The organism is Gordonia phosphorivorans, from assembly GCF_042432625.1.
GTDB lineage: Bacteria > Actinomycetota > Actinomycetes > Mycobacteriales > Mycobacteriaceae > Gordonia > Gordonia phosphorivorans.
In genome coordinates this window covers 288,097-633,860 of sequence record NZ_JBHLWV010000020.1, presented here as the reverse complement: position 1 = coordinate 633,860, position 345,764 = coordinate 288,097, and the positions used below count along the sequence as shown (strand labels likewise).

Here is a 345,764-nt window from a genome sequence, read left to right as displayed (position 1 = left end):
GACCTGACACCGAACATGCTCTCAAAGCATGTTCGAACCACCATCATCCGAGGTCAGGCAGCAGAAATCGGCGATTCTATACACACATTTTGGCCTTTAACCCGCATGTCGCGACCCGTGCCTCGTGTCGCCTTGGCTGCAACCCGGCGACACGAAGGCTGGGTCGCGACACGCGTGGTCGGGGTCAGAGGGGCGGGGCGGGGCGCGGTGGGGGAGTCAGCCGGTGGCGACGATGAAGGGCACCAGGATCTCGGCGACGGTCCAGCCGCCGTGGTGGCCCGGCATCATGGTCTCCATCGGCTCACGGAGACTGCGGGTGAGCAGGGTGTCGAGGCCGGGCACGGCCACGACGTCGCCGATGCGCTCGGCGACGTGCGCGGCGGCGGTGGCGCCGAACCACTGCTCGGCGAGCACCTGGTCGCGGGTGGCCACGTGCGCCTGGCCGTCGAGTTCGCTCGACCATCGCGCGAACACCTCGTCGCACCGCCCGGGCTCGGCGTACACGTGGCGAGCGCGTGCCTCACCGGCCACCGCGCGCACGCCTTCGGTGAGGACCGGGGAGGTGTCGATGTCGATGCGTCGACCGGCGGTGATCATGCCGTGATCGCCGGTCACCACCAGGGTCGCGCCCGGAGGCAGCGCCGCGATGATCGCGGCGACCACGTCGTCGATCCGGCGCAGCCGCTCCAACCACTCCGGGGTGCCCGGCCCCCACCGGTGGCCTGCCGCGTCGAGGTTCGGCACGTACCCGTAGATCAACCGCGGCCCCCGATCGCCGACGGCGAGCAAATCGACCACCTGGTCGCGGACGGCACCGGGCGACGATGCGTCGCGATAGTCCGCGGGCGTGCCGTAGGCGGCGCGGGTGAGCCCGGAGCCGCGGAACAGTTCCGGCATCAGGGTGATCACCCCGGCGCCGGCGTGGGTGAGCTCGTCGAAGGCCGTGGGCATCGGTTGCACGTCGGTGGGCGCGAACACGCTCTCGGCGGGCGGCCCGTCGGCGGTATCGAGCGTCCAGCGCAGGGCGTTGAGGGTGTGTTCGACGGCCGGGTCCAGATCCCGCGGGGCGAAGCTGTAGCCGAGGATGCCGTGCTCGGCACAGGGCAGCCCGGTGGCCAGACTGGTGAGGCTGGTCGCGGTGGTCGACGGAAAGCCGACCCGCATGGCCATCGCGCGATGGCTGGCCATCGCCGGGGCGAAGACCGAATGTTCTTGTAGCAGAACATCTCCCAGGCCGTCGACCATCAGCACCACGACGGTGTGACTGTCCGGGACGGGCAGGGGGCGGTCGGTGCCGAAACCGAGGGCGCTGGACACCGATCCGGCGAGGTCGGCGAGAGTCGGGTCGTCGGTCCAGGTTCCGGGGAGCAGTTCGTGGAGGCGATCCATGCCCTCGACGCTACGGAAGACCGGCGTCCATATGGCCCACAATGGGCTATATGGACCAGAGCACGCCGTCGGCCGACTACCCGGAAGCCGCCACCATCGCCGATTTCGAAGCCAACCTCGCCGCGGTGCACGCGAACATCGCGGCGGCTGCGGCCCGGGCCGGTCGCCGCGCCGAGGAGGTCCGCCTGTTGCCGATCTCCAAGACGGTCCCGGCCGAACGAGTGCGCTTGGCCGTAGCGGCCGGCTGTCGGCACCTCGGGGAGAACAAGGTGCAGGAGGCCAAGGCCAAGGCCGCGGCGCTGGCCGACCTGGACCTCTCGTGGTCGGTGGTGGGCCACCTCCAGACCAACAAGGCCAAGGACGTGGTGGCCTTCGCCGACGAGTTCCAAGCCCTCGACAGCGTTCGGGTGGCGCAGGCCTTGGACCGCCGGTTGCAGGCCGCCGACCGCACCCTCGACGTCCTGGTCCAGGTGAACACCTCGGCCGAGCCGCAGAAGTACGGTCTGGACCCGGACGAGGTGCCCGAGTTCGTGCGCGGCCTCGCCGAGTACCCGACGCTGCGCGTGCAGGGACTGATGACGCTGGCGGTGTTCTCCGCCGACACCGACCTGGTGCGACGCTGTTTCCGTCGGCTCCGCGATGTCCGCGAACGGGTGCGCGACATGGACGCGGACCTGCTCGGCGCGGGCGAGTTGTCGATGGGCATGTCGGGCGATTACGAGGTCGCGATCGAGGAGGGATCGACGTGCGTGCGCGTCGGCCAGGCGATCTTCGGCGCCCGCGCGACACCGGACAGCCACTATTGGCCCTCGGCTGTCGGGCCCGCATCCTCGTGACACTAGTGTGAACGACACCAGTGTGAGCGAGCCGATCGATTGGATGAACTGTGACTGAGGCCAACAACGGAACTGCACGCGAGGGTGACGCCCGCGCCAACACCATCGACGGGGTGCTGCGCCGCAGCGCCGCGATCAACTCGGGCCGGACCGCACTGCGGTTCGACGACCGGGAGCTGAGCTACGCCGACCTCGACGACGCGGTCTCGCGGGCCGCGGCAGGTCTGCTCGCCCTCGGCCTGACGGCCGGCGACCGCGTCGCCGCCTACGGCACCAACTCCGACGCCTACGTCATTGCCTATCTCGCGGCGGCGCGCGCCGGGCTGGTGCACGTGCCCATCAACTACGCGCTCACCGGCGAGGAACTGAGCTACCTGCTGGCACAGTCGGGTGCGCGCGCAGTCGTCGTCGACCCGACGTTGGCCGAGTCGCTTCAGGCCGTGTTGGGCGATACGTCGGTGGAGCATGTGCTGCCGCTGCGCGACGCGGCCGGTTCGCTGCTGGAGATGGCGACCACCGGTGAGGTGCCCCAGCTCGAGTCGGCGGCCTCCGGTGAGGAGCTGGTGCAGCTGCTCTACACCTCCGGCACCACGTCCAAGCCCAAGGGTGCCATGATGACCCACCGGGCGCTGGTGCACGAGTACACGTCGTCGATCGTCGCGCTCGACCTGGCGGCCGACGACAATCCGCTGATCTGCATGCCGCTGTACCACTCGGCCGGCATGCACGTGTTCATGGTTCCGTACCTTGCGGTCGGGGCCACCGTCACCCTGCTGCCCGCACCGGACATCGGCCAGATCCTGCGAATCGTCGAGGAACAGCGGATCGGCTCGCTGTTCCTGGCGCCCACCGTGTGGGTGCCGTTGGCCGCGCACCCGGACCTGGACACGCGCGATCTGTCGTCCCTGCGCAAGGCCCAGTACGGCGCATCGATCATGCCGGTCACCGTGCTCAACCGGTTGCGCGAGAAGTACCCCGACCTCGGCTTCTACAACTGCTTCGGACAGTCGGAGATCGGTCCGCTGGCCACCGTGCTGCGCCCGGAGGAACACCAGGAACGGCCGTCGTCGGCCGGTCGCGCGGTGCTGTTCGTTCAGACGCGCGTCGTCGACGCCGACGGCAACGACGTGCCGGACGGGGAACCCGGCGAGGTGCTCTACCGGTCGCCGCAGCTGTGCGAGGGCTACTGGGATAGTCCGGAGGCGACCGAGGCCGCGTTCGTCGGCGGCTGGTTCCACTCCGGCGACCTGGTGACCCGCGACGCGCAGGGCTACCTCACCGTGGTCGACCGCATCAAGGACGTGATCAACACCGGCGGCATCCTGGTCGCCTCCCGCGAGGTGGAGGACGCCGTCTACACCCACGACGCGGTCGCCGAGGTCGCCGTGATCGGTGTGCCCGACGAGAAGTGGATCGAGGCGATCACCGCGGTGGTCGTGCTGCGCGACGGCGCGCAGGTGACCGAAGGCGACCTGATCGCCCACGTGAAGGAGCGGTTGGCGCCGTTCAAGGTGCCCAAGGCGATTCGCTTCGTGGAGACGCTGCCGCGCAATCAGAGCGGCAAGCTCCTCAAGCGCGAGTTGCGAGCCTGACCAGGTAGGTCGCCGAGCGGGCGACGTTGGGGTCCTCGTCCTCGCGCAGCCGCCGCAGCGCGGCCAGCGCGGGGGCGCCCGGCAGTTCCGCCAGGGTCTGTGCCAGCCGCAGCCGGGCTCCGTCGCCGACAGGTCGGCGATCGAGCTCGGCGATCACCTGCTCGGCCACCTCGTCGACGGTGCCGCGGTGCGCGGCGAGCGCACCCAGTGCCTCGGCGGCCTCGACGTCGGCCACGTCGTCGATCACCATGCGCAGCAGCACCGGCCGTGCGGCGTCGCTGCCGCGCGGACCGACGGCCAGCGCGGCGCGCTGCCGCACCGCCGGATCGGGGTCGTCGAGGAGAGCGGTCAGCGCCGCGGTGGCGGCCTCGGACTCCAGATCTGCCAGTGCCTGCGCCGCGCGTCGCCGGACGACGGGGTCGGTGTCGTCGAGTGCGCTCAGCAGCGCACCCAGCGCCGCATCGCCGGTGCGCCGCAGCGCCCAGCGCAGGGCGCCGGCCGTGTTGGTCTCGCTCTCGGCCAGCACCGCCTCGGCCAGCGGCCGGGCGAGGCGACTCGCGTCGTCGTCGTTCATCCCGAACGCGCTGAGCTGACGGCGCACCGGGCTCGCCGATTGCAGCCCGCGAAGGAGCGGCAGCAGGTGCACCACGTCGGCCCAGCGCTGCGGGTCCGCGGTGCGCACCTCCCGCAGTCGACGCAGCAGGTTCTCCTCCTCGGCGAGGCGTTCTTCGGTGCCGACGATCAGCCGGTCGAGCAGATCGGCCGGTGAGTACTCCGAATCCTCCAGCGCGGCAGCCACTTCGGCGAGCGACAGCCCCAGACTCCGCAGACTCTCGATCTGAAACAGTCGCTCCACGTCGCCGTCGGAATACACGCGGTAGTCGCCGGTGGTGCGCGCAGACGGGCGGAGCACGCCGATCTTGTCGTAGTGGCGCAGCATGCGGACGCTGACCCCCGAGCGCTGCGCCACGTCGCCGATCAACACTTCGTCTACACCTCGTCCAGTCCGGCGTCGGGGTCCTCGAGCAGCCGCAGGGTGGCGGCCGCATGGGCACCGACGGCCTCATTCTCGCTTGCGGCGGCCACCCGCAACGGGGTTTCGGCCACCGGCCCGAGCGCGGCCAAGGCACGACTGAGGCTGCGGCGCAGCGGCTTGTCGCCGCGGCCGAGCCGGGCGACGAGCGTCTCGGCGAGCGCGCTCCGCTGGTCGGTCGGAGCCAGGATCACCGCGGCCCGCCACGCGCTGGTGGCGATCTCGTCGTCGGGGTCCTCGAGCAGCTCCGGGCTCACCGCCGACCAGCCCCGCGGGTCGCCGATCTTCGACAGTGTGTGCAGTGCTTGGCTTTTCGCCTGCGGGCCGCCGTCGTCGACCGCGGACAGCAGCAGCGGGACCGTGAGGTCGGGGTCGTGCCGCACTAGCGCCCAGGTCAGCATGTCCCGGACGAAGAAGTCCGGTTCCAGCGCGCACCGATGCACCAGCAGTGCCGGGTAGTCCGCGGACGGGTCGGTGCCTGCGGCGAGCGCGGCACGCAGGCGCGCCGACGACGACGGTGCAGCGAGCGCGGTCTGGACGAGCGCGAGGGGAGGCGTGGCGGTCATGGGTTTTTCCTTTCGATCCGTCCCCAGTGCACCGGCTGACACGGTGTCAGGGTCAAGGAAACGCCGCGCGCGGGCCGGATCATCGGGAGAATCGAGGCATGGGTACCGGGAACCGAATCCGCTGGGCGCTGTCCCTGCTGACGCTGAGTCTGGTGGCCGGGTGTACGGCCGAGGACACGGCGTTGCCGGGCGCCGCCACCGTCGAAGCCGGGGCGACGGTGGTCACCAGCCGCCTCGACGCGCCGTGGTCGATCGCGTTCTACGGCGACACGCCGCTGGTCAGCGAGCGGGACTCCGGGCGCATCCTGGAGGTCGACGACACCGGTGGCACGCGGGAGGTGGCCCGGATCGACGGAGTGCTCGCCCGCGGCGAGGCCGGTCTGCTCGGGCTGGCGGTGCGTGGGGACGAGCTGTACGCCTACTACTCCACCGACACCGACAACCGCATCGAACGCTTCGACATCGAGGGCAGCGCCGGCGGGTTGTCGTTGAGTGGCGGGGACATCGTGTTCGACGGGATTCCCGTCGCCATCAACCACAACGGTGGACGCCTCGCGTTCGGACCGGACGGCCTGCTGTACGCCACCACCGGTGACGCCGCCCGCCCGGAATCGGCCCAGGACCCCGACTCGCTGTCCGGGAAGATCCTGCAGATTCAACCCGCGCAGGCGGGCGCACCGGCGCGCACGCGGGTGTATTCGATGGGCCACCGGAACTCGCAGGGGCTGGCGTGGACGCCGGACGGCACGATGTTCGCGGCCGAGTTCGGGCAGGACACCTGGGACGAGTTGAACGTGATCGTCGAGGGCGGCAACTACGGGTGGCCGGTGGTGGAGGGTATCGCCGGTCGCGAGGGCTTCATCGATCCGGTTCAGCAGTGGACGCCGGGCCAGGCCAGCCCGAGCGGGATCGCCTTCCACGACGGCGTGATCGCGATCGCGAACCTGCGCGGGCAACGCCTGCGGACCGTCGCCACCTCGGCTCCGTGGACCACCACGGACACGCTGGCCGGCGCCGGTCGCCTGCGCGATGTGGTGGTGGCACCGGACGGCACGCTGTGGGTGCTGACCAACAACACCGACGGCCGCGGACGTCCGTCCGGCTCCGACGATCGGATCCTGCGCGTGCAGCTCAGCCCTGACGCCGCCGAACCATCTCGGTGATCCAGATCGGCGCGTAGGGCCGGAGGGCGGACAGGCGCAGGCAGGACAACGGCGATAACTCTCACGTCAACGACCGGTCCGGCGAGGAAATCACCTCTTCGAAGTAACGGCTGCGGTTCGTCGTATTTGTAGCAGGAGCTATTGCTATGGTGCGCGTGTGATTAGTGGTGCCTCGCCGAAACGTGGACTCCGTGCGCGATTCGGCACCGTGCTAACCGGCGGTAAAAGGGGCGGATCGGAGGTAGGAATGCAGCCGAGCGGACCCGCCCAAACCCTTCCGTCGGAGGGGGTTTCCGTTCCGCGGGGTGGGCGCTCTTCGAAGTCAAGCGGATATGAGTCTCCGCCCAAGGCGGATTCGAAGCCTGTCTCGGCGGCATCCGAAACCGTTACCGGCGCGACTGTGGCTGGCCCAGTCGAGCCGACGGCTGTGGGCAGCGACGATTTCGATCGTGAACTCGATCAGTACCGGCTTGTTGCCGAGCAGCTCACTGCCCGGCTTCAGGAACTCGACGGGAAGATGGACGAGTGTCGCGATGGCGGTGATCTGTTGGTGGACTATCAACGCTACGCGAATGAGCACGATCAGGTGCGAAAGAAGCTCGTGGCGCTGGCTGCGGCGCGACGAAAGTACATCGAGGACCGGGACCGGCTCATTGCCTGGGGGCCCACCGGCGATCGAGTGGTCGCAGGGTCGATCGTCACCGTCAAATACCTCAGCGGCGAACTCGCAACCTTCGTTCTGACTCAACGTCCTTTCGACAGCGAGTACGAAGTGGTTCCCTACGGTTCGCCGATCGACATCGCCATCCGTCGGCGTCGAAAGGGCGACCGCGTGTCGTTGCCGGCGGGTGCGCTCCTGGTCATTGAGGATGTCCGACCAGGGTTTCGAGGTGCGCGGTCCGGCGGCGAAGTACGGGCTGAGACTCCCGATCCAGCGCTGACAGCGCGGGCCGCTATGCGTCCGTCTACCGGTGCCGAACCCGCAGGGTGGTTGACGCAGCAGAAGTGTGGTGACAAGACGTACCGGGAAGACCTGTATCGGCGCCGATTCGAGCCCAATGTGCGGCAGATCAACGACTACGTCGAAAGACTGCGTGCACAACGATCAGGTGCATTCATTCCCTACTTGTCCGCCGAGTACGGAGGAGTGAATGCTCGCCTGCTGACCCTGTATCAGGATCCTGGTCCACAAACCGATCCTTCGAACCCGCTCGGTTCGGGGATGCTCAGCCTAGAGAACGCAGACCTTTCAGCGGCTCGAGCGAAGTACTTCCTGGACCGTGCAGGGATCGACGTGTCAGAAATCGTGTCGTGGAATGCCTATCCATGGACGAAACCGCACCCGCAGACTCCCGACACTGACCGTGAGGCTGCACTGGCCCTCGTCGGATTCTTAGGTCTGGTTCCAGATCTTGCCGTTGTCGTTCTGAACGGGAAAGTGGCACAGAGAATTTGGAAAGTCGCGAAGCAGATCGACCCCGGGGTTGGGAATAGAGTGACCGCATACTCGACCTTCCACCCGAGCCCCCGCGTCATCGATCCGGCGGAGAAGTCGCCGGAGTATATTGAGATGGTCAATCAGGACATCGAGAAAAAGTACATCGCGGCCCGCCGTCGACTCCGTGCGAAATGGTTGGGTGGACACTGAGGATCCTCGAAGCAACAGCTCCGACGATCGGATCCTGCGCGTGCAGCTCAGCCCTGACGCCGCCGAACCATCTCAGTGATCCAGATCGGCGCGTAGGGCGAGGTGCAGTTGGGTGCGGTGGGGTAGTCGCGCAGCACGCCGAGGCGTTCGCCGATCGCGAGCGCGCGTGCCCGGCGGCCCGGATCCTCGATACCGATCTGGGCCAGGCAGGTGTTCATCGCCCACTGCAGCCGGTCGGGTGCCTGGGCCATCTCGGCCTCGATCACGTCCAGCAGACCGTCCAGATCGAGGCCGTCCGGATTGCGCACGACGCGGTCGGCGGTGAGCGCCCAGCCGGCGCTCGCCACCACCGGATCGGCGTCGGCCAGCCACGCGAGGCGCAGCTGTTCGACGTGCGGACTCTTCTTGACCACGTAGTTGAGCAGCCAGTCGTGCACCTTCGGGGTCCGGGCGCCGCGCAGCATGGCGTCCAGGTCGGCGTCGTCGAACTGCTTCGGACGGCACACCAGGATCGCGAGGAGGCGAGCGGCGCTGTCGTCGGTGGCCCACAGGCGAGTCGCCAGGTCGGGCTGGGCCTTGAGGCGCTTGGCCACCGCGCGCAGGGCCGTCAGATTGACCCCGTGATCGTCGTCGTGGCGGAGGTTCACGGCGAGAATCTTGGGGTCGTGGAGCGCCCCGAGCTCGGCCAGGACGTCGTCGAGGAGGGGTGCGGTCATGGCGTTGAGCCTAGCGCGGGGCAGGAAGGCGATCGGGGCGCTCAACGCGCGCCGCGTACCCTCGTAGCCGTGGTTGATCTCGCATATGTCATCGCAGGTTCGGAGGCCACCGGCGGTGCCGGGTTGCAGGCGGACTTGAAGACCTTCCAGGAACTGGGCGTCTACGGCGTCGGCACCATCACGTGCATCGTGTCCTTCGATCCGAAGAACGGCTGGGGACATCGTTTCGTGCCGGTGGAGCCGAGCGTGATCGCCGACCAGTTCGAAGCCGCCACCGGCGTTTACGACCTCGACGTGGTCAAGATCGGCATGCTCGGCACCCCCGCGACGATCGACGTGGTCGCCGAGTCGCTGGGTAGTCGCTCCTGGCGGCACGTAGTGCTCGACCCGGTGCTGATCTGCAAGGGCCAGGAACCCGGCGCGGCACTGGACACCGACACCGCGCTGCGCCGGAAGGTGCTGCCGCTGGCGACCGTCGTCACCCCCAACCGCTTCGAAGCGCAGATCCTCTCCGGCATGGAGCAGATCGAGTCCGAGGCGGACCTGATCGAGGCCGCCCGCCGCATCCACGCGCTGGGGCCGGCCTACGTGGTGGCCAAGGGCGGGGTCGACCTGCCCGGCGACGATGCCATCGACGTGCTCTACGACGGTCAGTCCGCGACCGTGTTCCGCGCCCCGAAGATCGGGCAGGAGCGGGTCTCCGGCGCCGGCTGCACGCTGGCGGCTGCGATCACCGCGGAACTGGCCAAGGGCGTCGACGTGGCCGACGCGGTGGGCTTCGCCAAGGAGTTCGTCACGGCGGGCATCGCCGCCCGCGTCGGCGGTCACGCACCGTTCGACGCGGTGTGGCAGGGCGGTTACGTGGAGCAGCTGAGCCTGGACGCCTAGCGGCGCTGCTCCGACGCGGGGTGCGCCGGTGCCGCGATGACGCCGGCACCGCGCAGATACCCCAGCAGACCGGTGGTCAGGGGCAGCTGTTCCAGCTCGGCCGGGGACACCCAGCGGACTTCGTCGGCGTCGTCGCCGGACCGCAGTTCGCCGCCGATCACGGTGCCCGCGAAGTCGTGCACCTCGAAGATCTCGTCGTCGCCGAACGGGACGGTCGCGGTCCACAGTTCGTCGCCCACGATCACCTCGAGCCCGGTTTCCTCGCGGACTTCGCGCACCGCCGCCTCGGCGAAGGTCTCGCCCGGCTCCACGTGCCCGCCGGGCACCGACCAGCGGCCGCGCTGCGGGTCGTGGCCGCGCTTGACCAACAGCACGCGGCCGTCCTCGTCGACGAGGACCACACTGGCGGCGAGCACGATGCGCATCCGTCCACCGTAGCCGCGTCAGTCGAGGAGGATCCGACGCAGTACCTCGGCTTCGCTGATGTCCGGCTCCTTGGTGGCGGTCAGCAGCGTCAGGGGCCCGTCGGCGGCGTACTCGCGGAGCCTCGTCAGCGCCGTGCTCTGCGCCTCGTCGTCGGCGAGTTCGTTGCGGTAGCGGCGCGCGAACTCGTCGAACTTGGCCGGATCGTGGGCGTACCACTTGCGCAGGTCGGTCGACGGCGCGACGTCCTTGCACCACTCGGTCAGTGCGGCCCGGTCCTTGCTGACCCCGCGCGGCCACAGGCGGTCCACCAGCACGCGCGCCCCGTCGTCGTCGGCCGGATCGTCGTAGATGCGGCGCACCCGCACCGTCGGATCACTCATGGTCGTCCCCTTCTCCCTCCTCCGCGTCGCTTCCGACGACGGCCAGTTCCTTGGCGCGGTTCAGCACGCGCTCGAGCATGTCCGGGATGAGCCGCCCGGTGAACGTGTTGTGCTGGCTCACGTGGAAGCAGCCGACCACGGTGAGGTGACGACCGTCCGGGTGCTGCAGCGGCACCTCGACGCCGTGCTCGAATTTCGGGCGCGGCCGCGGCACCTGCCACCCCGCATCCACCAGCACCGACAGCAGCGCCTGCCAGCCGAAGGCCCCGAGGACGACCACCGCGGCGACCGTCGGCGCCAACAGTTCCAGTTCCCGGGCCAGATACGGCGAGCAGGTGCGCCGTTCGGTCGGCGTCGGCTTGTTCTGCGGGGGTGCGCAATGCACCGGTGAGGAGACCCGGGCGTCGAGCAGGCGCAGACCGTCGTCCGCGGAAACGGCGGTGGGTTGGGTGGCCAGGCCGACGGCGAACATGGCGGCGTAGAGGAAGTCACCGCTGCGGTCGCCGGTGAACATGCGGCCGGTGCGGTTGGCGCCGTTCGCGGCGGGCGCCAGCCCGAGCACGAGGATGCGGGCGTCGGCCGGACCGAACCCGGGAACCGGTCGGCCCCAATAGGTCTGGTCGGCGAACGCGGCCCGCTTCTCGCGCGCCACCTGCTCGCGCCAGGCCACCAGGCGGGGGCAGGCGCGACACGTGGTGATCAACGCGTCGAGCTCGCCCAGGTCGGCCGTGGTGCCGGCGCGGGTCGGTGCGGTCTGCGCGCGGGACGCCATGACCTCACGGTAGCCCCGACCGGAGGTCGATGCCTGGCAGAATGAGGGCGAGCCGAACGCGACCGAGCCCAGACCGGAGGAGAACCATGAGCCGTAGAACCGTGCTGGGGTCGTGCGTGGCCGCATTTGCGGCGACCGCACTGCTGGCGCCGAACGCCACGGCCGCCCCGAGCGTCGTCCAAGCCAACCCCGTGGCGGACGGTGCTCGCGCCCAACTACTCGGCTTCCCACTGGCTCGCGGAACGGCGGGGCTGACCACCGAACTGGCGGTGGCTTACACGCTGGCCGAACGTGCGGCGCACGGGGCGGGCGTGCCGTTGTCGATCAACTCCGGCAAACGCAGCCGGGCGGAGCAGGCCGCACTGTGGCGCGAGGGGATCGCCACCTACGGCAGCGCGGCGGCCGCCCGGCGCTGGGTGCTGCCGCCCAACGAATCCACGCATGTCACCGGGCGGGCGATCGACGTCGCCCCGCGCGCCGGTGCCGCGTGGCTGCAGCGCAACGGATCCCGCTACGGATTGTGCCGGACCTTCGACAACGAATGGTGGCACTTCGAACTGGCGACTGTGCCCGGCACACCCTGCCCGCCGCGGGTGCCCGATGCCTCCGTGCGACGGCGCTGACTAGCCCTCACACCCTTCCCTACGTAAGGATGTACCGGTGCCCGAGTATCTCTCGTACGAAGAGTTCGGCCGCAACTTCTTCGAAGTAGCGGTCACCGAATCGCGCATCGGCGCGGCCTTCAGCGCGATCGCGGGTGAAGAATTCCAAGTCGGACCCCTGCCTGCGGGTCCCGGCGGCGTGGTCAAGGTGGTCGCCGACGTGCGGATCGCCACTCCCGAGATCACCCGCCACGTCGGGGAGCTGATCACGTTCACCGTCAAGCTTCCGCTGGCCATCGGGCTGCTGATCGACCTCAAACTCGACCGCATCCATTACGACGTCGAAGGTCTGATCACGCTGCCGCTGACGGTGCGCTGCGCCAAGCCGCTCGAACTGCGCATCGAGGTGGATCCGCCGGCCCCGCGCGATGTGGTGGTGGACGTGAACTCGCGCAACATGCGTGGGGAGATCATCCGCAACCTCGCGCAGGTCGATGCCGAGATCCGCCGCGTGATCGCCAAGACGGTGGCCGAGGAGATCGATAAGCCGGACGTGCGCAAGGCACGCTACATCGACGTCGCCGCCGAACTCTCGCGTGCGCTCGAAGGCGCCACCGAGCAGGAAGCCGAAGCCCTCGCCGAGGTCGGCGACGTGGCGCAGGCGGAGGCCGCGGCGGCGCTGTTCGACGACGAACCGCACGGTATCCGCGCCTTCGAGTGACCGCCGTCGGCCCTAAGCCTGACGCCGGCCGGATTTCCTGGTTGGCTGGAGGCATGGCGAACGACGAGAGCAACGATCAGGGCACGTATGTGCTGGCCGATCAGCCGTACGAACGGGACACCCGCTACATCGAGACCCGGATCACCCGCGACGGCGGCGACGGCTACCCGGTGGAACCCGGACGCTATCGACTCGTCGTCTCCTACGCCTGTCCGTGGGCCAACCGTGCCATCATCGTGCGACGGCTCCTCGGCCTGGACCGGGTGATCTCCATGGGCGTGTGCGGCCCCACGCACGACAAGCGGTCGTGGACCTTCGACCTGGACCCGGGCGGTGTGGATCCGGTGCTCGGCATTCCGCGGCTGCAGGATGCCTACTTCGCGCGGATTCCCGGCTACCCCAAGGGCATCACCGTTCCGGCCATCGTCGACGAACGCAGCGGTGCGGTGGTCACCAACAACTTCCCGCAGATCACCCTCGACTTCGAGACCGAGTGGGTCGACTTCCACCGACCGGGCGCCCCGGTCCTGTACCCGGAGGATCTGCGCGAGGAGATCGACGCGGTCAACGCGGTGGTGTACCGGGACGTGAACAACGGCGTGTACCGGTGCGGTTTCGCCGGTTCGCAGAGCGCCTACGACGCGGCCTACGATCAGCTCTTCAGCCGCCTGGACTGGCTGTCCGAACGCTTGGCCACCCAGCGCTACCTCGTCGGCGACACGATCACCGAGGCCGATGTCCGGTTGTTCACCACGCTGGCCCGGTTCGATGCGGTCTATCACGGGCACTTCAAGTGCAACCGGGAGAAGCTCTCGGAGATGCCGGTGCTGTGGGCGTATGCGCGCGACCTCTACCAGACGCCCGGTTTCGGCGACGAGACCGACTTCGACCACATCAAGCGGCACTACTACGAGGTGCACCGCGACCTCAATCCCGCCGGCATCGTTCCGAAGGGCCCGGATCTGTCGAACTGGAACACCCCGCACGGGCGCGAGTCGCTCGGCGGTCGGCCGTTCGGCGACGGCGAGCCGCCCGCTCCGAAGTAGCCCCGAGGGTCCTGCGCGGAGCGGCCGGTGCGGGGCGGCTTTTCCCTGGTGAGGGAATAGTTCGGCGCCGGTGACGGTTGGAACTCCTTGGGAGACAAGGAGGTCCGCGGAGTGCGGGTTGGCAGGGGAGCACGGTTCGGCAAGAGTCAGACATTCGCAGCGTTAGCGGTACCCAACTTCCGCATGTACGTCACCGGCGCCTTCGTCTCGAACATCGGCACCTGGATTCAACGCGTCGCTCAGGACTGGCTCGTCCTGCAACTGTCCGGCGGTTCGGCGATGGCGGTCGGCATCACCACCGCGCTGCAGTTCCTGCCCGCACTGCTGCTGTCGCCGTTCGGCGGCCTCCTGGCCGACCGCGTGAACAAGCGCAAGCTGCTCATCTTCACGCAGTCGTGGATGGCGCTTTCGGCGCTGGGCCTCGGTGCGCTCACCGTCGCCGGCGTCGCCGAGACCATGCACGTGTATCTGTTCGCCTTCGTCTTCGGCATCGGCGCCGCGCTCGATGCGCCGGCCCGCCAGTCCTTCGTCTCGGAGGTGGCAGGCACCGAGCATCTGACCAACGCGATCGGCCTGAACAGTTCCTCGTTCAACGCGGCCCGGCTCATCGGACCCGGTATCGCCGGCCTCATCATGGCCTCGGCGGGCGTCGGCTGGGCGATCCTCACCAATGCGGTCAGTTACCTGGCCTTCCTGCTCGCCCTGGTGCTCCTGAACCGGAGTCAGCTGTCGCCTTCGGAACCCGTGGCCCGCGCGAAGGGCCAACTGCGCGAAGGATTCTCGTACGTCCTGCACCGCGCCGACCTGGTGATCGCGCTGGGCGTGGCCTTCGCCGTCGGCACGTTCGGCATGAACTTCCAGATGACCAACGCCCTGATGGTGCGGGGCGAGTTCCACATGGGCGCGCAGGCCTACGGTCTGCTCGGCTCGATCATGGGGATCGGCTCGCTACTGGGCGCGCTGATCGCCGCGCGCCGCGGCAAGGTGCCCAGCCTGCGCTTCGTGGTGTCCTCGGCGATCGTCGTCGGCGTCATCATCACCGCGTCCGGGTTCGCGCCGAACTACATCTGGTACGCGATCAGCCTGCCGATCACCGGACTCGTCGTGCTGCTGACCCTGACCGCGGCCAACATGTACATCCAGACCAGCGTGGACCCGCAGGTGCGCGGCCGGGTGATGGCGCTCTACATGACGGTGCTCATGGGCGGCACCCCGATCGGTGCGCCGCTGCTCGGCTGGCTCGCCGAGATCTTCGGTGCCCGGGCGTCGCTGATCGGCGGCGGTCTGCTGCAACTGCTGGTGATCGCCGCGGTGGTGCTGGCCGTTCGTCGTCGGGCCGCGGCGGCCGACCAGCCGACGCCGTCGGTAGCCGAGGAACTCGAGGAGATCGACGTGGTGGAACTCAACTCGTCGGCGTCCACCCCAGCAGCACCGCCAGCAGCGAACCCGCCAGCACCACCGCGGCGAGCACCAGTGACCACGCGGTGACGATCACCACCAGCCACAGCGTGCGCAGATAGACGGGCATGAACGCGGCGAGCAACGGCTGTCGTTTCGGGTCCGGCGCCACCCGGCCGGTGAACGAGCCCACCAGTCGGGCCATCTGCCACAGACTGCGCGGCCGCCACATCGACGTCGGCCCGGTGGCGATGGCCGCGATGTCGGTCAACTCGGTGCCGGCGCGCACGTCGTCGACGTAGTCGCGGGCCTGGCGGGTCAGCGCGTCGGGGCGCTCGATCGCGCGGGTCAGCGGCGTCAGGCGACGATGCACCAGCACCGGCAGCAATGCGGCGGGTAGGCACAGCAGCACCACCAGGATCACCCCGATCGGCAACCTCCACTGGTCGGCATGGCGCCAGGACAGCGCGCCGACCACCATGGCGAGCACGCCGAGGCCGGCAGCGAGCGCGGCGACGGTCAGCAGCAGGGCCCGCAGTCCACGACCGGTGATTGCCAGGCTGCGCGCGAACCGGTCGGCCACCGTCCGGGAATCGGGCATGGCTCACTGTACCGACGGCCCGGCGCACCGGTAGCCTTGCGCGAGTGTCCGGAAGCGCTTTGAAGACCACCAGCCCGCAGCCGATCAAGTCGGTCAACGCCCGCCTCGCCGAGGAACTCGGCGTCGCCGAAGGCCAAGTCGCCGCGGCGGTGAAACTGCTCGACGAGGGGTCCACCGTCCCGTTCATCGCCCGCTACCGCAAGGAAGTGACCGGCAGCCTCGACGACGCGCAGCTGCGCCAGCTGGCCGAACGCCTCACGTACCTGCGGGAACTCGATGAGCGGCGCGTCGCCGTGCTGGCCTCGATCGAGGAGCAGGGCAAGCTCACCGAGGCGCTGCGGACCGCGCTGCTGTCCGCGGACACCAAGGCCCGGATCGAAGACATCTACCTGCCATACAAGAAGAAGCGTCGGACCAAGGCGCAGATCGCCCGGGAAGCAGGCCTGGAGCCGCTCGCCGACGCGCTGCTCGCCGATCCGTCGCTGGTGCCCGACGAGGCCGCCGCCGCGTACCTCGGTGAGGACGTGGCCGACGCCGCCGCCGCGCTCGACGGCGCGCGCCACATCCTGATCGAGCGGGCCGGAGAAGACGCCGAACTGGTCGGCGCGGTCCGGGAGAAGTTCTGGGCGGGCGGTCGTCTGGCCACCGAGCCCAAGTCCGAGCAGATCGCGGCCACCCCCGCCGCGCAGAAGTTCCGCGACTACTTCGACTTCAGCGAATCCCTGGAGACCATGCCCAGTCACCGGGTGCTCGCCGTGCTGCGTGGCGAGAAGGAGGGTGCGCTCACCGTCGCCTTCGACGGCGGCGAGGACGAGGAGTACATCACCCTGGTCGCGGCCACTCTGGGCATCGATCGGAGCGCCCCCGGTGCGGCCACCGACTGGCTGGCGACCACCGCCCGCTGGGCGTGGCGCACCAAACTGCTGATCTCGGCCACCATCGACGCGCGTCTGCGGGTGCGCAGCCGCGCCGAGGAGCAGGCCGTCGCCGTCTTCGCCACCAACCTCAAGGATCTGCTGCTGGCGGCCCCGGCCGGTTCCCGGCCCACCTTGGGCCTGGACCCCGGGTTCCGGACCGGCGTCAAGGTGGCCGTGGTCGACGGGACCGGGAAGTCCCTGGACACGGCGGTGATCTATCCCCATCAGCCCGCGAACAAGTGGGATCAGTCCAAGGCTGCTCTCGCGGCGCTGATCGCCAAGCACGACGTCGAGCTGGTGGCGATCGGCAACGGCACCGCCTCCCGCGAGACCGATGCGCTGGCCACCGAGCTGATCGCCGATCTGCGCAAGGCCGGCCGCGTCGCTCCGGCGAAGGCCGTCGTCTCCGAGGCGGGCGCTTCGGTGTACTCGGCCTCGGAGTACGCCTCGGTCGAACTGCCCGACATGGACGTGTCCCTGCGCGGCGCGGTGTCCATCGCGCGCCGACTGCAGGACCCGCTGGCCGAACTGGTCAAGATCGACCCGAAATCCATCGGCGTGGGCCAGTACCAGCACGATGTGACGCCGGGAACGCTGGCCAAGAGCCTGGACGCGGTGGTCGAGGACGCGGTGAACGCGGTCGGCGTCGACCTCAATACGGCGTCGGTGCCGCTGCTGTCGCGGGTCTCCGGGGTCACTCCGGGCCTGGCCCAGGCCATCGTGAATCACCGGGACGGACTCGGGGCCTTCGGCAGCCGGAAGTCGCTGCTCGACGTTCCGCGGTTGGGTCCCAAGGCCTTCGAACAGTGCGCGGGCTTCCTGCGTATCACCGGTGGCGACGACCCGCTGGACGCGTCCGGCGTGCACCCCGAGTCGTACCCGGTGGTGCGCCGGATCCTCGATCGCACCGGACTGACCCTCGGCGAGTTGATCGGCAACACCCGGACTCTGCGGACGCTGCGGCCCGCGGAGTTCGCCGACGAACGTTTCGGTGTGCCCACCGTCACCGACATTCTGAGTGAGCTGGAGAAGCCGGGTCGCGACCCGCGTCCGGCGTTCGCCACCGCGACCTTCGCGCAGGGCGTGGAGAAGGTGGCCGACCTCAAGCCCGGGATGGTGCTGGAGGGCGTGGTGACCAACGTCGCCGCGTTCGGCGCCTTCGTCGACGTCGGGGTGCATCAGGACGGTCTGGTGCACGTCTCGGCGATGAGCGACAAGTTCGTCTCCGATCCGCACGAGGTGGTGCGCTCGGGCCAGGTGGTGAAGGTCAAGGTGTTGGAGGTGGACACCGACCGCCAGCGCATCGGTCTCACCCTGCGGCTGAACGACGAACCCGGCGACAGCGGCAAGCGGGGCGGACGACCGGGCGGCAACCGGCCGGGCGGAAAGCCCCAGGCCGGTCAGGGCCAGGGTGGCAAGGCTCAGGGCGGTCAGGGTCAGCGCGGGCAGGGACAGCGCCAGTCCGGTGCCAAGCGAGGAGGCGGCGCTGGACGGCCCGACAGCGGTGCGGCCGGCGGTTCCATGGCTCAGGCGCTGCGGGATGCGGGCTTCGGCCGCTGACTTCGGCTCGCGACCGCACACCGACCCCGGGTGGCTGCCCTGCGCGGCCTCCCGGCGTAGCCACCTGGGCGAACTCGTCGCTCAGGTGGAAGGGGCGTAGAAACCGTCCCGTCCTGAGGCGGGCCGGCGAACAACCCGGATAGAACCCTTGTGCCTAGGTTATGTGAGGCGTATCATAGGAGCAGGGGAGGGGTCGACAGTCCCTAACTTGCGGAACATGAGTGGCCGGGTGACCGATCGTCGCGCGGCTCGACCGGTTCCACCGCTATTGGCTTCTCGTGACCTGAGGAGTGTGCGTCATGGACGCAGCAGCTCTCACCGTCTTCGCCGACCTGATGGCCGACGACCTCACTATCCCAACCGGTACCGACATCGAAGCGCCGGTGAACCTCGGGCGGTTCCTGGCCCGAGCGCGGGCGGTCGACGACGACCGCGAGCTCCTGGCCGTGACCGCGGCGTTCCTCCGTCTGCGCAATGTGGCCGACTACTCGGTCGCCGCGGCGTGCGCCGCGATCGAGCGCGTGGGACTGCCGGCCCGGAAGCATGTGCGTTCCGCCGCGGCGATCATCATCGAGCTCGGGGCGGCCCCGGCGGTGGCCTATCGCGCCGCTCGACTCGGGCAGGCGACCGCCGACGAGAACCTGGTCTCGGTGACCCGTGGCTTGCGTGACGGTGCGGTGTCGGCCGAGAAGGGCGACGCCGTGGCGTCCGGCCTCGGACACGTGGCCGGCCGGGTGGACCTGTCCGATGACGATCGCCGGAAGATCGTGCATTCGCTGATGGTGCAGACCTCGCCGGCGCGGGTGAAGGAAAAGGCTCGCGCGTGGGCGATCAAGCTGGCCCCGGAGGTTCCGACGGACGGGGAGGTTCCGGTCGCCGAACGTGACGATCTGAATGAGATGGCCCTCAACCGGACGGACGACGGCCGGGTGGCGGTGACGATCGACTTCGACATCGTGGCGGCCGAGGAGCTGAGCGCGGCGTTGGATCCGTTGACGCGGCCCGTGCCCGAGCCCGATGGTTCTGCGGATCGGCGGTCGGCCAAGCGGCGGCGCGCGGATGCGATGGCCCAGGTGATCCGCACGTATCTGGCGCATTCGGAGCGCCCCGAATCCGGGGGAGTGCTGCCGCACGTCACCTTGTCGGTGCCAGCGGCGGTGGTGATGAACGGGCAGGTACTGGATTCCGTTGCGGGACAGACGATCTCAATTCCGAGGTCGGAGGACGACACGGCGGTGCCGTGGCTCGGCTTCGGCGGACCCATCTCGGCGCGGACGGCGGAACTGATCATGTGCGAGGCGTCCGTGGCGCTGGCGCTGCTGGACGAGCACGGTGTGCCGCTGAACGTCGGTCGAGAGAAGCGACTGTTCACGCCCGGTATCCGCAAGGCGCTGGTCCTACGGGACCGTGGTTGCGCCTTTCCCGGTTGCGGTGTTCCGCCGTCGTGGTGCGACGGACACCACGTGGAGCATTGGGAGCATGGCGGCGTGACGAGTCTGGACAACGGTGTCCTGCTCTGCCGTCGGCACCACACGGCGATTCATCACGGTGGGTGGGAAGTGTTCATCGGCCACGATCGGCAGCCGTGGTTCGTGCCGCCGGCCGATCCGGAGCATCCGAAGCGTCGTCGTGAACCTGTTCGGTCGAATGCGCGACGCACTTTGACGTTATCGGCCAGCGCCGCGTGAGGCGCTTTGGGTGAGTGTCGGGAGCGGTTCCCGGCGCGATGTGTTGTTTGAAAATTTCATAGTGTGCCCGCCGAGCCGACGGCTCCGACGATTTCCGGTGCGATGGCACAGGTGTTCGAGTAATCTCGGGTCATGACGAATTCTCTACGTATGGCCATGATCACCGTCGACACCACCGATGCGCGAGCGTTGAGTCGGTGGTGGCGGGACGCCTTCGACGCCACCGTCCTGGAAGAGAACGAGGGTTGGTTCGTGGTGCTGAGCCTGGGTGAGGGCTCACCGTTGCTGGCCTTCCAGCAGGTGGAGGACCCGGCCGGCGTCGAGGGGCCGCTCAGCGTCGAACCCGCCGAGCGCGCCAAGAACCGGATTCACCTGGACCTGGTGGCCCAGGACCGGGCGGCCACGGTGGACCGGCTCCTCGCGGCCGGGGCCGTCCTCGTCGCCGAGCGCGAGATGCCGGGCATGAGTTGGGTGACCCTGGCCGACCCGGACGGCAATCAGTTCTGCGTCGCCGCGGCCGCCGAGCACTGAGCGTCGGCGGCGCTGTCGGCTACAGGTCTTCCGAAGCGACGTAGCGGCGGCGCGTCGAGAGCAACTGCACCTCGGGGCGCGCCGCGGCGAGGCGTTCGACAGCGTCGAGCACGTCGACCACATGGGAGCGATCGGCGCTGACCACGGCCACGCCGAGGCCGGCGCGCCGGTGCAGGTCGCGATGCTCCACTTCGGCGACGGAGACGTCGTACTTGCGGGCGATCTCAGCGACGATCGGGCGGACCACGGAGCGCTTCTCCTTCAGGGAGTGCACATCGCCGAGTAGGAAATCGAATTCTACGGTGCCAATCCACATACTCCGAGGCACTTTAGCGCAGGCGCACCCCGGTGGGATAGAGGCGAGCGGCGAGCGCCCGCTTGTCGTCGACGGCGCGGCGCACCTCGTCGGGGGTGTAGCCGCCGGCGTCGGGACGCGCCGGAATCGGGTCGTCCCCGGACAGGATGGGCCAGCGGCTGCCCAGTGCGGCGAGCGAAGCGTGCTTGGTGCCGTAGTAGTCCGGCTTGGGCACGATCGCCACTCCCGAATCGCCTGCGGCGGCCGCGAGGAGATGCGGATGGAAGCGGGTCGAGAGCCAGGTGGCGCCCTGCCCGACCGGTAGCCCGTCCCGCCAGACGTCCAGGAAGGTCTTGATCCGAGCTCCCTCGAGTCGATCGCCCATCAGGGTCGGTACGGCCATGTCGTAGCCGGGGATGGCTTCGACCACGGTGACCTTCTCCGGCGGTACCGCCCAGGCATCCAGCGTGTCCGTCAACAACGCCGCCAGCGCCTGCGGTCCGGCCGCGCTGCCGCGGTGGAAGTCGTCGGTCAGGTCGCTCTGCGCGCAGAGCACCACCTCGCCGGTGGGCGCCGCCCCCGCGGGTTGCCGCAGGCGCGGGGACAGCCAGGCGTCGTCCCCGTGCTGGGTGGCCGAGCCGATGCCGTCGAGCAGCTCCAGCGACGGCCGATCCCGGACGTCGAAGACCGTGAACTGCGCCGCGTCGGTGAGGAATCGTTCCAGCGCGGGTCCCTCGAACGCCGGGATGAGGCCCTGCCCGGTGGCCACGGCTCGGGCACCGGTGACACGGGAGACCTCGGCGACGGCCGCCACCAGGGACATCTGATGCGGCCACACGCGATTGAGGTAGCCGCCGCCGACGAGGTGAATGGTCTTGGCGCGCAACAGCATCTCGACGCCGGACCCCTCGGCGGGGGCCACCCCGAAACGACTGGCCGCCGCCGCTACCCATTCCCACGGGCGCTCGGGGTCGATGTCCGGATTCTCCGGCGCCGAGTCCGCGTGCTGCGTCAGCTCCCAGAGGGTGTTGACGAAGATCGCTCGCGGATTGGCGTGGCGCAGAAGCAGGTTCGCCGACCCCGGACGCCCGCAGTCGACGACGACGGTGGCCAGCGGGCGGTGCCGCGCGAAGTAGCGCAGCCACGCCTCGGTGATCAGTTCGTCCCCGTAGTTCGGATAACCGGCGGGACCGACCAGATAGATCAGGTCATGGAACTCGAAGGCACGCCGGGCTTGCCTGCGCAGGGTGGACAGGCGGGCGGCAGGTGAGGTGCTCACGGTCGACAGGGAAAGGGCTCAGTCCTCGGTGTCGCCGATGAGGGTGGCGACGTGATCGGGAACGAACTTGCTCAACGACCGCGGCGGGCGCACGTAGTTGCCCGACGACAGCGGGCGCTTGGGCAGCTTCACCGCGGGGCTGGGCACGTTGGTGTACGGAATGGTCGAGAGCAGGTGCGCGATCATGTTCAACCGCGCCGCCTTCTTGTTGTCCGACTCCACCACGTACCAGGGGCTGGCCGAGGTGTCGGTGTGCACCATCATCTCGTCCTTGGCGCGCGAGTAGTCCTCCCAGCGGTAGATCGACTCCAGATCCATGGGGGAGAGCTTCCACTGGCGCACCGGGTCGTCACGGCGGGCCCGGAACCGGCGAAGCTGCTCGGCGTCGGACACCGAGAACCAGTACTTGCGCAGCAGGATGCCGTCGTCGATCAGCATCTGCTCGAAGATCGGGGTCTGTCGAAGGAAACGCGTGTGCTCCTCGGGGGTGCAGAAACCCATCACCTTCTCGACCCCGGCGCGGTTGTACCAGGAGCGGTCCAGCAGCACGATCTCACCGGGCGCGGGCAGATGCGCGACGTAGCGCTGGTAGTACCACTGGCCCTTCTCCCGGTCGGTGGGTGCGGGCAGGGCCGCGACCCGAGCGACGCGGGGGCTCAGGTACTGGGTGATCCGCTTGATGGCGCCGCCCTTGCCCGCGGCGTCGCGACCCTCGAAGATCACCACCACGCGCGCTCCGGTGGCGCGCACCCATTCCTGCAGCGCGACGAGTTCGGTCTGCAGGCGGAACAGTTCCGACTCGTAGGCCTTCTTGGACAGCGTCTCGGTCGGTGTGGACTTCTTCTTGCCCTGCTTGCTCATTGCTCAAATCCTCTAGTGGTGGTTTCGGGGGTGAAGGCGGCGTGCGTCAGAGAGCGTCCACCGCGGCGATCTCCGCCTGCAGCTCGGCCACCGAGGCGTCGATGCGGGCGCGCGAGAAGTCGTTGATCTCGAGCCCCTCGACGATCTCCCAGTCGGTGCCGTCGGAACGGACCGGGAACGAGCACACCAGCCCCTCGGGAACCCCGTAGACGCCGGGGGAGACGATGGCCGCGGAGGTCCAGCCGTCCCCGGCGGTACCCAGCGCCCAGTCCTGGACGTGATCGATGGTGCCGTTGGCGGCCGAGGCCGCCGAGGAAGCGCCGCGGGCCGCGATGATCGCCGAACCCCGCTGTGCCACCGTCGGAATGAAATCGTCCACCAGCCAGGCGCGGTCGGTGGCCAGCGCCTCGCCGGACAGTTCGCCGGCGCGGACGTGGAAGATGTCCGGGTACTGGGTGGCCGAGTGGTTGCCCCAGATGGTGACGCCGCTGATCGCGGTCACCGGCACCTCGGCGCGCCGGGCCAGCTGCGCGATCGCGCGGTTGTGGTCGAGGCGGGTCAGCGCCGAGAACCGGGAGCGGGGAATGTCCGGGGCGTGGCGTGCGGCGATGGCGGCGTTGGTGTTCGCCGGATTGCCGACCACCGTGATGCGGACGTCGTCGGCGGCCACCTCGCCCAGCACCTTGCCCTGCTCGGCGAAGACCGCGGCGTTGGCCGACAGCAGGTCCGCGCGTTCCATGCCCTTGGTGCGTGGCTTGGCGCCGATGAGCAACGCCTGCTGGACGCCGTCGAATGCGGCGCGCGGATCGTCGAAGATCTCCACCGAGGCGAGCTGCGGCAAGGCGCAGTCGTCGAGCTCCATGGCGATGCCTTCGGCCGCACCGAGCGCCGCGGGCAACTCGAGAAGGCGCAGGTGCACCGGCTGGTCGTGCCCGAGCATCGCGCCGGCGGCGACGCGGAACAGCGCCGCGTACCCGATGGTGCCTGCGGCACCGGTGACGGTCACGGTGACGGGGGCCTTGGTGAAGGCGGTTCGGGTGGGCATATGCACCTTTCGTCGGTACCTGGCGGGGTCGTGAGAATTACGGTGGAGCGGGTCAGTTCGCGCGCAGGCGCAGACCCACCTCGGCATCAGCATCGTTGGTGAGGGCCAGTTCGGCTCCGTCGACGCGGTAGGTGACCGCGCCGCGCAGGGTGTCGAGCACCGCGCGTTCCACCCGGCTGATCTCCGGCTCGCACGCCATCTTGGTCGCGCCGACGCCGGTGAAGGTGATCTTGTCGCCGGATACCTGTGCCGAGCCGTGGAAGTTGTTGCAGCCGGTGAAACCTGCGACGGTGCCGTCGTCGGAGATCCGCAGATTGGGCGCCGACTCCTCGATGGCTCGCGAGGACTCGACCGCCTGCGCGGTCACGATGCTCGTCACCGTCCACGTGGTGCCGGTCAGTGCGGTGTTCGCGCGCTCGGTGAGCGTTACGGCGCGTCGGTCGTCGCCCTCGCCGCGGCTGAGGGTGAGCGTGGTGGCGTTCGGAGTCGACCAGGTCAAGGGGCCGGACAGGAAGTCGGCCAGCCAGGCGTCGGCCTGCTCGGCTGGCCCCGGGCAGGCCATCATCGTGGAGGCGAGCTGTCCGGGGGTCATCGTCGAACCGGCGAAGGTCACTTCGCCCATGTGCCGATTGCATCCCGCGGTCGCCGCGATCCGTCCGGGCTGCGGGAAGGAGATCTCCAGCGGTCCGCCGCCGGGGATCGCCGATCCGGTCACATCGGTGGACAGGAAGGTCTTGCCGACCAGCGACGACGGGTCGGACTCGGCGGCGGCCTCGTGGGAGGAGCAGCCGGTCAGGGCGGCCGTGGCGACCAGTGACAGAACCGCGCTGAGGCGGAAGATCCTGCGGTATGCGCTCACACAGATAACGGTAGTGCACCGAGCCTGCGTCTGTGTCGGCTCGACCCGCGTACGGTAGATCACGATTCGTACCCGGACGGCGTTCGCCCGGGCAGCCACGGCAAGGAGTTGGATAGGCACCGATGGGTAAGTTCTCGAACGCGATGTGGCGCATGCTCGGTGCGCAGGCCACCCGGAACCAGTCGAAGTCCGTGGCGATGATCGAAGCCTCGGCCAAGCACGACGACTGGGCGCAGGGGCTGTCCGATGAGGAGTTCGCCGACGCGGCGGCCGAGCTCGACCTCGCGGTCGAGGGCGGCCGCATCCGTTTCCTGTCCCTGGCCCGGGAGGGCGGCACCCGAGCGCTGGAGATGACGCCGTTCGACGTGCAGTTGCAGGGCGCCCTGCGGATGCTCGAAGGCGACGTAGTGGAGATGGCCACCGGCGAGGGCAAGACCCTGGCCGGGGCGATCGCCGCCATCGGTTTCGCACTGTCCGGGCATTCGGTGCACGTCATCTCGGTGAACGACTACCTCGCCGGACGCGACGCGAAGTGGATGAAGCCGCTGTACGACCTTTTCGGCATCGACGTCGGCGCGCTGTCGGAGAAGTCGACGCCCGCCGAGCGCCGTGCCGCCTACGGCTGCCCGGTGACCTACGGCTCGGTCAACGAGATCGGCTTCGACGTGCTCCGCGACCATCTGGTCCTCACCGCGGACGGCCTCGTCGCGCCGACTCCCGACGTCGCGATCGTCGACGAGGCCGACTCGGTCCTGGTCGACGAGGCACTGGTGCCGTTGATCCTGGCCGGTGCCACCCCCGCCGCCATTCCCAACAGCGCGATCTTCGACGTGGTCTCCCGCCTCAAGGGCAAGCATTACGACATCGACTCCGACGGCCGCAACGTCTCGCTGACCGAGGAGGGTGCACAGCTGGTGGAGGCCACGCTCGGTGGCATCAACCTGTACGACGACGAGCACGTCGGCTCCACGCTGGTGCACGTGAACGTCGCGCTGTACGCCTACTACCTGCTCGAACGCGACGTGGACTACATCGTGCGCGACGGCGGCGTGCACCTGATCAACGCCTCGCGGGGCCGCGTGGCCCGGCTGCAGCGCTGGCCCGACGGCGTGCAGGCCGCGGTGGAGTTCAAGGAGGGCCTGGAGCTGACCGAGGCCGGTGAGGTGATCGACACCATCACCGTGCAGGCGCTGATCGGCCGCTACCCGAAGGTCGCCGGAATGACCGGTACCGCCATCGCCGCGGGCGAGCAGTTCCGCCAGTTCTACGGTCTGGAGGTCTCGCAGATCCCGTCGAACGCGCCGAACGTCCGCGAGGACGAACCCGATCGCGTCTACGACACCAAGGCCAACAAGGTGGAGGCGGTGGTCGAGTTCGTGGCCGCCACCCACGAGACCGGACAGCCGATCCTGATCGGCACGCACGACGTCGCGCAGTCGGAGGAGTTGGCGTACTTCCTGGAACGCGCGGGGGTGACCCCGGTGGTCCTCAACGCCAAGAACGACGCCGAGGAAGCCGCCATCATCGCCGAGGCCGGGCGCAAGGGCGCGGTGACGGTGTCCACGCAGATGGCCGGCCGTGGCACCGACATCCGTCTCGGCGGCTCCGCCGGCGACGACGCGGCCCGCGAGGAGGTCCTCGACCTCGGCGGCCTGTGCGTGGTCGGCACCGGGCGGTACGACACCGAACGGCTGGACAACCAGTTGCGCGGCCGCGCCGGCCGCCAGGGCGACCCGGGTCGCTCGGTGTTCTTCTCCAGCCTCGAGGACCCGCTGGTGACCAAGAACATCACCACGCTGCGCGAAGTGGTGGCCGACGGGTCGGACGGGTTGCTCGGCCCCAAGGGCATCGAGACCGTCGAGCAGGCCCAGCGCATCGCCGAAGCGGCCATGCTGACGCTGCACTCGAACACCTGGAGCTACAACAGGCAGGTCAACGAGCAGCGCGAGTCGATCGTGCGGCGGCGGATGGATCTACTCAAGACCGACGCCGCCGCGCGCGAACTGGAGAAGGCCGAGCCCGAGCGCTGGGCCGAGCTCAGCGCCGAACTCGACGACGAGGTGCTGACCGACGCCGCCCGCGAGATCGTGCTGTACCACCTGGATCGCGCATGGGCCGATCACCTGGCCTACGTCGCAGACGTCCAGGCCAGCATCCATCTGCGGGCCCTCGGCGCGCAGAGCCCGCTGGAGGAGTTCCACAAGCTGATCTTCGGCGAGTTCACCAAGATCGTGGACGAGGCGATGGCCGCCGCGGCCGCCACCTTCCGCGAGGTGACGATCACCGCCGACGGGGTGGACCTGGACGGTGCCGATCTGCACCGCTCCACCATGACGTGGACCTACCTGGTGAACGAGAACCAGTTCTCCGCCGGTTCGCAGGCGATGCAGGGCATCGTGGGCATCTTCCGATGACCCACGGCTCCGATCCGTCGGCGCCGCCCGAACGGGCCGACACCGTGTGGACGGTGCCCAATGCGCTCAGCCTGATGCGCCTGGCGCTGATTCCGGTGTTCGTCTGGGTGCTGATGGTCGCCGACTCGCCCGGCTGGGCGCTGGCGATCCTGATCGTCTCCGGACTGTCGGACTGGCTCGACGGCAAGCTGGCCCGGTGGCTGGATCAGTCGTCGAAGATCGGCGCCTTGCTCGATCCGGCCGCCGACCGGTTGTACGTGATCGTGATCCCGATCTGTTTCGGGCTCAAGGGGTATGTGCCCTGGTGGGTGATCGGCTTGATCGTCGCGCGCGACGTGCTGCTGCTGGCCACCGCGCCGCTGCTCAAGAGTCGAGGCATCACGGCGCTGCCCACGCTGTACATCGGCAAGGCCGCCACCTTCGCCCTGATGAGTTCGTTCCCGTGGCTGCTCGGCGGGCAGATCGACGGGATCGTCGGGACCGTGGCGTTCCCGATCGGCTGGGCGTTCCTGATCTGGGGCATCGGCATGTACCTGTGGACGCTGGTCCTGTACTGGATCCAGACCGTCGACGTGGTGCGGAGGCTACCCAGGGGGATCGCAGCGGCCGGTGCCGCCGACCGATAGAGTTCTACCCGGTGTGTGCGGTGGGTGCACGCCGTCCGAGAAGCCGGGGCCACAGGGCCCCGGCCGCAGAAAGGTGAGACCGTGACTTCCACCCAGGTTCCCGCGGAACTGCGCTACACCGCCGATCACGAGTGGCTCCGCAAGGTGGGACCGTCCACCGTGCGTGTCGGGATCACCGACTTCGCGCAGGACGCGCTCAACGACGTGGTCTTCGTGCAGCTGCCCGACGTCGACTCCGAGGTGATCGCCGGCGAGTCGTTCGCCGAGGTCGAGTCGCACAAGAGCGTCTCGGACATCTTCGGCCCGCTGGTCGGCACGATCTCGGCCACGAACGACGCCGTGGTCGATGCGCCCGAGCTGGTCAACTCCGATCCGTACGGGGAGGGCTGGCTGGTGGAGATCACCGTCGCCGACGATGCCGATCTGGACGCGCTGCTGGCCGATCTGCTCGACGCCGACGGATATCTCCAGGTCATCGCCGACTGATCGGCAGAAGTTTCGGCCAAGTAGAATTTGAACCATGCCCGATCGTCGGCGACTCGCTGACGACATCGGGGGTGAACCGGTAGGTTCTCTGGGTAAGAGATCCTGCCCGCGAACGCGCTCAACGGCGAGGAGTGTTCGCTGCCATGTATGTGCTTGACAGGACCGACCCAAGGTCGGCGAAGGAGTTGTGGTGAGCGGTAAAGACGACGGATTCGAAGCACCGGTGGAGACCACTTCGGTGTTCCGTGAAGAGTTCATCAAGGAGATCGACGCGCCCGCGACGACCCCCGAAGCCGGTGACACCGGCGTGGAGCGACTGCTGCCCGGCACGGCACTTCTGGTGGTCAAGCGCGGACCCAACGCCGGGTCGCGCTTCCTGCTGGATCAGGCGACCACCTCGGCGGGCCGCCACCCCGACAGCGACATCTTCCTCGACGATGTGACGGTGAGCCGTCGCCACGCCGAGTTCCGGCTGTCCGGCACCGACTTCAAGGTGGTCGACGTCGGGAGCCTCAACGGCACCTACGTGAACCGTGAGCCGGTCGACGATGCCACGCTCACCAGCGGTGACGAGGTGCAGATCGGCAAGTTCCGCCTGGTCTTCCTGTCCGGCCCCCGCGCCGGGGAATAGGACATTCCGCCCCCGTGACAGCGAATGCTGCGCGCGCGGATTCGGTGCGCGCGGAAGTCGAGAACCGGTCGATGTCGATCGGTGCGGTGCTCACGCTCCTGCGCGAAGACTTCCCCGATGTGACCATCTCCAAGATCCGCTTCCTGGAAGCGGAGGGCCTGGTGACACCGGATCGGGCACCGTCGGGCTACCGGCGGTTCTCCGAGTCCGACTGCGAGCGTCTGCGCTTCGTGCTGACGGCACAGCGTGACCGCTATCTGCCGTTGAAGGTGATCCGCGAGCAACTCGACGCGATCGACGCCGAAGCGGCGGAAGGCCCCGGCACCCGACTGTTGTCGTCGGCCCGCAGTGCCGTCGCTCCGGCGACCGATTTCGCGACCCGCGGCGGCCGTGTCTCGCGGGAGGTGCTGATCGAGCGGACGGGCGTGGACAACGCCTTCATCGCCGAGCTGATGCGCAACAGCCTGCTGTCGTCGGGGCCGGGCGGCTTCTTCGACGAGGACGCGGTCCGGCTGGTCGAGGCGGCGGCGGCGCTGGCCAATTTCGGCCTGGAGACGCGCCACCTGCGTGCGTTCAAGGTCAGTGCCGACCGGGAGGCGGGTCTGGTCGCTCAGATCGCCGGCCCCATCGCCAAGGGCAAGGGGACCGGTGCGCGCGACCGTGCGGAGGAACTGATCCGCGAGATGGCGGCGCTGTCGGTGACGCTGCATACTCAATTGGTGAAGGCCGCCGTCCGCGGCGTGCTCGACTGAACGCGCAGAGAGGGCAGAACCGATGGGTGAGATGCGGATCGTCGGTATCCGAGTGGAGGCCCCGCAGAATCAGCCCGTGCTGCTGCTGCGCGAGATAGAGGGGGCCCGCTACCTGGCCATCTGGATCGGCCAGAGCGAGGCGGCGTCGATCGCCTTGCAGCAGCGGGGTATCGAACCGCCGCGGCCGCTGACGCACGACCTGATCGTCAACCTGTGCGCGGCGTTCGATCAGCAACTGACCGAAGTGCGCATCGTCGACATGCAAGAGGGCACGTTCTACGCCGAGATGGTGTTCAGCGGCGGTGCCGTCGTCTCGGCCCGGCCCTCGGACGCGATCGCGGTGGCCATGCGTGTGGGCGCCACGATCGTCGCGAGCGACGAGGTGCTCGACGATGCAGGTCTGTCCATGCCCGAGGAGGACGGCGAGACGCCTGCCGAGGCGGCCAGCGACGACGACCTGGAAGCCTTCCGCGAGTTCCTCGATCACGTGTCGCCGGAGGACTTCCTCGGACCGAATCCGGACGGCCCGGAATCCTGATCTGACGGACGGCGGTCACGGAACGGTCACCGCCGGGTCACCATTGACCTACACCTCAACTTTAGGTTGAGGTTCGCCCGCGAGTCGCGTTGTTTACCGGCTCCGCAGTCCCTAGTTTCAATGTCAACGCCGTTGCCTAACTCGCGCGGCCGACACACTGAACCGATTCGGCGGAGTACCCTCAAGAAGAGGACCTCCACCGGTCCGATGTTGCGTGAGGGAGACACCGTGGGCGACCAGCCTTCTGATCTGCGTCCCGAAGAGCAGAGCGTGCTCGACGAGAAAGTGACCGAACCCGTACAGGGCGGTCTCGACGAAGTGGTCCCGGGTCTGTTCCCGAACGACACCGTGCCCGACGAACTCGTCGGCTACCGCGTGCCGAGCGCCTGCCAGATCGCCGGCATCACCTACCGCCAGTTGGACTACTGGGCCCGCACGTCGCTGGTGGTCCCGTCCATCCGCGGCGCCGCAGGCTCGGGCAGCCAGCGGCTCTACTCCTTCAAGGACATCCTGGTCCTGAAGATCGTCAAGCGGCTCCTCGATACCGGTATCTCCCTGCAGAACATCCGTGTCGCCGTCGATCACCTCCGCCAGCGCGGCGTCGAGGACCTGGCCCGGATCACCCTGTTCTCCGACGGCACCACCGTCTACGAGTGCACCTCGGCCGAGGAAGTGGTGGACCTCCTCCAGGGCGGCCAGGGCGTCTTCGGCATCGCGGTCTCCGGCGCCATGCGCGAGCTGACCGGCACCATCGCCGACTTCCCGGGCGAGCGCGCCGACGGCGGCGTCTCCGAAACCGCGCCGGAAGACGAGCTCGCGGCTCGCCGCAAGAACCGCACCCGCCGCACCGGATAGGTCGCCGGGCGGATAGCTCACCGGCCGCGGTGTGGGTACACTGACGGCACGTCGCTGAGCTGCGGGAGAGAGTCCCCTCGTGGGGCCGCCGAAGGAGCAACACCTCTCCGTCAAACTCTCAGGCACCCGGACCGTGGCAACAGTCGGCGTCTCTGGAAAGTGACGGGTCCGCGCCCACTCGGGAGCGGGAACCAGTCCGCCCACGGTGAAAGGCGCAGGCGCGGCCACCCCGGTCGTCGAGCGCTGAATCTCTCAGGCGTCACGCTTCTGCCGTGACATGACAGAGGGGGAGGGCCCCTGTCCGGCGCGCGCCGGACCGACCAGACGAGGCCGTCCCGCCATGACTGAAACCCTGCCCGCGCCCTTCGTGGCTCGCCACATCGGTCCCGACGCCGATGAGACCGCTCGCATCCTCGAGGTGCTCGGAGTGACCTCGCTCGACGAACTGGCCGAACGCGTGGTGCCCGCCGCGATCGCCGATTCCGAGGGGGCGTTGGCCGCCCTCGACGCGCCGCTCACCGAGGCGCAGACCACCGCGCGACTGCGGGAGCTGGCCGCCAAGAACACCGTGGCGCGCAGCATGATCGGCCTGGGCTACTACGACACCCACACCCCGGCGGTCCTCAAGCGCAACATCGTCGAAAGCCCCGCCTGGTACACCGCGTACACGCCGTACCAGCCGGAGATCAGCCAGGGACGCCTGGAGGTGCTGCTGAACTTCCAGACCATGGTCGCCGACCTCACCGGGATGGAGGTGGCCAACGCGTCGATGCTCGACGAGGCCACCGCGGCGGCCGAGGCCATGACGCTGCTGCGCCGCGCGGGCAAGTCCAAGTCGCCCCGACTGGTGGTCGACGTCGACCTGTTCCCGCAGACGCGCGCACTCATCGAGACCCGCGCCGAGCCGCTGGGCATCGAGGTGGTGGAGGCGGCGCTGGATCCGGCCGAGGCCGACGCCGGCCTGCCCGAGGGCGACTTCTTCGGCGTGATCCTGCAGGTGCCCGGCGCCAGCGGTCGCGTGGTCGACGCGACGCCGATCATCGACGCCGCCCATGAGCGCGGCGCCCTCGTGGCCGCCGGCGTGGATCTGCTGGCCGCCACCCTGATCACCCCGCCCGGCGAGCAGGGCGCCGATGCCTGCTTCGGCACCACCCAGCGCTTCGGCGTGCCGATGGGCTTCGGCGGACCGCACGCCGGCTACCTGGCCGTGCACGCCAAGCTCACCCGGCAGTTGCCCGGCCGCCTCGTCGGCGTGTCCAAGGACGCCGACGGCAACCTGGCCTACCGCCTGTCGCTGCAGACACGTGAACAGCACATCCGCCGCGAGAAGGCGACCAGCAACATCTGCACCGCGCAGGTCCTGCTGGCCGTGCTGGCCGCCATGTACGCCTCCTACCACGGGCCGACCGGCCTGACCGAGATCGCGCGGCGCGTGCACGGGCACGCCGTCGACCTGGCCGAACGCCTCACCGCGGCCGGTCGCACGGTGGCCCACCGCCGTTTCTTCGACACCCTCGTGGTGCAGGCACCCGGACAGGCGGAGGCCGTGGTGGCCACCGCCAAGTCCGAGTACGGCATCAACCTCCGCCTGATCGACGCCGACCAGGTCGGCATCGCGTGCGATGAGACCACCACCGAGGCCGACGTGGCCGACGTGCTGGCGGCCTTCGGCGTGGCCGCCGACGGCCCGGCCGACGAGTCCTTCGCCGCCGAGCTGGCCGACCGCACCAGCGACTTCCTCGGACACCCCTCGTTCCATCGCTACCGCACCGAGACCGCCATGCTGCGGTACCTGCGCATGCTGTCGGACAAGGACGTGGCGCTCGACCGCAGCATGATCCCGCTGGGCTCGTGCACCATGAAGCTCAACGCCACCACCGAGATGGAGCCGATCACCTGGCCCGAGTTCGGCGGCCTGCATCCCTTTGCGCCGCTGGAGGATTCGGTCGGCATCCGGGAACTGATCACCACCCTCGAGGACTGGCTGGTGGCCATCACCGGCTACGACCGGGTGAGCCTGCAGCCCAACGCCGGTTCGCAGGGCGAGTACGCCGGCCTGCTCGCGATCCGCAAGTACCACCTCGCCAACGGCGACACCGACCGCGACATCTGCCTGATTCCGTCGAGCGCCCACGGCACCAACGCCGCGTCCGCGGTGATGGCGGGCATGCGCGTGGTGGTGGTCGCGTGCCGCGAGAACGGCGACGTGGACACCGACGATCTGCGGGCCAAGATCGACAAGCATCGCGCCGAGCTGGCCGCGATCATGATCACCTACCCGTCCACCCACGGCGTCTTCGAGCACGAGGTGACCGACATCTGCGCCGCCGTGCACGATGCCGGCGGGCAGGTCTACGTCGACGGCGCCAACCTGAACGCGCTGGTGGGCCTGGCACGGCCGGGCCGTTTCGGCGGCGACGTCTCGCACCTGAACCTGCACAAGACCTTCTGCATCCCGCACGGCGGCGGCGGGCCGGGCGTCGGGCCGGTGGCGGTGCGCGAGCACCTGGCTCCGTTCCTGCCGGGTCATCCGCTGGCCTCGGAGCTGCCGGACACCGGGATCACCATCTCGGCCGCGCCGTACGGTTCGGCGTCGATCCTGCCGATCACCTACGCCTACATCGCGATGATGGGCGCCCAGGGGCTGCGCGAGGCCACGCTGACCGCGATCGCCTCGGCCAACTACATCGCGCGCCGGCTGGACGAGTACTTCCCGGTGCTCTACACCGATCCGAACGGATGGGTGGCGCACGAGTGCATCCTCGACCTCCGGGACCTGATCAAGCAGACCGGGGTGAGCGTCGACGATGTGGCCAAGCGCTTGGCGGACTACGGATTCCACGCTCCGACGATGAGCTTCCCGGTGGCCAACACCCTGATGGTGGAGCCCACCGAGAGTGAGAACCTCGACGAGATCGACGCGTTCATCGACGCGATGGTGGCCATCCGCGGCGAGATCGCCAAGGTCGCCGACGGCACCTGGACGCTCGAGGACAATCCGCTGGCCGGTGCTCCGCACACCGCCGAATGCCTGGCGGCCGAGTGGGACCGCGGCTACGACCGGATGACCGCGGTGTACCCGGCCGGACTGCCGTCCGCCGGGGCGCGGGCCAAGATCTGGCCGTCGGTGCGCCGCATCGACCAGGCCTTCGGCGACCGCAACCTGGTGTGCAGCTGCCCGCCGATCGAGGCCTTCGCACAAGACTGACGCGCGGGCCTTCGCGGAGTAGCGTCGATCTCACGACCAACCGCGGAGGCCGCCGTGAGCAAAGTGCGGGTGCACAACCTCTTCATCTCCCTCGACGGATTCAGCGCCGGGACCTATGTGACCGCCGACGAGCCGATCGGAGACGCCCGCGCGCTCTTCGGACGGTTCGACGGACGCGTCATCAACGGCGTCCACCACGTGGCGGAACCGATCACCGCCGACCGGATCTTCGCCAGCGCGTGGGGGCAGGGGATCGGTGCGGAGATCATGGGACGTCGGAAGTTCGGGCCGCAGTCCGGACCGTGGGACGACGATGACTGGCGTGGCTGGTGGGGCGATGCGCCGCCGTTCCGCACGCCGGTCGTGGTGCTCACCCACTACGAGCGTGCACCGCTCGCCTTCGACAACGGCACGGTCTTCCATTTCCTCGACGCCGACCCGGCGACCGCGCTGGCGTTCGCGCGGGAGTTGGCCGACGGCGGCGACATTCGGCTCGGCGGCGGTCCGTCGACCGTACGGCAATTCCTGGCGGCCGATCTCGTCGACTTCCTGCACCTGGTGACGGTGCCGGTGGTGCTCGGCGAGGGCACCTCCATCTGGCCGGGCACGGCAGGCCTCGCCGACGGCTTCGACATCGAGACGCTCACCACCGGCAGCGGCCTGACGCATCAGTTCTGGAACCGTCGGCGCTGACCCGGAGCGCGGCTACGGCGCGGTCAGGGCGGGATGCCAGATCTCGGTCAACACGTCGACGGCCGTCTCGGCGGACACCTCGATGGTGCCCTGCAGTGCCCATCGGGCGAAGAAGCGTTCCAACTGAGCCACCAGCAGCTCGATCCGCAGGCGGGCCTGGACGTGCTGCTCGGGCGGCCAACTGGCCAGATACCGGGGCATGGCCTCGGGGAGCGCATCGAGACCGTCGCGCACCGTCACGGTGAAGTCCGGCTCCAGAGCGGTCGCCTCGTCCCACGCCGTCAGGAGGTCGCGGTGCTCGTCGAACCAACCGATGGCACCGGCCAGCCACTGGCGGAAGTGCTCCCTGGTGCCGCCGGCCAGCGCGAGGTCGAGACCGTCGTAGAACTCCACCGCGGACAGGGCGTCGTCGGCGCTCACCGCGCGCAGGATCTCCACCTTGCTGGGAAAGTGCAGGTAGAAGGTGGCGCGACTGCACCCGACGGCATTGGCGATGTCGTCGACGGTGACCGCCGCGTAGCCGCGGTCGGTGAAGGCGGTCCGTGCGGCCTCCATCAGTCGGGCCCGGGTGGCACGCTTCTGTTCCTCACGCATGCCGCCGCGGCGCGGCGTGATTCTGGCTTCGCTCACCGCTCCACGGTGGCCGACCAGCGCCGTTTCCGCAAGGCTTTGCGTCCATTCACTGCGCACCCCGTCATTCAGTTGACAGTGCGTCAGCGAAACGGCACTATGGCGACAGTCACAACGAGGCACGAGCGGAGACCTACACCTCATGGGTTCACGACAGTTGCCGAAGGTCTGCGTCATCGGCGCGGGACCGTCGGGTATCGCGACCGCAAAACGACTGCAGGACAACGGGATTCCGTTCGACTGCTTCGAAGCCTCCGACGATGTGGGCGGCACCTGGTACTACCGGAACCCGAACGGCATGTCGGCCTGCTACCAGAGTCTGCACATCGACACCTCCAAGTGGCGGCTGGCGTTCGAGGACTTCCCGGTGCCAGCCGACTGGCCCGACTTCCCGCATCACTCGCAGCTGCACCAGTATCTGCGCGACTACGTGGACTATTTCGGGCTCCGCGAGAAGATCGAGTTCTCCACCAAGGTCGAGCACGTGCGGCGCCGGCCGGACGGCACCTGGAGCGTCACCCTGTCCACCGGGGAGGAGCGGTCCTACGATTTCGTCGCGGTCTGCAACGGCCACCACTGGGATCCGCGCCTGCCGGACTACCCCGGGGAGTTCGCCGGTGAGCTGATCCACAGCCACGCCTACAACGACCCCTTCGATCCGATCGACATGCGCGGCAAGCGCGTGATCGTGGTGGGCATGGGCAATTCCGGGCTGGACATCGCCTCGGAGCTGTCGCAGCGCTTCCTGGCCTCCCGGTTGACGGTGTCCACCCGCCGCGGCATCTGGGTGCTGCCCAAGTACATCGGCGGCGTGGCCGGCGACAAGAGCGTGGTGCCGCCGTGGATCCCCAAGAAGGTCTCGCTCAAGCTGATGCGCCGCTTCATCCGCAAGAACATCGGCTCGATGACCGGCTACGGGCTGCCCGAACCCGACCATCAGCCGTTCGAGGCCCACCCGTCGGCGAGCAACGAGTTCCTGGGGCGCGCCGGCGCCGGGGACATGGACTTCAAGCCGGCCATCGCCCGGCTCGACGGGCACACGGTGCACTTCGTCGACGGCACCTCGATCGAGGCCGACGTGATCGTGTGCGCCACCGGCTACCACATCAGCTTCCCGTTCTTCGACGACGCCGACCTGGTGCCGGACGCGCAGAACCGGCTGCCGCTGTACAAGCGCATGTTCGTGCCGGGCGTGGAGAATCTGGCGTACATGGGGCTGGCGCAACCGATGCCGACGCTGGTGAACTTCGCCGAGCAGCAGAGCAAGCTGCTCGTGGCGTACCTGACCGGCGCCTACGCGCTGCCGCCGGTCGCGGCCATGCGCGAAACCATCGCCGCCGACGAGCGCACCTACCTCGGCCGCTACTACGACTCGCCCCGGCACACCATCCAGGTGGAGTTCGATCCGTATGTGCGCGACCTGAACAAGGAGATCGCGCGCGGGGCCAAGCGCGCCAAGAGTCGCGGGGCGACGAGCCCGCTGCGGGCGGCGACGGCGACGCCGGTGGGAGCCGGGCGGTGAGCCTGCCACAGCAGATGCGTGCGCTGCAGTTGACCGATCCCGGCGTCATCGAGGTGCGCCAGGTCCCGGTGCCGACGCTCGCCGCCGACCAGGTCCTCGTCGAGGTGGGCGCCGCCGGCCTCTGCCACTCGGATCTGCACCTGCTGCACTTTCCGTACAAGATGCGCGAGGAGCCGCTCACCCTGGGACACGAGATCGCCGGCACCGTGGTGGCGGTCGGCTCGGCCGTCACCGAAGTGCCGGTCGGCCAGCGCAGCGCGGTGTACCTGTGTTGGTCGTGCGGGACGTGCAGGGAGTGTGCCGGCGGCAATGAGAACGTCTGTCGTGCCGCGGGCCGGACGGCGATGCCGCCGTGCCCCGGGCTGGGGCCGGACGGCGGCATGGCCGAGTACGTGGCCGTGCCCGCCCGCGCGGTCGTCGACATCGGCGACCTCGACTTCACACAGGCCGCACCGATCGCCGACGCCGGGCTGACCAGCATGCACGCCATCTCCGGGGTGGCCGATCACCTGTATCCGGGCGCGACCGCGGTGGTCGTCGGCGTCGGCGGGCTGGGCCATGTGGCCGTGCAGATCCTGGCCGCGACCAGTCCGGTGCGCATCGTCGCGGTGGATGTGGGCGCCGAACAGTTGGCGTTGGCGTCCGCCTGCGGCGCGGACGTGGTGCTCGAGTCCGGGCCGGACACCGCCGCGCAGATTCTGGCGCTCACCGACGGCCGCGGGGCTGAAGTGGTCCTCGACTTCGTCGGGGTCGACGAGACCGCGCAGCTGTCGGTGGCCGCGGTGGCGCCCAACGGGGCCTACCGGATGATCGGCCTGGGCGGCGGCGCTCCCGGTGTGACGGCCGAACCCGCGGGCGGGCCCGGATGGCCGTGGGGTGCGTCGATCCGCAAGTCGTACGGCGGCACGCGCCGGGACTTGATCGATGCGCTCGCCCTGGCGCGGGCCGGCAAGGTCACCGCGACGGTGGAGACCTTCGCGCTGGCGGACGGTCGGGTCGCTTTCGACCGCTTGGCGGCCGGATCGATCCGAGGACGCGCAGTACTGGTCCCGTGACGGACTTTCTGCAGTAGTAAGTAGTAGTCGAGAAAACCATCAACCCACTGGGAGGACATCAGTGAGCGAATCAGTAGACCCGCAGGATTTCGTGGCAGCGGTGTATGCGGGCCTATCGGCGCCGGGCGCGCCGTTCGAACTGCGCGAGGAGGAAGTGCTCGGGACCAAGATCCCGGTGCTGGTGAACCGGGACCGCTCGCTGGGCGCGGTGCTGGCCGATTCGCTGCGCTTCGGTGATCGCGACTACCTGATCACCGAGAACTCCCGCCTGACCTTCGCTGAGCACGGCGCCATGGTCGCGGCGTTCGCGACCGCGTTGCGCGAACGGTACGGCGTCGGGAAGGGCGATCGGGTCGGCATTCTGGCCGCGAACACGCCGGAATGGCTGGTGGCCTTCTGGGCCGCGCAGGCCCTCGGGGCGATCGCGGTGGGTTACAACTCGTGGTGGGCCCCGCGCGAGGTGGCCTATGCGGTGGAGAGCACCGAGCCGTCGGTCATCGTCGCCGACGCCAAGCGCGCCGCGATCCTCGCCGACGGCGGCGTCGACGTCCCGGTGATCACCATGGAGGAGGCGATGCCCGCGCTGCTGGAGGAATTCGCGGGCGCGGAGCTGCCGCAGACCGAGGTCGATGAGGAAGACCCGGCGGTGATCCTGTTCACCAGCGGCACCAGCGGTCGACCCAAGGGCGCCGTCCATTCCCAGCGCAACGTGCTCGGCGTGATCGACTACCACCGGCACAGCGACGCCGTGCTGGCCGCGTTCACCGGTGCCGAATGGTCGCGGGAAACCGTCTCCGAGCGCCGCTACCTGCTGACGTCGCCGCTGTTCCACATCGCCAGCCTGCACAACCTGGCCCTGCCGCGGTTGGCCAGCGGCGGCGCCGTGGTGATCTACCAGGGCGCCTTCGATCCGGAGCGGGCCCTGGCGCTGGTCGCCAAGGAGAAGGTCACCAACTGGGCGGTGGTGCCGACGATGGCCCAGCGCATCCTGGATGTCAAGGACCTGGAGAAGTTCGACCTGTCGGCGATGTCGGCCTTCGCGCTCGCCTCGGCGCCGTCGTCGCCTGCCCTGCAGCAGCGGCTGCGTGAACGGCTGCCGTTCGCACAGTTCTCGCTGGTCGACAGCTACGGCATGACCGAATGCGCCACCGCGATCGCCGTCGCGACGCCGCTGGATCTGATGGCGGTGCCGGGCAATGTAGGCCGCCCGGTGCTGGGCGTCCAGATGGAGCTGCGCGACCCGGAAGGCAATCGTGTGCCCGACGGCGAACTCGGCGAGGTCTGCGTCCGCAGCGCGTACGTGATGCTCGGCTACTGGAACGACCCGCAGGCCACGGCAGCGGCCATCACGAAGGATCGCTGGCTGCGCACCGGGGACTACGGGATGATCGACGGCGGCCGCCTGTTCCTCACCGGTCGGCGCTCGGACCTGATTCTGCGGGGCGGGGAGAACATCTACCCGCTGGAGGTGGAGCAGGTGCTCGACGAGCACCCGGCCGTCGCCGAATCGCTGGTCCTGGGCATCGACGACGCCGACCTCGGCTCGACGGTGGGCGCCGTGGTGGTGCTGCGCGAGGATCTACCCTCCGACGAAGTGCCCACCGAGCAGGAACTGACCGATTTCACCGCGGAACGACTGGCGTACTTCAAGGTGCCGGCGCAGTGGCGGATCACGTCGGATCCGTTGCCGCGCAACGCCACCGGCAAGACGATGCGGGCCAAGGTGAGTCTCTGACATGAGTGATTCGACGTCCCCTCGGTTCACCGACCGCACCGCGGTCGTCACCGGAGCCGCCTCCGGCATCGGTGCCGCGATCGCCCGACGACTGGTGGCCGAGGGGGCGTCGGTGCTCGCCCTGGACATCGCCGCGGACGCGCTGACCGGCCTGGCCGACGAACTCGGCGACCGCTGCGCACCCGTCGTCGCCGACGTGACCGACGAGGCGGCGGTGGCCGCCGCGGTCACCGCCGGCGTCGAGCGGTTCGGCGGCCTCGACCTGGCCTTCAACGTGGCCGGCGCCTCGCGCTACGGTGCCGTCACCGAATTGGCGGCCGAGGACTGGGACTTCACCGTCGACCTCGTCCAGAAGGCCGTCTTCCTCTGCGTCAAACATCAGGCGCGTCAGATGGTGGCCCAGGGCCGGGGCGGCGCGATCGTCAACGTCGCCTCGCTCAACGCCCACATCCCGATGGTCGGCGGCAGCCCGTACTCCACCGGGAAGGCCGGCGTGGAGATGTTCAGCAAGAACGCCGCGCTCGAACTGGCACCCGCGGGGATTCGCGTCAACGCGGTGCTGCCCGGACTGATCGACACGCCCCTGGTGGCGCCGGTCCTGGGCTACGAGCCCGCCAAGGACCTGTTCCTGGCGCGCATCCCGCTGCACCGCGCGGGCAGTCCCGACGAGGTGGCCGGCCCGTGCCTCTACCTGGCCTCCGACGACGCCGCCTACATCACCGGCACGTCGCTGGTGATCGATGGCGGGTGGGAGATCTCCAACTACGCGGACCTGTCGCGGTTGGGCTCGAGCTGACCGCCCGCGGCGGCCGAATATCCGAGAGAAGAAGGCGATGTCGGCATCCGCGACGGCCGAGTCGTCGCGGTCAGCCCGACTCCGCTCGACACCACCGATGCGGGTCGGATGATCGACGCGACGGGCAAGTGGGTGCTGCCGGGCATCCTCGACATCCACACCCACTACGACGTGGAGGTGCTGGCCAATCCCGGCCTGACCGAATCGCTGCGGCACGGCGTCACCACCGTCTTCCTCGGCTCCTGCTCGCTGTCGACGGTGCATGTGGGCGCGGAGGAGGCCGGTGACCTGTTCGGGCGGGTCGAGGCCATTCCGCGTCGGCACGTGGTGCAGACCCTCGACGAGCACAAGACCTGGTCCGGCGCGGCCGAGTACGTGCGGGCCCTGGAGTCGTACCCGCTCGGCCCGAACGTGGCGGCCTTCGTCGGCCACTCGGACATGCGCGTGGCGCAGATGGGACTGGAGCGCGCCACCACGCACGACATCACGCCGTCGGCCGCGGACCTGGCCGCCATGGAACGCATGCTCGACGAGGCGCTGAACGAGGGTTTCGTGGGGCTGTCGTCGCAGCAACTGCTCTTCGACAAGCTCGACGGCGACGTCTGTCGCTCGCGCACCCTGCCGTCGACCTACGCCACCCGCAGCGAGAAGCGGCGCCTCAACGCGATTCTGCGGAAGCGGCGTCGGGCGCTGCAGGGCGGACCGGACGTGGCCCGACCGCAGACCCTGGTGTCGATGGTGCTCTCCAGCCTCGGCATCGGGCGCCCCAAGCTCAAGGTAAGCCTGCTCTCGGCGGCCGACATCAAGGCCATCCCGGGCGTGATCCACCTGTTCCCCCTGATGGCGAAGGTGATCAACACGCTCGGCGGCGACTTCCGGTGGCAGCATCTGCCGGTGCCGTTCGAGGTGTACTCCGACGGCATCGATCTGCCGGTGTTCGAGGAGTTCGGGTCGGGCGCGGCGGCGCTGCACCTGTCCGACAAGCTGAGCGAGCAGCAGGCGCTGCTGGCCGACGAAGGCTACCGTCGCTGGTTCCGCAAGGACTACGACAAGAAGTACGGTCCGCGCGTGTGGCACCGGGACTTCTTCGACGCCGAGATCGTCGAATGCCCGGACGAGACGGTGATCGGCAAGACGTTCGGGCAGGTGGGTCTGGACCGCGGCGGTCTGCACCCGGTGGACGCCTTCCTCGACCTGGTGGTGGAGTACGGCGACAAGGTGCGCTGGCGCACCACCATCTCCAATCACCGCGAGGACGTGCTGAACACGCTCGCCGCCGATCCCGGGATCCAGCTCGGCTTCTCCGACGCCGGCGCCCACCTGCGCAACATGGCCTTCTACAACTTCGGTCTGCGCTACCTGCACCGGGTCCACGCGGCCGCCCAGGTCGGACAACCGTTCATGACCGTCGAACAGGCCGTCCGGCGGATGACGGGCGAACTGGCCGACTGGTACGGGCTCGACGCGGGCTATCTGCGCGTCGGCGCGCGCGCCGACGCCGTCGTGATCGATCCGGCGCACCTGGATGCGACGCTCGACGCCTACGCCGAGTCGCCCATCGAGGACTGGGGCAACCTGTCGCGGATGGTGAACCGCAACGACGACACGGTCACCGCCGTCTTGGTGAACGGACGCTACGTGTTCGGCGAAGGCGTCGCCGATCCGAGCCACGGCGTCGAGCGTAGCGGCGAGTTCCTCCGGGCCGACACCTGACCGAGGGGAGTCAGGCCCCCTCGCGGAGCACCTTGTCGATCTGGACCGAGGCGGCCGCTTCGGGGACCGGCAGCGGATCGGTGACCTCGTCGAAGGACACCGTGGCGGTGTTCTTCGGCAGGGGCCCGGCGCCGCGGAAACCGGACTCGGTGAGCAGCTTCATCTGCTCGGGCTTGCGGGCGAAGGTGAAGAACTCGGCGGTCGCGTCGGCGACGAAGTCCTGGACTTGCGTGCCGGACAGCTTGATCACCGGATAGTCCACCTGCGGGGTGGGCCCGACCGGGGCCACCGCGGCGACCGTGGCGCGGGCGTCGTCGCGGGTGAGCAGGTAGAGGTGCTGCTCGGTGATCGGGACGGCGCGGATGGGTGCGGTGGCCGGATCGGTGGAGTCGCCGATCGCGCGGACCGCGGCATCCACGGAGCCGTCCCCGGCGCTGGGCGGAGCCGACATCAGTTGTGCGACCGCGGCGACGACCTCGCCGGAGGAGGCCTGCGCGGCGGTGAGCGGTCCGGTGGCATCGGCGGTGGTCGCGGCGACGGCCTGCGCCGCGAGAGAGGTGGCATCCGACTGCGGGCCGGTCGGCATGGCCATGCGGATCGAGCCCCAACTGCGGTGGCCGAAGGCGCGCAGGGAGTTGGCGCGGGTCAATGCGGGCAGGTCGGCCCAGGCGATGCCGCCGTCGGCGGCGGCGGCCAGTTCCGGCTCGACGGCCAGCCGCACCGGCGAGGTCACCAACGACTCGGGGCGACCGGCCAGCACCGCGGGGGTGGCGACCTCGAGGGCGGCGGCCCACACCGACGATTCCGGCACCCAGGCGCCCGGGTACGCGCCGTGCGCCTGCGGATCCCACGTCTCGGCGGTCAACCCCTCCAGGGTGGCACGCGCATCGGCCGGGCGGACTTCGACGGTGACGCAGTGATCGCGGACGATCGGCTCGAGAGCGTTGTAGGTCTCGGCCATCTTCTGCAACGCCGGCGCGATCGCCGGGTCGGCGACGATGGGCACCAGACCCTCGCCGTCCAGGCATTGCGCGGCGACGACGCTGCCGTCGTCGATCCGTTCGCCGTACCCGCGCCAGGCCACGACGATGGCCACGATCAGAATCAGGCTCAACGCGCCGGCGAGCAACGGTCGGCTGAACAGCTGTCGGGTGCCGCCGCTGCGGTGTGTCCCCACTGGTGTCCCCTTCGTCGGGTGACGCGGGCATTCCGGTCCGAGCGACCGGGAAACCGACGTCACCACTCGTCTATATCAGTGCTGGGCAGGATGTGGTGGGCGGCGCGCGGAACTGCCGACCACTGATCGACGTCGAGCCCGGACAGAGAACTGTCCGGGCTCGACGTCGAGGTCACGCGATCAGGCGTTGACGGCCTTGTACTCGCGACGGGCGCGATGCAGGATCGGCTCGGTGTAGCCGCTCGGCTGCGCCGCCCCTTCCAGGATCAGCGCCTTGGCCGCCTGGAAGGCGATGTTGTCGGCGAAGTCCGGCGCCATCGGGCGGTACGTCGGGTCGTCGGCGTTCTGCCGGTCGACCACCGGTGCCATCCGCTCGAGGGCGGCGACGATGTCGGCTTCGCCCACGATGCCGTGGCGCAGCCAGTTGGCCAGCAACTGGCTGGAGATCCGCAGGGTGGCGCGGTCCTCCATCAGGCCGATGTCGTGGATGTCGGGCACCTTGGAGCAGCCGACGCCCTGGTCGACCCACCGGACCACGTAGCCGAGGATCGACTGGCAGTTGTTGTCCAGTTCCTCGCGCTTTTCTTCCTCGCTCCAGTTCGGGTTCGCCGCGAGCGGGATGGTCAGGATGTCCTCGAGCTTGGCGGGGTCGCGCTTGGCGATCTCGTTCTGCCGTTCGAACACGTCGACCTCGTGGTAGTGCAGCGCATGCAGGGTGGCCGCCGTCGGCGACGGAACCCACGCGGTGTTCGCGCCGGCCTTCGGGTGAGCGATCTTCTGCTCCACCATGTCGGCCATCAGGTCGGGCATGGCCCACATGCCCTTACCGATCTGCGCCTTGTGCTGCAGGCCGGCGGCCAGACCGGTGTCGACGTTCCAGTCCTCGTAGGCCTTGATCCAGGCCTGCTGCTTCATGTCGGCCTTGCGGACCATCGGTCCGGCCTCCATGGAGGTGTGGATCTCGTCGCCGGTGCGGTCGAGGAAGCCGGTGTTGATGAACACCACGCGCTCGGAGGCGTTGGCGATGGCGGCCTTGAGGTTGGCGGTGGTACGACGCTCCTCGTCCATGATTCCGACCTTGAGGGTGTTGCGCGGCAGCGACAGGACGTCCTCGACGCGACCGAACAGCTCGGCGGTGAAGGCCACCTCGTCCGGACCGTGCATCTTGGGCTTGACGATGTAGATCGAGCCGGTCCGCGAGTTCTGCAGGCCGTCGGCGCTCATGCCGTGGATGCCGATCGCCGAGGTGACCAGCGCATCCAGGATGCCCTCGGGCACCTCGTTGCCGTCGGCGTCGAGGATGGCCGGGTTGGTCATCAGGTGGCCGACGTTGCGGACGAACAGCAGCGAGCGGCCGTGCAGCTCCACGGGCTTGCCGTCGCGGCCGGTGTAGACGCGGTTCGGGTTCAGCACACGGGTGAACGTCTTGCCGCCCTTGGAGACCTCTTCGGCCAGGTCGCCCTTGTTCAGGCCCAGCCAGTTGCGGTAGCCGAGGACCTTGTCGTCGGCGTCGACGGCCGCGACCGAGTCCTCGAAGTCCATGATCGTGGTGACCGCGGACTCGAGGGCGACGTCCTTGATGCCCGCCGGGTCGGTGGAACCGATCGGGGAGTTCGGATCGAACAGGATGTCGATGTGCAGGCCGTTGTGGCGCAGCAGAATCGACGCCGGTGCCGTCGCATCGCCGGTGTAGCCGACGAAGGCATCCGGATCGGCGAAGGTGGTGGTCTCGCCGCCGGCGTTCACATCGCCCAGGACGACGGTGACCTTGTCGCCGTCGACCACGTAGCGGGTGGCGGCGGTGTGGCTGCCGTTCTCCAGCGGGACGGCCTTGTCCAGGAAGTCCTTGGCGAAGGCGATGACCTTGTCGCCGCGGACCTTGTTGTAGGACGAGCCCTTCTCGGCGCCGTCGGCCTCGCTGATGACGTCGGTGCCGTACAGCGCGTCGTACAGCGAACCCCAGCGGGCGTTCGAGGCGTTCAGTGCGAACCGGGCGTTGAGGACCGGGACCACCAGCTGCGGGCCGGCGGTGTCGGTGATCTCGACGTCGACACCGGCGGTGGTGATCTCGAAGTCGGCCGGCGGCTCGACGAGGTAGCCGATCTCCTTCAGGAAGTCGATGTAGGCGGCCTGGTCGGTGGCGCCGGGGTTGTTCCGGTGCCACTGGTCGAGCTGCGCCTGCAGGTCGTCACGGACGGCCAGCAGTTCGCGGTTGCGGGGCGCGAGGTCGCCGATGACGGCGGCAGCGCCTGCCCAGAAGGTTTCCGGATCGGTTCCGGTTCCGGGGAGTGCCTGCTCGTTCACGAAGTCGTACAGCACCTTCGCAACCTGCAGTCCATTGACGTTGACGCGTGCAGTCATGGCGACCCTTCTCTAGCTGGTGAGCTCTCATCCGGGTCAACCCGCGAGGGGCCCGGAGCATTCCGTGCGCGCGCCGATCCGCACGCACGACACGACCATGGTACTAGGCCTCCTACCTGCTGGTATTCGCAGGTCCCACGCCCGTCTTCGGTGTGCGGCCGGTCACAGGCGGGTGCCGACGCGGCCGGGGCGACGGGTCAGCGGATGCGGTGCGTGCCGTCACGGAGGTCGCCGACGAAGGCCTCGGCCAGATCGGCGAGCGCGATCACGCCGATGAGGGTGCCGCCCTCGTCGATCACCCCGGCCAGATGGGCACTCGCGCGGCGCAGATGTGCCGCGGCCTCGTCCAGCGGCGTGTGCGCCGCGACCCGCGGCAGCGGCCGTATCTTGTCGGTGCCCAGAATGCTGTCCGCACCGAGGTTCTCGTCGAGGATGTCGTCGAGCACGTCCTTGAGGTGCAGGTAGCCGATGTAGGAACCGTCCAGCCCGAGTACCGGGAAGCGGGAGTAGCCGGTCTCGCGGACCGCCAGTTCGACAGCGCCCAGGCGCGGCCCGAGTCGGCCGGTGCGGGCGTCGACGGCCACGTTGACGGTGCGCACCGCGCGCAACGGGATCATCACCTCGTCGACGGTGCGCTCCACCGTGCGCAGGGCGCGGGTGAGACGCTCATGCTCCTCCGCGTCGAGCAGGCCCAGTTCGCGGGATTCGATGATCATCTCGGCCAGCTCGGTCTCGTTCACCGTGGAGGAGACCTCGTCCTGGGGCTCCACCCCGAGCAGGCGCAGGAAGAAGTTGGACACCGCGTTGTAGAACCAGATGATCGGACGGACCAGACGGATGAACACCAGCTGCGCCGGAATCATCAGCATGGCGGCGCGTTCGGGGCCGGCCAGCGCGATGTTCTTGGGCACCATCTCGCCGAGCAGGATGTGCAGCACCACCACCAGGCTCAGCGCGATCACGAACGCGATCGGGTGCAGCAGGGCCTCCGGCACGCTGAGCAGATCCAGCGGCTTCTCGATCAGATGCGCGATCGCGGGCTCGCCGACGCGACCGAGGAGAATGGAACAGATCGTGATGCCCAGCTGGGAGCCGGCCAGCATCAACGACAGATTCTCCGAGGCCTTGATCACCGTGCGGGCCCGCTTCTTGCCGCTCTCCTCGAGGGCCACGAGACGGTCGCGGCGCGCGGCGATGAGTGCGAACTCGGCGCCCACGAAGAACGCGTTGGCGGCCAGCAGCACGACGGTCAGGATCACACCCCACCAGTCACCCATGATCGGCCTCCCGCGTCTCGGCGTCGGCCGCGGCCGGATGGATCGGGGTGAGCCAGACGGCGTCGACGCGGTGCCCGTCCATGGCCACCACCGTCGCGCGCCAGCCGGTGGTGAGCGACGGGTCGAGGTCGGCGTCGACGCTGCGGGCGGGCAGATCGACGATGTCGCCGACCTGCGGGATGGCGCCGAGCAGGAACATCACCTGCCCGCCGAGGGTCTCGTAGGCGCCCTCGGGGGCGCGGTAACCGGTGGCCTCGGCCACCTCGTCGTTGCGGAGCAGGCCCGAGCAGCGGAAGCCGTTGCCGACGCGGGTCACCTCCGACTCCTCGTCGTCGTGTTCGTCGGTGACGTTGCCGAGGATCTCCTCGATGAGGTCCTCGGAGGTGACGATGCCCGCGGTGCCACCGTATTCGTCGACCACCAGGCAGATCTCCAGGCCGTCGGCCTTGATGCGGTCCATCAGGGCGTCGCCGTCGAGGCTGCCCGGGACCCGGGTCATCGGCCGGGCCAGCGACCGCAGCGACGTGGTGGTCTGGGCGTGCGGGGGGACGGTGAACGACTGCTTGATGTGGACCACGCCGATCAGGTTGTCCAGGTCGCCGTCCTCGGCGAGCACGAAACGGGAATGGCCGGTCTGCGACGCCGCCGACACCAGATCGCGGACGGTGTCGCTGGGTTCGAGCGCCTGTACGCGGACGCGCGGGGTCATCAGTTCGTCGGCGGTCAGGGCGCCGAAGCGCAGGGACCGGTCGACCAGCTTCGCGGTGTCCGGGTCCAGTGCGCCGCGCAACGCCGAGTTGCGCACCAGCGCACCGAGCTCGGCGGCCGAGCGCGCCGACCCCAGTTCGTCGGTCGGCTCGATGCCCAGGCGACGCACGATGGCGTTGGCGGTGCCGTTGAGACCGAGGATGGCGGGCTTGAACAGCGTGGAGAACACGATCATCGCGCCGGAGGTGGCCCGCGCCACGGTCAACGGCTTGGTGATGGCCCAGTTCTTGGGCATCAGCTCGCCGATCACCATCGACAGCGAGGTGGCGATGATCAACGCCAGCGCCAGCGTGATGCCGGCGACCACGCCGTCGGAGAAGGGGAGGTGCCGCAGCAGCGGATCCATCAGCTGGGCGAGCACCGGTTCGGCGAGATAACCGGTGATCAACGTGGTGATGGTGATACCGAGCTGGGCGCCGGAGAGCTGGAACGACAGGGTGCGGTGGGCGCGCTCGACCGACCGGGCCCGGCGATCGCCGTGGCGCACCAGATCGTCCTTGACGGTGGACCGCTCGAGTGCGGTGAGGGAGAACTCGGAGGCGACGAACAGCGCGGTGCCGAGGGTCAGCGCGAAGAAGCCGACGAGTTTGACGATGATCAGGAAGATCTCCATGCGATCGGCTCACCAACCTCCGGGGAGGGGGCGGCCCTCGGCGAAGCCCGCGGCCGACTGCACCCCGAGCACCACCTTGTCGTGGAGCTCGGCCAGGGTCCGGGCCCCGGTGTAGGTGGCGGTGCTGCGCAGTCCGGCGCAGATGTGATCGATCAGGTCCTCCACGCTGGGGCGCTCCGGATCGATCCGGATGCGGGAGGAGGAGATTCCCTCCTCGAAGAGTGCTTTGCGGGCGCGGTCGTACGCCCCGTCGGCGGCCGAGCGGGCGGCGACGGCGCGCTTGGACGCCATGCCGAAACTCACCTTGTACTCGCCGTCGGCGTCGGTGTGCAGGTCGCCGGGGGACTCGTAGGTGCCGGCGAACCAGGAACCGATCATCACATTGTCGGCGCCGGCCGCGACCGCCAGCGCCACGTCCCGCGGATGCCGAATGCCGCCGTCGGCCCAGACCGCGGCGCCCAGTTCCCGGGCGGTGGCGGCGCACTCGGCGACGGCGGAGAACTGCGGGCGGCCCACCCCGGTCATCATCCGGGTGGTGCACATCGCGCCGGGGCCGACACCGACCTTCACGATGGAGGCGCCGGCGTCGATCAGGTCGCGGGTGCCCTGGGCCGCGACCACGTTGCCCGCCGCGATCGGTACACCCAGGTCGGCGTGGGCGACCGCGGCGAGGGCGGTCAACATCTTCTCCTGATGTCCGTGGGCGGTGTCGATCACCAGCAGGTCGGTCCCCGCCTCCACCAGTGCGCGGGCCTTGGCCACCACGTCGCCGTTGATGCCGACCGCGGTGCCGACGCGCAGGCGACCGTCGGCGTCGACGTTGGGGCGGTAGATGCCCGAGCGGAGGGCGCCGACGCGGCTGAGCACGCCGGTGAGGCGGCCGTCCGCGTCGGTCAGCACGGCCAGCTCGACGTTCGCCTCGGTGAGCGCGTCGAAGACCAGACGCGGGTCGGTGGTGTCGGGCAGCAGCACCGGCACCGGGTGCATCGACTCGCGCAGCTCGCTGAACATGTCGAGTTCGCCGCCCGGTGGGGTGCGGGGTACCAGTCCCACCGGGCGGTGCGCGTCGTCGACCACCACCAACACGCCGTGGGCGCGTTTGGGGATGAGGGCCTGCGCGTGGGCCATCAGGTCGCTGGGGCCGAGCACCACCGGGGTGTCGGCGATCAGGTCGCGGGATTTGACGAACGAGATGGTGTCGGCGGCCGCGGCGTGCGGCACGTCCTGGGGGAGCACCACAAGCCCGCCGCGACGGGCCACCGTCTCGGCCATCCGCTTGCCGGCGATCGCGGTCATGTTGGCCACGACCAGCGGCACCGTGGTCCCGGTGCCGTCCGCGGTGGACAGGTCCACGTCGAAGCGGGAGGCCACGTCCGAACGGTTGGGGACGACGAACAGATCGTCGTACGTCAGGTCGTAGTCGGGTCGGTGGCCGGACAGGAAACGCACTAAAAACCTCTCCCAAGGTCGACGGCGGTGCTGGCGGTCCGGGGTGCGATCATCGGCCGCGCAGCTGGTTCAGTTCGGTGAGCCACGGCAGGGCCACGGCCAGGGTGGGTACCACCAGCAACGCGGTCGCCAGAAGGTAGGCGGTGGCCGCGAGTCGGTGGGTATCGGCGGTGGTGGGCTGGAAGGTCAGGCGGCGCAATCGGGCCAGGGTGGTGGGTCCGCCGAGGGCCATCGCCCCGCGCGGCGCGGAGGCGCCGGCGCAGGCCACCAGGGCGCGGCCCACGCTGGTGCGGTCGGTGGCCCGGACGGCCTGATCGTCGGCCAGAGCCTCGATGAGCAGGCGGACGGCGGTCAGCGCGGAGGCGGACCGGACCCAACGCGGGAACGCCGCGTGTAGGGCCAGGAAGGCTTCCAGGACCAGGTCGTGTCGGGCCCGCAGGTGGGCTCTTTCGTGCGCGATCACCGCGGCGATCTCCTCGGCGGACAGCCGGGTCAGCACGCCCTCGGAGAGCACCACCCGCGCCCGCAGGCCGGGCAGGCAGTAGGCCATCGGGGCCGGAACGTCGAGGACGCGGATGTCGGCGCCGGCACGGTGGCGCAGGTCGGTGCGATCGAGCAGGTCGACCATCTCGCGATGGTGGCGGCGTCGGCTGCGGGTGCGCACGCCGATGGTGGCGACGGTGACGATCAGGCGCAGGCCGATCACCAGGATGGCCAGCAGGATCAGGAGGGAGGCGGCCAGGGGGACCGGACCGAGGTCGCCCGGGCGGGCCCGGAGCAGGCCGCTGACGACGGCGAAGCCGGTGCTGAACGCCGAGAGCACGGCGGCCAGGGTGATCGCCTGCCACAGCGTCAGGGCCGCGCGCGGGGCGTACAGCGGCCATTCGGCGCGGGCGAGGGCCTCGGGAATGGGCCCGACGAGAGCCAACGTCAGGATGCCGAACAGCAGCGCGGTCATCGGGCTTCCTTGGTCGTCGGGCGGAGATCTGTCAGGGGAGTGCCCCGGCGATCAGACTACCGGGTCTACGCGATGGGGTTGGCCTCCGCGGCCTCCAGCTCGTCGAGAGCCAGGCGCAGCGCGACGGCTTCGTCGGCGCCGACGCGGCCGACGAAGGAAACGAGTGCGGCGTGCCGCGAGTCGGGTGCGTCGGCGCCGCGCAGTGCGTCGACCATCAGGCTGGCGACCAGATCCTCACGGGGGCTGGTGGCCGCGTAACGATGCGCGCGATCGGCCCGGATCTGCGTCACGAGATCCTTCTTCGCCAGGCGCTGCAGCACCGTCATCACCGTCGTGTAGGCCAGCGATCGCGTCTTGGCCAGCTCGGCGTGCACCTGCCGGACCGTCTGCGGCGTGGGCGAGGCCCACAGCGTGTCCATGACGGCGCGCTCAAGCTCACCGAGTCCGTTCATCTTCCTCATCTTACGCCCGCTCCCAACCTGTTCGTTCGGTCGTCTCGTTAGGTCCAACGGGTGACACCCGTCAGAAGTTCCCGCCACCCGACTTGACCTTGAAAGTAAGGTTAGCCTACATTATCCAACAGGGATCGAGAGAGTGTCCTGAGGGCTGCAGAGACCCCCGATCCTCACCTGGGCGATGGCCCCCGACGCGCAGTGGCGCGGCGGGGGCCATCGTCGTCGAGCGGCCTCGCCGTGGCACCCTGGCAGGCATGGGAAACAATGATGAACAGCGCGATCTGGTCACTGAACTCGGCGCGATGGTCCGGGGCCTGGACAAGGTCCTCGGGCTGCAGCTGATCGAGGCGTCCGGCGAGGGTGTGCGCGCCACCCTGGAGATCACTTCGGACCACCACCAGCCGTTCGGCATCGTGCACGGCGGCGTCTACTGCGCGATCGCCGAGAGCGCCGCCAGCATCAGCGCCTTCTGCTGGCTGCAGGAGACGGAGATCGGTGGCACCGCGGTGGGTGTCAACAACAACACCGACTTCCTGCGCTCGGTGTCCGCGGGCACCATGACGCTCACCACGGTGCCGGTCCACCGCGGCCGCCGCCAGCAGCTGTGGCAGGTCGACATCGCCGATGCCGACGGTCGTCTGCTGGCTCAGTCGCGTGTGCGCCTGCAGAACGTCGAACTGCCTTCGGCCTGAGCTCGAACGTTCGGTCGGGCCAGCCGCCTACGCGGAATCGGCGGGCTCGGCCGACGGATCCGAGGAGTCGGCGGCGGCCAGTTGATCGCGCTCGAGCTTGGACAACTCGTGCAGGGCCGAACGCGCGTAGACCTGCTGCTCGGTCACCGCGAGCTGCGTGCGACCGCGCGTGGTGAAGGCGAAGAACCAGTTCACCAGGGTGTTCAGTCGGTTGCGGTAGCCCACCAGATACACCAGGTGCAGCGCGAGCCAGCCCAGCCACGCGAAGTAGCCCTCGGTCTCGAACTTCCGCTTGGTGCCCGGGATCGGCACCTGCATCACGGCGCTGAACCGCGACACGGTCGCCATCGACCCCTTGTCGAAGTAGCTGAACGGCTTGCGCTGCTCGGGCTGCTGCCCGCGCTTGATCTCGGCGATGATCGCGTCCGCGGCGTACCGGCCGCCCTGGATGGCGCCCTGTGCCACGCCGGGCACACCGTCGACGGCCATCATGTCGCCGACGACGAAGACGTTCGGATGTCCGGGGACCGACAGGTCCGAGGCCACCTTGACGCGGCCGGCCCGGTCCAGTTCCACGCCGGTCTTCTCGTGCAGGATCGCGCCGAGGCCGCTGGCCTGGACACCGGCCGACCACACCTTGCACTGGCTTTCGATCCGGCGTTCGGTGCCGTCCTTCTCGCGCACCACGAGGCCGTCGTAGTCCAGGTCGGTCACCATGGCGTTGAGCTGGATCTCCACGCCGAGCTTCTCCAGCCTGCGGGTGGCCTTGGCGCCCAGCTTGGGGCCGAAGGGGGCCAGGACGGCGGGAGCGGCGTCGAGCAAGATGACGCGCGCCTGCGTCGGATCGATGTTGCGGAAGGCGCCCTTGAGGGTCTTGTCGCTCATCTCGGCGATCTGCCCGGCCATCTCCACGCCGGTGGGTCCGGCGCCGATGACCACGAAGGTCATCAGCTTCTCCTGCTCGGCCTTGTCGTGCGAGAGCTCGGCCTGCTCGAAGGCGCCGAGGATACGTCCGCGCAGCTCCAGTGCGTGGTCGATGGTCTTCATGCCCGGTGCGTACTCGGCGAAGTGATCGTTGCCGAAGTACGACTGGTCCGCGCCGGCCGCGATGATCAGATCGTCGTAGTCGGTGACCGTGATCCGCTCCAGCAGGCGCGAGCTCACGGTCCGGTTCTCGATGTCGATGTCGAAGACCTCGCCCAACAGCACTCGGGTGTTGCGCTGCTTCTGCAGCACCACGCGGGTGGCCGGGGCGATCTCACCCTCGGCGACGATGCCGGTGGCCAGCTGGTAGAGCATCGGCTGGAACAGGTGCGAGGTGGTCTTGGCGATCAACGTGACATCGACGTCGGCCTTCTTCAAGCGCTGCGCCGCGAACAAGCCACCGAAACCCGAACCGATGATGACGACCTGGCGGCGTCGTTTCGTGCCGGATGTGTGGGCGTTGGTCATCGGAGTGCTCCTGTCGGGGACGGGGATCGCGGGCGTTGGCGGCGGAGAGGGGTCGCCGTGCAGTATCTCACGGTAGCGCGCCCGGCTCAGGCCGGCCGCGACCTCGCCGAACCGGCGAGGGAGGATCGCTGCGTCGTGGGCACGCGCACCGTCCCGCGCCCGCGGGCGGCGGCCCACTGCTCGCGGAGGATCTCGTATTCGACCACCGCGTCCGGGTGCGCGAGCTCGGTGGCGTCGCTGTCGGCGGCCAGGCGCATGCCCAGGCGCTCCATGACGCGGCGGGACGCGGTGTGCACCACGTGGGTGCCCGCGAAGATCCGAGTGGTGTCGGTGGTGGTGAACATGGCCGCGATCAGGGCGCCCGCGGCCTCGGCGGCGTATCCGCGTCCCCAGACCGCGCGCGGCAGCCGGTAGCTCAACTCCAGTTCGTCGGCGCGGCTGTGTCGCGGGGAGCGCAGCTGCACCCAGCCGGCGAACCGGTCGTCGTGCGTGAACAGCAGCCACATGCCGGTGCCGTGGTCGCGCTGCTGGCTCTGCGTGCGGGGGATGATCCAGTCGGCGACGGTCTGCGGGCTGGTGGCCGGGCCTCCGCTGACGAACCGCATCACCTCCGGATCGGCGTCGAGCGCGACCAGCCGATCCACGTCGTCGGCGTGTACCGGGCGGAGCCGGAGACGGGCGGTGTTGAGCAGCACCCGCCCGATGGTACCGGCCGGGAGGCGTCGGAACACAGGGGTGGGTTACGGTGCCTGAGATGTCGCAGATGCAGCAGGACCCCGGGCCGTTCGTCGTCGAACTCGCCTTGCGATGGGGCGATATGGATTCCCTCGGGCACCTCAACAACGTGCAGTTCGCCCGGCTCTTCGAGGAGGCGCGCGTGCGCGCCATGGACAGTTGGGCCGAGCGCATTCGGTCCTCGCCGGAGCGTGCCGCGGTCGGCATGGTGGTGGCCCACCAGGAGATCGAATTCGCGGCGCCGCTGTATTACTCGCGCGAACCGGTCCGCTGCGAGGTGTGGATCTCGCGTATCGGCGACAAGTCGTTCGACTTCGCGTGCCGACTGGCCGCGGCCGACGGCACGGTGGGCGCCCTCAGCGAGACGACGCTGACGGTCCTGGACACCAGCGCCGGGACGACCACCGCGATTCCGGACGCGTTCCGGGAAGTGTTGACCGAGCAGGTCGGTCCGCCCGCGCCGTTCCGTCGTCGACGCTGACACCGCCGGGCATTTCTGTCGGTGGCGGCCGATAGGCTCGCACGCGAGATGACGGGGGTGGGCCGATGTTGACCGTGCACCGCGCGGAGCGCGCCGATGTGCTGGCCGATGTGCTGGCCGGACAGTTGCGCACGCCGCAGGACGACCCGATGCGGTCGGAGGTGATCGCCGTGCCCGCCCGCGGGGTGGAGCGGTGGCTGCAACAGCGGCTGGCCCTGCATCTGGGCAGTGCGGGGCGCGGCGACGGCATCGCCGCCAATATCGACTTCCTGTCGCCGGAGGCGCTGCTGCGCCAGGTGGTCGCGGTCACCGTCGACGATCCCGAGGCGGCCGAGGCCTGGTACACCGAGCGGCTGATCTGGCCGGTGCTCGCGGTGCTCGACGAGCACCTGACCGACCCCCGGCTCTTCGTGCTGGCCACCCACCTGTCGGGACCGGTGGGACAGAGCCGACGGTTGGCCGCGGCGACCACCATCGCGCGGATCTTCTCCGGGTATGGATGGCAGCGGCCGGGCATGTTGGCCGACTGGGCCGGCGGTGGCGAGTCGGACGGTACCGGTCACCCGCTGCCCGAGCCGCTGCGGTGGCAACCGTGGTTCTGGCGCGAGGTCCGCGCCCGTATCGGGCAGCCGCACGTGGCCGAACAGCTCGACACGGTGGTGCAGCGTCTGCGGACCGAACCGGACGCGGTGGATCTGCCCTCGCGCGTGGCCTTCTTCGGGCCGACGCGGATTCCCGAGGCGCTGCGCGCGGTGCTGTCGGCGCTCGGCACCCAACGGCAGGTGTCGGTGTTCCTGCCTCATCCGTCGCCCGCGCTCTGGGACGCCCTCGCCGCATCGCCGGGGCCGGTCCCCCGGCCGCGGCATACGGCGTCGACGGTGAGCGCCAAACATCCCTTGCTCGCGGCGCTCTCGCGCGATGTGCGGGAACTGCAGGAGGTGCTCGCGACCGTCGCCGACGAGACCGTCTACCACCCCGATCCGGCCGCTGACCCGGCGCCGCGGACGCTGCTGGCGGCGGTGCAGGACGGGCTGCGGCGCGACGAGTCGGCGGCCGTGCCGGGACTGCGGGCCGACGACTCCCTGGAGGTCCATGCCTGCCACGGGCCAGAACGGCAGGTGGAGGTGCTGCGCGATCGGCTGCTGGCGCTGCTGGACGCGCACCCGGATCTGCAGCCCCGGGACGTGCTCATCATGTGCCCCGACGTGGAGGCCTTCGCCCCACTGATCCAGGGTGCCTTCGGGCAGTCCGGACGCGAGCATCCCGGTTTCTCGCTGCGCGTGCGGCTCGCCGACCGCGGTCTGGCCGAAACCAACGAGGTGCTGGAGGTGCTCAGCGCGGTGCTCGACCTGGCCGCCGGCCGAGTGCGGTCCGGTGACCTCCTCGACCTGATCGGACAGCCTGCGCTGGCCCGCCGATTCGGCTTCACCGACGACGACCTCGAAACGCTGGCCGGCTGGGTGGAACGCGCCGGCATCCGGTGGGGCATCGACAACACCCAGCGCGCACGGTTCGACATGGGCGGCTTTCCGCAGGGAACGGCGTCGACCGGACGGGACCGATTGCTGCTGGGGGTGTTGGCCGAGGAGTCGGAGAACGAGTGGCTGGGCGTGGGTCTGCCGCTGGAAGGCATCGAATCGACCAAGGTCGACCTGGCGGGTCGCTTCGCCGAACTCATCGACCGGCTGGGCAGGCTGCTCACCGAGATGGACCGGCGGCACCCGGCCGAACAGTGGGCGACCCTGCTGATCGGGGCCGTCGACGACCTCACCGAGACCGATCGTGACGCCCAATGGCAGCGCGCGCAGGCCATCGGCCTCCTCACCGAATCCCTGGGCGCCGGCGATGCGCAGCGGATCGATCTGGGGGTGGCGGACCTGCGCGACCTGATGGGCGATCTGCTGTCCGCGCGACCGACCCGATCCAACTTCTGCACGGGAGAGCTGACCGTGTGCACGCTGACGCCGATGCGTTCGGTGCCGCACCGCGCCGTGATCCTGCTCGGGATGGACACCGGGGCGTTTCCGCGCGGCGGCGCGGTCGACGGCGACGACATCCTCGGTCTGGTGCCGATGGTGGGTGAGCGCAGCCCCCGCGACGAGGACCGGCAGGTCTTTCTCGACGCGGTGACCGCGGCGAAGGAACATCTGCTGGTGTTCTACACCGGCTGCGATCCGGTGACCGGCGCCGCCGTTCCGCCGCCGGTGGTGGTCAGCGACCTGATCGAGACGGCCGAAGCGGTCCTGAACCCGGCCGAGGGAGAGCCGGGCATCGAGCACCGGCACACCCTGCACGCCTTCGACGTCCGCAACTTCGTCGCCGACGATCACCGCACCCCGTTCAGCTACGACCGCAAGCTCTTGGCGGGAGCGCGGGCACTCGGCGCGCTCACCGCGTCCGGTGTGCCCGGGACGCCGCCGATGCGGCTGCGCGATGCCGTGCTGGCGCCGATGGATGCGGCCACCGACATCGACCTGGCCGACCTGATCAGCTTCTTCAAATCACCCACCGCGCGGTTCGTCCGCGACCGGATCGGCGCCGCCCTGCCGCAGCACGACGAGGCCCATCCCGATCAGCTCGATGTGGCGCTGGACAATCTGGACGCGTGGAAGATCGGCGACCGCTTCCTGCGCGGGGTCCTGGCCGGAGAGTCCCCGTCCGCGCTGACCGGTGCCGAACTGCGCCGCGGATCCCTGCCGCCGTTCGGGCTGGGCCGGATCGCGTTGACGCCGATCGAGGACAAGGCGCAGGCGATCGGCGAACTGGCGCGCAGTCACCGCGTCGACGACGACGGGGACACCGTCGATGTGGTGTACCCGCTGCCGGACGGCCGCCGGCTGTACGGCACCGTCGGCGACGTCTTCGGCGACCAGTTGGTGGAGGTGAACTACTCGAGCCTGAAGGCCGATCACCGGTTGGCCGCGTGGATTCGGCTGCTGGCGATCGCGGTGGGCGGTGGGCGGCGCGTGCGAGAGGCGGTGGTGATCGGTGCCGGCCGCGGCCCGCACGCGGAACTGCGGCGCCTGTCCCTGCCGGACGATCCCGCCGCGGTCCTGGCCGCCCTGATCGCCATTCGGGACGCCGGACTGCGCGCCCCGCTGTGGCTGCCGCCGAAGGCGGCGGAGGCCGCCGCGCGCGGCTACGGTTCCGGACGTCCCACGAATGCGCTCCGGGGCATCCACGGCCTGCGTAGCTGGGACTTCGAGGACGACTACAACGGCTACGTGCTGTACGACGATCCGACGCGTATCGCGTCGGCGGGGGAACTGATCGAACTGGCCGGCGCGGCACCGTTCCAGGCGTTGGCCCCGGTCCTCGGCGAGGTGATCCCGGCCGAGGACGATCCCACGGGTGCCAAGACCAGCCTGGTGCGCATGGCGGTCGCGGTGTTCGGTCCGGTGCTGAGCAGGGAGGTGCGGCGATGACGACGGGACATGTCGCGGAGTTCGATCCGACCGAAGAGTTGCCGAACGGCACGATGGTCTTGGAGGCGAGCGCCGGTACCGGCAAGACGTACGCGATCGTCTCGCTGGCCGTGCGGTACCTGGCCGAGGGCAGGGTCGCCGTGGATCAGCTGCTGATGGCGACCTTCTCCAATGCGGCGTCGAACGAGCTGCGCGATCGCACCCGCAGCCGCATCGGCCAGGCTCTGGCGGCGCTGGACGATCCGGCGGGCTTCGTGGCCGGCGACCACGGCGACGAAGTGCTGGCGCTGCTGTGCGCCGGATCGGCGGCCGAGGTGGCCCTGCGACGGCAGCGGCTGCGGACGGCGATGAGCGATTTCGACGCGGCGACGGTGGCCACCACGCACACCTTCTGCAATCGCATGCTGGCGGCACTCGGCTTCCTCGGGGAGCGGGCCCAACGGTTCCCCATCGTGGAGAACGTGCAGGACCTGGTCGACGAACTGGCCCGCGACCTCTACCTGGCCGAGTTCGCCGGTGCGCCCGCCGGAGCACCGTCGTGGGCGGCGGTGACCGAGATCGCCAAGAACGCCGTGGAGCAGTCGGCCACCGTACTCTCCCCGGACCCGGCCGAGGAGGACGGCACCGCGCTGCGGGTCGGGTTGGCGCGCACCGCCCGCGACGAGATCGAAGTGCGCAAGCGGCTCGCGCGGGTGCGCACCTACGACGACCTGCAGGACGTGCTGTTTCGGATCCTGGCCCATCCGCAGGTGGGCGCGCTGGCCGTCGAACGCATTCGCCAGCAGTTCGGCGTGGTGCTGATCGACGAGTTCCAAGACACCGACCCGCAGCAGTGGGCGATCGTCCGTCAGTGCTTCCACGATGCGCCGGACATTCCGCTGATCCTGGTCGGCGACCCCAAACAGTCGATCTACGCCTTCCGTGGCGCGGAGGTGCTCAGCTACCTGGAAGCGGTCGGCGAGGCGGGCACGCGGCGACGGCTGGGCACCAACTGGCGCTCGGACGGTCCGCTGGTGCGGGCCCTCGAGCGAGTCTTCGAGGGTGCGGCGTTCGGGCACCCGCAGATCGCGTTCACCCCGGTGACGGCCCGCCGGGAACGGTCCCGGCTCGGCACTGCCGACGATCCGGCCGCCGGTGGAACCGTCGACGCCGCGGCCGAGCTGGCCGGCCGCAGTTTCGCCGCGCCGGTGCGGATTCGAGGTCTGGTGACCGGCGACTTCGGCGGGGACGGCCTGCCGACGGTGGGGAAGGTGCGCGATGCGGTGACCGAGGACGTCGCCGACGACATCGTCGCGCTGCTGGAGTCGGGCACCACCCTGGCGGTCGGCGACTCCGGAGCGGTGCGCCCGGTGGAGCCCGGCGACATCGCGATCCTGGTGAACTTCAACAAGCGCGTCGAGCCGCTGCAGGAAGCCCTGCACAAGCGGGGGATCTCCTCGGTCGTGCGATCGGGCACCTCGATCTTCAAGACACCCGCGGCCCGGCACTGGTGGTATGTGCTGGCCGCGATCGAACAGCCGTCTCGGTCGGTGCGCGTGCGGTTGGCGGCCTTGACGCCGTTGATCGGCCGCCGCGCCGAGGACGTCGACACCGGCGGCGACGAGGGGATCGGCGCCCTGGCGGCGAGCCTGGCCGAGCTGGGGCGAGTGTTCGCCGAGGGCGGCTTCGCCTCGATGTCGGCACGGCTGTTCGATCTGTTCGCCACCGAGGGGCGGCTGCTCGCCGGTGAGGGCGGCGAGCGGACACTCACCGACCTGCGGCAGTTGGCCGACCTGTGCAATCGGCAGGTGGCCGGCAGCGGCGGGGGCCTGGCCTCGCTGGTCGGATGGTTGGCCGAACAGATCGCCGATCCCTCGAGCCTGCGCCACGGCGGCGCGCAGACGCGTCGGCTCGATCGGGACACCCGGGCCGTGCAGATCATGACGGTGCACGCCAGCAAGGGTCTCGAATTCCCGATCGTCTACGTGCCGTTCGGCTGGGACGGGGCGCGCGTGCCGGATCTGGAAGCCTTCATCTATCACGACGAGGAGGGCCGACGCCGACTCGATGTGGGCGGGACCGAGGCCGCAGGCTACCGCGCGCGGGAGGATCGCGCCGTCGTCGAGGGCGCCGGGGAGGCGCTGCGACTGCTGTACGTCGCGATGACGCGCGCGGCCAGCCAGGTGGTGGCCTGGTGGGGTCCGTCCATGCCGACCAAGCAGGGGGCGCTGCATCGACTGCTGTTCACCGCGGAGGAGCGCCGCAGTGCCCTGCTCGCCGGGTACCCGAGCACGCCCATCGGTGTGTCGATCGAGATTCCGTCGACCGACTTCGAGATGATCGCGGGGCTGCGCGCGGTGCGTGCGGGCTCGCCGGAACTGATCGCGGTGGAACCGGCGGCGCGGCATCCGCGCGGACGCCGCTGGCAGCCGCCGGCGGTCGACGGCCCCGCGCCGGTGCTGGCGGTGGCGTCGTTCACCGCCCCCATCGACCAGGAATGGCGGCGCACCTCGTACTCGGGCATCGTGCGCGACGCGCACGCCGCGGCCCACGCGGCGTCGGTCGCCGCGGCCGCGAGCGAACCCGAGCAGGACCTGCTCCACGACGAACCCGACCTGGAGCCGCAGCCGGGGGCGGCCGCGGCCTCGGGCCTGCCGTCGCCGATGAACGGCATGCCGTTCGGCGCAGGCTTCGGCACGCTGGTGCACGAGGTGCTCGAGCACGTGGACACCTCGGCCGCGGATCTGGCCGAGCACGTGCGCCTGCGCACCGCCGAGGGCGCGCTGCTGCGCGGGGTGGATCTGGATGTGGATCAGTTGGCGCGGGCGCTGCACGGGGTACTGACCACCCCGCTCGGCTTCGGCGATCTGGCGAGTATCCCGCCGCGCGACCGGTTGGCCGAGATGGAATTCGAATTGCCTTTGGCCGCACCGGGTTTCACGCTCGCCGAGGTCGGTGAGCTGCTGGCCGCGCACCTGCCCGACGACGACCCGCTGCGCCCGTACGCGCAGATCGTGCCGACCGTGTCGGCGGAGCAGTTCCGCGGCTACCTCACCGGCAGCATCGACTCGGTGCTGCGCGTCGACGACGACCGCTTCGTGGTGGTCGACTACAAGACCAACCGGCTGCGGCCGGGTGACCTGTCGGTGGAGGACTTCGACACCGCCGCCATGGCCGCGGAGATGATGACCGCGCACTATCCGTTGCAGGCGCTGCTCTACTCGGTGGCGCTGCACCGGTACCTGCGGTGGCGCCTGCCGGACTACCGAACGGAGCGGCACCTCGGGCCGATTCAATATCAGTTCGTCCGCGGTATGGCGGGGCCGGACACCCCGCCCGGGTGCGGCGTGTTCGAGTGGCGACTGCCCGCGCCCCTGGTGGTGGACCTGTCCGATCTGCTGGCCGGGGTCACCGCGGAGCAACGAAGGGGGCGCTCATGAGCGCGCAGCTGGTGGCCGGCGAGCACGGAGTGCTGCGGGTGTTCAACGAGGCCGGAGTGTTCGCCGCGGCCGACGTCCACGTGGCGCGGCGGGTCGCCGCCCTCAGCGGCGCCGAGATCGGGGACCACGAACTGGTGGCGCTGGCGCTCGCGGTGCGCGCGGTGCGGACCGGATCGACCTGCGTGAAGCTCGACCGGATCACCGAGATCGTCCCGGAGACTCCGGAGCCGGGCGACGGTGCGGCGCCCGCCGAGCCGCCCGCCCAGATGCCGTGGCCGGACCCGGGAGAACTCGTGCGCACCTTGACCGCCTCGCCGTTGATCACCGGCTGCCCGACCGGCCCCCTGCGGCCGTTGGCGCTGGTGACCTCCGACGACGGGCCGCTGCTCTACCTGCGCAAGTACTTCCGGCAGGAGCAGACCATTCGGGACATCCTGGCGCAGCGGCGGGCGCAGCGCCCACAGGTCGAGGCTCCGGCCCTGGCCGCGGCCCTGAACGAGGTCTTCGGCTCCGACGTCGACGACGGTGGATACGACCGCCAGCGTGCGGCGGCGGCCCTGGCGGCGACGTCGTGGACCACGGTGCTCGCCGGCGGTCCCGGTACCGGCAAGACGTACACGGTGGCCCGGATTCTGGCGGTGATGCAGGCCCTGCTCGGGTCCGACGTCCGGATCGGCCTGTGCGCCCCCACCGGTCGGGCCGCCGCCCAGATGCAGGCCTCGATCAACGACCACCGCGCCGACCTGACGGCCCTGCGCACCGCGCCGGTCGCGACCACGGTGCACAAGCTGCTCGGCTGGCGGCCGGACGGTTCGTACCGGCGCGGCGCCGACGACCGGCTGCCGTACGACGTCGTGGTGGTGGACGAGACGTCGATGCTGGCGGTCTCGATGATGAGCCGCCTGCTGGAGTCGTTGCGCCCGGACGCGCGCCTGATCCTGGTCGGCGACCCCCACCAGCTGTCGTCGGTGGACGCCGGCGCGGTCCTGGCCGATCTGGTGGAGCGCCGCGACCGGGAGGACACGCCGCTGCCGGAGGCCTTCGAGGCCGTCGCCGCGGCGCCGGCGGGCGAGTTCGATGCCGCCGAGCGGCTCGCGCTGGCCGACGGCGTGATCACGCTGACCCGCGGACATCGCTACGGCGGGCAGATCTCCGAGGTCGCGGCCGCGATCAAGGCCAGTTCGGGAACCGATGTCGACGCGGTGATCGACCTGATCACCGGGGAGGCCGCGCAACGATTCGCCGACGACACCCGGGGCCGGGTGATCCTCGTCGATCCCGACGAGTTGGAGCCGGTGCGCCGCACGGTGGTCGAGTGGGCCCGCCGGCTGCGGGCGACGGCGAACTCGGCCGACGCCGCCGGAGCCCTGGCCGCGCTGATGCAGCATCGGGTGCTGTGTGCGCACCGGGACGGCAGGCACGGCGTGAGCGGATGGTCGCGGGCCATCATCGGGTGGATCAACGACGATCTGGGTGCGGGCATCGGGGCCGCCGGGTGGTACACCGGCGAGCCGATCCTGGTGAACCGCAACGACCCGACGCACGGCATCTTCAACGGTGACTCGGGGGTGGTCATCGGCACCGGCGACGCGACCCGGGTGGTGTTCGCCCGCGGCACCGGCGTGCTGCCGCTCTACCCGAGTCAGATCGCCGACTCGTCCCCGGTGTACGCCATGACCATTCATCGCAGTCAGGGCAGCCAGTTCGGCGCGGTCACCGTGGTGCTGCCCGATGCGGATGCACACCTGCTGACCAAGGAACTGCTCTACACGGCGGTCACCCGGGCCCAGAACCAGGTGTTCATCGTCGGCACCGAGCACGAACTGCGCGCGGCCCTGAGCCGCTCGGTGCAGCGCGCCAGCGGCTTGGGGTCAGCGGTCCGGGAGATCGGCGGCTGACCGCTCAGCCCAGGTCGCGGCCACCGGGCACCAGGTCGCGGCGTCGGTACGATTCGCGGGTCAGGAACAGCCGCTGGGGGTCGCGCGGCAGCGCCGCGAACTCCTGCATCGACGCGCTGCGCGCCATCTCGGTGCGATGCGCGGTGATGGCGCGGATCTTGGCACCCAGCCGCGCGCTCACGTCCAGCGTCAGATCGACCCGGTCATCGGGCGTGCCGACGATCGGAATGTGCGACGACGTGGCCAGGTGGGGGCGCATCGTGTTCACCATGGATTGGGCCAGGGTCGCGAAGTACAGCGACGACGTCTGCCAGGGCGGGCCCAGCTCGGTTTCGTATAGCGGCAGGGCCGCGGCGTCGGCGGCCAGCACCGCGAGCCGGTGGGCATGAATGTGGTCGGGGTGGCCGTAGATGCCGTACGCGTTGTAGGTGACGATCACCTCCGGCCGCAGGCGTCGAATGTGCTGCACCAACAGCTGCACCTGCTCGTCGAGCAGCACGTCGATCAACCGCGGCGCGCCCGGCGCCGATTCCGGGACGAAGCTGTCGGCGTAGCCCAACATGATCGGCGGGCGGGTCATGCCCAGCGCGGCCGTTGCATCGAGCAGTTCCCGGTGCCGATGGGTGCCCTCGGCCCAGGTGCACACGATCAGGTCGACCTCGGCGCCGCGCGCGGTCAGGTCGGCGATGGTGCCGCCGGTCCACAGCGACTCATCGTCGGGATGCGCGTGGACGAACAGGGCGGCGGGGGAGTCGGGCACAGCCTCGAGCCTACGTGCCGGCGGCCCCGGTAAGCTGTGCTCGCGCTGTTCTCGCCCGAGATCGAGCGCGTGTCGCACGAATCATTCCCCCGGATAGGAGACATCGGCCCATGAGTTCGCAGGTTCATGAGTTTCACGCTGAGGCTCGGCAGCTACTGGATCTCGTCGTCCATTCGATCTACTCGAACAAGGACAGCTTCCTTCGCGAACTGATCTCCAACTCCTCCGACGCGCTGGACAAGCTGCGGCTGGCGAGCCTGCGCGATTCCGACCTCGACTCCGACGTCTCGGATCTGCATGTGCGGCTGACCCCCGATGCACAGGCGCGCACCCTGACCGTCGCCGACAACGGCATCGGCATGAGCCGCGAGGACGTGGTCGACCTCATCGGCACCGTGGCCAAGTCCGGGACCGCCAAGATGCGTCAGGCGCTGGCCGAGGCCGGCGATGCCGGGGCCTCCGAGGAACTGATCGGTCAGTTCGGGATCGGCTTCTACTCGGCGTTCATGGTGGCCGAGCGGGTGACCATGGTGACCCGCAAGGCGGGCGAGAGCGTCGGTACCCGTTGGGAGTCCACCGGCGACGGGACCTACACCGTCGACGAGGCCCCCGACGCCGCGCCGGGCACCGCGATCACCCTGTCGCTCAAGCCCGCCGACGCCGACAACGCGCTGCACGACTACGCCGATCCGCAGGTGCTGCGCGGTCTGGTGAAGAAGTACTCGGACTTCATCGCCTGGCCGATCCGGATGAGCGAGACTGTGGAGGTTCCGGCCGACGAGGACGGCGGCGAGCCGACCGTCGAGCAGGTCGACGCGACCCTCAATTCGCAGAAGGCGCTGTGGGCCAAGAGCAAGGACGAGGTCTCGGCGGAGGAGTACGCCGAGTTCTACCGGCACCTGAGCCACAACTGGGATGAGCCGCTGGAGACCATCTCGCTGCACGCCGAGGGCACCTTCGAGTACCAGGCGCTGATGTTCCTGCCGTCGCAGCCGCCGCTGGACATGTTCGCGCGCGAACGCAGCGGTGGACTGCACCTGTACGTGCGCCGGGTCTTCATCACCGACGACGGGGCCGAACTGCTGCCCGAATACCTGCGTTTCGTGCAGGGCGTGGTCGACGCGAACGATCTGTCCCTCAACGTCTCCCGTGAACTGCTGCAGCAGGATCGGCAGATCCGGGCCATTCGACGGCGCCTGGTCAAGAAGGTGATCGGCACGGTGCAGGAGCTGCAGGATCGCCGGCCCGACGATTACGCGAGCTTCTGGACCAACTTCGGGCAGGTGTTCAAGGAAGGCCTGGTGAATGACCCGGACAACTTCCAGGCGATCCTGAAGGCGTCGGTCTTCGAGTCCACTCGGGAGTCCGATCAGCCGACCACGCTGGCCGACTACGTCGAACGCTGCCCGGCCGAGCAGAAGGTCATCTACTACATGACCGGCGAGACGCGGCAGCAGATCGAGCGGTCGCCGCACCTGGAGGGCTTCCGGGCCAAGGGCATCGAGGTGCTGCTGCTGTCGGATCCGGTGGACGAGGTCTGGACCTCGTCGATGCCGGAGTACGACGGCCGCCAGTTCGTCTCGGTGGCCAAGGGCGAGGCCGCACTCGACGACGACGCCGATGCCGAGACCGACGGCGCCGACCGGGACGCGGAGTTCGCGGACCTGATGGCCTGGCTCACCGAGGTGCTCGAGGCCGACGTCAGCCAGACCCGCCTGACCAAGCGGCTGACGGACTCGGCCGCCTGCCTGGTGGGCGACACGTTCTCCATGTCACCGCAGCTGGAGAAGCTGTACCGGGCCTCCGGCCAGCAGGTGCCGCACATGAAGCGGGTGCTGGAGCTGAATCCGGATCATCCGCTGGTGACCGGGCTGGCGAAGGCGTACGCCGACGCCGGTGACGAGCGCTCCGCGCTGACCTCGACCGCCCAGCTGCTGTACGCCATGGCGGTGCTCGCCGAGGGTGGGGAACTGGCCGATCCGGCCGAGTTCGCCAAGTTGCTGTCCGACACGCTCGTCGCGGGCCTACGGTAAGCGAAAAGGGGTCTCGCGCATGGGTTTTCTCACACCGATCGCCGTCCGGATCGGCGCCATCGAATGGCTGCCGGAATACCTGCCGTACATCGTCAAGGTGGACGACGGGCTGCAGAAGGTCACCGGTGGCCGCGTCGATCTGCTCACCGTCGCCGGTCTGCCGAGCGTGACGATGGTGATTCGCGGCCGCAAGTCCGGCATCGACCGCACCACGACGGTGCTCGCGGCGCCGGTGGGCGACGGGGAATGGCTGGTGGCCGGTTCCTACTTCGGCGCCCCGAAGGCGCCCGCGTGGGTGTACAACCTGCGGGCCGCACCCACGCTGCAGGTGGAGGAGCACGGAACCCTGGTCCCGATGACGCATCGGGAACTCGCCGACGACGAACGGGCGCAGGCCTGGCAGGAACTGCTGAAGGTGTGGCCGAACTTCGTGATCTACGAGCGGCGCACCACCCGCACCATCCCTATCTTCCGGCTCACCCCGATCGACTGAGCCGCCGCTGTCCGCCGAGGCGACGCCGAACCGGCGTCGCCTCGGCGGTGCTGCGCGTGGCTACTCGCCGGTGAAGACCGGTGCCCGCTTGGCGAAGATCGCGGTGACGGCCTCGGTGAGGTCGTTGCTGGGCAGGAACGCGGCGTTCCAGGCGGCGACGTAGCGGAGGCTGTCGTCGACCTGCGCCGAGCGGCTGTGATCGAGCACGTCCTTGATGCCCTGCACCACGAGCGGCGGATTGGCGGCGATCTCGGCCGCGGTGGCCCGGGCGGCGGCGAGGGCGGCGTCGCGATCGTCGTAGACGTCGTTGACCAGACCGATCTTCTCGGCGCGGGCGGCGTCGATGTCCTTGCCGGTGAGCGCGAGTTCGCGGGTGTGGCCGTCGCCGATGATCAGCGGCAGGCGAGCCAGGGTGCCCACGTCGGCCACCATCGCCACCCGCACCTCGCGGACGCTGAACTTGGCGTCGGCGGAGGCGACCCGGATGTCGGCAGCGGTGATCAGGTCGACGCCGCCGCCGATGCACCAGCCCGCGACGGCGGCGATGACCGGCTTGCGGCAGTCGGCGACGGCGGTGATGGCGCCCTGCATGCGACGGACCATGCCGTGGAAGTCGGTGCGCGCCTTGGCCTTGGCCCCGTCGGCGAGGACCGCGGAGAGGTCACCGGCCATGGCGGCCAGGTCGAGACCGAACGAGAAGTGCTTGCCTGCGCCGGTCAGCACCACCGCGCGCACGTCCGGATCGGCGTCGAGATCGGCGAAGAGGGTGCCCAGTTCGGTCCAGAAGTCCGGACCCATCGCATTGCCCGGGCCCGGGCCGATCAGGGTCACTTCGGCCACGTGGTCGGCGACCGAGAGGTCGAAAGCCTGGTAGTCGGTGCTGCGGTAGGTCATTGTTACTCCCCAGTACGGTGATGGTTCTTCCGCCGAGAGTAGGGCATCGACGCAGTTGGTCGGGCGCGGACCCGGCCTGGAGGTGGTCTGGGACACGTGCCAGGATGGCCGCATGGCAGCAGACCCCTTGCGGCTCTCCGACGTCGCCGTCACCGTGGTCGTCGACGATCCGGCGGCCGCCGCGGCGGTGTACGAGATTCTGGTGGGACCGGTGGACCCGGCCACAGGTGTGTGGGCGGCGGGCAACGGTTCGATCGCCGCCGCGCCCGCCGCGAACTCCGGACCCTGGGCCGCCTTCGAAGCGGCCGACGTCCCCGCAGCGGCGGCGCTGCTGGGCCGTCGCGGACTGCCGCTCGTCGGCGAGGGTTCGGTCCGTCGCGCCGAAGGCGTTGCGGCGGTGGGGATCACGAATGCGGCGGGCGCGCGGAGCGGGGCGGCACTCCTCGATCACGTGGTGTACACCGCGCCCTCGGTGGATGCGGCGATCGCCCTGTTCGCCGGGCGTGTCGGGATGGATCTGCGCCTGGTGCGTCAGTTCGGCGAGGTGGCGCAGGTGTTCTTCCGCACCGCCTCGGTGGTCGTGGAAGTGCTGGCCGGCGGGGAGACCGGCGGCGCCGACTTCGGGCTGTGGGGCCTGGCGTGGCGTTGCCCGGATCTGGACCGCGAGCACGCACGACTGTCGCGAGAGGGGCTGGCGCTCAGCGAGATCCGCGTGGGTCGGAAGCCCGGCACGCGGGTCGCGACGGTGCGCGAACCCGCGCTGGGTACGCCGACGATCCTGCTGGAGCAGACCCCGCGTTAGTCCTTCGCGAGGCGGCGGGCGGCCTCCTCGGCCAGCATCTGCTCGCGCAGGGAGTCGTACACCGGGGCCGAGCGCAGCGCGGCCGCGACGATCACGGCGCCGAGCGCAGTGGTCAGCAGGGAGATCGACACCGTCGTCAGGGCACACATCTCCATCACCAGCACGATGCCGGTGAAGGGGGCGCGGACCACCGCGGCGAACAGTCCGGCCATGCCCGCCATCAGGAGTGCGATCCGCGTGTCGTCGTCCACCGAGATGCCGGCGAACTCGACGATCTGCGTGAAGAACACCCCGCACAGGGTGCCCAGGGCCAGCATGGGCGCGAACAGGCCGCCGGGGGTGCCCGCGGCGTACGACAGCGGGCCGGTGCAGAAGCGCAGCACGAGGTACAGCGCGACGGTCCAGAACGCCATCTGCTGGCCGTCGAGCATGCGCTGGGCGACCACGTCGCCGCCGCCGACCGCGTCGGGCAGGAAGACCAGGCAGACGCCCACCAGCGCGCCGATCAGAGCGCCCTTGGCCACCGGGGGCAGCGGCGTGAAGCCGTGGAAGGCGGCGCGCAGACGCACGACGAGGGTGGAGTAGGCCACCCCGAGGGCGCCGATGAAAACGCCGAAGATCACGAACAGGGGAAGCGTGGAGACCGCCGGTTCGGCGACCTTCGCCACGGCGAAGTCGGGGTGGTTGCCCAGCACCACGCGACTGCAGGTGATGGCGGCGGCGACCGCGGCGATGGTCCAGACGAGGTAGCGCAGTCGGATCTTGTGGGAGAGCTCCTCGGCGACGAAGACCGCACCGCCGATGGGCGCGTTGAACGCCACGCCCAGTCCGGCGCCGGCCAAGCAACTCTGCAGCACCCGGATCTCGTCGAGGGTGACGCGACCGAGGCGACCGACGAGCGTGCCGAAGGCGGCGCCGATGTGGACCGTCGGACCTTCGCGGCCCAGCACCAGGCCGCCCGCGCCGATGGCGAGGGAGCCGCCGACGAATCGTGCCGGAATGGTGGTGGCCGGCGCGGCCCGGTCCTCGTCGCGTTCGGTGGCCTCGACCTGCTGGATACCGCTGCCCGCCGACATCGGCCAGCGCGAACCGATCCACGTGGCCGCCGCCGCAGCCACCGTGCTGACCACCACGGGGATCAGCCAGGCCCACGGGCCGTGGGCGTGTGCCCAGTCGGCCAGTTCGGTGCGCAGGACGTCGGCCTCGACCAGTACCCATCGGAATGCGCCGCCGACGAAACCGGCGAGGATTCCCGCGATGACGGCGAGCGCGGTGAGGTAGTAGAGCGTGCGGGGCCCGGGTAGGCCCGCGTCCCCGGCTGGCTCGTCCGGCTGCTCTGTGCGCATGTGCCCCTCACCACGGTCGATGTTGGCCTCGACCGTAGCAACCGGTCGGCCGGGACCGGGGACCCCGTCGGCATCGGCCGCGAACTTTGACCGGATCGGCACGTGGGCACCGTCGAGCAGGGCGTACTGTGCGGCGAAAAACTCTCGAGTGATGATCGAGACTCATCGATGCTGCGTTCGGTCGGTCGGCACCGGTCGAGCGAATATCGGCCCCGTCGGCGTATGGGATCGGTCACAAATAAGCCGCAACGTGCCCTTGGGGCGCGGGTTCCGGCGGTGAACGGGGAGTGCTCCCTTCCTGCTCCGGGGCGTCGAATAGTTTGGTGAGGCAAACCTAATTAAATAAGTGATGCGGGTTCGCTCCGCCGGTGTCCTACGTCACCCATTCCGGCTATGGGAGACATTGCCGTCGTGAAATAGCTTGCGCTGCATGGAAATACGGAGATCCGCGGTGGTCATGGCATCGGCAATCGGAATCGCGGTGGCAGCGGTGCCGCCGGACGCGGCAGGTTCGTCGGTATCGACGAGTTGTCCGCGCGTGATGGAGTTCTCGACCGGCGGCGTCGCGCAGCCCGACGTGATCAGGTTGAGCGCGACGGCGAAGGCGGTGCCCACCCATACTCGGCGGGCGAGCGTGCACTACAGCGCGAGCATCTCACCCATCGGCGGCAACGTGAGCGGCGCGGAGTCCACCGCCGAAGGGGAGCGGAACCTGACCCGGGCGGCGCGCGAGTTCCGTGCGCGCTGCCCCGAGTCGCACCTTCGCCTCGTCGGGTTCTCGCAGGGGGCGCTCGTCACCGGAAACGTGTGCAACGCTCTCGACGCCGACCCGCACATGGCGCGGCGGACCAGCTGCGTCCTGTACGCCGATCCGCGGCGGCCGGATCCGGAGCGGCCGGGCGTGATGGCGATGCTGCCGTCGTTCGTCCCCGGGTTTCCGATGACCGGGCCCAGGCCGGAGACCACGCAGATCCCGGTCGCGCAGGTGTGTCAGAGCAACGACATCATCTGCGCGTCGCCCAATCCGGTGATCGATCCGGTCGGGTTCGTCAACAATCTGCTGGGTTACCTCGTGCACGGGGCACACGGCGACTACGTCGCGGCGCCGCACACCGTCGACGACGGAGGCGAGCACCTCGTACACCGTGATCCGTACCTGCCGACCGCCGACATGCGAAAGCCCGCGCCCGGGCTTCCCACCCCCTACGACGTCTTCGATCCGGTGGCGGCCCTGCTTCTCCCGTCGGCGCCGATCGCCACGACCTACCGGCCCACGCCGATCGCCGACTACTTCCCGCCGGTCCTGGCGTGGGGGGTGCCGGCGCGCGTCGGCACCGTCGTCCTGCCCCCGGCCGACGACACCGCGGCGATCGCGCCGGCCGTCGTGGAGTTGGTGGAGGCGGTCGTCGACACCGGGGCCGGAACGCCGAGTCGCGACCCGTATTTCGTGTCGCCAGCGCTGCAGCACGGCGACACGAAGGACGAGTCGCGACACGGGGGCCTGTACCCCTCGGCATGACGGGGCAGCGGGGGGGGGCGAGACGACGAGAGAGGCCCTGGTAGATGATCTACCAGGGCCTCTCTGTGGTGTCCGAGGGGGGACTTGAACCCCCACGTCCGTTAATAGGACACTAGCACCTCAAGCTAGCGCGTCTGCCATTCCGCCACTCGGACTCGTGCTGCCCGCCGCGTTTCCGCGGCGCGCCGTGTAACTCTAACCATGCTTGCCCGACTATCCCAAATCCGCCGGAAATGGGCTTGAATATGAGGTGTGACTACCCCCAGAGCGACCGACGAAGTGGTGGACCTGGTGAGCCGGTTGATCCGGTTCGACACCTCGAACACCGGAGATCTGACGACCACCCGCGGGGAGGAGGGGTGCGCCAAGTGGGTCGCCAAACTCCTCGAGGAAGTCGGCTACACCACCGAGTACGTGGAGTCGGGGCAGCCGGGGCGCGGCAACGTCTTCGCGCGCCTGGCCGGTCCGCCGGACAGCGATCGCGGCGCGCTCCTGATGCATGCCCATCTGGACGTGGTGCCGGCCGCCGCCGAGGACTGGAGCGTCGATCCGTTCTCCGGCGCCGTGCGCGACGGCTACATCTGGGGCCGCGGCGCGGTCGACATGAAGGACATGGCCGGCATGATGTTGGCGCTGGCCCGCCAGTTCAAGCTCGACGGCGTGGTCCCACCGCGGGAGATCGTCTTCGCGTTCCTCGCCGACGAGGAGGCCGGTGGAACGTGGGGTTCGCACTGGCTCGTCGAGCACCGGCCGGACCTGTTCGAGGGCATCACCGAAGCGGTGGGCGAGGTGGGCGGCTTCTCGCTGACCGTCGACCGGCCCGACGGTGAGGTGCGTCGCCTGTACCTGGTGGAGACCGCGGAGAAGAGCCTGTCGTGGATGCGGCTGACCTCCGAGGGTCGCGCCGGACACGGTTCCTTCCTGCACGACCACAACGCGGTCACCGAGATCGCCGGGGCCGTGGCCCGTATCGGGGCGCACACCTTCCCGCTGGTGATGACCGACTCGGTGGCCGAATTCCTCACGGCGCTCTCGGAGGAGACCGGCCTGGACTTCTCCCCGCAGACCCCGGACCTGGAGTCGGCGCTGTTCAAGATCGGCAACCTGGCCCGCATCGTGGGCGCCACCCTGCGCGACACGGCCAACCCGACCATGCTGTCGGCGGGCTACAAGGCCAACGTGATTCCGCAGCGGGCCGAGGCCGTGATAGATTGCCGCGTGCTGCCCGGCCGGCGGGCCGAGTTCGAGAAGACCATCGACGAACTGATCGGCCCCAACGTCCAACGGGAGTGGATCACCGATCTCGAGTCGGTGGAGACCACCTTCGACGGGCACCTGGTGGATGCGATGAACGACGCGATCCTCGCCCACGACCCGCAGGGCCGCACCGTCCCGTACATGCTGTCCGGCGGCACCGACGCCAAGGCCTTCGTGAAGCTGGGCATCCGGTGCTTCGGGTTCGCGCCGCTGCAGTTGCCGCCGGAGCTCGACTTCGCGGCCCTGTTCCACGGCATCGACGAACGCGTCCCGGTGGAGTCGGTGCTGTTCGGCACCCGGGTGATGGAGCACTTCCTGCTCAACTCCTAGCCGGTAGGTTGAAGGTGTGGGCCGCCGGCGCGGTGGTCCGACCGAGCAGAAAAAAGGGGTTGTGCAGGCGATGTCGACAGTCAATGCGCCGATCGTGGCGGCGGTAGACGGTTCCGAACTGGCGCTGGACGGCGTGCGGTGGGCGGCCCTGGCCGCGCAGCGGGAGAATCGGCCGCTGCGCGTGGTCAGCGTCGTGGAGCCGCCGATCCTGCAGTACGGTGCGGCGATCGCCATGGCGCAGGCCTACACCGACGCGGCCAAGGCCTTCGCCGAAGGGGCCCTGGACATCGCCCGCGACCTGATCGACGAGGTGGCCCCCGGCGCGGAGACGACCGCGGAGGTGATCGAGGGGCGTCCGGCGCTGGTGCTGCGCGAGCTGTCCTCGCGGGCGCACACGATGGTGCTCGGCCGTCGCGGCCTGGGCGGGGTCACCGGTCTGCTGCTCGGCTCGGTCAGCACCGATGTGGCCGCACACGCGGACTGCCCGGTGGTGGTTGTACCGGAGAATCCACGCGACAGCGGGCCCGTCGTCGTCGGCGTCGACGGCTCGCCGGTGTCCAGCGCGGCGATCGCCGCGGCCTTCGCGCAGGCGTCCTTCCTGCAGGCGCCGTTGATCGCCGTGCACACCTACGGCGGCAACGCGGGCGCGGCGTATTTCGACCGGCTGCACGCCGAGCGTCAGCAACTCACCGACGAGGCCCATGAGGCGCTCGGCTCGCAGCTGGCCGGCGCGCTCGAGGACTACCCCGACGTGGCCGTCACCACGGTCGTCACCACCGAATCGGCGGCCCACCAGGTACTGGAGTCGGCGGCGGAGGCACAGCTGATCGTGATGGGCAGTCGCGGGCGCGGCGGCTTCCGCGGCCTGCTGCTGGGCTCGACGAGCCAGGCGGTGCTGCAGGTCGCGCCGTGCCCGGTGATGATCGTTCCCGCCTGACGGCACGCACTCCCCGCGGCAACCGGATGCCGCGGGGCGGCCGGTAGGGAAAGATGGGGGTCATGTCTGATTTCAATCCGTACGACGCGCTCCCGCCGCTTCCCGAGATCACCGTGACCTCCGAGACCTTCGCCGACGGCGAGGCCCTGCCGCTGCCGCAGGCCTCGGCGATCTTCGGCGCCGGGGGCGCCGACGTCTCGCCCCAGCTGAGCTGGTCGGGCTTCCCCGCCGACACCAAGAGCTTCGTGGTGACCTGCTTCGACCCGGACGCCCCCACGGCGTCGGGCTTCTGGCACTGGGCGGTGGCCGACATCCCGGCCTCGGTCACGTCGCTGGCCACGGATGCCGGAGCACCCGGCGCGGAATCCTTGCCCGACCAGGCGGTGACGCTGCGCAACGACGCCGGTCTGGCGCAGTTCGTCGGCGCCGGTCCGCCGCCCGGCCACGGCCCGCACCGTTACTTCTTCGTGGTGCACGCGGTCGATGTCGAATCGCTGGAGCTGCCCGACGGCGCCTCCCCGGGGTTCCTCGGTTTCAACCTGTTCTCGCACGCGATCGCGCGCGGCACCCTGGTCGGAACGTTCGAGCAGGCGGGCGACGAGTAGAACCGAGCGCGCAGGACCTCAGCGGGCGGCGGAGCCGACCGCGTCGGTGAGCGAGGCGAAGCCTCCGGCTTGCAGGCGCGCGGCGACGCCGTCGTTGAGTTCCTGCAGCCAGACCGGGCCGCCGTAGATGAAGCCGGTGTACACCTGCAGCAGGCTGGCGCCGGCGAGGATCCGCTCCCAGGCGTCGTCGACGGTTTCGATGCCGCCGACGCTGACCAGCGCGACGCGGCCGCCGACCCGCGCGTGCAAGCGCCGAAGCACCTCGAGGGACCGCTGCTTGACCGGCGGACCGGACAGGCCTCCGGCACCGATGGCCTCGACGGTCGCGGCCGGGGTGGCCAGCCCGGCGCGGCTGATGGTGGTGTTGGTGGCCACGATGCCGGCCAGCCCCAGCTCCACGGCCAGGTCGGCCACGGCGTCGACGTCCTCGTCGGACAGGTCGGGGGCGATCTTCACCAGCACCGGCACCTCGACCACCTCGAGCACGGCCGCCAGGATCGGGCGCAGCGACTCGACGGCCTGCAGGTCGCGCAGACCCGGCGTGTTGGGCGAGGAGACGTTCACCACGACGAAGTCGGCCAGCGGACCCAGGAGTCGGGCGCTGAAGCGGTAGTCCGCGATCGCCTCGTCGACCGGCACCACCTTGGTCTTGCCGATGTTGGCGCCGATGGGCACCCGGCGCGGGCCGGGACGGCGTTCGGCGAGCTTCAGGGCGGCCGCCTCGGCGCCGGGATTGTTGAAGCCCATCCGATTGATCAGCGCCTTGTCGGCGGGCAGACGGAACAGGCGCGGCTGCTCGTTGCCGGGCTGCGGTCGTCCGGTGATGGTGCCGACCTCGGCGTAACCGAAGCCCAGCTGCCCCCACGCGTTGACCGCGTCGGCCGACTTGTCGAAGCCGGCGGCCAGCCCGATGGGGGAGGGAAAGTCCACCCCGAAGACCGTCGATCCCAGGTTCGGCTGCCGGGGCGCGAACATCGCCGACACCAGCGAACGCGCCACCGGCGTGCGGCCGGCCAGGCGCAACAGGCGCGAGATCAGGTGGTGGATCCGCTCCGGCGGCACCCGGAACATCAGGGCCAGCAGCGGCGGATACAGCACCCGGTTGAGCAGGCTGAGCAGTCGGGAGCGCAGCGGAACGGGGGAGACGGACATCGGTGTCACTTCCTATCGGGCCGTGTCGACGGCGGTGCGGGCGACGGCCTGCAAGCCGTCCCCGCGAGCCGACAACAGGTACAGCATGCCGTTGGACGGGTCGGTGCTCATCGCCGCGACCTGGCCCACCGTCGCGATCCGGGCGCGCTCGCGCGGCTCCCCGGTCGACAGGTCGAAGGCGATCGCCACGTTGTCACCCGTGGTGGAGACCCACAGCAGCTTCTGGGTGTCGTCCCAGGCCAACGCGTACGGGCTGGCCGCCACCGGGAAGCGGAAACGCATCACGATGGGCTGCCCGAAGAAGCCCAGGATCTCACCGTCGCGGGTGTTGCTCACCAGCACGCGGCCGAACGAATCCACGACGCCCTCGGTGACGCCGTTGCCGGCGCGCAGCGCGGCCTTGCGTTCCCCGGTGGCGATGTCCACGGGCGCGACGATGGACTGGGCGCGGTCGATGACCACCGCCCGATCGCCCCAGTCGGCGGAGGCGGGCGCGACGAGGATCTCGTCGACCCGCACGAAGTCGTGGATGTCGCGCTGCAACTCGCCGGACCGGGTGAGCACGCGCAGGTGACCGTCGGCGGTGCCCACCAGAATCCGGTCACCGGCCACCCCCAGGCTCAGCACCTCGCCCTGAGATTCGGCGACCGGGGTCACCGTGCCGTCGACCGCGACCCGCGCCACCTGCTGCGGCGACGCGATGAGGAAGCCGTCGTCGTCCGCGACCAGCGCGCTGACCTGCGTCGCGGCCACCTCGCGCGGGGCCGGGGTGTCGGCGGCACCGGGGGCGGTGTGCAGCCGCACCACGCCGTCGTCGCCGAGGACCGCGACGGTGGAACCGGCCTGGGCCAGGCTGCTGCCGGCCGCCGCAGGCACCACCGTGCCCGCCGGGCGGGCATCCTCCGGCGGCGAGGCGGCCGGGGTGGCCGGTTCCACCTTCGCCACGTCACCGGCGCCGTCGCCCACATTCACGTCGTCGGAACTGCACGCGGACAGGGTGACGGCCAGGACGACAGCCGTCGCCGCCGCGGTGACTCTGGTGGAAAGACGCATGGCCTCTATCTTGCGCGAGAGGCGGGGCCGGTGGCGAGCTGGGGCGGTGTGATTCGTCGTCGGCCTCCGGCGCCGCGGCGGGTACAGTGTGCCCGCCGCGGCGGGTACAGTGTGCCCTCGTGACCGACATGAGCTGGGCGCAGTCCATCGTTCTGGGAGCGGTGCAGGGACTCACCGAGTTCCTGCCGATCTCCTCCTCCGCCCACCTGCGGATCGTCTCCGAGCTGTGGGCCGGGGAAGATGCCGGTGCGTCCTTCACCGCGGTGACCCAGCTGGGCACCGAACTGGCGGTGCTGGTGTTCTTCGCCAAGGACATCGGGCGCATTCTCGCGGCGTGGTTCGCCGGTCTGCGCAATCCCGATCGACGCGGCATCGACTACCGCGTCGGCTGGTATGTGATCTTGGCGACCATCCCGATCGTGGTGCTCGGATTCCTGTTCACCGACCAGATCCGGACCGTCGGCCGCAACCTCTGGCTGGTCGCGATCATGCTGATCCTGTTCTCCTTCGTCTTCGTGGCGGCCGAGCGGTTCGCCACCCAGCGTCGTGATCTGCAACAGCTCACGCGCACCGACGCGATCGTCATGGGCCTGGCGCAGTGCCTGGCGCTGATCCCGGGCGTCTCCCGGTCCGGCGCCACCGCCAGCGCGGGCCTGTTCCTCGGACTCAACCGCGAGGCCGCCTTCCGGTTCTCGTTCCTGATCGCCATTCCCGCGGTCCTCGGCTCCGGCCTGTACAGCCTCAAGGACGCCTTCGAGCCGGCCGACGCCGGTCTGCAGGCGAGCGGCAGCCAGATCGTGGTGGCCACCGTCATCGCATTCGTCATCGGCTACGCGGCCATCGCCTGGCTGCTCAAGTTCGTCAGCAACCATTCGATGAACTGGTTCGCCGCCTACCGCGTGATCCTGGGCAGCACGATCCTGGTGCTGTTGGCCACCGGCGTCGTCGCCGCCTACTGACCCGCCGACACCGGGGCCTTAGGCTGGCAGCCATGACGGTGATCCTGGTCCGACACGGACGCTCGACGGCCAACACCTCCGGCATTCTGGCCGGCCGCACCCCCGGGGTGGCGCTCGACGACCACGGCCGGGCGCAGGCCGACGAACTGACCGCGCGGCTGGGCGGCGTGCTCGACCGGATCGGCGCGGTGGTGCGCTCGCCGCTGCAGCGCTGCGCCGAGACCGTCGCGCCCCTGCTGACGGCGCTGGACGAGCGGCCCGCCGGGGGAGTCCCGGAGATCGTCGACGACCGCCTGGTGGAAGTGGACTACGGCGACTGGAGCAACCGTCGGCTGGGCGAGTTGGTCGACGAACCGCTGTGGCAGACGGTGCAGCGGCACCCGTCGGCGGCGGTGTTCCCCGGGGGCGAGGGCCTGGCCGACGTCTTCGGCCGGGCCAGTACCGCCGTGCGGGCGCTGGATCGGGAGTACGGCGGCGACGACGGTCACGGACTGTGGGTGGTGTGCTCGCACGGCGACGTGCTCAAGTCGATCCTCGCCGACGCGCTGGGAATGCACCTGGACACCTTTCAGCGCATCATCGTCGACCCCGCCTCGATCAGCGTGGTGCACTACGCGTCGGCGCGGCCGTACGTGCACACCGTCAACAACAACGGCGTCCTGACGCTGCCGGCCCGTCCGGCGGCGGCCGCCGCGGTCGGTGGTTCCACCGGAACCGACGCGGGCCCCGCCGCCCGTGCCTAGGGCCGGTACGGTGGAGTTCTGCGACCTTGTTTCCCCTGCCAGTGAGGTGAATTGACCGATGGCCCGCAACATCCACGAATTCCGTGAACCCGAGCGCTTCGTCGCAGGCACCGTCGGGCAGCCGGGCGACCGGACGTTCTTCCTTCAGGTCACCTCGGGTGTCCAGACCGTCAGCGTGCAGATCGAGAAGCAGCAGGTGCTGATCCTGGCCGACCGGCTCGGCTACCTGCTCGACGAGGTGACCCGTCGCTTCGGCACCGCGGTGCCGCCGGAGACGAGCGTGGTGACCGACAATTCGCCGTTGGCGATGCCCATCGACGCAGAATTCCACGTGGGCTCGATGGGCCTGGGGTGGGACGCCGAAGCCGCCGCGGTGGTGGTGGAACTGCTCGCGGTGACCGAGGAACCGATCGACGAAGCGGTGATCCTCGACGATGCCGCCGACGGTCCGGACACGGTGCGGGTGTTCTTGAGCGCGCTGGCCGCCCGCGAATTCTCGGCGCGGTCCCTGCGCGTGGTGGCCGCCGGCCGCCCCCAATGCCCGCTGTGCCAGCAGCCGCTGGATCCGGAGGGGCACATCTGCGCGCGCAGCAACGGTTACAAGCGTGACGGCGAGTTCAGCCGGTCGCTGGAGTTCGTGGACCCGGAGGTGCTGGCCATCCTGGGACGGCTGGTGCCGGGCTTCGACGCCTCCTTCGAGGTGGACGCCGACGACGAGGCCGACCCCGAGGACGACGGGGGACCCGAGAACGGCGGGGACCGCGACTCCGGCGACAGGCCGTGACCGAGAGCGGAGCCGCGCACGCGCCGTCGGCCGAGCACGTGCGTCGGCTGCTGACCGAGGGCGAACTGTCCCTGTACGGCCAGGTCCCCTCCGCCAGCAACCTCACCCTGGTCTGCCGGGTGAACCTGGGGGCGGAGAGTCTGCGCTGCGTGTACAAGCCGGTGCGCGGGGAGCGGCCGCTGTGGGATTTCCCGGACGGCACCCTGGCCGGCCGGGAAGTGGCCGCGCGCCTGATCGACGCGACGCTCGGCTGGGACCTGATTCCCGAGACCGTGCTGCGCGCCGAGGGGCCGCCGGAGGCCGAGCTCGGTCCCGGCATGCTGCAGGTGTGGATCGACCAGCCGGAGGAGCCGGTCGGGCTCGAACCGGTGGAGATCGTGCCCGCCGACGCCGTCCCGGACGGCTACGTCCCGATTCTGCGCGCCCACGACGACGACGGTTCGGTGGTCGCGGTGGCGCACGCCACCGACGAGCGTCTGCAACGGCTGGCGGTCCTCGACGCGATCTTGAACAACGCCGACCGCAAGGGCGGGCACATCCTGGTCGACGCCGACGGGCGTCTCTACGGCATCGACCACGGCCTCACCCTGCATCGGGAGCCGAAACTGCGCACCATCCTGTGGGGCTGGGCCGGTCGAACCGTGGACGAGCAGACGCGCGCGGAACTGGTCGACCTCGGCGAGCGCCTGCGCGAAGACGGTGAGCTGGCCGCACAGATGGGGACCTTGATCTCGGCCGCCGAAGTGGACGCGCTGCGCGAACGGATCGCCGCGCTGGCGGCGGGCGAACCGCTCCCGCATCCGCCGCACGATCGCGCCATCCCCTGGCCGCCCTTCTGAACGACCCAGGCAGACTGGGGAACCCGGGTCGCGGGAGCGGGCGGGCCGCACCCGGTTAGAGTGGTTGATCATGCACTCCTGGCCGTCGCTCTCCGTTCCCGAACTGCCCGGCGCCGGGCCGGCACTGCGCCTGTACGACACCGCCGATCAGCAGGTGAAGCCGGTCGCGCCGGGGCCGGTCGCCACCATGTACGTCTGCGGCATCACCCCGTACGACGCCACCCACCTCGGGCACGCCGCCACCTACGTCGCCTTCGACCTGATGAACCGCGTACTGCGCGATCAGGGGCACGAGGTGCACTACGTGCAGAACATCACCGACGTCGACGACCCGCTGTTCGAGCGGGCCGCCCGCGACGGCGTGGACTGGCGCGAACTCGGCGACGGCCAGATCGACCTGTTCCGGGCGGACATGACCGCCCTGCGGGTGCTGCCTCCGCGCGACTACATCGGCGCCATCGAATCGGTCGATGAGGTGGTGACCGCGGTCGCGGCGCTGCTGGAATCCGGCGCCGCCTACGTCGTCGACGACGAGCAGTACCCGGACGTGTACTTCCGGGCCGACGCCACCGGCGTCTTCGGCTACGAATCCAACTACGACCGGGCCACCATGGAGCGGTTGTTCGCCGAGCGCGGCGGCGACCCCGAGCGGCCCGGCAAACGCGACCCGATCGATGCGCTGCTGTGGCGCGCGGCGCGCCCCGGCGAGCCGTCGTGGGAGGCCCCCTTCGGGGCCGGGCGTCCAGGCTGGCACATCGAGTGCTCGGTGATCGCGCTCAATCGACTCGGCGAGGCCTTCGACATCCAGGGCGGCGGCAGCGACCTGATCTTCCCGCACCACGAGTACTCGGCGGCGCACGGCGAGGCCCTGGCCGGTCAGCGACGCTTCGCCCGCACCTACGCCCACACCGGAATGATCGGGTTGGACGGGGAGAAGATGTCCAAGAGTCTGGGCAATCTGGTGCTGGTGTCCAAGCTGCTGGCCGCGGGCGTCGACGCCGGTGCGATCCGCCTGGGTCTGCTCGACGGACACTACCGGCAGGACCGGATGTGGACCGACGCGCAGCTGGAACGGGCGCAGGAACGGTTGGCGCGCTGGCGGCGAGCCGTCGCGGCCCCGACCGGGCCGGCGGCCGACGGCATCATCGACCGCGTCCGCACCCACCTGGCCAACGATCTGGACACCCCGAAGGCGCTGGCCGCCATCGACGGCTGGGCGTCGGAGGCCCTGACCGGACTCGGGTCCAGCAGCGAGGCGCCCGGGCAGATCGCCGATCTGGTGGACGCCCTCCTCGGCGTGGAGTTGCGTCCGGCATGACCCTCAGCGAGATCCCGTCCGACGCCCGCGAGGGGGTCTTCACCGTGGTGACCCACACCTCGACCTATCTCATCGATCTCACCGAGAACACCCTGTTGCGGGCCCCCGGGGTGGGCAGGCAGGACGATGTGGAGTGGGAGGTGGCCGAGTTGCGCCGCGACTCCCAGGACATTCCGCTGCTGCGGGTGCGCAGCTGCCGTGTCGGAGAGCCGGCCCAGTTCTGGGTGAGCGCGGCCGACGACCCCGACGTGCGCACCTGGCGGATCACCACGCCGGTGCTGGCCATCGAGAAGATCGGTTAGCGTTCGTCCCCGCTGCCGCCGCGCTGCCGGAGGTAGCGCTCGAATTCGGCGGCCAGCGCGTCGCCGTCCATCGCGGTGAGCATGCCGACCTCCGGTTCGGCGTCGTGTCGCTGTTCGAGTTCGCGCACGTAGGCGGCCATCTCGTCGTCGGCGAAGAGCATCTCGTTGAGACCGTCTTCCCACTGCCGGGCCTGCTCGGGCAGCACGCCGATCGGCACCGGGGTCCCGATCAGCGGTTCCAGGCTCCGCACCAGGGCCAGCGTGGCCTTCGGGTTCGGCGGGCCCGCGAGGTAGTGCGGCACCGACGCCCACAGCGAAATGGCCGGGATACCGGCCTGCACGAACGCATCCTGCAGCACCCCGGTGATCCCGGTGGGGCCCTCGTAGTCGGCGGCCACGAGCCCGTAGCGCGCGGCGGCCTCGGCGGTGTGGGCGCTGCCGCTGATCGGGACCGGTCGCGTGTGCGGGGTGTCGGAGAACGCCGACCCGACCACCACCGCCAGTTCGACGTCGAGATCCAGGGCCGCCTCGACGATCTCCTGGCAGAAGGCACGCCACCGCATGTTGGGTTCGGTGCCCACCACGAACACCAGGTCGCGATCGGCGTGCGGGAGCCGGCAATGGGAGATGGAGGTCGTCGGCCATCGCAGGTGCCGGGTGACCCCGCCGGACACACTGATCGTGGGCCGGGTCTCCTGATAGTCGTAGTAATCGTCGGGGTCGATCTCGCGGACCGTCACCGACGACCAGGTGAGTGCCAGATGTTCGAGGGCCGCCGACGCGGCATCCTCGGCGTCGGTCCATCCGCCGAAGGCCGCGACGAGCACGGTGGGGCGCTTTTCCGGTGTGGAATCGCGGCCGGGTGTACTCGCATCTTCGCTCACCGCACCAGCCTACGGTCGAAGGCGAATGCGCGGCGAACTACGCTGGTGTCCATGCCTATCTCCCCTCCCGACTCCTCGCACTACGACTCGACCTTCCTGCAGGCGATGTCCCGGCGCGTATTGATCGGCGACGGCGCGATGGGAACCATGCTGCAGGCCGCCGATCTCGACGTCGACCGCGACTTCCTCGGCCTCGAGGGCTGCAACGAGATTCTCAACGAAACGCGGCCCGATGTGCTGGCCGACATCCACCGGAGCTACTTCGAAGCCGGTGCCGACGCCGTCGAGACCAACACCTTCGGCTGCAACCTCTCCAACCTGGGCGACTACGACATCGCCGACCGCATTCGCGACCTCGCCTACCGCGGCACCGCCATCGCCCGCGGGGTGGCCGACGAGGTGGGCCCGTCCGCCGACGGCACCCCGCGCTTCGTGCTCGGCTCCATCGGCCCGGGCACCAAGCTGCCCAGCCTGGGCCACACCACCTTCGCCCTGATCCGGGACGCCTACGTCGAGTGCGTCCTGGGCATGCTCGACGGCGGCGCCGACGCCATCCTCATCGAGACCTGTCAGGATCTGCTGCAGCTGAAGGCGGCCGTGGTCGGCGCCCGGCGGGCGATGACCCAGGCCGGCCGGCATCTGCCGATCATCACCCATGTCACCGTCGAGACCACCGGCACCATGCTGGTGGGCTCGGAGATCGGTGCCGCCCTGGCCGCCATCGAGCCGCTCGGCGTCGACGTCGTCGGTCTCAACTGCGCCACCGGCCCGAACGAGATGAGCGAGCACCTGCGGTACCTGTCCAAGCACGCCCGCATCCCGGTGTCGGTGATGCCCAACGCCGGTCTCCCGGTGCTGGGGCGCAACGGCGCCGAGTACCCGCTGACCCCGGAGCAGATGGCGACCGCGCTGTCCGGGTTCGTGGCCGACTACGGTCTGCAGTTCGTCGGCGGCTGCTGCGGCAGCACGCCCGAGCACGTGCGGCAGGTGGCGGCCGCGGTGGCCGCGGTGACCCCGGCCCGGCGCACGCCCGACCACGAGTCGGAGACCTCGTCGCTGTACACCGCGGTCCCGTTCCACCAGGACGCCAGCTTCCTGGTGATCGCCGAGCGCACCAACTCCAACGGTTCCAAGGCCTTCCGCGAAGCGATGATCGCCGGCGACTACCAGCAGTGCATGGACATCGCCAAGAACCAGACGCGCGACGGTGCGCACATGCTGGACCTGAACGTGGACTACGTCGGTCGCGACGGCGCCGCCGACATGACCGAGTTGGCCAGCAGGCTGGCCACCGCGTCGACGCTGCCGATCATGATCGACTCGACCGAGCCGGACGTGATCGCCGCCGGTCTCGAGCACCTCGGCGGACGCTGCGCGGTGAACTCGGTGAACTACGAGGACGGGGACGGCCCCACGTCCCGCTTCACCCGCATCATGGAGCAGGTCGCCGAACACGGCGCGGCCGTGGTGGCCCTGACCATCGATGAGGAGGGCCAGGCCCGCACCGCCGATCACAAGGTCGCCATCGCCGAGCGGCTGATCGCCGATCTGACCGGCAACTGGGGTCTGGAACAGGAGGACATCATCATCGATGCCCTCACCTTCCCGATCTCCACCGGTCAGGAGGAGGTCCGCCGGGACGGCATCGAGACGATCGAGGCCATCCGGCGCCTGCACGAGACCTACCCCGAGGTGCACTTCACCCTCGGTATCTCCAACATCTCCTTCGGCCTGAACCCGGCCGCCCGCCAGGTGTTGAACTCGGTGTTCCTGCACGAATGCGTGCAGGCCGGCCTGGACACGGCGATCGTGCACGCCTCGAAGATCCTGCCGATGGCGCGCATCCCGGACGAGCACCGCGAGGTGGCCCTGGACCTGGTCTACGACCGTCGCCGCGAAGGCTACGACCCGCTGCAGCGCCTGATGGAGCTGTTCGAGGGTGTCTCGGCGGCCTCGGCCCGCGAAACGCGCGCCGCCGAACTGGCCGCGCTGCCGCTGCTGGAACGACTGCAGGCGCGCATCGTCGAAGGCGAACGTAACGGCCTGATCGAGGACCTCGAGGAGGCGCGCGCGCAGATCCCGCCGCTGGAGATCATCAACGAGCACCTGCTGGCCGGCATGAAGACCGTCGGCGAACTGTTCGGCTCCGGTCAGATGCAGCTGCCCTTCGTGCTGCAGTCCGCCGAGGTGATGAAGACGTCGGTGGCGCACCTGGAGCAGTTCATGGAGGCCACCGGCGAGGACGGCAAGGGTCGGATCGTGCTGGCCACCGTGAAGGGCGACGTCCACGACATCGGGAAGAACCTGGTGGACATCATCCTGTCGAACAACGGCTACGACGTGGTCAACATCGGCATCAAGCAGCCCATCGCCACCATCCTGTCGGCGGCCGAGGACTCCGGCGCCGACGTGATCGGCATGTCCGGACTCCTGGTGAAGTCGACGGTGGTGATGAAGGAGAACCTGGAGGAGATGAACTCGCGCGGCAAGAGCGGCATCCCGGTACTCCTCGGCGGCGCCGCACTGACCCGCAGCTACGTGGAGAGCGATCTGGCCGACATCTATCAGGGCGAGGTCCGCTACGCGCGCGATGCCTTCGAGGGCCTGAGCCTGATGGATCAGCTGATGGCGATCAAGCGGGGCGAAGGCCCCGACCCGGAGAGCCCCGAGGCCAAGGCGGCGGCGGCCAAGGTGGCCGAGCGGACCGCCCGCCGTGAGCGTTCGCAGCGCATCGCCGCCCAGCGCAAGGCCGCGGAGACGCCGGTGGAGGTGCCCGCGCGTTCGGACGTGGCCGCCGACAACGAGACGCCGACGCCGCCGTTCTGGGGCAGTCGCATCGTCCGGGGCATCCCGGTGGCCGACTACGCCTCGATGCTCGACGAGCGCGCCCTGTTCCTGGGACAGTGGGGCCTGCGCGGCACCCGTGGCACCGACGGGCCCGATTACGACGATCTGGTCGAGACCGAGGGACGCCCGCGGCTGCGCTACTGGCTCGATCGGCTCTCCACCGAGGGCATTCTGGCCCATGCCGCGGTCGTGTACGGCTACTACCCGGCCGTCAGCGAGGGCGACACCGTGCACGTGCTCACCGAGCCGCGCCCGGATGCGCCGATCCGGCACAGCTTCACCTTCCCCCGTCAGCAGCGTTCCCGCTTCCTGTGCATCGCCGACTTCATCAAGTCGCGCGAGCAGGCGCTGGCCGACGGCACCGTCGACGTCCTGCCCTTCCAACTGGTCACCATGGGCAATCCGATCGCCGACTTCGCCAACGATCTGTTCGCGGCCAACAGCTACCGCGACTACCTCGAGGTGCACGGAATCGGCGTGCAGCTCACCGAGGCGTTGGCCGAGTACTGGCATCAGCGGGTCCGCAGCGAACTGACCTTCACCGAGGGCACCGCGGCCGACGACGATCCGGAGGCGACCCAGGGTTACTTCGATCTCGACTACCGAGGTGCGCGGTACTCGTTCGGCTACGGTGCGTGCCCGGATCTGGAGGATCGTGCCAAAATGATCGATCTGCTGGAACCGGGCCGCATCGGTGTGGTGCTGTCGGAGGAACTGCAACTGCACCCCGAGCAGTCGACGGACGCATTCGTGCTGCACCATCCGGAAGCCAAATACTTCAACACGTAGTCGATCCGACGTCCCGTCACCGCGGGCCGAGACACTGAAAGAGGGACCGTGACCGTTCTGGCCGTGGTACTGACCCTGATCGCCGCGGCGATGTTCGCCGTGGCCGCCGTGCTGCAACAGAAGGGCACCGAGGGGCTCAGCGACGAGAACACCGTCGGTATCGGATTCTTCGGCAAGCTGGTCAAGCGCAAGGTGTGGTTGTTCGGCATCGCCGCCGACATCGCCGGCTTCGCCTTCCAGGCGGGTGCGCTCGCCATCGGCAGCCTGCTGCTGGTGCAGCCGCTGCTGGTGACCACCCTGCTGTTCGCGTTGCCGCTCGCGGCGTGGGCGCAGAAGCGGCGGCTCAAGCTCGCCGAATGGGCGTGGGCGGCGGTGCTGATCGCCTCGCTGGTGGTGTTCCTGACCCTCGGTGAACCCACCGCCGGCGAGGAGTTCCCGTCGTTCGCGTCGTGGATCGGTCCGCTGGTCCTGCTGGTCTTCGTGGTCGCGATCTGCGTCTGGGGCGGTTCGCGGATGCCGCACGGAACCGGCCGGTCGCTGGTTCTGGCGGTGGCCGCCGGCATGCTGCTGGGCTATTCGGCGCCGTTCACCAAGAGCGGCATGGACGCCTTCGGGGACAGCATCGTGCGCGGCCTGACCAGCTGGGAGTTCTGGGCCATGGCCATCACGGCCACCCTCGGCACGCTGTGGCAGCAGTCCAGCTACCAGGCGGGCGACGTGCAGACCAGCCTTCCGACGGTCACCGTGCTCAAGCCGGTGGTGGCGATGGCGCTGGGTCTGACGATCTACCACGAGCATCTGCGCGTGGACCGGGCCGGAGACGTCGCGGTGATCGTGGCGCTCGCCCTGATGTGGGTGGCCACCTTCGCTCTCGGCCGGCTCGGCGCGAGTGCCGACCCAGACGCCGGGAAGACCCCCGCTGCGGGGAAGACCCCGGACGCGGCGACGGCCTGACATGACCGGACTCTCACCGGTGTTCCCGGAGGCCGTGCTCTGGGACATGGACGGCACCCTGCTGGACACCGAGCCGATCTGGGATGAGGCGATGGACGCGCTCGCGGCCCGCCACGGCGTGCCGATGACCCCGCAGCTGCGGCGGGCGACGCTGGGGAACAACAGCGTCGACGCGCTCACCAAGGTGTACGACGCGGCCCGACTGCCCGAGTCCGGTCGCGACTTCGACGCCGACGAGGCGTGGATGGTCGCGATGGTGGTAAAGCTGTTCGCGCGCGAGCTGCCGTGGCGTCCGGGTGCGGTGGCGCTGCTGGATCTGGTGGCGGCGGCCGAGATCCCCATGGTGCTGGTGACCAACACCATGCGGGAGGTGGCCGACATCGCGATCGAGACCATCGGCGCCCACCGCTTCGTGGCCACCGTCTGCGGCGACGAGGTGGCCGTCGGCAAGCCCGCCCCGGACATCTACCTGCGTGCCGCCGAGATCGTGGGCGCCGCGCCGGGGGACTGCCTGGCCATCGAGGACTCGCCGACCGGTGCCGCCGCCGCACACGCGGCGGGCGTGCCGAATCTGGTGGTGCCGTCCCAGATCCCGGTGGCCGCGGCGAGCAAACGGGTGTTCCGGCAGACCCTGGCCGGGCTGACAGTGGACGATCTGGCGCGGCTGTTCGCCCAGGCCCGCACCGATACACCGGCCTGACCGCGCGGCACGCGCGGTGGCATGCGAAAATAGGTAACCGTGAAAACCTTCGACGACCTCTTCGCCGAGCTGACCGAGAAGGCAGCGACCCGTCCGGAGGGCAGCGGCACCGTCGCCGCCCTCGACAAGGGCGTGCATACCCTCGGCAAGAAGATCATCGAGGAAGCCGGTGAAGTCTGGCTGGCCGCCGAGCACGAATCCGATGATTCGCTCGCCGAGGAGATGAGTCAGCTCATCTACTGGCTGCAAGTGATGATGATCAAACGCGGCCTCGCTCCCGAAGACATCTACCGGTTCCTCTGAGCCGACCTACCCCCAGAAACGAAGAGAGCCTCGCCATGTTGCGCGTCGCCGTCCCCAACAAGGGCGCACTGTCCGAAGCCGCCGTCGGCATCCTGTCCGAGGCGGGCTACCGCAAGCGGGCCGATCCCAAGGATCTGACCGTGATCGACGTCGCCAACGATGTCGAGTTCTACTTCCTGCGTCCCCGCGACGTCGCGATCTACGTGGCCGCCGGGCAACTCGACCTGGGCATCACCGGGCGCGACCTGGCGGCCGACTCCGGCGCCGAGGTAATCGAGGAGGTGGCCCTGGGCTTCGGGTCGTCCACCTTCCGGTACGCCGGGCCCGCCGGCCAGGACTGGTCGGTGGACAAGCTGGCGGGTAAGCGGATCGCCACGTCGTACCCGAACCTGGTGCGCGCCGACCTGGCCGCCCGCGGGATCGAGGCCGAGATCATCCGCCTCGACGGTGCGGTGGAGATCTCCATTCAGCTCGGCGTGGCCGACGCCATCGCCGACGTGGTCGGCTCCGGCCGGACCCTGCGCCTGCACGATCTCACCGCCTTCGGCGAGTCGCTGTGCGACTCGGAGGCGGTGCTGGTGCGGACCGCCGTGACCCCGGAGCCGTCCAAGGCGGCGGAGCGGTTCGTGGCCCGCGTGCAGGGTGTGGTGTTCGGTCAGCAGTACGTGATGATCGACTACGACTGCCCCAAGCAGCTCCTGGACCAGGCGGTGCTGATCACTCCCGGTCTCGAGTCGCCGACGGTCTCGCCGATGGCCAACCCGGACTGGCTGGCCGTGCGGGCGATGGTGCCGCGTAAGAAGCACCAGCAGCTCATGGACGACCTGTCGGAGCTGGGCGCCCGGGCCATTCTGGCCTCGGACATCCGCTCCTGCCGCTTCTGATCGGGGCCTGATCGGCGCCGCTACTGCGGCGCGATCAGCACGGTCTGCGCCGACCTGCCGATGAAACCGGTGGTGTCGTACAGGTCGGCGAAGCTGGCGCCGTAGCCGGTGGCGCCGGCGGCCATCGCCGAGTCGATGCCGATCCACGGTCCGCGGGGCCGTCCGGTCAGGTGCACCGTGGTGTCGGTGTTCATCCAGGACCACTGGGTCGGGTCGATCGGGGAACCGACGCCGTTGGCGATGTCGATCACGGTGAACGCCGAGGCCAGGTCGCTCGTCTCCTCGCCGACCACCAGGGGCAGCAGCGGGCGGGTCCACACGCTGGGCGTCTGACCGTTGTTGCCGGTGGTGGTGGCGATCTCGAGGGTGCCGATGAAGCCGATGCGGCCCCAGACCACGTCGATGCCGTCGGCACCGGTGAAACCGATCGTCCGGGTCAGTTCGTCCGGAGTGTGCGGCAGCGGAGGCTGCGGAGACACCGCGATCGGTGAGGTGTCGCGGGTGCTCAACCGCCAGGCGACGGCACGGGCCACGGTCCGGTACCCGCCGTCGGACTGGCGCTCCTGCAGTTCGGCGCTCACCTGGCCGATCTGCCGTCCCGGGCGGGTGATCTGCGCCCGGACCCGGCACACGCCCAGCCCGATGGCACCGAGGATCTCCATGGTGACGCGCGAGAAGTCCAGTTCCGACGGGTCGTCGGCGACGGCGTGCTCCATCGCCCGCACCAGCAGTCCGGTGGGCGGACCGCCGTGCTGCAGGGCAGGCGACCAGACGCTCACCGTGGCGAGGGTCGGCTGGAAGTATTCGAAGTCGTCGGTGTCGGAGGGGCGTTCCAGGGGCTCGTAGTAGCCGGAGAACGCGGTGACGTCGATCGCATCGACGCTGAGGGTGGCTGCCATATGCGCAGCCTACGACAACGACCGAGCGATCGCTTAGCGGCCTCGGTAATCGTGTGGCCGCGGTGGTCGCGGCGTCGTGTGGCAAGCTGAGATGTCTTGTCGAGCGAAAAAGGAAATGTATCCCGATGGCGACCACTGGCCCCTTCGTAGAAGGCGATCGCGTACAACTCTCCGACGGCAAGGGGCGCAAGTTCACCGTCATCGTGGAGGCGGGGAAGCAATTCCACACCCACCGCGGTGCCATCGAGCACGACGACTTGATCGGGTCCGACGAGGGCTCGATCGTCTCGGCCACCAGCGGCACCGAATACCTGGCGCTGCGCCCGCTGCTCACCGACTACGTGGTGTCCATGCCGCGCGGCGCGCAGGTGATCTACCCCAAGGATTCGGCGCAGATCGTCACCGAGGGCGACATCTTCCCGGGGGCACGGGTCCTCGAAGCCGGGGCCGGCTCGGGTGCACTGACGCTGTCGCTGCTGCGTGCGGTGGGCGCCGAGGGTTCGGTGCTCTCCTACGAGGTGCGCGAGGACCACGCCGAGCACGCGGTCCGCAACGTGGAGACCTTCCTCGGTCGCCGACCGTCGAACTGGGAACTGCGGGTGGGCGACCTGGCCGAGCACGATCCGGCCGAGCAGGTCGATCGCATCGTGCTCGACATGCTCGCCCCGTGGGAGTGCCTGGACACGGTGGCCAAGACGCTGCGGCCCGGCGGCGTGGTGATCATCTACGTGCCGACCGTCACGCAGCTCTCCCGGGTCGTCGAGGCCCTGCGGGAACAGCAGTGCTGGACCGAGCCGCACGCGTGGGAGTCGATGGTGCGCGACTGGAGCGCGGTGGGGCTGGCGGTGCGGCCCGAGCATCGCATGCAGGGGCACACGGCATTTCTGATCACTGCACGACGACTCGCCGACGGCACGCAAACCCTGCGTGTGCAGCGGCGGCCGACACGCGGATAAGCTGGACCCTGCCAGGATCCGAACGCCCCCGGATCACGCAGCGGACCGACCGCAGAGGAGCAGGTGCCCATGACTTCGTCTGACCGCCCGAGCAATCGTCCCGGTGCCACGCACGGCAGCGATCCGGCCGAACTGGCCGAACGCGTCGAGAAGCTCACCGCGCGCAACGAGAAGTTGCTGGGCACCCTCAAGGAGGCGCGGCAGCAGCTGCTGGCGCTCCGCGAGGAGGTGGACCGCCTGGGTCAGCCGCCGAGCGGTTTCGGCGTCCTGATCGAGGTGTGCGACGAGGAGAACGTCGACGTGTTCACCTCGGGCCGGAAGATGCGGCTGACTCTCTCGCCCAACATCGACGCGCAGACGCTGCAGCGCGGGCAGGGCCTGCGTCTGAACGAGGCGCTGACCGTGGTCGAGGCGGTCGGGTACGACGGGGTCGGCGAGATTAGCACGCTCCGGGAGGTCTTCGGCGAGGGCGACCGGGCGCTCGTGGTCGGACACGCCGACGAGGAGCGCGTGGTCCGCTTGGCGGCCCCGCTGGTGCATGAGGAGGACGGCGGCGAGGCGACGCGCAAACTGCGCCCGGGCGATTCGCTGCTGATCGACTCGAAGGCCGGCTTCGCGCTGGAACGCATCCCCAAGGCGGAGGTCGAGGACCTGGTCTTGGAGGAGGTCCCGGACGTCGACTACACCGACATCGGCGGCCTGCGTCGGCAGATCGAACAGATCCGCGACGCCGTGGAGCTGCCGTTCCTGCACGCGGATCTGTTCCGCGAGTACGAGCTGCGCCCGCCCAAGGGCGTGCTGCTGTACGGCCCGCCCGGCTGCGGTAAGACCCTGATCGCCAAGGCCGTCGCCAATTCGCTGGCGCGCAAGATCGCCGAATCGCGGGGCGAGGATGCGCGGGCGGCCAAGAGCTACTTCCTCAACATCAAGGGCCCGGAGCTGCTGAACAAGTTCGTCGGCGAGACCGAACGGCACATTCGGCTGATCTTCCAGCGCGCCCGCGAGAAGGCGTCCGAGGGCACCCCGGTGATCGTGTTCTTCGACGAGATGGACTCGATCTTCCGCACCCGCGGCTCCGGTGTCTCCTCCGACGTGGAGACCACCGTGGTTCCGCAGCTGCTCAGCGAGATCGACGGCGTCGAGGGCCTGGAGAACGTCATCGTGATCGGCGCGTCCAACCGCGAGGACATGATCGACCCGGCGATCCTGCGCCCGGGCCGCCTCGACGTGAAGATCAAGATCGAACGGCCCGACGCCGAGTCGGCGATCGACATCTTCTCCAAGTACCTGACCACCGAACTGCCGATCCACGCCGACGATCTGGCGGAGTTCGGCGGCGACGGCCAGGCCTGCATCGACGCCATGATCGAACGCGTGGTGGAGCGGATGTACGCCGAGACCGACGACAACCGCTTCCTGGAGGTGACCTACGCCAACGGCGACAAGGAGGTCATGTACTTCAAGGACTTCAACTCCGGCGCGATGATCCAGAACGTGGTGGATCGGGCCAAGAAGTACGCCATCAAGGAGCAGTTGGACACCGGTCGCGGCGGTCTGCGGATCGGACATCTGCTCGATTCGATCCTCGACGAGTTCGCCGAGAACGAGGACCTGCCCAACACCACCAACCCGGACGACTGGGCACGGATCTCCGGGAAGAAGGGCGAGCGGATCGTGTACATCCGCACCCTGGTGACCGGCAAGGGCAGCGGAGCGGCGCGCGCGATCGACACGGAATCGAACACCGGCCAGTACCTGTGACCTAGCCGGACTACAGTGTCCGGTGATGAACGCATCTGAGCCGACGCCGCTGAACCTGCGCATCGACGCCGGGCCGAATGTCGTGCTCACGGCCTCGCCCGCGACGCTGGGCCGCACACCGGAGAACGAGGTGGTGCTCAATCACCCGTTGATCTCGCGGACGCACGCGGCCTTCGAATGGACGCCGTCCGGGTGGGTGGTGCAGGACCGGGGGAGCACCAACGGTCTGTACGTGGCGGGCCGTCGCACCAGCCGGGTGCCGGTGACCGGTCGCACCGAGATCCGCCTCGGCGACGCCCAGCGCGGTCCGATCATGGTGCTCACGCCCGCGGCCGCCTCCGCACCGCCGCGGTCCCCGCAACCTCCCCGGCAACCGCCGTCACCACCGCAACAGCCCGCGTCGCGTCCGCTGCCGGCCCAGCCGCCGCCGTCGCGGCCGCTCGCGGCGCAGTCGCCGCCGCCGCCGCGCTCGACGCCGGCCGCGTACGGTCGTCTGCCCAACGCGCCGCACCTGGCCGCGCTGCACAACAACGCCTCGGCCATCTTCGAGGTGCCCGGTGAGCTTCGGTCGCGCCGCGAGTCCATCACCGTCAGCGGTGTGCAGACCATCGGCCGCACGCCGGAGAACAACATCGTGGTCAGCGACGTTCTCGCGTCGCGGCGCCACGCACGCCTGACCGCCGGACCGCGGGGACTGCTGCTCGAGGACCTGGGCAGCGTCAACGGCACCTTCGTCAACGGTCTGCGTATCCGCAGTCAACTGCTGACCGAGAACGACGTCGTCACCATCGGCAACAGCGACTTCGTGGTCTCCGGCGGCAACCTGGTGCGCGGCCGGGCCAAGGCCGCGGTCAGCGGCGGCCTGGAGATCGACGGCATCGGGCTCACCGTCGAGGGCGGCAAGCAGCTGCTCAACGACATCTCCTTCCAGGCCGGACCGGGCACCTTGACGGCCATCATCGGCCCGTCCGGCGCAGGCAAGTCGACGGTGTCGAAGATCGCGGCCGGCCTGAACAGTCCCACGGTGGGCCGGGTGTCCTTCGAAGGCCGCGACGTCCACGTCGAGTACGAGGCGCTCCGCAACCGCATCGGGATGGTGCCGCAGGACGACGTGCTGCACAGCAAACTCACCGTTCAGCAGGCGCTGCGCTACGCCGCCGAACTGCGTCTGCCCGCCGATCTCGACACCGCCGACCGGGACGGGGTGATCGAGGGGGTGCTGGCCGAGCTGCAGCTCACCGAGCACATGCAGACCCGCATCGACAAGCTCTCCGGCGGGCAACGCAAGCGGGCGTCGGTGGCGATGGAACTGCTGACCGGACCGTCCCTGCTGATCCTCGACGAGCCCACCTCGGGGCTGGACCCGGCCCTGGACCGCCAGGTGATGAAGACGCTGCGCACGCTGGCCGACGCGGGTCGCGTGGTGCTGGTGGTGACGCACTCGGTGGCGCACCTGGAGATCTGCGATCAGGTACTGCTGCTGGCCCCCGGCGGCAAGACCGCCTACTGCGGCGACCCCAAAGGCAAGAAGCAGGAGCTGGGCACCGACGACTGGGCGGAGATCTTCGAGAACGTCACCGCCGGGCCGGACCGGGCGTGGGCCAACTACAAGCAGCGCCATCCGCATCGGCCCGCGCCGACGGCACTGAAACCGGCGGGCCCGCCGCTGGCGGTGCCGCAGGCGGCCGGGTGGCGGCAGATGAACACCGTCGCCCGACGCCAATGGCGTCTCATCGTCTCCGATCGCGGCTATCTCGCGTTCCTGGCGCTTCTGCCGGTGGTGCTCGGCCTGCTGACCCTGGTGATCCCCGGCTCCACCGGCTTCGGCATCACCAAGACCAGACCGGGCCACGCGCCCGGTTCGACGATCCCGACCGATCCGGTGGAGGCCGTGCAGCTGCTGGTGGTGCTGGTGATCGGTGCCGCCTTCATGGGCGCTGCGCTCACGGTGCGCGACCTGGTCTCCGAGCGGCCGATCTTCGAGCGGGAACGCGCGGTGGGTCTGCGGCCGGGTGCCTACCTCGGCGCCAAGACCGTCGTCTTCTTCATCCTGGCGGCCGTGCAGAGCGCCATCATGCTCGGCATCACCTTCGCGCTGCGCGACGTTCCCGAGTACGGCGGCGTGCTGCTGCCGCCGCCGGTCGCGCTGTTCTGCGCGATCACCGTCCTGGCCTGCGTCAGCGCCCTGGTGGGCCTGGCCATCTCGTCGCTGGTCCGCTCCAACGAGCAGACGATGCCGCCGCTGGTGATCGTGGTGATGGTGCAGCTGGTCTTCTGCGGCGGGCTGTTCCCGCTCACCGGCGCCGGCGTGTCCCAGCTGTCCTGGATCTTCCCGGCGTACTGGGGGTACACCGCCGCGGCGCAGGCCGTGGACCTGCCCAAGATCAACCCGGAGGCCGGGCAGATCAAGGTGATGCAGGACGAGCCCGCCAAGTACCCGCTGTGGGAGCCGACGATGGCGCACATGCTGCTGACCTACGGCGTCTTGATCGGCATGGGGCTGCTGCTGTTCGCCCTGATCTATTCGAGGCTGCGCCTGCGCAAGCACTGAGGGCCCCGCATAGGGTGGAGTCATGGAACGCATCATCGGTACCGAGGTGGAGTACGGGATCTCCGCGCCGGGGGACAGGACCGCGAACCCCATCATGACGTCGACCCAGGCCGTCCTGGCCTATGCGGCGGCCGCGAAGGTCCCGCGCCGGGAGCAGCGCACCCGCTGGGATTACGAGGTGGAGTCGCCCATGCGCGACGCTCGCGGCTACGACCTTGGGCGCAGCCGGGGCCCGGCGCCGATCATCGACGCCGACGAGATCGGCGCGGCGAACATGATCCTGACCAACGGCGCGCGGCTGTACGTCGATCACGCGCACCCGGAGTACTCGGCGCCGGAGGTGCGCGACCCGCTGGACGCGGTGATCTGGGACAAGGCCGGCGAACGGGTGATGGAGGAGGCGGCCCGCTACGTGGCCAGCGTCCCCGGCGCACCGAACCTGCAGCTGTACAAGAACAACATCGACGGCAAGGGCGCCTCGTACGGCACCCACGAGAACTACCTGATGGCGCGTGGGACGTCGTTCGACGCGATCGTCACGGGCCTGATGCCGTTCTTCGCCTCGCGGCAGGTGATCTGCGGTTCCGGCCGCGTCGGGATCGGGCAGCGCGGCGAGGAGCCCGGCTATCAGCTGAGCCAGCGTGCCGACTACATCGAGGTGGAGGTGGGGCTGGAGACCACCCTCAAGCGCGGCATCATCAACACCCGCGACGAGCCGCACGCCGATCCGGACAAGTACCGCAGGCTGCACGTGATCATCGGTGACGCGAACCTCGCCGAAACCGCGACCTATCTCAAGGTCGGCACCACCGCGCTGGTGCTGGACCTGATCGAGGCCGGGGTGAACCTGTCCGACCTGTCGCTGGCGTGGCCGGTGCACGCGGTGCACCAGATCAGCCACGATCCGACGTTGACGGCGACGGTGGCGCTGGCCGACGGGCGGGAGCTGACCGGCCTGGCCCTGCAGCGCGAGTACCTGGCGCGGGTCAGTGACTTCCACGACAAGCACCACAGCAACGACACCCGTGCGGCGCACGTGATCGCCACCTGGGCGGACGTGCTGGACAAGCTCGAGCGTGACCCGATGGAATGCGCGGAGATCCTCGACTGGCCGGCCAAGCTGCGTCTGCTGGAGGGGTTCCGGCAGCGCGAAGGGCTCGGCTGGGCGGCCCCGCGTCTGCAGCTGATCGATCTGCAGTACTCGGACGTGCGCCTGGACAAGGGCCTCTACAACCGGCTGGTCGCGCGCGGCTCGATGCAACGGCTGGTCACCGAGGAACAGGTCCTGCGGGCGGTGCACGAGCCGCCGGAGGACACGCGGGCGTGGTTCCGGGGTCAGTGCGTCAGCCGGTTCGGCGCCGACGTGGCGGCCGCCAGCTGGGACTCGGTGATCTTCGACCTCGGCGGCGACTCGATGGTGCGGATTCCCACCCTGGAACCGCTGCGCGGGACCAAGGCCATGGTCGGCGAGGTGTTCGAGGCCGCGCAGTCGGCCGAGGAACTGCTGGCGGCCCTCGGGTCCTGACCGAGACACGGTCGAGGACGTCTCGCATGCCCCACCGGTCACGCCGATGCGCCCGGTAGGGTGAAACCAAGAACTCTTCTTCAGGAGGCGACGATGGCGCAAGAGCAGACCACACGCGGCGGCGGCAGCGGAGATGACGACCCGATCGGTGGTGGTGGCGCCGCCGGTCAGGAGCGTCGCGAGAAGCTCGCCGAGGACACCGACGACCTGCTCGACGAAATCGACGACGTGCTGGAAGAGAACGCCGAGGACTTCGTTCGGGCGTACGTCCAGAAGGGCGGTCAGTGACGGTGCCCGCCGGGGTGGGCTCGGGGAACGACATCTCGTCGTTCACCGAGTTCCTACGGTCCGCCGCGCCGGATCGCTTGCCGCACAATGCCTCCCAGCTGAGTGTCGGTCGGGACGGGGCCGGTGACATGAACGAGCGAGTCCCGCACGGCACCACGATCGTCGCCGTCGCCTACGCCGGTGGCGTGGTGCTGGCCGGTGATCGGCGCTCCACGATGGGCAACACCATCGCCACGCGCGACGTGCAGAAGGTCTTCGTCACCGACGACTACTCGGCCGCCGGCGTCGCCGGTACCGCGGGCATCGCTTTCGAGCTGGTCAAACTGTTCACCGTCGAACTGGAGCACTACGAGAAGATCGAAGGCGTGCCGCTGACCCTGGACGGCAAGGTCTCGCGGCTGGCCGCCATGGTGCGCGGCAACCTCGGCGCGGCCCTGCAGGGTCTGGCCGCGCTGCCGCTGCTGGTGGGCTACGACGACCGCGGCCGGATCTTCTCCTTCGACGTGGCCGGGGCCGTGCACGAGCAACGGCAGGGGTACGACGCGATCGGTTCGGGGTCGGTCTTCGCCCGTTCGGCGCTCAAGAAGCTGTACCGGCGCGAGCTGACCGCCGACGAGGCGCTGGCCGTGGCGATCGAGGCGCTGTACGACGCCGCCGACGACGACGCGGCGACCGGGGGACCGGACCTGGTCCGCCGGATCTTCCCGACCGCGGTGCGCGTGGACGGCGACGGCGCCGCGGAGATCTCCGAGGGCGAGATCTCCGGTGCCGCGCAGGCCGTGATCGCTCGCCGCGCCGCCGCCGATGAGGCACAGGAGCCCCGATGACCTTCCCGTATTACGCCAGCGCCGAACAGGTGATGCGCGATCGCTCCGAGCTGGCGCGCAAGGGCATCGCCCGGGGGCGCAGCGTGATCGCCCTGACCTACGCCGACGGAGTGCTCTTCGTGGCGCACAACCGGTCCAACACCCTGCGCAAGGTCAGTGAGATCTACGACCGCATCGGCTTCGCCGCCGTCGGCAAGTACAACGAGTTCGAGTCCCTGCGCCGGGCCGGTATCCAGCTCGCGGATCTGCGCGGCTACAGCTACGACCGCGCCGACGTGACCGGTCTGTCGCTGGCCACCGCCTACGCCACCACCCTCGGCACGGTGTTCACCGATCAGCCCAAGCCGTACGAGGTGGAGTTGTGCGTCGCCGAGGTCCCGCGCGCGGGACAGACGACCCCGTCGCAGCTGTACCGGATCTCCTACGACGGCTCCATCGTCGACGAGAGCTCCTTCCTGGTGATGGGCGGCACCACGGAACCGATCGTCACCGCGATGACCGCCGCCTACCAGCCGGAACTTCCTCTGGCACAGGCGATAGCCATCGCCGTCGACGCGCTGTCGCTGCCCGCGGAGGGCGACAAGGCGGCCGAGCCGTCGCGGTTGACGGCCGAGCAACTGGAGGTGGCGATCCTCGATCGCGGCCGCCCGCGCCGGGCCTTCGTGCGCCTGGCCGAACAGCACATCAGCGAACTTCTGACAGGGGACTGACAGCGTCATGGAACGCCGGATCATGGGGATCGAAACCGAGTTCGGAGTCACTTGCACCATGGAGGGGCACCGCAGGCTGAGCCCGGACGAGGTGGCCCGCTATCTCTTCCGCCGCGTGGTCGCGTGGGGCAGGTCGTCGAACGTCTTCCTGCCCAACGGCTCTCGGCTCTACCTGGATGTGGGTTCGCACCCCGAATACGCCACCGCCGAGTGCGACTCGGTGCAGCAGCTGGTGACGCACGACCGAGCCGGCGAGCGGATCCTGGAAGACCTGCTGATCGACGCGGAGCAGCGGCTGGCCGATGAGGGCATCGGCGGCGACATCTACCTGTTCAAGAACAACACCGACTCGGCGGGCAACTCCTACGGCTGCCACGAGAACTACCTGGTCTCACGCACCGGGGAGTTCGGTCGCGTCTCGGACGTGCTGCTGCCGTTCCTGGTGACGCGCCAGCTGATCTGCGGTGCGGGCAAGGTGCTCACCACCGGCAGCGAGACCCGCTACTGCCTGTCGCAACGGGCCGATCACGTGTGGGAGGGCGTCTCCTCGGCGACCACGCGGTCGCGACCGATCATCAACACCCGCGACGAGCCGCACGCCGACGCCGAGAAGTACCGGCGCCTGCACGTGATCGTCGGCGACTCCAACATGTCCGAGACCACCACGATGCTCAAGGTCGGCTCCGCGCTGCTGGTGCTGGAGATGATCGAGTCGGGCATCAGCTTCCGCGACTTCGCACTGGACAACCCGATCCGGGCGATCCGCGACATCAGCCACGATCCGACCGGGCGGCACCCGGTGCGGCTGGCCGGCGGCCGGACCGCCTCGGCGCTGGCGATTCAGCGCGAATACCACGCCCGGGCCGTCGAGCACCTGACCCACCGCACCCCCGATCCGATGATGGATCGCGTGGTGGATCTGTGGGGCCGGACCCTGGACGCCGTCGAGTTCGACGACTTCAGCGCCGTCGACACCGAGATCGACTGGGTGATCAAGCGAAAGCTGATGCAGCGCTACCTCGACCGCTACGACATGTCGCTGACCGACCCGAAGATCGCCCAGGTTGACCTGGCCTATCACGACATCCGGCGCGGGCGCGGCGTCTTCGATCTGCTGGCTCGCAAGGGTCTGGCGGCCCGGGTGACCACCGACGAGGCGATCGCCGCCGCGGTGGACACCCCGCCGCAGACCACGCGGGCCAAACTGCGCGGCGAGTTCATCACCGCCGCCACCGCCGCCGAGCGCGATTTCACGGTCGACTGGGTGCATCTGAAACTGAATGACCAGGCGCAACGGACGGTGCTGTGCAAAGACCCGTTCCGGAACGTCGATGAGCGCGTCGAACGGCTGATCGCGGCCATGTGAGGCCTACAGTGGATCGGTGGCCACTGCTAAGCATGAGCGACTGCTCAACCTCGTCATCTGCTTGATGTCGACCAAGAACTACGTGCCCGCGGAGTACTTGCGCAAGAACGTCGTCGGATACAACGACACCGAGCAGAGCGCCGATGCGTTCAAGCGGATGCTCGAACGCGACAAGAACGAACTGCGGACGCTGGGAATCCCGGTGGAGACCGGATTCGGCATGCTGGGCGGGGACGAGGGATACCGGATCCTGCCGGAGAACTACGCGCTGCGCGACATCAGTCTCGAACGCGACGAGGCCGCGGCCATCGCCGCGGCGGCCGCGGTGTGGCACGACCCCGACGTGGCCGCGCTGTCGCAGACCGCGGTGCTCAAGCTGCGTGCCGCGGGCCTTGAGGTCACCGCGCCGGGTGAGCTGGGGTTCGGGCAGACCGGTGGCAGCACGATGGGCGACGAACGGGTGATCCGCGGGCTGCTGGCGGCCATCGAGGACGGATACGCGGTCACCTTCACCCATCGTTCGGGCACCGCTCTCAACGAGCGCACACTGCAGCCGTGGGGCGTGGTGAGCAACTCCGGCCGCTGGTATGTGGTGGGCCACGACCTCGATCGGGGCCAGACCCGGACCTTCCGCGTCTCGCGCATCGTCGACGTCGAGTTGATCGGCGACGCCGGTGCGGTCACGGTGCCGACGGGAGCGGATCTGTCGGCGCTGGTGGCCGACGCCGTGGCCCGGGGCGGACGCGGCGAGCCCACCCCGGCCACCCTCTGGCTGGCCCAGGACCGGGCGCACGAGCTGCGGCGTCTGGCGCACGAGACGGCCGACCACGACCTGGACGGCGAACCCGGCCAGCAGGTCCGGATCGTCATTCACTCCCGCTCGCAGCTGATTCGGCTGGTGCTGGCGGCCGGCGCGGACGCGGTGGTCCTAGATCCGCCGGATCTGCGGGCCGCGGTGGTCGACGAACTGGATGCCCTGGCGGCGCCCGTCCACGCAGGAGGTCAGAACCGATGAGTCCGGCACCCACCCGCTTCTCCCGTCTGCTGGCGATGGTCCCGTACTTCCTCGCCCGGCAAGGCATCGAGATGTCGGTCGCGGCCGCCGAACTCGGCGTGACCCAGGCGCAGTTGAAGAAGGACCTCGAACAGCTTTACGTGTGCGGCCTGCCCGGGCACGCGGGCGGCGATCTGATCGACATCCAGTTCTGGGACGGCTATGTGAACGTGCTGTTCACCGCCGGCATCGACCGTCCGCTGCGGCTGACCGGCGCCGAGGCCAGCATCCTGCTGGTGGCCCTGCGGATGCTGCTCGACGCGCAGGGGGCCCTGGCCGGCGACGCGATCCGGCGGGCCATCGCCAAGGTCGAGGAGGCCGCCGGGGCGTCGCGGGCGGTGGTGATCGACGACGGCGTCGACCCGGCCGACCATCCGGCCTCGTCGGCGATCCGAGAGGCCGTCGCCGCCAAGCGGGCGCTGGCGCTGCGCTACTACACCCCCGGCCGGGACGCGGTGAGCGATCGCGTCGTCGACCCGATCCGCGTGCAGGTGGTGGACGGGCAGAGCTACCTCGACGCCTGGTGCCGGGAATCGCAGGGGCGTCGGATCTTCCGCTTCGACCGGGTGCGCGAGGCCACGGTGCTCGACGAGCCGTCGAACCCGCCGGCCGAGGTCGCCGCGGTGCCGATCGCCATGCCCACCCACGACGCGACGCTGCCGGTGGCGCGACTGGCCCTGGATCCGGATGCGGTGTGGGTGGCCGAGTACTACCAGGCGCGCCTGGTGGAGGACCCCGCGGCCGATCCGTCGGGCCCGGTGCTGGCCGAGCTGTCCTATGCCTCGCCGGAGTGGCTGGCCCGGCTGGTGCAGTCCATGGGCGGACGCGTGCGGGTGGTCTCCACCGACGCGCGCAGCGACGAGGTCCGGGCGCTGATCGCCGAGGCCGCGACGGCGGCCCGGGGCCGTTACGGCGACACGGCGTGATCGGCGTCCTCGGGTACGATGGGTCCATCGGCAACTGCGGAGGTTTGTAATGGGTGGAATCGGGGCATGGGAGATCGCGATCATCGTGATCGTGCTGGTGTTGCTGTTCGGTGCGAAGAAGCTGCCGGACATGGCACGGGGGCTGGGTCGCTCCATGCGGGTGTTCAAGTCCGAGATCAGTGAGATGCAGAACGACGGCAAAGCCGCGGACAAGCCCGCCGAGCAGGCGGAACTGCCGCCGGCGCAGCGCCCCTCGACCACCGACGACATCATCGCCGAGACCGACCACAAGAAGTCGGCCTGAGCGGCACTGCTCTCACTCGCGTGCGCTTATCGGCGATTGTGCGCCGTCTCGACCCCCGTCGACGGCGCAGCAAAGTCAACCCCGACGGCTCGATGCCGTTGGCCGAACACCTCTACGAGCTGCGTGACCGCCTCCTGATCGCCCTCGCGGTGATCGTGCTGACCACCATCGTCGGCTTCGTCTGGTACTCCAACAGTCCGCCCGGGATCCCGACGCTCGGCGATCTGCTGACCCGCCCGTACTGCGATCTGCCCGCCGATGCTCGCGCCTCGTTCACCGCGGACGGCGAGTGCAAGCTGCTGGCCGTCGGTCCCTTCGACCAGTTCATGCTGCGCCTGCAGGTGGGCCTGACCGCGGGCGTGGTGATGGCCAGCCCGGTGTGGCTGTATCAGCTCTGGCAGTTCATCACCCCGGCGCTCAAGCAGAAGGAACGCCGCTACGGGCTCACCTTCGTCCTGGCAGGTTCGGCGCTGTTCGTCGTCGGCGCCCTGATCGCCTACTTCGTGGTGTCGGAAGCCTTCGACTTCCTGTTGCGGGTCGGCGACGAGGTGCAGGTCACGGCACTGACCGGTGACCGCTACTTCGGCTTCATGCTGCAGCTGCTGGTGATCTTCGGTGTCAGCTTCGAACTGCCGCTGCTGATCATCTCGCTGAACCTCGCCGGCGTGCTGTCGTACGCGCGATTGAAGGCCTGGCGCCGCGGAATCCTGTTCGGCCTCTTCGTCTTCGCCGCGGTGGCCACCCCCGGGCAGGATCCGTTCAGCATGCTGGCGCTCGCGCTGGGTATGTCGGTCCTGTTGGAGTTCGCGATCCAGTTCGCCCGTCTGCACGATCGGCGCAAGGCGAAGAACCGGCCGGACTGGATGAACGTGTCCGACGATGAGGCCGCCCCGCTCGAGGCTCCGGGCGAGACGTCGGCCGGCGATTCGTTCGCCGCGCCCGAGCCGCTGACGCCGCCGGCGCCGCTGCCTCCGGTGCGCCCCACCGCCCGCCGCGACGCGAGTGCGTTCGACGAAGTGCTGTAGCGGTCGGTCCGTGGCATCCTGGGGGCGATGACTACTCTCGAATCCTTTGCCGCGGGACTGAGTTTCCCCCTCGACCCGTTTCAGCGGGATGCCTGCGCAGTGTTGGCCGACGGCCGCGGGGTCCTGGTGTGCGCACCCACCGGCGCGGGCAAGACCGTGGTGGGGGAGTTCGCGGTGTTCCTCGCCCTGGCGAGCGGGGGCAAGTGCTTCTACACGACGCCGATCAAGGCGCTCAGCAACCAGAAGTATCACGATCTGGTGGCCGTGCACGGCGCCGACTCGGTGGGCCTGCTGACCGGTGACAACGCCGTCAATTCGGCGGCACCGGTGGTGGTGATGACCACCGAGGTGCTGCGCAACATGATCTACGCCGATTCGTCCGCGCTGGACGGACTCTCGCACGTGGTGATGGACGAGGTGCACTTCCTGGCCGACCGCTTCCGCGGTGCGGTCTGGGAGGAGGTGATCCTGGGGCTGGATCCGTCGGTCGCGGTGGTCTCGCTGTCGGCCACGGTGAGCAACGCCGAGGAGTTCGGCGATTGGATCACCACGGTGCGCGGCGACACCGAGGTGATCGTCTCCGAACATCGGCCCACGCCGCTGCACCAGCACATGCTGGTGGGGTCGCGGCTGTTCGAACTCTTCGATCGGCGCACCACCGAGGGACGCCGCCAGGTGAATCCGGAGCTGACGCGCTACATCAAACAGCGCGCGCTCGACCCGTCCGAGGAGCCCGGGCGCGGCTACCGCGGGCGCGGCGACCGTGGACGCGGGCGGCCGCGTTCGGCGACGATGCCGCGGCCGCGGCTGATCCGTCTGCTCGCCGACGAGGGCCTGCTGCCGGCCATCATGTTCATCTTCTCCCGCAAGGGCTGCGAGGGTGCGTTCAGTCAGTGCCTGCGCAGCGACCTGAACCTGCTGGAGCCCGACGAGATGGCCCGGGTGGACGAGATCGTCGAACGCCACCTCGCCGAGCTGGCCCCCGGCGATGCCGATGTGCTGGGCGTGGATCAGTGGTGGGCGGGGCTGCGGCGCGGCTTCGCCGCCCACCACGCGGGCATGCTGCCGATGTTCCGGCAGGCGGTGGAGGAACTGTTCGTGCAGGGCCTGACCAAGGTGGTCTTCGCCACCGAGACGCTGGCGTTGGGCATCAACATGCCGGCCCGCTCGGTGGTGCTGGAACGGCTGGTCAAGTACAACGGCGAGGCCCACGTGGACCTGACGCCCGGCGAGTACACGCAGCTCACCGGTCGCGCCGGTCGGCGCGGGATCGACGTCGAGGGCAACGCGGTGGTGGTGTGGACGCCGGAGCTGATCCCCGAGCGGGTCGCCGGCCTGGCCGGTGCGCGTACCTTCCCGCTGCGCAGCTCGTTCGCGCCGGAGTACAACATGGTGCTCAACCTCATCGACCGGCTCGGGGTAGAGGGCGCCCGCGACCTGCTGCGCCGGTCGTTCGCCCAGTTCCAGACCGACCGGACGCTGGTCGGTCAGGCGCGTCAGCTCGATCAGGCGCGTCGACGACTGCGCGGCGTGGATCAGGAATTGATCGTGGTGGCCGAGAAGGCCGGCCTCGATCCGGGCCTGGCGCTGGACGACACCGAAGCCCGGGACGGTGAGCAGCGGTACGAGGGCTTCCTCGGCTATCTCGACCTGCGGGAAGAGATCCGCCATTGCGAACGCGAGCTGCGGTTCGTCCGACGGGTGGCGACCGAGGAAGCGGTGGCCGAGGACTTGGCCGCGCTCAAACGCGGGCAGGTGATCGCGGTGAGTTCGCGTCGTCACCGCGGTCTGGCGCTGGTCCTGGAGGCCGCCACCGTGGCCGCCGATCCGCGGCCGCTGGTGCTGGTGGACGACGGCTGGGCCGGACGGGTCGGCACCGACGACTTCGTGAACCCGCCGGAAGTGTTGGGGCACTTGCGGATTCCGCGGGATGCGGACACACGCAGTGGGCGTGGTCGGCGTCGACTGGCGGAGGCGTTGGAGGCCAGCGGCATCACGCGACCGGTGGGACGCGGCGGCAAGCGCAAGAAGGACGGCGGGACCGACCCGGAGCTGGCCCGACTGCGCGCGGCCCTGCGTGCGCATCCGGTGCACGCGGTGGCCGGCTCCGGCAGCCAACGATCCAAGCTGGACAAGCTGTTCCGCCTCGGCGAACAGCGCAACCGGCTGGTCCGGGAGACGGTGAGCCTGGAACGGTCGATTTCCGAGCGCAAGTCCCGGCTCGAGGCCGACTTCGACGTGGTGGTGGCGGTGCTGCTGGAACTGGGCTACCTGGAACCCGACGGCACCGGCCACGGCGGCGTGCAGGTGACCCCGACCGGCGGCGTCTTGCGCCGCATCTACGCCGAGACCGATCTGCTGGTGGCCGAGTGCATTCGGGCCGGGATCTGGGATCGCCTGGAACCGGCGGAGCTGGCGGCGGTGGTCTCGGCGATGGTCTACCAGTCGCGCCGGGACACCTACGGCGACGGCGTCGATTCGATGCCCGGCAATCAGCGGCTCCGCGAGGCGTTGAGCGACACGCTGCGGGTGTGGCGGGCCACGAACGAGGTGCAGGCGCGGCATTCGGGCGGCTCCGAGTCGTTGACCACGCCGGAACCCGACACCGGATTCTGTGCGGCGATCACGGCCTGGTCGATGGGTCGGCCCCTGCACGAGGCGCTGACCGTGGCCTCGGCCGGCGGGCAACTGCTGTCGCCGGGCGACTTCGTGCGCTGGAATCGTCAGGTGATCGATCTGCTGGAGCAGATCCGCAACAGTGTCGACCGTGAGCAGCCGCTGGCCGGTGCCGCGCGCCGGGCGGTCAAGAGTCTGCGGCGCGGTGTGGTTGCTGCCGAGTTGGAGTGAAGACCTGCGGTAACGTGACCGCCGAGTGCTAGTCGACGTCGTGCCCGGACAGGCCCGACCTTTCGCGAAGGGCAGCGTATGAGCACGCCGAACGACCCGCCACCGTCGGAGTGGGCCGCGCCCCGACCCGGCCCGCCGCCGGGCGGTCGCCATGCTCGCGGACCCCAGGGTCCGCCCCCGCAAGGGATGCCACAGCAGGGAATGCCCCCGCAAGGGATGCCACAGCGTGGAATGCCCCCGCAGGGCATGCCTCCCCAGGGCATGCCCCCGCAGGGCTACCCGCCGCAGGGTCCGCCACCGCGCCGCCCGCAGGGCCCTCCTGGATCGCCGGCTCCGGGATCGGTTCCGCCCGGCATGCGGCCACCGGCGCCGCGCCCGCAGGACACGCGTGTGCAGGCCCCGGTCGCGCCGCCGCAGAGCTATGCCGGCGCCGACGTGCTCGAGGAAGCGCCCCGCGCCGACAACGGTGGGGGCTCGGGCGGCCGCGGGAAGCTGTGGCTGGCGCTGGTCGCGGCGTTGGTGGTGATCGGCGGTGCGGTGGCGTTGTCGGCGTACGTGTGGCCGGGCTGGGTCACCAAGACGCTGTCGCAGACGGCGCTGCAGGACGGCGTGCAGCGGGTGCTCACCGAGGGTGATCCGGCGCAGGGTTACGGACTCAAGGACGTCTCGGACGTGAGCTGCCCGTCGGGCATGAAGGCGCAGGCGGGGGAGACCTTCACCTGTCAGGTGAAGGTCGGCGACCAGAACCAGCGGGTCACGATCAAGGTCACCGACGACGACGGCACCTACGAGGTCTCCGCACCCGCCGACTGACCGGCGGCGACCGGTCGAGCGGCTACCAGTCGAGCGCGGCGCGCAGGCGTCCGACGGAGGCCTCGATGCCCAGGTCGGTGACCAACCGGTCCAGCCCGTCGGAGTCGTCGGGTCGGGCCGGCAGGACGTCGTCGCCGCGGCTGAATTCGACCGGCGCCTCGGTGCGCACCGCCACCACGGTCCGCGCGCGGCGCAGGTAGTCGGCGGCCTCGGCCAGTGCGGCGCCGATGCGCGGCGCGATCGGGGACTTGTCCTGTGCGGCTACGGCTTCGACCGCATCCAGGGAGCCGTAGGCGGTGATCAGCTTGGCCGCGGTCTTGTCGCCGATCCCCTTGACGCCGGGCAGCCCGTCGGACGGATCGCCGCGCAGCATGGACATCTCGGCGTAGGCCACTCCCGCGCGCTCCACCGGCAGCGCGTACTTGTCGGCCACCTCGGCCGGGCCCATCAGTTCGGCCTTGGCCAGGCCGCGCCCCACGTACAGCACGCGCACCTCGACCGGGGCATCGTCGACCAGCTGCAGCAGGTCACGGTCGCCGGTGACCACCAGGACGTCGTCGACGGCTTCGGTGAAGGCGAGGGTGCCGATCACGTCGTCGGCTTCGCAGTCGTCGGCCGCCGCGGTCTCCAGGCCTGCGCAGCGCAGGACGTCGAGGATCATGTCCACCTGCGGGGGCAGCGAGTCGGGGACCTCCTCGGCCAGACCGTCACTGCCCTCGGCCACCCGATGCTGCTTGTAGGAGGGGATCAGTTCGGTGCGGAACGCCGGGCGCCAGTTGCGGTCCAGGCACACCACCAGTCGGGTGGGCTGGTGCGTTGTGACCAGTGCGGCGATGGTGTCCACGAAGCCGCGGACCGCGTTCACCGGCCGACCGTCCGGAGCGGTCAGCTTCTCCGGCAGCGCGTAGAAGGAGCGGAACCAGAGGCTGGCGCCGTCGAGCAGCATGACCTTTCCCATGCGCCCACTGTTCCACATCCGGGGCCGGTGCGATCGTTAGGCTGGCGGGCATGGCTCATGGTGCACCCGCTCGATTCGATACCTCCGTCTACGCCGCGCGGCTGGCCCGCGCGACGCAATTGACCGCCGCGGCCGGACTCGACGCGCTGGTGGTCGGCACCGGCCCGGATCTGCGATATCTGACCGGGGTCCGGGCGGACACCTTCGAGCGGCTCACCGCGCTGCTCATTCCGGCCGACGGGGCACCGTACCTGGTGACCGCGCGCCTGGAGCTGGCCTCGCTCCGCGATTCGGCGGTGCCCGAACTGGGCATCGAGATCCGGGACTGGGTGGACGGCGACGATCCCTACGCGCTGGCGCTGACCGGTCTCGGTCCGCAAGCCCGGCTGGCCGTCTCCGATGCGCTGCCCGCCCTGCACCTGATTCCCTTCGCCGAACGGGTGAGTCCGCCGGTCGGTCTGGCCACCGATGTCCTGCGCGAGCTTCGCATGATCAAGGACGAGGCCGAGTTGGCGGCGCTGCGTGCGGCCGGGGCGGCCATCGACCGGGTGCACGCACGGATGGGCGAGTGGCTGCGGCCCGGGCGCACCGAAGCGGCCGTCGCCGCCGACATCACCGCCGCGATCCTGGCCGAAGGGCACACCGAGGCTGCATTCGTCATCGTCGGATCCGGCCCCAACGGCGCCGACCCGCACCACGAGCAGTCCAACCGCGTGATTCTGCAGGAGGACATCGTGGTGATCGACATCGGCGGCCCGGTGGGCGTGGGATACAACTCCGACTGCACGCGGACCTACTGCTTCGCGGAGCCGGCACCGGAGATCGCGGAGGCCTACGCGGTGTTGGAGCGGGCGCAGGCGGCGTCGGTGGCGGCCGCACGGCCGGGGGTGACCGCGGAGAGCGTGGACGCGGCGGGGCGCGCGGTGCTGGCGGAGGCGGGTCTGGCCGACTACTTCATCCACCGCACCGGCCACGGCATCGGCCTGTCGGTGCACGAGGAGCCGTACATCGTCGCCGGCAACACCGATGTGCTGCGCGCCGGTATGGCCTTCTCGGTGGAACCGGGGGTGTACCTCCCGGGGCGATGGGGTGCGCGAATCGAGGACATCGTGATCCTCACCGACGACGGCGCGGAACCGGTGAACTCGCGGCCGCACGGGCTGACGGTGCTCGCCGGACGCTAGAACGGCGGCTCGGCGGCCTCCGCGCCCGGGGTCGGCCGAGGTTGCTCGGCGAGGCGACGGTCGTGGTTGGCCTTGCGTTCGGCGCGACGCCGGGCGTGCTTGGCCGCGGTGCGGGTGCGGGCTCGGGGTGGTGACGCTCGAGTGATAGCGCCCGCTGGAGTCGATCCAGAGGTCGTCGACGAAGCCTTCCAGATTTGTTTTCACCAGGTGGTGGTAGCGGCACTTGGGGAGCAGATTGCAAACGCAAGTGGGCCCGCCGAGGTCGGGTCGGACGTTGTCGTACTCGGCCACATGGTCCAGATCGCAGGCGAAGGCCGCGCGTTCGCAGCCGGGGATGGAGCAGGTGCCCCACAGGAAGCGGGCGATCAGGTCGGTGAGCAGATTCGGACGGTACGGATCGCTCGGCAGCGAGGTCTTGGCGATCACCGCGGCCGGTTCACCGCCGTTTTCGGTCTCGGGCCGTGAGCCATCGCCCCGGCGCTCGTCCGGGGTGTCGGAGCGGGGTGCTCGTCGATGCAGCGCCGCCTCGTCGGGACGCTCAGCAGAGTCGTGTCCGGCCGTGGAACTGGGTTCCAGCAAGTCGTCAAGGCGGTGCTGGTGGATCACGGCGTCACCGCGGGCGGCGATCTCGCGGACGTGTTCTGCCGAGATCGGACCGTGCCCGTCGAGGTAGCCGCACTTGTCGCTGCCCTCCAGCGTGGTGGCGTCGCACAGGACGTGCACGACGATGCGGGCAGCGCGCGCGTCGAGTTCGACGTCGCTGATTGCCGCGGTGCAGCCGTCGCTGTCGCATTCGCACGTGAACGGCTTGCGCTGCAGGAGCGCGATCGCGGCGTCGGAGCGGGCTTGAGTCTTGGTGCGCGGGTCTGCGGGGCAGCGGCCGGCGATGACGGCGTCGAGCATCTGCCGCGCGAGACGCACGTCTTCGGCGGTGGCGGTGAGGAACAGTTGCGCCATGCCGGCTGCGAGGCTCTGGTGGCCGAGGCTGCGGCCGTCTTTGGCGTTCTCGCGTTCGCGGCGCGCGGCGTCGGGGTCGTTCTCGGCGACGAGGCGGCGGGCGAGCGCGCCGGTCTTGGCCGGCGATCCGATGGAAGCGATCGCGGTCGATCAGACCCAGGCGCATGGTCGCGTAGACGCGCGGTAGTCGGTCTCGGGCGTCGAGTGCGTCGGCGAGGAGTGCTTCGGCGGCGTACTCGGTGCTCTCCAGACTCATCTGCAGTTCCAGCGTCGTCTGGGCTTCGGCGTCGATCAGCGACTTCTGGGTCGCGACGAGGTCGCTCGACGAGGCGCAGACTCGGGAGTGCAGCGACAGCGCGTACTGGAACAACTGCCAATCCAGGAAGCACTGTCCGTTCTTGGTCGCGGTGATCGCGCCGATGACACGTGAAGTCGGCAGGCCGGCGAGGTCGGTGCCGGGGGTGGGGAGTCCGCAGGCGGTCAGGTCGGCGTCGGGCCACTTCGAAGCGGTTCGCTGTGCCATGGCCACTCACCTCCCCAAGTGAGTCAATAAACCTTCATCTCGTTCTGGTGTTCTATGCCGATAGTAGACCCCACCTCCGACAAGAACCGGGTGCTGCAGCGCAGCTGAATCAGCGCTCGACGGCCGCGTCGAACATGTCGGCCGACCCCATGGCGCGGGTGACGTCCACCTCGATGACCACACGCTGCGGGTTCGGCTTCGGCTGGCGATAGCGGTCGCCGTAGCGGCGCTCGGCGTCGCGCACCTGTTCGGGCTCGCGACGGATCCGGGCCGGGCCCTCCAGGGTCAGCCAGCGGGGACCCACCACGTGGGTGAGGGCGGCGTAGCGGCCGCGTTCGATGTTGCGGACCTTCTGACTGCCGTCGAAGGTGATGACGCGGGCGGTGCCGGTCTCGGCGTCGAAGGTGAAGCCCACCGCCACCACGTGCGGTGTGCCGTCGGCCCGGAGGCTGGACAGGGTGGCCAGGTGATACTCACCGAGCAGTTCGAGGGCTTGGGGGCTGAGTTCGTCGACGGTGCGCGCCATGATCCAAGACTGTAGAGGCCCGCCGGACAGGCACCGGTGGCCGGTGCGATACTGCCCGAATGGGAACGATCGTGGTCTTCGGCGGGCGCAGCGAGATCGGGGTGGCCACCGCGGTGCGGTTGGCCGCGGGCCACCGGGTGGTGCTGGCCGCGCGACGATCCGGCGATCTCGCCGACGAGACGGCCGCGTTGATCGCGGCCGGTGCCACCGAGGTGGTGGCCGTCGAGTTCGACGCCGACGACGTGACCGCACACGGACCGCTGGTCGCCGCCCTCGTCGCCGACTACGGGCCGATCGACCTCGCCGTCGTCGCGTTCGGCATCCTCGGCGACGCGGCCCGCGCCGAAACCGATGTGGAGCACGCACTGGCGATCGCGCACACCGACTACTACGCGCAGATCAGCGTGATCACGTTGCTGGCCAACGCTTTACGCGCGCAGGGCAGCGGGACGATCATCGTCTTCTCCTCCGTGGCCGGTGTTCGGGTGCGCCGCGCCAACTACGTCTACGGCTCCACCAAGGCCGGTCTGGACGGCTTCGCGAGCGGCCTGGCCGACGCCCTGCACGGCACCGGGGTGCGGCTGCTGCTGGCGCGCCCGGGATTCGTGATCGGCAACATGACTCGCGAACTGATGGCCGCCGGCACCACGCCGGCGCCGATGTCGGTGACGGCCGATCAGGTGGCCGACGCGGTGGCGCGCGCCTACCGGAAGGGCCGCGGCGAGGTGTGGATCCCCGGACGGCTGCGCCCGGTGTTCTTCGGCATGCGCCTGCTACCGCGCGCCGTCTGGCGCCGGCTGCCGCGCTGAGGGCTCGTCGGGGCGCGCCCACGGGGAGTTCGCGTCGAAGCTGAAGCCCAGCGGCGCCAGCACCCGCACCACCGTCTCGGCGACGCCCTCGGTGAGATCGGCGATCAGCAGTTCTCGGTCGGCGGTGACGATGAGCGGCGCACCGATGGCGGCGGCGAACTGCGCCTGGCGCGCGGTCATCCGGCCGTTCGCCGTGACCGCGCCCAGCAACACCCGGCCGTCGTCCTGATCGAACCAGCCGACGCGGGGCGCCGGCCGTGTCTGCGGTGCGGGTGGTTCGGCGTGGCGCTGCACGTCGCGGGCCGCTGCGAGCAACGCCTCGGCGAGGTGCTCGAGAACGATGATCTGCGCGGTCCGACGGCCGCCGAGCACCAGTTCGGCCGCGGAGCTCCCGGTCCAGACGGCCGCCACGTCGGGGGAGTGGGCCAGCACATCGCCGCGGCCGTCGTCGAGGCCGAACCAGCACCGATCGGAGAGCTCCGAGACCGCCGCGGCGTCGGTCAGGGCCGCGTCGAGCTGGTCGGCGATCGACCACAGTGTCTGCGAGCCGCCGATCCGACCGGCCAGCGGCGAGACCACCACCGGCGGCACCGGCCGGCCGTCGCCGTGGGTGCCCAGACCGGTAGCGGCGAGGCGGGCGGCGAACTCGGCGCATCGACCGGCGTCGACCCCCGGTACGCGCAGGCCGCCGCGACCGGCGTGTTCGATGTGTCCGTCGCCCAGGGCGTCGACGGCCTCCGCCAACGCCGCGAGCTGCTCGGCGGTGATCCGACCGCCCGGCAGCGGTACATGCAGCGGGGCGAGGACCCGGTCACTCATCGCCGGCCCGGGTCAGCGCTGTGCGGCCGGGGGCAGCGGCGGGACGTCGACGTAGATGGTGCCGTCCGGATTGCGGATCGTGGTGTCGACCACCACGCCCTCGGCGCGCCCGTCGTCGACCACCTCACCGTCGACGTAGCCGCGGCTGCCGGTCATGCCGACGATGGTGACTCGTTCGGCCAACAGGGTGGCGCGCCGCGTGGCGGCCGCGGTGACCACCGGACGCAGGCGGCGTCGGACCGGTCCGGCGAGCAGGATCAGGCCGAGCAGGGTGGAGACCACGCCGGGCACGATCGTCAGCGCCGCGGCACCGGCGAACAGCGCCGAGTCGGTGAGCGCACCGCCCACCGAGGCCTGATCGGTGCGGGACTGCCGCGCCGCGGTGAAGATCTCGCGGAAACGTCGTCCGAGCACGGCGACACCGACGGCCGAGGCAGCCACGGTGATGACGATGGCCCAGCCCCAGCCGAGGAAGTGCACCATCGCCCACAGGGCGGCGATCTCCACCGCGAGGTATCCGAGGAAGATCCAGGGCTTCATGTTCCAACCTTCCCACGCCGACGTGAGGTCTTCCGCGGCGCGTGTCATGGGTTCTTACCGGTTCAACGAACGAGCACCCCGATTTGCTCCCGAAACGAGGAAATCGCCTCCGGGGAAGGGTGAGGCGGCCCACCCGGCCCGTTCTGCGACAATGGCCGGGTGACTACGCAGCTCCTGCTCGGCGGCATCGTCTATTCCTCTCCCGCGGTTCCCGACGCGACCGCGCTCGCCATCACCGACGGCATCGTCGTGTGGGTGGGCAGCGACGACGTCGGCCGTGCGCTGCACCCCGACGCGGAGGTGATCGACCTGCGGGGCAGGTTCGTCAGCCCCGGCTTCGTCGACTCGCACGTGCACTTGACCGACACCGGACTGGCCCTGGGCGGGCTGGACCTGTCGGCGGTGCGGAGCCGGACCGAGTGCCTGCGCGAGCTGGCCACCTATCTCGCGGCGCACGCCGAGGACGATCCGACCGGCGACGGCGTGATCTGGGGGATGGGCTGGGACGCGTCGGCGTGGGTGGACGCCGGTCCGGGTGAGGACGAGGCACCGACCACCGCCGACCTCGACGCGGTCGTCGGTCCGCGCGCGGTGTACCTGGCACGCATCGACGAACACTCCGCGGCGGCGTCCTCGGCGCTGCGCGAACGCGTCCCGGGCCTGTCCGACGAGAACGGCTACGACCCGCAGGCACCGCTGGTGGCCGAGGCGCACCATCGGGTGCGCGGTGTCGCACGCGCGCTGATCACCCCCGAGGAGCGGCGGCGGGCGCAGCTCCGGGCGCTCGATCACGCCGCGGCCCACGGCATCGTCGCCGTCCACGAGAACGGCGGCCCGGACATCAGCGGGATCGACGACTTCCGCTCGCTGGCCGACCTGGAGCACGGCGTCCTGGTGCGCCGCTACTGGGGCCAGGCGGTGACCACGGCCGACGAGGCGCGCGCGGTGATCGCCGAGACCGGCGCCCACGCCATCGGCGGCGACCTGTTCGTCGACGGTGCGCTCGGCTCGCAGACCGCGCTGCTGGTGGAGCCGTACACCGATGCTCCCGACACCCGCGGCGTGGCGTATCTGAGTCTCGATCAGGTGCGGGCGCACCTGCGGGCCACCACCGAGGCCGGGATTCAGGCCGGCTTCCACGTGATCGGCGACCGCGCCGCCGCGATGGTGGCGACGGCGATGGCCGAGATCGCCGACGACCTGGGTACCCCGGCGTTGGCGGACTGCGTGCACCGGCTCGAGCATGCGGAGATGGTGACCGCCGAGCAGGCGGAACTGTTCGGCCGCTGCGGCGCGGTGGCCAGCATGCAGCCGCTGTTCGACGCCGCCTGGGGCGGCCCCGGTCAGCTCTACGAGCAGCGGCTCGGCGATCGAGCGGCGACCTTGAACAACTTCGCCGCGCTCGCGAAAGCCGGTGTGACGCTGGCCTTCTCCAGCGATGCGCCGGTCTGTCCGATCGACCCCTGGTCCACCGTGCGCGCCGCCGCGCACCCGCACAACGCCGCCAACGCCATCTCGCCGCGGGCCGCGTTCGCCGCGGCGACCCGCGGCGGCTGGCGAGCCGGCGGAGTCAACGACGGTCTCAGCGGCACCCTGGTGCCCGGTGCGCCCGCCCACTATGCGGTGTGGGAGATCGATGAACTCGTGGTGGCCGCGGCCACCGAGGGCGTGCAACGCTGGTCCACCGATCCGCGTTCCCGCGTGCCCGCGCTGCCCGATGTGGCGCCGGGGACCCGGCTGCCGCAGTGTGTGATGACCGCCGTCGCCGGTGAAGTGATCTACGCACGAGACGAGCGTTGACCCGCGACACCCTGCTGCGGGTGGTCGGCGCGGCGGTCGGCGGCGGACTGCTGTATGCGGCGTTCCCGCCGTCCGGGCTGTGGCTTCTCACGCCGGTGGCGCTGGGGCTGCTGTACGCCTGCCTGGCCGTGGGGCGCCCGCGCGTGGTGCTCGGCGCGGCCTGCGGCGGGGTGTTCGGGCTGGCTTTCTTCCTGCCGCTGCTCCCGTGGGTGGGCGAGTTCGTCGGAGCCGTGCCGTGGGTGGCGCTCTCGGTGGTGATGGCGTTGTATCTGGCGCTGTTCGGTGCGATGGCGACCATCACCCTGCGGTTGCCCGGTGCGCCACTGTGGTTCGCGGCGGGCTGGGTGGCCGTCGAGTGGTTGCGCTCGTCCTTCCCGTTCGGCGGATTCCCGTGGGGCGCAGCGGCATTCAGCCAGACCGAGGGCCTGTTCCTGCCGGTCGCGCGCTGGCTCGGCGTGCCGGGCCTGTCCTTTGTGCTGGCCCTCACCGGTGCCGGGGCCGCCGCTCTCGTGATCGCGCTGGTGCACCGCGGACCGCGGGCGATGACCGCGGCCTGGGCGGCGATCTGCGTGGCCGCGCCGCTGGTGCTGTCGGCGATCGCGCTGGCCACGGCGCCGTCGCCCGGCGACGGCGAGACCGTTCGGGTGGTGGCGGTGCAGGGCAATGTGCCGCGCCTGGGTCTGGATTTCAACGCGCAACGACGCGCGGTGCTGGACAACCACTACCGCGAGACGCTGCGCCTGGCCGACGACATCGCCGCCGGTCGGCGGGAGAAGCCCGACGTGATCCTGTGGCCGGAGAACGCCTCGGACATCTCGCCGCTGGACAATCCGGATGCCGCACGGCTGATCGGCAGCGCGGTCAGCGCCACCGGGGTGCCGATCGTGTTCGGCACCCTGCTCTTCGGTCCCGACGGACGGCCCACCAACACGGTGCTGGTGTGGGAGACCGCGAACGGGTTGGCCGCATCCGGCCCGTCGGCCCGTTACGACAAGCACATCATCCAGCCGTTCGGCGAATACCTGCCGTGGCGCGACTTCTTCGCGAAGTTCTCGTCGTACGCCGAGCGCGCCGGCGACTTCCGCCCGGGCACCGGCAGCGCCGTGGTGCCGGTCCAGACCGCCGACAGTGCGCTCGTGCTCGGCGTATCCACCTGCTGGGAGGTGGCCTTCGATCGTTCGCCGCAGCAGGCGGTGCGCGACGGGGCGCAGCTGCTGTTCGTGCCCACCAACAACGCCACCTTCGGCCACACCGACATGACCTACCAGCAGTTGGCCATGTCGCAGGTACGCGCGGTGGAGACCGATCGGTCGGTGGCGGTGGCCGCCACGAGCGGCGTCAGCGCCCTGATCGCGCCGAACGGACGGGTCCTCGTCGACAGCGAGATCTTCACCCCGGCGCTGCTGGAAGCGGACTTGCCGTTACGCTCCGGACAGACGCTCGCCGTGCGGCTGGGGCCGTGGCCGCAGTGGCTGACGGTACTGTGCGCGCTGGGCGGGTTTTTGTACGCACTGTTCCGACAGACTAGGTTCGATGCGTTCGGCGCAAGGTCGGCAGTGACAGTGAATCAAGTAGACGAGGGGACACCATGACGGGTAGTGAACAGGTCGTCGGGCCGCAGGGCGCCGGCGGACTGGTGGTCATCCCCACCTTCAACGAGCGGGACAACCTGCCACGCATCGTCGAACGGCTGCTGACCGCGTTGAGCGACATCCACGTCCTGGTGGTCGACGATTCGAGCCCCGACGGCACCGGTGAGGTGGCCGAGGAGATGGCCGCCGCCGACGCGGCGGGCCGCATCCACGTGATGCACCGCACCGTGAAGGACGGACTGGGCAAGGCCTACCTCGCCGGGTTCGCCTGGGGCCTGGAGCGCGACTACCCGGTGATCATCGAGATGGATGCCGACGGCAGCCACGCGCCGGAACAGCTGCACCGTCTGCTGGCGAAGATCAACGACGGGGCCGACCTGGTGATCGGCTCGCGCTACGTCCCGGGCGGCGAACTGGTGAACTGGCCCAAGCGCCGCGAGGTGCTGTCGAAGGGCGCCAACACCTACGCGCGCCTGGCCCTGGGTTCGAGCATCAAGGACATCACCGCCGGGTTCCGCGCCTACCGCGCCCCGGTGCTGCGCGCCATCGGGCTCGATGAGGTCGACTCGGCCGGCTACTGCTTCCAGATCGACCTGGCCTGGCGCACCCTGCAGCACGGCTTCACCGTCCGCGAGGTCCCGATCACCTTCACCGAGCGGGAGATCGGCGAGTCCAAGATGGACGGCGGCGTGATCATGGAGTCGTTCCTGAGCGTGGCCCGCTGGGGCTGGCAGGGACGCACCGCCCGCTTCCGGTCCTGATGTCTACGACGAAGGCCCCCACCCGTGCGGGTGGGGGCCTTCGTCGTACGCGTCTTGGTAGCTCAGCGTCCTTGGGACCGCTCAGACGGCGCCGCCGCCGCGACGGCGGCTACGCAGCAGATCCAGGCGTTCGGTGAGCAGAACCTCCAGCTCATCCTCGGAACGACGCTCCAGGAGCATGTCCCAGTGGGTGCGTGGCGGCTTGCCCTTCTTCTCCTCCGGCTCCGCGCCCTCGAGGATGGTGCCTTCCATGCCATTCTTGCACGGCCACTTCGACGGGACCTCCGCGTCGTCGGCGAACGGAATGTCGAAGATCTCGCCGTTGTCGGTGCGGTACTGCACGATTCGGCGGGGTGCGAGGTCGTGGTCGCGGTCGGTCTCGTAGCTCACCGCGCCGAGCCGGCTCCCGCGGAGTACTCGATCAGCCATGTAACTCTGCTCCTCACAAATTAACGGTCAACGTGACCATCTTACGCGTCGCCCGGGTGCGGGGCACCCGGGCGGCGCGTCGGTCGGCATCGTGCTCGCACGGTAGCCTGACGAACGTGCCAGAATCGTCGACTCGCCCGGAGCACAACGCCTGCGCCTGGTGCGGCCGCGACATCGTGGAGTCCGAACGAGGCCGCCGTCGGAAATACTGCAAGCGGTCGTGCCGGCAACGCGCCTATGAACAGAGAACGCTCACCGAGGGTACGGCTATTCCCGCCGACGCCCTGATTCTGTCGCCGGAGGAACTGACGTCCCTCGGCGACCGGCTGTTCGCACTGCGCTGCGCGGTGGAGGACCTCGATACGGCGCTGGCCGAGGGCGCCGACCGGGCGGAATTGATCGAGTTGTCGCGGGACCTGGTGGTTCAGGCGAAGGAAGCCGAGCGTCTGCGATGATCGTGCGTGTCTTCGGGCTGTCGGTGGCGATCACCGTCGTGTCCCTCGTGGTGGCCTTCCTCTACGGGGGATGGAACGGGCTGTTCATCTGCACGATCCTGGCGATCCTGGAGATCTCGCTGTCCTTCGACAACGCGGTGATGAACGCGACCGTCTTGGAACGGATGAGCGCGTTCTGGCAGAAGATCTTCCTGACCATCGGTGTGCTGATCGCCGTCTTCGGCATGCGCATCCTGTTCCCGCTGGCCATCGTGTGGGCCACGGCCGGTCTGAATCCGGGGCAGGCCCTCGACCTGGCCTTGAACCCGCCGGATCCGGAGACCCCGGCCAATCCGAGCTACGAGACCATCATGCTGGAGGCCCATCCGCAGATCGCGGCGTTGGGCGGCATGTTCCTGCTGCTGATCTTCCTGGACTACGCCTTCGACGCCGACCGCGAGTTCTGGGGACGCTTCGTGGAGCGGCGGCTGGCCGCCCTGGGGCGCATCAAGTATGCGGCGGTGATCATCGCCCTCGCGATCCTGCTCGTGGCCTCGATGGTGGTCGACGACGATCAACGCGCCACGGTCCTGACCGCCGGCCTCATCGGCATGATCGGCTACCTGACGATCTCCGGGCTGACGTCGCTGTTCGACACGACCGAAGTGGGACACGAGGTCGCCGAAGCGACCGAGCAGGCGGCAGCCGGCCAGGGTGGGCGCTCGAAGCCGGTGGTGGTGGTCGGCAAGGCCGCGTTCATGCTGTTCCTCTACCTGGAGATGCTCGACGCCTCGTTCTCGTTCGACGGCGTGGTCGGCGCTTTTGCGATCACCTCCGACCCGATCCTGATCGCTCTCGGCCTGGGCTTCATCGGTGCGATGTTCGTGCGCTCGATGACGGTCTATCTGGTCCGGGCCGGCACCCTGGCGCAGTATCGCTACCTGGAGAACGGCGCACACTGGGCGATCGGCGCGCTGGCGGCGATCCTGCTGGTCAGTCTCGCCGTCGAGGTCAGCGAAGTGGTGTCGGGCCTGGTGGGAATCGGGTTCATCGGGGCGGCGCTGATCTCCAGTGTGCGGGCCAATCGCGCCGAGCGTCGCGCCGAGCAGGCACTAGACTCGGCGAGGTGAACCCCACCCCGCACGGCGACGACGAGCTCGGGCCCGAGCCGTCGCCGCTGCAGCGCGCCGGGGGACTGCTGGCCTGGACCGACGCGAGCGCACCCTTGGTGCGGGCGGCACAGTTCGCGCGGCGCCTGGCACCGCCGGAGCGGGCCGTCGGGGGCGCCTCGACCACCCTGGACCGGTTGGCGCGGGCGATCGAGGACGTCAACGCCGAACGGCCGAGCGCGGTGCGCGAACTGGGCTTGGCGTCGGTACAGGTGTGGCAGGCGATGAGCCGACGCCACCGTCCGGACTCCACCGCGCCGATCGCGGTGACCATCCTGTTCACCGACCTCGTCGACTTCTCGCGCTGGGCCCTGCGGGTGGGCGACGATCAGGTGCTCGAACTGCTCAGTGACGTGAACGTGGTGTCCGAGCGGGTCATCACCGATCGGGGCGGGCACGTGGTCAAGACCCTCGGGGACGGCATGATGGCCGTGTTCGCGGACGGTCGGCACGCCATCGAGGCCGCCCACGAGGTCACCAGCGCGGTCAGCGCCATCGTGCTCGACGACTATCGCCCGGCGCTGCGCGCGGGCGTGCACACCGGTGCACCGCGCGCGGTGGGCGACGACTACCTGGGCGTGGACGTCAACATCGCGGCCCGCGTCTGCGCGGCGGCCGGCCCCGGGGAGGTCTTCGCCAGCGCGCCCACGCTGGAACTGGCGGGCACCGACGGCTACTCGATTCGCCGCCGCCGGTTCCGCGCCAAGGGGGTCCCGAAGGAACTGAAGGTCTATCGGGTGGTGCCCCGCTACGACGACGGCGGGTTCGCGGGTCAATGACGTCGAGCTTCGACGACCAGGAACTCGAGGCCTACTACGCGCTGATCGAGGGGCGCACCGCCGCGCGCGAACGGCCGCGGCGCCGTCGGCCCAAGGCCGTCACCTACACCGCGCCCGCCTGCCCGACACCGGAGAAGATCGCCTACCCGACCCTGGCCGCGGTCACCGGGGCGATCCTGGCGATCTCGGCCTCCTCGCGTGCGTCTCCGTCGCTGCGCAGCTACGAATGCTCGTGCGGGGCGTGGCACCTGACGCGCTCGTATCGCTGCTGACGCGGCCCGAAACGACGATGACCCCCGACCGGTTGCGGTCGGGGGTCATCGGTGTCTGAGGTCAGTCAGCCGCGGCGCTGGCTGCCGCCGAGTACGGCAACGGGCGTGTGGGCGACTTGCAGGTTCAACCGTTGAGCCGAGCTCAGATTCCATCGTGCGTTCAGGCGGCGCATCTGGCCGCGAACTCGTGACGTGAGATCGGGACTGGTGCGATGTGGCATGTTGTCCTCCTCCTTTGATCGGTTACCGTCCACTCATTTGTAACCAACCGTACAGCTGAAGTCAAGCTGCGTTGCCCGCGTGTTTACTTTGTGTTCACCTTTGCGGAGCGGGTTGACCTGCGAGAACGGTGCTATTCGACCAATTTCGCCAGTTGCTGGATCTCCTGGACGGAGCCGGGTGTCACCAGCATGGTGGTCACGCCGGCCTCCTCCCAGACCTTGATCTGTTCGCGCACGTGCGCCTCGTCGCCGACGATCGCGGAGTCGTCGACCACGGCGTCCGGGATGATCTGTGCGGCCTCGTCCTTGCGACCGGCGCGGAACAGCGCCGTCACCTCGTCGACCACCTCGGCGTAGCCCATCCGGCGGTACACCTCGGCGTGGAAGTTGGTGTCCTCGCTGCCCATGCCGCCCATGTACAGGGCCAGGAACGGCTTGATCGCCGCGTAGGCGGCCGCCGGGTCGTCGGTGAGCACGATCTGGGCGGTGGCGCAGATCTCGAAGGTCTCGCGGGTGTGTCGGGCGCCGGGCCGGGCGAAGCCCTCGTCGAGCCAGGAGTTGTAGGTGTCGGCCATCCGCGGCGTGTAGAACAGCGGCAGCCAACCGTCGGCGATCTCGGCCGCGAGCGCGATGTTCTTGGGACCCTCGGCGCCGAGGAACACCGGCAGATCTGCGCGCAGCGGGTGCACGATCGGCTTGAGCGGCTTGCCCAGGCCGGTGGCCTTCTCGCCGGCATAGGGCAGCGGGTAGTGCGGGCCGTCACTGGTCACCGGGGCCTGGCGCGCCCACACCTGGCGCATGATGTCGATGTATTCGCGGGTCCGCGCCAACGGCTTGGCGAACGACTGGCCGTACCAGCCCTCCACCACCTGCGGACCGGACACGCCCAGGCCCACGATGTGCCGACCGCCGGACAGGTGGTCCAGGGTCAGGGCCGCCATGGCGCAGGCGGTGGGCGTGCGTGCGGACATTTGAATCACCGACGTGCCCAACCGCAGGCGCTCGGTGCGGCTGCCCCACCACGCCAGCGGCACGTAGGCGTCCGAGCCCCAGGCCTCCGCGGTGAAGACCGTGTCGAAGCCGAAAGTCTCTGCGGCATCGACCAATTCGGCGTGATTGTGTGGAGGCTGCGCGCCCCAGTATCCAAGTTGCAGACCGAGTTTCATGAACTCAATGTACAAGCGGACACGCCAGATCGGGCCCGGCTCCCAGGAGTGGGAAACCGGGCCCGATCGGCGGTGTCAGTGCGGGGTCAGCGACGCAGCTCGAAGCGGTCGTTGTCCATCACCTGCGCCCAGGCGGCGGCGAAGTCGTCGACGAACTTGCGCGCCGAGTCGTCCTGGCCGTACACCTCGGCGAGCGCCCGCAACTGCGAGTTGGAGGCGAAGACCAGGTCCGCCCGGCTCGCGGTCCACTTCTGCTCGCCGGAGTCGCGGTCGGTGCCGACGTAGGTGCCGTCGGCCGCCGGGGTCCACTTGGTGTCCATGTCCAGGATGTTGACGAAGAAGTCCTGGGACAGGGTGTCGGCGCGGTCGGTGAGCACGCCGAGGGCGGTGCCGCCGTGGTTGGCGCCGAGGACACGCAGACCGCCGACGAGGGCCGTCATCTGCGGAGCGGTCAGGCCCAGCAGCTGAGCCCGGTCCACCAGCAGGTACTCCGCAGGCACCTGGGCGTCGTCGGCCAGGTAGTTGCGGAATCCGTCCCAGCGGGGCTCCATGGCCTCGAACGACGGCACATCCGTCTGCTCCTGGGTGGCGTCGGTCCGTCCGGGGGTGAACGGCACCGTGATCTCGTGGCCGGCGTTGGCCGCGGCCTGCTCGATGGCCACGCCGCCGGCGAGGACCACGATGTCGGCGAACGAGACGTGCTTGTCGCCGCGGCGCAGATGGCCGACGACGCCCTCGGTGGAGGCGTTGTACTCGTCGGCGATGCCGGCCAGCACCTCGAGGGTGTGGGCCAACTCGTCCGGCTCGTTGACCGCCCAGCTACGCTGCGGCTCCAGGCGGATGCGGCCGCCGTTGGCGCCGCCGCGCTTGTCGCTGTTGCGGTAGGACGCCGCCGAGGCCCAGGCGGCCTTGACCAGCTGCGACAGGCTCAGGCCGGAGGCCAGGATCTTCTTCTTGAGGCCCTTGATGTCACCCTCGTCGATCAGGCTGTGGTCCACCGGCGGCACCGGGTCCTGCCAGATGAGGGTCTCCGTGGGCACCAGGGAGCCGCGGTAGCGGGCCACCGGTCCCATGTCGCGGTGGGTCAGCTTGAACCATGCGCGGGCGTAGGCGTCTTCGAAGTCCTTCGGGTTCTCCAGGAAGTGCCGCGAGATCTTCTCGTAGATCGGGTCGAAGCGCAGGGCCAGGTCCGTGGTGAGCATCATCGGCTGATGCCGGATCTCGGGGTTGCCCGCGTCCGGCACGCTGGTGGCGCCGGCGTTGTCCTTCGGGTGCCACTGCTGGGCGCCGGCCGGGCTCTTGCCCAGCTCCCACTCGTACCCGAACAGGGTCCAGAAGAAGTTGTTGTCCCAGGTGGTGGGGGTGCTGTTCCACGCACCCTCCAGCCCGGAGCTGACAGCGTCGGTGCCGACGCCGGTGCGGGTGGGGTTCTGCCAGCCCAGTCCCACCTGCTCCAGCGGAGCGGCCTCGGGCTCGGGTCCCAGCACATCGGCGGGGCCGTTGCCGTGGGTCTTGCCGAAGGTGTGACCGCCCGCGATCAGCGCCACGGTCTCCTCGTCGTTCATCGCCATCCGGGCGAACGTCTCCCGGATGTCGACGGCTGCCTTGAGCGGATCGGGATCGCCGTTGGGGCCCTCGGGGTTGACGTAGATCAGACCCATCTGGACCGCAGCCAGCGGATTGTCGAGATCCCGCTCGCCGGTGTACCGGTTGTCGCCGAGCCAGGTGGTCTCCGGGCCCCAGTACACCTCCTCGGGCTCCCACTTCTCGGTGCGGCCTCCGGCGAAGCCGAAGACGTTCATGCCCATCTCCTCCATGGCGTAGGTGCCGGCGAAGATGATGAGGTCGCCCCAGGAGAGCTTGGCGCCGTACTTGCGCTTGAGCGGCCAGAGCAGGCGACGCGCCTTGTCCAGACCGGCATTGTCCGGCCAGCTGTTCAGCGGCGCGAAACGTTGCATGCCGTGCCCGCCGCCGCCGCGTCCGTCGCTGATGCGGTAGGTGCCGGCGGCATGCCAGGCCATCCGGATGAAGAACGGTCCGTAGTTGCCGTAGTCGGCGGGCCACCACGACTTGGACTCGTGCATCACGGTCTTCAGGTCGGCCTTGAGCTCGTCGAGGTCGATGGTCTCGAAGGCGCGGCCGTAGTCGAAGTCGCTGGGGTACGGGTCGCCCTCGGCGGGGTTCTCCGAAAGCAGCTTGAGGTTGAGCTGGTTGGGCCACCAGTCTCGGTTGCCGCCGCCCTCGGCGGGCTGCTTGAGGTCGTTGTGCATCGGGCAGCCCGTTGCGGTGCTGTCGTCGACTTCTTTCAGTGGCTGTTCGTCGGACACTTGTCGTTCCTTTCGGTGGGCCGAGGTCTTCGGTCGCTGGTGGGGTACTGCTCGGAAAATCAGGGGGGTCGGAAACTCAGGGGGGCGGAAACTCAGGGGTGGTCGGCGTTTGCCCGCGCCGCGCAGGCGGGGCAGCGGCCCCAGTACACGACTTCGGCTTCGTCGATCTGGAAGCCGTGGGTGTCGACGGCTTCCAGGCAGGGCGCCTCGCCCACCGCGCAATCCACGTCGCGCACGTCGCCGCAGTCGCGGCACACCACGTGGTGGTGGTTGTCGCCGATCCGGGTCTCGTAGCGGGCGGCATGGCCGGACGGCTGGATCCGGCGGATCAGTCCCGCGTCGGTGAGGGCGCGGAGGACGTCGTAGACCGCTTGGCGGGAGACGTCGCCCAGTTCGTCGCGGACAGAGGCGATGACGGTGTCGGTGACGGCGTGCGGCTGGGCGTCGACCGCGGACAGGACCGCGAGTCGGGGCCGAGTCAGCCGCAGCCCGGCCCCGCGAATCGCTGCGGTGAGCGCCTCGGTGGTGGTGGGTGTCGGTGACATGACTCCATCATGCCTTACTTTTCTGGACTAAGTCCAGAAATCATCGGATTGGGGTAGGAAGTCCCGGGTGGGCCCCGCCCAGCAGGAACCGGCGGGGCACGTCGACGAGCATGGTCGTCAGGGTCTGCTCGGTGATGCCGCGGGCACGTAGTTCGGGGAGCACCCGGTCGCTGATCTGACGGTAATTCCAGTTCGGCGCGACCTCGGCCATCTTGGCCGGATCGAACCAGTCGCTGTAACAGAAGGCGCTGTGGGACAGGATCAGCTGCTCGGCGTACCCCTCCTCCAGCAAGGCGAGCAGCGTCGCCATCCGAGTCTCGTGGGGGAGGAGGACATCGACGCCGAAACGGTCCAGGCCCAGCAGCGACCCGCCCGCGGCGAGGTGGCGCAGGTAGTCCAGGTCGCCGGTGTCCCCGGAATGGGCCAGCAGTACGCGCCGCAGGTCGACGCCTTCTTCGCCGAGGATCCGCTGGGCGATGAGGCCGGATCGGGTGTGTGGATTGGTGTGCACGATGATCGGCGCCTCGGTGGCGATGCTGGCCTGTCCGACGGCCCGCATGATGCGCTCCACGCCCGGGGTGAGGCCCTCGGCCTCGATGACGCACACCAGGGCGGCGGCCTTGACTCCGGTGCGTCCGATGCCGTCGGTCAGGTCGCGGACGAAGGCTTCCACCAGGGGTTCGGGGGCATCGAAACCGAGTCCGGGGCCGGTGTAGTGGAACTGCAGTGGCAGGTCGTTGTAGGTGAACAGGCCGGTGCAGGCCAGGATGTTCAGTTCGGTCTGCTCGGCGACGCGTTGCACCCGTTCGATGTGGCGTCCCAAACCGGGCACCGACACGTCCAGCAGGGTGTCGAAGCCGAGTGCCTTGACCTCCGACAGGCGTTGGGCGGCCTGCGCAACCTGGGCGTCCTCGTCCCAGTCGGGTAGAAAGTTGAGGCGGTAGTCCTCGTTGAGAACGAAGACGTGTTCGTGGGCGAGAACTGTGCCAAGAGCGGCCGCATCGATGGGCCCGGTCACAGTATTGATCGTCTGCATCGCACCCTTTGCTGGTTTCCGGTCAGGAAAACGCCCCCACTCCCGTGGAGTGCAACATTAGGGTGCACACGGCCCCGGCGGGCTCGAATGGCGACCTGCGGTCGATCACTACCGGAGTTTCGGCCGCCCGGTGTCGTACAGTTTTCCCATGCTGCGCACCGGTCAGAGTTTCGCGGGACTACGTATCGTCGGCACATTGGGGGTGGGCGAAGCGGGGGAGAGCTACCTGGTGAAGGCGCCCGGTGCCACGCAGGAGGACATCCTGCTGCTGCTCCCGGAATCGCGCGGTGCCGACCCGGCCTATCGCCAGGAGTTCTTCGCCGTCGCCGCGAAGGCAGCGGCGCTCGACCATCCGGCCGTCGTCGCGGTCCGCGGATACGGCGAGGAACAGGGACGGCTGTGGATCGCGCGGGAGTACCTGCCCGCGCCGAATGCCGAGACCTTGGTGCGCCAGTCCGGGCCGTTCAGTCCCACCGAGACCACCGCCGCCGTCGCCGCGGTGGCCGGCGCGCTCGATCAGGCGCGGCGCCAGGGCCTGACGCGGGCCGAGGTGGCGCCCTCGGAGTTGATCGTGGTCGAAGAATCGGGCGGTCGACGCTATCGGCTGAGCGGATTCGGCGTGCCGACGCCGCAGGACCCCGACGAGCGCGCCGACCAGGCGGCGTTGGGCGACCTGGCGACCTTCCTGCTGACCGGTGGCGCGTCCATCGGCCAGCGCGTCACGACCATGCGGCCCGAACTGCCCGAAGAGGTCGACGCGGTGATCGGCCGAGTGCGCCGACCGGCCGCCGAGCGATACGGTTCGGCGGGCGAATTCGCCGCCGCACTGGCCACGGCACTGCTCGGTGACGGGGGCACAGCCATCGTCGACGCGGTCAACGAACCGACCACCGTTGTCCCCGGGACGCCCGTCGAGCCGCCCGCCGCGCCCACCACGGTGGTGCCGACCGGACCGTCGGCCCCCACGCAGCAGTCGATCGGGAGCCAGGGGATCGGGGCTCAGCAGTGGGGACAGCAACCGCCGCAGGCGCCCGGCCCGATCTATCCGCCTGCCGGTGCCCCCGCCTATGGCGGACAGTACGGAGCGCCGGGCTATCCGGCCGCGGGCGGACAGCCGCCGGCCTACGGCGGGCTGGGATCTCCGGGTGGACGGGGCGGACCGGGCGGACCCGACTATCCGGCGGGCTATGCGGCGCCGCCGCCGGCCGACGACGGCACGCGTAACCGGAAGATCGCGATGCTCGTGGGCGTCGGGCTGCTCGCGATGATTCTGGTGGTGGGACTGGTCCTGGCACTGACGCTCACAGGGGGTGACGACGACGAGAAGAAGGTCGCGCAGAGCTCCACGAGCTCGACGTCGGCCCCGTCGTCGCCGCGCAGCAGTACCCCGAGCGGTCCGGCTGTGGTCTCCGGTGTTCCGACAAAATGCGTGGCCGGGGCGCCGACCATGCGCAGTACCTCGCCGAATCTCGACGCGGGCCCGATCCGCATTCCGGCCGAGGATCTGCCGCGCGGGTGGAACCCGGACCAGGGCGGACAGATGCCGTTCCTGGTGACCTCCGACGGAATCGTGGTCTCACGTCCGGCCGGGGAGAACTGGCAGGCGCAGTTGCTGGTGGGCACCCTGCCCGCCAGCTTCACCGGTGACCTGAATGCGATCGCCCGCAAGTTCGTCGAGTGTCTGCCCAGCATGCCCGGCTACACCAATACCAACGCCAAGGCCGCGGTGATCGATGACCAGCGCGAGGATCATCCGGAGGGCAGCGACATGCGGGTGCTGATCCTCAAGGGCAAGGTGCCGGTCTCCCGTGGCGCCATCACCTCCGACGACTTCACCCTCCTCGTCGCCGACACCACTCCGCGCAGCATCGCCCTCGGGTATGCGGCCAACAACGACCCGTTGAGTCGCGGCGAGGTGGACAAGGCGGTCTCCGAGGCCATGGTGAAGACCGGCAACTAGGGCGCGGTGAGCCGGGCCGATCGCACTCAGAACGGCGGCTCGTCGCAGGCGTCGTCGACAGGCTCGGTGGCGGCGGGCTCGGGTATCCGCTGAGGTCGCTCGGCGAGACGACGCTCGCGGTTGGCCTTGCGCTCGGCACGCCGCCGGGCGTGCTTAGCCGCGGTGCGGGTGCGGGCGCGTTGCGGGCCGTCTTCGACGGATCCGCTGGCGGTTCCGGTCGCGTGCTGGCCGGCGAGTTGGTGGCTGCAGCGCAGGTCGGCCAGGCGCGGGATCAGCCACTGATTCGGGGCGAGCACCTCTACGGTCTGTCCCATCGGCGTGGTCACGCTCGAGTGATAGCGCCCCGCCTCGTCGATCCACAGGTCGTCGACGAAGCCCTCCAGATTTGTTTTCACCAAATGGTGATAGCGGCACTTGGGAAGCAGGTTGCAAACGCAGGTGGGCCCGCCGAGGTCGGGTCGGACGTTGTCGTACTCGGCCACGTGGTCGAGATCGCACGAGAAGGCTGCTCGCTCGCAGCCGGGGATGGAGCAGGTGCCCCACAGGAAGCGGGCGATCAGGTCGGTGAGCAGATTCGGGCGGTACGGATCGCTCGGCAACGAGGTCTTGGCGATGACGGCGGCCGGTTGTCCGTCGTTTCCGGGCTCGGGCCGTGGGTCATCGCCCCGGCGCTCGTCCGGGGTCTCGGAGCGGGGCGCTCGTCGATGCAGCGCAGCCTCCTCGGGACGCGCCTGCGCGCCGTAGGCACTCGCGGGGTTGGGTTCCAGCAGGTCGTCGAGGCGATGCTGGTGAATCACGGCATCACCGCGGGCAGCGATCTCGCGGACGTGCTCGGCAGAGATCGGACCGTCGCCGTCGAGGTAGCCGCACTTGTCTCCGCCCTCCAGGGTGGTCGCGTCGCACAGCACGTGAACGACGATCCGCGCGGCCCGCGCATCGAGCTCCACGTCGCTGATCTGCGCGGTGCAACCGTCGCTGTCGCATTCGCAGGTGAACGGTTTGCGCTGCAGCAGCGCGATCGCCGCGTCAGAGCGGGCTTGGGTTTTGGTGCGGGGGTCTGCGGGGCAGCGACCGGCGATCACCGCGTCGAGCATCTGCCGTGCGAGGCGGACGTCCTCGGCGGTCGCGGTGAGGAACAGTTGCGCCATGCCCGCTTCGAGGGTCTGGTGGCCGAGGCTGCGGCCGTCTTTGGCGCCGTCGCGTTCGCGGTGCACGGCATCGGGGTCGTTCTCGGCGACGTGGCGGCGGGCCATTGCGCCGGTCTTGGTGACTGAGATGCAGGTGTATCCGTGTTGGGTGCCCAGGATTTCCGCGGCGATCAGGGCGTCGATCTTGGCCATGATGGCTTCGTCGAGGACGATGCGGGTTTCGTGGGCGATGCGGTGGAAGCGGTCGCGGTCGATCAGGCCCAGGCGCATGGTCGCGTATACGCGCGGCAGCCGATCTCGCGCGTCGAACGCGTCCAGGAGCAGGACGCGTGCGGCGTACTCGGTGCTTTCCAGGCTCATCTGCAGCTCGAGCGTGGTCTGGGCTTCCAGATCCAGGATCGACTTCTGGGTCGCCGCCACATTGTTGGTGGAGGCTCGGACGCGGGAGTGCATGGACAGCGCGAACTGAAAGAGCTGCCAGTCCAGGAAGCAGTGCCCGTTCTTGGTCGCAGCGATCGCGTCGACGACGCGTGAGGTGGGCAGATTCGCCAGGTCGGTGCCGGGAGTGGGAAGGCCGCAACCGGTTAGGTCGGCGTCGGGCCACGTGGATGCGGTTCGCTGTGCCATGGCTACTCACCTCCCCAAGCGAGTCGGCACACCTTTAACTCGTTCTGGTGTTCTAAGAACAGAATAGACCCGACCTCCGACAAGAACGGGCCCTGAGTAGCCGCTCGCTATCCGGTTGTCGCCGCCGCCGGCGCCCGTTCCCGGGTGAGCACCGTGTGCACCACGGTCACCGTGCTCACCACGATCCCGGAGTAGACGAAGAGCCAGCCGATCACCGAGAACACGACGCCCAAGGTGTGGAAGCGGCGTTCGGCGGTGGCCAGGATCTCGCCGAAACCGAGCGAGGTGGCCAGGAAGAACAGGGCCACCGCCAGGCCCGTGGCGACACCGGTGATCAACACCGCGCGCCGATCGACCCGACCGGCGGTGAGCAGCCGGGTGATGGCGCTCCAGACGAGCGTCCACAGTACGAAGCTCAGTACGGTCTCGATCACGCGAACCGGCCCGAACGGCCAGCTGCGCACCGCGAAGACTTCGATGGTGATGCCGGCGACGAGGGTGCCGATGATCAACGGCCACCGCCACCAGCCCGCGAGGCCGAGCTTCCGGAAGCTCCACACCTCGGCGTACATGCGGTCGAGCGCCCGGGTGAACGACGTGGCCCCGATCAGGACCATGAGCACGCCCAGGATGCCGAAGGTGGCGCTGCTCGCGTCGTCAACGAGCGGCGCGGAGGTCTCCAGTTCGAGCCACTGCGAGCCGATCCGCTTCATCGCGCGGTCGACCGGACCGTCCTCCGAGATGGACGTGATCAGGATCAGTACCGGCAGCAGGGAGGTGAAGGCCTGGCCGGCCAGGGTCATCGCACGGTCGGAGACGCCGACTCGGCCCAGCGCGAGCAGAATTTGAACGGCGAGTCGGATCACGTGCCTAAGGTATCCCGGTCCCATGCGGAACAATGGCACGCATGCACGTAGAGACGATCCCGGCCGACAGTCACGACGTCATCGCGGTGCGCGGCGCACGCGTGAACAACCTGAAGAACGTCGACGTGGATCTGCCGAAACGTCGACTCACGGTCTTCACCGGACTCTCCGGTTCGGGGAAGAGTTCGTTGGTCTTCGGGACGGTCGCCGCGGAGAGTCAGCGCCTGATCAACGAGACCTACAGCTCCTTCGTGCAGGGTTTCATGCCGACCCTCGCGCGCCCCGACGTGGACGTTCTCGACGGCATCACCACGGCGATCCTGGTGGACCAGGAACGCATCGGCGGGAACCCGCGGTCGACGGTGGGCACGATCACCGACGCGCACGCGATGCTGCGCATCCTGTTCAGTCGCCTGGCGAGCCCGCACATCGGCGGCCCCAACGCCTACTCGTTCAACGTGCCGTCGGTGACCGGCAGCGGCGCCCTCAAAGTGGGCAACAAGAAGGCCGAGAAGACCACCTTCACCCGGACCGGTGGCATGTGCCCGCGCTGCGAGGGCATGGGGACGGTGGCCGACATGGATCGGACCGCTCTCTACGACGACACCAAGTCGTTGAACGAGGGTGCCCTGACCATTCCCGGCTACAGTGCCGACGGCTGGTACGGCCGGATCTTCGCCGGTGCGGGCTTCTTCGACCCGGACAAGCCGATCAAGGACTTCACCGCCGGCGAGCTCGACGACCTGCTGCACAAGGAGCCCACCAAGATCAAGGTCGACGGCATCAACCTGACCTACGAGGGCCTCATCCCGCGGATTCAGAAGTCGATGCTCAGCAAGGACATCGACGCGGTGCAGCCGCACATCCGTGCGTTCATCGAACGCGCCGTCACCCAGAGCGCGTGCCCGGAGTGCGGCGGCACCCGCTTGGCCGAACCGGCACGCACCTCGACCATCGATGGCGTGAGCATCGCCGACGTGGCGGCCATGCCGATCACCGATCTGGCCGAGTGGATCCGCGGCGTGGCCGACCCGGGCGTGGCGCCACTGGTGGAGACCCTGAGCGCCACGCTGGACTCCTTCGTGGAGATCGGCCTGGGTTACCTGGCTCTGGAGCGGCCCACGGGAACTCTGTCGGGCGGAGAAGGCCAGCGCGTCAAGATGATTCGGCATCTCGGGTCGTCGCTGACAGACGTGACCTATGTGTTCGACGAGCCCACGGTGGGGCTGCACCCGCACGACATCTCGCGCATGAACGACCTGCTGTTGCGGCTCCGTGACAAGGGGAACACCGTCCTGGTGGTGGAGCACAAGCCCGAGGTGATCGCCATCGCCGACCACGTGGTGGATCTGGGCCCGGGAGCGGGCTCGGGCGGCGGTGAGGTCTGCTACGAGGGCGACGTCGCCGGGCTCGAACGCGCCGACACCGTGACCGGGCGACATCTGCACGACCGCGCCGCGCTCAAGCCACAGGTGCGCACGCCGTCGGGTGTGCTGGAGGTGCGTGGCGCGGCCACCAACAACCTGCACGACGTCGACGTCGACATCCCGCTCGGCGTGCTGGTCGCGGTGACCGGTGTGGCCGGGTCGGGTAAGAGCTCCCTGATCCACGGGTCGGTGTCCGGCGGCGACGGGGTGGTCGCCATCGACCAGACCGCCATCCGCGGTTCGCGCCGCAGCAACCCGGCCACCTACACCGGCCTGCTCGATCCCATCCGGAAGGCCTTCGCCAAGGCCAACGGGGTGAAGCCGGCGCTGTTCAGCGCCAATTCCGAAGGCGCCTGCCCGGTGTGCAAGGGCGCCGGGGTGATCTACACCGACCTGGTGACGATGGCGGGCGTGGCCGCACCCTGCGATGAATGCGACGGGCAGCGGTTCCGGCCGGATGTGCTGGAGTACCGCCTCGCCGGCGGCGACCCCGGCGAGGGGACCGCGGCCTCGTTGAACATCGCCGAGGTGCTGGCGCTGCCGGTGGCGCAGGCGCGTGAGTTCTTCTCCACCGGCGAGGCACGCACCCCGGCCGCGGCCAAGATCCTGGACCGGCTGGCCGATGTGGGCCTGGGCTATCTCACGCTGGGACAGCCGTTGACGACGCTGTCCGGTGGCGAGCGGCAGCGGCTCAAGCTGGCCACCGCGATGGCCGACAAGGCCGATGTGTACGTGTTGGACGAGCCGACGACGGGTCTGCATCTGGCCGACGTCGATCAGTTGCTCGCCATGCTCGACCGGCTCGTCGACGCCGGTAAGTCGGTGATCGTCATCGAGCACCACCAAGCGGTGATGGCGCACGCGGACTGGCTGATCGATCTCGGGCCGGGTGCCGGCGTGGACGGCGGAAAGGTGGTCTTCACCGGTACCCCCGCGGACCTGGTGGCGCAGCCGTCCACCGTGACCGGCGAGCACCTGGCCGCGTACGTGGGTTAGACGGGGAGCGGATCCGGCGTCGGGGTCTTGGGCTCGGACTTGTGGCCGCGGGCCTCGTTGACGAAGTGGCCGAAGACGATGAGGCTCAGGATGGCGGCCAGCGTGCACCAGATCGACGAGTAGTCGGCGGCCTTGATGATCGCGGCGATACTCATCGCGATCAGATTGCCCACACCGAGCGCGATGACCCAGCGGAACGAACTCATCATCGGGGAGAAGCACGTCGCGAACACGTACGGCACCGCCAGCAGCGCGGCGCTGAACGGCACCCCGAGGAGGTAGTCGAGGTTGCTGTCGATCACCTTGACCTCGATCCCCGGCTGCACGGCCAGGTAGGCCATGTAGACGGCCAGCACGCCGCCCACCACCAGCGGTGCCACCAACCAGCGCCGTCGCCGGGGGTCCGGTTCCATCAACCGCACCGACCACGGGATGAAGATGGGCAGGATCGCCCAGGCGAACATCACCCACATGTGCACCCCGGGACCGGACAGGGCCGCATCGTCGGAGCCGTTCAGCTCGAGCCAGGTCCACCCCTCCAACGCCTGATGGATGGCGAACAGGAGTGGGAGGGCGGCGAACGGAAGCTGGCGCTTGTCACGCACCAAGGCCAACGTCGCCACGCCGGCCGCTCCGATGACACCGGCACCGACAAAGCTGGCAGTCGCACTGAAGCACATGAATCCATCCTGACACGACCCCTCGCGGGGGTCTCGCCGGGCTACTCGGTGGCCGCGCCGAGCACCGCCGGACCGATTTTCACCGTCAGCCCGGCGCCGCTGAGGGTGCCGGTGGCCTCGAAGGTGCGCTCGTATCCGGTCGCCGAGATACGCCAACCCTCGGCGGTGCGGCGGTAGGTGTCGGAGTAGAAGGCGGCGCCGATGATCAGCACGTCGTACTCGGGCAGCATCACGCGGTCCTGCAGGTACCAGGTTCCGGTGGCCACGTCGCCGTCGACCTCGATCATCGGGTGGTCCACCCGATGCTCGGTGGCCATGGTCGGAGGCATGGCGCCGCTCAGGTAGTCGATCAGCGCGGTGCGGCCGGTGAAGGTGAGCGCCTTGCCGCCGACCTTGGAGCCGTAGGCGGCCTGGACGTCGTCGGTCACCGTGTCGGCGAACGCCACCCAGTCGCGGGTGTCCACGGCGCGCAGATAGCGGTACTTGAGTTGCTCGATCTCGCGGCGATCGTCGGCGATGGTCATGGGACGGCTCCTTGTCAGTGCAGGTCGGGGATCGGCAGCGAGAAGTTGGGCGAGGTGAGGCCGCCGTCCACCTCCACGATGGTGCCGGTGACATAGGCGGCGGCCGGGCTGGCCAGATACACCGCAGCGGCGGCGATGTCCTCGGGCCGTCCGAGGCGCCGCAGCGGGGTGGCGGCCTCGATCGGTTCGCGCAGCGCGTCGTTGGCGGCGACGATGTCCAGCGCCGAGGTGTGGATCGCGCCCGGTGCGATGCCGTTGACGCGGATCTTGGGGCTCAGGTCCTGGGCGGCGAGCTCGGTGTAGTGGGTGAGCGCGGCCTTGACAGTGCCGTAAGTCAGGTAGCCGCGATCGGCGAGGCGACCGATCGACGAGGTGATGTTGATGATCGACGCGCCGTCGCTGTGCAGCAGGTGTGGGACCGCCGCCAGCAGGAGGCCGTGCGCGGTGCCGACGTTGAAGGAGAACGAACCGACCAGTTCCCGAACGCTGGTGTCCAAGAACGGCTTCGGCATGGCGCCGCCGACGTTGTTCACCACGATGTCGAGGCGGCCGAACTCGTCGATCGCGGCCTGCACCAGGGCGGCGGGATCGTCGGAGGCGAGGTTCAACGGGACCGCGAGGGCACGACGCCCGGCGGCTTCGACGGCGGCGCGCACGGTCGCCAGGTCGTCGGCGGTGCGCGCGGAGATCACCACGTCGGCTCCGGCCTGAGCCAGACCCTCGGCGATGGCGGCGCCCAGGCCGCGGCCGGCACCCGTCACGATGGCGACTCGGTCGTCGAGCCGGAACGAATCAGTCAGCATTCGCTGACCCTAACCCGGCCCCGACCGGAGGTGTGATCCGGACCTCCGCGGCGCCTCCGGTGAGGCGTCCTACACTCGTGGAGTTGTGTCCACTCTTCGGCGCACGTGCGCTGGCGCGGTGTGATCGTCTTCGCCGGGTTGGCCGGCGGGGACAGCCGGCGGCTGCTCGCGGCGACTCCGCTGCTGTTGGTTCTGCAGATGCTCACCCTCCCGCTCTATCTGTGGATGTTCCTGGGCGCGGAGCTGGCGGCAGTGGTGGATCCGTGGCCCTTCCTCGAGGCCTTCGGCACGCTGATCGTGGTCCCGTTGCTCCTCGCCTGGGCGGTGCAGACGTGGGCGGCGCGCGGAGCGGTCGGCCGTGGTGCTGCTGCAGACCCTGGTGGAGTTGCTCGCGATGGTCACGCTGGTGCGGGCGTTGCCGCGATGGGTGCGGTAGCGGTGGCTCAGGCGACGTGTTCGGCGACGGTGGTGGTGGCGCCGAGGGTGGCCGGGGTCGCGGTCATCGTCCGCATCAAGGCCCGCGCCGAGCGGTCGCCGCGTTCGGCGGTCCACTCCCGGCCGCCGGGCAGCAACGCGATACCCGAGCGCAGCAGATTGCCCGGCAGCGCGAGGACCGGATACCAGGGCGGCGTGCGCGTGGGCAGGCCCAGGGTGGCCATCGCCTTCGGCCCCAGGAATGCGGTGCTCACCGAGAGGTGCTGGGAGCGGGCCAGGTGTCTGCGCAGCGGGGTGAGGGTGCCGTACTGCCACTGCAGGGGATCGTCGGCCATCGGCCGGGCGAGGCGTCGACTCGTTTCGTCCGGGGTGGCGAGTGCCGCCGAGGTGTGCATCAGCAGGGCGACGGCGCTCCGGAAGTCGGTGGGCAGCAGATCCTCCTGCACGCCGATCAGCCAGCCCACATAGCGGGTCAGCGCGGCGATGGCCTGGTACTCGCTGGGCCGATTCACGATGCCCATGCCGAGGCCGCCGAGGTTCGGTGCCACGAGCGCGCCGACCAGGGTGGCGGCCATGTCCGTCTGATTGATGGGCAGTCCCCACTCCCGTTCGTCCCAGTCCGGGAGTGCGGCCACGTGGCGCCGCACCAACGAGTGGATGAACCGGACACGGATCGTCGATCGATAGCCCGGCCCGTGTCGGTCCAGCCCGCCCGGGGCGATCACGTCCATCGCCCACTGCGAGGTCTCGGCGAACCGGGCGTTGGAGCCCTTCTCCAAGGCTCCGGTCCGCAGCAGGGTCTGGTTGAAGCCGGCGAACTGATAGCCGCCGAGCAGGGCCACATCGCGGGCGATGGTGAGCCCGTCGGCGCCGGCGGCGCGCATGGTGGCCGCGGCCTTCGCGAGCTGCTCGGCGTCGACCCAGTCGGGCACGGTCTCCAGGGTCTCGAACAGGGTTCGCAGCGGCGCCGGCGGCGCGTCCACGGCGTCGATGCCGTGGGCCAGCGCCCGCTCGAAGAGTGGGCGGATCGACGACGACTCCTGCGTGCTCATCCAGGCGACGAAGTCGTCCATCAGGGGATCGCCGACCATCAGGAGCCGACCCAACCGGGTGAAGCGTTCCGCATCGGGTCCGCGGACCCCGAGGAGGCCGCCGATCGCGGCGACGCCGGCGGGAACCGGGCGCGGGGAACTCGGGTGGCGGCGGGGAATGGGCTGCGACATGTGCGAATGCTCCTGCGGATACCGGTCTGGAAACGCCTGTTATCTGAATCTAGCGTGACCGGCGGCCGTCAGTGAAGGGGATCGACCGGAAGTGTCAGTTCCGGCGCACCCGCACCCGCGCCCGGGAGGCGCACGCACACCCGCGAGTACTCGATTCCCACATCGGACTGCCACTGCACCGCCGTGGACCGGGCTCCGCCGTCGGGAACGGGGTCGTCGGACGCGGTCAGATTCAGATACAGCAGTTGTTCGTCGAACCCCTCGCGATCGGGGGCGATGTTCACGCTCACGGGCGTGCCGTCGAAATGCAGGGTGCCGGTCACGGTGAGTCGAAGAACCCCGTCCGGGCCGGGGAGTCGGATCAATCGTGCTTGCCAATCGTCGCCGAACCTCATCGGGTCTCCCTTCCTCTCCCTCAGGGTAGTTCCGCGCCTTGGGTAGATTCCGTTGTTCGCGAAGCCCGGGTGCTGCGCCACTCGCGCGGCGTGCAACCGAAGCGGCGCCGGAACCAGCGGGCGAAGTTGGAGGGGCTGGAGAAGCCGAGCATGGCGCCGACGTCGGTGAACGAGTGGCGTTGGCCGGCCACCAGATGGTCGGCCAGCGCCGCCCGGGTGTCGTCGACGACCGCGGAGAACGTGGTGCCCTCGGCGGTGAGACGACGGTGCACGGTGCGGCGGTCCACACCGAGGCTGGAGGCCACCTGGTCCACCGAGCAGCGCCCCGTCGGCAGCAGCATCTCCACGAGCTGCCGCGTCCGCACCGTCGCCGGCGGCGCGGTGCCCGCGTCCAGGTCGTCGAGGATCCGGCGGCTGTACTCGCGCAGTTGCGGGTCGGAATGGCTCACGGGGCGATCCAGATCGGCCTCGACGAGGGTGAGGCCGTTGAAGTCGCGGTGGTGTCGTCCTCGGGCGGGGGATGGGCGAAGCAGACCGACAGCGGGCGCCAGCTATGGCCGGCCAACTCTCGGATCAGCGAGTACAGGACGCCCACGGCGAGGTCGGTGGACTGGCGCTCGGCGACGGGATGGCCGACGTCGAGCTCGACGCGGACGGTGGCGATGCCGTCGTTCACCGTCACCAGGGTGCGCAGCGACTCGTTGTACATCCGGTCGTGGCGGGCCAGCAGTGCCAGGGCGCTGCGGATATCGGCTTCCTCGCGCCGACCAGCGCGCGCAGCTGCACCAGCGGTACCCCGTTGCCGAGCATCCGGTGGTCCGCACGCATCCGGAGGCCGGCGAGAAGGTGCTGTTCGTCAACTCCTTCGCCTGCTCGACGTGGATTGGCCGCAGCCGCATCCGCGGCCCGCCGAGTTGGCGGCCGCGGGTTGGCTGCCGATCTCCCGTCGCCGGTTGCCGTTCCCGTCGGTGCTGGCGGCCAGCCGCACCGATCCGCTGGCCCGCTACCGCACCTCCGCCGGTCTGGCGGAGGTGTGGGGGAGCAGACTCGTCGATCTCGGTGACGCCGGCCATTCGAATCCGGCGGCGGGCTTCGGCCCGTGGGACCTGGCCGACGACCTTGTCGTCGAGATGACCGCCGACATCCTGTCGGGAGCGGTGACCGGGAGTGCGCGTGGCNGGGGGTCCGCGGGCATATTGCCCGCGACCCCTCGCTTTTCAGCACTCTTCGACGCTGCCGGCGTCGTCAGCCGGCGCGCACCGCGGCCTCGACGCGGGCACCCAGGTCCGCGTCGACGTTCTTCCAGTACTCGAACGCGCGGGCGAGCACCGGCTCGCTCACCCCGGCCAGCAGGTGGCCGGCGATGTTGGAGACCAGGCGCTCGCGTTCGTCGTCGTTGAGGACGTCGCGCACCAGGGTTCCGGCCTGGCCCCAGTCGTCGTCCTCGGCGCGCAGCGTGTAGGCCGCACGGACCATGGCGCCGTCGGTCTCCCACTGCGGTTCCGGCTGTCCGGCATAGGTCGCGGCCGGGCCGCCCTTGGAGTTGGGCGCGTACACGGGGTCGCTCGTCAGGTCGATGCGCATCGCACCGTCCTTGGAGTAGCTGTGCACCGGGTTGCGCGGACGGTTCACCGGGAGCTGCTGGTAGTTGGCGCCGATCCGGGCGCGATGCGCGTCCGGGTAGGAGAAGACGCGGCCGAGCAGCATCTTGTCCGGGCTGAAGCCGATGCCCGGGACCACGTTGCTCGGCGCGAACGCCGCCTGCTCGATCTGCGCATGGTGATCGGTCGGGTTGGTGTGCAGGGTCATCGTGCCCACCTCGACCAGCGGATAGTCCGCGTGCGGCCACACCTTGGTCAGATCGAACGGGTTGAAGCGGTAGGTCTTCGCGTCGTCGAAGGGCATCAGCTGCACGTGCAGCGTCCAACTCGGATGATCGCCGCCGGCGATCGACTCGAACAGGTCCCGGGTGTAGTGGTCCGGGTCGGTCATGGTGAACCGGTCGGCTTCTTCGCCGGTGAGGTTCTGCACGCCCTGATCGGTCTTGAAGTGGTACTTGACCCAGTGTTTGACGCCCTCGGCGTTGACCCACAGGTAGGTGTGCGAGCTGTAGCCGTTCATGTGACGCCACGTGGACGGGGTGCCGCGATCGCCCATCAGCCAGGTGACCTGGTGGGCGCTCTCCGGCGTCAGCGTCCAGAAGTCCCACTGCATGTCGTGGTCGCGCAGATTGTTGTCGGCCCGGCGCTTCTGCGAACGGATGAAGTGCTGGAACTTGAGCGGATCGCGGAGGAAGAAGACCGGCGTGTTGTTGCCGACCATGTCGTACACGCCTTCCTCGGTGTAGAACTTGAGCGCGAAACCGCGGGGGTCGCGCCAGGTGTCGGGGCTGCCGCGCTCACCGGCGACGGAGGAGAAGCGGGCCATCATCTCGGTCTTCACGCCGGGCTGGAACAGGCTCGCGCAGGTGTAGGCGGAGACGTCGTGGGTGGTCTCGAAGGTGCCGAAGGCGCCGCTGCCCTTGGCGTGCGGCTGGCGTTCGGGGATACGTTCACGGTTGAACTGCGCCATCTGCTCGATCAGATAGTGATCGTGCAGCACGATGGGGCCGTCGGGGCCGACGGTGAGCGAATTCTCATCGCTGCCCGCCGGTGCGCCGGAATCGGTGGTGGTAATAGGACGATCGTTCATGGAAATCGCCTCCCAGGCTCGACTCGATAACGAGTGAAAAGGGGCCAGAGCCGAAAATGGCCCGCGGCGACTATCCTACGTGAAACCGATTGAATGTGTGGGTCACTAGCAATTCGGGACGCTTATCGGTGTGAGGATAGGCGTACATGGAAATGATTCACTTGCCTCATTTCTCAGAAAGTCAGGCGCACTTTGGTGGCGGTGCGCTGATCCATCGCCCGGTACCCCTCGGCGGCCTCGTCGAGCGGGAGCGCCAGGTCGAAGACGATGCCCGGATCGATCTCGTCTTGCATGATCGATTCGACCAGCTGGGGCAGGAAGCGGCGCACCGGCGCCGGGCCGCCGTGCAGGTGCACGGTGGCCCCGAAGAGCTTCGCACCGTCGAGGTGGACGTCGTGCGAGACGCCGACGAAGCCGATGTGCCCGCCGGGGCGGGTGGAGTCGATCGCCTGCTGCATGGCTTCGTCGGTGCCCACGGCCTCGATGACCGAATGGGCGCCGTAGCCTCCGGTCATCTCCTTGACCCGGGCGACGCCCTCGGCGCCGCGTTCGGCCACCACGTCGGTGGCGCCGAAGCGACGCGCCAGCTCCTGCCGGTCCGCGTGCCGGGACATGGCGATGATGCGTTCGGCGCCCAGCTCGCGGGCGGCCAGCACGCCGAGCAGGCCCACCGCGCCGTCGCCGACCACGGCGACGGTCTTGCCGGGTCCGGCCTCGGCGGCGACGGCCGCGAACCAGCCGGTGCCGAGCACATCGGAGGCGGCCAGGAGGCTGGCGTTCTGCGCGGGCGTGCGCTCCGCGGGGATCTTCACGAGGGTGCCGTCGGCCCACGGGATCAACGCTTGCTCGGCCTGCGTGCCGATGCCGCCCATCATCACCTGGTGTCGGCAGCGCGACTGGTAGCCGGCCTGGCAGATCTCGCAGGTGTTGTCGGAGGCGACGAACGAGCCGACCACGTGGTCGCCCACCGCGACGTCGGTCACGGCGTCGCCGACCTGCTCGACGACGCCGAGATACTCGTGCCCCATGCGTGCCGGCGTCGAACCCGTGTTGAAGCCGCGGTAGGGCCAGAGATCCGAACCGCAGATGCAGGTGTCGGTGACGCGGATGATCGCGTCGGTGGGCCGGGTCAGGGTGGGCGGGTCCACGTCGTCGATCCGCACATCGCCGGGTCCGTACATCATCACTGCGCGCATGGAGACAACCCTAGTGGCTGCGCGCTCGGCTCGCCGGGTCTCAGACGCCGGCCGGGACCCGTTTCGCCCCCGGACGACAAGTCCGGCAGGTCTTGGCTCGACGGGCGGCCGACCAGGAGGCGCCGCACTGCTCGCAGACGCAGGCGACACCGCTCGGCTGCATGCTCCGCACGGTGAGTGCGGCACCGCGCTCCAGCGCGGTGAGGAAGGCGTCGGCGTCGGCGATATGCGTGCCGTAGCGATGGGCGGCCTTGGCCTTACCGGACAGCGACGAGGAGTCCGCGGCGACCAACAGGTCGCAGTTCTTCTTGGTCACCGACTCCACCGGCGCCAATCCCGCTGCGGCGGCGAGTGTGTGCAGCGCGTCGCGATCGACCGAGGTTCCGCGCGCGTCGGTCACTTCACCGGTGAAGCACACCTGAAGCCCGGCGGTCAGCGGCAGTTCGTGCTCGGTGAATCGGTACGGATTGGTGCGCGCGGTGACTGTCTCCGGTGGCAGATCCAGGAGGGCGGCCACGCGCAGCAAGCGGTCGAGTTCCTCGTCGGTGATGACGCCGTCGTCCAGGGCGGCCTCGAGGAGGTCGTGCAGGAAGCCTCGGTGGGCGCGGTCGACGTCGGCGGGGGACAGGCCGAACTGTGCGGCGAGGTCGGCCAGTTCGGCGCGTTCGTGCTCGGTGAGAACCAAGTCGGCCAGGGCCTGCGCCAGGAGCATCGAATACGGCGCGACATCGGGTTCGGGGTGGGAGTTGCCCGCCAATTCGACCAGGTAGGGCGGGGTCACGTGCACGCTCTGGCCGTGGGCGCGGGTGCTGGTGCGCACCGAGGACGGGGCGCGTACCCCGGTGCGGGTGGGCCGACCCGGGCCGGTGAAGTCCGCGGAGACCCGCACGAGCAGTTCGGCGGTGGCCCGCGCATCGTTGAGGGCGCAGTGGGCGTCGTCGAGCACGACGCCGTGGATACCGCACGCGACGGCGAGCTTGTGGCGCGTCACCGTCAGGGTGTCCAGGTGCCGGCCCCAGTCGACCTCGATGCCGCTGCGGGAGAGCTCAGCGTCGAGCATCCGGGTGTCGAACGGGGCGTTGTGTGCGGCGATGATCGCGCCGTCCATCCGGCTGGCCACGGCCGCGGCGATCTCGGAGAACGAGGGGGCGTCCGCCAGCATCGTTGCCGTCAGGCCGTGGATCCACGTGGCGCCGACGTCACGGTGCGGGTTGACCATCGTGGTGAATTCGTCGACGACGGTGCCCTGGGAGTCCAGGGTGATCATCGCGATCTCGACGATCCGGTCCGCCCGACTCAATCCCGTGGTCTCGACGTCGATCACCACGATCGCCGGAGCCGACTCGAGCAGTGGAGCCAGACGCCCGCTCGTGGAGGGTGAGGTCGGGGCCGCGGCGTCGTGCTTGTGGCCCGTCCACTGCCGGCCGTCGAACCATCGCTTCTCGGCCTCCCGCCACGGATCCGGATACCAGCCGGACTGGTAGCTCAATGTGGCCGTCCACTCGGTGCCGTCATACCAACGCAGCGGTGCTTGCCGCCAAGGATCCTCGTACCAACCGGGCTGTGCCGCCACTGCTTCCTCCGTGCTCGCCATCGAATCGATGGTCAAGATAGCCGGTACCGGTGACAGCGCGGGCGAACCGGTCGGGGAGTTCAGTCGTTCGGACGGCCTGCCGGGCCGGGCCGTGTTTAGGGTGGACCTGTCAGCGCCGGTGCCCCGCGGTGCGATCGGAGGTGAGCGATGAGCTCGGTGTTCCGTGCCCTCTGGCACCTGCCGGACCCGTCCGACGACAGCGAGCAGCGCTGGGATCGGGAGGTTCGCGACGGCGAGACGGTGGCGCAGCGCCTCGATCGCGACTGGTCGGTACTGGTGCAGGAGTTGCGCGTGCTGCAGACCGGTGTGCAGGTTCTCGCCGGTTTCCTGCTGATCGTGCCGTTCCAATCGCATTTCGACGTGCTCGACGGTCCCGAGGTGGTGGTGTACCTGTTCACCGTGGCGTTCGCGGTCGCTGCGGTGGCCTTCCTGCTGGCGCCGATCGCCATGCACCGCGTGCTCTTCCGGCGGCACGAGATGCGGACCATCGTGGTCACCACCCACCGTGAGGCCGTGGTGGGACTGCTGTGCCTGGCGCTGGCGCTGGCGGGGTCCGCGGCGATCGTGGTGCTGGCGACGACCGACTCGGCGTGGGGTGCGGGCCTGGCTGCTGGTGGCCTGGGCCTGCTCCTGGCCTGGCTGTGGGTGTGGGTGCCGTTGCGCTCGCTCGCCCGGATCCGGGCGAGCGGCGAGGGCGCGTGACCGACTATCGGGCCTGGCTGGAGTACTCGGCGTTCGGCCGCATGTCCACGGCGCTGGCCACCCGATTGGTCATGTTGTAGAAGGCCGCGGTGGAGGCGATGTCCCAGATGTCCCGGTCGGTGAAACCCACCTCGCGCAGGCTCTGGCGGTCCGATTCCTCCATCTTGGCCGGGCTTTCGGTGAGCTTCTCGGAGAACTCGAGCATTGCACGCTGGCGGTCGTCGAGATCGGCGACGCGGAAGTTCATCACCAATTGCTCGCCGAGTTCGGGATTGCCGGAAAGGGTACGCACGGCGGCGCCGTGTGCGGTGAGGCAGTAATAGCACTTGTTGATCGACGACACCACGACGCCGATCATTTCCCGTTCGAGTTTGGACAGTCCGGAATCGCCGAGCATGAGGTCGTTGTACATGCCGGTGAAGGCGGCGAGTTTGGCTTCGTCGAAGGTGTACGCCTGCAGGACGTTCGGCACCATTCCGAGCTTCTCCCGGCACACCTGGAAATAGCGCTGGGTGGATTCGCTCAGTTCCTGGGCGGGTAGGTCCAGAGCAGTGATCTTCTCCGACACGGTGTTCCTCTCCTCGTGGCCGTCGACGTGTGGGGATGGGGAGGACGACCCGCCCACACCGTAGCGGGCCGAGCGCTTACTCGGCGCGCTTTCCGGTAAGTGCGCCGAGGACCAGGTGGAGTGCGAAGGTGGTGGACAGGGTGCGCACCATGGTGCGGTCGCCGGGAAAGGTGCGAGTCACGGTCCGGGTGGGCCGTCCGTCGATCGCCAAGCCGAAGCAGACGGTGCCCACCGGTTTGCCGGGGACGGCGCCGCCGGGTCCGGCGATGCCGGTGGTGGAGACGGCGATGTCGGCGCCGGTGGTCGCGCGGGCGCCCTCGGCCATCGCCGCGGCCACCGGCTCACTGACCGCGCCGAGGCGCTCGATCAGTTCGGCGGGCACGCCCAGCACGTCGGTCTTGACCTCGTTGGAGTAGGAGACGACGCCGCCGAGCATGAACGCGGAGGAGCCGGGGCGGTCGGTGAGGCGGGCGGCCACCAGGCCACCGGTGCACGATTCGGCCGTCGCGATGGTCCGATCCGACAGGGCCGCGGCCAGCACGTCGTCGAGGCGGGCGCCGTCGACGGAGAAGATCTGGTCGGCATGCTCGCGCTGCAACAGTGCGACGAGCGCCTCGTAGGCGGGGTCGGCAGAGCTCGGATAGCGGGTGTCGATCTCGATCTCGCCGACCCGCATGCAGGTCGTCACCTCGAGCGCGGCGAAGTCGGGCAGATCCGCTTCCGCGCGCCGCAGGGTGCGGGCGAGGTCGGCCTCGGACAGGCCGTAGGCGCGGATCGTGCGATGCTGCACGTCGTCGCCGCGGGCCAGGACGGCGGCGATCGCCGGTACGGTGACGGCCGACGGCCACATCGCCTGCAGCTCGCGCGGAGGGCCGGGCAGGATCAGGATGGCGGGGCGGTGCTGGTCGGCCGGTATCGCGACGCCGGGCGCGGTGCCGGTCGGCGGAATCGGGGTGGCGCCGACCGGCACCAGGGCCTGTTTGGCGATGGCAGCGGTCAGGGCGGGGGAGAGCTCGTGGTCGTCGGCGAAGCGTCGCCAGTTCCGAATGATCGCGGTGATGTCGGCTTCGAGCGCACGGTCGAGAACCAGCGCTCGGCCGCAGAAGTCGGCCACGGTGGGCACGGTGAGGTCGTCGGCGGTCGGCCCGAGGCCCCCGGTGGTGACGATCAGGTCGACGCCCTCCTCGGTGAGGAAGCGCAGTTGGGCGGCCATGTCGTCGGGGCGGTCGCCGCAGACGGTCACGTGCGCCACCTCGAGCCCGGCCTCCAGCAGGCGGGCGGCCACCCACGGCCCGTTCTGATCGGTGATCTGGCCGTGGAGGACTTCGGTTCCGGTGACGATGATGCCTACGCGCACGCTCACGCCGTCGAGCTTAACGCCGATCACCCCGGGCCCACCGGGCCGCTCAGCTCGTCACCCAGTCGACCACTTCGGTCAGCGGGGCACGGTCGGTGCGGTAGCCGTTGATCGGATGCTCGTGGTCGGGGTAGCCGAAGGAGATGCCGCACACGATGGTGCGGTCCTCGCTCAGACCCAGTTCGCGGCGCAGCACCCCGGGGTAGAGCGCGAGCGCCGCCTGCGCGATGGTCGCGACGCCCTCGGTGGCGGCGGCGGTCAGGAAGTTGGCCACGTATCCGCCGCAGTCGACCGCGCCGTAGGCGCCGAGGGCTTCGTCGGAGTGGATGATCGCCACGTGCGGGGCCCCGAAGAATCGGAAGTTCTCCAGCATCTGGCTCTGCCTTCGGGCGTGGTCGTCGCGCGCGATGCCGACGGCGTCGTAGAGCTGGAAGCCGGAGGCGCGGCGTCGGTCGCGGTGCTCGTTGCGGTACTCTCGCGGGAAGTCGATGTCGGCGCGATCGGTGTGACCGGTGGAGGCCGCCTCGTACATCGCAGCCCGGAGTCGTTCGGTGCCCGCGCCGGTGGTCACGGCCACCTTCCACGACTGGCTGTTGCACCAGGACGCGGTGCGCTGGGCGGTGGTGAGGATCGACTCGATGGTGGCGGTGGGCACCTGCTCGTCGCGGTAGGCGCGGCAGCTGTACCGCGACGCGAGCAGGTCGTCGAAGGACTGGTTCATGCGGCCAGTATGGCTGGCGCTAAGAATCGTCGGCCGCCCGGATCAGTGCGCGGATCTGGTCGGCCTCGATCTCGATGCCGGGGAAGGAGGGGAGCCGTCCGATCGGGAACGATCCCAGGATCTGCGCGATCATCGGATCCTCCAGGAAGCCCGCCGCGCCCGGCCCCATGGCCGCCAGCTGTTCGGCGACGATCGCGCCAGCGACCGGGTGCGCCATCACCTCGCCGACCGAGGAGTCCATGGTCAATGGCAGGTGCAGTGGGTCACCGGCGACGTCGACGGTCGTGGTCTGCGGCAGATCGCGGCTCGACGATCCGATGTCGATCCGGTAGGTGCCGCCCTCGACGACGAAGCGGTCGGCTCGGACATCCCAGTAGGCGAGGTCGTCGCGGCGGATGGTCAGCGGCACGTCGCGCGTTTGACCCGCTGGAATCTCCACTGAGGCAAAGGATTTCAGTTCCCTGGGGGCGCGGTCGACGATCGAGGAGTCGTGCCTGAGGTAGACCTGCACTACCTCCCGGCCGTCGCGTGGGCCGACGTTCGTCACCGGGACCGAGATCCGCATGTCGCCGGCGTCGTCGATGTGCGCGGTCACGGGACCATAGGAGAACCGGGTGTAGGAGAGCCCATGGCCGAAGGGGTAGGCGACGGCCATCCGGCGAGTGTCGTACCAGCGGTAGCCGACGTAGATGCCCTCGCCGTACCGGACATGTCCCAGTGCTCCCGGGAAGCTGCCGAAGGCCGGGGTGTCCTCCAGTCGCAGCGGGATCGTCTCGGTGAGCCGCGCGGACGGATTCACCGCGCCGGTGAGCACGTCCACGGTGGCGCTGCCGCCGGCCTGGCCGAGGAGCCAGGCCTCCACGATCGCCGGGACGCGATCGGCGAACGGGAGGGTCACCACCGCGCCGTTGGACAGCACCACCACCACGTTCGGGTTCACCGCGAGGATGCCGTCGAGCAGATCCAGTTGTGCCGCAGGCAGATTCAGGTGCGTGCGGTCGAAGCCTTCGGATTCCTCCGCTGCGGGCAACCCGAGGAAGAGCACCACGACGTCCTGCTCGCCGGCCAGCGCGACCGCGTCCTCGCGCAGCGTCGCGGTGTCGGATCCGTCGAAGGTGAAGCCGGCGGCGAAGCGCACCCGGTCGCCGAGTTGCGCGACGAACTCGTCGAGCGCGGTGTCGATCCGGGTGGGTTTGATGTGCGAGGACCCGCCGCCCTGGAACCGCGGCGTGCGGGCGAACTCGCCGATCACGGCAATCGAGGCTGCGGGGGAGAGCGGGAGGAGGTCGGCGTCGTTCTTGAGCAGGACGATGCTGCGGCCGGCCGCCTCGCGGGCCAGGGCATGGTGGGCGTCGACGTCCAACGGCCCCTCGACGGGCGGGCGCTGCTGCGACTTGGCCACCAGGTCGAGGTTCCGCACGGCGGCGACGTCGAGCACCGCCGGCTCCAGGGTGCCGTCGGCGACGGCCGCGGCGATCTGGGCATCGGTGGCCCCACCGCTGCCGGGCATCTCCAGGTCGAGCCCGGCGGCCAGCGCGGCCACGCGATCGTTCACCGCGCCCCAGTCCGAGACCACCAGGCCCTCGAATCCCCAGGCGGTGCGCAGCAGGTCGGTGAGCAGCCACGGATCCTCGGAGGCGTAGACGCCGTTGATCCGGTTGTACGAGCACATCACCGTCCACGGCTGCGACCGCGTGACCACGTGGGCGAAGGCCCGCAGATAGATCTCGTGGAGCGGGCGCGGGTCGACGTCGGCCGACACCCGCATCCGGTCCGTCTCCTGATTGTTCACGGCGAAGTGCTTGAGCGAGGCGCCCACGCCGCGCGACTGGATCCCGTCGACCACGGCCCGACCCATCTCGCCGGCGACGACGGGATCTTCGGAGAAGTACTCGAAGTTGCGCCCGCACAGGGGCGAGCGTTTGATGTTGATGCCCGGGCCCAGCACCACGGCGACCTCCTCGATCGCCGCCTCGGTGCCGATGGCCCGCCCCACGCGCTCGGCAAGCTCCGGATCGAAGCTGCTGCCCAGCCCCACGGCGGGCGGGAAGCAGGTGGCCGGCACGCTGTCGTTGAGGCCGAGGTGGTCTCCGGCGCCGGCCTGCTTGCGCAGTCCGTGCGGGCCGTCGGTAACCATGATCGACGGAACACCCACCCGCTCAATGGCTTTCGTGTGCCAGAAGTCGGCCCCGCTGGTGATCGAGGCCTTCTCCTCGACGGTGAGTTCTTCGATCAGCCGGCGGGTGGAGTGGGGCATGGCGGCGTCCTTCGCGTCAGGGGAGCAGTGGCCGGACAGACGCGTACGCGTCGGGTTCCTCGCGGACGGGCAGGTCGTAGACGCGGGAGAGATGCGAGGGCGCCGCATCGCGCGGCCACCCCGGGTCGCCGTCGACGATGAAGGCTGCGGCCGCCGAGTGCACCCGATCGGCCAGCGCCTGCGGGGGATCGGCGCCGGTGAGGGGCTCGAGCGACGGGCCGTCGAGCACATCGAAGAAGAACGGCACATCGATGCAGTGGCCGGCGAAGCCGAATTTGCCTGAGGGCCAAGAGAAGCGGAAGGTCCACGTGGGCGCCGCACCTCGCGCCGCCACGATCGTCGGTACCGCCGCTCGGAACATCTTGTCGGAGATCAGTCGTCCGGCGAGGCGTCCCTTGCCCTTGGCCGCCACGTCCCGATTGGCATCCAGGTAGCGCAGTCGGGCGCCCTTCGGTACGCCGAGAAGGCGCAGCAGCAGGCGCGTGGGAACCAGCCGAAGCACGTTCGTCGCGACCCGGCCGGTGGTCAGCAGCGCGAACTCGTCGTCGGCGGTGCCGAAGACGAGGCTTTTGCCGGCGCCGACACCGAGACGGAACGACTCGGTGCTGGGACGCAGGATCAGGTCGCCGTCGATCACCGGGCTCACCGCCATCCGCCCGCTCAGTGCGTTGCGGATCATGCCGAGGTTGATCGACGTCGCCTTCTTCTGCAGCTCGAGGATCTGTTGTTCGGACAGCGATCGCCAGCCCGACACGGTGGGGGCGACGGTGGCGCGCTCGGCCATCGCACGAGCGAACTGTTCGGCGTCGGCCGACGTGCCTTCGGCGATGAAGCCGGACATCGCGTACGCCCCGTGGAAGAGGTGTTGCGCCGCTTCCATCCCGAGCAGCGTCAGGACCGCGCCGCCGCCGGCCGACTGTCCGGCGATCGTGACTCGGGAGGGGTCGCCACCGAAGGCGGCGATGTTGCGCTGCACCCACTCGAGGGCGAGCAGCCAATCGCGGACGCCGCGGTTGGACGGCGCCCCGTCGATCCAGCCGAAGCCGTCGAAACCGAGACGGTAGGAGATGGTCACGGTCACGATGCCGTCGCGGTTGAAGTTGCGGCCGTCGTACCACGGGCTGGCCGGCGAGCCGGCGAAGAAGCCGCCGCCGTGAATCCACACCATCACCGGCAGCCCTCCGCCGTCAGCGGGAGTCGGGTCGGGGGTGAAGACGTTGACGTTGAGGGTCGAGTCCCCGGGAATCGAGGGTTCCGGGATCAGCACGATCCCGTCGGTGGCTCGCTGCGCGGTGGCTCCGTACTCGGCGGCGTCCAGGACTCCGTCCCACGGCGCCTTCGGGACCGGCGCGGCGAAGCGCCGCTCGCCGATCGGTGGTTCGGCGAAGGGGATGCCGAGGAACGCGGCGGATCGGGGGCGCCCGTGGTCGCCCGTGGTGGGGCGCCAGCGGCCGCGGACCAGGCCGGTGTCGATACGGACCAGCGGGTGGGCGGCGGCCGGATCGTCGTGCGCCTGCGCGGATGCCATGCCCGGACTCTACCCAGCGGAAGGGTTCACCTATTGCATTCGCGAGCGTATTCTGGGTTGCCCGAGGTGAGAGGCACAAAATGATGTCAAAGCACGCCTATCGGACAATTGCTAGAACCACGGCCGTCGCCGTGTCGATCTCCGTCGCCGCCGTGCTGGGTGTGGCCGGAACTGCCGGGGCCGACGTGAAGCCCGGCGCCTACACGTCGATCACCGAGTCGTCGGGAGTGGTGCTGCTGCAACGCACCGGGTACGTGCGCAGCGGCGAGTTGGTGCTCATCGGGCGCTATCGGATCCATCCGACGCGCACCGGCGGCTACGCGGATGTGTTTCCCGGCCACCGCGTGTTCATGAATCGCGACGGTCATGGCGGGTACACCGGTCCGGCCTACTTCAACGGTGTTCGGATCGGGACGTTCATCCTGAAGCCGCAGCGCTAGCTGCGGTTTATCGGATCTGAGAACCGTTGCGGCGGTGGCGATGTGGTCGTGCGACGGATGCGATAGCAAACTTCCTACTGGTAGGTAGGGTGTTCGTTGAAATTCACCTGAGCGCAACCGCCTATTATTGACGCCCATGAGCATGACTTCAGGCGCCCCCGGTATCGCCGATCGCATCCGGAACGCGACATTGGCACAGCGGGTCACGTCCGCGGCCGAGGCCGTGAAGTACATCGAACCCGGCGACACCGTGGCCATCAGTGGCTTCGCCAGCGGCGGTACACCCAAGGTGTCGATCCCGGCGCTGGCCGATCGCATTCGCGAGGTGCGAGCGGGCGGCTCGGACTTCACCATCAACCTCCTCACCGGGGCATCGGTGTCGACTGAGACCGAGCAGCTGCTGTCCGAGGTGGAGGGCATCGCACTGCGCATGCCGTACCAGTCCGAGCCCACCGCGCGCAGCCGGATCAACAACGGTCAGATGGACTACGTCGACATCCATCTGTCGCATGTCGCGCAGCAGGTGTGGCAGGGGTACTACGGCCATGTCGACGTCGCCATCGTCGAGGTCGCCGGGATCACCGAGAACGGGGAGCTGATTCCGTCCGCCTCGATCGGCAACAACAAGACGTGGCTCGACGTGGCCGACAAGATCATCCTCGAGGTGAACTCGTGGGTGCCCGCGGAGCTGGAGGGCATTCACGACGTCTACTACGGCACCGCGCTGCCGCCGAACCGCAAGCCCATCCAGATCACCCGCGCCGACGATCGCATCGGCCAGCCCACCTACCGGGTGGATCCGGCGAAGGTCGTCGCCGTGATCGAGACCCATGCGCGGGATGCGGCCAGTCCGCTCACCGAGCCGGATGCGGTCAGCCAGGCCATCGCCGGGCACGTCCTGGATTTCTTCGACTACGAGGTCCGCGCCGGCCGCATGCCGGCCGACACGCTGCTGCCGCTGCAGGCCGGTATCGGCAACGTGGCCAACGCGGTGCTCGGCGGCCTTGACCGCGGCGGTTACCAGAACCTGACCTGCTACTCCGAGGTGCTGCAGGACAGCATGCTGGCGCTGATCAAGGACGGCACCGTCGCGCACGCGTCGTCGACGTCGTTGGCGCTGAGTGAGGCCGGTATCGAGGAGTTCGTCGCGAACATCGACGTCTACCGCAACCACATCACGTTGCGGCCGCAGGAGATCAGCAACCACCCCGAGGTGGTGCGTCGCCTCGGCGTGATCGCGATGAACGGCATGCTCGAAGCCGACATCTACGGCAACGTGAACTCCACGCACGTCATGGGCACCAAGATCATGAACGGCATCGGCGGCTCCGGCGACTTCACCCGCAACGGCTACGTGTCGATGTTCCTGAGCCCGTCCACCGCGCGTAACGGCGCCATCTCGGCGATCGTGCCGATGGTCCCGCACGTCGATCATTCCGAGCACGACACCCAGGTGATCGTCACCGAGTTCGGCCTGGCCGATCTGCGTGGCCTGTCGCCGCGGCGCCGCGCCCGCGTGATCATCGACAAGTGTGCGCACCCGGACTACCGGCCGCTGCTCAACGACTACCTGGAGCGCGCCGAGGCGCTGCCCGACGCCGGGCAGACCCCGCACATCCTCGGCGAGGCCTTCAGCTTCCATCAGCGCTTCCAGGAGACCGGCTCGATGCGCGGCTGACGATAGTCACGCCTCTCGTCTTGAATGTTCCTGGTTGTGCTCTTATGGGTGGGTGCGATTACAGCCGTGCGAAGACCCCGCAGCCTGCGGCCTGGATCGTCGACTCCGACGAGCCGTGGCAAAATTTGGCTAGATTCGGGCCGGCGGGGTTCGAGGCCTACGCACGTCTGCGGTTTATGCCAGATCCCGACGATGGAATGGACGTCGAGGATGAGGTGGCCGGACCATCGACCGATCAGGCCAAGGTCGGCAGGCTCTGCGAGCTGATGCGCCCTGCAACGACCACTCCGGATGACTGCTACTTTGCGATCTGGGACGGCTGGCCGGACACTTTGTCAAGTCACGGGTTTGATGGAGACCGATCAGTTGTTCTGTAGGGCGGGTTGAGGGATGGGTTCGCCGGTGTTCGCGACGGTCCAGTAGGCGGCTTCGTACTCGGCGGGCGGGACGTGACCGAGAGCGCCGTGGAGGCGCTGATGGTTGTACCAAGCGACCCATTCGGCGGTGGCGTACTCCACCGCGGCGGCGTCAGTCCACGTCTGCCGGTAGATCAGTTCGTGTTTGTACAGCGAGTTCAGGGCTTCGGCCATGGCGTTGTCGTAGGAGTCCCCGCGTGAGCCGACCGAGGTGACTGCGAGGGAGCGGTCGAGTTCCTCGGTGTAGCGGATCGCCCGGTACTGCACGCCTCGGTCGGAGTGGTGGATCAGACCGGCAAGGTCTTGCCCGTGGCGGCGGCGCTGCCAGATCGCCATCGCGAGCGCGTCCAGAGCCAGGTCGGCGAACATGCGGGTCGAGGACTGCCAGCCGACGATCATCCGGGAGTACACGTCCAGGATGAATGCGACGTACACCCAGCCCGCGGTGGTACGGACGTAGGTGATGTCGGCGACCCACAGCCGGTTCGGCGCGTGTGCGGTGAAATCACGGTCGACCAGATCGGCGGGCCGGCCGGTCTCGGGCGTCGGCCGGGTCGTGCGCGGGAACTTGCCCCGCACGACACCGCGAATGCCCAGGTCACGGCACAATCGTTCGACCGCGCACTGGGCGACATCGATGCCGTTGCGCCGCAGGTCGGCATGGATCTTGCGTATCCCGTACACCTGCTTGGAGGCGTCGTACGAGGCCATGATCTCGGCTTTCAGTTCCTCATCACGCAATTGCCGCTGTGACGGCAGCCGATGGCGGGCGGCGTAATAGGTCGAGGGGCGGTCTTGCAGCCGTGCTCGGTCAGCACAGTGCAGATCGGCTCGATTCCCCATCGATCCTTGTGGTCGTCGATGAACGCGACGATCACCGATGTGGGCGGTCGAGCTCCGCCGCGAAGAAAGCCGACGCCGCTTTCAGGATGTCGTTCGCGCGCCGCAGCTCGCGGTTCTCCTTCTCCAACTGGCGGACTCGCTCGATGTCGGAGACGGTGGCCACTCCGGGGATCTCGGCCTGGCCAGACTCCACGCGCTTGACCCAGGTCCGCAGAGCTTCGGGGTGCACGTCGAGTTGCTCAGCGATCCGCCGGATCGCGCCGACACGGGTCTCGGGGTCCTTCCGGGCGTCGATGGCCATACGCGTGGCACGGTCACGAAGCTCTTGCGGGTACTTCGATGGACGAGGCATGAGAGTGATTGTTCCTTCCGGGTTACTCACTCTCCATCAAACCCATGACACTTCACTTCGGCGATTTTGAAACAAAGCGCGCGTATACACATTCCCAACCGGACCTATTATCTTCTGCGCGGCCCCGTGGCCGACTTTGGGCAATGGGGCTTACCGGAATCTGGGTACAACCCGGCAGCGTTTGTTTGGCCGGAAGACCGGGCTTGGTGCATTGCCTCAGACGTTGACGACCACGGGGCGATCATTGGTGCCAATGCGGAGACAATCGGCCGACTATTGGCCCGAACCGACCTGGATATCGTCACCGCCGACCCCGCGCGTGGCGCCGCCGCCCAATACGCCGTTCCCAAGAGATACGTGCCTTGCCTCGAAACTAAGATCGCTGCTACCAGCGATTGATGACGCGGGCGCCCAGGACTGCTGGAGCTCGCGGCGGCTAACGCCGGCGCTCGTCCAGGCGTAGCCCAACTGGTAACGAGACGTGTTGAAGTAGGGCGGGTTGCCGAGACGGCAGGCCTCGATGATGACCTGACGACACAAGGGGCAAACCTAAATCATACCTATTCGTCACTGTGACGATACGCCTAGGGTTTTGAGGGCCTGAGGGCCGAGAATCGGTTCGGAGTCTCACTTGATGCAAGCGATAGGTTGCGGTTGCGGTTGCGGTTGGCCGACCGTCGCGGAATCGCAGGAGGCGACGCCTTGTCCAATGGCAGCCATCACGATGAAGAACTGTGTCCCTGTGGATGGCAACTCGCCAAACTTGATGACGGTTCGCAGAGGGGGCGGCGGCTAACGCCAGCGTTGGTCCAGGCATAGCTCAACTGCCGATAAGATACATTACGTTAAGTAGACGGTGTGCTGCTTCAGATCACTCACTGCCCTCTCTACTGGCCGTACGTGTAACGAAGGTTGGCATTGATCAGAGTGCCGATCCGCTGGCACAGGTGGCGAAGCTGCCGGTCGTCCGGACCTGGTGCCTGCGCCAGCAGCGTCCAGCGCACGCTGGCGCCGTTGCCTGCCGGGTGGAGATCAAAGGCGACCTGGATATCGGCTCTCTTAGTCCACAGCGACGACCAGATCACCCGTGTGGGTCGCTCGGAATGGAGAATGGTCGGCGCGACCTCGTCGTCGAGAAGGTGTAGCCACGGGCGTGACGGTTGCCGGTTGGGCTCGACCAGATCGTCGTAGACCGCAGACGGCGGTGCCGGCTGGTTTCGCTTCTTCGAAGCAATGACCTCCACGGGGTCGACCCTAGTCGCACTGCGGTCCCTCCGGAATGGACGCCTCGTGACGGTGCCCCGCGGGCACGCGTGTCGGGGTATCTTTGGTTTGCGGGGAAGTTATGGTGACACCCGGTCCGATTATTCAGTGCCATGGAGGGGAATCTGTATGCATTACAGCGCAGGAAACTACGAAGCCTTCGCGCGACCGCGCAAGCCCGAAGGTATCGAGGACAAGACCGCTTGGTTCGTGGGCGCGGGCTTGGCCTCCATGGCCGGTGCAGCGTTCCTGATCCGTGACGGCCAGATGGCCGGCGACAAGATCACGATCTTCGAGGAACTGGATCTGCCCGGCGGAGCCCTGGACGGTATCAAGGAGCCGAAGAAGGGTTTCGTGATCCGCGGCGGCCGTGAGATGGAGAACCACTTCGAGTGCCTCTGGGACCTCTACCGCTCGATACCCTCGATCGAGATCGACGGGGCCAGCGTGCTCGACGAGTTCTTCTGGCTCAACAACGACGATCCCAACTATTCGCTGCAGCGCGTCACGATGGACCAGGGTCAGGACGCGCACACCGACTTCAAGTTCGCGCTCACCGACAAGGCGCAGAAAGACTTGCTGAAGATCTTCCTCGCCACGCGCGAGGAGATGGAGAACAAGCGCATCGACGAGGTGATGAGCGAGGAGTTCCTGGAGGGCAACTTCTGGCTGTACTGGCGCACCATGTTCGCCTTCGAGAACTGGCACAGCGCCCTCGAATTCAAGCTCTACCTGCACCGTTTCATTCACCACATCAAGGGTCTGCCCGACCTGTCGGCACTGAAGTTCACCAAGTACAACCAGTACGAGTCGCTTGTCCTGCCGCTCTACCGCTGGCTGCTCGACCAGGGTGTCACCTTCCGGTTCTCCACCACCGTGACCGACGTGGACTTCCAGATCGACGAGACGCGCAAACAGGCCGTCGCGATCCACTGGACGCACGACGGGAACGACGGCGTCACCCGGCTCGCCGAGAACGACCTGCTGTTCATGACCATCGGATCGCTCACCGAGAACTCCGACGAGGGCGATCACCACACCCCCGCCAAGCTCAACACCGGGCCGGCGCCGGCGTGGGACCTGTGGCGGTCGGTCGCCGCCAAGGATCCGGCGTTCGGTCGGCCCGACGTGTTCGCCGGCGACATCGACTCCACCAAATGGGAGTCGTGCACGGTCACCACGCTGGACAAGCGCATCCCGGAGTACATCCAGAAGGTCTGCAAGCGTGACCCGTTCAGCGGCAAGGTGGTCACCGGCGGCATCGTGACCGCCAAGGACTCGAGCTGGCTGCTCAGCTGGACCGTGAACCGGCAGCCGCACTTCAAGCAGCAGCCCGACGACCAGATCGTGGTGTGGGTTTACGCGCTCTTCTCCGACGTGGAGGGCGACTACGTCAAGAAGTCGATCTCCGAATGCACGGGTGAGGAGATCACCCGGGAATGGCTCTACCACATGGGCGTTCCGACCGATCAGATCGACGAGCTCGCGGCCACCGGCGCGAAGGCCGTGCCGTGCATGATGCCCTACGTGACCGCGTTCTTCATGCCGCGGCAGGCCGGCGACCGGCCCGATGTGGTTCCGGCCGGATCGGTGAACTTCGCCTTCATCGGACAGTTCTCCGAAAGTCCGTCGCGCGACTGCATCTTCACCACCGAGTACTCGGTCCGCACCCCGATGGAGGCCGTCTACACGTTGCTCGACCTCGAACGCGGAGTGCCCGAGGTGTACGGCTCGACCTACGACGTGCGGGAACTGCTCAATGCGACGGCACGACTGCGCGACGGTGCCGAGACCGAACTGCCGGGCCCGCACTTCCTGCGCGAGAAGCTGTACGGCAAGTTGCAGGACAACGAAGTGGGCAAGCTGCTTGCCGAGTACAAGATCATCGCGGAGCCGTGAGTCGCTGAGACTCTGACGGTGCTGCTTCGTCGTGCCGATCGAATGCTCCCAGGAGCGTCGGCACGACGAAGCGGTCGATGTAGGCGAGTTCGGCCGCCTCGTCGGGCTCGGGCACGGTGATCAGGCCGACGATGGTGCGGGCCAGCCAGCGCGCAGTCGCCGCGGTGTCCGGCGAGCCCTCGCCGTCGGCCAGGAATCCGTCCAACGCGGCGGCGATCGCACCGTGTGAGATCGCGATCCGCGCCGGCAGACCGGCCTCCAGTCGAAACCACGGCCCGAGCGTCGGGTCCTCTCGGACCGCGGCCAAGGTGTGGACCACGCTCATTCGGACCTGCTCGCGTCGCGGCCGCAGGTCGGCGGTCTTGGCGGCCACCGAGCCGACGATTCTTGCGGTGACCAGTGCGATGTAGTCGCTGAGCAGCTCGTCGCGGGACGGGTAATACCGATACAGGGTGGCGCGCGAGCACTGCGCGGCCGCCGCGATGTCGGCCATCGTGACGTCCTCGACGCCGGCCGTCGCGAACAGCCCTTCGGCGGCGTCGAGGATCCGCGCTGCGGCCAGTCGGCGGCGCTGGTCGGTGAGCCAATCGCTAGGCACGCGCGCCCAATCGCATGGGCACCACGGTGGGTCGGCGGACGTAGTTGCCTGCGGCGTACTCTATCCCGTCGACGTCGACCTCGAACTCCGGGTACGCGGCCAGCAGCTCTTCCAACGCGACCCGAGCCTGCATGCGTGCGGCGGCCGCGCCGAGGCAGTGGTGATTGCCCTTGCTGAAGGACATGATCTGCGTCGGTGCCCGACGGATGTCGAGCTTGGCGGCGTCGTCGCCCCAGCGCCGTTCATCCCGATTGGCCGAGGCGTACAGCAGCAGCGCCTTCTTGCCGCGCGGGATGGTGGTGTCGCCGATGGTGATGTCTCGGCTGGTCGAGCGTGCCAAACCCTGCACGGGCGAGGTCAAGCGCAGGAACTCCTCGATCGCGTCCGGGAGCAGCTCGGGATCGTCGATCAGTTCTCGTCGCTGGTCGGGATGGGTGCTCAAGAGTGCGGCGGCTCCCCCGAGCATGCCGGTGGTGGTGTCGTTGCCGCCGGCGACCATCGTGAAGGTGAACGCCAGGATCGACAGCAGGCCGCCGGGGTTGTCCGGATCGTCGGCCAGCCCGGCCGCCACCAGATGCGAGACCGTGTCGTCGGCCGGGTACTTCTTGCGGAACTCGATCAACGTGCTGAAATAGGCGAGCATCTCCCCGACCGCCTGCCCCGCACTGACCATGGCTCCGGCGAGGTCTCCGCCCGGGTTGGCGCCGACCACGGCTTCGGTCCAGCGGTCGAACTGGCGGCGGTCGCTCTCCGGTACGCCGAGATAGTGGGCGACGACCATCGACGGCAGCGGCTTGAAAAGGTGCTCCACCATGTTCAGCTCGCCGGCGCCGTCGACCGCGCTCAGTTGTTCGCGCACGAAGCCCCGAACCGTCGGTTCCACCTCGCGGACCTGCTTCGGGGTGAATCCGCGGGAGACCAGCTTCCGGAAGTCGAGGTGTTCGGGTGGATCGAGCATCACCATCGGCGGATTGTCCGCCATCCCGATGGCTTCGAGCTCCCCGTAGGTCACCGTCAGTCCCCCGCCGGAGATGAAATCGGCCGCGTTGGTGGCCGCCGCGGTCACATCGTCGTACCGGCTCAACACGTAGAAGTCGGTCTCACTCCCCTCCTCGCCGACGTGGTGCACGGGCGAATGGTCGCGCAGCCAGGAGTAGCTGCCGAACGGGTCGCGCCACGACGGTCCGGACCGCAGAACAAAGCCCGGCTCCGGGTAAGACAAACTGGCATTCATGTCTCAACTCTGAGTCGGATACTCCTTCGTGTCAAGGGCTGGGTCGCGGACTAATCGAAACCCTGGTGCCGAGCCGCCTCGATCTGCTCCTTGACCTCGCGGTAGCCCGCCACGCGCGCGATCACGCGGTCGGCCGCCGAGTCGCCGCCGGTGACCGGTGGCGACGCATCGGCGCCGTACAGCATGCCGTGCAACTCCCCGTGCAGTTCGGCGCGTTGGGCGTCGGTGACGGCATCGTCGCGTTCCTGCTGGAGGGACTGATCGATCAGGTCGGCCTCGGCCGCGCACCGGGAGATCAGGTCTACGCGTCGGTCGGCGTTGGTCTCCAGCGTTTTCGCCGCGGCGTTGGCATCCGCCAAGAGCCGACGGTCGTCGTCGTTCGGCCGCGGCAACGCGCCCAGGTCCGTGGCCTTCTGCCGCAACGCATGCGCACGGGCGAACGAGTCGGTGATGCCGGCGAGGTCTCCGGAGAAGTCGACGTCACCGAGCCAGCCGGACTGCGCGGCTTCCGAGGCGCCGACCCGCTCGGCCGCGGCCGCCGCGGCGTCGATCCTCGCAATGGCGCGATGGCCGAGGGTGTCGAGTCGGTGCTGCTGGGCGTCCGCGGCCTCCTGCTCCCGTTGGCGTTGACGGGCGTTCTTGATCGAGGTGGCGGCGGTGACGATGCCCCAGGTGACCAGGACGACGGCGAGGATGGCGACGACCACTTGCCAGAACTGAATGATGCCGCCGACGATGAGGAGGACGGCGATGGCCGTGAAGCAGCCCTCGTTGGACTCTGCTGGTTTTTTGGCCATCGGCGTGTGCCCCCCTGTGCGGGTCGCGCGTACCCCTATCGCGACCGGTGTCCGCACACTACGTCGGCCCACCGACAACGAGGCCCGGTCGCACGCGGCGACCGGGCCTCGGAGGGTGTTGCGCGGGTCAGTCGGTCTTGACGACCTTGCCGTTGACGGTGACGGTCACCGTGTCGTCGGCCGAGTTCCAGGTGATCGTGCCGTTCTCGAAGGTCGACTTCTTGATGTCGCCCTCGGTGGTCTCGTCGCTGGTCGCGGCGCCGAGCGGGCCGTCCGAGCCCTCCTCGCCGTCGTCCGACGGTTCGCCCTGGGCGTCGCGCTCGACGTTCCACGCATCGCGAATCTTGCCCCAGGTGATGTAGGCGGGGGTGCCGGCGTCACCGTTACGGGCGGTGATGACGCCGCCGTCGAACTGCTGGTACACCACGCCGCTGTCACTGGTTCCGGAGGCGTCGTCGCCGGTGAGCGGCTGCCCGAGGTCGGTCTTCTGCGCCTCGGAGGCGGCGCTGTACTTCGCGGCGATCGGGCCGGTCAGGGTCACCGTGGATCCGTCGGCGGCCTTCAGTTCCACCTTGCCGGCGTCGGCTCCATCGTCGACAGCCGAGGAAGCTGCGGAGGCGACGACAGACGTGGTGGAGGCGGTCAGCTCCTTGCTGTTGTCGCTGCTGCAACCGGCGGCGACCAAGGTGACGGCGGCCAAGCCCGCGATGATGCCGGCTGTCTTGCGGTGCACGATCTTCTTCATGAGTTCTCCTGACGATGATCACTGTGTTGCCGACCGCCCGATGTGTGCGGCCGCAAACGACGCTATCGGCCCGGCGTGGATAAGTGAACGATATTGCCCATCGAACACTTGAACTATGGGAGGTGCGGGCGTAAAATCGAACACAGAAGCGAATTGATCAGTGATTGTCTCGCACAACGGGGGTGGACGATGCGTTCACGAGAATCGACACGGGAGCACGTGACGGTGCCGTGGTGCGACATCCCGCAGCCGGTCCCGTCTCCCTGGGTGTTCGCAGACCTGGCGCCGCTGGGATTGGTAGATCCCGATCCGCTGCTGTCGGAGGCCGATCAGGTGAACGGTCAGCTCGACTTGCTGGTGAAGATCGCGCACGGGGAGAGTTTTCTCGCCTATCGGCGACTGCGCGCGGTATGGGACATCGTCGAACTCGTTCTTCTCGAAACCGGTGAAGAACTGGTCCGTTCGCAGGAATACGACCTGCTCGATCCCTATCGGCAGTCGGCCGCGCGTGTGGCGACCGCCCTCGGGATCTCCCGGATCGCCTCCGAACAGCTGGTGGCCCGAGCGGACGCGGCATTCAGCCGGTTGCCCACCCTCATGGCGCAACTGCGCGACGGCCAGATCACCCCGATGATGTTCGACACCGCCGCCCGGCGCACCGAGTTCGTCAGCTCCGAGCACATCGAGGAAGTCGACTACACCGTCGCGGAAGCAATCGCGGGTGCCGGCGCGCTGTCGCGGGTTCGCACCGAGAACATCGTCGATCGGGTGATCCACCAGATCGACCCGGACGCCGCACGCTACCGCCGGGAGCAGGCCGAGCGACGAAAGAACGTTCAGGTCAAGCCACTCGAGGACGGCCTCGCCAGCATTCTGGTGATCGCCTCCGCCGAAGACGCGGCGCTGGCGATGGGTGCGGTCGACGCCCTGGTGGATGCGTGCTGCGACCGCGACCCGCGGTCCAAGCGGGCCCTCCGCGCGGCAGCCGCGATCGCTCGGCTGCGCGGTGTTCCGTTCACCTGCGCGTGCGACCGTGACGACTGCACCGCGACCCTCACCGACGAGGGACTGTCGAGTCAGCAGGCCAAGATCGTGCTGTATGCGATCTGCGACTCGCGCACCCTTGCCGGCGGTGATGAGCCCGGCTATCTCGACGGCCACGGCGTGATCTCCGCGGACCATGTCCGCGATCTCGCTCAGCGGGAAGAAACCACTGTGCGTCCGCTCGATCTCGCTGACCTCAGCCCGGAACCGGTCGACGACACCGTTCGAGATTCGTCGACCGAGATCGCTCGGACCAGTCTGCCGAGCGACCCGTACCGACCTACCGCCGCGACCGCCGCGATCGCACGATTCCTGTTCGGGACCTGCACCACGGTGGGCTGCACGCGGCCCGCGTGGCGCTGCGACCTAGACCATGTCGAAGAGTTCAACCAACTCTGCCCGGAGCAGGGCGGACCTACTTGCGTTTGCAATCTGAATCCCAAGTGCCGCTGGCATCACCTGCTGAAAACCCACGGCCGAACCAAGATCGTCGACGGCAGTGTGGGCGCCGAAGCAGGGTGGCGCGTGGAATCGTGGTGGCTCGACGACCAGTTCGTCGACGAGAACGGTGACTACTGGACCTCCACCACCACGCCCGAGGGATACACGGTCTCTCAGAAGGCCCTCAACCAGTGGCTGTTCCCCGGTCTCCGCCGACTCCGCTGCCGGCACCTCGCCGACGGCGCGCGTACGTCGACGCCGAGTACCGAGCGCGGCCCGGTCCGGGCCCGGACACGCACCGAAGCAAAGCACGCGTGGCGCAAGGCGCGCCGAGCACGGAACCGCCGACTCGACGAGTACGACGCGGTCCACAATCCCCCGCCGTTCTGACCGACCCTAGGATCTCGACATGGGCCTCTATCTCGCGCCGGACGGGCAGCCGCGGTGCGGCTGGGCCGGCGACGGGCCGCTGATGCTCGCCTATCACGACACCGAATGGGGATTCCCGGTGGTCGACGACCGCCGCCTGTTCGAGAAGGTCAGCCTCGAAGGCTTCCAATCCGGACTCAGTTGGCGGACCATCCTGACCAAACGGCCGGCGTTCCGCGAGGTCTTCGACGATTTCGAGCCCGCGCGCGTCGCCGCGTTCACCGACGACGACGTCGACCGCCTGCTCACCGATGCCCGCATCATCCGCCACCGGGGCAAGATCGAAGCGGTCGTCAACAACGCGGCCCGTGCCCTGGAACTGGTCGACGAGGCGGGCAGCCTGTCGGACTACTTCTGGAGCTGGGAGCCGCCGGCCGGGGAGATCGCGACCCCGGCGACGCTGACCACGTCCCCGTCGGCGATCGCCATGGCCAAGGATCTGAAGAAACGCGGCTGGCGGTTCGTCGGACCCACGACGGCGTTCGCGTTCATGCAGGCGATGGGCCTGGTGAACGACCACGCGATGGGGTGTTGCACCCGCTCAGCGGTCGAGGCGGCCCGCACCGGGCTATGAAAGACTGGACACACGTGACCAGACGCGGACGGGGAGAGACTTGCTCGGCATCATTCTATTGATCATCGGTGGAGTCGGCCTTCTCCTGACGCTGCTGTCGCTGGTGGGTGCCGAGATCGGCAGCTTCGATGTGGACCTGGGCGACTCGGGAGTCGGCTGCACCTCGATTCTCATGCCCTTCGTCACCGGCTTCGGGCTGCTGGCCGGCGGCCTCATCGTGTTCGCCGACGTCAACGTCGCCGGTGCGCTGGTGTCCGGAGCCCTCGCGGGCCTGGCCCTGGCGCTGGCCGCCGGGGTCACCGCGCGGTGGCTGTGGCGATCCGGTGAGGAACTCCCCGATGTGGATGTGATCGGCAGTTCCGCACGCATCGTCGAGCCGGTCACCGCGGGACGGTTCGGCACCGGCGAGGTGTCCACCCCACTCGGCGACCAGCAGATCACCGTCACCGCCGACCGCGACTTCGCCCACAACGAGCGGGTACGGGTCGTCGCCAAGCTCGACGACCGCGACGCCTATCTCGTGGAACAACTCCCCTATTCCGACCTCGATTAAGGAACCGCTCCACACATGTCTTCGATATTGATCGCAGTAGTTGTCGTCGTTGTCCTGCTCGTCCTGATCGTCCTGCTGCTGCTGTCGCGCTATCGCGTGCCCGGCGCCGAGGAGGCGTTCATCGTCACCGGCACCGGCAAGGGCCACCAGGGCAAGGTCTATCGCGGTACCGGCACCTTCGTGCTGCCGGTGGTTCAGCGCGCCACCCGCGTCCAGCTGTCGTCCATCAAGGCCGACCTGGACACCTCGACGCCCGCCAACGACGGCATCGAGCTCAAGGTGCGCGGTGTCGCGGTGGTGAAGGTGGGCGACACGCCCGAAGCCATCTTGAAGGCCGGCCCGCGTTTCGGCGACGACCTCAACCGGGTCAAGGCCCTGGTGACCGAGCAGCTGTCCGGTGAGCTGCGCTCCATCGTCGGCACCATGACCGCCAAGAGCATCCTGGTGGACCGCCAGGCGCTGGTCGATCAGGTGGCACAGTCGATCAAGGAGATCCTGGGCAACCAGGGGCTGCTGCTGGACAGCTTCTCCATCAACGACGTCCAGGACTCCGACGGCCAGTACTTCAGCGACCTCGCCGCCAAGGAACGCTCCGACCAGGCGGCCATCGCGGCCCAGTCGCGTGCCGAAGCGCACCGCGTCGCCGAGCAGAGCCGAATCGCCAACGAGCAGGCCATCATCGAGCAGCAACGTGAGCTCGACATCGAGCGCGAGCAGGCGCGTCAGGCCACCGACCGGGCCGCCGCCGAGGCCGATTCCGTGCGCCCGCTGGTCGAGGCCGAGCGGCGTCGCATCCAGGTGGAGAAGGACAACGAGGTGGCCGAGCAGTCCGCGCGTCTGCGCGACACGCAGCTCGACGCCGAGGTCCGTCGTCCCGCCGAGGCCGAGCTCTACGCGGCGCAGCGGCGGGCCGAAGCCCGCAAGGCCGAGATCGTCGCCGAGGCCGCGGCCCGCGCCGAAGGCATCCGCATCACCGGTGAAGCCGAAGCGGAGGCGCTGGAGAAGCGCGCCGCCGCGCTCGGCAAGCTCGACTCGGTGGGTCAGCTCGAACTGGTCCTGGGCCAGCTGCCGGCCATCGTGGCGGCCGCGGCCGAGCCGATGCGCGATGCGTCGATCACCCTGGTGGGCGACGGCGTGGATCCGCTGGCGCGCAGCGTCGGCACCGGGCTGGCCAGCAGCCTGGAACTGATCCGCGGTACCACCGGGATCGACGTCGCCGAGCTGCTGAACCAGCTGGGAACCAAGGGCGCCGACGCATGAGCCTGGACAGCCCCCTGTCGTTCGCCCACGGACCGCAGTGGCGCAACCGGATGATCCTGGCGCCGTTGACCAACCTGCAGAGCGGCGACGACGGGGTGCTGTCCGACGACGAGTACCGGTGGCTGGTGCGCCGCGGCGACGGCGGTTTCGGGATGGTGATGACGTGCGCGGCCTATGTCCGCGACGACGGCCACACCTTCACCGGTCAGCTCGGCGTCGCCGGTCCCGCCCACCTGCCCGGGCTGCGTCGCCTCGCCGCCGGATTGGCCGCCACCGGTGCGGTCAGCACGCTGCAACTGCAGCACGGCGGCCGTCGCGGCGACCGTGCCCTGACCTCGCGGCTGGTGGCGCCCTGGGACGACCCGGACAAGGGCGCGACCGCGCTCACCACCGAGGGCGTCGAGCGGGTGATCGCCGACTTCGCCGCCTCGGCGGCACTGGTCGAGGAGGCCGGTTTCGACGGCGTCGAGATCCACGGCGCCCACGGCTACCTGCTGTCCCAGTTCCTCGATGTGCGCTCCAACCAGCGCACCGATCGCTACGGCGGCAGCACCGAGAACCGGTTCCGCGTGATCCACGAGACCGTGGCGGCCGTACGCGCCGCCACCGGGCCGGACTTCCAGGTGGGTCTGCGCCTGTCGCCGGAACGCTACGGCGTTCCGCTGGTGGAGGGCCGCGCGTTGATCGCCGAGGTGCTGGCCGAAGGCGCGATCGACTATCTCGACCTGTCCCTGTGGGATGCGTTCAAACAGCCCTACGAGGCCGAGCATCACGGAAAGTCCCTGCTGGATCACTTCACCGATCTGCCGCGCGGGCAGGTGCGCCTCGGTGCGGCGGGCAAGATCCTGTCCGCGGCGCAGGCGGCCGAGGTCCTCGAACGCGGCGCAGATTTCGCGGTGATCGGGACCGGCGCCATCATCCACCACGACTTCGCCCGCCGGGCGGCCGGCGACCTCGGCTTCGTCGCCGAGCCGCAACCCTTCCCGGCGCAGCGTCTGCGCGACGAGTCGGTGGGACCGGCGTTCCTGGAGTATCTGTCGACCAACTGGGACGACTTCGTTCTCGCCGACTGACCGGCCGACGGATCCGTTGACGGTCCGTTGAGAATTCGGTGATCCGGTATTGACCGACGCGCATTAGCGTCGACAGGTGATGTAACCCTCGTCACACCTCGTCCAGGTCATACAGGAGTCCCGCCGATGAACCCGATGAAGCTCGCGCTCTATCTGCCCAACTTCCGCGATCACGTCACGGTTCAGGAGCTCGAGGACCTCACGGCCCTCGCCGAGGAGCTGGATTTCGATTCGGTGTGGACGCTCGACCGGATCATCGTGCCCGAGGCGTCCGACCACGAGAACCTGCAGTATCCGTTCGGCATGATGAGCGACCTGCCCAAGAGCCTGCCGGTGATCTCCCGCGGCAAGTGGTTCCAGGGGATGCCGCTCATCCCGTGGCTCGCGGCCAAGACCGAGAAGCTGCGGATCGGGATGAGCATCATCGACACGCCCTACCGGTCCCCCGGGGTGCTCGCCGCCGAACTGGCGACGCAGGACCACCTCTCCAACGGCCGGCTCAACGTCGGCATCGGATCGGGCTGGATGCCCGAGGAGTTCGCCGCCGCCAGCGCCACCCACCTCTTCGGCCGTCGGCACGCGCACGTCCGCGAGACGATCGAGATCATGCAGGGCATCTGGTCCAACGAGCTCTTCGAATACCACGGTGAGTTCGCCGACTTCGAACTCTCCGGCTTCGGTCATCAGCCGCTCCAGAAGCCCGGTCCGCCGATCTACTTTTCCGGCCTCAAGGATCCCAAGCGCTCGGCCAAGCGCATCGCCAAGTACGGCCTGCAGGGCTGGATCGGCATCCAGGACTCCCCCGAGGACATCGCGCACTGGAAGGGCGAGATGAGCCGCGAGCTCGGCGACCTCGACCGCGACTTCCCCGCGGGCTTCGACATGTGTAGCATGATCTGGTTCGTCATCACCGACGAACCGATGGACCAGAGTCCGGCGGGCAAGGCCACCAACCTCCTCGCCGGCAGCGCCCAGCAGATCGAGGACCGCCTCAAGCGGTACCGGGAGGCGGGCATGACGACGCCGCTGCTGTGGCCGCCGTTCCGCGACGTCCCCACCGCCAAGACGATGGACGATCTCAAGCGCCTGACCGAGGAGATCATGCCGCGGGTCAACGCGATGTGACCGCTCCGCACGTGCGATCCGGATACGCTCGCGGTGTGTCGTCAGCAGGCGTAGCTCGCGCACCCGACCACTCCCGTGTGCTCGTCGTCGACGACGACGAGGGCATTCGGACCGTGGTGCAATGGCAGCTCAACGACGCCGGTTTCGACGTCGCGCAGACCGCCGACGGTCTGAGCGCGATGAGTTTCATGGCCGTCGAGGTGCCCCTGCTGGTGATCCTCGATCTGTCGCTGCCTGCGCTCGGCGGCCTCGACGTGCTCCGGGAGATCCGGACCGGCGCGGCCCAGGTCCCGGCCGACCTGCCGGTCATCATCTTGTCCGGGCGCAGCGGGGAGACCGACCGGATCGTGGGTCTGGATCTGGGCGCCGACGATTACCTGGTCAAGCCGTTCTCCCCGGGCGAGCTCGCCGCCCGGGTGCGGTCCCTGCTGCGGCGCGCGGGCCAGGCCGCCGATCACGGCTGCCTCGTCGCCGGGCCGGTGACGATCGACGTGGCCGGCCGCGAGGTCCGCGTCGACGGTGCCGCGGTGGCCCTGACCGCCAAGGAGTTCGACCTGCTCGCCCACCTCGCACGCCATCCGCGGCACGTCCTCACCCGTCGGCAACTGCTCGAGGCGGTGTGGCAGTCCCCCGGCTGGCTCGGCGAGGCCACCGTCACCGAGCACGTCCATCGGCTGCGCACCAAACTCGGCGCGCGAGCGGCCGGTCCGCTCATCCGCACGGTGCGCGGCGTGGGCTACCAGTTCGATCCGGGCGGGCCGCCGCGATGAGCACCACCGCCCGCCGCCTGCGACCCGTCGCCGCCGACGATCTGCATCCGGACGACACCGCGGTCCTGCTGGAGCGGCAGATGGAGGTCCTGGAGCTGGTGGCCGCCGCGGCCCCGGTCGAACGCGTCCTGGAGGCGATCATCGTCGCGCTCGAAGGCCTCATGCCCGGCGCCCGCTGCTCGATCCTCCTCGTCGACCCGGCCGACGGGACGCTGCGCCACGGCGCCGCGCCCTCCCTGCCCGCGGACTATCTCCGGGCCATCGACGGACTGCGACCGGGACCGGCCGCCGGGTCGTGCGGCACCGCGGCCTACCGCGGGGAGCCGGTGGTGATCCCGGATCTGCGGGTGGACCACCGGTGGCAGCGGTTCCGTGCCGTCGCCCGGGACGCCGGGCTCGTCGCATGCTGGTCGACGCCCATCACCGCTCCGCGCGGCGGAATCGTCGGCACCTTCGCCGTGTATCACGGGCGCCCGCACGAGCCGTCCGACCGCGACCGCGGCCTGGTGGATCGCTTCACCTACATCGCCGCCGTGGCGATCGAGCACAGCCTCCTGGTCGGCGAGGTGGTGGACGGCTACGACGCCGCCGAAGCCTCCCGGCAGGCACACCGGGAGGCCGAGGTGGCCCGCCGGATCGCCGAGGACCACTGTGCCGCGAAGTCAGCGTTGCTCACCTCGGTGAGCCACGAGATCCGCACACCGCTGCAGGCGATCAAGGGGTTCGCCGAGTTGCTCTGCACCCTCGACCTGGATGCGCCCCGGCGCGCCGAGGCGCTCGCGCGCATCAACACCGCCGCCGACCATCTGCTCAGCCTGGTCACCGACGTCCTGGACATCAGCCGCGCCGAGGCCAACGCGCTTCCGGTACGACTGGAAGCGGTCCGGGTGGGACGCAGCGTGCGCGAGGTGGTGGAGTTGACGTCGTCGCTGGCGGCCGATCGCGGCGTCTCGGTGACCAGTGCGATCGCGACCGACGACCGGATCGTCGCCGACGCGGACCGCCTGCGCCAGGTACTGCTGAACCTCGTGGGCAACGCGATCCACCACGGCCGCCGTGGCGGCAACGTCGAGATCGCGTCAGCGACGACCGACCGGGCGGTCACCGTGCGGATCACCGACGACGGACCGGGCATCCCCGAGGACTTCCTGCCCCGGATCTTCACCCCGTTCGCTCGCGCCGACGACACCGGCGGGACCGCCGCCCCGGTCGACGGCAACGGGTTGGGCCTGATGCTGGCCCACGGACTGGTCACCGCGATGGGCGGCGAGCTGTGGGCCGGCAACGCCGCCGACGGCGGTGCGGTGTTCACGCTGACGTTGCCGCGACAGGACGGGCGGGACCGGAGCGATGGCACCGCCTGACGAGCGGGCGTGGCGTCGCCTGGCCGATGGCGACCACGCGGTGCTGGCGACGGTGCACCCCGCGCGCGGCGTGGACGCGGTCCCGGTGGTGTACGCCGTCCACGACGGGCACGTGGGCATCCCGATCGACCTGATCAAACCGAAGTCCTCGACACGACTGCAGCGGGAACGGAACCTGGCCGCCGACCCCCGGGCGACGCTGCTCGTCGAACACTGGGATGCCGACGACTGGACACGCCTGTGGTGGGTGCGCGCGGAACTGCGTTGGGTGGGCGAGGACGCCGCCGGGCGCGAGGATGCCTTGGCCGAGCTCCTGGAGCAGCGCTACGCGCAATACGCCGGGCGCCCGTTCGCGCGGATTCTGGTGTTGCGGGTGGTGCGCCTGACCGGCTGGTCGGCGGCGGTCAGTCCCGACGTCGACGGGGCTTGAGGCGGCTGTTCGGCAGCGGCGGCGCGGGAATGCGTTCGTCGGCACTCCACCCGGCGACCGTGCCGAAGCGCTCGGCCTGCGTCTCCCACTGCGCGCGGTACTCGACGATCTCCTCGTGCGTGCGGCCGACGAAGTTCCACCACATGACGAGGTCCTCGTCGAAGGGCACGCCACCGAGCAGAATCACCCGGGCCGGTGTGGCGCCCGGATTGGCGACGGTCAGACTGGTCCGCCCCGGACCGGCGTAGCACATCTGGGAACGGGTCAGATCGACGCCCTCGAACCGCAGCGTCTCGGTGTCGAGCAGCGCGCCGTGCTCGAAACGGGCGTCCACCTCCAGCGTCGTCCCTCCCCCGGCGTCGAGCACGATCTCCGCGCCCAACAGCGGTGTGGACGTGGTGACCGGCGACGCCGACCCGGCCAGCTCGCCGAGGAACACCCGCAGGGTGCCGGCCCCGCCGGGCAGGGGCACCGACTCCGGCGCGTGGAACTGAAAGGCCTTCTCGCCGTTGCGATCCGAGTCCGGCAGCGCGAGCCACAACTGCACGCCGTGCAGCACCTCGGTCTCCGGGGTGGAGACCTCCGAGTGGCTGATGCCGTATCCGGCCGACATCAGGTTCAACTCGCCGGGGCGGACCATGGCGTGCACCCCGGCACTGTCGGTGTGCTCGATCTCGCCCTCGAAGAGCCAGCTCACCGTCGCCAGCCCGGTGTGCGGATGCGGCAGGACGCGCATGCCACCGGAGTCGTCGACGCGGTCGGGCCCGTAGTGATCGGCGAAGCACCACGCACCGACCATCGAGCGGTCCTTGGTGGGCAGGGTGCGCTGCACCAGCATGGCGCGCGGACCGCCGAGCGGAACCTCACGGGCGGGGATCACCTCGACCTCGCGCTCCGGTGCTCCGGTGCACACCGTCTCCTCGGGATGGGCCTCGACGTTGCTCATAGAGGCGATCCTAGGCCGAACGACTCGCCTCGGCCCGGGTGAGCAGTTCGGGCAGGTCTGCGACCGAGGGGAGGAGGTGATCGGGCTCGGCCGCCGCCAACAGCGCGCGCCCGGTCTGCCCGGTGAGCACGCCGATCGCGACGGCGCCCGCGTGCCGTCCGGCCTGCACGTCCACCGCGGTGTCGCCGATGGCGACCACCCGGGACACGTCCTCGACGCCGCACCGCTCCATCGCCCGGAAGATCATGTACGGCGCGGGGCGGCCCGCCAGGACGTCGTCGGTGGTGACGACCGCGTCGAGGAGCGTCTCGTCCCACCCCAGCGACGCCAGCAGCGGCTCCACCACGGCGCGGTCGAAGCCGGTGGTCAACGCCACCTTGATCCCGCGCGCACGCAGTGCGGTGAAGGTCGCGACCACGCCGTCGATCGGCTGCGGCGGATGCGCGGCGTAGGTCTCGCGCAAGATCTCGCGGAAACGCTCGAAGGCGGCGAGCACGGCGTCCTCGTCGGCCTCCACACCGCCGAGGCGGGCCAGCCGGGTGATGGCGGTGACCTTGTCGGTCCCCATCCAATGCTGCAGGTCGGCCGCGGCGACGGTGGCGCCGAGCTCCTCGACGCACTGGCGGAGGGCGTCGTAGACGGCGCCTCCGTCGTCGACGGTGGTGCCTGCGATGTCGAAGGCGACGAGATCGATCATGAAGAAGCTCCGTTTCGTGAGGACAGTTCGGGGTGACGGGACGGCGCGCTCACGCGAGCCGCAGGAGGGAGCGACCGCCGCCGGCGGCGGTGAGGCGGTTGCTGACGGTGATGACGCATTCGCCGGGCACGTAGCGGTCGTCGGCGGTCTCCAGGATCCGGCCCGACGAGTCGGCGGTGGTCCGGCTGGCGCGCAGCAGTGGCGCGCCGACCGGCACGCCCAGGTGTTCGGCGTCGTCGGCCTCGGCGGCCACCGCGTCCACCCGGTGTTCGGCGCGATCGAGGTCGACGCCGCTGGTGAGCAGGAACCGGTTGAGCGAACCGGAGTCGGGATCGAACTCCATCAGCAGGCGGCCTACCTCCCAGATGAAGGTCGACCGTTCCAGCAGCGCGGGGACGCCGTCGAGGGTTCGCAGTCGGACCAGTGAGACCACCGGCTCGCCCTCGGCCAGGTGCAGGGCGTCGGCGGTGGGTGCGTCGGCGCGGTGTCGGGCCTGCAGCAGGGTGTGCTGGCCGGGTTCGCGCCCCTGCGCCCGCGCCCACGCGGTGAAGGAGCCGAGCTCGGTCCACGCGTGGGACGCACCGCCGCGCACCGTCGGCGGTTTGCCCTGGCCGCCGACGAGTAGGCCTTCGGCGCGCAGCGCCGCGATGGCCTGGCGGACGGTGCCGCGGGAGGCGTCGAACTCCCGGCACAGCTCCGCCTCGCTGGGCGCGCTCGACCCGGCGGGCCAGGCCCCCGAGGTGATGCGGCGACGCAGATCGTCGGCGAGTCGTTGATGAAGTGGCGAGGTCACGACTTGAGCATACAAGTGCGTCGAACTTGTTCGTGATGTTCAGGTGAACGGCAGGAATACAGTTGTGTGCTGGATGAATGTCGGCTGAACTTGTCTGTACAAGTGCTTCCTCGAGTTGCCGACCTGTCCCGGGGGCCGCATGGTTCCAAACGTGAACAACGAATGCGATCTCCTCGTCGTCGGTGCCGGAGTGGTGGGCCTGGGCCACGCCCTCGCGGCCATGGATCAGGGTCAACGGGTCATCGTGCTCGAGCGCGACCATCGCATCGTCGGCGCCTCGGTCCGCAACTTCGGGCACGTCGGCGCCACGGTGCAGTCCGGCGAGCTGCGCGAGTTGGCGCTGGGCGCCCGCGAACGCTGGCTGTCGGTGGCCGGCCGGGCCGGTATCGAGGTCCGGCGCAGCGGCGCCGGCATGGCGGTGGCCCGCCACCGCGATGAAGCCGACGTGCTGAGCGAGCTGGCCCAGACCCGCGACAGCGTACGTCTCCTGACCGCCGCCGAGGTGGTGGACCGGCTGGGCGGTGCGGGCGCGGACGACATCGTCGGCGGTGCCGAACTGGGCGACGATCTGCGCGTGGATCCCCGCACCACCGTCCCGCGTCTGGCCGCGTGGCTCGAGACCCGGGACGGGGTGCAGATCCGATGGAACACCGCCTACCTGGGTGCCGAGGAGGTCGGCGACGCGGTGCGCGTGCGCACCTCGCGCGGCGACGTGCGGGCCCGGCGAGTGGTCGTCTGCGTCGGTCACGACCTGGACCTGCTGGCACCGACGGTCGCCGCCGACGCCGGTGTGCAACGCTGCGGGCTGTCGATGATGCTCACCGACGACCCCGGCTGCCGGATCGACCCGGCGGTCCTGACCGCCACCTCGCTGCTGCGGTACGGCGCCTTCGCCGACACCGCCGCCTCGCACGTCCTGCGCGAGCGCCTCACCGCGCAGCGCCCGGACCTGCTGGCCGCCGACACCAACATCATGTTCACCCAGCGGCCCGACGGCGGGCTGCTGATCGGTGACTCGCACCTGCTCGACGACTCGCTGGACCCGTTCCTCGACGAGGGCACCTTCGCACTGCTGCAGCGCGAGGTGGAGACGGTCCTGGGTCGCCCGTTGACCATCCGCCAGCGCTGGCAGGGCATCTACGCCGCCCGCCCATCGGGCGCGTTCCTGGTCGCCGAGCTCGCACCCGGCGTGACGGCGTGCTCGGTCACCACCGGCGTCGGCATGACCTTCGGCCTGGAACTGGCCGCCCGCACCTTCTCCACCGTCCTCTCCTGACCTGCGGCGGCACCGGCACCGGCTCGGCCGACCCGAACTCGGTGACCGTCTGCAGCGCCGACGGTCTCGGCGCCTGGTACGAGACCCAGTTCGAGGCCTTCACCGAGCAGACCGGTATCACCGTGAACTACGTCGAGGGCGGCTCCGGCGAGGTGCTGTCCCGCGCGGAGAAGGAGCGCTCCAATCCGCAGATGGACGTGCTGATCACCCTGCCGCCGTTCATCCAGCGCGCCGACGAGCAGCAGCTCCTCGCGCCCACCACCGACGCCGACGGCACCGCCGACACCAACTATGTGGCGCTGGCCAACAACTACTTCGCCATGATCCGCGGCACCGGCGTCGACCCGCAGCCGCAGACCTGGGACGATCTGCTCGACCCGCGCTTTGCCCAGAAGCTCCAGTACTCCACGCCCGGCCAGGCCGGCGACGGCACGGCCATGCTGCTCCTGCTGCAGCACGTGCTGGGCGCCCAGCAGGGGCTGGACTACCTCGGCAAGCTGCAGGCCAACAACGTGGGTCCGTCGGCCTCGACCGGCAAACTCGGCCCCAAGGTGGCCAAGGGCGAACTGTCGGTGGCCAACAGCGACGTCCAGATGGCGCTGGCCGCGATCTCCGCGGACCAGGCCGCCTACGAGGTGTTCGTCCCGGCCGGGCCGGACGGCACCCGCACCACCGTCGCCCTGCCGTACTTCATGGGTCAGGCGGCCAGTGCCCCGCACGCGGCCAACGCCGCGAAGCTGATCGACTTCCTGCTGTCGGTGCCGGTCCAGGAGACCCTCGCCGAGCAGGTCTACGGGATGTCCCCGCGCGCCGACGTCACGGCCGTCGGACCGCAGGCCGAGGCCATCGCGAAGGCGCTCGCCGGCGTGACGGTCTGGCAGCCGGACTGGTCGGTGGTCAACGCCGACTTCGACGCCCTGATCAGCGCCTACAACAAGGCGACCGGCCAGTGAGCGCCCCGGCCCCCGCGGCGCGCACCGCCGCCGTCGACCTGTCGGTCCCCGCCGTCGCGCTGCGCGGGGTGAGCGTGGCCTACGGCGACACCGTCGCCCTCGCCGACTGCTCGTTCGAGGTGGCCCGCGGCGAGACGCTGGCACTGCTCGGGCCGTCCGGTTCCGGCAAGTCCACCGCCCTCAAGGCGATCGCCGGCTTCGAGAACGTCGTCGGCGGCACCGTGGAGATCGCCGGTCGCGACGTGACCGGGCTGTCCCCGGCCGCCCGCGGCATCGGTTTCGTGATGCAGCAGTACGCCCTGTTCCCGCACATGAGTGTGCGGGCCAACGTCGCCTTCGGACTCAAGGCGCAGAAGGTGGACCGCGCCCAGATCAAGCCCCGCGTCGACGAGGTGCTGCGCATGGTGGGCATGTTCGGTTACGCTGACCGCCTGCCCCGCGAGCTGTCCGGCGGACAGCAGCAGCGGGTCGCCATCGCCCGGGCGCTGGCACCCAGCCCGGTCAAGTCCCGGGTAGTGGTGTAACTGGGTTGTGGTCCTTCGTGGGTGGTCAGGCGGGTAGTTGGGTCAGCGGGTCGGTGTTCACCTCCGGTGTGTTGTCGGTGTCTGTGACGGTCAGGCGGCACCGGTTGAGGACTTCGAGGCCGAGGTAGCGTCGGCCTTCGGCCCATTCGTCGGTCTGCTCGGCCAGGACGGCGCCGATGAGCCGGATGATGGCGTCGCGGTTGGGGAAGATGCCGACGACGTCGGTGCGGCGCCGGATCTCGCGGTTGAGCCGTTCGGTGGGGTTGTTGGACCAGATCTGTCGCCACAGGTCATCGGGGAACGTGGTGAAGGCGAGCAGGTCCTCGCGGGCATCGCCAAGGTGGTCAGCTACCTCAGGCAGCCTGCCGTCGGTGTACTCCAGAAGCCTGTCGAACTGCTCGTGCACCGCGGTGGCGGTGGGCTGGTCGTACACGCTGTGCAGCATCGCCTTCACGGCCGGCCACATCGACTTAGGGCACACCGCCATCAGGTTCGCCGCGTAGTGGGTGCGGCAGCGCTGCCAGGCGGCTCCGGGAAGGTTCGCCGCGATCGCCTCGACGAGCCCGGCGTGGGCGTCGGAGGTCACCAACCGCACTCCGCCCAGGCCGCGGGCGACCAGGTCGGCGAAGAAGGTGTTCCACGAGGCTTTGGTCTCACTGGTGGCGACCTGCATGCCCAGGACTTCGCGGTGGCCGTCGCCGTTGACCCCGGTGGCCAGCAGGACGGCGGCCTTGACGACCTGATTGTTCTCGCGGACCTTGATCGTCAACGCGTCGGCGGTGACGAAGGTGAACGGCCCGGCCTCATCCAGGCGGCGGTGCCGGAACGCGGCGACCTGCTCGTCCAGGTGCTCTGCCATGCGTGAGACCTGCGATTTGGACAGTGAGTCGATGCCCAGGGTCTTGACCAGCTTGTCCATCCGGCGGGTAGAGACCCCGGCCAGGTAGCAGTCCGCCACGACCGTGATCAGGGCGGACTCGGCCCGCTTGCGGCGCTCGAGCAGCCACTCGGGGAAGTAGCTGCCCGAGCGCAACTTCGGCACGGCAACGTCGACCGTGCCGACCCGGGTGTCCAGGGGCCGGTCGCGGTAACCGTTGCGGCGGTTAGTGCGCTCGGCGGTGCGGGCGTTCCATTCGGCGCCGCACACGCTGTCGGCGTCGGCCGAGAGCAGGGCGTTGATCATGGTTTGCAGCAGCTCGCGCATCAGATCCGGGGATGCGTCGGCGAGGGCTTGGCCAAGCAGGCCGGCAGGGTCGACAATGTGAGGTGCGGTCATCGCGTAGGTCCTCTTCGAGTGGGTTGTAGGAGATTCCTCGAAGGATCACGCGGTGGCCGCTCTACATCCGTCAACGACACGGGCGTTGCTGACGATCTCGGCCACCGAGTTACACCACTTTATGGGGCACTACTCCTAGCCCGGCGCTGCTGCTGCTCGACGAGCCGCTGTCGGCGCTGGACACCCGGCTGCGCGAAGAGATGCTGATCGAACTGCAGCAACTGCGCCGCGATCTGCCCGACATCGCCATCGTGCACGTCACTCACGACCAGGCCGAGGCATTGGCCCTGGCCGACCGCATCGCGATCATGCGGAACGCCCGACTGGAGGCGATCGACCGCGCCGACTGCCTGTTCCACCGGCCGCCCAGCGAATTCGCGGCGACCTTCCTCGGCGGGGCCGACATTCTGCCCGCCCGCGCCCTCACCGCGGTCGAGGCCGGTGCGGTCGGCACCTACGAGCACGGCGGCCTGCACCTGCGGGCGCTCTCGCACGACGCACTCGGCGGCGACAAGCACGTCGCCCTCGCGGTGCGACCGTGGGCCTGGCGACTGCTGCCGCATGCCGGCGACAACGCCGTGCAGGTTCAGGTGCACGACAGCCAGTGGCGCGGCGCGGTGCGGCACGTACGCGCCCGCGTGCTGGCCACCGACCAGTTCATCGGCGTGGACGTGCCGGTGCTCGACGCGCCGCCGACGCCCGGCGAACAGCTGTGGGCGCACGTGGCCGCCGAACACGTCCACGTGGTGCCCGCGGAGAAGAGCGCATGACCGCAGTCCTGGATCGGCCGGCGTCTCACCCGGCCCCGGTGCGGCGGTCCCGGCGTTCCCTCCGGCGCACCGCCCTGGTGCTCGGTCCGCTCCTGATCCTGGCGCTGAGCCTCGGCTATCCGCTGATCTGGGCCGTGTCGTCGTCGTTCACCGACCGCTCCGGCGCGTACGTGGGCACCGACACCTGGCGGGCCGCGCTGGGCGACGACGCCGTGCGCAACGCCTTCGTCACCACGCTGAAGGTCGCGGCCCTGTCCACCGCGGGCTGCGTGGTGGTGGGCACCTTCCTCGCCTTCGTGCTGGCCTTCGTGCCGTTCCGCGGGTCGTCGCTGGTGGTGCGCATCATCGAGTCGGTGGTGTCCCTGCCGTCGTTCCTGATCCCGCTGGCCCTCGGTGTGCTGTTCGGTCCGGTCGGCGTGATCGCCAGCGCCACCGGGCACCGGTTCTCCTTCATGAGTTCCCTGCTCGGCGTGGTGCTCGCGGAAGTGGCCTTCTACACCCCGTTCGTGGTGCGCCCGCTGCTCGCCGCCTTCGCCTCGTTCCCGGCCGCGCACATCGACGTGGCGTCCTCGCTCGGCGCCGGCCCGCTGCGGATCGCCGTCCGGGTGATCGCACCGCAGGTGTGGCCGTCGTTGGCGGCCGCCGCGGCCCTGACCTTCCTGCTCACGCTCAACGAGTTCGGGATCGTGCTGTTCACCGGGGCCAAGGACGTGATGACGCTGCCGATGCTGATCTACACCAAGTCGATGGTGTCCTCGGACTTCGCCACCGCGGCGGTGCTGGCCACCGTTCAGCTGGTCCTGTCGGTGAGCGCCTACCTCTGCTACCGAACCATCGTGCGTCGTTTCGGCGCCACCACCTAGGAGCCCCCGCGTGCTGATTCGCAATTCGACCGGCCGTCGACTCATCTGGGCCGTCTTCGCCCTGGTGCTCGGCGTGCTGGTGATCTCCCCGATCGCGGTCACCGCGATCACCGCTTTCGCGCAGACCTGGAACTCGGCACTGCCGTCGGGGCTGACCACCGAGCACATGAGCGGGACGCTCACCGAGTCCAATCTGCAGAGCATCCTGGTGTCGATTCAGACCGCCCTGGTCGCCTCGGCACTGGCGGTGGCGGTGGGCACGTGGGCGGCGCTGGCGGCCCGGTCGGCCCCGCCCCGGCTGCGGGCGCTCATCGACGCGGCCTTCCACGTGCCGGTCGCCGTGCCGTCGGTGGTGATCGGACTGGCCGTGCTGATCGCGTTCTCGCGCTCGCCGGTGATCCTCAACGGCACCCCGTGGATCGTGATTCTGGTGCAGGCCCTGCTGGTGCTCTCGTTCGCCTTCTCGATGGTGTCGGCGGCGGCCAAGGGCCTGGACCCGGCCCTGGATCAGGTCGCCGGCTCGCTGGGCGCTTCCGGTCGGCCGACCCTCGTCACCGTCACCCTGCCGTTGCTGACCCCGGCGATCGCCGCGGCCGCCGGCCTGTCGGTGGCGTTGTGCATGGGTGAACTCGGGGCGACGATCATGGTCTACCCGGCGGCGTGGCGCACCCTCCCGGTCACCGTCTTCACCCAGTCCGACCGCGGCGACCTGTTCGGCGCCGCGGCCAACACCCTGCTGCTGGTGCTGGTCACCGTCGCGATCCTGGGCGTGCTCAGCCGTTTCCGATCGCGCGCGCAGGTCCGCTGAGGTGTCAGATCCCGGCGGCGGCCACGATCTGTTCGGCGGCCAACGCCGGGGTCAGGCTGCCGTCGAGGACACCCTGCTCGGCCGCGGCCCGCACCTTGAGCACCTCCGGATCGGCGGCGAGCTTGGACAGCACGGCGTCCTGCACCATGCTCCACGTCCACTCCACCTGCTGCCGGGCGCGGCGCTTGTCGAACTCGCCTGCGGCGGTCAGCACGTCGCGGTGTTCGAGGATCTTGTTCCAGTACTCGTCGACCCCGGTGTTCTCCCGCGCGCTCATGGTGAGCACCGGCGGGGTCCACAGGGCATCGTGCGGGTAGATCAGGCCGAGGGCGTTGCGCAGCTCGCGGGCCGCGCCGCGCGCCTCGTTGACGTGCTTGCCGTCGGCCTTGTTCACCACGACGATCTCGGCCAGCTCCAGCACGCCCTTCTTGATGCCCTGCAGCGAGTCGCCGGTGCGGGCCAGGGTGAGGAAGGTGAACGTGTCGACCATGCCGGCCACGCTCACCTCCGACTGTCCCACGCCGACGGTCTCCACCAGCACCACGTCGTAACCCGCGGCCTCCACCAGCACGATGGTCTCGCGGGTGGCCTTGGTGACGCCGCCGAGAGTGCCCGACGACGGCGACGGCCGCACGTACCCCTCCGGCGCCGCCGACAGCCGGCCCATCCGGGTCTTGTCGCCCAGGATGGAGCCGCCGGTGCGGGTCGACGACGGGTCCACCGCCAGCACGGCCACCCGATGACCGAGGTCGATCAGGTGCATGCCGAGGGCCTCGATGGTGGTCGACTTCCCCACCCCGGGCACACCGGTGATGCCGACGCGGAACGACTTGCCCGCGTGCGGCGTCAGGTTCAGCAGCAACTGCTGCGCCGCCGCCCGGTGGTCGGGGCGCACCGACTCCACCAGCGTGATCGCCCGTGCCAGCAGCGCCCGGTTCCCGGCCAGCACGCCCTCGGTGAGGGCGTCGACGTCCACCCTGCTCATACAGTCAGGTCCAGGCCCTGCTGCTCGGCGAGCTTGCGGATGAGGTCGACCGCGGAATCGGCGATCACGGTGCCCGGCGGGAAGATCGCCGCGGCGCCTGCCTCGTACAGTTCGTCGAAGTCGCCGGGCGGAATCACGCCGCCGACCACGATCATGATGTCCTCGCGACCCACCTCGGCCAGCGCCTGCTTCAGAGCGGGCACCAGCGTGAGGTGACCGGCCGCCAGCGACGAGACACCGACGACGTGCACGTCGTTGTCCGCGGCCTGGCCTGCCACCTCTTCCGGGGTCGCGAACAGCGGCCCGACGTCGACGTCGAAGCCGAGGTCGGCGAACGCCGTCGCGATGACCTTCTGGCCGCGATCGTGGCCGTCCTGGCCCATCTTGGCCACCAGCACGCGGGGACGGCGGCCCTCGGCCGTCGCGAAGGCGTCGACCACGGCCATCGCCTCGTCGATGTTGCTCACCGAATCACCTGCTTCGTTGCGGTAGACGCCGCTGATGGTGCGGATCTCCGCCTGGTGGCGGCCGTACACCTTCTCCATGGCGTCGGAGATCTCGCCGCCGGTGGCACCGTGGCGAGCGGCCTCGATGGCCAGGGCCATGAGGTTGTTGTCCAGGTTGCTGCCGCCGGGCTCGGCGGCGGCGCGGGTCAGATCGGCCAGGGCGGCATCCACCGCGGCCTGATCGCGCTCGGCGCGCAGCTTCTCCAGCTTGGCCAGCTGCTCGGCGCGCACCTTGGAGTTCTCGACCTTGAGGACCTCGATCTCTTCGTCCTCGGCCACGCGGTACTTGTTGACGCCGACCAGCGGCTGCTGACCGGAGTCGATCCGCGCCTGGGTGCGGGCGGCCGCCTCCTCGATGCGGAGCTTGGGCAGCCCCTCGTTGATGGCCTGCGTCATGCCGCCGGCGGCCTCGACCTCGGCGATGTGCGCGCGGGCCTTGTCGGCCAGCTGGGCGGTGAGCCACTCGACGTAGTTCGATCCGGCCCACGGGTCGATCGGGCGGGTGGTGCCCGACTCCTGCTGCAGCAGCAGCTGGGTGTTACGGGCGATGCGCGCGGAGAAGTCGGTCGGCAGGGCGATCGCCTCGTCGAGTGCGTTGGTGTGCAGCGACTGGGTGTGCCCCTGGGTGGCCGCCATCGCCTCGACGCAGGTGCGGGCCACGTTGTTGTAGACGTCCTGCGCGGTCAGCGACCAGCCGGAGGTCTGCGAGTGGGTGCGCAGCGAGAGGCTCTTGGCGTTCTTCGGGTCGAACTTCGCGACCAGTTCGCTCCACAGCAGGCGCGCGGCCCGCAGCTTGGCGACCTCCATGAAGAAGTTCATGCCGATGCCCCAGAAGAACGACAGGCGCGGCGCGAACTTGTCGATGTCCAGACCGGCTTCCAGGCCCGCGCGGATGTACTCCACGCCGTCGGCCAGGGTGTAGGCCAGCTCCAGGTCGGCCGTCGCTCCGGCCTCCTGGATGTGGTACCCGGAGATGGAGATCGAGTTGAACTTGGGCATCTTGGTGCTGGTGTAAGCGAAGATGTCCGAGATGATCCGCATGGACGGGGCCGGCGGATAGATGTAGGTGTTGCGGACCATGAACTCCTTCAGAATGTCGTTCTGAATGGTTCCGGCCAGCTTCTCCGGCGGCACGCCCTGCTCCTCGGCGGCCACCACGTACAGGGCGAGGATCGGCAGCACCGCGCCGTTCATGGTCATCGACACCGAGACGTTGCCCAGATCGATGCCGTCGAACAGCTGGCGCATGTCCAGGATCGAGTCGATCGCCACACCGGCCATGCCGACGTCGCCGGCCACGCGCGGGTGATCGGAGTCGTAGCCGCGGTGGGTGGCGAGGTCGAAGGCCACCGACAGGCCCTTCTGGCCGGCCGCGAGGTTGCGGCGGTAGAAGGCGTTGGATTCGGCGGCGGTGGAGAAGCCCGCGTACTGGCGGACCGTCCACGGCTGGTTGACGTACATCGTCGGGTACGGGCCGCGGATGAACGGCGCCTCGCCGGGGATGGAGTCGAGCGGGTAGTCGGCGGCGGCCGTCGTCTCGTCGCGGTCGGCGCGGGTGTACACCGGGGCCACGTCGATCTGTTCCGGGGTGTGCCACACCGTCTGCTCGGCGGTGTAGCCGTGGGTGCCGGCCAGGGAGTCGACCAGGTCGGCCGCGTCGCCGTCTCCGGGTACCGCGGTGAGGCCGTCGAGATCCAGTTCGACGTCGGAGAAATCGGGAATCATGTTCTCGCTCATGGTCTTTACTCCCCCGCCTGCGCGGTGATGGTGTCCAGCAGCTCGGTCAGGGTGGCGACGGCGTCGATCCCCACCCGCAGCGATCCGTCCGGTGCGTCCTCGCCGTCGGGCCATTCGGCGGCCGGACCGGCCAGCAGCACCCGGTCCAGGCCCGCGGCTCGCGCGGCGGCCAGCACGGCCGGTCCGTCGGTGCCGTAGCGGGCCTTGGTGCCGCACAGCACGGCGACGGTGCCCGCGCCGTCGGCGGCCTGCGCCACGCCCTCGGCGGTCATCGGGCCCGGGTTGACGGCCTCGATGCCGCCGGCGGCCAGCAGGTTGGCGACGAACGTGGTGCGGCCGTTGTGCTCGGCGACGCTGCCCAGCGGCAGCAGCAGCACCGACGGGCGGACCGCGGCGGCGTCGGCGCGGTCGCGCAGCTCCTCGAAGCGGCGGGCCACGCGCGCCAGGCCCGCGGTGGCGGTCGGCAGATCGGTGGTGTCGGCGAGGGCCTCGGCGAAGGCCGCCTCCCCCAGGTTCGGGAACTCGGAGACGCCGGTGATCGGGGCGGTGCGGTGGGCGACGGCCTCGTCGCGTGCGGCGAGGGCCTGCGCGATCCAGGTGCGGATCTCTGCGAGCGCCTGGGTGTAGCCGCCCAAGCTCTCCACCTGCGTGAACACCTGCCACCCGGCCGCGGCCAGGTCGCTGGTGAGGTCCTCGACGAACCAGGAGCCGCCGGCCGGGTCGAGTACGCGACCGACGTTGGACTCCTCCAGCAGCAGCAGCTGGGTGTTGCGGGCGATACGTGCCGAGAACGTCGGGCTGGACGAGCGGGCCTGCACCGGCAGGGCCGCGTCGAAGCCGAGCACGGTCACCTGGTCGGCCCCGCCGACACCGGCGCCGAAGGCGGCGACGGTGGTGCGCAGCATGTTCACCCACGGATCACGCTGGGTGAGCATCGACAGATCGGTGACCGCGTGGGTGAGGGCCGCGCCGGCGTCGGGGACGCCCAGCACCTGGGCCACGCGGGCCCACATCAGGCGCAGCGCGCGCAGCTTGGCGATGGAGGCGAACTGGTCGTCGCCCACCGACACGGCGAAGGTGAGCTGGCCCAGCGCCTGCGCCGGGGTCAGGCCCGCGGCCACCAGGTCGCGCACATGGGCCAGGCCGGCCGCGACGAGCAGGCCGATCTCCTGGGCGTTGGTGGCGCCGGACTGGGCGAAGTCGGTGCCGTCGACGCGGAAGGTGCGGACCCGCTCGGGTGCGGCCGCCGCCACGGCGACGGCCTCGTCGACGGCCACTGTGGGCCGACCGGAGAAGGCCGCGGTGTACGGGGACAGGCCCAGGCTGTGCGTGGTGCTCGCGGTGAGGGGTGCCTCCTGCGGCGGGGCGGGGCGGTCGGCGAGGACCTGCACGAAGCGCTGCGCGGCCGCGATGCCGTCGGCGCCGGCATCGAGGGTCACCGGCAGCAGATCCAGGTAGATGCCGGTCAGCATGGTCGCCAGATCGGCGTCGCCGGTCACCGACAGCCAGGCGCCGCTCGCGCCGCTGCTCGCCGCTTCCAGGATGGCCTCGTTGAGGTCGGCCGCGCTCTGGCCGGGCAGGTCGCCGAAGCGTTCGGTCACGCGCCAGCCCTGCTGGACGTCGCGCTGCGGGTCGGCGCCGCGGACGAACGGGAAGCTGCCGGGCAGGCCGCGCTCGCCGTCCTCGTCCTTGCGGGTGTACAGCGGGCGGACCACCACGTCGTCGCGCGTCGGCGTCGACAGCAGGGCCTCCGGGGTGTCTGGCAGGTCGGCCGGATCCACCCGGCGTCCCTTGGCGAGAACGGCCGCCGCGGCCGTGGACCATCGCTGATAGTCCTGATCGAGTTGCTCCCGCATGTGCTGGGTGCCTTCTGCCGTCATAGCTGCCGATGTCCTCCGTGGTCGCGGGCTGTGCGCCTGCGAGCACAATATCCGATCGTGACTCCCGTTCGATCCGCGCCCGCCTGTGAGGCCGCGCACGCGGGGCGGGGTCATAGACTCGCGGTGTGCGCCGCCATCTCCGTTCCCGGGTCGTCGAAGAACCCGTCGACCTCAGCACCGGCGCCGTCGCTCCCGCGCCGCCCGCCCAGCGACGCCGCACCATCGTGCGCGCGGTGGGCGGCCTGTGCGCGGTGGTGGCCGTTCTGGTGGCCGCCTACCTGGTCCCGCTGCCGTCGATCGGTCTGGTGCGCGAATGGTCCGACGCGGTGGGCCCGTGGTTCGTGGTGGTCTTCTTCGCGGTGTATCTCGTCGCCGCGATCGGTCCGATTCCGCGGTCGCCGTTCACGGTGATGTCGGGCGTGCTGTTCGGTCCGGTCGTCGGATTCACCGGGGCGATCCTGGTCTCGTCGGTGGCGGCGGTGGTGGCCTTCGCCCTGGCCCGGAGGCTGGGGCGGGCGCGCGTGCAGCGCCATCTGGATCGGGCGGTGTTCGCCTCGGTGGAGGCGCGGCTGGAGCGGCGCGGCTGGCTGGCGGTGGGGTCGCTGCGCATGATTCCGGTGGTGCCGTTCGCGGTGGTCAACTACGCCGCGGGCCTGTCGTCGGTCCGGCTGGTCCCCTACACCGTGGCCAGCATCGTCGGCACGATTCCCGGTACCGCGGCGGTGGTATTCCTCGGCGATGCGCTGGCCGGCGAGGCGGACCCGACGATGGTGGTCGCGTCGGGCCTGCTGTTCGCGGTCGGGGTGGTCGGGTTGATCGTCGATTCCCGGCTGCCGGTGCCGAAGGCTTGACACCCAGAAATCAAGCTCTGATACTTGAGTTGTAGAAATCAAGTTCAAGGACTTGAGGAGTCTTCGATGCTTGTCCTCACCGCCGACCAGCGATCCAGTCGCACCGACGTCGACCGCGTACCCGACCTGCTGCGCCGTTACCGCGACGCGGCGGCGGTGCTCGGCTTCGATCGCACCGCCGGCGACGAAGTGGAGGCCGTCTTTGACGATCCCGAGCTCGCCGCGCGGATCGCGGTGGAGCTGGTGGCCTCCGGCTTCTGGAGCGTGGGTCTCGGGGTGGGCGAGGTGCAGACGCCGCTGCCGAAGCAGGCGCGCGCCGGCCGCGGCGAGGCCTTCATCGCGGCACGCGAGGCCGTCGAGGCGGCCAAGAACCGGCGGGTACCGCTGCAGGTGGTGGGCGCATCCGACTGGTGCCGGGATGCGCAGACCGCCGCCTGCCTGCTGGTGGACCTGCTGACCGACCGCACCGACGCCGGCCGCGAGGCCGTGGCCCTGGTGGCCGACGGCGGGACCCAGGCGCAGGCGGCCGGGGCGTTGGGCATCTCCCCGCAGGCGGTGTCGCTCCGGCTGCGCACCGCGCGCTGGGATCTGCAGCGCGACACCGAACGCCTGGTGACCCGGCTGTTGACGTTGAGCGAGGAGGACCGATGATCGCAGTGATCGTGTTGGTAGTGGCCGTGCTGTGCGCCCTGGTCGGGGTGCCGATCCGCACCCGACTGGCCGGCGACGAACAGCGCAGCGACGCCGACGTCCGGCGCTTCGACCTGGTCCTGGCGGTGGCGCTGGGCGGGCTCGTCGCCGGCGCCGCGATTGCGGCCGCGGTGGCCGCGCCGCTCTCGCACGCGTGGCTGGTCGCCGGTCAGGTGATCGCGGTGGCCGCCGCGGCGGCGACGGGCGGCTATGTGGTCCGCAGCGTGCTGGCCTTCGGCGGCATTCCCACGCGCCGCGAGAACTTCGACGACCCCGCACCCGACCCGCCGCTGCGCGGCGGTCGGATCATCGGCCTGATGGAACGGGCCGCGGTGACGGTGAGCCTGCTGCTGGGATGGCCGGCCGGGATCGCGGTGATCCTCGGTATCAAGGGCCTCGCGCGGTTCCCGCAGCTGCGTGAGCATCACGCCAGCGAACAGTTCATCCTGGGCACCTTCGCCTCGGTGCTGTGGGCGTGCGCGCTCGGCGGCATCGGCGTGCTGCTGGGGCGCTGACCTGCGTCGGCGCTCCTGGGTCGGCGCTACTCCGGCGGCTCGGTGACGAAGTCGATCAGTTCCTCCACGCTGCGGATCAGCGGCACTTCCAGCTCGCGGAAACTCGACACCGCGTTCAGCACGCGCCGCCACCCGTCCTGCGGGGTGCCCCAGCCGAGCGCATCGCAGATGCCGGTCTTCCAGTCGGTGCCCATCGGGATCACCGGCCAGGCGTCGATCTTGACGGCCGCGGGCTTGACCGCCTGCCACACGTCCACGTAGGGGTGACCGCAGACCAGCACGTGCGGTCCCACCTCGGCGGTCAGCTTCTCCTCCTTGGACCCGGACACCAGGTGGTCCACCAGCACCCCGGCGCGGCGATGCGCGGCGGGCTGGAAGTCGGCCAGGGCGTCGTCGAGGTTGTCCAGACCGTCCAGGCTCATCACCACCACGCCTTCGGCGCGCAGGTCGTGGCCCCAGACGCGTTCGAGCAGCGTCGCGTCGTGCACGCCCTCGACGAACAGGCGGCTCGCGCGCGCGGTCCGGGCCCGCTGCCGGGGCAGCGCCCGCGATCCGGACGCGGTCTGGATGGTGCGCACCTCGTTGGGTCCGCGGCCCTTCGGCCGCACCAGCGTGACGGGCTTGCCGTCGATCAGAAACGCCGCCGGATAGGCGTGGAAGACGCGGGTGGCGCCGTGCCGGTCCTCCAGGCGCACCATGTCCGCGGCGTACGTCTTCTCCCAGCCGACCACCGCCCCGCAGAAACCGGTGGCCGCATCCTCGACCACCAGGCCGGGTTCGCCCGCCACCACGGGGGCCTTCGGCTTGCTGCGGCGCGGCTGCGCCAGAACATCACGTCCGTAGCGATCATTGGTCACGAGTCCTCAGGCTAGGGCACGCGGAGCCCGCGGGGCCCACGACGCCCCGGGCGTATCTTGAGAAGCGATGTCCAGATCACTTCCCGATGCTTCCGCCGGCCTGCTGCGTGCGTGGCCGGCCTCCGCGCTCGCCGTGTGGGCCGCGGCCTGGCAGGCCGGGCTCGCCTCCCCCGACGACGTCCTGCACACGCTGCACGACTTTTCCGAGAGCCACGAGCTCGACACCGGCGGCACCGCACTGGACCTGGTGCAGCTGGTCGGCGCCGCGACGCGCAGCGCGGTGGTCTTCCCCGCGCCCGGCGACGTGCAGGGCCTGCCGCCGGGCGCCCTCGGGCGCGAGGTGCTCGACGCCGGGGAGGTGCTGATTCTCGAGCGCACGGATGGGCCGCCGCTCGCGCTCGCCGCCCGCGGCAGCATCGAGCGGTGCCGCTGGAGTGTGCGCGTGCTGCCGCCCGAGACGGAGGTCGAGGTGCTCGGCGGCGACCAACCCGCGGGCGAGCTGGAATACGAACTGCGCGAGGCCGTGGGCGAGGCCGCCACCGTGATCGCCGGGCTGACCGGGCCGCGCACGGGCGGACCGGCCGATCTGCGCGACGCGCTGGCCGCGCGGACGGCTGCGGCGGCCTTGGATCTGCCGCCGCACGAGTTGCGGAGAGTGGACCGCATCCTGGCCACGACGGCACAGATCGACGCCATCGTCGATCTGGCCGGCGAAATCGGCGCCACCGCGGGCCAGCTGGACAGCGCCGACTGTCAGCTGCGCCGCCTGACCACGCTGACCAGGCGGGCCCGGGCCGCCGCCATCAACGCGCTGCTGCGCGACTACCGGCGCTGAGGGCGCGGCGGCAGTTCGCAGCAGCCGGGACGGCACAGGGTGCCGTTGTCGCCGCAGCCGAGTGCGGAGCTCTCGGCGCCGTCGACGTACTCCTCGATCAGGTCGGCGATCATGGCGATGAACGCCGGATCGGTGCCCACCGTGTCGGCACGGGCATAGGCCATGCCGAGTCGTTCGGCTGTCTCGCGGGCCTCGGTGTCCAGATCCCAGACCACCTCGAGGTGATCGGAGATGAAACCGATCGGGCACACGATCACCCGGCCGACACCCTGGTCGGCGAGGGCCTCGAGATGATCGCAGACGTCCGGCTCCAGCCAGGGCACCTGCGGCGGACCCGACCGGGACTGCCAGACGACGTCGAAGTCGTCGATCCCGAGGGCGGCGGCCACCGCCGCCGAGGCCGCGGTGACCTGCGTCGAATACAGCTGCCCGCCCGCCTCCGGCGGACCCGCGGTGCGGTCGGCGGCCAGTGGAATCGAATGCGCGGTGAACACCAGCCGGGCCGGGGTGCCCTCCCCCAGTTCCGTCTGAGCGCGCCGCACGGCCGCGGCGGCGGCGGCGGTGAATCCCGGCCGGTCCCAGTACTGCGGGAGCTTGCGCAGAAGGAGGTCCGATGACACCGGGGCGCCGAGTTCGGCCAGCGCACCGGCCAGGTCCTCGTGGTACTGCCGACACCCGGAGTAGCCGCCCCACGCGGAGGTGGGAAACACTAGGGCGCGTCGGTGACCGTCCGCGCGCAGCGCGGTGACGGCGTCGGTGACGTACGGCGTCCAGTTGCGGTTGCCGAAGTAGATCGGCAGGTTCGCGCCGCGGGTGCGCAGTTCGCCCCGCAGCGCCGCGATCATGTCCAGGTTGAGCCGGTTGATCGGTGAGACGCCGTCGAAGTGCATGTAATGCTCGACGACCTCCTCGAGCCGCTCCGGCGGGACACCGCGCCCGCGCGTGACGTTCTCCAGGAACGGCCGCACGTCGGCGGGCCCGTCAGGCCCGCCGAACGAGAGGAAGAGGAGGGCGGTGAACTCGCCCGCGCCGACGCTCAACTCAGCAGGTTCTCGGGGAACCAGGTGTTGTGGCTGGCACCGCCGTCGACGTAAACGATGGAGCCGGTGGTGGCCGGCAGCCAGTCCGACAGCAGGGCCACGACGCTCTTGCCGACCGGGGTCGGATCGTCGACGTTCCAGCCGATCGGCGAGGCGCCGTCCCAGTACTCGTTGAGCATGGTCAGCTTCTTGGCATCGTCGGTCGCCGTGCCCGAGATGGCCTTGGCGGCCAGCGTCTTGATCGGGCCGGCGGCCACCAGGTTGGACCGGATCTTCTTGGCGTAACCCACCTCGCGGGCCACGTAGCGGTTGACCGACTCCAGCGCGGCCTTGGCCACGCCCATCCAGTTGTAGTCGGGCACGGCGGTGCGCGGATCGAAATCCATGCCGACGATGGAGCCGCCCTCGTTCATCACCGGCAACACGGCGCGCGCCAGCGACGCGTAGCTCCACGCGGAGATCTCGAACGCCTTGGCCGCGTCCGGGCCGGGGCCCTCCAGGAAGGGCAGTGCGTCCGGACCCATCAGGGTGCGCGGGGCGAAGGCGATGGAGTGCACCACGCCGTCGATCCCCTGCGGGGCCAGTGCGCGGACCTGGTCGGCCAGCGCGCCCAGGCTCTCCTCGTCGGTCACGTCGAGGCCGATGGCCTCGGGGACCTCCTGCGGGAGCCGCTTGGCGATCCGATTGATCAGCCGCAGCCGCTCGGGGATACCGGTGATCAGGACGGTGGCGCCGGCCTCCTGCGCCTGGGCGGCGGTGGCGAAGGCGATGGAGGCATCGGTGATGATGCCGGTCACGAGAATGGTCTTGCCTGCGAGGATTCCGCTCACGGGGGGTGCTCCTTGAAAGAGGGGGTGGGGTGGCCCGGTGGCTAGGTGGTCAGTGGCCCATGCCGAGGCCGCCGTCGACGTTGATCACGTTGCCGGTGACGTAGGCGGAGTCGTTCGAGGCGAGGAAGCTCACGACGGCCGCGACCTCTTCGGGCTGACCCATGCGCTTGGCCGGAATGGCCTGGTCCACCGCGGTCTTGGTGTAGTCCTCGGGCAGGGCGCGGGTCATGTCGGTGTCGATCAGGCCGGGGGCCACCACGTTGGCGGTGATGTTGCGGCCGCCCAGTTCGCGGGTCACCGAGCGGGCGAGCCCGATCACGCCGGCCTTGGAGGCGGCGTAGTTGGCCTGGCCGGGGGTGCCCATCAGGCCGACCACCGAACCGAGGTAGATGAAGCGGCCCCAGCGCTTCTTGAGCATCTCGCGGGTGGCCGCCTTGGTGACGCGGAAGGCGCCGGTGAGGTTGGCGTCGAGCACGTTCGCGAAGCTCTCCACGCTCATCCGCATGATGAGGGTGTCTTCGGTGATGCCGGCGTTGGCGACGACCACCTCGACGGGCCCCTGGTGCTCGGCCACCTCTGCGAACGCGCGGGTCACGGACTCGTCGTCGGTCACATCACACTGCACGCCGAAGAGGCCCTCGGGTGCGCCGGAGCCGCGGTGGGTCACCGCGACCTTGTGTCCGTCGGCGGCCAGGCGCTGGGCCACGGCCAGGCCGATCCCCCGGTTGCCACCGGTGACCAGCACCGAGCGCGGAGTGAATTCGGGGGTCTGTGCATTCTCTGACATGGTTGTCCAACCTATCTCACGGAAGTCGGCGATTGAGGAACAGGGCTCCGGCGGTCCCGGCGAGCACCAGCAGGGTCCCGGCGATCAGCCACGGTCGCGAATTGTCGCCGCGCTGGCGCTCGGTGCCGATCTGTTCCCGGAGGGTCGAATAGACCTTGTTCAGCTCGTCCAGGGACGACGCGGTGTAGAAGGCGCCGCCGGAGATGTTCGCGATCTGGCGCAGCGAGTCGTCGTCGACGGGCACCGGCACACGCTGCATCTGCCCGTTGGGGCCCTCGAGTTCGACGGTGCCGCTGAGCGTGCCGAAGGAGATGGTGGAGACCGGGATGTTCTCCTCCTTGGCCTTGCGCGCCGCGGTGAAACCGCCCCGGTCGGCGTTGGGGCTCTCCGGGACGGTCTGCTTGCCGTCCGAGAGCAGCACGATGTGCGCCGGGGGTGCGTGCGAATCGCCGCCGAGCGCGGAGTTGAGCGTCTGAATCTGATCGAGCGCAGCGAAGATGCCCTCGCCGGTGGCGGTCTTGTCGGCCAGCTTCAGCTTGCCCAGGGCGTTCTTGGTGGCGTTGTGGTCCGGCGTCGGCGAGACCAGGGTCGACGCGGTACCGGCGAAGGACACCAGGCCCAGGTTGATGCCCGCGGTCAGTTCGTCGGCGAACCGCTTGCCCGCGGCCTGCGCGGCCTCCAGCCGGGAGGGCGCCACGTCGGTGGCCATCATCGAGTTGGAGACGTCCACCACCAGCATCACGGTGGCCCGGTTGCGCGGCACATCGCGTTCGGCCAGCGGGCCCGCCATGGCGATGGTCAGCAGCAGCAGACCGACCGAGAGCACGGCGAAGGGCACGTGCCGGAACCGGTCGCGGGTGGTCGGCGTGACCGAGCGCAGGACGTCGAGATTGGCGAAGCGCAGCGCGCGTGACTTGCGGCGTCGCATCGCGAACACGTACGCGGCGACCAACGCCACGACGAGCAGGATCGACAGCAGCCACCAGGGGTGGGCGAACCAGCGGCCCATCTAGCGCACCCCCGCCGCTCGGCGCCGACGGCCGACGAACCGGACGGTGTCGGCGATCCAGTCGCGGTCGGTGCGCAGGGTGAGCACGGCGCCGCCGCTGCCGCGGAAGGCGGCGTGCACCTGGGCACGGTGGGCTTCGGCGGCGGCCGCGAAGTCCGCGCGCACCTGCGGTGTCACGTCGATCTCCACTACCTCGCCGGATTCGGCGTCGGCCAGGGTCACCGGGCCGACCGGGGGCAGTGCCACATCCAGGGGATCGAGAACCTCCACCCCCAGCAGTTCGTGGTGGGCGCCGATCGCGCGCAGCGACCGGGTCCAGTCGAGCGGCCCGAGGAAGTCGCTGATCACCACGGCCAGACCCCGGCGCCGCTGCGGGCGACGCAGCGCTTCCAGGCCCGCGTCCAGATCGCCGCGGACCCCGGGCTCGCTGCGGTGGGTGGTGGCCAGGGTCTTCAGGAGCGAACGGTCGTGGGCGCGGCCGGCGCGGGCCGGGACGCGCGCCACGGTGTCGCCGGTGACGACGATCGCGCCGTGCCGGTTGCCGCCTCCGGCGGTCAGGTGCACCACGGCGGCGGCAGCGGCCACCGCCAGGTCGCGTTTGGTGTGCGCGCCCGAGCCGAAGTCCAGGCTCGCCGAGGCATCCATGACGAACCAGGTCTCCAGTTCGCGGTCGGCGATCATCTGCCGCACGTGCGGGGCGGTGGTGCGGGCGGTGACCGACCACTCCATCCGCCGGATGTCGTCACCGGGCTGGTACGGGCGTGCCTCTCCGGGCTCGGAGCCGGGACCGGGGATCAGCCCCAGGTGCGCGCCCTGCAGCACGCCGTCGAGCTTGCGCCGGACCGTCAGTTCCAGGCTGCCCAGCGCCGCCGTCAGCTGCGGGTCGTCGAGCTGACCGCCGCGCAGAGAAGGCAGATCGCTATTGGCCGACATGACCCTCCGGCTGCGGCACCTGCTGCTGCTGCGGAACGGGCTGCTGGTACTGCTGGGGCGCCTGCTGCGGGTGAGCCTGCGGCTGTTGCGGGGCCTGCGGCTGTTGCGGTGCGGCGCTGACCTGCGGCAGACCCACGGTCTGCAGGATGCGGGTGATGATCTGGTCCGGGGTCACCTCGTCGGCGAGCGCGTCGTAGCTCAGCACCAGGCGGTGGCGCAGCACGTCGGGAATGAGCTCGACGACGTCTTGCGGGATCACGTAGTCGCGTCCGCGGATCACCGCGAGTGCGCGGGCCGCCGCAACGATGCCGAGGGTGGCACGCGGCGAGGCGCCGTAGCTGAGCCAGGTGGCCACGTCGGTCAGTCCCAGATCGGCGGGGCGGCGGCTGGCGTCGACCACCCGCACCACGTAGTCGACCAGCGCGTGGTGGACGAAGACCCCGGCGGCCACCTTCTGCAGGCGGATGGTGGTGGCCGGGTCGAGGATCTGCGAGGCGGTCGGCGGTTCCACGCCCATCCGGTAGACGATCTCGCGCTCCTCCTCCACCGACGGGTAGCCGACGAGCACCTTGAACAGGAAGCGGTCGCGCTGGGCCTCGGGAAGCGGGTAGACGCCCTCGTTCTCGATCGGGTTCTGCGTCGCCATCACCAGGAAGGGATCGGGCATCGGATAGGTGATGCCGCCGATGGAGACGTGCCGTTCGGCCATCACTTCCAGCAGTGCCGACTGCACCTTGGCCGGGGCCCGGTTGATCTCGTCGGCCAGCAGGAAGTTGGTCATCACCGGGCCGAGCTCGGTGTCGAACTCCTCGCGACCCTGGCGGTAGATGCGGGTACCGATCAGGTCGGTCGGCACCAGGTCCGGGGTGAACTGCACGCGCGCGAAGTCGCCGCCGATCACGGTGGCGAAGGTCTCCACGGCCAGCGTCTTGGCGACACCGGGCACGCCCTCGAGCAGGATGTGGCCGCGGGCGAGGAGACCCACCATGATCCGCTCGACCAGCTCCTCCTGACCCACGATGACGCGTTTGACCTCGTACATCGCCCGTTCGAGGAGTTTGACATCCTCGGGGGTGAGTGCGTTTTCCGCGGCAGGTGAACTCAAACCGGTGACTCCTCTGTAGCTGAAGGTGCTGCGAGCGACTCTACCGACAGCCGCGAACGATCAAAGCATACGCACGACGTTGGGCATGGCGCCGTCGGTGCGCAGCGGCGAGATCTTCACGACGCTGCCCGACTGGGGCGCCTCGATCATCGTGCCGTCGCCCAGATAGAGCGCCACGTGCGCGCTGGCGTTGGGTCCGTAGAAGATCATGTCGCCGCGGCGAATGTCCGACAGCGGCGCGTGCGGCCCGGACGTGTACTGGTAGCCGGTGTACTTGGGCAGGTCGATGCCCACGCCGCCGAAGGCGTAGACCATCAGGCCCGAGCAGTCGTAGCCGACCTTGTTGTAGTCGCCGTAGCTGTCGGCGACGCCGCCGTCGCGGATACCCAGGGTGGGGCCGTCGGCGTTGCCGCCGCCCCAGGCGTACGGCACGCCTATCTGCGACTTGGCGCGGTTGACGACCAACTCGATGGCCTGCGGGCCGCGCAGTCCCGGTCGGCTGAGGCCGCCACCGCCCCCGCCGAAGAGCGCGCCGAGCGAACCGTTGCCCAGTCGCGACAGCACCCCGTCGGAGCCGGTGCCGCCGATGGAGGCGCCGCCCAGGCCGAGCTCGTCGAGCAGCTCCGAATGCGGGATCTGCTGTTCGCCGATGAGGCCGGCGAGCAGCTGGGTGCCGGTCTCCAGTGCCAGCTTGGCCACGAGGGCGGCAGCCTCCGCGGCGGCGTTCTCGGTGCCCTCGGCGGGGGTCGACGGGAGCTTGTCCAGGACGTCGCTGAGGGCAGGCGGCGGTGAGGTCGGCGTGGTGGTGCCCCGCTGCTTGTCGAGCTTGTTGACCAGCGCCGTGCGCTGATTGAGCAGCTGGGAGCGCTGGGTCTGCTGATCGCTGACGGCCTGCCGGGCGGTGGTCACCGCGGTGATGGCGTCGGCCCGCCGGGCCTCGGCGCCCTTGGCTGCGGCCGCGGTCTGCTTGCGGGTGGCCGAGGTCGCGGCGACCCGCTTGGTCTGCTGGCCGCGCACGTACTGCAGACGCGCGACGGTGGCGCGCTGCTGCCGGCCCATCTGCTCGACGCTGGAGATCTGCTCCAGGACTCGACCCGGATCGTCGGAGGAGACGTAGTCCGACATGGCGCCCAACCGGTTGTTGCCCTGCCGGTTCACCGCGCGCATGAAGTCGTCGAACTGGCGCTGCGCCTCGGCGACCTCTCGCTTGGTCTTGGCCAGCGCGGCGCGGGCGGCGTCGTCGGTGGCGGCGGCCACCTGCTGGGCGGCGAAGGCGTTCTGGAAGTCGACGAGGGCCTTGTTGACGGCCTGCTGCTTGATGGCGACGGAGGTGGTCAGCTGCGACAGGTTCTGGTCGATCGACGCGATGTCGTTGATGAGCTTGGCCACCGGCGACGGAGTCTTCTCCGGCTCGGCCGCAGCGTGCCCCGCGGCCAGCGATCCCACCAGGAGCAGAGCGCCCACCGTGCTACCGCGTAACGCCTGACGTGCGTTCATGGTCGTTCGCTTCAACAGACGTACTCCCTAGCTGTCCCTGTTGAGCACCTGCGACGCATCTGTCTCACCGACACGTCTATCCCCTGGTTACTCAAAAGTGTCTACTGCACCGTACGTCACATTGGACGCACCAGAAACCCGAGGCGATGAATTACAAAGACGTGATTACCTGCGGAAATGCACTGAACAGCGGAAAAGCCGACGGGTCGAGACCGTCACAGTTGGATAACGACCGCGGAAGGTCAGGAGCGTCGACGAACCATGGCGATGCGCGCCCCGACGGCGCACAGCGCCACCAGGACGATGAGCACGATCGTCAGGACCGTCCAGTCCAGGTGCGGCTCGGTGGCGCGATCGTAGATCTGCTGGGCGGCCACGGCCGGGCTGGTGCCGGCCTTCACCTCGCCGGTGCCGTCCTCGAGCTGTACCCGGCTGAACTCGCTGGAGGCGGTGCCCATGCCGGACGGGCCGATCACCAGCACCGTGCCGCCCACCTGCGACTGCAGCTCGGTGGCGATGTCGCGGTAGACGGTGAAGGGAGAGTAGCTCGCCTCCAGGACCACGATCTGCAGGTCGTGCCCGTCGGCAGCGGCGTTGTCGACGACCTGTTCCAGTTCGGCCACCTGGTCGGCCGGCGCGTAGACGCCGGTGGACTCCAGGGCGGTGGCGATCGCGGGCAGGTCCAGATCGGCCCACTGCGCGGTGGTGTCGATGGGAGCTGCGAGCACGAAGGTGACCGGTGCCGACGTCATCTGGGGCTCCTGCGGATCGGAGAAGGGCGGACGCGCTCACCTTACGGCAGGCTCGGTCGGCCACTCGACGGCGACGCGCAACCGCCCGTTCACTCCAACCAGTACGCGCGTACTGCTATGATGGTGAAGTAGCAGTTCTTCCGTCGACACAGCCCGTCGGCGATCACCCCGCGATGAGAGTGGAGCACACCTTGAGCAAGGATTCCTTTGGCGCCCGCGGCACGCTGGAGGTGGGAGATGACTCGTTCGAGATCTTCCGCCTGTCGGCAGTCCCCGGTACCGAGAAGCTGCCCTACGCGCTGAAGGTTCTCGCCGAGAACCTTCTGCGCACCGAAGACGGCGCGAACATCACCAGCGATCACATCAATGCGCTGGCCAATTGGGATCCGAACGCTCAGCCGAGCGTGGAGATTCAGTTCACGCCCGCCCGCGTCCTGATGCAGGACTTCACCGGCGTGCCCTGCGTGGTCGACCTGGCCACCATGCGCGAGGCCGTCAGCGCCCTCGGCGGCGACCCCAACAAGGTGAACCCGCTGTCCCCCGCCGAGATGGTCATCGACCACTCGGTGATCCTGGACGTGTTCGGCCGCGCCGACGCCTTCGAGCGCAACGTGGAGCTGGAGTACCAGCGCAACGGTGAGCGCTACCAGTTCCTGCGCTGGGGCCAGGGCGCCTTCGACGACTTCCGCGTCGTCCCGCCGGGCATGGGCATCGTGCACCAGGTGAACATCGAGCACCTGGCGCGCGTCGTGATGACCCGCAACGGGCAGGCCTACCCGGACACCTGCGTCGGCACCGACTCGCACACCACCATGGAGAACGGCCTGGGTGTGCTGGGCTGGGGCGTCGGCGGTATCGAGGCCGAGGCCGCCATGCTCGGCCAGCCGGTCTCCATGCTGATCCCGCGCGTGGTCGGCTTCAAGCTGTCCGGTGAGATCAAGCCGGGCGTCACCGCGACCGACGTGGTCCTGACCGTCACCGACATGCTGCGTCAGCACGGTGTGGTCGGCAAGTTCGTCGAGTTCTACGGCGCCGGTGTCGCCGAGGTGCCGCTGGCCAACCGCGCCACCCTGGGCAACATGAGCCCCGAGTTCGGTTCGACCTGCGCGATCTTCCCGATCGACGGCGAGACCATCAACTACCTGCGCCTGACCGGCCGCACCGAGGAGCAGCTCGCTCTCGTCGAGGCGTACGCCAAGGAACAGGGCATGTGGCACGACGTCGACAACGAGGCGCAGTACTCGGAGTACCTCGAGCTGGATCTGGGCACCGTGGTGCCGTCGATCGCCGGCCCGAAGCGCCCGCAGGACCGCATCCTGCTCTCGGAGTCGAAGGTGGCCTTCCGCAAGGACATCCACAACTACGTCGAAGAGCACATGCCCGCCGAGCACACCCAGCTCGACGAGGCCGTCGAGGAGTCCTTCCCGGCTTCCGATCCGGCCGCACTGTCCTTCGCCGACGACGGTGCCGTGAACGTGCAGTCGGCCGCCAACGGCGCCGAGGGCCGCCCGAGCAAGCCGGTCACCGTCACCTCCGACGGCAACACCTTCGTGCTCGACCACGGCGCGGTCGCGGTCGCCGGCATCACCTCCTGCACCAACACCTCGAACCCGTCGGTCATGATCGGCGCAGGCCTGCTGGCCCGCAACGCCGTCGAGAAGGGCCTGACCTCCAAGCCGTGGGTCAAGACCAACATGGCGCCGGGCTCGCAGGTGGTCTCGGACTACTACGAGAAGGCCGGCCTGTGGCCGTACCTGGAGAAGCTCGGCTTCTACCTGGGCGGTTACGGCTGCACCACCTGCATCGGCAACACCGGTCCGCTGCCGGAGGCGATCAGCAAGGCCGTCAACGACGAGGACCTGACGGTCACCGCCGTGCTGTCGGGCAACCGTAACTTCGAGGGTCGCATCTCCCCCGACGTCAAGATGAACTACCTGGCGAGCCCGCCGCTGGTCATCGCCTACGCGCTGGCCGGCACCATGGACTTCGACTTCGAGACCGAAGCCCTGGGCACCGACACCGACGGCAACGACGTCTTCCTGAAGGACATCTGGCCGTCGGCACAGGAGATCGACGACACCATCAAGTCGGCGATCAACGCGGACATGTTCACCAAGTCGTACGCCACCGTGTTCGACGGTGACGAGCGCTGGCAGGGCCTGAACACCCCCGACGGCGACACCTTCGAGTGGGACGAGAAGTCGACCTACGTCCGCAAGGCGCCGTACTTCGACGGCATGACCATGGACCCGGACCCCGTCTCGGACATCAAGGGCGCTCGCGTCCTGGCTCTGCTGGGCGACTCGGTCACCACCGACCACATCAGCCCGGCCGGTCCGATCAAGCCCGGCACCCCGGCGGCTCAGTACCTGGACGCCAACGGTGTGGCCCGCAAGGACTACAACTCGCTGGGCAGCCGTCGTGGCAACCACGAGGTGATGATCCGCGGCACCTTCGCGAACATCCGTCTGCAGAACCAGCTGCTCGACGGTGTCTCCGGTGGTTACACCCGCGACTTCACCCAGGAGGGCGGCCCGCAGTCGTTCATCTACGACGCGTCGGTCAACTACCAGGCCGCCGGCATCCCGCTGGTCGTCCTCGGTGGCAAGGAGTACGGCTCGGGCAGCTCGCGTGACTGGGCCGCCAAGGGCACGGTGCTGCTCGGCGTGAAGGCCGTCATCACCGAGTCGTTCGAGCGCATCCACCGCTCCAACCTGATCGGCATGGGCGTCGTGCCCCTGCAGTTCCCGGAGGGCGAGTCGGCCAAGACCCTGGGCCTGGACGGCACCGAGGTCTTCGACATCACCGGTCTGGAGCAGCTCAACGAGGGTGTCACCCCGAAGACGCTGAAGGTCACCGCGACCAAGGAGAACGGCGACGTCGTCGAGTTCGACGCGGTGGTCCGGATCGACACCCCGGGTGAAGCCGACTACTACCGCAACGGCGGCATCCTGCAGTACGTGCTCCGGAACATGATCCAGAGCTGATAGAGAAGTGCCAAGGGTCAGCGATGACCGGCTTGCCGCGCGTCGTCGGGAGATTCTCGACGGCGCGCGGCACTGTTTCGCCGAGTACGGCTACGACGGGGCCACGGTCAAACGGCTGGAAGAAGCCACGGCGCTCTCCCGTGGCGCGATCTTCCACCACTTCAAGGACAAAGAGGCGCTCTTCCTCGCTCTGGCGCGCGAGGACGCCGAACGGATGGCCGACGTGGCCGCCGAAGAGGGTCTGGTGCAGGTGATGCGCGACATGCTCGCCCGCCCCAAGGACTTCGACTGGCTGGGCACCCGGCTGGAGATCGTGCGCAAGATCCGCAGCGATCCGGCCTTCGCACATGCGTGGGCGGCGCACAACGACGATCTGGAGGCGGTCACCCTCGCGCGACTCGAACGCAAGCGCAAGGACGGCAGCCTCCGCAAGGACGTGCCGACCGAGGTGCTGGTGACCTACCTGGATCTGGTGCTCGACGGCCTGATCACGCGACTGGCCACCGGTCAGTCGACCGACGACCTGCACGCGGTGCTCGACCTGGTGGAGGCATCGGTGCGCGCCGCCGAGTGATTCGGCTTCGGCCTTTCGACGGATACGGTCTCGAGAGTGCGGTTAGCGTGGTGAACATCACCCGCTGACCGCACTTTCGCTAGGAGCCCCGTGTATCCCGGAAATCATCTCGCCACCGCGGCGGACAAGGCCGCCCTGATTCGCCCCGCCACCGGCGAGCAGGTCACCTACGCCGAACTGATTGCGAACTCGACGCGGATCGCCAACCACCTGTCCGCCCTGGGCCTGGGCCCGGGCGATACGGTCGCGGTGGTCTCCGACAACGACCTGCGGGTCTTCGACGTGTACTGGGCGGCCGTGCGCAGCGGCATGTACGTGACGGTGGTCAACCACCATCTGACGGCCCCGGAGGTCAACTACATCCTCGCCGACTGCGGGGCCGGCGTGCTGTTCGCCTCGGCGAACGTGGCCGCCGCCGTGGCCGAGGCCGACGCGGTGATCGCCGCCGCCGAGCGCCGGATCGCCTGGGGCGAGCCGGGCATCGACGGCTTCGCCGACTACGCCGCGGTGCTCGCCGACGCCTCGGACGCGCCGCTGGCCGGCCAGCCCCGCGGCACCGACATGCTGTACTCGTCGGGCACCACCGGCCGCCCCAAGGGGATCCGCCCGCCGCTGCCGGACGGGCAGGTCGACGAGGTGCCGGACACCGTCAGCGCCGTCTTCGGACCGTTCTACGGGTTCGGTCCGGACACGCTGTACCTGTCCCCCGCGCCGGTGTATCACGCCGCGCCCCTGCGCTACTGCGCGATGGTGAACTCCCTCGGCGGGACGGTGGTGATGATGGACCGGTTCGAGCCGGAGGAGGCGCTCGAGCTCGTCGAGCGCTACTCCATCACCCACAGCCAGTGGGTGCCGACGATGTTCGTGCGCATGCTGAAGCTGCCGGAACAGGTGCGCAGCCGGTACGACCTGTCGAGCATGAAGGTGGCCGTGCACGCGGCGGCGCCGTGCCCGGCCGAGGTCAAGCGCAAGATGATCCAGTGGTGGGGTCCGGTGATCCAGGAGTACTACGCCGCCACCGAGGCGGCTGGTGTCACCCTGATCGGTCCGCAGGACGCCTTGGAACGCCCCGGCTCGGTGGGGCGTGCGGCACTCGGCGTGATCCACATCTGCGACGACGAGGGCACCGACCTGCCCGCCGGTGAGGTCGGCACGGTGTACTTCGAACGCGACACCCCGGCCTTCACCTACCACAACGATCCGGAGAAGACCCGAGCCGCGCGGCACCCGCAGCACGAGTTCTGGGCCACCACCGGCGACCTGGGCTACCTCGACTCCGACGGCTTCCTCTACCTCACCGACCGCAAGGCCTTCGTGATCATCTCCGGCGGGGTGAACATCTACCCGCAGGAGGCGGAGAACGTGCTGGTCAACCATCCCGCGGTGGCCGACGTCGCCGTCCTCGGCCTGCCCGACGAGGACCTGGGCGAAGTGGCCCGCGGCTACGTGGAGGTGACCGACGGGGTCACGCCCAGCCCGGAGCTCGCCGCCGAACTGATCGCCTACGCGACCGACCGGTTGGCCGCCTACAAGGTGCCGCGGACGATCGAATTCCTCGAGGACCTGCCGCGCACCCCGACCGGGAAGCTGGTCAAGGGCGAACTGCTCAAGCGCGTGCTCACGCCAGCTCGATGATCTCCTGATACTCGTCGGACCAGTGGTCCTCGGTGCCGTCGGGCAGCAGGATCACCCGCTGCGGATCGAGGGCGGCGGCCGCGCCGGGGTCGTGCGTCACCAGGACCACGGCCCCGGTGTAGCTGCGCAGCGCCTCCAGCACCTGCTCCCGCGAGATCGGATCCAGGTTGTTGGTCGGCTCGTCCAGCAGCAGGACGTTGGCGGCCGAGGAGACCAGTCCGGCCAGCGCCAGGCGGGTCTTCTCGCCGCCGGAGAGGGTGCCGGCCGGCTGCTCCAACTGCGCACCGGAGAACATGAACGCGCCGAGCAGACCCCGCAGATCCTGCTCGCCCGCGTCCGGGGCTGCGTGCCGGATGTTCTCCCACACCGTCGCCGCATCGTCGAGGGTGTCGTGCTCCTGCGCGAAGTACCCCAGCTTCAGGCCGTAGCCGTGTTCGACGGTGCCCAGGTCGGGCTCCTCGGTGCCGGCCAGCAGCCGCAGCAGCGTGGTCTTGCCCGCGCCGTTGAGGCCCAGGACCACCACCCGGCTGCCCTTGTCGATGGACAGGTCCACGCCGGTGAAGATCTCCAGCGAACCGTAGACCTTGGTCAGGCCCTGCGCGGTCAGCGGCGTCTTGCCGCAGGCGGCGGGCTCGGGGAACCGGATCTTCGCGGTGCGGTCGGCCACGTGCTCGGCGTCGAGCTCGTTCATCATCTTCTCGGCGCGCTTGAGCATCTGCTGGGCCGCGGTGGCCTTGGTGGCCTTGGCCCCGAGCTTGGCCGCCTGCACGCGCAGGGCGCCGGCCTTCTTCTCGGCGTTGGCGCGTTCGCGACGGCGCCGCTGCTCGTCGGTGGCGCGCTGATCCAGGTAGCGCTTCCAGTTCATGTTGTAGACGTCGGCCTCGCCGCGCACCGCGTCGAGGAACCACACGCGGTTGACCACGTCGTTGAGCAGTTCCACGTCGTGGCTGATCACCACCAGGCCGCCGTCGTGGTTCTGCAGGAAGCTGCGCAGCCAGGTGATCGAGTCGGCGTCGAGGTGGTTGGTCGGTTCGTCGAGCAGCAGGGTGGTGTCGGACTTGCCGGACCCGTCGGAGGCGGCGAAGAGGATGCGCGCCAGCTCCACGCGGCGGCGTTGACCGCCGGACAGGGTGCGCAGTTCCTGCTCGAGGACCCGATCGGGCAACCCCAGGTTGCTGCAGATGCGGGCGGCCTCGGATTCGGCGAGGTAGCCGCCGAGGGTGCCGAAACGCTCCTCGAGGCGGGAGAACTTGGCGATCGCCCGATCCCGCTTGGTGTCGTCGGTGGCCTCGGCCATGATCGTCTGCTGCCGCGTCATCTGCGCCAGAATCTCGTCCAGACCGCGCGCCGACAGCACCCGATCCTTCGCAAGGATCGACAGGTCGCCCTCTTTCGGGTCCTGCGGCAGGTAGCCGATCGGTCCGCTGCGGCGGACCGTGCCCGCGTAGGGCTCGGTCTCCCCGGCGAGGATGCGGAGGCTGGTGGTCTTGCCCGCGCCGTTGCGCCCCACCAGGCCGATCCGGTCCCCGGGGGCGATGCGCAGGGCGTCGCCGGGCGCGGAAAGCAGGGTCCGGGCGCCCGCTCGTACCTCAAGGTCGGTCGCGGTGATCACGACGAGCCATGCTACCGGCGCGTCGGCACGCCCCGAAATCGTGCGAGCACGCCGTAGTGGTCGGTGCCCGGGAGTTCGAAGCGCTCGAAGGACACCGGCTGCGGCCCGCCGCGCGAGAGCACGTGATCGATCGCCAGCAGGGCCGGGAACCACTGGTCGGTGGGATAGGTGCGCACCATGCCCGCTCCGGTCTCCTCGGCCGCGTCGGTCATGCCCGGCTTCCCGTCGGTGGTCATCATCAGCTGGCGGTAGTGTCGGTGATCGTAGGTGGCGTTGAAATCCCCGGCCACGATCACCGGGCCGGTCTCGGCGGCCAGCGCCGCCGACAGCGCGCGCAGCTCGGCGCGCCACTGATCGGAGGTGTCCGGATACGGCGGCATCACGTGCACCCCGTACACCACCAGCGGTTTTCCGCCGGGCAGGTCCACCACCACCCGGATGTTGGGCAGCCAGAATTCGTCGAGGCGACGATCCTCGGTGATCGGATAGCGCGAGAGCACCGCTCCCCCGTTGCCCGCGTCGGCGGGGTGGGCCACCGAGTACTTCAGCTGCGCGGCGATCGGCGAGGAGGCCAGCTGCGACCAAGCGGCCGGCGTCACCTCGGTCGCGGTCAGCACGTCAACGTCGTACCGCTGGACGAGCTCGGCGAGTTCGGCCACATCCGCGCGCCCCTGGTCGAGGTTGATCGACAGCACCGTGAACTCGCCCGCGGCGCTGTCGCTGCCGTTGACGTACAGCGGCACTTGGGTGAGCAGACTCACCAGCACCACCACCGCGCCGATGCCCACCACCCACCAGGCCCGGACGATGAGCGCCAGCAGCAGCCCGGCCAGCGCGACAGCCATCAGCAGCGGCGCGAAGGCGACCGCGCTGGTGAGCAGATCACCGCTCAGCCGGGTGTAGTGCAGAAAGACGCCGAAGAGACCGATCGCGACAGCCGTCCCGGCGGCCCACCTACCGCTGCGCACCCACACGTGATGCACCCTACGGGTCGGTTAGCCTGAAGCGATGAGCGATCTGCTGATCGTCGGCGCGGGACCGGCCGGACGGGCGCTGGCGCATCGGGCCGCGGCGCACGGGTTGGCGGTGACCGTGCTGGATCCGGCACCGCACCGACCGTGGACGATGACGATCGCCCTGTTCGTCGACGACCTGCCGGCATGGCTAGGCGCGGGCGTGCTGGCGGCGGTCGCCGACGAGGTGGTGGTGTACACCCCCGGTCGTCGGCGGGTACCACGTGGCTACGGCGTGCTGAATACCGTGGCGCTGCAGGAGGCACTGTCCCTCGACGGCGTGCGCGTGGTCACCGGCGCCGCGACCCTGGTGACCGACACGCAGGTCCGCACCGCCGACGGAGCGACGCTGCGGGCGCGGACGGTGGTGGATGCGCGCGGCGGGACCGGGGTGGGCGACGACGTGGCCCGGCAACGCGCCGTCGGCGCCTTTGTACCGGCCGCGGGCCGCGAACCGGAGATGGTGCTGATGGACTGGCGCGGCACTTCGGAGCGGCACCCGTCGTTCAGCTACCGGGTGCGGGTGGATGCCGACCGCGATCTGGTGGAAGAGACGTCCCTGGCCGCGGCCCCCACCGAGGTGGATCTCGCCGAACTGGCGCGACGCAACGCGCGGCGCGGGCTCGGCACACAGGTGGGCGAACCGGAGCTGGTGGACTTTCCGCTCTACGCCACGCGCACCCCGTGGCGCGCGGCACCGGGGGCGCCGCTGCGGTTCGGTGCCGCAGGCGGCCTGCTGAACCCGGCCACCGGGTACAGCGTGGCCGAGTCACTGCGCTGGGCCGAGACACTGGCGGCGGCCCTCGCCGTCGGGATCGACGGCGGGTCCGCCCTGTGGCCGCGGTCGGCGCGCTGGGTGTACCGGCTCCGGCTGCGCGGCCTCGCGGTGCTGCTGAGATTCGACGGACCGCAGCTGACGGCCTTCTTCGACGCCTTCTTCCGGCTCCCGCCCGAGGTGCAGCGCGTCTACCTGTCCGGTCGCACCGACCTGGCGGGGGTGCTGCGGGCGATGACCGCTGTGTTCGTGCGGGTGCCGTGGCGACTGCGGCTCGCCGTGCTCGCCGGTTTCGTCAGGCCTGTTCGCCGGGGGCCTGCGCCTGGGCTTCGGCGATGGCCTTGTCCACGTCGAGCGCCTTGACCTGCTCGACGAGCGAGTCGAGGGCCTGCGGCGGCAGCGCGCCGGCCTCGTTGAAGACCAGGTGACCCTTCTTGAAGACCATCAGGGTGGGGATGGACCGGATGCTGGCGGCCTGCGCCAGCTCCTGCTGCGCCTCGGTGTCGACCTTGCCGAAGACGACGTCGTCGTACTTCTCCGCGGCGGCCTCGAAGGTCGGCGCGAACTGGCGGCACGGGCCGCACCACGATGCCCAGAAGTCCACCAGGACGATCTCGCTGTCGAGAACGGTCTGCTCGAAATTGTTACCGGTGAGTTCGATTGTGCTCATGTCTTCCTTAACGTCGGTGGGCGCGAGGTATTCCCGAGGCTACCGCTGCGGCGGCTGATCCGGACCGCCCGGGCGAAGATTCGGACGCGGCTGATTCAGCACCGTCGGCTGCTCGGCGAGCGGCGGACGTTGGGGCTGCGGACGAGGGGGCTGGGGACGAGGGGGCTGGGGACGAGGGGGCTGCGGCCGCGCCTGCGGTGGCGGCTGCGAGCGTTGCGGTGGGCGGGGCTGGGTCATCGGGGGCTGGGGCGGGCGCGCGGGAGGCGGTCCGGGCCGTTGCCACTGCTGCGGCGGCAGCGGGGCGGCCGGGGGCGGCGGGGGCTGCGGCGCGCGTCGGCGGCGCAGCAGCCACCAGCCCAGGCCGGCGAGGGCCAGCACTCCGGCCCCGATCAACGGGCCGATCCACACCCACGGACTGGTCGAATCGGCCGGTTCCGGGGCCGCCGCCAGGCGCACGTCGTGGCTCTCCAGATAGGTGCGCAGGGCGATGTTGTCGGTGATGAAGTTGAAGGAGGCCTTCTCATCGCGCAGTGCGGCACCCGCGGAGTTGGTGCCGACAACGGCCCCGGCCGAGTCCACGGTGGGCCCGCCGGACATGCCCTGACCCAGCACGGCGGAGATCTCGGTGCGGACCAGGCCGGAGTCGCTGGTCTGGCGGGAGGACACGGTCCCGTTCTTGTACGACGGCTGGGCGATCGCCGAGGAGTCGTTGGTCGACTGGACGGCGCCGGGGAAGCCGATCGCGACCACCTCGTCGCCGGGTTCGGGCGCACGATCGGAGATCACCAGGGCGCGCAGTCCCTGCGGGGGCGCCACCTTCAGCAGCGCGTTGTCGCCCTCGTCGAAGCCCTGGTAGGCCACCACGTCCACGGCCGTCCACTCGGGAAAGACCTGGTGCGGGCCGGTGGGCTGGCGCAGCCGCACCGAGGTGGCCGCACCGGCCTCGCCGTCGGGAGTGGTCACCGACCACTTCTGTTCCACGGCCTGTTCGTAGATCCGGGAGGCCCACGCCTCGTCGCGGCCCTGCGCCCGGGCGACGGTGGCCACCGCGCGCTCCCGGAAGGAGTTCAGGATCGACTCGTCGTTCGGATCGACGCAGTGTCCGGCGGTCGCGATGTACCCGGCGGCGTCGACCACGTAGCCGGTGCAATTGCCGGTCACGGTCACATCGTCGAGGCGGCGCGTGCCGTCGTCAAAGGGAATGTCGACGCCCGCGGTGAACTCCGTCTGTACGAACACCAGCGACGGTCCCACCCGCGAAGCGATCGACTCCGAGCCGTCGGCGCGAGCCAGGCCCGCACCGCCGGGGAGAAAGGCGAGCACGGCAACGGTCACCAGCGCCAGGGTGCGCGGAATCGGCCTCACCCGGGTGAAATTATCACAGGGGTCAGACGGTGAAGCCCAAGGCGCGCAGCTGCTCGCGGCCGTCGTCGGTGATCTTGTCCGGGCCCCACGGCGGCAGCCACACCCAGTTGATCTCCACGTCGGTGCACAGACCGCTGCCCACCAGGGCTCCGCGGGTCTGATCCTCGATCACATCGGTGAGCGGGCAGGCCGGGGAGGTCAGGGTCATGTCCAGCCGCACGGCGGCGTCGTCGTTGATCTCGAAGCCGTAGACCAGGCCGAGGTCGACCACGTTGATGCCCAGTTCGGGGTCCACCACGTCGCGCATCGCCTCTTCCACGTCGTCGTGGGAGGGCAGCGCGGTATTGGGTTCGGTCATGTCAGACTCCTGTCTTCTCATGGATTTGGGCGAGCGCGTCCTTGAAGGCCAGCCAGCCGAGGAGGGCGCACTTGACGCGCGCCGGGTACTTGCTGACGCCGGAGAACGCGATGCCGTCGCCGATCACGTCTTCGTCGCCCAGATCGGCGCCCCGCGAGGTCAGCATCGCCTGGTAGGAGTCCACGGCGGCCAGCGCCTGCGTCACGTCCAAACCCACGATCTGGTCGAAGAGCACGGAGGTGGACGCCTGCGAGATCGAGCAGCCCTGCCCGTCGTAGGAGACGTCGGCGATGGCGCCGTCGGCCACCGCCACCCGCAGGGTCACCTCGTCGCCGCACGTCGGATTGACGTGGTGCACCTCGGCGCCGAACGGCTCGCGGAGGCCGCGGCCGTGCGGGTGCTTGTAGTGGTCCAGGATCACGTCCTGGTACATCTGCTCCATCCGCATGTCAGCGGTCTCCTCCCCCGACGGTGCCGAAGAACTCCTGGGCGCGCCGAATGCCGGCGGCCAATGCGTCGACCTCGTCGACGGTGTTGTACAGCGCGAACGACGCCCGCGCGCTGGCGGCGATGCCGAGGCGACGGTGCAGCGGCCACGCGCAGTGGTGACCCACGCGGATCGCGATGCCCTCGTCGTCGAGGACCTGCCCGAGGTCGTGGGCATGGATGCCTTCGACCATGAACGAGATCGCGGCACCTCGATCGGTGCTGTCGGAGGGGCCGACCAGACGCAGACCTTCGATCGCGCCCAACTGCTCCAGGGCGCGCTCGACCAGGACGTGTTCGTGCGCGGCGATGTTCGCCATGCCGATCGCCTCCAGGTACTCCACGGCCGCACCGAGCCCGACGACCTGCGAGGTCATCGGCACGCCGGCCTCGAAGCGCTGCGGCGGCGGCGCGTACGTCGAACCCTCCATGGTGACGGTCTCGATCATCGATCCGCCGGTCAGGAAGGGCGGCAACTGCGCCAGCAGCTGCGCCCGGCCGTACAGCACGCCCACGCCCGACGGCCCGAGCATCTTGTGGCCGGAGAACGCGGCGAAGTCCACGCCCAGCGCCGAGAAGTCCACCGGCAGGTGCGGCACGGACTGGCAGGCGTCGAGCACGGTGAGCGCGTTCACCGCGCGTGCCCGGGCCACCAGCTCGGCCACGTCGGTGATCGCACCGGTCACGTTGGACTGGTGCGTGAAGGCCACGATCTTGACCGAGTCGTCGAGCGTCAGCGAATCCAGATCGATGCGCCCGTCGTCAGTGACGCCGTACCACTTCAGGGTGGCGCCGGTGCGTCCGCACAGCTCCTGCCACGGCACCAGGTTCGCGTGATGCTCGAGCTCGGTCACCACCACGGTGTCCCCCGGGCCCAGCGGCGCGTCGTCGAACAGCGCCCCCGACCGCGGATCGCCGAGACTGTAGGCGACCAGGTTCAGCGCCTCGGTCGCGTTCTTGGTGAAGACGATCTCGTCCACGGCCGCCCCGACGAAACCGGCGATCGCCGCGCGGGCGTGCTCGTAATCGTCGGTGGCCTCCTCGGCCAGCTGGTGCGCCCCGCGGTGCACGGCGGCATTGCGGTTGAGCAGGAAATCCCGCTCGGCGTCGAGGACCTGGAGTGGACGCTGCGAGGTGGCGCCGGAGTCGAGGTAGACCAACGGCCGATCATCGCGCACGGTGCGCGCGAGGATCGGGAAGTCTGCGCGGATCCGGTCGAGATTCACTTCGCTGCGACGGCCGACGTGAACCGAACGTAGCCGTTCTCCTCCAACTCGTCGGCCAGTTCGGGTCCGCCCGATTCGGCGATCCGGCCGTCCACGAAGACGTGCACGTGATCGGGCGTGATGTAGCGCAGGATGCGGGTGTAGTGGGTGATCAGCAGCACGCCGCCGCCTTCGCTCTCGCGGTAGCGGTTGACGCCCTCGGAGACCACGCGCAGGGCGTCGACGTCCAGGCCGGAGTCGGTCTCGTCGAGTACGGCGATCTTCGGCTTGAGCAGCGACAGCTGCAGGATCTCCAGGCGCTTCTTCTCGCCGCCGGAGAAGCCCTCGTTGACGCTGCGGTCACCGAAAGCGGAATCGATCTCCAGCGCGGCCATCGCCTCACGGTTCTCCTTGACCCAGTGGCGCAGCTTCGGGGCCTCGCCGCGGACCGCGGTGACCGCCGAGCGCAGGAAGTTCGACGTCGACACGCCGGGGACCTCCACCGGGTACTGCATGGCCAGGAACAGGCCGGCCCGCGCGCGTTCGTCGACGCTCATGGCCAGCACGTCTTCGCCGTCGAGGGTGATCGAACCCTGGGTGACGGTGTAGCGGGGATGGCCGGCGATGGCATACGCCAGGGTCGACTTGCCCGAGCCGTTGGGGCCCATGATGGCGTGCGTCTGACCGGAATCGAGGGTCAGGTTGACGCCCTTGAGGATGTGGATGGGCTCGGCGTCGGCATCGGCCGGGGTCACGTCGACGTGCAGGTCGCGGATTTCCAGAGTGCTCACAGTGTGTCTCGTCTTTCTGTACGGGCTCAGGCGCTCAGGCGCCCGCGGATTCGAGTTCGGCTTCGATGGCTGCTTCGAGCCGCTCGCGAAGTTCGGGGACGGTGATCTTGGCGAGGACCTCGCCGAAGAAGCCGCGGACCACCAGGCGGCGCGCCACGTCTTCGGGGATTCCTCGGGACTGCAGGTAGAACAGCTGCTCGTCGTCGAAGCGTCCGGTGGCGCTGGCGTGGCCTGCGCCGCGAATCTCGCCGGTCTCGATCTCCAGGTTGGGAACCGAGTCGGCGCGGGCGTTGTCGGTGAGCACCAGGTTGCGGTTGAGCTCGTAGGTGTCGGTGCCTTCGGCGGACGGGCGGATCAGCACGTCGCCGATCCATACGGTGCGGGCCTCGCCCCGCTTGTTACCCGAGGGATCGCCCTGCAGGGCGCCCTTGTAGACCACGTGCGAGCGGCACATGGGTGCGCTGTGATCGACCAGCAGACGCTGCTCCAGGTGCTGGCCGGCGTCGGCGAAGTACAGACCCCACAGCTCGGCGTCACCGCCGGGACCGTTGTACTGCACCCGCGGGGACAGACGAACGGTGTTGCCGCCCAGGCTGATCGCGAAGTGCCGCAGCACGGCGTCGCGCCCGAGCGCCAGGTGATGGGCGGCCACGTGCACGGCGTCGTCGTCCCAGTCGTGCACGTTGACCACGGTCAGGTGCGCGCTGTCGTCGGCGATGATCTCGACGTTCTCGCCGAGGGTGCCGCCGCCGCGCTGGTCCAGGACCACGGTGGCGTTGGCGAACGCTTTCGCGTGAATCTGCAGGTGCGAGTAGGCCACCTGGCCCTCGCCCGGGCCCGTCACGGCGATCACGACGGGTTCGGCGACCTGAGCTTCGCGCTCGATGGTGACCACGGTGGCCTCCTCGAACGACGAGAATGCCTGTGCCGCAACACGATCGAACGGCACACCGGCCGCGCCGAGGCGTTCGTCGCCGCGTCGCACGGTCTCGACGCGCACACCCTCGCCGGCACCGGCGACCTCGACGGTGGTCGTCGCGGTGGCGACGGCGCTGCCGTCGTGCAGGCCGCGAAGGCGCCGGAACGGGGTGAACCGCCACGCCTCTTCGCGCTGGCTCGGGACCTCGAAGGCCTCCACGTCGAACGAGGTGAACAGTTCGCCCTTGTTGACCACCACCGCGACCGGGGTGGTCTCGGTGGTCGTGCTCTTCTCCGGGGCCGCCATCAGCCGACCGATCCTTCCATCTGCAGCTCGATGAGCCGGTTGAGTTCCAATGCGTATTCCATGGGCAGTTCCTTGGCGATGGGCTCGACGAAGCCGCGCACCACCATGCCCATGGCCTCCTCCTCGGTGAGACCGCGACTCATCAGATAGAAGATCTGATCGTCGCTCACCTTGGAGACGGTGGCCTCGTGGCCCATGGTCACGTCGTCCTCGCGGATGTCGACGTACGGGTAGGTGTCGCTGCGGCTGATCTGGTCCACCAGCAGGGCGTCGCACTCGACCGTCGACCGGCTGCCGTGGGCACCCGGGTTGATCTTGATCAGACCGCGGTAGGACGAACGGCCGCCGCCGCGGGCCACCGACTTGGAGATGATGTTGCTCGAGGTGTTCGGCGCCAGGTGGACCATCTTGGATCCGGTGTCCTGGTGCTGACCGGGACCGGCGAAAGCCACCGACAGCACCTCGCCCTTGGCGTGCTCACCGGTGAGCCACACGGCCGGGTACTTCATGGTGACCTTGGAGCCGATGTTGCCGTCGACCCATTCCATGGTCGCGCCCTCTTCGGCCTTGGCGCGCTTGGTCACCAGGTTGTAGACGTTGTTCGACCAGTTCTGGATGGTGGTGTAGCGGCAGCGGCCGCCCTTCTTCACCACGATCTCGACCACGGCCGAGTGCAGCGAGTCGGACTTGTAGATCGGGGCGGTGCAGCCCTCGACGTAGTGCACGTAGGCACCCTCGTCGACGATGATCAGTGTGCGCTCGAACTGGCCCATGTTCTCGGTGTTGATCCGGAAGTAGGCCTGCAGCGGGATGTCCACGCGCACGCCCGGCGGCACGTAGACGAACGAGCCGCCCGACCACACGGACGTGTTCAGCGCGGAGAACTTGTTGTCGCCAGCCGGGATGACGCTGCCGAAGTACTCCTGGAAGATCTCCGGGTGCTCACGCAGACCGGTGTCGGTGTCGAGGAAGATGACACCCTTCTCCTCCAGGTCCTCGCGGATCTGGTGGTAGACCACCTCGGACTCGTACTGCGCGGCGACGCCGGCCACCAGGCGCTGCTTCTCGGCCTCCGGGATGCCCAGGCGGTCGTAGGTGTTCTTGATGTCCTCGGGCAGGTCCTCCCAGGACTGGGCCTGCTTCTCGGTGGACCGCACGAAGTACTTGATGTTGTCGAAGTCGATCCCGCTCAGATCGGCGCCCCACGTGGGCATCGGCTGCTTGTCGAAGATGCGCAGCGCCTTGAGCCGCTGTTCGAGCATCCACTCGGGCTCGCTCTTCTTCGCGGAGATGTCACGCACCACGGCCTCGGACAGGCCGCGCTGGGCGGAGGCGCCCGCAACGTCGCTGTCGGACCAGCCGTAGCCGTACCGGTCGAAGGACGCGATCGTCTCTTCCTGGGACAGCGGGGCCGGCGCGGTAGTCGCGGCGGGTTCGGTGACCGTCATCGTGTGGCCTTTCCGTTGGGGTTCTGTGCAGGACTATTCGGGGCAGGACTAATGGGCGTTATCGGAACGTGGGTGGTGCAGACGCAGTCGCCGTTGGCGATGGTCGCCAGGCGCTGCACGTGGGTGCCGAGCAGTTCGGTGAACCGTGCGGTCTCGGCTTCGCAGAGCTCGGGGAACTGCGTCGCGACGTGCGCCACCGGGCAGTGGTGCTGGCAGATCTGTACGCCGGTGCCCACTTCGCGGACATTGGCCGAGTACCCGGCGCTGGTGAGCGCGTCGGCGATGTCTTCGACGGTGCGCACCACGTCCGCCTCACCCGAGGCCGGCGTCACCGACGAGACGATGCCGTCGACGCGGTCGCGGGCGAACTCGGCCACGGCCTGCTCGCCGCCGACGTCGCGCAGCATGCGCAGCGCGGCACCGGCGAGGTCATCGTAGGCGTGTCGCAGCTTGCCGCGACCGGTCGGGCTCAGCTGGAAGTATTTGGCGGGACGGCCGCGGCCGCCGCGACCGAAACCCGGCGCCGCGGTCTGGACGTCGCCCGCACTGAGCAGGATGTCCAGGTGGCGGCGTACGCCGGCGGCGCTGATCCCGAGCCGCTCGGCGATGTCGCTCGCGGTGAGCGGACCCTCGTCGACGAGTAGGGAGACGACGGCGGCGCGGGTCTGGCCGTCAGCGCCAGGCCCGTCCGCAAACTGCTCGATGAGCAGCGAGTTTCCGTCGTCCATACTTTTCACAACATTATTGTGACGTAATTATTCCCCCGCTTCCACCAAGGGTGACCTAAGCGCTCGTGTCCCGCCGGGTCGACGGATCGGCGACTCCGATGCCCTAGAGTCTGACGGGTGCGGAACGTTCCAGGAGTGCGCGCTGCGCTCGATCACCTCGGCCTGTCACGGCCCTCTCGGAACACCGACATCGATGCCACCGGGGATTACGGCGTCTCGCTGGCCCGGTTGCACGGCGAGGACGCCCACGTGGGCGCGCTCAATCCGTTGGAGAACAAGCGGCTGCGGCGCATCCGCCTGTTCGGCACCACCGGCGCCGTCCTGATCCTCATCGGTTCGCTGGGCACCGGCATGATGCCGGTGCTGCAGAACCCGATCGTCGGCATGCGGGTGTTCTCGCTGCCGTCGCGGATGTTCTCCACGGCGCTGACCATCTCCATCGGCGGCACCATGATGCTGGTGCTCGCGTGGATTCTGCTCGGGCGCTATGCCATCGGCAGATTCTCGGTGGAAGTGGCCGAGAATCGCAGCCCGGCGCGGCGGATGTCCCGGTCGCAGGCCGACCGCACCCTGGTGATGTGGATCTTCCCCCTGCTGTTCGCTCCCCCGCTGCTGAGTAAGGACGTCTACTCCTATCTCGCGCAGAGCGCGATCGGCTTCCGCGGAATGGATCCGTACACCTACAGCCCGATGCGCGGGCTGGGCGTCGATCACGTGCTGTCGTTGTCGGTGCCCAACCTGTGGAAGGACACGCCCGCACCGTACGGGCCGCTGTTCCTGTGGATCGGCGAGCAGATCACCCGCGTCACCGGTGAGACCATCACGGTGGCGGTGTTCCTGCATCGCCTGGTGGCGCTGGTGGGCGTGGCCCTCATCATCTGGGCGCTGCCGCGTCTGGCCCGCCGCTGCGGCGTCTCGTCGGTCGCCGCCCTCTGGCTCGGCGCGATGAATCCGCTGCTGATCCTGCATCTGGTGGGCGGCATCCACAACGAGGCTCTGATGATCGGCATGATGCTGGTCGGCGTCGAATGGTGCTTCCGTGCGATCTACGACGCCGACAGCCTGTGGTCGCCGGCGCGGCGACTGCCGTCGGCCGCCGGATGGCTCCTGCTGGGGGGTGCCGCGATGATCGCGGCCTCGGCGATGATCAAGGTCACCTCGCTGCTGGCGCTCGGCTTCGTCGGGGTCGCGCTGGCGCGGCGCTGGGGTGCGACCCTGCCCGCCCTGCGGAATGCGCCGTGGCGGCAGTGGTGGTCGCGGTCCAAGCAGACATTGCGCGCACTGGCCGCCGCGGCGGCGGTCACCGGAGCGGTGGCCGTGCTGGTGGTGGTGGCCATCTGCCTCGGCACCGGCCTCGGCTTCGGGTGGACCAGCACCACCACCACCGGCGGCATCGTGCGCTCGTGGATGTCGATGCCGACGCTGCTCTCGGTGGTCTCCGGCCGCATCGGACTATGGTTGGGCCTCGGCGAGCAGACGCAGGCGATCCTCGACGTCGCGCGACCGATCGGCCAGTTGATCGCGGCCGCGTTCGTGGTGCGCTGGCTGCTGGCGGTGCTGTCGGGGCGGATCCATCCGCTCGGCGGTCTCGGCATCGCGATGGCCACCGTCATCATCTTCTTCCCGTTCGTGCAGGCCTGGTATCTGCTCTGGGCGATCATCCCGCTCGCCGCGTGGGCCACCACCCGATGGTTCCGCGTCGGCACGGTTGTGATCTCCGCGATAATCGCGGTGGTGGTGATGCCCACCAGTTCGGACACCTCGCCGATGGTGGTGGTGCAGGGATTGTCCACCGGCCTGCTGATGACCCTTGTGGCCAGCATCTTCTTCTTCATCGATCATCCGACCAGACGCTGGTGGGCCACCCGCCGCCGGACCTGACCCGGGTACCGAGGATCGGCGCGCGGGGCCTAGGCTGGGCTACGTGCACCCCGTTTCCGCTTCGTCCCCCGCCGTCGAGATTCGGGGTCTTCGCAAGCAGTTCGGTGAGGTCACCGCGGTCGACGGCCTGGACCTGCTCCTGCCGCGCGGTGAGATCCTCGCCCTGCTCGGCCCCAACGGCGCCGGCAAGACCACCACCGTCGAGGCCTGCGAGGGTTTTCTGCGTCCCGACGCCGGACAGGTCCGCGTCCTGGGCCTGGATCCGACGGCCGACAATGATCGACTCCGCGCCCGCATCGGGGTGATGCTGCAGGGCGGTGGCGCGTATCCGGGCGCCAAGGCCGGCGAGATGCTGGCCCTGTGCGCCGCCTACAGTGCCGATCCCCTCGATCCGGACTGGCTGCTGGACATGCTGGGCCTGCGCGAGAACGTGCGGACCCCGTACCGACGGCTGTCCGGCGGACAGCAGCAACGCCTGGCGTTGGCGTGCGCGCTGGTGGGTCGCCCGGAGCTGGTGTTCCTGGACGAGCCGACGGCCGGCCTGGACGCGCACGCCCGCATCCTGGTGTGGGAGCTGATCTCCGCGTTGCGCGCCGACGGCGTGTCCGTCCTGCTGACCACCCACCTGCTCGACGAGGCCGAGCAGCTGGCCGATCAGATCGTCATCATCGACCACGGTGCAGTGGTGGCCTCGGGGACCCCGGCCGACCTCACCGGTGCGCACTCGCAGGACCGGCTGCGGCTGGTCACCGCCACCGCTTTCGAGGCGTCCGACCTGGCCGCCGCGCTCGGCCCGGGGTACCGGTGCGAGCGCGGTACCGGCGGAGCGTGCACGGTGATCGGCGCGGTCACCCCGCAACTGATCGCCGAGGTCGCCGCCTGGTGCGCCGCCCACGACATCCTCGCCACCGAGATCACGGCGGCCCAGCTCAGCCTGGAAGAAGTGTTCTTGAACCTGACCGGAGCGGAGGTGCGCGCGTGATGGCCGATCGTTTCCCGGCCGGGACGTTCACCCCGCGGCCCCAGCCTGCGTCGCTGCCCCGGATGCTCGCCGCCCAGACTCGGCTCGAGCTGACGTTGCTGCTGCGCAACGGCGAACAGCTGCTGTTGACCATGTTCATTCCGATCACGCTGCTGATCGGGCTGTGCCTGCTGCCCATCGGCACCTCCGCCGGTGACACCACCGCGGCCCGCGCGGCCAGTTTCGTGCCGGCCATCCTGGCGGTGTCGATCATGTCGACGGCCTTCACCGGCCAGGCCATCGCGGTGGGCTTCGATCGCCGCTACGGCGCGCTCAAACGGCTGGGCGCCACGCCCATCCCGCGGTGGGGCATCATCGCAGGCAAGACGTTCGCGGTGATCCTGGTGGTGGCCCTGCAGGCGCTGATCATCGGCGGCATCGGTCTGGCCTTCGGCTGGCGTCCGGATCCGTCGGGCCTGGCCATCGGCGCGGTGGTGATCGCCCTGGGCACCGCGGCCTTCGCCGCACTCGGTCTGCTGCTGGGCGGCACGCTCAAGGCCGAGGTGGTCCTCGCCCTGGGTAACCTGATCTGGTTCGTGCTGCTGGCCTTCTCCGGCCTGGTGGTCTTCGACGAGCATCTCCCCGACGCGGCAGGGCTGCTGGTGGGCTGGTCGCCGTCGGGCGCGCTCACCGAGGCGCTGATCCATGCCGTCTCCGACAACTCCTTCGACGTCGGCAGTGTCGTCGTCCTCCTCCTCTGGGCCGTCGCCGGCGGTCTCCTCGCTATCAGGTGGTTCAAGTTCGAATGAGCACTTCGCTGAGTCCGGCCGCGGGCTGGTTCGGTTTCCGCACGCCCTCCCTGCGTTTCCTCTACGCCTGGGCCGTGGCGAACCTCGCCGCCAACGTGCTGCTCGTGGTGACCGGCGGCGCCGTCCGGGTGACCGGCTCGGGCCTGGGGTGCCCCACGTGGCCGCAGTGCGGCGACGGCAAGTACACGCCCCCGATGACCTACCACGGCGTGATCGAGTTCGGTAACCGCATGCTGACCTGGGTGCTGGTCGCCGTCGCGGTGGCCACCTGGGTGGCCGCGATGCGCTACCGCCCGGTGGACCGGGTGGCCCGTCGTATGGCGACCGGCGTGGCGCTGGGCGTGCCGCTGCAGGCCATCATCGGCGGCATCACGGTGCTGACCAAGCTGAACCCGTGGGTGGTGGCGTTCCACTTCCTGGCGACCATCCTGATCATCTCGTTGGCCACCTGGATGGTCTATCGCACGCGCCCCGGCGGCGCCGTGGACGTCGCGGACGAGGTGCAGATTCCGCGCGACTCGGTGATCGCCCGCCTGGCGACGGCCCTCGCGATCACCGTCTACGCCCTCACCTGGACCACGATCTACCTGGGCACCGTGGTGACCGGCTCCGGCCCGCACTCGGGCGACGAGGACTCACACCGCAACAATCTGGACCCGGTCCTGGCCACCCAGCTGCACGCGGATGCGGTGTGGGCGCTGGTGGGCACCGGCTTCGCGCTGCTGCTGCTCGCGCTGATCGCCCGGCTCGCCATGCGCCGGGCGGCCTGGTGGTTCGCCGGCATCCTGCTGCTGCAGGGCGTGATCGGCTACGTCCAGTACTCGACGGGGCTGCCGGTGATCCTGGTGGTGCTGCACATGTTCGGCAGCGCGCTGCTGATGGTCGGCGCGACGGCGCTGCTGCTGAGCGCCGTCGACGCCGACCGGACTCAGCGGTAGTCGACGATCTTGCGGTTGCGGGACTTGGGGAACCGGTGCGAACCGGCCACCCAGCCCGCCATCTGACGCCAGTGCGACGGGGTGACCGCCGCCTTGGCGGTGAGGTCGCGGTCCCATTCGGCCACTTCCAGGCCTTCGATGCCGTCGACGATGCGACGTGCCTCGTCGAGGGTGGGGACCACCCGATCGGCCAGCTCGCCGTCCTGCTCGCCCACGAGGGTGATGCGGACTCCGGCGGCGCCTGCGGGCTGCAGAACGGCCTTGGCCGAGCCGCCCTCGGCGGCGACGTACTTGGTGATCGATTCGACGACCCCGAAAGCGGGTTCGGTCTGCGCGGCGGTGCTGTCGGTCATGCGCCTCATCATAGCCGCGTGCCACACTGAGCTATGCGTGCGATCAGTGTGACGTCCATCGGCGGTCCCGACGTGCTGACCGCGGTCCCGGCGCCCGATCCGACACCGGGTCCGGGACAGGTCCTGGTGCGCGTGCGGGCGGCGGGCGTGAACTTCATCGACACCTACCTGCGCAGCGGTCTGTACCCGGCGCAGGTGCCGTTCGTTCCGGGCAGCGAGGGCGCCGGAGACGTGGTGGCGTTGGGCCCGGGCGTCGAGGAGCTCGCCGTCGGACAACGCGTGGCCTGGTGCGATGTGCCCGGGAGTTACGCCGAGCTGGTCGCCGTGCCCGTGGCGCGGGCCCTGCGCATCCCCGACGGCGTCGGCTATGCGGAAGCCGGGTCCGGCCTGCTGCGCGGACTGACCGCGCACTACCTGCTGGACGGGGCGGCCCAGCCGCGTTCGGGTGAGACCGTGCTGGTGCAGGCCGGGGCCGGCGGTGTGGGGCTGATCCTGACGCAGATGGCCAAGCGGGCGGGGCTCCGCGTCCTGACGACGGTGTCCAGCGACGCCAAGGAGGTGCTGTCGCGAGCGGCTGGGGCCGACGAGGTGCTCCGCTACGGCGACGACCTGGCCGCGCGGATCCGGGCCCTCACCGGCGGTCGCGGGGTCTCGGTGGCGTACGACGGCGTGGGTGCGGACACCTTCGAGCAGTCCCTCGCGGCCACCGCGGTGCGCGGGAAGGTGGTGCTGTTCGGCGCCGCCAGCGGACCGGTGCCACCCTTCGATCTGCAGCGCCTGAACCCGCTCGGCTCGCTGTCGGTGATCCGCCCCACCCTGGCGCACTACATCACCGATCCGGGCGAGCTGGCCTGGCGTGCCAAGGACTACTTCACGGCGCTCGCCGGCGGCTTCGTCGAGGTCCGCGTCGGACAGCGTTACCCGTTGGCCGACGCCGCTCAAGCGCACCGCGATCTCGAAGGTCGCCGGACCACCGGCACCACGGTGCTGCTCCCCTAGCGGAAAGCCCGCAGGGTCGGCGCCGGGAGCGGGAAGACCCAGAAGTACGAGGCTGGAAGTGCGCGGCTCTAGAAGTACGAGGCGATCGTCGGCCAGTCCAGGACCGCGTCGACGGCGAGACCGCAGAACAGCAGCGCCAGGTACTCGTTGGACTTGAGGAAGATCTTCAACGGCTTGACGTCGACGCCGCGACGGGTCTCGATGTACAGCCGGGTGACGTACCAGAGGAACCAGCCGCCGGCGAGGATCGCGACCGCGAAGTAGATCCAGCTGGTCACCGGGATCAGGAACAGCGAGGTGACCACCGTCAGCCACGTGTAGATGAGCATCTGCCGCGTCACGCGCTCGGGCGAGGCGATCACCGGGAGCATGGGCACCCCGGCGGCGGCGTAGTCGTCGCGGTAGCGCCAGGCCAGCGCCCAGGTGTGCGGCGGCGTCCAGAAGAAGACCACCAGAAACAGCACGAACGGCTGCCAGCTGAGGGAACCGGTGACGGCCGCCCAGCCGACCAAGGACGGCATGCAGCCCGCGGCCCCGCCCCAGATCACGTTCTGCCAGGTCCGGCGCTTGAGGATCAGCGTGTAGACGCCGACGTAGAAGGCGATGGTGATCATCACCAGCACCGGCGGCAGCCACGGACGAGGATTGCCGTAGGCGGCGGTGCCGAAGTAGAGCATCACGAAGGAGGCGACCGCGAGGACCAGGCCGAAGACCAGCACGTGCCGGACGGGCACGGCGTGCCGGGCCAGCGGTCGACGTTCGGTGCGCTTCATCTTCTGGTCGATGTCGGCGTCGGCCACCATGTTGAGGCTGTTGGCGCTCGCCGCGCCCAGCCAGCCGCCGATCACGGTGATCAAGATCAGCCCGATGCCGACCGTTCCCCGCTCCGCCTGCAGCATCACCGGGATCGTCGAGACCAACAGGAGTTCGATCACGCGCGGTTTGGTGAGCGCGATGTACGCGAGCACCGTCGCCTTCATACGGGCCGGTAACGAGGCGGGCGCCTCAGTGGTGGCCGAAGACGGCGAAGCCTCGCCGCTGGCGGAAGCGTTCGAATTTACGCTTTCCCCGATCCTCAACGACTGGCTCCTTCGTATCTGCGCACTGCAGCCTCGACGAGGCCGCCGGAAAAGCGGCGCACTGGGGCTTGATGCTCAAATGGTAGCCCTCCGCGGCTCCCGGGAAGAATCCGGCCGGTCAGGAGGCGGCGCGTCACACCGTCACAGACGGAACCGTGCACATGCCCTAGGCTGGTGTAATCCGCCGTTTCTAACCACAGGAGAATGCCCCATCGTGGCCGTTACAGATGAGATCGCAGCGCTGACCAAGCCGTCGTACCCCGCTGATTGGACGGAGGTGGACACGCGCTCGGTCGACACGGCCCGCCTGCTGGCCGCGGACGCTGTTCAGCATTGCGGCAGTGGTCACCCGGGCACCGCGATGAGCCTGGCTCCCCTCGCCTACACGCTGTACCAGCGGGTCATGCGTCACGACCCCACCGACCCGGAGTGGGTCGGCCGGGACCGCTTCATCCTCTCGTGCGGGCATTCCAGCCTGACCCAGTACATCCAGCTCTACCTGGGCGGATTCGGCTTGGAGCTGTCCGACATCAAGGCGCTGCGCACCTGGGATTCGCTCACCCCCGGCCACCCGGAGTTCCGCCACACCAAGGGCGTGGAGATCACCACCGGCCCGCTGGGCCAGGGCTTGGCGTCGGCGGTCGGCATGGCGATGGCGGCGCGCCGCGAACGCGGCCTGTTCGACCCGGAGACCGCACCCGGCCAGAGCCCGTTCGACCATCACATCTACGTGATCGCCTCCGACGGTGACATCGAAGAGGGCGTCACCTCCGAGGCCGGTTCGCTGGCCGGCACCCAGCAGCTGGGCAACCTGATCGTCTTCTACGACCAGAATCACATCTCGATCGAGGACGACACCCAGATCGCGCTCACCGAGGACACCGCCGCGCGCTACGCCTCGTACGGCTGGGACGTGCAGGTGATCGAGGGCGGCGAGGACATCGTGGCCATCGAGTCCGCCGTGGACCACGCCAAGAGCGTGCTGGACAAGCCGTCGATCATCCTGATCCGCACCATCATCGCCTGGCCCGCGCCCACCAAGATGAACACCGGCGCCTCGCACGGCAGTGCCCTCGGCGCCGACGAGGTGGCCGCCACCAAGAAGATCCTCGGCTTCGACCCGGAACTCGACTTCGAGGTCTCCGACGAGGTGATCGGCCACACCCGCGCGCTCGCCGAGCGGGCGGCCGCCGATCGCGCCGGCTGGCAGACCGGGTTCGACGCCTGGGCCGCCGACAACGCCGAGCGCAAGGAACTGTTCGACCGCCTCTACGCGCGGGAGCTGCCGGAGGGCTGGGCGCAGGCCCTGCCGACCTGGGAGCCGGGCGACAAGGCCGTGGCCACTCGATCGGCCTCGGGCAAGGTGCTCTCGGCGCTGGCGCCGGTGCTGCCGGAGCTGTGGGGCGGCTCGGCCGACCTCGCCGGTTCCAACAACACCACGATGGACGGCGCCACGTCGTTCGGCCCGGAAGCGATCAGCACGTCCACCTGGACCGCGCACCCGTACGGCCGCACCCTGCACTTCGGTATCCGTGAGCACGCGATGGCCGCGATCCTCAACGGCATCGTGCTGCACGGCCCCACCCGGCCCTACGCCGGCACGTTCCTGCAGTTCGCCGACTACATGCGCCCCGCGGTGCGGCTGGCCGCACTCATGCAGATCGATCCGATCTACGTGTGGACCCACGACTCGATCGGCCTGGGCGAAGACGGCCCCACCCATCAGCCGGTGGAGCACCTGGCCGCGCTGCGCGCCATCCCCGGACTGGACGTGGTGCGTCCGGCCGACGCGAACGAGACCGCCCACGCGTGGCGGCATCTACTCGGCCGCCGCGATCACCCGGTCGGGCTCGCCCTGACCCGGCAGAACGTGCCGGTGCTGGCCGGCACCTCCTACGAGGGCGTGGCCCGCGGCGGCTACGTGCTCTCCGATCCCGCCGACGGCCCGGCCGTCGTGCTCATCGGCACCGGTTCGGAGGTCGCGCTCGCCGTGGAGGCCGCGGAGGCTCTGGCCGCCGAGGGCATCGCGGCGCGCGTGGTGTCCATGCCGTCGCTGGAGTGGTTCGACGAGCAGGACCGGGCTTACCGCGATTCCGTGCTCCCCGCGGGTGTCCCGCGCGTGGTGATCGAGGCCGGTATCGCCATGCCGTGGTACCGCGTGGTGCACGGCGGCGGCGGCATCAGTGCGGCCGAGGGCGAGATCATCTCGCTGGAGCACTTCGGCGCTTCGGCCCCCTACCAGAAGCTGTACGAAGAGTTCGGCATCACCGCGGACGCCGTCTCGGCCGCGGCCCGTCGCCTCGTCGGACAGTGACCTCGAGTGAACAAGGAGGACTTTTGAGATGACGCAGAATTCTAAACTCGCCGACCTGTCCGCCGCCGGCGTCTCGGTCTGGCTCGACGACCTGTCCCGGGACATGATCGACTCGGGCGCGCTGCGGCGCGAGATGGACGAGCACTCGGTGGTGGGTGTGACCACCAACCCGGCGATCTTCCAGGCCGCCATCGCCAAGTCGGACATGTACGACGAGCAGATCGCTCGGCTCGCCGCGCAGGGCGCCGACGTGGACGCCACCCTGACGGCGATCACCACCGACGACGTCCGTTCGGCCTGCGACGTGTTCGCTCAGGTGGCCGTCGACACCGACGGCGTGGACGGTCGCGTGTCCATCGAGGTGGACCCGCGCCTGGCGCACGACACCGAGGGCACCGTCGCGCAGGCGATCGAACTGGCCAAGCTGGTCCACCGGCCCAACGTGCTGATCAAGATCCCGGCGACCAAGGCGGGCCTGCCCGCCATCACCCGCGTGCTGGCCGAGGGCATCAGCGTCAACGTGACGCTGATCTTCTCGGTGGAGCGCTACGTCGAGGTGATGGACGCGTTCCTCGACGGGCTCGACGCCGCCCTGCAGAACGGGCACGACGTGGCGCGCCTCGTCTCGGTCGCCTCGTTCTTCGTCTCGCGCGTGGACACCGAGATCGACAACCGCCTGGAGAAGATCGGTACGCCGGAGGCGCTGGCGCTGCGCGGCAAGGCCGGTCTGGCCAACGCCCGACTGGCCTACGCCGCCTACTCCGAGGTGTTCGAGCTGGGTGTCCGGTTCCCGGACCTGAAGGCGCACGGGGCCCGCCCCCAGCGCGCCCTGTGGGCCTCCACCGGCGTGAAGAACCCCGACTACCCGGACACGCTGTACGTGAGCGAACTGGTCGCGCCGGACACGGTGAACACCATGCCGGGCAAGACCATGCTGGCCTTCGCCGATCACGGCTGGGTCAACACCGAGTCGATCGTCGGCCAGGCCGCGCCCAGCCGCGAGGTGTTCGCCGCGCTCGGCGCCGTCGGCGTCGATCTCGCGGACGTGTTCGCGGTCCTCGAGGCCGAGGGCGTGGACAAGTTCGTCGTCGCCTGGGACGAGCTGCTGACCGCCACCGCGGCCCAGCTCGCGGCCACGAAGGCCTGAGCCGTGGCTCCCGCGGCGGGCTCCGGTGAGCGTGGGTGGACCAATCCCCTGCGCGACCCCAACGACCGGCGCCTGCCGCGGATCGCCGGGCCGTCGGCCCTGGTGATCTTCGGTGTCACCGGAGACCTGTCGCGGCGCAAACTGATGCCCGCGGTGTACGACCTGGCCAACCGGGGGCTGCTGCCGCCGAGCTTCGCGCTGGTCGGTTTCGCGCGCCGCGAGTGGAGTGACCGCGACTTCGCCGACACCGTGAAGGAAGCGGTCAAGGAGCACTCCCGCACCGGTTTCGACGAGGAGCGGTGGGAGCGCCTGGCCGAAGGCATCCGGTTCATCGAGGGTAGCTTCGACGACGACGACGCCTTCGACCGACTCACCAGCACGCTCGGTGAACTCGACCGGGAACGCGGCACCGACGGCAACCACGCCTTCTACCTGGCGATTCCGCCGAACAGTTTCCCCACCGTGCTCAGCCAGCTCAAGCGGACCGGCCTGGCCGGGTCGCCCACCGACGAGTCGTGGCAGCGCGTGGTGATCGAGAAGCCGTTCGGACACGACCTGGAGAGCGCGAAGGAACTGAACGCGCTGGTCAACAGCGTGTTCAGCGAGGAGTCGGTGTTCCGCATCGATCACTACCTGGGCAAGGAGACGGTGCAGAACATTCTGGCGCTGCGCTTTGCCAATCAACTCTTCGAGCCGCTGTGGTCCAGCCACTACATCGATCACGTGCAGATCACCATGGCCGAGGACATCGGGCTGGGCGGCCGCGCCGGGTACTACGACGGCATCGGCGCCGCCCGCGACGTGATCCAGAATCACCTGCTGCAGTTGCTGGCCCTGATCGCGATGGAGGAGCCGATCTCGTTCTCCCCGCGGGAGCTGCAGGTGGAGAAGATCAAGGTCCTGATGTCCACGCGGAACCTGCTGCCGATCGAGGAGAACTCGGCGCGCGGCCGCTACGGCCCGGGCTGGCAGGGTTCGGAGCCGGTGCCCGGGCTGCTCGACGAGGGCTTCAGCCCCGATTCGACCACCGAGACCTACGCCGCGATCGGCCTGGAGGTGGATACGCGGCGCTGGGCCGGGGTGCCGTTCTATCTGCGCACCGGCAAGCGGCTGGGTCGGCGCGTCACCGAGATCGCCCTGATCTTCAAGCGTGCGCCCCACCTGCCCTTCGACGACTCGATGACCGCCGAACTGGGCCAGAACGCCCTGGTCATCCGCGTGCAGCCGGACGAGGGCGTCACCCTGCGCTTCGGATCCAAGGTGCCCAGCACCGGAATGGAGGTCCGCGACGTCAACATGGACTTCAGTTACGGCGAGGCCTTCACCGTCAGTTCCCCCGAAGCCTACGAGCGTCTGTTGCTGGACGTCCTGCTCGACGAACCGTCGCTGTTCCCGGTCAACGAAGAGGTGGAACTGAGCTGGCAGATCCTCGATCCGGTGCTGGCGCAGTGGGCCACCGAGGGCGTGCCGGAGACCTACGAGGCCGGCACGTGGGGTCCCACCGGCGGCGACCGGATGATCGAACGCACCGGCCGGACCTGGCGTCGGCCGTGAGGAGGCAGCGATGATCGTCGAACTTCCCGACACCACCACCCTGGACATCAGCAAGAAACTCGTGCGCATGCGCAACGCGGGCGGCGAGGTGACCGTCGGCCGCGTGCTGACGCTGATCATCGACACCGACGCGGGCGAGGAGGCCGAAGCGGCCGTGGCCGCGTCCAACCAGGCCAGTCGTGAGCATCCGTGCCGCGTGATCGTGGTCAGCCGCGGCGACCGCAGCCAGCCCACGCGTCTGGACGCCGAGATCCGGGTGGGCGGCGACGCCGGGGCCTCGGAAGTGGTGGTCCTGGACATGCACGGCGAGCTCGCCGACCATCCGCACGCGGTGGTGACGCCGTTCCTGCTGCCGGACACGCCGGTGGTGACCTGGTGGCCCGGGCGCGCACCGGCCCGGCCGGCCACCGATCCGCTCGGCCGGCTGGCGTCGCGGCGGATCACCGACGCCCGCTCGGCGCCCGACCCCGCGGCCGCGCTGGCCGCGCGTCAGATCGGCTACAGCGCCGGCGACACCGACCTGGCCTGGAGCGCCACCACCCCGTGGCGGGCCATGCTGGCCTCGGCACTGGATCGCCCGCCGCACGCCCCGGTGCTGTCCGGGTACGTCTCCGGCCCGGAGCAGAGCCCCGGCCTGGACCTCATCGCCGGCTGGCTCACCCACGCCCTCGGGGTGCCGGTCACGCGCGCCACCGGCGAGTGGGTGGCCCGCCTCCACCGCACCGACGGTCCGGTGGAGCTGATGGTCGACGACTACGGCGGGGTGCTGCGCTTTCCGGGTCGCCCCGACGGGCGCCTGCCGTTCAAGCGGCGCACCACCGCCGAATGCCTGGCCGAGGAATTGCGTCGACTGGACGCCGACATCGTGTATCGCCATGCGCTGGAAGGAATCTCCGGCATCTCCGACAAAGGACTGATGGGTTGATGAGGGAACTGGAAACGCTGATCTTCGACGACGGCGCGGCGCTGCTGACCACCGCCGCGGCGCGCTTCGTGGACGCGGTGGCCCGCGCGCAGGACGCCCGCGGGCGCGCCGTGCTGGCGCTCACCGGCGGCTCCAACGGCATCGGTGTGCTGCGGGAGCTGGCCGCCGACCCGGACGCCGTGGACTGGACCCGCGTGGACCTGTACTGGGGTGACGAGCGTTTCCTGCCCGAGCAGGATCCGGAACGCAATGCGTGGCAGGCCCGCCAGGCGCTGCTCGACAGCGTGCCGCTGGACCCGGCGCGGGTGCATTTCATGCCGGCGAGCGACGGCGAGTTCGGCGACGACCTGGACGCGGCCACCCGCGCCTACGCGGAGCTGATCACCGACGATCTCGTCTTCGACGTCCACCTGCTCGGCATGGGCGGCGAGGGCCACATCAATTCGCTGTTCCCGCACACCGCCGCCACCGCCGAGGACACCGCATCCGTGGTGGCCGTGTCCGATTCGCCCAAGCCGCCGCCGCGCCGCATCACGCTGACCTTCCCGGTGATCAACCGGTCCCGCGAGGTGTGGTTCCTGGTGTCCGGCGCGGAGAAGGCCGAAGCGGTGGCCGCCGCCCACACCGGCGCCGACCGCGCCGACTGGCCGTGCGCGGGCGCCCACGGCACCGAACGCACCGTCTGGTTCGTCGACGAGGCCGCCGCCGCGGGGCTGTCCGGCGACTAGCCGTCCGGCAGCCGGGTGTCGTCGCGCACCCGGGTCTCGCGGGTGCCGAGCATGTGCCGGTCGAACGTGTCCGGTTTCGGCGTGATCGGTTCGGCGTCGCCGGTGCCGTCGGCGGCCAGCACGGCCTCCACCGCGCGGTCGGCGAGGGCCTCGCCGGCGCCCGCGTACAGGTGGATCACCACGTCGGTGCCGAGTTCGGACAGTTCCGCGACGTCCTCCCGGTAGAGCGCGACCGAGGCCACCACGGCTCCCCCGTCGCCGATGCGCTGCAGTTCACGGAGGGCTTCGATGTTGGCGTACTGGGCCGGCATGGCCAGCACGATCATCTTGACGCCGCCCCGACTGACCAGCCGGGTCCAGAAGTCGTAGTCGGTGGCGTCGCCCTCGATGATCCGGAAGCCTTGCGGGGCGAGCTTTCTGATCCGGTTCGGGTCGTGCTCCACGCCGAGCGTCCGGTAGCCGTACTCCTCGGTGAGCTGACGGTAGACGGCCGAACCGACCCGGCCCATGCCGAGCACGACGGCCTCGGCATCGCCGATGTCGATGGGCCGGTCGTCGGGATGCAGCTTGTCCGGCGGGCGGGCCGGGAGCCGACGGGCCAGGCGCGACACCCCGGAGACACTGGTCGGGTTCACGATGCCGGCGATCACGAAGCTGCCGGCGACCGCGATCACCAGGGTCAGCAGCCACTCCTCCGACAGCCAACCGTCCTCGGTGCCGATCTCCGCGATGATGAGGGCGAACTCCGAGTAGTTGGCCAGGGCGAACGCGGCCAGCAGCGAGGTGCGGTTACGCAGGCCCAGCAGCCACAGCAGTCCCCAGTAGAAGAAGGCCTGCAACGGCAACAGCAGCAGCAGCGCCAGGCCGATCGCCACGTTCTCCCAGGTCGGGATGCCGTGGAAGCCGATGGCCACGAAGAAGCCGACCAGCAGCAGGTCCTTGATCCGGAACAGGGCGTTGGACAGCCGGTCCGCGCCGGGGTTGCGCGCCAGGACCACCCCCATGGCCAGCGCGCCGAGGCTGCCGGACAGGCCCACCGCGGTGAACAGGAGGTAGCCCGGGATCAGCGCCATGCCGAGGCCGAAGAGCACCTCCATCTCGCCGTGGCCCAGCCGACTCCAGTAGCGGGTGGCCCACACCAGCGCGGGCAGCACCACCACCAGGGTCAGGGCCCACAGGCTCGGCGGCTCCCCGCGGGAGATGGACATCAGCACCACGGCCCCGATGTCCTGCATCACCAGCACGCCGATCACGATGCGGCCGTACAGCGATTGTTCGTCGCCGCGTTCCTGCAGGATCTTGACCGCGACGATGGTGCTGGAGAAGGACAGCACGAAGGCGACGGCGGTGAGCACCGTCAACGACTGCGGGCCGTACGCCCCGAGCAGGCCGAGGACGGTGAGGAAGCCGACGCCGACCCCGGTCATCACCGCCATGTGTGCGCCGGCGTTGAACCAGACCTCCTTCTTCACCAGCGAGCCCAGATCCAACTGCAGGCCGATCGCGAACAGCAGCAGGGTGACGCCGATCTCGGACATCAGGTCCAGGCCCTCGAGCTGCTCGACGTCGGCGGCCCTGAGGATGAAGCCGGCCGCCAGGAAGCCGATGAGCGGGGGCAGCTTGATCAGTTTGGCGACCAGTCCGCACCCGAAGATCACCGCGAGATAGAGGGCCAGCAGGGTCATGCGCCCACTCTATCGGCGGGCTATCCGCTGTTGCGCAGGGCGGTCGCCAGGCCGTTCATGGTCAGCTGGATGGCGCGGCGGATCCGCGGCGAGTCCTGCCCGGCGCGGAACCGACGCAACAGTTCCACCTGCATCAGGTTCAGCGGCTCCAGGTACGGGAAGCGGTTGTACACCGAGCGTTTGAGCGCGTTGTTGTCGGCCAGCAGGTCGTCGGTGCCGGTGATCGCGGCGTACATGTCCAGGGTGCGGGCGTGCTCGTCGCAGATCATGCCGAAGACCCGTTCGCGCAGGGCCTCGTCGGGCACCAGGTCGGCGTAGCGGGCGGCCAGCCCCAGATCCGACTTGGCCAGCACCTGGGCCATGTTGGACATCACCGAGCGGAAGAAGGGCCACCGGCGGTAGTAGTCGGCCAACTGGGCCAGTCGGTCCGGGTCGTCGCCGATCCACTGCTGGAACGCACTGCCGGTGCCGTACCACCCGGGCAGCATCACCCGGCACTGCGTCCACGACAGCACCCACGGGATGGCCCGCAGATCGGAGATCGCCGTCGTCTGTTTGCGCGAGGTGGGGCGGCTACCGATGTTGAGCGCGCCGATCTCCGACAACGGCGTGGAGTCGGTGAAGTACTCGACGAAGCCGGGGGTGCGGTGCACCAAGTCGCTGTAGGACTCGCGGGCGAGGGCGGCGAGCTCGTCGAGCACCGCGTAGGCCCGCGGTGAGTCCTCCCCCAGCCCTTCGGTGTCCAGCAGCGTGGATTCGAGGGTGGCGGCCACCAGGGTCTCCAGGTTGCGGCGCGCGCCGACGGGCTCGGCGTACTTGGCCGCGATGATCTCGCCCTGCTCGGTGAGCCGCAGTGCACCCTGCACCGCGCCCGGCGGCTGCGCGAGGATCGCGTCGTAGCTGGGGCCGCCGCCGCGGCCCACGGTGCCACCGCGGCCGTGGAACAGGCGCAGCGCGATGTCGGCGTTCGCGGCCGCGGTCACCAAGTCCAGTTCGGCGCGGTACAGCGCCCAGTTGGCGGCCAGGTAGCCGCCGTCCTTGTTGGAGTCGGAGTAGCCGAGCATGATCTCCTGCACGCCCTGCTGCGCGTCGACCAGTTGCCGGTAGAACGGCAGGTCCAGGGCGGCGGTGAGGATGTCGGCGCCGGCCTGCAGATCCTCGATGGTCTCCAGCAGCGGCACCACCCGCACGGTGCAGCGCGGTGCGCCCTGCGGGTCGAGCCGGTACAGGCCCACCTCCTTCAACAGCACCAGGGCTTCGAGGAGGTCGGACACCGAGGTGCACATGCTGATGATGTAGGTCGGCACGGCGTCGGGTCCGAACCGGGACACGGCGTCCGCGGCGGCCTCGAGCACGCCCAGTTCCTTGTTCGCCAGGTCGCTGAGCGCGGCGCCCTCCTGCAGCAGCGGGCGCCGCGAGGTGAGTTCGGCCGAGAGCAGACGCACGCGCGCGTCCTCGTCCAGACCGCGATAGTCGGGGCAGGCCCCCGCCCAGGCCAGCAGTTCGGCGATGACGTCCTCGTGGGTCTCCGAGTTCTGCCGCATGTCCAGTCCGGACAGGTGGAAGCCGAAGGCGCGCACCGCTTCCCGCAGGGCCCCGAGCCGATTGTCGGCGATCGCCCCGTCCACCACCGCGCGCAGGGCGGCGTCGATCACGTCCAGATCGGCGGAGAGTTCGTCCGGGCCGTCGTACGCGGTGGCGGTCGCGGCCCACTCGAGTTCGGTGGCGGTGAGGAAGTCGACGCCGAGCAGAGTGCGCCCGGTGGCGGCCAGGCGGGCGCGGACCACCCGCAGGGCGGCGCGGAAGGGCTCGTCGTCGTCGAGGTGGTCGGGCCCGCCGAGCCGACGCAGGTCGTCGGTGATCGGTGACACCAGGCGGGCGGACATGGCCAGTTCCTGGCGCAGCTCGTGCACCTCGTCGAGGTGGTGGCGCAGCGCGGCCGCGGCCGCCGCCGACGTCGCCTCGGTGACCACCTCGCCGGTGACGAAGGGGTTGCCGTCCCGGTCGCCGCCGATCCACGAGCCCATCCGGATGATCGACAGGTCGCCCAGGTCGGCCCGCGGGTACGCCGCGCTCAGGGACCGCCGCACGTCCCGATTCAGGCGCGGCACCACCTCGAAGAAGGACGCGTCGTAATAGCGCAGGCCGGTGGTGATCTCGTCACTGATGGTCAGCCGCCGCAGCCGGATCAGCGCGGTCTGCCACAGCCGCAGGATCTGCTCGGAGATCTCCCGGTCCAGCGAGCGCTCCTCGTCCGGGGTCAGTTCGGTGCGGGCGCGGACGCGCATCAGTTCGGTGATGCGGTTCTGGGCGTCGAAGACGCTGCGGCGGCGCGTCTCGGTGGGGTGCGCGGTGATCACCGGGATCACGGCGCCGTGCGTGAGGGCGGCACCGACCTGCTCGTCGGTGCAGTCGGCGTCGGTGAGCGCGGCGAACGTCGCGGCCAGGCTGGACGGTTGCGGGGCGTGGCCGGCGCGCAGGTGAATGCGGCGGCGGCGTTCCCGGTGCAGGTCCTCGGCCAGATTGGCCAGCAGTGCGAAGTTGGAGAACGCCCGGATCACCGGCAGCAGCTCCGCCACGTCGGGGTCGACGTAACGTGCGGCGAGTTGGTCGCGGGACAGTTCGCGGTCGCGGATGGCGAAGGCGTCGCGGCGGGAACCCTCGACCAGGTCGAACGTCTCGGTGCCGGCGTGATCGGCGATCACCTGCCCCAGCAGGCCACCCAGGTAGCGGATGTCCTCGCGGAGCGGTTCAGTGGCGGCGCGTCCGGTGTCGTCGACGGCGAGGCGGGCGATCATCGGCAGTGTGCTCATGCCGACCAGTATTCACCCCGACGCGTCGCGGCGCGCGGTGAGCGCGGGCTAGGAGTACTTGATGTCCAGTCCGACGCCGACGATGAAGATCAGCCAGATCAGGCCGACGAAGATGGTGAGGCGGTCGAGGTTCTTCTCGACCACGGACGAACCGGACAGGCTCGACTGCACGCCGCCGCCGAACAGCGACGACAGGCCGCCTCCCTTGGCGCGATGCAACAGCACCAGGACGATCAGCAGCAGGCTGGTGATGATCAGCCCGATGTTCAGCGCGAGAGTCACGAGGAGAAGGTCCGTTCGGTCTAAAGAACTGTGGCAGGTCACCGTCGAACGGCAACCTGCCACAGTCTACGCGATGGGCGTCCCGATCAGAGCAAGGGCCCGCCCGCTGCGATCGCGGACAGTTGCGCGAACTCGTCGGCCTTCAGGGAGGCCCCGCCGACCAGCGCGCCGTCGACGTCGGCCTGCCCGACGATCTCGGCGACGTTCTTGGCGCTCACGCTGCCGCCGTAGAGCACCCGCACACCGGCCGCGGTGGCCGCATCGGTGAGCTCGGCGAGTGCTTGCCGCACCGCGGCGCACACCTCCTGCGCGTCCTCGGCACTGGCCACACGGCCGGTGCCGATGGCCCACACCGGCTCGTAGGCCACCACGAGCTTGCTGATCTCCTCGGCGGAGAGCCCGGCCAACGAGGCCTTCAGCTGGGCCACGTTGTAGGCCACGTGCTCGCCCGCCTCGCGGATCTCCAGCCCCTCGCCGATGCAGACGATCGGGGTCAGACCGTGCCGCAGCGCCGCCTTGGTCTTGGCCAGCACCACCTCGTCGGTCTCACCGTGCAGGGTGCGACGCTCCGAATGACCCACCGCCACGAAGGTGACGCCGAGCTTGCTGAGGAAGGCACCGCTGATCTCACCGGTGTACGCGCCCGAATCGTGCTGGGAGACGTCCTGAGCCCCGTAGGTCAGCAGCAGCTTGTCGCCGTCGACGACGGTCTGCACGCTGCGGATGTCGGTGAACGGCACCAGCACGGTGACATCGACCTTGTCGTAGTACTTCTCCGGCAGCGCGAAGGCCACCTTCTGCACCAGGGCGATGGCCTCGAAGTGGTTGAGGTTGCACTTCCAGTTGCCCGCGATCAGCGGTTTCCGTTGTTGCGCCATGATCACTCCTGAGTATCGAGAACAGCGAGACCGGGCAGTTCCTTGCCCTCGAGGTACTCCAGGGAGGCGCCGCCGCCGGTGGAGATGTGCGAGAAGGCGTCGTCGGCGAGCCCGAACGAGCGGACCGCCGCGGCGGAGTCACCGCCGCCGACCACGCTGAAGGCACCGTCGGCGGTGGCCGCGACGATCGCCTCGGCCACGCCGCGGGTGCCCGCGGCGAACTTCTCGAACTCGAACACGCCCATCGGCCCGTTCCAGAACACGGTTTTGGCCGAGCGCAGCACCGTGGCGAAGCGCTCCACGCTGCCCGGACCGATGTCCAGGCCCATGCCCTCGGTGAAGCCGTCGCTGGTCATCGCGATCGACGTCTGCGCGTCGGGTGCGAACTTGTCGGCCACCACGACGTCGTGCGGCAGGTGGATGACGTCGCCGAACCGGTCCAGCAGGTCCTTGCAGGTGGCGATCATGTCCTCCTGCAGCAGCGAGTCGCCCACCGGGCTGCCCTGCGCCTTGATGAAGGTGAAGGCCATGCCGCCGCCGATCACCAGGGTGTCGACCTTGGGGGCCAGCGCCTCGATCACGGCGAGCTTGTCGGACACCTTGGAGCCGCCGAGCACCACCGCGTACGGCTGCTCGGTCTCCGTGGTGATCCGGGTCAGCACGTCCAGCTCGGTGGCCACCAGGTCACCGGCGTACGACGGCAGCAGCTTGGCCACGTCGTAGACCGAGGCCTGCTTGCGGTGGACCACACCGAAACCGTCGGAGACGAACGCGCCGTCGTCGCCCACCAGCTCGACGAGTGCCTTGGCGAGCTTGGTGCGCTCGGCCTCGTCCTTGCTGGTCTCGCGGGCGTCGAAGCGGATGTTCTCCAGCAGCAGGATGTCGCCGTCGGTGAGGCCCTCGGCGCGCGCCAGCGCATCCGAGCCCACCACGTCGCCGGCGAGCTGGACGTTGCGGCCCAGTTCGGTCGACAGTCGAGCGGCGACCGGTGCCAGCGACAGCGCCGCATCCGGCTCGCCCTGCGGGCGACCCAGATGGGCGGTGACGATCACCTTGGCGCCGGCGTCCAGCAGCTGGGTCAGCGTCGGAACGCTGGCCAGGATGCGACCGGCGTCGGTGATCTCACCGTCGGCGAGCGGCACGTTGAGGTCGGACCGGACGAGCACGCCGCGGCCCGAAACACCTTCTGCGAGAAGGTCCTTGAGAGTGCGTACAGCCATCGTCGGTTACAGCGACTTCGCGACGAGGGTGATCAGGTCGGCGAGGCGGTTGGAGTAGCCCCACTCGTTGTCGTACCAGGAGACCACCTTGACCTGGTTGCCCAGGACCTTGGTCAGGCCGGCGTCGAGCAGCGACGAATGCGGGTCGGTGACGATGTCCGAGGAGACGATCGGCGCGTCGTAGTACTTGAGGATGCCCTTCATCGGGCCGTCCGCGGCGGCCTTCATCGCGGCGTTGATCTCCTCGGCGGTGGCGTCCTTCTCCAGCTCCACGGTGAGGTCGGTGACCGAGCCGGTGGGGATCGGCACGCGCAGCGCGTAGCCGTCGAGCTTGCCCTTCAGCTCGGGCAGCACCTCGCCGATGGCCTTGGCGGCACCGGTCGAGGTCGGGACGATGTTGACCGCGGCGGCGCGGGCACGACGCAGGTCGGCGTGCGGCGCATCCTGCAGGTTCTGGTCCTGGGTGTAGGCGTGGACCGTGGTCATCAGGCCCTGCTTGATACCGAAGCTGTCGTTGAGGACCTTGGCGATCGGGCCGAGGCAGTTGGTGGTGCACGAGGCGTTCGAGATGATGTTCTGGCTGCCGTCGTACTGGTCGTCGTTGACGCCCATCACCACGGTGAGGTCGGGATCGCCGGCCGGTGCGGAGATGATGACCTTCTTGGCGCCGGCCTCCAGGTGACCCTTGGCGGCCTCGCGCTTGGTGAAGATGCCGGTGGACTCGACGACCACGTCGACGCCGAGCTCGGCCCACGGCAGAGCGGCCGGGCCCTCGCGGAGCGCGAGTGCCTTGATGCGCTGGTCGCCGACCACGATGTAGTCACCGTCGACGCTGACGTCCTCGGGCAGACGGCCCAGGATCGAGTCGAACTTCAGCAGGTGGGCGAGGGTGTTGATGTCGGTGAGGTCGTTGACGGCAACGATCTCGATGTCCGCCAGACCGGCCTTGTTCTGTGCCGCCACGGCACGGAAGAAGTTGCGGCCGATACGACCGAATCCGTTGATACCTACCCGAACTGCCACTGTTAACTCCTAAACCAGGGTGAAGAGCCGGTGGGAAAGCCCGGCCCACTGCCTCCCAGCCTAATCATCGCGCCGACGATCGTCAGCACAAGGTCCCGATGCGGGCCGACGCGAGGAGGGTCCCCGCCTCCCGCGCGGTGGCCTCGGCGTCGAAATAGGCGACCACGTGCAGACATCCGGCGTCGGCGGCGGCGATGCCGTAGAGCGGCGGCGGGCCGTCCGGCGCACCCGGCTCGCTCATGCGATAGCCGACGTACTGGACGTCCCGATAGCGCCACCGGCGGACGTCGAAGCGCTGCGCCGCCGTCTCGGCGGGCAGTCGGTCGACGTACTCGGCCGGGGTGGCGCCCGCGGGCAGATCCCACAGGCTGCACCACAGCGTCAGGCCGGGGCGCCACAGCACCAGGGATACCCCTTCCCGCCGCCGGTGCATCGGCTGCGGGAGGGTCAGCGACCACAGCGGCGACAGTGCCAGCTCGCCGGCCGCCACCGGCTGGTCGGGGTTCGGGGCTGCGGCGGGCCGGGTCTCCACCGCGAAGCCGTTCTCGTTGCGCACCAGCGCCGTGCCGACGGGGACTCGCAGGTGTTCGGCGATCGCCGGATCGCGTTCGACCATCCGCGCGATGGCGACCACCTCGAGGTTGGCCGGGTCGTCCACGTACTGCTGGGTCTCGTCCCCGGCCAGGAAGCTCCAGCCGAGTTCATCGCGCACCATGTAGCCCACCGGCGCGCCGTCGGTCAGGATCCGCCGGGAGACGTGGCAGGTGTCCGGTTCGCCGTCCACTCAGGCCTCGTCGAGGAGTTCGGCGGTCACCGCGGACTCGGTGTCGGGCAAGCCCTCGGCCCGCGCCTTCTTGTCGGCCATCGACAGCAGGCGGCGGATGCGGCCGGCCACGGCGTCCTTGGTCATGGCAGGCTCGGCGAGCTGCCCCAACTCCTCCAGCGAGGCCTGCCGGTGCTCCACCCGCAGGCGGCCTGCGGCCAGCAGATGATCGGGCACCTCGTCGCCGAGGATCTCCAGCGCGCGTTCCACGCGCGCGGCCGCGGCGACCGCGGCGCGGGCGGACCGACGCAGGTTGGCGTCGTCGAAGTTGGCCAGCCGATTGGCGGTGGCGCGGACCTCGCGGCGCATGCGTCGCTCCTCCCACACCAGGCGGGTCTCCTGCGCACCCATCCGGGTGAGCAGGGCGCCGATCGCCTCGCCGTCGCGGATCACCACGCGATCACCGCCACGCACCTCCCGGGCCTTGGCCACCACCGACAGCCGCCGGGCCGCGCCGACGAGCGCCAGCGCCGCCTCCGGTCCCGGGCAACTGACCTCCAGCGACGACGAACGGCCGGGTTCGGTCAGGGAACCGTGCGCCAGGAAGGCGCCGCGCCAGGCCGCCTCGGCATCGCCGATGCTGCCGCCGACCACCTGGGCGGGCAGACCGCGCACCGGGCGTCCGCGCGGATCCAGCAGCCCGGTCTGGCGCGCCAGCGCCTCACCGTCCTTGCTCACGCGGACGATGTAGCGGGCCCCCTTGCGGAGTCCGCCCGAGCGCAGCACGTGCACCTCCGACGGGTATCCGTACAGGTCGTGGATCTCGGCGCGCAGACGCCGGGCGACGTTGCCCAGATCCACCTCGGCCTCGACCACCACTTTCCCCGCGACGATGTGCAACCCCCCGGCGAAGCGCAGCAGTGCGGAGACTTCCGCCTTGCGACTGCTGAGCGCTGGAACCGAGAGCCGACTCAGTTCGTCCTTGACCGCCCCTGTCATGGCCAAATCGACCAAGCCTCCTTACGTGATGGAATCGCTCTAGGTTACCGCGGAGTCATATCTGTGTCGTCGGCCCCAGAAATCCGTCGAGAGCTATGGCCGATTTGATCGGATCGTGAATGTCGGTGTGCGTGGCGTGCCTCAGGTCCACGGTGCGCAGCTGCGCACCGAACAAACGGGCCGCCCGGTCCAGGTGTTCGCGTTCCCGCCCGGCCGGAACCGAGGCCGCGTCGACGATGATGTCGTCGATCGGCAGGGACCCGGCGTGTGCGTTGAGCACATGCAGGTGTCGTTCCAGGGAGAAGCCGGTGGTCTCCCCCGGCTCGGCGACGAGATTGACGAACAGTACCTTGCGGGCCGAGGTGCTGCGCAGCGCCTCGAGCTGCTCGGGAACCAGCACGTGTGGGATCACGCTGGAGAACCACGACCCCGGGCCCAGCGTCACCAGGTCGGCGGCGGCGACGGCGGCCAACGCCTCCGGGCACGCCGCGGGCGCCTCCGGTGTCAGACGCACCCGGCGCACGACGCCGGGGGTGGTGGCCACCGCCACCTGACCGCGGATCACCCGGCTCATCCGCGGGTCCTCCTCCAGTCCGGTCACGTCGGCCTCGATCACCAGCGGCTCGGTGGACATCGGCAGTACCCGCCCCTCGACGCCGAACAGCTGCACCAGCTCGTCCAGGGCGGTCACCAGGTCGTCGTGGTACTCGTCCACCCCGGACAGCAGCAGATTGCCCACCGGATGCCCGGCCAGGGCACCGCTGCCGCCGAGTCGATGCTGAAGGATCTCTGCCCAGCGGATGCGCCGGTCCGCGGCGGCCGGGTCGTGCGCGCGCAGTGCGTCCACGGCGGCCGGCGCCGACATCAGCGCGGCCAGCGCCATCCGCAGGTCACCCGGCGGGATACGGCCCAGTTCGTGCCGCAGTCGACCGGAGGAGCCGCCGTCGTCGGCGACGGTCACCACCGCGGTGACGTCGTCGGTGAGGTACCGCAGGGCGGTCAGGGTGTTGTACAGGCCGTGGCCGCCGCCGAGGGCCACCGCGCGCAGCCCGGGCCGCGGCCCCGGCACGCGCACCGCGGCGCTCATTCGCGCCCCAGATCGCGGTGGCTCGCCTCGACCACGTAGCGCGGCTCGCCGTCGCTGCCGGTGACCGCGGACAGACGACGGGTCAGGTCCTCGGTCATCGCGACGCTGCGGTGCTTACCGCCGGTGCAGCCGATGCCGATGCTCATGTAGCCCTTGCCCTCGCGCAGGTAGCCGCGCGCGACGATGTCGACCAGATCGACGTAGCGATCCAGGAAGTCGGCCGCGTCGGGCTGGCCCAGCACGTAGTCGCGCACCGGCGCCTCCAGTCCGTTGTGCTCGCGCAGCTCGGGAATCCAGTACGGATTCGGCAGGAAGCGGACGTCGGCGACGAGGTTGCAGTCGATGGGCAGCCCGTATTTGAAGCCGAAGGACTGCACCGCGATCGTCAGGCCCTGCCCGTCCTTGGACCGGAAGGCGCTCGAGACCATGGTGCGCAGCCGCGTCGCGGACAGGTCGGAGGTGTCGATCACCGTCTCGGCGTCCGCCTTCACGTCCCCGAGCATGTCGCGTTCGGCGGCGATGCCCTCGGACAGGGTGCCCGACCCCTGCAGCGGATGGCGGCGACGCACCGCCTCGAACCGGCGGATGAGCACCGGGTCGGAGGCGTCGACGAACAGCAGGTGGGTCTGCGCGCCACCGGCGGCGAGTTCCTGCCGCAGCCGGGTGAGGTCGGCGGCGAAACCGGGTCCGGTGGGGCGGACCACCATGGCGATCCGCGGCGCGGCCTCGGCCTCGGCCAGCACCCCCTCGATGACCTGGCCGATCACGGCGACGGGGACGTTGTCGGCCACATACCAGCCGTCGTCCTCGAGCACGTTGGCCACCGAGGTCCGGCCGGCCCCGGACATGCCGGTGACGAACAGGACCGTGGTGGGGGCCGTATCGGTTGGGCTCACTGTGTAGACCTCACTGCTCGGGTTGACCTCACTGCTCGGGTTGACGTCACTACTGGGCTGACCTCTCTGACGGAACCTGCTGATCGGCGCGCAGGGCCTCGTAGACGCTGCGCGCGGTGGTCTGACCGATGCCGGGCACCTGGGCGATCTCCTCGACGTCGGCCTGCTTGAGGCGGGCCACCGAGCCGAAGTGGGTCACCAGGGCCGTCCGCCGGGTGGCGCCGAGCCCGGCGATGCCGTCGAGCGCCGACGCGGTCATCCGCTTGCTGCGCTTGGACCGGTGGAAGCCGATCGCGAAGCGGTGCGCCTCGTCGCGGATGCGCTGCAACAGGAACAGCGCCTCGGAGTTGCGCGGCAGGATCACCGGATCATCGTCGCCCGGAACCCACACTTCTTCCAGTCGTTTCGCCAGACCGATCACCGCGACATCGGTCACGCCCAGTTCGTCGAGGACGGCCGCGGCCGCATGCACCTGCGGTTGCCCGCCGTCGACGACGAACAGGTTGGGCGGGTAGGCGAATCGGCGCGGGCGGCCGGTGGCCGGATCGAGCGCGGCCTCCGGCGCCAGGTCTCCCCCGTTCTCCGGCTCGACGACCGGGGGCTGGTCTGCGCCGTCCGCGGCCACGTCGGTGCGGTGGCGCAGGAACCGCCGCCGGGTGACCTCGGCGATGGAGGCGACGTCGTCGGAGTGCCCGTCGCCCGCGGCCTCGCGAATGGAGTAGTGGCGGTAGTCGGACTTGCGCGGCAGGCCGTCCTCGAAGACCACCAGCGAGGCGACCACGTCGGTGCCCTGCACGTGCGAGATGTCGATGCATTCGATGCGCAGCGGCGCATCGTCGGTGCCCAGCGCCTCCTGCAGTTCGGTGAGCGCGGCCGAGCGGGTGGTGAGGTCGCCTGCGCGCTTGAGCTTGTGCCGGGTGAGGGCCTCGCCCGCATTGCGTTCCACCGTCTCGGCCAGGGTGCGCTTGTCCCCGCGCTGGGGCACGCGCAGCGAGACGCGGCTGCCGCGCCGCTGCGACAGCCAGTCGGCGAGCTGTTCGTGGTCGTCGGGCAGCACCGGGACCAGGACCTCGCGCGGCACCCCGGAGCTCATCTCCAGTTCGTCGCCGTAGAACTGCAGCAGGAAGGCGGCGACCTGCTCGCCCGGGGTGGCGTTCTCCTGCACCTCCACCACCCAGCCGCGTTCACCGCGCACCCGACCGTCGCGCACGTGGAACACCGCCACCGAGTTCTCCAACACATCGCCGACCATCGCGATCACGTCGGCGTCGGTGCCGTCCCCGAGGACCACCGCCTGCTTCTCCATGGCCCGCCGCAGCGCGGAGACGTCGTCGCGCAGTCGCGCGGCCCGCTCGAAGTCGAGTTCGGCTGCGGCCGAAGACATGTCGCGTTCCAGCCCGCGGATCAGCGTGTCCGTGCGGCCCGCCAGGAAGTCGCAGAAGTCCTCCGCGATCCGCCGATGCTCGGCGGCGTCGACCCGGCCCACACACGGGGCCGCGCACTTGTCGATGTACCCCAGCAGGCACGGCCTGCCCATCTGCGCGTTGCGCTTGAACACCCCGTTGGAGCAGGTGCGCACGCCGAAGACCCGGGTCAGCAGGTCGACGGTCTCCCGGATCGCCCACGCGTGGGCGTACGGCCCGAAGTAGCGGACCCCCGGTTTGCGGGCACCGCGGTAGACGAAGACCCGCGGGTACTCCTCGTTCATGGTGACCGCGAGCATCGGGTAGGTCTTGTCGTCCCGGTACCGGACGTTGAAGCGCGGATCGAACTCCTTGATCCAGTTGTATTCGAGCTGCAGCGCCTCCACCTCGGTGCTCACCACGGTCCACTCGACCGAGGCCGCGGTGGTGACCATCTGGCGGGTTCGCGGGTGCAGCGTCGAGAGGTCGGCGAAGTAGGTGGTCAGCCGGGCGCGAAGATTCTTGGCCTTGCCGACGTAGACGACCCGCCGGTGCGCATCGCGGAACTTGTACACGCCGGGGTCGGTGGGAATGGTGCCCGGTGCCGGGCGGTAGGTCGTCGGATCGGCCACGCCTCCAGGCTAGTCGCCGCGCACTGCGGCGTGCTCAACGCCGGGGTACCAGCGCGGACCCGAAAACTCGCAGCGAGCGATGGTCCATGCGGAAGTCCGCGCGCCGGGTGCGCTCTCCGGCCTCGCCGTCGTGGGCCACCGGAATCGGCTCGGCCGATTCGATGGTGAACTCCGGGACGTGCGCCTCCTGATACAGGTGCGAATTGCGGATCCGGCCGGACAGCAGCGACGCGGCCAGGCGCAGCGTCTGCAGCCGATGGCCGGTGGTCAGGTACCGGACGTCGATCAGGCCGTCGTCGAGGCGGGTGCGGCGGCCCGGGAACAGCCCGGGCGTCCCGTAGCGCCCGTTGCCCAGGAAGAAGAACAGGGTGGACACCTCGGTGCCGTTCATCCGCACGGTGACCGGCGTGCTGTGGCGGAGCACGTACAGGCCCGCCCGCAGGGCGGCGACCGGCTTGCGGGCGCCGTGCTCGAAGCGCTCGCGCATCCGCACGAACTCCGGGTAGGCGCCGATGCTCGCGGTGTTCAGGATCACCGTCTCGTCGTTGAGCAGCAGCACATCCACCTCGGCCACCCGGCCCTCGCGGACCGCGGCCGCGGTCGCCGCCACCGAGTCGGTGCCGACGTCCTTGGCGAAATGGTTGAACGTGCCTGCCGCGAACACCGCCAGCGGCAGACCCGCAGCGACGGCACGCTCGGCGACGCACGCCACGGTGCCGTCGCCGCCTGCCACCCCGAGCACCTCGGCCTCGGTCGCGGCGTCGGCGGCGAGATCGGCCAGCTCCGCGGCGTCGTGCACCTCGACGATCCGCGCGGCGGGCAGCTCCCGCCGGACCTCGTCCAGGACCCGCTGCCCGGTGCCGTCACCGGAGGCGGGATTGACCAGGACGGTCAGGCCCGCACCGTCCGGGCGCGCCGGTTCGACGGCCGGGTTCGGCGGCGGCACCACGATCGCGTGTTCGTCGACCGGCGGGACCAGCTGGGCGCCCAGGACCGCCAGGCTCGTGCCCAGCAGGAAGCCGCCGAGGACGTCGCCCGGGTAGTGCGCGCCGGTGGCGATCCGGGACAGCCCGACCGCCCCGGCCAGCAGACCGAGGGCGAAGCCGGCGGGCCGGTTCTCCGTCGCCACCGCGGCGGCGAAGGCCGCCGCGCTGGCCGAGTGGCCCGACGGGAACGAACTGGACATGGGCTGGCGGCGCAGTCGCGCCAGCGTGATGCGGTGCGCGTTGGGGCGCCGCCGCGGATACAGGCGCTTGCCCACCTGGTTGGCGAGCAGGCTGGCGGCGCCGAGGGTGGCCACCCCGCGCACCGCGGCGCGCTGCAGGTCCGGGCGCCGGGTCGCCGCCATGCCCGCGGCCAGAACGAACCACAGTCTGCCGTGGTCGGCGGCCGCCGACAGCGGCTTCATGGTGGCGTCCAGCAGCGGGCTGGGTGCGTGCGCGATGGCTTCGAACACCCGCACATCCAGATCGGACAGCCCTTCGGTCATCGACGAACACGGACGATCGGTGCGGCGACGGAAGGCGTGGCGGCTCATTCGTCCACGGTAACGGCGGCGGGCGGCCATGTCTGCCCGGCGCGGCTACCCTGGTCAGATGAGGCGCTCAGTGCTCGTGTCTTTCCTGATGGCGGTGGCCGTGCTGCTGACCGGCTGCACACTGAACGCCGGGTCGAAGTTCGCCGACGAGTACGAGCGGTATCTGGACGGCCGCGACGACGTGATCGCCTATCAGGTGCGCGGCCACAACGACCTGCCCGGGCAGGGGTCGGCCGACACGCGCGTGGACCTGGCCGACGGGCTCACCGACGCGCAGATCGCCAAGGCCGTCGGCGAACTCGCCGGCCATCCGAGCCAGCGGTCGATCGCGCATCACAATCTGGCGGTGTACTTCGACACCCCCAATGCGAGCGGCCGACCGGCGCGCGTCGCGGTCTTCGTCCGCACCGGCGACGACCCGCTGCAGGACACCTCCGCGCGCGCCCTCACCGAGCGCATCGGTCAGGTGCGGGCCTTCGCGGCGACCGATCCGGGGTTAACCGAGCTCTCCGCCTACATCAGCGAGTTGCGTGCGCAGACCGACGGGGACCCGTTCGTCTCCGCGGACGCGCTGACCGCGTATCTCGAGACCGAGCCGCCCGGAGTCCGTCGTCTCACCGCCGCTACGGGGCGGGTCGGATCGCTCGGTGCGGTCAGCTTCGATGCGGGCGACTCGGTGGCGGCTCTGCGACCGATGCGGGAGCTGCTGGCGACCCTGCCGCCCGGACTGATCCCGTTGCGCTGGTGGGCCAACTCGGAGATGCCGGTCGACACCGCGGAGTTCGAGGTGGACCTTCCCACCGGTACCGATCCGGCGGTGCTGGCGGGCCTGGAGCAGCGGGCCGCCGCACTGGGCGTACCGCTGCGCGCGCTAATCGCTCGGTGAGGTCCGACCGTACTTGGCGTGCAGGGCGCGGAATTCGCGCATCGCCTCCACGGCGTCACCGCCGTCGCGCGCCTGCACGGCCATGACCGGAATGTGCTCGTCGTAGTCGAATTCCAGGCGGCCCCACTGGGCCTTGTCCGGGTAGGCCAGGCCGCGGACGGCATCCCACTCGTAGAGTCGTTCGGACACCAGGTTGCGCACCCCGACGCCACGCGGTCCGACCCGCAGACGCGACCGCGTGAACAGCAGCAGTGCACCGCAGATCACCAGGCCGATTCCGATGAGCGCGAACTTGTCCCCCCATCCGATCTTGACGCCGGTGTACGACACCGACAGCAGCAGGCCGAACGTCACGTGGATGGCGAGCACCACGGCGATCGCGATGGCCACCAGCCGCATGATCGCCTTGGGCCGATACACCATGTCCCACTCGGCCGCGGTGTCCGCCGCCCGCTCGGCCGGCGCCGTTTCGGACCGGCCGGACTCGGGTTGCTCCGGGTTCATCGTGCGGCGAGCTCGCGCAGGGTCAGGGCGGAGGCCAGGGCCGCGGTCATCGCCTGCGCGCCCTTGTCCTCGGACGAGTCCGGCAGCCCGGCGCGGTTGAGCGCCTGCGCTTCGTTCAGGGTGGTCAGCACGCCGTTGCCGACCGGAGTCGACTCGTCCAGCGAGACCCGAGTCAGGCCGGCGGTGACGGCGTCGCAGACGTACTCGAAGTGCGGGGTCTCCCCCTTGATCACCACGCCGAGCGCCACCACGGCGTCGTGCGTGCGGGCCAGCGCCTGGCTGATCACCGGCAGTTCGATCGCTCCGGCCACGCGCACCACGGTGAGATCGGTGACGCCCGCCGCGGTGGCTGCGTTCACGGCACCGTCGAGCAGCGCGGTGCAGATCACCTCGTGCCACTGCGAGGCGACGATCGCCACGCTCAGTTCACCGGCGTCCGCCAGCTCCAGGGTGGGTTCTCCGTGGCCGCTCACGCGCCGGTTCCTTCCTTCTCGGCGACGACTGCCTCCGCGGCATCGTCGAGTCCGGTGAGATCGTGACCCATCCGGTCACGCTTGGTCTGAAGGTAGCGCAGGTTCTCCCGAGTGGGCCGCACCGGCATCGCCACCCGCTCGATGATCTCCAGCCCGTAGCCGTCCAGGCCCACGCGCTTGGCGGGGTTGTTGGTCAGCAGTCGCATCGAGCGGATTCCGAGGTCCACCAAGATCTGCGCTCCCAGACCGTAGTCGCGGGCGTCGGCGGGCAGCCCGAGGGCCAGGTTGGCGTCGACGGTGTCCGCGCCGCCGTCCTGAAGCTGGTAGGCCTGCAGCTTGTGCAGCAGACCGATGCCGCGGCCCTCGTGGCCGCGCATGTAGAGCACCACGCCGCGCCCCTCGGCGGCCACCGCGGCCAGCGCCGCGTCCAGCTGCGGACCGCAGTCGCAGCGCAGGGACCCGAAGACGTCGCCGGTGAGGCATTCCGAGTGCACGCGCACCAGGATGTCCTCGCCCGGCTTGTCGCCGCCGGTCAGGTCGCCCATCACCATGGCGACGTGCTCGACGTCGTCGTACGGGCTGGAGTAGCCGACGGCGGTGAAGTCGCCGTGCGCGGTGGGAATGCGGGCCTCGGCCACGCGCACCACATGCTTCTCGTTGCGGCGCCGCCACGCGATCAGGTCGGCGATCGAGATGAGCGCGAGGCCGTGCTCGTCGGCGAAGACGCGCAGCTCGTCGGTGCGCGCCATCTCCCCTTCGTCCTTTTGGCTGACGATCTCGCAGATCACGCCGGCCGGGCGCAGGCCGGCGAGGCGGGCGAGGTCGACGGCGGCCTCGGTGTGGCCGGGGCGGCGCAGGACGCCGCCCTCCTTGGCGCGCAGCGGAACCACGTGCCCGGGACGGGTGAAATCGTGTGCGGCGGTGTCGGTTTCAGCCAGCTTGCGAATGGTGGTGGCGCGGTCGGCGGCGCTGATGCCGGTGCCGATGCCCTCGCGGGCGTCGACGGTCACCGTGTAGGCGGTGCCGTGCTTGTCCTGGTTCACCGAGTACATCGGCGGCAGACCCAGGCGGTCGCAGTCCGCGCTCTCCAGCGGCACGCACAGGTACCCGGAGGTGTAGCGGACCATGAAGGCCACCAGTTCCGGCGTCGCCATCTCGGCGGCGAAGATCAGATCGCCCTCGTTCTCGCGGTCCTCGTCGTCGACCACCACCACGGCCTTACCCGCGGCGATGTCGGCGAGCGCACGCTCGATGCTGTCCAATGGCACGTTGGCGGTGCTCTCACTCATGTCGCTCATTCGCCCTTCTCCTGGCGCGAGGTCCCCGCGCCCGTCAGTCGTTCCACGTATTTGGCGATCACATCCACCTCGAGATTCACCGGACTGCCCACCTCGGCCAGCCCCAGCGTCGTCTCGGCCAGGGTGGTGGGGATCAGGGAGACCTCCAGCCACGGTCCGTCGTCGCCCGCACCGACGGCGGAGACCGTCAGCGAGGTGCCGTCGAGGGTGATCGACCCCTTCTCCACGACGTAGCGTTCCAGGTCGGCGGGAAGGCCGATCCGCACCACCGTCCAGTTCGGGGTGGGCGAGATCGACGCGATGGTGCCGACACCGTCGACGTGGCCCTGCACGATGTGTCCGCCGAAGCGTCCGTCGGCGGCCATGGCGCGCTCGAGGTTGACCGGCGCGCCGGGCGACAGGTCGGCCAGCGAGCTGCGTCGGAGGGTTTCGGCCATGACGTCGACGGTGAAGATGCCGTCGGCGTGTTCGACGACGGTCAGGCACACTCCGTTGACGGCGATCGAGTCGCCGTAGGCCGCGTCACTGGTGACCAACGGTCCGCGGATCGAGAAGCGGGCGGCTTGGTCGAGGTCCTCGCGGGCGACGATCTCGCCGCGCTCCTCCACGATTCCGGTAAACACTTGTCTCCTTTTAGCGTCCACGCTCGGGGACGACAAGTGGCGACCCGGTGCCGCACTGGCCGTTCTCTCGCTTCCGGACTATCACCGTCGGCTCCGGGATCACACCGGAATCTGCTGTCCCCACGCATGGCGTGGGCGCTCGCGGGCTGGGATCGGGGTGAGCCGATCCATTACCGCCGGTGGGGAATTGCACCCCGCCCCGAGAACTCACCGTCGACGCTAGCACGACCGGGCGTCGGCGTGTCGGCGTGCTCGGGGCGACCACCGCGATCAGTGCGCGGACAGCGTGATCAGCAGGTCCTCGCCGAGCACCGCGATCGACTCCCGCCGCAGGTGATGGGCCTGCGCGAGGGTGGTGACGGAGCTATCGAGGACCGCCGCGCGGCCGTCGCCGAGGATGGTCGGCGCCAGGTACGCCTGCACCTCGTCGACCAGACCCGCGGCCAGGAACGCGCCGAGCACCGCGGGGCCGCCCTCCACCAGGATCCACAGGGCGTCCGGCAGGGCCGCGAGCACGTCGCGCGGGTCGTGCGAGCGGACCTGCACCAGCGGTGCGGCACCGTCGCGCAGGGTGGCGTCGGCGGGCAGGTCGCGGTGGCCCAAGACCGCGCGCGCGGGCTGATGGGCGTGCAGCGTGCCGTCGGGACGGCGCGCGGTGAGCGACGGGTTGTCGGCCAGGGCGGTGCCGGTGCCGATCACCAGGGCATCCAGGTGCGCGCGCTGGGCGTGCGCGTGCGCGCGCGACTCGGGGCCGGTGATCCACACACTGGTGCCGTCCGGCGCGGCGATCCGGCCGTCGAGGGTCGCGGCGATCTTGGCGGTGACCAACGGACGGCCCTGGGCTTGGCGGAACAGCCAGTGCCGCAACGGACCTCGGCGCGCCTGCTGTTCGGCGACGCCGCCGACGACGGTGACCCCGGCCGCGGCCAGGGCCGCCGCTCCCCCGGCCGCCTGCGGATTCGGATCGGCCACCGCATAGTGCACCGCGGCCACTCCGGCATCGAGCAGGGCCTGCGCGCAGGGGCCGGTACGTCCGGTGTGGTTGCAGGGTTCCAGCGTCACCACGGCGGTGCCGCCGCGGGCCGCGGGACCGGCCTCGCGCAGCGCCATCACCTCGGCGTGCGGGCCGCCCACCGGCTGCGTGCGGCCGACGCCGACCACGGTGCCGTCGGCGTCGAGGATCACCGCACCGACCGGCGGGTTCGGTGAACTGACGCCCACTGCCGCCGCGGAGGCGGCGAGGGCGGTCGCCATCGCCTGCTCGATCATCGTCGCCGTGATCCCCACCGGACTCAGCGTGCCGCGGTGGCCAGTGCCCGCAGCTGCGCGACGCGGGCCGCGGGGTCGTCGCCGCCGTACACGGCCGAACCGGCCACGAAGCAGTCCACTCCGGCCTCGGCGGCCTGTTCGATGGTGTCCGCGGCGATACCGCCGTCGATCTCGACGATCAGCTTGAGCTGCTCGGCGTCGATCACCGAGCGCAGCTCGCGGACCTTGTCCAGCACCTCGGGCATGAACTTCTGGCCCCCGAAGCCGGGTTCCACGCTCATGATCAGCAGGGTGTCGAACTCCGGCAGGATCTCCAGGTACGGGGCCAGCGCGGTGCCCGGCTTGATGCCGAGACCGGCCTTGCCGCCGGCCGCCCGGATGTCGCGCGCCACGCTCACCGGATCCTCGGTGGCCTCGGCGTGGAAGGAGACGTTGTAGGCGCCGGCCTCGGCATAGGCGGGTGCCCAACGGCCCGGATCGGTGATCATCAGGTGGCAGTCGAGCGGGATGTCGGTGGCCTTCAGCAGCGACTCGACCACGGGCAGCCCCAACGTCAGGTTCGGGACGAAGTGGTTGTCCATCACGTCCACGTGCACCCAGTCCACGCCCGGATCGACGTCGGACGGGCCCACCTTGGCCACCTCATCGGCCAGATTCGCGAAGTCGGCGGACAGAATCGAGGGCGCGATCATCGGCGCGGGGCGTTGGCACATGGCCCCGAGTCTACGACGACACTCAGCCGACACCTCCGTCCTCCATTCGGGGGACATTCCCGGTGCATACCGTTGCAACTGGTATTAGTTCGTCGTGACTAGCCGCGAGCCCCGTCCACCGCAACCGCCGTATGGTGGTCCGCCGCAGCAGCACGGTGGGCGGCCGCAGCAGCACGGCGGTCAGCCGGCCGAGTTCCCGACCACGGGGATTCCGACAACGGGGATTCCGACCAGCCGGATCTCGCTGAATCGGATTCAGCCGCCTCCCGGTGCTGCGCCGCCCCCGTCTGCGCCGCGTTCATCTGTGCCGCGTCCCCCGCTGCCGCCCGGGCCAACCGTTTCGCCGGAGGCTCCCGAGGAGAAGCCCTCGGGAGCGCGCGCGTTCCTGCGGTCGCGCCGCGGCGCCCTGCTGCGGTGGACGGCGCTGGTGCTGGGTCTGCTCCTGATCGGCTGGTCGGCGGGCTATCTGCTGATGCCACGGACGGCCACCGCCGATCAGATCTCCATCCCCAAGGAGGCCTTCGACCGGACCGCCACCCGCGGGGACATGCCGTCGCTGGTGGGCCTGAACCGGGACACCGCCACCGCGGCCCTCGGAGATGCGGGGATCAGCGGCATCCCCGTCGAATACGCCGATCGGCCCGCGGCCGGTCCGCCGGGCACGGTCATCGGCCAGACGCCCGCGGCCGGCATCGCCGTGGACGAGCGGATCGTGCTGACCGTGTCCGTGCCCGCACCGATGCCCGACATCGTCGGCCAGCCGAATCGGGAGGCCCGCTCCGCGCTGGAGGACCTCGGCGCGATCGTCACGATCACCACCGCCGTCGACCCCGCCGCCACCGCCGGGGCGGTCCTGCGGACCGAACCCGCGGCCGGGACCACCATGCCGCTGTCGGTCACCATGGTCGTCGCCGATCCGGGCGACGCGTTGAGCCTGTCGACGGTGTCCTCGGTGGACTCGTCCAGTTGCTCCACGTCGCGGTCGTCGAGCGTCGCCGGCCGGACGCTGGCCAACAACCTCACGTGCACGCCGGGATCGTCGAAGAAGGCCGAGGTGGAGTACGCGATCAACCGGAACGCGACCGTCTTCGAGGCCACCGTCGGAACCGACGATACCGAAGGCACCGGGCGAGCGACGGTCACCGTGTTCGGCGACGGCCGACCGCTCAAGACGCTCACGGTGAACCTCGGCAAGTCCGAGGACATCCGCGTCGACGTGCGGAACGTGATGCGACTGGGAATCGTGGTGACCGCCGACGGCGGCGACCAGTCCCCGACTGTGGTCCTCGGTGACGCGCGCCTGCGCGGCTCCGCGGACGGCCTCGATCAGATCGCGGGTCGCCGATGATGCGCCGCATCCTCAGCCTGCTGGTGGCAGTGCTTCTGGTGGTGACGGCGGCTCCGTGGATGCCCGGCGGCACCGGCAGTGTGCGGGCCGAACCGAAGGTCAGCGGACCGGGCACCACCCTCGTGGTGATGGACACCTCCGGCTCCATGTCGGCCGAGACCGAGGGCGGCGCGACCCGCCTCGACGAGGCCCGCAGCGCGGTCCTCAAGACCGTCGACTCGCTGCCGACCGGCGCTCAATTCGGGCTGATCGCCTACCCGGGCAACGGCCGGGAGGTGGACGGCTGCTCGATCGGCGACGAGGAGATCAAGCTCGGACCGCTGGAAGCCGGCTCGGTGGCCACGGCCGTTCGACGCCTGACCGCCGACGGCGACACCCCCACCGGGCCGGCGCTGCGGCATGCCGCGGACCTGATCAAACGCGCCGGCGGAAACGGCACGATCATCGTGGTCAGCGACGGCCAGGCCAACTGCGGCTCCTCCGACCTGTGCGCGGTAGCGCAGAGCATCGCCGCCGACGGTGTCGGCATCCAGGCGCACACCGTGGGCTTCCACTACGACGACGACCAACTCTCGTGCGTAGCCAAGATCCTCGGCGGCAGACACGTCAACGTCACCGAGCCCGGAGCGCTCGATTCGGTGCTCGAGGAACTCAGCGGCGCCCGCTTGGAGTTCGATCTACAAGTGCCCAAGGAGATGGCCGAGGTACCAGGCACCGGCACCCAGGGCTCCACCATCACCGCCACCGTCCGCAGCACCGGCCAGCACCCGGCCAATAACGTGCGCGTGGCGATCGAGGTGACCGATCCCGACGGCAAGCCGACCCAGCTGTCGGTCCCCCGCCCGGTGCGCTTCCTCGGCAATCTTGCGCCGGGCGGCAAGCCGCGCACGGTGAGCATGACGATCCGTCCGCCGGAAGGGTCGATCGGCGACTACCGGGTACGCGCCACCGCGCATTCGGTGAACACCGGACCCGTCCAGCAGACCGGCGCGTTCCGGGTCGTCGGGAAGACGCCGATGGCCGGACTCCTTGGTGACGCCCGGTCCGTCGCCGTCCTGGGCGATTCGTACTCTTCGGGAGAGGGCACGAGCCGCTACTTCGGCGGCACCGACGACCCAGGTGGCAACAACTGTCACCGATCCGAATTCAACTACGGCGGAGTGTTGTTCGGCTCCCAGGCCTACACCATCGCTTGTTCGGGTGCGGTGACATCGGATCTCACCACGTCGCAACCGCTGCCCAGTCGCGAGCACGGCGAGATCCGCACCCACGAACGACCCCAGCTCGAACGACTTCATGAGGTCGCCGGTGATAGGCCGGTCGACGCGGTCATGATGACGCTCGGCGGCAACGACATCGGGTTCGGTCCCGTCGTTCGGGAGTGCATTCAGGGGGATTGCCGCAAGGGCGCCGCGTTGGCTAGAGAGAAGGCCTCGGAGGAGACCTTCGTACTCGGCCTGATCCGGGCCTATCAGTCGGTGGATCGCACCTTGAACGATGCGAGTGCGCGGGCACAGCGCGGCGATCGTCAGGCGCCGATCGTGGTGCTGCCCTATCCGCGGCCCATCCCGACCAATGACCAGATCGCGGGCGATAAGAACGAGATGGGTCAGCTGAAGAATGGTCACCTGTGCATGACGGGTACCTCCGTCGACGAGTTGCGCGCGCTCAACCCCATGCTCGATACGCTCAACGCCAGCATCCGGCTGGCCGTCGACATCGCCCGCTCCGAGGGAATTCCGGTCTACTACGCACAGGAGATCGTCGAGGCCTTCCTGCCGGATCATACGATCTGCGATTCAGATTCCTACGTGGTGAACAACGTGCCGGCCAACGCTCTTCCGCGGAATCATCAGCAGATCGCGCACCCGAACAGGAAGGGCTATGACGCGATGGCGAAGGTACTCCGAGCCTGGTCACAGGTCACTGCCCCGATGCCGACGGCGGCTGATCGTGACACCAAGTATTCCGATGTGCCCATTCTCGGTACATCGACGGCCGATCGGGTGAGTGGAGTGATCGCGGCCCCCGCGCGCAGGCTCGACCTGTTTGAGCCCGGCAGCCTGGTGCAGAAGAAAGAGCCGGGGTACGCCAAGGACGGCGTGGTCACCATCACGGTGAACTCGACTCCCCGGATGGTGGGCGCGTTCGTGGCCGACGAGAACGGAGCGGTGAACGCCGCCTTCCGGCTCCCCGCGGACCTTGAGCCCGGCCGACACACCATCGTGGTCACCGGGCTCGACGCCCAGGGCAATCCGAAGGAGAGTCGCACGTCGATCACCGTGCTGCCCCGGTACAGCGGCATCATGGCGGTGGTGTTCCTGGTCGGTGTGGTCCTCGCCGTCGGCGGCGCCTTCTCCCTCCGTCGGGCCCGCAAACGTCGCGCGGCAGCCTCGACGGGTTAGCGTGCGTGGCCCGCTCTCTGGCAAGAATTCGTCGACAGTCGTTCGTGAAGGCTGGGTGGCAGACGTCATTCTTGTCGGAGGGCGGGTCTACCATGGCGATAGAACACCAGAACGAGATGAAGGTGTTCTGACTCGCTTGGGGAGGTGAGTAGCCATGGCACAGCGAACCGCTTCGATGTGGCCCGACGCCGACCTGACCGGCTGCGGTCTTCCCGCTCCCGGCACCGACCTCGCGAACCTGCCCACCGCATGCGTCGTCGGCGCGATCACCGCGACCAAGAACGGACACTGCTTCCTCGACTGGCAGCTCTTCCAGTTCGCGCTGTCGCTGCACTCGCGTGTCTGCGCCTCGACGAGCGACCTCGTCGCGACCCAGAAGTCGCTGATCGACGCCGAAGCCCAGACGACCCTGGAACTGCAGATGAGTCTGGAGAGCACCCAGTACGCCGCCGAAGCCCTCCTCGCCGACGCCCTCGACGCCCGCGACCGACTACCGCGCGTCTACGCGACCATGCGACTCGGGCTGATCGATCGCGATCGCTTCCATCGGATCGCCCACGAGACTCGCCTAGTGGTCGACGAAGCCCTCATGAAGCAGATCGACGCACTGATCGCGAAAGAGATCCTGGGCGCCCATCGCGGCTACACGTCGATCTCCGTCACCAAGACCGGTGCGCTGGCCCGCCGACTCGTCGCCGAGAACGATCCCGATGCCGCGCGCCGCGAACGCGAGAACGCCAAAGACGGCCGCAGCCTCGGCCACCAGTCCCTGGAAGCCGGCATGGCGCAACTGTTCCTCACCGCGACCGCCGAGGACGTCCGCCTCGCGCGGCAGATGCTCGACGCGGTCATTGCCGGCCGCTGCCCAGACGACCCCCGCACCAAGACTCAAGCCCGTTCCGACGCCGCCATCGCCCTCCTGCAGCGCAAACCGTTCACGTGCGAATGCGACAGCGACGGCTGCACCGCGCAGATCAGCGAGGTGGAGCTCGACGCGCGGGCTGCCCGCATCGTCGTGCACGTCCTGTGCGATGCGACCACCCTCGAGGGTGGCGACAAGTGCGGCTACCTCGACGGACACGGCCCGATCTCGGCCGACCATGTGCGGGAGATCGCCGCCCGCGGTGATGCCGTAATTCACCAGCACCGTCTCGACGACCTGCTCGAACCCAGCTCCGCGGCCGGACACGACTCTGCTGCGCGTCCCGAGGAGGCGGCGCTGCATCGACGAGCACCCCGCTCCGACACCCCGGACGAGCGCCGGGGCGATGGCCCGCGGCGTCCCATCGACAACGGTGGCGAACCCGCCGCAATGATCGCCAAGACCTCGCTGCCGAGCGACCCGTACCGCCCGAATCTGCTCACCGACCTCATCGCGCGCTTCCTCTGGGGCACCTGCTCCATCCCCGGCTGCGAACGAGCAGCCTTCGCCTGCGATCTGGACCACGTGGCCGAGTTCGACAACGTCCGACCCGACCTCGGCGGACCCACCTGCATTTGCAATCTGCTTCCCAAGTGCCGCTATCACCATCTGGTGAAAACAAATCTGGAGGGCTTCGTCGACGACCTCTGGATCGACTCCGACGGGCGCTACCACTCGAGTGTGACCACGCCGTTGGGACAGACCGTGGAAGTCCTGGCCCCGAATCAGTGGCTGATTCCGCGACTGGCCGACTTGCGTTGCACGCACCAGTCGACCGGTCGGCACGCGACCGGCACCGCCGGCGGCACCGTCGAAGACGGCCCGCAACGCGCCCGCACGCGCACCGCGGCCAAGCATGCGCGGCGCCGCGCCGAACGCAAGGCCAACCACGACCGTCGCCTGGCCGAGCTACCGCGGCCGATCCCGGAACCAGAGTCCGACGAGCCGCCGTTCTGAAGCGTGTCGAACGCGGCGGCTCCCCGGGAGGCTAGACGTTCCCGGAGACGTACCTGGCGCGGGAGCCGACGGTCGCCAGCAGCGCGTCGTGCAGCCTGGGCCCGTACTCCTCCAGCGGAGGCCAGTCGACCAGCACGAGGCCGCAGTCGGTACGGGCGTAGGCGATGTTGCGGATGTCCCAGTCACCGATCGGCGCACTGAAGCCGCACGACGGGCATTCCTCGTGCGGCTCGTCGCCGCCGTCCCACCAGTCGTGCGGGTCCCACTCGTCGAGCAGTTCGTGGCACTGCGGACATTCCGGGGGTGCACTGTCGGAGAAGGCGCTCACGGTGGCACCCGGCCCGAGATCCACCGAGATGTGACCGCGTTCGTCCAGCGGCAGCGGCACACCGTCGCTGGACCCCTGGTGGGCGATCGCCATGATCTCCACGAGGGCGGCGTTGTCCACCTCGTGCCGACCGGGCTCCACCGGATCGTCGTCGGGGTCGGCGCTCAGCACCAGGCGGACCGCTTCGGTCAGCTGCTGCTCGGCGGCCGCGCCCGCGTCGCCCAGGGAGAAGTAGAACTGCACGAACTGGCTCACGGCTGCTCCTTGCGCAGCACGGCCACGAACATCGCGTCGGTGTCCTGGCGGTGCGGCCACAGTTGCACGTGCGGTCCGTCGCCGAGACTCGCCGGGTCGAAGACATCGCCGGCGACGAACGGCCGCGCGTCCAACTGTCGGACGTCGGACTGCTCGGCCAACACCGCGGCGACCACCTCCGTGGTCTCGGCCGGATGCGGCGAACAGGTGGAATACACCACCACCCCGCCCGGCCGGACCAGGTCCAGCGCGGCCGTCAGCAGTTCGGTCTGCAGCGCGACCAGCGGCGGCACGTCGCCGGGCTGCCGGCGCCACCGCGCTTCGGGCCGGCGCCGCAGCGACCCCAGGCCCGAGCACGGCGCGTCGACCAGAACCCGGTCGAAGCCCGGTTCCAGCCCGCTGTCCCGGCCGTCGGCCACATGCACCCGCACCGGAAGACCGTCGACGACCTTCTCGATCAGCTCGGCCCGATGCTCGGAGACCTCGACCGCATCCAGCTGCGCGCCGCGCAGATCGGCGAGCGAACCCAGCAGCGCAGCCTTGCCGCCGGGGCCGGCGCACAGGTCCAGCCAGCGGCCGCCGTCGTCCCCGATCAGTTCTGCGCGCTCGACGGTCAGGGCCACCAACTGGCTGCCCTCGTCCTGCACACCGGCGAAACCCTCCCGGACCGCGTCCAGCTTGCCCGGGTCGCCCTCGGGCAGGTAGACGGCGTACGGCGAATAACGGCCCTCCTCGCCGCCGCTGATCAGGGCCAGCTCCTCGGCGCTGATCTGCCCGGGGCGCGCCACCAGGTGCACGATGGGCCGTTCGTCGTCGGCGGCCAGCGCGGCCTGCAGTTCCCCGGCCGAGCGGCCCAGCGCCGCGAAGAAGACCTCGGCGATCCACCGCGGATGCGCATACGACAGTGCGAGGTTTCCGATGAGGTCCTCGGTGATCGGCGGCGCCAGCTGATCGACCCAGTGCGCCTCGTCGCGCTGGGAGACCTTGCGCAGCACGGCGTTGACGAAGCCGGACGGACCCATGCCCTTCTCGCTGCGCACCAGATCCACCGAGGTGGAGACCGCGGCGTGCGAACCGATCCGGGTGCGCAGCAGCTGGTAGGTGCCCAGGCGCAGGACGTCGAGCAGATCGCCGTCGATGTCGGCCACCGGTCGCCCGGCGGCCGCAGCGATGACCTCGTCGAGCAGGCCCATGCTCCGCGCGGTCCCGTAGGTGAGTTCGGTGGCCAGCGCGGCATCGCGCCCGCTGATCTTCCGCTCGCGAAGGAGCTTGGGCAGCAACAGGTTCGCGTAGGCGTCGCGTTCGCGGATGGCCCGCAGCACGTCGCGGGCCACCACGCGTTCGGGGTCGAGGTCCTTGTGTCGGAGTCTGCGGTCGGAGGTGCTCATGCGAACCGTTCCTGTCCTGTCAGGCGGGCGCCGCGCGCCCAGTCCGCCGCCGCCACCGGCTTCTTGCCGGGCGGTTGGACCCAACCGAGCTGGACCGCGCCCGAACCGGTGCCGACGTAGACGGCCTTCTTGCCCGCACAGATCTGTCCCGGTGCGAGCTCGCCCGGGGCCACCGTGCCGTTGACGAGTTCGTGGTGATCGGCGCGCTGGACCGGCCCCAGCTTGATGCGTGTGTCCGCGAGCTGGGTCCACGCTCCGGGGGCGGGCGTGTGGGCGCGGATGGCGCGGTCGATCAGATGCGACGGCAGGTCCCAGCGAACCTGCGCGTGGGCGACGGTGATCTTGGGTGCGTACGAGACGCCGTCGACGTCCTGGGGCACCGGCGACAGTTCGTCCGCGGCGATCCCGTCGATCACGTTGCGGGTGAACTGGGCGCCCGCATCGGCGAGGCGATCGAGGAGTTCGCCCGCGGTGTCCGAGTCTCGGATGCGTTCGGTGAAGGTGCCGAAGACCGGTCCGGTGTCCAGTCCGGCCTCCAACGCGAAGACGCTCGCGCCGGTGATCTCGTCCCCGGCGGCCAGGGCCGCCTGCACCGGCGCCGCCCCGCGCCACGCGGGCAGGAGCGAGAAGTGCAGATTGATCCAGCCGTACGGCAGGGCGCCCAGCACCGCGGGCGGGATCAGGCCGCCGTAGGCCACCACCACGCCCAGCTCGGCGTCCCAGCGGCTCAGCGCCTCGGCCACCTCGGGCGCGGACATCGTCGCCGGCGTCAGCACCTCCAGGGCGTGCGCGTCGGCGAGCTTGCCGATCGGCGAGCGCACCGCGGTGCGCCCCCGCCCGGCCGTGGTGTCCGGTCGGGTGATCACCCCGACCACCTGGTGCTCGTCGGAATCGATCAACGCCTGCAACGTCGGCACAGCCGGTTGCGGAGTTCCCGCAAACACCACTCTCATGTCAACCGATGGTAGGCGGGTCCACCTGCACGCGGATACCCGCGGTGTCTTCGTGCCGCGCATGCCGCACCACCTGTGCCGCACGCAACGCCGCCGCCAGGCGTCGACCGTCCTCGCGGGCCACCCGCAGCAGCACCCGTTCAAGGTCCTGCGTCGTATCCAGACCGGCCGGGGCGCGCACCCCCGGCGGCAGCGGTACCGGTCCCAGTTGCTGCACCCCGGGCGGCAGATCGAGCATGCCGACGAACGCGGCCACTGCGGCCGGCGGGCCGTCGACCGAGGCCATGGTGACCGCGGGCGGGAAGGCCAGTTCCCGGCGCAGCCCCAACTCGTGGGCGGCGAAACCGACCGGATCCCAGCGCACCAGCGCCTGCACGGGCAGCAGTGCCGAATCGGCGACGATCACCACCCGACCTCCGTCGGAGTGCGGCCGCACCAGGGTGGCCACCGACATCCAGGCGCGCACGGCCTCCTCGCCCGCCCGCAGATCCTGCCGATCCAACTGTGCCCACGTGTCCAGCAGCACCGCGGCGCCGTAGCCGCCCTCGGCGTGCGGGGCCGCACCCGGCGTGGCCACCACCACCCGGGCGCCGCTCGGGATGTCGTCGACGATCTTGTCGCCCGCCGAGGTGAGGACGGGCACTCCGACGAAGGCCCGACCCAATTCCTCGGCGGTGCGCTTGTCCCCCACCATCAGCGCGCGGACCACCGTGCCGCCGCACTGCGGGCACACGAACCGGTTCTCCGGGCGGCCGCACCATCGGCACGCCAGGTCGCCGCGCTCGTTCATCTGCAGGGGGCCGTGGCAGGCGCGGCAGCGGGCGTTCTCCCGGCAGCGCCCGCACGCCACCGACGGCAGATAGCCGCGGCGCGGGACGCTGAACAGCACCGGTCGGTCCTGCGTGAGAGCGCGCCGGGCCGCGTCGAAGGCGATGTTCGGGATCCGGGCCGAACGGGCCAGCGGATCACCGGCGATGCGGCGATCGTCGTCGGAGATGCCCTCGACGCGCGGCATGTCGGCGCGGACCACCGCGCGGGCGGCGACCAGGTTCCGCGCCCACCCGGACTCGACCAGGGCCTGGGCTTCGGCGGACCGGGCGAAGCCGCCGATCACCAGTGCCGACGCCGTCTGGTGCGCGCGCAGCACCGCGACCTCCCGCGGATGCGGATACGGCGACCGGGGTTCGTCGAGGCTGGTGTCGCCGTCGTCGAAGACGACCGTCAGGCCCAGCCGGTGCACCGGGGCGAAGACCGCACTGCGGGTGCCGATCACCACCCGGGCCGTGCCGCGCAGCACCCGCAGCCAGCGCCGGTAGCGCGCGGTGGGGCCCAGGCCCGCGGCCAGCGTCACGCACCAGTCGCCGAGCAGCGCAGCGCATTCGTGCTCCAGGCGGTCCAGATCGCGCTGATCGGGCACGACGATCACCACACCGCGCCCGGTCGCGGCCACCGACACGGCCAACTCGGCCAGCCGCACGGCCACGTCCTCGCCGGGGCGAGCCTGCCAGGCGACCCGCGGATGCATCCCCTCGCGCAGCGCCGCCAGGAACTCGGCGCCACCGTCGTAGGCGTTCCACCCGCTCGGATCCGGTTCGGCGAGCACGGTTTCCGGCGCAGCGGCAGGCTCGGCCTTCTCCACCCGAGCGTGCCGCGGGGGCACCGCCAGGCGCAGCACGTCGGGCATGGTGCCCGCGTACCGTTCGGCGACGGCCCGGGCGAGTTCGACCAGTTCCGGGGTCAGCACCTGTTCCGGGGAGACGACCCGCTCCAGCCAGGCGAGCTTTCCGCCGTGATCGCTCTCGGCCAGTCGTTCCAGGAGGAAGCCGTCCACCAGGCGACCGGCGAAGCGGACCCGTACCCGCGTGCCGGGCTGGGCCTCGGTATCCATCGCCTGATCGACCAGGTAGTCGAAGGGACGGTCCAGATGCGCCAAACCGAGCATCGGCAGCACGCGGGCCACCGGATGCTCGGTTGCGGGCAGGCGCTGGTTCTTGCTCACGCCCGAACCCGAAGGGTCAGGCGATGCCAGCGGCGGCGCGCAGCTCGGCGACGCGGTTGGTCTGTTCCCACGGCAGGTCGACGTCGGTGCGTCCGAAGTGGCCGTACGCCGCGGTGGGCGCGTAGATCGGGCGCAGCAGATCCAGGTCGCGGACGATGGCGGCCGGACGCAGGTCGAAGACCTCCGAGATCGCCTTCTGGATGGTGCCCGGGTCGACGGTCTCGGTGCCGAAGGTCTCCACGAACAGACCCACCGGAGCGGCCTTGCCGATCGCGTAGGCCACCTGCACCTCGATGCGCTTGGCCAGCCCGGCGGCCACCGCGTTCTTGGCCACCCACCGCATGGCGTACGCCGCGCTGCGGTCCACCTTCGACGGGTCCTTGCCGGAGAAGGCGCCGCCGCCGTGGCGGGACATGCCGCCGTAGGTGTCGACGATGATCTTGCGGCCGGTGAGGCCCGCGTCGCCCATCGGGCCGCCCAGCACGAAACTGCCGGTCGGGTTCACCAGCAGACGCGGGTTGCTGGTGTCCAGCGGCGTCGGCAGGTCGAGCTCGGCGAAGACCGGCTCCAGCACGTGCTTGGCGATGTCCGGGGTCAGCATGCCGGCGATGTCGATGTCGGCCGCGTGCTGGGTGGAGACCACCACGGTGTCCAGACGGACCGGGACGTCGTCGGCGTATTCGATGGTCACCTGGGTCTTGCCGTCCGGGCGCAGGTACGGCAGCAGGCCGGACTTGCGAACCTCGGTGAGACGACGCGACAGCCGGTGGGCCAGCGCGATCGGCAGCGGCATCAGCTCCGGGGTCTCAGCGGTGGCGTAACCGAACATCAGGCCCTGGTCCCCGGCGCCCTGCAGGTCCAGCTCGTCGGCGTGCGTGCCGGTCTGCTTCTCGTGCGAGTCGGTCAGACCCTGCGCGATCTCCGGCGACTGCGCACCGATGGCCACGTTGACGCCGCACGAGGCGCCGTCGAAGCCCTTGGTGGACGAGTCGTAACCGATCTCGAGGATCTTGTCCCGCACGATGGTGGGGATGTCCGCGTAGGCGGTGGTGTTCACCTCGCCGGCCACATGGACCTGTCCGGTGGTGACCAGCGTCTCCACCGCCACCTTGGCGCCGGGATCCTGTTCCAGCAGCGCGTCGAGAATCGAGTCGCTGATCGCATCGCAGATCTTGTCCGGATGCCCTTCGGTGACGGACTCGCTGGTGAACAGGCGGGACGCTGACGCGCTCATCGGTTCCTCTCGGAAGGTCGGTAAAGCCAAAGCTTGAAAAATGGAAAAGTCGGCCGGGGCGACCGCGTACTACCTATCTGGCACGAGGGCGGCGACTTCGTCAAGAATTCTGCTCGCCATCAACGTCTTCGAGCCATAAGGCAGACCGGTTTCGGTACCATCCGCGTGCAGCAGCCAGCCGGCGTTGTCGGCGGTGCCGAACGCCCGGCCCTCGCCGACCGCGTTGACCACCAGGAGATCGCAGCCCTTGCGGCGCAGCTTGGCGCGGCCGTGGTCGAGCACTCCGGCGTCGGCGTCGCCGGTCTCGGCGGCGAAACCGACGATGACGGTGGAGGCACCGATCTCGTCGGCGCCGCGCGCCCGCACCAGCCCGGCGAGAATGTCCGGGTTGGTGGTCAGTTCGATGGGCGCCGGACCCTCGGCACCCTTCTTGATCTTGGCGTCGGCCACCCCGACGGGACGGAAGTCGGCGACCGCGGCCGCCATGATGATCACGTCCGAATCGGCGGCGCGGGCGGTCATCTCCCGGCTCAGTTCGACGGCAGAATCCACGTGCACGATGTCGACGGCGGCGGGGGCGCCGGGTTCGCTGACGGCGCCGGACACCAGCGTCACGGCCGCGCCGCGCTGAGCGGCCACGCGGGCCAAGGCGTAGCCCTGTTTGCCGGAGCTGTGATTGCCGAGGTAACGCACCGGGTCGAGTGCCTCGCGGGTGCCGCCGGCGCTGATCAGCACGCGCACACCCGCCAGGTCGTACGGCAACGCCTCCGGGCGGGTCAGCAGCAGGTCGCCGAGCAGACCGATCTCGGTGGGCTCGGGCAGGCGGCCGGCTCCGGTGTCGGCGCCGGTGAGTCGGCCCGAGGCGGGAGTCAGGACCGTGGAGCCGTGGGCCCGCAGGGTGGCCACGTTGGCCACCGTCGCGGGGTGCTCCCACATCTCGGTATGCATTGCGGGCACGAACATCACCGGGCAACGCGCAGTCAGCAGGGACGCGGTGAGCAGGTCGTCGGCGCGACCGGCCGCGGCGCGCGCCATGAGATCGGCCGTCGCCGGGGCGATGACCACCAGGTCGGCCTGACGGCCGAGCGCTACGTGCGCCACCTCGTCGACGTCGTCGAAGACCTCGGTGGTGACGGGGTTACCCGACAGCGCCTCGAAGGTCGCGGCGCCGACGAAGTTCAAGGCCGAACGGGTCGGCATCACGCGTACATCGTGGCCGGCCTCGGTGAAATGCCGAATGACCGAACACACTTTGTACGCCGCGATGCCGCCGCCGACTCCGACGATGACGTGCAACGAGAACTACTCGCCTTCGGTGTGCTCGAGCAGGTCCGCGTGGATCTCGCGCAGCGCGATCGACAGCGGCTTCTCGTGCACACCCGGCTCCACCAGGGGGCCGACGTACTCCATCAGGCCCTCGGCCAGCTGGTTGTAGTAGTCGTTGATCTGACGGGCGCGCTTGGCGGCGTAGATGGCCAGCGCGTACTTCGACGAGGCGCGATCGAGGAGCTCATCGATGGGCGGGTCGGTGATGCCCTGCGGGGTGTCGTAGACGGTCTCTTCGACGAGATCGGCGTCGATCTCGATTTCAGTGCTCACGCTTGTTTTCTCCAAAACGTTCGTTATCTGCGACCCCATCAGGGGCCGATCAGCAAGTTTACCAACTCGCGGGCCGAAGCGTCGACATCGTCGTTCACGACGACGTGTCCGAATTCGCCGATGGCGTCCATCTCCACGCGTGCGGTCTCCAACCGACGCGCTCGGGCCTCGGGGGTTTCGGTACCGCGCCCCAGCAGTCGGCGTTCGAGCTCCTCCCAGCTGGGCGGGGCCAGGAACACCGTCACCGCCTCGGGCATCTGCTCGCGGACCAGTCGGGAACCGACCAGGTCCACCTCCACCAGCACCGGCACGCCGCGCTCCAGGGCGGCGCGCACCGGTGCGGCCGGGGTGCCCGAACGCTGCAGTCCCCCGTGGATGTCGGCCCATTCGAGCAACTCGCCGCGGTCGATCATCCGATCGAAGTCGGGACGGGTCACGAAGTAGTAGTCGCGGCCGTCGACCTCGCCTGGCCGGGGATCCCGTGTCGTCGCCGACACCGAGAACTCCAGTTCCGGCAGCAACTCACGCAGGCGGGCCACCACGGTCGACTTGCCAACGGCCGAGGGGCCGACCAGTACAACCAGTCGGCCCCTCGTCGGGAAATCCTGTGCGGATCGCTCGGTGGGCACGCTCAGGAGCTGAACTTCTCGAGCAGAGCCTTACGCTGGCGATCGCCGAGGCCGCGCAGACGACGGGTCGGCGCGATCTCCAGCTCGGTCATGATCTCCTGAGCCTTGACCTTGCCGACCTTGGGCAGGGCCTCGAGGAGGGCGGAGACCTTCATCTTGCCCAGGATCTCGTTGTCCTCGGCGTCGGCCAGGACCTGCTTGAGGTCGGTGCCGCCGCGCTTGAGGCGCTCCTTGAGCTCGGCGCGGACGCGACGGGCCTCGGCCGCCTTCTGCAGTGCGGCCGCACGCTGCTCGTCTGTCAACTGGGGAAGAGCCACGGGTCCTCCACCTTTCGTTGGTCTCGGTTCGATTGGTCCACCGACGCTATATCAGCGCCGGGTGGCTGTGCACCGCGGGTCCGGCGGACCGGCGGTACTTCACGACGAGTGTATCCATTCACGTCATGAGCAGGAGCGACGGTACCCGTTCGGGCCCGTCGCGGCGAGAACCGCCCCGGGCGCGTCGACCGGTCGCGATACCGAGTAGCCTCGGGGCCCATGCTCCAGTCCGACCTGGTCACCCTCGCCCGGGTGCTGCGCGACGATATCGCCCCGCGGAACTCTTCGGCCGCGACGGTCATCTCCGATCGACCGCACGCACGACTCCTCCGCTACGGCTCTGACCAGCAGGTACGGGACGCACGCGCGGCCGGGGCGGTGCCCGTCCTACTGGTTCCCCCGCTCGCCGTGCCGGCCCGCTGCTACGACTTGGCGCCCGGCGTGGAACCGGGCAATTCGGTCGTCGAGTTTCTGCTGTCCACCGGCACCGTGGTGTATGTCATCGACTTCGGCGACGTGACACGCGCGGAGCGCCATCTCGGTTTCGAGGACTATTTCGACTCCTTCGTGCCGCGCGCCATCGGCGATGCGGTGGCCGATTTCGCCTCCGGCGGCGATGCCGTGGACCTGATGGCGTGGAGTCTGGGCGGCACCCTCTGTCTGCTGACCGCCGCGCACGACAAGAATCTGCCCATCCGGTCGATCATCACCGTCGGGACGCCGCTGAACTACATGCGGGTGCCGCCCTATCCCCTGGTGCGTTCGCTGCTGGCGCCCACCGGCGGCCGTCCGGCCACCTATGTGCTGCGCGCCCTGGCCGGGATCCCCGCGCCCCTCGTGCGCGCCGTGTACCGCGGCTTCGCCTGGGAGCGTGAGCTCAAGAAGCCGTGGTACATCGTGAAGAACCTCGGGGACCCCGAGGCGCTGGCGCGGATGCAGGTGATCGATCGCTTCCAGCGGTCGCTGCCCGGCTACCCGGGCCGGGTGGCCGAGCAGATGCTGGTCAACTTCATCGTCCGCGACGAGATCAGTCGCGGACACCTCGATTTCGACGGCATCGCGGTGGACCTGACCTCGATCACCGCCCCGATCTTCATGGTCGGCTCGCACCGGGACGCGATCGCCCCGCACGCGGCGGTCCGGCACGGTGAGGAACTCTTCACCGAGTCCGCGCATGTGGAGTTCCACACGGTCGAGACCAGTCACCTGGGCATGCTGACCGGCTCGGAGGCGGCCGCCCACACGTGGCCGGCGATCGAGGCGTTCCGCGCCCGGTTGGACGCCGAACGCCTCTAGCGCGTCAACCGGCAGCGCGTCACGAGCTCAGTGCAGCCTCGATCTCGTCGCGGGTGGCGCCGACGGCCGCGGCCAGGGCCGCCGGATCGGGGCCCGCGCCCAGAATGCTGCGCGAGGCGGCCGGCAGCAGCCACGCCAGATCGGCGGTGTCGCCGAAGATCGACGCCAGATCCGCTGCGGTGGCGCCCTGGGCGCCCAGTCCCGGCGACAGGATCGGTCCGGCCAGTTCGCGCAGGTCCAGGCCGTGCTCACGCGTGGCCCCGACCACCACGCCCACCGTCGCGGAGCCGTCGGCGTTGACCGCGGCGCCGTCGTCGACGATGCTCTGGGCCACCGTGGTCGCGGCGGCCGTCCGGGCGGTCTGCAGCGCCTGCCCGTCCGGGTTGGACGTGCGGGCCAGCACGAAGACGCCCCGGTCGGTGGCGCGGGCCTGTTCGACGGCCGGCGACAGCGCCCCGAAACCGAGGTACGGGGACACGGTGACCGCGTCCGAGCACAGCGGCGAGCCCTCGTCGAGCCAGGCGGTGGTGTAGGCCGCCATCGTCGAACCGATGTCCCCGCGCTTGGCGTCGGCGAGCACCAGGGCCCCGGCCGCGCGGCACCCGGCGATGGTGTCCTCCAGCACCGCCAGCCCGGCCGAGCCGAACGCCTCGAAGAAGGCGACCTGCGGTTTGATCACCGCCGCGGTGGGCCCGAGACCGGCGACGGCGGCCTCGGCGAAGGCCCGCAGGCCGTCCACCGAGACCGGCAGGCCCCACTGCTCCAGCAGCGCCGCGTGCGGGTCGATACCCGCACACAGGCGCCCCCGCGCGTCGACCGCCGCGCGGTAGCGCGCAGCGAAACCGGTGGTGCTCACGCCTGCGTCCGCTGCAGCGCGGCGTGCCTGCGCTGCAGGGACTCCACGCCCATCGTCGCGCCCAGCGCGGCCTCGATACCCTGCACCGCGGCGCCCGCACCGGGCACCGTGGTGACGCACGGGATGCCCGCGGTGATGGCCACCGCGCGAATCTCGTAGCCGTCGGCGCGGGGTCCGGAGCTGCCCGCCGGGGTGTTGATGATCAGGTCGACGCGGCCGTCCCGGATCATGTCGACCACCGACTCCTCATCGGCCGCGGCCTCGAAGTGCTTGCGCACCTCGGTGACCTCGATGCCGTTGCGGCGCAACACATCCGCGGTGCCCTTGGTGGCCAGGATGGTGAAACCGAGATCGGCCAGCCGCTTGGTCGGGAAGGCGATGGACGCCTTGTCCCGGTTGGCCACCGAGACGAACACGGCGCCCTCGGTGGGCAGCGCACCGGAGGCCGCGGCCTGCGCCTTGGCGAAGGCGCGCCCGAAGTCCCGGTCGAAGCCCATGACCTCACCGGTCGACTTCATCTCCGGGCTCAGGAGCGTGTCGATGGCGGCGCCCTCGGGAGTGCGGAACCGGTTGAACGGCAGCACCGCTTCCTTGACGGCCACCGGCGAGTTCACCGGGATCACGCTGCCGTCGCCCGACGGCGGCAGGATGCCCTGACCGCGCAGTTCGGCGATGGACATGCCCAGCATGACGCGCGCACAGGCCTTGGCCAGCGGCACCGCCGTGGCCTTGGACACGAACGGCGCGGTCCGGCTGGCTCGCGGATTGGCTTCCAGGACGTACAGCACGCCGTCCTTGAGCGCGTACTGCACGTTCAGCAGACCGCGCACGCCGATACCCTTGGCCAGCGCCTCGGTGGAGGCGCGGACCTGCGCGATCTCCTCGGCGCCGAGCGTGATCGGCGGCAGGGCGCACGCCGAGTCGCCGGAGTGGATACCGGCCTCCTCGATGTGCTCCATCACGCCGCCGAGGTAGATCTCGGTGCCGTCGTAGAGCGCGTCGACGTCGATCTCCACCGCGTCCTCGAGGAACCGGTCCACCAGCACCGGCCGGTCGTCGGAGATCTCGGTGGCGCGCGCGATGTAGTCGGCCAGGCCCTGCTCGTCGTAGACGATCTCCATGCCGCGCCCGCCGAGCACGTAGGACGGACGCACCAGCACCGGGTAGCCGATCTCGGCGCCGATGTCGCGGGCTTGCTCGAACGTGGTGGCGGTGCCGAACTTGGGCGCGGGCAGCCCGGCCTCGGTGAGCACCTTGCCGAACTCGCCGCGATCCTCGGCCAGGTCGATGGCCGCCGGGCTGGTGCCGACGATCGGCACGCCCTCGGCTTCCAGGTGTGCGGCCAGGCCCAGCGGCGTCTGCCCGCCCAGCTGCACGATCACCCCGGCCACCGTGCCCGACTCGGACTCGGCGTGAATCACCTCGAGGACGTCCTCCAGGGTCAACGGCTCGAAGTACAGGCGGTCGGCGGTGTCGTAGTCGGTGGACACCGTCTCCGGGTTGCAGTTGACCATCACCGTCTCGTACCCGGCTTCGCTGAGGGTCAGCGCCGCGTGCACGCACGAGTAGTCGAACTCGATGCCCTGACCGATGCGGTTGGGGCCGGAGCCCAGGATGATCACCTTGGGGCGGTCAGGCTGCGGCGCGATCTCCGAGGTCGCCGCGGGATCGAGCTCGTAGGTGGAGTAGTGGTACGGCGTCTTGGCCTCGAACTCGGCGGCACAGGTGTCGACGGTCTTGTACACCGGACGCACACCCAGACCGTGCCGGAAGGCGCGCACGGCGCCCTCGCTGCCCAGCCCGTCGTCGCCGCCGGCGCCGCGCAGCGCGGCGATCTGGCGGTCGGACAGACCGGTGGTCTTGGCCAGCCGCAGCAGGTCCTCGTCCAGGGCGTCGGCGTCGCGGACGGAGGCGCCCACCTCGCCGATCTGCGCGATCTCGGCGAGGAACCACGGATCGATCGCGGTGGCCTCGTAGAGCTGCTCGATGGTCGCACCGGCGTCCATGGCCTGCATGATCTTGTACATGCGGCCGTCGCGCGGCACGCTGATGTCGGCCAGCAGGGCCGGCAGATCCAGCGTCGCCGGATCGGGGCGATCGGGTTCGGTCCAGAAACCCGCGGCCTTGGTCTCCAGCGACCGCATCACCTTGCCGAAGGCCTCGGTGAAGCTGCGACCCAGGCTCATGGCCTCGCCCACCGACTTCATGGTGGTGGTGAGCGTGTCGTCGGCGCCCGGGAACTTCTCGAACGCGAACCGCGGAGCCTTGACCACCACGTAGTCGATGGACGGCTCGAAGGCCGCCGGGGTGGCCTTGGTGATGTCGTTGGTGATCTCGTCCAGCGAGTAGCCGATGGCCAGCTTGGCGGCCATCTTGGCGATCGGGTACCCGGTGGCCTTGGAGGCCAGGGCCGAGGACCGCGACACGCGCGGGTTCATCTCGATCACCACGAGGCGCCCGTCGCGCGGGTCCTGGGCGAACTGGATGTTGCAGCCGCCGGTGTCGACGCCGACCGCGCGGATGATCGCGATCGACTGATCGCGCATGAGCTGGTATTCGCGGTCGGTCAGCGTCATCGCCGGGGCGACGGTGATCGAGTCGCCGGTGTGCACACCCACCGGGTCGACGTTCTCGATGGAGCAGATCACGATGACGTTGTCGCGGTTGTCGCGCATCAGCTCGAGTTCGAACTCCTTCCAGCCGAGGATGGACTCCTCGATGAGGACGTTCGCGGTGGGCGAGGCGGCCAGGCCGCCGCCGGCGATGCGGTTGAGGTCGTCCTCGTCGTAGGCCATGCCCGACCCGAGGCCGCCCATGGTGAACGACGGACGCACCACCACCGGGTAGCCGAGTTCGGCCACGGTGGCGCGGACCTCGTCCATGGTGTGGCAGACGGCCGAGCGGGCGCTCTCGCCACCGATATCGGCGACGATGTCCTTGAACATCTGGCGGTCCTCGCCGCGCTGGATGGCGTCGATGTCGGCACCGATCAGCTCGATGCCGTGCTTGGCGAGGATCCCCTGCTCGTGCAGGGCCACCGCGGTGTTGAGCGCGGTCTGCCCGCCCAGGGTGGCCAGGACGGCGTCGACCGGATGCCCGGCGGCGGCCTCGGTCTCGAAGACCTTCTCGACGAATTCCGGGGTGATGGGCTCGACGTAGGTGGCGTCGGCGAACTCCGGGTCGGTCATGATCGTGGCCGGGTTGGAGTTGACCAGCGAGACGCGCAGGCCCTCGGCCTTGAGCACGCGGCACGCCTGGGTGCCCGAGTAGTCGAACTCGCAGGCCTGACCGATGACGATCGGGCCCGAGCCGATGACCAGGACGTGGGAGAGATCAGAGCGGCGTGGCATTAGGAGTTGGTCCCTTCCATGGCGGCGACGAACTTGTCGAAGAGGTTGGCGGCGTCGTGCGGCCCGGACGCGGCTTCGGGATGGTACTGGACGGAGAAGGCCGAGCCGTCGATCAGCTCGATGCCTTCGACGACGCCGTCGTTGGCGCACACGTGGCTCACACGGCCGCGGCCGAAGTCGGTGTCGAACTCGTCACCGGCCTTGCCTTCCAACGCGAATCCGTGATTCTGCGAGGTGATCGCCACCTGGCCGGTCGCGACGTCGAGCACCGGGATGTTGATACCGCGATGGCCGAACTTGAGCTTGTAGGTGCCCAGGCCGAGTGCGCGGCCCAGGATCTGATTGCCGAAGCAGATACCGAAGGTCGGCAGGCCCGCCTTCAGCACTTCGCGGGTCAGCGCGACCGCGTCGTCGGCGGTGGCCGGATCGCCGGGCCCGTTCGACAGGAAGAAGCCGTCCGGGCGCACCGCCAGAACGTCGTCGATGGTGGCGTCGGAGGGCAGGATGTGCACCTCGACGCCGCGCGCGGCGAGCATGCGCGGGGTGTTGGCCTTGATCCCCAGGTCCAGCGCGGCGACGCGGAAGCGCGGTTCACCGGCGGCCTCGACGACGTAGGTCTCCTCGGTGCTGACCTCGGCGGCCAGGTTCGCCCCGGTCATCGGGCTCTGCGCCCGCACCTGGGCGAGCATGTCGTCGGCGTCGGTCACCGCCGCACCGGAGAAGATCCCGGCCCGCATGGCGCCGACCTCGCGCAGCTCGCGCACCACCGCGCGGGTGTCGATGCCGGCGATGCCGACCACACCCTGGGCGATCAGTTCGTCCTCGAGGCTGGAGGTGGCGCGCCAGTTGGACACGCGCGTCGTCGGGTTGCGCACCGCATACCCGGCCACCCAGATCTTGCCCGGGTCCTTGTGGTCGATGAAGTCGGCCGACCAGCGCACCTGCGAACGCTTCCCGAGCAGGCTCTCGCCGTCCTCGGTGTTCCAGCCGGTGTTGCCGATCTGCGGGGCCGTGGAGACCACGATCTGCTTGTGGTAGCTCGGGTCGGTGAGCATCTCCTGGTAGCCGGTCATCGCGGTGCAGAAGACCGCTTCACCGAAGGTGACGCCCTCGGCGCCGAAGCTGCGTCCGGAATGAATGTTGCCGTTCTCCAGCACCAATACCGCTTTACTCATGACTTCTTCCTCTTCGTTTCGGTGCCTGCCGCGTCAGCGGCGTCAAGTTCATTGCGGGTCTGTGCGGTGACGTCGGCGTAGGCCGCGGTCCAGGTGGGGTACACGCTCTTGTCGTCGCCGCGGATCCCCGAGTCCAGTTCCACGCCCGAGGGCAGTCGCCACCGGATGGCCAGCACGCCGTCGCGGGACATCACCTTGCCGGCGTGGCCGTTCTCGGTGCGGACCGCGGTGATGGCCTCCTGCGGGATCCAGATGTCCGAGGCCCCGGCGCGGGTGAGCAGGATGCCTGCGGCGTACCGCGAGTACCGGACCTGGGCGCGATCGCCGAAGTCGCCGACGGCCACCCGGGTGGCCCAGGTCGGGGCCAGGGTGCTGCCGACGTAGACGCCGCTGTCCGGACCGTCGAGCAGCTCGCCCAGTTCGGCGGGTGCGGTGGGCAACTCCCCCAGCAGCTCGGCCTGGGCCCGGCCGCGCTTGCGCCAGCCGCGCAGCGCCAACCAGATCAGCAGCAGCCACAGCAGTACGGCGCCGCACACGATCAGGGCGTCGAAGACCCACGGGCTCATTCGGCGGTCACCGTGCCGCGCAGGACCGTCAGTGTGACCCGACCGGGCAGCGTCATCGCCGCGTACGGGGTGTTGCGCGACTTGCTCGCCAGTTCGGCGGGTTCGACCACCCATTCGGCGTCCGGATCGACGACGGTGAGGTTGCCGGGCTCGCCCACCTCGAGCGGGCGGCCCTGATCGTCGAGGCCGACGATCTGCGCGGGACGCTCGCTCATCACGCGGGCCACCCCGCGCCAGTCCAGCAGACCCGGGCGCACCATGGTCTCCACGATCACCGACAGGGCCGTCTCCAGCCCCAGCATGCCGGGCTTGGCCTGGGAGAACTCGCAGCACTTCTCCTGTGCGGCGTGCGGAGCGTGGTCGGTGGCCACGCAGTCGATGACGCCCTCGGCCAGCGCGCGGCGCAGCGCGAGCTTGTCGCGGTCCTCGCGCAGCGGCGGGTTGACGCGGTTGACGCCATCGTAGGTCTCCAGCCGGGAGTCGTCGAGCAGCAGATGGTGCGGGGTCACCTCGGCGGTGATGTCGATGCCCTGCTCGCGCGCCCAGCGCAGCAGGCTGACGGTGCCCTCGGTGGAGGCGTGCGCCACGTGCACCCGGGCCCCGGCGTCGCGGGCCAGCAGCGCGTCGCGCGCCACGATCGACTCCTCGGCCGCGCGCGGCCAACCGGCCAGACCCAGACGGGCCGCGGTCGGGCCGTCGTGCGCCACCGCGCCCTCGGTGAGCCGCGGGTCCTCGCTGTGCTGGGAGATCAGCACACCCAGACCGGAGCTGTACTCCAGGGCGCGCTTCATCAGGACCGGGTCGTGCACGCACTTGCCGTCGTCGCTGAACAGCTTCACCTTGGCGGCGCCGTCGGCCATCATGCCCATCTCGGCAAGCTGCTTGCCCGCCAGGCCGACGGTGACCGCACCGACCGGGTGCACGTCCACCAGGCCGACTTCCTGGCCGATCCGCCACACCAGGTCGGTGATGGCGGCGTTGTCGGCGACCGGACTGGTGTTGGCCATGGCGAAGATCGCCGTGTAGCCGCCGCGCGCGGCCGCGGCCGAACCGGTGGCGATGGTCTCGGTGTCCTCGCGGCCGGGTTCGCGGACGTGGGTGTGCAGGTCGACGAAGCCGGGCAGCAGCACCCCGCCGCGACCGTCGACGGTGCGGGCGCCCTCTGGCGCCGACAGGCCGGTGCCGATGGCGGTGATCACCCCGTCGGTGACGGCGACATCGACCGGTTCGCCTTCGCCGTAGGGTCGGACGTCGGTGAGCAGAATCGAACCTGAGACCGTCACTGTTGCGCTCCTGTCGACTGGTGGTGGGCGGGCGCGTCGGCGCCGCCGCTGGCGAGTAGCCGGAACAGCACGGCCATGCGGACGTGCACGCCGGCGCGGACCTGATCCAGGACCACCGACTGCGGTGCGTCGGCCACGTTGAAGCCGATCTCCATGCCGCGGAGCATGGGGCCCGGGTGCAGTATCAACGCCTCCTCTGGCAGCAGCGCGCGGCGGTCGTCGTTGAGGCCATAGCGGGCCGAGTATTCGCGCGCACTCGGGAAGAAGCCGCCGTTCATGCGCTCGGCCTGCACGCGCAGCATCATCACCGCGTCGCTGCCGGGCAGCTCCGCGTCGAGCTCGGTGCTCACCCGCACCGGCCAGGTCGCCACACCGGTCGGCAGCAGCGTCGGGGGCGCCACCAGGGTCACCTCGGCGCCGAGCGTGCTGAGCAGGTGGGCGTTGGAGCGGGCCACCCGCGAATGCAGCACGTCACCGACGATGGTGATGCGGCGACCGTCGAGCGAGCCGAACTTGGCGCGCAGGGTGTACGCGTCCAGCAGGGCCTGCGTGGGATGTTCGTGGGTACCGTCGCCGGCGTTGATCACCGACGGACCGGTGCTGGTCGGCTGTTCCTGTCCCGGGGCCAGATCGGGCAGGTCGGTGCCGTCGTTGGTCCAGCGGGCGATCTGGGCGGCCGCGCCCGACGCGGGGTGCCGCACGATCAGGGCGTCCGCGCCGGCGGCCCGCAGCGTCTTGGCGGTGTCGCGCAACGACTCGCCCTTGCTGACCGACGACGAGGAGGCGCTGACGTTGATCACGTCCGCGCTCATCCACTTCCCGGCCACCTCGAAGGAGACGCGGGTACGGGTGGAGTTCTCGTAGAACACCGTCATCACGGTGCGTCCGCGCAGGGTGGGCAGCTTGCGGACCTCGCGGCCGGCCAGGGCCTGCTCGAAGCGCGCGGCCTCGTCGAGCAGCTCGACGGCGTCGTCGCGGCTCAGGTCCTCGGTGGACAGCAGATGTTTCATCGGGTCGCCTCCCCCGCCGTGCGCACCACGACCTCGTCCACCCCGTCGTGTTCGGCCAGGTGCACGTCGACGTCCTCGTCGCGGGCGGTGGGGATGTTCTTGCCCACGTAGTCCGCCCGCAGCGGCAGCTCGCGGTGGCCGCGGTCGACCAGCACCGCCAGCTGCACAGCGGCCGGGCGGCCCAGATCGCGCAGCGCGTCGAGCGCCGCCCGGACGGTGCGGCCGGAGAACAGCACGTCGTCGACCAGGATCACCAGGGCGCCGTCGACGCCACCTGTCGGCACCAGGGTGCGTTCCAGCGGGCGATGGGGTTTGTCGCGAAGATCGTCGCGGTACAGCGTGATGTCGAGGTACCCGGTGGGCACCTGCACACCGGTGAACTCCTCGATCTTCGCGGCCAAGCGCTGGGCGAGGGTGGTACCGCGGGTGGGGATGCCGATGAGCACCACCGGCCGGGGATGCTCGGCGTCGAGTGCGGTCTTCTCGATCACCTGGTGGGCCATACGGGCCACCGTGCGGCCCACTTCGGACGCGTTAAGCAAGGTGCGGGTGCGACTGGTCACACCGACCTCCTTCTCCGCCTCACGGGACGGATCGTTAAAGGATGTGTCGGGACGAAACTCTACTCCGCCGAACTCGCCGCCCGCACCTGGGGGGCCAGCGTCGAGATGCGGTCCAGCACGCCGTTGACGAAGGCGGGCGAGTCGTCCGTGGACAGCTCCGTGGCGAGCTTCACAGCCTCGGCGAGCACCACGTTGATGTCGATGTCGGGGGCGTACAGCAGTTCCCAGGTCCCCAGACGCAGGATGGCGCGATCGACCGCGGGCAGTCGGTCGAACGACCAGTTCTGCAGGTGCGAGGAGATGATGGCGTCGACCTGTGCCGCATCGGCCACCACGCCCTCCACCGCGCGCACCGCGTATCCGGTCATGTCGCCGACGCTGTCGTCGGTGGCGAAGACCTCGCGGCGCTCGGCGATCAGGTCGGTGGCCGGTACGCCCTTGGCCTCGGCCTCGAACAGCAGGTCCACCGCGCGGCGGCGTTGACGATGCCGGCCGCGGGGTTCGCCCGCGCGATCAGTTGTTGACACGGCCGAGGTAATTCCCGTCGCGCGAATCGATCTTCAGCTTGTCGCCGGTGTTGATGAACAGCGGCACCTGCACCTCGGCGCCGGTCTCCACGATCGCGGGCTTGGTGCCACCGGTGGACCGGTCGCCCTGCAGACCCGGATCGGTCTGGGTCACTTCGAGCTCCACGGTCACCGGGAGCTCGACGAACAGCGGCACGTCCTCGTGAGTGGCCACCTGTACCGACATGTTCTCCAGCAGGAAGCGTGCGCCGTCGCCCATCACCTCGGGGGTGATCGAGATCTGGTCGAAGGTCTCGCCGTCCATGAAGACGAAGTCGGTGCCGTCGTTGTACAGGTAGGTCATGTCGCGGCGGTCGACGGTGGCCGTCTCCACCTTGACGCCGGCGCTGAACGTCTTGTCGACGTTCTTGCCCGAGACCACGTTCTTGAGCTTGGTGCGCACGAAGGCCGGGCCCTTGCCCGGCTTCACATGCTGGAACTCGACGATCTGCCACAGCTGATTGTCGATCTTGAGTACTAGGCCGTTCTTGAAGTCGGCGGTAGACGCCATGTGAAGTCTCCTTAGGAAATCCGCTACAGGATCCGCAACGCCCGGGGGGCGCTCGTCAGCGACCGCGGCCCGGCATCGGAGACCACCAAGGTGTCTTCGATGCGGACCCCACCGCGGCCCGGCAGATAGATGCCGGGCTCCACGGTGACGATCGCACCGTCACGCAGTGTACCGCGCGCGGCGCTGCCGATCCCCGGCGCTTCGTGGATCTGCAGTCCGACGCCGTGGCCGAGGCCGTGCACATACTGTTCGCCGTAGCCCGCGGCGACGATCACCTCGCGCGCGGCGGCGTCGACCTCGGCCAGGGCCGCCCCGGGCACCAGCGCCGCGCAGCCCGCGGCCTGGGCCTGCCGAACGATCTCGTAGATCTCCCGCTGCCATGCCGCGGACTCGCCCAGGACCAGGGTGCGGGTCATGTCCGAGTGATAGCCGGCCACGACGGCCCCGAAGTCGATCTTGACGAAGTCGCCGTCGGCCAGCACCGCCGTCGTCGGCCGGTGGTGCGGGATCGCCGAGTTCGCCCCCGTCGCCACGATCGTCTCGAAGGCGATCGCGGCCGCGCCGCGCGCGTACATCTCCCACTCCAGCTCGCGAGCCACCTCCCGTTCGGTGCGGCCGGGCGCGATCGCACCGCGCTCGATCAACGCCGCCAGCGCGTCGTCGCCGATCCGGCAGGCGGCCTCCACCAGCGCCGTCTCCCCCGCATCCTTGACCTCCCGCAGGGTCTGCACCGTGCCGCGCAGCGGTACCAGAGTCACCGCCGTGGACTCCACGGCGGTGCACAACTCGCCGAAGACGGCCACGGTCACCGCGTCGGCCTCGAAACCCACCCGCACGGACCGGCCCGACCGACCGGCCTCGGCCACGAGGGCGCCGACGGTGTCCCGGGCCCCGACGACCGCCAGGTCCGGGCTCTGCTCGGCCACCTGCTCGGTGTACCGGCCGTCGGTGGCGATCCGGTCCCCGGCCGGGTGGTCCCGCCAGATCAGCACCGCGGCATTGCTGCCGGTGAAACCACTCAGATAGCGGACGTTGATCAGGTCGCTGACCACCAGGGCATCGACGTCCTGCGCGGCCAGCGCGGCGGCGATCGCGGCGCGTCGGGCGGCGAACGGGGGAACGGTATCGGGTGCAACACGCATACCGGAGATTGTTGTACACATCTCATGCCGGTATGTTGACCCCATGCAATCCTGGCTTCTGCGCGGCATCGTCATGTCGATCGTTCAGATCATCGCCCGAGTGCTCCTGGGCGCCGCCATCATCGCCTGGCCCGTCCAGTCGCCGATCTCGCGCTGGGTGACCATCGCCGTCGTCGTGCTGATCGCGATCGTGTGGGGCGGCTACGACGGCATCCGCGATGCGCGTGCCCACCCGGACCCCGACGACTACGAAGACCTCACCATGCGCTGGCTCAAGGCCGGCTTCGTCGCCGGCCTGGTGGCGTGCTTCGTCTGCTGGCTGCTGGGCACCTTCTGGCTCGACGGCATCGGCCAGGCCTCGTTCTGGGTCGAGATGGTCGCCGGCACCTCGTTCGTCACCCTGCTGGTGTACGTGCCCGCCTTCTTCGGCGTCAGCGTCGGACGCTGGCTGGTGCGCCGGGACCAGCGCAAGAACGAGCCCGAGGACGACTGGTCGGTGCACGAGCTGCACACCGCGCCGACCGAGACGGCCGACACCAAGGCCTGAGCGCCCCACGAACCACGAACGCCGCCGACTTCGCGAGGAAGTCGGCGGCGTTCGTCGTCTGTGTCGGCTGCCGCTGATGCCGCGCGGACTACTAGGTCAGCGAAATCGTGCCGCCGGACGAGCGCCGACCGCCGATCGCGCCGTAGGCGGCCGCGATCAGCGCCGGATCCGGGGCCTCCAGGCGACCCGGCTTCGCCAGTCCGTCGAGCACCACGAACCGCAGCATGCCCGAGCGGTTCTTCTTGTCTCCGGCCATGTACTTCAGCAGCTCGCCGAGCGCGTCCGGGTCGTAGGTGGTGGGCAGCCCCACCAGTTCCAACAGAGTGCGGTGACGATCGGCCGTCTCGTCGTCGAGCCGCCCGGCCAGCCGCGCCAGCTCGGCGGCGAAGACCATGCCCACCGACACGGCGGCGCCGTGGCGCCACTTGTAGCGCTCACGCCGCTCGACGGCGTGACCGAGCGTGTGACCGTAGTTCAGGATCTCCCGCAGCGAGGACTCCTTCAGGTCGGCGGAGACCACATCGGCCTTGACCTGGACGCTGCGCCGGATCAGTTCCGGGAGCACCGTGCCGCTCGGATCGAGCGCGGCCTCGGGATCGGCCTCGATGAGGTCGAGGATCACCGGGTCGGCGATGAAGCCGGTCTTGATCACTTCGGCCAGGCCCGCGATGATCTCGTTGCGCGGCACCGACTCCAGGGTTCCGAGGTCGATGAGGACCGCGTCCGGCTCGTGGAAGGAGCCGACCAGGTTCTTGCCTGCGTCGGTGTTGATACCGGTCTTCCCGCCGACGGCCGCATCGACCATCGCCAACAGGGTGGTCGGCACGTGCACCACACCGATGCCGCGCATCCAGGTGGCCGCGACGAATCCGGCGAGGTCGGTGGCCGCACCGCCGCCGAGACTGATGATCTTGTCGTTGCGCTTGAGGCCGATGCGTCCGAAGACCTCCCAGCAGTAGGCGGCCACCTGCAGGTCCTTGCCGTCTTCGGCGTCGGGGATCTCCAGTCTGTGCGCCTCGAGACCGCGCTCGCCCAGGAACTCCAGGATCTGCTCGGCGGTCTGCTTGAGCGGCGGCTGGTAGATGATCGCCACGCGGTCGGCACCGGTCACCGCCTCGGCGAGGTCGGTCAGCAGACCCCGTCCGATGGTCACGTCGTACGGTGCGGCCGCGCGGACGGCCACCTTTACCGGCTCGGTCATGAAGATTTCTCCTGTTCGGGCAGTGCGGTGATGATCTGGGCCACGAGGTCCGGCACCGGCGCGAGGGCATCCACGGTGTGCGAGGCGACGGCGCGATAGGTGTCGATCCGGTCGGCCAGCAGCTCGGCGTAGCGGGCCGCGGGATCGGGATGGCTCAGCAGGGGCCGCGGCGAACCGACGACCCGGGCGAAGCCCGCGACGGCGTCGATCTCGAGATAGACCACGTGGTGGTCGGCGAGCGCCGCGGCGATGGCCGGCACGGTGACCGATCCGCCGCCCAGTGCCACCACGCCGTCGGCCGTGGTCAGGACGTCGAGCACCGTGTCGCGCTCGGCGGCGCGGAACACGTCCTCACCGTCGGCGAAGAGTTCGGGGATGCTGCGGCCGGCGCGTCGGACGATCTCTGCGTCGGTGTCGAGGTAGTCCACGTCCAGGGCCGCGGCCAGCGCGTGTCCCACCGTCGACTTCCCCGAACCCATGAAGCCGGTCAGCACCACGCGGGGCGTCACGGCCGCGGCGGCCGCGCGTCGATCGCCTCGCGGTAGGAGCGAAGATTGGCGGCGGTCTCGCGCGCCGAGTCGCCGCCGAACTTCTCCAGTGCGGCCTGGGCCAGGACCAGAGCGACCATCGCCTCGGCCACCACACCGGCGGCCGGGACGGCGCACACGTCGCTGCGCTGGTGGATGGCGCTGGCGGCTTCACCGGTGCTCATGTCCACCGTCGCCAGGGCGCGGGGCACGGTCGAGATCGGCTTCATGGCGATGCGGACCCGCAGATCCTCGCCGTTGGTCATGCCGCCCTCGAGGCCGCCGGCCCGGTTGGTGGACCGCAGCACGCCGTCGGCGCCGGGCACCATCTCGTCGTGCGCGGCGCTGCCGCGACGGCGGGCGGTGGTGAAGCCGTCGCCCACCTCGACGCCCTTGATGGCCTGGATGCCCATAAGGGCACCGGCCAGGCGCGCGTCCAGGCGGCTGTCCCCCGAGATGTGCGAGCCGAGGCCGACCGGGACATCGGTGGCCACGATCTCCACGACGCCGCCGAGGGTGTCGCCGTCGCGCTTGGCCGCTTCGATCTCCTCGATCATCGAGGCCTCCGGGCCGGCGGTGAACGCGCGCACCGGGCTCGCGTCGATGGCCTCGAGGTCGCTGTAGCGGGGCGCCGGACCGTCGTAGCTGTCGCTGTCGCCGATGGAGATCACGTGCGAGAGCACCTCGATGCCCAGCACCTGCCGCAGGAAGTTCCGCGCGACGGTGCCGGCGGCCACGCGCGCCGCGGTCTCCCGGGCACTGGCGCGTTCGAGCACCTGGCGCGCATCGTCGAAGCCGTACTTGAGCATGCCCGAGTAGTCGGCGTGGCCCGGACGGGGCCGGGTCAGCGGCGCGTTGCGCGCACTGCCCTCCAGTTCGGCCGGATCCACCGGATCGGCCGACATCACCTGCTCCCACTTGGGCCACTCCGAGTTCGCGATCTCGATCGCGATCGGACTGCCCATGGTCTGACCGTGGCGGATGCCGCCGACCAGGGTGAGTTTGTCGGCCTCGAACTTCATCCGCGCACCGCGGCCGTAGCCCAGGCGTCGACGGGCGAGTTGATCGGCGATATCTGACGAGGTGACCTCGACCCCGGCCACCATGCCCTCGATCATCGCGATCAGGGCGGGTCCGTGGGATTCTCCAGCAGTTGTCCAGCGCAGCACGATAGTCGATTCTTCCAGAAGGCCGCCGGTCGTGCGTCAGCGGCTCATGCCCACTGCCCGTAGTCGGCCCGCAGAATGGTGTTCACATCCACGTTGACGCCGCCGACGGTGCGCTGCCCGCGCAGTTGCCGCAGGTGCGCGGCCGGATGCACGTAGCCTTCCGGGGTGCCCCAGCCGTGCTGCCAGAACCAGCGCGCCAACCCCAGGCTCGATGCCCATTCGATGGTGGCCGCGTTGGCGTAGACGCCGGTGCGGGCCGGTCCGATGACGGTGTGCCAGGCCAGCAGGTAGGGCGCGATCAGGGTGACGAACTGGGTGAAGGTCGGGTTGTCGTCGATCGAGACGTAGATGGGCGCGGTCGGCGGACCACCGGCCTCGGCGTGCAGTTGCGCGCCCCGGCGGCCGTGCTTCAGACCGGCCGGATAGCCGCCCAGCCAATCCGAGGTCTCCCCCTTGCCGAACTGATAGTTCGACGCGACGGTCAACCCGGCCGCGCGCATCGCCGTCGCCTCGCCGGCCAGCAGCGGCTTGCCGGTCATGTACTCGGCGCCCGGGCGGCGGTCGGACACGTAGCGGATCACCCCGGCGTGGCCGGCGGCCGCGACGGCCTTCGGATCGGGAACGCCGACCGCGTAGTCGAGCAGGGTGCCGAGCCAGGTGTTCGGCGGCAGCGACGGCGGCAGTTCCATCGAGCCCGCGGCGACGGCGGGGCCCGCGGGGACGAGCACCCCGGCACCGACGCCGACGGCCCCGGCGGTGACGGTGGTGAGGAAACGACGACGAGAGAGGGTCACTCACCCACCGTAACTGCGGGCCCATGCGTAACTCCAGAAGCAACAGTCACTGGAGTCCCAATAGTTATCCGAGGCCGACGAGCCACCATCCGATCGTCGCGGCCACCAGGGCCGGTGCGTGCGGCACGGCCGACCGTCCGGTCACCCGGCACTGCGCGAGCGTCAGCAGCGCCGCGGTGGCGACCGCCAGCAGGGCGCTCGCCGGCACCGCGAGCAGGGCGCCGCACCCCACCGCGAGCTTGACGTCTCCCCCGCCGCATCCCCGCGCCCGGAAACCGATCAAGTAGGGCACGGTCGCGGTCAGCGCGGCCAGGCCGACCGCCGGCGCCGCCGCGATCACCAGTGCCGACGCACCGAGCAGCGGACCGATCAGGACGTTGGGCAGCCGCCCGGTCCGCGCATCCACCGCGGCCAGCACCACCAGGTATCCCGCGAGCAGCCAGCCCATGCGCTCAGCGTGCGCCGTCGCCGCGGTCGTGCCGAGAGCGCTGTCCACACGCGCACCCGCCGCGGCCGGACTGTCCACAACCGCCCCGTCACGCCGGTACAGCGGTCAGGCCAGGGCCGCTGCCATCGCCGCCCGCGGCGCGGACTGCCCGGTGAACTGCTCCACCTGGCTGTACGCCTGATTCAGCAGCATGGTGAGACCGCCGACCACGGTGCCGCCGGCATCGTGGACCGCGGTCGCCAAGGGCGTGGGCCACGGGTCGTAGATCACGTCCACCAGGCGGCGTGCATGTCGCACGGAGGCCAGGATCGGGGCGGTCGCCGCGGCCGGGACGGTGGAGACCACCACGTCGGCGTCGGCGGCCGCCGCGGCCAGCGGCGCCCCGTCTTCGAAACCGACGACGGTGGTGGCCAGGCCGAGACGGCGCGCCAACTCGACCACGCCCTCGGCGCGGGCCGCACTGCGCGCGACGACGGTGACCTCGTGCAGCCCCCAGTCGGCGAGCGCGGCGACCGTGGGCAGCGAGGTGCCGCCCGCGCCGATCACCACGGCCCGGTCCGCGTCGGCCGGTACCCCGGCCTCCCGCAGCGCCCCGATCATGCCGTCCACGTCGGTGCAGTCGGCGCGCCAGCGCCCGTCGGGCAGCCGCACCAGGGTGTTGGCCGAACCGATCAGGACGGCGCGCTCGGTGGCTTCGTCGGCGCACTCCAGGGCCGCCAGCTTGCCGGGCATGGTGACCGAGAAGCCCACCCATTCCGGGCCGGCGTCGGCCACGCGGGTGGCCACCTCCTCGGCGGTGGTCTCCAGGCGGTCGTAGGTCCAGCCGTCCAACCCGAGCGCGGCATAGGCCGCCCGGTGCAGGTCCGGGGACCGCGAGTGCTGCACCGGCGAACCGAGCACCGCGGCCTTGCGGGCGCCCATCACCGGCAACCGGTGGTGATGAACTTGTTGTCGCAGGCCACGTCGCGGTTCTTCTTGTGCCGCTCGTAGCTGCGGGCGAACAGGGTGGTGCCCTGCTTGTCCACGGTCACGAAGTACAGCCAGTCGCCGTCGGCCGGGTTCTCCACCGCTGCCAGCGCCCGTTCGCCCACGGCGCCGATCGGCGTCACCGGCAGGCCCTCGCGCTGGTAGGTGTTCCACTCGGTCTTGGAGGTGTAGGCCTCACCGTGCACGTCGATGTTGGTGATGGCCGCGGTGTAGTTGGCCGTGGAGTCCATCTCCAGTTTCTGACCCTTGTCCAGGCGATTGAGGATCACCCGCGCCACCTTGGCGTAGTCGTCGGGCTGGCTCACCTCGCGCTCGACGATGGAGGCCACGATCAGCGTGTCGTAGGCCATCAGGCCGGAACTGTTGTCGCTGAGCAGCCCCCAGGTCTCGAACCGGGTGGCGCTGCGCGTGATCAGGGACTTCAGCAGTTCGCGGGCGTCCATCCGCGGGTCCACGTCCTCCCACGCGCCGGAAGCGATCAGACCCTCGATGCGGCGGTGATCGCCGTCGAGCTTGGTCACCGCCGGTGCGGCCCAGTCCGGTACGCCCAGCTCGGCCACCGACGACTCGGCGGCGGCGGTCTGCAACTGTTCGACGGTGACCCCGTACGTGCGGCCGTCGGCCTCCAGCGTGGTCGCGTCGGCGAGCATCTGGAAGATGCCGGGGGTGACCTTCCGGTCCACCCCGGTCTTGGAGTCCAGCTGCAGCCCTTCCGGGATCACCACGCGACCCACCCGGCTCTCGCCGTCGGCGAGGAGGTTGACCGCGGTGGTCGCCGAGATACCGGTGGGCAGTTCGTAGTAGCCGGCCGACAGCTGGCGGTTGCCCGCCGCGTCGACGAAGGCGCGCTGACTGCCCACCACGCCGGCGTCGGTGAGCAGGCGACCGAACTCGCGCAGCGACGCATCCTCGGGGATCTCGACCAGCGCCATCGCCCCGCCGGTGGTGGAGTTGAAGTCCTTGCGGGAGTCGAAGACGCCGAGTTGCCGGAGTCCGACCACACCGACCGCGAGCACCAGCACCACCACGGCGGCCAGCGCCAGCAGGGCCTTGGTGCGCTTGCGCGGTGCGGGCATGCCGCCCGCGGAATCCTCTGCGTCGAGCCAGTCCGGCTCGGTCGGGACCGGGGGCTCGGCCGACGACGAGGCCAGCGGTACGGCCTGCGCACCGGCGGACTCGTCCAGGATGTCGAAGGTCGGGGCGGCCGGGTTCGGGGCGGCCGGGTCCGGGGCAGGCGGGCTCGGGGGCGTGGAAGTCAGCGGAACCTGCGGCAGGGTCGGCGCCGCAGCGGGCTGCTCGACGATGGGAGGTTCGGAGGCAGGCTGCTCCACAGTCGGGAGTTCGGCGGGCACCCACGGCGGCTCGACCGGTGCCGGGGTCGGCGCGGCCGGACGCGGAGCGCGCGGCGGGGCGGCCGGTTCGGTGAACTGGCCGCCCACCTGCATCTGTGGCAGCTCGGCCTGGGCGTACCGGATCTCCAGGTACGGATTGGGCGAGCGCTCGGGTCGCCGGTAGTCCACCGTCGGATCGGGCGTGTCCGAGGGGGTGCGCACGATCGGAATGCTGCCCGTCGTGGTCGGATCACCCGGAGCGCGACGGCGCCGATGCCGGGTCGGCTGATCGGCGCGATGCCCCGGAGGTCGCTGCTCCGGTCCGGTCTCGTCAGTCACTTGCGTCCCGTCCTTGGTTGCGTCGGGCGTCCAGCCATCCCTGAAGAATAGCGACCGCCGCGGCCTGATCGATGACGGCACGCGCGGCCTTGCCCTTTCGTCCACTGGCCCGCAGCGCACCGGCCGCGGTCACCGTGGTCAGTCGTTCGTCGTGGTAGAGCACCGGCACCGGAGCGACGGCGGCTGCCACCCGATCACCGAAGTCGCGCGCGGCGTCCACCGCCGGACCTTCGGTGTTGCGCAGCGTGCGCGGCAACCCGACGATCACCTCGATCACCTCGTACTCGGCGGCCAGCGCCGCCACCCGACGGATGTCGCCGTCGTCGGTGGTGCGCTGCACCGTCTCCACCGGGGTGGCCAGGATGCCGTCCGGGTCGCACGAAGCCACCCCGACGCGCACACTGCCCACATCGATCGCCAGGCGGCGACCGCGCGGCGAGATCACCGCTGCCCGACGATCTCTCGGATCCGGCGCAGCGCGGAGTTGATACCGGATGCATCGGTGCCCGAGCCCTGAGCCAAGTCGGGCTTGCCGCCGCCCCGACCGGACACCAGCGGCGCCACCTCGCCCACCAGGGCACCGGCCTTGAGACCGCGGTCGCGGGCGGCCGCGGTGGTCGCCACCACGAACGGGACCTTGGCGCCGTCGACGGCGAACAGGGCCACGACGGCATCCCGGTCGGCCACCTTGCCGCGCAGTTCGGTGACGAGGGTCCGCAGACCGTTCGCGTCCACGCCGTCTCCCACCCGGCCGGCCACCACGAGGGTGCCGCCGACGGACTCGGCGTCGTCGATCAGGCTGCCGACGGCCGCGCGGGCCTGCTCGGCACGGACGGCGTCGAGCGCCTTCTCCGCCTCCTTGAGACGCGTGACGAGCTGCTCGACGCGGTCGGGCACCTGCTCGGACGGCACCTTCAGCGACGCCGACAGACCGGCCATCAGGGCCCGCTCCTTGGACAGGTAGCGCAGCGAATCCATGCCGACGTAGGCCTCGACGCGGCGCACACCGGAGCCCACCGACCCTTCGCCGATCACCGTGACCGGGCCGATCTGGGCGGAGGTGCCGACGTGGGTGCCGCCGCACAGCTCCATCGAGAACGGTCCGCCGATCTCCACGACACGCACGTCGTCGCCGTAGTTCTCGCCGAACAGCGCCAGCGCGCCCATCTCCTTGGCCTTGGCCAGGTCGGTCTCGAAGGTGTTGACCGTGTAGTTGGCCGCGACGGCCTCGTTGCTGATCTGCTCGATCTGCGCGCGCTGGTCATCGCTCAGCGGCGACGAGGCGTGGAAGTCGAAGCGCAGGTAGCCGGGACGGTTCAACGAACCGGCCTGGGTGGCGGTGGGTCCGAGGACCTGCCGCAGCGCGGCGTGCACCAAATGGGTGCCCGAGTGGCCCTGGGTGGCCCCGTGCCGCCAGCCGGAGTCCACCGAGGCCAACACCTCGTCGCCCTCGACGATCTCGCCCGTCTCCACCACCACGCGGTGCAGCCAGACCTGCTTGTTGAGCTTCTGGACGTCCTTGACCTTCAACCGCGCACCGGCGGTGGTGGTGATGGTGCCGATGTCGGCGGTCTGGCCGCCGGACTCGGCGTACAGCGGGGTGCGATCGAGCACCACCTCCACCTCCGTGCCCGCCGCAGCCACCACGACGCGTTCGCCGTCGGCCACCATGCCCAGCACGCGGGCGTTGGTCACCAGTTCGTCGAAGCCGGTGAACTCGGTGGGGCCGCGATCGAGGAAGTCGCGGTAGGCCGACAGGTCGGCGTGCCCGGACTTGCGGGCCGCGGCGTCGGCCTTGGCGCGACGACGCTGCTCGGCCATCAGCTCGGTGAAGCCTTCGCGGTCCACCTGCAGACCGGCCTCGGCGGCCATCTCCAGGGTCAGGTCGATCGGGAAACCGTAGGTGTCGTGCAGGGTGAAGGCGTCGTCGCCGCTGATCCGCTCCCGGCCGGCGGCCTTGGTGGCGCTAGCGGCCTCGGCGAACAGCACCGAACCCGAGGCCAGGGTGCGGCCGAACGAGGTCTCCTCGGCGACGGCGACGGTCAGGATGTGGTCGTGCTGCTCGGCGAGCTCCGGGTACGCCGGGCTCATGTTCTCGATGACCTTCTCCACGATGGCGGCCATCGTGGGTGCGGTGGCACCGAGCAGTCGCATCGAGCGGACCACGCGGCGCAGCAGGCGGCGCAGCACGTAGCCGCGACCGTCGTTGCCCGGGATCACGCCGTCACCGATCAGCATCACGGCGGTGCGCGAGTGGTCGGCGATGACGCGGAAACGCACGTCGTCTTCGGCGTTGCCTGCGCCGTAGACGCGGCCGCTGAGCGCGGAGGCGAGGTCGATGACCGGCTTGAGCAGATCGGTCTCGTAGACGTTGTCGACACCCTGCAGCAGGCAGGCGACACGCTCGATGCCCATGCCGGTGTCGATGTTCTTCTTCGGCAGCGGGCCGAGGATCTCGTAATCGTCCTTGCTGGTGCCCTCGCCGCGTTCGTCCTGCATGAACACGAGGTTCCAGATCTCGATGTAGCGATCCTCGTCGGCCTCCGGGCCGCCTTCGACACCGTATTCGGGGCCGCGGTCGTAGAAGATCTCCGAGCACGGACCGCACGGTCCGGGCACACCCATCGACCAGAAGTTGTCGGCCATCCCCCGACGCTGAATGCGCTCGGCGGGCACGCCGATCACGTCGCGCCAGATGCCTTCGGCCTCGTCGTCGTCGACGTAGACCGTGGGCCACAGTCGCTCCGGGTCCATGCCGTAGCCGCCCTGCTCCACCGGATCGGTCAGCAGCGACCACGCGAACTCGATGGCCTCGCGCTTGAAGTAGTCGCCGAAGGCGAAGTTGCCTGCCATCTGGAAGAAGGTGTTGTGACGCGTGGTGACGCCCACCTCCTCGATGTCGAGGGTGCGCACGCACTTCTGCACGCTGGTGGCGCGCGGGAAGGGCGGCGTCTGGTCCCCCAGGAAGTACGGCTTGAAGGGCACCATGCCGGCATTGACGAACAGCAGGTTCGGATCGTCCAGAATCAAGGAGGCGCTGGGCACCTCGGTGTGTCCGGCCCGGATGAAGTGATCCAGGAAGCGTTTCCGGATTTCATGCGTCTGCACTGGGCTGAATGTCCTTCGCTCAACAATCGCGGGTAGTCAGCCCGTCAGTCTACCGGCGACCGGTCAACCCGCGCACGATGGCCCGGAGGCGACCCACGCGCGGACCGAGTTCCCGCTCGAAGCCGTGTTCGGTGGGCGCGTAATAGTCGCGGCCGACCAGCGGATCGGGCGGATACTGCTGGGCGACGACGCCGCCCGGGTAGTCGTGCGCGTACTTGTAGCCGACGCCGCTGCCCATCGCCTCGGCGCCGCTGTAGTGGCCGTCGCGCAGGTGCGGCGGCACCAGACCGATGCGGCCGCTGCTGACATCGCTCATCGCCGCCCCGAGCGCCGCCACCACGCCCGGCGACTTCGGGGCCGTCGCGAGATGAATGGTGGCCTGCGCCAGGGCCAGCCGCGCCTCCGGCATGCCGACCAGCGCCACCACCTGCGCGGCGGCGACCGCGGTCTGCAATGCCGTCGGATCGGCCATGCCGATGTCTTCGCTCGCGTGGATCATCAGGCGGCGGGCGATGAAGCGCGGGTCCTCCCCCGCGGTGATCATCCGCGCCAGGTAGTGCAGGGCGGCGTCGACGTCGGAACCGCGGATGGACTTGATGAAGCCGCTGATCACGTCGTAGTGCTGGTCGCCGTCGCGGTCGTAGCGCACCGCGGCGCGGTCCACCGCGGCCTCGACGTCGGCCACCGCGATCTCCCGCGGCGCCGTGTCGGACTCGTCGGACTCCTCGCCGCGCAGCACACCGTCGGCGCTGGCCTCCAGCGCCGTCAACGCGCGCCGGGCATCGCCGCCGGCGATCGAGACGAGATGGTCGCGTGCCTCGTCCGACAACGCCACCGCGCCGCCGAGGCCGCGCGGATCGTCGATCGCCCGCTGCAGCACCGTGGCGATGTCGTCGTCTTCGAGGGGCCGCAGCTGCAGTACCAACGACCGGGACAGCAGGGGCGCCACCACCGAGAACGACGGATTCTCCGTAGTGGCCGCGACCAGCAGCACGATCCGGTTCTCCACGGCGTCGAGCAGCGCGTCCTGCTGGGTCTTGGAGAACCGGTGGACTTCGTCGATGAACAGCACCGTCTGCTGGCCCTGAGCGAGGCGGCGGCGCGCGAGGTCGATCACCGCGCGTACTTCTTTGACTCCCGCCGACAGTGCCGACAGCGACTCGAAGCGCCCGCCGGTGGCACCGCTGATCATCGACGCCATGGTGGTCTTACCGGTGCCGGGCGGGCCGTACAGCAGGACCGACGACGCGCCGGACCCTTCGATCAGGCGGCGCAGCGGCGACCGTTCACCGAGCAGATGCTGCTGCCCGACGATCTCGTCGAGCGTCCGCGGTCGCATGCGCACCGCGAGCGGCGGGACCGCCGAACCCGGGTGCGGCGCGGCGGCGGGCGCCGGTGCGTCGTCGCCGGGGGCGGCGAACAGTCCGGGTTCGGGGTCGGTCATCGCGCTCAGTCGAACCAGAAGTGCGCCAGCGCCCGCTCCATCGCGGTGGCCGCCTCGGCGAGTTCGTCGTCGTCGACGGTCCGCGCCGCATCCGCCAGGTCGGCCCACCGGGTCAGCACCACGCGGGCGTCGGTGGTGTGCAACGCCCAGTCGTGGCCGCCGGTACCGCCGGCCACGATCCAATGCGTGCTCAGCCACACCCAGAGGGTGCGCGCATGCAGGAGCGGACGGACGAGTCCGGCGTCGCGGGTCAGATTGGGCCACAGGCCCTTCACCTCGGCGCGCCACGCGTCGACCAGCTTCCGCTCCAGGTCCGCGCGCCGACTCACCGAGGCCTCGCCGAGGTAGGCCGGGAACGTGACGAGCGCGTAGGCGACGTCCAGCGAAGCATCGCGGAAGGCGGCGAACTCGTAGTCCATGAACTGCACGCCGTCGTCGTTGAGCAGGATGTTCTCCGGCCCCACGTCCGACGGGCTGAACGCGCGCAGGTCCCCGCCGGCGAACAGGCCGCAGCCGGCGGTGAGTTCCGCGGCCAGTCGCGGCGAGAGGTCGATGCCCAGCCGCGCCACTAGTTCGTGCGCGCCATCGCGGGCCGCGGCGGCCTGTGCGGCCACCGCATCGGTACCGCACGCGTCACCGTCGTCGGTCCGGCCGACGGCCTGTCGGAGCAACGCATCGAAGTCTTCTTCACCGCCGACGGTGGCCGCATGCATGCGGCCCAGGGCCTGGCCCCACGCACTCACACCGCGAGCGGCATCGTCGAAGTCCTCAGAGAGCAGTTCGATCATGCCGCGGCCGTGGCCGAGGTCGGACAGCACCAGGATGCGGCGCGCCTCATCAGCCGCGAGGAGCTGCGGGCCCGGACGGGACTGACTCGGCAACGCGGTGGCGTAGCGGTACCCCGCCACTTCCCGGAGGAAGGGCGCGGTGGGCGCTCCGTCATCGAGCACCTTGATCACCACGGTGCGGCCCACGCCGAGCGGATTCTCGCCGAGTCGGGCGCGGACCACCGTGCTGCGGCCGGTGCCGCCGAGGTCTTCGGGGTCGAACAACTCGACGGTGGACCCTGCGCGCCGAGTCAGCAGCGCCTGCCCGGCGGCGAGTGCCTCGGACAGGAATTGCGCGACTACAGCGGTCATCGGTTGGTGCCGACCTCGACCTTCGGGTCCTTGGGCGCAGGCTGCTTGGAAGCCGGCTGGGCGTCGATGCCCGACTCCTTGCGCTGCTGCGGCGTGATCGGCGCCGGCGCATCGGTCAGCGGATCCACGCCGCCGCCGGACTTCGGGAACGCGATGACCTCGCGGATCGACGGCTCACCGGCCAGCAGCGCGGTGATGCGGTCCCAGCCGAAGGCGATGCCGCCATGCGGCGGTGCACCGTAGGCGAAGGCGTCCAGCAGGAAGCCGAACTTCTCCTGCGCCTCGTCGTGATCGATGCCCATGATGGCGAAGACCCGTTCCTGCAGCTCCCGGCGGTGGATACGGATCGATCCGCCGCCGATCTCGTTGCCGTTGCAGACGATGTCGTAGGCGTAGGCCACCGCCGCACCCGGATCGGCCTCCAGGCCGTCCAGGCATTCGGGCTTGGGCGAGGTGAACGCGTGGTGCACGGCCGTCCATGCCCCGGTGCCGACCGCGACATCGCCTGAGGCGGTGGCCTCGTCGGCTGGCTCGAACATCGGTGCGTCCACGACCCAGGTGAAGGCCCAGTCGCCGTCCTTGATCAGGTCCAGCTTCTGCGCGATCTCGCCGCGGGCGGCGCCGAGCAGCGCCCGCCCGGCCTTGACCGCGCCGGCGGCGAAGAAGATGCAGTCGCCCGGGGCGGCGCCGACGTGCTCGGCCAGCCCGGCGCGCTCGGCCTCGGACAGGTTCTTGGCCACCGGGCCGCCGAGCGTCCCGTCCTCGCCCACCAGGACGTAGGCCAGGCCCTTGGCGCCGCGCTGCTTGGCCCATTCCTGCCAGGCGTCGAGCTGGCGACGCGGCTGCGCGGCCCCGCCCGGCATCACCACGGCGCCGACGTACGGGGCCTGGAAGACGCGGAACGGGGTCTCGGCGAAGTACTCGGTGCACTCGACCAGCTCGAGGTCGAAACGCAGGTCCGGCTTGTCGCTACCGAAGCGACGCATCGCCTCGGCGTAGGTGATGCGCGGGATCGGGGTGGTGATCTCGTACCCGATGAGCTTCCACAGTGCGGTCAGGATCTCCTCGCCGAGGGCGATCACGTCGTCCTCGTCCACGAAGCTCATCTCCACGTCGAGCTGGGTGAACTCCGGCTGCCGATCGGCCCGGAAGTCCTCGTCCCGGTAGCAGCGCGCGATCTGGTAGTAGCGCTCCATGCCGGAGACCATCAGCAACTGCTTGAACAGCTGCGGGCTCTGCGGCAGCGCGTAGAACGAGCCGGGCTGCAGCCGCGCCGGCACCAGGAAGTCGCGGGCGCCCTCCGGGGTGGAGCGGGTCAGCGTCGGAGTCTCGATCTCCAGGAAGTCGTGCGCGGCCAGCACACCGCGGGCCGCGGCGTTGGCCTGCGAGCGCAGGCGGATCGCCTTGGCCGGGCCCTCACGACGCAGATCCAGGTAGCGATGGCGCAGGCGCGCCTCCTCGCCGGGCTGCTCGTCGAGCTGGAACGGCAGGGGCGCGGACTCGTTGAGGACGATCAGCTCCCGCGCGTTGATCTCGATCTCTCCCGAGGCCAGCGCGGCGTTCGCGCTGCCCTCCGGCCGCACCTCCACGTCACCGGTGACCTGCACGCAGTATTCGGCGCGCAGCTTGTGGGCGGCCTCGGCGACCTGTTCGTCCCGGAACACCACCTGCACCAGACCGGAGCTGTCGCGCAGGTCGATGAAGACGACGCCACCGTGGTCGCGGCGGCGGGCCACCCAACCGACGACAGTGACACTCTGGGTGGCGTTCTCCGAACGAAGAGAACCGGCGAGGTGGGTGCGAAGCACTGAGATCCTTTCAGCGGTGCCAGACGGCAGGCATAACTCAATCCCTCATCTTAGAGGGCGCCGCCGAACGCGGGGTGGTCGCGCCCCTTCCGGGCCCTCTTCGCCCGCACTTGCCGAGATGACGGGCGGGCCCGTGTCATCATGAGACTCGTGACTTTCCAAGGCAGTGGCGGACTCGATACCAGCGGCGTCAGCGCGGGCGGCTCGGGCGGCGGCGGGTTCGGCGGCGGCAAGATCGCCCTGGGCGGCGGCGCCGGCCTCCTGTTGACCATCGTGGCCCTGTTGTTCGGCATCAACCCGGGCGATCTCATGGGCGGCACCGGCAGCAGCGTGTCCCAGCAGAGCGACGTCGGCTCCAATGCCGCGCTGCAGCAGAAGATCGACAACTGCACCCTCGAGCAGGCCAATACCGACGACGTGTGCCGGATCGTGGCGACCACCAACAGCCTCAACACCGTGTGGCCCAAGCTGATGTCCGGATACGCCGCGCCGAAGACGGTGATCTTCTCCGGCTCGATCAACACCGCGTGCGGGGCCGCCTCGTCGGCGATGGGCCCGTTCTACTGCCCGGCCGACGAGACCGCCTACTTCGATCCGTCGTTCTTCGGCGAACTCAAGCGCATGGGCGGCTCAGACGGACCGCTCGCCCAGGAGTACGTGGTGGCGCACGAGTTCGCCCACCACATCGAGAACCTGACCGGCGTGCTCGCCAAGGGCCAGCGCATGGGCAACGAGGGTTCGGTGCGTATCGAGCTGCAGGCCGACTGCCTCGCCGGGGTGTGGGCCTACCACGCCGACAAGGGCCCCGACGCCCTGCTCGCGCCGCTCACCGACGAGCAGATCGCCAGCGTGATCCAGAGCGCCAAGGCCATCGGCGACGACACCATCCAGGGCTCACGCTCCAACCCGGAGAGCTGGACGCACGGCTCGGCGGAGCAGCGGGTGCGCTGGTTCAAGACCGGTTACGCCTCGGGTCAGCCCGCCCGCTGCAACACCTTCGCCACCAACGACCTGTAGGCCGGGCGGCCGACAGCAACGAGCTGTCGGCCGGCGGGCCCGGTCACGACAGGCGCGCGGCGACCTCGGTCAGGACGTCGTCGAGGGCCACCTTGGTCTGTCGGCCGTCGTTCAGATCCTTGATCTCGATGGTGCGTTCGGCCAGTTCGTTCTCCCCGAGCACCAGCGCCAGGCGGGCGCCCGAGCGGTCGGCGGCCTTCATCGCACCTTTGAGACCGCGGTCGCCGTAGGCCAGGTCGACACGGACGCCGCGGGCGCGCAGCCGCCCGGCCACCGCCACCAGTTCGTCCTTCGCGGCGCCGCCGAGCGGCACCCCGAAGACCTGCACGCGGCCTTCACCGGCCACCGAGACGTTCTCGGCGGCCAGCGCGAGCACCGTGCGGTCCACGCCGATGCCGAAACCGATGCCGGACAGCTCCTGCTTGCCCCCGATGGCGGCCATCAGGCCGTCGTAGCGGCCACCGCCACCGATGCCCGACTGGGCGCCGAGGCCGTCGTGGACGAACTCGAAGGTGGTCTTGGTGTAGTAGTCGAGCCCGCGCACCAGCCGCGGATTGAGCTCGTAGGGCACGCCGAGCCGGTCGAGGTGGCGACGCACCTGCGCGAAATGCTCGCCCGCCGAATCGCTCAGATAGTCGACCATCAACGGGGCGTTGACGGTGGCTTCCTTGATCTCCGGGCGCTTGTCGTCCAGGACGCGCAGCGGATTGATCCGGGCCCGCTCGCGGGTGGCCTCGTCCAGGTCCAGGCCCAGCAGGAACTCCTGCAGGGCCTCGCGGTACTGCGGGCGGCAGGTGTCGTCGCCCAGCGAGGTCAGTTCCAGTCGGTAGCCGGACAGCCCCAGGGCACGGTAGCCCTCGTCGGCCACCGCGATCACCTCGGCGTCGAGCGCCGGATCGTCGACGCCGATCGCCTCCACGCCGACCTGCTGCAGCTGCCGGTAGCGACCGGCCTGCGGCCGCTCGTAGCGGAAGAACGGTCCGGAGTAGCAGACCTTGACCGGCAGCTGACCGCGGTCGAGGCCGTGCTGGATCACCGCGCGCATCACGCCGGCGGTGCCTTCCGGGCGCAGGGTGACGCTGCGGCCGCCACGATCGGCGAAGGTGTACATCTCCTTGCTGACCACGTCGGTGGACTCGCCGACCCCGCGGGCGAACAGCGCGGTGTCCTCGAAGATCGGCAGTTCGATGTGCCCATAGCCGGCCCGGTGGGCCGCATCGGTGAGCGCGTTGCGCACGGCCAGGAAGTCGGCCGAGGCCGGCGGGAAGTAGTCCGGCACTCCCTTGGGTGCGGCGAAATCTCCACTCACAGTCCGAAACGTCCCTTCTTGACGTCGCCCGGCAGATCCTGCAGGAACGGGTTGGTGGCGCGCTCGGCGCCGACGGTGGTCTGCGGGCCGTGGCCGGGCAGCACCAGGGTCTGATCGTCGCGCCCCATCAGGCGCTCGGCGATCGAGTCGAGCAACTGGCGGTGGTCGCCTCCGGGCAGGTCGGTCCGGCCGATGGACCCCTGGAACAGCACGTCCCCGCTGAAGCACACCGACGCCGGACCGGCCTCGGTGGGCACCTCGACGGTCAGCAGAACGCTGCCGCGGGTGTGCCCGGGCGCGTGATCGATCCGCCAGCCGATGCCCGCGACGTCGAGCTCCTCGCCGTCGACGAACTCGATGACCTTCTCCGGCTCGCGGAACTCCATCACACCGATCATCGAGGCCAGCGCCTTGCCCATGCCCTCGCCGGGATCGACGAGCATGCCGCGGTCGTCGGCATGGATGTAGGCGGGCACCGAGTACTCGTCGGCCAGTTCCTGCGCGTTCCAGGTGTGATCGAGATGGCCGTGCGTGAGGAACACCGCCACCGGGGTGAGCCCGTGCTCGGCGAGCAGCTCGCGCACCTGCGGCGCCGCATCCTGACCCGGATCGATGATGACGGCCTCGCGCCGTTCCTCATCGGCGACCACATAGCAGTTGGTGGAGAACATGCCGGCGGGGAATCCGGTGATGAACACGGTGACTTCCTTCCACTCGGAGAGACGATGTCCCATTGTCTCAGGACGGCAGACAAACGCCGACATCGGTGTGCCAGCCCCCAGCCGTCGGCCGATCCTGCGATAGCATGGGGCGCCGATGGGCCGTCGTGGTGTTCGCGTCGGCAGACCACCAGGAGGATTCCCCCGCGTGACGAGCAATGAGGAGCGCCGCGAAGCCGCGAAGCGCAAGCTGGAACAGCGACTGGAAGCCGAACAGCAGCAGGTTCGTCGCCGTCGGTTCATGATCGGCTCGGCCGCCGGTGTCGTGGTGTTGGTCGCCGCCGCCGTGGGCGGCTTCTTCATCTACCGTTCCTGGGACGAGAACCGCCGCGTGATCTGCACCTACAACGAGGCCGCGGATCCGTTCGAGAGCCTGCCGGATGCGCTGCCCAGCGAAGTGCCGGCCGACCAGCGCCAGCAGGTGCAGGAGCTCTTCGACCTCTACAAGAAGGGCGAGAAGCTGCAGCGCAGCGCGCCCAAGCCGGACGACAACCCCCTCAAAGAGGGCACCGTCGCGATGAGCTTCGAGACCACCGCGGGCACCATCGCCACCACGCTCAACCGCGCCGACGGCCCCTGCAACGTCAACGGCGTGATCGCCCTGGCCCAGGACGGCTACTACGACGACGTGGCCTGCCACAACCTCACCATCACCCGCGAGGCCGGCGCCCTGCTCTGCGGCGACCCGACCGGGACGGCGGGCACCTCGGGCGGCTGGGCCGGCGGCGACCCCGGGTGGAGCATGCCCGACGAGGCCCCCACCGATCTGGAGACCCACGGCGAGCCGAACCCGCTGGATCCGACGCAGCAGCAGGTGATCTACCCGCGCGGCACGGTCGCGGTGTTCAACGTGAACTCCCCCGGCAACCCGATGCAGATGCAGGCCCCGGTCGCCAACACCGGCGCGGGCAGCCTGTACTTCTTCCTCAAGGACAGCCCGCTGCTGCCGAGCTACACGGTGATCGGCACCGTCGACGAGGACAGCCTCGGCGTTCTCGACAAGATCACCGAGGGCGGCATCGCCCCGGCGCCGGGCACCTACCAGCCCAAGCCGGGCGAGGCCCTGCAGACCGGCATGCCCAAGACCGACGTCACCATCAGCGCCGTGGCGGTCCGCGAAGACTGACGCGTTGCTCCGCCGCCCGAGGAATCGGGCGGCGGACTCACGCGGGCCGGAGCGCGGGGAGCCTCACGCGGCGGACGTCACGCGGTAGACGTCGTAGACCCCTTCGACGTTGCGCACCACGTTCAGCACGTGGCCCAGATGCTTGGGGTCGCCCATCTCGAAGGTGAACTTGCTGACCGCCACCCGGTCGCGACCGGTCTGCACCGTGGCCGACAGGATGTTGACGCGTTCGTCGGCCAGGACCCTGGTGATGTCCGACAGCAGCCGGTGACGGTCCAGCGCCTCTACCTGAATGGCGACGAGGAACACCGAGGACGGGCTCGGCGCCCACAGCACCGGGACCAGGCGTTCGGCCTGCGCCTGCAGCGCCGCGGCGTTGGTGCAGTCCCCGCGGTGCACACTCACCCCGCCGCCGCGGGTCACGAAGCCGAGGATCTCGTCGCCGGGCACCGGCGTGCAGCATTTGGCGAGCTTGATCAGGATGTTGTCCACGCCCTCGACCACCACGCCGACATCGCCGGACCGGGGTCGACTCTCGCGGGCCACCGTCGACGGTGTGGCGCGGGCGGCCAGTTCCTCCTCGGCCCGATCCACTCCGCCCAGCGCGGTGACCAGGCGGTGCACCACCCGACCGGCGGTGAGATTGTGCTCGCCCACGGCGGTGTAGAGCGTGTCGACGTCGGCGTAGCCGAGCTCCGTGGCGACCGCATGCATCGACTCCGCCGAGAGCAGACGCTGCAACGGCAGACCGCCGCGGCGCACCTCCTTGACGATGGCGTCCTTGCCTGCCTCCAACGCCTCCTCGCGGCGTTCCTTGGCGAACCACTGCCGGATCTTGGCCTTGGCCCGGGGGGAGACGACGAAGCTCTGCCAGTCCTTGCTCGGTCCGGCGTTCTCGTCCTTGGCGGTGAAGACCTCGACCACTTCGCCGTTCTCCAGCGCGCGCTCCAGGGCCACCAGGCGTCCGTTGACGCGTGCCCCGATGCAGCGGTGCCCCACCTCGGTGTGGACGGCGTAGGCGAAGTCCACCGGAGTGGACCCGGCGGGCAGCGTCACCACGTCACCCTTGGGGGTGAACACGAAGATCTCCTTGACGGCCAGGTCGTAGCGCAGCGACTCCAGGAACTCCCCCGGGTCGGCGGCTTCCCGCTGCCAGTCGAGCAGCTGCCGCATCCACGCCATGTCGTCGACGTCGTTGGCGTCGGTTCCCTTGCGGCCCTTGCCTTTTCGGCCTTCCTTGTACCGCCAGTGCGCGGCGATGCCGAACTCGGCGGTGCGGTGCATGTCGTCGGTGCGGATCTGCACCTCCAGCGGTTTGCCCTCCGGTCCGATGACCGTGGTGTGCAGCGACTGGTAGACGCCGTAGCTCGGCTGGGCGATGTAGTCCTTGAACCGCCCCGCCATCGGGTGCCACAGCGAATGCACCACGCCGACCGCGGCGTAACAGTCCTTGACCTCGTCGCACAGGATGCGCATGCCGACCAGGTCGTGGATGTCGTCGAAGTCGCGGCCCTTGACGATCATCTTCTGGTAGATCGACCAGTAGTGCTTGGGGCGGCCCTCCACGGTCGCCTGAATGCGCGAGGCCGCCAGCGCGTTGTTCAGATCGCCCCGCACCCGCGCGAGGTAGGTGTCGCGGCTGGGCGCCCGGTCGGCGACCAGGCGCACGATCTCCTCGTACCGCTTGGGATGCAGGATGGCGAAGGACAGATCCTCCAGTTCCCACTTGACGGTGGCCATGCCGAGCCGGTGGGCGAGCGGGGCGATCACCTCCAGCGTCTCGCGGGCCTTGCGGGCCTGCTTCTCCGGCGGCAGGAAACGCATGGTCCGCATGTTGTGCAGCCGGTCGGCCACCTTGATCACCAGCACCCGCGGGTCACGGGCCATCGCGATGATCATCTTGCGGATGGTCTCGCCCTCGGCCGCGCTGCCCAGCGCCACCTTGTCCAGCTTGGTCACGCCGTCGACCAGATGCGCCACCTCCGAGCCGAAGTCGGCGTCGAGCTGTTCGAGCGCGTAGCCGGTGTCCTCGACGGTGTCGTGCAGCAGGGCCGCGACCAACGTGATGGTGTCCATGCCGAGATCGGCGAGGATGGTGGCCACCGCCAGCGGGTGGGTGATGTACGGATCCCCGGACTTGCGGAACTGTCCCTCGTGGTGGTGCGCGGCGACGTCGTACGCACGCTGCAGCACCGACACGTCGGCCTTCGGGTACACCTCCCGGTGCAGGGCGGCCAGCGGCTCGAGCACCGGGTCGATCGGACTGCGCTGCCCGGCCGTCATCCGGCGCGCCAGCCGCGCACGCACCCGACGGGACGTCAGGGGCGTCGTACCGGACTCTTCGGGCCGGCGACCGGTGTCCGCTTCACTCATGCAGCGAGCTTATCCGCTGCGCCGCGGTCACCCGAGGCAGAGTCCCGAGACCGGCACCCGAGTGCCCAGTTGCGCCGACAGCGTGCCCCGTCCGTCCAGTTCGGCCAGCTCCATGATGACCGCCAGGCCGTGCACGTGCGCCTGCGCCTGCTGCAGCAGGCGGGCGGCGGCCACCAGGGTGCCGCCGGTGGCGAGCACGTCGTCGACCACGGCGATCGAGCGACCGGCCAGGTCGAGACCGGCCGCAGGCACCTCGAGGCGCGCGCTGCCGTACTCCAGGTCGTAGTCGAGGCCGATGACCGGCGGCGGCAGCTTGCCGCCCTTGCGCACCGCGACCACACCGACCCCGAGTTCGCGGGCGATCGCACCGCCGAGGAGGAAGCCGCGCGCGTCGACGCCGGCGATCAGGTCGGCGCCGGCGCAGCTCTCGGCCAGGGCGGTGACCACCGCGGCCAGACCGTCCGCGTCGGCCAGCACCGGGGTGAGGTCCTTGAAGCTGATGCCCGGCGACGGGAAGTCGGCGACCATCCGGGCGTGGCGATCGATCGCCGCCCGGGCCCGGACGACCGCGGCGGAGGCAGCTGTATCTGTCACGTCAATTCCCATCGATCCATGTTCCATCCGGTACCGGTGCGCGCCAGCCCCGGGACCACCCGGGACACCGCACCGGTGTGTTCGCGGGCCCGCACCGTGCCGTACAGCGGAATGGAGGCCAAGTCGTCCCAGGCCGCGGACTCGGCGGTCCGGATCAGCGGCAAGCGGGTGCTGCCGATGTCGGTCAACGACAGATCGTTGATCGCGCCGGCTGCGCGGGCACTGGCGAAACCGGAGAGGTTCAGCGGATCCCCGCGGAACAGCTGGAAGGCGTCCGGGAAACCCGACGCGGTGCCGGCCGCGGCACTGCCGGTGGGACCGTTGGTGATCAGCACGTCCACCGAACGCCCCAGTTCACCGGGGGTGAGCTCGGGCGAGCCCGTATCGGTGACGGTCAGGCCCGCACCGTCGCAGGAGGCGGCGATCTCGGCGACCACGGCCTGGGCCACCGGGTCCGGACCCACATAGCCCATCCGGACCGTCACCGGCGCCCGGCGCCCGTTCTCGTCGGTGGGTCGCTGCTCCAGGAGTGCGCGGGTGCGGCGCACATCGGCCCGCGGGTAGCGGCGGGCGAACTGCTCGTTGAGGGCGCCGCTGAGCGAATCGGCCGGTGCGACGGTCCGCAGCGACCACACCAGACCGTTGGCGCCGAACCGTCGGGCCAGACTGTCGCGGGGCACGCACGAGGCGAAGGCCCGGCGGACCAGCGGGTCGGCCAGCACTCCGCGCGCGGCGGGCACCAGTTGGGTCACCGAGAGCGGACGCGGGTCCTGCTCGGCGGTCCGGTTCTCCGAACCGTTCAGTTCGGCGGTGGCCCGCCCGGCCACCCGGTCGCCGATGCTCAGGTCGGCGGTGTCGGCCACGTCGATCCGGCCGTCGCTGACGGCCTGGTCGGCGTCGGTGCCGCGCGGCCACACCGTCACGTGCGCGGTGGCGGGCGCCTCGGCCCACCACTTGTCGTTGGCGGTCAGTTCCAGCCCGCCGTCGGCGGTGTAGCGCGTGAGGCGGTACGGACCGGCCGAGACGAAGTCGTCGACGTCGATCTCCTGGCCCGGCGTCAGTGCGAAGCCGGTGTTCCAGGCCTCGGCGATCTTGCCGATGCGGGCCTGGTCGCGGGAACCGAGGGCGCCCACCAGGTCGTCCTCGCCGGCCATGCGCGCCACCACATGCGCAGGCAGCAGCGCGCCCACCCCGAACAGTGCGGGCCACTGAGCGTAGTCGCGACCGCGGGCGAACGTCACCACAGCGGTCTTGTCCCCCGCCGTGCAATCGACCTGTGCGATGTCGCGGTAGCCTGCGTTGCTGGCCGCCGCGAAGCCGCGGTGCTTGCCGCCGAGCGCGGCCGCGGCCAGCGCCAGATCGTCGCAGGTCATCGGCTGACCGTCGGAGTACACCGCTTCCCTGGCGAAGGTGTACCGCAGCGTGAGCGACGGTCCCTCCTCGACGGTGACCGAGCCGATGTCGTGGTCGGGCACCACCTGGCCGTCGGGCCCCAGGTAGCTGAAGCCGGGCAGCACGCGCGCCAGCGCCATCACGGCGCCGGAGGCGTAGCTGTCGACGGTGTTCACGTTGTAGTTGTCCACCCGCGCATCGACCAGGTAGTCCACCCGATCCGGAGTGGAGTCGCCGCAGGCCGCCAGGGTGGCGGCCAGCGCGGCGGTGAGGCCGGCGACGCCGACTCGCGTCCAGCGCCGGCGACGACTCATGCCGCGCTCCGCTCCCGCCGAGCCAGCACCTTGCGCGTGTGGTCGGCCACGTCCTTGCGCCGTTCCTTCATCGACACCAACAGCGGCGACGCCAGGTAGATCGACGAGTACGTACCCACCACGACGCCCACCAACTGCACCAGGGCCAGATCCTTGAGGGTGCCCACGCCCAGCAGCCACACCGCGATCACCATCAGCGCGATGATCGGCAGCACCGAGATGATCGTGGTGTTGATCGAGCGCATGAAGGTCTGGTTGACCGCAAGGTTGGTCTGTTCGGCGTACGTGCGACGGCGGGTGGCGAACACCCCGCGGGTGTTCTCCTCCACCTTGTCGAAGACCACCACCGTGTCGTACACCGAGAAACCCAGAATCGTCAGCAGACCGATGACCATCGCCGGGGTCACCTCGAAACCGACCAGCGAATAGACGCCTGCGGTCACCACGAGGTCGAAGAACAGCGACGCCATGGCGGCGATCGACATCTCCCGGTCGAAGCGGATCGCGATGTAGATGAACACGATCACCAGGAACACGATCAGGGCGATCACCATCTTGCGGGTGATCTCAGTGCCCCACGTGCTGCTGACGTCGGAACTGCTGACGTCGTTGACGGTGATGGTGGGCGCGAAGGCCTCGGCCAGCGCCTCGGAGACCAGGGCGGTCTGCTCCTGGTTCAGATGTTCCATCCGCACCTGCACGGTCGAGGAGGCGCCGCTGCCGGCCGTCTGCACCTGCTGCGGTGCGATCTGGAGCGCGTCGGTGATGACTTCCTCCACCGCGGAGGTGGTGATCGGGGCCTTGTTGGGCAGCGAGATCTGCGTGCCGCCCTCGAAGTCGATGCCGAGGGTGAACCCGCGGAAGGCCATCGACAGCACGCAGATCAGCAGGATCAGCGCGGACACCGTGTACCAGCGACGACGCTTGCCGATGATGTCGAAGGCGCCGGTGCCGCTGTAGAGACGGGAGAAGAAGCCCCGGTCCTTGTCCGACTCGAAGGAACTGTCCCCGAAGACGGTGGGCGCGGATTCGTCCAGATCCGCCGGAGTCGGTGGTTGCTGCTGGGTCATCGAATCGACTCCTTCGCCGAGCTCTTACTCGCCGCCAGGCGCCGCGAGCGGGCCACCTCGCTGACCGCGCCGAGGCCGTTGATACTGGGTCGCGACAGGAACTCGGAGCGAGTGGCCAACTCGACCAGCGGATGGGTCACCAGGAACACCACGAGCACGTCGAGGATGGTCGTCAGACCGAGGGTGAAGGCGAAGCCGCGGACCTCGCCGACGGCGAGCGCGTAGATCACCACGGAGGCGATGAAGCTGACCGCGTTACCGGTCCAGATGGTGCGCCGAGCGCTCGCCCAACCGCGCGGCACCGCCGAACGGAAGCTGCGGCCCTCACGCATCTCGTCCTTGATGCGTTCGAAGTAGACGACGAACGAGTCGGCGGTCATGCCGATACCGATGATCAGACCCGCCATGCCGGCCAGGTCCAGGGTGAAGCCGATCCAGCGGCCGAGCAGCACCATGATGCCGTAGACCATGAGGCCGGCCAGCACCAGCGATCCGGCGGCCAGGAAGCCGAGCATCCGGTAGTAGGCCAGGGAGTAGATCAGCACCGCGATCAAACCGATGAGGCCGGCGATCAGAGCCGCGCGCAACGCCTGCCACCCGAGGGTGGCCGAGACGGTCTCGGCCTCCGAGGAGCTGAACGACAGCGGCAGCGAACCGTACTTGAGGGCGTTGGCCAGCGCGGTGGCCTCCTCCTGGGTGAAGTTGCCGCTGATCTCGGTGGTGCCGGAGATCTGCGACTGAATGGTGGCCGCACTGACCACCTTCGAGTCCAGCACCACCGCGGTGTCGCGGCCGATGTTGGCTCCGGTGTACTCGGCCCAGGCCTTGCGACCCTCGCCGCGGTAATCCACCGAGACCACCCAGGCGCCGCTCTCGTTCTGCACCGCCGAGGCCTTCTCCACATCGCGGCCGTCGATGATCATCGGCTCCAGCAGGTAGACCATCTTGCCGTCCTCGTCGCAGGCGACGAGGTACTCGTTGGGCTTGTCGTGACCGACCAGCGGATCACCCGCGGTGCAGCTGACCTTGGTCATCTGATCGCGCAGCTGCTGCAGCCGGGCCTGATCGGCGTCGGCCGGCGCCTGCCGCAGCTTGCGCTGCTCGGCGATCGCCTCCGCCTGCTGCTGAGCGGTCATCTCCGAGGGTCGCGGCCCCTGTTCCTCCGGTGCCGGGGCGGCGTTGGCGACCCCGGCGATCGGATCGACGGGTCGGATGTACAGCCGAGCGGTCTGGCCCAGGGCACGGGCCTGCTTGCCGTCGTCGCCGGGCACCGTGATGACGATGTTGTCGCCGTTGACCACCACTTCCGAGCCGCCGACGCCGAGCCCGTTGACGCGCTGCTCGATGATCTGGCGGGCCAGGTCGAGCTGCGCGCGCTGGGGCGCCTTGCCGTCGTCGGTGCGGGCGGTCAGCACCACGCGGGTGCCGCCCTGCAGGTCGATGCCGAGCTTCGGTTCGGGTTTACCGCCGCCGGTGAAGAACACCAGCGCGTACACCAGACCGAGCAGCACCAGGAAAGCCGTCAACGGCTGCCACGGCGGAACGCCGCGGCGCGCCGCGGTCCGGCGCGGACGTGGGGTGGGATTGCTCACGAGCGGAAAGCCTACTTGTCGTTCTAGTCGTTGTCGGTCAGCCGGGCACCGAGGAGTGTCCCCGGGGTCGGGCCCTAACGTTCCTTCGAGTCGCCGTCGGTCGGGGTGTCCTCGTTCGGGGTGTCGTCGTTCGGGGCGTCGTCCTCGGGCACGGCATCCTCGGCGGGCGCGACGGACTGCTCGGCGATCACGTCGCGGATGGCCAGGCGATTCCACGTGGTGATCACGCCGGGAGCGATCTCCACCTCGATGCTCTCGCCGCCGTCGTCGCTGTGCACCGTGCCGAACAGGCCGGAGCTCAACTGAATCCGGGCTCCGGGTACGGCCTGCGCCTTGAGTTCTTCCATCGCTTTGGTCCGCTTCTTCTGGTTGCGGAAGCTGATGAAGAGGAACACCACGAGCAGTGCCAGCATGAGCGGCAGGAAGAGACTATCCATGCGATCCATAGTGCCAGGCGGACCTGTTCGGCCCTGTCGTCAGGGTCGGGGTGATCCGAGCGCGGCGGCTCAGGCGCCGGAGCCGCCGCCCTCGAACAGCGTCGGGTCGGCGTCCTCCCGGGCGCGCACTCCCAGTCCCGGATGCAGGGCCCCGGCCGGGGGCGTGAGCCCCAGATGCGCCCAGGCCGCCGCCGTGGCCACGCGGCCGCGCGGGGTGCGCGCCACCATTCCCGCGCGCACCAGGAACGGCTCGCAGACCTCCTCGACGGTGGCCGGCTCCTCCCCCACCGCCACGGCGAGGGTGGACACGCCCACCGGTCCGCCGCCGAAACCGCGGACCAGCGCACCCAGCACGGCCCGGTCCAGCCGGTCCAGGCCCAGATCGTCGACGTCGTAGACGGCCAGTGCCGCGCGCGCCCCGCTCAGGTCCACGGTGCCGTCGCCGCGGACCTCGGCGTAGTCCCGGACCCGGCGCAGCAGCCGGTTGGCGATGCGCGGCGTGCCCCTGGACCGTCCGGCCACCTCGGCGGCCGCGTCGTCGGACAGGTCGATCCCCAGGATCGACGCCGACCGGCGCAGCACCCGCACCAGTTCCTCCGGCTCGTAGAACTCCATGTGCGCGGTGAAACCGAAGCGGTCGCGCAGCGGGCCGGTCAGTGCGCCCGAGCGGGTGGTGGCACCGACCAGCGTGAACGGCGCCACGTCGAGCGGGATGGAGGTGGCCCCGGGACCCTTGCCGACCACCACGTCGACCCGGAAGTCCTCCATCGCCAGGTACAGCATCTCCTCGGCGGGTCGGGCGATCCGGTGGATCTCGTCGATGAACAGGACGTCGCCCTCGACGAGGTTGGACAGCATGGCGGCCAGATCCCCGGCGCGTTCGAGCGCCGGGCCGGAGGTGATGCGGATGGCCGCGCCGAGTTCGGCGGCCACGATCATCGCCAGCGAGGTCTTGCCCAGGCCGGGCGGCCCGGACAGCAGGATGTGGTCGGGGGTGCGGCCGCGGTTGCGGGCCGCGTGCAGCACCAGCTCGAGCTGTTCGCGGACCTTGGCCTGACCGATGAAATCGCCGAGGGCCTTGGGCCGCAGGCTGTTGTCCAGTTCCGAGTCGCCCGGCACCGACATCGCCGCCAGCAGCTCGGCGTCGTCGGCCGCGCCGGTCATCCGCGTCGCCCGAGCCCGACGAGCGCGGTGCGCAGCGCCGTCTGGGCATCGGCCTCCGGCTGGTCGGCCAGCACCTTGGCGACGGCCTGGGTGGCGGCGTTCTCGGTGAACCCGAGCCCGATCAGCGCCTCGGTCACCTGGGCGCCGACCGCGGTCACGCCGACGGCGGCGGGGGCCCCGGCCGTCCCGGCGGGTGCGGCGACCTTGTCCCGCAACTCCACCACCAGGCGCTCGGCCACCCGCTTGCCGATGCCGGGCACAGTCTGCAGCGCCTTGACGTCGGAATCGGCCAGGGCGCGCCGCAGGTGGTCGGGCTCGAGCACCGCCAGGGTGGCCATGGCCAGTCGCGGGCCCACCCCGGTGACGGTCTGCAGCACCCCGAACAGCTCGCGCGCGTCCGGATCGGTGAAGCCGTACAAGGTCATCGAGTCCTCGCGGACCACCATGGCCGTCATCAGTCGCACCTGCTCACCGCGCCGCAGGGTGGCCAGCGTGGGCGGGGTGGCCAGCACGCGGTAACCGACACCGGCGCATTCGACCACCGTGTGGTCGAGGGCGATGTCGATGATCTCGCCAGTCACCGAAGAAATCACTGCCCCACCACTTCCTGTCGCACCTGTTCCTGTTGTGCCTGTGTCTGCCGCGCCTGGGCCTGCTGCACCTGCGCCGTGCGCGCCTGCTCCAGGCGACGTCGATGCGCCTCCTGGGCCGCCTTGGCCTTCTCGGCGGCCTCGGCCATCCGGTCGTTGATAGGCCCGCGCCAGCAGTGGCAGATCGCCAACGCCAGCGCGTCGGCGGCATCCGCCGGCTTCGGCGCCTGCTGCATGCCGAGGATCTTGGTCACCATCATGGTGACCTGCGCCTTGTCGGCGCGGCCCGAGCCGGTCACCGCGGCCTTCACCTCGCTGGGCGTGTGAAAGCGCACCGGCAGGTCGTGCTGGGCCGCGGCCAGAGCCACCACGCCGGCCGCCTGCGCGGTGCCCATCGCGGTACTCACCTGCCGCTGCGCGAAGACCCGCTCCACGGCCACCACATCGGGCGAGTGGGTGCGGATCCAGTGCTGGGCCGCCGCATAGATCGCCAGTAGGCGCTCGGGCAGCTCCATGGACGCCGGGGTGCGCACCACGTCGACGTCCAGAGCCACCACCGAGCGGCCGGTCCCGGACTCCACCAGCGCGATACCGCACCTGGTGAGCCCGGGATCCACTCCCATCACCCGCACTGCCGAACTCCTCCGCACTCACGAACAACTGTTCGAGATTCTAGCGCACGGGTGGGACGATCGGCGGGAGCGGCGCGGTCAGTCGTTCTCCAGCTCCGCCAGCACCTCATCGCTGATGTCGACGTTGGAGTACACGTCCTGCACGTCGTCGGAGTCTTCCAGCGCGTCGATCAGCTTGAGCACCTTGCGGGCGCCGTCGACGTCGACCGGCACCTGCACCGAGGCGCGGAAGTCGGGCTCGGCCGAGTCGTAGTCGATCCCGGCCTCCTGCAGCGCCGTCCGCACGGCGACCAGATCGGTCGGCTCGCACACCACCTCGAAGGCCTCGCCGAGGTCGTTGACCTCCTCAGCCCCGGCGTCGAGGACCGCGGTCAGGACGTCGTCCTCGCTGAGATCGGCCTTGGGCAGGGTCACCACGCCCTGGCGGGTGAACAGGTACGCCACCGACCCCGGGTCGGCCATGTTGCCGCCGTTGCGGGTCATGGCGATACGCACCTCGCTGGCCGCGCGGTTGCGGTTGTCGGTGAGGCACTCGATCAGCAGCGCCACGCCGTTGGGGCCGTAGCCCTCGTAGGTGATGTTCTGCCAGTCGGCGCCGCCGGCTTCCTCGCCGGCGCCGCGCTTGCGGGCGCGCTCGATGTTGTCGTTCGGGACCGAGGTCTTCTTGGCCTTCTGGATGGCGTCGAACAGGGTCGGATTGGCGGACGGATCACCGCCACCGGTACGCGCCGCGACCTCGATGTTCTTCACCAGCTTCGCGAACATCTTGCCGCGTTTGGCGTCGATGACCGCCTTCTTGTGCTTGGTGGTGGCCCATTTGGAATGCCCAGCCATGGTGGATTCGCCTTTCTTTAGAGCATCTCGACGAAATACTGGTGAACCCGCAGGTCGCCGGTGACCTCGGGATGGAACGACGTGGCCAGCACATTACCGCCCCGAACCGCGACGATACGCCCCGCGGCGGGTCCGGACGGCACGGTGCCCAGGACCTCGACCCCGGCGCCGACGTCCTCGACCCAGGGGGCTCGGATGAACACGGCCCGCATCGGCTCGGCGCCGGCGGTGTCGGTGATGCCGACCAGGTCCAGGTCGGTTTCAAAGGACTCCACCTGCCGGCCGAACGCGTTGCGGCGCACCGTGATGTCCAGGGCGTCCAGGTGGCGGGCGTCGGCACGGGTGTCCAAGATCCGGGAGGCCAGCAGGATCATCCCCGCGCACGAGCCGTACGCGGGCAGGCCGTCGGCCAGCGCCGCCCGCAACGGCTCGTACAGGTCGAAGACCCCGAGCAGCCTGCTCATGGTGGTCGACTCCCCGCCCGGCAGCACCAGGCCGTCGACGGCCGCGAGCTCGGCGGCGCGCCGCACCGGTACCGCCCGGACCCCGCAGGCGGTCAGGGCCGCCACGTGCTCGCGCACGTCGCCCTGCAGCGCCAGCACGCCGACCGTCCGGCTCACGAGCCGCTTTTCATGATGGAGACCTGATCGGCGGGCACGTTGGAGCGGGTCAGACCCTCCTGGGTCACCGCGGCCACCATGGTGCCGTGCCGATCGAAGATGCGGCCCTGCGTGAGCGCGCGGCCGGCCCCGGCCGACGGCGACGTCTGGTCGTACAGCAGCCAGTCGTCGGTCCGGAACGGGCGCAGGAACCACATCGCGTGGTCCAGCGAGGCCGTCTGGGTCTGCGCGTCCGGGTGCGGTGTCTTCGAGGAACCGAGCAGCGTCATGTCGCTCATGTAGGCCAGGGTGCACACGTGCAGGAGCTGATCGTCCGGCAGGCGGTCGCGATAGCGGAACCACACGCGCTGCTGCGCGGCCAGACCGGGCGCCGTCACCAGCTGGTCGCGCGGCACGATACGAACGTCGAAGTTCTCCCATTCGGCGAACAGATGGCGCTGCGCGTCGGTCATGGTGTCGTTGTCGTCGGGCAGTTCCTCGGGGGCCACCGCCGTCGGCATCCGGTCCTGGTGCTCGATGCCCTCGTCGCCGACGCGATGGAACGACGCCGACATGGAGAAGATCGCTTCCCCGTCCTGGACGCCGGTCACCCGCCGAGTGACGAACGACCGCCCGTCGCGGATCCGATCGACCAGGAACACCGCCGGACGATCGGTCTTGCCCGGGCGCAGGAAGTACCCGTGCAGCGAATGCACCTCGAACTCCGGGGCGACGGTCTTCGTCGCCGAGATCAGCGCCTGCCCGGCCACCTGCCCGCCGAAGGTCCGGCGCAGCGCGCTCGGGAAGACCCCACCGCGGTAGATGTCATTGTCGATCCGCTCGACGGCAAGGATCTCCTCGATTCTGGACACCCGCCGATTATCGCACCCGTCCGCAGGCCGCCGGGGATCGGTAGGTTGAAAACCATGACGGCAAGCACCGACACGTCCCTCGCCCATTCTCTGCAGAAAGTTCTCGACGGCCGGTGGGCCGACACGCGCCGGGTGGTGCGCGAGCACATCCAGGCCGACCGCGTGGTCCCCCGGGCCGGGGTGCCGCTCGACGAGTACCGCGCGCAGATGCTCGAGGCGATGCGCGCCATGGTGCCGCTCGGCTTCCCCGCGCAGGGCTTCACGGCCCCCGACGGGGCGCCCGGCGATCCCGGCGCGGCCATCACCGCGATCGAGACCCTCGGCTACGGCGACCTGTCGCTGATGGTCAAGGCGGGCGTGCAGTGGGGCCTGTTCGGCGGCGCCATCGAGAATCTGGGCACCCGGGAGCACCACCGCGAGTACCTGTCCGGCCTGATCGACCTGGACGTGCTCGGCTGTTTCGCGATGACCGAGACCGGCCACGGCTCGGACGTGCAGCAGTTGGAGACCACCGCCACCTACGACGCCACGACCGGCGAATTCGTCATCGACTCCCCCACCCCGTCGGCCCGCAAGGACTACATCGGCGGGGCCGCAGCGCACGCCCGCTACGCCGCGGTCTTCGCCCAGCTGCGCACCGCTGGTCCCGGCCAGGAGGAGACCGGGCACGGGGTGCACTGCTTCGTGGTGCCCCTGCGCGACGCCGACGGCAACGACCTGCCGGGGGTCACCACCTCCGACTGCGGCTACAAGGGCGGGCTGCCGGGCGTGGACAACGGCCGCATCCTGTTCGACCGGGTCCGGATTCCGCGCACCGCCCTGCTCAACCGGTACGCCGACGTCGCCCCCGACGGCACCTACAGCAGTGCGATCGAGTCGGACAACCGGCGCTTCTTCACGATGTTGGGCACCCTGGTCCGCGGCCGGGTGACCGTGGGAGCGTCCGCCGGTGCGGCCGGTCGCCTGGCGTTGACCCTGGCCGTGAAGTACGCGCTGCACCGGCGACAGTTCGAGGGGCCCGGCGACGGCGGCGAGATGCTGCTGCTGGACTACCGCGCGCACCAGCGGCGGCTGCTGCCCCTGGTAGCGCGGGCCTACGCCTTCGCGCTGGCGCAGAACGAGGTGACGGCGCAGCTGCACGAGGTGCAGTCGGCGCCCGCCGACAGCGTCGACCCCGACGTGATGCGCCGCCTGGAGACGATGGCCGCCGCCATCAAGGTGGGCCACTCGGACCTGGCCTCGCGGGCGGCCATCGAGGCCCGCACCGCCTGCGGCGGGGCCGGGTACATGGCCGAGAACCGACTGCCGCTGATCCGCGACGACCTGGACGTGTTCACCACCTTCGAGGGCGACAACCTGGTGCTGACCCAGCTGGTGGCCAAGCATCTGCTCACCGCGTACGCCGCCGACGTCGACGACCTCGACACCGTCGGCTGGGTCCGCTTCGCCGCGTCCATGGCCCGCGACGTCGCCCTGGAGAAGACCGCCGTCCGACAGATCCTGCAGTCGGTGCGCGACTCCTCCGACGAGTCCCCCGAGGACAGCGACCTCACCGACTACCAGACGCAGCTGGCCCTGCTCGGCGGCCGCGAGGATCATCTGGTCCGCACCGTCGCGGCCCGGATGCGGCGCGCCGGCGACGACGACGTGGACGCCTTCGAGGTGTTCACCCAGACGCAGGATCACCTGATCAAGGCCGGACGCGCCCACATCGATCGGCTGGCCTTGGAGGCCTTCGAGACGGCGATCGACGCCCTCCCCGAAGACGCGCCGCAGCGGGAGGCGTTGGCGCTGGTCCGCGACCTGTTCGTCTATTCCACCCTGGAGGACGACCTCGGCTGGTTCCTGATGCACCGCTTCGTGTCGGTGGAACGGGCCAAGGCCGTCCGCCGCGGCGTCAACGACCTGTGCGAGCGGTTGCGGCCGCTGGCCGACGACCTGGTCGACGCCTTCGGGGTGCCCGCCGTGGCCCTCGAGGTGCCGATGCTGACGTAGGACCGATGCGGCCCCGCGCAGGCGCTAGGCGGCGATGCGCACCAGCACGACGGTGATGTTGTCGTGGCCGCCGCTGTCGAGGGCGCACTCGATGAGGGCCTGCGCGGCCACCTCGAGGTCGCCGTCGGCCGCGGCCACGGCGGCGGCGACCTCGGCGTCGGTCAGTTCACCGTTGAGCCCGTCCGAGCACAGCAGGACCGTGTCGCCGGGCCGCGCGGGAAAGGCGTAGTAGTCGGCCCGCGGCGTGGCCATCCCGGCCCCGAGGGCCCGGGTGATCACGTTGCGCCGCGGATCCACCCGTGCCTGCTCGGGCGTGAGGACACCGCTGTCGACCAGCTCCTGCACCTGCGAATGATCCACGCTCACCGGGCGCAGACGATCCCCGGTCAGCAGGTAGGTACGGGAGTCGCCGATGTTGAACGCCACCCACTGCGGGGCACCGTGCTCGGTGGCCAGCACCACGCCGGTGGCGGTGGTTCCGGCGCGCCGCGCCGAATCGCCCTCCAACGCACCGATCCGCTCCTGGGCCTGCACCAGCAGTCCCTCCAGAGCGCCGGAGGTCTGAGCCAGCGACACCCCGACCGGGGCCGCGGCGAGGGTCACCAGCGCCGCTTCGCTGGCCAGCTCCCCGCTCTCATGACCGCCCATGCCGTCGGCCAGCAGGTACCGGCCGGGCGCGGCGATGGCCGCGTCCTCGTTGGTGGACCGCACCTTTCCGACGTGGCAGGCCACCGCCCATTCCAGACGCAGGCCCTCCACCTCATCGGTACCGGTGGCCGAGGTGTCCCGCAGGATCGCCCCATCCGTCATCGACTCGTCCCCTGTTCGCCGTAGAGCGCGAAATCCGCGAATCACCAGCCGCGCTCAGCCAGCCGGTGCGGCTGCGGAATCTCGTCGACATTGATTCCGACCATCGCCTCGCCGAGTCCGCGCGAGACCTGAGCCAGCACATCGGGATCGTCGTAGAACGTGGTCGCCTTGACGATAGCTGCGGCGCGCTGCTCCGGGTTGCCCGACTTGAAAATTCCCGAGCCGACGAAGACGCCCTCGGCGCCCAGCTGCATCATCATCGCCGCGTCGGCCGGGGTGGCGATGCCGCCCGCGGTGAACAGCGTGACCGGGAGCTTGCCTTCGCGGGCCACCTCGGCGACCAGCTCGTACGGGGCCTGCAGTTCCTTGGCCGCCACGTACAGCTCGTCCTCGGGGAGCGAGCCGAGCCAGCGGATCTGGTCGCGCAGCTTGCGCATGTGAGTGGTGGCGTTGGAGACGTCGCCGGTGCCGGCCTCGCCCTTGGAGCGGATCATCGCCGCGCCCTCGGTGATGCGGCGCAGGGCCTCACCGAGGTTGGTGGCGCCGCAGACGAAGGGCACGGTGAAGGCCCACTTGTCGATGTGGTTGGCGTAGTCGGCCGGGGTCAGCACCTCGGACTCGTCGATGTAGTCCACGCCCAGGCTCTGCAGGATCTGTGCTTCCACGAAGTGGCCGATCCGTGCCTTGGCCATGACCGGGATCGAGACCTGCTCGATGATGCCGTCGATCATGTCCGGGTCGCTCATCCGGGACACGCCGCCCTGGGCCCGGATGTCGGCGGGCACGCGCTCGAGCGCCATCACGGCGACGGCGCCGGCGTCCTCGGCGATCTTGGCCTGCTCCGGGGTCACCACGTCCATGATCACGCCGCCTTTGAGCATCTCGGCCATTCCGCGCTTGACGCGCGCGGTGCCGGTGGCAGTGGCGGTGGTGGTGGGCTCGGTGCTCACGTGGGTGCTCCTGAATGTTCTGCGGGTGCGGCCGACGCCGCCTTCTGGTGACGCCGCCGAAAGCCTAGTGCTCCCTGAGCGCACGCCGTGCGAACAGTATTGCCGATGCCATCGGGAACTGTCTCCGGCGGGTCAGCCGGAACCGACGCGTTCGCTGATCTCGAAATACTCGGGCTGCTGCGCGTGGCCGCCCAGACGCAGGATCCGGACCATTCGACGCGAGGCCAGGGTGCGGGCATCGCGCACGGAGTCGTTGTAGAACCGGCGCGCGATACTCACGCGGGCCTGCGCGTCGGCCAGCTCCGCCGTCAGCGCGGGCGGCCGGTCGGCGAGATCGGTCTGCGCCAGCACCGTGGTGAGGCGGTTCTCAGCGGGCTCGCGGTCGACGGGTGCGGCGTCCTCGGCGCTGTCGGCGGCGGCGGTCAGCGCCGCCGCCAAGGCGGGATCGGCGCTGGTGGACGCGATCGCCCGGGCGACGACGGCGCGCCGATCCAGCGCGGCCAGCAGCGACGCCCGGGCCAGATCGACCCGGATGTTGAGGCGGTTGAGCCTGGTCGCGCGGGTGGCGGCCAGGATCGCCAGCCAAATCAGCGCGCCGCCGACCAGCACCACCGCGGCCGTGAGACCCCAGTCCCCGAGTGTCATCGCGATCCGCTCAATCCGAGACCACCACCGGGCCCGCGCCCAGCGTGACCGATTCGTACACCTTCTCGATCTCGTCGGCCACCCGCGACCAGTCGTACAGGTCGGCGCGTCGACGTCCCCGCTCGATCTGTGCCTGCCGCGCGTCCTCGTCGTCGAGCAGCCCGATCACGGCGTCGGCGAGCGCCACCGGCGAGCCCGTCTCCACCAGCGTGCCGGCCGCGCCTTCGTCGAGGACCCGGCCGAAGGCCACCAGGTCGCTGGCGACCACCGCCGCGCCCGCGGCCATGGCCTCCACCAGCACGATGCCGAAGCTCTCGCCCCCCAGGTTGGGCGCCACGTAGACGTCGGCGCTGCGCAGCGCCCGGGCCTTGGTCCGGTCGTCGACCATGCCGGTGAACTCCAGGTGCCCGGACAGCTCGCCGGCGCGCCGGGTGAGGGCCTTGCCGTCGCCGCCGCCGACCACCAGCACCGTGATGTCCGGGTAGTGCTCGACGATGCGCGGCAGCGCCCGCATCAGGATGTCAATGCCCTTGCGGGGTTCGTCGAAACGGCCGAGGAAGACCAGGGTGCGACCCGGACGCGGGTACCCGTCGAGGGGCTCGGCCTGCGCGAACTGGGCCACGTTGATGCCGTTGGGGATCTCCACCGCGTCGTTGCCGAGCGACTCCATCTGCCAGCGGCGCGCGAGCTCGGACACCGCGATCTTGCCGGTGATCCGTTCCCGGAACTGGCGCAGCATGCCGTCGAACAACGACAGCCACAGCGACTTGGTGGTGGCGGTGTGAAAGGTGGTGACGATGGGCCCGGTGGCGACCATCAGCGACAGCATGGACAGGCTCGGGGCGTTCGGTTCGTGGACGTGCAGGACGTCGAACTCGTTGTCGGCCAACCACTTCCGCAGCCGCCGCAGACCCTTGGGCGAGAAGTTCACCCGGGACACCGAGCCGTTGTACGGGATCGCCAGCGCCGGTCCGGCGGAGTCGACGTAGTCGGGCAGATCGGTGTCCAGCGCGGCCGGGGCCAGCACCCGCACCGTGTGGCCGCGGCTGATGAAGACCTCGGCCAGCTCGACCACGTGCGCCTGCACACCGCCCGGCACGTCGAACGAGTACGGGCAGATCATCCCGATCTTCATGCCAACCGCTCCCGGCGGGCGGCCGACCAGTCGGCCTCCCACAGCGGCTGCAGCATGTGCCAGTCGGCGGGGGCGGTGGCGATGCCCGCGGCGAAGGCGTCGGCCAGCCGCTGCGTGGTGGCGGCCACCTCGTCCACCTCGATGGGCGTGAGGACCATCTTGGAGGTGTGCGCGTCCGGATAGCTGTGGTGCACGGCCACCAGGGTCGCGCCGGTGGAGACCGCGAGCTTGGCCGGACCGGCCGGGATGCGCGTGGTCTCGCCGAAGAAGGTCACCGGGACGCCGTGGTCGGACAGATCGCGGTCGCCCATCAGGCAGACGATGCCGCCGGCGCGCAGACGTTGGGCGAGGATCTCGAACGGCGGCTGCTCGCCGCCGGTCAGCGGGAACACCTCGAAGCCGAGCGACTCGCGATAGGCCACGAACTGGTTGAACAGCGATTCCGGCTTGAGGCGTTCGGCCACCGTGGAGAACTGGCCGTGGTGGGCCACCAGCCACACCCCGCAGGTGTCCCAGTTGCCCGAGTGCGGCAGCGCGAAGATCAGGCCGCGCCCGCCGGTGGCGAGTTCGTCCACCAGCGCACGGTCCTCGTCGGACATGAGGGTGGCGGCCACGATCTCGGCCGGGTCGGTGCTGGGCAGCCGGAAGGCCTCCCGCCAGTACCGCGCATAGGACTGCAGGGACTGCTCCACGAGGGCGTCGGGCACCTGCTCGGGCGTGGTGCCGATGACCCGCGAGAGGTTCTTGCGCAGCTGTTCGGGGCCGCCGCCGCGGGCGGCCAGCGAACCGACGACGTCGAAACCGCGACGGGCCCACGACTCCGGGGCGTGCCGCACGGCCGCCCATCCGGCGCGATAGCCCAGATCGGCCAGACGCTCCTGCCAGGCCGCCATCAGGGGGTCTCCACGTCGTCGGCGACGGGTGCACCCGACATGGGGATCAGCTCCCGGGCGCCGGGCGAGGTGTAGATCGACCACATCCGCTGCCCCACGGTGATCACGCTGGCGACCGCGAGCACCCACATCGCGACGTGGATCGCCCACGTCAGGTGCAGGCCGGGCATGCCGGTGAAGCCCGCGCCCACCAGGACGATGATGAGCCGTTCGGGCCGCTCGATCAGGCCGCCGTCGCCCTGCAGGCCCGCGGCCTCCGCGCGCGCCTTGGCGTAGGAGATCACCTGCGAGGTGACCAGGCAGATCAGGGTGGCGATCAGCAGCAGCGAGTGCGGCCGCACCACCGCGGCCCAGTAGGCCAGGGCGCCGAAGATGGCGCCGTCGGCGATGCGATCGCAGGTGGCGTCGAGCACCGACCCGAAACGGGTGCCGCCGCCGCGGGCGCGGGCCATCGCGCCGTCGACCATGTCGACCATCACGAACGCCCAGCACACGACGGCGCCGGCGAACAGATAGCCCTGCGAGAACAGGCCGATCGCCGCGGCGACCGTGGCCACCGTGCCGATCAGGGTCATCGCATCCGGGGTGAGACCGAGGCGCAGCAGGAACCGGCCCAGCGGGTCGGTCACCTTGGAGACGACGATGCGCCCTTTGAAACTGATCACTCCCGCTCCCCCAGCGCCTTCCAGGCCTCGGCCAGCAGCGCGCGCGTGTCCTGCAGCAGCTGCGGGATCACCTTGGTGCCCCCGACGACGGTGATGAAGTTCGCGTCGCCGGTCCAGCGCGGCACGATGTGCTGGTGCAGGTGCTCCGACAGCGAGCCGCCGGCGGCGGCCCCGAGGTTGAGGCCCACGTTGAAGGCGTTCGGGTTGGACACCGACTTGATGGTGCGGACGGTGAGCTGGGTGAACTCCATCAGCTCGGCCGACTCGGCCGGGGTGAGGTCTTCCAGGTCGGCCACCTGGCGGTACGGGACCACCATCGTGTGACCGGGGTTGTACGGGTACAGGTTCAGCACCGCGTACACGCTCTCGCCGCGCGCGATGATGAGACCCTCCTCGTCGCTCATCCGCGGAATGTCCAGGAACGGGTGCCCGCTGAGGGTCTCGCCGTCGCTGGTGGTCCGCGGCGGCGCCGCGGTGATGTAGCTCATCCGATGCGGTGTCCACAACCGCTGTAGCGGGTCGCTCATCGGCGCTTCCTGGCCACCTCGAGCATGGCGCCCATCGTCTCGGCGGTCGGCGAGTCGTTGCGGCGCGACTCCTCCCATTCGTCGATCGCGACGATGGCCTCGTCCACCGGCACGCCGTTGAGCTGGGTGCCGTCCCGGAAGCGGAAGCTCACCGCGCCCGCCTCCACGTCGCGCTCGCCGGCCAGCAGCATGAACGGCACCTTGGCGGTGGTGTGGTTGCGGATCTTCTTCTGCATCCGGTCGTCGGAGTGGTCCACCTCGGCGCGGACGCGTCGTCCCTTGAGCCGGTGCACCACCGACTCCAGGTGCGGGGCGAAGGCCTCGGCCACCGGGATACCGACCACCTGGACCGGCGCCAGCCACACCGGGAACGCGCCGCCGTAGTGCTCGGTGAGCACGCCGAAGAAACGCTCGATGGACCCGAACAGCGCGCGGTGGATCATCACCGGGCGCTTCTTGGTGCCGTCGGAGGCGGTGTACTCGAGGTCGAAGAGCTCCGGCAGGAAGAAGTCGAGCTGGATGGTCGACATCTGCCAGGTGCGTCCGAGTGCGTCCTTGACCTGCACCGAGACCTTGGGGCCGTAGAAGGCCGCGCCGCCCGGATCGGGCACCAGCTCCAGGCCGGAGGCCTCGGCGACGCCGCGCAGGGTTTCGGTGGCCTCATCCCACAGTTCGTCGGTGCCGACGTACTTCTCCGGATCCTTGGTGCTCAGCTCCAGGTAGAAGTCGTCCAGGCCGTAGTCCTTGAGCAGCTGCAGCACAAAGGTCAGGGTGGTGCCCAGTTCCTCGACCACCTGCTCCTGCGTGCAGTAGATGTGGGCGTCGTCCTGGGTGAAGCCGCGGGCCCGCGTCAGGCCGTGCACCACGCCGGACTTCTCGTACCGGTACACCGCACCGAACTCGAACAGGCGCAGCGGCAGCTCCCGATAGCTGCGGCCCCGCGAGTTGAAGATGAGGTTGTGCATCGGGCAGTTCATCGGCTTGACGTAGTAGTCCTGGCCGGGCTTGCGGAGCGTGCCGTCCTCGTTGTACTCCGCATCCAGGTGCATCGGCGGGAACATCCCGTCGGCGTACCACTCGAGATGCTTGGAGGTCTCGAACAGCTGACCCTTGGTCAGGTGCGGGGTGTTGACGAATTCGTACCCGGCCGCGGCGTGCTGCTCACGCGAGTAGTCCTCCATCTCGCGGCGGATGATGCCGCCCTTGGGGTGGAACACCGGCAGGCCCGAACCCAGCTCGTCGGGGAAGCTGAACAGGTCCAGCTCGCTGCCCAGGCGACGGTGGTCGCGCTTCTCGGCCTCGGCCAGCAGGTCCAGGTAGGCGTCCATGGCCTCGGTGGACTCCCAGGCGGTGCCGTACACGCGCTGCAGGTCGGCCAGGCTCTGATCGCCGCGCCAGTAGGCCGCCGAGCTGCGGGTCAGGGTGAACGCCGGAATGTACTTGGTGGTGGGCACGTGCGGCCCGCGGCACAGGTCGCTCCAGATCACGTCGCCGGTGCGCGGATTCACGTTGTCGTAGGCGGTCAGCTCGCCGCCCCCGACCTCCATGATCTCGTCGTCGTCGGCGGCGCCCTTGTCGTCGATCAGTTCCAGCTTGTAGGGCTCGCCGGCCAGTTCGGCGCGGGCGGCGTCCTTGCTCTCGTACACGCGACGGGAGAAGCGCTGACCGGACTTGATGATCTGCTTCATCTTCTTCTCGAGGGCCCGCAGGTCCTCGGGAGTGAACGGCTCGGCGACGTCGAAGTCGTAGTAGAAGCCGTCCTTGACGGGCGGGCCGATGCCCAGCTTGGCGTCCGGGTTGACGGCCTGCACGGCCTGCGCCAGCACGTGTGCCGCCGAGTGCCGGATCACGCTGCGGCCGGCCTCGGAATCGGCCGGCACCGGCGCGACGTCGGTGTCCACCGTCGGCGCCCACGCCAGATCGCGCAGAGTGCCGTCGGCCTCGGCGACCACGACGACGGCCTGCGGGCCCTTGTTCGGCAGATCCAGCTCACGCATGGCTTCGCCCGCGGTGGTGCCGGCCGGGACCCGGAACGATTCCGGTAGTGCGACTCGGTCGGGCGCGGCTTGGTCGGGCACGGCGGGGACTCCTCGGTGTACTTCGCGATCGGGGTTCAGCGACGATCGGCGATCAGCTTCGGTCAGGACGGCCTCGTCGGTGCGACGACGTCGTTCGGCTTGAATCGTATCGGGTCGGCTCGCGCAGTCCACCACAGCGTGACCCCCAGCGTTGCGAGAAACACCCAAAGGTACGAGCCGCCGTCGATCACACCGAGCACCCGGCCCCAGACGTCGTGGTCGGGCGGCCAGAACAGTCGGTAGCTGCCGAAGCGCCACCGGGCGACGTCGCCCTCCACCGCCCGCACCCGCCACGAGTAGCCCACGGCGACCACCGCGGCCGGCGCCAGCCACCACAGCCAGGTCCACGGCCGGTCCCGGCGCGCGGCGTCGACCGCCTGCACCAGGGCGATCACCAGCAGCGGCACCAGCCAGATCCAATGATGGCCCCAGGAGAACGGTGACACCGCGCACGCGGTGAGGCCGGTGAGGGTGATCGCCAGCATCTCGGCGCCGGCCCGATGGGCGCGCCACGCGCCGTACAGCCCCAGCGCCGCCAGTACCGCCCCCACCGGCAACCACAGCCAGGTGGGCGCCTGCCACACCCCCACTGTCCCGAGCCGGGCGAAGAAGCCGTTGAACGACTGGTTGGCCACCGCGTCGACCGGCCCGATCCGGGAGGTGTCGCGTCCGATGCCGCTCCAGAACTCGACGGCCTGATCCCGGAGCACCACCAGCCCGATCAGCACGGTCAGGGCGAACACACCCACCGCGGTCGCCGCCGCGCGCCACTGCCGGGTGACCGCCAGATAGCCGACGAAGAACAGCGGGGTGAGCTTGATGCCCGCGGCCAGTCCCACCCCGAGGCCGCGCCAACGCCCCAGCGGCAGCGTGAGGCACCCGACGACGAGGACCGCCAAGACCAGGTTGATCTGACCGTTCCAGATGGTGGTGCGGACCGGTTCGAGCACGGTGACGGCCACCGTGAGCGCGGCAACGGTGAGCCAGAAGCGCCCGTCGCGGCGGAACCGGAGCGCCCGCAGGGTCAGGAAGATCAGCAGCACCAGGCAGAGCACGTTGACCGCGTTCATCAGCCGGAACGCCTCGTACGGTCCGAGCAGGCCCAACGGGACCATCACCAGCGCCGCGAACGGCGGATAGGTGAACTGCCACATCTTGTAGACGGGTTCGCTGTACAGCGGCGTGTCGTGCAGGACGGCCAGGGCGCCGCCGCGATAGACCTTCGTGTCGATGCCGTTGGTGAACAAGCCGTAGCCGGGCTCGGTGATCGGCACGGCCCACAGATGCCAGGCGATCGCCGCCACGGCCAGGACGCACGAGACCGCCACCGTTCCGGTGGCGATCGATCGGAGGCGCGGCGCGCCCGAGTCCTCGTGCACGAGGCGAGATTACGCCCGGCGCCCCCGCGTCGGGGCGGGGCGCGCCGGACCGACGGTGCGCCGGGCCGGAGCGGACCTCAGCCCATGATCGGTCCGCGCAACCAGTCGCGCTCGATGCCGACCCACGACGCGGCGGTGCCGAACATGCCGAACAGCCACAGGATCACCAGGAGGAGGATCACCAGCGCGACGATCGCCCCGATCTTGGCGGGCAGACTGAGCCGGTTGTAGTGGTGACGCACCCAGTCGTACCCGCGGCGCACCCAGTGGCTCAGGCGCTGCGCCCAGACGAACTCCGAGGACAGGACGGCCAGACCCAGGAAGATCAGGATCCATCCGAAGCCCGGGGTGGGCAGGGGCACCATCACGGCGCCGCACAGGATCATCAGCGTGCCGACGGCGCCGACACCGGCCCGATAGGTGCGATTCCAATGCGGGTTCAACCGCATCTTGTACCGCTCCTGTCGGAACCGGATCTTCAGACGCTGTCGGCGGGTCCGGTTCCGGCGTTCGGGGCGGGGATCCGCCACCGGGACGTCGCGGGCCTCCACGTTCACCGATTCCGCGTCCATCGACGGCCCCCACCTTTCCTCCCCGGCGCCGACCACGTCGACGCCCACCGCCGCCATTCTGCCCGAAGCACCCGAATCAGTCTCGCCTTCGGTCCGCCGGTCATCTGTTCCGCATCTCCGCCGGCGCCTGCGCCCGATGGTCTCGCAAGAGCAGAAGTCCAGGGCGTCAAATGTTCAGAGGAGCAGCCCGATCCGGAGCAGTCCGTCTCGCACCGCGCACGCCGCCAGTGACGTGCGGTTGTCCAGGCCGGTCTTGTCGATCACATGCGCGACGTGCGCACCCACGGTGCGCGCGCTCACGTCCAGACGATGCCCGATGTCCTTGTTGGTCATCCCCATGGCGATCAGCGTCAGGACATCGAGTTCGCTGCGGGTCAGGCCGAAGGGCAACGAGTCCGGTTGCACCAGCAGGAGCGCCGCGCGTTGGCCGCCCGCGGTGGTGATGACCACGTGCACCCGGTGCCAGGCGTCGCGGGCCTGCACGTAGCCGCGCAGCTCGCGCCCGTGGCCCGCGCCGCCGTCGAGCAGCGCGCGGGCGGCCGCGATCGCCTCGGGTTGCGGGGCCGAGACCACCGAGGAGTGCCCACTGTGCGGCCGCACCCGGAGCGTGGCCCCGCTCGCGTCGACGAGGAATGCGGCCGCGGCGGCATCCAGTCGGCGGGCGAGCCACCACGGTTCCGTGGACAGGTCGCAGAGGCGTCCCAGCGCACCGGCGACCATGTCGAGGCCGTCGCGCACATGATCGTCGGCCTGCTGCGCGTGCTCGAAGTTCATCGTCAACAGCCCGGAGACCTGCTCGCCGGCGCCCCGCAACACCAGGGTGACGCCTTCCCGGTACCCGGCCGGATGCAGGAACTTCTCGTACACCTGCGTCTGATAGAAAGTCGACCCGAAATCGCGCATGCGCATCGGCAGCAAGTTGCCCGCGGCCCGCGAATAGCTGGGGCAGCTCAGGTACTGGCGGTGCAGAAAGGCCAGCAGCGGCGGGCTGTAGCCGTCGTGGCAAATCGGGCGATGGACGTCGCCGAAGGGGTTCCGCGAGGCCAGCATGATCGCGTCGCAGCCGGTGAGCCGTTGCAGGGGTGCGATCAGGTCGGCGACCTGCGCGTCGTGGTGCAGTACCTCGGTGACGGTCGACGCGATCTCGCCGATCGCACGGATCTGATCCCGCTTCACCCGCAGCACCTGCCTTCCTTCGCGCCGTCGCACCCCCTCCCCTCCGTGCCCAACCTAGCAATCTTCACAGTTTGTGGGATAGGTCATATGACCGATGTGGGACGGACACCCCCTCGACCACAGTGGCGCACACCACATCGACAACCTCTCAAGGAGTGCGACCATGTCCGACCACACCGAATTGGCCTACCTGACGGCCACCGAAGCGATCGCCCGGTTCCGCGACCGCAGCCTGTCGCCGGTGGAGCTGATGGAGGCGGTGATCGCCCAGGCCGAGGCGTGGAACCCCACGCTCAACTGCATCACGTACGAGTACTTCGACCGCGCGCTGACGCAGGCCGCGGAGGCCGAGAAGACCTACGCCACCGATCCGGATTCGGCACGCCCGCTCGAGGGCGTTCCGTGCGCCATCAAGGACTGGCACTCGGTCGAGGGCGAGATCACCACCTACGGTTCGCGCGTCTTCGCCGACTTCCGCCCGGACCAGACGGCTCCGGCGGTCCAACAACTCCTGGACGGCGGCGCCATCATGCACTGCCGGACCACGACGCCCGAGCAGGCGCACGCCGGCGTCACGCACAGCCCGCTGTGGGGCGTCACGCGCAACCCCTGGAATCCGGAGTTCAGCCCCGGCGGCTCCTCGGGCGGCGCGGGTGCGGCCGTGGCCGCCGGCCTGACGACCATCGCCGACGGCACCGACGGCGGCGGCTCCATCCGCATTCCGGCCTCGGCGTCGGGCATCGTCGGCTACAAGGCGCCGTTCGGGCGCAACCCCACCGACCGGGAACATCCCAGCGAGCGGGTGCTGCACTACGGCCCGCTGACCCGCAGCGTCGCCGATGCCGCCCTGATGCAGAACGTCATGTCCGGGCTGCACCCCGACGATCCGCACACCCTGCGCGAATCGCTCACCCTGCCCGACACGTTCGCGCCGGTCGAGGGCATGCGCGTCGCGCTGTCGATGGACCTGGGCTACTTCGACGTGTCCGCCGAGGTGCGGGCCAACACCGAAGCCTTCGCCGCCACGCTCGAAGGACTCGGCGGCATCGTCGACGAGGTGTCGCTGGACTGGGATGAGAGCGCCTTCGAAGCCTGGCTCGTCAACTGGGAGGGCCTGTTCTGGTCCCTGGCGGGCGATCAGCTGACCGACCACCGCGACGACCTGGATCCGTTCGTGGTGAAGCTGATCGAGAGCGGTTCACGGCGCAGCCTGAAGGAGTTCTACGACGTCAACGTCACGCGGGCCGAGATGTACACGGCCATCCGCGGCGTCTTCGATTCCTACGACGCAGTGATCGCCCCCACCCTCGCCGTCCCCTCGGTGGCGGCCGATCACGACAACGACAGCGACTCGTTCAGCATCGACGGCCGCCCCGCGCCGGCCTACCTGAGCTGGGCGATGACCTACCCGTTCAACCTGCTCAGCATGCTGCCCGTCGCGTCGGTGCCGTCCGGGTTCTCGCCGTCGACCGGCGTGCCGACCGGTGTCCAGCTGGTCGGACCCGCCTACGACGACCTCACCGTCTTCCGGCTGGCGTCCGCAGCGGAGAAGGCGATGAACTGGAACGCGGTCCATCCCACGCTCCCCCGGAGCTGACCGGAACGAAGCTGCCGCAGACACCCACGGTGTCTGCGGCAGCTTCGTCGTCGTCGGCGGCGACTCGCGAGGAGTGCGGTCAGCCGAAGAGCTTGCCGAGCGAGCCGGTGTCCAGGCTGCCCGAGCCGCCCGCATCCGGAGTGCCCGGAACCCCCGGCGCACCCCCGATCGTGAACGACTTCAGGTGGATGCTGTCGCTACCGGGAACCCCGATGATGCCGTCTTCCGTGCGTTTGAGACCGACGCAGAACGCAGCCGCCGTGTAGGTACCGGCCGGTTGGGAAGCCAGTGAATAGGTCGTGGTAGCCGGCGAATTCTTGGGCTGGAGGCCGATCGTGACGTCAGCGAACTCCGGGTCCACCACGTGCACTGGTGGGAGTCCGGCGTTAACCCGCAGCTCCTCATAGGGCGTGCCACTGGAGTTGTCGTCGACGTCAACCGCCTCGAATTGGCGTGCCAGCGACTTGGCGTCCCCGCGGAAGAGGTCAGTGCTGCAGAGGTTGCTCTTCGGCGCCGTCACGGTCACCGTCGCATCCGTGCCGTTGACCTTCACGATCACTCGGTCGGAGTCGGTGAACGTGGCCGCGGAGGAGGCCGCCGGGGGACAGGAATGAAGCGGCGATCAGTGCCGCGCCTACCGCGAGGCCACCGGCCATTGATTTACGCATGATGGAGCGAGATCTCCTTCGAGAGGGTTGTCGGTCTGGACAGTTGCCGACAGTAAGCGCGCGCCCAGAACACCGAGGTGCGATCGAGCGCGGATTCAGTCGAAAGGACGACGATTCCGCCGTCTCCCTGCACAGCACTCCGCCATGTCGCGACCCATCCTTCGTGTCGCCGTCCTGCAGCGTCGGCGACACGAAGCACGGGTCGCGACATGCGGGGAAAACAAAAGACCCCCTGCGTAAGCAGGGGGTCTTGTGGTGGTCCCGGCTGGGATCGAACCAGCGACCTTCCCGGTGTGAACGGGACGCTCTTCCACTGAGCCACGGGACCGTGTGCGGTGTTCGGGGTTAACCCTTCACACGAGGAACGAGATTACACACCGATCCGGCGGGCACCAAATCCAGTGCTCGGGCCGGGCGCGGACCCCGTTTTCGGGGCCGACGAGCGGGCAATCGTCGATCAGGCTGCGAAAACACACGCGTGTAAGTCGCTGACCACCCGATTTGTGCAACCGACGTCGGAGTGGTTAATGTTCTGTCCCGTTGGTGAGCAGCAGTCCACAAGACGAAGTTCACCAGCGTGCGGATGTGGCGCAGCTGGTAGCGCATCACCTTGCCAAGGTGAGGGTCGCGGGTTCGAATCCCGTCATCCGCTCGACAGCGAGCACGTCTCGCTCTGCGAGTTCGTGGCCCGCCCGGTGTGAAAACCTTCGGCGTGAAAACCGTGGTGACGTGGCCGAGTGGTGAGGCAACGGCCTGCAAAGCCGTGTACACGGGTTCGATTCCCGTCGTCACCTCTACGATGGAACACAACTTCATCCATCCCGCGCGATTAGCTCAGTGGGAGAGCGCTTCCCTGACACGGAAGAGGTCACTGGTTCAATCCCAGTATTGCGCACCACCGATCATCGGGGTCCGGCACAGCCGGACCCCGATTTTCGCATCCACCCCCTCCTTCCCCACCGCGCGCCCTCCCCGCCCCATCGCCCGCACCGCCGGCTCCCAGCCCGGCGCCGCCGGCCCGGCGATCCACGTGTCGCGACCCGTCCTTCGTGTCGACGTCCTGCAGTGCCGGCGACACGAGGCACGGGTCGCGACATGGCCCACCGTCGGCGACATACCCGCAGTTCAGCGGGCTCGGCGGCCCCCAGTTTGCAATTGCCGACGCCTGGCCGCTAGTGTTTGTTCTCGCCGGTGAGCAACAGAGTCCACAAGACCGCTCACCGACATGCGGATGTGGCGCAGCTGGTAGCGCATCACCTTGCCAAGGTGAGGGTCGCGGGTTCGAATCCCGTCATCCGCTCGGAGCGAGATTTCTTCGCGGTGAAGATTCCGGAAGACACTTCGCGCTTGGTGGCGTGGCCGAGTGGTGAGGCAACGGCCTGCAAAGCCGTGCACACGGGTTCGATTCCCGTCGCCACCTCCACCACGACGAACAACTGCACAGATCCCGCGCGATTAGCTCAGTGGGAGAGCGCTTCCCTGACACGGAAGAGGTCACTGGTTCAATCCCAGTATTGCGCACCATCGACGAGGGCCCGGACGCACAGCGTCCGGGCCCTCGTCGTTCGCTCCCCCACGCCACGTTCGCGTCCGCCGGTCACGTTCGCGTCGATCGCGTCCGACGCGAACGTGTGCGAGCGTCGCGAACGCGGAGTTCAGTGCACAGGCGTACACTGACGGCCATGATCGACGCTGCCGCCCAACGCCGCGCGGAGGTGCGCGCGCTCACCGAACTCGGCCTGACCGAAGCCGCCGCGGCGACCGCGGGGATCCACCGGACGCACCGTGCCGTCTCCGATCGAGCCTTCTCCATCGCGCGCCGCGCGCTCGGGCCCGCGGCCGCCCGCGTGCAGGCCGTGCACGATCCGCTCACCGACGGGATCTACCGCATCGTCGGCACGACGACCACCGCCACCGCCCGCCTCGGCGGACGCTTCGCCGACCTCCCGCTGGCCACGGCGCCCTCGTCGACCACCACCGGGGCCGGCATCCTCGGCGTGGTCCACGGACTGATCGGCGACGAGCTCGACGCCCGGCAGTCGCCACTGGCGACCGCAAACCTCTCCGTGCGCGTCGCCGGGCGTCCGGTCACCCCGGATGCCGACGGCCTGGCCCGGGCTTTTCCGCGCGCGAGCGGCCGCCTCGCCGTCTTCCTGCACGGCCTGGTGGAAACCGAGCACGCGTGGCGTCTCGGGCAGCGCACCAGCGCACCCTACGAACTGCGGCTCGCCAATCGTGGAATCACCAGTGTCTTCGTTCGATACAACACCGGACGGCGGATCTCGACCAACGGGCAGGACCTGGCCGAACTACTCGACGATCTGGTCCGCTTCTGGCCCGTGCCGGTCGAGGACCTCACCCTCATCGGGCACTCGATGGGCGGTCTGGTGGCCCGTAGCGCCGCGCATCACGGACGCCTGCGCGGCCACGTATGGCCGCGGACGCTGCACACCAGCATCAGCCTCGGCACACCGCACGTCGGGGCGCCCCTGGAGAATCTGGCCCACCATGCGAGCGCCGTGCTGGCGGCCCGGCCGGAGACCAACGCGCTCGGACGGCTGCTGCGGCGTCGCTCGGCGGGCATCCGGGATCTGCGGGCCGGATCGCTGCTCGACGACGACTGGCTCGGCCGCGACCCGGACAGCCTCGCGGCCGCGGTCGCCGCCGACGTCCCGCTGCCGCCGGGCGTGGACCACTACTTCGTCTGGGCCACCCTCACGACCGATCCGCGCAGCCCGCTCGGCCGCATTCTCGGCGACGGCCTGGTGCTCCACCACAGCGCCGGCGGACGCAATCGCACCCGCGATCTCGGATTCGATCCGGCCCACGGCTTCCATCGCGGCGGCACGCACCACCTGGCGCTGTTGAACGACCCTCGGGTGGCCGAACAGCTCGCCGCCTGGATCGACTGAGCGCACGACATCCCACCGCGTGCCGAGCGCGTCTCGACCGCGCCAACGCTTCGAACATATATGTGCATCACCCGTGGCGTTCACACCGGAGTGGGCATATAATCGAGTAAGAACGTGATGATAATCACTGATGACTCGTACGGACGAGGAGGTGGCAGCCATGGACGACGATTTCGATCCCGTGGCCTTCCTCGCCGGGCTCAGCACCACTCAACTGCTCGCCGTCCAGGAGACCGCCGAAGGGTCCCTCGCGGGCACCACCCTCGCACGCCACAGCGACGACGGACTACTGGACCTGCTGGAGCTCCGCGAACGCACCCACCGTCGCCGCGAGGTCTTCGATGCGAAGCTCTACGTGGAGATCTCCGACCGCGGCGCCTACCGGAAGGCCGGCTGCGTCTCCGCGCACATGCTGTACGAGCAGGGACTGCGTCTGGGCTCCGGTGAGACGCGACGCCGCAAGGTCACCGCCGCCTCGATCGGTCACCTCACCTCGATGACCGGAGAACCGCTGCCGGCGAAGTACCCGGCCACCGAGGCCGGGCTTCTCGACGGCGAGGTGGGCCGCGAACACGTGCTGGTGATCGACGAGGTGATGGACAAGATCCCCGCCGCGATCGATCACGCCGAACGCACCAAGGCCGAGGCGATGCTCGCCGACGCCGCCCGCCGTCTCACCCCGGCCGGACTGAGCACCGTCGGCCACCGCATCCTGGCCTACCTCGACCCCGACGGCGCCCTCACCGACGATAAGGACCGCCGACGCCGCCGCACCTTCAACCTGCAGCCGCAGAACCGCCAGCTGATGAGCAAGGTCCGCGCCCAGTTGTCCCCGACCTGCCGCGCAGGATTGGAAGTGGCGATGGGCCAATGGGCGGCCCGCGGCATGAACAATCCCGACGACCCCGACTCACCGCGTGGCGCGGCGGACCAGCCCGGACTCGATCCGGCGGTCCTGGCCGCCGCGGCAGCCCTCGACGACCGCACCCTCGGACAACGCCAGCACGACGCCCTCCTCGCGATCATGCAGTGGGCCGTCGCCCTCGGCGGGCAACCGGCACCCGAGCGCATCCCCTCGCAGATCGTCATCACCGTGTCCGACGAAGACCTCGCCCGGCAGGCCGGTATCGCGCTGACCGCCACCGGCACCCGGCTGCCGGTGACCGACCTGGTCGAGTTCGCCGCGCACACCATCCCCTATCTGGAGGTGTTCGCCGGCGCCACCTCCCAGGTGCTCTACCTCGGACGCGGAAACCGCTTCGCCTCCCTCGCCCAGCGCCTGGCCCTGTTCGGCCGCGACCGCGGCTGCACGGCCCCCGGATGCACCGTCCCGTTCGTGCGGACACAGATCCACCACATGCCCGACTGGGCCGACGGCGGATACACCGACATCGATCGCCTGGGCGGCGCCTGCGGTCAACACAACCGTTGGAGCGGGCACGACGACGGCCAGTGGGAATCGACTGTCCTCACTCCCGGCCCGCCCGCCGACGGCGTCACCGCCGCCGACGCCGGACGCGTCGCCTGGCGCCCCGCCGGACGCGGTGGTCCCTGGCAGATCAATCCGATCTTCCATCCCGACAAACTCGCCACCGACCACCACGTCCCGGGAGTGCAGAACCGCCTGGGCCCGACCGGCGAGCCTCCCCGGATCGGACCGCCACAGACCGGACCTCCACGGGTCCGTGCGCCCGGCTTGCGCGCGCCGCGACCCGGCCGCCGTCGACCCGCGACCGATTCGGCAAAATGAAGGTCATGCACGCCGCCGCCCCGGTCATCACCACCGTCACCGATCCGACGATGGCCGACGAGATCGCCGCGGTGGCCGCGGCCACCTTCCCGCTCGCCTGCCCGCCGCACATCACCGCCGAGAACATCGCCGTCCACATCGCGAAGAACCTGAACGCCGAGCGGTTCGCCGAGTGGATCGGCGACGACGATCACGACGTCATCGCGGCCACCGAGGGTCCCGACGGCCCGGTGCTCGGCTACACCCTGCTGGTGCATCGACCGCCGACGGCCGACGACGTGCGCGCAGTGGTCCCCGGCGATGAGATCACCGAGATCTCCAAGATGTACGTGCTGCCCGACCACCACGGTCCCCGCAGCACCGGCCGGCCCGCCCACCTGCTGATGCACGCAGCACTAGCGGCGGCCCGCGCCCGGGGTTCGGCCCTGGTCTGGCTGGGCGTCAACAGCGGCAACGAGCGCGCCCAGCGGTACTACGCGAAGATGGGTTTCACCGTCGCCGGCCCGCGCACGTTCGACATGAACGGCACCCTCGAGCACGACTACGTGATGACCCGCACCCCCTGACCGGGGGGCGGGTCAGGAGGCGGTCTCGGCGAACCGGGACAGCGCCAGCAACCGCGAGGTGGCCCGCAGGTACTTCTTGCGGTAGCCGCCGGCCACCATCTCCGGGGTGAAGATCTCATCGAGCTTCACGCCGGAGGTCACCACCGGGATGTCGGCGTCGTACAGCCGGTCGGCCAGCGCCACCAGACGCAGCGCGACGGCCTGGTCGGCGGCCGGGCGCACATCGCTGATGCAGACCAGCGTGACGCCCTCCACCAGTGACTTGTACTTGGACGGGTGCAGCTTGGCCAGGTGCGCGGTGAGGTCGTCGAAACTGTCGAGGGTGGCGCCCGGGGTGGCCTCGGCCTGCGCGACGAGTTCGGCGGCGGTGGCCGGCTCGGGCGCCGGCGGCAGGTCGCGGTGCCGGTAGTCGGGGCCGTCGACTCGGATGCTCTCGAAGATCGACGACAGCTTCTGGATCTCCCGCAGGAAGTCCTGCGCGGCGAACCGGCCCTCGCCCAGCTGACCGGGCAGCGTGTTGGAGGTGGCCACGATCGACACCCCGCGCGCGCTCAGTTCGCTGAGCAGCCGCGAGACCACCATGGTGTCGCCCGGATCGTCGAGCTCGAACTCGTCGATGCACAGCACGCTGTGTCCGGACAGGCGCTCGAGCGAATCGGTGTAGCCGAGCGCACCCACCAGGTTGGTGACCTCACCGAAGGTGGCGAACGCCTTGGGCTCGGGCATGGAATGGAAGATGGAGGCCAGCAGGTGCGTCTTGCCGACGCCGAAGCCGCCGTCGAGGTACAGCCCGATGCCCTGCGGCGGCGCGGCCTTGCGGAACAGGCCGCGCTTCCCACCGGAACGCACCTTGGACGCGCGCGTCACGAAATCGCGCGCCGCGGCCACCGCGGCGGCCTGACTCGGCTCGTTCGGGTCGGGAATGTACGAGTCGAAACTGACCTCGTCGAACATCGTCGGCGGGACCATTTCCCCGATCATCGCGTCAGCCGCGATCACGGGATTTCGGTCGGAGAGATGAGCCACCATGGGCAGAGCCTAACCAGTGGCCGCCCGGCATCCCACTTTCCAGCGGCCTAAGCGACTTACCTCACACCGCTGGTCGCAGACCCGCCGCTGTTAGGGTGGCGACATGGTCCCCGAGATCTCCCTGCAGGACAGAATCTACTCGGCGCGCATCCTCAACGATCCTGTCCGCACGGCGGCCAACACCGTGGAGATCGCCGGCTCGCTCGGCGAAGAGGACATGTGGCTCCTGGCCGAGTTACTGCGCGCCGATCGCGATTCGGATTTCCGGAACCTCGGCGCGGACGTGAGTGCCGCGTGGTTCCTCCAGCGCATCCCGACCGACGCCACGCAGTGGTATCCGCTCCTCAGCACCTGGCTCACCGCTCTGCGCGACCCGGCGGACCGGCACGACGCTTTCGAGATCGTGTCCTCGGCCATCACCTGGCGGCTCCGGTCCGAGCGCCCCGCATGCCTGAACGCGCTCGGCCTGGGCCGGGTGATCACCGAACTGGAGCACGGGTCCGACGAATTCGACACCGATCTCTCGATCCTGTTGCAGGCCGCCCGGTACGACTTCAACTTCGAACGCATCGAGCAGATCCTCAACGCGGTGAGCGAGGGCACCACCAACTCGTCCCTCTACTACCGGGCCATGCTGCAGTACAGCCGCCTCGGCCGCGGCAAGGAAGTCTCCCTCGCCGACGTGAGCGCCATCGCCGACGCCACCGAGTCCGAGAAGATCCTCTCCCTCCTGCTACACGGCCTCTGGTTCACCGCCGGGGCCGAATGGTCTTCGGAGATGCTCAAACTCTGCGACCGGCTGATCGCCATCAACCCGCACAATGCGATCACTTACATGCGCAAGGCCGCCGCCCACCGTCGCAAAGGCGATTTCTCGCTCGCGATCGCGGCCATCAACAAGGCCATCGCCATGCACTCGCCCCTGGACCGGGAGACGCACGCCGACCTCAAGCTCGAACGCGTGACCATCGCGACCCAACAGGATGAGGCGCTGCGGCTGTCCCGGGTGGTCGAGCAGTCGTCCAACCGCCTCAACGGGGAGATCGAGTCGCGGGTCACGGCGGCCGACACCAGGCTCACCACGCGGTTCACCACCCTCGCCGACCAGACCGACGCGCAGATCTCCGACTCGCTCTTCAAGGTGGTCGAGATCCTCGGCATCTTCACCGCGATCATCGGTGTGGTGGCCACCACCATCGGCAGCCAGTTCGGCAACAGTCTCAGCTTCTGGGAGCGCGCGGCAATCCTCGTGCTGGGCGGCGTGGTGGTCATCGGCTTCTTCTTCCTGCTGCGCTTCATCGTTCGTCCGCACCGCTCACCACTCGCGCACCGAGAAACCGAATAGGGAGTCATGACCGACGACAACAACCGCCGCTACCCGCAGACCGGACAGGACGTCGAATACGTCGCCGACGTCCCCGCGGCGATGGCGTTCACCGCCGAGGAGCAGATCGTCGAGCTCGACGACGCCGCCGACCTGCTGATCTCGCTGCTGGAGTACCGTCTGCGCGCGGTCCTGCGCGACCACACCGGTCCCCCGGGCCTGATGCTGTCCGGCGGCATAGACTCGATCCTGATCGCGGCCGTCGCTGCGCGCGTCGGTATGCGGCCGCAGGCGATCACCGTCGTCACCGCCCACACCGACGAGCGACGGCCCGACGACCTCCGCGGCGTCGAGGTGGCACGACACTACGATCTGCCGCACGAGCTGGTCACCCTCACCACCGACCGGACCGAGCGTGCGGCGGCCGAGTGCATCCGACGCCTCGGAGTCTGGGAGATGTGGGAGGTCACCTCGGCGATCCCCAATCGAGCCGCGTTCGACCGCTTCGAAGCGCTCGGCGTCGGACCGGTGTTCACCGGCGCCGGCGCGGATGCCCTCTTCATGGGTGGTGACACCCTGCGAACTCCGCCGGACAGCGACGCGGGCCTGGCCGAGTACCGCACCCGGGTCACCGCCAAGGTGCGCGGCAACTTCACCCGGAACCGTCTCGTCCCCGACTATTACGAGCGCCTCCTCGGCGAGAGCGCGGAGAACTTCATCCAGGTCTTCCAGACCGAGGGCTTCTGGCGCCTGGCCATGTCGATCCACCCCGAACTCCTGTGGCGTCCCGGACCCGACGGGCGAATCTACGACAAGTACCTACTGCGCTATGCGGCCGCGAAGATCGGTGTGCCCGAGGAATTCGTGTGGACCGCCAAGTCTCCGCTGCAGGTCTCCTCCGGTGTGGTCGGGGCCCTGCTCGAGTCCGCGCGCACGACCCTCAGCCGCGAGGCCGAGCAGCGGACCTACGCGGATCCGCTGAGCGAACCGGTCGAACACACCGCCGTGCGCCTGTACCTCCGCTGCCTCGACGGGGAGAACTCATGAACCGGGAAGAGCTATTCAGCCAGTACGCCTGGCCCGACGGCCCGTGGCTGCGTACCAACTTCGTCTTCGGCATAGACGCCAGCATCACCGTGGACGGCACCTCCAGTCATCTGTCCGGTCCGACCGACAACGCCCTCCTGCACCATCTGCGGGGCACCGCCGATCTGGTCCTGGTGGGTGCGGCGACGGCCTCCGCCGAGAATTACATCGGGGTGAAGCTCCCCGACGACGAGGAGCGTCGGCGCCGTGAGCGCGGACACGACGAGCCCCCTCCGCTCGCCGTCGTCACCCGTTCCGGCCGGGTGGGCGAGCCGGACCGGTTCCTGCGGCAGACCACTGTCGGCAACTACCTGATCCTCACCGGGGACGATGCGCGCGCACGGCGGTCGGCAGAGGAGGCCGTCGAGCGCTCCGAGGGAACGATGACGCTGCTGCTTGTCGAAGACCTGCCCGGAGCGATCGAAGCACTGCACGATCTCGGCTATGCGCACATCCTGTGCGAGGGCGGCCCCCGACTGGCGGCCTCGCTCGCCGCCGACGGCCTCGTCGACGAGTACTGCCTCACCCTGTCCCCGTCGACGGGCGGTCGAGGCCAACCCGACGTGAATCCCCAAGCCGCACACCGCTACCGGCCCGCCTTCAGCGCCGTCGTCGACGACTTCCTCTTCAGTCGCTGGATCCGCGGTGCCGACTAGGCTCGCGGTCATGTCGTTGCACTCCTCTCGATCCCGCATGGTCGCGGCGCTGGCGGCCACCGCGCTGCTGGCCGCCGGCTGCACCGCCGGACCTGCCCCGGGCCCCAAGGTGGTGCACGGTGAGGGTGGCGACGCCGCCGCCGACACCGCCGCGAACACCCTGCCGCCGCTGTCGGCACCGAAACGCGACCTCAACTACACCTCGTGCGGCTCCCGGCTGGCCGACAAGTACGACGTCGACGCCCCCGAGGGCGTCCAACTCGACTGCGCCTTCTATCAGGTCCCCATCGACCCCGACCACCCCGACAGCAATCCGCTGATCGTGACGGTGGTGCGGGCGCAGTCGTCGCAGACCCCGAAGGACGCCGCCCCGCTGGTGCTGACCACCGGCGCCGATCTGCCCAGCTCGCGACTCGCGCTCAGCCTCGACTCGGCCACCCTGGCCCCGCTCCTGGCCAAGCACCCCCTCGTCGCCGTCGACCATCGCGGCCTCGGCCAGTCCGCACCGGTCGACTGCCTGACCAGCGAGCAGCGTTCGACCCTCGCGAACGACGGTGCCGCCGGCACCCGCGACGTGGCCGCCCGAACCACCGTGCTGGCCCAGGCCGCCCGCGAGGGCGCCGACATCTGCAACGACACCCTCGAACCCGACCAGCTCAAGTACGCCGCGACGTTCGCCGCGGCCGACATCGAGCAGCTGCGCAGCCGCTGGCAGGTCGACCGGATCGGCCTCGTCGGCATCGGCTCCGGCTCCTCGGTGGCCCTGGCCTACCAGGCCAAGCACCCCGGCAACGTCGGCCGTCTGATCCTCGATTCCCCGGTGGGACTGAACGTGCAGGCCGGCCCGGCCGCCGCCGCGACCGCCGCCGGAGTGCAGAACTCGCTGGCCACCTTCGCCCAGCGGTGCGCCAACGTCGGCTGCTCGCTGGGCTCCGACGGTCTCGGCACCCTCAAGCGCGTCATCTCCGCCGGTGCCACCGGCGCCCTGCGCGGGCTCTCGGACACCTCGATCCTGACCGCGATCACCACCACGCTGGCGCTGGGCCCCACCGATCCGGACGGCCTCAAGAAGCTGGCCGACGCCCTCACCGCCGCCGACCGCGGCGACGCCGACGACCTCCGCGCCCTGGTGGAGAACACCGAGCCGGTCCGCAACGCGGACGGCCAGCAGGTGACCCGCTGCAACGACATGGTGGGCCGGCCCGGCCTGGACGACATCCCGGGCCTGGCCCGCACCTGGGGCACCGACGCGCCGATGACCGCGAACACCGCCGCCCTGTCCCTGGCCCGCTGCGACGGCTGGGGCTCGGCGGGGGCCGCCCCGGCGCCCACGTCGTTCCCGATCGCACCGCTGGTCCTGCTGGGCCTCAACGATCCGATCAACGGTCTCAAGGCGGCCGAAGCACTCACGCCGCTGCTGGTGACCACCGGCGCCGATGCGCGGACAGTCAGCTGGGACGGCCTCGGCTACTCGGTGCTCGCCCGCAGCCGATGCGCCGCCGAGATCGTCGTCGGCTATCTCGGCGAGGACAAGCTCACCGGCCCCGCCGAGCGCGCGTGCCCCGCCTGAGCCGATACACCCATGTAGTAGGTTCGCTCAGGTGAGCGTCATGGACCGGTACCTGTATCCCCGCGTGGACACCCCGCGCATCCTGTCGATGGTGCTGTGGCCGGTGACGGTCATGATGATCTTCCATCGCTCGGTGATCCTCGCGGTCAACGGTTCGCGCACCGACGACTTCAGCACCGTCTACAACGCGGCGCTGAACTTCCTCAACCGCAGGCCGGTCTACGCCGAGAACTACACGACGGTGGACCCGCACTACCTGTACTCGCCCTCGGGCACGCTGCTGATGGGGCCGATGGCCGTCCTCAACCCCGACCACGCGCGCTGGACGTTCATCGCACTGTCGGTGGTGGTGCTGGTGGCCTCGGCCTACCTGCTGGTCCGACTGTTCGGCTACCGCGCCGATTCCTGGGTCTTCCCCGCGGTGCTGTTCTTCTTCTTCCTCACCGAGTCGGTCGCGAACACCCTGATCTTCACCAACTTCAACGCCTTCGTGCTGCTGGGTCTGGTCGGTTTCCTCACGCTGATCCGCGGCAAGCGCGACCTGTGGGCCGGCGCCTGCATCGGCTTGACCCTGGCCGTGAAACCGGTGCTCGCGCCCGTCCTGCTGCTGCCGCTGCTGCAGCTGCGCTGGAAGGTGTTCGTCACCGCGCTCGGCATCCCGGTGGTGCTGAACGTCATCGCGTGGCCGCTGATCGTCGACGCCCGGTCGTACCTGGACCGGACCGTGCCGTACCTGTCGGAGACCCGCAACTACTACAACAGCTCGATCACCGGCAACGGCCTGTACTTCGGTGTCGCCGACTGGCTGGTGATCGCGATGCGCGTCGCGTTCGTGCTGATGGCGATCTTCTCGCTGTGGTTCCTGTACCGCTACTACGCCAAGACCGACGAACTTCTATGGCTCACCACGTCCAGCGGCGTGCTGCTGGGCACCCTGTTCCTCTTCGGCTCGCTCGGCCAGGGCTACTACTCGATGCTGCTGTTCCCGCTCGTGATGACCGTCTTCCTGCCGGGGTCGGTGATGCGGAACTGGCCGGCCTGGCTCGCCGTGTACGGCTGTCTGTCCTTTGACGTGTTCTCGTCCAAACAGTGGGAACCGTTCGGGCGTTACCTCGAGTACAACAAGGTGCCGCTGGGCTGGTCGCTGCTGATGATCGTCGTCTTCTGCGTCCTGCTGTTCCGCTGGCTCGACCTCCGGGCCGCCGCCCAGGACGGCCCGGACAAGCCGGACGCCGAGGTCACTGCGGGGACAGCGGGCGCAGCGTAAGCGACTGGGCCAGCATGCCGACGGGCCCCTGCTCATCGTGCAGGACCGAACTGGTCAGGCCCGCGCCGTGCGCCCCGAAGGCCACCCGCGTGTCCAGACCGAGCCAGCGGCCCCGCGGTTGCCGGAACAGGTGCACCGTCAGATCGACGTTCGGGTACATCCACTCCTCCGGATCGGCACGCATCGAGATGCCGTTGGCCAGGTCCAGGTACTTGGTGTACTCGCCGAGCGCCGTCGACGCCTCGCCGTCGATCAGGTCCAGATCCGAGGTCACCCACACCTGTGCGCGGCCCGGCACCGTCGCCGCCGACTGTACGGCGCGCACGCTGGCGATCATGCCGCCCCGCCATTGCTTCAGCCAGGATTCGTCCACGCACTCGGCGCGCGTCGGCATCGGCTCGCAGGCGTCCCCGGCGATCATCGACGTGTCGGCGGCGACCAGCAGCCAGCCCCGAGCCCGGATGGTGGTGCGGCCGCCGATCACGGCGGTGGCCTCGACCAGCTCAATGGTGCGGCCCGGGCGGACCACCTCGATGCTCACCTCGATCTGTTCGCGGGCGATCTGACCGAGCACCTCGATGCTCAGCCGACTGAACTCCAGCGCCGGCGCGTGTTCCCGGCGCCACCGCTCCAGGAAGTCGATCACCAGGCCGGCCACCGGCGCCAGGTGCAGTTCATCGTCGCGCCAGGCCCCGGCGGCGTGCTCGGTCGGCAGGAAACGGTGATCGTCGAGGCGGGTGAAATAGCTCGGTGCGGCAGCGGTCATACCCCTAAGCTAACCGAGCCCGATTCGGGCTACCGTGGAGGGATGAGCGAACCGCGCGACTACCCCACCGACCCCCAGCACCTCACCGATGCCGACTGGCGTGAACGCCTGAGCGCCGCCGAATTCCGCGTCCTGCGGCAGGCCGGGACCGAGGCCCCGTTCGTCGGCGAATACACCGACACCACCACCGAGGGCGTGTACCGGTGCCGGGCCTGCGGCGCCGAACTGTTCCGTTCGGACGCGAAGTTCGCCTCGTCGTGCGGGTGGCCGTCGTTCTTCACGCCGCTGGCCGGCGAAGCGGTGATCGAACGCCGCGACGACTCGCTCGGCATGGCGCGCACCGAGATCCTGTGCGCCCACTGCCACAGCCATCTCGGTCACGTCTTCGCCGGTGAGGGCTATCCGACGCCGACCGACCTGCGCTACTGCATCAACTCGATCAGCCTGACCCTCGACGAGGCCTGAACCTAGGCTCCCGCCGAGGGGTGTCCCGGCTTCGGGTCGATCAGGGCAGGCCGTTGACCAGAGCTGCAGGTTCCACGCGCGGCCCGGTGAAGAACGGGATCTCCACGCGCACGTGGTAGCGGGCCTCGGTGGCACGCAGGTCACGCATCAGGTCGACGATGCGGTGCAGTTCCGGCGCTTCGAAGGCGAGCAGCCACTCGTAGTCGCCGAGCGCGAAAGCCGGCACGGTGTTGGCGCGGACGTCCTTGTAGTCGCGGGCGGCCTTGCCGTGGTCGGCCAGCATCTTGCGGCGCTCGTCGTCCGGCAGCAGGTACCACTCGTACGACCGCACGAACGGGTAGACGCAGATGTAGGCGCCGGGGGCCTCGCCGGCCAGGAACGCCGGGATGTGGCTCTTGTTGAACTCGGCCGGGCGGTGCAGCGCGGATCCGCTCCACGTGGGCTCGCTGGCGCGCCCCAGCACCGTGGTGCGGCGGAAGTCGCGGTAGGCGGCCTGCAGCTGTTCGATGGTCTCCGCGTGCCACCAGATCATGTAGTCCGAGTCGCCGCGCATGCCGGCGATGTCGTAGATGCCGCGCACCACCACCCCGGCCTCTTCCAGCCCGGTGAGGAACCGGTCCAGATCGGCGATCGTCTCGGTGCGATCGTCACCGAGCTCCCCGGCTCGGACACGGAAGACCGAGAACATCAGGTAGCGGACGGTGGCGTTGAGTTCGTTGTAGTCCAAGCGAGCCATGCCCCCCATAGTGCCACTGCCGCCGCACGCACCCGGCACCAGGTAATCCGACCCTTCCCTGTCGCTGCCGCCTGCCGGCTGTTGCCTGCCGACGACTGTCAGCGCCGACGCAGGTGTGCGGCGATGCGTTCGGCGGCGCGGTCGGCCGCGCCGATGCACGCCGGCACGCCCACTCCGTCCACGGCGGCGCCCGCGATCGCGACCCCGGCGGGCAGGTGCGCCTGCGCGGCCCGCATGGCGGTCAGGTGGCCGGGGGCGAAGTGCGGCAGGCCCGTCGGCCAGCGCTGCACCGCCACCGACTCCGGGATCGGCGCGGGCAGGCCGGCGGCGTCGAACACCCGGGCCAGGTCGGTCAGCGCCGTCGCCACCAGTTCGTCGTCGTCGGCGTCGACGGGTTCGCCCAAGCGCCCGAAGGACACGCGCAGCACCGGCGGCCCCGCTGCGGCCAGGTGCGGCCACTTCTGCGTGGACAGCGTGACGGCCTTCATCGACAGTTCCGCGTCGGTGGCCACAAGCACCCCCGAGTGCGCGGGCAGTTCGGTGCCCGCGGGCAGCACGCAGGCCACCACCGCCGAACCGGCCGGCCGCACACCGCCGAGCGCCGCGGAGGCCTCCGGCGCCACCGCGGCCAGCACCGGAGCGGCGTGCCACGCCGGCAGCGCCACGATCACCGCGTCGTAGGTCGCGGCGGCGCCGTCGGCGTCGGTCACGGTGTAGATGTCTGCCTCCGCGTCGATCGACGCCGCGGCCGACTCGAACCGGATCAGCGCACCGGAGGCGGCCCGCAGGGCGTCGACCAGGGTCCGGTATCCGCCGCGCAGCGCGCCGAACACCGGTCCGTCGACGGTGGCGGAAGCCGCGCTGAGGGCGGTGACCGCCGCGGTGAGCGACGGCGCGCCGGCGTCGAGGGCCCGGGCCAGAGCGGGCACGGTCTCGGCCAGACCCAGCTGATCGGCGCGCGCCGAATACACGCCGCCGAGCATCGGGTCGACGCTGCGCGCGGTCACCTCGTCGCCGAAGCGGTCGCGCACCAGTGCGCCCACCGAGATCGGGGTGCCCGGCGTCCAGTGCCAGGGGCGGGTCGGCTCCGCGGTCAGATGCGCCCGAGTGTCGGCGTCCACCAGATCCCCGAGTGCCGCCGCGCCCACCGGGATGCCCATCACCGCGGGCGTGGGCAGCGGGTGCAGCCGGTCCCCGGACCACAGCGCCGGGCGCAACGGCCCGGGGGCATGCACCTGCTCGGCCAGGCCCAGCTCGGTCACCAGGGCGAGCGCTTCCGGGCGGCGCACGATGAAGGCCTCGGCCCCGACGTCCACCGGCACCCCGCCGATCGTCGGGGTATGCAGCAGGCCGCCCAGGCGGTCGGTGGCCTCGAACACCTCCACCAGGGCCTGCGCGCCGAGTGCACGGCGCAGCGCGTGGGCGGCGGCGAGGCCGGAGACCCCGCCGCCGAGAACTGCGACGCGCACGCTCACAAGGTGTGGATCAGCTCGACTGCTCGGGTGATCGCGTCCGCATCGGTGCCGGGCATGACGCCGTGGCCCAGGTTCAGGATGTGCCCGCGCGCGCCCGAGGCGACCGCCCGCTCACCCTCGGCGATGATCCGACGCAGCTCGCGTTCGAGGACGGCGTCGCCGGCCATCAGGACGGTGGGGTCCAGGTTGCCCTGGATCGCCACGCCCGGGCCGACGCGGGCGGCGGCCACATCCAGCGGCACCCGCCAGTCCACGCCGATCACGTCCGCGCCGACGTTCGTCATCGCCGACAGCAGTTCGCCGGTGCCCACGCCGAAGTGGATGCGCGGCACCCCGTAGTCGGCCACCTCGGCCAGCACGCGCGCCGAATGCGGCGCCACGTAGGTGAGGTAGTCCGCCTCCGAGAGGGCACCCGCCCACGAGTCGAACAGCTGCACGGCGTCGACGCCGGCGTCGAGCTGCGCCCGCAGGAAGGTGATGGTGAGGTCGGCGAGCTTGCCCATCAGCTGGTTCCACAGCTCCGGGTCGGCCCGCATCATGGTCTTGGTCCGCTCGTAGGTGCGGCTCGGGCCGCCCTCGATGAGGTACGAGGCCAGCGTGAACGGCGCGCCCGCGAAACCGATCAGCGACTTGGTGTCGGGTAGCTCACCGAGGATCAGGCCGATCGCGGAGGTGACCGCGCCGACCTCGTCGGTCGCCAACCGCGGCAGCGCCGCGACGTCGGCGGCGGTGCGCACCGGTTCGGCGATCACCGGGCCGGTACCGGCCACGATGTCCAGGTCCACCCCGGCCGCCCGCAGCGGCACCACGATGTCGGAGAAGAGGATCGCCGCGTCGGTGTCGTGCCGGCGCACCGGCTGCATGGTGATCTCGCACACCAATTCGGCGTCGAAACACGATTCCAACATCCCGCGGTTGGCGCGGATCGCCCGATATTCGGGCAGGGACCGCCCCGCCTGCCGCATGAACCACACCGGCCGCCGCGCCGGGTTCTTGCCGGTCGCGGCCGCAATCAGCGGCATGGCGTCCGGGGACCGTCGTACCTTATGCACCTGACTCATGGCGTCCACTGTGCCATGTCCGCGCGGCACGGCAGAACCGGCGAGACCCGACGCGAAGCGCCGACCTTGCCGTGGTCCACAGCGGCGCGCCTCCGGCCACAATGGGGCCTCGCGGCCTACTGTGACGCGTGTGACAACTGGAGCACAACCCGAACCGGCCGACTTCACCCACGCGGTGCAGTCCTTGGATGCGGCGGTGGTGCGCCCGGAGATCGAAGTGGGCTCCATCCGGCCGCCGCAGCGTCTGGCGCCCTTCAGCTACGCATTGGGCGTGGAAGTGAGCCCGCAGGCCGACGATCCGGCCCTGGCGCCCGCCGACGGGGCGGGCAACGCCTTCGGACGTCTGGTGCTGCTCTACGACCCGGCCGGCCAGGACGCCTGGAACGGGACTTTCCGCCTGGTGGCGTTCATCCAAGCCGAGGTCGAGGCCGACCTGGCCAACGATCCCCTGCTGCCGGAGGTGGCCTGGGAATGGCTGACCGAGGCGCTCGGGGTGCCCCGCGGCAGCACCGAGTCGACGCCCGCGGAGGGCAGCGACACGCCCGCGGTGCTCGCGCTCGGCGGCACCGTGACCGCCACCACCTCGGTGCGCTACGGCGACATCGCCGGCCCGCCGCGCGCCCACCAACTGGAGCTGCGGGCGTCCTGGACGGCGAGCAGCCCGGCGCTGGCCGGTCACCTGGAAGCCTTCTGCGAGGTGCTGGCCAGTGCGGCCGGACTGCCACCCACCGGGGTGGCCACCCTCGGACGTCCGGTCGGCCAGTGAGCGACGCGGAGATCGACTCGGAGAGCGACGTCACGCCGCTGCTGTCCCCCGCCGACGGCGTCCCCGACCTGCTGAGCACCCCGGACGAGTTCGCCCGGGCCGCCGACCTGCTCGACGCCGGGACCGGTCCGGTCGCGCTCGACACCGAGCGCGCCAGCGGATACCGCTATTCCCAGCGCGCCTACCTCCTGCAGATCCGACGCACCGGCGCCGGCAGTTTCCTGATCGACCCCATCGCGCACCCCGAGGCGCTCGCCCCGCTCGTCGACGTCCTCGACGGCCCGGAGTGGATCCTGCACGCGGCCGACCAGGATCTGCCGTGCCTGTCGGAGTTGGACTTTCGCTGCGCCTCTCTGTTCGACACCGAACTGGCCGGGCGCCTGCTTAACCTGCCCAAGGTGAACCTCGCCGCGATGGTCGCCGAGTTCCTGCACCTGGGCCTGGCCAAGGGCCACGGCGCGGCCGACTGGTCGCACCGTCCGCTGCCCGACGAATGGCTCAACTACGCCGCGCTCGACGTGGAGGTCCTCGTCGAGTTGCGCGATGCGATGAGCGCCGCCCTCGACGAGGCCGGGCGCCTGGAGTGGGCCACCCAGGAGTTCGCCTACGAGCTGGTCAAGCCGGCACCGGCGCCGCGCACCGACCGGTGGCGCCGCACCTCCAACCTGCACACCCTGCGCACGCCCCGGCAGCTGGCCGTGGTGCGGGCGCTGTGGTCCGCGCGCGAACAGCTCGCGGCGCGCCGCGACGTGGCCCCCGGCCGGGTGCTGCCGGACTCGGCCATCATCACCGCGGCCACCGCCGCCCCGCGCACCGAGGCCGCGCTGACCCAGCTGCCGGTGTTCGGCGGGCCGCGCCAGCGCCGTCAGGCCAAGGTGTGGATGGGCGCCATCGCCGAGGCGCTGGCCCTCCCGGACGCCGAACTGCCGCCGCGGAAGCAGGCGAGCAGCGGACCGCCGCCGCTCAACCGCTGGGAGCAGCGCAATCCGGAGGCCGCCCGCCGTGCGCACGAGGTGCGCCCGGCCCTCAAGGAGGTCGCCGAGACCACCGCGGTGCCAATGGAGAACATGCTCGCCCCGGACACGGTGCGCGAACTGTGCTGGCAGGGCCTGCCGCAGCATCGGCTCACGGACGTGGAGGACTGGCTCGCCGCCCGCGGCGCACGGCCGTGGCAGCGGGACCTCACCCGCGAGCCGATCGCCGAGGCGCTCAGCCGAGCGTCGGATCCGAGCTGATCGTCTTCACCAGCGCGTCGGTCGTCAGGCCGAAGTCGGCGAGCAATTCGTCGCGGGTGGAGTGCGTGACGAACTCCTGCGGCACGCCGAGCTGACGCACCGGCACATCCACGAGAGCCGCCGAGAGGGTGCGCGCCACCGTGGCGCCCACACCGCCGTGCACGCCGCCGTCCTCCAGGGTCACCACCAGGCGATGCCGCCGGGCCGCGTCGACCACCGAGGCCGGTACCGGGAGCACCCAGCGCGGATCGATCACCGTGACCCGGACGCCCTGCTCGGACAGCTGCTGGGCCACCTCGAGCCCCAGCTGCGCGAACGCGCCCACCGCGACGAGGAGCACGTCCGAGGCCGCCTCGGCGGCGCCGTCCGACACCGGCCGGAAGAGCACGTCGACGCCGTCGTTGAGGCGCTCGATCGCCGGAATCTCTTGCGGCACAGCACCTTTCGAGAAACGCAGTGCGGTCGGCCCGTCGGCGACGTCGAGGGCCTCACCGAGTTCTTCCCGGACCCGCTCCGCATCGCGCGGCGCCGCGACCCGCATGCCGGGCACGATCGCCATGAGCGAGAGATCCCACATGCCGTGGTGGCTGGGCCCGTCCGGACCGGTCAGGCCGGCGCGGTCGAGCACCAGCGTCACCGGCAGATTCAGCAGCGCCACATCCATCAGCAGCTGATCGAAGGCCCGGTTGAGGAAGGTGGAGTAGATGGCGAGCACCGGATGCAGGCCGCCCAGCGCGAGACCGGCGGCCGAGGCCATTCCGTGCTGCTCGGCGATGCCGACGTCGAACATCCGCTCCGGATGGGCCTCACCGAAGGCGCGCAGCCCGGTGGGGCCGGGCATCGCCGCGGTGATGGCGACCACGTCCGGACGCAGGCCGCCCTGGCGCACCAACTCGGCGGAGAACACCGACGTCCAGTCCTCGGGGGCCGTGCCGTGCGCCACGCCGGTGCGCGGGTCCATCTTGCCGGTGGCGTGCATCTGCTCGGCCACGTCGTTCTCGGCCGGCGCGTACCCCATGCCCTTGCGGGTCACCGTATGCACGATCACCGGACCGCCGAAGGCCTTGGCCTGCGTGAAGGCCCCCTCCAGCGCCTCCAGGTCGTGGCCGTCGACAGGGCCGACGTACTTGATGCCGAGGTCGGAGAACATCGCCTGCGGGGCCACGAGATCCTTGACACCGCTCTTGAAGCCGTGCAACAGCGCGTAGGCCGCCTTGCCGATGACCGGGGTCTTCTGCACCATCGATCGGCTGCCGGCGAGGAATCGCTCATACCCCGGCTGCAGGCGCAGGCCGGACAGATGGCTGGCCAGACCGCCGATGGTCGGCGCGTACGAGCGGCCGTTGTCGTTGACGACGATGACGACCGGGCGGTCGCCGTCAGCGATGTTGTTCAGGGCCTCCCAGCACATGCCGCCGGTCAGCGCGCCGTCGCCGACCACCGCCACCACGGTGCGGTCGGCACCGGCCAGCTCGAACGCCTTGGCCAGGCCGTCGGCGTTGGACAGCGCCGCGGAGGCGTGCGAGGACTCCACCCAGTCGTGCGGGCTCTCCCGCCGATCCTGGTAGCCGGTGAGCCCGTCGCGCTGGCGCAGCGTGTCGAAGCCGTCCTTGCGGCCGGTGACGATCTTGTGCACGTAGCACTGGTGGCCGGTGTCGAAGAGGATCGGATCGACCGGCGAATCGAACACCCGGTGCAGGGCCAGCGTCAGTTCGACGACGCCCAGGTTGGGTCCGAGGTGCCCGCCGGTCGCGGCCACCTTCTCGATCAGGAACTCCCGGATCTCCCCCGCCAGATCGACCATCTCGGCCTCGCTGAGGGTACGCAAGTCCGCTGGTGAATCCACCCGATCGAGCACTCCCATGCGAACCTCCTACGCGGTCGACGACAACGTCCAGTGGCGCCGGTCGTCGGCACCGATGCACACAGTCTACGGACTCTCCAGAAGCGCGATCGCCTCCATGTGGTGCGTGCCGGGGAAGGCGTCGAACCCCTGCCAGTCGGTGACCCGAAAACCGTGGGCGACCCAGTCGCGCAGATCACGTGCGAAGGCCGCTGAGTCGCATCCGACATGCACCACGGCGCGCGGACCGGCCGCGGCGATCGCGGCGATCACCGCGGCCCCGGCCCCACGGCGCGGCGGATCGACGATCACCACGTCCGGCGCGCGCAGCCCGCCGATCACGGCGGCGGTGTCCCCGCGGTGCGCGGTCACCGGAGCGCCGTCGAGCGCGCGGTCGGCGGCCGCCAACGCACCCGGATCGGTCTCCACCAGGTCGATGCCGTCGACGGCCAGGTCGCCGTCGAGCAGTGCGGCCCCGAGCACTCCGACGCCGCCGTACAGGTCCCAGACCCGCAGGCCGCGCCCGACCGGCGCGTCCAGGCCGCCGACGTACCGGCGCACCGCCGCGCCGTAGGTCGCGGGTGCGTCGCGGTGGGCCTGCCAGAAGCCGGTCACCGGCACCCGCCAGGTGTGCCCGCCCACCGTCTGCGTCACGTCCGCGGCGCCGTCGAGCAGGCGCGTCGACCGCGGTGCGCCCGCACCGTGCCGCGCGCGCTGCGCCGAGGCGCGGCGGCCGCCGCGGGCACCCCGTCGACCGGCCGCGGCCGGCGCGAGTTCGGCGGCGTGCCGTCGCCCGTCCGAACCCATCGCGAGCACCAGTTCGCTGCCCGGGCGCGCACCGAGCGCCTCCGCGTCGGCCAGCAGGCCCTCGACCGGCGCCGCGCACGGCACGGTGATCAGCCGCGACGAGCCGCGAGCCCGCACACCCACCGTGCCGTCGGCGTCCACGGCCAGCCGCGTGCGCACCCGCCACCCGGTGTCCGGCACCGACCCGTCCGCCCCGTGGGCCAGCCGCGTGACCTCCGGCATCGGCGGCGCATCCGCGCCGAAGCCACCGATCCGCGTCAGGACGTCGGCCAGGACCCCGGCGTGGAGTTCGCGGGCATAGTCGGCGCTCACATACGACAGATCGCAGCACCCGGCCCCGGCCGCCGCGGCGGGACAGGTCGGGTCGATCCGGTGCGGGGAGGGCTCGAGCACCGCCACGGCGCTCGCCCTCGCGAAGGCGGCCTTGCGCTCATCGATGCGCGCCCGCACCCGCTCGCCCGGGAGTGCTCCGGCCACGAAGACCACCCGGCCGTCGTCGCCGCGGGCCACCCCGGCGCCGCCGTTGGCGAAACCGGTGACGACGAGCTCGACCGTCGGGGAATCGGGGTTCGGGGAATCGGTCTGCAGGGAATCGGTCATGGCTCATCTCTCGGCGGGGTGACACCGAAGCCGCGGCGCGTGTCGCCGGGTGCGATGTACTCGACCTCGCTGCGCTTGGCGGCCCGGTTGGACGAATCCAGCTGCCACGGCACCGAGGTCACCATGACCCCCGGCTCGAACAGCAGTCGCGTCTTCAGGCGCAGGGCGGATTGATTGTGCAGGATGTGTTCCCACCAGTGCCCCACCACGTACTCGGGAATGAACACGGTCACCACGTCGCGCGGCGCCGTCGCGCGGATACGCCGGACGTAGGTGATCACCGGCCGGGTCACGTCGCGGTAGGGCGAGGCGATCACCTTGAGCGGAATGCTGATGTCGCTCTCCTCCCACCGCGCCACCAGGATGCGGGTGGCCCGGTCGTCGACGTTGACCGTCACCGCCTCCAGGGTGTCCGGGCGGGTGGCCCGCGCGTAGCGCAGGGCGCGCAGGGTGGGAATCAGCAGCGAGGAGACCAGCACGATCGAATGCGTGCGGCTGGGGAGCACCCCGTCGTCCTCGGCCGCGGCGGCCTCCAGCTCGGATTCGATCGCCGTGTAGTGCCGGTGCACCATCTTCATCAGCACGAACATGATCACCATCACCAGCACGGCGATCCACGCGCCCGCGGTGAACTTGGTGATCAGCACCACCACCAGCACGGTCCCGGTCATCACCATGCCGACGGCGTTGACGATGCGCGAACGCACCATCCGGCCGCGCGCATCGGGGTCGGTCTCGGTGCGCAGCAACCGCGTCCAGTGCCGCACCATGCCGGTCTGGCTCAGCGTGAACGCGACGAAGACGCCCACGATGTACAGCTGGATCAGCTGGGTCACCTCGGCGTCGAAGGCGATGACGAAACCCATCGCGACCAGCGCGAGGAACACGATGCCGTTGCTGAAGGCCAGGCGGTCGCCGCGGGTGTGCAACTGGCGCGGCAGGTAGCGGTCCTGGGCGAGCACCGAGCCCAGCACCGGGAAACCGTTGAACGCGGTGTTGGCGGCCAGCAGCAGGATCAGGGCGGTGACCACGGCGATCACGTAGAAGCCCAGCGGGAATCCGGCGAAGACGGTCTCGGCGAGCTGCGCCAGGATCGATTTCTGCTGATACCCCTCGGGCAGGCCGGCCAGCTCCGACTGCGGGTCCATCACGTACTTCGCGCTCAGCCGCTCGCCGAGCACGATGATGCCCAGCAGCAGCGTGATGGAGAACCCGCCCAGCATCAGCAGGGTGGTGGCCGCATTCCGCGATTTGGGCTTCTCGAACGCCGGCACGCCGTTGCTGATGGCCTCCACTCCGGTCAGCGCGGCACACCCGGAGGTGAACGAGCGGGCCACCAGGAAGACCATCGCCAGGGTGGTCAGATCGCTCTGCTCGGCCACCAGCTCGTACTGCGCGGTGCCGGCCTGCAGGTCGCGGCCCATCAGGAAGATCTGGACGAAACCCCAGATCAGCATGGTGAGCACCCCGAGGATGAAGGCGTAGGTGGGGATCGCCATCAGGAAGCCCGATTCGCGGACGCCGCGCAGGTTGACCGCGGCCACCAGGGCGATGCCGAGGAGGCAGAACAGCAGCTTGTGGTCGTGCACGAAGGGCACCGCCGAGCCGATGTTCTCCGCGGCCGCGGTCACCGACACGGCCACGGTCAGCACGTAGTCCACCAGCAGCGCCGCGCCCACCGTGAGGCCCGCATTGGCGCCGAGATTGGCGGTGGCCACCTCGTAGTCGCCACCGCCGGACGGATAGGCGTGCACGTTCTGCCGGTAGCTGGCCACCACCACGACCATCACCACGGCCACGGCCAGGCCCACCCACGGGGCGAACGAGTACGCGCTGATACCGGCCAACGACAGCACCAGGAAGATCTCCTGCGGGGCGTACGCCACCGAGCTCATCGCATCGGAGGAGAAGACCGGCAGCGCGATCCGCTTGGGCAGCAGCGTGGACCCGAGTCGGTCACTGCGAAAAGGGCGGCCCAGCAGCAGCCGTTTGGCTGCCGTGGTGGCCGAGGTCAATCCAGACACCCCGCAACAGTAGGCCCGTCGCGGGGTAACGTCCATCGAGTGAGGGTAATCATCATGGGCTGCGGCCGCGTGGGCGCCGGACTGGCCAGCGCCATGTCGCGGCGCGGTCACCACGTCGTCGTCATCGACCAGAATCCCAGCGCGTTCTCGCGCCTCGACTCGGACTTCACCGGCGAGACCGTCGCGGGCGTCGGATTCGACCGCGATGTGCTGATCGAGGCGGGGGTGCAGACCGCCGACGCGTTCGCCGCGGTCTCCTCCGGCGACAACTCCAATATCATCTCCGCGCGGGTGGCCCGCGAGACCTTCGGCGTCCATCACGTCGTCGCCCGCATCTACGACGCCAAGCGCGCCGCGGTCTTCGAACGGCTGGGCATCCCCACCGTCGCGACCGTCCCGTGGACCACCGAGCGGTTCATCACCGCGCTCGGCGAGACCCCGCGGGCGCCGCTGTGGCAGGACCCCACCGGATCGCTGGTCATCGCCCAGGTGGACGTGCACGAGGAGTGGTTCGGGGTCAGCTGCGCCAAGTTCCAGGAGCTCACCGGTGCCCGCATCGCCTTCCTCGAGCGCCTGGGTTCCCCGATGCTGCCCGAACCGCGCAGCGTGCTGCAGGCCGAGGACGACGTCTTCGTCGCCACTCTCGCCGCCCATCTGGACCAGTCGCGCGCCGCCGCCAAGCTGCCCCCCGCCGAAGGAGAGAACTCGTGAAGGTCGCGATCGCCGGCGCCGGTGCCGTGGGCCGGGCCATCGCCCGGGAACTGGTGATCAACGGTCACGCGGTGACCCTGTTCGAGCGCGAGACGCGGAACATCAAACCCGACATCCTGCCCGCGGTCACCTGGGTGCAGGCCGACGCCTGCGAGCTGCGGGACCTCGAACGCGCGCAACTGCAGACCTTCGACGTGATGATCGCCGCGACCGGCGACGACAAGGCCAACCTCGTGGTGAGCCTGCTGGCCACCACCGAGTTCGCCGTCAACCGGGTCGTCGCCCGCGTGAACGACCCCCGCAACGAATGGCTGTTCAACGACGACTGGGGCGTCGACGTGGCCGTCTCCACGCCCCGCCTGATGGCCGCCCTCGTGGAGGAGGCCGTCAGCGTCGGCGATCTGGTGCGGCTGATGACCTTCCGCCAGGGGCAGGCCAACCTGGTGGAGCTCACGCTGCCCGACGACACTCCCCTGGCCGGTAAGCCGGTGCGTCGCCTGCAGCTGCCCCGCGACGTCGCGTTGGTGACCATCATCCGCGGCCGCCGGGTCATCGTGCCCCAGCCCGACGACGCCCTCGAGGGCGGCGACGAGCTCGTCTTCATCGCCCCCGAAGAGGCCGAGGCCGAACTCAAGAAGGTCGTCGCCGTAACGCTCTGACCGGCCCGGACGGGTATGTTCTCGTCCCGAAATACCCGGCCCCACCAGGACTTTCGTCCCGGTGAGAGCTTGGCCACTTAAATTGGTATCGGCCATGCGGATTATGTTCTGATCGGTTCCGTGCAACTGACTCGTTTCACCGACATCGGCCTCCGCGTCCTCATGCGTCTGGCCGCCGACGACGTCGAGCACCTGCACACCAGCCGCGGCCTCGCCGAAGAACTGGACGTCCCCTACGCGCACGTGGCGAAGGTGGTCAGCCGCCTCGCCGAGATCGGCGTGGTGCATGCCCGACGCGGGCGCACCGGCGGCCTGATGATCACCGAACTGGGCCGCACCGCCCGCGTCGGCTGGGTCACCCGCCAACTCGAGGGCGACTCCGAGGTGGTCGACTGCGACGGACCCACCCCGTGTCCGCTGCGGGCCGGCTGCGCGCTGCGCGGCGCCCTGGCCCGCGCCCAGCGCGCCTTCTACGACAGCCTCGACGCTCTGACCGTCGCCGATCTGATCGTCGCCGGCCCCACCCGGGTCCGCTTCCTCAGCGGACCCGAACTCCCCACAGCTCCCGCGCCGACACCGTGCGGGCCCGGGCGGGCAGCCATGCCCGTCGCCACCGATGAGAACAGGAATCCATGATGATCTCCGAACAGACGCGCAGCGTCCTGGCCGCGACCCTGCCCGCCGTCGAAGGCGCTCTCGACGACATCACGCCGAACTTCTACCAGCGTATGTTCGCCGCGCACCCGGAGTTGCTCGACGACCTGTTCAACCGTGCCAACCAGAAGATCGGCACGCAGCCCAAGGTGCTCGCCGGATCGATCGCGGCCTTCGCCCGCCTGCAGCTGATCCCCGACCCGGCGCAGCAGAAGTTCATCATCGACCGGGTGGCCCACAAGCACACCTCGCTCGGTGTGGTGGCCGACCAGTACCCGATCGTGCACGAGCACCTGTTCGCCGCGATCGTGGAGGTCCTCGGCGAGGCGGTGACCCCCGAGGTGGCCGCCGCCTGGGACGAGCTGTACTGGGAGATGGCGCATACGCTCATCGGTCGGGAGAACGAGCTGTACGCCGAGGCCGGCGTGACCCCCGGGGACGTGTGGCGCGATGTGATCATCACCGGCCGCGAGCAGGTGGCACCGGA

General features: G+C 69.8%; 309 protein-coding genes, 8 tRNA genes, 4 pseudogenes, 2 riboswitches and 1 other annotated feature (1 of these 324 running past the window's edge). Of the genes and pseudogenes, 144 read left to right on the top strand and 177 right to left on the bottom strand.

Translation table 11 applies throughout. The features are described 5' to 3' along the window. Positions 1 to 216: 216 nt before the first annotated feature. Positions 217 to 1,389, bottom strand: coding sequence for an alkaline phosphatase family protein (locus ACFFJD_RS12190; RefSeq protein ID WP_382364448.1), 1,173 nt, complete (start codon positions 1,387 to 1,389; stop codon positions 217 to 219). A 50-nt stretch (positions 1,390 to 1,439) separates the two neighbouring features. Here ACFFJD_RS12190 and ACFFJD_RS12185 point away from each other — a divergent pair, with 50 nt between their 5' ends. After that, the gene (locus tag ACFFJD_RS12185) at positions 1,440 to 2,225 is read left to right on the top strand and encodes a YggS family pyridoxal phosphate-dependent enzyme (protein ID WP_382364446.1); all 786 of its coding nucleotides are present in this window, start codon (positions 1,440 to 1,442) and stop codon (positions 2,223 to 2,225) included. Between the two features lie 50 nt (positions 2,226 to 2,275). Beyond that, positions 2,276 to 3,817 carry a fatty acyl-CoA synthetase gene (locus tag ACFFJD_RS12180; protein ID WP_382364444.1) on the top strand — a complete coding sequence of 514 codons (1,542 nt, stop codon included), beginning with the start codon at positions 2,276 to 2,278 and terminating at the stop codon, positions 3,815 to 3,817. Here the strand turns inward: ACFFJD_RS12180 and ACFFJD_RS12175 are convergent. Beyond that, the gene (locus ACFFJD_RS12175; RefSeq protein ID WP_382364442.1) at positions 3,795 to 4,802 is read right to left on the bottom strand and encodes a HEAT repeat domain-containing protein; all 1,008 of its coding nucleotides are present in this window, start codon (positions 4,800 to 4,802) and stop codon (positions 3,795 to 3,797) included. The genes ACFFJD_RS12180 and ACFFJD_RS12175 overlap by 23 nt on opposite strands. A 5-nt stretch (positions 4,803 to 4,807) precedes the next feature. Beyond that, entirely contained in the window at positions 4,808 to 5,416 is a 609-nt protein-coding gene (locus ACFFJD_RS12170; protein ID WP_382364440.1) for a HEAT repeat domain-containing protein, read from the bottom strand. Between the two features lie 98 nt (positions 5,417 to 5,514). Between ACFFJD_RS12170 and ACFFJD_RS12165 the strand changes: the two genes are divergently transcribed. Both ACFFJD_RS12165 and ACFFJD_RS12160 read left to right on the top strand, forming a co-directional pair. Further along, positions 5,515 to 6,579, top strand: coding sequence for a PQQ-dependent sugar dehydrogenase (locus ACFFJD_RS12165; RefSeq protein WP_382364438.1), 1,065 nt, complete (start codon positions 5,515 to 5,517; stop codon positions 6,577 to 6,579). Between the two features lie 427 nt (positions 6,580 to 7,006). Then, the gene (locus ACFFJD_RS12160) at positions 7,007 to 8,227 is read left to right on the top strand and encodes a uracil-DNA glycosylase family protein (RefSeq protein ID WP_382364436.1); all 1,221 of its coding nucleotides are present in this window, start codon (positions 7,007 to 7,009) and stop codon (positions 8,225 to 8,227) included. 47 nt (positions 8,228 to 8,274) lie between these two features. On the opposite strand, the gene ACFFJD_RS12155 is transcribed toward ACFFJD_RS12160, so the two are convergent. Then, positions 8,275 to 8,943 carry a DNA alkylation repair protein gene (locus ACFFJD_RS12155; protein WP_382364434.1) on the bottom strand — a complete coding sequence of 223 codons (669 nt, stop codon included), beginning with the start codon at positions 8,941 to 8,943 and terminating at the stop codon, positions 8,275 to 8,277. 69 nt (positions 8,944 to 9,012) lie between these two features. On the opposite strand from ACFFJD_RS12155, the gene thiD reads away from it, so the two are divergent. Beyond that, positions 9,013 to 9,831 carry a bifunctional hydroxymethylpyrimidine kinase/phosphomethylpyrimidine kinase gene (thiD, locus tag ACFFJD_RS12150; RefSeq protein ID WP_382364432.1) on the top strand — a complete coding sequence of 273 codons (819 nt, stop codon included), beginning with the start codon at positions 9,013 to 9,015 and terminating at the stop codon, positions 9,829 to 9,831. On the opposite strand, the gene ACFFJD_RS12145 is transcribed toward thiD, so the two are convergent. Genes ACFFJD_RS12145 through ACFFJD_RS12135 form a run of 3 tightly spaced genes read right to left on the bottom strand, consistent with a single transcriptional unit; the run spans position 9,828 to position 11,409 of the window. Beyond that, positions 9,828 to 10,256, bottom strand: a complete 429-nt coding sequence (locus ACFFJD_RS12145) for an NUDIX hydrolase (RefSeq protein ID WP_382364430.1) — start codon at positions 10,254 to 10,256, stop codon at positions 9,828 to 9,830. The two genes, thiD and ACFFJD_RS12145, sit on opposite strands and share 4 nt — an antisense overlap. A gap of 18 nt (positions 10,257 to 10,274) precedes the next feature. Further along, positions 10,275 to 10,637 carry a DUF488 domain-containing protein gene (locus tag ACFFJD_RS12140; protein ID WP_382364428.1) on the bottom strand — a complete coding sequence of 121 codons (363 nt, stop codon included), beginning with the start codon at positions 10,635 to 10,637 and terminating at the stop codon, positions 10,275 to 10,277. Further along, on the bottom strand, positions 10,630 to 11,409 hold the full coding sequence (locus tag ACFFJD_RS12135; RefSeq protein WP_382364426.1) for a uracil-DNA glycosylase: 780 nt from the start codon (positions 11,407 to 11,409) through the stop codon (positions 10,630 to 10,632). Before ACFFJD_RS12135 ends, ACFFJD_RS12140 begins: the two co-directional genes overlap by 8 nt. Before the next feature lie 86 nt (positions 11,410 to 11,495). Between ACFFJD_RS12135 and ACFFJD_RS12130 the strand changes: the two genes are divergently transcribed. The 4 genes from ACFFJD_RS12130 (at position 11,496) to ACFFJD_RS12115 (ending at position 15,266) form a co-directional block, all read left to right on the top strand. After that, positions 11,496 to 12,032 carry a M15 family metallopeptidase gene (locus ACFFJD_RS12130; RefSeq protein ID WP_382364424.1) on the top strand — a complete coding sequence of 179 codons (537 nt, stop codon included), beginning with the start codon at positions 11,496 to 11,498 and terminating at the stop codon, positions 12,030 to 12,032. Between the two features lie 37 nt (positions 12,033 to 12,069). Continuing rightward, the gene (locus ACFFJD_RS12125) at positions 12,070 to 12,732 is read left to right on the top strand and encodes a hypothetical protein (RefSeq protein ID WP_382364422.1); all 663 of its coding nucleotides are present in this window, start codon (positions 12,070 to 12,072) and stop codon (positions 12,730 to 12,732) included. A gap of 53 nt (positions 12,733 to 12,785) precedes the next feature. Then, positions 12,786 to 13,778 carry a glutathione S-transferase family protein gene (locus tag ACFFJD_RS12120; RefSeq protein ID WP_382364420.1) on the top strand — a complete coding sequence of 331 codons (993 nt, stop codon included), beginning with the start codon at positions 12,786 to 12,788 and terminating at the stop codon, positions 13,776 to 13,778. Between the two features lie 111 nt (positions 13,779 to 13,889). After that, positions 13,890 to 15,266 (top strand): MFS transporter, encoded by a 1,377-nt coding sequence (locus tag ACFFJD_RS12115; protein ID WP_382364418.1) that lies wholly within the window; start codon positions 13,890 to 13,892, stop codon positions 15,264 to 15,266. Here ACFFJD_RS12115 and ACFFJD_RS12110 read toward each other — a convergent pair. After that, positions 15,181 to 15,777, bottom strand: coding sequence for a hypothetical protein (locus ACFFJD_RS12110; protein ID WP_382364416.1), 597 nt, complete (start codon positions 15,775 to 15,777; stop codon positions 15,181 to 15,183). The two genes, ACFFJD_RS12115 and ACFFJD_RS12110, sit on opposite strands and share 86 nt — an antisense overlap. Before the next feature lie 44 nt (positions 15,778 to 15,821). On the opposite strand from ACFFJD_RS12110, the gene ACFFJD_RS12105 reads away from it, so the two are divergent. From ACFFJD_RS12105 to ACFFJD_RS12095, 3 genes are all read left to right on the top strand, one after another. Further along, positions 15,822 to 18,254, top strand: coding sequence for a Tex family protein (locus ACFFJD_RS12105; RefSeq protein ID WP_382364414.1), 2,433 nt, complete (start codon positions 15,822 to 15,824; stop codon positions 18,252 to 18,254). A gap of 299 nt (positions 18,255 to 18,553) precedes the next feature. After that, positions 18,554 to 19,942 carry an HNH endonuclease signature motif containing protein gene (locus ACFFJD_RS12100; RefSeq protein ID WP_382364412.1) on the top strand — a complete coding sequence of 463 codons (1,389 nt, stop codon included), beginning with the start codon at positions 18,554 to 18,556 and terminating at the stop codon, positions 19,940 to 19,942. A 132-nt stretch (positions 19,943 to 20,074) separates the two neighbouring features. Then, complete coding sequence (locus tag ACFFJD_RS12095) at positions 20,075 to 20,473, top strand: VOC family protein (RefSeq protein WP_382364410.1); 399 nt, start codon at positions 20,075 to 20,077, stop codon at positions 20,471 to 20,473. 19 nt (positions 20,474 to 20,492) lie between these two features. Here ACFFJD_RS12095 and ACFFJD_RS12090 read toward each other — a convergent pair whose 3' ends face one another. The 5 genes from ACFFJD_RS12090 to ACFFJD_RS12070 are packed head-to-tail and all read right to left on the bottom strand — an operon-like array spanning position 20,493 to position 24,812. Continuing rightward, positions 20,493 to 20,789 carry a DUF503 domain-containing protein gene (locus ACFFJD_RS12090; RefSeq protein ID WP_382364408.1) on the bottom strand — a complete coding sequence of 99 codons (297 nt, stop codon included), beginning with the start codon at positions 20,787 to 20,789 and terminating at the stop codon, positions 20,493 to 20,495. Positions 20,790 to 20,802: 13 nt separating this feature from the next. Next, complete coding sequence (locus ACFFJD_RS12085) at positions 20,803 to 22,047, bottom strand: polysaccharide pyruvyl transferase family protein (RefSeq protein ID WP_382364406.1); 1,245 nt, start codon at positions 22,045 to 22,047, stop codon at positions 20,803 to 20,805. Positions 22,048 to 22,065: 18 nt separating this feature from the next. Continuing rightward, a complete protein-coding gene (ppk2, locus tag ACFFJD_RS12080) occupies positions 22,066 to 22,908 on the bottom strand; it encodes a polyphosphate kinase 2 (protein ID WP_382364404.1) in 843 nt (280 codons plus the stop codon). 46 nt (positions 22,909 to 22,954) lie between these two features. Further along, positions 22,955 to 23,953, bottom strand: a complete 999-nt coding sequence (locus ACFFJD_RS12075) for a malate dehydrogenase (protein ID WP_382364402.1) — start codon at positions 23,951 to 23,953, stop codon at positions 22,955 to 22,957. Between the two features lie 52 nt (positions 23,954 to 24,005). Then, a complete protein-coding gene (locus ACFFJD_RS12070; protein ID WP_382364400.1) occupies positions 24,006 to 24,812 on the bottom strand; it encodes an META domain-containing protein in 807 nt (268 codons plus the stop codon). A 122-nt stretch (positions 24,813 to 24,934) separates the two neighbouring features. Here ACFFJD_RS12070 and secA2 point away from each other — a divergent pair, with 122 nt between their 5' ends. The 9 genes from secA2 (at position 24,935) to ACFFJD_RS12025 (ending at position 35,015) form a co-directional block, all read left to right on the top strand. Further along, positions 24,935 to 27,226, top strand: coding sequence for an accessory Sec system translocase SecA2 (gene secA2 / locus ACFFJD_RS12065; protein ID WP_382364398.1), 2,292 nt, complete (start codon positions 24,935 to 24,937; stop codon positions 27,224 to 27,226). Then, a complete protein-coding gene (locus tag ACFFJD_RS12060; protein ID WP_382364396.1) occupies positions 27,223 to 27,852 on the top strand; it encodes a CDP-alcohol phosphatidyltransferase family protein in 630 nt (209 codons plus the stop codon). The genes secA2 and ACFFJD_RS12060 overlap by 4 nt, the downstream gene beginning before the upstream one ends. Before the next feature lie 81 nt (positions 27,853 to 27,933). Further along, positions 27,934 to 28,338, top strand: coding sequence for a glycine cleavage system protein GcvH (gene gcvH / locus ACFFJD_RS12055; protein WP_382364394.1), 405 nt, complete (start codon positions 27,934 to 27,936; stop codon positions 28,336 to 28,338). A 190-nt stretch (positions 28,339 to 28,528) separates the two neighbouring features. After that, a complete protein-coding gene (gene garA, locus ACFFJD_RS12050) occupies positions 28,529 to 28,969 on the top strand; it encodes a glycogen accumulation regulator GarA (protein ID WP_382364392.1) in 441 nt (146 codons plus the stop codon). Between the two features lie 14 nt (positions 28,970 to 28,983). Further along, positions 28,984 to 29,721 carry a transcriptional regulator FtsR gene (gene ftsR / locus ACFFJD_RS12045; RefSeq protein ID WP_446685294.1) on the top strand — a complete coding sequence of 246 codons (738 nt, stop codon included), beginning with the start codon at positions 28,984 to 28,986 and terminating at the stop codon, positions 29,719 to 29,721. A 22-nt stretch (positions 29,722 to 29,743) separates the two neighbouring features. Then, positions 29,744 to 30,259 (top strand): bifunctional nuclease family protein, encoded by a 516-nt coding sequence (locus ACFFJD_RS12040; protein ID WP_382364390.1) that lies wholly within the window; start codon positions 29,744 to 29,746, stop codon positions 30,257 to 30,259. A 249-nt stretch (positions 30,260 to 30,508) separates the two neighbouring features. Further along, positions 30,509 to 31,114, top strand: coding sequence for a MerR family transcriptional regulator (locus ACFFJD_RS12035; RefSeq protein WP_382364492.1), 606 nt, complete (start codon positions 30,509 to 30,511; stop codon positions 31,112 to 31,114). 52 nt (positions 31,115 to 31,166) lie between these two features. Beyond that, a riboswitch (glycine riboswitch) is annotated at positions 31,167 to 31,258 on the top strand. Positions 31,259 to 31,454: 196 nt separating this feature from the next. Further along, entirely contained in the window at positions 31,455 to 34,322 is a 2,868-nt protein-coding gene (gcvP, locus tag ACFFJD_RS12030; protein ID WP_382364388.1) for an aminomethyl-transferring glycine dehydrogenase, read from the top strand. A gap of 54 nt (positions 34,323 to 34,376) precedes the next feature. Next, positions 34,377 to 35,015, top strand: a complete 639-nt coding sequence (locus ACFFJD_RS12025; protein WP_382364386.1) for a dihydrofolate reductase family protein — start codon at positions 34,377 to 34,379, stop codon at positions 35,013 to 35,015. Between the two features lie 12 nt (positions 35,016 to 35,027). Here the strand turns inward: ACFFJD_RS12025 and ACFFJD_RS12020 are convergent, their stop codons facing one another. Beyond that, the gene (locus ACFFJD_RS12020; RefSeq protein ID WP_382364490.1) at positions 35,028 to 35,609 is read right to left on the bottom strand and encodes a TetR/AcrR family transcriptional regulator; all 582 of its coding nucleotides are present in this window, start codon (positions 35,607 to 35,609) and stop codon (positions 35,028 to 35,030) included. A 178-nt stretch (positions 35,610 to 35,787) separates the two neighbouring features. On the opposite strand from ACFFJD_RS12020, the gene ACFFJD_RS12015 reads away from it, so the two are divergent. The 5 genes from ACFFJD_RS12015 to ACFFJD_RS11995 all read left to right on the top strand — a co-directional run bounded on the left by ACFFJD_RS12015 (position 35,788) and on the right by ACFFJD_RS11995 (position 42,466). Next, positions 35,788 to 37,167 carry a flavin-containing monooxygenase gene (locus ACFFJD_RS12015; protein WP_382364384.1) on the top strand — a complete coding sequence of 460 codons (1,380 nt, stop codon included), beginning with the start codon at positions 35,788 to 35,790 and terminating at the stop codon, positions 37,165 to 37,167. A 14-nt stretch (positions 37,168 to 37,181) separates the two neighbouring features. Beyond that, entirely contained in the window at positions 37,182 to 38,222 is a 1,041-nt protein-coding gene (locus tag ACFFJD_RS12010; protein WP_382364489.1) for an alcohol dehydrogenase catalytic domain-containing protein, read from the top strand. Between the two features lie 61 nt (positions 38,223 to 38,283). Beyond that, positions 38,284 to 39,957 carry a steroid-24-oyl-CoA synthetase gene (gene casG / locus ACFFJD_RS12005; RefSeq protein ID WP_382364382.1) on the top strand — a complete coding sequence of 558 codons (1,674 nt, stop codon included), beginning with the start codon at positions 38,284 to 38,286 and terminating at the stop codon, positions 39,955 to 39,957. Between the two features lies 1 nt (position 39,958). Next, positions 39,959 to 40,753 (top strand): SDR family NAD(P)-dependent oxidoreductase, encoded by a 795-nt coding sequence (locus tag ACFFJD_RS12000; protein ID WP_382364381.1) that lies wholly within the window; start codon positions 39,959 to 39,961, stop codon positions 40,751 to 40,753. Between the two features lie 108 nt (positions 40,754 to 40,861). After that, on the top strand, positions 40,862 to 42,466 hold the full coding sequence (locus ACFFJD_RS11995) for an N-acyl-D-amino-acid deacylase family protein (protein WP_382364379.1): 1,605 nt from the start codon (positions 40,862 to 40,864) through the stop codon (positions 42,464 to 42,466). A gap of 10 nt (positions 42,467 to 42,476) precedes the next feature. Here the strand turns inward: ACFFJD_RS11995 and ACFFJD_RS11990 are convergent, their stop codons facing one another. The 7 genes from ACFFJD_RS11990 to ACFFJD_RS11960 all read right to left on the bottom strand — a co-directional run bounded on the left by ACFFJD_RS11990 (position 42,477) and on the right by ACFFJD_RS11960 (position 51,530). After that, a complete protein-coding gene (locus ACFFJD_RS11990) occupies positions 42,477 to 43,643 on the bottom strand; it encodes a hypothetical protein (RefSeq protein WP_382364377.1) in 1,167 nt (388 codons plus the stop codon). A 180-nt stretch (positions 43,644 to 43,823) separates the two neighbouring features. Next, positions 43,824 to 46,004, bottom strand: a complete 2,181-nt coding sequence (locus ACFFJD_RS11985) for a malate synthase G (RefSeq protein ID WP_382364375.1) — start codon at positions 46,002 to 46,004, stop codon at positions 43,824 to 43,826. A 197-nt stretch (positions 46,005 to 46,201) separates the two neighbouring features. Next, the gene (locus tag ACFFJD_RS11980; RefSeq protein ID WP_382364373.1) at positions 46,202 to 47,281 is read right to left on the bottom strand and encodes a hemolysin family protein; all 1,080 of its coding nucleotides are present in this window, start codon (positions 47,279 to 47,281) and stop codon (positions 46,202 to 46,204) included. Further along, a complete protein-coding gene (locus ACFFJD_RS11975) occupies positions 47,274 to 48,662 on the bottom strand; it encodes a hemolysin family protein (protein WP_382364371.1) in 1,389 nt (462 codons plus the stop codon). The genes ACFFJD_RS11980 and ACFFJD_RS11975 overlap by 8 nt, the downstream gene beginning before the upstream one ends. 9 nt (positions 48,663 to 48,671) lie before the next feature. Further along, on the bottom strand, positions 48,672 to 50,111 hold the full coding sequence (gene guaB1, locus ACFFJD_RS11970) for a GMP reductase (protein ID WP_382364369.1): 1,440 nt from the start codon (positions 50,109 to 50,111) through the stop codon (positions 48,672 to 48,674). A 49-nt stretch (positions 50,112 to 50,160) separates the two neighbouring features. Next, on the bottom strand, positions 50,161 to 51,069 hold the full coding sequence (locus ACFFJD_RS11965) for a M56 family metallopeptidase (RefSeq protein ID WP_382364367.1): 909 nt from the start codon (positions 51,067 to 51,069) through the stop codon (positions 50,161 to 50,163). Positions 51,070 to 51,134: 65 nt separating this feature from the next. Further along, positions 51,135 to 51,530 (bottom strand): BlaI/MecI/CopY family transcriptional regulator, encoded by a 396-nt coding sequence (locus tag ACFFJD_RS11960; RefSeq protein ID WP_382364365.1) that lies wholly within the window; start codon positions 51,528 to 51,530, stop codon positions 51,135 to 51,137. Positions 51,531 to 51,778: 248 nt separating this feature from the next. Between ACFFJD_RS11960 and ACFFJD_RS11955 the strand changes: the two genes are divergently transcribed. Then, positions 51,779 to 52,216 carry a PaaI family thioesterase gene (locus tag ACFFJD_RS11955; RefSeq protein ID WP_382364363.1) on the top strand — a complete coding sequence of 146 codons (438 nt, stop codon included), beginning with the start codon at positions 51,779 to 51,781 and terminating at the stop codon, positions 52,214 to 52,216. Positions 52,217 to 52,243: 27 nt separating this feature from the next. On the opposite strand, the gene ACFFJD_RS11950 is transcribed toward ACFFJD_RS11955, so the two are convergent. Together ACFFJD_RS11950 and ACFFJD_RS11945 are read right to left on the bottom strand one after the other, a co-directional pair. After that, positions 52,244 to 53,668, bottom strand: a complete 1,425-nt coding sequence (locus ACFFJD_RS11950) for an NAD(P)/FAD-dependent oxidoreductase (RefSeq protein ID WP_382364361.1) — start codon at positions 53,666 to 53,668, stop codon at positions 52,244 to 52,246. An 86-nt stretch (positions 53,669 to 53,754) separates the two neighbouring features. Further along, a complete protein-coding gene (locus tag ACFFJD_RS11945) occupies positions 53,755 to 54,363 on the bottom strand; it encodes a GNAT family N-acetyltransferase (protein WP_382364359.1) in 609 nt (202 codons plus the stop codon). A gap of 59 nt (positions 54,364 to 54,422) precedes the next feature. On the opposite strand from ACFFJD_RS11945, the gene ACFFJD_RS11940 reads away from it, so the two are divergent. The 4 genes from ACFFJD_RS11940 (at position 54,423) to recD (ending at position 63,626) form a co-directional block, all read left to right on the top strand. Further along, positions 54,423 to 54,884 (top strand): acyl-CoA thioesterase, encoded by a 462-nt coding sequence (locus tag ACFFJD_RS11940; RefSeq protein ID WP_382364357.1) that lies wholly within the window; start codon positions 54,423 to 54,425, stop codon positions 54,882 to 54,884. Positions 54,885 to 54,949: 65 nt separating this feature from the next. Further along, positions 54,950 to 58,309, top strand: coding sequence for an exodeoxyribonuclease V subunit gamma (gene recC / locus ACFFJD_RS11935; RefSeq protein ID WP_382364355.1), 3,360 nt, complete (start codon positions 54,950 to 54,952; stop codon positions 58,307 to 58,309). Further along, positions 58,306 to 61,728 (top strand): UvrD-helicase domain-containing protein, encoded by a 3,423-nt coding sequence (locus ACFFJD_RS11930; RefSeq protein WP_382364353.1) that lies wholly within the window; start codon positions 58,306 to 58,308, stop codon positions 61,726 to 61,728. Before recC ends, ACFFJD_RS11930 begins: the two co-directional genes overlap by 4 nt. Continuing rightward, on the top strand, positions 61,725 to 63,626 hold the full coding sequence (recD, locus tag ACFFJD_RS11925; RefSeq protein WP_382364351.1) for an exodeoxyribonuclease V subunit alpha: 1,902 nt from the start codon (positions 61,725 to 61,727) through the stop codon (positions 63,624 to 63,626). Before ACFFJD_RS11930 ends, recD begins: the two co-directional genes overlap by 4 nt. Positions 63,627 to 63,630: 4 nt before the next feature. Here the strand turns inward: recD and ACFFJD_RS11920 are convergent, their stop codons facing one another. Then, the gene (locus tag ACFFJD_RS11920; RefSeq protein WP_382364348.1) at positions 63,631 to 64,386 is read right to left on the bottom strand and encodes a PIG-L family deacetylase; all 756 of its coding nucleotides are present in this window, start codon (positions 64,384 to 64,386) and stop codon (positions 63,631 to 63,633) included. 110 nt (positions 64,387 to 64,496) lie between these two features. On the opposite strand from ACFFJD_RS11920, the gene htpG reads away from it, so the two are divergent. Both htpG and ACFFJD_RS11910 read left to right on the top strand, forming a co-directional pair. Then, positions 64,497 to 66,419 carry a molecular chaperone HtpG gene (gene htpG / locus ACFFJD_RS11915; RefSeq protein WP_382364346.1) on the top strand — a complete coding sequence of 641 codons (1,923 nt, stop codon included), beginning with the start codon at positions 64,497 to 64,499 and terminating at the stop codon, positions 66,417 to 66,419. 19 nt (positions 66,420 to 66,438) lie between these two features. Further along, positions 66,439 to 66,912 carry a nitroreductase family deazaflavin-dependent oxidoreductase gene (locus tag ACFFJD_RS11910; RefSeq protein WP_382364344.1) on the top strand — a complete coding sequence of 158 codons (474 nt, stop codon included), beginning with the start codon at positions 66,439 to 66,441 and terminating at the stop codon, positions 66,910 to 66,912. A 60-nt stretch (positions 66,913 to 66,972) separates the two neighbouring features. Here ACFFJD_RS11910 and ACFFJD_RS11905 read toward each other — a convergent pair whose 3' ends face one another. Beyond that, positions 66,973 to 67,806, bottom strand: a complete 834-nt coding sequence (locus ACFFJD_RS11905; protein WP_382364342.1) for a crotonase/enoyl-CoA hydratase family protein — start codon at positions 67,804 to 67,806, stop codon at positions 66,973 to 66,975. 112 nt (positions 67,807 to 67,918) lie between these two features. On the opposite strand from ACFFJD_RS11905, the gene ACFFJD_RS11900 reads away from it, so the two are divergent. Continuing rightward, positions 67,919 to 68,608 carry a VOC family protein gene (locus ACFFJD_RS11900; RefSeq protein WP_382364340.1) on the top strand — a complete coding sequence of 230 codons (690 nt, stop codon included), beginning with the start codon at positions 67,919 to 67,921 and terminating at the stop codon, positions 68,606 to 68,608. Here the strand turns inward: ACFFJD_RS11900 and ACFFJD_RS11895 are convergent. Together ACFFJD_RS11895 and ACFFJD_RS11890 are read right to left on the bottom strand one after the other, a co-directional pair. Next, complete coding sequence (locus ACFFJD_RS11895; RefSeq protein ID WP_382364338.1) at positions 68,605 to 69,954, bottom strand: ClC family H(+)/Cl(-) exchange transporter; 1,350 nt, start codon at positions 69,952 to 69,954, stop codon at positions 68,605 to 68,607. The genes ACFFJD_RS11900 and ACFFJD_RS11895 overlap by 4 nt on opposite strands. Before the next feature lie 378 nt (positions 69,955 to 70,332). After that, on the bottom strand, positions 70,333 to 70,569 hold the full coding sequence (locus tag ACFFJD_RS11890) for a hypothetical protein (RefSeq protein ID WP_382364336.1): 237 nt from the start codon (positions 70,567 to 70,569) through the stop codon (positions 70,333 to 70,335). Here ACFFJD_RS11890 and ACFFJD_RS11885 point away from each other — a divergent pair. Beyond that, a complete protein-coding gene (locus ACFFJD_RS11885; RefSeq protein ID WP_382364334.1) occupies positions 70,562 to 71,473 on the top strand; it encodes a cutinase family protein in 912 nt (303 codons plus the stop codon). The two genes, ACFFJD_RS11890 and ACFFJD_RS11885, sit on opposite strands and share 8 nt — an antisense overlap. A 66-nt stretch (positions 71,474 to 71,539) precedes the next feature. Here the strand turns inward: ACFFJD_RS11885 and ACFFJD_RS11880 are convergent. Next, a tRNA-Leu gene (locus ACFFJD_RS11880) sits at positions 71,540 to 71,628 on the bottom strand. Positions 71,629 to 71,725: 97 nt separating this feature from the next. Between ACFFJD_RS11880 and ACFFJD_RS11875 the strand changes: the two genes are divergently transcribed. From ACFFJD_RS11875 to ACFFJD_RS11865, 3 genes are all read left to right on the top strand, one after another. Further along, a complete protein-coding gene (locus ACFFJD_RS11875) occupies positions 71,726 to 73,060 on the top strand; it encodes a M20/M25/M40 family metallo-hydrolase (RefSeq protein WP_382364332.1) in 1,335 nt (444 codons plus the stop codon). A 70-nt stretch (positions 73,061 to 73,130) separates the two neighbouring features. Beyond that, entirely contained in the window at positions 73,131 to 73,997 is an 867-nt protein-coding gene (locus tag ACFFJD_RS11870) for a universal stress protein (protein WP_382364330.1), read from the top strand. Between the two features lie 62 nt (positions 73,998 to 74,059). Continuing rightward, positions 74,060 to 74,602 (top strand): YbhB/YbcL family Raf kinase inhibitor-like protein, encoded by a 543-nt coding sequence (locus ACFFJD_RS11865; RefSeq protein ID WP_382364328.1) that lies wholly within the window; start codon positions 74,060 to 74,062, stop codon positions 74,600 to 74,602. Between the two features lie 18 nt (positions 74,603 to 74,620). Here the strand turns inward: ACFFJD_RS11865 and ACFFJD_RS11860 are convergent, their stop codons facing one another. Further along, entirely contained in the window at positions 74,621 to 75,721 is a 1,101-nt protein-coding gene (locus ACFFJD_RS11860) for a quinone-dependent dihydroorotate dehydrogenase (RefSeq protein ID WP_382364488.1), read from the bottom strand. Between the two features lie 45 nt (positions 75,722 to 75,766). Then, a complete protein-coding gene (locus ACFFJD_RS11855) occupies positions 75,767 to 76,807 on the bottom strand; it encodes a YncE family protein (RefSeq protein WP_382364326.1) in 1,041 nt (346 codons plus the stop codon). Positions 76,808 to 76,926: 119 nt separating this feature from the next. Here ACFFJD_RS11855 and ACFFJD_RS11850 point away from each other — a divergent pair, with 119 nt between their 5' ends. The 6 genes from ACFFJD_RS11850 to ACFFJD_RS11825 all read left to right on the top strand — a co-directional run bounded on the left by ACFFJD_RS11850 (position 76,927) and on the right by ACFFJD_RS11825 (position 81,752). Continuing rightward, positions 76,927 to 77,766 (top strand): undecaprenyl-diphosphate phosphatase, encoded by an 840-nt coding sequence (locus ACFFJD_RS11850; protein ID WP_382364324.1) that lies wholly within the window; start codon positions 76,927 to 76,929, stop codon positions 77,764 to 77,766. A gap of 32 nt (positions 77,767 to 77,798) precedes the next feature. Continuing rightward, entirely contained in the window at positions 77,799 to 78,509 is a 711-nt protein-coding gene (locus ACFFJD_RS11845) for an Rv2135c family putative phosphatase (protein ID WP_382364322.1), read from the top strand. A 58-nt stretch (positions 78,510 to 78,567) separates the two neighbouring features. Further along, entirely contained in the window at positions 78,568 to 79,293 is a 726-nt protein-coding gene (locus ACFFJD_RS11840; protein ID WP_382364320.1) for an Rv2134c family protein, read from the top strand. Further along, a complete protein-coding gene (locus ACFFJD_RS11835) occupies positions 79,290 to 80,132 on the top strand; it encodes an Rv2133c family protein (protein ID WP_382364318.1) in 843 nt (280 codons plus the stop codon). Before ACFFJD_RS11840 ends, ACFFJD_RS11835 begins: the two co-directional genes overlap by 4 nt. Positions 80,133 to 80,202: 70 nt before the next feature. After that, positions 80,203 to 81,450: a cysteine--1-D-myo-inosityl 2-amino-2-deoxy-alpha-D-glucopyranoside ligase gene (gene mshC, locus ACFFJD_RS11830; protein ID WP_382364316.1), complete on the top strand. Its 1,248-nt coding sequence runs from the start codon at positions 80,203 to 80,205 to the stop codon at positions 81,448 to 81,450. Continuing rightward, entirely contained in the window at positions 81,447 to 81,752 is a 306-nt protein-coding gene (locus ACFFJD_RS11825; protein ID WP_382364314.1) for a hypothetical protein, read from the top strand. The genes mshC and ACFFJD_RS11825 overlap by 4 nt, the downstream gene beginning before the upstream one ends. On the opposite strand, the gene ACFFJD_RS11820 is transcribed toward ACFFJD_RS11825, so the two are convergent. Continuing rightward, on the bottom strand, positions 81,749 to 82,636 hold the full coding sequence (locus tag ACFFJD_RS11820; RefSeq protein ID WP_382364312.1) for a PAC2 family protein: 888 nt from the start codon (positions 82,634 to 82,636) through the stop codon (positions 81,749 to 81,751). The genes ACFFJD_RS11825 and ACFFJD_RS11820 overlap by 4 nt on opposite strands. Before the next feature lie 51 nt (positions 82,637 to 82,687). Here ACFFJD_RS11820 and metH point away from each other — a divergent pair, with 51 nt between their 5' ends. The 5 genes from metH to hisG are packed head-to-tail and all read left to right on the top strand — an operon-like array spanning position 82,688 to position 89,113. Next, positions 82,688 to 86,272 carry a methionine synthase gene (metH, locus tag ACFFJD_RS11815; protein WP_382364310.1) on the top strand — a complete coding sequence of 1,195 codons (3,585 nt, stop codon included), beginning with the start codon at positions 82,688 to 82,690 and terminating at the stop codon, positions 86,270 to 86,272. Positions 86,273 to 86,320: 48 nt separating this feature from the next. Continuing rightward, positions 86,321 to 87,226, top strand: coding sequence for a DMT family transporter (locus ACFFJD_RS11810; RefSeq protein ID WP_382364308.1), 906 nt, complete (start codon positions 86,321 to 86,323; stop codon positions 87,224 to 87,226). 1 nt (position 87,227) lies between these two features. Continuing rightward, positions 87,228 to 87,926 (top strand): HAD family hydrolase, encoded by a 699-nt coding sequence (locus tag ACFFJD_RS11805; protein ID WP_382364306.1) that lies wholly within the window; start codon positions 87,228 to 87,230, stop codon positions 87,924 to 87,926. 39 nt (positions 87,927 to 87,965) lie between these two features. Further along, positions 87,966 to 88,229: a phosphoribosyl-ATP diphosphatase gene (locus ACFFJD_RS11800; protein WP_382364304.1), complete on the top strand. Its 264-nt coding sequence runs from the start codon at positions 87,966 to 87,968 to the stop codon at positions 88,227 to 88,229. A gap of 35 nt (positions 88,230 to 88,264) precedes the next feature. Then, positions 88,265 to 89,113, top strand: a complete 849-nt coding sequence (hisG, locus tag ACFFJD_RS11795) for an ATP phosphoribosyltransferase (protein WP_382364302.1) — start codon at positions 88,265 to 88,267, stop codon at positions 89,111 to 89,113. Positions 89,114 to 89,133: 20 nt separating this feature from the next. Here hisG and ACFFJD_RS11790 read toward each other — a convergent pair whose 3' ends face one another. Further along, complete coding sequence (locus ACFFJD_RS11790; protein ID WP_382364300.1) at positions 89,134 to 90,012, bottom strand: thioesterase family protein; 879 nt, start codon at positions 90,010 to 90,012, stop codon at positions 89,134 to 89,136. A gap of 125 nt (positions 90,013 to 90,137) precedes the next feature. Between ACFFJD_RS11790 and ACFFJD_RS11785 the strand changes: the two genes are divergently transcribed. The 14 genes from ACFFJD_RS11785 to ACFFJD_RS11720 all read left to right on the top strand — a co-directional run bounded on the left by ACFFJD_RS11785 (position 90,138) and on the right by ACFFJD_RS11720 (position 106,965). Then, positions 90,138 to 90,968, top strand: coding sequence for a tRNA (adenine-N1)-methyltransferase (locus ACFFJD_RS11785; RefSeq protein ID WP_382364298.1), 831 nt, complete (start codon positions 90,138 to 90,140; stop codon positions 90,966 to 90,968). A gap of 69 nt (positions 90,969 to 91,037) precedes the next feature. Continuing rightward, positions 91,038 to 92,729: a proteasome ATPase gene (gene arc / locus ACFFJD_RS11780; protein WP_382364296.1), complete on the top strand. Its 1,692-nt coding sequence runs from the start codon at positions 91,038 to 91,040 to the stop codon at positions 92,727 to 92,729. 25 nt (positions 92,730 to 92,754) lie between these two features. Then, complete coding sequence (locus tag ACFFJD_RS11775) at positions 92,755 to 95,280, top strand: FHA domain-containing protein (protein ID WP_382364294.1); 2,526 nt, start codon at positions 92,755 to 92,757, stop codon at positions 95,278 to 95,280. A gap of 22 nt (positions 95,281 to 95,302) precedes the next feature. After that, positions 95,303 to 96,805 carry a depupylase/deamidase Dop gene (gene dop, locus ACFFJD_RS11770; protein WP_382364292.1) on the top strand — a complete coding sequence of 501 codons (1,503 nt, stop codon included), beginning with the start codon at positions 95,303 to 95,305 and terminating at the stop codon, positions 96,803 to 96,805. Between the two features lie 93 nt (positions 96,806 to 96,898). After that, the gene (locus tag ACFFJD_RS11765) at positions 96,899 to 97,093 is read left to right on the top strand and encodes a ubiquitin-like protein Pup (protein WP_382364290.1); all 195 of its coding nucleotides are present in this window, start codon (positions 96,899 to 96,901) and stop codon (positions 97,091 to 97,093) included. Further along, positions 97,090 to 97,920 (top strand): proteasome subunit beta, encoded by an 831-nt coding sequence (gene prcB, locus ACFFJD_RS11760; protein ID WP_382364288.1) that lies wholly within the window; start codon positions 97,090 to 97,092, stop codon positions 97,918 to 97,920. The genes ACFFJD_RS11765 and prcB overlap by 4 nt, the downstream gene beginning before the upstream one ends. Beyond that, on the top strand, positions 97,917 to 98,630 hold the full coding sequence (gene prcA, locus ACFFJD_RS11755) for a proteasome subunit alpha (protein WP_382364286.1): 714 nt from the start codon (positions 97,917 to 97,919) through the stop codon (positions 98,628 to 98,630). Before prcB ends, prcA begins: the two co-directional genes overlap by 4 nt. A 7-nt stretch (positions 98,631 to 98,637) precedes the next feature. Beyond that, positions 98,638 to 99,996: a Pup--protein ligase gene (pafA, locus tag ACFFJD_RS11750; RefSeq protein WP_382364284.1), complete on the top strand. Its 1,359-nt coding sequence runs from the start codon at positions 98,638 to 98,640 to the stop codon at positions 99,994 to 99,996. A 16-nt stretch (positions 99,997 to 100,012) separates the two neighbouring features. After that, a complete protein-coding gene (locus tag ACFFJD_RS11745; RefSeq protein WP_382364282.1) occupies positions 100,013 to 101,011 on the top strand; it encodes a helix-turn-helix transcriptional regulator in 999 nt (332 codons plus the stop codon). After that, positions 101,008 to 101,976, top strand: a complete 969-nt coding sequence (locus ACFFJD_RS11740; RefSeq protein WP_382364280.1) for a helix-turn-helix transcriptional regulator — start codon at positions 101,008 to 101,010, stop codon at positions 101,974 to 101,976. Before ACFFJD_RS11745 ends, ACFFJD_RS11740 begins: the two co-directional genes overlap by 4 nt. Positions 101,977 to 102,025: 49 nt before the next feature. Further along, a complete protein-coding gene (tatA, locus tag ACFFJD_RS11735) occupies positions 102,026 to 102,280 on the top strand; it encodes a Sec-independent protein translocase subunit TatA (protein WP_382364278.1) in 255 nt (84 codons plus the stop codon). A gap of 92 nt (positions 102,281 to 102,372) precedes the next feature. Further along, the gene (gene tatC, locus ACFFJD_RS11730; RefSeq protein ID WP_382364486.1) at positions 102,373 to 103,305 is read left to right on the top strand and encodes a twin-arginine translocase subunit TatC; all 933 of its coding nucleotides are present in this window, start codon (positions 102,373 to 102,375) and stop codon (positions 103,303 to 103,305) included. A 27-nt stretch (positions 103,306 to 103,332) separates the two neighbouring features. Then, positions 103,333 to 106,152, top strand: coding sequence for a DEAD/DEAH box helicase (locus ACFFJD_RS11725; protein WP_382364276.1), 2,820 nt, complete (start codon positions 103,333 to 103,335; stop codon positions 106,150 to 106,152). A 390-nt stretch (positions 106,153 to 106,542) separates the two neighbouring features. Continuing rightward, on the top strand, positions 106,543 to 106,965 hold the full coding sequence (locus ACFFJD_RS11720; RefSeq protein ID WP_382364274.1) for a DUF4333 domain-containing protein: 423 nt from the start codon (positions 106,543 to 106,545) through the stop codon (positions 106,963 to 106,965). A gap of 22 nt (positions 106,966 to 106,987) precedes the next feature. On the opposite strand, the gene ACFFJD_RS11715 is transcribed toward ACFFJD_RS11720, so the two are convergent. After that, positions 106,988 to 107,911, bottom strand: coding sequence for a 5'-3' exonuclease (locus ACFFJD_RS11715; RefSeq protein ID WP_382364484.1), 924 nt, complete (start codon positions 107,909 to 107,911; stop codon positions 106,988 to 106,990). Between the two features lie 62 nt (positions 107,912 to 107,973). On the opposite strand from ACFFJD_RS11715, the gene ACFFJD_RS11710 reads away from it, so the two are divergent. Continuing rightward, a complete protein-coding gene (locus ACFFJD_RS11710; RefSeq protein WP_382364273.1) occupies positions 107,974 to 109,107 on the top strand; it encodes a M24 family metallopeptidase in 1,134 nt (377 codons plus the stop codon). Positions 109,108 to 110,696: 1,589 nt separating this feature from the next. On the opposite strand, the gene ACFFJD_RS11705 is transcribed toward ACFFJD_RS11710, so the two are convergent. After that, positions 110,697 to 111,113: a pyridoxamine 5'-phosphate oxidase family protein gene (locus tag ACFFJD_RS11705; RefSeq protein WP_382364271.1), complete on the bottom strand. Its 417-nt coding sequence runs from the start codon at positions 111,111 to 111,113 to the stop codon at positions 110,697 to 110,699. 59 nt (positions 111,114 to 111,172) lie between these two features. Here ACFFJD_RS11705 and dprE2 point away from each other — a divergent pair, with 59 nt between their 5' ends. Then, positions 111,173 to 111,922, top strand: a complete 750-nt coding sequence (dprE2, locus tag ACFFJD_RS11700; protein ID WP_382364269.1) for a decaprenylphospho-beta-D-erythro-pentofuranosid-2-ulose 2-reductase — start codon at positions 111,173 to 111,175, stop codon at positions 111,920 to 111,922. Here the strand turns inward: dprE2 and ACFFJD_RS11695 are convergent. Continuing rightward, positions 111,887 to 112,741: a ferredoxin-like domain-containing protein gene (locus ACFFJD_RS11695; protein ID WP_382364267.1), complete on the bottom strand. Its 855-nt coding sequence runs from the start codon at positions 112,739 to 112,741 to the stop codon at positions 111,887 to 111,889. The two genes, dprE2 and ACFFJD_RS11695, sit on opposite strands and share 36 nt — an antisense overlap. 12 nt (positions 112,742 to 112,753) lie before the next feature. Beyond that, entirely contained in the window at positions 112,754 to 113,281 is a 528-nt protein-coding gene (locus ACFFJD_RS11690) for an FxsA family protein (RefSeq protein WP_382364265.1), read from the bottom strand. Between the two features lie 159 nt (positions 113,282 to 113,440). Here ACFFJD_RS11690 and ACFFJD_RS11685 point away from each other — a divergent pair, with 159 nt between their 5' ends. Genes ACFFJD_RS11685 through ACFFJD_RS11675 form a run of 3 tightly spaced genes read left to right on the top strand, consistent with a single transcriptional unit; the run spans position 113,441 to position 117,434 of the window. Continuing rightward, positions 113,441 to 115,081, top strand: coding sequence for an amidohydrolase (locus tag ACFFJD_RS11685; RefSeq protein ID WP_382364263.1), 1,641 nt, complete (start codon positions 113,441 to 113,443; stop codon positions 115,079 to 115,081). Further along, positions 115,078 to 116,673, top strand: coding sequence for an apolipoprotein N-acyltransferase (lnt, locus tag ACFFJD_RS11680; RefSeq protein WP_382364261.1), 1,596 nt, complete (start codon positions 115,078 to 115,080; stop codon positions 116,671 to 116,673). The genes ACFFJD_RS11685 and lnt overlap by 4 nt, the downstream gene beginning before the upstream one ends. Continuing rightward, positions 116,670 to 117,434 (top strand): polyprenol monophosphomannose synthase, encoded by a 765-nt coding sequence (locus ACFFJD_RS11675; RefSeq protein WP_382364259.1) that lies wholly within the window; start codon positions 116,670 to 116,672, stop codon positions 117,432 to 117,434. Before lnt ends, ACFFJD_RS11675 begins: the two co-directional genes overlap by 4 nt. Before the next feature lie 81 nt (positions 117,435 to 117,515). Here ACFFJD_RS11675 and ACFFJD_RS11670 read toward each other — a convergent pair whose 3' ends face one another. Further along, a complete protein-coding gene (locus ACFFJD_RS11670) occupies positions 117,516 to 117,863 on the bottom strand; it encodes an RNA polymerase-binding protein RbpA (RefSeq protein WP_382364257.1) in 348 nt (115 codons plus the stop codon). A gap of 116 nt (positions 117,864 to 117,979) precedes the next feature. On the opposite strand from ACFFJD_RS11670, the gene ACFFJD_RS11665 reads away from it, so the two are divergent. The 4 genes from ACFFJD_RS11665 to ACFFJD_RS11650 are packed head-to-tail and all read left to right on the top strand — an operon-like array spanning position 117,980 to position 120,517. Beyond that, a complete protein-coding gene (locus ACFFJD_RS11665; protein WP_382364255.1) occupies positions 117,980 to 118,318 on the top strand; it encodes a hypothetical protein in 339 nt (112 codons plus the stop codon). Then, complete coding sequence (locus tag ACFFJD_RS11660) at positions 118,315 to 119,427, top strand: DUF475 domain-containing protein (protein ID WP_382364253.1); 1,113 nt, start codon at positions 118,315 to 118,317, stop codon at positions 119,425 to 119,427. The genes ACFFJD_RS11665 and ACFFJD_RS11660 overlap by 4 nt, the downstream gene beginning before the upstream one ends. Next, on the top strand, positions 119,424 to 120,245 hold the full coding sequence (locus ACFFJD_RS11655) for an adenylate/guanylate cyclase domain-containing protein (RefSeq protein WP_382364251.1): 822 nt from the start codon (positions 119,424 to 119,426) through the stop codon (positions 120,243 to 120,245). The genes ACFFJD_RS11660 and ACFFJD_RS11655 overlap by 4 nt, the downstream gene beginning before the upstream one ends. Next, complete coding sequence (locus ACFFJD_RS11650; RefSeq protein WP_382364249.1) at positions 120,242 to 120,517, top strand: hypothetical protein; 276 nt, start codon at positions 120,242 to 120,244, stop codon at positions 120,515 to 120,517. Before ACFFJD_RS11655 ends, ACFFJD_RS11650 begins: the two co-directional genes overlap by 4 nt. 352 nt (positions 120,518 to 120,869) lie before the next feature. Here ACFFJD_RS11650 and ACFFJD_RS11645 read toward each other — a convergent pair whose 3' ends face one another. From ACFFJD_RS11645 to ACFFJD_RS11630, 4 genes are all read right to left on the bottom strand, one after another. After that, complete coding sequence (locus ACFFJD_RS11645) at positions 120,870 to 121,904, bottom strand: LLM class F420-dependent oxidoreductase (RefSeq protein ID WP_382364247.1); 1,035 nt, start codon at positions 121,902 to 121,904, stop codon at positions 120,870 to 120,872. Positions 121,905 to 121,990: 86 nt separating this feature from the next. Next, positions 121,991 to 124,231: a catalase/peroxidase HPI gene (katG, locus tag ACFFJD_RS11640; protein WP_382364245.1), complete on the bottom strand. Its 2,241-nt coding sequence runs from the start codon at positions 124,229 to 124,231 to the stop codon at positions 121,991 to 121,993. A gap of 92 nt (positions 124,232 to 124,323) precedes the next feature. Beyond that, positions 124,324 to 124,776: a Fur family transcriptional regulator gene (locus tag ACFFJD_RS11635; protein ID WP_382364243.1), complete on the bottom strand. Its 453-nt coding sequence runs from the start codon at positions 124,774 to 124,776 to the stop codon at positions 124,324 to 124,326. 40 nt (positions 124,777 to 124,816) lie between these two features. Then, complete coding sequence (locus ACFFJD_RS11630; protein ID WP_382364241.1) at positions 124,817 to 125,812, bottom strand: phosphotriesterase family protein; 996 nt, start codon at positions 125,810 to 125,812, stop codon at positions 124,817 to 124,819. A 148-nt stretch (positions 125,813 to 125,960) separates the two neighbouring features. Between ACFFJD_RS11630 and ACFFJD_RS11625 the strand changes: the two genes are divergently transcribed. Continuing rightward, a complete protein-coding gene (locus tag ACFFJD_RS11625; protein ID WP_382364239.1) occupies positions 125,961 to 127,772 on the top strand; it encodes a serine/threonine-protein kinase in 1,812 nt (603 codons plus the stop codon). Positions 127,773 to 127,798: 26 nt separating this feature from the next. Here the strand turns inward: ACFFJD_RS11625 and ACFFJD_RS11620 are convergent, their stop codons facing one another. Then, entirely contained in the window at positions 127,799 to 129,547 is a 1,749-nt protein-coding gene (locus tag ACFFJD_RS11620) for a DUF222 domain-containing protein (protein WP_382364237.1), read from the bottom strand. A 107-nt stretch (positions 129,548 to 129,654) separates the two neighbouring features. After that, the gene (locus ACFFJD_RS11615; protein WP_382364235.1) at positions 129,655 to 130,413 is read right to left on the bottom strand and encodes a hypothetical protein; all 759 of its coding nucleotides are present in this window, start codon (positions 130,411 to 130,413) and stop codon (positions 129,655 to 129,657) included. 41 nt (positions 130,414 to 130,454) lie between these two features. Here ACFFJD_RS11615 and ACFFJD_RS11610 point away from each other — a divergent pair, with 41 nt between their 5' ends. Next, positions 130,455 to 132,836: an ATP-binding cassette domain-containing protein gene (locus ACFFJD_RS11610; protein WP_382364233.1), complete on the top strand. Its 2,382-nt coding sequence runs from the start codon at positions 130,455 to 130,457 to the stop codon at positions 132,834 to 132,836. Here ACFFJD_RS11610 and ACFFJD_RS11605 read toward each other — a convergent pair. The 7 genes from ACFFJD_RS11605 to ACFFJD_RS11575 all read right to left on the bottom strand — a co-directional run bounded on the left by ACFFJD_RS11605 (position 132,833) and on the right by ACFFJD_RS11575 (position 137,632). Beyond that, a complete protein-coding gene (locus ACFFJD_RS11605) occupies positions 132,833 to 133,516 on the bottom strand; it encodes a DUF6629 family protein (RefSeq protein ID WP_382364231.1) in 684 nt (227 codons plus the stop codon). The genes ACFFJD_RS11610 and ACFFJD_RS11605 overlap by 4 nt on opposite strands. Positions 133,517 to 133,557: 41 nt before the next feature. Next, positions 133,558 to 134,040, bottom strand: coding sequence for a nuclear transport factor 2 family protein (locus tag ACFFJD_RS11600; RefSeq protein ID WP_382364229.1), 483 nt, complete (start codon positions 134,038 to 134,040; stop codon positions 133,558 to 133,560). A 14-nt stretch (positions 134,041 to 134,054) separates the two neighbouring features. Continuing rightward, positions 134,055 to 134,843, bottom strand: coding sequence for an SDR family oxidoreductase (locus tag ACFFJD_RS11595; protein WP_382364227.1), 789 nt, complete (start codon positions 134,841 to 134,843; stop codon positions 134,055 to 134,057). Positions 134,844 to 135,286: 443 nt separating this feature from the next. Continuing rightward, positions 135,287 to 136,501: an oxygenase MpaB family protein gene (locus ACFFJD_RS11590; protein ID WP_382364225.1), complete on the bottom strand. Its 1,215-nt coding sequence runs from the start codon at positions 136,499 to 136,501 to the stop codon at positions 135,287 to 135,289. Between the two features lie 68 nt (positions 136,502 to 136,569). Further along, positions 136,570 to 136,896 carry a hypothetical protein gene (locus ACFFJD_RS11585; RefSeq protein WP_382364223.1) on the bottom strand — a complete coding sequence of 109 codons (327 nt, stop codon included), beginning with the start codon at positions 136,894 to 136,896 and terminating at the stop codon, positions 136,570 to 136,572. 20 nt (positions 136,897 to 136,916) lie between these two features. Then, positions 136,917 to 137,345, bottom strand: a complete 429-nt coding sequence (locus ACFFJD_RS11580; RefSeq protein ID WP_382364221.1) for a helix-turn-helix transcriptional regulator — start codon at positions 137,343 to 137,345, stop codon at positions 136,917 to 136,919. Beyond that, complete coding sequence (locus ACFFJD_RS11575; RefSeq protein ID WP_465253929.1) at positions 137,342 to 137,632, bottom strand: AraC family transcriptional regulator ligand-binding domain-containing protein; 291 nt, start codon at positions 137,630 to 137,632, stop codon at positions 137,342 to 137,344. The genes ACFFJD_RS11580 and ACFFJD_RS11575 overlap by 4 nt, the downstream gene beginning before the upstream one ends. A 29-nt stretch (positions 137,633 to 137,661) precedes the next feature. Between ACFFJD_RS11575 and ACFFJD_RS11570 the strand changes: the two are divergent. Both ACFFJD_RS11570 and ACFFJD_RS11565 read left to right on the top strand, forming a co-directional pair. Then, a pseudogene (locus tag ACFFJD_RS11570) lies at positions 137,662 to 137,766 on the top strand (taurine dioxygenase); the annotation flags it as partial. A gap of 8 nt (positions 137,767 to 137,774) precedes the next feature. Beyond that, positions 137,775 to 138,005 (top strand): annotated as a pseudogene (locus tag ACFFJD_RS11565) (RBBP9/YdeN family alpha/beta hydrolase); the annotation flags it as partial. A gap of 136 nt (positions 138,006 to 138,141) precedes the next feature. Here ACFFJD_RS11565 and ACFFJD_RS11560 read toward each other — a convergent pair. From ACFFJD_RS11560 to ACFFJD_RS11550, 3 genes are all read right to left on the bottom strand, one after another. Next, complete coding sequence (locus tag ACFFJD_RS11560; protein WP_382364219.1) at positions 138,142 to 139,587, bottom strand: catalase; 1,446 nt, start codon at positions 139,585 to 139,587, stop codon at positions 138,142 to 138,144. A gap of 173 nt (positions 139,588 to 139,760) precedes the next feature. Beyond that, entirely contained in the window at positions 139,761 to 140,783 is a 1,023-nt protein-coding gene (locus tag ACFFJD_RS11555; RefSeq protein ID WP_382364217.1) for a zinc-dependent alcohol dehydrogenase family protein, read from the bottom strand. 40 nt (positions 140,784 to 140,823) lie between these two features. After that, entirely contained in the window at positions 140,824 to 142,377 is a 1,554-nt protein-coding gene (locus ACFFJD_RS11550; protein ID WP_382364215.1) for an exonuclease domain-containing protein, read from the bottom strand. A 147-nt stretch (positions 142,378 to 142,524) separates the two neighbouring features. On the opposite strand from ACFFJD_RS11550, the gene ACFFJD_RS11545 reads away from it, so the two are divergent. Beyond that, a complete protein-coding gene (locus tag ACFFJD_RS11545; protein ID WP_382364213.1) occupies positions 142,525 to 143,079 on the top strand; it encodes a DUF6328 family protein in 555 nt (184 codons plus the stop codon). Between the two features lie 4 nt (positions 143,080 to 143,083). On the opposite strand, the gene ACFFJD_RS11540 is transcribed toward ACFFJD_RS11545, so the two are convergent. From ACFFJD_RS11540 to ACFFJD_RS11520, 5 genes are all read right to left on the bottom strand, one after another. Continuing rightward, on the bottom strand, positions 143,084 to 143,647 hold the full coding sequence (locus tag ACFFJD_RS11540; RefSeq protein WP_382364211.1) for a peroxidase-related enzyme: 564 nt from the start codon (positions 143,645 to 143,647) through the stop codon (positions 143,084 to 143,086). Between the two features lie 76 nt (positions 143,648 to 143,723). Further along, a complete protein-coding gene (locus ACFFJD_RS11535; RefSeq protein WP_382364209.1) occupies positions 143,724 to 145,010 on the bottom strand; it encodes a competence/damage-inducible protein A in 1,287 nt (428 codons plus the stop codon). Between the two features lie 43 nt (positions 145,011 to 145,053). Next, positions 145,054 to 145,725 carry a nitroreductase gene (locus ACFFJD_RS11530; RefSeq protein ID WP_382364207.1) on the bottom strand — a complete coding sequence of 224 codons (672 nt, stop codon included), beginning with the start codon at positions 145,723 to 145,725 and terminating at the stop codon, positions 145,054 to 145,056. Positions 145,726 to 145,744: 19 nt separating this feature from the next. After that, positions 145,745 to 147,982, bottom strand: coding sequence for a glycoside hydrolase family 3 C-terminal domain-containing protein (locus ACFFJD_RS11525; protein ID WP_382364205.1), 2,238 nt, complete (start codon positions 147,980 to 147,982; stop codon positions 145,745 to 145,747). 16 nt (positions 147,983 to 147,998) lie between these two features. Beyond that, positions 147,999 to 149,510, bottom strand: a complete 1,512-nt coding sequence (locus ACFFJD_RS11520; RefSeq protein WP_382364203.1) for a carboxylesterase/lipase family protein — start codon at positions 149,508 to 149,510, stop codon at positions 147,999 to 148,001. 80 nt (positions 149,511 to 149,590) lie between these two features. Here ACFFJD_RS11520 and ACFFJD_RS11515 point away from each other — a divergent pair, with 80 nt between their 5' ends. Beyond that, on the top strand, positions 149,591 to 149,950 hold the full coding sequence (locus tag ACFFJD_RS11515) for a hypothetical protein (protein WP_382364201.1): 360 nt from the start codon (positions 149,591 to 149,593) through the stop codon (positions 149,948 to 149,950). Between the two features lie 136 nt (positions 149,951 to 150,086). Next, positions 150,087 to 151,628: a succinyl-CoA:acetate CoA-transferase ScpC gene (gene scpC, locus ACFFJD_RS11510; protein ID WP_382364199.1), complete on the top strand. Its 1,542-nt coding sequence runs from the start codon at positions 150,087 to 150,089 to the stop codon at positions 151,626 to 151,628. A gap of 362 nt (positions 151,629 to 151,990) precedes the next feature. On the opposite strand, the pseudogene ACFFJD_RS11505 reads toward scpC, so the two are convergent. Then, a pseudogene (locus ACFFJD_RS11505) lies at positions 151,991 to 153,239 on the bottom strand (IS3 family transposase). After that, positions 152,832 to 152,958: a sequence feature (AL1L pseudoknot), on the bottom strand. (Overlaps the previous pseudogene by 127 nt.) 887 nt (positions 153,240 to 154,126) lie before the next feature. Then, a complete protein-coding gene (locus ACFFJD_RS11500; protein WP_382364197.1) occupies positions 154,127 to 154,483 on the bottom strand; it encodes a hypothetical protein in 357 nt (118 codons plus the stop codon). A gap of 148 nt (positions 154,484 to 154,631) precedes the next feature. On the opposite strand from ACFFJD_RS11500, the gene ACFFJD_RS11495 reads away from it, so the two are divergent. Further along, the gene (locus tag ACFFJD_RS11495) at positions 154,632 to 156,401 is read left to right on the top strand and encodes an oleate hydratase (RefSeq protein ID WP_382364195.1); all 1,770 of its coding nucleotides are present in this window, start codon (positions 154,632 to 154,634) and stop codon (positions 156,399 to 156,401) included. Here the strand turns inward: ACFFJD_RS11495 and ACFFJD_RS11490 are convergent. From ACFFJD_RS11490 to ACFFJD_RS11475, 4 genes are all read right to left on the bottom strand, one after another. Beyond that, positions 156,385 to 156,999, bottom strand: coding sequence for a TetR/AcrR family transcriptional regulator (locus ACFFJD_RS11490; RefSeq protein WP_382364193.1), 615 nt, complete (start codon positions 156,997 to 156,999; stop codon positions 156,385 to 156,387). The two genes, ACFFJD_RS11495 and ACFFJD_RS11490, sit on opposite strands and share 17 nt — an antisense overlap. Beyond that, positions 156,992 to 158,233 carry a cytochrome P450 gene (locus ACFFJD_RS11485; RefSeq protein WP_382364191.1) on the bottom strand — a complete coding sequence of 414 codons (1,242 nt, stop codon included), beginning with the start codon at positions 158,231 to 158,233 and terminating at the stop codon, positions 156,992 to 156,994. The genes ACFFJD_RS11490 and ACFFJD_RS11485 overlap by 8 nt, the downstream gene beginning before the upstream one ends. A gap of 50 nt (positions 158,234 to 158,283) precedes the next feature. Next, positions 158,284 to 159,030: a hypothetical protein gene (locus ACFFJD_RS11480; RefSeq protein WP_382364189.1), complete on the bottom strand. Its 747-nt coding sequence runs from the start codon at positions 159,028 to 159,030 to the stop codon at positions 158,284 to 158,286. A gap of 127 nt (positions 159,031 to 159,157) precedes the next feature. Further along, positions 159,158 to 159,775: an LGFP repeat-containing protein gene (locus ACFFJD_RS11475; protein WP_382364187.1), complete on the bottom strand. Its 618-nt coding sequence runs from the start codon at positions 159,773 to 159,775 to the stop codon at positions 159,158 to 159,160. A gap of 189 nt (positions 159,776 to 159,964) precedes the next feature. Between ACFFJD_RS11475 and ACFFJD_RS11470 the strand changes: the two genes are divergently transcribed. The 9 genes from ACFFJD_RS11470 (at position 159,965) to ACFFJD_RS11430 (ending at position 168,838) form a co-directional block, all read left to right on the top strand. Next, entirely contained in the window at positions 159,965 to 161,650 is a 1,686-nt protein-coding gene (locus ACFFJD_RS11470; RefSeq protein ID WP_382364185.1) for a DUF222 domain-containing protein, read from the top strand. Positions 161,651 to 161,669: 19 nt separating this feature from the next. Further along, positions 161,670 to 162,263 (top strand): DNA-3-methyladenine glycosylase I, encoded by a 594-nt coding sequence (locus ACFFJD_RS11465; RefSeq protein ID WP_382364183.1) that lies wholly within the window; start codon positions 161,670 to 161,672, stop codon positions 162,261 to 162,263. 40 nt (positions 162,264 to 162,303) lie between these two features. Then, positions 162,304 to 162,816 (top strand): hypothetical protein, encoded by a 513-nt coding sequence (locus tag ACFFJD_RS11460; protein WP_382364181.1) that lies wholly within the window; start codon positions 162,304 to 162,306, stop codon positions 162,814 to 162,816. Between the two features lie 15 nt (positions 162,817 to 162,831). After that, the gene (locus ACFFJD_RS11455) at positions 162,832 to 164,076 is read left to right on the top strand and encodes a flotillin family protein (RefSeq protein WP_382364179.1); all 1,245 of its coding nucleotides are present in this window, start codon (positions 162,832 to 162,834) and stop codon (positions 164,074 to 164,076) included. Next, on the top strand, positions 164,073 to 165,149 hold the full coding sequence (locus ACFFJD_RS11450; protein WP_382364177.1) for an NADH:flavin oxidoreductase: 1,077 nt from the start codon (positions 164,073 to 164,075) through the stop codon (positions 165,147 to 165,149). The genes ACFFJD_RS11455 and ACFFJD_RS11450 overlap by 4 nt, the downstream gene beginning before the upstream one ends. Positions 165,150 to 165,275: 126 nt before the next feature. Next, positions 165,276 to 166,274: an LLM class flavin-dependent oxidoreductase gene (locus tag ACFFJD_RS11445; RefSeq protein WP_382364175.1), complete on the top strand. Its 999-nt coding sequence runs from the start codon at positions 165,276 to 165,278 to the stop codon at positions 166,272 to 166,274. A 35-nt stretch (positions 166,275 to 166,309) separates the two neighbouring features. Beyond that, positions 166,310 to 167,044 carry a response regulator transcription factor gene (locus tag ACFFJD_RS11440; protein ID WP_382364173.1) on the top strand — a complete coding sequence of 245 codons (735 nt, stop codon included), beginning with the start codon at positions 166,310 to 166,312 and terminating at the stop codon, positions 167,042 to 167,044. Further along, a complete protein-coding gene (locus ACFFJD_RS11435) occupies positions 167,041 to 168,408 on the top strand; it encodes a GAF domain-containing sensor histidine kinase (RefSeq protein ID WP_382364171.1) in 1,368 nt (455 codons plus the stop codon). The genes ACFFJD_RS11440 and ACFFJD_RS11435 overlap by 4 nt, the downstream gene beginning before the upstream one ends. Next, positions 168,395 to 168,838, top strand: coding sequence for a PNPOx family protein (locus ACFFJD_RS11430; protein ID WP_382364169.1), 444 nt, complete (start codon positions 168,395 to 168,397; stop codon positions 168,836 to 168,838). The genes ACFFJD_RS11435 and ACFFJD_RS11430 overlap by 14 nt, the downstream gene beginning before the upstream one ends. On the opposite strand, the gene ACFFJD_RS11425 is transcribed toward ACFFJD_RS11430, so the two are convergent. The 3 genes from ACFFJD_RS11425 to ACFFJD_RS11415 are packed head-to-tail and all read right to left on the bottom strand — an operon-like array spanning position 168,813 to position 171,274. Further along, positions 168,813 to 169,784, bottom strand: a complete 972-nt coding sequence (locus ACFFJD_RS11425; RefSeq protein ID WP_382364167.1) for a pirin family protein — start codon at positions 169,782 to 169,784, stop codon at positions 168,813 to 168,815. The genes ACFFJD_RS11430 and ACFFJD_RS11425 overlap by 26 nt on opposite strands. 10 nt (positions 169,785 to 169,794) lie before the next feature. After that, positions 169,795 to 170,481, bottom strand: a complete 687-nt coding sequence (locus ACFFJD_RS11420) for a phosphonatase-like hydrolase (RefSeq protein ID WP_382364165.1) — start codon at positions 170,479 to 170,481, stop codon at positions 169,795 to 169,797. A gap of 49 nt (positions 170,482 to 170,530) precedes the next feature. Then, on the bottom strand, positions 170,531 to 171,274 hold the full coding sequence (locus ACFFJD_RS11415) for a GntR family transcriptional regulator (RefSeq protein WP_382364163.1): 744 nt from the start codon (positions 171,272 to 171,274) through the stop codon (positions 170,531 to 170,533). 151 nt (positions 171,275 to 171,425) lie between these two features. Here ACFFJD_RS11415 and ACFFJD_RS11410 point away from each other — a divergent pair, with 151 nt between their 5' ends. From ACFFJD_RS11410 to ACFFJD_RS11400, 3 genes and pseudogenes are all read left to right on the top strand, one after another. Next, the gene (locus ACFFJD_RS11410) at positions 171,426 to 172,550 is read left to right on the top strand and encodes a TIGR03364 family FAD-dependent oxidoreductase (RefSeq protein WP_382364161.1); all 1,125 of its coding nucleotides are present in this window, start codon (positions 171,426 to 171,428) and stop codon (positions 172,548 to 172,550) included. A gap of 41 nt (positions 172,551 to 172,591) precedes the next feature. Continuing rightward, on the top strand, positions 172,592 to 173,503 hold the full coding sequence (locus tag ACFFJD_RS11405; RefSeq protein ID WP_382364159.1) for a 2-aminoethylphosphonate ABC transporter substrate-binding protein: 912 nt from the start codon (positions 172,592 to 172,594) through the stop codon (positions 173,501 to 173,503). Further along, positions 173,500 to 174,003, top strand: a pseudogene (locus ACFFJD_RS11400) (ABC transporter ATP-binding protein); the annotation flags it as partial. The gene ACFFJD_RS11405 and the pseudogene ACFFJD_RS11400, both read left to right, overlap by 4 nt. Positions 174,004 to 174,052: 49 nt before the next feature. Here ACFFJD_RS11400 and ACFFJD_RS11395 read toward each other — a convergent pair. Further along, complete coding sequence (locus tag ACFFJD_RS11395; RefSeq protein WP_382364157.1) at positions 174,053 to 175,303, bottom strand: IS256 family transposase; 1,251 nt, start codon at positions 175,301 to 175,303, stop codon at positions 174,053 to 174,055. Positions 175,304 to 175,503: 200 nt separating this feature from the next. Here ACFFJD_RS11395 and ACFFJD_RS11390 point away from each other — a divergent pair, with 200 nt between their 5' ends. The 3 genes from ACFFJD_RS11390 to ACFFJD_RS11380 are packed head-to-tail and all read left to right on the top strand — an operon-like array spanning position 175,504 to position 177,744. After that, positions 175,504 to 176,073 carry a TOBE domain-containing protein gene (locus ACFFJD_RS11390; RefSeq protein ID WP_382364155.1) on the top strand — a complete coding sequence of 190 codons (570 nt, stop codon included), beginning with the start codon at positions 175,504 to 175,506 and terminating at the stop codon, positions 176,071 to 176,073. Next, positions 176,070 to 176,936, top strand: a complete 867-nt coding sequence (locus tag ACFFJD_RS11385) for a 2-aminoethylphosphonate ABC transporter permease subunit (protein WP_382364153.1) — start codon at positions 176,070 to 176,072, stop codon at positions 176,934 to 176,936. The genes ACFFJD_RS11390 and ACFFJD_RS11385 overlap by 4 nt, the downstream gene beginning before the upstream one ends. A 10-nt stretch (positions 176,937 to 176,946) precedes the next feature. Then, the gene (locus ACFFJD_RS11380; protein WP_382364151.1) at positions 176,947 to 177,744 is read left to right on the top strand and encodes an ABC transporter permease; all 798 of its coding nucleotides are present in this window, start codon (positions 176,947 to 176,949) and stop codon (positions 177,742 to 177,744) included. 4 nt (positions 177,745 to 177,748) lie between these two features. On the opposite strand, the gene meaB is transcribed toward ACFFJD_RS11380, so the two are convergent. The 3 genes from meaB to ACFFJD_RS11365 are packed head-to-tail and all read right to left on the bottom strand — an operon-like array spanning position 177,749 to position 182,852. Next, complete coding sequence (gene meaB / locus ACFFJD_RS11375) at positions 177,749 to 178,729, bottom strand: methylmalonyl Co-A mutase-associated GTPase MeaB (RefSeq protein WP_382364149.1); 981 nt, start codon at positions 178,727 to 178,729, stop codon at positions 177,749 to 177,751. Continuing rightward, on the bottom strand, positions 178,726 to 180,972 hold the full coding sequence (gene scpA, locus ACFFJD_RS11370; RefSeq protein WP_382364147.1) for a methylmalonyl-CoA mutase: 2,247 nt from the start codon (positions 180,970 to 180,972) through the stop codon (positions 178,726 to 178,728). Before scpA ends, meaB begins: the two co-directional genes overlap by 4 nt. 5 nt (positions 180,973 to 180,977) lie before the next feature. Continuing rightward, complete coding sequence (locus tag ACFFJD_RS11365; RefSeq protein ID WP_382364145.1) at positions 180,978 to 182,852, bottom strand: methylmalonyl-CoA mutase family protein; 1,875 nt, start codon at positions 182,850 to 182,852, stop codon at positions 180,978 to 180,980. A gap of 125 nt (positions 182,853 to 182,977) precedes the next feature. Between ACFFJD_RS11365 and ACFFJD_RS11360 the strand changes: the two genes are divergently transcribed. From ACFFJD_RS11360 to ACFFJD_RS11350, 3 genes are all read left to right on the top strand, one after another. Next, on the top strand, positions 182,978 to 183,703 hold the full coding sequence (locus ACFFJD_RS11360) for a TVP38/TMEM64 family protein (protein WP_382364143.1): 726 nt from the start codon (positions 182,978 to 182,980) through the stop codon (positions 183,701 to 183,703). A 66-nt stretch (positions 183,704 to 183,769) separates the two neighbouring features. Then, a complete protein-coding gene (locus ACFFJD_RS11355) occupies positions 183,770 to 184,354 on the top strand; it encodes a hypothetical protein (protein WP_382364141.1) in 585 nt (194 codons plus the stop codon). Further along, a complete protein-coding gene (locus ACFFJD_RS11350) occupies positions 184,351 to 184,908 on the top strand; it encodes a hypothetical protein (protein WP_382364139.1) in 558 nt (185 codons plus the stop codon). The genes ACFFJD_RS11355 and ACFFJD_RS11350 overlap by 4 nt, the downstream gene beginning before the upstream one ends. A gap of 26 nt (positions 184,909 to 184,934) precedes the next feature. On the opposite strand, the gene ACFFJD_RS11345 is transcribed toward ACFFJD_RS11350, so the two are convergent. Beyond that, positions 184,935 to 185,765 (bottom strand): DUF3097 domain-containing protein, encoded by an 831-nt coding sequence (locus tag ACFFJD_RS11345; RefSeq protein WP_382364137.1) that lies wholly within the window; start codon positions 185,763 to 185,765, stop codon positions 184,935 to 184,937. Positions 185,766 to 185,832: 67 nt separating this feature from the next. Between ACFFJD_RS11345 and ACFFJD_RS11340 the strand changes: the two genes are divergently transcribed. Beyond that, complete coding sequence (locus ACFFJD_RS11340; RefSeq protein ID WP_382364135.1) at positions 185,833 to 186,600, top strand: Rv1486c family protein; 768 nt, start codon at positions 185,833 to 185,835, stop codon at positions 186,598 to 186,600. Here ACFFJD_RS11340 and ACFFJD_RS11335 read toward each other — a convergent pair. The 8 genes from ACFFJD_RS11335 to ACFFJD_RS11300 all read right to left on the bottom strand — a co-directional run bounded on the left by ACFFJD_RS11335 (position 186,588) and on the right by ACFFJD_RS11300 (position 194,553). Then, complete coding sequence (locus ACFFJD_RS11335) at positions 186,588 to 187,640, bottom strand: ferrochelatase (RefSeq protein ID WP_382364133.1); 1,053 nt, start codon at positions 187,638 to 187,640, stop codon at positions 186,588 to 186,590. The two genes, ACFFJD_RS11340 and ACFFJD_RS11335, sit on opposite strands and share 13 nt — an antisense overlap. Further along, on the bottom strand, positions 187,637 to 188,470 hold the full coding sequence (inhA, locus tag ACFFJD_RS11330) for an NADH-dependent enoyl-ACP reductase InhA (RefSeq protein ID WP_382364131.1): 834 nt from the start codon (positions 188,468 to 188,470) through the stop codon (positions 187,637 to 187,639). The genes ACFFJD_RS11335 and inhA overlap by 4 nt, the downstream gene beginning before the upstream one ends. A gap of 49 nt (positions 188,471 to 188,519) precedes the next feature. Then, a complete protein-coding gene (fabG1, locus tag ACFFJD_RS11325; protein WP_382364129.1) occupies positions 188,520 to 189,257 on the bottom strand; it encodes a 3-oxoacyl-ACP reductase FabG1 in 738 nt (245 codons plus the stop codon). Between the two features lie 16 nt (positions 189,258 to 189,273). Then, positions 189,274 to 190,266, bottom strand: coding sequence for a VWA domain-containing protein (locus ACFFJD_RS11320; RefSeq protein ID WP_382364127.1), 993 nt, complete (start codon positions 190,264 to 190,266; stop codon positions 189,274 to 189,276). Then, complete coding sequence (locus tag ACFFJD_RS11315; protein WP_382364125.1) at positions 190,267 to 191,199, bottom strand: DUF58 domain-containing protein; 933 nt, start codon at positions 191,197 to 191,199, stop codon at positions 190,267 to 190,269. It abuts the gene before it with no gap. Beyond that, on the bottom strand, positions 191,186 to 192,241 hold the full coding sequence (locus ACFFJD_RS11310) for an AAA family ATPase (protein WP_382364480.1): 1,056 nt from the start codon (positions 192,239 to 192,241) through the stop codon (positions 191,186 to 191,188). The genes ACFFJD_RS11315 and ACFFJD_RS11310 overlap by 14 nt, the downstream gene beginning before the upstream one ends. Positions 192,242 to 192,364: 123 nt before the next feature. Continuing rightward, on the bottom strand, positions 192,365 to 193,801 hold the full coding sequence (locus ACFFJD_RS11305; protein WP_382364123.1) for an NlpC/P60 family protein: 1,437 nt from the start codon (positions 193,799 to 193,801) through the stop codon (positions 192,365 to 192,367). Between the two features lie 242 nt (positions 193,802 to 194,043). After that, positions 194,044 to 194,553: an Rv1476 family membrane protein gene (locus ACFFJD_RS11300; RefSeq protein ID WP_382364121.1), complete on the bottom strand. Its 510-nt coding sequence runs from the start codon at positions 194,551 to 194,553 to the stop codon at positions 194,044 to 194,046. A 173-nt stretch (positions 194,554 to 194,726) separates the two neighbouring features. On the opposite strand from ACFFJD_RS11300, the gene acnA reads away from it, so the two are divergent. From acnA to ACFFJD_RS11285, 3 genes are all read left to right on the top strand, one after another. Next, complete coding sequence (gene acnA, locus ACFFJD_RS11295) at positions 194,727 to 197,540, top strand: aconitate hydratase AcnA (protein ID WP_382364119.1); 2,814 nt, start codon at positions 194,727 to 194,729, stop codon at positions 197,538 to 197,540. 7 nt (positions 197,541 to 197,547) lie between these two features. Further along, entirely contained in the window at positions 197,548 to 198,114 is a 567-nt protein-coding gene (locus ACFFJD_RS11290) for a TetR/AcrR family transcriptional regulator (protein WP_382364117.1), read from the top strand. 90 nt (positions 198,115 to 198,204) lie between these two features. Further along, positions 198,205 to 199,749: an acyl-CoA synthetase gene (locus tag ACFFJD_RS11285; protein WP_382364115.1), complete on the top strand. Its 1,545-nt coding sequence runs from the start codon at positions 198,205 to 198,207 to the stop codon at positions 199,747 to 199,749. Here the strand turns inward: ACFFJD_RS11285 and ACFFJD_RS11280 are convergent. Both ACFFJD_RS11280 and ACFFJD_RS11275 read right to left on the bottom strand, forming a co-directional pair. After that, complete coding sequence (locus tag ACFFJD_RS11280) at positions 199,733 to 201,361, bottom strand: ABC-F family ATP-binding cassette domain-containing protein (protein ID WP_382364113.1); 1,629 nt, start codon at positions 201,359 to 201,361, stop codon at positions 199,733 to 199,735. The two genes, ACFFJD_RS11285 and ACFFJD_RS11280, sit on opposite strands and share 17 nt — an antisense overlap. An 11-nt stretch (positions 201,362 to 201,372) precedes the next feature. Then, positions 201,373 to 202,335 (bottom strand): endonuclease/exonuclease/phosphatase family protein, encoded by a 963-nt coding sequence (locus ACFFJD_RS11275; RefSeq protein WP_382364111.1) that lies wholly within the window; start codon positions 202,333 to 202,335, stop codon positions 201,373 to 201,375. Between the two features lie 34 nt (positions 202,336 to 202,369). On the opposite strand from ACFFJD_RS11275, the gene ACFFJD_RS11270 reads away from it, so the two are divergent. Further along, the gene (locus ACFFJD_RS11270) at positions 202,370 to 203,512 is read left to right on the top strand and encodes a lycopene cyclase family protein (protein ID WP_382364109.1); all 1,143 of its coding nucleotides are present in this window, start codon (positions 202,370 to 202,372) and stop codon (positions 203,510 to 203,512) included. On the opposite strand, the gene trxA is transcribed toward ACFFJD_RS11270, so the two are convergent. From trxA to ACFFJD_RS11225, 9 genes are read right to left on the bottom strand one after another with little or no spacing between them, the layout of a single operon-like run. After that, a complete protein-coding gene (trxA, locus tag ACFFJD_RS11265) occupies positions 203,445 to 203,819 on the bottom strand; it encodes a thioredoxin (protein WP_382364107.1) in 375 nt (124 codons plus the stop codon). The two genes, ACFFJD_RS11270 and trxA, sit on opposite strands and share 68 nt — an antisense overlap. A 39-nt stretch (positions 203,820 to 203,858) precedes the next feature. Next, complete coding sequence (locus tag ACFFJD_RS11260) at positions 203,859 to 205,184, bottom strand: S1 family peptidase (RefSeq protein WP_382364105.1); 1,326 nt, start codon at positions 205,182 to 205,184, stop codon at positions 203,859 to 203,861. Between the two features lie 22 nt (positions 205,185 to 205,206). Beyond that, positions 205,207 to 205,542 (bottom strand): metal-sulfur cluster assembly factor, encoded by a 336-nt coding sequence (locus ACFFJD_RS11255; RefSeq protein ID WP_382364103.1) that lies wholly within the window; start codon positions 205,540 to 205,542, stop codon positions 205,207 to 205,209. Position 205,543: 1 nt separating this feature from the next. Continuing rightward, a complete protein-coding gene (gene sufU, locus ACFFJD_RS11250) occupies positions 205,544 to 205,990 on the bottom strand; it encodes a Fe-S cluster assembly sulfur transfer protein SufU (protein WP_382364101.1) in 447 nt (148 codons plus the stop codon). 1 nt (position 205,991) lies between these two features. Next, positions 205,992 to 207,254, bottom strand: a complete 1,263-nt coding sequence (locus ACFFJD_RS11245) for a cysteine desulfurase (protein WP_382364099.1) — start codon at positions 207,252 to 207,254, stop codon at positions 205,992 to 205,994. Continuing rightward, on the bottom strand, positions 207,251 to 208,024 hold the full coding sequence (sufC, locus tag ACFFJD_RS11240) for a Fe-S cluster assembly ATPase SufC (protein WP_382364097.1): 774 nt from the start codon (positions 208,022 to 208,024) through the stop codon (positions 207,251 to 207,253). Before sufC ends, ACFFJD_RS11245 begins: the two co-directional genes overlap by 4 nt. A gap of 34 nt (positions 208,025 to 208,058) precedes the next feature. Further along, on the bottom strand, positions 208,059 to 209,249 hold the full coding sequence (gene sufD, locus ACFFJD_RS11235) for a Fe-S cluster assembly protein SufD (protein WP_382364095.1): 1,191 nt from the start codon (positions 209,247 to 209,249) through the stop codon (positions 208,059 to 208,061). Further along, positions 209,249 to 210,697 (bottom strand): Fe-S cluster assembly protein SufB, encoded by a 1,449-nt coding sequence (gene sufB, locus ACFFJD_RS11230; RefSeq protein WP_382364092.1) that lies wholly within the window; start codon positions 210,695 to 210,697, stop codon positions 209,249 to 209,251. Before sufB ends, sufD begins: the two co-directional genes overlap by 1 nt. Continuing rightward, entirely contained in the window at positions 210,694 to 211,425 is a 732-nt protein-coding gene (locus tag ACFFJD_RS11225) for a helix-turn-helix transcriptional regulator (protein WP_382364090.1), read from the bottom strand. The genes sufB and ACFFJD_RS11225 overlap by 4 nt, the downstream gene beginning before the upstream one ends. A 117-nt stretch (positions 211,426 to 211,542) precedes the next feature. Between ACFFJD_RS11225 and mptB the strand changes: the two genes are divergently transcribed. From mptB to ACFFJD_RS11205, 4 genes are read left to right on the top strand one after another with little or no spacing between them, the layout of a single operon-like run. Further along, complete coding sequence (gene mptB / locus ACFFJD_RS11220; protein WP_382364088.1) at positions 211,543 to 213,306, top strand: polyprenol phosphomannose-dependent alpha 1,6 mannosyltransferase MptB; 1,764 nt, start codon at positions 211,543 to 211,545, stop codon at positions 213,304 to 213,306. A gap of 34 nt (positions 213,307 to 213,340) precedes the next feature. Then, the gene (locus ACFFJD_RS11215) at positions 213,341 to 214,288 is read left to right on the top strand and encodes an ABC transporter ATP-binding protein (protein WP_382364478.1); all 948 of its coding nucleotides are present in this window, start codon (positions 213,341 to 213,343) and stop codon (positions 214,286 to 214,288) included. Next, a complete protein-coding gene (locus ACFFJD_RS11210) occupies positions 214,288 to 215,076 on the top strand; it encodes an ABC transporter permease (protein WP_382364086.1) in 789 nt (262 codons plus the stop codon). Before ACFFJD_RS11215 ends, ACFFJD_RS11210 begins: the two co-directional genes overlap by 1 nt. Further along, a complete protein-coding gene (locus ACFFJD_RS11205) occupies positions 215,073 to 216,014 on the top strand; it encodes a COX15/CtaA family protein (protein WP_382364084.1) in 942 nt (313 codons plus the stop codon). The genes ACFFJD_RS11210 and ACFFJD_RS11205 overlap by 4 nt, the downstream gene beginning before the upstream one ends. Here ACFFJD_RS11205 and ACFFJD_RS11200 read toward each other — a convergent pair. Continuing rightward, complete coding sequence (locus ACFFJD_RS11200) at positions 216,005 to 216,367, bottom strand: hypothetical protein (RefSeq protein ID WP_382364082.1); 363 nt, start codon at positions 216,365 to 216,367, stop codon at positions 216,005 to 216,007. The two genes, ACFFJD_RS11205 and ACFFJD_RS11200, sit on opposite strands and share 10 nt — an antisense overlap. 33 nt (positions 216,368 to 216,400) lie before the next feature. Between ACFFJD_RS11200 and ACFFJD_RS11195 the strand changes: the two genes are divergently transcribed. Further along, positions 216,401 to 217,366, top strand: a complete 966-nt coding sequence (locus ACFFJD_RS11195; RefSeq protein WP_382364080.1) for a quinone oxidoreductase family protein — start codon at positions 216,401 to 216,403, stop codon at positions 217,364 to 217,366. 68 nt (positions 217,367 to 217,434) lie between these two features. Here ACFFJD_RS11195 and ACFFJD_RS11190 read toward each other — a convergent pair whose 3' ends face one another. Next, positions 217,435 to 218,445, bottom strand: coding sequence for a heme o synthase (locus tag ACFFJD_RS11190; RefSeq protein ID WP_382364078.1), 1,011 nt, complete (start codon positions 218,443 to 218,445; stop codon positions 217,435 to 217,437). Between the two features lie 214 nt (positions 218,446 to 218,659). Here ACFFJD_RS11190 and tkt point away from each other — a divergent pair, with 214 nt between their 5' ends. Genes tkt through pgl form a run of 5 tightly spaced genes read left to right on the top strand, consistent with a single transcriptional unit; the run spans position 218,660 to position 225,113 of the window. Continuing rightward, positions 218,660 to 220,759, top strand: a complete 2,100-nt coding sequence (tkt, locus tag ACFFJD_RS11185) for a transketolase (protein ID WP_382364076.1) — start codon at positions 218,660 to 218,662, stop codon at positions 220,757 to 220,759. Between the two features lie 28 nt (positions 220,760 to 220,787). Then, entirely contained in the window at positions 220,788 to 221,906 is a 1,119-nt protein-coding gene (gene tal, locus ACFFJD_RS11180) for a transaldolase (RefSeq protein WP_382364074.1), read from the top strand. Between the two features lie 3 nt (positions 221,907 to 221,909). Further along, entirely contained in the window at positions 221,910 to 223,460 is a 1,551-nt protein-coding gene (gene zwf, locus ACFFJD_RS11175; protein WP_382364072.1) for a glucose-6-phosphate dehydrogenase, read from the top strand. 10 nt (positions 223,461 to 223,470) lie between these two features. Continuing rightward, positions 223,471 to 224,385 carry a glucose-6-phosphate dehydrogenase assembly protein OpcA gene (locus ACFFJD_RS11170; protein WP_382364070.1) on the top strand — a complete coding sequence of 305 codons (915 nt, stop codon included), beginning with the start codon at positions 223,471 to 223,473 and terminating at the stop codon, positions 224,383 to 224,385. Beyond that, positions 224,385 to 225,113, top strand: a complete 729-nt coding sequence (gene pgl, locus ACFFJD_RS11165; protein ID WP_382364068.1) for a 6-phosphogluconolactonase — start codon at positions 224,385 to 224,387, stop codon at positions 225,111 to 225,113. Before ACFFJD_RS11170 ends, pgl begins: the two co-directional genes overlap by 1 nt. On the opposite strand, the gene ACFFJD_RS11160 is transcribed toward pgl, so the two are convergent. The 12 genes from ACFFJD_RS11160 to ACFFJD_RS11105 all read right to left on the bottom strand — a co-directional run bounded on the left by ACFFJD_RS11160 (position 225,110) and on the right by ACFFJD_RS11105 (position 240,331). Further along, entirely contained in the window at positions 225,110 to 226,798 is a 1,689-nt protein-coding gene (locus ACFFJD_RS11160) for a cation:proton antiporter domain-containing protein (RefSeq protein WP_382364066.1), read from the bottom strand. The two genes, pgl and ACFFJD_RS11160, sit on opposite strands and share 4 nt — an antisense overlap. Before the next feature lie 20 nt (positions 226,799 to 226,818). Continuing rightward, entirely contained in the window at positions 226,819 to 229,611 is a 2,793-nt protein-coding gene (gene ppc, locus ACFFJD_RS11155; RefSeq protein ID WP_382364064.1) for a phosphoenolpyruvate carboxylase, read from the bottom strand. Positions 229,612 to 229,659: 48 nt separating this feature from the next. Further along, a complete protein-coding gene (gene secG / locus ACFFJD_RS11150) occupies positions 229,660 to 229,893 on the bottom strand; it encodes a preprotein translocase subunit SecG (RefSeq protein ID WP_246995871.1) in 234 nt (77 codons plus the stop codon). Between the two features lie 86 nt (positions 229,894 to 229,979). Further along, positions 229,980 to 230,771, bottom strand: a complete 792-nt coding sequence (gene tpiA, locus ACFFJD_RS11145) for a triose-phosphate isomerase (protein ID WP_382364062.1) — start codon at positions 230,769 to 230,771, stop codon at positions 229,980 to 229,982. A gap of 2 nt (positions 230,772 to 230,773) precedes the next feature. Beyond that, positions 230,774 to 231,991 carry a phosphoglycerate kinase gene (locus ACFFJD_RS11140; RefSeq protein WP_382364060.1) on the bottom strand — a complete coding sequence of 406 codons (1,218 nt, stop codon included), beginning with the start codon at positions 231,989 to 231,991 and terminating at the stop codon, positions 230,774 to 230,776. 6 nt (positions 231,992 to 231,997) lie between these two features. Beyond that, complete coding sequence (gene gap / locus ACFFJD_RS11135; RefSeq protein WP_382364058.1) at positions 231,998 to 233,014, bottom strand: type I glyceraldehyde-3-phosphate dehydrogenase; 1,017 nt, start codon at positions 233,012 to 233,014, stop codon at positions 231,998 to 232,000. Positions 233,015 to 233,096: 82 nt separating this feature from the next. Beyond that, on the bottom strand, positions 233,097 to 233,798 hold the full coding sequence (locus ACFFJD_RS11130) for an immunity protein Imm33 domain-containing protein (protein ID WP_382364056.1): 702 nt from the start codon (positions 233,796 to 233,798) through the stop codon (positions 233,097 to 233,099). Next, positions 233,799 to 234,782, bottom strand: coding sequence for a DNA-binding protein WhiA (whiA, locus tag ACFFJD_RS11125; RefSeq protein WP_382364476.1), 984 nt, complete (start codon positions 234,780 to 234,782; stop codon positions 233,799 to 233,801). A gap of 49 nt (positions 234,783 to 234,831) precedes the next feature. After that, on the bottom strand, positions 234,832 to 235,863 hold the full coding sequence (locus tag ACFFJD_RS11120) for a gluconeogenesis factor YvcK family protein (protein WP_382364054.1): 1,032 nt from the start codon (positions 235,861 to 235,863) through the stop codon (positions 234,832 to 234,834). Further along, the gene (rapZ, locus tag ACFFJD_RS11115; protein ID WP_382364052.1) at positions 235,860 to 236,759 is read right to left on the bottom strand and encodes an RNase adapter RapZ; all 900 of its coding nucleotides are present in this window, start codon (positions 236,757 to 236,759) and stop codon (positions 235,860 to 235,862) included. Before rapZ ends, ACFFJD_RS11120 begins: the two co-directional genes overlap by 4 nt. Positions 236,760 to 236,808: 49 nt before the next feature. Further along, positions 236,809 to 238,794, bottom strand: a complete 1,986-nt coding sequence (uvrC, locus tag ACFFJD_RS11110) for an excinuclease ABC subunit UvrC (RefSeq protein WP_382364050.1) — start codon at positions 238,792 to 238,794, stop codon at positions 236,809 to 236,811. A 34-nt stretch (positions 238,795 to 238,828) separates the two neighbouring features. Further along, positions 238,829 to 240,331, bottom strand: a complete 1,503-nt coding sequence (locus ACFFJD_RS11105; RefSeq protein WP_382364048.1) for a bifunctional phosphatase PAP2/diacylglycerol kinase family protein — start codon at positions 240,329 to 240,331, stop codon at positions 238,829 to 238,831. A gap of 58 nt (positions 240,332 to 240,389) precedes the next feature. Between ACFFJD_RS11105 and ACFFJD_RS11100 the strand changes: the two genes are divergently transcribed. Then, on the top strand, positions 240,390 to 241,217 hold the full coding sequence (locus ACFFJD_RS11100; RefSeq protein ID WP_382364046.1) for a hypothetical protein: 828 nt from the start codon (positions 240,390 to 240,392) through the stop codon (positions 241,215 to 241,217). Here ACFFJD_RS11100 and ACFFJD_RS11095 read toward each other — a convergent pair. The 6 genes from ACFFJD_RS11095 to rpe form a co-directional block, all read right to left on the bottom strand. After that, entirely contained in the window at positions 241,203 to 241,721 is a 519-nt protein-coding gene (locus ACFFJD_RS11095) for a PH domain-containing protein (protein WP_382364044.1), read from the bottom strand. The genes ACFFJD_RS11100 and ACFFJD_RS11095 overlap by 15 nt on opposite strands. Continuing rightward, positions 241,718 to 242,194, bottom strand: a complete 477-nt coding sequence (gene ribH, locus ACFFJD_RS11090) for a 6,7-dimethyl-8-ribityllumazine synthase (protein ID WP_382364042.1) — start codon at positions 242,192 to 242,194, stop codon at positions 241,718 to 241,720. The genes ACFFJD_RS11095 and ribH overlap by 4 nt, the downstream gene beginning before the upstream one ends. After that, positions 242,191 to 243,483: a bifunctional 3,4-dihydroxy-2-butanone-4-phosphate synthase/GTP cyclohydrolase II gene (locus ACFFJD_RS11085; RefSeq protein ID WP_382364040.1), complete on the bottom strand. Its 1,293-nt coding sequence runs from the start codon at positions 243,481 to 243,483 to the stop codon at positions 242,191 to 242,193. The genes ribH and ACFFJD_RS11085 overlap by 4 nt, the downstream gene beginning before the upstream one ends. Positions 243,484 to 243,488: 5 nt before the next feature. Next, positions 243,489 to 244,115, bottom strand: a complete 627-nt coding sequence (locus ACFFJD_RS11080; RefSeq protein ID WP_382364038.1) for a riboflavin synthase — start codon at positions 244,113 to 244,115, stop codon at positions 243,489 to 243,491. A 57-nt stretch (positions 244,116 to 244,172) separates the two neighbouring features. Further along, positions 244,173 to 244,326, bottom strand: a riboswitch (FMN riboswitch). A 59-nt stretch (positions 244,327 to 244,385) separates the two neighbouring features. Next, on the bottom strand, positions 244,386 to 245,384 hold the full coding sequence (ribD, locus tag ACFFJD_RS11075) for a bifunctional diaminohydroxyphosphoribosylaminopyrimidine deaminase/5-amino-6-(5-phosphoribosylamino)uracil reductase RibD (RefSeq protein WP_382364474.1): 999 nt from the start codon (positions 245,382 to 245,384) through the stop codon (positions 244,386 to 244,388). A 23-nt stretch (positions 245,385 to 245,407) separates the two neighbouring features. Next, a complete protein-coding gene (gene rpe, locus ACFFJD_RS11070; RefSeq protein ID WP_382364036.1) occupies positions 245,408 to 246,097 on the bottom strand; it encodes a ribulose-phosphate 3-epimerase in 690 nt (229 codons plus the stop codon). A 304-nt stretch (positions 246,098 to 246,401) separates the two neighbouring features. Between rpe and ACFFJD_RS11065 the strand changes: the two genes are divergently transcribed. From ACFFJD_RS11065 to ACFFJD_RS11055, 3 genes are all read left to right on the top strand, one after another. Then, positions 246,402 to 247,445 (top strand): PASTA domain-containing protein, encoded by a 1,044-nt coding sequence (locus tag ACFFJD_RS11065; RefSeq protein ID WP_382364034.1) that lies wholly within the window; start codon positions 246,402 to 246,404, stop codon positions 247,443 to 247,445. 23 nt (positions 247,446 to 247,468) lie between these two features. Next, positions 247,469 to 249,850: a VWA domain-containing protein gene (locus ACFFJD_RS11060; RefSeq protein ID WP_382364032.1), complete on the top strand. Its 2,382-nt coding sequence runs from the start codon at positions 247,469 to 247,471 to the stop codon at positions 249,848 to 249,850. A 154-nt stretch (positions 249,851 to 250,004) separates the two neighbouring features. After that, positions 250,005 to 251,729: an HNH endonuclease signature motif containing protein gene (locus ACFFJD_RS11055; protein ID WP_382364030.1), complete on the top strand. Its 1,725-nt coding sequence runs from the start codon at positions 250,005 to 250,007 to the stop codon at positions 251,727 to 251,729. Positions 251,730 to 251,760: 31 nt separating this feature from the next. On the opposite strand, the gene ACFFJD_RS11050 is transcribed toward ACFFJD_RS11055, so the two are convergent. From ACFFJD_RS11050 to mihF, 9 genes are all read right to left on the bottom strand, one after another. Further along, complete coding sequence (locus ACFFJD_RS11050) at positions 251,761 to 252,312, bottom strand: hypothetical protein (protein WP_382364028.1); 552 nt, start codon at positions 252,310 to 252,312, stop codon at positions 251,761 to 251,763. Beyond that, the gene (locus tag ACFFJD_RS11045) at positions 252,309 to 253,700 is read right to left on the bottom strand and encodes an RsmB/NOP family class I SAM-dependent RNA methyltransferase (RefSeq protein ID WP_382364026.1); all 1,392 of its coding nucleotides are present in this window, start codon (positions 253,698 to 253,700) and stop codon (positions 252,309 to 252,311) included. Before ACFFJD_RS11045 ends, ACFFJD_RS11050 begins: the two co-directional genes overlap by 4 nt. After that, on the bottom strand, positions 253,697 to 254,653 hold the full coding sequence (gene fmt / locus ACFFJD_RS11040) for a methionyl-tRNA formyltransferase (RefSeq protein WP_382364021.1): 957 nt from the start codon (positions 254,651 to 254,653) through the stop codon (positions 253,697 to 253,699). The genes ACFFJD_RS11045 and fmt overlap by 4 nt, the downstream gene beginning before the upstream one ends. A gap of 1 nt (position 254,654) precedes the next feature. Then, entirely contained in the window at positions 254,655 to 256,595 is a 1,941-nt protein-coding gene (locus ACFFJD_RS11035) for a primosomal protein N' (protein WP_382364472.1), read from the bottom strand. 73 nt (positions 256,596 to 256,668) lie between these two features. Then, positions 256,669 to 257,886, bottom strand: a complete 1,218-nt coding sequence (gene metK / locus ACFFJD_RS11030; RefSeq protein ID WP_382364019.1) for a methionine adenosyltransferase — start codon at positions 257,884 to 257,886, stop codon at positions 256,669 to 256,671. 69 nt (positions 257,887 to 257,955) lie between these two features. Continuing rightward, entirely contained in the window at positions 257,956 to 259,182 is a 1,227-nt protein-coding gene (gene coaBC, locus ACFFJD_RS11025; RefSeq protein WP_382364017.1) for a bifunctional phosphopantothenoylcysteine decarboxylase/phosphopantothenate--cysteine ligase CoaBC, read from the bottom strand. 6 nt (positions 259,183 to 259,188) lie between these two features. Then, positions 259,189 to 259,485 carry a DNA-directed RNA polymerase subunit omega gene (gene rpoZ, locus ACFFJD_RS11020; RefSeq protein ID WP_382364015.1) on the bottom strand — a complete coding sequence of 99 codons (297 nt, stop codon included), beginning with the start codon at positions 259,483 to 259,485 and terminating at the stop codon, positions 259,189 to 259,191. Positions 259,486 to 259,523: 38 nt separating this feature from the next. Beyond that, the gene (gene gmk / locus ACFFJD_RS11015; protein ID WP_382364013.1) at positions 259,524 to 260,114 is read right to left on the bottom strand and encodes a guanylate kinase; all 591 of its coding nucleotides are present in this window, start codon (positions 260,112 to 260,114) and stop codon (positions 259,524 to 259,526) included. Between the two features lie 2 nt (positions 260,115 to 260,116). Further along, positions 260,117 to 260,431: an integration host factor, actinobacterial type gene (mihF, locus tag ACFFJD_RS11010; RefSeq protein ID WP_382364011.1), complete on the bottom strand. Its 315-nt coding sequence runs from the start codon at positions 260,429 to 260,431 to the stop codon at positions 260,117 to 260,119. A 219-nt stretch (positions 260,432 to 260,650) separates the two neighbouring features. Here mihF and ACFFJD_RS11005 point away from each other — a divergent pair, with 219 nt between their 5' ends. Then, entirely contained in the window at positions 260,651 to 261,727 is a 1,077-nt protein-coding gene (locus tag ACFFJD_RS11005; RefSeq protein WP_382364009.1) for a polyhydroxyalkanoate synthase family protein, read from the top strand. A 19-nt stretch (positions 261,728 to 261,746) separates the two neighbouring features. Here the strand turns inward: ACFFJD_RS11005 and pyrF are convergent, their stop codons facing one another. Genes pyrF through ACFFJD_RS10955 form a run of 10 tightly spaced genes read right to left on the bottom strand, consistent with a single transcriptional unit; the run spans position 261,747 to position 272,749 of the window. Continuing rightward, positions 261,747 to 262,583: an orotidine-5'-phosphate decarboxylase gene (gene pyrF, locus ACFFJD_RS11000; protein WP_382364007.1), complete on the bottom strand. Its 837-nt coding sequence runs from the start codon at positions 262,581 to 262,583 to the stop codon at positions 261,747 to 261,749. Then, complete coding sequence (gene carB / locus ACFFJD_RS10995; RefSeq protein WP_382364005.1) at positions 262,580 to 265,933, bottom strand: carbamoyl-phosphate synthase large subunit; 3,354 nt, start codon at positions 265,931 to 265,933, stop codon at positions 262,580 to 262,582. The genes pyrF and carB overlap by 4 nt, the downstream gene beginning before the upstream one ends. Beyond that, positions 265,933 to 267,108, bottom strand: a complete 1,176-nt coding sequence (carA, locus tag ACFFJD_RS10990; protein WP_382364003.1) for a glutamine-hydrolyzing carbamoyl-phosphate synthase small subunit — start codon at positions 267,106 to 267,108, stop codon at positions 265,933 to 265,935. The genes carB and carA overlap by 1 nt, the downstream gene beginning before the upstream one ends. After that, positions 267,105 to 267,674 (bottom strand): PH-like domain-containing protein, encoded by a 570-nt coding sequence (locus ACFFJD_RS10985; RefSeq protein ID WP_382364001.1) that lies wholly within the window; start codon positions 267,672 to 267,674, stop codon positions 267,105 to 267,107. The genes carA and ACFFJD_RS10985 overlap by 4 nt, the downstream gene beginning before the upstream one ends. Beyond that, on the bottom strand, positions 267,671 to 268,957 hold the full coding sequence (locus ACFFJD_RS10980; protein ID WP_382363999.1) for a dihydroorotase: 1,287 nt from the start codon (positions 268,955 to 268,957) through the stop codon (positions 267,671 to 267,673). The genes ACFFJD_RS10985 and ACFFJD_RS10980 overlap by 4 nt, the downstream gene beginning before the upstream one ends. Further along, positions 268,954 to 269,967 (bottom strand): aspartate carbamoyltransferase catalytic subunit, encoded by a 1,014-nt coding sequence (locus ACFFJD_RS10975; protein ID WP_382363998.1) that lies wholly within the window; start codon positions 269,965 to 269,967, stop codon positions 268,954 to 268,956. The genes ACFFJD_RS10980 and ACFFJD_RS10975 overlap by 4 nt, the downstream gene beginning before the upstream one ends. Further along, positions 269,964 to 270,530: a bifunctional pyr operon transcriptional regulator/uracil phosphoribosyltransferase PyrR gene (gene pyrR, locus ACFFJD_RS10970; RefSeq protein WP_382363996.1), complete on the bottom strand. Its 567-nt coding sequence runs from the start codon at positions 270,528 to 270,530 to the stop codon at positions 269,964 to 269,966. The genes ACFFJD_RS10975 and pyrR overlap by 4 nt, the downstream gene beginning before the upstream one ends. A 59-nt stretch (positions 270,531 to 270,589) precedes the next feature. Beyond that, complete coding sequence (gene nusB / locus ACFFJD_RS10965; RefSeq protein ID WP_382363994.1) at positions 270,590 to 271,057, bottom strand: transcription antitermination factor NusB; 468 nt, start codon at positions 271,055 to 271,057, stop codon at positions 270,590 to 270,592. Then, positions 271,044 to 271,607 (bottom strand): elongation factor P, encoded by a 564-nt coding sequence (gene efp / locus ACFFJD_RS10960; protein ID WP_382363992.1) that lies wholly within the window; start codon positions 271,605 to 271,607, stop codon positions 271,044 to 271,046. Before efp ends, nusB begins: the two co-directional genes overlap by 14 nt. Positions 271,608 to 271,630: 23 nt before the next feature. Next, a complete protein-coding gene (locus ACFFJD_RS10955) occupies positions 271,631 to 272,749 on the bottom strand; it encodes a M24 family metallopeptidase (protein WP_382363990.1) in 1,119 nt (372 codons plus the stop codon). 43 nt (positions 272,750 to 272,792) lie between these two features. Between ACFFJD_RS10955 and ACFFJD_RS10950 the strand changes: the two genes are divergently transcribed. Next, complete coding sequence (locus ACFFJD_RS10950; protein WP_382363988.1) at positions 272,793 to 273,296, top strand: B-4DMT family transporter; 504 nt, start codon at positions 272,793 to 272,795, stop codon at positions 273,294 to 273,296. 91 nt (positions 273,297 to 273,387) lie between these two features. Here the strand turns inward: ACFFJD_RS10950 and aroB are convergent, their stop codons facing one another. The 12 genes from aroB to aspS form a co-directional block, all read right to left on the bottom strand. After that, entirely contained in the window at positions 273,388 to 274,497 is a 1,110-nt protein-coding gene (gene aroB / locus ACFFJD_RS10945) for a 3-dehydroquinate synthase (RefSeq protein WP_382363986.1), read from the bottom strand. Beyond that, positions 274,494 to 275,006: a shikimate kinase gene (locus tag ACFFJD_RS10940; protein WP_382363984.1), complete on the bottom strand. Its 513-nt coding sequence runs from the start codon at positions 275,004 to 275,006 to the stop codon at positions 274,494 to 274,496. Before ACFFJD_RS10940 ends, aroB begins: the two co-directional genes overlap by 4 nt. Next, positions 275,003 to 276,211, bottom strand: coding sequence for a chorismate synthase (aroC, locus tag ACFFJD_RS10935; protein ID WP_382364470.1), 1,209 nt, complete (start codon positions 276,209 to 276,211; stop codon positions 275,003 to 275,005). Before aroC ends, ACFFJD_RS10940 begins: the two co-directional genes overlap by 4 nt. Positions 276,212 to 276,237: 26 nt before the next feature. Then, positions 276,238 to 276,987, bottom strand: coding sequence for a DUF1906 domain-containing protein (locus ACFFJD_RS10930; protein ID WP_382363982.1), 750 nt, complete (start codon positions 276,985 to 276,987; stop codon positions 276,238 to 276,240). 64 nt (positions 276,988 to 277,051) lie between these two features. After that, a complete protein-coding gene (locus tag ACFFJD_RS10925; protein ID WP_382363980.1) occupies positions 277,052 to 277,483 on the bottom strand; it encodes an A24 family peptidase in 432 nt (143 codons plus the stop codon). 57 nt (positions 277,484 to 277,540) lie between these two features. Continuing rightward, positions 277,541 to 278,356 carry a shikimate dehydrogenase gene (locus ACFFJD_RS10920; protein ID WP_382363978.1) on the bottom strand — a complete coding sequence of 272 codons (816 nt, stop codon included), beginning with the start codon at positions 278,354 to 278,356 and terminating at the stop codon, positions 277,541 to 277,543. Beyond that, positions 278,356 to 280,092, bottom strand: coding sequence for an endolytic transglycosylase MltG (gene mltG, locus ACFFJD_RS10915; protein WP_382363976.1), 1,737 nt, complete (start codon positions 280,090 to 280,092; stop codon positions 278,356 to 278,358). The genes ACFFJD_RS10920 and mltG overlap by 1 nt, the downstream gene beginning before the upstream one ends. Beyond that, positions 280,085 to 280,537, bottom strand: coding sequence for a Holliday junction resolvase RuvX (ruvX, locus tag ACFFJD_RS10910; protein WP_382363974.1), 453 nt, complete (start codon positions 280,535 to 280,537; stop codon positions 280,085 to 280,087). Before ruvX ends, mltG begins: the two co-directional genes overlap by 8 nt. Then, the gene (gene alaS / locus ACFFJD_RS10905; RefSeq protein ID WP_382363972.1) at positions 280,534 to 283,200 is read right to left on the bottom strand and encodes an alanine--tRNA ligase; all 2,667 of its coding nucleotides are present in this window, start codon (positions 283,198 to 283,200) and stop codon (positions 280,534 to 280,536) included. The genes ruvX and alaS overlap by 4 nt, the downstream gene beginning before the upstream one ends. 49 nt (positions 283,201 to 283,249) lie before the next feature. Continuing rightward, positions 283,250 to 284,644: a replication-associated recombination protein A gene (locus tag ACFFJD_RS10900; RefSeq protein WP_246995787.1), complete on the bottom strand. Its 1,395-nt coding sequence runs from the start codon at positions 284,642 to 284,644 to the stop codon at positions 283,250 to 283,252. 5 nt (positions 284,645 to 284,649) lie between these two features. Further along, a complete protein-coding gene (locus ACFFJD_RS10895; protein WP_382363970.1) occupies positions 284,650 to 285,783 on the bottom strand; it encodes a hypothetical protein in 1,134 nt (377 codons plus the stop codon). Then, positions 285,780 to 287,591: an aspartate--tRNA ligase gene (gene aspS, locus ACFFJD_RS10890; protein ID WP_382363968.1), complete on the bottom strand. Its 1,812-nt coding sequence runs from the start codon at positions 287,589 to 287,591 to the stop codon at positions 285,780 to 285,782. The genes ACFFJD_RS10895 and aspS overlap by 4 nt, the downstream gene beginning before the upstream one ends. A gap of 150 nt (positions 287,592 to 287,741) precedes the next feature. Here aspS and ypfJ point away from each other — a divergent pair, with 150 nt between their 5' ends. After that, positions 287,742 to 288,608 carry a KPN_02809 family neutral zinc metallopeptidase gene (gene ypfJ, locus ACFFJD_RS10885; RefSeq protein WP_382363966.1) on the top strand — a complete coding sequence of 289 codons (867 nt, stop codon included), beginning with the start codon at positions 287,742 to 287,744 and terminating at the stop codon, positions 288,606 to 288,608. Positions 288,609 to 288,651: 43 nt separating this feature from the next. On the opposite strand, the gene hisS is transcribed toward ypfJ, so the two are convergent. Together hisS and ACFFJD_RS10875 are read right to left on the bottom strand one after the other, a co-directional pair. Continuing rightward, positions 288,652 to 289,917, bottom strand: a complete 1,266-nt coding sequence (gene hisS, locus ACFFJD_RS10880) for a histidine--tRNA ligase (protein WP_382363964.1) — start codon at positions 289,915 to 289,917, stop codon at positions 288,652 to 288,654. Next, positions 289,914 to 290,615, bottom strand: coding sequence for an MBL fold metallo-hydrolase (locus ACFFJD_RS10875; RefSeq protein WP_382363962.1), 702 nt, complete (start codon positions 290,613 to 290,615; stop codon positions 289,914 to 289,916). Before ACFFJD_RS10875 ends, hisS begins: the two co-directional genes overlap by 4 nt. Before the next feature lie 169 nt (positions 290,616 to 290,784). On the opposite strand from ACFFJD_RS10875, the gene ACFFJD_RS10870 reads away from it, so the two are divergent. After that, positions 290,785 to 291,762: a peptidylprolyl isomerase gene (locus ACFFJD_RS10870; RefSeq protein ID WP_382363960.1), complete on the top strand. Its 978-nt coding sequence runs from the start codon at positions 290,785 to 290,787 to the stop codon at positions 291,760 to 291,762. Positions 291,763 to 291,825: 63 nt separating this feature from the next. On the opposite strand, the gene ACFFJD_RS10865 is transcribed toward ACFFJD_RS10870, so the two are convergent. From ACFFJD_RS10865 to ACFFJD_RS10810, 12 genes are all read right to left on the bottom strand, one after another. After that, on the bottom strand, positions 291,826 to 294,135 hold the full coding sequence (locus tag ACFFJD_RS10865) for a RelA/SpoT family protein (protein ID WP_382363958.1): 2,310 nt from the start codon (positions 294,133 to 294,135) through the stop codon (positions 291,826 to 291,828). 27 nt (positions 294,136 to 294,162) lie between these two features. Beyond that, the gene (locus tag ACFFJD_RS10860; protein WP_382363956.1) at positions 294,163 to 294,741 is read right to left on the bottom strand and encodes an adenine phosphoribosyltransferase; all 579 of its coding nucleotides are present in this window, start codon (positions 294,739 to 294,741) and stop codon (positions 294,163 to 294,165) included. After that, positions 294,726 to 296,435, bottom strand: a complete 1,710-nt coding sequence (locus tag ACFFJD_RS10855) for an ABC transporter substrate-binding protein (RefSeq protein ID WP_382363954.1) — start codon at positions 296,433 to 296,435, stop codon at positions 294,726 to 294,728. Before ACFFJD_RS10855 ends, ACFFJD_RS10860 begins: the two co-directional genes overlap by 16 nt. Next, complete coding sequence (gene secF / locus ACFFJD_RS10850) at positions 296,432 to 297,505, bottom strand: protein translocase subunit SecF (RefSeq protein WP_382363952.1); 1,074 nt, start codon at positions 297,503 to 297,505, stop codon at positions 296,432 to 296,434. Before secF ends, ACFFJD_RS10855 begins: the two co-directional genes overlap by 4 nt. Continuing rightward, positions 297,502 to 299,097, bottom strand: coding sequence for a protein translocase subunit SecD (secD, locus tag ACFFJD_RS10845; RefSeq protein WP_382363950.1), 1,596 nt, complete (start codon positions 299,095 to 299,097; stop codon positions 297,502 to 297,504). Before secD ends, secF begins: the two co-directional genes overlap by 4 nt. A 74-nt stretch (positions 299,098 to 299,171) precedes the next feature. Continuing rightward, positions 299,172 to 299,534, bottom strand: coding sequence for a preprotein translocase subunit YajC (yajC, locus tag ACFFJD_RS10840; RefSeq protein WP_382363948.1), 363 nt, complete (start codon positions 299,532 to 299,534; stop codon positions 299,172 to 299,174). 69 nt (positions 299,535 to 299,603) lie between these two features. After that, complete coding sequence (ruvB, locus tag ACFFJD_RS10835) at positions 299,604 to 300,698, bottom strand: Holliday junction branch migration DNA helicase RuvB (RefSeq protein WP_382363946.1); 1,095 nt, start codon at positions 300,696 to 300,698, stop codon at positions 299,604 to 299,606. Beyond that, positions 300,695 to 301,291 (bottom strand): Holliday junction branch migration protein RuvA, encoded by a 597-nt coding sequence (gene ruvA, locus ACFFJD_RS10830; RefSeq protein WP_382363944.1) that lies wholly within the window; start codon positions 301,289 to 301,291, stop codon positions 300,695 to 300,697. The genes ruvB and ruvA overlap by 4 nt, the downstream gene beginning before the upstream one ends. Beyond that, entirely contained in the window at positions 301,288 to 301,920 is a 633-nt protein-coding gene (ruvC, locus tag ACFFJD_RS10825; RefSeq protein WP_382363942.1) for a crossover junction endodeoxyribonuclease RuvC, read from the bottom strand. Before ruvC ends, ruvA begins: the two co-directional genes overlap by 4 nt. A gap of 78 nt (positions 301,921 to 301,998) precedes the next feature. Beyond that, positions 301,999 to 302,754 (bottom strand): YebC/PmpR family DNA-binding transcriptional regulator, encoded by a 756-nt coding sequence (locus tag ACFFJD_RS10820; RefSeq protein WP_382363940.1) that lies wholly within the window; start codon positions 302,752 to 302,754, stop codon positions 301,999 to 302,001. 17 nt (positions 302,755 to 302,771) lie between these two features. Next, the gene (pdxT, locus tag ACFFJD_RS10815) at positions 302,772 to 303,374 is read right to left on the bottom strand and encodes a pyridoxal 5'-phosphate synthase glutaminase subunit PdxT (protein WP_382363938.1); all 603 of its coding nucleotides are present in this window, start codon (positions 303,372 to 303,374) and stop codon (positions 302,772 to 302,774) included. After that, a complete protein-coding gene (locus ACFFJD_RS10810; RefSeq protein WP_382363936.1) occupies positions 303,371 to 304,225 on the bottom strand; it encodes an acyl-CoA thioesterase in 855 nt (284 codons plus the stop codon). Before ACFFJD_RS10810 ends, pdxT begins: the two co-directional genes overlap by 4 nt. Before the next feature lie 54 nt (positions 304,226 to 304,279). Here ACFFJD_RS10810 and ACFFJD_RS10805 point away from each other — a divergent pair, with 54 nt between their 5' ends. Then, positions 304,280 to 306,220, top strand: a complete 1,941-nt coding sequence (locus ACFFJD_RS10805) for an acyl-CoA dehydrogenase family protein (protein WP_382363935.1) — start codon at positions 304,280 to 304,282, stop codon at positions 306,218 to 306,220. A 24-nt stretch (positions 306,221 to 306,244) separates the two neighbouring features. On the opposite strand, the gene ACFFJD_RS10800 is transcribed toward ACFFJD_RS10805, so the two are convergent. From ACFFJD_RS10800 to ACFFJD_RS10750, 11 genes are all read right to left on the bottom strand, one after another. Then, positions 306,245 to 307,030 (bottom strand): PP2C family protein-serine/threonine phosphatase, encoded by a 786-nt coding sequence (locus ACFFJD_RS10800; RefSeq protein ID WP_382363933.1) that lies wholly within the window; start codon positions 307,028 to 307,030, stop codon positions 306,245 to 306,247. Between the two features lie 41 nt (positions 307,031 to 307,071). Beyond that, the gene (gene pdxS / locus ACFFJD_RS10795) at positions 307,072 to 307,980 is read right to left on the bottom strand and encodes a pyridoxal 5'-phosphate synthase lyase subunit PdxS (protein WP_382363931.1); all 909 of its coding nucleotides are present in this window, start codon (positions 307,978 to 307,980) and stop codon (positions 307,072 to 307,074) included. 132 nt (positions 307,981 to 308,112) lie between these two features. Then, positions 308,113 to 308,625 carry a LemA family protein gene (locus tag ACFFJD_RS10790; protein ID WP_382363929.1) on the bottom strand — a complete coding sequence of 171 codons (513 nt, stop codon included), beginning with the start codon at positions 308,623 to 308,625 and terminating at the stop codon, positions 308,113 to 308,115. Positions 308,626 to 308,635: 10 nt separating this feature from the next. Beyond that, entirely contained in the window at positions 308,636 to 309,760 is a 1,125-nt protein-coding gene (locus ACFFJD_RS10785; protein ID WP_382363927.1) for a glycosyltransferase family 4 protein, read from the bottom strand. After that, positions 309,757 to 310,653 (bottom strand): phosphatidylinositol mannoside acyltransferase, encoded by an 897-nt coding sequence (locus tag ACFFJD_RS10780; RefSeq protein WP_382363925.1) that lies wholly within the window; start codon positions 310,651 to 310,653, stop codon positions 309,757 to 309,759. Before ACFFJD_RS10780 ends, ACFFJD_RS10785 begins: the two co-directional genes overlap by 4 nt. After that, positions 310,653 to 311,318 carry a phosphatidylinositol phosphate synthase gene (gene pgsA, locus ACFFJD_RS10775; protein WP_382363923.1) on the bottom strand — a complete coding sequence of 222 codons (666 nt, stop codon included), beginning with the start codon at positions 311,316 to 311,318 and terminating at the stop codon, positions 310,653 to 310,655. The genes ACFFJD_RS10780 and pgsA overlap by 1 nt, the downstream gene beginning before the upstream one ends. Continuing rightward, complete coding sequence (locus ACFFJD_RS10770; protein ID WP_382363921.1) at positions 311,315 to 311,845, bottom strand: ATP adenylyltransferase; 531 nt, start codon at positions 311,843 to 311,845, stop codon at positions 311,315 to 311,317. The genes pgsA and ACFFJD_RS10770 overlap by 4 nt, the downstream gene beginning before the upstream one ends. Then, positions 311,842 to 313,923 (bottom strand): threonine--tRNA ligase, encoded by a 2,082-nt coding sequence (gene thrS, locus ACFFJD_RS10765; protein WP_382363919.1) that lies wholly within the window; start codon positions 313,921 to 313,923, stop codon positions 311,842 to 311,844. Before thrS ends, ACFFJD_RS10770 begins: the two co-directional genes overlap by 4 nt. 62 nt (positions 313,924 to 313,985) lie before the next feature. Next, entirely contained in the window at positions 313,986 to 315,302 is a 1,317-nt protein-coding gene (locus ACFFJD_RS10760; protein WP_382363917.1) for a glycosyltransferase 87 family protein, read from the bottom strand. A gap of 77 nt (positions 315,303 to 315,379) precedes the next feature. Further along, complete coding sequence (locus ACFFJD_RS10755) at positions 315,380 to 315,922, bottom strand: TIGR02611 family protein (protein WP_382363915.1); 543 nt, start codon at positions 315,920 to 315,922, stop codon at positions 315,380 to 315,382. 126 nt (positions 315,923 to 316,048) lie between these two features. Further along, positions 316,049 to 317,059, bottom strand: coding sequence for a response regulator transcription factor (locus tag ACFFJD_RS10750; protein WP_382363913.1), 1,011 nt, complete (start codon positions 317,057 to 317,059; stop codon positions 316,049 to 316,051). 154 nt (positions 317,060 to 317,213) lie between these two features. Here ACFFJD_RS10750 and ACFFJD_RS10745 point away from each other — a divergent pair, with 154 nt between their 5' ends. Continuing rightward, on the top strand, positions 317,214 to 318,647 hold the full coding sequence (locus ACFFJD_RS10745; protein ID WP_382363911.1) for an amidase: 1,434 nt from the start codon (positions 317,214 to 317,216) through the stop codon (positions 318,645 to 318,647). 79 nt (positions 318,648 to 318,726) lie between these two features. On the opposite strand, the gene ACFFJD_RS10740 is transcribed toward ACFFJD_RS10745, so the two are convergent. Next, entirely contained in the window at positions 318,727 to 319,200 is a 474-nt protein-coding gene (locus tag ACFFJD_RS10740; protein WP_382363909.1) for a hypothetical protein, read from the bottom strand. Between the two features lie 368 nt (positions 319,201 to 319,568). Continuing rightward, positions 319,569 to 319,643, bottom strand: a tRNA-Val gene (locus ACFFJD_RS10735). A gap of 251 nt (positions 319,644 to 319,894) precedes the next feature. On the opposite strand from ACFFJD_RS10735, the gene ACFFJD_RS10730 reads away from it, so the two are divergent. The 9 genes from ACFFJD_RS10730 to ACFFJD_RS10690 all read left to right on the top strand — a co-directional run bounded on the left by ACFFJD_RS10730 (position 319,895) and on the right by ACFFJD_RS10690 (position 324,543). Then, positions 319,895 to 319,967, top strand: a tRNA-Gly gene (locus ACFFJD_RS10730). Positions 319,968 to 320,038: 71 nt separating this feature from the next. Beyond that, positions 320,039 to 320,109: transfer RNA gene (locus ACFFJD_RS10725), tRNA-Cys, on the top strand. Positions 320,110 to 320,138: 29 nt separating this feature from the next. Continuing rightward, positions 320,139 to 320,213, top strand: a tRNA-Val gene (locus ACFFJD_RS10720). 329 nt (positions 320,214 to 320,542) lie between these two features. Next, positions 320,543 to 320,615: transfer RNA gene (locus tag ACFFJD_RS10715), tRNA-Gly, on the top strand. A 49-nt stretch (positions 320,616 to 320,664) separates the two neighbouring features. Next, positions 320,665 to 320,738: transfer RNA gene (locus tag ACFFJD_RS10710), tRNA-Cys, on the top strand. A 26-nt stretch (positions 320,739 to 320,764) separates the two neighbouring features. Then, positions 320,765 to 320,839: transfer RNA gene (locus ACFFJD_RS10705), tRNA-Val, on the top strand. A 158-nt stretch (positions 320,840 to 320,997) separates the two neighbouring features. After that, entirely contained in the window at positions 320,998 to 322,227 is a 1,230-nt protein-coding gene (locus tag ACFFJD_RS10700) for a lipase family alpha/beta hydrolase (protein WP_382363907.1), read from the top strand. 130 nt (positions 322,228 to 322,357) lie between these two features. Then, positions 322,358 to 323,977 (top strand): HNH endonuclease signature motif containing protein, encoded by a 1,620-nt coding sequence (locus ACFFJD_RS10695; protein ID WP_382363905.1) that lies wholly within the window; start codon positions 322,358 to 322,360, stop codon positions 323,975 to 323,977. A gap of 5 nt (positions 323,978 to 323,982) precedes the next feature. Then, complete coding sequence (locus ACFFJD_RS10690) at positions 323,983 to 324,543, top strand: GNAT family N-acetyltransferase (RefSeq protein WP_382363903.1); 561 nt, start codon at positions 323,983 to 323,985, stop codon at positions 324,541 to 324,543. A 12-nt stretch (positions 324,544 to 324,555) separates the two neighbouring features. On the opposite strand, the gene zapE is transcribed toward ACFFJD_RS10690, so the two are convergent. Then, the gene (gene zapE, locus ACFFJD_RS10685; RefSeq protein WP_382363901.1) at positions 324,556 to 325,572 is read right to left on the bottom strand and encodes a cell division protein ZapE; all 1,017 of its coding nucleotides are present in this window, start codon (positions 325,570 to 325,572) and stop codon (positions 324,556 to 324,558) included. A 103-nt stretch (positions 325,573 to 325,675) separates the two neighbouring features. Here zapE and ACFFJD_RS10680 point away from each other — a divergent pair, with 103 nt between their 5' ends. The 5 genes from ACFFJD_RS10680 to ACFFJD_RS10660 are packed head-to-tail and all read left to right on the top strand — an operon-like array spanning position 325,676 to position 331,475. Next, positions 325,676 to 326,917, top strand: coding sequence for a hypothetical protein (locus tag ACFFJD_RS10680; protein ID WP_382363899.1), 1,242 nt, complete (start codon positions 325,676 to 325,678; stop codon positions 326,915 to 326,917). A 6-nt stretch (positions 326,918 to 326,923) separates the two neighbouring features. Then, positions 326,924 to 327,943 carry an asparagine synthase C-terminal domain-containing protein gene (locus ACFFJD_RS10675; RefSeq protein ID WP_382363897.1) on the top strand — a complete coding sequence of 340 codons (1,020 nt, stop codon included), beginning with the start codon at positions 326,924 to 326,926 and terminating at the stop codon, positions 327,941 to 327,943. Further along, entirely contained in the window at positions 327,940 to 328,638 is a 699-nt protein-coding gene (locus ACFFJD_RS10670) for a dihydrofolate reductase family protein (RefSeq protein ID WP_382363895.1), read from the top strand. Before ACFFJD_RS10675 ends, ACFFJD_RS10670 begins: the two co-directional genes overlap by 4 nt. Before the next feature lie 10 nt (positions 328,639 to 328,648). Next, positions 328,649 to 330,208 carry an alpha/beta fold hydrolase gene (locus tag ACFFJD_RS10665; protein ID WP_382363893.1) on the top strand — a complete coding sequence of 520 codons (1,560 nt, stop codon included), beginning with the start codon at positions 328,649 to 328,651 and terminating at the stop codon, positions 330,206 to 330,208. A gap of 31 nt (positions 330,209 to 330,239) precedes the next feature. Next, on the top strand, positions 330,240 to 331,475 hold the full coding sequence (locus ACFFJD_RS10660; protein WP_382363891.1) for a glycosyltransferase family 87 protein: 1,236 nt from the start codon (positions 330,240 to 330,242) through the stop codon (positions 331,473 to 331,475). Here ACFFJD_RS10660 and ACFFJD_RS10655 read toward each other — a convergent pair. Continuing rightward, a complete protein-coding gene (locus tag ACFFJD_RS10655; protein ID WP_382363889.1) occupies positions 331,447 to 332,241 on the bottom strand; it encodes a thioesterase family protein in 795 nt (264 codons plus the stop codon). The two genes, ACFFJD_RS10660 and ACFFJD_RS10655, sit on opposite strands and share 29 nt — an antisense overlap. Positions 332,242 to 332,283: 42 nt before the next feature. Here ACFFJD_RS10655 and msrB point away from each other — a divergent pair, with 42 nt between their 5' ends. Then, a complete protein-coding gene (gene msrB, locus ACFFJD_RS10650) occupies positions 332,284 to 332,706 on the top strand; it encodes a peptide-methionine (R)-S-oxide reductase MsrB (RefSeq protein WP_382363887.1) in 423 nt (140 codons plus the stop codon). Between the two features lie 40 nt (positions 332,707 to 332,746). On the opposite strand, the gene hemQ is transcribed toward msrB, so the two are convergent. From hemQ to hemE, 3 genes are all read right to left on the bottom strand, one after another. Continuing rightward, entirely contained in the window at positions 332,747 to 333,442 is a 696-nt protein-coding gene (gene hemQ / locus ACFFJD_RS10645) for a hydrogen peroxide-dependent heme synthase (protein ID WP_382363885.1), read from the bottom strand. A gap of 98 nt (positions 333,443 to 333,540) precedes the next feature. Then, on the bottom strand, positions 333,541 to 334,917 hold the full coding sequence (gene hemG / locus ACFFJD_RS10640) for a protoporphyrinogen oxidase (protein ID WP_382363883.1): 1,377 nt from the start codon (positions 334,915 to 334,917) through the stop codon (positions 333,541 to 333,543). Next, on the bottom strand, positions 334,914 to 335,939 hold the full coding sequence (gene hemE / locus ACFFJD_RS10635) for a uroporphyrinogen decarboxylase (RefSeq protein WP_382364468.1): 1,026 nt from the start codon (positions 335,937 to 335,939) through the stop codon (positions 334,914 to 334,916). Before hemE ends, hemG begins: the two co-directional genes overlap by 4 nt. A 169-nt stretch (positions 335,940 to 336,108) precedes the next feature. Here hemE and ACFFJD_RS10630 point away from each other — a divergent pair, with 169 nt between their 5' ends. Together ACFFJD_RS10630 and ACFFJD_RS10625 are read left to right on the top strand one after the other, a co-directional pair. After that, positions 336,109 to 336,744 (top strand): DUF3000 domain-containing protein, encoded by a 636-nt coding sequence (locus tag ACFFJD_RS10630; RefSeq protein ID WP_382363881.1) that lies wholly within the window; start codon positions 336,109 to 336,111, stop codon positions 336,742 to 336,744. Continuing rightward, positions 336,741 to 337,979 (top strand): HRDC domain-containing protein, encoded by a 1,239-nt coding sequence (locus ACFFJD_RS10625; RefSeq protein WP_382363879.1) that lies wholly within the window; start codon positions 336,741 to 336,743, stop codon positions 337,977 to 337,979. Before ACFFJD_RS10630 ends, ACFFJD_RS10625 begins: the two co-directional genes overlap by 4 nt. Here ACFFJD_RS10625 and dxs read toward each other — a convergent pair. The 3 genes from dxs to ACFFJD_RS10610 form a co-directional block, all read right to left on the bottom strand. Beyond that, entirely contained in the window at positions 337,954 to 339,843 is a 1,890-nt protein-coding gene (gene dxs, locus ACFFJD_RS10620) for a 1-deoxy-D-xylulose-5-phosphate synthase (protein WP_382363877.1), read from the bottom strand. The two genes, ACFFJD_RS10625 and dxs, sit on opposite strands and share 26 nt — an antisense overlap. A gap of 66 nt (positions 339,844 to 339,909) precedes the next feature. Continuing rightward, complete coding sequence (locus ACFFJD_RS10615) at positions 339,910 to 341,229, bottom strand: class I SAM-dependent RNA methyltransferase (RefSeq protein ID WP_382363875.1); 1,320 nt, start codon at positions 341,227 to 341,229, stop codon at positions 339,910 to 339,912. Further along, the gene (locus tag ACFFJD_RS10610; protein WP_382363873.1) at positions 341,226 to 343,253 is read right to left on the bottom strand and encodes an APC family permease; all 2,028 of its coding nucleotides are present in this window, start codon (positions 343,251 to 343,253) and stop codon (positions 341,226 to 341,228) included. Before ACFFJD_RS10610 ends, ACFFJD_RS10615 begins: the two co-directional genes overlap by 4 nt. A gap of 39 nt (positions 343,254 to 343,292) precedes the next feature. Between ACFFJD_RS10610 and ACFFJD_RS10605 the strand changes: the two genes are divergently transcribed. The 4 genes from ACFFJD_RS10605 to ACFFJD_RS10590 all read left to right on the top strand — a co-directional run. Then, entirely contained in the window at positions 343,293 to 343,964 is a 672-nt protein-coding gene (locus ACFFJD_RS10605; RefSeq protein ID WP_382363871.1) for a potassium channel family protein, read from the top strand. Continuing rightward, positions 343,961 to 344,623 carry a potassium channel family protein gene (locus tag ACFFJD_RS10600; RefSeq protein WP_382363869.1) on the top strand — a complete coding sequence of 221 codons (663 nt, stop codon included), beginning with the start codon at positions 343,961 to 343,963 and terminating at the stop codon, positions 344,621 to 344,623. The genes ACFFJD_RS10605 and ACFFJD_RS10600 overlap by 4 nt, the downstream gene beginning before the upstream one ends. 120 nt (positions 344,624 to 344,743) lie before the next feature. Beyond that, positions 344,744 to 345,259 carry an RrF2 family transcriptional regulator gene (locus ACFFJD_RS10595; RefSeq protein ID WP_382363867.1) on the top strand — a complete coding sequence of 172 codons (516 nt, stop codon included), beginning with the start codon at positions 344,744 to 344,746 and terminating at the stop codon, positions 345,257 to 345,259. Further along, positions 345,259 to 345,764, top strand: the beginning of a protein-coding gene (locus tag ACFFJD_RS10590; RefSeq protein ID WP_382364466.1) for a globin domain-containing protein. Its footprint extends 673 nt past the window's final position; 506 of the gene's 1,179 nt are visible here — the first part of the coding sequence; its start codon is at positions 345,259 to 345,261; its stop codon lies off the right edge, out of view. Before ACFFJD_RS10595 ends, ACFFJD_RS10590 begins: the two co-directional genes overlap by 1 nt.

Coding starts and splice junctions, on each gene's coding strand:
- ACFFJD_RS12190 (WP_382364448.1), bottom strand. CDS start 1,389: ATGGATCGCCTCCACGAACTGCTCCCCGGAACCTGGACCGACGACCCG.
- ACFFJD_RS12185 (WP_382364446.1), top strand. CDS start 1,440: ATGGACCAGAGCACGCCGTCGGCCGACTACCCGGAAGCCGCCACCATC.
- ACFFJD_RS12170 (WP_382364440.1), bottom strand. CDS start 5,416: ATGACCGCCACGCCTCCCCTCGCGCTCGTCCAGACCGCGCTCGCTGCA.
- ACFFJD_RS12165 (WP_382364438.1), top strand. CDS start 5,515: ATGGGTACCGGGAACCGAATCCGCTGGGCGCTGTCCCTGCTGACGCTG.
- ACFFJD_RS12155 (WP_382364434.1), bottom strand. CDS start 8,943: ATGACCGCACCCCTCCTCGACGACGTCCTGGCCGAGCTCGGGGCGCTC.
- ACFFJD_RS12145 (WP_382364430.1), bottom strand. CDS start 10,256: ATGCGCATCGTGCTCGCCGCCAGTGTGGTCCTCGTCGACGAGGACGGC.
- ACFFJD_RS12140 (WP_382364428.1), bottom strand. CDS start 10,637: ATGAGTGATCCGACGGTGCGGGTGCGCCGCATCTACGACGATCCGGCC.
- ACFFJD_RS12135 (WP_382364426.1), bottom strand. CDS start 11,409: ATGGCGTCCCGCGCGCAGACCGCACCGACCCGCGCCGGCACCACGGCC.
- ACFFJD_RS12130 (WP_382364424.1), top strand. CDS start 11,496: ATGAGCCGTAGAACCGTGCTGGGGTCGTGCGTGGCCGCATTTGCGGCG.
- ACFFJD_RS12120 (WP_382364420.1), top strand. CDS start 12,786: ATGGCGAACGACGAGAGCAACGATCAGGGCACGTATGTGCTGGCCGAT.
- ACFFJD_RS12110 (WP_382364416.1), bottom strand. CDS start 15,777: ATGCCCGATTCCCGGACGGTGGCCGACCGGTTCGCGCGCAGCCTGGCA.
- ACFFJD_RS12100 (WP_382364412.1), top strand. CDS start 18,554: ATGGACGCAGCAGCTCTCACCGTCTTCGCCGACCTGATGGCCGACGAC.
- ACFFJD_RS12095 (WP_382364410.1), top strand. CDS start 20,075: ATGACGAATTCTCTACGTATGGCCATGATCACCGTCGACACCACCGAT.
- ACFFJD_RS12090 (WP_382364408.1), bottom strand. CDS start 20,789: ATGTGGATTGGCACCGTAGAATTCGATTTCCTACTCGGCGATGTGCAC.
- ppk2 (WP_382364404.1), bottom strand. CDS start 22,908: ATGAGCAAGCAGGGCAAGAAGAAGTCCACACCGACCGAGACGCTGTCC.
- ACFFJD_RS12075 (WP_382364402.1), bottom strand. CDS start 23,953: ATGCCCACCCGAACCGCCTTCACCAAGGCCCCCGTCACCGTGACCGTC.
- secA2 (WP_382364398.1), top strand. CDS start 24,935: ATGGGTAAGTTCTCGAACGCGATGTGGCGCATGCTCGGTGCGCAGGCC.
- ACFFJD_RS12060 (WP_382364396.1), top strand. CDS start 27,223: ATGACCCACGGCTCCGATCCGTCGGCGCCGCCCGAACGGGCCGACACC.
- ACFFJD_RS12040 (WP_382364390.1), top strand. CDS start 29,744: ATGGGTGAGATGCGGATCGTCGGTATCCGAGTGGAGGCCCCGCAGAAT.
- gcvP (WP_382364388.1), top strand. CDS start 31,455: ATGACTGAAACCCTGCCCGCGCCCTTCGTGGCTCGCCACATCGGTCCC.
- ACFFJD_RS12020 (WP_382364490.1), bottom strand. CDS start 35,609: ATGCGTGAGGAACAGAAGCGTGCCACCCGGGCCCGACTGATGGAGGCC.
- ACFFJD_RS12015 (WP_382364384.1), top strand. CDS start 35,788: ATGGGTTCACGACAGTTGCCGAAGGTCTGCGTCATCGGCGCGGGACCG.
- ACFFJD_RS12010 (WP_382364489.1), top strand. CDS start 37,182: ATGCGTGCGCTGCAGTTGACCGATCCCGGCGTCATCGAGGTGCGCCAG.
- ACFFJD_RS12000 (WP_382364381.1), top strand. CDS start 39,959: ATGAGTGATTCGACGTCCCCTCGGTTCACCGACCGCACCGCGGTCGTC.
- ACFFJD_RS11995 (WP_382364379.1), top strand. CDS start 40,862: ATGATCGACGCGACGGGCAAGTGGGTGCTGCCGGGCATCCTCGACATC.
- ACFFJD_RS11985 (WP_382364375.1), bottom strand. CDS start 46,004: ATGACTGCACGCGTCAACGTCAATGGACTGCAGGTTGCGAAGGTGCTG.
- ACFFJD_RS11980 (WP_382364373.1), bottom strand. CDS start 47,281: ATGGGTGACTGGTGGGGTGTGATCCTGACCGTCGTGCTGCTGGCCGCC.
- ACFFJD_RS11975 (WP_382364371.1), bottom strand. CDS start 48,662: ATGGAGATCTTCCTGATCATCGTCAAACTCGTCGGCTTCTTCGCGCTG.
- ACFFJD_RS11965 (WP_382364367.1), bottom strand. CDS start 51,069: ATGACCGCGCTGCTGTTCGGCATCCTGACGTTGGCTCTCGTCGGGCCC.
- ACFFJD_RS11960 (WP_382364365.1), bottom strand. CDS start 51,530: ATGAGGAAGATGAACGGACTCGGTGAGCTTGAGCGCGCCGTCATGGAC.
- ACFFJD_RS11955 (WP_382364363.1), top strand. CDS start 51,779: ATGGGAAACAATGATGAACAGCGCGATCTGGTCACTGAACTCGGCGCG.
- ACFFJD_RS11950 (WP_382364361.1), bottom strand. CDS start 53,668: ATGACCAACGCCCACACATCCGGCACGAAACGACGCCGCCAGGTCGTC.
- ACFFJD_RS11940 (WP_382364357.1), top strand. CDS start 54,423: ATGTCGCAGATGCAGCAGGACCCCGGGCCGTTCGTCGTCGAACTCGCC.
- recC (WP_382364355.1), top strand. CDS start 54,950: ATGTTGACCGTGCACCGCGCGGAGCGCGCCGATGTGCTGGCCGATGTG.
- ACFFJD_RS11930 (WP_382364353.1), top strand. CDS start 58,306: ATGACGACGGGACATGTCGCGGAGTTCGATCCGACCGAAGAGTTGCCG.
- recD (WP_382364351.1), top strand. CDS start 61,725: ATGAGCGCGCAGCTGGTGGCCGGCGAGCACGGAGTGCTGCGGGTGTTC.
- htpG (WP_382364346.1), top strand. CDS start 64,497: ATGAGTTCGCAGGTTCATGAGTTTCACGCTGAGGCTCGGCAGCTACTG.
- ACFFJD_RS11910 (WP_382364344.1), top strand. CDS start 66,439: ATGGGTTTTCTCACACCGATCGCCGTCCGGATCGGCGCCATCGAATGG.
- ACFFJD_RS11905 (WP_382364342.1), bottom strand. CDS start 67,806: ATGACCTACCGCAGCACCGACTACCAGGCTTTCGACCTCTCGGTCGCC.
- ACFFJD_RS11900 (WP_382364340.1), top strand. CDS start 67,919: ATGGCAGCAGACCCCTTGCGGCTCTCCGACGTCGCCGTCACCGTGGTC.
- ACFFJD_RS11895 (WP_382364338.1), bottom strand. CDS start 69,954: ATGCGCACAGAGCAGCCGGACGAGCCAGCCGGGGACGCGGGCCTACCC.
- ACFFJD_RS11870 (WP_382364330.1), top strand. CDS start 73,131: ATGTCGACAGTCAATGCGCCGATCGTGGCGGCGGTAGACGGTTCCGAA.
- ACFFJD_RS11865 (WP_382364328.1), top strand. CDS start 74,060: ATGTCTGATTTCAATCCGTACGACGCGCTCCCGCCGCTTCCCGAGATC.
- ACFFJD_RS11855 (WP_382364326.1), bottom strand. CDS start 76,807: ATGCGTCTTTCCACCAGAGTCACCGCGGCGGCGACGGCTGTCGTCCTG.
- ACFFJD_RS11845 (WP_382364322.1), top strand. CDS start 77,799: ATGACGGTGATCCTGGTCCGACACGGACGCTCGACGGCCAACACCTCC.
- ACFFJD_RS11840 (WP_382364320.1), top strand. CDS start 78,568: ATGGCCCGCAACATCCACGAATTCCGTGAACCCGAGCGCTTCGTCGCA.
- mshC (WP_382364316.1), top strand. CDS start 80,203: ATGCACTCCTGGCCGTCGCTCTCCGTTCCCGAACTGCCCGGCGCCGGG.
- ACFFJD_RS11825 (WP_382364314.1), top strand. CDS start 81,447: ATGACCCTCAGCGAGATCCCGTCCGACGCCCGCGAGGGGGTCTTCACC.
- metH (WP_382364310.1), top strand. CDS start 82,688: ATGCCTATCTCCCCTCCCGACTCCTCGCACTACGACTCGACCTTCCTG.
- ACFFJD_RS11805 (WP_382364306.1), top strand. CDS start 87,228: ATGACCGGACTCTCACCGGTGTTCCCGGAGGCCGTGCTCTGGGACATG.
- hisG (WP_382364302.1), top strand. CDS start 88,265: ATGTTGCGCGTCGCCGTCCCCAACAAGGGCGCACTGTCCGAAGCCGCC.
- ACFFJD_RS11790 (WP_382364300.1), bottom strand. CDS start 90,012: ATGGCAGCCACCCTCAGCGTCGATGCGATCGACGTCACCGCGTTCTCC.
- ACFFJD_RS11785 (WP_382364298.1), top strand. CDS start 90,138: ATGGCGACCACTGGCCCCTTCGTAGAAGGCGATCGCGTACAACTCTCC.
- arc (WP_382364296.1), top strand. CDS start 91,038: ATGACTTCGTCTGACCGCCCGAGCAATCGTCCCGGTGCCACGCACGGC.
- ACFFJD_RS11775 (WP_382364294.1), top strand. CDS start 92,755: ATGAACGCATCTGAGCCGACGCCGCTGAACCTGCGCATCGACGCCGGG.
- dop (WP_382364292.1), top strand. CDS start 95,303: ATGGAACGCATCATCGGTACCGAGGTGGAGTACGGGATCTCCGCGCCG.
- ACFFJD_RS11765 (WP_382364290.1), top strand. CDS start 96,899: ATGGCGCAAGAGCAGACCACACGCGGCGGCGGCAGCGGAGATGACGAC.
- prcA (WP_382364286.1), top strand. CDS start 97,917: ATGACCTTCCCGTATTACGCCAGCGCCGAACAGGTGATGCGCGATCGC.
- pafA (WP_382364284.1), top strand. CDS start 98,638: ATGGAACGCCGGATCATGGGGATCGAAACCGAGTTCGGAGTCACTTGC.
- ACFFJD_RS11740 (WP_382364280.1), top strand. CDS start 101,008: ATGAGTCCGGCACCCACCCGCTTCTCCCGTCTGCTGGCGATGGTCCCG.
- tatA (WP_382364278.1), top strand. CDS start 102,026: ATGGGTGGAATCGGGGCATGGGAGATCGCGATCATCGTGATCGTGCTG.
- tatC (WP_382364486.1), top strand. CDS start 102,373: ATGCCGTTGGCCGAACACCTCTACGAGCTGCGTGACCGCCTCCTGATC.
- ACFFJD_RS11725 (WP_382364276.1), top strand. CDS start 103,333: ATGACTACTCTCGAATCCTTTGCCGCGGGACTGAGTTTCCCCCTCGAC.
- ACFFJD_RS11715 (WP_382364484.1), bottom strand. CDS start 107,911: ATGCTGCTCGACGGCGCCAGCCTCTGGTTCCGCTCCTTCTACGCGCTG.
- ACFFJD_RS11710 (WP_382364273.1), top strand. CDS start 107,974: ATGGCTCATGGTGCACCCGCTCGATTCGATACCTCCGTCTACGCCGCG.
- ACFFJD_RS11705 (WP_382364271.1), bottom strand. CDS start 111,113: ATGGCGCGCACCGTCGACGAACTCAGCCCCCAAGCCCTCGAACTGCTC.
- dprE2 (WP_382364269.1), top strand. CDS start 111,173: ATGGGAACGATCGTGGTCTTCGGCGGGCGCAGCGAGATCGGGGTGGCC.
- ACFFJD_RS11695 (WP_382364267.1), bottom strand. CDS start 112,741: ATGAGTGACCGGGTCCTCGCCCCGCTGCATGTACCGCTGCCGGGCGGT.
- ACFFJD_RS11690 (WP_382364265.1), bottom strand. CDS start 113,281: ATGAAGCCCTGGATCTTCCTCGGATACCTCGCGGTGGAGATCGCCGCC.
- ACFFJD_RS11675 (WP_382364259.1), top strand. CDS start 116,670: ATGACGGGTAGTGAACAGGTCGTCGGGCCGCAGGGCGCCGGCGGACTG.
- ACFFJD_RS11670 (WP_382364257.1), bottom strand. CDS start 117,863: ATGGCTGATCGAGTACTCCGCGGGAGCCGGCTCGGCGCGGTGAGCTAC.
- ACFFJD_RS11660 (WP_382364253.1), top strand. CDS start 118,315: ATGATCGTGCGTGTCTTCGGGCTGTCGGTGGCGATCACCGTCGTGTCC.
- ACFFJD_RS11650 (WP_382364249.1), top strand. CDS start 120,242: ATGACGTCGAGCTTCGACGACCAGGAACTCGAGGCCTACTACGCGCTG.
- ACFFJD_RS11645 (WP_382364247.1), bottom strand. CDS start 121,904: ATGAAACTCGGTCTGCAACTTGGATACTGGGGCGCGCAGCCTCCACAC.
- ACFFJD_RS11635 (WP_382364243.1), bottom strand. CDS start 124,776: ATGTCACCGACACCCACCACCACCGAGGCGCTCACCGCAGCGATTCGC.
- ACFFJD_RS11630 (WP_382364241.1), bottom strand. CDS start 125,812: ATGCAGACGATCAATACTGTGACCGGGCCCATCGATGCGGCCGCTCTT.
- ACFFJD_RS11625 (WP_382364239.1), top strand. CDS start 125,961: ATGCTGCGCACCGGTCAGAGTTTCGCGGGACTACGTATCGTCGGCACA.
- ACFFJD_RS11620 (WP_382364237.1), bottom strand. CDS start 129,547: ATGGCACAGCGAACCGCATCCACGTGGCCCGACGCCGACCTAACCGGT.
- ACFFJD_RS11610 (WP_382364233.1), top strand. CDS start 130,455: ATGCACGTAGAGACGATCCCGGCCGACAGTCACGACGTCATCGCGGTG.
- ACFFJD_RS11605 (WP_382364231.1), bottom strand. CDS start 133,516: ATGTGCTTCAGTGCGACTGCCAGCTTTGTCGGTGCCGGTGTCATCGGA.
- ACFFJD_RS11600 (WP_382364229.1), bottom strand. CDS start 134,040: ATGACCATCGCCGACGATCGCCGCGAGATCGAGCAACTCAAGTACCGC.
- ACFFJD_RS11595 (WP_382364227.1), bottom strand. CDS start 134,843: ATGCTGACTGATTCGTTCCGGCTCGACGACCGAGTCGCCATCGTGACG.
- ACFFJD_RS11590 (WP_382364225.1), bottom strand. CDS start 136,501: ATGTCGCAGCCCATTCCCCGCCGCCACCCGAGTTCCCCGCGCCCGGTT.
- ACFFJD_RS11585 (WP_382364223.1), bottom strand. CDS start 136,896: ATGAGGTTCGGCGACGATTGGCAAGCACGATTGATCCGACTCCCCGGC.
- ACFFJD_RS11560 (WP_382364219.1), bottom strand. CDS start 139,587: ATGAACGATCGTCCTATTACCACCACCGATTCCGGCGCACCGGCGGGC.
- ACFFJD_RS11555 (WP_382364217.1), bottom strand. CDS start 140,783: ATGCGCGCAGTGATGATGTACGGACCCGGCGATGTGCGGATCGACGAC.
- ACFFJD_RS11550 (WP_382364215.1), bottom strand. CDS start 142,377: ATGGCGAGCACGGAGGAAGCAGTGGCGGCACAGCCCGGTTGGTACGAG.
- ACFFJD_RS11545 (WP_382364213.1), top strand. CDS start 142,525: ATGAGCTCGGTGTTCCGTGCCCTCTGGCACCTGCCGGACCCGTCCGAC.
- ACFFJD_RS11530 (WP_382364207.1), bottom strand. CDS start 145,725: ATGAACCAGTCCTTCGACGACCTGCTCGCGTCGCGGTACAGCTGCCGC.
- ACFFJD_RS11525 (WP_382364205.1), bottom strand. CDS start 147,982: ATGCCCCACTCCACCCGCCGGCTGATCGAAGAACTCACCGTCGAGGAG.
- ACFFJD_RS11520 (WP_382364203.1), bottom strand. CDS start 149,510: ATGGCATCCGCGCAGGCGCACGACGATCCGGCCGCCGCCCACCCGCTG.
- ACFFJD_RS11515 (WP_382364201.1), top strand. CDS start 149,591: ATGATGTCAAAGCACGCCTATCGGACAATTGCTAGAACCACGGCCGTC.
- scpC (WP_382364199.1), top strand. CDS start 150,087: ATGAGCATGACTTCAGGCGCCCCCGGTATCGCCGATCGCATCCGGAAC.
- ACFFJD_RS11495 (WP_382364195.1), top strand. CDS start 154,632: ATGCATTACAGCGCAGGAAACTACGAAGCCTTCGCGCGACCGCGCAAG.
- ACFFJD_RS11485 (WP_382364191.1), bottom strand. CDS start 158,233: ATGAATGCCAGTTTGTCTTACCCGGAGCCGGGCTTTGTTCTGCGGTCC.
- ACFFJD_RS11480 (WP_382364189.1), bottom strand. CDS start 159,030: ATGGCCAAAAAACCAGCAGAGTCCAACGAGGGCTGCTTCACGGCCATC.
- ACFFJD_RS11475 (WP_382364187.1), bottom strand. CDS start 159,775: ATGAAGAAGATCGTGCACCGCAAGACAGCCGGCATCATCGCGGGCTTG.
- ACFFJD_RS11470 (WP_382364185.1), top strand. CDS start 159,965: ATGCGTTCACGAGAATCGACACGGGAGCACGTGACGGTGCCGTGGTGC.
- ACFFJD_RS11465 (WP_382364183.1), top strand. CDS start 161,670: ATGGGCCTCTATCTCGCGCCGGACGGGCAGCCGCGGTGCGGCTGGGCC.
- ACFFJD_RS11455 (WP_382364179.1), top strand. CDS start 162,832: ATGTCTTCGATATTGATCGCAGTAGTTGTCGTCGTTGTCCTGCTCGTC.
- ACFFJD_RS11450 (WP_382364177.1), top strand. CDS start 164,073: ATGAGCCTGGACAGCCCCCTGTCGTTCGCCCACGGACCGCAGTGGCGC.
- ACFFJD_RS11445 (WP_382364175.1), top strand. CDS start 165,276: ATGAACCCGATGAAGCTCGCGCTCTATCTGCCCAACTTCCGCGATCAC.
- ACFFJD_RS11435 (WP_382364171.1), top strand. CDS start 167,041: ATGAGCACCACCGCCCGCCGCCTGCGACCCGTCGCCGCCGACGATCTG.
- ACFFJD_RS11430 (WP_382364169.1), top strand. CDS start 168,395: ATGGCACCGCCTGACGAGCGGGCGTGGCGTCGCCTGGCCGATGGCGAC.
- ACFFJD_RS11425 (WP_382364167.1), bottom strand. CDS start 169,784: ATGAGCAACGTCGAGGCCCATCCCGAGGAGACGGTGTGCACCGGAGCA.
- ACFFJD_RS11420 (WP_382364165.1), bottom strand. CDS start 170,481: ATGATCGATCTCGTCGCCTTCGACATCGCAGGCACCACCGTCGACGAC.
- ACFFJD_RS11395 (WP_382364157.1), bottom strand. CDS start 175,303: ATGACCGCACCTCACATTGTCGACCCTGCCGGCCTGCTTGGCCAAGCC.
- ACFFJD_RS11390 (WP_382364155.1), top strand. CDS start 175,504: ATGCTGATCGAACTGCAGCAACTGCGCCGCGATCTGCCCGACATCGCC.
- ACFFJD_RS11385 (WP_382364153.1), top strand. CDS start 176,070: ATGACCGCAGTCCTGGATCGGCCGGCGTCTCACCCGGCCCCGGTGCGG.
- meaB (WP_382364149.1), bottom strand. CDS start 178,729: ATGAGCAGGGTGGACGTCGACGCCCTCACCGAGGGCGTGCTGGCCGGG.
- scpA (WP_382364147.1), bottom strand. CDS start 180,972: ATGAGCGAGAACATGATTCCCGATTTCTCCGACGTCGAACTGGATCTC.
- ACFFJD_RS11365 (WP_382364145.1), bottom strand. CDS start 182,852: ATGACGGCAGAAGGCACCCAGCACATGCGGGAGCAACTCGATCAGGAC.
- ACFFJD_RS11355 (WP_382364141.1), top strand. CDS start 183,770: ATGCTTGTCCTCACCGCCGACCAGCGATCCAGTCGCACCGACGTCGAC.
- ACFFJD_RS11350 (WP_382364139.1), top strand. CDS start 184,351: ATGATCGCAGTGATCGTGTTGGTAGTGGCCGTGCTGTGCGCCCTGGTC.
- ACFFJD_RS11340 (WP_382364135.1), top strand. CDS start 185,833: ATGTCCAGATCACTTCCCGATGCTTCCGCCGGCCTGCTGCGTGCGTGG.
- fabG1 (WP_382364129.1), bottom strand. CDS start 189,257: ATGTCAGAGAATGCACAGACCCCCGAATTCACTCCGCGCTCGGTGCTG.
- ACFFJD_RS11320 (WP_382364127.1), bottom strand. CDS start 190,266: ATGGGCCGCTGGTTCGCCCACCCCTGGTGGCTGCTGTCGATCCTGCTC.
- ACFFJD_RS11315 (WP_382364125.1), bottom strand. CDS start 191,199: ATGTCGGCCAATAGCGATCTGCCTTCTCTGCGCGGCGGTCAGCTCGAC.
- ACFFJD_RS11310 (WP_382364480.1), bottom strand. CDS start 192,241: ATGTACGAGGTCAAACGCGTCATCGTGGGTCAGGAGGAGCTGGTCGAG.
- ACFFJD_RS11305 (WP_382364123.1), bottom strand. CDS start 193,801: ATGAACGCACGTCAGGCGTTACGCGGTAGCACGGTGGGCGCTCTGCTC.
- ACFFJD_RS11300 (WP_382364121.1), bottom strand. CDS start 194,553: ATGACGTCGGCACCGGTCACCTTCGTGCTCGCAGCTCCCATCGACACC.
- acnA (WP_382364119.1), top strand. CDS start 194,727: ATGAGAGTGGAGCACACCTTGAGCAAGGATTCCTTTGGCGCCCGCGGC.
- ACFFJD_RS11270 (WP_382364109.1), top strand. CDS start 202,370: ATGAGCGATCTGCTGATCGTCGGCGCGGGACCGGCCGGACGGGCGCTG.
- trxA (WP_382364107.1), bottom strand. CDS start 203,819: ATGAGCACAATCGAACTCACCGGTAACAATTTCGAGCAGACCGTTCTC.
- ACFFJD_RS11255 (WP_382364103.1), bottom strand. CDS start 205,542: ATGACCGAACCCAATACCGCGCTGCCCTCCCACGACGACGTGGAAGAG.
- sufU (WP_382364101.1), bottom strand. CDS start 205,990: ATGCGGATGGAGCAGATGTACCAGGACGTGATCCTGGACCACTACAAG.
- sufD (WP_382364095.1), bottom strand. CDS start 209,249: ATGGCGGCCCCGGAGAAGAGCACGACCACCGAGACCACCCCGGTCGCG.
- sufB (WP_382364092.1), bottom strand. CDS start 210,697: ATGACGGTCACCGAACCCGCCGCGACTACCGCGCCGGCCCCGCTGTCC.
- ACFFJD_RS11225 (WP_382364090.1), bottom strand. CDS start 211,425: ATGGACGACGGAAACTCGCTGCTCATCGAGCAGTTTGCGGACGGGCCT.
- ACFFJD_RS11210 (WP_382364086.1), top strand. CDS start 214,288: ATGGCCGATCGTTTCCCGGCCGGGACGTTCACCCCGCGGCCCCAGCCT.
- ACFFJD_RS11205 (WP_382364084.1), top strand. CDS start 215,073: ATGAGCACTTCGCTGAGTCCGGCCGCGGGCTGGTTCGGTTTCCGCACG.
- ACFFJD_RS11200 (WP_382364082.1), bottom strand. CDS start 216,367: ATGACCGACAGCACCGCCGCGCAGACCGAACCCGCTTTCGGGGTCGTC.
- ACFFJD_RS11195 (WP_382364080.1), top strand. CDS start 216,401: ATGCGTGCGATCAGTGTGACGTCCATCGGCGGTCCCGACGTGCTGACC.
- tal (WP_382364074.1), top strand. CDS start 220,788: ATGACGCAGAATTCTAAACTCGCCGACCTGTCCGCCGCCGGCGTCTCG.
- ACFFJD_RS11170 (WP_382364070.1), top strand. CDS start 223,471: ATGATCGTCGAACTTCCCGACACCACCACCCTGGACATCAGCAAGAAA.
- pgl (WP_382364068.1), top strand. CDS start 224,385: ATGAGGGAACTGGAAACGCTGATCTTCGACGACGGCGCGGCGCTGCTG.
- ACFFJD_RS11160 (WP_382364066.1), bottom strand. CDS start 226,798: ATGACCCTGCTGGCCCTCTATCTCGCGGTGATCTTCGGGTGCGGACTG.
- ppc (WP_382364064.1), bottom strand. CDS start 229,611: ATGAGCACACTGCCGATGATCGCCCGCCTCGCCGTCGACGACACCGGA.
- tpiA (WP_382364062.1), bottom strand. CDS start 230,771: ATGGCGCAACAACGGAAACCGCTGATCGCGGGCAACTGGAAGTGCAAC.
- ACFFJD_RS11140 (WP_382364060.1), bottom strand. CDS start 231,991: ATGGCTGTACGCACTCTCAAGGACCTTCTCGCAGAAGGTGTTTCGGGC.
- ACFFJD_RS11120 (WP_382364054.1), bottom strand. CDS start 235,863: ATGAGCGCCGCGGTGCGCGTGCCGGGGCCGCGGCCCGGGCTGCGCGCG.
- ACFFJD_RS11105 (WP_382364048.1), bottom strand. CDS start 240,331: ATGAGCCGCCACGCCTTCCGTCGCCGCACCGATCGTCCGTGTTCGTCG.
- ACFFJD_RS11100 (WP_382364046.1), top strand. CDS start 240,390: ATGAGGCGCTCAGTGCTCGTGTCTTTCCTGATGGCGGTGGCCGTGCTG.
- ACFFJD_RS11095 (WP_382364044.1), bottom strand. CDS start 241,721: ATGAACCCGGAGCAACCCGAGTCCGGCCGGTCCGAAACGGCGCCGGCC.
- ACFFJD_RS11085 (WP_382364040.1), bottom strand. CDS start 243,483: ATGAGTGAGAGCACCGCCAACGTGCCATTGGACAGCATCGAGCGTGCG.
- ribD (WP_382364474.1), bottom strand. CDS start 245,384: ATGATCGAGCAGGCGATGGCGACCGCCCTCGCCGCCTCCGCGGCGGCA.
- rpe (WP_382364036.1), bottom strand. CDS start 246,097: ATGTGCCAACGCCCCGCGCCGATGATCGCGCCCTCGATTCTGTCCGCC.
- ACFFJD_RS11055 (WP_382364030.1), top strand. CDS start 250,005: ATGGCACAGCGAACCGCTTCGATGTGGCCCGACGCCGACCTGACCGGC.
- ACFFJD_RS11045 (WP_382364026.1), bottom strand. CDS start 253,700: ATGAGCACCTCCGACCGCAGACTCCGACACAAGGACCTCGACCCCGAA.
- fmt (WP_382364021.1), bottom strand. CDS start 254,653: ATGAGAGTGGTGTTTGCGGGAACTCCGCAACCGGCTGTGCCGACGTTG.
- ACFFJD_RS11035 (WP_382364472.1), bottom strand. CDS start 256,595: ATGCTCGGTTTGGCGCATCTGGACCGTCCCTTCGACTACCTGGTCGAT.
- metK (WP_382364019.1), bottom strand. CDS start 257,886: ATGAGCGCGTCAGCGTCCCGCCTGTTCACCAGCGAGTCCGTCACCGAA.
- ACFFJD_RS11005 (WP_382364009.1), top strand. CDS start 260,651: ATGCTCCAGTCCGACCTGGTCACCCTCGCCCGGGTGCTGCGCGACGAT.
- carB (WP_382364005.1), bottom strand. CDS start 265,933: ATGCCACGCCGCTCTGATCTCTCCCACGTCCTGGTCATCGGCTCGGGC.
- carA (WP_382364003.1), bottom strand. CDS start 267,108: ATGAGTAAAGCGGTATTGGTGCTGGAGAACGGCAACATTCATTCCGGA.
- ACFFJD_RS10985 (WP_382364001.1), bottom strand. CDS start 267,674: ATGAGCCCGTGGGTCTTCGACGCCCTGATCGTGTGCGGCGCCGTACTG.
- ACFFJD_RS10975 (WP_382363998.1), bottom strand. CDS start 269,967: ATGAAACATCTGCTGTCCACCGAGGACCTGAGCCGCGACGACGCCGTC.
- efp (WP_382363992.1), bottom strand. CDS start 271,607: ATGGCGTCTACCGCCGACTTCAAGAACGGCCTAGTACTCAAGATCGAC.
- ACFFJD_RS10955 (WP_382363990.1), bottom strand. CDS start 272,749: ATGCGTGTTGCACCCGATACCGTTCCCCCGTTCGCCGCCCGACGCGCC.
- ACFFJD_RS10950 (WP_382363988.1), top strand. CDS start 272,793: ATGCAATCCTGGCTTCTGCGCGGCATCGTCATGTCGATCGTTCAGATC.
- aroB (WP_382363986.1), bottom strand. CDS start 274,497: ATGACCGAGCCGGTAAAGGTGGCCGTCCGCGCGGCCGCACCGTACGAC.
- ACFFJD_RS10920 (WP_382363978.1), bottom strand. CDS start 278,356: ATGGGCGCCCGCAAGGCCGCGGTGCTCGGTTCGCCGGTGCAGCACTCG.
- ACFFJD_RS10900 (WP_246995787.1), bottom strand. CDS start 284,644: ATGACCGACCCCGAACCCGGACTGTTCGCCGCCCCCGGCGACGACGCA.
- ACFFJD_RS10895 (WP_382363970.1), bottom strand. CDS start 285,783: ATGACCGCTGTAGTCGCGCAATTCCTGTCCGAGGCACTCGCCGCCGGG.
- ACFFJD_RS10865 (WP_382363958.1), bottom strand. CDS start 294,135: ATGAGTGAAGCGGACACCGGTCGCCGGCCCGAAGAGTCCGGTACGACG.
- ACFFJD_RS10860 (WP_382363956.1), bottom strand. CDS start 294,741: ATGGGAATTGACGTGACAGATACAGCTGCCTCCGCCGCGGTCGTCCGG.
- ACFFJD_RS10855 (WP_382363954.1), bottom strand. CDS start 296,435: ATGAGTCGTCGCCGGCGCTGGACGCGAGTCGGCGTCGCCGGCCTCACC.
- secF (WP_382363952.1), bottom strand. CDS start 297,505: ATGACCCAGCAGCAACCACCGACTCCGGCGGATCTGGACGAATCCGCG.
- yajC (WP_382363948.1), bottom strand. CDS start 299,534: ATGGATAGTCTCTTCCTGCCGCTCATGCTGGCACTGCTCGTGGTGTTC.
- ruvB (WP_382363946.1), bottom strand. CDS start 300,698: ATGACCGGCGCGGCCGACGACGCCGAGCTGCTGGCGGCGATGTCGGTG.
- ACFFJD_RS10820 (WP_382363940.1), bottom strand. CDS start 302,754: ATGGCTGGGCATTCCAAATGGGCCACCACCAAGCACAAGAAGGCGGTC.
- ACFFJD_RS10805 (WP_382363935.1), top strand. CDS start 304,280: ATGACGGCAAGCACCGACACGTCCCTCGCCCATTCTCTGCAGAAAGTT.
- ACFFJD_RS10800 (WP_382363933.1), bottom strand. CDS start 307,030: ATGACGGATGGGGCGATCCTGCGGGACACCTCGGCCACCGGTACCGAT.
- ACFFJD_RS10790 (WP_382363929.1), bottom strand. CDS start 308,625: ATGACACTCGGGGACTGGGGTCTCACGGCCGCGGTGGTGCTGGTCGGC.
- ACFFJD_RS10785 (WP_382363927.1), bottom strand. CDS start 309,760: ATGAAGATCGGGATGATCTGCCCGTACTCGTTCGACGTGCCGGGCGGT.
- ACFFJD_RS10780 (WP_382363925.1), bottom strand. CDS start 310,653: ATGGCGGCCTGGCAGGAGCGTCTGGCCGATCTGGGCTATCGCGCCGGA.
- ACFFJD_RS10770 (WP_382363921.1), bottom strand. CDS start 311,845: ATGAGCGACCCGCTACAGCGGTTGTGGACACCGCATCGGATGAGCTAC.
- ACFFJD_RS10745 (WP_382363911.1), top strand. CDS start 317,214: ATGTCCGACCACACCGAATTGGCCTACCTGACGGCCACCGAAGCGATC.
- ACFFJD_RS10700 (WP_382363907.1), top strand. CDS start 320,998: ATGATCGACGCTGCCGCCCAACGCCGCGCGGAGGTGCGCGCGCTCACC.
- ACFFJD_RS10695 (WP_382363905.1), top strand. CDS start 322,358: ATGACTCGTACGGACGAGGAGGTGGCAGCCATGGACGACGATTTCGAT.
- ACFFJD_RS10690 (WP_382363903.1), top strand. CDS start 323,983: ATGCACGCCGCCGCCCCGGTCATCACCACCGTCACCGATCCGACGATG.
- zapE (WP_382363901.1), bottom strand. CDS start 325,572: ATGGTGGCTCATCTCTCCGACCGAAATCCCGTGATCGCGGCTGACGCG.
- ACFFJD_RS10680 (WP_382363899.1), top strand. CDS start 325,676: ATGGTCCCCGAGATCTCCCTGCAGGACAGAATCTACTCGGCGCGCATC.
- ACFFJD_RS10675 (WP_382363897.1), top strand. CDS start 326,924: ATGACCGACGACAACAACCGCCGCTACCCGCAGACCGGACAGGACGTC.
- ACFFJD_RS10670 (WP_382363895.1), top strand. CDS start 327,940: ATGAACCGGGAAGAGCTATTCAGCCAGTACGCCTGGCCCGACGGCCCG.
- ACFFJD_RS10665 (WP_382363893.1), top strand. CDS start 328,649: ATGTCGTTGCACTCCTCTCGATCCCGCATGGTCGCGGCGCTGGCGGCC.
- ACFFJD_RS10655 (WP_382363889.1), bottom strand. CDS start 332,241: ATGACCGCTGCCGCACCGAGCTATTTCACCCGCCTCGACGATCACCGT.
- msrB (WP_382363887.1), top strand. CDS start 332,284: ATGAGCGAACCGCGCGACTACCCCACCGACCCCCAGCACCTCACCGAT.
- hemQ (WP_382363885.1), bottom strand. CDS start 333,442: ATGGCTCGCTTGGACTACAACGAACTCAACGCCACCGTCCGCTACCTG.
- hemE (WP_382364468.1), bottom strand. CDS start 335,939: ATGCCGCTGATTGCGGCCGCGACCGGCAAGAACCCGGCGCGGCGGCCG.
- dxs (WP_382363877.1), bottom strand. CDS start 339,843: ATGGGAGTGCTCGATCGGGTGGATTCACCAGCGGACTTGCGTACCCTC.
- ACFFJD_RS10615 (WP_382363875.1), bottom strand. CDS start 341,229: ATGACCGATTCCCTGCAGACCGATTCCCCGAACCCCGATTCCCCGACG.